This is a genomic window from Phaeobacter porticola (genome assembly GCF_001888185.1).
Classification (GTDB): Bacteria; Pseudomonadota; Alphaproteobacteria; order Rhodobacterales; family Rhodobacteraceae; genus Phaeobacter; species Phaeobacter porticola.
On record NZ_CP016364.1, the window covers coordinates 3,236,822 to 3,653,592 of the forward strand.

Annotated in this window: 397 protein-coding genes, 4 tRNA genes, 1 rRNA gene, 2 pseudogenes and 2 riboswitches (1 of these 406 cut by a window edge); of the genes and pseudogenes, 222 read left to right on the forward strand and 182 right to left on the reverse strand. The window is 57.3% G+C overall.

The genetic code is table 11. The annotated features are described in order from the left end of the window. From PhaeoP97_RS15500 to msrP, 3 genes are all read right to left on the reverse strand, one after another. Positions 1-1,066: ribosomal RNA gene (locus PhaeoP97_RS15500) — 16S ribosomal RNA — on the reverse strand (it extends 400 nt beyond the left edge of the window). Positions 1,067-1,920: 854 nt separating this feature from the next. Beyond that, complete coding sequence (gene msrQ / locus PhaeoP97_RS15505; protein ID WP_072505834.1) at positions 1,921-2,517, reverse strand: protein-methionine-sulfoxide reductase heme-binding subunit MsrQ; 597 nt, start codon at positions 2,515-2,517, stop codon at positions 1,921-1,923. Continuing rightward, the gene (msrP, locus tag PhaeoP97_RS15510) at positions 2,517-3,437 is read right to left on the reverse strand and encodes a protein-methionine-sulfoxide reductase catalytic subunit MsrP (protein ID WP_072505835.1); all 921 of its coding nucleotides are present in this window, start codon (positions 3,435-3,437) and stop codon (positions 2,517-2,519) included. Before msrP ends, msrQ begins: the two co-directional genes overlap by 1 nt. Before the next feature lie 367 nt (positions 3,438-3,804). Between msrP and PhaeoP97_RS15515 the strand changes: the two genes are divergently transcribed. Together PhaeoP97_RS15515 and PhaeoP97_RS15520 are read left to right on the forward strand one after the other, a co-directional pair. Next, the gene (locus tag PhaeoP97_RS15515; protein WP_072505836.1) at positions 3,805-4,299 is read left to right on the forward strand and encodes a DUF302 domain-containing protein; all 495 of its coding nucleotides are present in this window, start codon (positions 3,805-3,807) and stop codon (positions 4,297-4,299) included. Positions 4,300-4,385: 86 nt separating this feature from the next. Continuing rightward, the gene (locus tag PhaeoP97_RS15520) at positions 4,386-4,943 is read left to right on the forward strand and encodes a hypothetical protein (RefSeq protein WP_072505837.1); all 558 of its coding nucleotides are present in this window, start codon (positions 4,386-4,388) and stop codon (positions 4,941-4,943) included. Between the two features lie 170 nt (positions 4,944-5,113). Here PhaeoP97_RS15520 and clpB read toward each other — a convergent pair whose 3' ends face one another. Further along, positions 5,114-7,732, reverse strand: coding sequence for an ATP-dependent chaperone ClpB (gene clpB, locus PhaeoP97_RS15525; RefSeq protein WP_072505838.1), 2,619 nt, complete (start codon positions 7,730-7,732; stop codon positions 5,114-5,116). A 302-nt stretch (positions 7,733-8,034) separates the two neighbouring features. Between clpB and pyrF the strand changes: the two genes are divergently transcribed. Continuing rightward, positions 8,035-8,754: an orotidine-5'-phosphate decarboxylase gene (pyrF, locus tag PhaeoP97_RS15530; protein WP_072505839.1), complete on the forward strand. Its 720-nt coding sequence runs from the start codon at positions 8,035-8,037 to the stop codon at positions 8,752-8,754. Between the two features lie 500 nt (positions 8,755-9,254). Here the strand turns inward: pyrF and PhaeoP97_RS15535 are convergent, their stop codons facing one another. Continuing rightward, positions 9,255-9,677: an NUDIX hydrolase gene (locus tag PhaeoP97_RS15535; RefSeq protein ID WP_072505840.1), complete on the reverse strand. Its 423-nt coding sequence runs from the start codon at positions 9,675-9,677 to the stop codon at positions 9,255-9,257. 159 nt (positions 9,678-9,836) lie between these two features. Between PhaeoP97_RS15535 and PhaeoP97_RS15540 the strand changes: the two genes are divergently transcribed. Beyond that, positions 9,837-11,165 carry a DNA polymerase IV gene (locus tag PhaeoP97_RS15540; RefSeq protein WP_072506520.1) on the forward strand — a complete coding sequence of 443 codons (1,329 nt, stop codon included), beginning with the start codon at positions 9,837-9,839 and terminating at the stop codon, positions 11,163-11,165. A gap of 21 nt (positions 11,166-11,186) precedes the next feature. Here the strand turns inward: PhaeoP97_RS15540 and PhaeoP97_RS15545 are convergent, their stop codons facing one another. Further along, positions 11,187-12,047, reverse strand: coding sequence for an N-formylglutamate amidohydrolase (locus PhaeoP97_RS15545; protein ID WP_072505841.1), 861 nt, complete (start codon positions 12,045-12,047; stop codon positions 11,187-11,189). A gap of 161 nt (positions 12,048-12,208) precedes the next feature. On the opposite strand from PhaeoP97_RS15545, the gene PhaeoP97_RS15550 reads away from it, so the two are divergent. The 3 genes from PhaeoP97_RS15550 to PhaeoP97_RS15560 all read left to right on the forward strand — a co-directional run bounded on the left by PhaeoP97_RS15550 (position 12,209) and on the right by PhaeoP97_RS15560 (position 13,740). Continuing rightward, positions 12,209-12,283: transfer RNA gene (locus tag PhaeoP97_RS15550), tRNA-Val, on the forward strand. Positions 12,284-12,361: 78 nt separating this feature from the next. After that, positions 12,362-12,487 (forward strand): type B 50S ribosomal protein L36, encoded by a 126-nt coding sequence (ykgO, locus tag PhaeoP97_RS15555; protein WP_008205324.1) that lies wholly within the window; start codon positions 12,362-12,364, stop codon positions 12,485-12,487. Between the two features lie 236 nt (positions 12,488-12,723). Next, on the forward strand, positions 12,724-13,740 hold the full coding sequence (locus tag PhaeoP97_RS15560; RefSeq protein WP_072505842.1) for a Fe(3+) ABC transporter substrate-binding protein: 1,017 nt from the start codon (positions 12,724-12,726) through the stop codon (positions 13,738-13,740). Positions 13,741-13,864: 124 nt separating this feature from the next. Here PhaeoP97_RS15560 and PhaeoP97_RS15565 read toward each other — a convergent pair whose 3' ends face one another. Then, positions 13,865-14,407, reverse strand: coding sequence for a DUF2938 domain-containing protein (locus PhaeoP97_RS15565; protein WP_072506521.1), 543 nt, complete (start codon positions 14,405-14,407; stop codon positions 13,865-13,867). A 294-nt stretch (positions 14,408-14,701) separates the two neighbouring features. On the opposite strand from PhaeoP97_RS15565, the gene PhaeoP97_RS15570 reads away from it, so the two are divergent. Then, the gene (locus tag PhaeoP97_RS15570; protein ID WP_072505843.1) at positions 14,702-15,568 is read left to right on the forward strand and encodes a CobW family GTP-binding protein; all 867 of its coding nucleotides are present in this window, start codon (positions 14,702-14,704) and stop codon (positions 15,566-15,568) included. 22 nt (positions 15,569-15,590) lie between these two features. Here PhaeoP97_RS15570 and PhaeoP97_RS15575 read toward each other — a convergent pair whose 3' ends face one another. The 6 genes from PhaeoP97_RS15575 to PhaeoP97_RS15600 form a co-directional block, all read right to left on the reverse strand. Continuing rightward, positions 15,591-17,177 (reverse strand): ABC transporter permease, encoded by a 1,587-nt coding sequence (locus tag PhaeoP97_RS15575; RefSeq protein ID WP_237029028.1) that lies wholly within the window; start codon positions 17,175-17,177, stop codon positions 15,591-15,593. 327 nt (positions 17,178-17,504) lie between these two features. Beyond that, positions 17,505-18,722: a phenylacetate--CoA ligase family protein gene (locus PhaeoP97_RS15580; RefSeq protein WP_072505844.1), complete on the reverse strand. Its 1,218-nt coding sequence runs from the start codon at positions 18,720-18,722 to the stop codon at positions 17,505-17,507. Between the two features lie 14 nt (positions 18,723-18,736). Then, on the reverse strand, positions 18,737-19,573 hold the full coding sequence (locus PhaeoP97_RS15585) for an ABC transporter ATP-binding protein (RefSeq protein ID WP_072505845.1): 837 nt from the start codon (positions 19,571-19,573) through the stop codon (positions 18,737-18,739). 156 nt (positions 19,574-19,729) lie between these two features. Beyond that, positions 19,730-21,013, reverse strand: a complete 1,284-nt coding sequence (locus PhaeoP97_RS15590; RefSeq protein WP_072505846.1) for an ABC transporter substrate-binding protein — start codon at positions 21,011-21,013, stop codon at positions 19,730-19,732. 90 nt (positions 21,014-21,103) lie between these two features. Continuing rightward, positions 21,104-22,180: a branched-chain amino acid ABC transporter permease gene (locus tag PhaeoP97_RS15595; RefSeq protein WP_072505847.1), complete on the reverse strand. Its 1,077-nt coding sequence runs from the start codon at positions 22,178-22,180 to the stop codon at positions 21,104-21,106. A gap of 3 nt (positions 22,181-22,183) precedes the next feature. After that, positions 22,184-22,441: a hypothetical protein gene (locus PhaeoP97_RS15600; protein ID WP_072505848.1), complete on the reverse strand. Its 258-nt coding sequence runs from the start codon at positions 22,439-22,441 to the stop codon at positions 22,184-22,186. A 102-nt stretch (positions 22,442-22,543) separates the two neighbouring features. On the opposite strand from PhaeoP97_RS15600, the gene PhaeoP97_RS15605 reads away from it, so the two are divergent. Next, the gene (locus tag PhaeoP97_RS15605; RefSeq protein WP_072505849.1) at positions 22,544-22,882 is read left to right on the forward strand and encodes an SHOCT domain-containing protein; all 339 of its coding nucleotides are present in this window, start codon (positions 22,544-22,546) and stop codon (positions 22,880-22,882) included. Positions 22,883-22,939: 57 nt separating this feature from the next. Here the strand turns inward: PhaeoP97_RS15605 and PhaeoP97_RS15610 are convergent, their stop codons facing one another. The 3 genes from PhaeoP97_RS15610 to PhaeoP97_RS15620 all read right to left on the reverse strand — a co-directional run bounded on the left by PhaeoP97_RS15610 (position 22,940) and on the right by PhaeoP97_RS15620 (position 26,839). Then, complete coding sequence (locus tag PhaeoP97_RS15610) at positions 22,940-23,926, reverse strand: branched-chain amino acid ABC transporter permease (RefSeq protein ID WP_072505850.1); 987 nt, start codon at positions 23,924-23,926, stop codon at positions 22,940-22,942. Positions 23,927-24,000: 74 nt separating this feature from the next. Next, on the reverse strand, positions 24,001-24,810 hold the full coding sequence (locus PhaeoP97_RS15615) for an ABC transporter ATP-binding protein (protein ID WP_096740462.1): 810 nt from the start codon (positions 24,808-24,810) through the stop codon (positions 24,001-24,003). Between the two features lie 85 nt (positions 24,811-24,895). After that, positions 24,896-26,839, reverse strand: a complete 1,944-nt coding sequence (locus PhaeoP97_RS15620) for an AMP-binding protein (RefSeq protein WP_072506523.1) — start codon at positions 26,837-26,839, stop codon at positions 24,896-24,898. 260 nt (positions 26,840-27,099) lie between these two features. Between PhaeoP97_RS15620 and PhaeoP97_RS15625 the strand changes: the two genes are divergently transcribed. From PhaeoP97_RS15625 to PhaeoP97_RS15655, 7 genes are all read left to right on the forward strand, one after another. After that, on the forward strand, positions 27,100-29,001 hold the full coding sequence (locus PhaeoP97_RS15625; protein WP_072506524.1) for a hybrid sensor histidine kinase/response regulator: 1,902 nt from the start codon (positions 27,100-27,102) through the stop codon (positions 28,999-29,001). Beyond that, entirely contained in the window at positions 28,998-29,702 is a 705-nt protein-coding gene (locus tag PhaeoP97_RS15630; protein ID WP_072505852.1) for a response regulator transcription factor, read from the forward strand. Before PhaeoP97_RS15625 ends, PhaeoP97_RS15630 begins: the two co-directional genes overlap by 4 nt. Positions 29,703-29,783: 81 nt before the next feature. Continuing rightward, the gene (locus PhaeoP97_RS15635; protein ID WP_040170210.1) at positions 29,784-30,011 is read left to right on the forward strand and encodes a WGR domain-containing protein; all 228 of its coding nucleotides are present in this window, start codon (positions 29,784-29,786) and stop codon (positions 30,009-30,011) included. 309 nt (positions 30,012-30,320) lie between these two features. Further along, a complete protein-coding gene (locus tag PhaeoP97_RS15640) occupies positions 30,321-30,971 on the forward strand; it encodes a histidine phosphatase family protein (RefSeq protein WP_072505853.1) in 651 nt (216 codons plus the stop codon). 49 nt (positions 30,972-31,020) lie between these two features. Next, positions 31,021-31,635 carry a glutathione S-transferase family protein gene (locus tag PhaeoP97_RS15645; RefSeq protein ID WP_072505854.1) on the forward strand — a complete coding sequence of 205 codons (615 nt, stop codon included), beginning with the start codon at positions 31,021-31,023 and terminating at the stop codon, positions 31,633-31,635. Between the two features lie 10 nt (positions 31,636-31,645). Then, the gene (locus PhaeoP97_RS15650; protein ID WP_072505855.1) at positions 31,646-32,698 is read left to right on the forward strand and encodes a saccharopine dehydrogenase; all 1,053 of its coding nucleotides are present in this window, start codon (positions 31,646-31,648) and stop codon (positions 32,696-32,698) included. 148 nt (positions 32,699-32,846) lie between these two features. After that, the gene (locus PhaeoP97_RS15655; protein ID WP_072505856.1) at positions 32,847-33,989 is read left to right on the forward strand and encodes a saccharopine dehydrogenase family protein; all 1,143 of its coding nucleotides are present in this window, start codon (positions 32,847-32,849) and stop codon (positions 33,987-33,989) included. Positions 33,990-34,132: 143 nt separating this feature from the next. On the opposite strand, the gene PhaeoP97_RS15660 is transcribed toward PhaeoP97_RS15655, so the two are convergent. The 8 genes from PhaeoP97_RS15660 to PhaeoP97_RS15695 all read right to left on the reverse strand — a co-directional run bounded on the left by PhaeoP97_RS15660 (position 34,133) and on the right by PhaeoP97_RS15695 (position 43,162). Then, entirely contained in the window at positions 34,133-34,456 is a 324-nt protein-coding gene (locus PhaeoP97_RS15660; RefSeq protein WP_072505857.1) for a DUF3775 domain-containing protein, read from the reverse strand. 139 nt (positions 34,457-34,595) lie between these two features. After that, a complete protein-coding gene (locus tag PhaeoP97_RS15665; RefSeq protein ID WP_072505858.1) occupies positions 34,596-35,897 on the reverse strand; it encodes an adenylate/guanylate cyclase domain-containing protein in 1,302 nt (433 codons plus the stop codon). Further along, complete coding sequence (locus PhaeoP97_RS15670; protein WP_072505859.1) at positions 35,897-37,126, reverse strand: DNA recombination protein RmuC; 1,230 nt, start codon at positions 37,124-37,126, stop codon at positions 35,897-35,899. Before PhaeoP97_RS15670 ends, PhaeoP97_RS15665 begins: the two co-directional genes overlap by 1 nt. Beyond that, positions 37,126-39,075, reverse strand: a complete 1,950-nt coding sequence (gene mutL, locus PhaeoP97_RS15675) for a DNA mismatch repair endonuclease MutL (protein WP_072505860.1) — start codon at positions 39,073-39,075, stop codon at positions 37,126-37,128. Before mutL ends, PhaeoP97_RS15670 begins: the two co-directional genes overlap by 1 nt. 79 nt (positions 39,076-39,154) lie before the next feature. Next, a complete protein-coding gene (locus PhaeoP97_RS15680; protein WP_072505861.1) occupies positions 39,155-40,084 on the reverse strand; it encodes a metal ABC transporter permease in 930 nt (309 codons plus the stop codon). Next, the gene (locus PhaeoP97_RS15685) at positions 40,081-41,286 is read right to left on the reverse strand and encodes a metal ABC transporter permease (RefSeq protein ID WP_072505862.1); all 1,206 of its coding nucleotides are present in this window, start codon (positions 41,284-41,286) and stop codon (positions 40,081-40,083) included. Before PhaeoP97_RS15685 ends, PhaeoP97_RS15680 begins: the two co-directional genes overlap by 4 nt. Then, the gene (locus tag PhaeoP97_RS15690) at positions 41,286-42,119 is read right to left on the reverse strand and encodes a metal ABC transporter ATP-binding protein (protein ID WP_072506525.1); all 834 of its coding nucleotides are present in this window, start codon (positions 42,117-42,119) and stop codon (positions 41,286-41,288) included. The genes PhaeoP97_RS15685 and PhaeoP97_RS15690 overlap by 1 nt, the downstream gene beginning before the upstream one ends. Before the next feature lie 29 nt (positions 42,120-42,148). Next, positions 42,149-43,162: a metal ABC transporter solute-binding protein, Zn/Mn family gene (locus tag PhaeoP97_RS15695; protein ID WP_083570399.1), complete on the reverse strand. Its 1,014-nt coding sequence runs from the start codon at positions 43,160-43,162 to the stop codon at positions 42,149-42,151. A gap of 221 nt (positions 43,163-43,383) precedes the next feature. Here PhaeoP97_RS15695 and deoC point away from each other — a divergent pair, with 221 nt between their 5' ends. Beyond that, positions 43,384-44,373 (forward strand): deoxyribose-phosphate aldolase, encoded by a 990-nt coding sequence (gene deoC, locus PhaeoP97_RS15700; RefSeq protein WP_072505863.1) that lies wholly within the window; start codon positions 43,384-43,386, stop codon positions 44,371-44,373. A gap of 93 nt (positions 44,374-44,466) precedes the next feature. After that, complete coding sequence (locus PhaeoP97_RS15705) at positions 44,467-46,809, forward strand: aldehyde dehydrogenase family protein (RefSeq protein ID WP_072505864.1); 2,343 nt, start codon at positions 44,467-44,469, stop codon at positions 46,807-46,809. A 102-nt stretch (positions 46,810-46,911) separates the two neighbouring features. Here the strand turns inward: PhaeoP97_RS15705 and PhaeoP97_RS15710 are convergent, their stop codons facing one another. The 7 genes from PhaeoP97_RS15710 to PhaeoP97_RS15740 all read right to left on the reverse strand — a co-directional run bounded on the left by PhaeoP97_RS15710 (position 46,912) and on the right by PhaeoP97_RS15740 (position 55,827). Next, positions 46,912-48,231 (reverse strand): M16 family metallopeptidase, encoded by a 1,320-nt coding sequence (locus tag PhaeoP97_RS15710; protein WP_072505865.1) that lies wholly within the window; start codon positions 48,229-48,231, stop codon positions 46,912-46,914. Beyond that, a complete protein-coding gene (locus PhaeoP97_RS15715) occupies positions 48,228-49,658 on the reverse strand; it encodes a M16 family metallopeptidase (RefSeq protein ID WP_072505866.1) in 1,431 nt (476 codons plus the stop codon). Before PhaeoP97_RS15715 ends, PhaeoP97_RS15710 begins: the two co-directional genes overlap by 4 nt. A 292-nt stretch (positions 49,659-49,950) precedes the next feature. Further along, positions 49,951-50,466, reverse strand: a complete 516-nt coding sequence (locus tag PhaeoP97_RS15720; protein ID WP_072505867.1) for a DUF3035 domain-containing protein — start codon at positions 50,464-50,466, stop codon at positions 49,951-49,953. Between the two features lie 53 nt (positions 50,467-50,519). Further along, on the reverse strand, positions 50,520-51,002 hold the full coding sequence (gene lspA, locus PhaeoP97_RS15725) for a signal peptidase II (RefSeq protein ID WP_014881358.1): 483 nt from the start codon (positions 51,000-51,002) through the stop codon (positions 50,520-50,522). 71 nt (positions 51,003-51,073) lie between these two features. Continuing rightward, positions 51,074-52,663 carry a bifunctional phosphoribosylaminoimidazolecarboxamide formyltransferase/IMP cyclohydrolase gene (gene purH, locus PhaeoP97_RS15730; protein WP_072505868.1) on the reverse strand — a complete coding sequence of 530 codons (1,590 nt, stop codon included), beginning with the start codon at positions 52,661-52,663 and terminating at the stop codon, positions 51,074-51,076. A 22-nt stretch (positions 52,664-52,685) separates the two neighbouring features. Next, positions 52,686-54,428: a heparinase II/III family protein gene (locus PhaeoP97_RS15735; RefSeq protein ID WP_072505869.1), complete on the reverse strand. Its 1,743-nt coding sequence runs from the start codon at positions 54,426-54,428 to the stop codon at positions 52,686-52,688. 133 nt (positions 54,429-54,561) lie between these two features. Continuing rightward, positions 54,562-55,827, reverse strand: a complete 1,266-nt coding sequence (locus tag PhaeoP97_RS15740) for an RsmB/NOP family class I SAM-dependent RNA methyltransferase (RefSeq protein ID WP_072505870.1) — start codon at positions 55,825-55,827, stop codon at positions 54,562-54,564. 90 nt (positions 55,828-55,917) lie between these two features. Between PhaeoP97_RS15740 and PhaeoP97_RS15745 the strand changes: the two genes are divergently transcribed. Continuing rightward, a complete protein-coding gene (locus PhaeoP97_RS15745) occupies positions 55,918-56,112 on the forward strand; it encodes a DUF1674 domain-containing protein (protein WP_072505871.1) in 195 nt (64 codons plus the stop codon). A 118-nt stretch (positions 56,113-56,230) separates the two neighbouring features. Further along, a complete protein-coding gene (locus tag PhaeoP97_RS15750; protein ID WP_072505872.1) occupies positions 56,231-56,464 on the forward strand; it encodes a hypothetical protein in 234 nt (77 codons plus the stop codon). Between the two features lie 3 nt (positions 56,465-56,467). Here PhaeoP97_RS15750 and dapB read toward each other — a convergent pair whose 3' ends face one another. After that, positions 56,468-57,304, reverse strand: a complete 837-nt coding sequence (gene dapB, locus PhaeoP97_RS15755; RefSeq protein WP_237028952.1) for a 4-hydroxy-tetrahydrodipicolinate reductase — start codon at positions 57,302-57,304, stop codon at positions 56,468-56,470. 113 nt (positions 57,305-57,417) lie between these two features. Here dapB and rbfA point away from each other — a divergent pair, with 113 nt between their 5' ends. The 6 genes from rbfA to rpsO all read left to right on the forward strand — a co-directional run bounded on the left by rbfA (position 57,418) and on the right by rpsO (position 61,935). Continuing rightward, entirely contained in the window at positions 57,418-57,813 is a 396-nt protein-coding gene (gene rbfA, locus PhaeoP97_RS15760; protein ID WP_072505873.1) for a 30S ribosome-binding factor RbfA, read from the forward strand. Positions 57,814-57,824: 11 nt separating this feature from the next. Continuing rightward, a complete protein-coding gene (locus PhaeoP97_RS15765; protein WP_192849718.1) occupies positions 57,825-58,568 on the forward strand; it encodes a phosphodiester glycosidase family protein in 744 nt (247 codons plus the stop codon). A 141-nt stretch (positions 58,569-58,709) separates the two neighbouring features. Continuing rightward, the gene (gene truB, locus PhaeoP97_RS15770) at positions 58,710-59,615 is read left to right on the forward strand and encodes a tRNA pseudouridine(55) synthase TruB (protein ID WP_072505874.1); all 906 of its coding nucleotides are present in this window, start codon (positions 58,710-58,712) and stop codon (positions 59,613-59,615) included. Positions 59,616-59,658: 43 nt separating this feature from the next. Next, positions 59,659-60,177: a DUF1643 domain-containing protein gene (locus PhaeoP97_RS15775; protein ID WP_072505875.1), complete on the forward strand. Its 519-nt coding sequence runs from the start codon at positions 59,659-59,661 to the stop codon at positions 60,175-60,177. A gap of 102 nt (positions 60,178-60,279) precedes the next feature. Continuing rightward, positions 60,280-61,335 (forward strand): calcium-binding protein, encoded by a 1,056-nt coding sequence (locus PhaeoP97_RS15780; protein WP_072505876.1) that lies wholly within the window; start codon positions 60,280-60,282, stop codon positions 61,333-61,335. Between the two features lie 330 nt (positions 61,336-61,665). After that, the gene (rpsO, locus tag PhaeoP97_RS15785; RefSeq protein WP_072505877.1) at positions 61,666-61,935 is read left to right on the forward strand and encodes a 30S ribosomal protein S15; all 270 of its coding nucleotides are present in this window, start codon (positions 61,666-61,668) and stop codon (positions 61,933-61,935) included. 82 nt (positions 61,936-62,017) lie between these two features. Here rpsO and PhaeoP97_RS15790 read toward each other — a convergent pair whose 3' ends face one another. Beyond that, the gene (locus tag PhaeoP97_RS15790) at positions 62,018-63,613 is read right to left on the reverse strand and encodes a class I SAM-dependent methyltransferase (RefSeq protein ID WP_072505878.1); all 1,596 of its coding nucleotides are present in this window, start codon (positions 63,611-63,613) and stop codon (positions 62,018-62,020) included. A gap of 318 nt (positions 63,614-63,931) precedes the next feature. Between PhaeoP97_RS15790 and pnp the strand changes: the two genes are divergently transcribed. Further along, the gene (gene pnp / locus PhaeoP97_RS15795; RefSeq protein WP_072505879.1) at positions 63,932-66,070 is read left to right on the forward strand and encodes a polyribonucleotide nucleotidyltransferase; all 2,139 of its coding nucleotides are present in this window, start codon (positions 63,932-63,934) and stop codon (positions 66,068-66,070) included. Between the two features lie 121 nt (positions 66,071-66,191). Next, the gene (locus PhaeoP97_RS15800; RefSeq protein ID WP_072505880.1) at positions 66,192-66,905 is read left to right on the forward strand and encodes a glycosyltransferase family 25 protein; all 714 of its coding nucleotides are present in this window, start codon (positions 66,192-66,194) and stop codon (positions 66,903-66,905) included. A gap of 89 nt (positions 66,906-66,994) precedes the next feature. Here the strand turns inward: PhaeoP97_RS15800 and PhaeoP97_RS15805 are convergent, their stop codons facing one another. Continuing rightward, entirely contained in the window at positions 66,995-67,645 is a 651-nt protein-coding gene (locus PhaeoP97_RS15805; RefSeq protein WP_072505881.1) for a peroxiredoxin, read from the reverse strand. Between the two features lie 325 nt (positions 67,646-67,970). Here PhaeoP97_RS15805 and PhaeoP97_RS15810 point away from each other — a divergent pair, with 325 nt between their 5' ends. Continuing rightward, positions 67,971-69,410, forward strand: coding sequence for an aldehyde dehydrogenase family protein (locus tag PhaeoP97_RS15810; RefSeq protein ID WP_072505882.1), 1,440 nt, complete (start codon positions 67,971-67,973; stop codon positions 69,408-69,410). An 83-nt stretch (positions 69,411-69,493) separates the two neighbouring features. Here the strand turns inward: PhaeoP97_RS15810 and PhaeoP97_RS15815 are convergent. From PhaeoP97_RS15815 to PhaeoP97_RS15830, 5 genes and pseudogenes are all read right to left on the reverse strand, one after another. Continuing rightward, positions 69,494-69,703: pseudogene (locus PhaeoP97_RS15815) on the reverse strand (glyoxalase superfamily protein); the annotation flags it as partial. 128 nt (positions 69,704-69,831) lie between these two features. Further along, the gene (gene istB, locus PhaeoP97_RS15820; RefSeq protein ID WP_072503358.1) at positions 69,832-70,563 is read right to left on the reverse strand and encodes an IS21-like element helper ATPase IstB; all 732 of its coding nucleotides are present in this window, start codon (positions 70,561-70,563) and stop codon (positions 69,832-69,834) included. Beyond that, entirely contained in the window at positions 70,560-71,576 is a 1,017-nt protein-coding gene (locus PhaeoP97_RS15825; protein WP_237029020.1) for a Mu transposase domain-containing protein, read from the reverse strand. Before PhaeoP97_RS15825 ends, istB begins: the two co-directional genes overlap by 4 nt. A 39-nt stretch (positions 71,577-71,615) precedes the next feature. Beyond that, positions 71,616-72,059, reverse strand: coding sequence for a hypothetical protein (locus tag PhaeoP97_RS20550; RefSeq protein WP_217525901.1), 444 nt, complete (start codon positions 72,057-72,059; stop codon positions 71,616-71,618). Between the two features lie 72 nt (positions 72,060-72,131). Continuing rightward, positions 72,132-72,431 carry a glyoxalase superfamily protein gene (locus tag PhaeoP97_RS15830; RefSeq protein ID WP_237028954.1) on the reverse strand — a complete coding sequence of 100 codons (300 nt, stop codon included), beginning with the start codon at positions 72,429-72,431 and terminating at the stop codon, positions 72,132-72,134. 329 nt (positions 72,432-72,760) lie between these two features. Between PhaeoP97_RS15830 and PhaeoP97_RS15835 the strand changes: the two genes are divergently transcribed. Then, the gene (locus tag PhaeoP97_RS15835) at positions 72,761-73,264 is read left to right on the forward strand and encodes a VOC family protein (protein WP_072505883.1); all 504 of its coding nucleotides are present in this window, start codon (positions 72,761-72,763) and stop codon (positions 73,262-73,264) included. Positions 73,265-73,333: 69 nt separating this feature from the next. Next, a complete protein-coding gene (locus PhaeoP97_RS15840; RefSeq protein ID WP_072506529.1) occupies positions 73,334-74,191 on the forward strand; it encodes an alpha-1,2-fucosyltransferase in 858 nt (285 codons plus the stop codon). A gap of 12 nt (positions 74,192-74,203) precedes the next feature. Here the strand turns inward: PhaeoP97_RS15840 and PhaeoP97_RS15845 are convergent, their stop codons facing one another. Then, the gene (locus PhaeoP97_RS15845) at positions 74,204-74,857 is read right to left on the reverse strand and encodes an RluA family pseudouridine synthase (RefSeq protein ID WP_072505884.1); all 654 of its coding nucleotides are present in this window, start codon (positions 74,855-74,857) and stop codon (positions 74,204-74,206) included. A gap of 128 nt (positions 74,858-74,985) precedes the next feature. On the opposite strand from PhaeoP97_RS15845, the gene PhaeoP97_RS15850 reads away from it, so the two are divergent. Both PhaeoP97_RS15850 and PhaeoP97_RS15855 read left to right on the forward strand, forming a co-directional pair. After that, complete coding sequence (locus PhaeoP97_RS15850) at positions 74,986-75,399, forward strand: nuclear transport factor 2 family protein (RefSeq protein ID WP_072505885.1); 414 nt, start codon at positions 74,986-74,988, stop codon at positions 75,397-75,399. A 5-nt stretch (positions 75,400-75,404) separates the two neighbouring features. Beyond that, positions 75,405-76,136, forward strand: coding sequence for an SGNH/GDSL hydrolase family protein (locus PhaeoP97_RS15855; protein ID WP_072505886.1), 732 nt, complete (start codon positions 75,405-75,407; stop codon positions 76,134-76,136). Here PhaeoP97_RS15855 and rarD read toward each other — a convergent pair. The 9 genes from rarD to PhaeoP97_RS15905 all read right to left on the reverse strand — a co-directional run bounded on the left by rarD (position 76,107) and on the right by PhaeoP97_RS15905 (position 86,711). Beyond that, positions 76,107-77,003: an EamA family transporter RarD gene (gene rarD, locus PhaeoP97_RS15860; RefSeq protein WP_072505887.1), complete on the reverse strand. Its 897-nt coding sequence runs from the start codon at positions 77,001-77,003 to the stop codon at positions 76,107-76,109. The genes PhaeoP97_RS15855 and rarD overlap by 30 nt on opposite strands. A 156-nt stretch (positions 77,004-77,159) precedes the next feature. Further along, a complete protein-coding gene (locus PhaeoP97_RS15865) occupies positions 77,160-79,610 on the reverse strand; it encodes a GcvT family protein (protein WP_072505888.1) in 2,451 nt (816 codons plus the stop codon). Positions 79,611-79,705: 95 nt separating this feature from the next. Continuing rightward, the gene (locus tag PhaeoP97_RS15870; RefSeq protein WP_072505889.1) at positions 79,706-80,746 is read right to left on the reverse strand and encodes a GlxA family transcriptional regulator; all 1,041 of its coding nucleotides are present in this window, start codon (positions 80,744-80,746) and stop codon (positions 79,706-79,708) included. Beyond that, positions 80,727-83,174, reverse strand: coding sequence for a GcvT family protein (locus tag PhaeoP97_RS15875; protein ID WP_072505890.1), 2,448 nt, complete (start codon positions 83,172-83,174; stop codon positions 80,727-80,729). The genes PhaeoP97_RS15870 and PhaeoP97_RS15875 overlap by 20 nt, the downstream gene beginning before the upstream one ends. A 53-nt stretch (positions 83,175-83,227) precedes the next feature. Then, the gene (locus PhaeoP97_RS15880; protein WP_072505891.1) at positions 83,228-83,599 is read right to left on the reverse strand and encodes a GFA family protein; all 372 of its coding nucleotides are present in this window, start codon (positions 83,597-83,599) and stop codon (positions 83,228-83,230) included. Next, positions 83,596-84,225, reverse strand: coding sequence for a LysE family translocator (locus tag PhaeoP97_RS15885; RefSeq protein ID WP_072505892.1), 630 nt, complete (start codon positions 84,223-84,225; stop codon positions 83,596-83,598). The genes PhaeoP97_RS15880 and PhaeoP97_RS15885 overlap by 4 nt, the downstream gene beginning before the upstream one ends. After that, entirely contained in the window at positions 84,225-84,794 is a 570-nt protein-coding gene (locus PhaeoP97_RS15890) for a helix-turn-helix domain-containing protein (RefSeq protein ID WP_072505893.1), read from the reverse strand. The genes PhaeoP97_RS15885 and PhaeoP97_RS15890 overlap by 1 nt, the downstream gene beginning before the upstream one ends. A gap of 191 nt (positions 84,795-84,985) precedes the next feature. After that, positions 84,986-85,444, reverse strand: a complete 459-nt coding sequence (locus tag PhaeoP97_RS15900; RefSeq protein WP_072505895.1) for a GAF domain-containing protein — start codon at positions 85,442-85,444, stop codon at positions 84,986-84,988. Positions 85,445-85,538: 94 nt separating this feature from the next. Beyond that, a complete protein-coding gene (locus tag PhaeoP97_RS15905) occupies positions 85,539-86,711 on the reverse strand; it encodes an acetyl-CoA C-acyltransferase (RefSeq protein ID WP_072505896.1) in 1,173 nt (390 codons plus the stop codon). Positions 86,712-86,804: 93 nt separating this feature from the next. On the opposite strand from PhaeoP97_RS15905, the gene PhaeoP97_RS15910 reads away from it, so the two are divergent. From PhaeoP97_RS15910 to PhaeoP97_RS15920, 3 genes are all read left to right on the forward strand, one after another. Then, positions 86,805-87,149, forward strand: a complete 345-nt coding sequence (locus PhaeoP97_RS15910) for an STAS domain-containing protein (protein ID WP_072505897.1) — start codon at positions 86,805-86,807, stop codon at positions 87,147-87,149. 35 nt (positions 87,150-87,184) lie between these two features. After that, the gene (locus PhaeoP97_RS15915) at positions 87,185-87,631 is read left to right on the forward strand and encodes an ATP-binding protein (protein WP_072505898.1); all 447 of its coding nucleotides are present in this window, start codon (positions 87,185-87,187) and stop codon (positions 87,629-87,631) included. Between the two features lie 319 nt (positions 87,632-87,950). Then, positions 87,951-89,525: a gamma-glutamyltransferase family protein gene (locus PhaeoP97_RS15920; RefSeq protein ID WP_072505899.1), complete on the forward strand. Its 1,575-nt coding sequence runs from the start codon at positions 87,951-87,953 to the stop codon at positions 89,523-89,525. 90 nt (positions 89,526-89,615) lie between these two features. Here the strand turns inward: PhaeoP97_RS15920 and hspQ are convergent, their stop codons facing one another. After that, entirely contained in the window at positions 89,616-89,942 is a 327-nt protein-coding gene (hspQ, locus tag PhaeoP97_RS15925) for a heat shock protein HspQ (RefSeq protein WP_014876215.1), read from the reverse strand. A 244-nt stretch (positions 89,943-90,186) separates the two neighbouring features. Between hspQ and PhaeoP97_RS15930 the strand changes: the two genes are divergently transcribed. The 3 genes from PhaeoP97_RS15930 to PhaeoP97_RS15940 are packed head-to-tail and all read left to right on the forward strand — an operon-like array spanning position 90,187 to position 91,994. After that, complete coding sequence (locus PhaeoP97_RS15930) at positions 90,187-91,122, forward strand: tetratricopeptide repeat protein (protein ID WP_072505900.1); 936 nt, start codon at positions 90,187-90,189, stop codon at positions 91,120-91,122. A 27-nt stretch (positions 91,123-91,149) separates the two neighbouring features. Continuing rightward, the gene (locus tag PhaeoP97_RS15935; RefSeq protein ID WP_072505901.1) at positions 91,150-91,791 is read left to right on the forward strand and encodes an LON peptidase substrate-binding domain-containing protein; all 642 of its coding nucleotides are present in this window, start codon (positions 91,150-91,152) and stop codon (positions 91,789-91,791) included. A 17-nt stretch (positions 91,792-91,808) separates the two neighbouring features. After that, positions 91,809-91,994, forward strand: a complete 186-nt coding sequence (locus tag PhaeoP97_RS15940; RefSeq protein WP_083570436.1) for a Trm112 family protein — start codon at positions 91,809-91,811, stop codon at positions 91,992-91,994. Positions 91,995-92,067: 73 nt separating this feature from the next. On the opposite strand, the gene PhaeoP97_RS15945 is transcribed toward PhaeoP97_RS15940, so the two are convergent. Next, positions 92,068-93,294, reverse strand: a complete 1,227-nt coding sequence (locus PhaeoP97_RS15945; protein ID WP_072506530.1) for an FAD-dependent monooxygenase — start codon at positions 93,292-93,294, stop codon at positions 92,068-92,070. 98 nt (positions 93,295-93,392) lie between these two features. Here PhaeoP97_RS15945 and PhaeoP97_RS15950 point away from each other — a divergent pair, with 98 nt between their 5' ends. The 4 genes from PhaeoP97_RS15950 (at position 93,393) to PhaeoP97_RS15965 (ending at position 99,931) form a co-directional block, all read left to right on the forward strand. Next, complete coding sequence (locus PhaeoP97_RS15950) at positions 93,393-94,721, forward strand: amidase (protein WP_072505903.1); 1,329 nt, start codon at positions 93,393-93,395, stop codon at positions 94,719-94,721. A 108-nt stretch (positions 94,722-94,829) separates the two neighbouring features. Next, positions 94,830-96,008, forward strand: coding sequence for an aminotransferase class I/II-fold pyridoxal phosphate-dependent enzyme (locus PhaeoP97_RS15955; protein WP_072505904.1), 1,179 nt, complete (start codon positions 94,830-94,832; stop codon positions 96,006-96,008). A gap of 117 nt (positions 96,009-96,125) precedes the next feature. Further along, entirely contained in the window at positions 96,126-99,278 is a 3,153-nt protein-coding gene (locus tag PhaeoP97_RS15960) for a DNA translocase FtsK (RefSeq protein ID WP_072505905.1), read from the forward strand. 65 nt (positions 99,279-99,343) lie between these two features. After that, entirely contained in the window at positions 99,344-99,931 is a 588-nt protein-coding gene (locus PhaeoP97_RS15965) for a LolA family protein (protein ID WP_072505906.1), read from the forward strand. A 78-nt stretch (positions 99,932-100,009) separates the two neighbouring features. On the opposite strand, the gene PhaeoP97_RS15970 is transcribed toward PhaeoP97_RS15965, so the two are convergent. From PhaeoP97_RS15970 to PhaeoP97_RS15980, 3 genes are all read right to left on the reverse strand, one after another. Next, positions 100,010-100,597 carry a transglycosylase SLT domain-containing protein gene (locus PhaeoP97_RS15970; RefSeq protein ID WP_072505907.1) on the reverse strand — a complete coding sequence of 196 codons (588 nt, stop codon included), beginning with the start codon at positions 100,595-100,597 and terminating at the stop codon, positions 100,010-100,012. 123 nt (positions 100,598-100,720) lie between these two features. Then, a complete protein-coding gene (locus PhaeoP97_RS15975; protein ID WP_072505908.1) occupies positions 100,721-101,509 on the reverse strand; it encodes an exodeoxyribonuclease III in 789 nt (262 codons plus the stop codon). A 315-nt stretch (positions 101,510-101,824) separates the two neighbouring features. Then, a complete protein-coding gene (locus tag PhaeoP97_RS15980) occupies positions 101,825-102,511 on the reverse strand; it encodes a response regulator transcription factor (RefSeq protein WP_024098715.1) in 687 nt (228 codons plus the stop codon). A 194-nt stretch (positions 102,512-102,705) separates the two neighbouring features. Between PhaeoP97_RS15980 and ribA the strand changes: the two genes are divergently transcribed. Both ribA and PhaeoP97_RS15990 read left to right on the forward strand, forming a co-directional pair. After that, positions 102,706-103,794 (forward strand): GTP cyclohydrolase II, encoded by a 1,089-nt coding sequence (gene ribA, locus PhaeoP97_RS15985; RefSeq protein ID WP_072505909.1) that lies wholly within the window; start codon positions 102,706-102,708, stop codon positions 103,792-103,794. A 35-nt stretch (positions 103,795-103,829) separates the two neighbouring features. Then, entirely contained in the window at positions 103,830-104,321 is a 492-nt protein-coding gene (locus PhaeoP97_RS15990) for a L,D-transpeptidase family protein (protein ID WP_072506531.1), read from the forward strand. Between the two features lie 15 nt (positions 104,322-104,336). Here PhaeoP97_RS15990 and PhaeoP97_RS15995 read toward each other — a convergent pair whose 3' ends face one another. Then, positions 104,337-104,993 carry a YggS family pyridoxal phosphate-dependent enzyme gene (locus tag PhaeoP97_RS15995; RefSeq protein ID WP_072505910.1) on the reverse strand — a complete coding sequence of 219 codons (657 nt, stop codon included), beginning with the start codon at positions 104,991-104,993 and terminating at the stop codon, positions 104,337-104,339. A 110-nt stretch (positions 104,994-105,103) separates the two neighbouring features. After that, positions 105,104-106,066, reverse strand: coding sequence for a porin (locus tag PhaeoP97_RS16000; RefSeq protein WP_072505911.1), 963 nt, complete (start codon positions 106,064-106,066; stop codon positions 105,104-105,106). A gap of 280 nt (positions 106,067-106,346) precedes the next feature. On the opposite strand from PhaeoP97_RS16000, the gene PhaeoP97_RS16005 reads away from it, so the two are divergent. The 5 genes from PhaeoP97_RS16005 (at position 106,347) to PhaeoP97_RS16025 (ending at position 111,781) form a co-directional block, all read left to right on the forward strand. Beyond that, positions 106,347-106,835 carry a DUF3576 domain-containing protein gene (locus PhaeoP97_RS16005; protein ID WP_072505912.1) on the forward strand — a complete coding sequence of 163 codons (489 nt, stop codon included), beginning with the start codon at positions 106,347-106,349 and terminating at the stop codon, positions 106,833-106,835. Positions 106,836-106,940: 105 nt separating this feature from the next. Further along, entirely contained in the window at positions 106,941-109,514 is a 2,574-nt protein-coding gene (gene leuS / locus PhaeoP97_RS16010) for a leucine--tRNA ligase (protein WP_072505913.1), read from the forward strand. Next, entirely contained in the window at positions 109,501-110,049 is a 549-nt protein-coding gene (lptE, locus tag PhaeoP97_RS16015; RefSeq protein WP_072505914.1) for an LPS assembly lipoprotein LptE, read from the forward strand. The genes leuS and lptE overlap by 14 nt, the downstream gene beginning before the upstream one ends. Continuing rightward, positions 110,046-111,074, forward strand: coding sequence for a DNA polymerase III subunit delta (holA, locus tag PhaeoP97_RS16020; protein ID WP_072505915.1), 1,029 nt, complete (start codon positions 110,046-110,048; stop codon positions 111,072-111,074). Before lptE ends, holA begins: the two co-directional genes overlap by 4 nt. Before the next feature lie 116 nt (positions 111,075-111,190). Then, positions 111,191-111,781 (forward strand): glutathione S-transferase family protein, encoded by a 591-nt coding sequence (locus PhaeoP97_RS16025; protein WP_072505916.1) that lies wholly within the window; start codon positions 111,191-111,193, stop codon positions 111,779-111,781. On the opposite strand, the gene PhaeoP97_RS16030 is transcribed toward PhaeoP97_RS16025, so the two are convergent. Further along, positions 111,754-112,980, reverse strand: coding sequence for a TIGR03862 family flavoprotein (locus PhaeoP97_RS16030; RefSeq protein ID WP_072505917.1), 1,227 nt, complete (start codon positions 112,978-112,980; stop codon positions 111,754-111,756). The genes PhaeoP97_RS16025 and PhaeoP97_RS16030 overlap by 28 nt on opposite strands. A gap of 106 nt (positions 112,981-113,086) precedes the next feature. Here PhaeoP97_RS16030 and PhaeoP97_RS16035 point away from each other — a divergent pair, with 106 nt between their 5' ends. Further along, positions 113,087-113,395 (forward strand): HNH endonuclease family protein, encoded by a 309-nt coding sequence (locus tag PhaeoP97_RS16035; RefSeq protein WP_072506532.1) that lies wholly within the window; start codon positions 113,087-113,089, stop codon positions 113,393-113,395. Positions 113,396-113,408: 13 nt separating this feature from the next. Here the strand turns inward: PhaeoP97_RS16035 and PhaeoP97_RS16040 are convergent, their stop codons facing one another. Together PhaeoP97_RS16040 and PhaeoP97_RS16045 are read right to left on the reverse strand one after the other, a co-directional pair. Next, on the reverse strand, positions 113,409-114,026 hold the full coding sequence (locus PhaeoP97_RS16040) for an enoyl-CoA hydratase/isomerase family protein (RefSeq protein ID WP_072505918.1): 618 nt from the start codon (positions 114,024-114,026) through the stop codon (positions 113,409-113,411). Next, entirely contained in the window at positions 114,023-114,772 is a 750-nt protein-coding gene (locus PhaeoP97_RS16045; protein ID WP_072505919.1) for an SDR family oxidoreductase, read from the reverse strand. The genes PhaeoP97_RS16040 and PhaeoP97_RS16045 overlap by 4 nt, the downstream gene beginning before the upstream one ends. A 134-nt stretch (positions 114,773-114,906) precedes the next feature. Here PhaeoP97_RS16045 and PhaeoP97_RS16050 point away from each other — a divergent pair, with 134 nt between their 5' ends. From PhaeoP97_RS16050 to lpxK, 5 genes are all read left to right on the forward strand, one after another. Then, on the forward strand, positions 114,907-116,430 hold the full coding sequence (locus PhaeoP97_RS16050) for a DUF2125 domain-containing protein (RefSeq protein WP_072505920.1): 1,524 nt from the start codon (positions 114,907-114,909) through the stop codon (positions 116,428-116,430). A 123-nt stretch (positions 116,431-116,553) separates the two neighbouring features. Continuing rightward, positions 116,554-117,900: a TldD/PmbA family protein gene (locus PhaeoP97_RS16055; RefSeq protein ID WP_072505921.1), complete on the forward strand. Its 1,347-nt coding sequence runs from the start codon at positions 116,554-116,556 to the stop codon at positions 117,898-117,900. Beyond that, positions 117,887-118,690, forward strand: a complete 804-nt coding sequence (locus tag PhaeoP97_RS16060; protein WP_072505922.1) for an inositol monophosphatase family protein — start codon at positions 117,887-117,889, stop codon at positions 118,688-118,690. The genes PhaeoP97_RS16055 and PhaeoP97_RS16060 overlap by 14 nt, the downstream gene beginning before the upstream one ends. A 28-nt stretch (positions 118,691-118,718) precedes the next feature. Continuing rightward, positions 118,719-119,915 carry a 3-deoxy-D-manno-octulosonic acid transferase gene (locus PhaeoP97_RS16065; protein ID WP_072505923.1) on the forward strand — a complete coding sequence of 399 codons (1,197 nt, stop codon included), beginning with the start codon at positions 118,719-118,721 and terminating at the stop codon, positions 119,913-119,915. Next, positions 119,902-120,906: a tetraacyldisaccharide 4'-kinase gene (gene lpxK / locus PhaeoP97_RS16070; RefSeq protein ID WP_072505924.1), complete on the forward strand. Its 1,005-nt coding sequence runs from the start codon at positions 119,902-119,904 to the stop codon at positions 120,904-120,906. Before PhaeoP97_RS16065 ends, lpxK begins: the two co-directional genes overlap by 14 nt. Positions 120,907-121,001: 95 nt before the next feature. Here lpxK and PhaeoP97_RS16075 read toward each other — a convergent pair whose 3' ends face one another. Together PhaeoP97_RS16075 and PhaeoP97_RS16080 are read right to left on the reverse strand one after the other, a co-directional pair. Further along, the gene (locus tag PhaeoP97_RS16075) at positions 121,002-121,673 is read right to left on the reverse strand and encodes a DsbA family protein (protein ID WP_072505925.1); all 672 of its coding nucleotides are present in this window, start codon (positions 121,671-121,673) and stop codon (positions 121,002-121,004) included. Further along, positions 121,670-122,197, reverse strand: coding sequence for a DUF721 domain-containing protein (locus PhaeoP97_RS16080; protein WP_072506533.1), 528 nt, complete (start codon positions 122,195-122,197; stop codon positions 121,670-121,672). Before PhaeoP97_RS16080 ends, PhaeoP97_RS16075 begins: the two co-directional genes overlap by 4 nt. An 84-nt stretch (positions 122,198-122,281) precedes the next feature. Here PhaeoP97_RS16080 and mutY point away from each other — a divergent pair, with 84 nt between their 5' ends. Further along, positions 122,282-123,346, forward strand: a complete 1,065-nt coding sequence (mutY, locus tag PhaeoP97_RS16085; RefSeq protein ID WP_072505926.1) for an A/G-specific adenine glycosylase — start codon at positions 122,282-122,284, stop codon at positions 123,344-123,346. Between the two features lie 74 nt (positions 123,347-123,420). Further along, positions 123,421-124,572 (forward strand): alkane 1-monooxygenase, encoded by a 1,152-nt coding sequence (locus tag PhaeoP97_RS16090; protein WP_072505927.1) that lies wholly within the window; start codon positions 123,421-123,423, stop codon positions 124,570-124,572. Here the strand turns inward: PhaeoP97_RS16090 and PhaeoP97_RS16095 are convergent. The 4 genes from PhaeoP97_RS16095 to PhaeoP97_RS16110 form a co-directional block, all read right to left on the reverse strand. Beyond that, on the reverse strand, positions 124,569-125,951 hold the full coding sequence (locus PhaeoP97_RS16095) for an adenylate/guanylate cyclase domain-containing protein (RefSeq protein WP_072505928.1): 1,383 nt from the start codon (positions 125,949-125,951) through the stop codon (positions 124,569-124,571). The two genes, PhaeoP97_RS16090 and PhaeoP97_RS16095, sit on opposite strands and share 4 nt — an antisense overlap. A 176-nt stretch (positions 125,952-126,127) precedes the next feature. Then, the gene (locus PhaeoP97_RS16100) at positions 126,128-127,231 is read right to left on the reverse strand and encodes a site-specific DNA-methyltransferase (RefSeq protein WP_072505929.1); all 1,104 of its coding nucleotides are present in this window, start codon (positions 127,229-127,231) and stop codon (positions 126,128-126,130) included. A gap of 110 nt (positions 127,232-127,341) precedes the next feature. Continuing rightward, positions 127,342-127,959 (reverse strand): ribonuclease HII, encoded by a 618-nt coding sequence (locus tag PhaeoP97_RS16105; RefSeq protein WP_072505930.1) that lies wholly within the window; start codon positions 127,957-127,959, stop codon positions 127,342-127,344. A 107-nt stretch (positions 127,960-128,066) separates the two neighbouring features. Further along, positions 128,067-128,564 carry a hypothetical protein gene (locus PhaeoP97_RS16110; RefSeq protein WP_072505931.1) on the reverse strand — a complete coding sequence of 166 codons (498 nt, stop codon included), beginning with the start codon at positions 128,562-128,564 and terminating at the stop codon, positions 128,067-128,069. A 167-nt stretch (positions 128,565-128,731) separates the two neighbouring features. Between PhaeoP97_RS16110 and PhaeoP97_RS16115 the strand changes: the two genes are divergently transcribed. The 3 genes from PhaeoP97_RS16115 to PhaeoP97_RS16125 all read left to right on the forward strand — a co-directional run bounded on the left by PhaeoP97_RS16115 (position 128,732) and on the right by PhaeoP97_RS16125 (position 131,482). Continuing rightward, positions 128,732-129,037, forward strand: coding sequence for a hypothetical protein (locus PhaeoP97_RS16115; RefSeq protein WP_072505932.1), 306 nt, complete (start codon positions 128,732-128,734; stop codon positions 129,035-129,037). Next, positions 129,009-129,710 (forward strand): winged helix-turn-helix domain-containing protein, encoded by a 702-nt coding sequence (locus PhaeoP97_RS16120; RefSeq protein ID WP_072505933.1) that lies wholly within the window; start codon positions 129,009-129,011, stop codon positions 129,708-129,710. The genes PhaeoP97_RS16115 and PhaeoP97_RS16120 overlap by 29 nt, the downstream gene beginning before the upstream one ends. Before the next feature lie 173 nt (positions 129,711-129,883). Beyond that, positions 129,884-131,482: a DUF427 domain-containing protein gene (locus tag PhaeoP97_RS16125; protein ID WP_072505934.1), complete on the forward strand. Its 1,599-nt coding sequence runs from the start codon at positions 129,884-129,886 to the stop codon at positions 131,480-131,482. On the opposite strand, the gene PhaeoP97_RS16130 is transcribed toward PhaeoP97_RS16125, so the two are convergent. The 8 genes from PhaeoP97_RS16130 to urtA all read right to left on the reverse strand — a co-directional run bounded on the left by PhaeoP97_RS16130 (position 131,443) and on the right by urtA (position 143,011). After that, positions 131,443-132,492 carry an ACP S-malonyltransferase gene (locus PhaeoP97_RS16130; RefSeq protein WP_072505935.1) on the reverse strand — a complete coding sequence of 350 codons (1,050 nt, stop codon included), beginning with the start codon at positions 132,490-132,492 and terminating at the stop codon, positions 131,443-131,445. The genes PhaeoP97_RS16125 and PhaeoP97_RS16130 overlap by 40 nt on opposite strands. Then, positions 132,489-134,678: a dehydrogenase E1 component subunit alpha/beta gene (locus tag PhaeoP97_RS16135; RefSeq protein WP_072505936.1), complete on the reverse strand. Its 2,190-nt coding sequence runs from the start codon at positions 134,676-134,678 to the stop codon at positions 132,489-132,491. Before PhaeoP97_RS16135 ends, PhaeoP97_RS16130 begins: the two co-directional genes overlap by 4 nt. 177 nt (positions 134,679-134,855) lie before the next feature. After that, positions 134,856-136,670, reverse strand: a complete 1,815-nt coding sequence (locus tag PhaeoP97_RS16140; protein ID WP_072506534.1) for a BCCT family transporter — start codon at positions 136,668-136,670, stop codon at positions 134,856-134,858. A 392-nt stretch (positions 136,671-137,062) separates the two neighbouring features. Continuing rightward, the gene (urtE, locus tag PhaeoP97_RS16145; protein WP_072505937.1) at positions 137,063-137,758 is read right to left on the reverse strand and encodes an urea ABC transporter ATP-binding subunit UrtE; all 696 of its coding nucleotides are present in this window, start codon (positions 137,756-137,758) and stop codon (positions 137,063-137,065) included. A 3-nt stretch (positions 137,759-137,761) separates the two neighbouring features. Then, positions 137,762-138,502, reverse strand: coding sequence for an urea ABC transporter ATP-binding protein UrtD (urtD, locus tag PhaeoP97_RS16150; protein WP_072505938.1), 741 nt, complete (start codon positions 138,500-138,502; stop codon positions 137,762-137,764). Next, complete coding sequence (locus tag PhaeoP97_RS16155) at positions 138,499-139,701, reverse strand: ABC transporter permease subunit (protein WP_072505939.1); 1,203 nt, start codon at positions 139,699-139,701, stop codon at positions 138,499-138,501. Before PhaeoP97_RS16155 ends, urtD begins: the two co-directional genes overlap by 4 nt. 3 nt (positions 139,702-139,704) lie before the next feature. Further along, a complete protein-coding gene (gene urtB / locus PhaeoP97_RS16160) occupies positions 139,705-141,660 on the reverse strand; it encodes an urea ABC transporter permease subunit UrtB (protein ID WP_072505940.1) in 1,956 nt (651 codons plus the stop codon). A 70-nt stretch (positions 141,661-141,730) separates the two neighbouring features. Beyond that, positions 141,731-143,011 (reverse strand): urea ABC transporter substrate-binding protein, encoded by a 1,281-nt coding sequence (gene urtA, locus PhaeoP97_RS16165; RefSeq protein ID WP_072505941.1) that lies wholly within the window; start codon positions 143,009-143,011, stop codon positions 141,731-141,733. A 355-nt stretch (positions 143,012-143,366) separates the two neighbouring features. Between urtA and PhaeoP97_RS16170 the strand changes: the two genes are divergently transcribed. The 12 genes from PhaeoP97_RS16170 (at position 143,367) to PhaeoP97_RS20455 (ending at position 151,655) form a co-directional block, all read left to right on the forward strand. Continuing rightward, positions 143,367-144,215 carry an urease accessory protein UreD gene (locus PhaeoP97_RS16170; RefSeq protein WP_072505942.1) on the forward strand — a complete coding sequence of 283 codons (849 nt, stop codon included), beginning with the start codon at positions 143,367-143,369 and terminating at the stop codon, positions 144,213-144,215. 1 nt (position 144,216) lies between these two features. Next, entirely contained in the window at positions 144,217-144,519 is a 303-nt protein-coding gene (locus PhaeoP97_RS16175; RefSeq protein WP_072505943.1) for an urease subunit gamma, read from the forward strand. 23 nt (positions 144,520-144,542) lie between these two features. After that, entirely contained in the window at positions 144,543-144,710 is a 168-nt protein-coding gene (locus PhaeoP97_RS20450) for a hypothetical protein (protein ID WP_192849666.1), read from the forward strand. After that, a complete protein-coding gene (locus tag PhaeoP97_RS16180; RefSeq protein WP_072505944.1) occupies positions 144,707-145,012 on the forward strand; it encodes an urease subunit beta in 306 nt (101 codons plus the stop codon). The genes PhaeoP97_RS20450 and PhaeoP97_RS16180 overlap by 4 nt, the downstream gene beginning before the upstream one ends. After that, positions 145,012-146,751 (forward strand): urease subunit alpha, encoded by a 1,740-nt coding sequence (ureC, locus tag PhaeoP97_RS16185; protein WP_072505945.1) that lies wholly within the window; start codon positions 145,012-145,014, stop codon positions 146,749-146,751. The genes PhaeoP97_RS16180 and ureC overlap by 1 nt, the downstream gene beginning before the upstream one ends. Before the next feature lie 12 nt (positions 146,752-146,763). Then, positions 146,764-147,237: an urease accessory protein UreE gene (locus tag PhaeoP97_RS16190; RefSeq protein WP_072505946.1), complete on the forward strand. Its 474-nt coding sequence runs from the start codon at positions 146,764-146,766 to the stop codon at positions 147,235-147,237. Then, positions 147,227-147,877, forward strand: coding sequence for an urease accessory protein UreF (locus PhaeoP97_RS16195; protein WP_072505947.1), 651 nt, complete (start codon positions 147,227-147,229; stop codon positions 147,875-147,877). The genes PhaeoP97_RS16190 and PhaeoP97_RS16195 overlap by 11 nt, the downstream gene beginning before the upstream one ends. Next, on the forward strand, positions 147,874-148,488 hold the full coding sequence (gene ureG / locus PhaeoP97_RS16200) for an urease accessory protein UreG (RefSeq protein ID WP_072505948.1): 615 nt from the start codon (positions 147,874-147,876) through the stop codon (positions 148,486-148,488). The genes PhaeoP97_RS16195 and ureG overlap by 4 nt, the downstream gene beginning before the upstream one ends. 126 nt (positions 148,489-148,614) lie before the next feature. Then, positions 148,615-149,055 (forward strand): ATP-dependent zinc protease family protein, encoded by a 441-nt coding sequence (locus PhaeoP97_RS16205; RefSeq protein WP_072505949.1) that lies wholly within the window; start codon positions 148,615-148,617, stop codon positions 149,053-149,055. A 10-nt stretch (positions 149,056-149,065) separates the two neighbouring features. Beyond that, positions 149,066-149,971 (forward strand): 30S ribosomal protein S6--L-glutamate ligase, encoded by a 906-nt coding sequence (rimK, locus tag PhaeoP97_RS16210; protein WP_072505950.1) that lies wholly within the window; start codon positions 149,066-149,068, stop codon positions 149,969-149,971. Further along, the gene (locus tag PhaeoP97_RS16215; RefSeq protein ID WP_072505951.1) at positions 149,971-151,014 is read left to right on the forward strand and encodes a succinylglutamate desuccinylase/aspartoacylase family protein; all 1,044 of its coding nucleotides are present in this window, start codon (positions 149,971-149,973) and stop codon (positions 151,012-151,014) included. The genes rimK and PhaeoP97_RS16215 overlap by 1 nt, the downstream gene beginning before the upstream one ends. A 491-nt stretch (positions 151,015-151,505) precedes the next feature. Continuing rightward, a complete protein-coding gene (locus tag PhaeoP97_RS20455; RefSeq protein WP_192849667.1) occupies positions 151,506-151,655 on the forward strand; it encodes a hypothetical protein in 150 nt (49 codons plus the stop codon). A 370-nt stretch (positions 151,656-152,025) separates the two neighbouring features. Here the strand turns inward: PhaeoP97_RS20455 and PhaeoP97_RS16225 are convergent. Further along, positions 152,026-152,101: transfer RNA gene (locus PhaeoP97_RS16225), tRNA-Lys, on the reverse strand. A gap of 211 nt (positions 152,102-152,312) precedes the next feature. Between PhaeoP97_RS16225 and dapF the strand changes: the two genes are divergently transcribed. The 3 genes from dapF to PhaeoP97_RS16240 are packed head-to-tail and all read left to right on the forward strand — an operon-like array spanning position 152,313 to position 154,975. Continuing rightward, a complete protein-coding gene (gene dapF / locus PhaeoP97_RS16230; protein ID WP_072505953.1) occupies positions 152,313-153,152 on the forward strand; it encodes a diaminopimelate epimerase in 840 nt (279 codons plus the stop codon). Position 153,153: 1 nt separating this feature from the next. Continuing rightward, positions 153,154-154,416 carry a tRNA (N(6)-L-threonylcarbamoyladenosine(37)-C(2))-methylthiotransferase MtaB gene (mtaB, locus tag PhaeoP97_RS16235; protein WP_072505954.1) on the forward strand — a complete coding sequence of 421 codons (1,263 nt, stop codon included), beginning with the start codon at positions 153,154-153,156 and terminating at the stop codon, positions 154,414-154,416. 37 nt (positions 154,417-154,453) lie between these two features. Then, positions 154,454-154,975 (forward strand): chloramphenicol phosphotransferase CPT family protein, encoded by a 522-nt coding sequence (locus PhaeoP97_RS16240; RefSeq protein ID WP_072505955.1) that lies wholly within the window; start codon positions 154,454-154,456, stop codon positions 154,973-154,975. A 166-nt stretch (positions 154,976-155,141) separates the two neighbouring features. Here the strand turns inward: PhaeoP97_RS16240 and PhaeoP97_RS16245 are convergent, their stop codons facing one another. The 4 genes from PhaeoP97_RS16245 to PhaeoP97_RS16260 all read right to left on the reverse strand — a co-directional run bounded on the left by PhaeoP97_RS16245 (position 155,142) and on the right by PhaeoP97_RS16260 (position 158,675). Beyond that, a complete protein-coding gene (locus PhaeoP97_RS16245) occupies positions 155,142-155,933 on the reverse strand; it encodes a cytochrome c1 (RefSeq protein ID WP_072505956.1) in 792 nt (263 codons plus the stop codon). An 18-nt stretch (positions 155,934-155,951) separates the two neighbouring features. Then, on the reverse strand, positions 155,952-157,286 hold the full coding sequence (gene petB, locus PhaeoP97_RS16250; RefSeq protein WP_072505957.1) for a cytochrome b: 1,335 nt from the start codon (positions 157,284-157,286) through the stop codon (positions 155,952-155,954). A gap of 11 nt (positions 157,287-157,297) precedes the next feature. Continuing rightward, positions 157,298-157,858, reverse strand: a complete 561-nt coding sequence (gene petA, locus PhaeoP97_RS16255; RefSeq protein WP_072505958.1) for a ubiquinol-cytochrome c reductase iron-sulfur subunit — start codon at positions 157,856-157,858, stop codon at positions 157,298-157,300. 214 nt (positions 157,859-158,072) lie between these two features. Continuing rightward, the gene (locus PhaeoP97_RS16260) at positions 158,073-158,675 is read right to left on the reverse strand and encodes a glutathione S-transferase (RefSeq protein WP_072505959.1); all 603 of its coding nucleotides are present in this window, start codon (positions 158,673-158,675) and stop codon (positions 158,073-158,075) included. 134 nt (positions 158,676-158,809) lie between these two features. Continuing rightward, a riboswitch (FMN riboswitch) is annotated at positions 158,810-159,016 on the forward strand. Positions 159,017-159,095: 79 nt separating this feature from the next. Between PhaeoP97_RS16260 and PhaeoP97_RS16265 the strand changes: the two genes are divergently transcribed. Then, positions 159,096-159,533, forward strand: coding sequence for a 6,7-dimethyl-8-ribityllumazine synthase (locus tag PhaeoP97_RS16265; protein ID WP_072505960.1), 438 nt, complete (start codon positions 159,096-159,098; stop codon positions 159,531-159,533). A gap of 18 nt (positions 159,534-159,551) precedes the next feature. Here PhaeoP97_RS16265 and PhaeoP97_RS16270 read toward each other — a convergent pair whose 3' ends face one another. From PhaeoP97_RS16270 to thiB, 3 genes are read right to left on the reverse strand one after another with little or no spacing between them, the layout of a single operon-like run. Continuing rightward, positions 159,552-160,244: a thiamine ABC transporter ATP-binding protein gene (locus tag PhaeoP97_RS16270; protein ID WP_072505961.1), complete on the reverse strand. Its 693-nt coding sequence runs from the start codon at positions 160,242-160,244 to the stop codon at positions 159,552-159,554. Then, the gene (locus tag PhaeoP97_RS16275; protein ID WP_072505962.1) at positions 160,231-161,787 is read right to left on the reverse strand and encodes a thiamine/thiamine pyrophosphate ABC transporter permease ThiP; all 1,557 of its coding nucleotides are present in this window, start codon (positions 161,785-161,787) and stop codon (positions 160,231-160,233) included. Before PhaeoP97_RS16275 ends, PhaeoP97_RS16270 begins: the two co-directional genes overlap by 14 nt. Next, the gene (gene thiB, locus PhaeoP97_RS16280) at positions 161,763-162,740 is read right to left on the reverse strand and encodes a thiamine ABC transporter substrate binding subunit (RefSeq protein WP_072505963.1); all 978 of its coding nucleotides are present in this window, start codon (positions 162,738-162,740) and stop codon (positions 161,763-161,765) included. The genes PhaeoP97_RS16275 and thiB overlap by 25 nt, the downstream gene beginning before the upstream one ends. A 31-nt stretch (positions 162,741-162,771) precedes the next feature. Beyond that, a riboswitch (TPP riboswitch) is annotated at positions 162,772-162,864 on the reverse strand. Positions 162,865-163,143: 279 nt separating this feature from the next. Here thiB and aroC point away from each other — a divergent pair. Beyond that, a complete protein-coding gene (gene aroC / locus PhaeoP97_RS16285) occupies positions 163,144-164,250 on the forward strand; it encodes a chorismate synthase (RefSeq protein ID WP_072505964.1) in 1,107 nt (368 codons plus the stop codon). 54 nt (positions 164,251-164,304) lie between these two features. On the opposite strand, the gene PhaeoP97_RS16290 is transcribed toward aroC, so the two are convergent. After that, positions 164,305-165,807, reverse strand: a complete 1,503-nt coding sequence (locus PhaeoP97_RS16290; RefSeq protein WP_072505965.1) for a malonate--CoA ligase — start codon at positions 165,805-165,807, stop codon at positions 164,305-164,307. A 116-nt stretch (positions 165,808-165,923) separates the two neighbouring features. Here PhaeoP97_RS16290 and PhaeoP97_RS16295 point away from each other — a divergent pair, with 116 nt between their 5' ends. Next, positions 165,924-166,859 carry a DMT family transporter gene (locus tag PhaeoP97_RS16295; RefSeq protein WP_072506535.1) on the forward strand — a complete coding sequence of 312 codons (936 nt, stop codon included), beginning with the start codon at positions 165,924-165,926 and terminating at the stop codon, positions 166,857-166,859. A gap of 9 nt (positions 166,860-166,868) precedes the next feature. Here PhaeoP97_RS16295 and PhaeoP97_RS16300 read toward each other — a convergent pair whose 3' ends face one another. Further along, positions 166,869-167,315 carry a MarR family winged helix-turn-helix transcriptional regulator gene (locus PhaeoP97_RS16300; protein WP_072505966.1) on the reverse strand — a complete coding sequence of 149 codons (447 nt, stop codon included), beginning with the start codon at positions 167,313-167,315 and terminating at the stop codon, positions 166,869-166,871. Between the two features lie 119 nt (positions 167,316-167,434). Between PhaeoP97_RS16300 and PhaeoP97_RS16305 the strand changes: the two genes are divergently transcribed. Further along, positions 167,435-167,863 carry an organic hydroperoxide resistance protein gene (locus PhaeoP97_RS16305; RefSeq protein ID WP_072505967.1) on the forward strand — a complete coding sequence of 143 codons (429 nt, stop codon included), beginning with the start codon at positions 167,435-167,437 and terminating at the stop codon, positions 167,861-167,863. A gap of 119 nt (positions 167,864-167,982) precedes the next feature. Here PhaeoP97_RS16305 and PhaeoP97_RS16310 read toward each other — a convergent pair whose 3' ends face one another. Next, positions 167,983-168,849, reverse strand: a complete 867-nt coding sequence (locus tag PhaeoP97_RS16310) for a branched-chain amino acid aminotransferase (protein WP_072505968.1) — start codon at positions 168,847-168,849, stop codon at positions 167,983-167,985. 158 nt (positions 168,850-169,007) lie between these two features. On the opposite strand from PhaeoP97_RS16310, the gene PhaeoP97_RS16315 reads away from it, so the two are divergent. The 6 genes from PhaeoP97_RS16315 (at position 169,008) to dxs (ending at position 174,359) form a co-directional block, all read left to right on the forward strand. Further along, on the forward strand, positions 169,008-169,520 hold the full coding sequence (locus PhaeoP97_RS16315) for a MarR family winged helix-turn-helix transcriptional regulator (RefSeq protein WP_072505969.1): 513 nt from the start codon (positions 169,008-169,010) through the stop codon (positions 169,518-169,520). Further along, positions 169,517-170,218, forward strand: a complete 702-nt coding sequence (locus PhaeoP97_RS16320; protein ID WP_072505970.1) for a response regulator — start codon at positions 169,517-169,519, stop codon at positions 170,216-170,218. Before PhaeoP97_RS16315 ends, PhaeoP97_RS16320 begins: the two co-directional genes overlap by 4 nt. An 81-nt stretch (positions 170,219-170,299) precedes the next feature. Next, positions 170,300-171,226 (forward strand): histone deacetylase family protein, encoded by a 927-nt coding sequence (locus tag PhaeoP97_RS16325; protein ID WP_072505971.1) that lies wholly within the window; start codon positions 170,300-170,302, stop codon positions 171,224-171,226. Next, positions 171,223-171,480 carry an exodeoxyribonuclease VII small subunit gene (locus PhaeoP97_RS16330; protein WP_072505972.1) on the forward strand — a complete coding sequence of 86 codons (258 nt, stop codon included), beginning with the start codon at positions 171,223-171,225 and terminating at the stop codon, positions 171,478-171,480. The genes PhaeoP97_RS16325 and PhaeoP97_RS16330 overlap by 4 nt, the downstream gene beginning before the upstream one ends. Positions 171,481-171,483: 3 nt before the next feature. Further along, the gene (locus tag PhaeoP97_RS16335; RefSeq protein ID WP_072505973.1) at positions 171,484-172,383 is read left to right on the forward strand and encodes a polyprenyl synthetase family protein; all 900 of its coding nucleotides are present in this window, start codon (positions 171,484-171,486) and stop codon (positions 172,381-172,383) included. Positions 172,384-172,430: 47 nt separating this feature from the next. After that, positions 172,431-174,359, forward strand: a complete 1,929-nt coding sequence (gene dxs / locus PhaeoP97_RS16340; RefSeq protein WP_072505974.1) for a 1-deoxy-D-xylulose-5-phosphate synthase — start codon at positions 172,431-172,433, stop codon at positions 174,357-174,359. A 51-nt stretch (positions 174,360-174,410) separates the two neighbouring features. Here dxs and PhaeoP97_RS16345 read toward each other — a convergent pair whose 3' ends face one another. Next, the gene (locus PhaeoP97_RS16345) at positions 174,411-175,289 is read right to left on the reverse strand and encodes an SDR family oxidoreductase (protein ID WP_096740483.1); all 879 of its coding nucleotides are present in this window, start codon (positions 175,287-175,289) and stop codon (positions 174,411-174,413) included. Between the two features lie 73 nt (positions 175,290-175,362). Between PhaeoP97_RS16345 and PhaeoP97_RS16350 the strand changes: the two genes are divergently transcribed. Beyond that, the gene (locus PhaeoP97_RS16350) at positions 175,363-175,998 is read left to right on the forward strand and encodes a class I SAM-dependent DNA methyltransferase (RefSeq protein ID WP_072505975.1); all 636 of its coding nucleotides are present in this window, start codon (positions 175,363-175,365) and stop codon (positions 175,996-175,998) included. A gap of 77 nt (positions 175,999-176,075) precedes the next feature. On the opposite strand, the gene PhaeoP97_RS16355 is transcribed toward PhaeoP97_RS16350, so the two are convergent. The 3 genes from PhaeoP97_RS16355 to PhaeoP97_RS16365 all read right to left on the reverse strand — a co-directional run bounded on the left by PhaeoP97_RS16355 (position 176,076) and on the right by PhaeoP97_RS16365 (position 180,178). Next, positions 176,076-176,861: a carnitinyl-CoA dehydratase gene (locus tag PhaeoP97_RS16355; protein ID WP_072505976.1), complete on the reverse strand. Its 786-nt coding sequence runs from the start codon at positions 176,859-176,861 to the stop codon at positions 176,076-176,078. Then, a complete protein-coding gene (locus PhaeoP97_RS16360; RefSeq protein ID WP_072505977.1) occupies positions 176,854-178,911 on the reverse strand; it encodes an acetate--CoA ligase family protein in 2,058 nt (685 codons plus the stop codon). The genes PhaeoP97_RS16355 and PhaeoP97_RS16360 overlap by 8 nt, the downstream gene beginning before the upstream one ends. 103 nt (positions 178,912-179,014) lie before the next feature. Beyond that, positions 179,015-180,178 carry an acyl-CoA dehydrogenase family protein gene (locus tag PhaeoP97_RS16365; RefSeq protein ID WP_072505978.1) on the reverse strand — a complete coding sequence of 388 codons (1,164 nt, stop codon included), beginning with the start codon at positions 180,176-180,178 and terminating at the stop codon, positions 179,015-179,017. Between the two features lie 88 nt (positions 180,179-180,266). Here PhaeoP97_RS16365 and PhaeoP97_RS16370 point away from each other — a divergent pair, with 88 nt between their 5' ends. From PhaeoP97_RS16370 to msrA (PhaeoP97_RS16400), 7 genes are all read left to right on the forward strand, one after another. Next, positions 180,267-181,211, forward strand: a complete 945-nt coding sequence (locus tag PhaeoP97_RS16370) for a GlxA family transcriptional regulator (protein WP_072505979.1) — start codon at positions 180,267-180,269, stop codon at positions 181,209-181,211. A gap of 108 nt (positions 181,212-181,319) precedes the next feature. Further along, positions 181,320-183,134, forward strand: coding sequence for an adenine deaminase (gene ade / locus PhaeoP97_RS16375; protein WP_072505980.1), 1,815 nt, complete (start codon positions 181,320-181,322; stop codon positions 183,132-183,134). Then, complete coding sequence (locus PhaeoP97_RS16380) at positions 183,131-184,612, forward strand: AMP nucleosidase (protein ID WP_072505981.1); 1,482 nt, start codon at positions 183,131-183,133, stop codon at positions 184,610-184,612. The genes ade and PhaeoP97_RS16380 overlap by 4 nt, the downstream gene beginning before the upstream one ends. A 141-nt stretch (positions 184,613-184,753) precedes the next feature. Further along, positions 184,754-185,041: an HU family DNA-binding protein gene (locus tag PhaeoP97_RS16385; protein ID WP_008561673.1), complete on the forward strand. Its 288-nt coding sequence runs from the start codon at positions 184,754-184,756 to the stop codon at positions 185,039-185,041. Between the two features lie 206 nt (positions 185,042-185,247). After that, a complete protein-coding gene (locus PhaeoP97_RS16390) occupies positions 185,248-186,129 on the forward strand; it encodes a DMT family transporter (protein WP_072505982.1) in 882 nt (293 codons plus the stop codon). A gap of 125 nt (positions 186,130-186,254) precedes the next feature. Continuing rightward, positions 186,255-186,704: a peptide-methionine (R)-S-oxide reductase MsrB gene (msrB, locus tag PhaeoP97_RS16395; protein WP_072506537.1), complete on the forward strand. Its 450-nt coding sequence runs from the start codon at positions 186,255-186,257 to the stop codon at positions 186,702-186,704. Next, positions 186,701-187,222 (forward strand): peptide-methionine (S)-S-oxide reductase MsrA, encoded by a 522-nt coding sequence (msrA, locus tag PhaeoP97_RS16400; RefSeq protein ID WP_072505983.1) that lies wholly within the window; start codon positions 186,701-186,703, stop codon positions 187,220-187,222. Before msrB ends, msrA (PhaeoP97_RS16400) begins: the two co-directional genes overlap by 4 nt. Positions 187,223-187,310: 88 nt before the next feature. Here msrA (PhaeoP97_RS16400) and PhaeoP97_RS16405 read toward each other — a convergent pair whose 3' ends face one another. The 6 genes from PhaeoP97_RS16405 to PhaeoP97_RS16430 all read right to left on the reverse strand — a co-directional run bounded on the left by PhaeoP97_RS16405 (position 187,311) and on the right by PhaeoP97_RS16430 (position 198,213). Then, positions 187,311-189,317, reverse strand: a complete 2,007-nt coding sequence (locus tag PhaeoP97_RS16405) for a hydantoinase/oxoprolinase N-terminal domain-containing protein (RefSeq protein WP_072505984.1) — start codon at positions 189,315-189,317, stop codon at positions 187,311-187,313. A gap of 66 nt (positions 189,318-189,383) precedes the next feature. Next, the gene (queG, locus tag PhaeoP97_RS16410) at positions 189,384-190,436 is read right to left on the reverse strand and encodes a tRNA epoxyqueuosine(34) reductase QueG (protein ID WP_072505985.1); all 1,053 of its coding nucleotides are present in this window, start codon (positions 190,434-190,436) and stop codon (positions 189,384-189,386) included. Positions 190,437-190,514: 78 nt separating this feature from the next. Then, positions 190,515-191,180, reverse strand: a complete 666-nt coding sequence (fzlA, locus tag PhaeoP97_RS16415; protein ID WP_072505986.1) for an FtsZ-binding protein FzlA — start codon at positions 191,178-191,180, stop codon at positions 190,515-190,517. Between the two features lie 66 nt (positions 191,181-191,246). Beyond that, complete coding sequence (gene mtgA / locus PhaeoP97_RS16420) at positions 191,247-192,017, reverse strand: monofunctional biosynthetic peptidoglycan transglycosylase (RefSeq protein ID WP_072505987.1); 771 nt, start codon at positions 192,015-192,017, stop codon at positions 191,247-191,249. A gap of 154 nt (positions 192,018-192,171) precedes the next feature. Further along, entirely contained in the window at positions 192,172-196,704 is a 4,533-nt protein-coding gene (gene gltB / locus PhaeoP97_RS16425) for a glutamate synthase large subunit (protein ID WP_072505988.1), read from the reverse strand. 63 nt (positions 196,705-196,767) lie between these two features. After that, positions 196,768-198,213: an NAD(P)-dependent oxidoreductase gene (locus tag PhaeoP97_RS16430; protein ID WP_072505989.1), complete on the reverse strand. Its 1,446-nt coding sequence runs from the start codon at positions 198,211-198,213 to the stop codon at positions 196,768-196,770. Between the two features lie 239 nt (positions 198,214-198,452). Between PhaeoP97_RS16430 and PhaeoP97_RS16435 the strand changes: the two genes are divergently transcribed. Continuing rightward, positions 198,453-199,259: an undecaprenyl-diphosphate phosphatase gene (locus tag PhaeoP97_RS16435; RefSeq protein WP_072505990.1), complete on the forward strand. Its 807-nt coding sequence runs from the start codon at positions 198,453-198,455 to the stop codon at positions 199,257-199,259. Positions 199,260-199,331: 72 nt separating this feature from the next. Here PhaeoP97_RS16435 and PhaeoP97_RS16440 read toward each other — a convergent pair whose 3' ends face one another. After that, positions 199,332-200,321, reverse strand: coding sequence for a complex I NDUFA9 subunit family protein (locus PhaeoP97_RS16440; protein WP_072505991.1), 990 nt, complete (start codon positions 200,319-200,321; stop codon positions 199,332-199,334). A gap of 192 nt (positions 200,322-200,513) precedes the next feature. Between PhaeoP97_RS16440 and PhaeoP97_RS16445 the strand changes: the two genes are divergently transcribed. Both PhaeoP97_RS16445 and PhaeoP97_RS16450 read left to right on the forward strand, forming a co-directional pair. Next, the gene (locus tag PhaeoP97_RS16445) at positions 200,514-200,924 is read left to right on the forward strand and encodes a globin domain-containing protein (RefSeq protein WP_072505992.1); all 411 of its coding nucleotides are present in this window, start codon (positions 200,514-200,516) and stop codon (positions 200,922-200,924) included. A 106-nt stretch (positions 200,925-201,030) separates the two neighbouring features. After that, a tRNA-Leu gene (locus PhaeoP97_RS16450) sits at positions 201,031-201,117 on the forward strand. A 283-nt stretch (positions 201,118-201,400) separates the two neighbouring features. On the opposite strand, the gene PhaeoP97_RS16455 is transcribed toward PhaeoP97_RS16450, so the two are convergent. Beyond that, positions 201,401-201,841: a hypothetical protein gene (locus PhaeoP97_RS16455; RefSeq protein WP_157891266.1), complete on the reverse strand. Its 441-nt coding sequence runs from the start codon at positions 201,839-201,841 to the stop codon at positions 201,401-201,403. A gap of 330 nt (positions 201,842-202,171) precedes the next feature. Then, on the reverse strand, positions 202,172-202,771 hold the full coding sequence (locus tag PhaeoP97_RS16460; protein WP_157891267.1) for a DUF6538 domain-containing protein: 600 nt from the start codon (positions 202,769-202,771) through the stop codon (positions 202,172-202,174). Positions 202,772-203,113: 342 nt separating this feature from the next. Here PhaeoP97_RS16460 and PhaeoP97_RS16465 point away from each other — a divergent pair. From PhaeoP97_RS16465 to PhaeoP97_RS16500, 8 genes are all read left to right on the forward strand, one after another. Beyond that, positions 203,114-203,200: transfer RNA gene (locus tag PhaeoP97_RS16465), tRNA-Leu, on the forward strand. A gap of 199 nt (positions 203,201-203,399) precedes the next feature. Continuing rightward, entirely contained in the window at positions 203,400-204,014 is a 615-nt protein-coding gene (locus PhaeoP97_RS16470) for a ribonuclease D (RefSeq protein WP_072506538.1), read from the forward strand. Continuing rightward, on the forward strand, positions 204,011-204,982 hold the full coding sequence (locus PhaeoP97_RS16475) for a KpsF/GutQ family sugar-phosphate isomerase (protein WP_072505995.1): 972 nt from the start codon (positions 204,011-204,013) through the stop codon (positions 204,980-204,982). The genes PhaeoP97_RS16470 and PhaeoP97_RS16475 overlap by 4 nt, the downstream gene beginning before the upstream one ends. 16 nt (positions 204,983-204,998) lie before the next feature. After that, positions 204,999-205,598: an LPS export ABC transporter periplasmic protein LptC gene (gene lptC, locus PhaeoP97_RS16480; protein WP_072505996.1), complete on the forward strand. Its 600-nt coding sequence runs from the start codon at positions 204,999-205,001 to the stop codon at positions 205,596-205,598. Between the two features lie 24 nt (positions 205,599-205,622). Next, complete coding sequence (locus PhaeoP97_RS16485) at positions 205,623-206,102, forward strand: LptA/OstA family protein (protein ID WP_083570437.1); 480 nt, start codon at positions 205,623-205,625, stop codon at positions 206,100-206,102. Then, positions 206,102-206,860 carry an LPS export ABC transporter ATP-binding protein gene (gene lptB, locus PhaeoP97_RS16490; protein ID WP_072505998.1) on the forward strand — a complete coding sequence of 253 codons (759 nt, stop codon included), beginning with the start codon at positions 206,102-206,104 and terminating at the stop codon, positions 206,858-206,860. Before PhaeoP97_RS16485 ends, lptB begins: the two co-directional genes overlap by 1 nt. Positions 206,861-207,168: 308 nt before the next feature. Then, positions 207,169-207,732: a ribosome hibernation-promoting factor, HPF/YfiA family gene (hpf, locus tag PhaeoP97_RS16495; RefSeq protein WP_072505999.1), complete on the forward strand. Its 564-nt coding sequence runs from the start codon at positions 207,169-207,171 to the stop codon at positions 207,730-207,732. 43 nt (positions 207,733-207,775) lie between these two features. Continuing rightward, a complete protein-coding gene (locus PhaeoP97_RS16500) occupies positions 207,776-208,240 on the forward strand; it encodes a PTS sugar transporter subunit IIA (RefSeq protein WP_072506000.1) in 465 nt (154 codons plus the stop codon). Between the two features lie 13 nt (positions 208,241-208,253). Here the strand turns inward: PhaeoP97_RS16500 and PhaeoP97_RS16505 are convergent, their stop codons facing one another. From PhaeoP97_RS16505 to PhaeoP97_RS16530, 6 genes are all read right to left on the reverse strand, one after another. After that, complete coding sequence (locus tag PhaeoP97_RS16505) at positions 208,254-209,693, reverse strand: nodulation protein NodH (RefSeq protein WP_072506001.1); 1,440 nt, start codon at positions 209,691-209,693, stop codon at positions 208,254-208,256. A 5-nt stretch (positions 209,694-209,698) separates the two neighbouring features. Next, positions 209,699-211,399, reverse strand: a complete 1,701-nt coding sequence (locus tag PhaeoP97_RS16510) for a DUF5927 domain-containing protein (protein ID WP_072506002.1) — start codon at positions 211,397-211,399, stop codon at positions 209,699-209,701. Beyond that, on the reverse strand, positions 211,396-212,382 hold the full coding sequence (locus PhaeoP97_RS16515) for a glycosyltransferase family 2 protein (protein ID WP_072506003.1): 987 nt from the start codon (positions 212,380-212,382) through the stop codon (positions 211,396-211,398). The genes PhaeoP97_RS16510 and PhaeoP97_RS16515 overlap by 4 nt, the downstream gene beginning before the upstream one ends. A gap of 193 nt (positions 212,383-212,575) precedes the next feature. Then, the gene (locus PhaeoP97_RS16520) at positions 212,576-213,316 is read right to left on the reverse strand and encodes a phosphotransferase (protein WP_338048659.1); all 741 of its coding nucleotides are present in this window, start codon (positions 213,314-213,316) and stop codon (positions 212,576-212,578) included. Between the two features lie 171 nt (positions 213,317-213,487). After that, on the reverse strand, positions 213,488-214,171 hold the full coding sequence (locus tag PhaeoP97_RS16525; RefSeq protein WP_072506005.1) for a flagellar hook capping FlgD N-terminal domain-containing protein: 684 nt from the start codon (positions 214,169-214,171) through the stop codon (positions 213,488-213,490). Between the two features lie 4 nt (positions 214,172-214,175). After that, the gene (locus PhaeoP97_RS16530; RefSeq protein ID WP_237028956.1) at positions 214,176-215,735 is read right to left on the reverse strand and encodes a flagellar hook-length control protein FliK; all 1,560 of its coding nucleotides are present in this window, start codon (positions 215,733-215,735) and stop codon (positions 214,176-214,178) included. 282 nt (positions 215,736-216,017) lie between these two features. On the opposite strand from PhaeoP97_RS16530, the gene PhaeoP97_RS16535 reads away from it, so the two are divergent. From PhaeoP97_RS16535 to flbT, 5 genes are all read left to right on the forward strand, one after another. Then, on the forward strand, positions 216,018-216,308 hold the full coding sequence (locus tag PhaeoP97_RS16535; protein WP_072506007.1) for a rod-binding protein: 291 nt from the start codon (positions 216,018-216,020) through the stop codon (positions 216,306-216,308). Then, positions 216,301-216,660, forward strand: coding sequence for a flagellar export chaperone FlgN (gene flgN, locus PhaeoP97_RS16540; protein ID WP_072506008.1), 360 nt, complete (start codon positions 216,301-216,303; stop codon positions 216,658-216,660). Before PhaeoP97_RS16535 ends, flgN begins: the two co-directional genes overlap by 8 nt. Before the next feature lie 208 nt (positions 216,661-216,868). Beyond that, positions 216,869-217,681, forward strand: coding sequence for a flagellin N-terminal helical domain-containing protein (locus PhaeoP97_RS16545; protein WP_072506009.1), 813 nt, complete (start codon positions 216,869-216,871; stop codon positions 217,679-217,681). An 81-nt stretch (positions 217,682-217,762) separates the two neighbouring features. After that, positions 217,763-218,134, forward strand: a complete 372-nt coding sequence (gene flaF / locus PhaeoP97_RS16550) for a flagellar biosynthesis regulator FlaF (protein ID WP_072506010.1) — start codon at positions 217,763-217,765, stop codon at positions 218,132-218,134. Between the two features lie 2 nt (positions 218,135-218,136). After that, complete coding sequence (gene flbT, locus PhaeoP97_RS16555) at positions 218,137-218,541, forward strand: flagellar biosynthesis repressor FlbT (RefSeq protein ID WP_072506011.1); 405 nt, start codon at positions 218,137-218,139, stop codon at positions 218,539-218,541. Between the two features lie 703 nt (positions 218,542-219,244). Here flbT and PhaeoP97_RS16565 read toward each other — a convergent pair. Continuing rightward, positions 219,245-220,573 carry a FliI/YscN family ATPase gene (locus PhaeoP97_RS16565; RefSeq protein WP_072506013.1) on the reverse strand — a complete coding sequence of 443 codons (1,329 nt, stop codon included), beginning with the start codon at positions 220,571-220,573 and terminating at the stop codon, positions 219,245-219,247. 88 nt (positions 220,574-220,661) lie between these two features. Between PhaeoP97_RS16565 and PhaeoP97_RS16570 the strand changes: the two genes are divergently transcribed. The 9 genes from PhaeoP97_RS16570 to PhaeoP97_RS16610 are packed head-to-tail and all read left to right on the forward strand — an operon-like array spanning position 220,662 to position 225,240. Then, positions 220,662-221,051: a FlgB family protein gene (locus PhaeoP97_RS16570; RefSeq protein ID WP_072506539.1), complete on the forward strand. Its 390-nt coding sequence runs from the start codon at positions 220,662-220,664 to the stop codon at positions 221,049-221,051. Between the two features lie 12 nt (positions 221,052-221,063). Beyond that, positions 221,064-221,456, forward strand: coding sequence for a flagellar basal body rod protein FlgC (gene flgC / locus PhaeoP97_RS16575; RefSeq protein ID WP_072506014.1), 393 nt, complete (start codon positions 221,064-221,066; stop codon positions 221,454-221,456). Between the two features lie 44 nt (positions 221,457-221,500). Then, positions 221,501-221,797 carry a flagellar hook-basal body complex protein FliE gene (gene fliE / locus PhaeoP97_RS16580; protein ID WP_072506015.1) on the forward strand — a complete coding sequence of 99 codons (297 nt, stop codon included), beginning with the start codon at positions 221,501-221,503 and terminating at the stop codon, positions 221,795-221,797. 4 nt (positions 221,798-221,801) lie between these two features. Further along, complete coding sequence (locus tag PhaeoP97_RS16585; RefSeq protein WP_072506016.1) at positions 221,802-222,074, forward strand: flagellar biosynthetic protein FliQ; 273 nt, start codon at positions 221,802-221,804, stop codon at positions 222,072-222,074. Further along, a complete protein-coding gene (locus tag PhaeoP97_RS16590) occupies positions 222,074-222,790 on the forward strand; it encodes a flagellar hook-basal body complex protein (RefSeq protein WP_072506017.1) in 717 nt (238 codons plus the stop codon). Before PhaeoP97_RS16585 ends, PhaeoP97_RS16590 begins: the two co-directional genes overlap by 1 nt. 10 nt (positions 222,791-222,800) lie before the next feature. Next, positions 222,801-223,586 carry a flagellar basal-body rod protein FlgG gene (gene flgG / locus PhaeoP97_RS16595; RefSeq protein ID WP_072506018.1) on the forward strand — a complete coding sequence of 262 codons (786 nt, stop codon included), beginning with the start codon at positions 222,801-222,803 and terminating at the stop codon, positions 223,584-223,586. Next, positions 223,586-224,002, forward strand: coding sequence for a flagellar basal body P-ring formation chaperone FlgA (gene flgA / locus PhaeoP97_RS16600; protein WP_072506019.1), 417 nt, complete (start codon positions 223,586-223,588; stop codon positions 224,000-224,002). The genes flgG and flgA overlap by 1 nt, the downstream gene beginning before the upstream one ends. Next, the gene (gene flgH / locus PhaeoP97_RS16605; protein WP_072506020.1) at positions 224,002-224,742 is read left to right on the forward strand and encodes a flagellar basal body L-ring protein FlgH; all 741 of its coding nucleotides are present in this window, start codon (positions 224,002-224,004) and stop codon (positions 224,740-224,742) included. Before flgA ends, flgH begins: the two co-directional genes overlap by 1 nt. 9 nt (positions 224,743-224,751) lie before the next feature. After that, positions 224,752-225,240, forward strand: coding sequence for a flagellar basal body-associated FliL family protein (locus PhaeoP97_RS16610; protein ID WP_072506021.1), 489 nt, complete (start codon positions 224,752-224,754; stop codon positions 225,238-225,240). Positions 225,241-225,310: 70 nt separating this feature from the next. Here the strand turns inward: PhaeoP97_RS16610 and PhaeoP97_RS16615 are convergent, their stop codons facing one another. The 10 genes from PhaeoP97_RS16615 to PhaeoP97_RS16660 form a co-directional block, all read right to left on the reverse strand. Continuing rightward, entirely contained in the window at positions 225,311-225,712 is a 402-nt protein-coding gene (locus tag PhaeoP97_RS16615; RefSeq protein ID WP_072506022.1) for a hypothetical protein, read from the reverse strand. Next, positions 225,712-226,791, reverse strand: coding sequence for a flagellar type III secretion system protein FlhB (flhB, locus tag PhaeoP97_RS16620; RefSeq protein WP_072506023.1), 1,080 nt, complete (start codon positions 226,789-226,791; stop codon positions 225,712-225,714). Before flhB ends, PhaeoP97_RS16615 begins: the two co-directional genes overlap by 1 nt. Further along, a complete protein-coding gene (locus tag PhaeoP97_RS16625; RefSeq protein WP_072506024.1) occupies positions 226,788-227,567 on the reverse strand; it encodes a flagellar biosynthetic protein FliR in 780 nt (259 codons plus the stop codon). Before PhaeoP97_RS16625 ends, flhB begins: the two co-directional genes overlap by 4 nt. Beyond that, positions 227,564-229,642: a flagellar biosynthesis protein FlhA gene (gene flhA, locus PhaeoP97_RS16630; protein ID WP_420849012.1), complete on the reverse strand. Its 2,079-nt coding sequence runs from the start codon at positions 229,640-229,642 to the stop codon at positions 227,564-227,566. Before flhA ends, PhaeoP97_RS16625 begins: the two co-directional genes overlap by 4 nt. Positions 229,643-229,670: 28 nt before the next feature. Further along, complete coding sequence (locus PhaeoP97_RS16635; protein ID WP_072506026.1) at positions 229,671-230,396, reverse strand: transglycosylase SLT domain-containing protein; 726 nt, start codon at positions 230,394-230,396, stop codon at positions 229,671-229,673. Between the two features lie 222 nt (positions 230,397-230,618). Continuing rightward, positions 230,619-233,075: a hypothetical protein gene (locus PhaeoP97_RS16640; RefSeq protein WP_072506027.1), complete on the reverse strand. Its 2,457-nt coding sequence runs from the start codon at positions 233,073-233,075 to the stop codon at positions 230,619-230,621. Further along, positions 233,075-233,944 (reverse strand): flagellar motor stator protein MotA, encoded by an 870-nt coding sequence (motA, locus tag PhaeoP97_RS16645; RefSeq protein WP_072506028.1) that lies wholly within the window; start codon positions 233,942-233,944, stop codon positions 233,075-233,077. The genes PhaeoP97_RS16640 and motA overlap by 1 nt, the downstream gene beginning before the upstream one ends. A gap of 77 nt (positions 233,945-234,021) precedes the next feature. Continuing rightward, positions 234,022-234,669 (reverse strand): MotE family protein, encoded by a 648-nt coding sequence (locus PhaeoP97_RS16650; protein WP_083570404.1) that lies wholly within the window; start codon positions 234,667-234,669, stop codon positions 234,022-234,024. Then, positions 234,669-235,133 carry a hypothetical protein gene (locus PhaeoP97_RS16655; protein ID WP_072506029.1) on the reverse strand — a complete coding sequence of 155 codons (465 nt, stop codon included), beginning with the start codon at positions 235,131-235,133 and terminating at the stop codon, positions 234,669-234,671. The genes PhaeoP97_RS16650 and PhaeoP97_RS16655 overlap by 1 nt, the downstream gene beginning before the upstream one ends. A 9-nt stretch (positions 235,134-235,142) precedes the next feature. After that, positions 235,143-235,667, reverse strand: coding sequence for a flagellar basal body-associated FliL family protein (locus PhaeoP97_RS16660; protein ID WP_072506030.1), 525 nt, complete (start codon positions 235,665-235,667; stop codon positions 235,143-235,145). Positions 235,668-235,785: 118 nt separating this feature from the next. Between PhaeoP97_RS16660 and fliF the strand changes: the two genes are divergently transcribed. The 4 genes from fliF to fliP are packed head-to-tail and all read left to right on the forward strand — an operon-like array spanning position 235,786 to position 239,096. Continuing rightward, on the forward strand, positions 235,786-237,471 hold the full coding sequence (fliF, locus tag PhaeoP97_RS16665; RefSeq protein ID WP_072506541.1) for a flagellar basal-body MS-ring/collar protein FliF: 1,686 nt from the start codon (positions 235,786-235,788) through the stop codon (positions 237,469-237,471). Further along, entirely contained in the window at positions 237,471-238,067 is a 597-nt protein-coding gene (locus tag PhaeoP97_RS16670) for a FliH/SctL family protein (RefSeq protein ID WP_072506031.1), read from the forward strand. Before fliF ends, PhaeoP97_RS16670 begins: the two co-directional genes overlap by 1 nt. Continuing rightward, entirely contained in the window at positions 238,060-238,356 is a 297-nt protein-coding gene (locus PhaeoP97_RS16675) for a FliM/FliN family flagellar motor switch protein (protein WP_072506032.1), read from the forward strand. The genes PhaeoP97_RS16670 and PhaeoP97_RS16675 overlap by 8 nt, the downstream gene beginning before the upstream one ends. Continuing rightward, positions 238,353-239,096, forward strand: a complete 744-nt coding sequence (gene fliP, locus PhaeoP97_RS16680) for a flagellar type III secretion system pore protein FliP (protein ID WP_072506033.1) — start codon at positions 238,353-238,355, stop codon at positions 239,094-239,096. The genes PhaeoP97_RS16675 and fliP overlap by 4 nt, the downstream gene beginning before the upstream one ends. A gap of 444 nt (positions 239,097-239,540) precedes the next feature. Here the strand turns inward: fliP and PhaeoP97_RS16685 are convergent, their stop codons facing one another. The 10 genes from PhaeoP97_RS16685 to PhaeoP97_RS16735 all read right to left on the reverse strand — a co-directional run bounded on the left by PhaeoP97_RS16685 (position 239,541) and on the right by PhaeoP97_RS16735 (position 252,791). Further along, entirely contained in the window at positions 239,541-240,644 is a 1,104-nt protein-coding gene (locus PhaeoP97_RS16685) for a flagellar basal body P-ring protein FlgI (protein WP_072506034.1), read from the reverse strand. Beyond that, positions 240,641-241,648, reverse strand: a complete 1,008-nt coding sequence (locus PhaeoP97_RS16690) for a flagellin (RefSeq protein ID WP_072506035.1) — start codon at positions 241,646-241,648, stop codon at positions 240,641-240,643. Before PhaeoP97_RS16690 ends, PhaeoP97_RS16685 begins: the two co-directional genes overlap by 4 nt. Positions 241,649-241,651: 3 nt before the next feature. Continuing rightward, the gene (flgK, locus tag PhaeoP97_RS16695) at positions 241,652-243,100 is read right to left on the reverse strand and encodes a flagellar hook-associated protein FlgK (RefSeq protein ID WP_072506036.1); all 1,449 of its coding nucleotides are present in this window, start codon (positions 243,098-243,100) and stop codon (positions 241,652-241,654) included. 48 nt (positions 243,101-243,148) lie between these two features. Then, positions 243,149-244,471 carry a flagellar hook protein FlgE gene (locus tag PhaeoP97_RS16700; protein WP_083570406.1) on the reverse strand — a complete coding sequence of 441 codons (1,323 nt, stop codon included), beginning with the start codon at positions 244,469-244,471 and terminating at the stop codon, positions 243,149-243,151. A 102-nt stretch (positions 244,472-244,573) separates the two neighbouring features. Continuing rightward, positions 244,574-245,410, reverse strand: coding sequence for a flagellar motor protein MotB (locus tag PhaeoP97_RS16705; RefSeq protein WP_072506037.1), 837 nt, complete (start codon positions 245,408-245,410; stop codon positions 244,574-244,576). 188 nt (positions 245,411-245,598) lie between these two features. Next, positions 245,599-247,218 (reverse strand): long-chain-fatty-acid--CoA ligase, encoded by a 1,620-nt coding sequence (locus PhaeoP97_RS16710; protein WP_072506543.1) that lies wholly within the window; start codon positions 247,216-247,218, stop codon positions 245,599-245,601. Positions 247,219-247,243: 25 nt separating this feature from the next. After that, positions 247,244-248,860: a GMC family oxidoreductase gene (locus PhaeoP97_RS16715; protein ID WP_072506038.1), complete on the reverse strand. Its 1,617-nt coding sequence runs from the start codon at positions 248,858-248,860 to the stop codon at positions 247,244-247,246. Positions 248,861-249,140: 280 nt separating this feature from the next. Continuing rightward, entirely contained in the window at positions 249,141-250,667 is a 1,527-nt protein-coding gene (locus PhaeoP97_RS16725) for a heme biosynthesis protein HemY (protein ID WP_072506040.1), read from the reverse strand. A gap of 10 nt (positions 250,668-250,677) precedes the next feature. Further along, on the reverse strand, positions 250,678-252,015 hold the full coding sequence (locus PhaeoP97_RS16730) for a COG4223 family protein (RefSeq protein ID WP_237028957.1): 1,338 nt from the start codon (positions 252,013-252,015) through the stop codon (positions 250,678-250,680). 53 nt (positions 252,016-252,068) lie between these two features. Further along, positions 252,069-252,791 (reverse strand): uroporphyrinogen-III synthase, encoded by a 723-nt coding sequence (locus PhaeoP97_RS16735; RefSeq protein WP_072506042.1) that lies wholly within the window; start codon positions 252,789-252,791, stop codon positions 252,069-252,071. Between the two features lie 73 nt (positions 252,792-252,864). Here PhaeoP97_RS16735 and tsaD point away from each other — a divergent pair, with 73 nt between their 5' ends. From tsaD to PhaeoP97_RS16760, 5 genes are read left to right on the forward strand one after another with little or no spacing between them, the layout of a single operon-like run. Further along, complete coding sequence (gene tsaD / locus PhaeoP97_RS16740; RefSeq protein WP_072506043.1) at positions 252,865-253,962, forward strand: tRNA (adenosine(37)-N6)-threonylcarbamoyltransferase complex transferase subunit TsaD; 1,098 nt, start codon at positions 252,865-252,867, stop codon at positions 253,960-253,962. After that, the gene (locus PhaeoP97_RS16745; RefSeq protein ID WP_072506044.1) at positions 253,959-254,921 is read left to right on the forward strand and encodes an NAD(P)H-dependent glycerol-3-phosphate dehydrogenase; all 963 of its coding nucleotides are present in this window, start codon (positions 253,959-253,961) and stop codon (positions 254,919-254,921) included. Before tsaD ends, PhaeoP97_RS16745 begins: the two co-directional genes overlap by 4 nt. Position 254,922: 1 nt before the next feature. Further along, positions 254,923-255,195, forward strand: a complete 273-nt coding sequence (locus tag PhaeoP97_RS16750; RefSeq protein WP_072506045.1) for a YciI family protein — start codon at positions 254,923-254,925, stop codon at positions 255,193-255,195. Continuing rightward, positions 255,195-255,617, forward strand: coding sequence for an EVE domain-containing protein (locus tag PhaeoP97_RS16755; protein ID WP_072506046.1), 423 nt, complete (start codon positions 255,195-255,197; stop codon positions 255,615-255,617). The genes PhaeoP97_RS16750 and PhaeoP97_RS16755 overlap by 1 nt, the downstream gene beginning before the upstream one ends. 44 nt (positions 255,618-255,661) lie before the next feature. After that, entirely contained in the window at positions 255,662-256,057 is a 396-nt protein-coding gene (locus PhaeoP97_RS16760) for a DUF1761 domain-containing protein (RefSeq protein ID WP_072506047.1), read from the forward strand. A 344-nt stretch (positions 256,058-256,401) separates the two neighbouring features. Here the strand turns inward: PhaeoP97_RS16760 and PhaeoP97_RS16765 are convergent, their stop codons facing one another. The 4 genes from PhaeoP97_RS16765 to PhaeoP97_RS16780 form a co-directional block, all read right to left on the reverse strand. Continuing rightward, entirely contained in the window at positions 256,402-256,743 is a 342-nt protein-coding gene (locus tag PhaeoP97_RS16765) for a DUF2853 family protein (protein WP_072506048.1), read from the reverse strand. A 249-nt stretch (positions 256,744-256,992) separates the two neighbouring features. After that, positions 256,993-257,652, reverse strand: a complete 660-nt coding sequence (locus PhaeoP97_RS16770; protein WP_072506049.1) for a PRC-barrel domain-containing protein — start codon at positions 257,650-257,652, stop codon at positions 256,993-256,995. 253 nt (positions 257,653-257,905) lie between these two features. Continuing rightward, on the reverse strand, positions 257,906-259,297 hold the full coding sequence (gene ahcY / locus PhaeoP97_RS16775) for an adenosylhomocysteinase (RefSeq protein ID WP_072506050.1): 1,392 nt from the start codon (positions 259,295-259,297) through the stop codon (positions 257,906-257,908). Between the two features lie 143 nt (positions 259,298-259,440). After that, complete coding sequence (locus PhaeoP97_RS16780; protein WP_072506051.1) at positions 259,441-259,755, reverse strand: hypothetical protein; 315 nt, start codon at positions 259,753-259,755, stop codon at positions 259,441-259,443. A 249-nt stretch (positions 259,756-260,004) separates the two neighbouring features. On the opposite strand from PhaeoP97_RS16780, the gene PhaeoP97_RS16785 reads away from it, so the two are divergent. Further along, complete coding sequence (locus tag PhaeoP97_RS16785; protein WP_072506052.1) at positions 260,005-260,601, forward strand: HD domain-containing protein; 597 nt, start codon at positions 260,005-260,007, stop codon at positions 260,599-260,601. 63 nt (positions 260,602-260,664) lie between these two features. On the opposite strand, the gene PhaeoP97_RS16790 is transcribed toward PhaeoP97_RS16785, so the two are convergent. Together PhaeoP97_RS16790 and PhaeoP97_RS16795 are read right to left on the reverse strand one after the other, a co-directional pair. Further along, entirely contained in the window at positions 260,665-261,219 is a 555-nt protein-coding gene (locus tag PhaeoP97_RS16790) for an ActR/PrrA/RegA family redox response regulator transcription factor (protein WP_072506053.1), read from the reverse strand. Between the two features lie 82 nt (positions 261,220-261,301). Further along, positions 261,302-261,922 (reverse strand): SCO family protein, encoded by a 621-nt coding sequence (locus PhaeoP97_RS16795; RefSeq protein WP_072506054.1) that lies wholly within the window; start codon positions 261,920-261,922, stop codon positions 261,302-261,304. A 379-nt stretch (positions 261,923-262,301) separates the two neighbouring features. Between PhaeoP97_RS16795 and regB the strand changes: the two genes are divergently transcribed. The 10 genes from regB to PhaeoP97_RS16845 all read left to right on the forward strand — a co-directional run bounded on the left by regB (position 262,302) and on the right by PhaeoP97_RS16845 (position 275,105). After that, positions 262,302-263,699 carry a sensor histidine kinase RegB gene (gene regB / locus PhaeoP97_RS16800; RefSeq protein WP_072506055.1) on the forward strand — a complete coding sequence of 466 codons (1,398 nt, stop codon included), beginning with the start codon at positions 262,302-262,304 and terminating at the stop codon, positions 263,697-263,699. A 92-nt stretch (positions 263,700-263,791) separates the two neighbouring features. Then, a complete protein-coding gene (locus PhaeoP97_RS16805; RefSeq protein WP_072506544.1) occupies positions 263,792-265,342 on the forward strand; it encodes a PAS-domain containing protein in 1,551 nt (516 codons plus the stop codon). Between the two features lie 110 nt (positions 265,343-265,452). After that, the gene (gene tsaE / locus PhaeoP97_RS16810) at positions 265,453-265,929 is read left to right on the forward strand and encodes a tRNA (adenosine(37)-N6)-threonylcarbamoyltransferase complex ATPase subunit type 1 TsaE (protein WP_072506056.1); all 477 of its coding nucleotides are present in this window, start codon (positions 265,453-265,455) and stop codon (positions 265,927-265,929) included. Beyond that, positions 265,926-266,924 (forward strand): aminoglycoside phosphotransferase family protein, encoded by a 999-nt coding sequence (locus PhaeoP97_RS16815; protein ID WP_072506057.1) that lies wholly within the window; start codon positions 265,926-265,928, stop codon positions 266,922-266,924. Before tsaE ends, PhaeoP97_RS16815 begins: the two co-directional genes overlap by 4 nt. 23 nt (positions 266,925-266,947) lie before the next feature. Further along, a complete protein-coding gene (locus tag PhaeoP97_RS16820) occupies positions 266,948-267,622 on the forward strand; it encodes a nucleotidyltransferase family protein (RefSeq protein WP_072506545.1) in 675 nt (224 codons plus the stop codon). After that, complete coding sequence (gene addB / locus PhaeoP97_RS16825) at positions 267,612-270,545, forward strand: double-strand break repair protein AddB (RefSeq protein ID WP_072506058.1); 2,934 nt, start codon at positions 267,612-267,614, stop codon at positions 270,543-270,545. Before PhaeoP97_RS16820 ends, addB begins: the two co-directional genes overlap by 11 nt. After that, positions 270,542-273,916 carry a double-strand break repair helicase AddA gene (addA, locus tag PhaeoP97_RS16830; protein WP_072506059.1) on the forward strand — a complete coding sequence of 1,125 codons (3,375 nt, stop codon included), beginning with the start codon at positions 270,542-270,544 and terminating at the stop codon, positions 273,914-273,916. The genes addB and addA overlap by 4 nt, the downstream gene beginning before the upstream one ends. A 62-nt stretch (positions 273,917-273,978) precedes the next feature. Continuing rightward, positions 273,979-274,299, forward strand: a complete 321-nt coding sequence (trxA, locus tag PhaeoP97_RS16835) for a thioredoxin (protein ID WP_072506060.1) — start codon at positions 273,979-273,981, stop codon at positions 274,297-274,299. Between the two features lie 96 nt (positions 274,300-274,395). Further along, the gene (locus PhaeoP97_RS16840; RefSeq protein ID WP_072506061.1) at positions 274,396-274,743 is read left to right on the forward strand and encodes a Lin0512 family protein; all 348 of its coding nucleotides are present in this window, start codon (positions 274,396-274,398) and stop codon (positions 274,741-274,743) included. Next, positions 274,740-275,105, forward strand: a complete 366-nt coding sequence (locus PhaeoP97_RS16845; protein WP_072506062.1) for a Lin0512 family protein — start codon at positions 274,740-274,742, stop codon at positions 275,103-275,105. Before PhaeoP97_RS16840 ends, PhaeoP97_RS16845 begins: the two co-directional genes overlap by 4 nt. Before the next feature lie 79 nt (positions 275,106-275,184). Here the strand turns inward: PhaeoP97_RS16845 and PhaeoP97_RS16850 are convergent, their stop codons facing one another. Next, complete coding sequence (locus tag PhaeoP97_RS16850) at positions 275,185-275,379, reverse strand: DUF1127 domain-containing protein (protein ID WP_072506063.1); 195 nt, start codon at positions 275,377-275,379, stop codon at positions 275,185-275,187. 478 nt (positions 275,380-275,857) lie between these two features. On the opposite strand from PhaeoP97_RS16850, the gene hslV reads away from it, so the two are divergent. The 4 genes from hslV (at position 275,858) to PhaeoP97_RS16870 (ending at position 280,046) form a co-directional block, all read left to right on the forward strand. Next, the gene (hslV, locus tag PhaeoP97_RS16855; RefSeq protein WP_072506064.1) at positions 275,858-276,421 is read left to right on the forward strand and encodes an ATP-dependent protease subunit HslV; all 564 of its coding nucleotides are present in this window, start codon (positions 275,858-275,860) and stop codon (positions 276,419-276,421) included. A 2-nt stretch (positions 276,422-276,423) separates the two neighbouring features. Next, positions 276,424-277,494: a hypothetical protein gene (locus PhaeoP97_RS16860; RefSeq protein WP_072506065.1), complete on the forward strand. Its 1,071-nt coding sequence runs from the start codon at positions 276,424-276,426 to the stop codon at positions 277,492-277,494. A 13-nt stretch (positions 277,495-277,507) separates the two neighbouring features. Then, positions 277,508-278,818, forward strand: a complete 1,311-nt coding sequence (gene hslU, locus PhaeoP97_RS16865) for an ATP-dependent protease ATPase subunit HslU (protein ID WP_072506066.1) — start codon at positions 277,508-277,510, stop codon at positions 278,816-278,818. Positions 278,819-278,900: 82 nt separating this feature from the next. Beyond that, positions 278,901-280,046 (forward strand): alpha/beta hydrolase, encoded by a 1,146-nt coding sequence (locus PhaeoP97_RS16870; RefSeq protein ID WP_072506067.1) that lies wholly within the window; start codon positions 278,901-278,903, stop codon positions 280,044-280,046. 33 nt (positions 280,047-280,079) lie between these two features. Here PhaeoP97_RS16870 and PhaeoP97_RS16875 read toward each other — a convergent pair whose 3' ends face one another. The 3 genes from PhaeoP97_RS16875 to PhaeoP97_RS16885 are packed head-to-tail and all read right to left on the reverse strand — an operon-like array spanning position 280,080 to position 282,390. After that, on the reverse strand, positions 280,080-280,682 hold the full coding sequence (locus PhaeoP97_RS16875; protein ID WP_072506068.1) for a Smr/MutS family protein: 603 nt from the start codon (positions 280,680-280,682) through the stop codon (positions 280,080-280,082). Then, positions 280,682-281,737 (reverse strand): murein transglycosylase A, encoded by a 1,056-nt coding sequence (gene mltA / locus PhaeoP97_RS16880; RefSeq protein WP_072506069.1) that lies wholly within the window; start codon positions 281,735-281,737, stop codon positions 280,682-280,684. The genes PhaeoP97_RS16875 and mltA overlap by 1 nt, the downstream gene beginning before the upstream one ends. Further along, positions 281,734-282,390, reverse strand: a complete 657-nt coding sequence (locus tag PhaeoP97_RS16885; protein WP_072506070.1) for a Tim44/TimA family putative adaptor protein — start codon at positions 282,388-282,390, stop codon at positions 281,734-281,736. The genes mltA and PhaeoP97_RS16885 overlap by 4 nt, the downstream gene beginning before the upstream one ends. A gap of 115 nt (positions 282,391-282,505) precedes the next feature. Between PhaeoP97_RS16885 and PhaeoP97_RS16890 the strand changes: the two genes are divergently transcribed. Together PhaeoP97_RS16890 and secB are read left to right on the forward strand one after the other, a co-directional pair. Beyond that, on the forward strand, positions 282,506-283,012 hold the full coding sequence (locus PhaeoP97_RS16890) for an FxsA family protein (RefSeq protein ID WP_072506071.1): 507 nt from the start codon (positions 282,506-282,508) through the stop codon (positions 283,010-283,012). Positions 283,013-283,091: 79 nt separating this feature from the next. Further along, on the forward strand, positions 283,092-283,586 hold the full coding sequence (gene secB, locus PhaeoP97_RS16895) for a protein-export chaperone SecB (RefSeq protein ID WP_072506072.1): 495 nt from the start codon (positions 283,092-283,094) through the stop codon (positions 283,584-283,586). Positions 283,587-283,674: 88 nt separating this feature from the next. Here secB and dnaQ read toward each other — a convergent pair whose 3' ends face one another. From dnaQ to PhaeoP97_RS16915, 4 genes are read right to left on the reverse strand one after another with little or no spacing between them, the layout of a single operon-like run. Beyond that, positions 283,675-284,409, reverse strand: a complete 735-nt coding sequence (gene dnaQ / locus PhaeoP97_RS16900; RefSeq protein ID WP_072506073.1) for a DNA polymerase III subunit epsilon — start codon at positions 284,407-284,409, stop codon at positions 283,675-283,677. Beyond that, positions 284,402-284,995 carry a dephospho-CoA kinase gene (gene coaE, locus PhaeoP97_RS16905; RefSeq protein ID WP_072506074.1) on the reverse strand — a complete coding sequence of 198 codons (594 nt, stop codon included), beginning with the start codon at positions 284,993-284,995 and terminating at the stop codon, positions 284,402-284,404. Before coaE ends, dnaQ begins: the two co-directional genes overlap by 8 nt. After that, positions 284,992-285,825 carry a shikimate dehydrogenase gene (locus PhaeoP97_RS16910; RefSeq protein WP_072506075.1) on the reverse strand — a complete coding sequence of 278 codons (834 nt, stop codon included), beginning with the start codon at positions 285,823-285,825 and terminating at the stop codon, positions 284,992-284,994. Before PhaeoP97_RS16910 ends, coaE begins: the two co-directional genes overlap by 4 nt. Then, a complete protein-coding gene (locus tag PhaeoP97_RS16915; protein ID WP_072506076.1) occupies positions 285,822-286,421 on the reverse strand; it encodes a Maf family protein in 600 nt (199 codons plus the stop codon). Before PhaeoP97_RS16915 ends, PhaeoP97_RS16910 begins: the two co-directional genes overlap by 4 nt. Positions 286,422-286,826: 405 nt before the next feature. Between PhaeoP97_RS16915 and PhaeoP97_RS16920 the strand changes: the two genes are divergently transcribed. From PhaeoP97_RS16920 to PhaeoP97_RS16950, 7 genes are all read left to right on the forward strand, one after another. Then, positions 286,827-287,282: a CopD family protein gene (locus tag PhaeoP97_RS16920; protein WP_072506077.1), complete on the forward strand. Its 456-nt coding sequence runs from the start codon at positions 286,827-286,829 to the stop codon at positions 287,280-287,282. Positions 287,283-287,413: 131 nt separating this feature from the next. Continuing rightward, positions 287,414-288,685 (forward strand): transcription termination factor Rho, encoded by a 1,272-nt coding sequence (rho, locus tag PhaeoP97_RS16925; protein WP_072506078.1) that lies wholly within the window; start codon positions 287,414-287,416, stop codon positions 288,683-288,685. A gap of 30 nt (positions 288,686-288,715) precedes the next feature. After that, a complete protein-coding gene (gene mnmE, locus PhaeoP97_RS16930) occupies positions 288,716-290,008 on the forward strand; it encodes a tRNA uridine-5-carboxymethylaminomethyl(34) synthesis GTPase MnmE (RefSeq protein WP_072506079.1) in 1,293 nt (430 codons plus the stop codon). 12 nt (positions 290,009-290,020) lie between these two features. Continuing rightward, on the forward strand, positions 290,021-291,895 hold the full coding sequence (gene mnmG / locus PhaeoP97_RS16935) for a tRNA uridine-5-carboxymethylaminomethyl(34) synthesis enzyme MnmG (protein ID WP_072506546.1): 1,875 nt from the start codon (positions 290,021-290,023) through the stop codon (positions 291,893-291,895). Between the two features lies 1 nt (position 291,896). Beyond that, positions 291,897-292,511: a 16S rRNA (guanine(527)-N(7))-methyltransferase RsmG gene (gene rsmG / locus PhaeoP97_RS16940; protein ID WP_072506080.1), complete on the forward strand. Its 615-nt coding sequence runs from the start codon at positions 291,897-291,899 to the stop codon at positions 292,509-292,511. Then, positions 292,504-293,313, forward strand: coding sequence for a ParA family protein (locus PhaeoP97_RS16945; protein ID WP_072506081.1), 810 nt, complete (start codon positions 292,504-292,506; stop codon positions 293,311-293,313). The genes rsmG and PhaeoP97_RS16945 overlap by 8 nt, the downstream gene beginning before the upstream one ends. A gap of 20 nt (positions 293,314-293,333) precedes the next feature. After that, entirely contained in the window at positions 293,334-294,227 is an 894-nt protein-coding gene (locus tag PhaeoP97_RS16950; RefSeq protein WP_072506082.1) for a ParB/RepB/Spo0J family partition protein, read from the forward strand. Here PhaeoP97_RS16950 and PhaeoP97_RS16955 read toward each other — a convergent pair. From PhaeoP97_RS16955 to rph, 4 genes are read right to left on the reverse strand one after another with little or no spacing between them, the layout of a single operon-like run. Continuing rightward, entirely contained in the window at positions 294,217-294,570 is a 354-nt protein-coding gene (locus PhaeoP97_RS16955; protein ID WP_072506083.1) for a YbaN family protein, read from the reverse strand. The genes PhaeoP97_RS16950 and PhaeoP97_RS16955 overlap by 11 nt on opposite strands. A 4-nt stretch (positions 294,571-294,574) precedes the next feature. Then, complete coding sequence (gene hemW / locus PhaeoP97_RS16960; protein ID WP_072506084.1) at positions 294,575-295,729, reverse strand: radical SAM family heme chaperone HemW; 1,155 nt, start codon at positions 295,727-295,729, stop codon at positions 294,575-294,577. Next, positions 295,722-296,336 (reverse strand): RdgB/HAM1 family non-canonical purine NTP pyrophosphatase, encoded by a 615-nt coding sequence (gene rdgB / locus PhaeoP97_RS16965; protein ID WP_072506085.1) that lies wholly within the window; start codon positions 296,334-296,336, stop codon positions 295,722-295,724. Before rdgB ends, hemW begins: the two co-directional genes overlap by 8 nt. After that, positions 296,333-297,046, reverse strand: a complete 714-nt coding sequence (gene rph, locus PhaeoP97_RS16970; protein WP_072506086.1) for a ribonuclease PH — start codon at positions 297,044-297,046, stop codon at positions 296,333-296,335. Before rph ends, rdgB begins: the two co-directional genes overlap by 4 nt. Positions 297,047-297,200: 154 nt before the next feature. Here rph and hrcA point away from each other — a divergent pair, with 154 nt between their 5' ends. Beyond that, a complete protein-coding gene (gene hrcA, locus PhaeoP97_RS16975; protein ID WP_072506088.1) occupies positions 297,201-298,265 on the forward strand; it encodes a heat-inducible transcriptional repressor HrcA in 1,065 nt (354 codons plus the stop codon). 9 nt (positions 298,266-298,274) lie between these two features. Continuing rightward, a complete protein-coding gene (locus PhaeoP97_RS16980; protein WP_072506089.1) occupies positions 298,275-298,838 on the forward strand; it encodes a nucleotide exchange factor GrpE in 564 nt (187 codons plus the stop codon). A gap of 99 nt (positions 298,839-298,937) precedes the next feature. Here the strand turns inward: PhaeoP97_RS16980 and mutS are convergent, their stop codons facing one another. Then, on the reverse strand, positions 298,938-301,553 hold the full coding sequence (mutS, locus tag PhaeoP97_RS16985) for a DNA mismatch repair protein MutS (RefSeq protein ID WP_192849720.1): 2,616 nt from the start codon (positions 301,551-301,553) through the stop codon (positions 298,938-298,940). Positions 301,554-301,715: 162 nt separating this feature from the next. On the opposite strand from mutS, the gene PhaeoP97_RS16990 reads away from it, so the two are divergent. Both PhaeoP97_RS16990 and PhaeoP97_RS16995 read left to right on the forward strand, forming a co-directional pair. Beyond that, positions 301,716-303,971 carry an NADP-dependent malic enzyme gene (locus PhaeoP97_RS16990; RefSeq protein ID WP_072506092.1) on the forward strand — a complete coding sequence of 752 codons (2,256 nt, stop codon included), beginning with the start codon at positions 301,716-301,718 and terminating at the stop codon, positions 303,969-303,971. 4 nt (positions 303,972-303,975) lie between these two features. Next, positions 303,976-304,848 (forward strand): ribokinase, encoded by an 873-nt coding sequence (locus PhaeoP97_RS16995; RefSeq protein WP_072506093.1) that lies wholly within the window; start codon positions 303,976-303,978, stop codon positions 304,846-304,848. Positions 304,849-304,926: 78 nt separating this feature from the next. On the opposite strand, the gene msrA (PhaeoP97_RS17000) is transcribed toward PhaeoP97_RS16995, so the two are convergent. Continuing rightward, entirely contained in the window at positions 304,927-305,592 is a 666-nt protein-coding gene (gene msrA / locus PhaeoP97_RS17000; RefSeq protein ID WP_083570438.1) for a peptide-methionine (S)-S-oxide reductase MsrA, read from the reverse strand. Between the two features lie 144 nt (positions 305,593-305,736). Between msrA (PhaeoP97_RS17000) and PhaeoP97_RS17005 the strand changes: the two genes are divergently transcribed. Both PhaeoP97_RS17005 and PhaeoP97_RS17010 read left to right on the forward strand, forming a co-directional pair. Continuing rightward, a complete protein-coding gene (locus PhaeoP97_RS17005; RefSeq protein WP_072506094.1) occupies positions 305,737-306,645 on the forward strand; it encodes a D-amino acid aminotransferase in 909 nt (302 codons plus the stop codon). Continuing rightward, on the forward strand, positions 306,645-307,358 hold the full coding sequence (locus PhaeoP97_RS17010) for a sulfotransferase-like domain-containing protein (RefSeq protein WP_072506095.1): 714 nt from the start codon (positions 306,645-306,647) through the stop codon (positions 307,356-307,358). Before PhaeoP97_RS17005 ends, PhaeoP97_RS17010 begins: the two co-directional genes overlap by 1 nt. A gap of 88 nt (positions 307,359-307,446) precedes the next feature. Here PhaeoP97_RS17010 and PhaeoP97_RS17015 read toward each other — a convergent pair whose 3' ends face one another. From PhaeoP97_RS17015 to PhaeoP97_RS17025, 3 genes are all read right to left on the reverse strand, one after another. After that, positions 307,447-307,731: an SCP2 sterol-binding domain-containing protein gene (locus tag PhaeoP97_RS17015; RefSeq protein WP_072506096.1), complete on the reverse strand. Its 285-nt coding sequence runs from the start codon at positions 307,729-307,731 to the stop codon at positions 307,447-307,449. Between the two features lie 91 nt (positions 307,732-307,822). Continuing rightward, positions 307,823-308,281, reverse strand: coding sequence for a DUF1810 domain-containing protein (locus PhaeoP97_RS17020; RefSeq protein WP_072506097.1), 459 nt, complete (start codon positions 308,279-308,281; stop codon positions 307,823-307,825). Next, positions 308,278-309,504, reverse strand: coding sequence for an argininosuccinate synthase (locus PhaeoP97_RS17025; RefSeq protein WP_072506098.1), 1,227 nt, complete (start codon positions 309,502-309,504; stop codon positions 308,278-308,280). Before PhaeoP97_RS17025 ends, PhaeoP97_RS17020 begins: the two co-directional genes overlap by 4 nt. 134 nt (positions 309,505-309,638) lie before the next feature. Here PhaeoP97_RS17025 and PhaeoP97_RS17030 point away from each other — a divergent pair, with 134 nt between their 5' ends. Continuing rightward, the gene (locus PhaeoP97_RS17030) at positions 309,639-310,388 is read left to right on the forward strand and encodes a hypothetical protein (protein WP_072506100.1); all 750 of its coding nucleotides are present in this window, start codon (positions 309,639-309,641) and stop codon (positions 310,386-310,388) included. Positions 310,389-310,460: 72 nt separating this feature from the next. Continuing rightward, the gene (gene ilvA, locus PhaeoP97_RS17035) at positions 310,461-311,687 is read left to right on the forward strand and encodes a threonine ammonia-lyase IlvA (protein ID WP_072506102.1); all 1,227 of its coding nucleotides are present in this window, start codon (positions 310,461-310,463) and stop codon (positions 311,685-311,687) included. A gap of 12 nt (positions 311,688-311,699) precedes the next feature. Here ilvA and PhaeoP97_RS17040 read toward each other — a convergent pair whose 3' ends face one another. Further along, positions 311,700-312,023, reverse strand: a complete 324-nt coding sequence (locus PhaeoP97_RS17040) for an Hpt domain-containing protein (RefSeq protein ID WP_072506104.1) — start codon at positions 312,021-312,023, stop codon at positions 311,700-311,702. A gap of 177 nt (positions 312,024-312,200) precedes the next feature. Here PhaeoP97_RS17040 and PhaeoP97_RS17045 point away from each other — a divergent pair, with 177 nt between their 5' ends. Beyond that, positions 312,201-313,472, forward strand: a complete 1,272-nt coding sequence (locus PhaeoP97_RS17045; RefSeq protein WP_072506106.1) for a PP2C family protein-serine/threonine phosphatase — start codon at positions 312,201-312,203, stop codon at positions 313,470-313,472. 36 nt (positions 313,473-313,508) lie between these two features. Here the strand turns inward: PhaeoP97_RS17045 and PhaeoP97_RS17050 are convergent, their stop codons facing one another. Then, the gene (locus PhaeoP97_RS17050; protein ID WP_072506107.1) at positions 313,509-313,961 is read right to left on the reverse strand and encodes an NUDIX hydrolase; all 453 of its coding nucleotides are present in this window, start codon (positions 313,959-313,961) and stop codon (positions 313,509-313,511) included. Between the two features lie 78 nt (positions 313,962-314,039). On the opposite strand from PhaeoP97_RS17050, the gene hslO reads away from it, so the two are divergent. The 8 genes from hslO to PhaeoP97_RS17090 all read left to right on the forward strand — a co-directional run bounded on the left by hslO (position 314,040) and on the right by PhaeoP97_RS17090 (position 323,441). Further along, complete coding sequence (gene hslO, locus PhaeoP97_RS17055) at positions 314,040-315,041, forward strand: Hsp33 family molecular chaperone HslO (RefSeq protein ID WP_072506108.1); 1,002 nt, start codon at positions 314,040-314,042, stop codon at positions 315,039-315,041. Then, positions 315,034-315,630 carry a CoA pyrophosphatase gene (locus tag PhaeoP97_RS17060; RefSeq protein WP_072506109.1) on the forward strand — a complete coding sequence of 199 codons (597 nt, stop codon included), beginning with the start codon at positions 315,034-315,036 and terminating at the stop codon, positions 315,628-315,630. Before hslO ends, PhaeoP97_RS17060 begins: the two co-directional genes overlap by 8 nt. Next, positions 315,627-316,781 (forward strand): CCA tRNA nucleotidyltransferase, encoded by a 1,155-nt coding sequence (locus tag PhaeoP97_RS17065; protein ID WP_072506110.1) that lies wholly within the window; start codon positions 315,627-315,629, stop codon positions 316,779-316,781. Before PhaeoP97_RS17060 ends, PhaeoP97_RS17065 begins: the two co-directional genes overlap by 4 nt. A gap of 224 nt (positions 316,782-317,005) precedes the next feature. Further along, positions 317,006-318,844: an ABC transporter ATP-binding protein gene (locus PhaeoP97_RS17070; protein WP_072506112.1), complete on the forward strand. Its 1,839-nt coding sequence runs from the start codon at positions 317,006-317,008 to the stop codon at positions 318,842-318,844. After that, a complete protein-coding gene (locus PhaeoP97_RS17075; RefSeq protein WP_072506113.1) occupies positions 318,841-320,709 on the forward strand; it encodes an ABC transporter ATP-binding protein in 1,869 nt (622 codons plus the stop codon). The genes PhaeoP97_RS17070 and PhaeoP97_RS17075 overlap by 4 nt, the downstream gene beginning before the upstream one ends. An 87-nt stretch (positions 320,710-320,796) precedes the next feature. Then, positions 320,797-322,044 (forward strand): class I SAM-dependent RNA methyltransferase, encoded by a 1,248-nt coding sequence (locus PhaeoP97_RS17080; protein ID WP_072506115.1) that lies wholly within the window; start codon positions 320,797-320,799, stop codon positions 322,042-322,044. Then, on the forward strand, positions 322,034-322,858 hold the full coding sequence (locus PhaeoP97_RS17085; protein WP_192849669.1) for an ion transporter: 825 nt from the start codon (positions 322,034-322,036) through the stop codon (positions 322,856-322,858). Before PhaeoP97_RS17080 ends, PhaeoP97_RS17085 begins: the two co-directional genes overlap by 11 nt. A gap of 64 nt (positions 322,859-322,922) precedes the next feature. Then, positions 322,923-323,441 (forward strand): L,D-transpeptidase family protein, encoded by a 519-nt coding sequence (locus PhaeoP97_RS17090; protein WP_072506117.1) that lies wholly within the window; start codon positions 322,923-322,925, stop codon positions 323,439-323,441. 106 nt (positions 323,442-323,547) lie between these two features. Here the strand turns inward: PhaeoP97_RS17090 and dalA are convergent, their stop codons facing one another. Next, positions 323,548-324,042, reverse strand: a complete 495-nt coding sequence (gene dalA / locus PhaeoP97_RS17095; RefSeq protein ID WP_072506118.1) for a divisome-associated lipoprotein DalA — start codon at positions 324,040-324,042, stop codon at positions 323,548-323,550. Between the two features lie 167 nt (positions 324,043-324,209). Here dalA and PhaeoP97_RS17100 point away from each other — a divergent pair, with 167 nt between their 5' ends. Further along, positions 324,210-324,839 (forward strand): L,D-transpeptidase, encoded by a 630-nt coding sequence (locus tag PhaeoP97_RS17100; protein ID WP_072506119.1) that lies wholly within the window; start codon positions 324,210-324,212, stop codon positions 324,837-324,839. A gap of 141 nt (positions 324,840-324,980) precedes the next feature. Then, complete coding sequence (locus PhaeoP97_RS17105) at positions 324,981-325,163, forward strand: hypothetical protein (RefSeq protein WP_072506120.1); 183 nt, start codon at positions 324,981-324,983, stop codon at positions 325,161-325,163. 93 nt (positions 325,164-325,256) lie between these two features. Here PhaeoP97_RS17105 and PhaeoP97_RS17110 read toward each other — a convergent pair whose 3' ends face one another. The 3 genes from PhaeoP97_RS17110 to PhaeoP97_RS17120 form a co-directional block, all read right to left on the reverse strand. Next, entirely contained in the window at positions 325,257-328,271 is a 3,015-nt protein-coding gene (locus tag PhaeoP97_RS17110; RefSeq protein ID WP_072506549.1) for an aminotransferase class III-fold pyridoxal phosphate-dependent enzyme, read from the reverse strand. A 73-nt stretch (positions 328,272-328,344) separates the two neighbouring features. After that, positions 328,345-329,406 carry a ferrochelatase gene (gene hemH / locus PhaeoP97_RS17115; RefSeq protein WP_072506121.1) on the reverse strand — a complete coding sequence of 354 codons (1,062 nt, stop codon included), beginning with the start codon at positions 329,404-329,406 and terminating at the stop codon, positions 328,345-328,347. Between the two features lie 127 nt (positions 329,407-329,533). Further along, positions 329,534-330,364 (reverse strand): methyltransferase domain-containing protein, encoded by an 831-nt coding sequence (locus PhaeoP97_RS17120; protein WP_072506122.1) that lies wholly within the window; start codon positions 330,362-330,364, stop codon positions 329,534-329,536. Between the two features lie 14 nt (positions 330,365-330,378). Between PhaeoP97_RS17120 and PhaeoP97_RS17125 the strand changes: the two genes are divergently transcribed. From PhaeoP97_RS17125 to PhaeoP97_RS17140, 4 genes are all read left to right on the forward strand, one after another. Further along, positions 330,379-331,107 carry a ComF family protein gene (locus PhaeoP97_RS17125; protein ID WP_072506124.1) on the forward strand — a complete coding sequence of 243 codons (729 nt, stop codon included), beginning with the start codon at positions 330,379-330,381 and terminating at the stop codon, positions 331,105-331,107. An 84-nt stretch (positions 331,108-331,191) separates the two neighbouring features. Then, positions 331,192-331,449, forward strand: a complete 258-nt coding sequence (gene grxC / locus PhaeoP97_RS17130; RefSeq protein ID WP_072506125.1) for a glutaredoxin 3 — start codon at positions 331,192-331,194, stop codon at positions 331,447-331,449. Positions 331,450-331,506: 57 nt separating this feature from the next. Next, on the forward strand, positions 331,507-332,337 hold the full coding sequence (locus PhaeoP97_RS17135; RefSeq protein WP_072506126.1) for a carbon-nitrogen hydrolase family protein: 831 nt from the start codon (positions 331,507-331,509) through the stop codon (positions 332,335-332,337). Then, complete coding sequence (locus PhaeoP97_RS17140) at positions 332,337-332,777, forward strand: MarR family winged helix-turn-helix transcriptional regulator (RefSeq protein ID WP_072506128.1); 441 nt, start codon at positions 332,337-332,339, stop codon at positions 332,775-332,777. The genes PhaeoP97_RS17135 and PhaeoP97_RS17140 overlap by 1 nt, the downstream gene beginning before the upstream one ends. 272 nt (positions 332,778-333,049) lie before the next feature. Here the strand turns inward: PhaeoP97_RS17140 and ubiG are convergent, their stop codons facing one another. Beyond that, positions 333,050-333,796 (reverse strand): bifunctional 2-polyprenyl-6-hydroxyphenol methylase/3-demethylubiquinol 3-O-methyltransferase UbiG, encoded by a 747-nt coding sequence (gene ubiG, locus PhaeoP97_RS17145; protein ID WP_072506129.1) that lies wholly within the window; start codon positions 333,794-333,796, stop codon positions 333,050-333,052. 49 nt (positions 333,797-333,845) lie between these two features. On the opposite strand from ubiG, the gene pip reads away from it, so the two are divergent. From pip to infB, 6 genes are all read left to right on the forward strand, one after another. After that, positions 333,846-334,826: a prolyl aminopeptidase gene (pip, locus tag PhaeoP97_RS17150; protein ID WP_072506131.1), complete on the forward strand. Its 981-nt coding sequence runs from the start codon at positions 333,846-333,848 to the stop codon at positions 334,824-334,826. Continuing rightward, positions 334,823-335,668 carry an ABC transporter substrate-binding protein gene (locus PhaeoP97_RS17155; RefSeq protein ID WP_072506132.1) on the forward strand — a complete coding sequence of 282 codons (846 nt, stop codon included), beginning with the start codon at positions 334,823-334,825 and terminating at the stop codon, positions 335,666-335,668. The genes pip and PhaeoP97_RS17155 overlap by 4 nt, the downstream gene beginning before the upstream one ends. Before the next feature lie 161 nt (positions 335,669-335,829). Continuing rightward, on the forward strand, positions 335,830-336,420 hold the full coding sequence (gene rimP / locus PhaeoP97_RS17160) for a ribosome maturation factor RimP (protein ID WP_072506133.1): 591 nt from the start codon (positions 335,830-335,832) through the stop codon (positions 336,418-336,420). Then, positions 336,420-338,045 carry a transcription termination factor NusA gene (gene nusA, locus PhaeoP97_RS17165; protein ID WP_072506134.1) on the forward strand — a complete coding sequence of 542 codons (1,626 nt, stop codon included), beginning with the start codon at positions 336,420-336,422 and terminating at the stop codon, positions 338,043-338,045. The genes rimP and nusA overlap by 1 nt, the downstream gene beginning before the upstream one ends. A gap of 25 nt (positions 338,046-338,070) precedes the next feature. Then, positions 338,071-338,691, forward strand: coding sequence for an RNA-binding protein (locus PhaeoP97_RS17170; protein ID WP_072506135.1), 621 nt, complete (start codon positions 338,071-338,073; stop codon positions 338,689-338,691). A gap of 8 nt (positions 338,692-338,699) precedes the next feature. After that, complete coding sequence (infB, locus tag PhaeoP97_RS17175) at positions 338,700-341,186, forward strand: translation initiation factor IF-2 (protein WP_072506136.1); 2,487 nt, start codon at positions 338,700-338,702, stop codon at positions 341,184-341,186. Positions 341,187-341,602: 416 nt separating this feature from the next. On the opposite strand, the gene mutT is transcribed toward infB, so the two are convergent. The 3 genes from mutT to PhaeoP97_RS17195 are packed head-to-tail and all read right to left on the reverse strand — an operon-like array spanning position 341,603 to position 344,084. Then, a complete protein-coding gene (gene mutT, locus PhaeoP97_RS17185) occupies positions 341,603-342,001 on the reverse strand; it encodes an 8-oxo-dGTP diphosphatase MutT (RefSeq protein ID WP_072506138.1) in 399 nt (132 codons plus the stop codon). Beyond that, on the reverse strand, positions 341,998-343,230 hold the full coding sequence (gene argJ, locus PhaeoP97_RS17190; protein ID WP_072506140.1) for a bifunctional glutamate N-acetyltransferase/amino-acid acetyltransferase ArgJ: 1,233 nt from the start codon (positions 343,228-343,230) through the stop codon (positions 341,998-342,000). Before argJ ends, mutT begins: the two co-directional genes overlap by 4 nt. A gap of 2 nt (positions 343,231-343,232) precedes the next feature. Then, positions 343,233-344,084, reverse strand: coding sequence for a foldase protein PrsA (locus PhaeoP97_RS17195; RefSeq protein ID WP_072506142.1), 852 nt, complete (start codon positions 344,082-344,084; stop codon positions 343,233-343,235). A gap of 177 nt (positions 344,085-344,261) precedes the next feature. Between PhaeoP97_RS17195 and secA the strand changes: the two genes are divergently transcribed. The 3 genes from secA (at position 344,262) to PhaeoP97_RS17210 (ending at position 349,625) form a co-directional block, all read left to right on the forward strand. Beyond that, positions 344,262-346,955 (forward strand): preprotein translocase subunit SecA, encoded by a 2,694-nt coding sequence (gene secA / locus PhaeoP97_RS17200; protein WP_072506143.1) that lies wholly within the window; start codon positions 344,262-344,264, stop codon positions 346,953-346,955. 150 nt (positions 346,956-347,105) lie between these two features. Then, positions 347,106-348,044: a hypothetical protein gene (locus PhaeoP97_RS17205; protein WP_072506550.1), complete on the forward strand. Its 939-nt coding sequence runs from the start codon at positions 347,106-347,108 to the stop codon at positions 348,042-348,044. Positions 348,045-348,068: 24 nt separating this feature from the next. Next, positions 348,069-349,625: a substrate-binding domain-containing protein gene (locus tag PhaeoP97_RS17210; protein WP_072506144.1), complete on the forward strand. Its 1,557-nt coding sequence runs from the start codon at positions 348,069-348,071 to the stop codon at positions 349,623-349,625. Between the two features lie 4 nt (positions 349,626-349,629). Here the strand turns inward: PhaeoP97_RS17210 and radC are convergent, their stop codons facing one another. From radC to dnaK, 3 genes are all read right to left on the reverse strand, one after another. Then, entirely contained in the window at positions 349,630-350,394 is a 765-nt protein-coding gene (gene radC, locus PhaeoP97_RS17215; RefSeq protein WP_072506145.1) for a RadC family protein, read from the reverse strand. Between the two features lie 142 nt (positions 350,395-350,536). Further along, positions 350,537-351,700: a molecular chaperone DnaJ gene (gene dnaJ / locus PhaeoP97_RS17220; protein ID WP_072506146.1), complete on the reverse strand. Its 1,164-nt coding sequence runs from the start codon at positions 351,698-351,700 to the stop codon at positions 350,537-350,539. 76 nt (positions 351,701-351,776) lie between these two features. After that, positions 351,777-353,693 (reverse strand): molecular chaperone DnaK, encoded by a 1,917-nt coding sequence (gene dnaK / locus PhaeoP97_RS17225; protein ID WP_072506147.1) that lies wholly within the window; start codon positions 353,691-353,693, stop codon positions 351,777-351,779. A 212-nt stretch (positions 353,694-353,905) separates the two neighbouring features. On the opposite strand from dnaK, the gene PhaeoP97_RS17230 reads away from it, so the two are divergent. After that, positions 353,906-354,508 carry an alpha-ketoglutarate-dependent dioxygenase AlkB family protein gene (locus PhaeoP97_RS17230; protein WP_072506551.1) on the forward strand — a complete coding sequence of 201 codons (603 nt, stop codon included), beginning with the start codon at positions 353,906-353,908 and terminating at the stop codon, positions 354,506-354,508. A 20-nt stretch (positions 354,509-354,528) separates the two neighbouring features. Here PhaeoP97_RS17230 and PhaeoP97_RS17235 read toward each other — a convergent pair whose 3' ends face one another. Beyond that, complete coding sequence (locus PhaeoP97_RS17235) at positions 354,529-355,350, reverse strand: ABC transporter permease (protein ID WP_072506148.1); 822 nt, start codon at positions 355,348-355,350, stop codon at positions 354,529-354,531. A gap of 135 nt (positions 355,351-355,485) precedes the next feature. On the opposite strand from PhaeoP97_RS17235, the gene cysQ reads away from it, so the two are divergent. The 5 genes from cysQ (at position 355,486) to PhaeoP97_RS17260 (ending at position 360,284) form a co-directional block, all read left to right on the forward strand. Beyond that, the gene (gene cysQ, locus PhaeoP97_RS17240; protein WP_072506150.1) at positions 355,486-356,283 is read left to right on the forward strand and encodes a 3'(2'),5'-bisphosphate nucleotidase CysQ; all 798 of its coding nucleotides are present in this window, start codon (positions 355,486-355,488) and stop codon (positions 356,281-356,283) included. Then, complete coding sequence (locus tag PhaeoP97_RS17245; protein ID WP_072506151.1) at positions 356,283-357,083, forward strand: 3-deoxy-manno-octulosonate cytidylyltransferase; 801 nt, start codon at positions 356,283-356,285, stop codon at positions 357,081-357,083. The genes cysQ and PhaeoP97_RS17245 overlap by 1 nt, the downstream gene beginning before the upstream one ends. A 185-nt stretch (positions 357,084-357,268) precedes the next feature. Continuing rightward, a complete protein-coding gene (gene galU / locus PhaeoP97_RS17250; RefSeq protein WP_072506152.1) occupies positions 357,269-358,162 on the forward strand; it encodes a UTP--glucose-1-phosphate uridylyltransferase GalU in 894 nt (297 codons plus the stop codon). Between the two features lie 75 nt (positions 358,163-358,237). Further along, the gene (gene galE, locus PhaeoP97_RS17255; protein ID WP_072506552.1) at positions 358,238-359,221 is read left to right on the forward strand and encodes a UDP-glucose 4-epimerase GalE; all 984 of its coding nucleotides are present in this window, start codon (positions 358,238-358,240) and stop codon (positions 359,219-359,221) included. Position 359,222: 1 nt separating this feature from the next. Continuing rightward, positions 359,223-360,284, forward strand: coding sequence for a glycosyltransferase family 2 protein (locus PhaeoP97_RS17260; RefSeq protein ID WP_072506153.1), 1,062 nt, complete (start codon positions 359,223-359,225; stop codon positions 360,282-360,284). A gap of 3 nt (positions 360,285-360,287) precedes the next feature. On the opposite strand, the gene PhaeoP97_RS17265 is transcribed toward PhaeoP97_RS17260, so the two are convergent. The 4 genes from PhaeoP97_RS17265 to PhaeoP97_RS17280 form a co-directional block, all read right to left on the reverse strand. Next, the gene (locus PhaeoP97_RS17265; protein ID WP_072506155.1) at positions 360,288-361,103 is read right to left on the reverse strand and encodes an ABC transporter permease; all 816 of its coding nucleotides are present in this window, start codon (positions 361,101-361,103) and stop codon (positions 360,288-360,290) included. Further along, positions 361,100-361,981: an ABC transporter permease subunit gene (locus tag PhaeoP97_RS17270; protein ID WP_072506156.1), complete on the reverse strand. Its 882-nt coding sequence runs from the start codon at positions 361,979-361,981 to the stop codon at positions 361,100-361,102. The genes PhaeoP97_RS17265 and PhaeoP97_RS17270 overlap by 4 nt, the downstream gene beginning before the upstream one ends. After that, positions 361,981-363,108, reverse strand: a complete 1,128-nt coding sequence (locus tag PhaeoP97_RS17275; protein WP_072506553.1) for an ABC transporter ATP-binding protein — start codon at positions 363,106-363,108, stop codon at positions 361,981-361,983. Before PhaeoP97_RS17275 ends, PhaeoP97_RS17270 begins: the two co-directional genes overlap by 1 nt. A gap of 116 nt (positions 363,109-363,224) precedes the next feature. After that, positions 363,225-364,310 carry a polyamine ABC transporter substrate-binding protein gene (locus PhaeoP97_RS17280; protein ID WP_072506157.1) on the reverse strand — a complete coding sequence of 362 codons (1,086 nt, stop codon included), beginning with the start codon at positions 364,308-364,310 and terminating at the stop codon, positions 363,225-363,227. 141 nt (positions 364,311-364,451) lie between these two features. Here PhaeoP97_RS17280 and PhaeoP97_RS17285 point away from each other — a divergent pair, with 141 nt between their 5' ends. From PhaeoP97_RS17285 to PhaeoP97_RS17310, 6 genes are all read left to right on the forward strand, one after another. Next, on the forward strand, positions 364,452-365,138 hold the full coding sequence (locus PhaeoP97_RS17285) for a GntR family transcriptional regulator (RefSeq protein ID WP_237028959.1): 687 nt from the start codon (positions 364,452-364,454) through the stop codon (positions 365,136-365,138). A gap of 65 nt (positions 365,139-365,203) precedes the next feature. Further along, the gene (locus PhaeoP97_RS17290; RefSeq protein ID WP_072506159.1) at positions 365,204-366,598 is read left to right on the forward strand and encodes an aspartate aminotransferase family protein; all 1,395 of its coding nucleotides are present in this window, start codon (positions 365,204-365,206) and stop codon (positions 366,596-366,598) included. Positions 366,599-366,948: 350 nt separating this feature from the next. Beyond that, positions 366,949-368,049: an ABC transporter ATP-binding protein gene (locus PhaeoP97_RS17295; protein ID WP_072506160.1), complete on the forward strand. Its 1,101-nt coding sequence runs from the start codon at positions 366,949-366,951 to the stop codon at positions 368,047-368,049. An 87-nt stretch (positions 368,050-368,136) separates the two neighbouring features. After that, positions 368,137-369,243, forward strand: a complete 1,107-nt coding sequence (locus PhaeoP97_RS17300; RefSeq protein ID WP_072506161.1) for an extracellular solute-binding protein — start codon at positions 368,137-368,139, stop codon at positions 369,241-369,243. Positions 369,244-369,341: 98 nt separating this feature from the next. Continuing rightward, on the forward strand, positions 369,342-370,613 hold the full coding sequence (locus PhaeoP97_RS17305; protein ID WP_072506162.1) for an ABC transporter permease: 1,272 nt from the start codon (positions 369,342-369,344) through the stop codon (positions 370,611-370,613). A 5-nt stretch (positions 370,614-370,618) separates the two neighbouring features. Continuing rightward, positions 370,619-371,794: an ABC transporter permease gene (locus PhaeoP97_RS17310; protein WP_072506163.1), complete on the forward strand. Its 1,176-nt coding sequence runs from the start codon at positions 370,619-370,621 to the stop codon at positions 371,792-371,794. A gap of 77 nt (positions 371,795-371,871) precedes the next feature. Here PhaeoP97_RS17310 and PhaeoP97_RS17315 read toward each other — a convergent pair whose 3' ends face one another. Then, the gene (locus PhaeoP97_RS17315) at positions 371,872-373,047 is read right to left on the reverse strand and encodes an acetyl-CoA C-acyltransferase family protein (protein ID WP_072506165.1); all 1,176 of its coding nucleotides are present in this window, start codon (positions 373,045-373,047) and stop codon (positions 371,872-371,874) included. A 153-nt stretch (positions 373,048-373,200) separates the two neighbouring features. Between PhaeoP97_RS17315 and PhaeoP97_RS17320 the strand changes: the two genes are divergently transcribed. From PhaeoP97_RS17320 to tdh, 4 genes are all read left to right on the forward strand, one after another. Then, positions 373,201-373,767 (forward strand): helix-turn-helix domain-containing protein, encoded by a 567-nt coding sequence (locus PhaeoP97_RS17320; RefSeq protein WP_072506166.1) that lies wholly within the window; start codon positions 373,201-373,203, stop codon positions 373,765-373,767. A 134-nt stretch (positions 373,768-373,901) separates the two neighbouring features. Continuing rightward, positions 373,902-375,104: a glycine C-acetyltransferase gene (locus PhaeoP97_RS17325; RefSeq protein ID WP_072506167.1), complete on the forward strand. Its 1,203-nt coding sequence runs from the start codon at positions 373,902-373,904 to the stop codon at positions 375,102-375,104. Beyond that, positions 375,101-375,721, forward strand: a complete 621-nt coding sequence (locus PhaeoP97_RS17330; protein WP_072506168.1) for a class I SAM-dependent methyltransferase — start codon at positions 375,101-375,103, stop codon at positions 375,719-375,721. Before PhaeoP97_RS17325 ends, PhaeoP97_RS17330 begins: the two co-directional genes overlap by 4 nt. Before the next feature lie 8 nt (positions 375,722-375,729). Then, positions 375,730-376,758: an L-threonine 3-dehydrogenase gene (tdh, locus tag PhaeoP97_RS17335; protein WP_072506554.1), complete on the forward strand. Its 1,029-nt coding sequence runs from the start codon at positions 375,730-375,732 to the stop codon at positions 376,756-376,758. 86 nt (positions 376,759-376,844) lie between these two features. Here the strand turns inward: tdh and PhaeoP97_RS17340 are convergent, their stop codons facing one another. The 3 genes from PhaeoP97_RS17340 to PhaeoP97_RS17350 all read right to left on the reverse strand — a co-directional run bounded on the left by PhaeoP97_RS17340 (position 376,845) and on the right by PhaeoP97_RS17350 (position 380,537). After that, on the reverse strand, positions 376,845-377,573 hold the full coding sequence (locus PhaeoP97_RS17340) for a metallophosphoesterase family protein (protein WP_072506170.1): 729 nt from the start codon (positions 377,571-377,573) through the stop codon (positions 376,845-376,847). A gap of 97 nt (positions 377,574-377,670) precedes the next feature. Then, positions 377,671-379,266: a phosphoglycerate dehydrogenase gene (gene serA, locus PhaeoP97_RS17345; RefSeq protein ID WP_072506171.1), complete on the reverse strand. Its 1,596-nt coding sequence runs from the start codon at positions 379,264-379,266 to the stop codon at positions 377,671-377,673. A gap of 116 nt (positions 379,267-379,382) precedes the next feature. Next, entirely contained in the window at positions 379,383-380,537 is a 1,155-nt protein-coding gene (locus PhaeoP97_RS17350; protein WP_072506172.1) for a phosphoserine transaminase, read from the reverse strand. Positions 380,538-380,827: 290 nt separating this feature from the next. Between PhaeoP97_RS17350 and serB the strand changes: the two genes are divergently transcribed. From serB to PhaeoP97_RS17375, 5 genes are all read left to right on the forward strand, one after another. Continuing rightward, complete coding sequence (gene serB / locus PhaeoP97_RS17355; RefSeq protein WP_072506555.1) at positions 380,828-381,703, forward strand: phosphoserine phosphatase SerB; 876 nt, start codon at positions 380,828-380,830, stop codon at positions 381,701-381,703. Positions 381,704-381,707: 4 nt separating this feature from the next. Beyond that, complete coding sequence (locus PhaeoP97_RS17360) at positions 381,708-382,466, forward strand: TSUP family transporter (RefSeq protein WP_072506173.1); 759 nt, start codon at positions 381,708-381,710, stop codon at positions 382,464-382,466. Positions 382,467-382,572: 106 nt separating this feature from the next. Next, a complete protein-coding gene (locus PhaeoP97_RS17365) occupies positions 382,573-382,893 on the forward strand; it encodes an ArsR/SmtB family transcription factor (RefSeq protein WP_072506556.1) in 321 nt (106 codons plus the stop codon). Continuing rightward, positions 382,890-383,318 carry an SRPBCC family protein gene (locus tag PhaeoP97_RS17370; RefSeq protein ID WP_072506174.1) on the forward strand — a complete coding sequence of 143 codons (429 nt, stop codon included), beginning with the start codon at positions 382,890-382,892 and terminating at the stop codon, positions 383,316-383,318. Before PhaeoP97_RS17365 ends, PhaeoP97_RS17370 begins: the two co-directional genes overlap by 4 nt. A 42-nt stretch (positions 383,319-383,360) precedes the next feature. After that, positions 383,361-383,675: a YciI family protein gene (locus PhaeoP97_RS17375; protein WP_072506176.1), complete on the forward strand. Its 315-nt coding sequence runs from the start codon at positions 383,361-383,363 to the stop codon at positions 383,673-383,675. 75 nt (positions 383,676-383,750) lie between these two features. On the opposite strand, the gene PhaeoP97_RS17380 is transcribed toward PhaeoP97_RS17375, so the two are convergent. Beyond that, positions 383,751-384,749, reverse strand: a complete 999-nt coding sequence (locus PhaeoP97_RS17380; RefSeq protein WP_072506177.1) for an asparaginase — start codon at positions 384,747-384,749, stop codon at positions 383,751-383,753. A gap of 172 nt (positions 384,750-384,921) precedes the next feature. Here PhaeoP97_RS17380 and PhaeoP97_RS17385 point away from each other — a divergent pair, with 172 nt between their 5' ends. The 3 genes from PhaeoP97_RS17385 to rlmN all read left to right on the forward strand — a co-directional run bounded on the left by PhaeoP97_RS17385 (position 384,922) and on the right by rlmN (position 387,243). Next, on the forward strand, positions 384,922-385,452 hold the full coding sequence (locus PhaeoP97_RS17385) for an invasion associated locus B family protein (RefSeq protein ID WP_192849670.1): 531 nt from the start codon (positions 384,922-384,924) through the stop codon (positions 385,450-385,452). Positions 385,453-385,658: 206 nt separating this feature from the next. Beyond that, on the forward strand, positions 385,659-385,817 hold the full coding sequence (locus tag PhaeoP97_RS20670; protein WP_237028960.1) for a hypothetical protein: 159 nt from the start codon (positions 385,659-385,661) through the stop codon (positions 385,815-385,817). A gap of 241 nt (positions 385,818-386,058) precedes the next feature. Next, positions 386,059-387,243 (forward strand): dual-specificity RNA methyltransferase RlmN, encoded by a 1,185-nt coding sequence (gene rlmN, locus PhaeoP97_RS17395; RefSeq protein ID WP_072506180.1) that lies wholly within the window; start codon positions 386,059-386,061, stop codon positions 387,241-387,243. A gap of 30 nt (positions 387,244-387,273) precedes the next feature. On the opposite strand, the gene PhaeoP97_RS17400 is transcribed toward rlmN, so the two are convergent. Continuing rightward, on the reverse strand, positions 387,274-388,515 hold the full coding sequence (locus PhaeoP97_RS17400; RefSeq protein WP_072506181.1) for a M10 family metallopeptidase C-terminal domain-containing protein: 1,242 nt from the start codon (positions 388,513-388,515) through the stop codon (positions 387,274-387,276). A gap of 504 nt (positions 388,516-389,019) precedes the next feature. On the opposite strand from PhaeoP97_RS17400, the gene PhaeoP97_RS17405 reads away from it, so the two are divergent. Continuing rightward, positions 389,020-389,229: a hypothetical protein gene (locus tag PhaeoP97_RS17405; RefSeq protein ID WP_072506557.1), complete on the forward strand. Its 210-nt coding sequence runs from the start codon at positions 389,020-389,022 to the stop codon at positions 389,227-389,229. A 94-nt stretch (positions 389,230-389,323) separates the two neighbouring features. On the opposite strand, the gene PhaeoP97_RS17410 is transcribed toward PhaeoP97_RS17405, so the two are convergent. After that, complete coding sequence (locus PhaeoP97_RS17410; RefSeq protein ID WP_072506182.1) at positions 389,324-390,172, reverse strand: LOG family protein; 849 nt, start codon at positions 390,170-390,172, stop codon at positions 389,324-389,326. A 194-nt stretch (positions 390,173-390,366) separates the two neighbouring features. Here PhaeoP97_RS17410 and PhaeoP97_RS17415 point away from each other — a divergent pair, with 194 nt between their 5' ends. The 3 genes from PhaeoP97_RS17415 (at position 390,367) to dapD (ending at position 392,911) form a co-directional block, all read left to right on the forward strand. Then, positions 390,367-391,311, forward strand: a complete 945-nt coding sequence (locus tag PhaeoP97_RS17415) for a threonine/serine dehydratase (protein WP_072506183.1) — start codon at positions 390,367-390,369, stop codon at positions 391,309-391,311. 48 nt (positions 391,312-391,359) lie between these two features. Then, positions 391,360-391,959, forward strand: coding sequence for a GntR family transcriptional regulator (locus PhaeoP97_RS17420; RefSeq protein ID WP_072506185.1), 600 nt, complete (start codon positions 391,360-391,362; stop codon positions 391,957-391,959). A gap of 124 nt (positions 391,960-392,083) precedes the next feature. Further along, positions 392,084-392,911, forward strand: a complete 828-nt coding sequence (gene dapD / locus PhaeoP97_RS17425) for a 2,3,4,5-tetrahydropyridine-2,6-dicarboxylate N-succinyltransferase (protein WP_072506186.1) — start codon at positions 392,084-392,086, stop codon at positions 392,909-392,911. Positions 392,912-393,096: 185 nt separating this feature from the next. Here dapD and hutU read toward each other — a convergent pair whose 3' ends face one another. The 4 genes from hutU to hutI are packed head-to-tail and all read right to left on the reverse strand — an operon-like array spanning position 393,097 to position 398,298. After that, positions 393,097-394,776, reverse strand: coding sequence for a urocanate hydratase (hutU, locus tag PhaeoP97_RS17430; protein ID WP_072506188.1), 1,680 nt, complete (start codon positions 394,774-394,776; stop codon positions 393,097-393,099). Beyond that, on the reverse strand, positions 394,773-395,558 hold the full coding sequence (gene hutG, locus PhaeoP97_RS17435; RefSeq protein ID WP_072506189.1) for an N-formylglutamate deformylase: 786 nt from the start codon (positions 395,556-395,558) through the stop codon (positions 394,773-394,775). Before hutG ends, hutU begins: the two co-directional genes overlap by 4 nt. Then, complete coding sequence (gene hutH, locus PhaeoP97_RS17440; RefSeq protein WP_072506558.1) at positions 395,555-397,078, reverse strand: histidine ammonia-lyase; 1,524 nt, start codon at positions 397,076-397,078, stop codon at positions 395,555-395,557. Before hutH ends, hutG begins: the two co-directional genes overlap by 4 nt. 5 nt (positions 397,079-397,083) lie before the next feature. Next, positions 397,084-398,298, reverse strand: a complete 1,215-nt coding sequence (gene hutI / locus PhaeoP97_RS17445) for an imidazolonepropionase (protein ID WP_072506191.1) — start codon at positions 398,296-398,298, stop codon at positions 397,084-397,086. A gap of 76 nt (positions 398,299-398,374) precedes the next feature. Between hutI and PhaeoP97_RS17450 the strand changes: the two are divergent. The 3 genes and pseudogenes from PhaeoP97_RS17450 (at position 398,375) to PhaeoP97_RS17460 (ending at position 400,837) form a co-directional block, all read left to right on the forward strand. Then, a pseudogene (locus PhaeoP97_RS17450) lies at positions 398,375-399,356 on the forward strand (amidohydrolase family protein). A gap of 92 nt (positions 399,357-399,448) precedes the next feature. Next, positions 399,449-400,150, forward strand: coding sequence for a GntR family transcriptional regulator (locus tag PhaeoP97_RS17455; RefSeq protein WP_072506192.1), 702 nt, complete (start codon positions 399,449-399,451; stop codon positions 400,148-400,150). Positions 400,151-400,489: 339 nt separating this feature from the next. Further along, entirely contained in the window at positions 400,490-400,837 is a 348-nt protein-coding gene (locus PhaeoP97_RS17460) for a hypothetical protein (protein ID WP_072506559.1), read from the forward strand. A gap of 81 nt (positions 400,838-400,918) precedes the next feature. Here the strand turns inward: PhaeoP97_RS17460 and PhaeoP97_RS17465 are convergent, their stop codons facing one another. The 3 genes from PhaeoP97_RS17465 to PhaeoP97_RS17475 all read right to left on the reverse strand — a co-directional run bounded on the left by PhaeoP97_RS17465 (position 400,919) and on the right by PhaeoP97_RS17475 (position 404,762). Next, positions 400,919-401,974 (reverse strand): transporter substrate-binding domain-containing protein, encoded by a 1,056-nt coding sequence (locus PhaeoP97_RS17465; RefSeq protein WP_072506194.1) that lies wholly within the window; start codon positions 401,972-401,974, stop codon positions 400,919-400,921. 75 nt (positions 401,975-402,049) lie between these two features. Beyond that, the gene (locus PhaeoP97_RS17470) at positions 402,050-403,183 is read right to left on the reverse strand and encodes a Hint domain-containing protein (RefSeq protein ID WP_072506195.1); all 1,134 of its coding nucleotides are present in this window, start codon (positions 403,181-403,183) and stop codon (positions 402,050-402,052) included. A gap of 4 nt (positions 403,184-403,187) precedes the next feature. Next, positions 403,188-404,762 (reverse strand): Hint domain-containing protein, encoded by a 1,575-nt coding sequence (locus PhaeoP97_RS17475; RefSeq protein ID WP_072506197.1) that lies wholly within the window; start codon positions 404,760-404,762, stop codon positions 403,188-403,190. Positions 404,763-405,170: 408 nt separating this feature from the next. Between PhaeoP97_RS17475 and dapE the strand changes: the two genes are divergently transcribed. Next, positions 405,171-406,334, forward strand: coding sequence for a succinyl-diaminopimelate desuccinylase (dapE, locus tag PhaeoP97_RS17480; protein ID WP_072506198.1), 1,164 nt, complete (start codon positions 405,171-405,173; stop codon positions 406,332-406,334). Positions 406,335-406,443: 109 nt separating this feature from the next. Beyond that, on the forward strand, positions 406,444-408,714 hold the full coding sequence (gene rnr, locus PhaeoP97_RS17485) for a ribonuclease R (protein WP_072506200.1): 2,271 nt from the start codon (positions 406,444-406,446) through the stop codon (positions 408,712-408,714). 21 nt (positions 408,715-408,735) lie between these two features. Here the strand turns inward: rnr and PhaeoP97_RS17490 are convergent, their stop codons facing one another. Further along, complete coding sequence (locus tag PhaeoP97_RS17490; RefSeq protein ID WP_072506201.1) at positions 408,736-409,182, reverse strand: DUF1801 domain-containing protein; 447 nt, start codon at positions 409,180-409,182, stop codon at positions 408,736-408,738. Positions 409,183-409,264: 82 nt separating this feature from the next. Here PhaeoP97_RS17490 and PhaeoP97_RS17495 point away from each other — a divergent pair, with 82 nt between their 5' ends. Together PhaeoP97_RS17495 and PhaeoP97_RS17500 are read left to right on the forward strand one after the other, a co-directional pair. After that, positions 409,265-409,999 carry a helix-turn-helix transcriptional regulator gene (locus tag PhaeoP97_RS17495; RefSeq protein ID WP_072506202.1) on the forward strand — a complete coding sequence of 245 codons (735 nt, stop codon included), beginning with the start codon at positions 409,265-409,267 and terminating at the stop codon, positions 409,997-409,999. A gap of 108 nt (positions 410,000-410,107) precedes the next feature. Next, positions 410,108-411,529, forward strand: coding sequence for a lytic murein transglycosylase (locus PhaeoP97_RS17500; protein ID WP_072506203.1), 1,422 nt, complete (start codon positions 410,108-410,110; stop codon positions 411,527-411,529). Here PhaeoP97_RS17500 and ubiB read toward each other — a convergent pair. Both ubiB and ubiE read right to left on the reverse strand, forming a co-directional pair. After that, on the reverse strand, positions 411,522-413,057 hold the full coding sequence (gene ubiB / locus PhaeoP97_RS17505; RefSeq protein WP_072506204.1) for a 2-polyprenylphenol 6-hydroxylase: 1,536 nt from the start codon (positions 413,055-413,057) through the stop codon (positions 411,522-411,524). The genes PhaeoP97_RS17500 and ubiB overlap by 8 nt on opposite strands. Before the next feature lie 3 nt (positions 413,058-413,060). Then, a complete protein-coding gene (gene ubiE / locus PhaeoP97_RS17510; RefSeq protein WP_072506206.1) occupies positions 413,061-413,813 on the reverse strand; it encodes a bifunctional demethylmenaquinone methyltransferase/2-methoxy-6-polyprenyl-1,4-benzoquinol methylase UbiE in 753 nt (250 codons plus the stop codon). 105 nt (positions 413,814-413,918) lie between these two features. On the opposite strand from ubiE, the gene mutM reads away from it, so the two are divergent. The 3 genes from mutM (at position 413,919) to rpsT (ending at position 416,161) form a co-directional block, all read left to right on the forward strand. Continuing rightward, positions 413,919-414,770, forward strand: coding sequence for a bifunctional DNA-formamidopyrimidine glycosylase/DNA-(apurinic or apyrimidinic site) lyase (gene mutM, locus PhaeoP97_RS17515; RefSeq protein ID WP_072506208.1), 852 nt, complete (start codon positions 413,919-413,921; stop codon positions 414,768-414,770). 64 nt (positions 414,771-414,834) lie between these two features. After that, the gene (locus tag PhaeoP97_RS17520; protein WP_072506209.1) at positions 414,835-415,611 is read left to right on the forward strand and encodes an enoyl-CoA hydratase; all 777 of its coding nucleotides are present in this window, start codon (positions 414,835-414,837) and stop codon (positions 415,609-415,611) included. A gap of 286 nt (positions 415,612-415,897) precedes the next feature. Continuing rightward, positions 415,898-416,161: a 30S ribosomal protein S20 gene (rpsT, locus tag PhaeoP97_RS17525; protein ID WP_072506211.1), complete on the forward strand. Its 264-nt coding sequence runs from the start codon at positions 415,898-415,900 to the stop codon at positions 416,159-416,161. Positions 416,162-416,771 lie beyond the last annotated feature (610 nt).

Genomic DNA, 416,771 nt, shown 5'->3' on the forward strand with positions numbered 1-416,771 from the left:
CTAAGGATGTGGGTTGCGCTCGTTGCCGGACTTAACCGAACATCTCACGACACGAGCTGACGACAGCCATGCAGCACCTGTCACTAGGTCACCGAAGTGAAAGCCAAATCTCTCTGGCGGTCCTAGGATGTCAAGGGTTGGTAAGGTTCTGCGCGTTGCTTCGAATTAAACCACATGCTCCACCGCTTGTGCGGGCCCCCGTCAATTCCTTTGAGTTTTAATCTTGCGACCGTACTCCCCAGGCGGAATGCTTAATCCGTTAGGTGTGTCACCGACAAGCATGCTTGCCGACGACTGGCATTCATCGTTTACGGTGTGGACTACCAGGGTATCTAATCCTGTTTGCTCCCCACACTTTCGCACCTCAGCGTCAGTATCGAGCCAGTGAGCCGCCTTCGCCACTGGTGTTCCTCCGAATATCTACGAATTTCACCTCTACACTCGGAATTCCACTCACCTCTCTCGAACTCAAGACCAGGAGTTTACAAGGCAGTTCCAGGGTTGAGCCCTGGGATTTCACCCTATACTTTCTGATCCGCCTACGTGCGCTTTACGCCCAGTAATTCCGAACAACGCTAACCCCCTCCGTATTACCGCGGCTGCTGGCACGGAGTTAGCCGGGGTTTCTTTACCAGATACTGTCATTATCATCTCTGGCGAAAGAGCTTTACGACCCTAAGGCCTTCATCACTCACGCGGCATGGCTGGATCAGGCTTGCGCCCATTGTCCAAGATTCCCCACTGCTGCCTCCCGTAGGAGTCTGGGCCGTGTCTCAGTCCCAGTGTTGCTGATCATCCTCTAAAACCAGCTATAGATCGTAGACTTGGTAGGCCGTTACCCCACCAACTATCTAATCTAACGCGGGCCGATCCTTCTCCGATAAATCTTTCCCCCGAAGGGCGTATAAGGTATTACTCACCGTTTCCAGTGGCTATTCCTTAGAGAAGGGCACGTTCCCACGCGTTACTAACCCGTCCGCCGCTCACTCCGAAGAGTGCGCTCGACTTGCATGTGTTAGGCCTGCCGCCAGCGTTCGTTCTGAGCCAGGATCAAACTCTCAAGTTGAAACGCACTTACATGCGTATCCTTGACGTTCGAACCTCTGCACATCTTTGAATGTCCTACCGCTAACGCTACTTGAGGACGGGCCTCAAACAGCACGGCTTCGAACCCGGCTAGGAACTCGAAACGAACATCCAACATTCTCTGTTTCTCGTGCTTCAGTACCAAAGGTACAGAAAGCCGACAAACAGTGAAGCTGACACTTTATTATCGCGCAACCACATCGCTACTAGAGCGAAAGGCCTTGCTAAAAGCGTTGATATGAAGAGGTTGATCCATCGAATGAACCAAACCGCCCACATATCTCTTCAGATTTCATCAATGTCAAAGAGCATACACCAAGAGACAATAACCAACAGATGCGCCACTCTCATGACGCGCCCGCCAACCAAATCTCCAAAATGTCCACCGTCTCTCCGATGTGTCCGACCGTCTCTCCAGCCCGTCCCAGCGTCTCTCCGCCGCGTTTCCCGTCCAATCCAGCGTCGCCGCCGTCCCGTCCAGTGTGTCCCCGTAGCGCCTCAGCGCCGCCGGTGAAGGGGGTTCTAAGGCGAGTTACACAAAGCCGCAATACCAAAATGATGGAAAACTCATATTTTGCGATCCTTTTTTATAAATACAAGAAAAACAAAGGGTTACGAAATACTCACCCATTGATGCATCCTGTCGGCCTGCCTCAAACGCTGTAACCTCAGGGATAATCGACAGGTGCAACCGGTTTCACATGCGAGTCAGGGCTGTTTGCGGTCACTTTATGACGAGTCGATCTACGGTTTGTAGTGAGCCACCCGACTCGCAGGCCGGAAAATCCGCCCTTCAGCCCCAGATGTAGCAGACACTCTTCAGGCAAGCGCCCTTCAGGCCAGTTTCAACCGCTGTAGGGGTGCCAAGCGCAGCACCAGGAGCAGCGCGATCACTGCCAGGTAGATCAGCGGCTGCAACTGGAACCCTTTGACCAGCATGACATAGTGTAAGGCCCCCAGCAGGGCTGCTGGATAGGTCAGCTTATGGAGCTGGCGCCACTTAGGCCCCAGACGGCGTACCGACAGGTTGTTGGAAGTCACCGCCAATGGCAGCAGCAGGACAAACCCCGCCATACCGATGGTGATATAGGGTCGCTTGAGAATATCCGCCAAGATCTGCCCCAGAAGCTGCACGTCCAGAACCAGCCAAACAAGGAGATGGCAGCTTACGTAGAAGAAGCACAGCAGACCGGTGACACGTCGAAACCGCATCAGGTTCAGTCCAGTCAGACGCCGAAGAGGTGTCACCGCAAGGGTGAGCACCAACAGTTGCAAGGCCAGCTCGCCATATTCATGCTCCAGCGCCTTGATCGGTTCAGGACCAAGCGCGCCAGTAAGCCCCTGATAGAACAAAGCGCCCGCAGGCAGCACGCCAAGACCGTAGACCAGCCAGATCGGGATCCGGCGCAGCGCCTCATTGATCGGTCGCATCAAAAATTCTGTGCCAGGTCCATCCCCTCATAGAGAGAGGCGACCTCGTCCTTGTAGCCATTGAACATCAGTGTGGGTTCACGGCCTGCAAACAGCCCCCCACCGATGCGACGTTCCGTGGCCTGGCTCCATCGTGGATGATCCACTTTGGGGTTCACATTACTGTAGAAGCCGTATTCACGCCCATTGGCCATATTCCAGCTGGTTGGCGGTTCCTGATCAGTCAGGGTGATGCGCACAATCGACTTGATCGATTTGAAGCCATATTTCCACGGAACCACCAGTCGAAGCGGCGCCCCGTTTTGATTTGGCAACGGCTTACCAAAGATCCCTGTGGCCATGATCGCCAGCGGGTGCTGCGCTTCATCAAGGCGCAACCCTTCGCGGTACGGCCAATCCAGAACCTTATACGCAGTGCCAGGCATTTCCGACGGACGGTAGAGGGTTTCAAAAGCGACGTATTTCGCGCCTCCCTGCACCCCGGCGAGCGCCAGAAGATCTGCCAGCTCAAACCCCTGCCATGGCACCACCATCGACCAAGCCTCGACGCAGCGGAAACGATAGATCCGTTCCTCCAGCGTCATCGCCTCAAGGATCTGCGCCATCGAATAACTGCCAGGACGGTCTACCAACCCGTCAATCTCGACGCTCCAGGGTTTGGTGGTCATCTGGCCCGCATAGGCAGCAGGATCCCCCTTGCCCGTCCCGAACTCATAGAAATTGCAATAAGTGGTCACATCATCCCAGCTGTTCGGCTCCAGCGCCCTGGCGGTATCCGCCCACGCCGTCGTGCCACCGAGCGCCGCAAGACCCAGCCCCGCAGTGCCGCCCAGTCCTGCCATGATCTGACGACGGTTCAAAAAGGCAGCATAGGGCGTGACATCGCCGTCACTCAGGTTGTTCTTCCAGCGGTGGGCCATGCGGCGTCTCCTTTTTGTACGTTGCTAAGACCTAAGGCAGGTTGCGGCACAGTCCAAAACATATCCTCTCACGTCTCCGCGATGGCGCTGTAACCTGGGTTCCACTTCGTGGGTCGGGCCGCCGCACTCATCCCGTTTTAATGATCCGTATATGGCGTCCCGCTCGCCTCATAGCCTGGGCAATCATATCCAGCATCTCAGCGGCGATGACGGCACCGGCGAGGGTTTTTATGGCATTTGCCACAAAACCCATGCAGAAACTGCTATATGATAATGGAACGGCGCCCCAGTGGCCCGTCCGTTCTGACCCAACTTGGCACAGTCTACAGGGCGGGCAAGTCACCTATGATCACATCGGGAGAGGACCATGACCAACTTCATCGCACTCAAGACAGCAATCCGAGCCGTTGCTGCCCTATCGCTTGTCGCTGCCACCCTTCCGCTGGCCGCCCTGCCTGCCGCAGCGGAGCAGGCAGGGACACCCGATAGGGTCAGTTACGAAACAACCCTGGCCTTTGACGATGTGATCTTCGGACTGGAAAGTGCCATTACTGATCGCGGGCTTGTGGTCGATCACGTCAGCCATGTCGGCGAAATGCTGGAACGCACCCGCGAAGATGTTGGATCTGATGTGGTGTTGTTTCAGCAGGCCGAAGTGTATTCTTTTTGCTCGGCCAGCTTGTCGCGACAGGTGATGGAGGCAAGCCCGATGAACATCACCTTCTGCCCCTATGACATCTTTGTTGCCCAGCAACCGGACAGCGAGACAACAACCATTGGCTTTCGTGCCTTTCCCGAGGGGGAGATGCAGTTGATCCAAACTCTGCTGAACGACATCGTGCTGGAGGCGATTGAGGAATAGGACCGTTCGGCCGAATTCCGGGCTGCGTCTGGACCAGGCTTTTGGTATACTGGGCGTCGATGTAATCAACACCAGGCAGATCCTGCATGAAGTCCATTGTCGTTTCGTTGGTGTTGCTGATGGCCACTGTTGTTGGTGCCTGCGCGCCCAGTTTGGGTGACGGTGGGGAGGATGTTGCTCGGCTCAGCCACGCGATTGCCACCCTAGGCCCCGATATCGATCCCGCCGAAGCCCAACGGGCCGCGCAAATCGCCTATCGTCATGCTACGGCCTTGGCTACAGCATATGAGGTGACCACCTCCCCCATTCTACACAACACGCTGGTAAACAGTGGCGTCAAAGAGCGGGGCCTGTGCTTTCACTACGCCGAAGATATGCAGACGCGGCTGCAGAGCGAGAATTTCCAAAGCCTGTCTATCCTGCGCGCCATCGCCGAACCGCGAAACGGATTTCGCATCGAGCACAGCACCGCCGTGGTCGCGCCAGTTGGCACTGACATATATAATGGTATCGTGATTGACGCTTGGCGTCACGGCGGCAAGCTCTACTGGTCAGCCACATCTCAGGACCCCCGCTACGACTGGGAGCCGCGCATGACTGTGCTGCGCCGAAAGGACGCTCTGCGGACAGCAAACGGCAGCTAGCGGGCTTATACATAGGCAATGTTTCCCCGCTGGCACAGATGCACGCATCGCGGCCAAATCCCGCAATCATTCTTATGGCTGACCAAACAGCATTCCCCGTGACGACGAAAAGTGAAAAGGTCCACCGTTTCTGGTAGGCCTTTTCCTGGAAATTGTCTCGGCAGGATGTATCAGTGCACGACTGCGTCGTCTGGCACGGGCCGGTTGGTGGCGCCAATCCGATCTCCGATAATCAGCCCTTCAGCACCTGCACTGACCGGTACGGTATCGCCGTCCTTGATTTCGCCACCCAGCAACATCTCTGCCAGCGGGTTCTGCAGGGCGCGTTGGATAACACGCTTAAGCGGGCGCGCCCCGAACACCGGGTCATAGCCCTCGTCAGCCAGCCAGGTTTTAGCACCTTCATCCAGTTCAAGTCCGATCTTGCGCCCAATGAGGCGCTTTTCCAAACGCGCCAGCTGCAAGGTGACAATCCCGTCCATATCCTTGCGGCCCAGCCGGTCAAAGATGATCGTTTCATCAAGACGGTTCAGAAACTCGGGTCGGAAATGCGCGCGCACAGCCTCCATGACATCCCGCTTGGCGTCTGCCGCGTCAGCTCCGTCTGGCAGTTGGCTAAGGGCCTGCGCGCCAAGGTTGGACGTCAGGATGATCAGCGTCTGCTTAAAGCTCACGGTACGGCCTTGGCCATCCGTCAACATGCCATCATCAAGCACCTGCAACAGCACATTGAACACATCCGGATGCGCCTTTTCCACTTCGTCGAACAACACCACCTGATAGGGTTTGCGCCGCACCGCCTCAGTTAGGACGCCGCCCTCATCATAGCCGACATAACCCGGAGGGGCCCCGATCAGGCGTGCGACCGAATGTTTCTCCATGAACTCCGACATATCGACCCGCACCATGGCGCTGTCGTCGTCAAACAGGAAATCCGCAACCGCTTTCGTCAGTTCGGTCTTGCCGACGCCGGTTGGGCCCAGGAATAGGAATGATCCCAGCGGACGGTTTTCATCGTTCAACCCCGCGCGGGCGCGACGCACCGCATTGGCAACCGCCGTCACCGCGGTGTCCTGACCGATCACACGTCCGTGCAGGTCTGCTTCCATCCGCAGGAGTTTCTCGCGCTCTCCCTCCAGCATTTTGGAAGTCGGGATGCCAGTCCAGCGTTCGACTACCCCGGCGATCTGCTCGGGGCGCACGGCCTCTTCGACCATTGGCCCGTCCAGCTCACTGGCTTCTGCCTCGCTCAGCTGTTTTTCCAACCCCGGGATAACACCATAAGACAGCTCACCCGCGCGGGCAAGATTGCCGTCGCGCTTGGCCGCATCCAAATCAGCACGCGCCCGGTCCAGCTGTTCCTTCAGACCGCGAGCCGAGGCCAGTTTGTCGCGTTCTGCCTGCCATTGGGCCGTCATTTCGGCGGATTGCTCCTGAAGTTCGGCAAGCGACTTTTGCAGGCTGCCCAAGCGATCGCGAGAGGCCGCATCATCTTCCAGTTTCAGCGCCTCTTCCTCGATCTGCATTTGCAGGATCTGGCGATCCAGCGCATCCAGTTCTTCGGGCTTACTGTCCACCTGCATCCGCAGGCGCGCGGCGGCCTCATCCATCAAGTCGATTGCCTTATCTGGCAGAAAACGGTCGGTGATATAGCGATGTGACAGGGTGGCCGCCGCAACCAATGCCGCATCAGCGATCCGCACACCATGGTGCAGTTCGTATTTCTCCTTGATGCCGCGCAGGATGCTGATGGAGTCTTCGACAGTCGGCTCCTGCACAGTCACTGGCTGGAACCGCCGCGCCAGGGCTGCATCTTTTTCGACGTATTTGCGGTATTCATCCAAGGTGGTGGCCCCGATGCAGTGCAATTCACCCCGCGCCAAGGCTGGCTTGATCAGATTCGCCGCATCCATCGCACCATCGGATTTCCCGGCCCCGACCAGCGTATGCATCTCATCAATGAACAGGATGATCTCACCAGCGGCCTCGGTCACCTCGGTCAGGACCGCTTTCAGGCGCTCTTCAAACTCACCACGGTATTTGGCACCAGCAATCAATGCCCCCATGTCCAGGGACAGCAGCTGCTTGTCACGCAGGCTTTCGGGTACATCGCCATTCACGATGCGCAGCGCCATACCTTCGGCAATCGCAGTTTTACCTACGCCCGGCTCACCAATGAGGACCGGATTATTCTTGGTCCGGCGGCTGAGCACCTGCATGGCGCGGCGAATCTCTTCGTCACGGCCGATAATCGGGTCGATTTTACCATCGCGCACCGCTTGGGTCAGGTCACGAGCGTATTTTTTCAACGCCTCATAGCCATCTTCGGCACTGGCACTGTCGGCCTTGCGCCCCTTACGGATATCATTCACCGCCTCGTTCAGGCCCTGCGCCGTCACATGGCCAGCGGCCAGCGCCTCTTTTGCTTTGGATTTCACCATGCAAAGCGCCATCAGTACCCGCTCGACCGGCACAAAGCTATCCCCGGCTTTTTCGGCAATCTTTGCGGCCTCATCCAGAACCTTTGCGGTCTGACTGTCCAGATAGATGTCAGCGGAATTGCCCTGAACCTTGGGCAATTTCGAAACGGCCAGCTCTAGCGCCTGTACAACCTGTTCCGGGTTGCCGCCCGCACGGGTGATCAGATTGCTGGCCAGCCCTTGATCATCATCCATCAGCGCCTTCAGAACATGCTCTGGCATCAGCCGCTGATGATCCTCACGCCGTGCTATCGTCTGGGCTGCCTGCACAAAACCACGCGCCCGTTCTGTGAACTTATTCAAGTCCATCGTGCTCTCCTTATATAAGCGCCCCTTGGTGGCAACGCCCGCTTAGCGGCACGTCCCGGTCAGGGCCTCCTGTTCAATGTGGGAGATCTTCGCCTCGCTTCAAGATCACTATGCGGCAAATATGTCACCAAATCACTGACCCAGATCAAGTCCCTGCGCCGACCCAGGCTTTCGGTCGCACCACAGCGTGCCGGTTTCCCCCTTTCCCAAGGTCACCGTGCAGATTACAAGCAGGCGCAATCTCATGCCCGCCTGTATGCCTGATCCGCATACCATTGCGCCATCACACACGAGGAACCCACATGTCCGCAGCACATTCACCTCAGACACCCGCCGACGACCGCCTAATTGTGGCAATGGACGTGCCCAATGCCATTGCCGGGCTGAAACTGGCCGAAAGTTTGGGAGATGCCGTATCGTTTTACAAAATCGGGCTTGGCATGCTGACAGGCGGCGGGCTTGCTCTGGCGAATGAGCTGAAGCAGGAACAGGGCAAGCGCATCTTTTTGGACATGAAACTCTTCGACATCAGCGCCACAGTCGAGGCTGCGGTGCGTGGACTGGCGCAGTTCGACCTGGATTTCTTGACCGTGCATGGCGACCCGCATGTGGTACGCGCCGCCAAGGAAGGCGCCGCCGGCACCAACCTCAAGATCCTTGGTGTGACGATCCTCACGTCCCTGGACCGTACTGATCTGGACGAGGCGCTGATCAAATCCGGTGACATCCCCGATCTAGTGCAGGAACGCGCAGGGCTCGCCCTATCCGCAGGTGCCGATGGCGTGATTGCCAGCCCACAAGAGGCCGCACTGATCCGTGCGCTGCCCGAAGCCACAGGCAAGTTGATCGTTACCCCCGGCGTGCGTCCGGCTGGCGCAGCGTTGGGCGATCAGAAACGCGTCGCCACACCCGCCAGCGCGCTGGACGCCGGCGCCGATCATATTGTCGTGGGGCGCCCAATCTGGGCCGCCGATACTCCGCGTCGCGCAGCCGAGGACATACTCGCCAGCCTGCCGCGCTAGGCCTATCCTGAGCGTGCAGGCGAACCCGGCCTGACAGTTACACTTTTTCAACACGGACACCCCTCCAAGACGACGAGCCTTGGCGGGGTGTTCGTGTTTGATCAGCCATATTGGCCACACTTCCTGTGGCAATCGCCCAGATCGCCTAAACATTAGGCAGGAATAAAATATTTCATATGCCCTAGCCCACGTAGGGGGTTCAGGCGATTTTGACACAGATTACGCTGGGTCAAGCATTGGTTTTACAAGGTATTTTTGCATGGGATTGCTTCCAATTGCGCCATTTTGTCCTGTGCCCACAAAAGCACACATGTAAAGGTAGAATTACATAATCCTGTGCAAGCGGCTTTGCCCAGCGGACAAAATGACCGAGTCTGTAGAAGAGACACTCCCCTGACGACCTTGCTCTTCCTGAGGTTCGTCACCTCCCCCGCTACAGCAGCGGGGGTTCTTTCTTTTCAGCACCTGAAATTTGATCCAACCGAGACAGCCAGCATAGGCTATGCTGCGCCACCAGTTGTGAGAGGATGCAATAGGTAGCTTTGCAGATATTCGGCGAAATGGGGCACTGCCAGATCATGACCTATGTACCAGTCTGGCTGCACAAGCGCCCAACTCTGCCCTTCATCTCCTAATCGAATATCTCTCTCGCGTGTTGCGTGCAGATGCGTCACAAAGAACCAAACCACGCCATTGCATCGTTCATAGCTCCGGCGCCAGACCAAATCCGCCTCCGCCAGCACCAGCCCGACCTCTTCTTCGGTTTCGCGCAAAGCGCAGGCTTCCGGTGTCTCATCCCCCTCGCGCCCACCGCCAGGAAAATCCCAGTGGCCCGGATAGGGAATATGCGGATAGGCATCACGCTCAATCACCAACAGCCGGTCACCGATAAAAAGCGCCAGTTTGGCACCGTTAAATGTCATTACTGCTCTCACCATGTCAGATGGTCTAAAGACAATTGCTGCGCCAGAGGGTACTCTGAACGCCCTCGCAGCACCACGAGATTCCTTGCTTAACAGCGCCAAGTCATCCGATCCACGGTTCCCGTATCCATGCCAGACCGCCGCCGCCCACAATCCGAGATGGCAGATCATGGTGATCTGGATGCCAGCGCCGAAGCTGCTCAGCCTCTTCAGGTCCTGTGCCGGGAATGCCTGTCTTATGGCGTGCTAAAACCGAAAAATGATAAGACACCTATCGCGCGCCGCTGTCCACGCTGCCAAAGCCCAAGGATCAAGGCCCATCCAGAGCTATTTTCCCTCTCGATTGCCCATATGGATTGTGACGCCTTTTATGCCAGCGTGGAAAAACGCGACAATCCTGAGCTTGCTGACAGGCCCGTTGTGATCGGGGGGGGACGACGAGGCGTGGTATCGACAGCTTGCTACGTCGCCCGTATCCGCGGCGTGCGCTCGGCTATGCCGATGTTTCAGGCTCTAAAACTCTGTCCAGACGCCGTAGTGATCAAACCACGTATGAATGTCTATGTGGACGTCAGCCGCCAGATCCGCGCCTTGATGGATGAGCTGACCCCAGATGTTGAACCTCTGTCCCTGGACGAGGCGTTTATGGATCTATCCGGCACCCAACGCCTGCATGGCGCACCGCCGGCAGTTATGCTGGCGCGGCTGGTCAAACGAATGAAAGATGAACTGGGTGTCACCGGCTCTATCGGCCTGTCGCACAATAAATTCCTCGCTAAGGTTGCCTCAGATTTGGACAAACCGCGCGGGTTTTCGGTGATTGGCGCGGCCGAAACCGCCAGTTTTCTGCGTGATAAGCCGGTGCGCCTGATATGGGGTATTGGGCCCGCGGCGCAAGCCTCGCTGGAGAAGGCAGGCATTCGCAGTTTCTCTGACCTGCTGCGATGGGAGCGGGCGGATCTGAACGCCCGATTTGGATCGATGGGTGAGCGGCTCTGGCACCTGGCACGAGGCCAAGACCGGCGGCGGGTGTCCTCTAACGCCCCCATCAAATCAATTTCCAATGAGACGACCTTTTATGAGGACACCGCCAGTCTTGAGGTTCTGGACGGCCATCTGTGGCGCCTGGCGGAGAAAGTCTCAGATCGCGCCAAAGCCCGGCAGCTCGCAGGCCGTGTGGTGACGCTCAAGCTTAAGCGCGCCGATCACAGCAGCCTGACCCGCCGCCAATCACTGCGCGATGCTACCCAGATCGCCGATACCATCTATCGTACCGCCCGTGGCCTGCTGGATCAGGTTGGCGACGAAGGTCCCTATCGGCTGCTCGGCTGCGGCATTTCCGACCTGGTGCCCGAGATACAAGCCGATATTACCGGCGATCTTCTGGACCCGCAGGCTGGGCAGCGGGCCAAGGCCGAACGGGCCACCGATGCAATACGGCAAAGGTTCGGAAGCGACGCCATCCGTAAGGGGCGCGCGCTGCGCTGAGATAACGGATGCCTGTCGCGACTACTCGGCAGCAACCGGCAGCGGATCGCAGGTCAACCGAGACACATCTGCGACCACCTCGCTGAGAAGCGCCTGCAAGCCCGCAAAATTCGACGTCTTCTCAATGCGCGCTTCGTCCATGTAAAGACTACGATCAATTTCGACCTGAATCGCATGTTGACCGCGTGATGGCCGCCCGTAAGACTGTGTGATGTAAGCCCCGGCAAAGGGCGCGTTGCGCGCCACCCGCAAACCGGCCCCCACAAAAGCAGCCTCGACCTGATCCATAACATCTGCCGACGCAGCCGCGCCAAAGCGATCCCCCAAGACAACATCGGGCAATCCCACGCCGCGCCGCCCGGCAGCTGCAATCGCCTCATGTGGCATGGAATGACAATCAATCAACACGGCCTTGCCAAACCCCATGCGTGCCTGGTCCAGCAAGTGTTGCAGCGCCGCGTGATAGGGCCGCCAATACGTGGAGATCCGGTGGCGAGCCTCGGCACAGGTCAGTTTGCCGCGATAAATCGCCCGCCCGTGCGCCACCACTCGTGGCACCACACCCAGGCCCGAGGCCACCCGCGGATTTTGCCCCCGTTTGATCACCCCCTCAATCAGCGCAGGATCCAGTTCTTCGGTGGATCGGTTGAGGTCGACATAGGCCCGTGGCGCTTGCGCCATCAACAGCGGCATTCCGAATCGCGGTGCAGCGGCAAACAGTTCATCCACAAAAGCATCTTCTGAGCTGCGCAGCAGCAGCGGGTCGAGAATCGTCTGGGCCAAAAAGGCCGGACTATAGTTGGATCCACTGTGCGGTGAGGCAAAAACCACTCCAGACCGCAGTTCCGCCGGCCTTTCCACCAAATATACTGTGTTTGACATGCGGGCTCCGGCCAATCAGATACAAGAAACAGCATAGACCGGAAATTTCTGCGGTCAAAAGCTCTTGCACCCCTCTCCGACTCATTTTATAGACCCCTTCACCGGCGCGGTCATCCGCGCTCCATTTAGTTTTGGAGCCGGCCTAAAGCGTAGGTATTCATGGGCGATTAGCTCAGCGGTAGAGCACTTCGTTGACATCGAAGGGGTCACAAGTTCGAACCTTGTATCGCCCACCATGAATTCATTGTTCTGGTCTACGGATCGGAACCCCGCAACCCAGGCGCTGGTTCGCGCCGCAGAACAGGAGATAGGCCATGAAGGTCAAGAACTCACTCCGCTCGCTCAAGAACCGGCACCGGGATTGCCGCATTGTGCGTCGCAAGGGCCGTGTATATGTGATCAACAAAACCCAGCCGCGTTTCAAAGCGCGCCAAGGTTAATGATCTGACACAGCTCAGCTGATTTTAGAAAGCCGCATCTTCGGATGCGGTTTTTTTCGTTTTAAAATCTCGCACTGCCAGCACCTCTTAGCCTCAATAGCTGCGATCTCTTTTTCCGATTGTTTTTGTCGGTTTTAGTTTGCATCCGTTTCAAAATTCTTTATCTGAGAAAATCAGTCGGGTTCCTGGCCCTTATGGCCACGACCCCAGAGAATTCTGAATAGATGGGATGTACCATGCTGAAATCCACCACCATTCTAGCAGGCGCGCTGATCGCCGCCGTTGCAACCACTGCCGCAGCCGAGGGCGAGCTGAACCTCTACTCCTCGCGCCACTACGACACCGACGAACGGCTCTATTCCGATTTTGAAGAAGCCACTGGCATCACGATCAACCGCATCGAAGGCAAAGCCGACGAGCTGATCGCCCGAATGAGCGCAGAGGGCGCGAACTCGCCCGCTGACATCCTGCTGACCGTTGATACCTCGCGTCTGGCCCGTGCCAAGAACGAAGGCCTGCTGCAGGCTATCGACAGCGACACGCTGGAAGCCCGCGTTCCCGGCTACCTGCAAGACGCAGACAATCAGTGGTTCGGTTTCTCGCAGCGCGCGCGCATCATCTTCTTTGACAAGGCAGATGTCGCTACCCCGCCAAAGACATATCTGGACCTCGCGGATCCGGCCTACAAAGGGCAGGTCTGCATTCGCTCTTCGACCAACACCTACAACCAGACTTTGCTGGCCTCTATCGTCACGCACCACGGTGAAGAAGCTGCAACCGATTGGGCCAAAGGCGTTGTCGCCAACATGGCGCGCGCTCCGCAGGGTGGCGACACAGATCAGCTGCGCGGCATTGTCTCTGGCGAGTGCGAAATTGCGGTTGGCAACAGCTACTACTTTGCCCGCTCCATCCGTAAGGACGTGAAAGGCCTGTCGGCAGAGCGCGACATGATCGGTTGGGTCTTCCCTGCGCAGGACGCAGAAGGTGCCCACATGAACCTGTCTGGTGCTGGTGTGGCCGTGAATGCGCCGAACAAGGAAAACGCCGTTAAGTTCCTCGAATACCTCGCCTCTGATCAGGCGCAGCAGTATTTCTCGGCTGGTAATGATGAATATCCTGCGGTTCCCGGCGTTGCCCTGGCCCCCAGCATCGCAGCACTCGGTCACTTCAAACCGGATGATGTTCAGCTGTCCGATGTCGCCAAGAACATCCCCACCGCGCAAAAGATCTTTGATCAGGTGGGCTGGGAATAATCCCGATCTAACTATCGAACATTGCGGCCGTATACGTTGGCTGCAAACGGAAAAGGCGCAGAAATTCCTGCGCCTTTTTCGATATCACCGGGCCTGTAGAATCACCGGGTCTGTAGCTGTGCGGTCATTCCGCAGGCGAAACCTGGTCCGAAACACTACCCCGCCCCTTGGGCATCAGGCGCGACAGCGCATAGGCCGCAATATATAGGCCTAGCCCAAAGGAGAAATGTGACATCAGGCTTTTTAGCCGGGCTGCGTCCGGGTTGGGTTTATTAGCAGCCATAATCCCGAGCCCCAGCGCAGGCTGTAAGATAAAGAACGGCGCGACAACCGTTATCAACCCAAAGACAATTGGCGCGATGGGACCCGGCTGTAGTAGCTGACGTTCCCCTGCCAGCGCGACGAATACGGCGGCAAAGATCACGCCAACAATATAGTGCGCCGTCCAGCCGAGCGCTGCTTCGTTGGTGACCAGTGTGACCTTGCGGATGCTGTCATGCACAAACATGCCATCGGGCATATGACCCAACCAACGTCCCACAAGGGCAAAATTGCTTTGCGGTACGCCAAACAACGCATCAGCGGCAATTGCCCAGAGATCCATAAAAGCTGTCGCGCCCAGCCCAAGCAGGACAATGCGGAGAATCAGTTCATTGCGGTTTAACACGGTTTCCATCCCTCTTGTGACACCTATCCCCTCGGGCATAGTGCGCCTGGGGGTTGCAATGATTTTAGATCGTCATAACCACCTGCGGCCAATTGCATTGTTTGAGGGTCGACCCCAGCAATGCTGAGACACAACCGGGCCGAGGAATACTGCTATTCTGCTTGCGCTCCCCCAGCATCAGCGAGAGGCTGGACCTATCGCCCATGACCGCCTATAGATCCGAGCCGAGATCCGGGATGCTAAGCGAGGGGAATAGGCCATGCGTGACCAGACCAAAACAGTGGATCTTTGCCAATGAACCGTATTCCGGTCACCATCATCAGCGGCTATCTTGGGGCCGGGAAAACCACGCTGATCAACCGGCTGCTGAGCGAAGATCATGGATTGCGCCTCACCGTCTTGGTCAACGACTTTGGCCGCATCAATATCGACGAAGCTTTGCTACAAGACGGCAGCTCGGAAACCATTGCGCTCAGCAATGGATGCGTGTGTTGTACGCTTGGCGAAGATTTGACTGCTGCATTGCACCGCATCCTACAAGCCGACAACCACCCCGACCATATCGTGATTGAGGCCAGCGGTCTCTCCGATCCGGTCGCCATCGCCAATACCGTCGTGAACGAAGCCCAGCTTTCTTATGGTGGCATCATCACCGTTGCTGATGGTGAAAACCTGAATGACCTGCTGACCGATGACCTGCTGCGCGCGCAGGCTAGCCAGCAGATCCGCTCGGCGGATCTGGTCCTGATCAGCAAATGTGATGCACCCTCTGACAGGGTGATGGCACAGCTGGAAGAACTGGGCGCACGCAGTCCCACCGTGCTAGACGACGCCCCCATCGCGGATTTACTGTTTGATATTCTGCCTCTGCCCGTGGGCTCAGCTGCCGAAAAATCCGCCCACCGGGCCTATTCAACCTGGCATCATCGCAGCAGCAAGCCGATGGACCGCTGCAAGCTGGGCGACAAACTGGCCAGCCGTCCCGCCGGGCTCTACAGGATGAAGGGTTTCGTTCTCACAAACGGTGGCGGCTACGAATTGCATGTAGTTGGACGGCAAGTCTCTGCCAAACGCTGTGACGCCCAAGAAACCGTACTGGTTGCCCTCGGCCCTGCAAAGCGGATCTCCAGAGAAGACATCGAAGCCTGGTGGCAGGCCTGAACAGGTCCTGCCAGAGACCGAGTCAGCTGCGTCGCCCAACCTGTCGGCAAATCAAGATCACCGGCAACAACCCCACCAGCATGATAACCAGTGATGGGACCGCCGCGCCCTCTAACCGTTCGTCAGAGGCCAGTCGATAGGCCTGAACCGCCAGTGTGTCATAGTTAAAGGGTCGCATGATCAGCGTTGCTGGCAGCTCTTTCATGACATCCACAAACACGATCAGCATTGCTGTCATCAGGCTGGGTGTCAGAATCGGCAGGTGAACGCGCCGCAGCATGCCAAGCGGGCTTTGGCCAAGAGATCTCGCCGCCGCATCCATATTGGCATGAACCGTCGCCTGCCCTCCTTCATAGGCCCCAAGTGCTGCCGCCAGGAAACGCACCATATAGGCCGCGACCAATAGCCAAATTGATCCGGTGACCAACAGACCGGTGCGGATCTCAAAATTGGCCCGCATCCAAGCATCCAGAGTGTTGTCGAACGCCGCAAAAGGCACCATCAACCCCACCGCAATTACCCCGCCAGGCACCGCATACCCAAGTCGCGAGACATGCCCGGCCAATGCAGATGGCCGCCCCGGTCGCAGCCGCTGATAGAACCCCAGGCTAACCGCTGCTGCAACCGTCAGCGCGGCGGCGGTGATCGCAAGGGTGACAGAGTTCTGCAAGAATCCAAGATACCGCTTGCTGAACAGGTTTTGTTCGGACTCCATCCCCATCTGCGCAAGGATGATCACCGGCAGCGCGAACCCCAGCAACACCGGCAGCGCACAAAGCACAAAGGCCAGAGCCGCCCGCGCACCTCGCAGATCAACCGGCGGCATCTTTGCCTGATGTTTCCCTGCGTGGTGGTAGCGCGCCTTGCCGCGTGTTGCGCGCTCTGCCACCGCCAACGTCAGGGCAAAGCCCAGAAGACATAACGCCAGTTGCGCCGCCCCTGCCCGGTCCGCCAGTGAAAACCAGCTTGTATAAATACCGGTGGCAAAGGTCTGCACACCGAAATAACTTACTGTGCCGAAATCCGCGATTGTCTCCATCACCGCCAGCAACACCCCCGAGGCAAGCGCAGGCCGCGCCATCGGCAGGCTGACCCGCCAGAACGCCTGCAGTGAAGTGTTGCCAAGCGCCCGCGCCGCCAAAAATGCACCCGCGCTTTGCTGTAGAAAGGCCGCGCGGGCGAGCAAATAAACATACGGGTAAAGCACCAGCACAAGCATCAAGGCCGCGCCTCCGACCGAACGGATTTCCGGGAACCAATAATCGCGCGGACCCCAGCCGGTCATCTGACGCAAACTTGTCTGCACGATGCCGGGATGGTCCAGAACAAATGTATAGGCATAAGCCAGCACATAGGCCGGGAAGGCCAGCGGCAGGATCATTGCCACCTCCATCACTCGCACTCCAGGGAACCGCGTCATTGTCACCAGCCAAGCCGCGCCAACGCCAACCAGACCCGTGCCAAGCGCGACCAACAGGACCAGTATCAGGGTGGTACCCGCATAGCCGGGTAAGACGGTTTCGCCTAGATGTCGGATCGTCTCTGTTCCGCCGGTCAGAGCCGCAAGCGCGACTGCCAGCATCGGCAGCAGGCAGGTCAGCGCCACCATCCACCCAACAGCGGCAAACAGCACACCGCCTGGTTTATTGCGGCGGCCCGCAGGCCCATTTGCCTGTGCGTTGGGTTGCCCATTGGGAGTGCCAACCTTGGCAGTAGACGGGGAAATCGGAGTAGTCTTCGACATGAATACGGGCCTGCGTCAGTGCAGCCCTCTATTTCGATCATTTTCGTCGGAAATGCCAGTGCCAATGCCCTGACGCAACCATTCGCCGCGCCCTGCGTCGCGCCAGCGACAACGGCTGACCAGACAGAAAAATTGGTGCGACCGGTGGGAGGAACTCGGTCGCACCTGCATCACCCCGCCAATAGGAGAGGATCAATCGTAGCTGCGCTGATCTTCGATCACCAAGCCGTCCTTGGGCAAAGCACCGGGTGCAACAACTTCAATGCGCCCTTTCAGCTTCAACACTTCGACCACCGAGCGGCCAAATGCCACCTCATCGCCAGACTGCGCTTCGATCTGAACGGTCATCGCATCCATTTCGCCGTCGCGGCTGGCAATGACCCGCGCCTTGACGATCTCATCGTGCTTGTCGACCAGTGCCGCTACCTGTTCAGGGCGGACAAACATGCCCTTGATCTTGGTGGTCTGATCAGCGCGCCCCATCCAGCCTTTGATCCGCATATTGGTTCGCCCGCAGGGCGATGCCCCCGGCAAAACAGCGCTCAGATCGCCAGTGGCAAAACGGATCAACGGGTAATCGGGGTTCAGCGTGGTCACCACGACTTCGCCCACCTCACCGACAGCAACCGGGATGCCGGTGCCGGGGGTTACAATCTCGACGATGATCTGTTCATCAACGATCATCCCCTCCATCGCAGCGCTTTCATAGGCGATATTGCCCAGATCCGCCGTCGCATAGGATTGCAGACAGGTGATACCGCGATCTGCATATTCCTGACGCAGAGAGGGGAACAGCGCCCCGCCACCCACAGCGGCTTTGGTAAAGCCCAGCTTGACGCCCATGGCATCCGCCTTGTCGAGGATCACCTTCAGGTAGTCGGGGGTGCCAGCATAAGCGGTCGCGCCCACATCACGCGCAGCAGTGACCTGCAATTCGGTCTGACCGGTGCCCGCAGGCAATACAGCCGCACCAACCGCACGCGCGCCATTTTCAAAGATCATCCCGGCAGGTGTCAGGTGGTAGCCAAAGCAGTTCTGCACCACATCACCGGGCCCAATACCTGCCGCATGCAGGAAGCGGCCCATGCGCCACCAGTCGTGATCAACGCCACCCGGTTCATAAATCGGGCCCGGGGATTGGAACACATGCGCAAAGCCGTTGGCTGGCTTCACCGTAAAGCCGCCAAATGGTGGATGTGCGGCCTGCGCCTTGCTGAGATCGGATTTGCGCAGCACCGGCAGCGCGGCCAGATCAGCAACCGTGGTGATGGTTGCCGCGTCCACATCGCGCAGGCTATCACCATATCCCGGCGCAGTTTGTGCGCGGGCGATCTGTGCTGGCAACTGTCGTGACAAATCAGCAGCACGGGCATCGGCACTACGGGTCTCTAACGTGTCAAAATTGCTCATGTCGGTCCTCCGCCTCAGCTCAACCACCGCTTCCGGCGGCGATAGGATCGCACGTCCCGAAAGCTCTTGCGCCCGTCATCGGACATCCCGAGATAGAATTCTTTTACATCCGGGTTCTCACGCAGATCAGCGGCAGGACCATCCATCACCACCCGACCTGATTCCAATATGTAGCCATAGTGCGAATAACGCAGCGCAACATTGGTGTTCTGCTCAGCCAACAGGAACGTCACGCCTTCGTTTTCATTGATAGATTTCACGATCTCAAAAATCTGTTCCACCAGCTGCGGTGCCAGACCCATCGATGGCTCATCCAGTAGGATCGTCTCAGGACGGCTCATCAATGCGCGCCCCATGGCCACCATTTGCTGTTCGCCGCCAGAGGTATAGCCAGCCTGACTGCGGCGTCGTTCCTTCAGGCGTGGGAAATAGCTATAGACCATTTCCAGGTCGCGCTGGATGTTCGCATTGCCATCGCTGCGCGTATAGGCGCCGGTCAGCAGGTTTTCCTCAACGGTCAGATGTTCAAAACAGTGACGGCCTTCCATCACCTGAATAACACCTTTTTTGACCAGTTCGGCAGGGTCCCGGTCCTGAATGCGCTCACCGCGATAGCTGATCGACCCTTTCGTGACCTCGCCCCGCTCGGAGTGCAGCAGGTTTGAAACCGCCTTAAGTGTTGTCGTCTTGCCCGCGCCATTGCCGCCCAGCAATGCGGTGATCCCGCCCTTGGGCACCTTCAGGCTAACACCCTTCAAAACGAGGATAACGTGATTGTAGATCACTTCGATGTTGTTGACCTCAAGCAGGGTCTCTGCCTGAACATCGGTGGTTTTGGCTGCATCCAGCATCTGTTGTTGTCCTCACGCGGTCCCGACCCGGTCTGCCCTGTGCCGGGTCTGTCTGAGGTGCGGCCCTCGCGCGCCGCACCGGATGATTTACGCGCCATGGTTGGGCGCGGTTCAGGCTGGCCCGCCCCCGCAAACCGGGGCCGGGCCGCTACTGTGTTACTTGCAGCCTGTCTCGATGTTGTTTTCCTTGGCATAGGCCATGGAATCTTCCTCAATCAGCGGCTGGATCACATCACGATCGCTGGGTGCGAAATCACTGATCAGGTTCCAGGTTTTGGCCGAGGCATCCCACTGGGTCATACCAACCAGACCGGGGCCACCGTGGTTTTCACAGGACACGTTGAAAGAGGGGCCAAAATACGGCATCCCCAGCGCCGACATCCGCGCTTCGGGCATTTCAAGCGCTTCCATGCCATCGCGCATCATCGCCGGGGTGATGTCGTTGGTGCCATGGATTTCCTGAGCGGTCTTGGCTGCCTCAACCGCGAGCATCGCTGCGTACATGCCACGGTTATATAGCACATTGCCGACCTGATCGCCGGCACCAGCCGCAAGACCCTTATCAACGACATAGCTCTGCATATCATCGAACACCGGGAAATCGCGACCAACCCCGTGGAACGTCACAGCCTTGTAACCATTGGCCTTGTCGCCAGCAGACATCACGTCGTGCTCAGCACCGGACCACCACACACCAATGAAATTCTCCATTGGGTAACGGGTGTTGGCGGCTTCCTGAATGGCAACTTGGTTCATCACGCCCCAGCCCCACATGATCACGAAATCCGGGCGGTCGCGGCGGATCTGCAGCCACTGGGATTTCTGTTCCTGACCGGGGTGATCCACCGGCAAGGTCGACAGGGTAAACCCGTGTTTTTTGGACAGCTCTTCCAGCGTGCGGATCGGTTCCTTGCCGTAAGCAGAGTTGTGGAACAACAGCGAGATCTTCTTGCCGTTCAGATCACCACCATTTTCCTCAAGGAGGTAATTGATGATGCCGGAGGCGCCATCCCAGTAGTTGGCGGGATAGTTGAAGACGTTGCTGAACACTTCGCCGTTGGCAGCCGAGGTGCGGCCATAACCCATGGTGTGCAGCGGGATACCGTCAGCGGTCACTTTGGGAATCAGCTGATAGGTGATACCTGTGGACAGCGGTTGATAGACCAGCGCGCCTTCGCCCTTGGTCGCCTCATAGCATTCCACACCCTTCTCGGTGTTGTAGCCGGTCTCGCATTCGATGACCTTGGCCTTGACACCATTGATGCCGCCATCACGCTCATTCACCAGGGTGAAGTAATCCGCATAGCCATCCGCGAAGGGGATACCGCCAGCGGCATAGGGGCCGGTGCGATAGCTCAGCGACGGAAACACCAAGTCTGCCATGGCAGGGCCTGCGGCCATCACGGCGCCAAGCGCCAAAGTAGTCAGTTTCATTTTCATCGGGTCTCATCCTCCCTTGAATTGTCCGATGTGGATCACGACGGGGTTTGATCTTGTTGTTTCCCCGCAGTCTTGCTTGGCCTGCCCCGCCTAGTGCGGGAAGGGCCAGAGTCTCAATTTTTCTTTGGCGACGCGCCACAGCTGGGCGATGCCATGCGGTTCCGCGATCAGGAAAATCACGATCAACGCACCGACAATCACCAGCTGGATATGCGCGACGATATCGGTGGGCCAGCCCAGCACATCGACGCCGACCACCTTCAGCACCACTGGCAGCAGCACCAGGAAAGCCGCCCCAGCAAAGGAGCCAAAGATCGACCCCAAGCCACCAATGATCACCATGAACAGCACCAGGAACGATTTATTGATGCCAAAGGCCTCGCCCACTTCGACCGCGCCCAGATAGACCGAAAAGAACAGCGCGCCGGAGACACCGATAAAGAAACCCGACACCCCAAAGGCCGACAGCTTGGCCTTCAGCGGGTTCACCCCGATGATTTCGGCGGCGATATCCATATCGCGGATCGCCATCCAGCTGCGGCCCACGGTGCCACGGGTCAGATTACGTGCAATCAACGCACAAAAGGCGAGGAAGATCAGGCTGAACAAATATGTGGCCCAGGCCGGCGCGTTTGGACCGGTGATGATAATGCCAAACACATCCCGTTCGGGCGCGCTGATCTGGCCAGAGGCGGAATAGTTGTAGAACCATGGCACCCGGTTGAAGAGCCACACCAGAAAGAACTGGGCCGCAAGTGTCGCCACCGCAAGATAGAACCCTTTGATGCGCAGTGATGGCAGACCGAACGCGATGCAGACCAACGCCGTGATGCCGCCGGCCAGCAGCACGTGGATGAACATGCTCATTTCCGGGAATGAGGTCATCAGCTTGTAGCAGGCATAAGCCCCCACCGCCATGAACCCACCCGTCCCAAGCGAAACCTGACCGCAGTAACCCACCAGAATATTCAGGCCAATTGCGGCAATCGAGTAGATCAGAAACGGCAGTAGGATGGCGTTTGCCCAGTAGTCATTTACCACAAAAGGCACGACAAGGAACGCCAGCGCCAGCACCACGTAGTAGCGATACCGGTCAAACTTGATCGGGAAGGTCTGGCTGTCCTCTTGGTAGGAGGTTTTGAAATCTCCGGCTTCACGGTAGAACATGGCTCAAATGCTCCCTTCTTGCTGCGCGCGGTTTCTCTGACCCGCGTCAAGTTGATTTGTCTTGCTTGCATAGCCGCTCAGTTCGGCCGTGCGGGCGAGCCGCAGATAGGCAAGAACACCGGTGATCAGACCCGTCGACGCCAATAGGGATGCCGTAACCATCTGCGCTTCAGAGAACCCTTCGGCGGTCAGCGCAAGATAGCCAAATGCCCAAAAACCGGCCCAGGCGATGACATTTACGATGGCGATCAGCTTGGTCATCTGGCGCCTCCGCCGTTAACCATTCCTTCGTATTTCCGGGTTTTGCCACATTTCGCCCCAATATTTTTGCCAAACTTACTGTGGGAAAAGTGAGTGGGAACGATGAGTGCAATTTTGCAGGAAATCCGGCGGCTGGAAGCAGCGCGGGACAGGGGAGACATGTCTCCCGAAGAATTTTCGCGGACCAAGGACCAGCTGCTCAGCATGGTCGAAGAAGCGACGGTATTGCCGCGGGCCGACCGCCAGGCGCAGGCACGCGCACGACCGTCCGTCGATGCGACACCCGGTGCCTGGGGCATGTTGGTTTTGGCGCTTTGCGCGGCGGGCGGCATGACGCTTCTGGTCGGGCAGCTGATCGGCGACGTGACAATAGCCTTTACGCTGGTGGTCACTGTGTTTGCCGCCATTGTCATCGCCGCCTTCCGACGTCTGGAAGGCTGAACCGGGTGGCGCAGTGCGGCCCCGTACCGCTGGGGCCGTGCGCGGTTCTGGAATCTCTCAGACCCGTTCAATGATCTTCTCCCCGAACAGGCCTTGTGGGCGGAACACCAGGAACAACAGCGCCAACACATAGGCAAACCAGTTCTCGGTCGCGCCACCAACCAAGGGGCCGATCATGAATTCGAACAGTTTCTCGCCGACGCCGATAATCAGACCACCTACGATGGCACCAGGGATCGAGGTAAAGCCGCCCAGCATCAGCACTGGTAGGGCCTTTAGCGCGATCAGCGACAGTGAGAACTGCACGCCGGATTTGGTGCCCCACATAATGCCCGCGACCAGTGCGACAAAGCCCGCAACCGACCAGACCAGCACCCAGATAAAGTTCAGCGAGATACCAACCGACAGCGCTGCCTGATGGTCATCCGCCACAGCCCGCATCGCGCGACCCTGTTTGGTATATTGCGCAAAAGCAACCAGCCCCATCACCAGCAGCGCGGCGATAATCGTGGCCACAATGTCGAGGTTGTCGATGAAGAACCCGTAGTCAAAGATCTGATAGGTCGTCTCATCAATCCACAGGTTGATGCCCTGCGGCAATCCCACGTCCAGCGTCTTGATCTCAGACCCCCACATCAGGTCCGCCACACCTTCAAGGAAATAGGCCAGACCGATCGTGGCCATAAACAGAATGATCGGTTCTTGCCCTACCAGATGGCGCATAACGAAATGCTGTACCATCCAGGCCAGAATGATCATCACCCCTACTGTCAGCACGATCGCGACAAAGGACGGCACCGTCCAGCCAAAGTGAGTGATGTGACCGCCAAAGATCGCGTTGATCACATGGGAGAACGGCACCTGACCATTCATGATCCCGACCAGCGTCATCGCGGCAAACAGCGCCATAACACCCTGCGCGTAGTTGAAGATGCCCGAGGCCTTGTAGATCAGGACAAAGCCCAGCGCGACCAGCGCATAGAGCACCCCCGCCATCAGGCCATTCAGCGTGACTTCCATCGCAAAGACGAGTTGTTCAGGCATCTCGCTCTCCTCCTGCAAGTTTCGTCAAAGACGCTTGCCAAAAATTTCCGAAATTTATTCCACAGCCCAGATACTCAATCATGGGCAACCCCCAGATAGGCGTCGATCACGTCCTGATTGTTACGCACCTCGTCCGGCGTGCCGTCGCCAATCTTCTTGCCGTAGTCCATCACAACAACGCGGTCGGACAGATCCATCACCACGCCCATGTCATGTTCGATCAAAGCGATGGTGGTTCCAAATTCATCATTCACATCAAGGATAAAGCGGGACATGTCCTCTTTTTCCTCGACGTTCATGCCGGCCATAGGTTCATCAAGCAGCAACAGCTTTGGCTCGGCGGCCAGGGCACGGGCCAGCTCGACCCGTTTCTTCAAACCGTAAGGCAAGCGTGCAACCGGCGTCTTGCGGATTGCCTGGATCTCCAGAAAATCAATGATCCGCTCAACCGCTTCGCGGTTCTTCGTCTCTTCGGCCTCGGCCTTGCCGCTCCATATCGCCTGCTGAAAGATGTTGGTCTTCATGTAGTTGAGACGTCCGGTCATCACATTGTCCAGCACGCTCATGCCGTCGAACAGCGCGATATTCTGGAACGTCCGCGCGATACCTTGGCGGGCGATCTCATAGGGGCGCATCTGCGGGCGCGGCTTACCGCGAAACAGCACCTCGCCTTCTTGTGGGACATAAAAGCCCGAGATTACGTTCAGCATCGAGGATTTGCCTGCGCCGTTTGGGCCGATGATGGCCCGAATCTCGCCTTCGCGGATATCAAACGAAATATCCTTGATCGCCACCACGCCGCCAAAGCGCAGAGTGATGTTTTTCATCTCCATCACCACGCCGCCGATCTTGCGCCCGTCCTCGGTGATATAGCCGTCTTCCATATCCTTCACGACACCGCGCCTCTCGCCTTGTGGGTTTGTTTGCTATGGCTCTGCACCGCTGATGCAGCTCTTGTGATCACCTGTCTCATTCGGCGGCCACCGCTTGTGGTGTCACCGGCACGACTTTGGCATCAATGATATCCAGCGTCGCGCTGATCGCGCCTTTGCGGCCATCTTCATAGGTTACTTCAGTCTGGGTCGAGATTTGCGAAGACCCATCATAAAGTGCTGCGATGATGTCGGAATATTTATCCTCGACCACCACGCGGCGCACTTTTCGGGTCCGGGTCATCTCGCCATCGTCGGCGTCCAGCTCTTTATGCAGCACGACAAAGCGGTGCACCTGACACCCTGATAGCATGACATCCTGCGCCACCGACTCGTTGACAGTTTCGACATGCTCCCGAATGGATTGCAGCACCTTCGGATGACCCGCCAGTTCCTGATAGGATGCATAGGCGATATTGTTCCGCTCCGCCCAATTGCCCACCGCGGTCAGGTCGATATTGATAAAGGCAACACAGCGATCCCGGCCATTGCCGAATAGCACGACTTCCAGAATATCCGGATAGAATTTCAGCTTGTTCTCAACGTATTTGGGCGCAAACATCGCCCCGTCCGCCATTTTGCCGACATCCTTGGCACGGTCGATAATCCGCAGATGGCCACTGCCCTCCTCAAAGAAGCCTGCGTCACCGGTTGCAACCCAACCCTCTGCATCCTTGGTCGAGGCCGTGGATTCCGGGTTTTTGTAATACTCAACAAAGGTCCCCGGCGAGCGGTAGAAAATCTCACCATTGTCGGCGATCTTGATCTCCACATCGGGGGCCGGAACACCCACGGTATCGGCACGCACCTCACCATCGGGCTGCACGGTGATGAACACCGTCGCCTCGGTCTGACCATAGAGCTGTTTCAGATTGATTCCCAACGAGCGATAAAAATCGAAGATTTCCGGTCCGATTGCCTCACCTGCGGTATAGCCAACGCGAATGCGGCCATAGCCCAGCGTATCTTTCAGCGGGCCGTAGACCAGCAGATCACCCAGTTTGTACTTCAGCCGGTCTATCAAACCGACGGGGCGTCCATCCAGAATGTCGCCCCCCACCTTCTTGGCATGCGCCAGAAAGTGGTGGAACATCTTGCGCTTCAGCGTGCTCGCGTCTTCCATGCGGATCATGACGCTGGTCAGCTGACCTTCGAAAACACGCGGCGGCGCGAAGAAATAAGTTGGCCCGATTTCGCGCAAATCCGTCATCATGGTGTCGGCGCTTTCGGGACAGTTCACGCAGAATCCACACCAGTAGGCCTGCCCGACCGAGAAGATGAAATCACCAACCCAAGCCATCGGTAGATAAGAAAGAATATTCTCGCCCGCAGTCAGCTTGTCGAAATCAGCAGAATTCTTAGCACTTTCGATCACATTGCGATTGGAGAGCACCACGCCCTTGGGCTTACCCGTGGTACCAGACGTGTAAAGCATCACACAGGTGCTGTCGTAGGTCAGCTTGGCCTTGCGGGCCTCCAGATCAGGGGTCCATTCATCGCGCGCGGCGCGGCCTTGGTCCTGAACATGCGCATAGTCATGCAGCGCATGGTGGTCATATTTGCGAAGACCGCGTGGATCCAGATAGATGATCTGTTCCAGATTGGTCAGCTCGTCCTGAATCTCGATGACCTTATCAACCTGTTCCTGGTCACCCGCGATTACAAACCGTGCACCGCAGTGGCCCAGCACATAAGCCATCTCTTCCGCCACCGCGTCCTGATATAGGGGGACGGGCACCGCGCCTACGGATTGTGCCGCAACAATCGCCCAGTACAGATACGGGCGGTTGCGTCCGATGATGGCGATAAAATCTCCCTCGTTGACCCCAAGGTTGATCAACCCAAGCGCCAGCGCCTCGATTTCCTTCTGGGTCTCGGACCAGGTCCAGCATTGCCAAATGCCGAATTCCTTTTCCCGATAGGCTTGGCGGTCGCCAATCTGCGCCGCATTGCGTTCAAGCAGCGCCGGCAGGGACATCATCCCTGCGGCACCCGACTGCGTCTGAGCCACGTTCTTTCTCCTCCCCTTTCCGACCCATGCGGCCGGACTGATCGCTACCCGCGATTCTGATCCCGATTAGGGACGGCCTTATGCTAAGGCGTCAACTTTTTCCTGATGTTTTCCCAAATCTTACAAATTGTAACAGCAGTTCACCCAGCGCGCATCCCAGCGTCCTTCGTCGCAGGCACCCCCCTTTGCGTTGGCGCGTCGGGATGCTAGCCATGCGCCGGGGGGACAGCATGACCAGGTCAGAAAAACACCGCGCCACGATGACCACCGCCGGGCTCAATCTGATTGCCCAGGCCATGTCGATCTATGACAGCGACTTGCAACTGGTGGTCTGCAACCAGCGCTTTCAAGAGATGTTCGCCCTGCCCGGTCCGCTGATTACCCCGGGCGCGCGGTTTGACGAAACCATCCGCCATATCGCAACCAGCGGCGAATACGGACCTGTTGATGATATCGAGGGGTTCGTCAAACAACGCGTTGATCAGGCACTCGACTTTGTGCCCCATTATCTTGAGCGTGAACGCGCCAATGGGCAGGTGATTTCGATCGAAGGAGCGCCGCTGCCGCAGGGGGGCTGGGTCACCGTCTATACCGACATCACCCGCACCAAGCGAATCGAACAGCTGTTGCGCGCCCGCTCCGAGGAAATGTCAGATCAGTTGATCGTCCATACCGAAGAACTATCGGCCACCAACCGGAAACTGGCCGCCACGATCACCGCACTTGAAGAGGCCAAACGTCAGCTAACCGAGATGGAAGCCCGCACCCGCCTCACGACCGAGATGATGCCTGCCCATATCGCCCATGTGGATGCCGAAGGGTACTATACCTATACCAACCGGCGCCTTAGCTCTGTCTTTCCCAGCCGTCCTTCCGAAATTCTCGGCACACATATTGCAGAGGCGCTCGGCGCGGCGGCCTATGACAAGATCGCGCCGCATCTGCTTGCGGCCTATCAGGGCGAAAACCCGGTGTTTGAATTCACCGAAGACCACGACAGCCGTCGCATTCGGGTCGCTTTTACCCCCGACAACACCGGCGGCGTCTTTATCCTGTCGATGGATGTGACAGAAGAAACCCAGACCCGAGTCGCTCTGCAACAGGCCCGCCGCCGTGAGATGGCTGCACAGATGACCAGCGGGTTGGCGCATGATTTCTCAAATCTGTTGACCATCATTCTGGGTATGCAGGGCAAACTGGCCAAATCCGACTTGGCTCCCGAGGCCGCCGATCTGGTCCAGGCAACTCTGTCGGCGGCGCGTCGTGGCGGGCGCCTCCTGAACCGCATTGCCGAAATGACGGGTCACCGCAGCCTGCGCCCGCGCGCCACTGACCTGCACGCCCTGCTGCAGGAATTGAAGCTGCTGGCAACGCCGTCGCTGCCGCAGGGCATGGGCCTCAGCATTGTGGATCATACCCCGGATGTGCGGCTGCTGCTGGATCCCGGAAAACTACAGGATGCGCTGCTGAACCTCATCCTGAATGCGCGCGATGCCTGCGGCAGCCAGGGGCAGATCACCGTCAGCGCCCATGTGGTTGGCCAGACCTGGCTGGAAGTCAGCGTTACCGACAGCGGACCCGGCTTTTCAAAAACCGCCCTTGAAAAGGCCCTTAATCCGTTTTTCACCACCAAAGGTGGCGAAGGCTCCGGCCTTGGCTTGCCAATGGTCTATGATATGGCCAAATCCACCGGCGGCGACATGCGCATCGGCAATACCGTATCGGGTGCCAGCGTTACCCTGCGCATTCCATACCGCCTTGCCCCAGATGCTGCTGGCGGGCTGGCGCTGCTGGTTGAGGACAGCGAAGAGCTGCGCGCCACCTTCCGCGATATGCTTATTGATCTTGGTTACGCCGTGGTAGAGGCGACCAGCGTAGACGAAGCCTGCGCGCTCGCCGCTGATATTGATGGCATTTCGCTGGTATTGTCAGATATCAAGTTGCAAGGCAGCGCCACCGGTATTGATCTGGCGGACCGCTTGCAGGGATCTCGTCTGCCCTGCATTCTGATGACCTCTCTGCCAACCAGCAATCCCTTGTTTCGCACCGCCCTGAAACGCTGCCCGGTGCTGCAAAAACCCTTTACCACCCATCAGCTTTCAGCGCTGATCAAATCGGAACCCGCCGCATGAGCAGACCCCTGATCACCATTCTCGACGACGAGCCGGAGATCCGCAGGATCCTCACCGACACGCTGGAAGAGGCCGGGTTTCGCACCCAGAGCTTTGCCCGCGCGCGTGAATTTGAGGCCTCGCTGAATCGAGTAACCCCTGATGTCTGCCTTGTTGATCTGTCGCTGCCCGACACCGATGGTTTGGCACTGGTGCACCGGCTGGCCTTGGAACAGGGCGCGGCAGTGATCATCATTTCAGGTCGCGCGCAGGTTCAGGATCGCGTCACTGGGCTGGAACTTGGCGCCGATGATTATATCACCAAACCCTTTGATCCGGCTGAGGTCGTCGCCCGCATCCGCGCCCGTCTGCGTGGCGGTCCACGCACAGTCGCAACCACCGGAAACAGCGCGCGGTTTTCCGGCTGGACCGCACATTTTGATCGCTACATGCTTGAGGATGATACTGGCGTAGAAACACCGTTCTCTCACGCCGAGGGTGAGGTGCTGCGGCTGTTTCTGGAGAGCCCAAAGCGCCTGATTTCTCGTTCTCAGATGCAGGAAAATCTGGGCGGCGGCGCAGGCGAGAGTTTCGACCGCGCGATGGATGTGCGCATCTCACGGCTGCGCACCAAACTGCGCGAAGACCCCAAAAACCCCCGGCTGATCAAAACCATCTACGGTGCCGGCTATATCTTTCTCGGCGATGTGACCTGGCTCTGAGCCGGCAGACCAGCCCGCAGAATATCGTGACAGCTACAGCGCAGACTGGACGCAGCGAATCGGGGGCGATATGATTCGTATATGGCTACCTGTCTGCTCTATCGCCAAGCCCCCGCGCGGGTCCCGCGCTTCTATCGGATCGAACTTGCGATGAACCTGTTCGCCGAGGTCTCCGTTCTGCGGGAATGGGGGGTTGCTGGCGGCAGCGGGCAAAGCACGATCAACATTTACGGCAACCTGCGAGAGGCGTCGATCGCCGCGGACCACCATCGAAAACGGATGCTGAAACGCGGCTACGACCGCGCCTGACCTCTGCAACAGCCGACCCCGCCAGGGATTAGATCCGCTCTTGGCCCGTCCAACACAACACAAACCTCTGGTTCTTATTACCGAAACCTGCCGCGCGCCCACTGCGCAACATCTGCAAAACCAGTGCGTTTTCACGATCTGGCGTTAAGCCTTTGTTCGGTTGTTTCGCACGCGAAACATTTGGTCCGATGCGGACCTAAAATATATACCATGCACCTGCCCTGACCGATTGGATCCGAAATTGCCAACTGGCCCTTTCCACCGTTGCAAAGCTTGCATAAGACTTGCCCGGACGCAAAGGAACACGCCATGACCCACATCACGCTGATCCGCCACGGACAGGCCAACACCGGCGCCCGCGATGAGGCGAGCTATGACCGGTTGAGTGATCTGGGCCATCAGCAGGCGCGCTGGCTGGGCGCGCATCTGCGCGACACCAATGCCTATCATCCGCGCGTCTACTGTGGCACCTTGACCCGCCACATCGAAACCGCCGCCGGCATCGGGCTGTACGATATCGTACAGGACCCACGTCTGAACGAGATGGAGTATTTCAACCTTGCCGAGGCGATGCAGGACCAGCACGGTCTGGATATTCCCACCGAGCGTGAGGGGTTTGTCGATCACATGCCCAAGGTCTTTGCCGCCTGGGCCGCAGATGACATCGCAAACCCGCCCGAAAGCTGGCGCGACTTTGAAACTCGCACAAAATCTGCCCTGACGGAAATCGCTGCGGGCGACGGTCCGGCACTAGTGGTCACATCAGGCGGTTTGATTGCCATGGCGATGCGGCAGGCGATGGGGCTGGATACTGCCGGCACTGCACGTATGGCGCTTGCGATCATGAACAGTTCCCTGCACCGGCTGCACCCCATCGGCGGCCAGCTGAGCCCGGTTTTGTTCAACGCGGTGCCGCATCTTGAACATCCGGAACGCCACTACGCGCAAACGCATCTCTAGGCTCGGGCATGGAGCACAGCGGACGCATGACCTGAGGGAGGACAGAATGATGCAGCTATATTATGCACCCAAGACGATTTCGGTGGCCGTCGCGATTGCGCTGGAAGAGGCCGGACTGGACTATGAACCCATCCGCATCGACTTTGCTGCCAAGGAGCAACTTGGTGACGCCTATGCCCAGATCAACCCCAAGGGCCGCGTGCCCGCATTGGTCGTCGATGGCGGTATTCTGACCGAGACCGGCGCGCTGCTGGAATATGTGGCCGACGTGGCCCCGGAAGCTGGCCTGCGCCCCAAGGATTCCGTGCTGCTGGCGCGCATGCGTGAGGTGATGTTCTACCTTGCGTCAACCATGCATGTGAACCACGCCCACAAGCTGCGTGGCAGCCGCTGGGCCAATGAGCGCAGCAGCTGGAAAGACATGCAGAAGATGGTGCCCCAGACCATGGCGGCTTCCTGCAACTATATCTGCCAGTCCGGCCTGCGCGGCCCCTTGGTGTTGGGCGACGCGCTCAGCCTCGCCGATTGCTACCTCTATGTGGTGTGCAGCTGGCTGGAAGGCGACGGGGTCGATGTCGCGGACTACCCAAAAATTCAGAAATTCATGGCGACCATGGATCAGCGCGAGTCCATCCGCGCCGTGACCGCCCAGGGCATGCTGTAAAGGACAAGATATGACGCATCTATGGGTACGGGCCGAGCAGCGCCCCAATGAAGAACGGGTCGGTCTGACCCCTCAAGGCGCCAAGGCGCTCTTGGCCGCAGGTATCAAGGTCACGGTTGAGGAAAGCTCGGTCCGGGCCATCCCCTTACAGGGGTATGTCGATGCAGGCTGCGATATCGCAGCCGAGAACACTTGGCCGGACGCCCCAACGGATGCCATCATTTTCGGCCTGAAAGAACTGCCTGAGGACGGCAGCCCGCTGCCGCATCGCCACATCATGTTTGGCCATGCCTTCAAGGGCCAGCATTCCGGCAAGGCGCTGCTGGAGCGTTTCAAGGCCGGTGGCGGCACGCTCTACGATCTGGAGTATCTGGTGGATGAAACCGGTCGCCGGGTCGCAGCTTTTGGCTACTGGGCTGGCTACGCCGGTGCAGCGGTCACGCTGAAGACCTGGGCCGCGCAGCAGCGTAGCGAACTATGCGGGCCGGTCGGCGTCTACGAAAGCAAAGACGCCCTGCTGACAGATCTTGGTGCCGAACTGGATGCGCTAAACGTGGACCGTCCCACCGCTATGGTGATCGGGGCGCTTGGGCGCGTTGGCACCGGCGCTGCCGATCTCTGCGAGGCGATGGGCGTTAAGGTCACCAAATGGGATATGGCCGAAACCGCCAGCGGCGGCCCCTTCCCCCAGATCCTGGCCCATGATCTGTTTCTCAACTGCATCTTTGCCCGGCCCGGCACACCGGTGTTTGTACCGCGTGAGGCATTGGAGCAGGATCGCCAGCTGTCCGCCATCGGGGATGTCGCCTGCGACCCGGACAGCGACTATAATCCGGTGCCAGTCTATGATCGCGCGACAACCTGGGATGCGCCAGCACTGCGCGTCGCGGACAGTCCGCTATTGGATGTTATGGCCATCGACAATCTGCCATCCATGCTGCCAGTCGAAAGCTCGCAAGATTATGCCGAGCAATTGCTGGAATCCTTGATGACGCTGACCGATCTGACATCAGGTGTATGGGGGCGGGCTGAGGCCACATTCAACGAATATCGACCAGACTAAAGCATCATTCCACCTGCGGTGACGGCAGTGCCCATCCGCAGCCGGAAGCAAAGCGCCCGCCCATGATGGGGGCGGACGGGCGCGGCCCGACCAGCGGTCGGGCAACAGGTTCTTTCTGCCCCCGCCGAACAAGCAAGGGACTACTCTCATGACAATCCACTGGTGTGGCACCGGCCTTTCGGCCATCCCTGGTCTGCGTCGCCTTCTGGAGGCAGGACATGACGTCGCCGTTTGGAACCGCACGCCCGAAAAGGCGCGTGAGGCCATCGGCGATCTGACCAGCAATATTCATGCCTTTAGCATCGCCAACCTAGGCCAGATGCTAAGCTCCAAGGACGTGATCGTCTCTATGCTGCCCGGTGACTGGCATGTGGAGCTGGCGGAGCTGGCGATCGAACACGGCGCACATTTTGTCTCCTCGTCCTACATCGCACCAGAGATGCGCGCCTTGGATCAAAAGGCCAAAGACGCCGGTGTCTGCCTGATCAACGAAGTCGGCCTTGATCCGGGCATCGACCATCTGATGGCCCATGCGCTGGTCGCGGATTACAAAGCCTCTGATAAATTCGACGCCGGGAATGAGCTGAGCTTTATATCGTACTGCGGCGGCATCCCCAAGGCTCCGAACCCATTCCGCTACAAATTCAGCTGGTCGCCGCTGGGCGTCCTGAAAGCGCTACGTTCGCCCTCTAAGTCGATTCGCGATTTTCAGGAGCTGGACGTTGCGCGACCTTGGGATGCGATTTCTTCCTACACGGCACCGCTGCCCACGCCTGAGAGCTTTGAGGTCTATCCGAACCGAGATTCGCTGCCTTTTATCTCCCAGTATGAGTTCGGTGACGATTGGAAAGTGAAAGAGTTCGTCCGGGGCACGCTGCGCCTGAACGGCTGGGCAGATGCCTGGGCCGATGTGTTCAAAGAGGTTGAAACCCTGTCCGGCCCCGAGGGGGATTCACGGCTGAAAGAGATGTCTGATCAATTCTGGAGCGAAAATGCCTACGATGAGGGAGAACCAGATCGCGTTGTGCTCTGCGTGGCGCTGAAAGCCGAACAGGATGGCAAAGTGGTGTGGAACAAATCATATGTGATGGATGCCTGGGGCGACACGCGCGGCACCGCGATGGCCCGGCTGGTTTCCTATCCTGTCTCCTTTGCCATTGAAGCCGCAATGAACGATAAGATCGCCTCGGGCGTGCACGCAGCGCCCAGCAATCCAGGGTTGGTAGAGCAATGGATGGGCGAAATCGGCAAACTGGCCCAGCATCTCGCCATTGTTGACCACACGGCCTGAGCGTCCATGTCTAGAGGCTGACATAGATCAATAGGGCGCCACAGGTTGGCGCCCTTAGTGTCTGTGCAGCGGTGCGGTCCAAAGCAGTCTGTTGCGTCGAAACCATGTCAATCACGCCTATTAGAGCCTGATATCCGATCACATCAACGCCCGACGAGATCTTCCTCGACGCCCTGCACGTCGATGCCCAATGCGTCCAATCCTGCTTCCAGATTGTCAGCCAGATGCGGCGTGCCAATCAGGTAATCAGCGGTCGGGGTCGTCGCCTCTTGCCGGGCCGTGGCAATTGCCTCTGCCAGATCACCCGCCTCGAAACTGTCGCGACCGATCCACATGATTGCCACCAGCTCTGCCTGTTCGTCTTCCCCCATTCGGTCAATAAAGGCACGCAACTCCCCTTCGGCGCGCGTCAGTTCCCGCGCCATCAGCGCCACCTGCGCAACTTTTCTCGCACTGATCTCTAGCATCGCTGGTCTCCTGATTGTTCCAAACGCATTGTGCCGGATCAAAGCCCAGGCTTGCGACCCTGTCCTTGATCTGGGGCAATGCGCTGCGCGTGCGAATAGAGATGCTGATGCGGGCATGTGAGCCGGAAACGTCGGCGCCTCAACCGTCCTTAGCAAAGATCTCGATCACTGTGCTGCGCCCGCGGAGCGTAACCGGTGGCAGCGCGCTCCATCGTTGGCGCGCGGGCGTGATGCCGGCGATCTCCAGCGTCGTGGCCGAGGCAATGATGGTCTGTGGCACGGTCTTGCTATGGGCCTCCAGCCGTGAGGCGATGTTCACCGCATCTCCAAATACTGAATATTCTAGCCGATCGGCGTTCCCCACGACGCCCGCAAACACCTCACCGGCGTGGACGCCGATGCCGATTTCAACAACCGTGTCCTCAGCAGCAAGGCGGCGATCCGACCAGCGGTGGATCGCCTCGTTCATCGTATGGGCGCACGCAAGCGCGCGGGCCGCACCATTTGGCAGGCCAAACTGAACCGGCCCGTCGTCAAACAACAACATTGCCGCATCCCCCATGTATTTGTCGATCATCCCATCATGGTGGGCCGCGCTGGTTTCCACCTCATTGCGGAATGCTGTGATGAAATCACCCACCTCTTGCGGATCCCGAGACTCGGACCAGCGGGTGAAGCCACGGATATCGACAAACAGCACCGCCACTATCTGGCGCTGCCCCTGCTGCAAGGCAGCCAGTCCGCCATCGGCAAGCTGATCAGCCACCTGCGCGGGCAAGTAGCGCGTCAGGTTTGCACGTGCGTCTGCCGCCTCAAGTTCGCGGTAAAACAGGCGCCGCATCCGTGCGGCGGCCACCACCATGACCAACCCCGCAAGGAGAACCATCGTCAGCTTCATCACATTTGCAGGACCGTCCAATATGCTCTGCAACTGACCCAATTGCCCGACGTCAGAGTGCACATTTGGCCAGAAGATCAATGCCCCCAACCCGCCACTAAGCAGCAACGTTGTGTAGAGCTGCAACCGGGGGTCCATACGCATCACGCCATAGGCCAGCACCAAGGGAACCAGCCACGCCGGGGGCAATAACAGTGCAACCCCGCCGGGGTAGTTGCTGTTTTCCAGGCTGAACCACACATTGAATAGCAAGAATGCGCAATCCGCAGTGACGCTGACCCATGACATCCAAGGTTTGAACCAGCCCAATGTGGTCGCGACAAATGTCACCGCGCCCAGCATCAGATAAGCAAACATCGTCAAGACAGCAAACAGCAGCTGGCGATGTAAAAACGGCGCAAGCGAGCTGAAATCCACACCTGCCACGGTCACGACAAAGACCGTGAACAAACCCAGTGTCACCGCTATTCTAAGGACCGAAACCAAACGCTCTGCTGCGATAGAGGCTTCGTTCAGCAGCGGAGTGATCGCAGTATCCTGCATCAGTTTTCAGGTCGCCCCAACGGCACGACATTGGCCGGTTCAGCGCTTTGGCCAATGCCAGAAGATGGTGCCGCGATCTCTTCAAAGTCGAAATTATCCAGCCTTTGCGCACGCTTACCAGCCTTGTCCGCGCTGATCTTTATCTCGGCAATGTCCTTGGCAGCCATGCCAAAATGGCGGTCCAAATTACCAACCCGGTCACCAAGACGTTCGACATCCTTATGCAGATGCCCCAGTTCACTACGGATAGCCCCGGCCTGTTCACGCATACGGGCATCTTTCAAAATGGCGCGCATCGTGTTCAGCGTCGCCATGCAAGTGGTTGGCGAGACGATCCAGACCTTGGCCCCGAACCCCTCGCGGACCACATCCGAGAAATTGGCGTGCAGCTCTGCATAGACTGCTTCGGACGGCAGAAACATCAATGCGCCATCCGCAGTTTCACCGTCCAGAATGTACTTTTCGGAAATGGCGCGAATATGGCTGCGCAATGCGCCCTTTAGCTGACGTGCGGCACTGGCGCGCTGATCAGGCGTTTCCGCAGCCCGCAGCGCCTCATAGGGTTCAAGAGGAAACTTGCTGTCGATCACGATCGGCCCTGGCGGATTGGGCAAATGGATCAGGCAGTCCGCCCGTTTGCCATTGCTCAGCGTATGCTGGAACGCATAGCTGTCAGCCGGCAGCGCCTTGGACACGATATCATTCAACTGGATTTCACCGAAGGCACCGCGCGTCTGCTTGTTCGCAAGGATATCCTGAAGCCCAAGCACATCGCCCGACAGTTTGGTAATATTGTCCTGTGCCTTGTCGATCACCGCCAGGCGTTCCTGCAACTGCGTCAGCGAGGTGACTGTGCGTTTGGTAGAGCCGTGCAGGCTCTCCTGCATGCGTTCCTGCATTTCTGAGAGCGCACGAGCCTGCCGCAAAGCATTGTCAGACAGGCGGTCGTTCATTTGCTGCTGCACCGCGCCAAGCCGGGTCTCGACCGTCTGGATCATCTGCACCTGCGCATTGGCCTGCGCGTCCGAGACATGCTGTAGACCGCCACGCATTTGTTGCACGCTTTGACCCAGATGGGACATTTGCTGCGCCAGCGGCGCGATGCTGGCGGCTGCCCGCGCATTGGCCCGCAGCATCAGGACCAGCGCCAGCAGGACCAGCCCGCCCAGCAACAAAAGCAGTTGGACCTCAGGCTCGGCTGTGGTCACAAAGGTCAACACGCGCTCCATCAGGTGCGCCCAAATAGGCGTTCGATATCGGCCAGTTTGAGTTCTACATAAGTGGGGCGACCATGGTTGCACTGGCCTGAATGCGGGGTGGCCTCCATCTCTCGCAGAAGCGCATTCATCTCTTCTCCACGCATCCAGCGACCCGATCTAATGGACCCGTGACAGGCGACGCGGCTCAATATGGCTTCGATCTTGGCCTGAACCAGTTGGCTTTCGCCCTGATCGTCCAACTCATCCAGAATGTCACGCACCATCGCTTCGGCATTGACTGTGCCCAGGATCGCCGGCGTCTCGCGCACTGCAATGGCACCGCCTCCGAATGCCTCGATCCCCAACCCAAACCGGCCGAGTTCCTTGGCAACGGAGAGAATGCGGGCGCAGTCCCCCTCGCTCAGCTCAACAATATCAGGGATCAGCAAGGCCTGTGCTGCAACCCCGTTTTCCGCCATCTGGCGTTTCAGTTTTTCATAGACCAACCGTTCGTGGGCGGCATGTTGATCGACAATGACCATGCCGTCGCGGGTCTGGGCAATAATATAGTTTTCATGCACCTGTCCGCGCGCCGCACCAAGAGGCAGCTCTTCAGAGCTTTGTACACCTGCGGGTTCTGCTGTGATGTCGCCGCTGCTCTCAGTTGTTATCTGTGGATGGGGCGACGCGGGCGCATCGATGACGCGGCCACTGTAGGCCGTTGCGAATTCAGCAAAGCCTGTCGATGGCGGCGCGTCAACATTCGGCTGCTGGGTTTGATCGCGAGATTGCGCCGCATAGGACAGCGAGCGTGCACCCATTGAGGGGCGATCCATCTGATAGACGCGCGGCCCGCCCGTGGCTGTTGGTTGCTCCGGTCGCATGGCACCCAATGTAGCGCCCGCAACAGTGCTGGAGGCGCGATGACCGGCTTCAGCCAGCGCATGACGCAGCGACGAGACGATCAGCCCGCGCGCCACGCCCGGGTCGCGAAACCGAACCTCTGATTTTGCGGGGTGTACGTTGACGTCAACCAGAGTCGGGTCACAATCCAGAAACAACGCAGCCGCCGGATGGCGATCCCGACTCAGAAAATCAAAATAGGCCGCCCGCAACGCACCGGTGAGCATCTTGTCCTTAACCGGTCGTGTGTTTACGAACAGGAACTGGGCCACGGCAGCACCGCGCGAATAAGTGGGCAATGCGGCATATCCAAACAGCCGCACGCCATCGCGGTTGGCGTCGATCTTCAGCGCGTTTTCGGCGAACTCGCGCCCGAGGACAGTTGCCAGACGTCCGTGCAAGGCGTCAAAAAGATCACCATTCAAGGGGTCGGCCCGGAAGGTCACGCGCCCCTCACCCCCACCAGAAACATCACGCAAGGTAAACCCGATCGACGGTTCCGCCATCGCCAGCCGTTTGATCACATCACCAATTGCCTGACTTTCGGCGCGGTCACTGCGCATGAATTTCAGACGTGCAGGCGTGGCGTAGAACAGATCGCGCAGCTCAACCATGGTCCCGGCGCGCAGGGCTGCGGGTTTGACCGGCTCCATGCGCCCACCCGCCACGCGTATCTGTGCGGCCTCTTGTCCCCCTTTGGCCCGGCTGGTGATGGTCAGCCGTCCGACAGCGCCAAGCGACGGCAGCGCTTCGCCGCGAAACCCAAAGGTGTGGATGTTGAGAAGGTCAGAGCCGTCAATCTTGGAGGTGGCGTGGCGTGACAGGGCCAGCGGCAGATCCTCTGATGTCATGCCGCAACCGTCATCGCTGACCCGGATCAGCGTTTTGCCGCCATCCGCGATCTCAACAGTGATCCGCGTCGCACCCGCATCAATAGCATTCTCCACCAGTTCTTTTACAGCTGACGCGGGGCGCTCAACCACCTCGCCTGCGGCAATGCGATTGATCGCACTGTCATCAAGTTGCCGGATTACCGGTTGGGAACGGTCGCTGATTTGGGGGTCTGCATGTGCCATGCCGCTAGATTTAGCATGGCACATGACGATTCTTCCAGTCGCAATCCTAGCCGCCTGCCCCACACAACCGCCGTTTAGTTCAGACTCCGGCGGGGGCACCCGCACAATGACGGCAAGGGCCAAACAACGCCGCTATTGCCAATAGCAGACCCGAAACCGTCGCAATCATACCCGCTGCGCTAACCGCATCCGAGGCGCCCAACCAGAGCGGACCATAGCCTGCAAGTACATAGCCGAACACTGCTGAGGTGATGGCGAAAACCACGCTCCACCCGACTTGTCCTTCCAATCGGTTGGACATCATGCGGGCTGCCGCCGGCGGGCATATGAACATTGCGATCACGATGATGGACCCCACGGCATCAAAGGCCGCAACCGCTGCAATGGCCGCCGTGATCACCAGCGCCAGCCCGAGCAGATTGGTGGGGATACCCAAGGTGCGCGCAAACCCCTCGTCAAAAGTGGAGATCTTCAAGGCACGCCAAAACACCGCGATAAATAGCCCTACCCCCAACAATGTCAGCGCCATGCGCGGCAATTCAGCTGGCAGATAGCGTAGCGCAGCCGGATCCAGCAGCGAGCTCCAGCCGGTTGCGTCCAGCCAGATCAGGCTTTCAAGGTTGCCGTAAAGCGCGTGTTCCACATCCAGATGCACAGTCGAGGTATCAGTCTGCTCAAGCAGCAAGACACCGCCCGCAAACATAGTTGTGAACACAACCCCCATTGCCGCACCCGGTTCGATCCGGCCAAGGCGTCGGATCAGTTCGATGAGGACCACCGCGACGATCGCGGCGCCAGCAGCGCCCAGCATCATCGGCCCTGCCGAAATCGCGCCTGTGATCAAAAAGGCAACAACAATGCCCGGCAGCACCACATGGCTGATTGCATCTCCGATCAGGGCCTGACGGCGCAGCAGCAGAAAATTGCCCGGCAACGCACAGGCCACAGCAGCAAAGATCCCGATCAACAGTGGGGTCAACGACAGGGGAACAAATTCAGCGCCGTTCATGCCGGGACCTCGCGCGGGCCGCCAATGCGGCGGTCAATGTCTTTAATCTGATCAGGGGTCAGCACCGTCTCAATCTCGCGCAGCCCGTCATAGAGCGCGGCTGCGGCCTCATGGGTTTGATCACTGCGCACCAGCGCCCAGCGGTGTTCATCCCGCAGCGCCTTGGCGGCGCGGGCGCGACCAATCTCGGTTGCCACCCCATCGGCGCGGATAAGGCCGCTTCTGCGCAAGAGCCGCAGGGTCAGCGGTTCATAGATCACCTGATCCTGCGCCATAGCCAGCAACCCCTGTCGCAGATGCACCTGGCGCTGGAATCGCAGATGGCGCAGCACGGCGGCCAGCACCCCGCGATTTGGTGCCAAGAGCAGTGAGAGTGCGAACAGCGTAAAACTCATCAATACAATGATCGGACCGGTTGGCAGATTGGGGGCAGAGGCCGACATCGCAGCGCCCAGATAGGCGGACACCCCGCCCGCCAGCCCAGCAAGCAGGACCACCAGATCAGATCGTTCAGTCCAGAAACGTGCCGTGACCGCAGGGATGATCAGCAAGGCGACAATCAGGATCAGACCGACAATTTTCAGACCGACAACCGTCACTGCCATAACCAGACCCATCATCATCATGTCCACACGAGATACCCGGATACCACGCGCCGCTGCGTACTCGGGGTCGAATGCCACCAAAGTCATTGGGCGTCGTAACAGCAAGATCAGCAGCAGCGTGGCCATGCCACCACCGGCAATCACCAGAGCGTCACTCCAAAGCATGCCTGCGGTCGACCCGAGCAAGAAACCCTCAAGCCCCGCCTGTCGTCCGACGCCAAGAGTCTGAATGACCGTCAGGATAACAATACCAAAGCCAAAGAAAACCGACAGCACAGCGCCAATCGCCGCATCTTCAGCCAGTCTGGTGTTCCGTGTCAGCCAGTTGAGACACCAGAGGCCCGCCATCGCAGACAAAGCCGACCCCACCATCAACCCGGCGAGATTGCGCCCATCACCGCCGAAGGCCACCATGGCGAGGAACGCCAGCCCCACACCGGGCAGGGTTGCATGGCTGATCGCGTCGCTGACTAAGGCGCGTTTACGCAGGAACAGAAAGGTGCCGGTGATGCCCGCAGACACCCCCAGCAGCGTGGCACCAATCGCCACCAGCGTAGCGTTGTAGCCCAGTTGCAACAGCAGTGCATCCCAGATCATCAGAGCCCACCGACGCTCTGAGCTGCGGTGCCCAGCTGATCAACTTGCGCGGTTGCAAGACGACCACCATAGGCGGTCTGCAGGGTCTCGGCGGTGAATGCATCAGCGACCGGGCCTTCGGCGACCTTGCGGGTGTTGATCAGAAAGACATTATCAAAATATTCAGCCACTGTGGCCAGATCGTGATGAACCACCACCACAGTCTTACCCTCAGCACGCAGTTGCTTCAGCACGGCGATGATGGCTTTTTCAGTGGCGGCATCCACACCGGCAAAAGGTTCGTCCAACAGATACAGATCCGCACCCTGCGCCAAGGCCCGTGCCAGAAACACCCGCTGCTGCTGACCGCCGGACAATTGTCCAATCTGGCGGTTGGCGAAATCGCCCATGCCAACACGATTCAGACAATCCAACGCCGTAGCGCGGTGGCGACCTGTGATACGTCCCAGCAGGCCCAATTCGCGGTAGAGCCCCATCATCACCACGTCGATCACGCGGGTAGGAAAATCCCAGTCAACGCTGGCGCGCTGCGGCACATAGGCGATACGGGCGCGCTGACTGTCGAGAGGTTTTCCGAGCACCTGAACCCGGCCCGAAACTGGCGGCACCACCCCTAGCGCAGCCTTCAGCAGGGTCGATTTTCCGGCGCCATTTGGACCAATAATGGCAGTCATCTTGCCAGGATCAACGGTCATATCGACAGAGAACACGGCAGGTTTTTCGCCATAGGTTACCGTCAATCCGCGAATGGCCAGGGGCGATTGATCCATATCCCGGCGATTTTCAGCATCAGAAGCGGGTGCGCCGTTTTCGCGGGCAAGTTCCACAGCCATATCATCTGTTCCGTTCAATACCTGGCTCCTCAATACCCGGCTCCCGACAACCGACCGGACATCCCCTTGGCCGGGACCTCAGCTCCAAGCGCCGCTGCAATGGTGGTCATGTTGTGGTCCAGCATACCAACATAGGTTCCCTCATAGCTGCCATCCGCCCCCATCGCGTCGGAAAACAGCTCTCCGCCGATGCGAACCTCGTGACCCTGCGCGGCAGCACCTTCGATCAAGGCCCGCACCGAGCGGTCCGACACAGAGCTTTCGACAAAGACCGCAGAAATGCGGCGTTGCACCAGCATATCGACCAATGTGCCGATCCGATTCAGGCCGGCCTCGGACTGGGTGGAGATGCCCTGAATGCCCAGAACCTCAAACTCGAAGTCACGGCCGAAATAGCCAAAGGCATCATGTGCGGTGACCAATACACGGTTTTCCGTAGGCACATCGGCAAGAATATCACTGCCGTAGGCGATGAGTTGATCCAGTTCGGCAAGATGAGCGGCAGCGTTGATTGCAAAAAGGTTTGCCTGATCCGGGCGTGCCTCGGTCAGCGCTGCCTGCACTTCTGAAACCATATCTTTCCACAGAACCGGTGTCATCCAGACATGAGGGTCAAATTTGTCAGCGTATGTATCATGACCGCGTAGTTTGTCCCTGGCCAGCCCCTCGGCCACCGCAATCACAGGCCGCTTGCGGGCAAGATCATGAAAGAACTCCTCCATCTGCGCCTCAAGATACAGACCGTGCCACAGGACAAGATCCGCACGGGTCATCGCCACGATGTCGGATCGCGTTTGGCGGTAGGCATGGGGATCTACTCCCGGCCCCATCAACGCGCGAACCTCAACCGCATCTCCGCCAATCTGACGCGCCGCGTCGGCAATCATACCGGTGGTCGCCACCACTTTTAGCGGTGCCTCGGCGCGCGCCGAGATCGTACCGTTGCTGCCCATGGGCAGGCTTAGCATCACTACGGCGGCCATCAGCACCGCAAGTCCAATGCCACGGACCATCACTTCTATTGAGCGCAGTTTCGAGCGCATAGCCACATTCCCTTCGGGTTTCTCTACCTGACAATAAGGGAGCGTGCGGCCATCCTGTCAATGAAAATGCGAATTATTCGCAAAAAGAATTGAGAATCATTCTCAAATCATTTGATTTTTTGTCCAAGCAGTCAAAAATTTACCCCTCATTCCCCTCGCTCGCTTGCCAAGGCTGGGAGGGCGTGCGAATTTCGCACCGAACTCGAACGAGGATTCCCGGCATGGAAAGCCAAATTGCAGAGCACACCGCGCAGCTGCCGCAGGTGGGTGAACCGCGTAATCCCGGCATGGAGCTGGATCTGGACTGGGCGCTAGGGGTTGAGGCAAATACCTCGGCTATCGAACGTCGCTGTGCCACCCTGCCCGGTCGGCGCAGCGTCAAGAAGACCTATCAGGCAGCCTGGCTGCTGAAGGCGATCACGCTGATCGACCTGACTACATTGTCCGGTGATGACACTGTTGGCCGGGTGCAGCGTCTTTGCGCCAAGGCCCGTCAGCCGGTGCGCGCTGATCTGATGCAGGCGCTTGATATGGAACCGATCACCACCGGGGCGGTCTGCGTTTATCACGATATGATCGAGACAGCTGTAGCCGCGTTGGATGGCACCGGCATTCCGGTTGCCGCGGTATCCACCGGCTTTCCCGGCGGTCTGTCGCCCTTCCACCTGCGACTGGCAGAGATCGAAGAAAGCGTGAAAGCTGGTGCGAAGGAGATCGATATCGTGATCTCCCGTCGCCATGTGCTGTCGGGCAACTGGCAGGCTCTCTATGATGAGATGAAAGCCTTCCGCAAGGCCTGCGGCGACGCCCACGTCAAGGCGATCCTAGCCACCGGAGAGCTGGGCACATTGCGCAATGTCGCGCGTGCGTCGCTGATCTGCATGATGGCAGGGGCTGATTTCATCAAGACCTCGACCGGCAAGGAAAGCGTCAATGCCACGCTGCCAGTCAGCCTGGTAATGATCCGCACCATCCGCGATTATCACGAACGCACAGGGTACCGGGTTGGCTACAAACCTGCTGGCGGGATATCCAAGGCCAAAGATTCGTTGGTGTACCTATCGCTGATCAAGGAAGAGCTGGGGGATCGCTGGTTGCAGCCAGATCTGTTCCGCTTTGGTGCTTCGTCGCTGTTGGGCGATATTGAACGCCAGCTCGAACATCACGTGACTGGCGCCTATTCCGCCGGCTACCGCCACGCGCTGGCGTAAGACCCAGACGCCACCCTCGGGCGCCCTATGTGCGTCCGTCCGGGCCGTTTCCCAGATTCAGGGCAAACGGCGACAGACCACAAGGCTCGACACATGACCGTAACTGTAAAAGAGATCTTTGAAACGATGGACTATGGCCCCGCCCCCGAAAGTGCCGCTGACGCTCTGGCGTGGCTGGTGGATCAGGGCGCCCGGTTCGGCCATTTCATCAATGGTGAGTTCACGGCCCCCGGCGATGGATTTGACAGCAAGAACCCGGCCACCGGGGAGGTGCTGGCAACCCTAAGCCAGGCCACCCAATCCGACGTCGACAGCGCCGTGGATGCCGCACGCAAGGCGCAGGCCAAATGGTCAGCTGCTGGCGGCGCCGCACGGGCCCGGTATCTTTATGCCATAGCGCGCCTGATGCAGAAACACGCACGCCTGTTTGCGGTTCTCGAAACTCTCGACAATGGCAAACCAATCCGCGAAAGCCGCGATATTGATGTGCCACTGGCCCAGCGGCATTTCTACTATCACGCCGGCATGGCCCAGCTGATGGAAAGCGAATTGCCCGACCGTGAGGCATTGGGCGTTTGCGGTCAGATCATCCCATGGAATTTCCCGCTGCTGATGTTGGCGTGGAAGGTCGCGCCCGCCATTGCCATGGGCAATACCGTGGTGCTGAAGCCTGCGGAATATACCTCGCTCACCGCATTGCTGTTTGCTGATATCTGCCGCCAAGCGGGCCTGCCCAAAGGTGTTGTGAACATCGTCACTGGCGATGGTGCAGTGGGTGAAATGATCGTTGGCGCAGACGTCGATAAAATCGCCTTTACGGGCTCTACCGCTGTTGGTCGCCGCATCCGCGAGGCCACCGCAGGCAGCGGCAAGGCGCTGACGTTGGAACTGGGTGGCAAATCCCCCTACATCGTCTTTGACGACGCCGATATCGACAGCGCCATCGAAGGGCTGGTGGATGCCATCTGGTTCAACCAAGGCCAGGTCTGCTGCGCCGGCTCGCGTCTGTTGGTTCAGGAAGGCATTGCGGAACGTTTTCACACCAAGCTGCGCGCGCGGATGGACAAGCTGCGCATCGGCAATCCTTTGGACAAGAGCATTGATGTCGGGGCCATCGTGGATCCGGTTCAACTGACCACCATCAGCGAGATGGTCGCAGCCAACACTGCGGGCCGCATGCATCAGGCGCAGGTAGCTGTGCCAGAACGCGGCTGCTTCTACCCGCCCACGCTGATTGAAGGGCTGGCCCCCTCTGATGCCCTGATGCAGGAAGAGATTTTTGGACCGGTTCTGGTCTCCACCACTTTCCGTACGCCCTCTGAGGCGGTCGAGCTGGCGAACAACACCCGCTACGGACTGGCTGCGACCCTCTGGACCGAGAACGTCAATCTGGCGCTGGATATCGCCCCCAAGCTGGTGGCCGGGGTGGTTTGGGTCAATGCGACCAACCTCTTTGACGCAGCAGCCGGTTTTGGTGGCACCCGCGAGAGCGGCTTTGGCCGCGAAGGTGGTTGGGAAGGACTCAGCGCCTACACCAAGCCAAAGGGCAATACCAAAGCGCTGGAAAAAGTCACAGGCTTCAGCGGCGACGGTGCCCCCGTCGATGCCGTCGACCGCACCGCAAAATTCTATGTTGGCGGCAAGCAGACCCGCCCAGATGGCGGGTATTCCAAAGCGATCCACAGCAAGTCCGGCGCGCTTTTGGGCCACGTCGGGCTTGGCAACCGCAAGGATGTGCGCAACGCCGTGGAGGCCGCAGCGGGCGCAAAAGCGTGGTCCAAAACCACCGGCCACCTGCGGGCGCAGATCCTCTACTATATCGGCGAAAACCTGTCGGCTCGGGCCAGCGAATTTGCGGATCGTATCGACCGGATGACGGGAAAATCGCAGGGCGCGCAGGAGGTCGAGGCCTCGATCCAGCGCCTGTTCACCGCTGCTGCCTGGGCCGACAAATATGACGGTCAGGCGCATGGGGTGCCGATCCGCGGTGTCGCACTGGCGATGAAGGAGTCGGTCGGCGTGATCGGCGCGCTCTGCGCGGATGAGGCTCCCCTGCTGGGTCTGGTGTCGGTGATGGCACCAGCAATCGCGATGGGTAACCGGGTGGTTCTGGCCGCCTCCGAAGCCTACCCTCTGGCAGCGACAGATTTCTATCAGGTGCTTGAGACATCCGACCTGCCGGGTGGTGTTGTCAACATTCTGACCGGTCGTCACGCCGAGCTGGCCGAGCCACTGGCCTCACATCTGAATGTCGATGCGGTGTGGAGCTTCTCGTCATCAGACCTGTCTGCGATGATCGAAGAGGCCTCTGCCGGGAACCTCAAGCGCACTTGGGTGAACAACGGTTTGGCGATGAACTGGTCTGCCGATCACAGCCGTCGCTTCCTAGAAGCCGCAACGGAAGTGAAGAACATCTGGATTCCCTACGGCGAATAAACCGATTGGGGCAGCTATGGCTGCTCCGATCACATCCAGCAAAAAGGGCGCGACCAGAAATGGCCGCGCCCTTTTTTACGTTTGATCGGCTCTGCGCTGATCTCAATTGGTGGATTGCAAACCTTCCGGGCGACCGACCACGATAAAATGCAGCTGGTCCGGCAATAGGATTTCGCTGGCCACTTTGTTGATTTCTTCCAGCGTGACAGCGTTCACCTTGTCATTGCGGGTGGCCACGTAATCAATGGGCAGGTCATCCATCTGCATCCCCGCCAGGATCGAAGCGATGCGGCTGTTGCCATCAAAGCGTAGCGGATAGGCCCCAGTCAGATAGGTCTTGGCATCCTGCAACTCTTTTTCCGTCACGCCGTCAGCTGCCAGTTTTGCCCATTCCGCCTGAATGACCTCAACCGTTTCGGCAATCTTACCGTTGGCCGACGCGACCGACCCCATATAGACCGCCCCCAAATCACGCGGCACAAGGTAGCTGTAGACCCCGTAGGTCAAGCCACGTTTTTCACGGACTTCGGACATGAGACGGCTGTCAAAAGACCCACCACCAAGGATCTGATTAAGCAGATAGGCTGCGAAATAGCGCGGATCGTCACGTTCAATCCCAGCATGGCCAAACAACGCAACGGATTGAGGGGTGTCATAGTCCACCACCGTGACGCCACCCTCAATGGTGACATCAGCCGGTCCGGGTATGGCCGCGCCCTGTGCGGGCAAATCGCCCAGCAGGGTGTCGAGCAAGGCGCCAAGATCAGCTTCGGTGATGTCGCCAACCGCCCCGACATACAGCTGGTCACGTGCAAAGACCGCATCATGGGCATCGAAAATATCCTGACGGGTCAATGCGGTGACGCTGTCGATGGTGCCGTTGCCTTCTGTGCCATATGGGTGATCTCCAAATGCCATCTGCGAGAACACCCGCCCCGCAATATCATTGGGATCTTTGGCATCGGCACGCAGACCGGCAACCACCTGCGCCCGGACGCGGTCGAGCGCATCCTGATCAAAGCGTGGCTCATGAATGGTCTGGCGAAGCAGATCAATTGCCTGGTCACGGTTCTCGCTCAGGAACTGGGCTGAAATAGACACCGTGTCCTTGTCGGCATCATATGAGAACCCCGCCGCCAGGCTTTCCAATGCGCGGGCATAATCCTGCGCCGCCAGAGACCCTGCGCCTTCTTCCAGTAAGCCTGCCATCAGATAGGTGGCACCGCGCTTGCCGGGTTGATCCAGTGAGGTGCCGCCGCGAAACCGCAGTTCCAGCGCCGCAAAGGGAATGCTGTGATCCTCAACCAGCCAGGCCGTGATCCCGCCGGGTGAGGTGACTTCTTTGATCTTGATCTCCGCCCAAGCCGGCAGGGCGAGAAAACAGACGGTCAGAGCCGCCGCAATAGATTTCAGCGCCTTCATTGGCTTACCTCTTCGTCACGCATCATCCAACCAGTCACTGAAACCTCAGGTTGCAGCACCTCGCGGGCAACGGCAATGATCTCGTCTGCGGTGATGGACTGCAAAATGCGGGGCCAGGCCTGTACATCTTCAACTGTCAGTCCAGACGCCAGCGCCCGCCCATACCGATTGGCGATGCCATCGACATTGTCACGGGCGTAGATCTCGGAGGCACGCAGTTGCAGCTTGATCCGCTCCAGCTGATCCTCATCAACACCGTCCTCCAGGAAACGGGCAAAAGTTGCGTCCAGTGCGGCCTCAGCAGCCTCCAAAGTGACATCCGCACCAGGGACGACCAGAAAGTCAAATGTGGTGTCGTCCAAGGCGACGTCGGAATAGAACACACCGGTGTAGACCGCAACTTGCTGATCAAACTGAAGCGCATTCGACAGATATGAGGTGCTCCCACCACCCAAAAGTTCGGCCAACAGATACAGTGCAGCGGCTTGTTCCTGCGCACCGCTATCGCGTTCTGGCGCCAGATAAGAGCGCTGCACAAAGGGCTGGGCGACGCGTGGGTCCTTGTAGATGATGCGGCGCGCAGCCGTCTGCGGCGGCTCCTTGCTGCGCAAACGTTCCGGCAGATCGGGGTTGGCCGGTATCTTGCCATAGTGTTTTTCGGCCAGACCGCGCACCTCTTCTGGGTCCACATCACCAGAGACCACGAGAATCGCGTTGTTGGGCGCATAATAGGTGCCATAAAATGACAGCGCGTCCTGCATATCCAGCTCTTCCATCTCGTGACGCCAGCCAATGATGGGCTGACCGTAGCGATGATTCAGGTACTGCGCCGCGCTCAGCTGTTCCCGAAACAGCGCCCGAGGTTCGCTGTCTGTGCGCTGGTTACGCTCTTCGAGAATAACTTGGCGCTCAGTTTCAATATCGCGATCTGTGAGGCGAATATTGACCATACGGTCACTTTCCATCTGCATCATCAGGTCCAACCGGTCCGCCGCGACACGTTGGAAATAAGCGGTGTAATCATAGCTGGTAAACGCATTGTCCCGCCCGCCATTGGCCGCGACAGTCGCCGAAAGCTCGCCCGCCTCTAGCGTATCGGTGGCCTTGAAAAGTAGGTGTTCCAGAAAATGCGCGACACCCGACTGACCCACCGGTTCATCGGCAGAACCTGCACGGTACCAGACCATATGCTGCACGACAGGAGCGCGGTGATCTTCGATCACCACAACCTGCATTCCATTCTCCAGCGTAAAATTGGTCACCATGTTGGCGGCGCTGCTGTCCTGTGTGGAGGCGTCTTGGGCCTGCGCTGCACCAGCCGTCAGGCCAATCGCCAACCCGCTACCAAGCCCCGTTACGAGACCGGCTGTTTCCGTGGCCAAGAGCGCGGCAGCAACCGTGACGGCCCGCGTGATCGCTGGCATCATTTGGCGTTCTCCTTATATGAGATGCCCTAGGAGAGGAGTATCCGAGGCACCGGAATATTCAGTCGTCGGCAGATCAGCATCCAAGCTCTCCCATCAGGGAAAGGCGCGTACCCTCCTGTCCGCAGTCAGGCGCAGCGCATTGGGAGCAGATCCATCCGACAACATGTCATTGGCATCCGGCCCTGAAACAGAAACCAGAATAGCTGCTCTCAAATTACGCTCTGAGAGGCCATGTGCAAGGGAAATGGCATTATTGTGATCGCCCGGCACGGCGCGCGATATCGCCCTAGCGTTACTCAGCCGGTGGGGCAGAGGGGGTTTCGTAACCTGATCTGCGGAACAGCTCGCTGACCTGAGCGGGCGCGATAGCCTCGCGTTTGTAGGCCTCTTGGTAGCGATCGACCGGGAACAGTTTGAACCGTGCGGTGCGATTTTCACGCTTGCGCTTTTTCGCATCACGCGCGGCCAGATCAGCACGTACATTGGGGTCAACGCCATAGCGGCTCACCGCGGTCACCAATGCGCCATCGCTGGCCGGAATACTTTCTCCGGGGACCAGCGCCGCTGGGTTGCCGCCCAGAACAGCAACCGCTTCGCCCTTGGGATTGCGATCCGTCAGATTGGCCGCACCCGGTGTCGGGGTTGGCAAGGTCTGATAGCTGTTTGGTTCTGCCAGCGGCTTAGAAGGCAGTATCATAAATTCATCCGGCCCGGTTCCTGAGGGCCGCAGATCGCGCAACCCTTTTTGCCCGCAGGCAGAAACGGCCAGCACGCCCGTCAGAACAATCACACCAAAAGGGATCCGCATGATCCATTACTCCTGCCTGTTTCAGGCGCTTTTATCGCATTTACCCAGCAAGGTCACGCAGGGTTTTTCTGTCGACCATCGAATAGGATCAAACCAGCTGCGCCAACAAAGATGAAGACATCCGCAACATTGAAGACAAAGGGATTTTCGATGCCGCAGCAAGAGGTATTCAGAAAATCAAGCACATACCCGTAAAGCAGCCGATCCACAACATTGCCCAACGCCCCACCAATAACGAGACCAGCGGACAGCTGCATTGCGCGGGCATCGGCGGGCAAACGAGAGATCCAGATCACCAGCACCATACAGATCAGCATTGAGAGACTGATCAGGACCCATCGGGTCGTATCGGTGCCGTCACCAAACAAACCAAAGTTGATCCCGGTGTTCTCGCCATAGCGAAACCGCAGTAACGGCGGCAGCACATCAATGCCGCCGCGATTGGCCACATCCATGACCCGCACCACCAGATATTTGCTGATCTGATCGGCAAGCAGCGCCAGTATCGCAGCCCAGATCGTCACTTTGGCTCGCATCGTGCGGCCCCCTTTGCCCGAAATTTGAGGCGTGATCGGGCCAAAACAGGCCCGATCAGCCTCAACTGCATTTAGTGGCGGAAATGGCGCATGCCGGTGAAGACCATCGCCAGCCCGGCCTTGTTGGCGGCCTTGATCACCTCATCGTCGCGCATGGAGCCACCTGGCTGGATCACGCAGGTTGCGCCGTTTGCCGCAGCCTCCAGAAGACCGTCCGCGAAGGGGAAGAATGCGTCGGAAGCGACCGCAGAGCCTTTGGCCAGGCTCTCGGGCAATTCCAGCGCATCAGCCATCCGTTGCGCCTTGATGCCCGCGATGGTGGCACTGTCCAGACGGCTCATCTGACCTGCACCAACACCAACGGTCTGACCGGATTTGACATAGACGATAGCGTTGGATTTCACGTGTTTTGCAACCTTCCAGGCGAACAGCAAATCCTGCATCTGTTCTTCAGTCGGGGCCTTTTCAGTAACCACCTTCAGGTCATCCATGGCGCGGTGACCGACATCCTTGTCCTGCACCAGCATCCCGCCGGACACCTGACGGGTGGTCAGACCAGTGTCCTGCGGGTTGGGCAGACCATCGGTCAACAACAGTCGCAGGTTTTTCTTCGACGCGAAGATGGCTTTTGCCTCATCCGAGGCGCCCGGAGCAATGACCACTTCGGTGAAGATCTGCACGATTTCCGCAGCCGTCTCAGCGTCCAGCGGCTGGTTCAGGGCCACAATCCCGCCAAAGGCAGAGGTGCGGTCGCAGTCGAAGGCCTTTTGATAAGCATCCTTCAACGTCTCACCACGGGCCACACCACATGGGTTGGCGTGTTTGATGATCGCAACGGCGGGGCCATCTTCGGGTGCAAATTCACTGACCAGCTCAAATGCCGCATCAGTGTCATTGATATTGTTATACGAGAGTTCCTTACCCTGCACCTGCTGCGCGGTAGCGACCCCCGCACGTGCAGAACCATCCAGGTAAAACGCTGCCTGCTGATGCGGATTTTCGCCATAACGCAGTGTCTGGGCCAGCTGCCCTGCCACGGCGCGACGGCGCGGCGCCTCAAGGTTCAGCGCGCCCGCCATCCAGTTCGAAACCGCAGCGTCGTATGCGGCAGTGCGGGCGTAGGCGTTCTGCGACAGCCACTGACGGAAGCCATAAGAGGTTTGGCCATCGTTTTTGTCCAGCTCTGCCAGCAGCGGTTCGTAGTCCTCTACATCCACCACAACATTCACGAACAGGTGATTCTTGGAGGCCGCCCGGATCATCGCAGGGCCGCCAATATCAATGTTCTCGATGCAGGTGTCATAGTCGGCACCCTTGGCCACGGTTTCCTCAAACGGGTAGAGGTTCACTACCAACAGGTCGATGGCGCCGATGCCATGCTCATCCATCGCCGCGACATGGGTGTCGTTGTCGCGAAGTGCCAACAGACCGCCATGCACCATCGGGTGCAGCGTCTTGACCCGGCCATCCATCATTTCCGGAAACCCGGTAATCTCCGACACGTCCTTGACCGTCAGCCCTGCTTCGCGCAGCGCCTTGGCCGTCCCACCGGTGGAGAGCAGCTCAATACCGCGCGCGGCCAAGGCCTTGCCCAGGTCGATCAGCCCAGTCTTGTCGGATACGGAAAGCAGCGCACGGCGTACGGGGTGAAGGTCAGTCATGGCAGGGCGGTCCTTTTCAGGCTCAGTCAGTTAACTCGGGGTCGTCCCGGTTCAGGTCTCGCACGGCAACGGCAGTTTCCTGCGCCTTACTCAGCGTCCACCGGATGCGCGTGGCATAGTCCATTGCCCGCCCGGATAGAACGATCTGTTTTGCCGCACGCGGCTTCAAGCGGGTTTTTTCCAGGTACACGCTGGGTTCCAGCTTCAATTCGCAGGTTCCATCATGACGGAACACCCAGATCTCCCCGCTCTTGAGCGCCATGGATACTGCTGCGCCCCCCAAGTCAAGGGCCGCGTCCACATCCGGGTGCAGGTGAAGGCGGATATCAAAGCCGATACCACCCAGAGAATGTGCATCCATTGCCTTGTCAAAACGCCGTTTATTGCGGGTATCCAATGCCAGCAGCATATCCTCACCCGCCAGCCCACGGCCATCAACGGCCAATTCCAACGTCCTTGCATGGGTCAGGCCAAAGTTCTTCTCATAGCCGTTCTGGCCGCCCTGGAACCTATAGCCATCTTCCAGATCCGACAGGTCAAGCGGCACTGTGTCGGGAGCCTCTGTCATGATTTCATGACCGCTGCCGCGTTCCGGCGGTGCCAGTCGAGCACTGGAATGCCCTTCGATACATAGCGTGGAATGCGACGGTGTAGCCCGCCCAGCGCGGCGCCATTCCACGCCGAAGGTCTCGCCCGAGCCGCAGTTCACGATCAAGGGACGGCGGCCTGATGTCAGCTCAAACGCAAGGGTCGAGGCATGGCCGTTCCAAGAGGCGCGCCCTTTGGGCGGGACCGATGCGTCAATGATCACCGAGGTCCGACGCCCGGACAAACGCGCATAGCCCATCGCCAGCCCATCGGCGTGACGCGTCGTGACGTGGCTGGCCGCTAATGCGTGATCCAATCGCCCCTCCAGCCCGCGGCCACCGCCATGAAACCGTGCCAAACCACCATCACTATGCCGCAACGTGCGCAAGGTCGGCGCGATACGTTCAATGGCAGCTGTCTGTGCCGGGGGAACACCCCGACCAACATCCTGCAACGCCGCCGCAGCCCAGGTCAGCAGCGTGAAAACCTCCAACAACTCTTCCGGGTTGCGGGTTGGCAGGCCGCCCTGATCATCAATCTGGCGGGTGCATTCCTCCGCCAGCGCCTTGAGAGCCGCGTCAACCTGATCCTCATGCCCCTTGAGGGCGAGACCTGCGTAGATCAGCCCGGTCAGCGCCTCGAAACGTGGCAAACCCGGCGATGCTCCCTGCCAGCGCCGCGATAAGAACCAGGTCTGACGTGAGAGCGCCCCAAAGAAGGCTTCGGATTGTTCGGGTGTGCGCGCCGCCAGCAGGAACAGCGCGTGGTTGATCCAGCGGATCACGCGTCGCCCGGTCAGATCCGGCGACCAACCAGGGCCTGATCCTTTGCCATAGGCGGCGATCCACCCCCAAACCCAAAGCTGCGCCTTTTCGCGGGCACGAAAATCCCCGACAGCTGCCAGATCGTCCAGCCAGGCAAAGCCGTGGCGTTCAGCGTCAAAGGCAAGATCGGGCGCAACCACATCCCAGAGCGCAGTCGTAGGCGATTCGACCAGATACCCAGCAAACAGAAGATTACCAGCAACCAGCTGACGCCCTCGGGCAAAGCTGCCAATGGTGCGCGGCTCGGGTTGCGAGACAAAAGCGGTCGTGCCCGGCTGCCGCCGTGAGCGCCGCGCATAATATCGGTTCAACAGGCGGGTGCCGCGACGCGCCATTTTATCGTATCGGGACATGCTCTCTTGCCTCACGCCAGATAATTTTTCCGGGGCGTTTTCGGCTGAGCATAGCGACGCTTACGGGCCAAGTCACCGATAATGAGGCAGGCATCTGCGCGGCGGATCGGCAAAGGCTCGCCGAGACCTGAGGTCAGACCGTGGATTTGCGCAATTCCGCCATGTAGAAACCGTCCATACCGCCCAGATCAGCCCAGTAGTCAGGCCGCAGGCGCAACCCGCCTTCTTCGGTAATCCAGTTAGGGTCAATGCCCGCAATGTCGCGGATTCGATCGCCGACGGACATATCGGGAAACATCTCAAGCGCATCTTCAACCTGACACTCGCCCTCATCCGGCAACAGCGAACAGGTGCAATAGATCAACCGACCGCCGGGTTTCACCAAGCTCCAGGCGTGGGCGAGCATCTGTGCCTGCAATTCAATCAGCGCGCCGAAACCGCTGCCGTCTTTGGCATGGGGCAAATCAGGGTGACGACGGATTGTCCCCGTGGCAGAGCAAGGCGCGTCCAGCAGAACCGCGTCATATTGACCGGTTTGTTCTAACGCATCCCCTACAACAACGGTGGCCTCAAGGCCCGTACGCTCAAGATTCTCTGAAAGCCGCGCCATCCGCCCGACAGACTGATCCACCGCCGTCACATTGGCCCCGGCAGCAGCGATCTGCATCGTCTTACCCCCAGGAGCGGCGCAGAGATCCAGCACCGATTCGCCGGGCTTCGCCGCCAAAATTTGCGCAGGCAGCGCTGCTGCGGCGTCCTGAACCCACCAATCCCCTGTCGCAAATCCGGGCAGGCCCGAGACCTGAACGGAATTGTGGATACGATAAGATCCCGTTGGCAGCAAAACCGCCTCAAGCGCTGCAAGATCCGCGCCGGGCTTAGGGCTAAGATCCAGCGGCGCGCCTGCTAGATGGGCGGCCTCGATCTGCAACATGGCCGGTGCCCCCCAGGCCTGCGACAGCGGGCTGCGGAGCCATTTCGGGAGACGCGGCACCCGCAGTTTTGCCCATTCGGCAGGCCCGTGATCGGCCACCTTGCGCAATACCGCATTGACCAACCCCTTTAGCTTGCCGTGGCGACGGTGACGGGAAACGATATCGACCATCTCATTGACCACACCATGCGCAGCACCGCCCTGGCACAGCTCAACCGTACCAATCCGCAGGGCATTATGCACCGTCAGGGGTGTCGCTTTTTTCAGGTGCTTCTGCAGGATCCGGTCGGCACGTTCCAGATTGCGCAGTGTGTCTGTTGCCAGCCGCTGGGTGCGCGCGCGCTCCTCTGCGGGCAGTTTATCCAATGCGCCCGCTGCGTAACATTCGGACAGCAGCTTGCCTTCCCCCAGCACCTCATCAAGCAGATGAATGGCACGGCGGCGGGCTTGGGTTGCGTTGGACATACGAGGCTCCTGATGCACGGGCGGCAGCGGCATGGGTTGTCGCCGCCGGACGCGGGCGTATATCATAGAACGACAATAAGGAAACCCGGCATGAGTGACGCTGAAAAAACCGAAACCGAAAATCTGCCCCCAGCTGCACAGCGTGCGCTGGCAGAGGCTGCCGAACGGCGTAGGGCCGCCGAGGCCGAAGCTGCCAACCGCCCGGTTGAGCTGGGCGGTCGCGATGGTCCCGATCCTGCGCGCTATGGCGACTGGGAGAAAAAAGGAATCGCCATCGATTTCTGACGGTGTCGCCGCAGGAGGCCTGCATGATCATCGAGATCCGCCGCTACTGGCTGCACCCCGGCAAACGCGAAGCCTTTATTGACATCTTTGAACGGGTGAACAGACCAGCGATGCGGGCATGCTGGTTTTTGGCCCGATGTGCGATCTGGCAGATCCGGATGTCGTCCACTGGATGCGCGCCTTTGCAACGCTATCAGACCGCGAGCGCATCAGGGACGGATTTTATGATGGGCCCGTCTGGCTGAAGGACGTGGAACCGCGCGTGATGCCGCTGATCGCCCATTTCGAGGCCTCGGCGGTTGAGACCACCGAAGGGTTCGAGACGTTCAGTGGCTCTGCGTCCCTGCTCTGAGGATCAGAGACCCAGCACATCCAACATATCATACTGACCGGGTTCCTTGCCCTGCCCCCAAAGTGCAGCCTTAATCGCACCACGTGCAAAAATCGCCCGGTCGGTGGCCATATGGCGCAGCACGATACGCTCGCCCTGACCAGCGAACAGCACGTCATGCTCACCAACAATATCGCCGCCTCTAATCGCACTGAAGCCGATATCGCCGCGCTTGCGCGCGCCGGTAATGCCATCGCGGCCACTGTCCGAAACATCAGCCAGTGTGACGCCACGCCCCTCCGCAGCCGCTTCGCCCAGCATCAATGCGGTGCCTGAGGGTGCATCGACCTTGTGATGGTGATGGGCCTCAATCACTTCGATGTCGAAATCCTCATCAAGGGCGGCAGCAACCTTTTTGGTGAGCTGAACCAGAAGGTTTACACCTAGGCTCATGTTACCGGCCCGCATCTGCACCGAATGGCGTGAGGCTGGTTCCAACTGGGAAATTTGTGCGTCGTTCATGCCAGTGGTGCCAATCACATGCACTGCGCGTGCTTGTGCAGCCAGAGTCGCAAAGCCAAGTGTCGCCTCAGGGCTGGTAAAATCAATCACCGCCTGTGCAACTGAAAATGCCTCCACCGCATCGTCGGTCACGGTGACGCCGAGTTCGGGGCCGCCCATGGCAATGCCAACATCCTGCCCAACCCAAGCATGACCGCTACGCTCCACCGCACCCACAAGACGGGCGCGGGGATGGTCCACGATCGTTTTGATCAACATTTGCCCCATCCGACCAGAGGCACCGGTGATCACGATGCCTGGTGTGGCCGCGCTGGAAGCTGTCATGCTGGAAGCCGTCATGGGGTGGGTCCTCGCCTTTTGTGTCGTCCGTCCGGTGGGCTCTTTGTGCTGGATTTGTCCTAACCGCTTGCGCTGCGCTTGGCAAAGCCCTCCTTTCGGCATAAATCGGATATATGGCTAAGAACAAACTCCAAGAGGGCTCTGGTCCCTCACAACGACAGCTCCGCGTCGGCGAATTGATTCGCCGCGCCCTGTCCGAGATTTTTGCACGCGGCGACCTGCATGATCCCGACCTGAACCGGCTGTCGATCACCGTGGGTGAGGTGCGTACCTCGCCTGATCTTCGAATTGCCACTGCCTATGTGTTGCCGCTTGGCGGTAAAGGGCAAGAGGAAACGCTCAAGCTGATGGCCCGCAACAAGGGAGAGCTGCGTCGCATCATCGGCAAGAAATTGGCACTGAAGTTCACCCCCGAACTGAGGTTCCAGCTGGACGACACCTTTGACCGGATGGATGACACCCGTCGAATGCTGTCGCAGGACGCGGTGCGCCGCGACACGGGCGAGTGATCGTCCGGGCGATGGGTGTGGCGCTGGCCCTTTGGGCCACGCCCGCAGCCGCGGTGGAGTGCCGCGACATCGCCTATGACAGCAACCGCTATACGATCTGCGAGGTCGCTGTGGCCAAAGATGAGCTGCGCCTGTTTCTGAAGGATGACACCGGGCAGGTCTACGGTCATTTCTCTTCAATCGAAAATGCGCTGAAACCCAAAGGCCAAACACTGTCCTTTGCCACCAATGCTGGCATGTATCACCGCGACCGTTCGCCTGTTGGATTGTATGTCGATGGTGACACGGAAGAAATGCGTTTGGTCACCAATCCCGGCCCCGGCAACTTTGGCCTATTGCCAAACGGTGTCCTGTGCATTGGCAAGACGCGCACAGATGTCATCGAGACACTGACATTCGCCCAAACAACACCGCAATGCCGCTACGCCACACAATCCGGTCCGATGCTGGTGATCGACGGCGTCCTTCATCCACGGTTTTTACCGGACTCCAGCTCCTATTTCATCCGCAACGGAGTCGGGACCAGCGCCGACGGACAGCGGGTGGTCTTTGCCATTTCGCGCAACGCCGTCACCTTTCACCAGTTCGGAAGCCTCTTTCTCAACCACCTGAAGCTGCCGAATGCGCTGTATTTTGATGGCAATATTTCACGGCTGCACGCGCCGCAGATCAATCGCAGCGATGCCGGGTTCATGATGGGGCCAGTTGTGGGTGTGGTCACGGATAGGGCCACCGACGACGACGCGACCAACTAGGCCCTACGGGGCTAGCCACCGATATTTCGACCTGAATATCCAAGGACCAAGTTGTGTTTCACAGCGCCGTGCAATTGACAGCGCCGCAGGGCTGGGCTACCCCGCGCGCCTCTCTCACCGACGATGACATTGGGGTACGACATGGGACGCAAACGCAAGGGGCGCGATATATCCGGCTGGCTGGTGGTCGATAAACCCGCAGGCCTGACGTCCACCGCGGTTGTAAACAAGGTCCGCTGGGCCTTTGACGCCAAGAAGGCTGGCCATGCCGGCACCCTGGACCCCGAAGCAACCGGTGTATTGGCTGTGGCACTTGGCGAAGCGACCAAGACCGTGCCCTACATCACCGACGCGCTAAAGGCCTATACGTTTAACGTACGGTTGGGACAGGCCACCAACACCGATGATGCAGAGGGCGAAGTCATTGCCAGCAGCGATGCCCGCCCCAGCGACGCCGAGATCATTGCGGCCCTGCCGCAGTTTCTGGGCGACATCATGCAGGTGCCACCGAAGTTCTCCGCTGTGAAGATCGACGGCCAGCGCGCCTATAAGCTGGCACGCGCTGGCGAAGAGGTTGAGTTGGCGGCCCGCCCGCTTTGGGTAGAGGAGCTGACTTTGGTGGATCGCCCTGATGCGGATCACGTCATTCTGGAAATGACCTGCGGCAAAGGTGGCTATGTGAGATCCATTGCACGGGACCTGGGTGCCGCCCTTGGTTGCTATGGTCACGTAAAGTGCCTGCGCCGGATCTGGTCCGGCCCATTTGATGCAGAAGACGGCATCAGCCTGGAGACTCTGGACGAGATGGCAAAATCACCAGATCTTGATGGCTTCCTGCGCCCGCTAGAGGAAGGTCTTGCCGATTTGCCACAGCTGACCTGTACCCCTGAAGGGGCCGCAAAACTGCGCAATGGCAACCCTGGTATGGTCTTGGCTTCAGACGTGGAATACGGCGAGGAGGCTTGGGCATCCCTGGATGGCCAGGCTGTTGCCGTGGGCCATTACAAGGCAGGCGAATTACATCCAAGTCGCGTGTTTGTACGCTAACCTCAATTGACAGGACAGCGCCTCGCCGGGCGCCACAGGATCCATGATCAGCCGGACCCACACCAAGGGCGATGCGCCATCCACAGCAGTCTATTCAGATTGCGAACGATATCGCTACAGCCTCACTCGCGTTTGGGATCCGACGGCTGCACGGGTGATGTTTGTCATGCTTAACCCATCAACCGCAACCGAAGTGCAGAACGATCCGACAATCGAACGCTGTGAACGCCGGGCGCGGGCACTTGGGTTTGGAGGCTTTCGAGCCACCAATATTTTTGCGTATCGCGCCACCGATCCGCGTGACATGAAAAAAGCCGATGACCCCGAAGGTCCGGGTAACCAGGGTGCCATATTGGACGGCGCCGCCTGGGCTGATCAGATCATCTGTGCCTGGGGGACGCACGGTGCGTTCCGCCAGCAGGGAAACCAGGTCGCGGCGGCGCTGTTGCAAGCAGATACAACGCTGTTCCACCTTGGCCTTAGCAAGGCTGGGCACCCCAAGCATCCGCTCTATATCGGCTATTCTCAACAGCCAGAGATTTGGCATCCTGAGGCGCGATAAGATCTCGCTAACCAACGTATCTGATTTATTTGAGAAAACAACCTAAACGTGTCTATTGTGGATAGTGCGGACTTTCCGCGTGTAGTGTGAGGGGTTGCTGGAATGTTGATGCTGGCCGCGATGCTTGGGATTGCCGCCGTAGGGGGTATCCTAATGATTGACGAAGACGGCGATGATTCCACCACGTCCGATACCGGCTCTGGGGCAGACAACGATGCCGACGCCTCTGCGAATATAGCGAGCGAGACCGTCTCTCTTGACCAGTTCATCCTATTGGGGACCAACGGCAGTGATCAGCTTGGCGGAACTGAAGTCGATGAGGATATCCAAGGTCGCGACGGCAATGATCAGTTAAATGGACAGGGTGGCAAAGACTCCGTTCAAGCAGGTGCTGGTGATGATACGGCCCATGGTGGTGACGGTGATGACACCGTGCTTGGTGGTGACGGCCAAGATTTGCTACATGGCGAAGCGGGCGATGACCTGCTGGCCGGGCAAGACGGCGATGACACACTGTTTGGCCACTTTGGCGATGACACGCTTGATGGCAGCGCAGGTAATGACCTTGGGCACGGTGGCCAAGGCGATGATACCCTACAAGGCGGTAGTGGCCGCGACGCCCTGCATGGCAATGCCGACAATGATTATCTAAGCGGTGGACAGGATCAGGACACGCTGTTTGGCGGCACAGGCAATGACCGCCTGGTGGGCAACGACGATGGCACGACACGCGACTACCTCAATGGCGGAGATGGCGACGATACCATTTTTGCGGGAACAGGTGACGTGGTGACAGCGGGCGAAGGGGGTGATCGGATCCTCCTGGATAGCAGCCCTTTTCAGGCGACCTTCGACAGCGACGATGATGAAAATACGGATCCCAATGCGCCGATCGACTTGCTGGATTTTGACACGTCTGAAGATCAGCTGGTTGTGATATGGGATCAGTTTGGCCCTGATACGCCAGTGGTTGAGGTCAGCCTGGACCCCGACGCACCGGGTGAACACATAGTGAGCATCGATGGCAAGGAAGCAATGCGTGTGACCGGCCCCGAGGTCCTGACAGCCGCCGACATTCTGGTCGTTGACCACGAGGCCGCGATCCGGTTTGGTATGGTGGCAAACGCAAATGGTGGTGACGCTTTGACCCTAGGTTAAACCACCCGTGCGGAACCGGACTAAGCAAAGCGGGCGGTGTTCCGGGCAAGAATTGAATCGCCTACGGCGTTCTACGGATCCAGGACAACGGATCCCTCTGATAAAGACCGCGTGCACCGTGATGGTGGCGTGGCTCCATTTTTGCCACTATGTCGCTACCAAACATTCAAAAACCTTTGCCATTTGCATAGAACCTGCGTATACGCGCGATCTGTTCCAGAGATGCGCTGCTTTTCATTGGAAATCGCGCTTTGAGGAACGCCTCCATGGGCCTGTGCTGGACGACATCCCGGCCTGCGCCATTCACACAAACCTTCAAAGGAGACCCCGATGTCGATCACTGCTGAAGAAAAAACACGCCTGATGAAAGAATTCGCAACCAAAGACGGCGACACCGGTTCCCCGGAAGTACAGGTTGCAATCCTGACCTCGCGCATCAACACTCTGACCGAGCATTTCAAAACCCACAAGAAGGACAACCACGGTCGTCGTGGTCTTCTGAAGATGGTTGCTCTGCGTCGTAAGCTGCTGGACTACACCAAAGGCAAAGATGTGGCCCGTTACCAGGACCTGATCAAACGCCTGGGCATCCGCCGCTAATTGAGATTGCCGGATATTTAGAAGATTGCGCCCGCCTCCGTTGGAAGCGGGCGTTTTCTTTTGCCTGTTCTTGTATCCGGGCTTAGGCCGCAGCCCCGGCCTGTTGTGCGCCAGGTACGGAGGGAGCATCATCCAGTAAGCTGATCCCAAGACCATCAAGAATAGCAAGTCGGCGCGCAGCAAAGGCATGGGCGCGGGCTTTCAGTACCGCGAGATTTTCTTCGGGCAAGGTTAGAACCCGCCCATCCTGCTCAAGACGTTGTCCCTGTGGTTCAAGAATTTGCCATGCAAATTCTGCCCAGCCGTTGGGTCCGGCACGTCCTTCACTGCGGGCCAGCAGGAACAATTGCTCCATCCGATCAACGGCCACGCCGCCACCCGTGAGAGGAGACGCCAAGAAAGCTAGGCGTTCACATTCTTCGGAGGTTTTGCACACCGCAAGATTAAAAGCCCGACAGGTTGCAACCCGGTCAGCCAGCCCCTCCAGCGGCAAGCAGGGCGCGATATGACCCGCCCCCGTCAACAGCGTCAGGACACGGGTGATCTCCTGCCACTCCATAGCGCCAAACGCCCCTTGCTCCAGCATGCTGCGTACAGTTGCCGGCCCTGCCGCAAGCAGAGTCAGCACCGGTTCGTATTGGTGGGCCTCAAGCGGGATTTCACCCTGACGCCAGCTCAATTTTAGCGGACCCGTGCCGTAGTGACGTGCAAGGGCAAAGGGTGTCTCGAACCATGCCGCGACAGCGCCACGTTGGGTATAGGGCAGACGCCCACGAACAAACAAATCGGCACGGAACTGCTCATTCAGCAGGATATCACGTAGCCCTTCGCGGCGAACTGGATCGCTTTCAGCCTGAACCAAAGCGATCTGCGCCCCAGTCAGACAGACATCGTCCACATGATCCAGCGGGTTGGTCGCGCCAAGAAACGTCAGCTTTGCTTCTGAAAGATCAGCTGCCACATCTGCAAAATGAAATGGTGTCCAATCCTTGTTGAAGAACTCATGCGCCAGATAGTGACGCGACATGGATTTCATCTCGCTCAACCGGGTTAACTGGGCCGGATTGCTCGCGAAATATCCGGCACCAGCACGTTTCAGACTCTCGACGAACTCCAACGCGTCCTCAATACGCTGCTCCAAAGGCCCGGTTCCGAGTGCCGCCCGGTCGGTGAGGATTCTTCGCAGCGGCATAGATGCCGCCCACCCCGGCTGCGTGTTGTAGCTGATGTAAACAAGCCCACCCGGCTTGAGACGCCGACTTATGAAATCAGCGATCCGCTGCTGGTTTTCCCTAGACACCCAACTGTAGACCCCATGCAACGCAATAATATCAAAGCCCTGAGGTAGCCCCGGGGCCTGATCAAAATCCTCAAATGAGCGTTCATAAAAGGTCACGTTGTCCAGGTCCGCATCCCCGGCGAGACGATTGGCACCGGCGATATGGGCCGGGATAAAGTCCATCGCATGAAAATCGATATGCGGATTGGCCGCTGCAAGAAGATTGGCTGTGAACCCCTGACCACACCCAAGCTCGCAATAGGTCAGCCCCTTACCTGCCATCCCATGCCTGTGGCCGCGAGACAGCGCACTAAAGCCCATGCGCGCGGGGGTCATCTCTTGAAAGAAGTCATGGGTGTAGTCGAGTTCGGCAACATAGCCAGCGGTCCAATCGCTCATGCGGCACCTTTTCTGCGTGTTCGGTAACATTCGTAATCCCGCAAAGTTTTCATAAAAATGCTAAGGATCGCGTTAACAGCCCGACAATTCGACAGGATCAGTGCTACCACCGGCTGTACGGGCACCAAGCCCGGCCGCACAGCCGGGCTTCCCCTTTCAATCTGTTGAAAAATCCTGTAAGGGCGGCCTATCTGAGACGTGCTGCCAAGACCCCGGCAGTCGAAAGAAAGATAGAAAGGGGTCGGCGGCAATGGGGTCGCCACATCAAACGGGAGACCCGGGATACGCCTGGGAGTGCTCCCAGCTAGGATAAGCTGAATGTTCAACGTTACAAAGAAATCAATGCAGTGGGGCGAAGAAACGCTCACACTGGAGACCGGCAAGGTCGCCCGTCAGGCAGATGGCACTGTGATTGCCACCCTGGGCGAGACCTCGGTTATGGCAAACGTCACTTTTGCACGCCAGCAAAAACCGGGTCAGGACTTCTTCCCCCTGACCGTGCATTATCAGGAAAAATACTACGCTGCGGGCAAGGTCCCAGGTGGTTTTTTCAAGCGTGAAGCACGCCCCACCGAAAAAGAAACGCTGACAGCACGTCTGATCGACCGTCCGATCCGCCCGCTGTTCGTCCCTGGCTTTAAAAACGAAGTTCTGGTGATGTGCACCGTGCTGAGCCACGATCTGGTCAACGATCCCGACATGGTTGCCATGATTGCAGCCTCTGCGGCGCTGACCCTGTCCGGCGCGCCCTTCATGGGTCCGATCGCTGCTGCACGTGTGGGTTTCGAAGGCGGCGAGTACGTTCTGAACCCGACTGTCGACGACATGCAGGACCTGCGCCAGAATCCTGATCAGCGCCTGGACCTGGTTGTTGCCGGTACCAAAGACGCCGTGATGATGGTTGAGTCCGAAGCGTACGAGCTGACCGAAGCAGAGATGCTGGGTGCGGTGAAATTCGCCCACGAGCAGATCCAGCCGGTGATCGACTTGATCATCTCGCTTGCAGAAGATGCCGCGAAAGAGCCGTTCGACTTCCAGCCTGCTGACTATTCCGAACTGTTTGCCGCAGTAAAAGCCGCTGGCGAAGAGCAGATGCGTGCCGCATTCGCGATCACCGACAAGCAGGAGCGCACCGCCGCTGTTGCCGCCGCCCGTGACGCGATCAAAGCGTCGCTCAACGAAGAGCAGCTGGCTGATGCAAACCTAAGCTCTGCTCTGAAGAAGCTGGAAGCCGGCATTCTGCGTGGCGACGTTGTGAAAACTGGCAAGCGGATCGACGGTCGTTCGACCACCGATGTGCGCGGTATCGAATCGGAAACCGGCATGCTGCCGCGGACCCATGGTTCGGCGCTGTTTACCCGTGGCGAAACCCAGGCGCTGGCCGTGACCACGCTGGGCACCGGTGACGACGAGCAGTTCATCGACGCGCTGCACGGCAACTTCAAATCCAACTTCCTACTGCACTATAACTTCCCTCCCTATTCGGTTGGCGAAGTTGGTCGCGTGGGCTCGCCCGGCCGTCGTGAGATTGGCCACGGCAAGCTGGCATGGCGTGCGTTGCAGGCGGTTCTGCCTGCCGCCACCGATTTCCCCTATACCATTCGCGTGGTGTCTGAGATCACTGAATCCAACGGCTCATCGTCGATGGCATCGGTCTGTGGTGGTTCGCTGTCCATGATGGACGCCGGTGTGCCGTTGAAAGCACCGGTTGCCGGTGTTGCGATGGGTCTGATCCTCGAAGAAGACGGATCCTATGCGATCCTGTCGGACATCCTGGGCGACGAAGACCACCTTGGCGACATGGACTTCAAAGTGGCGGGTACTGCGAACGGCATCACCTCGCTGCAGATGGATATCAAGGTTGCAGGCATCACGCCTGAGATCATGGAAAAAGCGCTGGATCAGGCCCGGGACGGCCGTCTGCACATCTTGGGCGAAATGTCCAAGGCCCTGTCGGAAACCAACGCGTTCTCCGTCCATGCGCCGCGCATTGAAACCATGCAGATCCCAACCGACAAAATCCGTGAAGTGATCGGTTCCGGCGGCAAGGTCATCCGCGAGATCGTGGAAACCTCCGGCGCCAAAGTCGACATCAACGACGACGGCGTGATCAAGATCGCATCGGCCGATGGCACCGCCATTCAGAAGGCCTATGACATGATCCATTCGATCGTGGCAGAACCCGAAGAAGGCGCCGTTTACACTGGTAAAGTCGTGAAGATCGTCGATTTCGGCGCCTTCGTGAACTTCTTCGGCAAGCGTGACGGTCTGGTGCATGTGTCCCAGATCGAAAACCGCCGCCTGAACCACCCTTCGGACGTTCTGAAGGAAGGCCAGGAAGTGAAAGTGAAGCTGCTGGGCTTTGATGATCGCGGCAAGGTCCGCCTGTCCATGAAAATCGTGGATCAGGAAACCGGTGAAGAAATCACAGCCGAGAAGAAAGAAGACGCAGAATAATCTGTTCTTCTCTCTCTGAGCATAGAATCCCCGCCAGAAATGGTGGGGATTTTCTGTTTCATCGGTTGGAGATTACGCGCACCCCTTTTCACCCTCCGCCAAGATCGCTACCTCTGGGCGCATGCGATCCTATATCATTCATATGACAGGCGATCAGAAACGCGCCCCCAACGTGGCGCGTCTATTGGCGGATTTGCCCGATGCTCAGGTGGTTGAGGCGGTAGATGGCCGTGCCGTGATGTCCGCAGGCGATGTTTCCACACACTCTGGCGTTCTTCATGCGCCGCATTACCCATTCCCGCTGAGCGGCGGAGAGGTCGGCTGTTTTCTGTCACATCGCAAATGCTGGCAGCTGATCGCCGATGGCGTCGACGATTATGGCTTGATCGTTGAGGATGACATGGCAACGGATCCCGTGATCTGGCAGGATGTACTTGCCTTGATTGACAGCCATGCAGGCCCGGACAGCATGATCCGCCTGCCCGCCAAACAACGCGAAACGGCCAGCACGGTGATTGCCGCGCATGGGGCAGCACAGCTGTTCCTGCCTCGGTGTATAGGTCTGCAGACCGTCGCGCAGGTCGTTGGCAAGACCGCTGCTGCCCGGTTGCTAGCCGCAACTAAAGTTCTGGACAGGCCGGTTGATACCTTCCTGCAAATGCACTGGGTTCACGACCAAACAATCCACACGGTATTGCCAAACGGCGTGTCGGAGGAAACAGCCGCTTTGGGGGGATCAACCATCCAATCTCGCCCTGTCGGGGGCAAGCTTGCGCGTGAGCTGAAACGTATGCTTTATCGCGCCCAGGTCGCCCTGCGCCCACAACGCGGCTGAGCCATCAGGCCGCCCCACGAAAAAAGGGGCCGCCTGGCCCCTTCCTTCACCTTGATCCAATTCCCTTGGCAGCATGTGCCGCCGCAGATTTAGGTCGGCGCTTTGGTCTTACGCAGATAGGGGAAGATGGTTTCAAACTCACCAAATTTGGCCTTCGCATCCTCATTCGATACGCTCGGCGGAATGATGACATCCTCGCCCGGAACCCAGTTTGCTGGCGTCGCAACGCCTTTTCCAGACATCTGCAACCCATCAAGCGCACGCAGAATCTCGGCAAAATTGCGGCCCACGGTCATTGGGTAGGTCATCGACAGTTTCAGTTGCTTGTCCGGGCCGATGATAAAGACCGACCGCACAGTGGCGCTATCAGCAGGCGTCCGGCCATCGGGCAGATAGGCCTCGGCTGGCAACATGTCGAAAGCCTTGGATACCGCCAGACCTTCGTCGGCGATGATCGGGAAACCTGCCGCAGCCTTGCCGTAGCTTTCGATGTCTGTTTTCCACTTCTTGTGGTCTTCGACACCATCAACCGACACGCCGATTACTTTGGTGTTGCGGGTGGCCCATTCATCGGACAGCTGCGCCACGGCCGAAAATTCTGTGGTGCAGACCGGGGTAAAATCCTTGGGGTGGGAGAATAGAATCGCCCAGCTATCACCAATCCAATCGTGAAACGAAATGGTGCCCTGATCGGTTTCTGCGGTAAAATCCGGAACCACATCATTGATACGCAAACCCATGGGTCTCTCTCCTATAGTGTCAAATAAATGCACGGTGTGGGGTTAACCTAACCACTCGCAGCGCAGGTTAAACCCTTGGCGGCCCATGACCAGTCTAAAAGATCGCTGTGCGCGTCAATCAGTCGTGGATAATACGGACCGCGCAGAAAGTGACGATCGCTGTGCTGTCCATTCCACGCGAGAGGCCAAAGACGCAATACGCGCCACTCTTAAATTTGATCAAATTATGATTGCCGCCTCTTGCCCATCTGAAACACCGGTGACAGAGTGTCGCCCAATCGCGGGACATCTGACCGCCAACCCCAGACCTACGGGAGATCAAAACATGATCGAGAAACGTGATTTCTACATCAACGGCCAATGGGTCGCCCCAGCTTCCCCGAACGATTTTGAAGTGATCGACCCGTCGACCGAAGCGGCCTGCGCCGTGATTTCGTTGGGTGATGCCGCTGATACCGATGCAGCCGTTGCTGCGGCAAAAGCCGCACTGCCGGGCTGGATGGCCACGCCTGTGAACAAGCGGATCGCCTTGGTTGAAAAGCTGATCGCCATCTACGAAACCCGTACCGAAGATCTGGCGCAAGCGATGAGCGCCGAGATGGGCGCGCCCATCGACATGGCCCGTAGCCAGCAGGCAGGTGCCGGCAGCTATCACTTGCAGAACTTCATCCGTGCCGCCAAGAGTTTCGCGTTCGAAGCCCCGCTCGGTGACCACGCTCCCAATGACCGGATCATCCACGAGGCGGTTGGCGTCGCAGCGCTGATTACGCCGTGGAACTGGCCTATGAATCAAGTGACTCTGAAAGTTGGCGCAGCGGCCATTGCAGGCTGCACTATGGTCCTCAAGCCGTCCGAGCAAAGCCCGCTCAACGCCATGATCTTTGCCGAGATGATGGATGAGGCCGGTTTTCCTGCTGGTGTCTTCAATCTGGTGAACGGCGACGGTGTCGGTGTTGGGACACAGCTGTCCAGCCATCCGGATGTCGATATGGTCTCCTTTACCGGTTCGACCCGCGCCGGCACTGCAATCTCCAAAGCGGCCGCAGATACTCTTAAAAAGGTCCATCTGGAGCTGGGCGGCAAAGGTGCCAACGTGATTTTTGACGATGCCGACGACAAAGCGGTCAAGCGCGGCGTTCTGCATATGATGAACAACACCGGTCAAAGCTGTAACGCACCAAGCCGCATGTTGGTTCAGAAAGGCGTCTACGACAAAGCCGTCGAAGAAGCTGCCGCAGTTGCCAACAAGGTTGAGGTTGGCCCCGCGTCTAGCGAAGGTCGCCACATCGGTCCCGTGGTAAACGAACTGCAATGGGGCAAGATCCAGGACCTGATCCAGAAAGGCATCGACGAAGGCGCGCGCCTTGTTGCTGGCGGAACTGGGCGTCCGGATGGGCTGAACCAGGGTTTCTATGTCAAACCAACCGTTTTTGCCGATGTGAACAACCAGATGACCATCGCTCGCGAAGAAATCTTTGGCCCGGTTCTATCAATCATTCCCTTTGAGAGCGAAGAGGAAGCCATCGAGATCGCCAACGACACCCCCTACGGCCTGACGAACTACGTACAGACCCAAGACGCGAATCGTGCCAATCGCATGGCCCGCAAACTGCGGGCTGGCATGATCGAGATGAACGGGAAATCCCGCTCTGCCGGATCGCCATTTGGCGGAATGAAACAGTCCGGAAACGGCCGCGAAGGTGGCAGCTGGGGTATTGAGGATTTCCTAGAGGTCAAAGCTGTGGGTGGCTGGGCTACCGAATAAGCCAGCCCTCATCTGATACTATGAATGCAGAGAAAGAGCCGCCTATTGAGGCGGCTCTTTTTGTTTGCTTACAAAAATCTGCTCTAGTTGGGCAATTCCAGCACCAGCTGAGGCACCCCATCCGAAGTCCGCTCGACCGATCGGCCATCCCAACCGATTGTCCCGTTGATCCGTTGGCGCAGCGCCGAAAAACTGTCGAATTTCACCACGTCCACCGGCTCCTCCAGATGCAAGGTCACACGGCGACGGGCGCCATCCCCAAACACCTGCAACCCACGCAGCTCTGCCTTGAAGTGTCAATGAGCGTTCAAAGTTGACCCGGTTTCAGCATTTAAAATTGACCCACCCCATGTGGCGCAAAGCCCCCAGGCGGGCCGCCCTCATATAGCGAGTCCGTCTGGGGGCTTTGCTTTCGGGACGGTTACTTTTCTCTGCGGCTTTTGCTCTGAGCAAAGCGATAGGACGTGTTGCCGGTTTCGATGATTGCGCAATGGTGGGTGACGCGATCCAGCAGCGCGGTGGTCATCTTGGCATCGCCAAAGACCGAGACCCACTCTCCGAACTCCAGGTTGGTGGTGATGATGACGCTGGTTTTCTCGTAGAGCTTGCTGATCAGATGGAACAGCAATGCTCCGCCAGACTTGGGGAACGGGATGTAGCCCAGCTCGTCGATGATGACGCAATCCAGAGCCGAGAGTTGCCGGATGATCTTCCCGGCATTGCCCTCGGCCTGTTCCTTGATCAGGGCGTTGATCAGATCGACGGCGTTGAAGAAGCGTGCCTTCTTGCCGTTGGTGATCAGGGTGGTGCCCAAAGCGATGGCGATATGGGTTTTGCCGGTGCCGGTTCCGCCCACCAGGATGAGGTTGTGCGCCTCTTGGGTGAACTGCCCTGTGCAGAACGGTTCGATCTGGGTCTGGGTGATGGCGGCAGCACCATAATCGAAGGTGGCGAAGTCCTTATGATGGGGGAACTTCGCGATCCTCATTTGATACTGGATAGAGCGCGCCCGCCGCTCTACAGTCTCCGCGTCGATCAGTTGCTTTATCGCTGTGGTCAGACTTGGTGGCTTGCGCGCGGACAGCAAATCATGTGCGCAAGCTGCCATTCCGTGCAACCTCAGGGCGGTCAGTTGGTCGATCAGGGCGTTCATGCGGCAACCTCCTCAGTCGAGCACAGGATCTCATAGCGCTTGCAGTCGGCCTCGGGTCGCAGGGTCAGTTGCGGATAGGCATAGGCTTCGCTGAGCGGCGTGATGACCGGCTCCACCAACTGGTTAATCAGGTTGATGATGGCGGGCAGGCGGAGGGTGTTTTGTGCCACGGCCAGTTCACAAGCCATCTCGACAACCTCGATCCCGTGATCCTGGACGAGCAGAAGCAGATCAACGAACTCCCGATCCCCGCCCTTGTCTGCCATGTAATGTTCCCTGATCTGGTGCATGGCCTCAGGCAGTTGCCAGTCCACGAAGGGTGCGCCATTGCGTAGGGCGCCGGGCTTGCGATCCAGCAGAGGAACATAGTGCCAGGGTTCAAAGTAGCTGACGTTGCGGGTGAAGCGGCGCTTATGCTCGGCGATGATATCCTGGCCCGACACCAGCATAATCCGGCCCGCATAAGCGCGCAGCGACACATGTTGACCGGCAAAGTGGGACGGGACGCTGTAGCGGTTGCTGGCATATTGAACCAGGCAAGTGGATCGGACACGAACCGTCTTCTCAACATAGCCGTCAAAAGGCCGACCCAAGGGGCGCAGCTCGGCGCGTTCGTCTTCGAACACCTCGGCAATCGTGCGATCCTGCTGTTCGGGATGGGGACGATTGGCCAGTTCTTCACAGCGCAGGCGCAACCAGTTGTTCAGCGCATCAAGATCTTCAAAGGCAGGCTTGGGCACAAACAACCGGCCGCGCAAAAACTGGACCTGGTTCTCGACCTGCCCCTTCTCCCAACCCGCTGCGGGCGTGCAGGCAACAGGTTCCATCACATAGTGGTTCATCAGAGCCAGGAACCGGGGATGGAATATCCGGTCCTTCGAGCGGGACACATAGGTCACCATGGTCTTGGGGTTATCAATGATCACCCGTCGTGGAACCCCGCCATAGAAAGACAGTGCCTGCACAAAAGCATCCAGAACCATCTCCTGGGCTTCGCCGGGATAGGCGATCACCAAAGGCTTGCGGCTGTGGCACAGGCGGAAATGGGCAACCTAGATCTTTTGTTCAACGCCGCCCAGGACAACCCGTTCTTCGCTCCAGTCAAACTGAAGGGCGTCACCAGCAGCAAAATGCAGGGGGATAAAAGCATCGCCAGAACCGGCGCCAGCCCGCTTCAGATCGCGGACAAATCGCTGAACTGGAGAATAGGACCCGGTGTAGCCTTCCACCACGAGCTGCTCATAAAGCTTCTGGGCCGTTCGCCGCTCCCGACGTGGTCGCTTCTGGTCCTGATCGAACAGTTCCTGAAGCCGGAGATCAAACCCGTTGCACAGTTTGTGCCGAACCGGTGGAGCCTGGCGCTGGTAGCTCGGCGGGCTCTCATCCTTCAAATACTTCTTGATCGTGTTGCGCGATAATCCCGTCGCCCGCGCAACAGACCGGATACTGCGCCCTTCAACCAGCACCCACAGACGGATCTTCGATACACTTTCCATCAATAACACCTGCTCTTTCCTCCGCACTTGAAGCGCGGATGTTAACGAAACAGGTGGGTCAATTTTACTCGCTCATAACCCACCTAAGTGGGTCAATTTCGCATGCCGATTCACAGCCTTGAAGGGTTGGTCTAGGTAGCGCCCCTCTAGCGTCTGCCCGACGCGTAGTGTTTGTTGCGGGGTGTTCGGGCGCGGTCTGTCTGCCTTGGCGCTAAGGGTATTCCAATCGCCATAGCCGTATTGCCGCGCCACCATCTCAAGCGCTGTGCTATGGGACACCATCAGATTGCGGGCTTGCAACTGCTGGCGCAGACTGCGGGCCTGCTGTTTTAAGATCCCGACAGTCGGGAGTTCTCTCTGCTTGTTTGTCATTTTTGCCTCTTGTCCAATCAACAAGATGCGCCGGGTAAAATGGAGCTCGCATTGCCATTGGCGCATCAATCGGATGGGCGAAAGACAGGGTATTTGAAACGAGGTTTCACCATAGCCATTACGACCGCGAGCGGCAGGGCCCCGACCCTGATGTCAGCCTTAGGCTGTTCACCCCTTCAAGGTCAAGACCCGGGCAACAGACACCACACCTCTGACCGGCGTTTCATCCGCAGAAAACCATGGCTGGAAAATGCGGAAATAGGTCTCTTGATCTAAACCTAACCTGAGCTTGTAAAATACCGGAAAGTCATACCACACCAGAGGACCAGATGACCAAGCCAGAACCTACCCGTGCCCGCAAACCCAGCATCACCACAGAATTGACCGGCATCTACGAAACCCATCTTCCGGTCAGAGATCTTGCCGTAGCAATGGCGTTTTACGAGACTACGATTGGCCTCAAGCTGGCCCATTATCTGCCCGAGCGCGACGTTGCCTTCTACTGGGTTGGAGGCCACGAAAGCGGGATGCTGGGACTGTGGTCCGGTGGGTCCGCCCCGATGGGTATGCGATTGCATATGGCCTTTCGAAGCACCGTGACGGCGATGGACGGAGTTTGTGATCGCCTGTGTGACGCAGGTGTGGTGCCGCTTGATTTTCATGGTGCGCCAACAGACCAACCCGTGGTTCTGGGCTGGATGCCTGCGTTGTCGATCTATTTCAATGATCCAGACGGGCATTCCATTGAGATCCTCGCCCCACTGGCAGAGCAACCAGACCCCGGTTTCGGCGTCGACAGCTACAACGCCTGGCTGGCAAGAATCGACAGCTGATCTGAACGGGACTGGCCAGCGCTTGCCGGTCGGCCTATGAACCTCATGTAGCTGTCTGAGGACCAAATGATGATCATCACCCGACTGCATGGCCGACTTGGCAACCAGATGTTTCAATATGCAGCGGCGCGTGCGCTGGCAGAGCGCCTGGGCGTGGGTCTGGCATTGGACAGCCGCGAAGCCGAGGCCAGAGGCGAAGGCGTTCTGACGCGGGTCTTTGATCTTGATTTGGTGCGGCCAGCACCATTGCCGCCCCTGCGGCAAACCACACCGCTGCGCTATGCATTGTGGCGCGGGGTTGGACAGTCGCTAGGAATGAAGCCCAGGTTTCATCGTGAAACCGGCCTTGGCTACAATCCTACGTTCGAACAATGGGGCGATGGTAGCTATCTGCACGGGTATTGGCAGAGCGAGCGGTACTTCTGCGATATCGCTGCGCGTATTCGTACGGACTTCACCTTTCCGGTGTTTTCAAACCAGCAAAATACGGAGATGGCAGCGCAGATCAGAGAGACAAACGCGATCTCGCTGCATGTGCGCCGTGGGGATTATCTGACATTGGCGGCACATGTGCTGTGTGATCAGGCATACTATGATGCGGCACTGGCACAGGTATTGGAGGGGGTTAAAGGCAATCCGATCGTTTATGTCTTTTCAGATGATCCACAATGGGCCAAGGACAACTTACCCCTGCCCTGTGATAAGGTTGTGGTGGATTTCAATGGCGCGGACACGGACTATGAGGACATGCGCCTGATGAGTCTCTGCCAGCACAATATCATCGGCAACAGCTCGTTCTCCTGGTGGGCCGCCTGGCTGAACCAGACACCGGGACGGCGCGTTGCGGGGCCCGCAAAATGGTTCGGTGACCCCAAACTTCAAAACCCCGATATCCTGCCATCAGATTGGCTGCGTATCAGCGTCTAGGCTCGGATGCGCTCAGAACAGCGCCTTGGCGCGGAACTTCATCGACTCACCGCTGTCCGGGTGTTTTATCCTTAGTTCTTCAGCATGCAGCATCATGCGCGGATGTTCCAATGCGCTTCCCTCTGCATAGAGCGGATCGCCAAGGATGGCATGGCCCAGCGACAGCATATGCACCCGCAGCTGATGTGTTCGGCCCGTTTTGGGTGTCAGCCGCACACGGGTGGCCTCCTCTTCGTATTTCATCACGCGCCAATCCGTCGCCGCCGCTTTGCCGGTATCATGACACACCATCTGCCGAGGACGGTTGGGCCAGTCCACGATAAGGGGCAGCTCGACTGTTCCGCTACGTGGCTCCAGACGACCCGCAACACGGGCGATATAGGCTTTTTTGGCAGTCCGTTTTTCAAACTGCATCGACAGGTGCCGCTGCGCGTGCGGAGTGAGACCAAATACCATCACACCAGAGGTATCGCGGTCCAGACGGTGCACCAAAAGCGCCTCGGGAAAGACAGCCTGAATACGTGTCAGAAGACAATCCGCCAGATGCTCACCACGCCCTGGTACACTCAGCAAGCCATCGGGCTTGTTCGCCACCAAAATCTGGGCGTCATGGTGCAGAATCTCCAGTGGATCCTGCGGCGGAGTGTAGTCGCTTGAAACTGTCATGGCCGCGTGCCTAGCGGTCTCGCGCTGGCAGGGCAAGGTATCGCTACGTCGCGCTTGTTCGATATACCCGTGATCGACAAGGTATCGGCACAAGACACATTTATCAGCAGCAGCAAAAGAGGCAGATCATGGTCCATCCAACGATCAACAAACTACAGGACGTTGTCGCCAAGGGAGATGACAGCAAGATCGCCGATTTGCTGGCCGAAAATGTGCAATTCCTGCCTCCTACCTACTGGAAGACCTGGACCGGTCGCGCGCCGGTAGCGGCGATCCTGGGACATGTCGGCCAGGTGTTCAGCGACTTTCGATATCGCCGTATCATGGGTGACGGTGTCGATTGGGCGCTAGAGTTCGACTGCAAGATCGGAGACCTGGATGCTGTCGGGGTAGACCTAATCACCCTAAACGATTCCGGGCTTATCAACCGGTTTGAGGTGGTTATGCGCCCCTACAAAAGCGTTGGCGTGTTGCGCGATGCGATCATGGCGCGGGTAACCACTGATCCGCGTTTTCTGCAATATCAATCCGCGCTGAGCTGATCGGCGTGGATCGCCTACTGCGGATCATTCTGCTCCCGCTCCTGCTGGTGCAGGCGGTGAATGTACGGCGCAAAGCGCTGCGACTACCAGAACCTGCGGGGCCACGATTTGGTCAGCTGGGTCAGGGCGAGCCGTTGCGTCTCCTTATCGCCGGGGACAGTTCTGCTGCCGGAGTTGGCGTTTCCCGGCAAGAGGACGCGTTGTCTGGCCAGTTGGTCAACCTGCTTGCACCGGGGCGACATCTGACCTGGCGGCTGGAGGCGAGCAATGGCCACCGCACCGCTGACACACGCGCGCGTTTGCTGGCTCTGCCGCCGCAGCAATTCGATGTCGCCGTGCTGGCACTGGGCGTGAATGACGTCACTCGGCTATCGTCGGCACGACGGTTTCACATGGAACAGTCGGCGCTGATCGCGCTGCTACAGGATCGCTTTGGAGTGGAGCTGGTGGTGATGTCGGGGGTGCCACCGATGGCGCAGTTCCCTGCTCTGCCTAGCCCGCTCGCCTGGATTTTAGGACGCCATGCGGCGCGCCTTGATCGGGTTCTTGCACGCCTGGCGACACAGTCGGGCGTCGTGCATTTACCGTTCGAGATTCCCGCTGATCCGGATTTGGCGGCCCAGGACGGGTATCACCCTTCAGCACAGGCCTATGCCCTATGGGCAGCGGCACTGGCCAATAGCGTACGACAAGGGCATTTGCAGCATTCAAGCGCGACGCATCTGCCGCACCAGTGAGACCGAATAGATCACGAGCGCCATCCAGATCATCGGAAAGGCGATCATGCGCGCACGGCCGAATTCCTCACCGAATAGAAACACCGCCGCCAAGAAAATCATAGTCGGCGCGATGTATTGCAGGATGCCGATTGTCGACAGCCGCAACAGTTTGGCACCGTTCGCATAGGTAATAAGCGGCACTGCCGTCACCACACCACAGCCCAGCAAAAGCGCTGTATCTCCAAAGCTACCACCAAAATGTGCGGCCCCTGTTGTGCTGAGGTAGGCCAAATAGGCCAGCGCTGGGGGTGTCAGGATCAGCACTTCCAGCATAAAGCCCTGATTAGGGCCAATTGGCAGGGATTTCTTAAAAAAGGCATAAAACCCCCAGCTTAGGGTCAAGCCAATGGCCGCCCAAGGCAACCGCCCGGCGTCCACGGCAAGCACCACCACCGCCAGCGCCGCCAACGCAATAGCAACCAGTTGGGCTGGGGTCAGACGCTCGCGTAACACAACTGCACCAAGCGTGACGCTGAACAGCGGGTTGATGTAGTAGCCCAACGCGGCATCCAGTGCATGGCCAGTGGCAATGGACCAAACATAGATACCCCAGTTCACCGAGATCAACGCCGCAGTGACGCAGCCCATCATCAAAACCTTGGGGGATTTCAGGGCCGCGCGCAACTCGCGGGTACGGCGAAGCACAATCAACAAGATACCGGCCACCGGCACGGACCAGATCACGCGGTGCGCCACAACTTCAGCTGCGGGCATATGCGCAAGCGCCTTCATATAAAGCGGTAAGAACCCCCACATCAGATAGGCGGCAACCGCAAAAGCAAGGCCCTGCGGGGTATCTTTGTTTTCAAGCTGTGGCGCGGTCATAGGCGTCTCCCTGTCCCGCGTTTATGACAGGGCGCGCCCGAATTGACAGATGGCAAACCCGAATAATACAACATGGCTGGTCGCTGGCAGACTATTTTTTGCTGCCAACCCAAGGGTCGCGCGGATTGCGCACATACCCAGATGGTGAGACCCTGTTCAGACCTTCACCCGTTCTGACTTTGGATCGTACATCGACTTCAGCGAGGCCTCGGCCTTCACCTTTACGCCGCAGACGTCGATTTCATAGGTGGCCCCCAGAACATCTGCCGCGCTTTCGCCTTCGCAGGGCACGTAACCCATGCCGATGGCAGCACCCAGGGTATGCCCGTAGTTGCCAGAGCTAAGGTAGCCCACATACTCGCCGTCGCGAATGATCGGCTCGTTGTGGAACAATAGCGGTTCGGCATCGGTCAGTTTGAATTGCAGCATGCGGTTCTTGGGGCCGACCTCCTTGCGTTCCAGCACTGCTGTCCTGCCGATGAAATCCGCTTTATCGGTCTTCACCGCAAAGCCAAGGCCCGCGTCGATCACATTGTCCTCGCAGGTGATGTCGTGGCCAAAGTGGCGGAAGCCCTTCTCGATCCGGCAGCTGTCCATCATGTGCATACCGCAAAGCTTCAGTCCCATGTCCTGACCCGCCTCGTGCAGCGTCTCAAACGCGTGGCCTGCCATGTCGGCGCCGACATAGATTTCCCAGCCCAGTTCGCCCACATAGGTCACGCGGTGCACACGGGCGAGGCCCATGCCCAGCTCGATCTCTTGCGCAGTACCAAAGGGGTTCACCGCGTTGGAGAAGTCATTTGGCGACACCTTCTGCAGCAATTTGCGCGCGTTTGGACCCATCACCGCCAGCACCCCCTCGCCTGCGGTCACATCGGTGATCACCACTTGGTGGTCGCCCACATGGCGCATCATCCAGGTCTGATCCGCCAGGCGGGTCACTGCCGGGGTCACCACCAGATAGGCGGTCTCGGACAGGCGGGTGACGGTCACATCGGCCTCAATCCCGCCGCGGGTGTTCAGGAACTGGGTGTAAACGATCTTGCCCGCAGGGACGCTGAGGTTGGCACCACAGATGTAATTCAGAAAGATCTCTGCATCCGGGCCTTCGACGCGGATTTTGCCGAAGGAGGACATGTCGTACATGCCGACATTTTCGCGCACAGCACGGTGTTCAGCGGCGGAGTTTTCAAACCAGTTTTGGCGCTTCCAGCTGTATTGGTACTCGCGTTCCTGGCCTTCGTCGGCGAACCAGTTGGCGCGTTCCCAACCGCCAATTTCGCCCATTACGGCCCCCTGTTCCAACAGGTGGTGATGAAACGGTGTGCGGCGCACGCCGCGGGCGGTGGCCTTTTGACGGTAGGGGAAGTGGTCGGCGTACAAGAGGCCCAGCGTCTCCTTAGAGCGCTCGAACAGGTAGTGCTTATTACCCTGGAACGGCTGCATGCGGGAGATGTCTACGTCGCCCAGATCAAAGGGTTTCTGGCCGTCTTCCATCCACTGAGCCAGCGCCATTCCAGCGCCGCCTGCCGACTGGATACCGATCGAGTTGAAGCCTGCCGCAACCCAGACATTGTCCATCTCCGGCGCCAAGCCGAGGTGGTAGGCGTCATCCGGAGTGAAGCTTTCGGGACCATTGAAGAAGGTGTGGATGCCTGCCTCAGCCAGCATCGGCATCCGGTTGCAGGCGGCTTCCAAGATCGGCTCGAAATGATCGAAATCCTCAGGTAGCTGGTCGAATTCGAACGTATCGGGAATGCCGTTCATCGCCCAGGGTTTTGCGTTTGGCTCAAACGCGCCGATCAGGATTTTACCCGCGTCTTCCTTGTAGTAGGCGCATTCGTCCGGAACGCGCAGCACCGGCATCTGGGTCAGGCCGGTGATGCCTTCGGTCACGATGTAGAAATGCTCGCAGGCGTGCAGCGGCACGTTGACGCCCGCCATGCGGCCAACCTCATGGCCCCACATGCCGGCGCAGTTCACCACCATGTCGGCCTCAATGTGGCCCTGCGACTGGCCGTCATCGCTGACCCAATCGACACCGGTGACACGGCGGCCGTCCTTGGCGATGCCGGTAACCTTGATCCGTTCCTTGACCAGCGCACCGCGCTGGCGGGCGCCCTTGGCCAGGGCCAGCGCGATATTTGCCGGGTCGCCCTGCCCGTCTTTCGGCAGCCACACGCCGGCTGTCACGTCACCGACGTTCAGGTGCTCGTAGCGGGTTTTCACCTCTTCAGGGGAAATCTCCTCAACCTCGACACCAAAGGCCCGCGCCATGGCGGCCTGGCGAAAGATCTCTTCCTTGCGTTCTTCGGTCAGCGCAACAGTGATTGAGCCGCAGCGCTTGAAGCCGGTGGCGACGCCGGTTTCTTCTTCCAGCGCGCCATAAAGTTCCTGGCTGTATTTGGCCAGCTTGGTCATATTGGCGGTGGCGCGCAACTGCGCAATCAGGCCCGCAGCGTGCCAGGTGGTGCCCGAGGTCAGCTGCTTACGCTCCAGCAGCACCACATCTTTCCAACCCAGTTTGGTCAGGTGGTAGGCCACCGAGCAGCCGATCACGCCGCCGCCGATAATGACCACACGGGCCTTGTTGGGAAGATCGCTCATCGTGTTTCTCCTGAACTCGCTTGAACAGATCCTGACATGGATAGGCGACACAAAATGCACCAAAAACGCCAACTATCTTGCAGAATTCACCATCGTCAATCCGCCGGATTGCGCGGACCCCGATTGGATTGAGACTGGCGACTGGCTTTTCGCAGGCTAAAGGGGGTGACGCCGAAAAAGGCCTTATATAGGGTCGAAAACCCGTTGGAGAATCCACAGGCGAGGCCGATTTCACGCACACTCATCGTGGTATTGAGAAGAAGGTTATTGGCCTTGTTCAAACGCATTTCTCGATAGAACCCATTGGGTGTGGTGCCCAGAAATGTTTTGAACTTACGTTCTAACGAGCGCGTCGAAATACCCAAGTCCGCAACAATTTCATTGATTGGCAGCGGCTCTTCGATGTTGTCCTGCATCACCCGGATCGCCTGATCCAGATCAGCGTCTCCGGTGATGGTAGGTTTCACACCAGAAAACGGTTGCAGCGACGCATAGTCCCGTACCTTGTCATGCAGCAGAATATTCGCCACCGTCATCTGGGCGGCGGCGCTGGTCAACTGTCCGATCAAGGTCAAAACAATATCCACGGTGGCGCCCATGCCCGCGCATGTCACCACCTGCCCATGCTCACTGGCCAACGCATAGCTGGCGTCGAATAGCCCCATGCGCTCGCGCATCAGGGTGGCGTTTTCCCAATGAGTTGTGTGCTGCGCGCCGTCCCTACCGTGGTCACGGATATAGCGGCTGGCAGCCTCTGCCAGCAGATAAACCTTGGCACCACGGCTTCGATAGTTGGAGATAACCGGCCCCATCGACAGCGCCGGGCAATCCGGATCAGTATTCCCCAGTACAAACACGCAGGCTGCATCGGAACGCGCCACAAACGTCTCTGTCTCTACATAGGCACCGGCCCGACAACCAACCGGACCGCCTTTCGCCGAGCGCAGTGTCCAGGTAAATGGCGGTTGTGCCAACACGCGATTGGCCAATCGCAAGGGTTCAACAACCGCTGAGAACTCGGTTAGGACAAAGCCCTCAGCCAGCAGGATGTCCACCTGCCAAGGGCCTTTGTCCCTGCTCACGACCGTACCACCGGGAGCAGGGACAATCGAGCGATCAGGCGCGGAGCCGGTCATTGTTCGGATCCCACATCGGTGCATCTGGCTGAACCACCGCGCGACAACTTTCGCCGTAGATTTCGACCTCCAGCTCTGTGCCCGGTGTGGCAAGATCCGCCCGCACCATGCCCAGCGCGACGGAGGCGTTGACCCGGTAGCCCCAGTCACCCGAAGTTGTTTCGCCCACGATCTCGCCGTCTTTTTTGATACACGACATGTAGGGGGCATCCGCCTCCCCTGCGTCGACCTTCAGCGTTACAAAACGCTTCTTCAGCCCCTGCTGCTTTTCCACCAACAATGCTGCCTTACCTGGGAAGTCCTGTGGCTTGTCCAGTTTTACGAACCGCTCCAATCCACCTTCCAACAGCGAGTAATCGGTCGAAAGATCCCCCTTCCATGCCCGGTACCCTTTTTCGATCCGAAGCGAGTTCAGCGCGTACATGCCAAAGGGCTTTGCCCCAGCCTCAAGAATTGCGTTGTAGATCGCAGGTTGGTGTTCGTTTACGCAATGAACCTCCCAGCCCAGCTCCCCGGCAAAAGACACACGCGCCAAGAACGCAGGTTTGCCAGCCACCGTCGCCTCCTGATGGTTAAGCCAGCCAAGAGAGAGATCGGCGTCACTCAGGCCGGCCAGCAGATCGCGTGACTGCGGGCCCGTTACGATCATGGTTGCATATTCCGTTGTGTGGTCTGTCAGGCCGACATCCGCGGGCAGACCACGACGCAACACATCGAAATCATGCCACTGCGCTGCACCTGCGGTGATCATAGTGAAATGATTCTCGCCATGGCGGATGCAGGACATTTCTGTCAAAATGCGGCCCCGGTCATCGGCGAAGTAAACCAGGTTCATCCGCCCGATCTTGGGCAGACCGCCGGTGACGCGGCCCCGCAGGAACTCTGCCGCGCCTGCACCAGACAGGTTGAACCGCGAGAACCCCGGTAGATCCAGTACACCGACACCGTCCCGCACCGCTTCACATTCTTCCTGAATGCGTTGTTGCCACGGACCAGACCGCCCCCATGTGTGGGTCGCCGCCTCAGAGGTATCATCACCCGGCTTTGCGAACCAATTGGCGCGCTCCCAACCGTTGTAGGCCCCCATCTGGCCACCCATCTCTATAATCTTGGTGTGTACCTGACCAACTTTCTTATCGCGTGCGGCAGGCCATTCATGGTGAGGAAAATGCATGGCATATTCGTTGCCATAAACTTCCATCCCCTTTTTGTCGCAGTAATCCTGATCCGTGTAATCAGTGTATCGGCGCGGATCACAGGACCACATGTCCCACTCGGTCTGACCATCCACGATCCACTCGGCCAGCACTTTGCCAGCGCCGCCCCCCTGGGCGATGCCGAAGGTAAAGACACAAGCCTCAAACGCGTTATCAACACCCGGCATTGGCCCAATCAGCGGCAGGCCATCAGGCGCATAGGGGATTGGCCCGTTGATGACGCTGGACACGCCTGATGTTGCCATCAAAGGCACACGCTCCATCGCATCGGTCACGATATCCTCTATGCGGTCCAGATCGTCCGACCAAAGCTGGAATGAAAAATCGTCCGGCATCTTGTCGTCCTCGGTCATCCAGTGACCTTTGCAGTTTGGCTCATAGGGACCAAGATTGTAGCCGTTCTTCTCCTGGCGCAGGTAATATGAAACATCCACGTCGCGGATCAGGGGCAACTTTCTGCCAGTTTTCTTGGCATGCGCTTCAACCTCCGGGATCTGCTCGGTCAGCAGATACTGATGACTCATCACCATCATCGGCACCGTGCGCCCACCAAAAGGTTTGAACCACTCCCCAACCCTCTGGGCATAGTACCCCGCGGCATTAACCACGTAATCACATGCAATATCGCCTTTTTCGGTATGAACAATCCAAGTTTTGTCGTCCTGCTGCGTGACGCCGGTGGACGGGCAGAACCGGATAATCTTGGCCCCCATATCACGTGCCCCCTTAGCCAGGGCCTGGGTCAACTGTGCTGGATCAATATCACCATCGGTCGGATCATAGAGCACACCGGCCAAATCGTGAATCTCAAGAAACGGGTAGTTCTCTTTGGCTTGTTCCGGCGTCCACATCTCCATGTGGATGCCCTGATATAGGCCCATCGACATGGCGCGTTCAAATTCCTGCATCCGCTCTTTGGTATGCGCAAGACGTATTGACCCGGTCTGATGATAGTTCATCGGATAGTCGACCTCCTGCCCCAGGCGGGCATACAGTTCGGTCGAATAACGCTGCATGTTCATGACAGACCAGGATGTCGAAAACGTCGGAACATTGCCGGCAGCATGCCAGGTAGAACCCGCTGTCAGCTCGTTCTTTTCCAAAAGTACACAGTCAGTCCACCCCTTTTTGGCAAGATGATACAGGGATGAACAGCCGACGACACCGCCGCCGATAATGACCACACGGGCCTTGGTTGGAAAATCAGACATGGGTGCCTCCTTTTGTATCATTTCACGTGGTATTTTTGTCGCCGGCCTGGACCTCAGTCCTCTTGCGGTAAACCGTCGGCGATCTTGTAGTAGTCACCTTTATCCGCAACAAAGATGTGCTTTTCCAAGCTGAGCCCGGTGGGCGCTTCGACCGCACCAAGAGAAAAACTGATGTTGCTTTCGGTGCAGGCTTTCCAGAACAGAAACGATCCGCAACGCGCACAGAAACCACGTTGTGCCACCGAACTGGCCGCGTACCAGCTGACCTCGCCTGTTATGACCAGATCAGTGTCCGCCACATAGGCTGATGACCAGATACCTCCCGACTGGCGGCGGCATTGGCCACAATGACACATCGACACTCCATTGGGCCTGGCCGCCGTTTCAAACTGAATGTTGCCACAGAGACAGGATCCCTTGATCATGATGCAGACTCCAGCTGTGGTGTGCTGCTTGCCCCCAGCAGCACGCCGTAGATGATGAAACAGATTGCCAGGGCGCGACGGATCCAGACGTTGAACACTGTTGCCATAGCCGCCTTCCCCATCCCCACACCAAGCAGCGTGAACCCGGTATAGCTGAGCGTCGTCAGCAGCAGCGCTGTGGGCATGATCACCAGCATCTGCTCCTGCATTGGCACGCCAGGCTGCACAAACTGCGAAAATGCTGCGAGATAGCCTGCGACACTCTTGGGATTGATTGTGGCCACTGCCAAAGCATGCAAGTAGACATGCCGGGCCGGTCGCTTGATCACCGGAATAGGCCTGTTTGCCTGACGCCATCCTCGGATGCCTAGATACATCAGAAACCCAGCCCCGATAAGCTTCGCGACGAAAAATCCAGTGGGAAAGGCCGCAAGCAACGCCGTCACGCCCAGCGCTGAGAGCAGTAAAAACAGCGTCGCCTGCGTCAGTATTGCCAACACGCCAATCATCGCCCGCCCGAACCCAAGGCTCATGCCGTTGGATATGCAATTCACGGCGTTCGGTCCCGGTGTGGTGACGAAGACAAGCCAGAACAGCGCGAATATGGACCAGGCTTCAAAACTCATCAGTACACTGGCGGCGCGATAACCCAGACCGCCACGCAGGGCTCATCATAGGGGTTTGACCATTGGTAGCGTTCGTGGCGAATGCGAAAACTGTCGCCAGGACCGACATCAAATGCACGATCACCGATCAACAGATTGAGCCGCCCCGAGATAATATACCCCACCTCCTGCGTGGGTCGGTCTGCTGGCGTTTGCATCCGTGAATGTGGTTGAAAAGTGGAATGCACCATCTCGAAGTCATCTGTCAGATCCGGGGAGAGCAACTCTTCGATCAGCCCCTCTTCGCCGGACCCCATCGGTCGGCGCGCTCCAGCACGTACGACATACCCCTGCTCTGCGACGGGGGCCGCCGAATGGGAAAAGAGCATGGACATCGGCACATTAAGACATGTCGAAATCGCGCGAAGGTCCGAAATCGACGGCTCAGATTTGTCCCGCTCAACCTGACTTAGCCAGCCGACAGAACGCCCCAGCTGCGCGGCCAGATCCGCAAGCGTCGTCCCACGCGCCTTGCGCAATGCCCGAAGGTCAGCGCCCAGGGTCGCAGGTTGTGGTGATTGATCTGTCACATGACACCCGTGAAAATTTTCTGCCTTTTTTCACGATGTCGCGATTCCATGAAAATTCCAAGTGTTTTTTCATCCAGACCAGATCCACAAAAAAAGAACCCGGCGCCATCCGCACCGGGTGCTTTCTTCTTTTCAATGGTATCCTGAGGTGAGGCCAAGGGCCGAAGGGCAAAGACCAATCGCCCATCGGTTCAGATCGGGGCAAACACCGATTTCAAAATCGCTGACATTTGCTCCGCATCAACCCGGTCAAAAGCATCTGGCAGATCGCTGTCGATATCAAAGACCGCGATAATATCACCTGCCCCATTTCTGACCGGTAGCACCAATTCCGACCGGGTCGAGGTCGCACAAGCGATATGGCCGGGAAACGCATCGACATCTGCAACCAGCTGCACCTCGCCTGTTCGCGCCGCGGCACCGCAAACGCCCCGAGAAAACGGGATCTGCAAGCAGCCATGTCCGCCTTGGTAGGGGCCGATCTTCAACAACTCAGGCGCGACGACGCGATAAAACCCTGTCCAGTTAAATCGGTCATCACTGTGATGTACTTCGCAGGCCACTGTGGCCATTAGTGCTACTGTATCGGTTTCACCTTCGGTCAAAGCGACGATGGTCTGGGCCAGATAGGCGTAGTCTACTCGGGTCATGGCAATCTCTGAGGGGCAAAGAATAGGAGAGCAGGCTTTGTGCCCGCTCCCTGACAAATGGTCAATTTCTTATGTAATACCCGTGCGACCCGGATCAGGTCCGCTCGATTGCGATTGCTGTGCCTTCACCACCACCAATGCAAATCGCCGCGATGCCGCGCTTTAGCCCACGTTTTTCAAGGGCGTTGAGCAGCGTCACAATGATCCGCGCACCTGAGGCACCTATGGGATGGCCCAATGCGCATGCGCCACCATTCACATTTACCCTGTCACGTGGGAGTCCCATTTCATGCATGAAGGCCATCGGCACCACCGCGAACGCCTCATTTACCTCCCATAGATCGACATCATCCACGTTCCACCCGATCTGCTTCATCAGCTTTTTGGCAGCCGGAACCGGAGCGGTGGTAAAGAGCCCTGGCGCCTGAGCGTGGCTGGCATGGCCTATGACACGCGCCCGCACGGTCAAACCCTGCGCCTTGGCGGCATCCTCTGATGCCAGCACCAGCGCCGCAGCACCATCGGAGATCGAGGACGCATTCGCCGCGGTAACAGTCCCATCCTTGCGGAACGCGGGTTTAAGCGTCGGAATCTTGTCCGGGCGCGCAGATTTTGGCTGTTCATCCGTATCTGTTACCACCTCAGCACGACGGGTCTTGACTGTCACAGGAGCAATTTCACTGTCAAAGGCACCGTTTTCTTGTGCTGCCAGAGCGTTGGACAAAGAGGTCAGCGCATAGTCATCCTGCGCCTCGCGTGTGAACTGATAGCTCTCCGCGCAATCCTCGGCGAAACTGCCCATAAGACGGCCTTTATCGTAGGCGTCTTCCAGCCCATCGAGAAACATATGATCAATCACCTGACCGTGGCCGATACGCGCACCGTTGCGCATTTTTGGCAGCAAATACGGGGCGTTGGTCATACTCTCCATGCCACCTGCGACCATGGTATCAGTCTGGCCAAGCGCGATTTGATCGTAGGCAATCATTGCCGCCTTCATTCCTGATCCACACATCTTGTTCAACGTGGTCGCAGGCACCTCTTCGCCCAGCCCCGCCGCGAACCCTGCTTGTCTTGCCGGTGCCTGTCCCTGTCCGGCAGGCAGCACGCACCCCATCAGGATCTCATCAACCGTGGCGGCACCAGCGCCCTCAAGCGCTGCACGGATCGCAGCACCTCCGAGGTCAGCAGCTGCGACCCCGTCATACATGCCCTGAAATCCGCCCATGGGGGTGCGGGCCGCGCCTGCGATCACAACATTCTTCATCAAATATTCCTCCTATTGTCGAAATAGTGCATACAAAATCGTAAGGATTGACGTCTAGGCTGATCGTCAACACATATTGACGCGGGGACACTCATGAGCCTGACCAGCACAACAGCAGATGGTACGCAAATCGTGACCGTCAATGCCGAACGCATTGATGCAGCTATGGCCATCCAATTCAAAGAAGACATGCGCGCAACCACCGAAAATGGCCCTGATAGGGTCATTCTTGACCTATCCGAGGTGAGATTTATCGATTCCAGCGGACTTGGCGCTATTGTTGCAGCCATGAAGCAGTTAGGCCAAGGCCGTAAACTGGACCTCGCCGGGCTGACACCGATGGTCGACAAGGTATTCCGTCTGACTAGAATGGACACTGTTTTTGATTTGTACATCTCGCTAAGCGACGCGACAACTGCCACCCGCATCGACTCTTGAACCCACGCGTGCTGACAACGCGGAGTGAAAAGACAATGGTTGAGACATTTTCTTGCTCGTTTATCGCCACGGAACTGGAGGCCAGATCCGGGGTGCAGGACGTTATAGCGCAGCTGCGCACGATGGGAATCTCTGATTCCCGTGTCGACGAGGTGCAGATTGCGCTGACAGAGGCCGTGAACAATGTCGTTGAACACGCGTATGCAGGCATGGACATTGGGGATGTGCGCATTCGCTGCAACCTACACCCCGACCAACTGTGGATCTCTATCGGTGATGGCGGCGCTCCTTTCAAGGATGGTAAACTGCCAGTCGCAACGGCGCATGACCTGACAGTTGAAACCGACAAATTACCAGAAGGTGGCTTTGGCTGGTTGTTGATCAGAGAGCTGGCTTCTGACGTGCAGTACAAACGCGATGCAACTGGAAACAACCTTTCCCTTTGCTTTGAGATCAAGATGCGCAACGCAAAACCCGACTGAAGATCTCGCAGACTGATCCTTCGGATTCATTCTAGTCACCTGCATAATCGACCACGACCTTGCAGATCCGGGAACGAAATACATCGGCCCAGGACGACGTACTTTGCCTTGGATAAGGGAAGATCCCCACCGCCAGCGCAGACGGCAGTGCTTTCTACCGATCTCGCTCATGTCTCTGCTCAATCCGTGCCGCATGTAACTGTAATGGAAAAAGGGCTCCTTGCCCTGTTCTAATATGGTGCTCGCTACAAGTCGCGGCGCTTTCTCATTGCCTTTGCTCTGGCACGGCCTACTCTGCCTCCCGAACACAGGAGACAGCATGCGCGACTTTCATTCCCCAGGCCGATCAGCCGTTTTTGCAGAAAACGGCCTCTGCGCCACGTCTCATCCTCTGGCAGCCGGGGCCGCAATCGACATCCTGAAACGCGGTGGTAACGCGATGGATGCGGCCATCGCCGGCGCAGTTCTGCTTGGCATATGCGAACCGCAGATGACAGGAATTGGCGGTGATTGTTTCGTGCTTTACTCCCGTCCCGGCTCTCCCGTGCAGGCCATGAACGGATCAGGGCGCGCCGCAGCAGCAGCCGAAGCGGCCACGCTGCGAGGGGCTGGCCTAACGACAGTTCCGCTAAACAGCCCGGATGCGGTGACCGTGCCGGGCGCGATTGACGCCTTCTGCAAATTGTCACAGACCGAGGGGAGGCTAGGTCTTGATGCGCTATTGGCGCCCGCCATTCACTATGCAGAAACCGGTGTGCCGGTGGCGCCACGGGTGGCCTTTGACTGGCAAAATGATGCGGACACTTTGCAAGGCAGCGCGCGCGAACACTATCTGTTCGACGGTGCCGCCCCAAAAATCGGCCAGATATTCCGCGCGCCGGGCCAGGCCGAAGTGCTCCGGCGGATCGCCAAAGATGGGCGGGATGCCTTCTACTGCGGCGAGATCGCAGATGACATGATTGCCACGTTACAGGCGCGTGGCGGGGTGCATAGCCGCGAGGATTTCGCCAGCATAGCCGCCGATATGACCACACCGGTCTCTGGCGAATACAAGGGGCTGGACCTGGTAGAACATCCACCGAATGGTCAGGGTGCCACCGCGATCCTAATGCTGAACATTCTCAAGCATTTTGACATCGCCGCAATGAACCCGACAGGTGCAGAGCGGGTCCATATTGAGGCCGAGACCGCCAAACTGGCCTATGATGCACGCAATCGTTTCATTGCTGACCCAGATCATACAAGCCGACTGGACCATATGCTCGCCCCTGAAACCGCCGCGCGGCTGGCAGAGCGGATCAACCCAAAGCGGGCAATGGCTGCCGCCGCTCCGCTCAGCGAGGCCGTTCACAAGGACACGATCTATATCACCGTGGTTGACAAGGACCATATGGCGGTTTCGCTGATCTATTCGATCTTTCACGGCTTCGGATCCGGGATCGCCTCGGATAAATTCGGTATCCTGCTGCAAAACAGAGGTGCAGGCTTTACCCTCGAAGAAGGCCATCCAAACATGCTCGCGGGTGGCAAACGCCCTATGCACACCATCATCCCTGGCATGCTGCGCAAGAATGGCGACGTCACCATGCCCTTTGGTGTAATGGGCGGGGCCTACCAACCTAATGGTCATGCTCGTTTTGTCTCTAACCTGACAGATTTTCGGATGGATCCGCAGGCAGCCATTGACATGCCGCGTGCCTTTGCCGACGGCAGGGTGCTTAAGGTGGAACGCGGCTATAGCGACACCGTGCGGCAGGAACTGGCAGACCTCGGCCATGACGTCACCATTCCCGACACCGCAATAGGGGGGGCGCAGGCGATCCAAATTCATTCCTCTGGTGTTCTGGAGGGCGCCAGCGACCCGCGCAAGGATGGGTGCGCGCTGGGGTACTGACCAACAACAAGTACCACCGAAGATTTGGTCCCTCGCATATGGCGGTCTTGCCGGTGCGGGGGACTAAGATCAGCCATGCGCTGGTTGGTGTCAGTTCAGCTGGTAGTGCAACGCATAGCTGCCGTCGTCAAAACTGCCGAACATCTCAGGGATATCAGGGTGGCCTACCGGCTCGCCGGAATAGTCAGCAATCAGGTTTTGTTCTGACACATAAGCCACATAATAGGTCTGATCATTCTCGGCCAGCAGATGATAATAAGGCTGATCCTTGACCGGGCGGCTGTCCTCCGGAATGGCCTCGTACCATTCTTCAGTATTCGCAAACTCTGGATCTACATCGAACACGACACCGCGAAACGGGTGCTTGCGATGGCGGACGACCTGTCCAAGGTTATATTTGGCGCGCGTTCTAAGCATGAATGCTGTTCCTATCGCTTCATGATACTCTGCGACAAGGGAAAATGTCCAATTTGCAGCGGCGTTTCGGCAGAAACACTCTGTCACTCATGATTGGACAATGTTCCGACGTAGTGGTTCCTAAGGGTTACGCGTAAATCCAGCACCACCAGCGGCGACAAAGCCCGCTTTGCACAGATCTGCCCTTGGTTTCTGGTCGGTCAGCTTTCATATAGAGGGCAACAAAGAAATGGAGAGCAAACGCATGGTCGATATTCTTGGCGGCGCGGGAGATATGGCCCCCGCAGGTGATCTGATCAAAGATGTCACCGAAGCAACATTTATGCAGGACGTGGTCGATGCGTCGATGCAGGCGCCGGTGATTGTTGATTTCTGGGCGCCATGGTGCGGCCCCTGCAAAACACTCGGCCCGGCGTTGGAAACAGCCGTAACAAAGGCCAAGGGCGCTGTGACCATGGCCAAGATCGACGTGGATCAAAACCAACGTCTGGTACAGGCGCTGTCACAGCAGGGGCTGCCCTTGCAGTCCATTCCAACGGTCGTTGCCTTTGTACAGGGACGTCCGATTGACATGTTCCAGGGCAATGTTGCGCCAACCGAAATTGATGAGTTCATCAAGCGTGCCATCGAAGCCGCCGGCGGCAGCGCCGATGGCGGTCTGGGTGAGGCGGTTGAGCTGGCAGAACAAATGTTGGCGGATGGTGATATTGCGGATGCTGCGCAGACCTTTGCGGCCGTGATAGGTGAAGATGACAAGAATGCCGCAGCCTACGGTGGTCTGGCCCGCGCGCATATCGCCTTGGGCGAACTGGACCAAGCCGAGGCCGTGCTGAATGGCGCACCGGCCGAGATCTCAGATGCTGCCGAGATTGAAGCGGCCCATGCTCAGATCGCTTTGGCACGTCAGGCCGAAAACGCAGGCCCCGTGACTGAGCTGCGTGCCACGGTTGATGCCTACCCGGACGATCATCAGGCCCGCTTCGACCTGGCACAAGCGCTGCATGCCGCTGGTGACGCAGAAGCCGCAGTAGAGGAGCTGCTGGCACTGTTCCGCAAGGATCGGGAGTGGAACGACGGTGCAGCCAAGGCGCAGCTGTTCACGATCTTTGATGCGCTAAAAGCAAACGATCCCATCGTGCTGAACGGTCGGCGCAAACTCAGCTCGATGATATTTGCCTAAGACGCCCCCAGCGCTACAGTCCCCTACATGATACAACCCGCTGATCTGCCCGATAGTTTGCCGGTATTTCCGCTGCCCGGAGCATTGTTGCTGCCCCGGGCACGCCTGCCGTTGCATATATTTGAACCGCGCTACCTCCAGATGCTGGAGGACGCTTTCAAGACATCTCATCGGATGATTGGGATGGTACAGCCCTTCCCGTCCAGAACCACCGAGGACAAACTTCATAGTATCGGCTGTGCTGGGCGTATTACCCAGTTTTCCGAAACCGAGGACGGGCGGTATCTCATCACACTGTCAGGTGTGTCGCGCTTTCGCATCAAAGAAGAAATCAATGGGTTCACCCCCTATCGACGCTGCTCAGTCGATTGGGGTGGGTTCCACCGCGATCTGGGGCGGGTTGAGGCAGACAACAGTTTTGACCGACCAGTTTTTATGGATCTGTTGGAACGGTTTTTTGAATCCCGCAGTCTTGCCACAGATTGGGAGGTCCTCAAAGACGCAGAGGACGAACTGCTGATCAATTCTCTGTCGATGCTCTTGGACTTTGACCCCGAGGATAAACAGGCCTTGTTGGAAGCCCCCTGTCTTGCGACAAGACGTGAAACCCTGATCACATTGATCGAATTCGCCCTGCGCGGCGGATCACACGAGGAAACCCTGCAATGAGCATTGAGCAAACTGGCATGGACACTGCCGCACCAGCTTTTGACCGCCGTATGCTGGAGGCATTGGTCTGCCCACGTACTCAAGCCGTTCTGGAATATGATGCCGCGGCCCAAGAGCTGATCTCGCGCGCGGCCAATCTGGCCTTTCCAATCCGCAATGGCATCCCTGTGATGTTGGAAGACGAAGCCCGTATCCTGGAGTAGGCGCAGGGCATCAATCGTAGCACTGAAACACGATCAGAAAGCCGGGCATATTCACCCGGCTTTTGTCGCCTGATCAGATCGCCCGCCCCTGCAACAATCGCGGCAGATCCCCGGTCAGACCTGCTGCTTCGCGAATAAAGGTTTGGCGCATACCGGGGATGGCGCCAACAATTCCCATGCCGATGTCACGTCCCAAACGCAACAAGGGGTTGTCGTTTGAGAACAGACGGTTAAACGCATCCGTCGCTGCGGCAAGGCTTGCTGTGTCAAAGCGACGCCATTGCTGATAGCGCTCCAACACCAGTGGAGAGGAAACATCTTCGCCGCGCCGCTTGGCCTCGGTCAGTATCTCCGCCAGAGCACCGACATCACGCAAGCCTGCGTTCAGCCCCTGCCCGGCAATCGGGTGAATGCCATGCGCTGCGTCTCCGACCAACGCCAATCGGTCGGCGATCAGATCGTTGGCTAACGTCAGGTTCAGCGGGTAGGTAAAGCGGTCACCGGCCAGACTGATCTCTCCCAGAAAATCACCAAAGCGAGGACATAGAGCTGATAGATACTCTGCATCCCCAAGATTCTGGATCGCCTTTGCCCGCGCGCTCTGCTCACTCCACACGATTGAGGAGCGATTGCCCGACAGTGGCAATATCGCCAGAGGACCAGCAGGCATAAAGAACTGATGCGCCACGCCGTGATGCGGCAGCTGATGCTCGATCGCACAGACCAGGGCCGTCTGACCATAGTCCCACCCTGTACGTTTGATCCCCGCCCTCTCGGCGGTGCCGCTGCGCCGCCCGTCAGCGCCAACGACCATGCCACCGCGCAATGTTTCACCCGATGCCAGCGTCAAGGTAACACCGCTGTGATCAATCCGCTGTGCCACAACCGTTTGTGCATCAATCAGGGTGATCGCATCGGTCGCTTCCATTGCGTCACGCAAGGCCCGGCGCAGATAACGATCCTCTATCATATAGCCCATCGGGCCGTCCTCGATCTCGGCATGGTCAAAATGCATGAAGAACGGCGAAGGCCCCTGCCCGGAACGACCGTCCGTGACCTTGATGTCCAGCATCGGCTGCGCCTTATCTGCAACCTTTGACCAGACACCAATCTGGTCCACCAGACGCTGCGACGCCAACGCAAGCGCATAACTGCGCCCGTCAAAGGCATCGCTGCTGCGCAGATCGCGCGGCAGCGCGTCAATCAGGGTTACGGTATGGCCCGTCTGTGCCAGAGCAAGCGCCAGCGCGGGACCATTCAGGCCACCGCCCACAATCAGGATGTCAGATGTGTTTCTCATGCCCCGCAATATGCGCCCGCGTTTGGGATTGTCCATGGGGCGCGGTGCCGCTACCGTCGGTCCAATTCTCAGAATTTCGCACAAAGAGAGAGACTGACATGCAGGAGTGGCTGACGCAAACCGCTGCCGACCTAGGGAGAGGCATTGCCGCAGGCGAGATCTGCCCCATGGCGCTAACCCAGACTTATCTGGACGCCATCGACGCCCACCCGCATCGCGACCGGATCTACACAATCGTCACCCATGATCGCGCTTTGGCCGAGGCAAACGCGGCGAAAAGCCGTGCAGAACAAGGCCAGCGCCTGTCGCTTGTCGACGGCGTTCCTATTAGTTGGAAAGATCTGTTCGACAGCGCAGGCGCGGTGACTGAAGCCGGATCAAATCTCTTGGCCAATCGGGTGCCGGATCAGGACGCGCAGGTCTTGCAGGCTGCCACCGCCATGGGCGCCGTCTGCCTTGGTAAAACCCATATGAGCGAGCTGGCCTTTTCCGGTCTCGGGCTCAACCCGGTAAAGGCCACTCCCCCCTGTATTCATGACCCAGAGGCAGCCCCCGGCGGGTCATCCTCTGGCGCGGCAGCCTCGGTAGCCTTCGGGCTCGCGGCGTGTGCACTAGGCTCTGATACGGGTGGATCCGTGCGTATTCCGTCGGCCTGGAACGATCTGGTAGGATTAAAGACCACCTCAGGAAGGGTCAGCCTTGAGGGAGTGGTGCCTCTCTGTCTTAAGTTCGACACCATCGGCCCGCTCGCCCGCTCAGTTGAAGATGCCGCGATCTATCTGGGCCTGATCGAAGGCACCACCGGAGCAGACCTGCGCGGTGCAAAACTGGCCGGACGACGCTTTGCCGACTTGCGAACCGTCGCCCAGGAAGACATCGCCCCGGAAATCTCTGGCGCCCATGAGGATGCGTTGAACCGGTTAAGGGCTGCCGGAGCGGAAATTGTACCGCTGGAGGTCCCATCCCTAGCCGAGGCAATGGATCTGAGCGCGGTTCTTTTCACCTCCGAGGCTTATGGCCTGTGGAAAGACGTGATTGAGGCGGCGCCGCACCTGATGTTCCCCGAAATCCTTGATCGCTTCCGCTCCGGTGCGGGTTTCAGCGGCCCCGACTACGTTGCGGCCTGGGCCAAGCTGGAGCAGTTCAGAATGGAGTGGGATCTGGCGACCGCTGGCTTTGATGGTGTCCTTTGTCCAACCTCACCAATTCTGCCCCCCAACGTGGCACGCCTGAACAGCGATCATGATTATTACGTCCGCTCCAACCTGATGGCGCTGCGCAATACGCGCATTGGCAATCTAATGGGACTGTGCGGTCTATCGCTGCCAACGGGCACCCCATCCTGCGGTCTGCAGATTCTTGGGCAACCCGATTGCGAAGAGGCGCTGTTGCGTATTGGGGTCACGGTGGAACAAGCTCTGGCGTGAAAGCCACATTTTGCCCAACTGCAAATCGTGCCGCTGGACGGGGGCGGGTCGGCTCTGTAGTTTGGTTGCAAACGGGGCGCCAATGATCCCGGACCTGAGGCGATACACATGAATTTTCCGGAGCGGTTTTCGAACCTGCCGCCATACGCATTCCCGCGTCTGCGGGCCTTGTTGGACCATCACACGCCGGGCGGCGATGTGGTGCATATGACCATTGGCGAACCGAAACATGATTTTCCGTCCTGGGTGACCGATGTGATTGTTGAAAACGCATCAGGTTTCCAAAGCTATCCCCCGAATGAAGGCAGTGTTGAATTGCGCGGTGCCATCGCCAATTGGATCAAGCGCCGCTATGATGTCAGCGTTGATGCTCTGACCCAGGTCATGGCGCTGAACGGGACGCGCGAGGGGCTGTATAACGCTGCTATGGCCCTCTGTCCTGAGCAAAAGAATGGGCAAAGGCCGGTTGTTTTGATCCCGAACCCTTTTTATCAGGTCTATATGGTGGCCTCGATTTCTGTGGCGGCTGAACCGGTGTTCGTCCCGGCCACCGCCGAAACAGGGCACCTGCCAGACTATGCCAGCCTCTCTCCCGATGTGTTGAACCGCACTGCTGTGGCCTACATCTGCTCACCTGCCAATCCGCAAGGGGCTGTGGCAAGTCGGGACTATTGGACCAAATTGATCCAACTGGCAGAGCAATATGATTTCCGCATCTTTGCGGATGAGTGCTATTCTGAGATCTACCGTGACACCGCACCCGTCGGCGCACTGAGCGTTGCAAAAGACCTTGGCGCTGATCCTGAACGCGTCGTGTTGTTCAACTCGCTGTCCAAACGATCAAACCTGGCAGGGCTACGTTCTGGCCTGATTGCAGGCGGCCCTGAAACCATGAAGCGGGTGCATCAGTTGCGCGCCTACTCGGGCGCCCCGCTGCCTGCGCCTTTGCAGGCTGCCGCTGCGCGGGTTTGGGGGGATGAGACGCATGTTGTGCAAAACCGTGCGCTTTACCAAGAAAAGTACCGGATTGCCGATCACGTATTTACGGGACTAGACGGATACATGGCGCCGCAAGCGGGATTTTTCCTGTGGCTACCTGTGCAGGACGGCGAGGCCGCCGCGCTGAAGTTGTGGCAGGAAACTGGCGTCCGGGTGCTCCCCGGTGCCTATCTGGCGCAGGGCGCAGGTGGTGACAATCCCGGCGCAGGTTATATTCGCGTGGCACTGGTGGCCCCGGCAGACCAAACTGAAACAGCCCTGCGCAAACTGCGCAGCTGTCTGTATTAATAAACATATGTATGCGCGCAGCCCCTTCGGGCCATGCGCCAAGAGAAATAAGTCATGGGTATCAAACCTGAGCCAAAAAGCAGGGCACCCCAACGGACATGATGAAACGAGGTAGGCATGGCATTTCAGACGCGCAGCCGTGATCCATTGCTGGACAGCACGATGCAGGCGGCCATTGAAAAACGCGGTAAAGAGCTGATTGGCGCCCTGCTGATTGGCGTTGGCCTGTTGGTTGCCCTGATGATTGGCAGTTACTCGGCGGATGATCCCAATTGGATGGTCTCCACCGATGCACCCGTGCAGAATATGCTTGGACGCACCGGCGCTTCGGTTGCCTTTATTCTGATCACCCTGTTTGGCAAAGCCAGCTGGGCAATTGCATTGTTCCTGAGCGCCTGGGGCGCACGCTGTGTCCTGCACCGGGGCGAGGATCGATTCCTCTGGCCACTGCTTTTGTCACTGCCCTGGCTTTTGCTTGTCTCGCTGCATTTGGAAACGCTTGTGCCGTCAGAAGCCTGGAAATCCGCCCACACCTTTGGCCTTGGGGGAATGATTGGCTATACTTTCCTTGGTATGTTGCTAGCGCTTATGCCAGTTGGGCTGATCTTTCTGGTGAAGTTCCTCTCGTTGCTGACAGCCGTTGGAATGCTGAGCCTTGGTGCGACGGTGTTGGGCTTTACGCGTCCTGAAGTAACACGCGGGCTGCGTTTTGTTCTGGTTGGGTTGATTCTGATCTATGGCGCGATTGCCGGCCTCTTGGGCCGCGGCGCGGCCAGTGGTATGCAGGCTGCGCTCAGCTATCGTAGCCGCCGTGCTGAGCGCACTGCTGCCGCCGTTGCAATGGCTGATGTGGTCGACAGCGCAGAGACCGATCCGCAGATGTTTGAACCGATGGATTATGACGATGCCCCCTCTGCCGCGCCGCCGCTTGGCGCGCCGACCCTTGGGCCGACCGCCGCACCGCATGGCCGGATCGAGCCATCCTTCGATGCAGCAATTGATGCCACGCAAGAGCCTGTGAAAGGAAAGACGGGCTTGTTCTCGCGTGTGCCAAACCTGATCCGTCGCGCTGAACCCGCAATGCCGGAGCCTGAGCTGGTCGAACATGACCTTGGTGACGCAGCCTTGGCAGCTGATGTCAACGCCTTGCCAGGTGATGAACGGATCGCCTCAAAAATCGCCAGCGCCGTGCGGGTTCGCCGCGCTGCCGATGTAGCCCCCGAAACAAACTTCCCTTTGACCAAGGGCCGTGGCCGCCGACCTGAGCCTTTGATTTTCAACCCTGAACACATAGGCGACGGATTGCCGCCAGAGCCACCTCTGACAAACAGCTCGCCCGAGGCAATCGGAGCTGCATTGGGGGCGATGCCGTCGCTGCCGCCCGCCCCCGAAATGGCCTGTGACGCATATCACGACGCTGACTTGCAACAGGACATGTATCCTTGGCCAGAGAGCTCTGGAACCGACAGCGTTGCACCAGCAGCCTTTGTCGATCACGTTGCCTCCGAAGCCTTGCCAAGCGGACCGGTAGCGCCCTCCGCCGCGCATGTTCTGCGGCGCGGCGAAGCAGTTCAACCCACACCTACAGAGACCATAACCACGGCGCCGATCGCGCCAACGCGTACACCCATGGAGATCCCGGTCGCCGAACCGCGCAAAGCCGTGGTTGAACAGCCAGTGCGCAAACCTCAGCAGCCTTCGACCCGCGCCAAGGCCGAAGCAGAGCCCGCGCTTGCCTTTGAAGATACCAGCAGCGAATTTGAACTGCCCCCGCTTAGCCTGCTGACCAACCCAACAGGCATCGAACGTCATCATCTGAGTGATGAGGCGTTGGAAGAAAATGCGCGCATGCTTGAGACCGTGCTGGATGACTATGGTGTGAAAGGCGACATTGTGTCCGTCCGTCCCGGTCCCGTTGTCACAATGTATGAGCTGGAGCCAGCCCCCGGCCTTAAGGCGTCGCGCGTTATCGGTCTGGCCGACGATATTGCCCGCTCCATGTCCGCCCTGTCCGCACGTGTGTCGACCGTGCCGGGTCGCACTGTGATCGGTATCGAACTGCCGAACGAAAAACGCGAAAAAGTGGTTCTGCGCGAAATCCTGTCATCGCGCGATTTTGGGGATGGTAACCACGCCCTGCCCTTGGCGCTGGGTAAGGATATCGGCGGTGACAGTATGGTGGCGAACCTCGCCAAGATGCCCCATCTACTGATCGCCGGCACCACGGGTTCGGGTAAATCTGTGGCGATCAACACGATGATCTTGTCACTGCTTTACAAGCTGACCCCGGACGAATGCCGCCTGATCATGATCGACCCCAAGATGCTGGAGCTTTCGGTCTATGATGGCATCCCACATCTGCTCTCGCCTGTTGTGACGGACCCCAAAAAAGCCGTTGTCGCTCTGAAATGGGTGGTGGGCGAAATGGAAGACCGCTATCGCAAAATGTCCAAGATGGGCGTGCGAAATATTGCGGGCTTTAACGGGCGTGTGAAAGAAGCCCTCGCCAAGGGCGAGATGTTCAGCCGAACCGTACAGACCGGATTTGACGACGATACCGGCGAACCCGTTTTCGAGACCGAAGAATTCGCCCCCGAAGCGCTGCCCTATATTGTCGTCATCGTTGATGAGATGGCCGATTTGATGATGGTCGCAGGCAAAGAAATTGAAGCCTGCATCCAGCGCCTGGCGCAGATGGCGCGGGCATCTGGCATTCACCTGATCATGGCAACACAGCGCCCCTCGGTCGATGTTATCACCGGCACGATCAAGGCCAACTTCCCCACCCGGATTTCCTTCCAGGTCACGGGCAAGATCGACAGCCGGACAATCCTGGGAGAAATGGGCGCAGAACAGCTCTTGGGGATGGGTGACATGCTCTATATGGCCGGCGGCGCCAAAATTACGCGCTGCCATGGTCCGTTTGTGTCGGACGAAGAGGTCGAAGAGGTGGTGAACCATCTTAAGCAATTTGGCCCACCCGAATACATCGGCACGGTGCTGGACGGACCTGGTGATGACAAAGCCGAGAATATCGACGCTGTCCTGGGGCTGTCGACTGGTGGCAATACCGATACCGAAGATGCACTGTATGACACCGCAGTTCAGATCGTCATCAAGGATCGCAAGTGCTCGACCTCCTACATCCAGCGGAAACTCGCCATTGGCTACAACAAGGCCGCACGGCTTGTTGAACAGATGGAAGAAGAAGGACTGGTTTCTTCCGCAAACCATGTTGGTAAAAGGGAAATTCTGGTTCCAGAGCAATAGAATAGAGGTGGGGCAGTTATAATCCCGCCTCTTCACATTTGCCGCAACGCACCTATTTTAGTCATATGAAACAGATCGCTTATGCCTTCGCGCTGACGCTCTGCTCTTCTGCTGCATGGGCGGCCGAAAAGCTGAGCCTGAATGACGTCTCGCAATACCTGAACGGAATTTCCACCGCGACAGCTCCCTTCAGTCAGATAAACGATGATGGCAGTCTGTCCACTGGCAAGCTGTATATGCACCGACCGGGCCGGATGCGGTTTGAGTATGATCCCCCTACAAAGGGGGTTGTGATCGCGGGTGCGGGTGCGGTGCTCATTCAGGATCCTAAATCAAACCAGCCACCTGAAACTTACCCGCTGAAGCGCACTCCTCTTTCCCTTATTCTCGCACGCAACGTAAATTTGGCGCGCGCCAATATGGTGGTGGGTCATGGGTTTGACGGCACGTCGACCATCGTGCGGGCACAGGACCCCAAGAACCCAGAGTACGGTAGCATCGAGATGATGTTTACCGACAACCCGGTCGAACTGCGCAAATGGGTTATCCAAGACGGGTCTGGCGGTCAGACAACTGTGATCCTTGGCGGGCTGACGACGGGCGTGAAACTGCCGTCCAATCTGTTCAACACTAGCACGGCACCATCGCGCTGATAGCCGCATGTCTGTTGCAAAACAACGCCCCCGCTCTGATCTCAGAGCGGGGGCGTTGTTCTTAAATCATCAACTATGTCAGCGGGCCCGCCGGCAGGTGGCCAGCTGGGTCTGATACATTTCCGCGCGCGCCTGTACCCGTGCCGCCACCTTCAACAGCCAGGGCTTGGAGCGATAGGTGCCGCGGGCGTAACCGGTATGACCGTCATGATAGGCAAGATACTGATTCCGCGCATCATAAAGCGACACACCGTTCCGTTTGCGGGTCTGGCTCATGTACCAACCCATGAAATCGGTGGAATCTTTGATCCTGTTCCGCTTGGCTCCGCGACGGCCTGCGGATTTGCGATAGTCGTCCCAAGTGCCATCCAAGGCCTGACTATAGCCATAGGCGCTGGATTGCCGCCCCATAGGGATCACCCCAAGGGCAAAGCGGTGCGGGGTGCGCGCATCAGACCGAAATCGGCTCTCTTGGTGAATCACTGCCATCTGCACATGCATCGGTACACCCCAGCGTTTTTCCGTGGCGCGGAACGCCTTCAGATACTCGGGTCGCTGTTTGATAATACTACACGCATTATCGAGATTGCGCGGTGGCGATCCTCCGCCACCTCCGCAGGATGCCACGATCAGCAATAGGATCATGGCGCCTATGATTTTGCTCATTGCCTCTGCCTCTTGTAAATCACTGGGCGCATTTTGGCGGCAGTGTATCCAATCGCAGGCGGTGTGAAAATCACTATTCCGTGGCACCGCCTACGAAAGCTGAAAGCGCGTCCGAATAGCGCCTCAGAGGTCGAAGGTAGCAAACACCGGTGCGTGGTCACTGGGTTTTTCCCAGCCCCGCGCCGCACGCATTATCTGGCTGGAATGCGCCGCCTGTTTGATATCCTCAGTCGCCCAGACGTGGTCCAACCGTCTACCTTTGTCCGCCGCGTTCCAATCTTTGGCGCGATAACTCCACCAACTATAAAGCCGCCCGTCAGGGATGTCGTTTCGGGTGACATCTGACCAGCCCCCGGCATCCATCACATCGGCGAAATGCGCAACCTCGATCGGGGTGTGACTGACAACCTTCAACAGCTTTTTATGGTCCCAGACATCATCCTCGCGCGGGGCAATATTCAGATCCCCGACAAGGATCGCCTTCTCCGGCTTATCGCTGCGAAACCAGTCACGCATATCGGTGAGATAGTCGAGTTTCTGACCAAATTTTTCATTCACCTCGCGGTCAGGCACGTCACCGCCAGCCGGCACATAGAAATTATGGATGGTGACGCCATTTTCCAGTCGCCCAGCGACGTGGCGCGCGTGGCCCAGGTTCGCGAAATCCTTATCGCCGATGTCTTCGATTGGCAGGCGCGATAGGATAGCAACACCGTTGTAGCCCTTTTGTCCGCGGGCAATCATATGCGTGTAGCCAAGTTCGGCGAACTGCTCCATCGGGATCTTGTCCACCGGGCTTTTGCATTCCTGAAGACAGAGCACATCTGGCCCTTCTTCTGCCAACAACTTGCAGACTATCGGCTCGCGCAAGCGGACAGAATTGATATTCCAGGTGGCAAGGGTAAACGACATCGCGCGTCTCTTTCTGAGTTGTTGATTCAGATGATCCGATCCCGGAGCGGACCAAAGCATCGGGGAAAACCCCCAGTTGGTGCGATAGTGCCTCCTCTTCCAAGGTGATACCAGTGTTCAAATCACGATGAAATCAGACAGCATTTGGTGGTCGAGACCGACCAGGTAAAAAAAGGCCGGGCACATGGCCCGGCAGTCCAACAGGGAGGAGCATGTCGTAACCCGGACATGCACGGGAACTCTCATCGACGCCAGCGCACCTGTCTCAAAGATCATATTCGCTGGGAGACAGGGCGATTCTGTGGCGCAGGGATGTCAGATTGCCAGTTTGTAGCCACCCGATTCAGTGACCAAGATTCGCGCGTTCGAGGGATCTGGTTCAATTTTCTGGCGGAGGCGATAAATATGCGTCTCCAGCGTGTGTGTCGTGACCCCAGCATTGTACCCCCAGACCTCATGCAGCAGCACGTCGCGCTGTACCACGCCTTCGTTGGAGCGGTAGAGGAATTTCAGGATATTGGTTTCCTTTTCCGTCAGCCGGATCTTGCGCTCATCCTCAGTCAGCAACAGCTTCATTGCAGGCTTGAACGTGTAAGGGCCAAGGGCAAAAACCGCGTCTTCGGATTGTTCATGCTGGCGTAGCTGGGCACGAATCCGGGCCAGAAGTACGGGGAATTTGAATGGCTTGGTGACATAATCATTCGCACCTGCATCCAGCCCCAGAATGGTATCCGCATCGCTATCGTGGCCTGTCAGCATCAGGATCGGCGCCTTGACCCCCTGCTTGCGCATCAGTCGGCACAGCTCGCGCCCATCGGTGTCCGGCAGCCCTACATCCAGAATGACCAGATCATACAGCGCTTCTTTGGCACGCTCCATTGCGTTCTGGCCGTTTTCGGCTTCGAATACATCGAAGTCTTCTGTCATAACCAACTGTTCGCTCAGGGCTTCGCGCAGGTCTTCGTCGTCATCGACGAGCAGAATTTTTTTCAGTTGGGCCATTACCTTGTCCTCCTGTGTTGCTCCTAACAGATGCGCAGTCAGGAACCGGATCACAAGATTTGCTGCACTGCTTTCACGCCGACGTGTCCCTGGGGAGGGATTTGTTTCACTTTCCGCAGAATTATGACTACTTAGAAAACGGCGGGGCCGCATTGTGGCATCGCCTTCTCAAAATCACCCGACAGGATCCCCGCATGAGCCTGATGCCCACGATGATCGACCTACTGGCCCGCGCGCGCGTAGATTTGCGGATGGGCCTGCCTGTGGTGCTCACGGCACCGGATTCGGCAGTGTTGGCGTTGGCTGTAGAACCGCTCGACAGTGCCCGCCTCAACAGCGTTCGCGCGCTTGGCCCCGTCTCCCTGACAGTAACGGCACGGCGTGCGGAAACGCTCAAAGCACGGATCTATGACGATGATATTGCTCGGATTGAACTCCCCTCTGATGCTCAATTAGATTGGGTTCAGGCCATCGCGGACCCATCAGATGATCTAAAAACACCGATGAAAGGGCCATTGCGCAGCCATCGCGATGGCGACGTGGCACTGCACCGGCTGGCCATCGCATTGGTGAAATCCGCGAGATTACTACCGGCTGCCGTTATTTGCCCGGTCGCGCATCCGGCGCAGTTTGCCAAAAGCCATGGTCTGACGGTGCTGCCGCTGGCTGCGGCAAATCCGCTTTTGATGGAAAGTTCGCCCCTGCATCCTGTCGCAGCTGCACGTCTGCCGATGGACGCAGCAGAGGCCGGTCGACTACATATTTACCGCCCAGAGGATGGTGCAGAAGAACATTATGCAATTGAGATCGGCAAACCTGACCGTAACGCGCCAGTGCTCGCCCGCCTCCACTCTGCCTGCTTTACCGGCGACGTCCTTGGATCTCTGAAATGCGATTGCGGCCCTCAGTTGCGCGCGGCCTTAGCCCAGATGGGGACTGAGGGCAGCGGTGTACTGCTCTACCTGAACCAAGAAGGTCGTGGCATTGGCCTGGCCAATAAGATGCGCGCCTATTCGCTTCAGGATCAGGGCTTCGACACTGTTGAGGCCAATCACCGCTTGGGATTTGAGGATGATGAACGCGACTTTCGACTTGGCTCTGCTATTCTCAAACAGCTTGGGTTTTCCTCGGTTCGGCTGCTGACAAACAACCCGAACAAGATCTCAATGATGGAGAAAACGGGCATCTCAGTGGCGGAACGGGTCCCCCTGAGAGTTGGTGAAACCGACTTTAACCGTGGGTACCTCGCAACCAAGGCGGCCAAATCTGGTCATCTGTTTTGAGCCAGACGATTCTGCATGACCTAACACCGGCTGATCTGTTGCTGACACCACGGGGTTTGCGCTTTGCGGGTCGGATCCTGCCCTGCTCCATCGGTCGTGGCGGCCTGAGTGCGACCAAAACCGAAGGTGATGGTCGCACACCTATCGGTCTGCACCGTATTGTGGGAATGCTCTATCGCCCCGACCGGTTGCCGCGCCCCAGCTCCTGGGCAGAGGTTATCGGCCCTCGCGATCTGTGGTCCGACGACCAGAACGCGCCAGAGTATAATCATCATGTGCGCGCACCATATGCAGCAAGCCATGAAAAGCTGCACCGCGCAGATCCGCTCTATGATCTGATCTTGGTCACGGATTGGAACTGGCCGAACGCGCAATCCGGGCGAGGTTCTGCTATTTTCCTGCACCAATGGCGACGCCCCGGCTACCCGACCGAAGGCTGTATCGCCCTTTCCCGACAAGATCTGACTTGGCTGGCGCAGCGCATCTCTCCCGGCACTCGTCTCGTCGTGCCACCATTGTCGCGCTAACGCCGTCGTATATTGCTAGATTTCGTACGCGCGCGCGCCAAAAATCGCTGACCCAACACGAACATGAGTCGCGCCAAGCGCAACCGCCGTTTCAAAATCTCCGCTCATCCCCATGGAGAGGCCAGTCAAACCGTTGCGCGCAGCGATCTTGGCGAGCAAGGCAAAATGCAGGCTCGGCTCTTCCCCGGCGGGCGGAATACACATCAACCCTTCGATCACCAGATCCATGCTTTGACACTCGTGGATAAAGACATCCGCCTCACGCGGGGGAATACCCGCTTTTTGCGGCTCTTCTCCGGTGTTGACCTGAATGAACAGCTTGGGGCAATGCCCCAGCTCTTGCGCCAAACGCGCGATTGAATTGGCCAGCTTAGGCCGGTCCAGGGTGTGGATGCTCTGAAACAGTTCCATCGCTTGACGCGCTTTATTGGATTGCAACGGGCCGATCAGGTGCAGATCCAGATCAGAATAACGCATCGCGAAGTCCGGCCACTTTCCAGCGGCTTCCTGTACGCGATTCTCGCCAAAACAACGGTGACCCTCTTGAAGGACGGCCTCAACCCTTTCGTTGGGCTGAACTTTGGATACCGCGATCAACTTGGCTGATCCCTTGGGACGGCTGGCGTTTTCTTCAGCAGTATGGATGCGGGATTGAATGTCTTGAAGCGACATGAGGAGTCTCACTGTGGTCATCTGTTGCCGCAGACAAACACGGTTTCTGCCCAAAAGAAAAGGGCGAGCTCGTAAGAGCCCGCCCCAAGAACCGTAGTGGTCAGGTCAGCTTAGAAGCTGAACTGGGCACCGAAATCGGCACGCATAACGCCATCGTTATTGCCCACTTTGCTTTCGCCGATACCACCGCGCAGGGAGACACCGCCGCCCAGGTCGTGAATCACGCCCAGACCAATGTTGCGGGTGTCGCCGTCACCGGAACCGTCGCCGTAAGCGAAGTTGATGGTGGTTGCGGAGCTTACGTCGTAAGCAGCGGAGATACCGTAGAAGGTGTCGGACTGGCCAACGTTACCGGCGATGGATTCGTCACCAACGATCAGAGTACCGTTGAATGCACCCCAGGTGCCGCCCAGTGTCAGGACAGTGATGTCGCTATCGTCTGCTGCACCGTTGTCGGTCTCACCATATGCGAGAGCGGCAGTGATGTTGCCAAAGGTGTAAGCAGCGTGGATGTCGAAACGGTCGGAGTCAGTACCAGGTGCGCCTTGATCATAAGCCGCTGCAACAGCGAAGTCACCAACAGCGTAACGAGCGTATACGCCGTTTACGCCTGCGCCACCGGAGGAGTAACCGATGAAGTCATAGTTAGCACCGGAGTACTGGCCCATGAATGTTTCCAGGCCCGGCTCGTTGCCGTAGTAGTTGGGCAGGTTGTCGATTGCACCAGCAACGTTGCCTACGTCAACGCGCAGACCGCCGTACTCAACGGAGAAACGCGCGCCGTTCAGGCCAGCTGCGTTTGCTTCACCTGTATCAGCATTTTCATCAGCCTGCATACGAACGCGAGCGGAGAATTTCACGCCTGCGTCGGTTTCAGCGGATGCGTCGATGTTCAGACGGAAGCGGCTAACGATGATGGTGTCAGGTGCATCTACAGTCGGGTTGCTGGAGTTCAGCGCACGATCTTCCATGTAGCCGATACCAAAGCGGCCGTAGCCACCGAACGATACGTCTGCTGCTGCAACACCAGCGGTGGCGACCAGCGCAGTCGAAGCGAAGAGAATCTTTTTCATGTTTTTCCCTCGGGTTTAAATGTCCAAGCTCAAACAGGCGCTGAGTGGCACAAGTCTGAGTACGCCCTCCGTTTCGCTCTTTTTGGGGTGGTTGCGCAAGCGTGGGCACGGACCGCAAAACCTTTCGGCCTGAAGTTGATGCAACCATGTCACAGTATGTTAACCTGAGCGCCATCAACGGCTTCGCACAGAGAGAGTCTATTAAAGAATAGGCTTGTTGCCGCCCTATCGCTTGGCTAGGACTAGTCCGCAACCGGAATAGCAACGGATCTTGCCCATTATGCGCTGGCTCACGAATCTTGGACTTATCTCGCTTCTGGCGGTCACTGCCAGCTGTGGCGCATTTGGCGGTAAAAACCGCGGTGGCCCGTCGACCTATAACGAGAGCGTCATTGGCGGCAATCCGCGAGACCCAGAGAACTTTGAAGGCACGACAATCTGGGATGCCTTCAAACCGACGAAGGCGGAGCAGATCGTCCAGGTAAACCGTTACCTTTGGACGGCGACATTGGATGTGCTGGATTTCCTGCCTTTGCAGACCGTTGAACCCTACACAGGCGTCATCGTAACAGGGTATGGCACGCCGCCAGGCGGTGGTCGCGCATATCGCGCCACGGTTCATATCAAAGATCCTGCACTGGACGCCCGGTCGCTGAATATCTCGCTGCAGACAAACAGCGGCCCGGTCAGCGCCAGCACAGCCCGCGCGATTGAGGATGCGATTCTCTCACGGGCGCGGCAGCTTCGGATTGCTGATCGCAGGCTCTGACGCGACGCATCCCCTCATTCTGCCCTCTGGAACAGGCGGGCAAACATCACTATCACAAGCGCCAGGCCCCAAACCTGGCGTTTTTATCTACGAAGGACTGCTCTGATGCCCCGTTATGTTGCCCCGGAAATCGAAGCGCGTTGGCAGGACGCTTGGGAAAAGGCCGGGATCTTTCAGGCAAAGCGCACCGCCGACAAACCCAAGTACTATGTGCTGGAGATGTTCCCCTATCCATCGGGCAAGCTGCATATTGGCCATGTTCGCAACTACACGATGGGCGACGTAATCGCGCGCTACAAGCTGTCGACCGGCCATAACGTGCTGCACCCTATGGGGTTTGATGCCTTTGGTATGCCCGCTGAAAACGCCGCGATGGCGAGCGGCGGTCACCCCAAGGATTGGACCTACGCCAATATCGACACAATGGTTGAGCAGATGAAACCGCTGGGGCTGTCACTGGACTGGTCACGCATGTTCGCCACCTGTGACGAATCCTATTATGGTCAACAACAGGCGCTGTTCCTCGACTTCCTTGAAAAGGGCCTAGTCTACCGCAAGAACGCGGTGGTGAACTGGGACCCGGTTGATATGACCGTGCTTGCAAATGAGCAGGTCGAAGGTGGCCGTGGCTGGCGGTCCGGTGCGCTCGTTGAGCGCCGCGAGCTGACCCAGTGGTTTTTCAAGATCTCCGATTATTCGGATGAGTTGCTGACTGCGCTGGATGCATTGGAAAACTGGCCCACCAAGGTGCGCCTGATGCAGGAAAACTGGATCGGCAAATCCCGCGGCCTGCAGTTCGGCTTTGCCCGTACCGATGGTGGTGACCCGATTGAGGTCTACACGACCCGTCCCGACACGCTGAACGGTGCGTCCTTCGTCGGTATTTCCCCCGATCACCCGATTGCCAAGGCCTTGGAAGCCGAATCGGCAGAGGTTGCAGCGTTTGTTGCCGAGTGCCGCAAAGGCGGTACAACAGAAGAGGCCATCGAGACCGCCGAGAAGCTGGGCTATGACACAGGCCTGCGCGTCAAACATCCGCTGAACCCGGATTGGGAACTGCCCGTCTGGATCGCCAACTTCATTCTGATGGACTATGGCACCGGCGCGATCTTTGCCTGCCCGGCCCATGACCAGCGCGATTATGAGTTTGCCAGCAAGTACGACCTGCCGATCATCCCGGTGTTCGAGGATCCTGCAAGCAGTACACCACTGACCGAAGCCTACGTCCCGACCAAGGCGGAGAAAGTCCGCTATGTTAGAGGCTTTGCCGGCTCGGATGAGCAGACCGGCGAAGAGGCCGTCAACACGGCAGTAGACAAGGCCGAGGCCGAGGGCTGGGGCGAAGGTGTCACAAAATTCCGTCTGCGCGACTGGGGTCTGTCCCGACAGCGCTATTGGGGTTGCCCGATTCCGGTGGTGCATTGCCCGGACTGCGGCGTGGTGCCCGAGAAAAAAGAGAATCTGCCAATCGCGCTGCCCTACGACGAGGATGGCAAGGCGATCGACTTCTCCGTTCCCGGCAATCCACTGGACCGTCACCCCAGCTGGCGTAACTGCGCCTGCCCCGCCTGCGGCAAGCCTGCACAGCGCGAAACCGATACCATGGACACATTCGTCGATTCGTCGTGGTATTTCGCCCGTTTCACCGCGCCAGACGCCGATACACCGACCCGTATGGAAGACGCAGAATACTGGATGAACGTCGATCAGTATATCGGCGGCGTCGAGCATGCGATTCTGCACCTGCTCTATTCGCGCTTCTTTGCCCGCGCGATGCAGATCTGCGGCCACCTGCCGGAGAAGGCCATTGAGCCCTTTGATGCGCTGTTCACCCAGGGCATGGTGACTCATGCCATCTATGAGAACGCGGCGCGGCGCACCGAAAATGGCCGCCCGATCTATCACTACCCCAATGAGGTGGAAGAGCGTGACGGCGGCGTCTACGTCAAAGCGACTGGCGAAAGCGTAAAAGTCATCCCGTCAGCCAAGATGTCGAAGTCGAAAAACAACGTCGTCGATCCGCTGCATATCATCTCTTCCTATGGTGCCGACACCGCGCGCTGGTTTGTATTGTCTGATTCTCCGCCGGAACGGGATGTGGAATGGACCGCGTCAGGGGCAGAAGCCGCGCATAAGCACCTGAACCGTGTCTGGAATCTCTGCGATAAGATCGGCGAGATGGCACCGGATACGACCGGTCAGGGCGACGACGAGCTTTTGCGGGAAATGCACAAGGCCATTCGCGATGTCACGCTCAGCATCGAGACCTTTGGTTTCAATGCCGCGATTGCCAAGCTCTACGGCTTTACCAACACGCTGGCCAAATCGAAGGCGGGTAAGGCAGCCCAGAAACAGGCAATCAAAACACTGGCGCAGCTGATGTCGCCAATGACACCACACTTGGCCGAAGACATTTGGAACCATCAAGGCGGCGAAGGCCTCTGTGCGACAGCCCCCTGGCCGGTGGCGGACGACTCGATGCTGGTTGAAGACAGCGTCACCTTGCCGATCCAGATCAACGGCAAACGCCGGGGCGAAATCACTGTAGCCAAGGATCTCGACAAGGCAGAGGTTGAAAAAATTGCTCTCGCGCAGGAAGCTGTGCAAAAGGCGCTGGATGGCGCTGCCCCCAAAAAGGTGATCGTTGTGCCGGGTCGAATTGTGAATGTTGTGGCTTAATCGCGGATATATGGCTGCAACGGCCGCTGCCCTGTTGGTGGCGGCCTGCGGCTTTACTCCCGTCTATGCGCCGGGAGGCACGGGCTCTGCCCTATATGGTGCTGTGACCGTGCAGGCCCCAGAGACCTTAGGCGCCAATGAGGACAGCGACGCCTATTTTCTGGTCCAAAACCTGGAAACCCGTCTGGGGCGCAGTGCAGCAGGCGACTATGGGCTAGATCTAAAGCTGCGCACCCGTAGCGAAGGGCAGGCGATCACCGCCGACAATGAAATCACCCGCTATTCCATCGTAGGCGAAGCTGCCTATGTGCTGACTAGAAAATCAGATGGCGCTATTGTTGCCAGTGGCGACGTCGAGAATTTTACCGGCTACTCGGCCACTGGCACAACAGTTGAAACGCTTGCGGGGGAACGTGACGCACACCGGCGGTTAATGGTGATTCTTGCAGATCAGATCACCACTGAATTGTTGAGTACAGCCAATCTGACTGCAGGCCAGGCAACAGCTGTACAAACTGTGCCAGTCTCCGAATGAAACTGAGCCCACGCGAGGCTGACGGCTATTTCGCCAAACCGCAACCCGACAAAACCGGGCTGCTGATTTATGGCCCCGATGCCATGCGGGTTGCACTGAAACGCCAACAGATGTTGGCGGCCCTGCTTGGTCCTGCGGCCGAAGAAGAAATGCGTCTCACACGGATGCCGGCTGGCGATCTGCGCAAGGATCCCGCGCAGCTGATGGATGCGGTCAAAGCCGTGGGATTTTTCCCCGGGATTCGCGCCGTCTTTGTCGAAGATGCCAATGACACCGCCACGCCAGCTATCGTCGCAGCGCTGGAAGCCTGGCAGCCCGGCGATGCACAGATTGTGGTGACTGCCGGTCAGCTGAAGGCGACATCCAAACTGCGCAAGGCTTTTGAAGGCCATCGCAACGCCTTTGCCACCGGGATCTATGATGATCCCCCCTCCCGTGGCGAGATTGAGCGTATCCTTGGCGATGCACAGATTCGCGACGTCCCCGGTGACAGCATGTCAGCCCTGGTCGATATCGCTAATGACATCGGCCCCGGTGATTTCTCCCGCATGGTAGAGAAACTGGCGCTATACAAATACGGGGACAATGCGGCGCTGACGCTTGAGGATATTCAGGCCATCGCCCCGCAATCAACCGAGGCGGCGGTCGATGACATGCTCAATATCGTGGCCGAGGGGCGCGGCGCGGAAATCGGCCCGTTGATGGGGCGTTTGCAGGCGCAGGGTACCAATGCAGTGACACTCTGTATTGGGGCAACTCGCCATTTTAGAACGCTTTATACCATTGCTTCCGATCCCGGCGGTCCGGCGCAGGGTATTGGGCGGCTGCGACCGCCCGCCTATGGCAAGCGTCGCGACAAGCTGTTGCGTCAGGCCCAAAGCTGGGGCGCTTTCAAACTGGAAACCGCTCTGACATTGCTGACCGACACCGATCTGCAATTGCGCTCTGCCGGGCAGACGGCCCCTGCACTGGCATTGATGGAACGGGCATTGATCCAGCTGGCCCGCCTCAGCCGGGTCGGCTGAGGCAATCGCCCCCTGCCTATGAACGCCGCGTTCCTATCACGGCTGCTTGAGCATGGCTTGACCCCACGGCCTTAACCCGGTTCGGTTCCCGGCAGAAACAGCTGGGAGATTTTACAATGTACACTGTTATCGGCAAGCAACTGACCCGCAGCTTTCGCGTGCTCTGGGCGCTAGAAGAACTGGGCCAACCCTATGAGTTAAATCCCGCTTCTCCACAAAGCAAAGAGGTTCTCGCTCTCAATGCATCTGGCAAAGTTCCCGTTTTTAAGGACGATGACCATGTGATCACCGATTCAACCGCGATCATCACCTATCTCGCAGACAAGCACGGCAAGCTAACCGCGCCCGCTGGGACAATCGCACGGGCCAAGCAGGATGCAATGACCCACCTATTGCTGGATGAATTGGACGCATTGTTGTGGACCGGTGCCCGCCATAGCTTCATTCTGCCCGAAGAAAAACGTGTCCCAGATGTGAAAGACAGCCTGAAATGGGAGTTTTCCCGAAATCTCGCACGGCTTGACCAACTGATGGCTGGTCCGTTTCTGATGGGAGAGGAATTCACCATCTCCGATATCATCTGCACGCACTGTCTGAATTGGGCCTATAGCGCCAAGTTCCCGATCGAAAGCGAGACGATACTGGACTACGGAAAACGCATGCGTGCGCGCCCGGCATTTCAGGCTGTTGCCGCGTCGATAAAATAGTCGCCAGCAAGATAATCGACCGCTGATCGCCCCGCCCAGCGCCCCGTCGCAAGGCAGGCAGTCAGCAGATATCCCCCTGTCGGCGCTTCCCAATCCAGCATCTCCCCGGCACAAAAAACGCCGGGGAGGTTGCGAAGCATCAATCCCGCATCCAAAGCCGTGACGCAAACACCGCCGGCTGTCGATATGGCCTCATCCATGGGACGCAACCCATCGTGACGAATGGGTATCGATTTCAATCTCACAGCCAACGCGCCTGGGTCCGCAGGCAATGGCCGACAAAACTCCTGCAATATGCCAACATCTGCAGGGGTCAGTTTGAGCGTCTTGCGCAGATGGGTCGACAGACTCGCCTTGCCACGTGGGCGCTGTAGCCGTTTGCTCACCTGTTCGACGCTCAGGTCAGGTAGCAGGTCCAGGAACAGATCCGCCCCGTCGCGGACCGCCGCGCAGACCATATAGATGCCGCCGCCTTCCAGGCCATGGCCAGAGATCACCGCTTCACCGCGCGTCACAACATCGCCCGCCCTGAGCGCGATGCCCTTTAGAGGTGTGCCCAGATGTGTAGCCATATGATCAGACCAAGAGAGACTGATCCCCGCATTTGCGGGTTTGAACGGTGCTAGTTCTACCGCTTGACCCGATAGCGCCTCGGCCCAGGCCCCATCCGAACCCAGACGCGCCCAGCTCGCGCCACCCATCGCCAGAATTGTGACCTGGGCCTTGATCTGTTGCGGGCCGTTCGGTGTCTGAAACAACAGCGCGTCACCAGCCCAGCCCTGCCAGCGCCAACGCGTACGACGCTCCACGCCATAGCCATCCAAGCGCGCCAACCACGCCCGCAGCAAGGGGGATGCCTTCATCTCAACCGGGAAGATCCGCCCGGTTGAACCGATGAAAAGCGTCGTCCCAAGATCCTTGGCCCAATCCTGCACCGCAACCGCATCGCAATCCGCAAGCATTGGCGACAGCCAATCCGCCGTGCTGCCGTAGTGCCTGACTAGAGCCTCGAGCGATTCATCTTTTGTCAGGTTGAGACCGGATTTCCCTGCCATCAGAAATTTACGCGCGACAGAGGGTTTGGCATCGACGATCAAAACCTTGACCCCGGCAGCGCCCAACTCTTCTGCCGCACGCAGGCCAGCAGGTCCCGCTCCAACCACAACGGCATCCCAGGTTTCAACCGCTTGCTCTGCCAAACTACTGATCCTCTTGCTCGCTATGCTGGTGGTAGGCTCGCTTGCCCTACGCAAGTTCTGGTGCATCTATGAATTGTCAGACCAGCCATACCCAGAGACCGCGCCAATGTCACCGCCCACAACACACGATCCGATCTGCCCGCTTTGCACACGTCCGATTCCACCCAAGGTGCCGCAAAGCCTGCACCACCTGATTCCCAAACTGAAGGGAGGCAAGGGCGGACCGACGGTTTTGTTGCACCACATCTGTCACAAAGAAATCCATGCGACGCTGAGCGAGGCCGAGCTGGCGCGCATCTACAACACCGTCGATATGCTGCGCCAACACCCACGGCTTGCAAAGTTCACCACCTGGGTGCAAAAACGCCCGCCCGCCTTCCAGTCTCGTGTGTCGGGCGGGCGGCGCAAACGCTAGTGTATTGGCGTCCTCAGGTCCGGACGCAATCCGCCAGTATCGCCTGCGCCACCTCGCACTCCGCCGCCAATGCATCCGACATCAGATCACGGGCACTACGCATTAGATCCTCAGCTTGAACGATGCGGTCGATCAGCCCAAACATCAGGGCCTCATCAGCGGTGATCTTTTGTCCGGCTGCGAGGATCAATTTCGTGCGAGAGGGGCCGATCAGGGCTAGCATCCGTCGCGCATCTGAAGGCTGAGGGCGATAGCCCAGCTTCATCACCGGATAGAACACTTTTACGGTGGGCACCGCAATGCGCAGATCACAGGCCAGCGCCATACCATTTGCGCCTCCTGCCAATGTCCCATTCAGCGCTGCAACAGTCAGGCAAGGCAGCGCAGCGACTGCCGCTGATAGCTGCTCCCACAGGGGAGAGGTAGCAAGGCCCGCACGGGCGGCATTCAGATCGGCACCGGCACTAAAGACGCGGCCGACACCGGTGATGATCAGTCCCCGCGCCAATTGCGCACGGGTGGCAATATCAAGAAGCTGTTCCAGCATTTCAGAGGTCAGCGCATTGGCCTTATCCGGACGATTGAGCGTCACGGTCCACAGGCCATCATCACCGATATCAAGATCAATCATATCAAGCCAACCCGCTTGCGAATGCTCTCGTCCCGCAAGGAGATCTCGGAACCAAGGAATTCGTCAGCATCCGAGCTGCACATCCACATAAGCGCCCGCGCCGGCCATTCTGCCGGAATGTGATCGGACCATTCCAACTTACTGACCGGATTGATACCGCTTGCCTTGATCACCCGCTGCATTTCTGTGGCGACGGTGCCCGGCGACAACCCCATCACGCGGATGCCATATGCACCCTCTTCGTGGTGCAGGCTGCGGGTCAACATTGCCGCTGCAGCCTTGGAGGCGCAATAGGCGCTCCAGCCTTCAACCGGGCCATGCGCCGCACCGGAGCTGACAGTCAGCACCGTACCGCCGCCTGCGGACTTCAGGATCGGCAGTACCGCCCGCATCCCGTTGAACACGCCTTTCACGTTAATATCAATGAGCCGACCCCAGTCTGCGGGGTCAGCGACTTCCATCCGCGCAATTGGATCTACAACACCCGCGTTGTTGATCAGCACATCCACGCCACCATGCCTCTCGCTGGCTTTGGTGATTGCAGCTGCGACTGCAGCGTAGTCGGACACGTCGCATGCGCATGTAAGCACGTTTCCGCCGATCTCTTTCGCGAGGGCCTCGAGGCTGTCTCCACTCCTTGCCAGCAAGGCCAAATTAGCCCCAGCGGCTGCAAACACCCGCGCGGCATCCGCACCGATACCCCGGCTTGCACCGGTTATCACAACTGTCTTGCCCTTGATATCCATGGCTTAAATCTCCAAGTCCCTGTTTTGAAATGTGGTAGACTGGTTAGGGGGAACGGTCCAGAGCTATGCCCCCTTGACCACGACCCCACACCAGCCAACCATGGCGCAAAATATAGACCACGAAAGGTATACTTATGTCCGTTTTCCTCGCCCGCAGCAGCGGTGTTGCGATTGTCATGGCGTTTTCTGCCCAGGCTGCCCTGGCTGATGTAACGGCAAAAGATGTCTGGTCGGACTGGAAGTCCTACATGACGGCAACAGGTTACGCCGTGAGCGGGACCGAAACAATGTCAGGTGATACGCTGACCATTTCGGATATTTCGATGGCGATGCCCGAAATGGAAGAAGACACCAAAGGCACATTCACCCTGCCGGACATCAAATTTGTCGAAAACGGTGATGGCACGGTCAACATTATGCTGCCCGCTGAGATGCCAATGGTGTTCGAGATGGACGGACCTGACGGCGTGGTCAGTGGTACGATCCTCTACACCCACGACGGCAGCCCAATGCTGGTCTCCGGCGATGCGGATGAGATGACCTACGACTATGCCAGTAGTCTGATGAACATCTCGCTGACCAATCTGGACGTCCCCAAAGAGGACATCCCCGCCGATACGTTCGAACTGAGCATGGCGCTGACCAATGTGGTCACTAAAACCATCATGACCAAGACGGACGTTCGCACCTACAACCAGACCGTGACCAGCGAAACGCTGGGTTTTGATGCGACGTTCAAAGAACCCGAAGGGGACGGCAATGGCTCCTTCAAGGGAGCCATGCAGGGCGTGAGCTTTGCAGGTACTACGACTGTTCCTGATGGACTGGAGAGTCCGGATATGGCCGCATTGTTGCGGGGCGGCTTCACGGCAGAGGGGACCTTTGATTTTGCCAGCGGCAACAGTGCAATTGCAGGTCAGGACGGCGCCGACACATTCGCCTTGGACAGCAAGACCGAAGGCGGCACCATTGCCTTTGACATGGGTGTCGATGGTCTGACCTATGATGTCAAACAGAACCGGACCGAAACCAATATCACCAGCTCGGACCTCCCATTCCCGCTGGCGCTGTCGATGGCCGAGGCCGGATTCAAACTGACCATGCCAGTGTCGAAATCCGACGAAGAGCAGGACTTTGCCCTAGGCGTTCTGCTGCGTGACTTTGACGTGCCCGAGATGCTCTGGGGTATGGTGGATCCGGCTGGCACCCTGCCACATGATCCAGCCACCATCGCGGTCGATCTGGCAGGCAAGGCAAAACTGGCCTTTGACTTCTTCGATCCCAAAGCCATGGCCGAGGTCGAGGCTGGCGAGCAGGCACCGGGTGAGCTGAACGCGTTGACTGTCAAGGCACTGGAAGTTTCGGTAGCTGGCGCCGCGCTGACCGGAACCGGTGACTTCACTTTCAACAACAATGACTTGGAGAGCTTTGACGGGATGCCCGCCCCTGCGGGTGAAGCAAACCTGAAGCTGGTTGGTGCCAACAGCCTGTTGGACAAGCTGATCAGCATGGGTCTGGTCTCTGACAGCGATGCCATGGGCGCGCGAATGATGATGGGCATGTTGGCGGTTCCAGGCGACGGTGACGACACACTGACATCCAAGATCGAAGTGACTGAGGATGGTCAAATCAAGGCCAACGGTCAGCGCATCAAGTAAGAGCAACCTGTGCATAATCATATGATCGGGGCCGCAAATTGCGGCCCCTTTTTTCATCTGCGCCCTTGCAGCAGCAGGCTGCTCTGTCTAGCTCTAGATGCAGATCAACCCACGTAGGTGCACATGACACGAACCCCTGACGGCCTTTGCCACGCCCTGATTGATGCCGCCCGCAAAGCAGGCGCCGAAGCAGCTGATGCCATGGTGGCAGAAGGCAGCTCTCTCTCTATCGAGGTCCGGCAGGGCGCATTGGAACATGCAGAGCGATCTGAAGGTATCGATCTGGGCTTACGCGTGTTTGTAGGACAACGTCAGGCGTGTGTCTCGGCATCGGATTTACGGCCCGAAACGTTACAAGCAATGGCCGAACGCGCTGTGGCCATGGCGCGCGAAGCACCGGAAGACCCCTATGCCGGCCTTGCCGATCCATCGCAACTCGCATGTGACTGGAATCTCTCCGCGCTGGAGTTGTTTGATTCCAGTGATGAACCCGCGCCTGCCGTCCTACAGGCCGATGCGTTGGCGGCGGAGACTGCGGGCCTGGCCGTATCCGGTGTCAATCAAGTGCAATCAGCAGCGGCAGGCTACGGTAGTCACAAAGTGCATATGGCGGCTACCAACGGGTTCTCGGGCGGCTATCAGCGCAGCAGCAGATCCATTTCGTGCACCGCGATTGCCGGCAGTGGCACCGGAATGGAGCGCGACTACGACGGCGATTCCCGCACATTCCAATCTGACCTGCGCAGCGCCGACGAAATTGGCCAACAGGCTGGTATGCGTGCAATCGAACGGCTGGGAGCACGCAAACCCGAAACCGGCAGCTACCCTGTGCTGTTTGATGAACGGGTCTCCTCGTCGCTGATTGGCCATCTGCTGGCTGCGGTAAACGGCAGCAGCATCGCGCGCGGTTCATCCTGGTTGAAGGACGCTATGGGCGAACAAATCCTGCCTGATCATCTCAGCGTGGTCGAAGACCCCTTCCGCCCCCGCATTGCTGGATCACGCCCGTTTGACGGCGAAGGCCTGCCAACGCAACAACGCGCAATCATCAGCGAAGGCGTACTGACGGGTTGGACACTCGACCTGGCCTCAGCCCGAAAGCTAAACATGCAAAGCACCGGCAACGCCGCGCGCGGTGTCGGCTCGGTGCCATCGCCGTCACAGTGGAACATCGCCCTTACGCAGGGAACCGACAGCCGCGCAGATCTGATCTCAGGTATGGGGACTGGTCTCTTGGTGACGTCGATGATCGGCTCCACCATCAACCCGAATACCGGCGACTATTCGCGTGGTGCAGCTGGGTTCTGGGTGGAAAACGGCGAAATCGTTTACCCGGTCAACGAGTGCACCATTGCTGGTAACCTGCGCGACATGCTGCGCAGCATCATCCCCGCCAATGATGCCCGTACACATCTGTCCCGTGTGGTGCCCTCGCTGCTGGTCGAAGGGATGACTCTTGCCGGAAACTGACCTCTCCCTGCTGATCCGCGCGGCTGAGCAGGCAGGTGATATCGCCTGCCGCTATTCCGGCCCAACGGCGCAGAAGTGGGAGAAACCCGACGGTGCAGGCCCGGTGACAGAGGCTGATCTTGCCGTGAATGCGATGCTTGCCGACCTCCTGCCGCAGGCCCGGCCTGACTATGGCTGGCTGTCCGAGGAAAGCGAAGACAGTCAGACACGGCTGGAGCGGGACAAGGTCTTTATCATCGACCCGATTGATGGCACCCGCAGCTTTACTGAAGGATCACGCACATGGGCACATTCTCTGGCCGTTGCCGAGCAGGGCCGTGTCACCGCCGCGGTCATCTACCTTCCCCAGCGTGAGCTGATGTACTGCGCGACCGCTGGTCGAGGCGCGACCTGTAATGGCACCCCTGTCGCGATCTCCGGCCAGATAGATCTGGCACTGGCACAGGTTCTGGCAGCCAAACCGATGCTAGCCCCAAAGCACTGGCAAGGCGGCGTGGTACCCAAGTTTCAGTGCAGCCATCGCCCGTCTCTGGCCTATCGTATGGCACGGGTCGCAGACGCCAGCTTTGATGCGATGCTCACCCTGCGCCCCAGCTGGGAATGGGATATTGCGGCCGGCGATCTGATCATACGCGAGGCTGGCGGGCGATGCAGTGATCGTTTTGGCGCTGACTTGCTGTTCAACAATCCGCATCCTACCTTGAACGGTGTCGTGGCTGCACCGTCACTGCTGCACGATCAACTGATTGCCGCGCTCGACCCCAAGAGCCCAGGCCTCCGCCCGCTCTGACATCAGCGTCGCCGCAGGAAAACCAGTCATGTCCAAGCCCGTCGTTACATTCGAACGCAGCCTGCGCTGGCCCAAACGGCCAGAGGGCGAAGTTATATGGATGCACGCCTCCTCAACCGAGCGGTACATGGCGCTTTGTGATGTCGGGAACCGGTTAAAATCGCAACGGCCTGATCTGTCGGTGCTGGTGACCTGGGATCGCAGTATCATCAATCGCCCCTCGGTCGACGGCTGCGATCTGGGTGCAGGTCCTGCACCAGATGACACTTCTGCTGATGTGCGTATTTTCCTGGATCACTGGCAGCCGGATCTTTGTATTTGGTCAGGAGGCGATTTACGTCGGACGTTAATGCGCCAGTTGAGCGAGCGGCAGGTCGACACACTGCTGGTCGATATCGACGCCAGCGAACTGCCTGACCGCGCCAGCCGATGGTTGCCTGACCAGAGACGCCGCCTGCTCGACCGCTTTGCCGACATCATGACCCCCTCTGACGCGGCAAAATCACAACTGCTAAGGCTGGGTGTATCCCCGGAACGAATCCAACGGACGGACCCTTTGAGAGTGTCGAGTACGCCCCCAGGCTGTAACAACGATGAGCTGGCTCATATGCAAACAACGTTGGGCAGCCGCCCGATCTGGTTTGCCTCACAAACCGGTCTCAAGGATCTACCAACAATCCTGGCAGCTCATCGCAGCGTTCTGCCCCTCCTTCATCGACTGTTGCTGGTGATCGCGATCCACGATGAACAGGATCTTGGCGCCGCCCGTGACACCATCCTGGCAAGCGGGCTACAACTCGCGGATTGGGACAGTGGCGAAGAGCCGGATGAATACACGCAGGTATTGCTCAGCTCGGCGGAGGACAGCGGCTTGTGGTATCGTTTGTCGCCACTGTGTCTGCTCTCTGGTAGCCTCAATCCACGCTCACCCAGTCAGAACCCACTGGACGCAGCCGCACTTGGTTCAGCCATCCTGCATGGTCCGGGGCTTGGTCCCCATGCCGCACTTTTCCAGCGTCTGACCGAAGCAGGGGCCGCGCAACAGGTTGACGGGGCCGATGACCTGGCCCAAGGCGTTCTAAGCCTGTCTGCCCCAGACCGCGCTGCCGAAATGGCGCTGGCCGGATGGCAAATTGTAACCGAAGGGGCCGGCATGACCGACCACTTGCTGGAGCGCGTTCAGGATCTGCTGGACAAGCGAGAGGACAGATATGAAAGCCCCTGATTTCTGGCACAAACCTGCCAGAGACTTTGATCTTCGCAAAACCCTGCTTGCACCATTGGGCTGGATTTACGCGCGTGCCACCGCCAAACGGCTGGCCGACACGCACCCGCTGCGCATTGATGTACCCGTGATCTGCGTCGGCAACATTAACGCTGGCGGCACCGGAAAAACACCTACCGTCATCTGGTTTCTGGAACGCCTGCGCGACATGGGGCACGAGCCCCATGTGGTGACACGTGGCTATGGTGGATCCCTAAAAGGGCCGGTGCAAGTGAACCCTGGTCAGCATCGCGCCAGCCAGGTGGGCGACGAGCCCTTATTACTGGCGGCCTTTGGCGAAGTATGGAAGGCTGATGATCGCGCGGCGGGCGCAATGGCGGCTGCCGCAGCCGGGGCCACGGTGATTGTGCTGGACGACGGATTTCAAAACCCGGCAGTGCACAAGGATATGTCCGTCGTTGTGGTCGATGCCGCGCATGGATTTGGCAACGGCAGATGCCTCCCTGCTGGCCCTTTGCGTGAACCAGTGGCCGTGGGCCTTAGACGTGCGGATGTAGTCTTGTCACTGGGCCAGACAGATGCACAGATAGAATTTAACGCTCGTTGGTCAGGGGCCTTGACGACCCGACCTCATTTCACCGGTGCCTTAACGCCCTTACAAACAGGGATGCCTTGGGGCGGTACGCCAGTGCTGGCCTTTGCCGGTATTGGCCATCCGCAGAAATTCTTTGATACCTTGCGCAGCCTTGGGGCAGATCTGCGCCGCTGTGAGGCGCTGGATGATCACCAGCCGCTGTCAGCCGCGCTAATGACCAGGCTTGAGACCGAGGCCAAGTTGATCGGCGCACAGTTGGTAACCACGGAAAAGGACGCCGTCCGCCTGCCCGACAGTTTTCGCAGCAAGGTGATCACCCTTCCAGTCCGACTGCAAATCGACAGCGATGAAACGCTGCTGACAAAGCTATGCGAGATTGCACCCCCGCCACCGTGATACGACCAGCGTCCGGCCAGCATCAGACATAACAAAGAACCCGCCCAGATCCGGGCGGGTTCTTTCATCTCATAGTTCGAATGAACCCAGCGGGTTTACCCCTCCAGCTCCGCGTCAATCAACGTTTTGAACGCGTCATAAGACTGGTTTTCAACCTTCTGCCCATTCAAGATAAACGACGGCGTGGATTCGATACCGTGCTCTGTTGCATTTTCCTGGTACCAGCTGACCAAGGTCTGCGCCTTGGCACCATCTTGCAGGCAAGCCTCCAACTGCTCTTCTTCCAAACCCGCCAGGCGGCCAATCTTGCGCAGTGCATCAACAATCTCTGTCGCGCCACCGGCGCGGGCCCAGTCGGATTGTCCCTTGTAAATCAGGTCGCTGATGCCAAAGAATTTCTCAGGCCCACCGCAGCGTGCGATCATCGACGCCCATAGCCCATAGCGGTCAAAATAGACTTCGCGGTAAATGAATTTCACCTTACCGGTGTCGATGTAGTCCTTCTTTAGCTGCTTATAGGTGCCCGAATGGAAATTCGCGCAATGCGGGCAGGTAAAGGAGGCATATTCGATCATCGTAACCGGGGCATCCTCGGCACCCTGCACCATTTCAACGATGGTGGATGTGTCCACCTCAGTGTCTTGTGCATGGGCGGCGCTGATCAGCGGATTGCTGGGCATGGACGTGCCGCCCTGCAATGCGGCATAGCCATAGACACCCGCCGCAACAGCGACGCTGGCAAAGATACCGGACATAAAACGGGTCATTCGTACCCCTTTCTGAGAGTTTTCTGTTTTGTGAGAACATTGCGCCCAAGCCTCTCAAGGGCTGCGCGCAAGTCATCGCTTTCGACCCCGGTGGCAACCTTGGCTGCCGCCGCAACATCCTGAGGATCTGGCGCCTGCGGCACCGTCACCTTCGGGGCATATTTGAATGAGACCTGCCCCTCGGCAAAGCCGGTGGGGGCAGTCTGGGTAATGCGCACTTTGGAGATGGCATTATATCCGTAGACGGCATTTACCTTGGCACGCAGGGGTTCCTTTTGCATTTCCAGTATAGGCGCATTGGCCCCTGTGGTCAGCAGCGTCAGCGTGGCGCCAAATCCGCCGCGCCCGTAGTGAACATTGACGGGACGGGCAATAGCAGAGATATCGGGGCCGGCGATCTCTTCCCAATGGGTCAGCAGACGCGACACAGCAAATCCGCGGCTCTCACCGGCCTTGCGAATCTGATCGTTCAAGAGTTGCGATGTTCGTTTGAACCCGCGTGATTTCATCCGTTGCACTGCCATGTCCATGGTTTTGCTAGACTGCTCGCCCTATTGTAAAGGGCTGCTATGCAAGAACCAGCGAAACCCGGCCACAAGGGATAAAGAATGCGTGACCATGACAGTGATACCCAACCTCTGAGCCAGACTCTGCTGGAATGGTATGACCAACACGCCCGCAGCCTGCCGTGGCGGGTCAGCCCAGCAGACCGTGCTGCTGGCATCTGGCCCGATCCCTACCGCATTTGGTTAAGCGAGGTGATGTTACAGCAAACCACCGTCGCAGCGGTGAAGGATTACTTTCACCGCTTTACCACCCGTTGGCCAACCGTTGCGGATCTGGCAACAGCGCCCGATGCGGATGTGATGGGCGAATGGGCAGGTCTTGGCTATTATGCGCGGGCCCGCAACTTGTTGAAATGCGCCCGCGTTGTTGCATCGGATCATTGTGGTGTTTTTCCTGACACTTACGACGGGTTGATCGCGCTGCCCGGCATAGGCCCCTATACTGCCGCGGCTATCTCGGCCATTGCATTCGACCGGCAGGAAACGGTCCTGGACGGGAATGTTGAACGAGTCATGGCGCGCCTCTATGATATCCACACACCGCTGCCCGCCGCCAAATCAGAGTTGAAGACAAAGGCCGCAGCGCTAACGTCTGCGGCACGCCCTGGTGATCACGCACAGGCAGTGATGGATCTAGGCGCAACGATCTGTACACCGCGCAACCCTGCCTGCGGAATCTGCCCCTGGCGTAGCCCCTGCGCTGCGCGTCTTGCCGGAACGGCGGCGGAACTGCCCAAGAAAACGCCGAAGAAACCAAAACCAACACGGCTGGGTTATATCTATCTGGCCCGTAGTAAAGATGGGAACTGGTTACTGGAACAACGCCCCGACAAAGGGCTTCTGGGCGGCATGCTGGGCTGGCCCGGCAGCGACTGGAACGACGCGCCACAGCCCGCCCCCCCATTTGAGGCCGAGTGGCAAGACCTCGGCGCCGAGGTTCGACACACCTTTACGCATTTTCACCTGATCCTTCAGGTCATGCTGGCAGAACTGCCTGACGATTACATACCCAATGCTTCACAACTGGTTATGCCACGCCATGATTTCAAACCCAGTGATCTGCCGACGGTCATGCGCAAAGCGTTTGAGCTGTGGAAAGGGCGCTGATCCCTTCTCTTTTGCCGGGAGCACGGGCATAGTTCCAAGGAACCGCGCCTGCGATCATTGAGAGTGCTCCTGCGATGACATCCTCCGAAACCCTCCGTCGCTGGCAGACTGCCTTGCCATTCTGGTTGTCTTTTCTGCTGGTGCCTTTGGTTATTCTGGCAGCAGTCCATGGGGGCTGGGCAATTTTTCTGCCGCCCTTGGTGACCTGGTATCTCTTTGCAGCACTGGATGGGATCTTTGGGCTCAACCTAGAGAATGCGGATCCGCAGACACCGGATGACGATCTGCGCTGGTACACTGCGCTCACAATGGCATGGGTGCCAATTCAGTTCCTGTTGCTCATTGCTATGCTCGCATACGTACCAGGCGCAGATCATCTGTCAGGGCTAGAACAACTTGGCGTCTTTTTTGGTGTCGGCGTCGTCAGTGGCACGGTAGGCATCAACTACAGCCACGAGTTAATGCACCAGAAAAGCCGAATTGAGCGTTGGCTTGCCGATCTTCTGCTGGCGATGGTGCTATATTCGCATTTCCGGTCCGAGCATCTTCTGGTGCATCACCGCCATGTCGGCACCCCGCGCGATCCAGTAACTGCGCGCTACAACGAAGGGTTTCACCGCTTTTACCCACGTGTGCTGCGGCAATGCTGGCAATCCGCCTTTCACGCAGAACGCACGCAATTGGCACGTCGCAACCTGCCATGGACCAATCGTCGCAATCCGTTTTTCCGCTACTTGGCGCTACAAGCAACCATGCTGCTGCTGGCCATGCTGCTTGGTGGCATAACTGGCGTATTGCTTTTCCTTGTGCAGGCTGGTGTCGCGATTTGGCAGCTAGAGCTGGTGAACTATGTTGAACACTACGGGCTGACGCGCAAATACCTAGGACATGGAAAGTTCGAACATGTTATGCCCCGTCATTCGTGGAACGCCGCGCACAAGGCCTCGAACTGGCTGTTGATCAACCTTCAGCGTCACTCCGATCACCACTACAGACCCGACCGGCGTTTTCCATTGCTTCAGACCCATACGGAAACCGATGCACCACAGTTGCCTTATGGCTATCCGGTGATGACATTCGCGGCGATGTGTCCGCCGCTATGGCGCCGGATCATGAATCCCCGCGTGCGCCGGTGGCGGCAAATATATTATCCCGAAATCACCGATTGGAACGCCTATAACAAGGCGCTGAAACCAGAGCAGCGTCCGGATCCGACCCCAGCTTAGCGCGGCAGCGCCCATAACGTCATTGGCTGCACCAAACCGCGCAGCTCGCAGGCCTCGTGCTGAACAAACCCATCCTTCAGGTCGCTCCGGTCCCCCTCGTGGGTGATCCGCTGGCACAGCGCATCACTGATCACGATCTGCGCATCCAGCGCACGGGTGCGTTCCTCTAACCGGGCGGCGATGTTTACGGCAGTTCCGATCACCGCATATTCCAACCGGTTGGCCCCGATATCGCCAAGAACCGTCTCTCCATAGTGCACGCCGATACCGACCTTGACCTCCACCTCGCCTGCGTGGCGACGAATTTTGTTCCACTTCGCCAATGTCTCCAGCATTGCCCGTGCACAGGCCAAAGCGTTTGTGGCATCCCTTGGCCCAGCCAAGGGTGTGCCAAAGGTCGCCATCAACCCATCTCCAAGATATTTGTCCAGCGTGCCATTGTGGTGGAACACCTCCTGCTCCATTCTACCGTGAAAATCCCGCAACAGCTCAATCACCTGATAGGCATCTCGTTCAGAGGCTATTTTGGTGAATCCAATGATATCGATGAACAACACCGCCACGTCCTGACGGCGCACCTGTTTTAGTGGCTCATCATTCTGCGACAGCTGCTGCACCACATTCGGCGAGAAATACCGCGATAGGTTCGCCCGCTCCCGTTCTAACCCAGCGTTACTCTGAATCAACCGATAGAAGCGCCGTGACGAAATTCCCAAAGTCACGGAAACCAAGAAAAACACGATCCCTTCCTGCACGCGCTGATGCAAAAGGAAACTGTTGGGATCTAAAAATACGGCCAGGTCCGCATTATTGCTGGCAATTGCCAGCACCGCATCGCTTAAAGCCTGATCCGGTGTCGTGAACCACCAGGCCAGGACTGCCGCTGACACCCAGATCAGCACAGTCCAAGTTCCAATAGCAATCACAGTACGCCACGAGTACGCCAGTGTTCCGGCCGCAAGGATGATGAAGAAATAGATAAAGTTGCCGTAGCGGTACTGGATCGCCAGGGGCAGATCCTCGCTGCTGAGCGGGTTCGGCAAAACCATACCAATTGTCATGATCGCCAGGTCCGCAAAGATCAGCAGCATCTCCAACCGGGACTGGCCCACACGCCCGACCCTGCGGATCAGCCAACCGTTCAGGCACAGCAGCAAGAGGATGAAATGGTAGTACAGCACGTCCCACTTGGGATTGACGTAAACCAGAAACACAGCCGTGACCGCCATCGCGATCCAGCGCGCCCGCACCGCAAGTTCCAGGCCATTGCGCTTGTGTTCGGTCAGAGCATCCAGCGCATAGGGGCTTTGCTGGGTGAAAATAGCCGCGTCGCTATCCAAAGCGGGAGCGGGAGCGGGGGCCGAAGCGGTTATTGCCATTGCTAGGGATCCATCTGTGACACCTGTGCGCGCCAAAATAGCGGCAGCAACACCCGGATGCACCCCATGAAGCAAGCTGAATACAAAAAGGCCCCGCCATTAGGGCGGGGCAAGGTTGGCGCCGTCGTCAATGCGACAGCGCCTGCGGTTTCACACAGGTTGTGAAAAGGATGAGATCAGTTTTGCAGTTCTGCCCGGATCTGCTGGCGCAGCACGTCAATGGGGACTGTTTTTCCATCTCGCTTAAAGCACCAGTAGGTCCAGCCGTTGCAGGAGGGCGCGTTTTCCAGGTGTGCGCCGACCTGATGGATTGATCCCTTGATATTGTCGCCAATCAATGTGCCATCGGCACGGACCTTGGCCTTGTGACGCTGGTTCATCGAATAAAGCTCATCACCCGGACGCAGCATGCCACGCTCGACCAGCTGGCCAAACGGCACGCGTGGTTCAGCGCGTTTACTGGCTGAGACTTGTAATACTTCTCGGTCGAATTTACGCACGGATTTGATGCGCTTTTCGGCGACTTCACGGTAGGCGGCTTCGCGCTCGATCCCGATGAATTCACGGCCCAGCATCTTTGCAACCGCACCCGTCGTGCCGGTGCCGAAGAACGGATCCAGCACCACGTCACCGGGGTTGGTCGAACCGACCAGGATTCGGTGCAGCAGCGCCTCGGGTTTCTGCGTCGGGTGGGCCTTGTTGCCAGCCTCATCCTTCAGCCGCTCGTGGCCGGTACAGATTGGCATCACCCAATCCGAACGCATCTGCAAACCTTCGTTCAGCGCCTTCAGCGCCTCATAGTTGAAGGTATATTTGGCACCTTCTGATTTCGACGCCCAGATCATCGTCTCATGCGCGTTGGTGTAGCGTTTGCCACGGAAGTTTGGCATCGGGTTGGACTTGCGCCAGATGACATCGTTCAAGATCCAAAACCCTTCGTCCTGCACGGCCGTGCCGACCCGAAAGATGTTGTGATACGATCCGATAACCCAGATAGACCCGTTGGGTTTCAGGATACGGCGGGCCTGCTTTAGCCAGGCGCGGGTGAATTCGTCATAGACACCAAAGCTGGAAAACTGGTCCCAGTGGTCATCTACGGCGTCCACTTTAGTGTTATCAGGGCGATGTAATTGCCCCTTCAACTGAAGATTATAGGGTGGATCCGCAAAGATCAGATCAACCGAATTTGACGGCAGACCGGACATCGCTTCGATGCAGTCACCGTCAAGGATCGTGTTTAGAGGGAGCGCCGCAGCGCCCCGTGTCAGTGTTTTGTTCATTTGCTCTGCCTCGATAACCACGGCGCATTTTTGCACTCATTTTGGTTGTCCACAGGATGAGTCATCGTGGATTCGAGGTCAATTTGTTTTTTAGAACAACACCATGTGGTTCACTCTTGATACAATATCTTGTGTACCGGCTTGAATGAACGCCGATGATGTGGGGTTACCCCCAGGCTGCTAAGCGCCTCGCGGTGCTGTTTAGAGGGGTAACCGGCGTTTTTCTCCCAGCCATAGCCTGGGAACTGTTGCGCCAAATCCACCATAATCCGGTCACGCGCTAATTTTGCCACGATCGACGCCGCAGCAATGGAGACTGATTTGCCATCACCCTTGATCACAAATTCAGACGTCTGCAGCAGTCCCCTGGGGATCAGATTGCCATCTATCAGCAGATAGTCAGGGGCCGGATTCAAACCGGCAACAGCCCGTTCCATCGCCAGATGCGAAGCCCGTAAAATATTCAAAGAATCAATCTCTTCGACGCTGGCATGGGCGATGGAGACTTGCGCTTGCTCAAAGATGGCCACCTCGACCGCCTCGCGCCGCTTCGCGCTCAGTTTCTTGGAATCATTCAGCCCTTCTGGAATGGCGTCGGGGTTCAGGATCACCGCCGCCGCTGACACCGGTCCGGCCAGAGGGCCACGCCCCACCTCATCCACGCCTGCAATGCGTATATGGCCACGCGCATGGGCGGCCGCTTCAATACTGTAATCGGGATAGTCCATATCTAGCTCTGACCGGGTTTTGCGCCAGGTTTCAAGCCCGACGGCAGGCCGTTACGAAAAAGAGGGGGCCTTAGCCCCCTAAGTCTGCTCGAACCTGTGTCCCGGCCTTAGCGGCGGGTGATGCGGTAGCCACGGTTCTTGAGGCAATCGGGTCGGTAGCCGACACGATTGCGTTTGCCGTTCCAGAACGTCACCTGGCAGGCGCGGGGCAGCTTGTGTTCAAAGCCATATTGCTTGCGCAGGCAACCGCGCCCCATCAAGGTACGACTTTGGCTGTAGCGCGGGAAATACCGCACACATTGCGCCGGAAGGTCATAGCGCGCTACTCGCGGTGGCAGTGGTTTGGGGCGATGCGGACGGTTGGGTCGACCATGGTTCGGGCGATGCGGCCGGGTGACCTGCGGGTGATCATCATCCCTATTGTTTTTGACAATCGCACCAATGATGCCTAGCACCGCAAGCCCCGCCAGAACCTTGGCAACATCCTCGTCAGCGCGCGCAGGTGCGGCAGAGAACCCTGTGACGGCCATGGCGGCCCCAACAATCAACGCAATGAACTTGCGATGTGGTTTGGATTGAGCGGGCGTTTGGTTGGAGCGGGTCATGTCGTGTCCTTCCTGAGAGGTCATAGCTGATTGGCACTTGAGCCGATGCAATCAGCCTGACCCCGAGCCCCTCGGACAGGCAATAACGCCGCATTGTTATCGAATATCACTGCTCTCAATCACCTGTGGTTATTGAATATCCCGCAACAAATGAGCAGGGTAACGGTATGAAACAGCTCCTTATCTCCTGTGCCCTGATCACGGGCCTTTCCATTGGCATGGTCAGTTATGCCCCCCCTGTTGCGGCGGCTGAATGCTACGCAGACTACAAGGCCAAACAAGACGCACCTCTCCGGCTACATTACGGCGTAATCCAACTTGGCGGCGCCTGTCGCAAACCGGCAGCCAAGGCTGAAATCTCAGGTCGGCTTTCAGCAGCGGGCTGGACCTTGCTGAATGTTCTGTCCATTTTTGGCCCCGACGGGCTGGACCAAAGGAAAGCAGATGCCGGATCCTACTTTCTCCGTTTCTGAGGTGCGCGCGGCGGGCAGCCGGGTCATTGCACTTGGGATCGCGGCAATCGTCGCCTTGCTGGTGATCGCAGGCACCGTTTTGCTACTGACCTTGCCGGATGCCAACGCATTTAACGCGCGCGTCGAACGCCTGTTTGTGGAAAACGACCTCACCACTCAGGCCGAAATCAAGCTCTTAGAGATCTTGGCGCAATCAGGCACAGCCTTTGCCGACACTCTGACCAGCTACCGTATGGTGATCTTTGTCTTGCTGGTTTTCGCCACCATGATGATGGTGGCTGCACTGGTGGTGTTGGCAATGCTGGTAATGTTGAACCGACGCATGGTACAGATCGAACGGGCGGGCATTCAGGTGACGGAACTGCTGATCAGCCGCGAAGAAAACACAGTGTACCTCAATACCATGGGGTTCAAACTGACTGCGGCCGCAATGGAAACGCTGTCGGTCCTGGCCGAGGCCAGACTGGATGATGACGTCCTGTCAGGCGCCGAGATCGAAGCGGTGATTTCCGGCCGCCCCTCCATTGATTGCGAAGAGGCCGCCGGCGCCACGCGGATCAAGCGCCTGCGCGACACGCTTGGCAACCAGATGGTCAGTGAGCTACTGGTCAAAAACATCGCCAAGAGGGGTTATGTCCTGTCGATCAGCAAAGACGTAATCCGCATGGTGTGAAACCAAGCCTCCAGGCGCGTGCCACTGCCTCGCCTATGAGAGCGCCGCCCTGCGTGGCGGCACCCAACGATCAATTCATCGTGCAGCTCTGGAATTCTCGCCGAAACCCACCACATTATAGACCTAGGCAGTATGGCCCCTCCACGCTGTCGGATAAGCCGGGAGCCGCCCACATGAACATGCGCGCCAGCACTGCCAAACCTGCATATGGGATTCTTGTAGAAGCGTTGCGGGGCCCGGTCACCGCACGACTTGGCGGCAAGATCATCGCGCAGAGTACCAGCGCCAAGGTCATGTATGAAACGCGGCGGGCGGCCGCGATCTATTTCCCGCGAGAGGACATTCATGCCTGCCTCTCACCAGCGAATGGACATCAGACCTTCTGTCCCTTCAAAGGCACTGCTGGCTACCAAGACATTCAATTTGGGGGGCACAACGTCTGCAATGCCGCCTGGCACTATGATGACGCCCTACCCGAAGCCTCGGGTATCGCAGGCCATGTCAGCTTTATGCCAGATGCGAAAGTGGAGATTGATCTGGGTAACAATCAGCTTGAGGTGCCGGAATACGGCAATATCTCAGGCCCGCTCATTGACTGGCTGTTGCGCGAGGCCGCTTACCTGCCCACGCCAGAGGAGTTTACCCAGCACCTGGCCGAAAAGCTGGTCGAGCATGGCGTGCATCTCTCCCGCCTCTCGGTAATGGCCTGGTCGCTTCACCCTATGATTGCCGGTAAGAATTTCATCTGGAGCCGTGCCACAGGCGATGTCACAACCTACGCCCCCAGTTACGAAATCCATGATCACCCCGCGTTTCAAAACAGCCCGTTGCGGCATGTCTCCAACGGGCTGGGCGGCATTCGTCAGCGTCTGGATCTGGAACAGCCGAGCGACGCGTTTCCCATCCTGAACGATCTGCGCGAAGAAGGGGCAACGGACTACGTCGCCATGCCGCTGCCCTTCTCCGACGGGCGGATCAACGTGCTGACGGTCGCCAGCCACCACCCGCGGGGGTTCTCTACCGAAAATCTCGGGCTGATCTTTGAATGCTCAGCGGTGATCGCACGTTACTACGAGGTCTTTATGCAGCGCGAAAACGCGCAGTCCCTACTGGAAACCTATGTCGGAAAACGCACCGGTGCGCGGGTGCTGGGCGGGGAAATCCGGCGTGGCGACGGCGACGATATTGATGCCGCGATCATGTTCTGCGATCTGCGCGGATCGACGCGGCTAGAGGAAGAACTGGGCCGCACCGCCTATATTGAGCTGCTTAACAGTTTTTTTGAGACGGCCTCAACCATCGTGCATGAACACGGCGGTGAGGTGCTGAAATTCATCGGCGACGCGGTGCTTGCCGTGTTTCCTGCAGGTGACAATCCCGCAGAGGCCCGTGCGCAGGCCCTGCAATCTGCGCGTGCCATCGTCGCCGGTCTGGACGCCCTGGGCAACGATGAGGGCGGGCGTCGTTGCGAATGTGCCATTGGTCTCGCCTATGGGCGCGTCACCTATGGCAATGTTGGTTCCCGCGAAAGACTAGACTTTACGGTCATTGGGCAGGCCGCAAATATTGCAGCCCGTCTTGGCGACTATGGCAAATCCTGCGGTCAGACGATTGTGGTCAGTCGTGACCTTCTGGAGACGCCAGAACAGGCCACCCCGCTTGGCTCAGTATCACTTCACAACGTATCCCAACCGGTCGAGGCCTATGCCGTTTCTATTGCGATGGACACAGATCAGGATGCGACGCCCTGTTCAGCGACCAATGCGCGCTGAACAGGATCCGCCATCGAAATTACCAGCGGATCCTCTGCCTGCCGTGCTTTGAAATCCGCCTTGCCCCCCAGCCCCTGCCAGTTGATCTGTACCAGAGACTGCGCCACAGCACCGCCCAATGTGGTGCCCGGGCCAGTGACAATGAACAGGTCCGGAGCAAACTCCCGTGCTGCACTCTGTACCGAGCGGGTGAAATCATAGGTCTCGACCACCTGCGTGTTGAGTGTGTACGCCCAAAGGTCCTGCCCGGTGTTTGCATCGGGCCACCAGATATGGCCACGGCCATCCACCATCGGCCGCATAGGATTCTGAAACAAGTCCACAGGTAGTTTTGCACGTCCTGCGGCAGCAACCGGTGCCTGTAGCGCTGTATGGAAAGCCGCATGGTTGGCCAGCCGCATGGGAAAGCGATCCTGCATCACAGGAACAGCCTGTTCAAAGGCCACAAGCCCGTTGTCGTTGCCAGCCAGAACGATCATGCCCCCCAGATCAATTGACAACGACAGGTCATGATTGGGCAGCGCATTGATGTCACGTGCCATCCGCAGCAGCTCTGCCTTGCGCCGCAGATCCAGCTGCCAATCATCGCCCTGACAAGGGTAGACCAACTGCCCCCCGATCAACTGCTCTTGCATCAGCTGGCCCATGGTGTTGACCACCTCAAACCCTGCGTCAGGGCTTAGGGCACCCGCTGCGGCAAGCGCGATGTACCAGCCCATGGAATTGCCAGTCACGGCCACCACATCAATGTCCCCCGCCAAAGACTGCACATCCGCGATCGCACTGGCATAGATCAACGGTGACGCCACATCGCCACGCGAATACTTGGAAACTGAATACCGCCCAGCAGTATCTAGCTCTGTGACGCTTTCTTGTCCGGCGGCCATACGTTGCGCATCAAACCCGCCTATCAGAGCCTGTTTGTCACCATGATGCCGCGCCAGATATCCCAGTTCGGCCTTGTTGTAGGTGCCCCGGCCCGGGCAGATCAAAACAGCGGTACGGGTCATGTGTCAGCTCCTGTCAGGCGCAGCGCAGCCGCAATAATACTGTCTTTGGATGGCAAGGTCGCCGCATAGGCAGGGCCTGTGGGGATGAAACAATCCTCAGCCACCACACGCGCCATCGGCACCTCCGCCTCTTCGTAGAACAGCGCCATCAGCGCCTCAGACTGGCTGCCGGTGGTGCGGCATTCATCGACGATCAAGATGGTCTTACAATCCGCCGTAGCCGCAAACATCGCGTGTTTCGGCAGGGGCGCGAGCCAGCGCAGATCAACAATGCGGGCAGCAATGCCTTTGGCCTCCAATTCTTGCAACGCTTGGGTCGCAAGATAGCGACCATTGCCATAGGTCACGATTGCCAGATCGGTTCCTTCACCATGCACGCCCACCTCGCCCAGCGAAATCCGCTGATCCGGCGCAGGGTAGCGGCGCATCCAACCGCCGTCCTTGGCCACGTGCAGATCCCGCATCGGATAAAGCGCAATAGGTTCCACAAAAACCACCACCCGCTGCTCCTCCCGTGCCAGCCGCACTGACTCGCGCAGCATCATTGCCGCGTCAGCCCCATCAGAGGGGCAGGCGATCACGATGCCCGGAATATCGCGCAGCACAGCCAGCGAGTTGTCATTGTGGAAATGGCCGCCAAAACCTTTCTGATACCCAAGCCCTGCAATACGCAGCACCATCGGATTGCTGAACTGACCATTGGAGAAAAACGGCAAAGTTGCCGCCTCGCCGCGGATCTGATCCTCGGCGTTGTGCAAATAGGCGAGGAACTGGATCTCTGGGATCGGCACAAACCCGTTGTGCCCCATGCCAATAGCAAGACCCAGGATTGATTGCTCATCCAACAGCGTGTCGATCACCCGGTCGGGACCAAATCGCTGTTGCAGTTTCTGGGTGACGCCATAGACGCCACCCTTTCGGCCCACATCCTCACCCATGGTGACCAATTCGCCATGCTCCAGCATCAGATCTGTCAGCGCCCAATTGATAAGCCTGCTCATCGGTTGCGGGTCGGACTGCGCGCGCAGGTCACTACCCAGCACCTCCCCACGAACTTCGGCGCTTGGCCCATTGGAGGCGCGACATCCGCGTGGTGGTGGGATCAGGCTGGCACTGACATCTCCCGCAGTTTTGAGATGGGGGCGGGTGACAACCTCTGTGCGAATCCGTTCCACACGCGCGCAGGTCTGGGTGTAGATTTCCAAAGCCTTCTGTGATGATAGAGCGCCCGCCTCTGACAGCAGGCGCACAGAGTGCAGCAGCGGATCATTGGCCTCGTCCGCCTCGACCTCAGCCTTACTCATATAGGTTGTTGGTACGTCCGCACCTGCGTGGCCATATAGCCGAACTGTACGTAGGTGCAGAAACGCGGGCTTGCGCTGGTCACGGACATAGCGTGCCGCTTCCGATGCAACCGCATATGTCTCGTGGATATTCAAACCATCAGCCTGAAAATACCGCAGGCCCGGGCGGTGCGACATCGACGCCTCGATCCAGCCTTTTGGGGTCTTCACGGAAATGCCGATCCCGTTGTCCTCGCAGACAAACAGCAGCGGCAGCGGCGTGGATTGCACGGAGGTCCAGCATGCCGTGTTGATCGCGCCCTGAGCGGTGGAGTGATTGGCTGAGGCGTCACCAAAGGAGCACATAACCAGCCCATCGCGCGCCAATACGCGGTGTTCGGGATCATGGCGACGTGCGGCTCCGATGGCATAGGCGGCACCAACCGCCTTGGGCAAATGGCTGGCAATGGTCGAGGTCTGTGGCGGGATCATCAGAGCTTTGGAACCAAGTACCTTGTGCCGCCCACCGGATGTCGGATCCTCAGCAGAGCAGGCAAAGGACAGCAACATATCCCACGCGATGTTCTGCCCCGGCACCTGATCTGCGCGGGCGATCTGAAACGCTGCATCACGATAGTGCAGGAACGCCATATCATCAGGCCGCAACGCTCTCGCGATAGCCGCCATGCCCTCATGACCAGAGGACCCGATGGTGTAGAACCCCTGCCCAGCCTTCTGCATCGCCCGACTGGTGCGGTCCAGCGCACGGCTCAGCACCTGCGATCGATAGATTGAAACCGCTTCGGCTGCGGATAGAATGCCATTCGGCGAAGCCCCCGGCGGCAGCGAGCCTGCAACCACTCGGTCAAGAAAATTCTGATGCACGATCTCGGCGCGATCCATGGCCTTATCCCCTATGTGACAGGGCTTTATTGCTCAATTCATGTGATATTTCCAATGAGATTACGACGCCTAAGTATGCGCAAAACTCATGCTTTTCGCATACATGCGTTAGCTGTCACACAATAAAAAAGGCCGCGCCGGAGCGCGACCTTTGAAACGTGCAACCAATCGGCTCGCTCAATCCATCTTGGCCCGCAGGCTGTCACGGTAAAGCGCCTTGGCCAGCGAGATCATCATGAAGACCATGACGATGGTAAAGGGCAGCGCCCCGATGATCATGGCATTCTGCAAGGCACCAAACGGATTGGATGCCGTGCCGCTATTGCCAGCAATAATCAGCGCCCCGATGACAGAGGTCAGGATCAGGCCCCAGATGATGCGGTGTTTGATCCCGGTTTCCTGTTCGCCGCCGGACATGATGGTGTTCATTACCAGAATGCCCGAGTCTGCGGACGTCACAAGGAAGGTCATAATCAGCACCACACACATCACGGTGATTGCCGACAGAAAGCCGCCAGAAATCATCTGCTCTAGCGTTGCAAACAGTTTGGCTGTGTTGGTGGCCCCGATGATTGATCCTGCGGCGCTGCCATTCAGCTCCAGATCAATTGCGGTGCCGCCCAGAATGGTCATCCACAAAAAGCAAACAATTGCCGGCGCGATGACGCAACCCAAGATGAACTCACGCACGGTGCGGCCTTTGGAAATACGCGCCAGAAACAGGCCAACAAAGGGCGAGAAGGCAATCCACCAGGCCCAGTAGAACGTGGTCCACCCAGCCTGCCAACCAAACTGACGACCCTGCTCACCTGCTGCATAGATGGCATCTGCCTCAAGCGCGGCAGCAGAGGCGGGCAGACCCTCGGTAAAGCCACCAAGTGACCCCCAGGGCGATGTTGCCGACCCGTAGATGGCGCTTACGTCCTCAGCAGGCAGCGCTTTGGCCGCCTCGGGCAGAGCGGTGGCAAAAGCATCTGCCGATTGCGGGCCATATGCGCCAAACGACAGCTGGGTGAAATGCAGGATGTAGTCCACCAAACCACTGCCAAATTTGGTCATCGCAAAGAAGAACGATCCAAAGAAGACAAAGGTCAGCAGCAGAATAACCGACAGAACAAGGTTCAGGTTCGAGAGGTATTTGATCCCGCGACCAACACCGGACACCGCCGATAGAATCGACAGCCCCATGATCACAATCAAAGCGGACAGCAGACCTACGGTGCTTGGCTTAGGGGCTTCGGCATCGCCGTTCATCAGCCATTCCATGCCGGATACTGCATAAACACCGTCAACAAACTGGCTTACGCCGAAACCGATGGTCACAGACACACCAAGAATGGTGGCCACAACACCCAGAACATCAACCAGATGCCCAATAAAGCCGTTGGCGGCCTTGCCCAGTAGCGGTGTCAGTGCGGAACGGATCGTGAGCGGCATGTCACGGGTATAGGCGTAGTAGGCCAGCGACAGGCCGGTCAAAACATAGATCGCCCAGGCATGGAACCCATAATGCAGGAAAGTGTAGCGATAGGCTGATTTCACGGCTTCTTCTGAATTCGCAGCCACTTCACCGGACAGAACCAGCGGGTTGGATCCCCAAAGACCAAGCGGTTCGGCGGTGGCAAACACCATCAAGCCAACCCCAAGACCTGCGCCAAACATCATCGAGAACCAAGAGAAATTTGAGAACTCTGGAACCGCGTTGGCTGGACCGAGTTTCTTACTGCCGGTCGCGGGCAGAATGGCCAGCACAAACAGGAAAAACGCAAAGACGCCAACAGAGATAATGTAAAATGCGTTGAACCCGTTCAGCAATTCACTGTTTACCCACGATAGCATGCCGCTGGCCTTGCTGGGCCAGACCAGTGCCCAAAGGACAAGTGCTGTCATAATGATCTTACTGATCAACGCGATAGGAAGGCTGTGACCTTCGTAAAATCCGGATGGAGCCGTCTCGATCTCCAACTCGGTAAATGGTGGCTTGATTGACATATTCGTTCCCTGATGGCTGTGACGCGTCATTGTTGTCATGCCCCGTTTCACCCTGACGCTTGGGTGACGGGTTTGTTCTACGTGGCAAGTGTTGTTATTCGTATCCGGTTTCGATCGCCCCCCAATCGCATGCCGCAGACGCGCATTTGGCCAAGGTTACTCAAATATCAGGGCGCAAGCACTTCGAATAATATGTAGCGAATTTCAGAAAAATTAAAACACGTGAATCAAGTGCGATTTAGCTTTAATTTCCAGATCCTTACGAAAAACCCTACACCAGAGGTGTGCGGTTACTGGCACGGGAAGGGCCAACAAGATACACATATCAGGACGAAAGCCCCCTCCCGAAGATAGATCGAGGCTAACCTAAAACAGGTAAGCGCGGAGACAGATCAGACCGATACGCCCGCCAGCAGATCCCCGCGACTTACCTCATCGCGATCGCCTCTGAGCGCGACACTCCCGCGCCGTAGTACCAGAAATTGATCGGCGAGATCATAGGCAAAATCAAAATACTGCTCGACCAAGACAATTGCCATGTCACCCTCATCACGCAGCTGGCGGATCACTGCGCCAATCTGCTGAATGATATTGGGCTGAATGCCCTCGGTCGGTTCGTCCAATAACAACAACTTAGGCCGGGTGATCAATGCCCGCGCGATTGCAAGCTGCTGTTGCTGACCGCCGGACAGATCGCCGCCACGCCTATAACGCATATCGTGAAGCACCGGGAACAGGCTGTAGATCCGGTCAGGCACCCCATGCTCTGTCATAGGCAGGCAGGCAAAACCGGTTTCAAGGTTTTCATGAACCGTCAACAGTGGAAAGATCTCGCGCCCTTGGGGGACATAGGCAACCCCTTTGCGGGCCAGCTGATGCGGCAGTGAAACCACCAATGGTTCGCCATCCAGTGACACAGCCCCCCCTGATCGAGGGTGGCGGCCCGAAATCGCCCGCATCAGGCTGGTCTTACCAACACCGTTGGTGCCCATGACACAGGTTACCTCCCCTTTGGCGGCCTCCATCGTGATCCCGTTCAGGATTTGGGAATGCCCATAGTGCAGGGTCAGATCATTGATACTCAGCATGGTTCAGCGTCCCAGATAGACATCGATAACAGTTTGGTCGGCGGTCACATGATCCAGCGAGCCTTCGGCGAGAACCGAGCCTTCGTGCAGGACAGTGACCTTGCAGTTCAGCCGACGAACGAATTCCATGTCGTGCTCCACCACCACCACCGCGCGCGTCTGGGCGGCGGCGACCAGAATGGCAGTGGTCTGCTCCCGTTCTTCGGGGGTCATTCCCGCTGCGGGCTCATCCACCAGCAACAGCCGGGGTTCCTGCGCAAGCAACATACCGATCTCGAGCCACTGCTTTTGTCCGTGGCTTAACTCTCCTGCCATTCGATGCAGCGCATCGGTAAGGCCAATCTCATCCGCCAGTTGCGCGACACGCGCCATATGTTCAGGCGTCGGCCGGTATAGCAGCACAGCAAGGGGACGATGATCCGCTTTTACTGCCATGATCAGATTGTCTTGAACGCTTTGCTCTTCGAATACGGTTGGCTTCTGGAATTTCCGACCGATCCCCTCTCGTGCAATGCGCGCCTCTGAGCGGGCAAAAATCGACCGCCGCTTACCATCCCAGGTAATGCGGCCCGTGTCCGGTGTTGTCTTGCCTGTGACCACGTCCATGAATGTTGTCTTGCCGGCACCATTCGGGCCGATGATGGCGCGCAGCTCTGTCCGACCGATCCGAAACGACAGATTGTTGATCGCCTTAAATCCGTCGAAACTGACGGAAACACCTGACACTTCCAGCAAGGGATTCATGGCCGCTTCTCCCCGGAGTTCTGCTTCGCGCGGGCAACACGCCGCCTGGTGATCAGATCAAATAGCCCGCCAGCGCCGTTGGGCGCGAACAAGGTGACGAGAACAAAACCCAGCCCCAGCACCACCTGCCACCAATCCACCCACTGGATCGTAAACAAACCAAGATCTATGTCAGGCGCCTGCCCGCCGGTGAACCAACTCGACAAGATCGACACCAGCGCCGCGCCGATAACCGCGCCATACAGTCTGCCGCGGCCGCCTATGGCAACCCAGACCGCCAGATAAATCGAAGCAATTGGCGCCATCTCTGCTGGATTGATAATTCCAGCCTGAGGGTAGTACAGCGCTCCGGCGATCCCTGCGACGCAGGCGGTCCCGGTAAAAACCACCAGTTTGTAGCCTTCGACGGAATAGCCCAGAAACCGCACCCGTGCCTCATTGTCACGGATCCCGCGCAAAACCGAGCCGAACTTACCCCCAACCACCCAGGCTGCAACCATATACCCCAGCCCCAATGCCAGTGCAGATCCCCAGAGGAACCAGATTGACACCAGCGACTGCGGAACGCCGGTCATGCCCGGCAGGTTCTGAAGTCCGCTCAGTCCGTTGTTGCCGCGCAGGCCGCTGTCGTTCTGAAACAGGTATAGCGCCAGCGCCAGTGTCATCGCCTGGGTCAAGATCGACAGATACACACCAGTCACCCGGCTGCGAAACGCAAGCCAACCAAAGACCAGCGCCAATAGGCCAGGCACTGCCACCACCAGAAACAGCTGAAGCGTCAGACTGTCTGCAAAGGCCCAGATCAACGGGAAACTATCGCCCCCCACCACACCAAAGATCTGATGAGCAATGGCATTCTGTACCTCTGTCGGGGTCGGTGGCAGTGTCGCTTGGGACAGCGAGGCCAGAACCGCATCACGGGTTCGCTCGTACATCAGCCACATGCCGATCATGTACCCGCCAAGCCCGAAGAACGCGAAATGTCCAAGACTGAGAATGCCGGTGTACCCCCAGACCAAATCCATCGCGATGGCCACCAGACACAAGCAAAGCGTCTTACCCAATGTCTTGATCATAGATGTGGAAATCACATCTGCTCCCATCCCTTCAGACAGCAAAGTCACACCTAGGGTGAACAGCGCCAGCAGCGAAACAAACACCAGAACAGAGGGGTTACGGGCAAAAAATGAATGCTGCATGGGTCAGTCTCCCGCCGCCCGGCCACGCAGGGCGACAATGCCGCGCGGCCTGAATTGAATGAAGATAATGATCAGCACAATCATATAGGTCTGCGCCGCCAGGGTGTTGGAGGGGGTCAACCACTCGATCCCCTTCTGGGAAAAGCCGATCAACACAGCACCAGCGAGCGTGCCCCAGATGCTGCCAACCCCGCCAACAACTACGGTCATAAAGCTTTGCACGATGTAGTCATTGCCCAGTTCAGAGGTGACTTTTGCAAACAGCCCGATGGCAACGCCAGCAATTCCCGCGATCCCAGAGCCAAGACCAAAGGTCAGCATGTTCACCCGGTCCGGGTTGATCCCCATTGAGGCCGCCATGCCGCGGTTCTGCGTCACCGCGCGGGTTTCCAGCCCCAGCCGGGTGCGTCGCATGATGAACAACAATAACGCCAGGAAAGCCAGCGCCATGCCAAAGATCGCGATGCGGATATAGCTGATCGACACCACGTCGTTAACAATCCATGCGCCATCCAGCCATCCAGGTGCGGTCAGCGGACGTGCCTGGGTGCCGAAGATATTTTTTGCCAGCTGCTGCAATGCGATAGAAATACCAAAGGTGGCCAACAGCGTCTCCAGAGGCCGATTGTAAAGCCATCGGATCACCAGCCGTTCCATTGCAACGCCGACGCCAAAGGTCACCGCAAAGGCCATTGGGATTGCCACCAAGATCGACAGCGTGTGGTTGGGGATCACCAGCTGAACCACATAGCCGGTATAGGCGCCCATCATGATGAACTCCCCATGCGCCATATTGATCACCCCCATGACTCCGAATGTGATGGCCAGACCAATCGCCGCGAGGAAATAGATCGACGCCAGCGAGATTGCATCCAGCGTCAGATCTGCGGTCTGATTGAACGCAACATACGTATCGGTCTCTGCCAGCGCCTGCATCGCAGCAGTGGTCACCGGCTCTGATGGAGTCAGATAAATATCGAAATACCGATATCGGGCGGTCGCGGCCGCCCTTTCATCATCCGTCAGAAACGGCCGGGCGAGGTTGCTTCTTACCAGTGCATCATAGGCGTTCAGTCGTTCCTGTGGGTCTGACAGACGTGCCAGCGGCACACCTCCGACGCGACCCGCTACTATATTTGCCTCCAGTGCCGATTTCACTTCTCTCGGCAAAACCTGTGCAGGTGCCAGATCACGTGCAACAAGGGCCGCATAGGCAGCTTCAAGTGTGATATCTCGACCTAAGCGGCGCTCGCCCGCGACATTGACGTTGTCGGGTGGTCCATTGTCATAAACACGCAATTCGCTCTTCACCAACGGGTTCAGCGTTGCGCGCAGATCAACCCCAAGATCGCCAGACATCTCTCGAATGGCTGCAACCCGCGCATCAGTGTCGTCATCATGTAGCATCGTCAGCAGACGTTCCTGCCGTTGCTTCAACGCGCGCAGCTCCAGATCTGTCTCTGTCGCAATGGACGAACGCAACGGTGCAAGAGCCGCCGAAGACGGATCGCGCAGGATCGACGTCACCGCAGCCTGGCGTGTCAGAAGGTCAGGGTCGTTCAACTGGAATTTCACCAGCGCAGTTCCAATCAGCGCCCGCACACCGGAATTTGGCTTCAGCTGCATCAGCTCTATCTTTTCTGCCTGACCACGCGCAGCTCCACTGTCCAGATCAAACAGATCATACCGACCCGCCCCGGCCTTTTCGGCACGAAAGAATACACCGTCTGCGGTGCGCCGGAACAGGGATTTCGCCTGCCAGACCTGCAACACCTCTTGGGCCTGCGCCAAACCACTGTCGGCAAGTGCGGTGATCGCAGGTTGGATGGTCCGACGTGAACTTTCTTCAATGAGAGCCGCCTGCGTTTGTAACAGATGCTGCATGGGGCGGTTTGTCTCAGCCATTGCCGCCAGGCATCCCCAGAGCAGCAGCAAGCCAGCGGCTAGAAACCGTGTCATGATGGTTTTCAATTCCGTTCAGATAAAAGGATCAGGAGGGGCACAGGACCCCTCCCACGGAGCATGGCTGTCAGTAGTTAGACAGCGTCTGAACGCAGCTTTTGGTGGCGGTGTTGTACATTCCGCAACCGAGATCTTTCCAATCCGACATCAGCACAGCGGATTCTGGAAGGAAGTCGGTCCAAGCATCACCAGGGACCTCTTTGGTCTGGCTGATGATATCGAATTGGCCAGTGTCCAAAATCTCACCAATCAGAACCGGCTTGGCGAGATGATGGTTCGGCAACATCACCGCAGTGCCCCCCGTAAGGTTCGGAACCTCCTGCCCGTACATGGCCGCCCGTACTGCATCGACAGCGGTGCTGCCCGCCTCGGTCGCAGCATTTACCCACATGTTGAACCCAATATAGTGAGCCTCCATCGGGTCGTTGGTCACCCGTTCTTCACCCATGCGATCTTTCCATTTGGCAACAAAAGCACTGTTGGCCTCATCCTCGGCAGATTGGAAATAGTTCCAGGCCGCCAAATGCCCCACCAGGTTGGACGTGTCTAAACCCGACAACTCTTCCTCACCGACCGAAAAGGCCACAACTGGGATATCGTCAGCGCTGATGCCCGCCGCCGCCAGCTCTTTGTAAAAGCCAATGTTGGCATCGCCATTGATGGTCGAGATAACGCCAACCTTTTTTCCGTCCGCGCCCAACGCGACGACATCCGCAACGATCTTGGACCAATCAGAATGGCCAAAGGGCGTGTAGTTCACAAATATATCGCTCTCAGAAATGCCTTTCTGTCCGAGATAGCTGGCCAGGATATTGTTGGTTGTGCGCGGATAGACATAATCTGTGCCCAGCAGCGCGAATTTCTCAACCCCCAACTCTTCCAGAAAGTAGTCAGTGGCCGGGATCGCCTGCTGATTGGGCGCAGCGCCGGTGTAGAACACATTACGCGAACTTTCTTCCCCCTCATATTGCACCGGGTAGAACAGCAGACCGTTCAACTCTTCGACCACCGGCAGCACCGACTTGCGGCTGACAGAGGTCCAGTTGCCAAACATCACATCGACCTCATGCACGCTCAGCAATTCGCGTGCCTTTTCCGCGAACAGCGGCCAGTTAGAGGCCGGGTCAACAACAACCGCTTCCAACTCGCAGCCTAAGACACCGCCTTGGCTATTCTGATCCTCGATCAGCATCAGCATAGTGTCTTTGAGTGTGGTTTCAGAAATTGCCATCGTGCCGGACAGTGAATGCAGCACACCCACTTTTATTGGGCAATCAGCAGCCATCGCCGCGGATCCAAAGGTCGCAAGAGCAGCGGTGGTAGCCAGGACGGATTTACAGGTGGTCATCTAGTCTCTCCTCGCCGGAACGTGGTGGATCCCTTGCGCCAGAGCGCCGGATTTCCTACCTGTACCGGGCAGCTTAGTGTTGCATCCGTGTGGCGGCTGGCGAGATCGCAAATTCCTCCGGTCGTCACACACCCACGATGTCTGAGCATAAGCTCTCGTGGATGGGCCGAGCATTCTGCATCGCAGCAAACTTCGCAAACATCCGGCCAGCCCCCCCTCTAAAGATGTGCGCGACAGCCTGTTTTTTAGTCAGCACTGACCGGATCAGCCTGTATTTTGCACAGACCCTGCGGCGCAGTGGCGGTTTTACCGCTTTGCACTGGCGACGGATCGGCCCTGTGATGAAATCGCGGGCATGACGCATGTTTATTCACACATCCTGCCCTGCACTGCCCTTGCAAACCGCGCCCCACCTCGGGCACGGGGCAAAGCATCAATCGCCGCAAAGCTTCGCAACAAACGCTCTGTGATCGGTGACCTGCGTCAGGCGGGATCACTAAAGCTGCTGTTTCCACGCAGCACCGATCTGGGTCTGCAGACTGTGTTGGTGAATACCGCCGGGGGCATCACCGGAGGAGACCGCTTCGAACTGGAGGCCAAGGCTGCAGCGGGAACAGAGCTGACAGTCACCACCCAGGCCGCAGAACGCGCCTATCGCAGCCAACCCGGTGAGACAGGCCTGATCCGCACACGTCTTGCGGCAGACAAAAACGCCAGCCTGAACTGGCTGCCTCAGGAGACCATCCTGTTTCAGGGCTGCAACCTAGATCGCAGCCTGCAAGTCGATGTGCACAACAGTGCCAGGCTTCTGCTGTGCGAGACAGTGATCTTTGGCCGCGCCGCGATGGGAGAGCGCCTGACACAAGCCCAGCTCCGTGATTGCATTGAGATCCGCCGCGCTGGCGTGCCGCTGTTTCACGATGCAATGGAACTCAAGGGGGATATCGCCGCCCATCTGGCACTGTCGACCACCGCAAACGGCGCAGGCGCTCTTGCAACGGTTGTCTATATGTCCCCAGACGCAGCAGGCCGTCTTGCGCCGGTGCGCCGCCAGTTGGGTCCTACCGCAGGTGCCAGCCTGATTGGCAACGACCTTCTGATCCTGCGCGCCCTCGCCCCCGACAGCTACCTCTTACGTCGATTGTTGATGCCCATTCTTGCGCTTTTGCACCAACGCCCGCTTCCCAGAACATGGATGATCTGACATGAACCTGACCCCTCGCGAAAAAGACAAACTGCTGATCGCCATGGCCGCTGAGGTCGCGCGGAAACGCCTGTCCCGTGGTGTGAAGCTCAACCACCCGGAAGCCATAGCCCTGATCACCGACTCCGTTGTCGAAGGGGCCCGTGACGGTCGCTCGGTGGCGGATATGATGCAGGCAGGCGCCCAAGTAATCACCCGTGAGGACTGTATGAAGGGCGTGCCCGAGATGATCCACGACATCCAGGTCGAAGCGACCTTTCGCGATGGCACCAAGCTCGTCACCGTCCACAACCCTATTCGCTGATCGTTCAATCGGAGATCCAAGACATGAAACACCTAACCGCTCTCGCATCCGCCTTCATCCTCACCGCTGGTCCGGCATTGGCCCATGGTGGGGCCCATGTACATCCGCATAGCGCAGAGGCTTGGATGGCCATCACGGTTGTGGCGGTCGTGGCCGTCGGATGCTTCAGCCTGATGCGGGGGCGCAAATGATCCCCGGCGAACTGCTGCCCGCGACAGGAACGCTGGAACTGAACCCAGGCCGACCTGTCACCACATTGATAGTGGCCAACACTGGCGATCGCCCTGTGCAGATCGGGTCACACTACCATTTTGCCGAGGCAAACCCCGCGCTGGCCTTTGACAGGGATGCCGCGCGCGGACAGCGGCTTGATATCGCGGCAGGTACGGCTGTGCGGTTTGAACCCGGCCAGCGTCGCGATGTGCAGCTGATCCCGATATCCGGCGCACGGCGGATATTTGGCTTTAACGCCGCAGTCATGGGGGACCTGTGATGCCAGCGCAAATCACGCGCACCGACTACGCGGCAATGTTCGGCCCCACGGTCGGGGATCGGGTCCGGCTGGCAGACACCGACCTGATCATCGAGGTTGAGCGCGACCTGATTGCCGAGGCGGGCCGCGACGACACCGCGATGGCCTATGGCGAAGAGGTGAAATTCGGCGGCGGCAAGGTGATCCGCGACGGTATGGGACAATCCCAGGCCAGTCGCGCAGAGGGCGCAGTAGATACTGTGATCACCAACGCACTGGTCGTGGATCACAGCGGCATCTACAAGGCCGACATCGGCCTGCGGGATGGGCGTATCACAGCCACCGGCAAGGCCGGTAATCCAGATACACAACCCGGCGTCTCGATCATTGTCGGGCCGGGAACCGAGGTCATCGCGGGTGAGGGCCGCATCCTGACCGCTGGCGGTTTTGACAGCCACATTCATTTTATCTGCCCCCAACAGATTGATGAGGCGCTGCATGCCGGCCTGACCACTATGCTGGGCGGTGGCACCGGCCCGGCCCATGGCACGCTGGCAACCACCTGCACCCCCGGCCCCTGGCATATTGGGCGGATGCTTCAGGCAGCCGATGCCTTCCCGATGAACCTCGCCTTCGCGGGAAAGGGCAACGCTTCTCAACCCCGTGCGCTGGAAGAACAGGTAAACGCCGGGGCCTGCGCCATGAAACTACACGAGGATTGGGGCACCACCCCCGCGGCCATTGATTGCTGCCTGACTGTCGCCGACGCCATGGACGTGCAGGTGATGATCCACACCGACACGCTGAACGAATCCGGTTTTGTTGAACATACTCTGGCCGCCATGAGAGGCCGCACCATTCACGCCTTTCACACCGAAGGGGCCGGTGGTGGCCACGCGCCGGATATTATCAAGATCTGCGGCGAGGAACATGTCCTGCCGTCCTCAACCAATCCAACGCGCCCCTTTACCGTCAACACGATCGAAGAACATCTCGACATGCTGATGGTCTGTCATCACCTCGACAAATCCATCCCCGAAGACGTCGCCTTTGCCGAAAGCCGGATCCGGCGCGAAACCATCGCAGCCGAGGATATCCTGCACGACATGGGCGCCTTTTCGATCATTGCCTCAGACAGCCAAGCCATGGGCCGCGTCGGCGAGGTGTTGATCCGCACTTGGCAGACCGCTGACAAGATGAAGAAACAGCGTGGGCGGCTGGCAGAGGAAACCGGGGAAAACGACAATCACCGGGTCCGTCGCTATATTGCGAAATACACGATCAATCCCGCTATCGCCCATGGGATCGCCCATGAAATCGGCAGTATCGAAGTGGGCAAGCGGGCTGATCTGGTTCTTTGGAACCCTGCATTTTTTGGCATAAAACCCGAAATGGTCCTGCTTGGCGGGTCGATCGCGATGGCACAGATGGGCGATCCCAATGCGTCGATCCCGACGCCGCAGCCAGTCTATTCGCGTCCGATGTTCGCAGCTTTTGGCCGGTCAGTCGAAAACTCCTCTGTCAGTTTTGTGTCCGAGGCGGCGCAGGCCGCAAGCATTGGCAGCGATCTGGGTCTTGCAAAACAGACCTGCGCGGTTCGAAACACCCGCGAGATCGGCAAGACCGACCTGAAACTCAACACCTCTCTGCCACGGATTGAAGTGCACCCAGAAACCTACGAGGTGCGCGCCGATGGCGAATTGCTGACCTGTGCCCCGGCAGACGAGCTGCCGATGGCCCAACGCTACTTTCTCTTCTGACGGAGCCAGCTGATGCCCCTCCCCCTTAGCCAAACCAAAATCCACGCCCATGAGGTCGATGACCAGATCACCCTTAGCTACGAGGATCGTTTCCTGCGCCGTAAAGTGCTCACCAGCGATTGCGGAGCACGCTTTCTGGCGGATTTCCCTTCGACTATGTCTCTCGAAGATGGTGACGCCTTTGTCCTAGAGGATGGGCGCAAAATCGGCGTACGCCCGGCTGACGAAGCGCTTCTGGAAGTGACCGGTGATCACCTCTTGCGCCTGGCCTGGCATATCGGCAACCGTCACATGCCCTGCCAGATCGAAACGGGCCGCCTGTTGATCCAGCGCGACCATGTGATCCGCGAGATGCTGCACCAATTGCGGGCCACGCTGCGCGATGTTGTCGAACCTTTCACGCCCGAGGGTGGTGCCTACGGCCATGGCCGTACCCACAGTCATTCTCATGGCGATGCCGACCCTGCCGCCCCCCATGCCCACTGACGCGCAGCTACTCACACTCGCACAGTGGTTCTCTCCCGCCTATCCGGTGGGGGCCTTCAGCTACTCCCACGGATTGGAGTGGGCAGTGACTTCAGGTGGTGTCAACACTGCGGCAGAGCTGCGGAACTGGGTCGCCACGGTGCTGGACCACGGGGGAGGTCGATCAGATGCGCTGTTTCTGGCAGCCGCCTATCACTCCATAGATGCAGATGCGGCCAAACAAATTGATGCCGAATGCCGTGCCTTCGCCCCAGCGCAGGAGCGCCTGCAAGAAACCGATCTTCAGGGCGCGGCTTTTTGCCAGATCACCAACGCCGTCTGGCCACAAACAGACATTGACGCTCTTACCCTGCCGGTGGCCGCCGGGCGCGCAGCCCGGATTTGCGACATGCCAGTTGGGACAACCTCAGCATTCTATCTGCATAGCTTTGCATCCAATCTGGTGGCCGCGGGACAGCGGCTTGCCCCAATCGGCCAAAGTGCGGCGCAGGTTATCGTCAATGAACTCGCCCCCCTCTGCCACGACATCGCTGCGCAAACGGCTGATGGCGACCTAAGCCGCCTCTCCTCCACCAGTTTTCTTGCCGATATCGCCGCCATGAAACACGAAACCCAACACTCGAGGATATTTCGAACATGACCCAACTAAATGGCCCGTTGCGCATTGGAATCGGTGGTCCTGTCGGCGCGGGCAAAACCACCCTGACCGCCGCGCTGAGCGAAGTCTTTCGCGACAGCCACTCCATCGCGGTGATCACCAATGATATCTACACACAGGAAGACGCCGAGGCGCTCGTGCGGATGCAGGTCCTGCCGCAGGACCGCATTCTGGGTGTCGAGACCGGCGGCTGCCCCCACACAGCCATCCGCGAAGATGCCTCAATCAACCTTGGGGCCGTGTCCGAGATGATCAAACGTCACCCTGATCTGGAGATTGTGCTGATCGAAAGCGGTGGCGACAACCTCTCTGCCACTTTCAGCCCGGAACTGGCTGATCTGACGCTTTATGTGATTGATGTTGCTGCCGGCGAAGAGATCCCGCGCAAAGGCGGTCCTGCCATCACCCGTTCGGACCTGTTGATCATCAACAAGACCGATCTCGCACCGCATGTTGGCGCCGATCTTTCTGTGATGGAGCGTGATGCCAGCCGTATGCGCGGCCCCCGTCCCTTTGTGTTTGCCAACCTCAAATCCCGTGAGGGTATCGACAAGATCTGCACGCTGGTCCACGCGCTTGGCGGCCTAGCGTAGCCCCTGCCCCAGGGGCAAAGACGACCGTGGCACGGTCTGGAACCACAACACATTCGGCAACAGCGCTAGAAATCTCTCAGGAACATGCCATAAGTGGTGCTACACTGAAAATGGGAGACGTTTCATATGCTTATTGTCGGCTGGCAGGAGCGAGTTGACTTGCCGCTTCTCGGGCTTTCGAATCTCAAGGCAAAGATTGATACCGGCGCGCGCACCTCTGCACTGCATGCAACTGATATTGCTACCTTTGACCGCGACGGGCTCCCCTGGGTGCGGTTTCACACGCGGTTCGATGATGATGCGCATGACACGGATGTGGAATGCCCAGTTCATGATAGACGGGATGTTAAGAATACCAGCGGCATTCCTGAGACACGTATTATTATCCAGACCAAATTCCGCATTGCGACCCGCCTGTGGAAAATCGACCTGTCCCTGACTGAGCGCACCGAAATGAAATTTCGTATGATCGTCGGACGGACAGCACTGCGCGGGCATTCCATTCTCGTCAATCCAGGCAAGCGCAACCTGACAACAATGCCACCGGCCAAACGCCGAAAACACTGAGGATTTACTCATGAAAATTGCTATGCTTGCCCGAAATCCGAACCTCTACTCGCATAAGCGTCTGGTTGAGGCCGCAGAGGCGCGGGGTCATGAGATCAACATTATTGACACCCTGAGATGTTACATGAACATCGCGTCGCGTCGCCCTGAGATCTATTACAATGGCGAAAAGCTGAAAGGGTATAATGCCGTCATTCCGCGCATCGGTGCGTCTGTCACCTTTTACGGCACCGCCGTTCTGCGCCAGTTTGAAATGATGGGTGTTTACCCGCTGAACGAAAGCGTGGCGATCGGGCGATCACGGGACAAACTGCGCTCAATGCAGCTATTGGCACGAGACGGCATTGGCCTGCCGGTGACGACCTTTGCACATGATCCGAAACAAACCGAAGAAGTGCTGAAAGTCGCCGGTAGCGCGCCGCTGGTGATCAAACTGCTGGAAGGCACCCAGGGTATGGGCGTTGTTCTGGCCGACTCCGACCGCTCCGCCAAATCAGTAATCGAAGCGTTCCGCGCGACCAAAACCAATATTCTGGTTCAGGAATTCATCAAGGAGGCCGGTGGGACCGACATTCGCGCCATCGTGATCGGTGGTCGGGTTGTTGCTGCAATGAAGCGGACTGGTGCCGAAGGCGAATTCCGGTCCAACCTACATCGCGGCGGCTCTGCCCAGATCATCAAGCTGTCCCCAGAAGAACGTTCAACCGCTGTGCGGGCAGCCAAATCCATGGGGCTGAACGCCTGCGGCGTCGACATGCTGCGCGCCAATCACGGCCCCGTCGTTATGGAGGTGAACTCCTCCCCCGGACTTGAAGGCGTGGAAAAGGCAACCGGCCTAGACATCGCCGGGATGATGATCGAGTTCCTGGAAAAGAACGCAGAAAAAGGCTCCACCAAGACCAAGGGCAAAGGCTGATGGCAAAACGCGCCGTTTTTGAGATCGGCGGCGAGGTGATCCTGCCCGGAAGCCGTCGCACCGTCGATCTGCCCGTCAGCGCCTTGTCAGATCACACGCCGGTGACGATGTCGGCCCATGTGATCCACGGCAAGGCCGACGGTCCGACCATGTTTGTCAGTGCTGGCGTTCATGGCGACGAAGTCATCGGGATAGAGATCGTTCGTCGCCTGCTCAAATCCTCTGCGCTGCGCGGACTGCGGGGGACGTTGATCGTGGTGCCAATCGTGAATTCCTTTGGATTCATCAATCGGTCGCGTTACCTTCCTGATCGACGTGACCTCAACCGTTCCTTTCCGGGGAGCGAGGGCGGATCGCTTGCCGCGCGTCTGGCAAATCTGTTTCTCACAGAAATCGTATCGCGCGCCGATGTGGGCATCGACCTGCATTCTGCAGCGATCCATCGCACCAATTATCCGCAGGTCCGAATCTCCCCTGATGATATGGGTATGCGGGAGTTGGCCGATGCCTTCGGCGCACCGATCATCATGCAATCGACCATTCGCGAAGGCTCGCTTCGGCAGGCGGCCCAAGACATGGATACTCGCGTTCTTCTCTACGAGGCCGGCGAGGGGCTGCGTTTTGATGAACTGTCAGTCCGGGCAGGTCATGCGGGTATTTTGCGCGTTCTAAAATCTCTTAACATGATTTCCGGTCGCGGCGTCGCCGCCGCCAAAGCCACCCCGCAATTTTGCCCCTCCAGCAAGTGGTTGCGCGCCCCGATGGGCGGCCTCTTTCGCAGCCTGAGGTCTGATGGCGAGCTGGTGCGCGAGACTGACATTCTGGGCATTGTTTCAGACCCCTTCGGTGAGAACGAGCAGGATATCGCAGCCCCCTTTGACGGCATCATTGTCGGCCGCGCCGTACTTCCGGTCGTCAATGAGGGTGATGCGGTGTTCCATCTTGCACGTGTCCACTCCGCTCAGAAAGCCGAGGATGCGATGGATAATCACTCCTCCCAGCTAGCGGATGATCCGATGTTTGACGAAGACGAGATCATCTAGCGCGCGATGACCCGTGCCCCTGCCTTATTCGCCCGATCCTCGCCGCCGCATGTGTTTCCCGGTGGACCTTCAATGGCACCAACTGTTTGGGTTTCAAATATTTTCGCCCGAAATGCATATTAAAAATTTGCTCCAATTAATATTGCGCAACTTGAGATTGCACCTCGAATCCCTGCGCAACACAAGGACGCAAGCAGTTCTGCGCAGCTACAGCGCATATTAGGTGAATTGGGCTTAGGACTCTGGCTATCTTGTGCGCGACGGCGCGACGTAAGCATCAGCCATCAACAAAAAGCGATGAACGGCCTTAAGTCGGTTATCCCCATTGGGAGGGTTGGATGACCGGTCGATTTCTCTCGCAACGCCTTCCCATGCGTGTTCAGCAGCTGCTGAATGGCGTGATCTTTCCGCAGCTGTATGGTCCGCGGCTCCCCCCTCGTCCAATTTTGGCCTGGTGGCGATTCCCCTGTTCATTTTCATGGGGGCGATCCGTGAAGGGTCGGGGCATTGCCAAGCGGCTGTTTCATGTGTTGCCGCTTTGGTTGGTGGACTATGTCTTGATCGTGCAGCTGTCGATTGGCAAGCTGATCGCCGCATCTATCCTGGCTGGCCTGTTGATGGTCGCCTTCTTTGTCGGCTAAATTCTGTTCCCCACTGGCGCAACCTAGTTACCCGATATCATGGTGGGCATCTGAACCTTCGTTCCGCGCGACTGGCAACTGGGGCGGGGAAACGACACCCAATCGCCCAAGGTCAGAGCAGATTGACATCGCGTTCCCTTAAGCAGCCGTTCGGCATCAAATTTGACCACTGTCGGTGCTGTTACGGGCCACAAAACACAGGCGCTGGCGCAGCGTTACACCAAAGCTACAGGACGCAAAGGCGTGGCTGATTCTGCGATTGAGAAACTCGTCGCGCGGACCAAGGGCAAGTGCACAATAACGACCCCTTTAAGGGGGATCGTCAAACTCGGCACCAAACCCTAATAGGGAAAGTGAATTTTATGAAAAGTGGTGAGCCGTGCAGGATTCGAACCTGCGACCCACTGATTAAAAGTCAGTTGCTCTACCAACTGAGCTAACGGCCCACTTTTTCATCGGAACATTGTGTCGTTCCATGGTCGCTCTTTAAGGACATAATCCAGAAGGATCAAGCACTTAATTTGCTTCGAGGCGGCGCGACCGTGTCAGTCTTGCTGTCCCGATAGGCGGCGTATCTAGGCCCAAGGAAGAAGACGGTCAACCCCTTTTTTCAACTTTATCGCCACAAGGGTGGATTCATCTTTGGCAGAGGTCTATATGCCCAAAATGACCATAAGATCAGACACCCGCTTGCCATTTATGAAGATGCATGGCCTTGGCAATGACTTTGTCGTTGTCGACGCGCGCCATCACTCTTGGCAGATCACGCCAGCCATGGCGACCGGAATTGCCCATCGCAATATGGGGGTGGGGTTCGATCAACTCACGGTTATCACATCGGGGGCCGAGGATGCCCATCTCACCTTTTATAATGCCGATGGATCGACCTCAGCAGCCTGTGGCAATGCCACCCGCTGCGTTGCACGCTATCTGATGCAGCAGACTGGCCGCGATACCCTGCGTCTGACCACCGATCGTGGCCAGCTGCTGGCCAAGGATGCAGGCGATGGGCTGACGGCCGTCAATATGGGGCCCCCTCAGCTCGATTGGCAGGACATCCCCCTAGCCGAAGAAATGGATACGTTGCAGTTGCCTATTGAAGGCACCCCAACCGCCACCGGTATGGGCAACCCGCATTGCACCTTCTTTGTTGAGGATGCCGAGCTGATTCCCCTCAGTGAATTTGGCGCCCGTTACGAACACCATCCCCTGTATCCCGAACGTACCAACGTGCAGGTTGCCCATATCGTGGGCACCGATCATCTTCGGATGCGGGTCTGGGAGCGTGGTGTCGGCATCACCCTCGCCTCTGGCTCCTCCTCCTGTGCCACCGCTGTTGCAGCGGCTCGTCTTGGCCTCACTGGACGCCATGTGCAGGTTGATCTGGATGGTGGCACTCTGTGGATTGACTGGCGCGACGATGGCGTCTGGATGACCGGACCCACTTGTCACGTATTCGACGGGACCTTTACCCGTGATTTTCTGGAGAGCCTCTGACATGAGCGCACCCAAATTCACCACCCTCGGCTGTCGCCTGAACGCCTATGAAACAGAAGCGATGAAAGAGTTAAGCCAGCAGGCGGGACTAGAGAACGCTGTTGTGGTGAATACCTGCGCCGTGACCGCCGAGGCGGTGCGCAAGGCACGCCAGGAAATCCGTCGCCTGCGCCGCGAAAACCCAAAGGCGCATATCATCGTCACCGGCTGCGCCGCGCAGACGGAACCGGCAACCTTTTCTGCCATGGCAGAGGTCGACAAGGTCATCGGCAATACCGAGAAAATGCAGGCTGGCACCTGGCAAGCAATGGCCAAGGGGCCGAATTTCATTGGCGAGACGGAAAAGGTCCAGGTCGATGATATTATGTCGGTGACCGAGACCGCCGGCCACCTTATTGATGGTTTTGGCACCCGCAGTCGCGCCTATGTTCAGGTCCAGAACGGGTGCGATCACCGCTGCACCTTCTGTATCATCCCCTACGGCCGCGGCAACTCGCGCTCGGTGCCTGCAGGAGTCGTCGTGGACCAGATCAAACGGCTGGTCGACACGGGCTATAATGAGGTGGTGCTGACCGGCGTCGATCTCACCAGCTGGGGCGCTGATCTGCCCGCCACACCGAAGCTGGGCGATCTGGTGATGCGGATCCTGAAACTGGTGCCTGACCTGCGTCGCCTGCGGATTTCGTCCATTGATTCCATAGAGGTGGATGACAATCTGATGCAGGCCATCGCGACCGAACCGCGTCTGATGCCGCATCTGCATCTCTCGCTGCAACATGGTGACGACCTGATCCTCAAGCGGATGGCACGGCGCCATCTGCGTGACGATGCCATCGCCTTTTGCGAAGAGGCCCGGCGCCTGCGCCCGGACATGACCTTTGGTGCCGACATCATCGCAGGCTTTCCGACGGAAACCGATGCCCAATTTGAGAACTCTCTGCAACTGGTCACAGACTGCAATCTCACTTGGCTGCACGTCTTTCCCTACTCCAAGCGCGAGGGCACCCCGGCGGCCAAGATCCCGAAGCAAGTAAACGGCACAGTGATCAAGAACCGTGCTGCGCGTCTGCGGGCCGCAGGCGCAGCGCAGGTTTCCCGCCATCTGTCAGATCAGATCGGCAAGACTCACAGCATCCTGATGGAAAACCCCCATATGGGCCGGACAGAGCAGTTTACCGAAGTCAGCTTCGCCGCTGCCCAGATCGAAGGACAGATCGTCACCGCGACCCCCACCGGCTTTGAGGGCACCCAACTCACCGTCTGAAGTATCTCCGGTCTATCAAGAAAAAATCTGCCCTATCATGGCCCTCATTCTTTTCCTCCATGGCCCCTCCAGCAGTGGCAAATCCACTTTGGCGTCAGAACTCCGTCGCCAGTCTGAACGCCCATTCCTGCACCTATCCATTGACCACCTGCGCGATAGCGGCGCCTGGGATCCCGCGCGCTACCCTGATTGGCCAACCGCACGACCTGCCTTTTTTGATGGGTTCCACCGCGCCATCGCTGGTTTTGCTGCGGCAGGCAATGACCTGATTATCGAACATATCCTCGACACCCCCGGCTGGCATCGGGATCTGCAGGACCTGCTCAACAGTCATAACCTGCTCTTTATCGGCTTCGACATCGCACTAGAGACGCTCAACGCCCGCGAACAGCAGCGTGGCGACCGCCCCATTGGTAGCGCGGCTGCAGATACCAGACACATTCACGACCGCTTGCACTACGATCTGCACCTGGATGGCAGTCGCCCAGTCACCGAAACCGCAGCAGAAATCCTGCAAACGCTCTGCAATCCCTTGCCCCGCTCACGTTTCTTCGCCTGACGCAGCAGCGATCCACCCGTCATCTTTCCCCAAATACTCCGGGGTGAATGCGCCGTAGGCGCAGAGGGGCAGCGCCCTTCAGGCCAAGTGCAGACGGCTTCGCCAAAAAGAAAAACCCCCGCAGGGCTGACCTGCGAGGGTTTTAGATGTCTTCGAAGTCCAGCGCTTAACTGGATTTCTTGCCTTTGTGCGGTGCCCAAAGACGCTTGTTGGTCAGATACAGCAGCACCGACAGCAGTGTCAGGAACAACACGCCGACAAAACCGGCCTGCTTACGGGCCATCATCTTCGGTTCTGCCGACCACATCAGAAAGGCCGCAACGTCCTGAGACATGGCTTCCACATCATTGGCGTGACCGTCGACGAACTCAACCTGCTCATCCGACAGCGGCGGCGCCATCGAAATCCAGCCGCCAGGGAAGGCGGTGTTCTCGTAGAACGTGGTGCCCGCTTCGTCCTTGGTTTCACCGGTATAGCCCGCCAGCAGCGAGGCGATGTATTCCGCACCACCAATGCCCTTGAACAGCTGGTTCATTCCGGACCCATAAGGACCGTGGAAACCAGCACGCGCCTTGGCCATCAGGCTCAGGTCAGGCGCACCAGCGTTGGTGTTTGCCGGAAAGTGATCGGTCGGTTTTGCCGGGCGATCTTCGTCTTCCACAGGATCGTAGACCGAGAAGTTCTCGGCCGCATAGGCGCGCACCTGATCCGCAGGCAGGTTCGGGCCGCCTGCATCTGCCAGTGTGCGCAGTGGCACCTGTTTCAGACCGTGGCAAGCCGCACAGACCTCGGTGTAGATCTGCAAGCCGCGCTGCAGCTGGTTGGTGTCGTAGGTGCCGAACGGGCCTTCAAACGAAAAGTCGTAGTCTTCAACATGGCCCGAGCCTCCTGCCGCAAAGGATGCGGCAGGTGCCAGAGACAGTGCGAAGGCGGCACCAATGGCTAGTTTTTTCAACATGGTTGCTGTCCTTCTCATTTACTCGGCGGGAGTGGCGTCAGCGCCAGACTTTTTGCCGTAGTGGGCGTCAAAGTCTTCCTCGATGGTGTCAGGGATGGCCTGCGGTTTCTCAATCACGCCCAACAGGGGCAGAATGACCAGGAAGTAGCCAAACCAATAAGCCGAAGCGATCAGCGAGAAGGAGGCATAAGGCTCTTCCGCAGGCATCGCACCCAACCACATCAGGGCAAAGAAGTCGATCACCAGCAGCAGGAACCACCACTTGAACTGCGGGCGATAGCGACCCGAACGCACACGGCTGGTATCCAGCCAAGGCGCCAGCGCCATCACAGCAATCGCACCAAACATCGCCAGCACACCAAAGAACTTGGCGTCAACAATGCCACCGGTCACAAAGGAGGCAATCTGCACCACCCACACTTCCGAGGTGAAGGCCCGCAGGATCGCGTAGAACGGCAGGAAGTACCATTCAGGAACGATATGCGCAGGTGTCACCAGCGGATTGGCTTCGATGTAGTTGTCCGGGTGGCCCAGGTAGTTCGGCATAAAGCCGACGATCGCCCAGAACACCAGCAGCACGACGGCCAGACCAAGGAAGTCCTTGATCACAAAATAGGGCCAGAACGGCAGCGTGTCTTTCTTGGCTTCGTCCTTGGAACCACGGCGCACTTCAACACCGGTCGGGTTGTTGTTGCCAGTGGTATGGAACGCCCAGATATGAACAATCACCAGGGCTGCGATCACGAAAGGCAGCAGGTAATGCAGTGAGAAGAAGCGGTTCAGGGTGGCGTTGTCCACAGCAGGCCCGCCCAGCAGCCAGGTTTGCAACGCTTCGCCCACAAACGGAATCGCGCCAAACAGGCCGGTGATCACGGTCGCACCCCAGAAGGACATCTGACCCCAGGGCAGAACATAGCCCATAAACGCGGTGCCCATCATCATCAGATAGATTAGCATACCGATGATCCAGGTGATCTCGCGCGGCGCTTTGTAGGAGCCATAGTAGAGACCACGGAAGATGTGGATATAGACCGCCACAAAGAACAGCGACGCGCCATTGGCGTGCAGGTAGCGGATCATATAACCGCCGTTCACGTTGCGCATGATATGCTCAACGCTGGAAAATGCCAGATCGACGTGCGGTGTGTAGTGCATCACCAGAACGATGCCGGTGGCAATTTGTAGGGCCAAACAAAAGGCCAGGACGATGCCCCAGATCCACAACCAGTTCAGGTTTTTGGGCGTGGGGATCATGATGGTGTCATAGATCAGGCCGACGATGGGCAGACGGCTGTGCAGCCACTTTTCGCCACCGGTTTTCGGCTCATAATGATCGTGCGGAATGCCGGACATGAATGCCTCCCTTATCCCAGTTGGATCGTAGTTTCGTCAAGGAACACAGCGGTCGGAACCGGCAGGTTCTCAGGCGCAGGACCTTTGCGGATACGGCCAGCGGTATCGTAGTGCGAGCCGTGGCAAGGGCAGAACCAGCCATTGAAATCGCCAGAACCGTCACCCAATGGCACACAACCGAGGTGGGTACACACCCCCATCATGACAAGCCATTCACCGGCGTCATCCAGTGTGCGGTTTTCATCGGACGCGTCCAGACCGGGTTTGTTTGCGTTGCGGTCCTGTTGGTCGGGCAATTCCGACAGCTCGACCGCACGTGCCTCGTCGATTTCTTCTTGGGTGCGGCGGCGAATGAACACCGGCTTGCCAAGGAACATGACAGAGAGCTGAGTTCCCACTTCAACGCCGCTCACATCCACGATAATCGAGGACAGAGCCTGAACGTCAGCCGAGGGGTTCATCTGGTTGACCAGGGGCCAAATTACGGCGCCCGCAGTCACTGCCCCGGCGCCGGCAGTGGCGTAATAGAGGAAATCTCTCCGGGTTCCTTCGTTGTCTTCTGCGTGGGACACGAGGTTTTCTCCAATTCCAGCGCCCGTTTAGGGCAAACATGCGCATACACTGCGCAAAGAACGCAGTGACTCATCGCGGGTATCTAGCGGGGAGAAGGGCTTTCGTCCAGCGGTCATAGGCGCGCAGATGGACGCAGTCGCAAGTAATTATGCTCAACTGTTGCAAACAGACTCGTATATTTGCATCCCCACCCGGTATTACAAGGGCAATGGCTCAGCTTTCGGGGGGCCGAGTCGCCTGCATGGACGCCCGCGAATCGAATGTGGCAAACCAGTCTGCGAGGGCCTCATTTCCCTTGCGCCAGCCCATGTCCGGGTGACGGAAATCCACATAAGCCAGCGCACAGGCCACCGCGATCTGGCCCATCCGCAACGGGCCTTGCAGATGGGCCATCCAGCGTGCGTTCAACGCAGTGCAGCCACCCAGTACCTTGCCGTTCTGCCCTTCGATCCACTCTGGCCACTGCTTGTCCGCCGGACGCAGGCGTTTTTCATAGGACAGCAATACAGCCGCCTCCATAATGCCATCAGCTGTAGCCTCCAGCACCTTGGTCTCCCAGCCGCCACCATACATCGCGCCGCCGGCCCGTTCTGCGAGATAGGCGCAGATCACACGGCTATCATAAAGCGTGGTCCCCTCGGCCCGTTCCAGTGCGGGGATTTTGGCCAGCGGATTCGCCGCTTTCAGATCGCTGCTGGGATCAATTGGCGTGGTCGCCACCGGACACAGCTCGACATCCTGCAATTGCTGCGTTTCATGCAACAGCACCATGACTTTGCGCACATAGGGCGATGTGGGCGCGTGATAGAGTTTCATGTCGAATGTCCTTTTGAGTGATAATCTGGCCAGTTGCGTTTCACTCTAACTGCGCAGGCCCGTAGGAAAACCCCCATAAGCAGCGATACCGCGCGCTCATGTCTTGCCTTTGGCACATCTTGCCGCCATGGTCGCGCTGTTCTCAGGGCGGGGTGAAATTCCCCACCGGCGGTAAGCGGGCCAGTCCCGCAAGCCCGCGAGCGGTCATTTTGAGAGGCTTCACAGCTTGAACCGAAAACCGGTTCCCACTTTTTGGGCTGTGAACGCGCTGGGAATGATGTCCAGCAGATCTGGTGCAATTCCAGAGCCGACGGTCATAGTCCGGATGGAAGAGAACGTGTGACAGGGCCACGGGGGACGTGTGCCCTCATCACTCGTGATCGCCTTGGGTGACGTGTCAAACCTATAGGAGATACCACAATGACACACACCCGATTTGCCTTCATCAAGGCGCACTGGCATTCTGATATCGTTGATCGCGCGCTGGAGGGCTTTCAGGAGCTGATCCCCGCAGAGCAGATCGACGTGTTTGATGTCCCCGGCGCCTTTGAGATGCCGCTTCTGGCCAAAGAACTGGCCAAGACCGGCAAATACGACGCCATCGCCTGTGCGGCCTTTGTCGTGGACGGCGGCATCTATCGCCATGATTTTGTGGCCCAGGCTGTGGTGGACGGTCTGATGCAGGCCGGTATGGAGACCAACGTACCGGTCCTGTCCGTCTCCCTGACGCCGCACCATTATCAGGAAACCGATCATCACAACGCAATCTACCGCGCCCATTTCGTCGACAAGGGGCGCGAGGCGGCCAATGCCGCGCTGATGATCACCAAGACCCGCAAAGAGGCCTTGAGCGAGTAACCTGCAATAGGCGAGGGCCTATCCCAGATAGGCCTTCAGCGCAGGCGGCGGATTGTCCAGCAATTCCGCCGTCGCCATTGGCGGGTGGGCCACGCCATCCGCCACCAACACCACCTGATCGGCAATCCGGCGCGCATCGGCAGGGTCATGGCTGACCATCAGCACAGTGGCCCCGGTCTCCGCCGCCAGTTCCGCCACCAGATCCAGCATTTCCGCCTTCAGCGCTGGCCCCAGCGCCGCAAATGGCTCATCCAGCAGCAGAAGATCGCGCCCCTGCACCAATACGCGGCCCAGCGCCACGCGGCTTTGCTGGCCACCGGACAGGGCGGCGGGTTTGCGATCTTCCATGCCTGCCAATCCCACCCGCGCAATCGCGGCCTGCACCCGTGCCTGCTCTTCTGACGTCAATCGCAGATTCGGGCGGACCCCAAGGCCCACGTTTTGCGCCACACTCAGATGCGGAAACAGATTGCCGTCCTGAAACAGCATCGCGATGGGCCGCTGCCCCGGCAAAACATCGGTCAGCGCGCGCCCCTGCCAGGACAGCGTTCCGACCGTGATGGGAACGAACCCTGCAATTGCCTCGATCAGCGTGGTCTTGCCCGCACCAGAGGGGCCAATCACCGCCACCCGATGACCCGCCTCAATCGCAAGATCCGCGCGCACGATAAAGCCACCGTTATCCAACCGGCAGTTCTCAAGTCTCAGCATGGCGACGACCTCCCCGGTCGAGAATGTAAAACGCTCCCATGGACAGGCACAAAAGCAAGAGCGCCCCACCCGAGGCTGCCTCCATCCGGTAGGCCCCCATCAGGCGATAGATCTGCAAGGGCAAGGTTGCTGTTTCAGAATCGGCAAACAGCGCAATGACACCGAGATCCCCCATCGACAGCGCTGCCGCCAACCCGGCGGCAAAGCCGATCTGCGGGCGCAGACGGGGCAACAGCACCCGGCGCAGAAACACCCCGCCGCGCATATCAAGCGAGAGCGACAGACGGCCATAGCGCGCCAGCACCTCCCGCACCCGCGGGATCAGAATGCGCAGCGCAAAGGGCAGCGACATCAGCGCATTCACCACCGCTGTGACCGGCAGCGCCAGTGCAAAGGGATCCGCCACAGGATAGATCAGAATAAACAGGCCAGTGCCGATCACCAGTGGCGATACCGCCAGCCCCAACAGGCCCGACAGCTCCACCAACCCGCCCCGGCCCAGCGCCACCGCAACCGCCATCGGCAAAGCCACCGCCAGCAACACCAGCGTGCTGACCCCGGCAATCAGCGTCGAATACACCGCCGCCCACCAGACCGACGCCCCCATCGACACCAGTCCCGGCAGGCCAGCGATCACAATCGCGCTCAGCGGAAGCAACAAAAACACCGCAGCACCAATGATGCATATGGCGTCCGCGACGAGGGCGAAACTCCCCCGCCCGTCCCAGCGCCGTACCGGGCGGTCCAGTCCGGCGCCAAAGCCTTCCCCCGTGGCCACCCGCAAGGCCACCAGCGCCGCGCCACCGGTCAACAACAGTTGAACACCCGACAACATCGCCGCGCGGCCCAGATCAAAATCAAATCGAAATGCCTGATAGATCGCCAGTTCAATGGTGGTGGCGCGCGGCCCGCCGCCCAGCGTCAGCGCCACCGCAAAGCTCGACAGGCAGATCGCAAACACCACCGCCAGCGCGCCGGGCACCACCTGTCGCAGCATTGGCGCCTCCAGCAGCTGCCACATCGCGCGGCTGTCTGCATTGATCTGCGCCGCCAAGCGAAACCGTTCTGCCGGGATCTCTTGCCAGCCCTGCAGGATCAGCCGCGTCGCCAGTGGCAGATTGAAAAACACATGCGCCAGAACGACCCCATGCAACCCATAGATCTGCACCGGCTCAAATCCGAACAGGCCCAGCAAATCGCTCAACCAGCCAGAGCGGCCAAACACCGCAAGAATGCCGAGGATTGCCACGATCACCGGCAGGATGAAGGGCGCGCCCATGAGGGCGATCAGGAAGCGCCGTCCCGGAAACCGCCGCCGCGCCAGCGCCCGGGCAACCGGCACCGCCAGCACCACGCTGACAACAGCCGAGAGCACCGCCTGCATTACAGTGAACCGAATAGCGGCCCAATCAGCAAACCCAAGCCCGCGCCCAACCTCGGCGCGCCAGACCACTGCCGCCAGCGCCCCAAGGATCAGCGCCGCCACCACAGCAGCGACGCCCAGACCCCAGCGGGATCTTAGCGGCTGAGCGCAGTCAGCCATTCATCCAGCGCCACATCGCGCAGCGCCGCCGCCTCATCTTCGCTCAGCAGCAGCGATTTTTCCGGTGCCACCAGGGTCTCAAACCCTTTGGGCAACCCATCAGCCGGCGTCACTGCCGGATACATCCAGTTGGTGGTCGGAATGATCGACTGGAATGCGTCCGACACCATAAAGGCCAGGAATTGTTCCGCCAGTTCCGGCTGGTCACTGGTCGCCAACTTACCGGCAACTTCGACGTGCATGTAGTGACCTTCGTCAAACACCGCTGCCGCCTTGCTGTCATCTTCCTCAGCAATCAGATGATAAGCGGGCGAGGTGGTATAGGACAGCACCATATCGGCCTCCCCCTCCAGGAACAGACCATAGGCTTCGGACCAGCCCTTGGTCACGGTCAGCACATTGTCCGCCAGCCCGTCCCAGATCTCAGGCGCCTTATCGCCATAAGCAGTCTTCACCCACATCAACAACCCCAGACCCGGCGTCGACGAACGCGGATCCTGAATGACGATCTTCAGATCACTTTCGGCCAGCTCGGCAAAATTCGCAGGCGCGTCCATTCCCGCCTTGTGAACGAAGGCAAAATAGCCCCAGTCATAAGGGGCGAAAGTGGCGTCCTCCCAGGCGAAGGGCAGCGCATAGTCGGCACTGACCGAATGATCCGCAAACAGACCTGTCGCCTTGGCCGCTGCGGTCAGATTGGTATCAAGCCCCAGCACCACATCAGCGTCAGAGCGCGCGCCTTCCAGCTTCACCCGCGCCAGCAGCCCCGCGCCGTCGCCTGCGCCGACCAGCTTCAGATCACAGCCACAGGTCGCCTCAAAGGCTTTCTCGACGGCCGGACCAGGCCCCCAGTCAGAGACAAAGCTGTCGTAGGTGTAGACAATCAATTCAGGCGTATCGGCATAGGCGGCCGTAGCGCCCAGCAGTCCCGCTGCAAGTACAAGATGTTTCATGGCATCCTCCTTCGCGACGAGGGGCAAGGGAGGAGCCAGTCCATACCTTCCCTCCGCCGGTTCTAGCCGGTTCAGGTTCTACGGGTGTGATCTCAGCGCCGAAGGCGCACCCCGAGGTGGCGCGGACCCTAAGCGGCAGACCCGCGAAAGACAAGCGATAGCCGCCTTGCATATGCTCAAAGAACGACAGTAGGGCTGACTAATTGTTTCGCACGCGAAACATTGGGGGAGTCTGCCTGTCCTTTCTGCCAGGTTAACACCTCCTATCTTCTGACCGGGAATATCCCGGGGAATCGACCGCAGGGTGGCGGGGGCAGCGCCCCCAACACGCTGCGCAACACAGGAAACCCCTTGAGAGAGCCGCCCTCCCCCGCTAAGCAATCCCGCAAAGGAGACCGCGCCCATGTCGATCAACAGCTTTGGCCATTTGTTCCGCGTCACCACCTGGGGCGAAAGCCACGGACCCGCCTTGGGTGCGACGGTTGACGGCTGCCCCCCCAATGTCCCGGTCGATGCCGAGATGTTGCAGCAGTGGCTGGACAAACGTCGCCCCGGTCAGAACAAGAACATGACCCAGCGCAACGAACCTGACGCGGTCAAAATCCTGTCAGGTGTGTTCGAGGGCAAATCAACCGGCACGCCGATTCAGCTGATGATCGAAAACACCGATCAGCGCTCCAAGGATTACGGCGATATCGCCCAGACTTTCCGCCCCGGCCATGCCGACATCACCTATTTCCAGAAATACGGCAATCGCGATTATCGTGGCGGTGGGCGTTCTTCGGCTCGCGAAACCGCAGCCCGTGTTGCGGCTGGCGGTGTGGCACGGGAGGCGATCAAGGCGCTGGTGCCCGACCTGGAAATCAAAGGCTACATGACCCGCATGGGAGAGATGGAAATCGACCGCAGCCGCTTTGATTGGGACGCCATTGACCGGAATGATTTCTGGATCCCCGATGCAGACGCCGTTCAGGACTGGGAAGGTTACCTACAGGGACTGCGCAAGGATCACGAGTCCGTTGGTGCTGTGATTGAGGTTGTCGCCCGAGGCGTGCCCGCAGGCATCGGCGCGCCGATCTATGGCAAACTGGACACCGATCTGGCCGCAGCGATGATGTCGATCAACGCAGTGAAAGCCGTCGAGATCGGCGAAGGCATGAATGCAGCGGTCCTCAAAGGCTCCGAAAACGCTGATGAGATCTTCCTCGGCGAGGATGGCCAGCCGGTCTATTCCTCCAATCATGCGGGCGGCATTCTGGGTGGCATTTCCACCGGGCAGGATGTCGTGGTGCGCTTTGCGGTCAAACCCACGTCATCAATCCTGACGCCGCGCCAGTCGATCCGAAAGGATGGCAGCGCCGCCGAAGTCATCACCAAAGGCCGCCATGACCCCTGTGTTGGAATCCGTGCGGTGCCGGTGGCAGAGGCGATGATGGCCTGCGTGATCCTGGATCACCTGTTGCTGCATCGCGGTCAGGTGGGCGAGAACCAGGGCCATATCGGCGGTTGATCCGATCACCGTCTCGCCCTGATGTCAGACGCGAGACGGCGGCGGCCTCTCTAATCAGGTAAACAGCTGGGCGAATGTCTCGCGCAGCGCTTTTTTCTGCACTTTGCCCATGGTGTTGCGCGGCAGTTCCTTCATCAGCGCGATATACTTGGGCTGTTTGAACTTCGCCAGCTGCCCTGACAAAGCCGCTTGAATGGCCGCAGCATCGGTGCCCTCCCCAGTCGGGACTACCACGGCCACAACCGCCTCGCCGAAATCGGGATGTGGTACGCCGATCACCGCACTTTCGAGCACCCCGGGAAGATCGTCGATCAGCGTCTCGACCTCCTTCGGATAGACATTGAACCCCCCGGAGATCACCAGATCCTTTTCCCGGCCCACGATGGTGACATAACCCCTGTCGTCAATCTTCGCGAGATCACCGGTGATGAACCAGCCATCCGGGCGCAGCTCCTCGGCGGTTTTCTCCGGCATCTGCCAGTAGCCCTGAAACACATTCGGCCCGCGCACTTCCAGCACGCCAATTTCGCCCAGCGGGATTTCCGCATTGTCCAGCGTCACCCGCGCCCCGACCCCCGGCAATGGGGGGCCAACGGTGCCAGCGATCCGTTCGCCCTCATAAGGGTTGGAGGTGCTCATATTGGTTTCCGTCATCCCGTAGCGTTCCAGAATACGGTGACCAGTGCGGGTCTGCCATTGCTCGTGGGTCTCCACCAGCAGCGGCGCCGACCCGGAGATGAACAGCCGCATATTGGCCGCCAGATCCGGGGTCAGCCGTGCGTCCGACAAAAGCCGTGTGTAGAAGGTCGGCACCCCCATCAGCGCCGTGGCATTTGGCATCTCTGTCAGTATCGCCTCCGCATCAAAACCGGGCAGCAGCACCACCTGCGCGCCTGCCAGAAGGGCCACGTTGGTCGCCACAAACAGCCCATGCGTGTGAAAGATCGGCAGGGCATGGATCAGCACATCCTCAGCTGTGAACTGCCAATAATCGCGCAAGGCCAGTGAGTTGGAATAGAGGTTTTCATGGCTGAGCATCGCCCCCTTGGAGCGCCCGGTGGTACCAGAGGTATAGAGGATCGCCGCCAGATCGGAGGGCTTCCGTTCAATCGGTTCGAACCCCGCTTGCCCAGCCGCCAAATCCGCAAGGCTGCCCTGCCCCGCCCCATCCAGCGTCAGAAGATGCGCCCTACCTGCCACCCCCTGCACCCCGTCCAGCCGCGCAGGATCACAGACAAACACAAATGGCGTGGCATCCCCGATGAAATAAGCAACCTCGGCATCGGTATAGGCGGGGTTGAGTGGCAGAAAGATTGCCCCGGCCATCACCGTTCCCAGATAGAGCTGGAGTGCCGCAAGGGATTTATTCACCTGAGCAGCCACACGATCGCCCGGCGCGACTCCACGTGAAACAAGTGCGGCTGCCATACGCTCCGCCCCCGCAAACAGATCGCCATAGCTGACCGGATCCGCGCCGGGACGGGTGGCAAACAGGGCGCCCTCGCGCCCCAGGGACGCAGCACGCAGGTGGAACATCAGAGGATTGGCGTCATACATCGGAGGACTCCTTGCAGCGGGGCGACGGGTGGGTGCAGCGTTGCGTGACCTTGGACAAAGCCGGGTGGGAAAATCAACCCGTTGCACTTTCTGACGCTTGGGCGCAGGGTCTGCGCATGGTGAAATCCTTAACATCGCATCAACCGGGCCGTGCCATCGCGCTGAAACTGGCGGCGATTGCCCTGTTCACCGGGCTGGCGGCGATCATCAAAGCGACCTCGGACGTGGTGCCCGCCGGTGAGGCGGTGTTCTTCCGATCGTTTTTTGCCATTCCGGTGATCCTGATCTGGCTGACCCTGCGCGGGGAGCTGCTGCACGGGCTAAAGACAAACCGCCCCGGTGGCCATTTCCTGCGTGGAATACTCGGGACAACAGCGATGGGCATGACCTTCATGGGGCTGGGAATGTTGCCCCTTCCCGAGGTCACGGCGATTGGCTACGCCACGCCGATTTTTACACTGATTCTTGCGGCGGTTTTGCTGGGTGAGCGGATCAGGCTGATCCGCATCAGCGCTGTCACCATCGGGCTGGTCGGGGTTCTGGTGATGCTCTGGCCCCGATTGGGCAGCGGCAACCTTGGCGATACAGCCACACTGGGGGCGATCCTGATTCTGATCGCAACCGTGGCGCGGGGGCTGGTGCAGATCCACATTCGACGCATGGTTATGACAGAGCATACCGCAGCCATCGTGTTCTATTTCTCGCTCACCGCATCGCTCCTGTCGCTGTGCACGCTGCCCTTTGGCTGGGTCTGGCCGGATCCAACAACGCTGGTACTGTTGATCAGCGCGGGTCTGGTCGGCGGCGTAGCGCAGATCCTAGTCACATCGTCCTACCGCTTCGCCCCTGCCTCCATGCTGGCACCTTACGATTATTCCTCAATGCTGTTTGCAATCCTGCTGGGCTACATATGGTTCAATGAGCTGCCAACGCTGGTGATGCTGATCGGGTCGGGGCTGGTGATCGCGGGCAATGTGCTGGTGATCTGGCGCGAGAGCCGTCTGGGTCTGGAACGCGGCATGGCGCGGTCTGTCACCGATCCCAAGGCCTGACAGAGCCGCCTACCCAGCCCCAAGCCGCGCGCGCAACGCGTTGATACGGTCGCGTAGATCGAACAATTCCTCCAAGTCACCTCCCATCGTCGCGGCAGCACAGGCTGAAATCTCACCCGCCTTTCCGACCAATTCGCGCCCCTGATCGCTGAGTTGCAGGATGCGGCTACGGTCGTCTTCGGGGTTGGCAACACGCGACAAAAGCCCCGCTGCCTCCATCCGTTTGAGCAGCGGGGTTAGTGTATTGGTTTCCAGATCCAAGCGGTCGCCCAGCGCCGAAATGGTCTGCCTGTCATGATGGTTCAGTGAAATCAGCACCAGATACTGAGGGTAGGTTAGCCCGAGAGGCGCTAATAACGGACGGTACAGCCGCGTAAGCGCGTGATTTGCGGAATATATCGCAAAGCACAAAAGGTCGGAGGTGTCCGGCATACTGGGATCGGGGGAGCTGGTCATGCGGTCAATTTAAATCGCGTACGATGTATTCGCAAGCCCTTGACCTTTGCTCAGATAACCCCACTTATATCGCACGCGATGTAAATTCGTACCAGACCACAGTAAGAAAGGATCCAAACATGAGCGTTTCTCCCGTCTACACCGCAGGGGCCACAGCAACCGGTGGCCGCGATGGCAAAGCCACGATCCACGACAGCGAGGTCAGCTTTGATCTGGATCCGCCCAAGGAAATGGGCGGCGGCGGCAACGGCAGCAACCCAGAGCAACTGTTCGCGGCCGGCTATGCCGCCTGCTATATCGGTGCGATGAAATTCGCGACCACGCAGGACGACAGCCTGGCCAAAGTGCCAAATGACGTTACTGTCCATTCTGAGGTGGGCATCGGCCCACGCGACGAAGGCGGTTTTGGCCTGACCGTGGCGCTGAAAGTCAGTCTGCCGGGCCTGTCCACAGAAGAGGCGCAGGCGGTGGCGGATGCCGGCCACAACATCTGCCCCTATTCAAACGCTGTACGCGGCAATGTGACCGTAACAACTGAATTGGTCTAATCAGATCGCATCACTGGACAGCCGCCCCTGCCAAAGGGGCTGATACGGAAAAAGCGCGGGGCATCTGCTCCGCGCTTTTGCAATTTAACAGCGATGTTGCCATCATTTTGGTCGAATGATCAGCTGCGCACCAATGCCTCGTAGGCCTTGGCAATATCCCTTGTCAGCTCACCCACCTCAAAGCTATGCGGCCCGATCTGGCCAACAGGCGTCACCTCGGCAGCGGTACCGGTCAGCCAGCACTGTTCGAAACCATCCAGCTCTTCCGGCATGATGTGGCGTTCATGCACGGTGATCCCGCGATCCTTCAGCATGCCGATCACGGTCTGACGGGTGATCCCGTTCAGGAAGCAATCCGGCGTAGGCGTATGCACCTCGCCATCTTTGACGAAGAAGATATTGGCGCCGGTCGCCTCGGCCACGTAGCCGCGATAGTCCATGAACAGCGCATCCGAGCAGCCCTTGGCCTCGGCTTTGTGCTTCGAGATGGTGCAGATCATATAGAGACCCGCGGCCTTGGCGTGCACCGGGATGGTTTCCGGACTTGGCCGTTTCCACTCTGCGATGTCGAGCTTGGCGCCCTGCATCTTGGCATCGCCGTAATAGGCACCCCAGCCCCAAACCGCGATGGCCATGCGCACCGGGTTCTTGGCAGAGGCGACACCCATGTCGTCGCCCGAGCCGCGCCAGACCAGGGCACGCACATAGGCGTCCTGCAATCCGCTGGCCTTCAGCGTTTCTTCCTTCGCCGCTTCGATCTGGTCGACGGTGTAGGGCATTGGCATATCCAGCGCCTCGGCGCTGGCAACCAAGCGTTCAGAATGCGCACGGCTTTTGAAGATTTTGCCCTTATATGCGCGCTCGCCCTCAAATACGGAGGAAGCATAATGCATCGCATGGCTGAGGATATGGACCTTGGCATCGCGCCAGTTGACCATCTCACCGTCCATCCAGATCAAACCGTCCCGATCATCATAACCCGCCATGGCGCACCTCCTATTGCATCGCCGTTTTCCAAAAGTTGCGCCAAATATGACCGGTTCGGACATAATATTGCGCTAAACCTTCGATTCGATACATCTTCAGACTTGGAATGTCAACAACGCTGACTTAAAATGACCCAAGCACAATAGGGGAGAGACCCATGGCAGAAGGGCGACCGGGGCAGGGATTTGGCGGCGAAAGCCTGCTGTTCCTGACGGATGAGCAGCTACGGCAAGGCATCGAGGCGATGTTCTTTGCCTATCGCGGATTTACCGCAGACCCGGACCGGATTTTGGCAGAATTGGCCTATGGTCGGGCACACCACCGGGCGATCCATTTTATCAATCGGGCACCAGGCACCACGGTGAACAATCTCTTGTCCATCCTCGGCGTCACCAAGCAATCGCTGAACAGGGTGTTGCGCGCATTGATCGGCGATGGTCTGGTCGAAAGCCGTGTCGGCGTCACTGACAAGCGTGAACGACATCTGTTTCTGACCGACAAAGGGCGTGCGCTGGAAACCAGCCTATCAGATGCCCAGCGCGCCCGAATGCGTGCCGCCTATAAGGATGCAGGGCCAGAGGCCGTACAGGGCTTTAAACGTGTGCTAGAGTCGATGATGGATTCCGATATGCGCCGCGCTTACGCCAAGTTGCGGGAGACCGGCGCATGACGAGTTTTGATTCCCACCTGCTGATCGTCGATGATGATGAACGCATCCGGGGCCTGTTGAAAAAATTCCTGATGCGCGCCGGGTTCCTGGTCACGGCGGCGCGTGATGCCGCCCATGCGCGGCGAGTGTTGTCGGGGTTGGATTTTGATCTGATCGTAATGGACGTGATGATGCCGGGAGAAGATGGCATCACCCTGACACGCGCCTTGCGCGAAACCCTCAGCACGCCGATCCTGTTGCTGACCGCCAAGGGCGAAACCGACGACCGGATCGAAGGGCTGGAGGCCGGGGCTGATGATTACCTCTCCAAACCGTTTGAACCAAAAGAATTATTGTTGCGGATCAATGCGATCCTGCGGCGGATGCCAGAACCCACGGCAAAAGACACGGCTCCGAAAGTGCTGCATCTGGGTCCAATCCGCTATGATATCGAACGTGGCGAGATGTGGCAGGGAGAGGAGCTGATCCGCCTGACTGGCACCGAGAGCCAGCTGATGAAGATCTTTTCCACCTGCCCGGGTGAACCGGTATCGCGCACCAAGCTGGTGGAGGATCTTGGCCGCGATCGGGGGCAGGCGCAGGAACGCGCTGTGGATGTGCAGATCACCCGATTGCGGCGCAAGATCGAGCCCAATCCGAAACAGCCACAATATCTACAGACGGTGCGTGGCGCTGGCTATATGCTGGCCCCCGACTAAGTCGAGAGGATAGGCGCTGCTGCGCGGCTATTCCGTGCCTCCGGCGAGGATATTTCTGGCCAGAAGAATGAAGGGAACGCTATGGCAACCGCTTTGATCACCCATGCAGATTGCCTGTCGCACGTGACACCCGATGGCCACCCTGAACGGGTGGCCCGGCTGGAACATGTGCTGCACGCGCTGGAGCCTCTGAACCTGCACCGGGTGACCGCACCGATGGCCGCCGAGGATGATATCCTGCGCCTCCATCCCGCCAGTTATCTGACGGACCTGCGCCGGACCTTGCCACAGGAGGGGTTCGGCCGGGTTGATGGCGACACCTTTTTGTCGCCGGGATCGTTGGATGCGGCGTTTCGCGCGGCAGGGGCAGCGGTGCGCGCGGTAGATCTGGTGCTGAGCGGCGAGGTACAGAACGCCTTTGCTGCGGTACGCCCGCCCGGCCATCACGCGGAAACGGACACCGCCATGGGGTTTTGCTTTTTCGGCAATGCCGCGCTGGCAGCAAAACATGCGCTGGATCACCATGGGCTGGCCCGTGTGGCGGTGGTGGATTTCGACGTACACCACGGCAATGGCACACAGGATTTGTTGTGGGATGAGCCGCGCGCGCTGTTCATTTCCAGCCAGCAGATGCCGCTTTGGCCCGGATCCGGTCGCCCGGAGGAAGATGGGGCGCATGGCCAGATCCTAAACCTACCCTTGCCGCCCGGATCAGGTGGGACACAGATGAAGGCGGCTTACTTTGACGAAGCCTTTCCACGGCTGCGTGCCTTTCAGCCGGACCTGATCATTATTTCGGCTGGATTTGATGCCCATCAGGACGATCCGCTGGCCGAGCTCAATTGGAGCACCGAGGATTTTCGCTGGCTCAGCCGCGAACTCTGCACATTGGCGGCGGAGCTTTGCGGTGGTCGTATCGTCTCGACTTTGGAAGGTGGATATGATCTGAACGCGCTGGCCGCAGCGGCCAAAGCCCATGTGGAAGAATTGATAGAGGCAGGCACATGACTGACACATCCACCCCTGAAACTCCCGTTGAAGAGCTGAGCTTTGAGCAGGCCATGCGCGCGCTTGAAACCGTGGTGGACCAGCTGGAACGTGGCGATGTGGCGCTGGATGCCTCCATCGCGCTATATGACCGCGGCGCCAAGCTGAAGAAACGCTGCGAGGATGAGCTGAAGCGGGCCGAGGAAAAAGTGGCGGCGATCACGCTGGATGCCAAGGGCACGCCGACCGGCACCGCACCGCTGGATGCTGGCTGACCCATGGCTGCCGCTGCAGATGCCGCCGTACAATCTGCTCCTGCGCGCCCCTTTGCGCAGGCGCTGAAGGACGCCCAGACCCGTATCGCGGCGCATATGGATGCGCGGCTTGGCGGGGATGACCCGCTGCATGCCGCGATGCGCTATGCCGTCAGCGGCGGCAAGATGCTGCGCGGGTTTCTGGTTCTGGAGAGCGCCCGCCTGCATGGCGTTGCCGAGACGGCGGCACTCGAGGCGGCACTGGCGATCGAATGTATTCACGCCTACTCGCTGGTACATGATGATCTGCCCTGCATGGATGATGACAACCTGCGGCGGGGCCAGCCCACGGTTCACAAGAAATGGGATGAGGCAATGGCCGTGTTGGCAGGCGACAGCCTGCAGACCTTTGCGTTTGAACTGCTCGCTGACCCCAAAATCGGCCCCAATGCGCTGGCGCTGATCCGTGGTCTGGCGCAGGCTTCTGGCAAGGATGGCATGGTCTCCGGGCAGATGCTGGATATCGCCGCTGAGACCGCGACCTCCCCGCTGGATCTGGAACAGATCACCCGCCTACAGAACCGCAAGACCGGCTGTCTTATTTCCTGGTCCGCCACCGCAGGCGCGGTCATGGCTGGCGCGGATGAGACGCCGCTGCGACGCTATGCCGATGCGCTTGGTCTTGCTTTTCAGATCACAGATGACATTTTGGATGTAGAGGGCGACGCGGCCAAGGTTGGCAAAGCCGTGCGCAAGGACGCCGACGCCGGCAAGGCCACCTTTGTATCGCTATTGGGACTGGACGCCGCGAAATCCCGCGCCAAAACCCTGATGCAACAGGCTTGTGATGCGCTTGCGCCCTATGGCAATGCCGCCGAAACCTTGAAGGACACCGCGCGCTTCGTTATTGCCCGCGAGAGCTGAGCCGCACAATGCGTGCACCGCCAAAGCAACACGCCCAAGGAGCTGCCATGTCAGACCGGCCCCAGACCCCCCTTCTGGATCAGATCACCCGCCCGGCAGATCTGAAATCCTTGAGTGATGCGCAGCTGGCGCAGGTGGCGCAAGAGCTGCGGCAGGAAACGATTTCTGCGGTCTCCGTGACAGGCGGGCATTTGGGCGCAGGTTTGGGAGTTGTCGAGCTGACCACGGCACTGCATGCAGTGTTCGACACCCCACGTGACAAGATCATCTGGGATGTCTCGCACCAGTGCTACCCACATAAGATCCTGACCGGACGACGCGATCGCATCCGCACCCTGCGAATGAAAGACGGGCTGAGCGGGTTCACCAAACGCTCGGAATCGCCCTTTGACCCGTTTGGCGCGGCGCATAGTTCCACGTCAATCAGCGCGGCCCTTGGCTTTGCCGTGGCGCGGGATCTTGGCGGTGTGGTGCCCGAGGGGCTGGGCGATGCCATTGCGGTGATCGGCGATGGGTCAATGTCGGCCGGCATGGCGTTTGAGGCGATGAACAACGCAGGCCATCTGGGCAAGCGGCTGATTGTCATTCTGAACGATAATGAGATGTCGATTGCCCCGCCGGTTGGGGCGCTGTCGTCCTACCTATCGCGCCTATATGCCGAAGAACCCTTTCAGGAACTGAAAGCTGTCGCCAAGGGCGCCGCATCCCTGCTGCCTGAACCCTTCCGCGAGGGCGCCAAGCGCGCCAAGGATATGCTGAAGGGCATGGCGGTAGGTGGCACCTTGTTTGAAAGCTTGGGCTTTTCTTACCTTGGGCCGATTGATGGCCACGATATGGACCAGCTGTTGCCGGTTCTGCGCACCGTGAAGGCCCGCGCCAGCGGTCCGATCCTGATCCATGTGCTAACTAAGAAGGGCAAAGGCTACGCCCCCGCCGAGGCCGCCCGAGACAAGGGTCATGCCACCGCCAAATTCGACATGGTGACTGGCGAGCAAAAGAAAGCCCCCTCTAACGCGCCCTCCTATACCTCTGTCTTTGGTAAGGAGTTGGTGCGGCTGGCGGCTGAGGACGACAAGATCTGCGCCGTTACGGCTGCGATGCCCGATGGCACCGGATTGAGCCTGATGGCTGAGCGCTACCCTTCGCGCTGCTTTGACGTGGGCATTGCCGAGCAGCATGGCGTGACCTTTGCCGCCGCGCTGGCCGCTGGCGGGATGAAACCATTCTGTGCAATGTATTCGACCTTCCTGCAGCGTGGCTATGATCAGGTGGTGCATGATGTGGCGATCCAGCGCCTGCCTGTGCGCTTTGCCATCGACCGGGCTGGTCTGGTCGGCGCGGATGGGGCAACGCACGCGGGCAGCTTTGACATTGCTTATATGGCCAACCTGCCTGGCATGGTGGTGATGGCCGCCGCAGATGAGGCTGAACTGGCGCATATGGTGGCCACTGCGGCAGCCCATGATGACGGTCCCATCGCATTTCGCTATCCGCGCGGTGAGGGCGAAGGCCTCGATATGCCAGAAACGCCTGAGGTGCTGAAAATCGGCAAGGGCCGGATGATCCAAGAGGGCAAGCGCGTTGCGATCCTGTCCTTTGGCACCCGCCTGGGTGAGGTGCGTAAGGCGGCTGAGGCGCTGGCGGCGAAGGGCATCACACCCACGATCGCAGATGCCCGCTTTGCCAAACCTCTGGACCGCGACATGATCCTGAAGCTTGCCGCAGACCATGAGGCGCTGATCACGATTGAGGAAGGCGCGGTGGGGGGCTTTGGCTCGCACGTGGCGCAAATGTTGGCCGAGGAAGGCGTTTTTGACAGCGGCCTCAAGTACCGTTCGATGGTGCTGCCCGACACCTTCATTGATCAGGCCAGCCCGGCGGATATGTACAATGTCGCCGCCATGAATGCCCCCCAGATCGAAGCCAAAGTTCTTGAGGTTCTGGGTGTTGCGTCAATTGGGGAAAAGCGGGCGTAAACCCTTATCCTGGCAGGAAATTTATACGAATCTCTTCGGACTTCAAAAGCTCTAGACCCCTGTCGTTTCCTGTGGCGGGGTAAAGGCTTCTAAATTTTCAGCGGCGCGGACCGCACGCAGACCTTCGCGGTAGGTAGGGTATTGCAGTTCCACCCCCAACTCATCCTTGATGCGCTGGTTCTGCACGCGTTTGTTTTCGCCGTAGAAACTGCGCGCCATGGGGGTCATGCCGGCCTCGTCGAAAGGGACTTCGGCAGGAACTGGCAGGCCCAACAATTCAGCGGCGAAACCCAGAACATCCTGTGGCGGCGCGGGGTCATCATCACAAAGGTTATAGATTGCGCCGGGGCTAGGTCGTGCTATCGACGCAGCAAGGACCTGCGCGATGTCTTCGACATGGATACGCGAAAACACCTGACCGGGTTTCACGATACGGCGGGCCTTGCCAGCCATCAGTTTCGCAAAGGGGCCGCGACCGGGACCATATATGCCCGCAAGCCGAAAGATATGCAGCGGTAGATCTGGGATCGTCTGCCATGCATGTTCGGCCCCTGCCCGCCAGCGTCCGCGCTGGCTGGACGGGGTGACAGGCGTTGTCTCATCTACCCAAGCACCATCATGATCGCCGTAGACCGCAGTTGTGGACAGGTAGCCGACCCATTGCAAGTGCTTGGCCTGTGCCAGATCCTCGGCCAATTCAGCCAGCACCGGATCCCCCTGCTCTGTCGGACCAACCGAGGACAGAATATGGCTGACCTCTTCTAGTGAAATCTGGGCGCCGGGCCAATTTATCAGTTCGACCCCGTCAAGCGGCGTGGCTTCACCCAGATTGCGCGTGGTCCCGATCACCCGCCAGCCATCGCGAGACAGGTGACGCGCCAGCGCGCGGGCGGAATAGCCGAAGCCAAGACAGAGAAGCGTTTTCGTCATGCGCCATAGATGCGCGCGCCATTCCGACGGTGCAAGGGTTGATTCAAACACAAAAACCGCATTTGCTAGGGGCATGGCTCAAAAACCGATCAATCTGACGGCTGCCTATGGGCTGGAATCGCCGGAACAATCCCGTCAGCTTTATGCAGACTGGGCTGACAGCTATGACCGCAGCTTTGCTGAGGAGGCAAATTACATCCTGCCAGAACAGGTGGCACGCATGTTTGCTGCGGCCGATGGGCAGGGTCCGGTGCTGGATATCGGCGCCGGAACCGGACTTTGTGGCGTTGCGTTGGATAGATTGGGGATCTCGCCAATTGATGCCACTGACATCAGCCCCGAAATGCTGGCCCAGGCCCTGCGCAAGGATGTCTATCGCGATGTGATTGAGGCAGATCTGTCGGTGGGCGTGCCAGTGCCCCGCGCGACCTATGATGGTTTGGTATCCTCTGGCACCTTCACTCATGGTCATGTGGGACCAGAGGTTCTGCCCGGCCTGCTGCGTATCGCCAAACCCGCAGCGGTGTTTGCATTGGCGGTGAACGCACGGTTCTCGGTTACATCAGGATTCACGGCCGCGTTAAACCGCTTGCAGGACGGCAACTGGATCCGTGGTTTGACACTGCCCGAAGTCGCCATCTATGGCCCCAAGGCCACCGGCCCCCATCAGGCTGACAAAGCATTGATTGCGGTGTTTTCCAAAGTGTAGGCAAGCGGAATCGTCAGATCACGCGCAGTCGGCGAGAGCGCGTGGACGCGCTCAAAACCGGTGCCACCTCCGCGCGCTCAGCGCCCTTTCCATACCGGATCACGTTTTTCCGCAAAGGCCCGCGCGCCCTCCATCTGATCTTCGCTGGCATAAAGCACATCAACACTGGCAAGTTGGCGTTTGGTGATGCGGTTCATTGCATCCTGAAACTTGGCATCCTCGGCATCGCGCACAATTTCCTTGATCGCGGCGTAGACCAGCGGTGGGCCAGAAGCGAGCAGCCGGGCCAATTCCCAGGCACGGTCCATCAGTTGACTTGCGGCAACGATCTCATTCACCAATCCCCAACGGTGGGCCTCATCTGCATCAAACCAACGTCCGGTCAGCAATAGCTCCATCGCGATATGATATGGGATACGCTTGGGCAGTTTGATCGATGCGGCGTCCGCCACCGTGCCAGAGCGGATTTCCGGCAGAGCAAAGCTGGCATGATCTGCAGCCAAAATCATGTCTGCCGACAGCGCCAGCTCCAACCCGCCACCGCAGGCGATGCCATTTACAGCGGCAATCACCGGCTTGTTCATGTCGCGCAATTCCTGCAACCCACCAAAGCCACCGACGCCATAATCGCCGTCGACCGCATCACCATCGGCAGCGGCTTTCAGATCCCAGCCGGGGCAAAAGAACTTCTCGCCGCCACCAGTCAAGATCGCCACCCGCAACGCTGGATCATCACGAAAATCGCGAAAGATGTCCCCCATGATCATACTTGTTTTCAGATCAATTGCGTTGGCCTTTGGTCGATCTAGCGTGATCTCAAGAATGGCGCCTTCACGGCGGGTCCGGGCGGGACAGTCAGTCATCGTTGATTTCCTTTTCTCGCAGCAGCACATCGACAGCAATGGCGTCGGTTGCAGTACAGATAAGCGGGTTGATTTCAATTTCTTCGACCCTGTCGGCATGAGCAAGCACATAACGTTCCACCGCACGAATCGCACGCAGGATGGCAGGCCGATCAGCCGCTGCGGCACCGCGATACCCAGAAAGCAACCGGTTGAGGCGCAAAGTATTCAGCGTCTCTTCCAACATGATATCTGTCACCGGTAACAGCAGCGACACACTGTCCTGCAACAATTCGGTCAGCACCCCGCCAGCTCCAAGTGTCAGCACAAAACCATGGGCCGGATCACGGGTAACACCAACCAACAGCTCAGCCACAGAACCGGTGATCATCTCCTCCAGCAGCAACTGGTCCGTTGGCATCTCTTCAGCTGCGCAGCTGACCTCCTCCATTGACATCAGCCCCAGACGCAGAGCTCCGGCCTCACTCTTATGGGCCAGCCCCTCAGCCTTGAGCACAAGCGGGAACCCAATGTCCGCTGTCACCTCGCCCCCCAGAGCAGACACCTGTGCGCGCGCAAGACGGCGGTTGCGCGGAACCCTGAGGCCAGACACGGAAAGCCGTTGTTTGGCCTCCCCCTCAGGCACAAGTACCGGCGCAGGTTCCGCGTCAACAGGTGGCAGAGCCAGGCGTAGGTCGCACGGAGGGCCGATGCGACTGGCGGCGGCAGCTGCGGTCAGCGCCTCCTGTAAACCGGCAAGCGGCACGACCCCGGCGTGAAGCAGGCGCATGGCCACATCTTCTGGCATCAGCTCTGGCAGGGTCGCCACCATCGCCAGCGGTGCACCCGTCTGCTCTCGCGTGGCAATGGCTGCCTCTACTGTGCAATCCCAATCATCAGCAGAACACCTGTCAGTCCGCGGAAAATCAACGATCAGCATTAGCAAGTCCAGATCGGGATCCACCATCGCACTGAACGCCCGTGTCATTGCGGGAACGTCACGCCAAATATAGGTATGATAGTCCAACGGATTGGCCAAAGCGACCATCGGCCCAAGCGCCTCGCGCAGCGCCTGTCGCTGACCATTGGAAAGCGGCGGGAATTCCACCCCTTGCGTCTGCCCAAGATCGGCGGCGAGACTGGCCTCTCCTCCCGAGCAGCTGATCGTGGCCAGCTTCCGCCCGGCGGGTGGTCCCAAAACATGCAGAAGCTTGAGCGTTTCAAGGAACACCGGCAGATCGTAAACACGCACAATTCCGCAGCGCCGCAAAAGCGCATCAGCCCCGGCATCCTGCCCCGCAAGCGATGCTGTATGTGACAAGGTTGCCGCCTGCGCCTGACCAGATCGTCCGACTTTTAACGCCACAACGGGTTTACCCAACGCCGCCGCGCGTTGTGCCAAATCCTCAAACGCGCGCAAATCGCGAATGCCTTCGATGTGCAGACCAAGCGCGGTTACCCGCGGATCCTCCAACAGACTTTGGGCGATTTGCGCAATGTCGCTTTGCGCTTGGTTACCGACTGTTACCATATAGGCAATCGGCAAAGCTCGCCGCTGCATAGTCATATTGATCGCGATATTGGAACTCTGGGTCAAAATAGCGACGCCGCGTTTTACACATTCGCCACCATGTTGGTCAGGCCACAAAAGAGCACCATCCAGGTAGTTGATGAAGCCGTAGCAATTGGGCCCCAGGATGGGCATTTCTCCAGCTGCGGCAAGCAAAGCTTTTTGAAGCCCTGCCGCACCCCCGTCTTCCTGCTGCGCCTCTAGAAAACCAGACGCGAAACAGACCGCGCCCCCCGCACCGCGGCGGGATAACTCTGCCACGACCTCAACAGTAGTGTGCCTGTTGACGCCGACAAAGCTGGCATCTGGTGCCCCCGGTAACGCGTTTATATCTCTGTAAGCCGGAAGGCCGCCAATCTCAGCCATTCTTGGGTGGACGGGCCATATCTCTCCAGAAAAACCTATATTCTGAAGCTGTTCGATCACTTGGGAACACCAGGCTCCCCCGCCAATGACAGCGATACTGGTGGGACGAAACAATCTGGCAAAATCACGCGTCATCGTAAACGCTCCGCTTAATCAACATCAGGGTGCTTTCGGCGAAATCTGCTCAGCTCGGTTCCAGTGAGCCGTACAGGATTAGGCACGTCCATCGCAGCCCCGCTTAACCGCCATGGGCACGCAGCAACTCGCGGCTGATGATATGGCGCTGGATTTCACTGGTGCCTTCCCAGATCCGCTCCACCCGCGCGTCGCGCCAGATGCGTTCCAGTGGCAACTCATCCATCAGCCCCATACCGCCGTGGATCTGGATCGCCTCATCCGCCACCATGGCCAGCATCTCTGTCGCTTTCAGCTTGGCCATGGACATATCGGCCTCTGTCACGCTGCCCTGATCGAGTTTCCAGGCGGCTTCCCAGGTCAGCAAGTTTGCCGCCTTCAGCTCGGTGGCCATATCTGCCAGCTTGAAGGAAACCCCCTGAAATTTCCCAATCTGCTGACCGAATTGGCGTCGTTCAGCCGCGTAGGAGATGGCGTGATCCAGCGCACGCTCTGCCCGACCTAAGCAGGTTGCAGCGACTTGCAGACGGGTGGCACCGAGCCATGTGTTGGCAACGTCAAAGCCTTTGTCGATCTCACCCAGAACCGCAGATTTGGGCAGGCGGCAATCATCGAATTCCAGCACCGCATTGGTGTACCCCCGGTGACTTACATTTCGATAGCCGTCGCGGATGGTGAAACCTGGCGTGCCTTTATCGACAAAAAACGCCGTGATCTTCTTTTTGGGGCCACGCGGCGTGTCTTCCTCACCCGTTGCCATGAATACAATGGCAAAATCGGCGATATCTGCATGACTGATGAAATGTTTGGTACCATTCAGAATGAAGTCACCGCCGTCCTGACGCGCAGTTGCTGTCATGCCGCGCAGATCGGACCCAGCGCCCGGTTCGGTCATGGCGAGGCAATCCCATTTCTCGCCCCGGATACAGGGGTAGAGATATTCCTCTTTCTGCTCCTCGGTGCCCGCCAGAAGGATGTTCGACGGGCGCGCGACGCAGGTCCAGTGCAGGGCGTAATTGGCGCGGCCCAGCTCTTTTTCATAGAGCAGCCACGTTAGCGTATCGAGCCCGGCACCGCCGACTTCCTCTGGCATATTGGCGGCGTATAATCCGGCCTCGATCGCCTTGGCCTGAATTTCGCGCACCAACTCCATCGGCAAGTGACCGTTGCGCTCCACCTCCAGTTCGTGCGGATAGAGCTCCTTGGTGACAAAGGCGCGCGTGGTGTCCACGATCATCGACTGTTCTTCGGACAGGCCAAACTGCATTTCCGCTCCTCCTTGGTGGTTCCTGCATTGATCTTGACCTGAGCCTAGGGCTGGGAGAGGCTACCATCGTGCAGAAACGGACCTTTTCATGCCAAGTTGGAAGAAACCTCACGCCGCGCCGCAGCAGATCGACCTGCTGCTGTTTGATCAGTTCTCCGGTCACTGCCTCGCCAATACGGTCGAGCCGCTGCGCGCGGCGAATACCTTTGCCGGGAGACAGGTCTACTCATGGCGGTTTGTTACGGTAGACGGCGGCACCGCGATGTCTTCAGCCAGCATGGAGGTCACCGCGCAGATGCCGCTGCGCAAGGCAGAGGGCGATATGCTGATTGCAATGCCCAGCTATGGCTATCTGCGCCACGCAACTGAGACCACCGCGCGGGGATTGCGGGCGGCAGAGCAACGCTATGACGTTCTGGCAGGGTTTGATACAGGCGCCTGGCTGCTGGCGGCGGCCGGGCTGCTGAATGGCTATCGGGCCACGATTCACAGCTCGGAACTGGAGGCATTTACCGACATGTTCCCAGCGGTTCAGGCGGAGACACATCGGTTTCTCTGGGATCGTGACCGGCTGACGTGCTCCGGCGCCATGGCGGCCTTTGACGGGGTCCTCGACATGATTGCACAGCAGCACGGGCAAGCGTTGCGGCTGGATGTTGCAGCCCTGTTTCTGAGCGAAAGTCAGTCCGGGAGCGGCCGATCATCCCCTGTGCGCAGCGCCTCTGTGGCCCGGGCCATCCGGGCGATGGAGGCCAATCTGGAAACGCCACTGTCGCTGGAGGAGGTGGCAAGACATGCAGGACGCAGCCTACGGGATCTGGCGCGCCGCACGCGGGGCGAGTTGGGCGCCACGCCGCAGGCGCTCTACCGGCATTTGCGACTAAAGCAGGCAAAATGCCTTGTCTTAGAGACTGATTTTAGTGTCGCCGAGATTGCGTTGCGCTGCGGATATGAGGACCCCAGCGCCCTGACTCGTGCCTTTCGCAGCGCCTTTGCGACAACGCCGCGCGCGCTGCGCGCCACCCGACGATAGCATTCGCGGATCCCTACAGCGGTCTTCTTGTATTGCAAAAAGCAGCTATTGTTTGCGCTAGCGCTCAAGGGGCCTTGCGCTTGCCCGGGTTATCGGAACAATTGGGCCATGACAGATATCGCATTCCCAAGCTGGCCCGACGTTGCCCCTCAATTGATCGAAGTTGCGGCAGGCCGCCGCCCTGCGGATACGGTGATCCGCAAAGGGATCTGGGTCAATGTTCACACCCGCGAACAACTGCCCGATCATGACATTGCCATCGTCGCCGGGCGCATCGCTTATGTCGGCCCCGATGCCAGCTATTGCACCGGTCCCGATACCGAAGTGATTGAGGCCAATGGCCGCTATATGATCCCTGGTCTCTGTGATGCGCATATGCATATTGAGTCCGGGATGCTGACCCCCGCAGAATTCGCCCGTGCGGTGATCCCACATGGTACCACCTCAATGTTCACCGACCCGCATGAGATCGCCAACGTGCTGGGGCTGGAGGGCGTGAGGTTGATGCATGACGAGGCGCTGTTGCAGCCGGTCAATATCTTTACCCAGATGCCATCCTGCGCGCCCTCCGCGCCGGGGCTGGAAACCACCGGGTATGAGATTACCGCCGAGGATGTTGCGGAGGCCATGAGCTGGCCGGGGATTATTGGTCTGGGTGAGATGATGAATTTCCCCGGTGTGGCTGCCGGTGATCCCAAGATGCTGGCCGAGATCGCGGCGACACAGCGCGCGGGAAAAACCGTGGGTGGGCATTACGCCTCACCGGATTTAGGGCCGAGTTTCGCGGCCTATGTTGCGGGCGGTCCGGCAGATGACCACGAGGGCACCTGCGAGGCGGATGCCATCGCCCGCATGCGGCAGGGGATGCGCGCGATGGTGCGGCTGGGATCGGCCTGGTACGACGTTGAGGCGCAGATCACGGCAATCACCGAAAAGGGGCTGGATCCGCGCAATTTCATCCTTTGTACAGACGACTGCCACTCAGGTACACTGGTCAATGATGGTCATATGAACCGGGTGGTGCGCCACGCCATCGACTGTGGTTGTGATCCGGTCATCGCCTTGCAGATGGCGACGATCAACACCGCGACACATTTCGGGCTGGAGCGGGATATCGGCTCCCTCACACCGGGGCGCCGCGCCGATGTGATCCTGACATCCGACCTCAGGACGCTGCCGATCGAACTGGTGATGGCCCGCGGCAAGATCGTTGCCAAGGACGGTGAGATCACGGTGGACTGCCCGCATCTGGCTTGGCCCGAAACCGCGCGTGGCACCGTGCATCTGGGGCATCAGTTGAGCGCTGCGGATTTTGAAATCAGCGCACCAGACGGGGCCAATGCCGTCACCGCCAATGTGATTGGTGTGGTGGAAAACCAGGCCCCGACCAAAGCGCTACAGGCGAAGCTGCCCGTTCAGGACGGGCTGGTCGAGGCCACCATGGCGGAGACGGGTGATGTCTGCCAGATCGCGCTGGTGGAACGCCACCAGGCAACAGGCGGTGTGACCAACGCCTTTGTTTCTGGCTTTGGATATGATGGCCGGATGGCGATGGCCTCCACCGTGGCGCATGACAGCCACCATATGATCGTGGTTGGCACAGATCGTGCGCAGATGGCGCTGGCAGCCAATCGTCTGGCAGAGGTCGGTGGCGGTATCACCATCTACCGCGATGGCACCGAGCTGGCACTGATCGAACTGCCCATTGCCGGGTTGATGTCTGACAGCCCGGCCACCGAAGTCGCCGCCAAGGCACAGAAGATGGTCGACGCAATGCAAGCCTGCGGCTGCAATCTCAACAATGCTTATATGCAACACTCGCTGCTGGCGCTGGTCGTGATCCCCGAACTGCGGATTTCCGATCTAGGGCTGGTTGATGTGCGTAGTTTCAAAAAAATTCCAGTGATCGAGCCCCATTCATGACAACAGTTAAGACCCCACAACTCCCCGCTGCCGAGGATTTCACCGATGCAGCCGCCGCTGTTGAGCGGCTGGAGCTTCTCTACAAAAAGGCGACCCAGTTTCTCTGCGCAGAATTCGCCCGGATCATTGCAGAACCACCTGCGGATGATGACCTTGCACGCGCGCATCGTCTCCGGGCCTTTTACCCGGAGATCCGCTTTACCACATCATCCTTTGCTCAGGTCGACAGTCGACTGAGCTATGGCCATGTTTCGGCTCCGGGCACATATGCCACCACGGTGACGCGTCCCGATCTGTTTCGCCACTACCTGACCCAGCAGATCGGCCTGTTGATCCGCAATCACGGCCAGCCAGTGACCATCACAGTGTCTGAAACACCAATTCCGGTGCATTTCGCAGTGGCTGCCGACCCCACACTGAGCGTGCCACAAGAAGGCGCCGCGGGCTTTACCCTGCGCGATGTCTTTGATGTGCCGGATCTGGCGACCACCAATGATGACATTGTGAACGGCACCTATCAGGCAATCGACAACACCGGGCCACTGGCCTTGTTCACGGCGCAGCGTGTCGACTACTCGCTGGCCCGGCTGGCGCATTATACCGCGACTGATCCCAGTCATTTTCAGAACCACGTGCTGTTTACCAACTACCAGTTCTATGTGGCCGAATTCGAGGCCTATGCGCGCGCGCAGCTGGCGGATCCGGCATCTGGCTACTGCAGCTTTGTCAGCACCGGCGACCACGAGATCACCACGGCCGAGACCGACATCCCACCAACCACCAAAATGCCGCAGATGCCAACCTATCATCTGAAACGTGAAGACGGCAGCGGGATCACGCTGGTCAACATTGGCGTCGGCCCGTCCAATGCCAAGACCGCGACAGATCATATCGCGGTGCTGCGCCCCCACGCATGGTTGATGGTTGGCCATTGTGCCGGGCTGCGCAACACCCAGACGCTGGGCGATTTCGTGCTGGGGCACGGCTATCTGCGCGAGGATCACGTGTTGGATGACGACCTTCCGATCTGGACACCCATTCCGGCACTTGCCGAAATTCAGGTGGCGCTGGAGGAGGCCGTCGCTGAGGTCACCGAGCTGGAAGGTTACGATCTGAAGCGGATCATGCGGACCGGCACTGTCGCCACCATCGACAACCGCAACTGGGAGCTGCGTGACCAATCCGGCCCGGTTCAACGACTGTCTCAGTCGCGTGCCATTGCGCTGGATATGGAGAGTGCAACCATCGCAGCCAATGGATATCGCTTCCGGGTGCCCTATGGCACGTTGCTCTGCGTGTCGGATAAACCCCTGCACGGAGAGCTGAAATTGCCGGGCATGGCCTCTGATTTCTATCGCACCCAGGTTGCGCGACATTTGCATATCGGGATAAAGGCGATGGAGCAGTTGCGTGACATGCCGTTGGAACGTTTGCACAGCCGTAAACTGCGTTCCTTTGACGAAACAGCGTTTCTCTGAGGGTGATTTTCCCCAATTTTTGCCAAAAACCCCTATTTTATTGAGGGAATGCGAACACTATGCGTTGTGTTCGCACACTACATAACGCTAAAGTTACGCGATGAGGCCCCATAAATCGGGCAGTGACAAGGAGACCAAAGAATGTCCAAACCAATGACCAAGACCCAGCTTGTTGCCGCTCTGGCTGAAGAAATGGGCAGCGATAAGAAGGCCGCGGGCGCAGCTCTTGACGCTGTTTGCGCACTGATCACCCGCGAAGTATCCGGCGGTGGCGCCGTGACTCTGCCGGGTGTTGGCAAAATCTATTGCCGCGAGCGTCCCGAGCGCGAAGTGCGCAACCCGGCGACCGGTGAAAAGTTCACCAAAGAAGCCGACAAAGTGGTCAAAATGACCATTGCCAAAGCGCTGAAAGACAGCGTGAACGGCTAAGGAATACAACGCGGGTCATACTGTGATGTGTCGCGTTTCGGGCCGCCTTCTGGGCGGCCCTTTTCTTTTGCATCCCTGCCTTGCCGATGAAAGGCCGCGGTTGCGCTGAGGTTCTGAAAAATCAGGTTCCCAGCGAATGCTTGCCTTGCTAAACATATCGCGACCGCCCCAGATGGCGCGGCATCTGACCGTCAGGGGGGCACACCATGGATTTGCGCGCATTGGCCATGGGCCTTGCCTTTGCTCTCATGTGGTCCTCGGCCTTTACCTCGGCGCGGATTATCGTACAGGACGCCTCGCCGCTGTATTCTTTGGCCTTTCGGTTTTTGATTTCGGGACTGATCGGCGTCGCCGTCGCACGGTACCTGGGTCAGAGCTGGCGGCTAACACGCGGACAGTTGCGCGCCACAGTGGTGTTCGGGATCTGTCAGAACGCGCTCTATCTTGGCCTGAATTTCGTCGCAATGGAGAGCATCGAAGCCTCGCTGGCGGCGATCATCGCCTCGACCATGCCGATGCTTGTCGCCGTCGCGCTATGGATGTTTTACGGCGAAAAACTGCCCCCCCTTGGTATCGCCGGACTGTTGGCAGGCGTCGTCGGCGTCGCCCTGATCATGGGCACCCGCATCAGTGCCGGTGTGGATCTCTTCGGTGTAATGCTCTGCGGAATTGCGGTGGTCGCCCTGACACTGGCAACCTTGGCCCTGCGCGGCGCAACCTCTGGCGGCAATTATATGATGGTGGTTGGCCTGCAAATGCTGGTCGGCTCCGCCGTACTGTTTGTCGTCGCGCCAATGGTCGAAACCTTTCGGCTGACCCCAAGCTGGCCGCTGGGGTTGGCGTTTGTCTACACCACCGTGGTACCCGGGCTGACCGCGACGTTTATCTGGGTGCTGCTGCTAAACCGGATCGGCGCCGTGCGGGCTGCAACCTTCCATTTTCTCAACCCCGTTTTTGGGGTCGCGGTCGCCAGCCTGCTTCTGAGCGAGCAGTTGGGGCTTTTGGACGTTGTCGGCGTCGCCATTGTCACCATCGGTATTCTGGCGGTTCAACTTGCGCGCCAATCGGCGCAAAGCAACGCCTCTTGATACCAATGGTTTTCCGCCGCCTGTACCGTTCCCGCACACACGCAATTGCGAGCCGTTGAAATACAGCTTTGCTTTTGCGCCCTGCGGCCCCATTTACAGCAGAATACAAAAGATCGGAGGACATGATGCGCAGCTATTCCAAAGACCCCGACGCCATTTCGGCCCTCTCGGAAGAAGAATACTACGTCACCCAGAAATCGGGCACCGAACGCCCCGGAACCGGCAAGCTGCTAGGCAATAAAGAGCCCGGCATCTACGTCGATATCGTATCGGGAGAACCTCTATTTGCGTCTTCAGACAAATACGAATCCGGCTGCGGGTGGCCCAGCTTTACCAAACCGATTGAAACCACCTATGTGCAAGAGCTAGAGGACCGTACCCTGGGTATGATCCGCACCGAGGTCCGCTCGACCCATGGTGACAGTCATCTGGGCCATGTGTTCCCTGACGGGCCAGCGGATCGTGGCGGGCTGCGCTATTGCATCAATTCCGCCTCTCTGCGTTTCGTGCATCTGGACGATATGCGGGCCGAGGGATACGGCAACTATATAGACCAAGTGGAGGATATACGATGAGCAGCACGACAGAACGTGCCGTCCTGGCCGGTGGGTGTTTCTGGGGCATGCAAGACCTGATCCGCAAACGTCCCGGTATCATCAGCACCCGAGTCGGATATTCCGGCGGCGACGTGCCCAACGCAACCTACCAGAACCATGGCACCCACGCCGAGGCGATCGAGATCATTTTTGACCAAAGTCAGACCAGCTATCGTGCGTTGCTGGAGTTTTTCTTTCAGATCCATGATCCGACCACCGTGAACCAGCAGGGCAACGATCTGGGAATGAGCTATCGCTCTGCTATTTACTACGTGGACGAGCCCCAGAAACAGATCGCTGAAGACACTATTGCAGATGTCGATGCCTCAGGCCTGTGGCCCGGCAAAGTGATGACAGAAGTCGAACCAGTGGGTGATTTCTGGGAAGCCGAGCCGGAGCATCAGGATTACCTGGAGCGGCAGCCTGGTGGCTATACCTGCCATTTTGCCCGCCCCGACTGGGTTCTGCCCCGCCGAAATGAAACCGCAGCCGAGTAAGCAGGCCCGGCCGAACAAATATGACCTCAAACTGCCCCCGCCAACGCAGGGGCAGTTTCAGACATGCAGAGCCATTTGCACTGTTAAGTCATGTCGTGGCGATACGCGGGCGACCGCTTGCCTCCACCGTCAGGAACGCCTCCACAAAGACCTCCCTTGCCTCGACCTGTGCGGTCCGGATATTTCGCTCCACCTGGATAGAGATATCCTGCGCCCCGGCGGCCTCGGCGGCGGAACGGGCTTCACCGCGCAGCTGGGTTTCGAGCAAAGACAACGCCTCTTCTGAGGCCGCAAAATCCTGCGGACCGGCTTGCAGGTGGACACGGAACTTGCCCTCCTCAGGTGCGGTCACAGTGCCGCTGCGACGCATGATGATCCGTCCGACCACGGCACCGATAGCATTGGCCACGCCTGCATGTTCAGGCAGGATCATTCGGCAATTCAGCCGCTCGCCGACGGCGGGATAGTAGCTGGGCGCCGAGGCCCCAAGACCGACAACATCAATGTTCAACCCCGACTGAAGGGCCACCAGACCCCGATGCCGGGACAGACCACGTTGCATCAGGACATGCCGCGCAAGCTGATCGGGCGGCAGGCCAAAGGGATTGGTCTCTTCGGCAAAAGCGGTCTCTAACAAGGTCAAAGCAGTCTGTTCTGTCAACTGATCAATGATCATTTGCGCCAGGCTGGCAGCATCAGCGGTCAGGCGATCACCTGACCCGACCCGACGTCGCGCAAAGAGGGTCAGAGCCTTGTCCGCCGCCTCGCGATCCCAAGCAGACAATCGCCCCAGGACATGACTTGCATCAGACGGCGTAACCCCGCAGATCTGCACCAGCCCCCGGTCCACCAGCCGCATTAGGGCCCCCTGTTCAATACGTGTCCGCAGCACCGCGCCGACGGGATGCGTGGCCTCGCCAATACGCGCCAGCACCCGTGCCTCGCGATCCCCAAGGCCAACGGCAGACTGCCCGGCAACCGCACGCACAAATTGTCCATCATACTCGCCCACTGTCTGTGCGCGCAGCTGAGCATCCAAAGCTGCGTGCACCACGTCTGGTGCGGTCAGCGCCAGCAATGAAATCGGCAGCACACGACGCGGACCCAAACTGATGCCGCCAGCCATGCCGCTGGCGACCAAATGCACCTGACTATCGCCCCCCAGACCACTGGTACGCATGGCGACAGCCTCCACCATAGTGCGAAAGCCGCCAACCTCTGCCCCAGCAGGGTCGATCTTGGGCTTGCCGTTTTCGATCAAGGCAACGTCAGTGGTGGTGCCGCCAATATCGCTGACCAGCGCCCGGTCGACGCCGGTCAGCCAACGCGCCCCGACGAGAGAAGCCGCCGGCCCGCTGAGAATGGTTTCAATTGGTCGTGCCCGCGCCTGGGTCGCCGACATCAGCGCCCCATCCCCGCGTACGACCATCATCTGTGCCGTTACGCCAAGCTCAACCAGGCAGGCCTCGGCTCGGCCAATCAACCGGTCAATCATGCCGATCAATCGCGCGTTCAGCACGGCGGTCAACGCCCGCTTCGGCCCATTGAGCCGCGCCGACAATTGATGCGAACACGTGACAGGAACGCTGGTTTCACCGGCGATGATACGCGCAACCTCCAGCTCGTGAGCGGGATTTCGGGTGGCGAATTGCCCCGCAACAGCAAAGCCGCTGACATGCGCCCCCTGCTGTTTCAGAAAGGCGCGCAAGGCAGCGACATCCAGTGGCGCCGCCTCGCCTCCGGCATGGTTGTGACCACCAGCAACAATCAGCGCAGGATCGCCCTTCAGCGCATCACGCAATCCATGGCGATCAACATCCGTCTGCGCAAAACCGATGTACACCAGGGCCACACGCCCACCCTGCCCCTCCACCAAAGCGTTGGTGGCAAGCGTGGTCGACAGTGCCGCCAGCGCAACATCACCGGGGGCAACATCGGCCTCTTTGAGTACGGCCGCAACGGCCTCAGCGACGCCAATGGCAAGATCCTGACGCGTGGTCAGTGCCTTGGCAGTTGCCAGCACCTCCTGTTCGTCACGGATCAACACCGCATCTGTATAGGTTCCGCCCGTATCCACCCCCAGCAAAAGCGCCATCCGCTACCCTCCATTCGCATAGCCACCGGTTTAGCGTATGGAGGCGACCGGTCCATCCTGTTTGCGTCATATCAGGCGCTGTACAGCCCAGCGCGCGGCATCCGCCACAGTCGGGTCAGGATCCTCGATTAGGTTGCGGGCCGCAGGCAATAGATGTGGCAGGCCCGAATTGCCGATCGCATAGAGCACATTGCGTACAAACCGGTCCCGTCCAATCCGCTTGATCGGTGAGCCGGAGAACAATGCGCGAAACCCCGGATCGTCGAGGGCCGCCAGCTCAGAAAGCCGTGGCGCGTTGAATTCTGGCCGTGCCTCATAGCGGATATCGCTGGCAGCAACCGCAAATTTGTTCCAGGGACAGGCCGCCAGACAATCGTCGCATCCATAGATCCGATTCCCCAGCTTGGCGCGCAGTGCCTCGTCGATCGGGCCCCGATGTTCAATCGTAAGATATGAAATACAGCGTCGCGCATCCAGCTGATAGGGCGCAGGAAATGCATCTGTCGGACAGGCTGCCACACAAGATCTGCACGACCCGCAATGGTCCCGCTCGGCCTCATCAACAGGCAGATCAAGTGTGGTGAAGACAGACCCGATAAAGGCCCAGTTGCCCCAATCCCGACTGACTAGATTTGTGTGTTTCCCCTGCCAGCCAAGTCCCGCGGCCTGCCCCAAAGGTTTCTCCGGCACCGGCGCTGTGTCCACAAACACCTTCACACCGGCAGTTTCACCGTCGCCCGCAGCCTCGGCAATCAGCCAGCGCGCCAACCGCTTCAAGCGCTTTTTGACGAGGTCATGGTAATCCTTGTTGCGCGCATAGACAGAAATCGCCGCACGATCTGCCTGTCCGATCACCTCCATCGGATCAACATCAGGTGTGTAGCTTTCGGCCAGCATGATCACGGATTTCGCCTCTGGCCACAGCTGGGCCGGGTCACCACGCCAATGAGAGCGTTCCTCCATCCAGCCCATCTGCCCATGATACCCGGCCTCCAGAAACGCCTTCAGGCGGCCTGGCACCTCCGGCACGTCCCATGGGCGGCAGATCCGGCACGCCACAAAGCCTTCAGCGAGGGCCTGCGCAACCAACCTGTCCTTGATGCTGGAAATCTCGGTCATCTGGCTAGAAATATCCTCGGGGGTGCATTGCGCCCCAAGGGCGCAAGAGGGGGCAGACAGCCCCCTTACCCACGCCTATCAGAAATCCAGGTCGGCGTAATGGGCCGGCGGGCTGAAACCGGGGATCTGATCGGCAAGGATCGAGCGAAAGGCCGGGCGCGATTTGATCTTGGCGTACCAATCCTTAACCACCGCCGAACGGTTCCAATCCACGTCCGAAATATAGTCCAGCGACGACAGATGAGCCGCGGCTGCGAAATCCGCCAATGTCATTTGATCGCCCGCCAACCAACGGCGGTGATCCAGCAGCCAGGCCAGATAGTCGAGGTGGTATTTGATTGCACGGGCGCCCGCTTTGACGTTGCCGCTGTCAGGATAGCCCTGCCCTGTCACCTTTTTGTTCACCCGCTCATAGAGCAGTTTGGAGGTGACCTCATGGTGGAATTTGTCGTCGAACCAACTGACCAGACGACGCACCTCATAACGGCCTTCGGGGTCGCTCGGGATCAGCGACGGGTCCGGGCGGGTTTCTTCCAGATATTCGCAGATCGCCGCGCTTTCGGCCATCAGCTTACCATCGAGACGGATTACCGGAACTTTAGCAGCAGGGTTGCGGCGCAGGAAATCCGCCTCTTGTTCCCAGTAACGCTCCTCAACCAGCTCAACCTCGATCCGCTTTTCGGCCAGAGACAGGCGCACTTTGCGACAAAAGGGGGAAAGGGGCACATGATAGAGGCGGGCCATGGAACTGCGGGTCTCCTGTAGCAGATGGCTGGGGTCAGACAGCAATGCCCCGAAGCGACAGAAGTTTCAATCCTCGAAACAGGCCGCACGGCCATCTGCGCGAATGGTGGCCGCACCATCCATGATCTGGGCTGCCCGTTTGCGCATAAATGCGCTGGGTTTCGCAGCGGATCGCTCCTTGGGGTTGGGCAATACGGCCGCCAATAACGCTGATTGTCTGCGACTAAGCTCATCCGGGCCGATACCGAAATAATGTCGTGCGGCAGCTTCGGCGCCAAAAACACCTTCGCCCATTTCGGCAACATTCAGATAAACCTCAAGAATCCGTTTCTTCGTCCAGACAGCCTCAACCATCGGGGTCATCAGCGTTTCCAGTGCCTTGCGAAACCAACTGCGGCCCTGCCAGAGAAAGACATTCTTCACCACCTGCTGCGAAATAGTCGAGCCGCCGCGTTGACCACCGTCAGCGATTGCAGCGCGAATGGCCTGTGCATCCAGCCCCCAATGCTGGCAGAACCGGGCATCCTCTGCCGCGACAACCGACCGCCCCAGCGCCGGTGCGATATGTTCGATCGGCACCCACTCACGATCAACATCCCCAAGGCGGCGATATTCGGACCAGATCGTATGGGTGGTTGGCGGGTTGATCACCGAAAACAGAAGGATCGGCAGTAGGGTCACAACGAGAAAACCCAAAGCAGCCCGTCCCAACCAGCGCCGCAACAGGCGACGGGGCGAGAGCTTTGCGCGGACCTTGCCTTTCGCAGTTGCCTTGCTGCGGAGTTTGCCCTTGGTCGAGGATTTGCTTGCCCCGGATGATTTTTCTGCCTTCGCCATAAGGTCTCTATACGGCAGAGATCAGGCTTGCTCCAACCGGGAAATCCCTTCGCCCGCAAGAGATTGCCCAGCCGCGGTGTCCAGATGTGAAAAGGCCCCGACCACAGCAGCGGTCGGAGCCCATCCAAGGCACATGCAGAGGAGGTGGCGGGGCCTATTCCGCCGGAACGGCTGTAGCCTCAAGCGTCAGAGGCTGCGGCAGCTTGTTCAACATCTCTGTCGGACAGATTTGCAGGAAGTTGCCTTTTTCATTGTCCCAATGTTGCAGGATTTCAGCGGCTTTGCGGCTGCCGGTTTCTTCCAGATGGCGTTCGATCAGACCTTTCAGCTGATCTTCCCAATGGGCGACGGTCACCGCACAGGTCACCAAAGACTCCATGTTCATCATGGTTTCGGCCTTGCACTCGGGATCGTAGATATAGGCCATGCCGCCGGTCATGCCTGCACCGAAGTTGGCACCAATGGAGCCGAGGATTACCGCGATACCACCGGTCATATATTCACAGCCACAGGCGCCACAGCCCTCGACCACCACGCTCGCGCCGGAGTTACGGACGGCAAAGCGTTCACCGGCACGACCCGCTGCAAACAGGTAGCCATCGGTCGCACCATAGAGAACAGTGTTCCCGACGATGGTGTTTTCGCTCGCATTCAGCGGCGACGCCATCGGCGGGCGCACGACGATGGTACCGCCGGACAGACCCTTACCGACATAGTCATTGGCATCACCGGATACTTCCAGCTTCAAACCCGGTGCGGCAAAGGCACCCAGCGACTGTCCCGCAGAGCCTTGCAGCTTCACCGTCAGGTGATCGGATTGCAGCGTGTTGCGCATACCAAAGTTGCGGACAATGTGGCTGGAGGTACGGGTGCCGACGGTCCGATGTGTGTTCTGTACCGCATAGGACAGCTGCATCTTCTCGCCGTCCTGCAGGAAGCGGGCGGCGTCACGCACAATTTCCTTGTCCAACGTATCAGACACTGCGTTGCGGTCCTTATCGCGGTTGTAGACGATATTGGCAGAGCCATCGACGGTGATCAGCAGCGGATTCAGGTCCAGATCATCCAGATGCGCAGAGCCACGGGATACCTGTGCCAGAAGGTCTGCCCGACCGATCACCTCATCCAGCGACCGCGCGCCGATGGAGGCGAGGATTTCCCGCACCTCCTGCGCATAGAAAGTGATCAGGTTCACGACCTTATCTGCATTACCGGTGAACTTGTCGCGCAGGGCCTCATCCTGGGTACAGACCCCCACAGGGCAGGTGTTGGACTGGCACTGGCGCACCATGATGCAGCCCATGGCAATCAACGCCGCGGTCCCGATGCCGTATTCCTCGGCCCCCAGCATTGCGGCCATCACAATATCGCGCCCGGTGCGCAATCCGCCGTCGGTGCGCAGTGTCACCCGCTCGCGCAGGTTGTTCATCGCCAGCACCTGATGCGCCTCGGTCAGGCCCATCTCCCACGGCAGGCCCGCATATTTGATCGAGGTCGCAGGCGACGCCCCGGTGCCGCCGTTGTGGCCCGAGATCAGGATGACATCCGCCTTTGCCTTGGCAACGCCGGCGGCAATGGTGCCAACACCGGAGGAGGCCACCAGTTTCACCGTCACCTTGCAGCGCGGGTTGATCTGCTTCAGGTCGTAGATCAGCTGCGCGAGATCCTCGATCGAATAGATATCGTGGTGCGGCGGCGGCGAAATCAGGGTCACGCCTTTGGTGGAGTGGCGCAGGCGGGCAATGAGGTCGGTAACCTTCATCCCCGGCAACTGACCGCCCTCGCCGGGCTTGGCGCCTTGAGCCACCTTGATCTCCAGCTCTTCACACTGGTTCAGATATTCCGCAGTCACGCCAAACCGACCCGACGCCACCTGCTTGATCTTGGCAGACGGGTTGTCGCCGTTCGGCTCCGGCACGAAATGCGCCGGATCTTCGCCCCCCTCGCCACTGTCGGACTTGGCACCGATTCGATTCATGGCCACGTTCAGGGTCTTGTGCGCTTCGGGGCTCAGCGCGCCCAAACTCATACCCGGCGTCACAAACCGCTTACGGATCGAAGTGATCGATTCAACTTCCTCGATCGGCACCGGCTTACCCAGCGGCTTCACCTGCAGCAGATCGCGCAGATGGATCGGCGGGTTCGACTGCATCTTCGCCGAATACTGCTTCCACAGCTCAAACGAGGCACGGTTGCAGGCCATCTGCATCATATGCATGGAGGTCGCTTCCCACGCATGGGTCTCACCGGATTTGCGGGCTTTGTAGAACCCTCCAATGGGCAGAACGTCCTGACCGTTATCCCATGCCTTGGCGTGGATCTCTTCCAGTTTGCTCTGGATGCCGGTCACACCGATGCCCGAAATTCGGCTGGTCATGCCAGGGAAGAACTCGGCGCACATGGCACGGGAGAGACCCACCGCCTCAAAGTTGAGACCGCCGCGATAGGAGGAAATCACCGAGATACCCATCTTCGCCATGATCTTCAGCAGACCTTGGTCGATGGCCTCGCGGTAGCGGGCGACATTCTCGGTCAGGCTACCATCCAGCAAGCCGCGATCAATCCGGTCGGCCAGCGAATCCTCCGCCAGATAGGCGTTCACCACAGTGGCACCACAGCCGATCAGAACCGCAAAATAATGCGGGTCAATACACTCGGCGGAGCGCACATTGAGAGAGCAGAAGGTCCGCAGCCCCTTGCGGGTCAGATGCGAATGCACGGCAGACGTCGCCAGAATCATCGGCATCGCCACCCGGCCCTCACCCGAATGCTGATCGGTCAGAACAATATGGCCGGCACCGGAGCTGACAGCCTCTTCCGCCTCGGCACGGATCCGAGCAAGGGCTGCGTTGAGCGATCCCTGACCAGGGGCAAAGCTACAGTCGATTTCTGCCAGCGGCGCGTTCAGGTTCTGAACCAGTTCGTCCCACTGGGAATTGCCGACAAAGGGGCTTTCCAGCACGATGATTTCGGTTTGAGAGCTGTCTTCATCCAGCACATTCTTGAGGTTACCAAAGCGGGTTTTCAGCGACATCACGCGAAATTCGCGCAAGGAGTCGATGGGCGGGTTGGTCACCTGAGAGAAATTCTGACGGAAGAAATGGCTCAACGGGCGGTACATTTTCGACAAGACGGCAGAAGGCGTGTCATCGCCCATGGAGGCAAGGGTTTCCTTGCCATCCTCAGCCATCGGCGCAAGGATCTGCTCCAGCTCTTCGATGGTATAGCCGGCAGCAATCTGACGACGGCGCAGCTCATCTCCGCTGAACAGCGGCTTTTCGGTGGCTGTGGCAAGCGTACTGTCCAGATCGTTGATCTTCTTCACCCAATCACCAAACGGCAAGGCCGAGGCCAGTTTGTTCTTGATCGCGGTGTCGTGGAACAGCTTGCCCTTTTTCATGTCGACAGCCAGCATCTGACCCGGACCAAGCGCGCCCTTTTCGACGACAGTGGCCTCGTCAATCGGCACCATGCCAGCCTCGGAACCGGCAATCACCAACCCATCCCCGGTCACGACATAGCGCATCGGGCGCAGGCCGTTACGGTCGAGACCAGCACAGACCCAGCGACCATCGGTCATTGCCAGTGCGGCGGGGCCATCCCAGGGCTCCATCACGGAGTTGCAGTAGGAATACATGTCACGCCAGGCCTGCGGCAGTTCCACCGCCTGTTTGGACCAGCTTTCGGGCACCATCATGGTCTTGGCCATCGGTGCCGAACGGCCCGCCCGCACCAGAACCTCAAACACCGAATCCAGTGCCGCAGAGTCAGATGACCCGCTTGCAACGATCGGTTTGATGTCCTCGGCGTAGTCCCCAAAGGTCGAAGAGGCCATGCGGATCTCATGGCTCTTCATCCAATTCATATTGCCCTTCAGCGTGTTGATCTCGCCGTTGTGGGCCAACATGCGGAACGGCTGGGCCAGCCACCACTGCGGAAACGTATTGGTAGAGTAACGCTGGTGATAGATCGCAAAGGCGCTCTCAAACCGTTCATCCATCAGATCGGGGTAGAACACGGCGACCTGCTCGGCCAGCATCATGCCCTTGTAGATGATTGAGCGGCAGGACAGCGACGCGATATAAAGTTGTCCAACCTGCGCGGCAGCGGCGGCTTTCTCGATCCGGCGACGAATCACATAAAGCTCGCGCTCAAAGGTTTCCTCATCCACGCCTTTGGAATTGGAGATCAGGATCTGCTCAATCTCGGGGCGGGTCGCGTTTGCCTTTTCCCCCAGACAGGTGACATCCACCGGCACATGGCGCCAGCCATAGATGTAATAGCCCATCCGCAGAACTTCGCTTTCCACGATGGTCCGGCAGCGTTCCTGTGCTCCAAAATCAGTACGCGGCAAGAAGACCTGACCAACCGCCATCAGCTGATCTTCACGCGGCTCGTGGCCGGTGCGGCGAACCTGATCATAGAAGAACGGTGCCGGAATCTGCACGTGAATGCCGGCGCCATCGCCGGTCATGCCGTCGGCATCAACCGCCCCCCGGTGCCAGATCGCTTTCAGCGCGTCGATGCCAGCCTCAACCACCTTGCGGCTGCGTTTGCCGTTGACCGAAACAACAAGGCCAACACCGCAGGAAGAATGCTCTTCTTCTTCCGCATAGAGACCGTTTTCAGCCATCCACTGACGCTTTGCCTCTTCGGCGCGTACCCATTCTGCATCATATTTTGTCATGTCTTACTCCCGTTCCGGTGGGCGGCCCCTTGGGGGCGGCACCTGCCCGGTAGAATATCTGTCTTACTCGGCGGCCATGCTGCTGGCGGCGGTGTTGAAACGGCTCAGGATTGCCTCGGCACAGTCGCGCCCATCCTTGATGGCCCAGACGACCAGCGAGGCACCGCGCACGATGTCACCTACTGCGTAGACGCCATCCAGCTCGGTCGCGCCGGTCTGGAACGTCGCCTTGACGGTGCCCCAGCGGGTCACTGGCAGTTCCGGCTGATCCCACAGTGTCGGCAGATTCTCGGGCTCGAACCCAAGCGCCTTGATCACCAGATCAGCGGGCTCAATATAATCGGCACCTTCGATCACTTCCGGGGCTTGACGGCCAGAGGCATCAGGCTGACCCAGGCGCATTTTCTGCACCATCACACCTGCAACCTTGCCGCCGTCATCGGTGAAACCTTTGGGCGCCGACAGCCATTCAAACACCACGCCTTCTTCCTCGGCGTTCTGGGTTTCGCGCTGCGAGCCCGGCATATTGGCGCGGTCACGGCGATAGAGACATTTCACCGAGGTTGCGCCTTGACGAATAGACGTCCGTACGCAGTCCATCGCAGTGTCACCACCTCCGATCACCACAACACGCTTGCCATCAGCGTTGAGGGTGCCGTTGTCGAACTCTTCGATGCTGTCGCCGAAGTTCGACGCCTTGTTGGACACAGTCAGGAAATCAATCGCCTTTACGATCCCGGTGGCACCGGAACCCGGCATTTCCAGATCGCGGGACTTGTAGACACCTGTAGCGATGATCACCGCATCATGTTTGGCGCGGATGTCATCAAAGGAAATATCCTGACCCACGTTGCAGTTCATCACGAACTCAACACCGCCATCCGCCAGCAGCTGATTGCGGCGCATCACGACGTCTTTTTCCAACTTGAAGCCAGGAATGCCGTAAGTCAGCAGACCACCGGCGCGATCGTAGCGATCATAGATGGTGACCTTCACACCAGCGCGACGCAGCATGTCCGCCGCGGCCAGCCCCCCCGGGCCTGCGCCAATGATACCAACAGATTCGCCACGCTCATGCGCCGGTTTGATTGGCTGCACCCAACCTTTGTCCCAGGCCGTGTCGGTGATGTATTTTTCAACCGCGCCGATGGTGACCGTACCATGACCCGATTGTTCGATCACACAATTGCCTTCGCATAGACGGTCCTGCGGACAAATCCGACCGCAGATTTCCGGGAACGTATTGGTAGCCTGGCTGGTCTCATACGCCTCTTGCAGGCGACCCGTGGCGGTCAGGTGCAGCCAGTCGGGGATATTGTTATGTAAAGGGCAATGCGACTGGCAGTAGGGCACACCACATTGGCTGCAGCGGCTGGCCTGTTCTTCAGCCTTGGCGGCCGCGAATTCGGCATAGATTTCGTCGAAATCTTCCCTGCGGTCTTCTGCGGCCCGTTTGCTGGGCATGTCGCGGTCGATCTGCACGAATTTGAGCATCGGTTGCTTGGCCACGGGGCGGACTCCATGTTGGGCTGGCTGCGATAAATGAGTGATCGGAGCGGAGCGAATTAAAAGTCAACTATACTGACCTAATATGGCAGCAGTTATGTTCTGATACCGTCCTGAGCGAAAATGTACAGTAATTTTAGGTCCACTTCGGACCAATTTGTTGCGATGGCCAATGAAATCAACGGATTTACACGCCCGCCGTTCTTTGCCATCCCTGCGGGATCCCTAATCGGACCAACATAATGCCCCTCTTTCAGCTGATCCTTATCGCCCTGATTCAGGGCATCACCGAATTTCTGCCGGTGTCTTCGTCCGGCCATCTGATTCTGCTGCCAGGGCTTACAGGGTTGGAAGATCAGGGGCAGGTGATCGACGTCGCCGTCCATGTGGGCACGCTGGCGGCGGTGGTGCTGTTTTTTTGGCAGGACGTGCGCACAGGGCTGATCGGCCTGCCACGCGCCCTGGCCGGACGGCTGGACACACCTGGCGCCCAGCTGGCCATGGGGTTAATCGTTGCGACTATTCCAACCGTTTTGTTCGGGGCATTTCTGCATTTCAGCGGGTTGAGCGATGCCCTGCGATCCATGAAAGTGATTGGCTGGACGATGCTGGGTTTTGGCATCGTACTTTATATGGCGGATCGCTATGGGCGAATACATAAGCAAAGCAGCGACTGGCACCTGCGTGATGCGCTGATCATGGGGCTATGGCAGATGCTGGCGCTAATCCCTGGCACATCCCGGTCTGGCATCACCATCACTGGCGCGCGCCAGCTGGGCTATACCCGGATGGATGCAGCGCGGATTTCGATGCTTATGTCGATCCCGACCATCGTCGCATCAGCCGTACTATTGGGGACAGAAGTCGCGATAGAGGCCAAACCAGCAGTGATTCGCGATGCTGTGATTGCCGCAGCGCTGGCCATGATAGCAGCCCTTGGGGCGTTGACACTAATGATGCGACTGCTGCGAACGGTCAGTTTTACACCCTATGTCATCTACCGGGTGATCCTGGGCACGATCCTCCTGATGATCGCCTACCAAACCTGATACCGCCGCCCCTCAGTCAAACATAAAAAGCGCAGGACACGCCTGCGCTTTCCACTCAGAATGTGAGACAGATCAGAGGTCGTTACGCAGATTGCGCGCGGAATCCATGATGTCATCATACTGGCCGGATGGGCGGAATTTCCACAAGTAGTCGGGCAAAACCGACGCCAGCGAAACCGGACGAATCCCAAGCGCATCAAACCCCTTGGCGCTACCGCCAACCACATTGTCGGTAGCGAGGTTCTTAAGCTGATCGCGGGTCAGCATCTTGTTCTCAATCAGCTGGAAGCTAACGTATTGCAGTACATCAAAACCCAGCGCGACCAGCTTGGCAATCGGGCCCGGCAGCGACAGCACCAGCCGGCGACGGTTGATCACCTCCAGCATCTGCTGCATCAGCGCCCCAAAGCTTTTCACCTCCGGGCCGCCCAGCTCATAGATACCCGGCTTTGCCCGCCCCAAGACACCAGCAACCGCCGCCTTGGCGACATCATCAACGTAAACCGGCTGGAATTTGGTATCAGCGTGGGCAATAGGCAGGGTCGGCGACAGGCGCGTCATCGCCGCAAATCGGTTGAAGAACTGGTCCTCGACACCAAAGATGATCGATGGACGCAAGATAACCGCATCGGGCATATACTTCAGAACAGCTGCCTCGCCGGCCGCTTTGGTCTGGGCGTAGTCGCTATCGCCCTCCTTGCTGGCGCCAATCGCCGACATGTGGACCAATGTGGAAATGCCTTGGCTTGCAGCAAGTCGCGCCACCCGCTCCGGCCCTTCGGCCTGAATTGCATCAAAGGTGTTTTTTCCCGTCTCATTCAGGATGCCAACGCAGTTCACCACGGCGTCTGCGCCCTGCATCACCGCTGCGACAGAGGCGTCATCGCGAATGTTGCACAGCACTGGCTCCACCTGTCCCGGTGTGCCGTAGGGCTTCACATACATCGCTTCATTCGGGCGACGCACGGCGACCCGCACCCGCCAGCCTTCTTTGGCCATGCGACGTGCGATGTAACGACCGACGAAACCGGATCCACCATAGATCGTGACCAGTTTGGACATCTTTTGGCTCCTACATTAGCTGTTGATCCGATTTACCGCCCCCAGCCCCTTGGAACAAGGCGCAAATCGACCCAAGTTGCCGCAATGTCCCACAGGTTGATTAACCTGCGATTTAGTTGCCCGCGATAAGCTGCCCAGACAAGGACAGGGTATGAACCCGGACAACATCAGGCAGATCGGAGCACGTGCGAAATGATCACCGAACACGACAAAGGGTTGATACGCAGTAGTGTTGAAAGCGAACGTATGGATCTCAGCCTGTTCGTATCACGCTTCTATAAAAGGTTTTTTGAAAGCTGCCCGGACACCCGTAAACTCTTTCCAGACGACATCGCCCTTCAAGAAGACAAGCTGCTGACATCGCTGATGCATATCATCGAGGCGCTTGATCATCCTGAAAAACTGAGCGCCATCCTGAAACAGCAAGGAGAGAGACATCGTGCGATCCAGATCTCAGACCAACACTTCAACAGCTTCATCCAAAGCTTCACAGGAGCGTTAGCAGAAACGCTTGGCCCCGACTGGACCGCAGAAGTGCGCGACGTCTGGATAGTTTTTCTGACAGATGTTGTGCAGACAATGAATTTTTTGAAACCAAACTAGAGCAGTTCGAACGCTTGGCGATCTATCCCTGCGCACCGCGTTCCCAGCCGTAAATTTTTCGTTTGACGCCCCCGATACTTCTGATTATACGCCCCACACGACACCTGCCCAGGTGGCGGAATTGGTAGACGCGCTAGCTTCAGGTGCTAGTGTCTGTATGGACGTGGAGGTTCGAGTCCTCTCCTGGGCACCAAAATCAACCCCCAAAAATCAATATTATAAGATTTTAAGGGGATTTTGTCGTTTTGATCTCTCAAACTGCCCCACACTATAGTTTCGCATCCCGATCAGAATATACTCGCTAAAGCTGTGAGAATGGAGATCAAAGCGACAGGCGAAACCTCCGCACACACTGGCTGCGAAATGCTCCTCTCGACGAGAGCCTGACAATTCCAAACCATCCTCGACGCCAGCACCACCCAATAAACAAGGCACGCCCCAGAACCGCTTTCTCTGCGGTATCACCGCCGATTCTGTCAAAACCCGCGCCAACGCTTGAGCAGCAGAAGGAATGGGTGTTGGCACGTTTCGGCAAAGTCGATGACTTCGGTAGCGGCTTCGTACATGCCGATCAGATGCCCTACAGCGACCGCCAGAAAGTGACTCCGCGTATCGAAATGGCGCTCATGATGACCGCCATGCACATTGTGCTCATCCGCGATCCACGTTGTCTGGATACCTTTTTCGATTTCCACCCGCATGAAATCGATCAGGATCTCCATGTCACGCAAAAATAGCTCAGTGAGCAAAGCATCCGCATGCAGTTGGCGCTTCGGGCCGAGATGCTTCTGAGGTATCAGCCCGTTCGGCGCATCGCCGGTTGAGGCCATTTCTCCAAAATATCTGAGGTCGCCCCTGGCTTCAGAGCCGATACGGCGAAGAGCAGCATTTGTCCGAGTTTCCCATTCAGCCCGCATTCTCTGAATTTCCTCAGGTCCAGTCTTGATGTTGTCCAGACATCTGACTTTTGCGCCAAACCCGCCGTTCACATCATCCTATTCACGGGTCGAGACCAGGATGTGTGCATGAAAGTTGAGGTTGGTACGTATTGGAACGGACATGATGTGCAGGTATCCACAGCCGGCATGTCGTATATTTCCAAAACAACGCGGCAGCCTCCAATGGCGGCGATGATGGCGATGTCTGACGCTTCCTGTTCTACACCTTCAAGAACACGATCTTTGACCAAGCGATTACGGATCCAAGTCTCTCGCAGTGGCAGCTTCTTGCGGGTCTGATCTGCAGGGTCATATATTTGTTTTTTGACCTTCATCCCTACCAAGACGTTGTTTCGCTTGCTCCACGGCAACCGAATGTCCTTGAAGTGCGTGTCGATCATTTGGCGAACATAGCGGATTTGCTTGTTGGCATAATTCGCGGCGCTGCCGGGCGCTCTTGTCCCGAATCTCCGCCTCCTTCAGGATCGGCATGCGCAGCGCCGTCTCATGAATCAAGACATCAGGTAGATAGATTGTCCCGAGTCCCGCAGACGAAGACGGATCCACATCAGTCAAGGCTTCGATCCGGCTCAACAACTGTTCGACGGGACCGGAGATCAAATCCTCCATCGAACAGAACCTCATACCCCAATCTTTCAAGATATCCATCGAGGCATCAAAGATCACTCGAGTATCCGCGACTAAGCCGGCACGTTTTGCTTGCCACTCTGCAAAAAGAGCCATCCGGACGGTCGCCGCGCGCGCAGCCGCTTCGGTGGGGTCCCGCGTCTTCAAAGACCGATTGATTTCGGCAAGTGGCTCGACATCAGCGAACTCTTTCGGAACCCGCACCCGAAAGTAGTATGTCCTGCCCCGCAGTTCGACATGGTTTGCAGTTTTGGTCGGCAAAAAGGTTGCCCCACATTCTGCCCCACTCGGAAGCTCCATCCGTGGCCGAGCGGAGTAAATTGTTCCGAGAAATTAGGAGCTTCCGTTGGCCGAGGGAAAAATTACTTTTTCCTTCAGGTCTGCATCTCCTGGGCACCAAAATTGTCGGCACCTTTTCCGAAAAAAACTCAAATCAAACATACGTGCAATAAGCGCCTGCTAGTGGATCTTCCTGTCGCGCGGCATGCCGCTTTGCGCGCTCTTCGGTCACCCGTAAGAGCGTGGACATACGGCAATCTGGTGATGCGCATTTTCCGTTTGACGCCCCCGATTCTTGTGCTTATACGCCCCACCACGACACCTGCCCAGGTGGCGGAATTGGTAGACGCGCTAGCTTCAGGTGCTAGTGTCCGTATGGACGTGGAGGTTCGAGTCCTCTCCTGGGCACCAAAATCCCGATAAATATGTAACTTGTGATCACCCGGCCTGAAAAGGCTGGTTGGCGATGTTTCGCCCCCAAAACCCTCTCTTATGCCCGACCATTGTGCCGCACGGCACCAATCAAACTGCGGTGAGAGTTGAGTTTGCCCCTCGGAAGTCCTATCTCGGTGCCAAACCCGCTGCATCGCAAGACAAAGGATCCTGTCTCTTGGCCAATCACCTCTATCAAAACGACTTGCCCGACGGGCTCGATCTGGGGCCGGTGGTCGCGATCGACTGCGAGACAATGGGGCTCAACCCGCATCGGGATAGGCTCTGTGTCGTCCAGCTGTCGGGCGGTGACGGCAATGCCCACATGGTGCAGATCGCCAAAGGGCAGACCGGAGCGCCCAATCTTTGCGCGATGCTGGAGGACTCCAAGGTTCTGAAATTGTTTCATTTTGGCCGGTTCGATATTGCCGCGATGTATCATGCCTTTGGCGCATTGGCTGCCCCGGTGTATTGTACCAAGATCGCCAGCCGTCTGGTGCGGACCTATACGGATCGCCATGGGCTGAGAAACCTGACGCAGGAGCTGATCGGCGTGGATATTTCCAAACAACAGCAGATGAGCGACTGGGGCGCAGCCCAGCTGAGCGACGCACAGCTTGATTATGCCGCCTCCGACGTGCTGCACCTACACCGTTTGCGTGCCGCTCTGGACAAACGCCTGGATCGCGAAGGCCGCAGTGGAATGGCCCAAGCTTGCTTCGATTTCCTGCCAATGCGGGCCAAGTTGGACCTCGCGGGTTGGTCTGACACCGACATTTTTGCGCACTCATGAGCAGCGCAGAGATATTCCTCGACACCGCGCGGCAGGTGATCACCGATGAGGCCCGCGCCCTGGATGCATTGGCTGAGGGGCTGGACGCACGGTTTGCAGATGCTGTGGATCTGGTTCTAAAAGCCGAAGGGCGCATCATCGTAAGCGGGATCGGGAAATCCGGCCATATCGGGCACAAGATCGCCGCGACTCTGGCCTCAACCGGGACACCTGCATATTTTGTACACCCCGCCGAGGCAAGCCACGGCGATCTTGGCATGCTTTCCAAGGGCGATGTGGTGCTGGCAATTTCCAACTCTGGCGAGGCGCCAGAGCTGGCCAATCTTTTGTCTTTCACCCGCCGTTTTGGCATTCCGCTCATTGGTCTCTCCAGCCGAATGGACAGTACCTTGATGAAAGAGGCAGACGTTCATCTGGAAATCCCCGCCCTGGGCGAGGCCTGCGGGTTTGGTATGGTGCCATCAATTTCAACCACTCTGACGTTGGCGATGGGCGATGCACTGGCCATTGCACTGATGAAGCATCGCGATTTCCGACCGGAAAATTTCCGCGCCTTCCATCCAGGTGGCAAACTCGGCGCACGGCTGTCCAGGGTTGATGATCTGATGCACCACGGTAAGGCCCTTCCGCTTGTCACGGCAAGCACGCCGATGTCCGAAGCGCTGATTGAGATAAGCCAAAAAGGCTTTGGCGTTGCCGGGGTAACAGGCGATGATGATGCCCTGTTGGGTATTATCACCGACGGCGACCTGCGGCGCCATATGGATGGCCTGCTGGACAAAACCGCCGCCGAGGTGATGACGCACACCCCGACCACAATTGCCCCCGGCTCTCTGGCTGAAGAAGCCGTGGCAATCATGAATAATCGCAAAATCACCTGTCTCTTTGTCGTTGCTCCAGATGAGGGCGCGCAGGGGCCCGCCGGTTTGCTGCATATTCACGACTGCCTACGCGTCGGTCTGGGATAAGGGGGTCGTGCGGACCATGGACGGCTATTCACGCCTTGTGGCCTATTTAAAGGTCCTCTTGCCGCTGACGGCGCTGGCGCTGATGTCGACCATGTTCCTGATTTCGCGCGGAGTGGACACCGAAGCGGTTGTTCCTTTTGCCCAGCAAGACCTGCAGGATCGCACCCGCGGTCAGCAGATCACCGCGCCGTTTTATTCTGGCACCACGGCCAAGGGTGACGAAATCATGGTAACCGCAAAATCGGCACGACCTGGCAGCGCGAGCTCCCCCGCAACGGCTCTCAATCTGGAGGCTGAAATCCGCATGGTCGAAGGCGGAAGCTTTTTCATGAGCTCGGATACTGGCGCCCTACGTCCTGACAAGGATATCGCAAACTTTCGCGGTGATGTTGAAATCCTGACAAGCGATGGGCTGAAAGTCACCACAGATGCGCTGAATGCGGCCCTGAACGGTGTACGCGCGGACAGTCCAGGGCCGGTTCAGGCCAGCGGTGCGTTTGGCGCGCTGACGGCTGGTGCCATGCAGATCGACACAAAAACCGAGGACGGGCCGGTACATATGGTTTTCAACAAAGGGGTCAAGCTGCTATACGACCCGCAACAATCGGAAAGATAACCTGTGTTGTATCTGCGTGTTTTGATGTTCTGCCTGCCAATGGCCCTGTTTTCGACCGGGCTATCCGCACAAGTTGCCTCGATTGCATTTGGCGCGGTTAAGGCCGATCCATCGCAACCGGTCGAGGTCACGGCCGATACACTGGATGTGAACCAAGCAGATGGATCAGCGCGCTTCGTCGGTAATGTTGTTATCATTCAGGGCGTTATGCGCCTGTCGGCAAATAACGTACTGGTGATCTATAAACAGGATGAGAGCGGCAAAACCGGCGTTGAGCGACTGGAAGCCACAGGCAGTGTGATCCTCGTGAATGGACCCGATGCAGCGGAGGCTGAAAAGGCGGAATATACAATTGATTCCGGCACGATTGTGATGACCGGCAACGTTTTGCTCAGTCAGGCAACAGGCACGCTAACCTCGAACCGCTTGGTGGTAGACCTCACCTCTGGCACGGCTAGCCTGTCTGGTCGTGTCAAAACCATCCTTAACGGTGGTGAGAATTGATGACAGCGCCAGATCTAACCGTGACCGTGGGGTCTTCTGGGCTGCGCATCGAAAAGCTGCGCAAATCCTATAGTAAGAAAGTTGTAATCCGTGACGTCTCCATGTCGCTGGACCGGGGCGAGGTTGTGGCGTTGCTTGGCCCCAATGGGTCAGGCAAGACGACCAGCTTTTATGCAATTGCTGGTCTGGTTTTTCCTGAGGCGGGCACCGTCACGATAGACGGGCAAAATGCGACCACGCTACCAATGTATCGTCGGGCCCGCATGGGCATCGGATACCTGCCGCAAGAAATGTCTATTTTTCGAGGTCTGTCGGTCGAAGACAACATCTCCTCAGTATTAGATATCGCGGTAAAACATGCACATAAGCGGCGCGAACGGCTTGAGGAATTGCTGTCAGATTTTTCCATCGAGCATCTGCGACGAGCGCCCGCTCTTGCCCTTTCGGGAGGTGAGCGTAGGCGGGTAGAAATTGCGCGCTGCCTTGCCGCTGACCCCAAATATTTGCTGCTCGATGAACCTTTTGCCGGTGTCGATCCCATTTCGGTTGGCGACATTCGCCATCTGGTCGGCGATCTGAAGAAACGCGGCATAGGCGTTCTGATCACCGACCACAATGTGCGCGAAACCCTCGAAATCGTCGACCGCGCCTATATTCTTCATGACGGCAAAGTGCTGATGTCTGGCACCCCCTCCGAAGTGGTCGAGAACGAAAACGTCCGACGTGTCTATCTTGGCGACAATTTTCGCATCTCCTGACTGCAGCAGTCAGCCTAGGCGCTTGTCCTACGCTAACATTTTGCGACCTTCCCACCACGCGAACTGCGCAGCCTCCTCATATTTGGGTAACCGATTGACGCGGATTTGCATTGACTCTCCCGCCCGGTTGGCATCGAATTGACCCATGGCAAACCCGCAGTCCGATGCTGTCCTCGCTCCAGCCTTGTTACCAAGGCCCAGACGAATGCAATCGACTGTCTTGCCTAAATCCCACTTTCAAAACTGAACGATAGCAGCCGGGCTTGGCCCGAACTGGGTTTTGAAGGTCTATTTGTGAAGGAGATCACATGCGTTACCAAATCAGCGGAAAACAGATCGACATTGGCGAAGCGTTGCAATCCCACGTGCAATCGGAGCTTGGAGCGGCGGTCGCGAAATATGCTGAACGTCCCACTGACGCTAATGTTGTCTTTTCGCGGTCTGCGCATGAATATGTTTGTGAAACGACCGTCCATCTATCGACCGGTCTGACAGCGCAAGCAAAAGCGCATGCCACTGAAATATATGCAGCCTTTGAGAGTTGTACCGAGAAAATGGAAAAACAGCTGCGTCGTTACAAACGTCGCCTGAAAGACCATCACCGCGACCGGAGCGAGCCGGTTGAACTCTCCGGCGCAAACTCTTATATCCTCGCCTCTGAAGACGCCGGAACCGAGTCTGAACCAGAATCTTTGCAACCAATCATCGTCGCCGAGATGGAAACGCAAATTCCATCCCTGTCGGTTGGTGAAGCCGTGATGCAAATGGAACTGGCTGGAGCCCCTGTTCTGGTGTTTCGCAAAGAAGGTAAAGACGGTTTGAATGTCGTCTATCGCCGTGAGGACGGAAACATCGGGTGGATCGACCCGTAAACTGTCACGGCGCAAAACGTGAGCTGAGCGGAGCAATTGTAGTATGCAGATTTCTAACATTCTGAAGCCAGAGGCCGTGCGTGTCTTTGGTGCTGCATCCAGCAAAAAGCGCCTGTTTCAGGAGATAGCAGACGTTGCTCAGCTCGCCTATGGGCTGCCCGCGCAACCAACAGTCGAGGCTTTGCTTGATCGCGAAAGCCTTGGCCCCACGGGTGTGGGGCATGGTGTTGCCCTGCCCCATGCGCGGCTTGATGGTTTGGACAAAGTGGTTGGCGTGTTTCTGAAGCTGGATACCCCATTGGAATTTGGTGCGGTGGATCGCCAGCCTATCGACGTTGCATTTGCCCTGTTTGCACCTGAGGATGCCGGTGTTGAGCATCTGAAAGCGCTAGCACTGGTCTCACGGACCCTGCGCGAGCAGAGCTTTTGCACCAAGCTGCGGGCGAACCCGGATCCAGCTACGCTCTATACCATTTTGACCGAGGATCAATCGGTTCAGGCCGCCTGAGGCAGGTTACACCTCAGCTGGTTTCATCTGACCAATCGCCAAATCCGAACAGCAGATAATCGCGCTGATACACAGATGCGATTTGCGCCTCCAGCTCTGTGTCATAGATGTCGCATAAGCTGTATGGCTGATCCGGCGAGGCCGGCGCAATATCAGCCCCCTCTGCACGACCCAGCCATCGCGCAAGATCCGGTAAGGTCGTTGCCAGATCATCCTCGCGCAAGATCAGATCGGGTGATTGTACCGCAGCAAAACCCGCGACGATTTGCGCCTGCGTGGCCCAACCGGCATCGGTGCGAAAGCCTGTCTGTCCGGATAGATTGGCCCCAATCACCTCAATAAAGCGTGCGAAAGCTGCACGGTGCTGATCCCGTGAATATTTCGCATCTGGTTGGTGATTGGGGAGTGGAACCTTGAACTGCCCGCGCAGCAGGTTGCGGATCTGGCGCAAACAGCCCGGCCCCGTCAACAGGATTCGGGTGCAGAAAAAATGATGCAACCGGGCTGCCGGATGTCGCAATACTGTCAGGCTTCGAAATCCGGGGTGGCCCCGTTTCCATTGTCTCAGCTGTTTCTGGTTCATCCTCGTCATTAACGCACCAGCCCCATCTGGCTCTTGCTGTGCCATCCAGTTCAGCACGCTGTCCGTCGGCCCGCCAGTTATCGGAAGATACAGCAAGGGCAGCTGTTGCCCGGCAATATAATCCGGTACTGCAGGCCCGCGCCGCGGTTCAAAATTCGGCGTGCGGGACAGATTGAACCAATCCAACTGCGCCATTGCCTTATCCAGCTCAACCGGGTTTGACACCTTCGCCTCTAGCGATGATGGGTTCTGCGGCTTGAGACTGTCGTCCAGATGCTCCAAGCGCGCCGCAACATTGAGCCATTTAGCCAACCCATTGATAACGTCCAGATCCTGTAGATCCTCGTAGCCCACATAGAACGCCGTCTGGCCTGATTTCTGCAGTCGGTTCAGCAACGTGACCTGGAACTCCTGAAGCGCCGTAACATGCTGTGCAAACTCCTCTGCGTCGACGGTTGCCAGCCCGTCCTTGCGACGTTTCACGTTTGTCAACTTCCACTGACCTGTCGCGCGGGCAATCTTATGCGAGACATAGCTGTCTGCGGGATTGCGTGTCAGGATGATCTTGGCGCACCGCGGATCGTCCAGCATCGCATCCAGCACACGTGGATCATGGTCGTGAAAATACCGAAACCCATTCAAGCCACCCGTTTGGGCCGGAAACTGGGCCAGAAACCCTAAGGCGTCTTTGTCACGCTGATCCTGTGTCCAGCCCAGTGTCGCCTCGCGATTTGGGTAGCTGATGAAATGCGGATTGAAAGCTTCACCATGGCAGGTGACGCCGTCCAGAGCATTCAGGTTGGCCTCCAGAAAATTGGACCCCGTCCGCATCTCGGCAAACACAACAAAATAGTCAAAAGAATGAGGCATGGCTCTTAACGTACCAAATAGGGTTTGCGCGGGGTTTTAGGCATGTTCAGCGGGCCCTGCTCTGCTGGGAAATCTCCCATCAGATAGGGATGCATTCCCTGGTTCTTGAGGTTTTGCAGAAACTGACCAAACCCAGCCAGATCGACCAACGTCGGGGCCGTGTTCAGATGCCGCTGTGCTTGTGAGCCGAATTCATCAAGAATGGTTTGGATCGGCTCCATTGGTGCCTCCACAAACTCTGCCATCGACCAGATCCGCACCCGTGCCTTGACGTATTGGGAACGCAGGATCTCTATATGCTTGGCCTCGATTTGTTGCAGGCGCGCGGCCTCGCGCCGCAATTCTGAAAAGTTCTTGTTGGAACGAAACAACGGCACCGCCCACGCGCCAGAGATCAGCGACACCTGCGCATTCGGATCACGCGCGACCAACCAATTGATCGCCTGATTGTCCCGAGGCCCGAACTGGAAACACTGACGTTCGCCGCGGGTGTTCCAGATCAGGTTGGTTAGAAACCCCTTGGGGTGATAGTCCCGCAGCTTGGCACTGTTGCTAAGGCCACCATTGATCAACGTTTGGCAGTCTGCAAATTGAACACTTTCAGGCGCAAACAGGTGGCCGTGCACCTTGGCACCAGTTACCTGTGTCAGCCAATCTTCGAAATTCTCGAACAGCTCAGCAAACCCCTGAAACATCGAATATGGATTGCAGGTGATACCGTTTTCCAAACCGTTAGCGGGCAGACGGCTTTGCATATATAGTCCGGGCCGCCCCCGTGTGCGCCGCTCGACCGCCTTGGCGAAAATACGGTCGATCTTGCCCGGATTGGGTTCGGTGGATTTCACCATATCCGGGCTATCCATCAGAAAGGCCGAATAGAGCCGATTTGCATGCGGCCAGATCTTGCGGGCAACAAAACAATCCGACCGGCGCAAAAGCTGGAGGTGATCATCATAGAAATTATGCGGCTTGCCTTGAAAATCAAACTTAGACAGCGTCAGGGACCGGCTTTCGATGTTGCTGGAATACAGTCGAACCAAGGTCTGATAATAACTCTCGTCCGGGATCCAGACCTTTTGGAAATAGCGGTCATAGCGCGGCCGCTCAGGGTCTTCCAATATGGCGGACAGGGTCTGTCGTGTCAGGCACCACCATTGGCTGCCCATGTGTGGCACCAACCCCTCTGGGATCTTGCGCCGAATGCCCAGCTTACGCTGCAAGGCGACGTAGCGATCAAAGAGATGTCGCTGTTTCTTCCACGAAAAGGGAAACCGCAGTGTGAACCGTTCTATATCGAGGCCACCGACGGTCCAAGGCACGTCCGCAGTTGTGGCGCTTTCGATGAAATCTGTACGAGGCCTTGCTGCCAAGTAGTCAACCAGATCTGACACCGGACGCAGCGGCAGACACGAACCGGACGCCAGGAACACATGCCGTACCGACGGGTATCTTGCCAACAGCGCATCCGACGCCGACTGTGAGGCAGCGACGATGCCCCAGGTCCCCCACTCACAGCGGTGTCGGCGGGAAAACCGAACCATCGGCTCGTCAGAGAATGCGGCTTTGAACGCAGTGTAGGCCGTTAGCGGCACCTTCTTGTCGACATGCAGAACCACCGGGCAACCACCTGCCACCCAATGGCGCACCACCTGTTCGGCGCGGTCCAGCGCCGTGTGCACCAGCATGACGATGCCAACCGAATTCATGCCCAATTGCCCTTGGACATAAGGCCCAGGATCTCTAGCTGACGCCAGTTGATGTATCTCTCGCTCCACTTGCACCATAGCTCAGGTTGCTTGTTGGGCACCTTGGCGTAGGCCTTGTATTCAGCCGATCCTGCGTAATGCTGGCCACGCAACATCTCCTCCTCTGCCTTGGTAACAAAGGTGTGCAGGAATTTGGTGTGCAGCAAGGCGCCGCTTGCCTTTTCGCCGCCGTCGGTTTCGTAGACATGGTTCAATCCACGCGGTAGCAAGACGTGAGTCGAGCTGACATAGGCGTAACGCCGGTCCCATTTCACCAGCGGAATTTTGTTCAATGCCGGCGCTTTCTTAGGTTGGTCTGCGAAAAAAACCCGCGCCCGAGGTCCACCCTGAATCCAGAGATTGCCATAAATCGGATTGCGTTTGATCGAATAGTTCCCGCTGTCGAACCAATTGGTGATCTCCAGCGGATCCTGCCCAGCGCGATATGGTTCAGCATCAAGCGCACCCTTGGGGTAGACATCGACCAACATCGCAGAAAAGCTCCGGATCGCAGAATTGTCGAGCCAATCCGTCAAGGCACGCAGGGGCCGACTGTCACAAAACGGATAGACAAACAGCTCGTCCGGGTCGACCACCAGCACCCAATGGCCGTGGGCGTAGCGGCGTTTAAGGTGGTTCATCCAGTCGATACCAAACCCGGAATTTTTATAGCTCGCCATTGTGTGCCAGACGGACACGTCCGGCATCCCTCGCAGATAGTCCCTAGTGCCATCAACGGATCCGTTGTCCACAATCAGGAAATGATTGACGCCCAGCTTGCGATAGTACTCGAGGAAGTAAGGCAAGCGGATCTGTTCGTTGCGCACGGTTGCAACCAGCAAGATATCGCCGGGGCGAATGCAATCCGTCTGGTCCTGAACCGCAGACAGCTCGCGGGATTTGCGCATGGCACGCAAAAGGCGACGTTTCCGTCGCAAGCGCATGCGATAAGACTCCCAAAGGCTCAAAACTGCTTCCATCCCCGGCTGCAAGGGTGCCACATCGACCTGTCGTCAAACCGATCTAATACGGCCAGCGACATTCCGCACAATATGCCATGTAACCTATTTGGAAACAATGAATTTGGGATTGACGGCGTTGTTGACAAACCGGTGCGGAAATGGGCGTTCAGCCCCTCTATCGGCATTGATCCAATGCGGTCCGTTCCAGCAGATAGGCGTGGCTTTCGCCCGCCCCATCACGTTCATCTCGCCAGCGACAGTAGGCTGCCATACGCCAGTGATACCACGGCCTCAGCTGGTGATAGCGTTTCACCAGCCGCGGATCTGGATAGCCCGCCAAAAAGGCTACCTCTTCCTCCGCAGATAGCGGCGCACCGCGATAGACTTGCTGCATCGCTGGCGACAGAAACAAAGCTAGATCCTCGACCGGATCACCGATCTGGGGGCATTGCCAATCGATCAGCGTCAAAGTCCCATCATGCGCCAGGATATTTCCGGGCACCGGATCCCCGTGGATCAAGGTCGCCTGATCATGCGGCCGCACATGCCCTGGTGGTTCTGAATGTTGTAAGTCTTGGGGATCTCGGCACCGATCCAAGATAGCCCGAGTCTGAATTTCCAAGGCGTGACTGCCCGATGCCCCTGATGGCAGATCTTCAATGACCGGCTGGTCATGCAATCGGCCGAGCAGCTGCGCCACATGCCCTGCCCCCGATGTCCAGGTGATACCTGGGATATGCCGATAGGCCAGCCAATCGCATCCGTCAAAGGCTCCAAAGGTCAAGGGATGCGGCACCATACCTGTTCCTGCCAGCGCCGTCAGCGCTGCACGTTCACGTCCCGGGTCATTCGCAAACAGAGGATTATCATGCGATTTAGCATAGAGTTTGACTACTACATCATCCAATCGCCACACCCTGTTTGAGCGCCCACCAATAAGTGGGCGCAGCGTTGTTGCATGCAGACCAACACCATCCAAATGCGCCAGAAAGCGTGCGTCAAATGTCGACTTTTGCTGTCGCAGAACAGGCTCCGTAGCTGTGGTGCGCCTTGTCGAATGCGCCCCAGATCCTCGGTGCCCCGCGCGTTACGAGGTGGCTGCGGTGGGTTCACGCAGCGCTGTCACCGATGACGCCAAGATCGCCGAGCCGCCTTCTAGGATCAAGGCCACTTCGTTGCCTCGCATCTGTGTTTCTTTCACGCGGGTATATGTCTCAGCTGTATCCGACAAGACGATCTCTCCGTTTTTCTGGCTTTCCAGCACAAAGCTGTAGCTGCCCGGGTTGAACGCAAAACCATCGTCATCAATGCCCTGCCATTGGTAAGGCTCGGCTGAGACCGGCAGGCTGATACGCTGCACCTCTTTACCAGTGTCATCCTTGACCACCAGATGCACCGTATCAGCGATTGTGGCCGGGTTGGGCGATACCGTGACAGGGCTGGAGCCATCGAAGTATGCAGGTGCAGCAGACCGTGTTTCCATTCCAACCCAACCGGACATGGCTGCCATATTCGCGAGCCCCAATTGCGCTTGAATTCCCTCCAGAACCTCGTTGCCCTGAACTTGCTGCTCAACCATGGAAAACTGCGCAAGCTGTGCAGAATACTCAGTCGAATCAATTGGTTCCAAAGGATCCTGATAGCGCGCCTGCGCTGTCAGCATTTTCAGAAAAGTCTCGAAATCAGAGGCGATTCCGGTCGTTTTCCTGGGTGCCGCCGCCGCCGTTGCTGCCGTTTGTTGCGATGCCGCAGCACCAGATACCGTCGTCATGTGATCAAACCCTTATATCGAGACCAACCTCACCGAGGTTGAGTGATTGTGCTATTGGTTCTGCGGCTGTCTCGGCCAATTCGTCGCTGCTGCCTGAGCCTGCGCTACGTCCAGGATTGCCTTGTGATGCATCGTTCCCGCCACCGCGATTAGAGGCCTCGTCTCCAGAAAACTGGAACGAAATATCATCAAATCCCATACGGCGGAATTCATCAGCAAGCTCATTGATATGGCGCCGCATCAGATCACCCGTTTCGGCGCGCTCTGTCTGAATCATGACACTCACGCCGACATCCGTCACCGATACGCGCATGTTCACGTGGCCCAATTCCTTTGGGTTAAGAGCGACATCGACATTCCGCTCTCCCTTGGTTGCCAGTGCTTCCGCCATCTGATTCGCAATAAGACGGGGCGTTTCAGGCTTGTGAACGGTTCCTGGGCTTACTGTTGCCTCTGTCAGCAGCTGCGACAGCCCCGGAAGCTCTGCGCCTATCATCCCACCTGATTGCGAAGCGCCGCCAGCCCCAACCGAAGTCAATGAATCAATGGCGATTGATGACGTCGTATTAGGCGTTGCTGCCGTCAACGCACCGGCGCCAAGGCCAAAGCTGGCCGCCGAATAGGCACCTTGCGGCAGCACCGGAACAGTTGGCGATGACGTGGCCGACGTTATCTGCTCCGCAGCCGCTCGACGAGCCGCAAATTTTTCCCGAATGGGAGAGTGGGAGATTTCCAGAGGAACCGGATTCACGGGGCGATTCGCCTGATCTGCCGACATCGGCGGTACCGATGTTATCGTTTTGGCCACCTCGGACGGCGATCCACCGGGCGCAGGTTTAGCAGTCTCTGGTTTTGCGGCCGCTTGTTCGGCCAGAGCAGAGCTAGCGGATACGGCGCTGGTCTGCACGATTCGGCGCTTTTGCGTGCCGGCCTCACCGCTCGTTTGGGATTTAGTCGCCTCTTTGCTTTCGACCTTTGATGCACTCTCATGATTTAGAGCTGCTGCCGAAGTATTACCGCGCGTTTCAGACTTTGCGGTCGCGCTATCAATAGGCTGTCTTTGCGATGCGGCCTGTAACGCCGCTATTGCATCTTTGGATTCAGCTTTTCCAACCGGAATTACATCACCCCCGGCGGAATCTGCGGCTGTGCGCAGTTGCGTGGCATCAGGCACCTTGGCGTTGCCACCCCGCTCGCCTGACTTCGCCAGTTGGCTGGCTTGCGTCGTTTCACCGCTTACGGACGAATCAGCATTGACCTTGGTCGTTTCAACCTGTGTCACGACTTTATCCGATGCGGCACCACCAACCGCAATTGGGGCCGGTGACCCTGCAACTACAGCTCCTTTGGTGGCGACGTCTGCTGCGATCTCACTCGAAATTTCAGCTGTAGACGCCGGCACGGCTGTTGGCTGCGGATCATTGGGGTAGACTGTACTGCCCTCAGCAGCGGCTCCCTCAATATCTGAGGACACCTCTGCATCACCGTCTTTTTCTGTCTCATTGCTGCTGCCCGACGTCGTATTGCTCGCGGCCTGCTCTTCAGCAACCTCGTCAACCCGCATCGCGTCGGTCTCTGCGCCATCGTGCGATTTTGCAGTCTCTGCCATAACCGCGTCAAAGCTAGATCCTTTGCGCGATTTTGCCGATTCGCCTTGCTGGATCTTGTCCGATCCCTGCGCGCCACCAGAAGTGGGGCTAGTAAGTGCGTTGATAAACATTGGCTTCCAGACATTCTATCTCGATGTCGTCACCTTAACGCCAACCGGTTACGGCAATTTTAACCGATCTTGGGTCAAAATAGAAAAAATCGAAGCAATTTCGACGTCTCAAGAATGAGGTATACAATGGAACAGATTGCTCACTTTCCGGCTATGCAGCGCCCTGCTGCGATCAAGCCGCCGCCCCAGGATCCATTGCGCAAGGCTGCGCAGGAGCTTGAGGCAACCTTCCTTACAGAAATGTTGAAATCCGCAGGACTAGGCGAAAGCCGCGAAACCATGGGTGGTGGCGCGGGCGAAGACCAGTTTGCCAGTTTCCTCGTGCGCGCGCAGGCAGAACAAATTGCGAAGGCGGGCGGCGTCGGGTTGGCCGAATCACTCTACCACGCACTGAAAGAGGCAGAAAAAAATGACTGATCAAACTCCGCAACAGCTCATCGAAGAACTGGACACGCTCCTTGATGCAGAGCGCGCCGCATTGGTTAAGGGCAACCTGCAAGAACTGGAGCCGCTGCTTGCCAAGAAAGAAGAGATTATCACCACGCTAAATATGACATCCGATCTGGAGCGTGAGGCGCTGGAACATGTGCAAGGTAAGGTGTCGCGCAACCAAGTCCTACTGGACAGTGCAATGGAGGGTATCCGTGCGGTGGCAGCACGGATGGCTGAACTGCGCCAGGTTCGCAAGGGGTTGGACGTCTACGATCAATCCGGTCGCAAGACACGTTTCACCACGCGCAACACGCCCAGCCTAGAGAAACGCGCCTGACCGCCCCAATTTAGGAAAAATTCTAGCAATGGAAATTTCGGCATTAGCAATCCCTTAGCACATAATAGGCCAATGTCACCTTGCACCTTCAAACGAGGGTGGCGCGAAAGCCGGACGGCGGAACGCATAGTCAGAAAGACGTCAGAGAGCGCCCTTCGGGGCAGGGAAACCAGAGGTCAAAACGCCTCTAATCAAAGGAATACATGCTATGTCCAGCATTCTGACTAACAACGGCGCAATGGTTGCACTGCAGACTCTGCAGTCCGTGAACAACAGCCTGAACGACACCCAGAGCCAGATTTCGACCGGTAAACGGATCGGTTCGGCCAAGGACAACGCCGCCGTCTGGGCGATTTCCAAAACCATGGATTCGGATATCGCGGGTTATGCCTCGGTTCAGGATTCTCTGGGTGTTGGTGAGGCAACTGTTGCTGTGGCTCTGTCTGGTGCAGAACAGATCGTTGAAACGCTGACCGAGATGAAGCAGCTGGCGATTTCCGCAAACTCGGAAAACGTTGATCACGCAAAGATCCAGGACAGCATTGCCAAGAAAGCAGCACAGATCGAATCCATCATCGATTCTGCTGAATTCAACGGCGCGAACCTGCTTGACGCTGCTGTAACGACTGAGCTGACTGTCTTGGGCGGATTGGATCCATCTGCGGATACCATCACGGTGACGGCGATTGATTCTGCATCAGACATCAGTACTGCCGGTATCACCGACATTACTAGCGTTGCGACCGCCTCTACTGCTCTGACTGAAATCGAAACCATGCTTGGCAATGCGATTGATGCCGCTGCGCAGCTTGGTGCGGATTCCAGCCGCCTGTCTGACCAGGGCATGTTTGTGTCGAAACTGTCCGATTCCCTGAAAATGGGCGTCAGCACCATGACCGATACCAATATGGAAGAATCGTCTGCAAGGCTGAAGGCGCTTCAAACTCAGCAGCAGTTGGCGGTGCAATCACTGTCGATTGCAAACCAGGCTCCACAGACCCTGATGCAGCTGTTCCGTTAACAACAGCTTGATCTGGGGCGCCACGGTGCGCCCCAGATTCCCTATCGCAGAGAATCTGTAGATTACATGTTAGGATAACACGTGAATGCCCTTCTAAAGGCGAAGAGCGCCTATTCGGCGGCAAAGGCCCCGACTCGAACTGCAAAGAACCTTGAATACGAAGTCATCGCCAGGGTCACACGGCGCATCGTTGCCGCAGCGCAAAAAGGCAAGCCAGGTTTCACTGAACTTGCCGCCGCGCTGACCGACAATCGCAAACTCTGGTCGATCTTTACAGTCGAAGTTGCAAGTCCAGGAAACCCCCTGCCGGAAGAACTAAAAGCTCAGCTGCTCTCGCTTGGGGAATTCACCCATCAACATACCAGCAAGGTTCTGGCCCGCAAAGCGGACGTCCGACTGCTGGTGGAAATCAACACGGCCATCATGCGTGGCCTTCGCAGCGGAGCGTCCTGAATATGAGCGGATTGGTCCTGAAACTTGCCCCGAAAGAGCGGGTATTGGTGAACGGTGCAGTAATTGAAAATGGCGATCGGCGCAGTCGATTGTCGATCGTAACCCCGGATGCAAACATCCTACGCTTGCGTGATGCTATCCACCCGGAAGACGCCAACACACCCGTACGCCGTGTCTGTTATGCGGCCCAGCTGGTCTTGTCCGGTGATGTCGATGGTGAAGACGATCGGTTAAAAATGCTACGCCGCATCGAAGAGCTTAGCCAAGTATTTACGGATCCCGATAGCCGGGCATCCTTGGCAGAAGCTACAGATGCTGTGCTCTCTGACAATCACTATCGGTGCCTGAAAGCCCTGCGCACCCTTCTGCCCCGTGAAGATCGGCTTATGGCTGTACGTCCTTCTTAAGTTCTCAGCCGATCATTCCGTCAAACGGTATCTTCGGCTGAGATTTCTTAAACAGGATGTCTGGTAAGCGATTATAGACTTCTTTATGCACGCCGCGCTCATGCGCGGGTGCGACAGTCTTGCAGAGGATATCGGCGCGGTAATTTCCCACGGAGAGCTCATCGATTGATAACTGCTGCAGCCAGTGAGACCGGAAGCTGAACATCAGGATGCCGCGCGCTTACAAAGATTTCCACCGAAGCCCTATAAACCGACAAGCCTCAACCGATTATGACGCGAACAGGCCCGCCACGATACTCCGTCTGGTGCTTACCAAAAATTGACGCCGTCGCTGTGATCCACTGTCGAGCTATGTCATCATTAAGTGGTGACCCGGAACACCACCACATCTAATGAGAAGGGGACCACGGGGGATTTCATCCGCTTGGTGCCACTCACGGTTCTACCGTTGCAGTGCTTGTGTCCTCTTTCTCAATCCGGTCGGAGTACCCGTCTTTTTCCATAGCTGACATTGCCTTTTATCCCATTGGTCAGGGCGTTTCGACGCGCTAACGCTTTTTTCTGCCCAAACTCAATCGGATCTCGGGTCACATGCTTTCGGGGGTACCTTCTATGTAGCCTTGTTCATCATGCTTCGCGCTACTCACACCTTGGAGCTTTCGAGAAGGCTGTACCGCCCAGTGAGCGATTTCAGGGGTTTCATCTAGCGAAGCGCAACAGCGCGGCGCACCATGAGCATAAGACGGTTGAAACTGCTCTTAATCCCGTCAGGGTCTGCCTTGCCAAAGAATGAATCCAATTCCGGCCACAGTTTTACAGCTTGGTCGAGAGTTAAATCATTACCCTCAGAATAAAGACCTGCACGGATCATAACCTCTGACTGCTCATACGCTCCCAAGTACTTTCGCACATCCAAAATAGCCGCGTTTTCGTCGTCTGACGCTGCGGCCGGCAGGCTTCGTGAGACAGAGCGAGAGACATCCACGGCCGGGAAACGGCCTCTTTCCGCGATCTCTCTGTTCAGCACGATGTGGCCATCCAGAACACCGCGCAGAATATCGGCAATGGGTTCATCCATATCCGAACCCGCAACCAGGACGCTGAAAATAGCCGTAATATCCCCCTGGCCTGCATTTCCGGGCCCTGCTCGTTCACATAGACCCGTGATCAGAGGCGTGACCGACGGTGGGTAACCGCGCAGGGCCGGTGCCTCACCAGACGCCACAGCAATCTCACGGTGGGCCTCGGCGAACCGGGTAACGGAGTCTGCCAAAAACAGAACATTCTTACCCTGATCGCGAAAATGCTCTGCCACAGCCATCGCAGACCAGGCACAGCGACGGCGGACCAGCGCAGATTGATCCGAAGTAGCGGCAATCACCACGGCCCGTTTCATGCCCTCGACGCCAAGAACATCTTTCACAAAGTGATTGACCTCCCGGCCCCGCTCACCGATCAACGCGATAACCACTACGTCGGCTTCCATATTTTGGGCCAAAGTCGCCAAAAGTGTGGATTTCCCCACACCCGATCCAGCAAAAAGGCCAACGCGCTGCCCTTTTACAATGGGGAGAATCGTATTGAACACCGCAAGGCCGGTCGCGAGTCGATCGCCCATTGATCGGCGCGAGGCCGCTTTGGGCGGGGCCGACATCAAATCGCGTGCGATTTCTCCACGCATCATTGGGCGCCCGTCCAGCGCGGCGCCAAAGGGATCGATCACCCGACCGATCCAACAGTCAGAGGGTGCAAAATCTGGTGTCGGATGCAGAAGTACCGCATCTCCGATTGCAACGCGGTCAGGCGTCGTGTCAGGTAACATACTGACTTCGCTTCCAGATATTCTCATCACTTCGCCTTCGAGTGGATCACTACCGGTCCTGCGCAAAATCAACCGATCACCAATACGTGCCTGACCATTCAATCCTGATACGGTAATTGCACCACCCGATATTTCGGACACGCGCCCCACGGCAGATGACAAGCGTTTTTTTGTCAGATCCTGGGTCAATGCGTTGATGGCTGAGATCATGTTCTGGTGTCTCCAACTGTTCCTGAAAACAATTTCTAAAGGAATCAGGGTTAAGCCTTGATTGAAATTGATCGAGGGAGAAGCCCCGGTGTTTAAAGAACTGAACGTCTTTAAAATTGCCTACTCAATGGCGACCCATGCTGGGAAGCGCCAAGCATTGGTGTCGCAGAATATCGCCAATGCAGATACCCCTGGCTACCATGCCAAGGACATCAAACCGTTCAAGGAAGTCTACGCCCAAGGTGCGCGCCCTGGTGATATGATCGCAAGCCGGTCCAATCATCTGAACGGTGCGTCCGGGAATGGCATGGACTGGGCGGTGACCCAGACTCGCGGTGGCGGCGACCCCAATGACAACTCTGTCTCGATCGAAACCGAAATCCTGAAAGGGGTCGAGGTGAAGCGGCAGCATGACCGTGCATTGGCGATTTACAAATCGTCGATGAACGTGCTGCGCAGCAGCCTAGGCCGACGTTGAAGAGGTTAGATCATGAGTGAATTTGCAAAATCCCTTTCCGTTTCAGCTAGCGCGCTGAAAGCACAAGCCAGCCGCCTGCGTCACGTGTCTGAAAACATCTCGAACGCGGACACCCCTGGCTATCGCCGAAAGACCGTTCCATTTGAAGCGGTGCGGGATCTCAGAACCGATGTTGAAAAAGTCGAAGTCGGTCCCGTCCGTCTTGATCGCTCCGATCTTGAACAGATCTTTGACCCGTCTCACCCTCTGGCAGACGACAGCGGTCACTACGACGGCTCCAACGTCAATCTGATGATCGAGATCGCCGATGCTCGCGAAGCGCAACGCAGTTACGAGGCCAACCTCAAGATGTTCGAACAGGGGCGGCAAATGTCGTCATCACTGATGGATCTATTGCGCAAGTAACACCGAAGTTTTCTGAAACACCCTGACATACCTGGAGATCCAGAATGGATATTCGCAGTCTTTCCGCCACAACTGGCTACGCCGCAGCACGGCCTGCAACCAAGATTGATCCGGAGCACACGCCGACGAGCGCCGAAGCCCGGATCAAAGCTAGCTTTGAAGATTTCACCAACACACTGCAGCAAAGCGAGCAGGTGTCGGTGACCGCAATGACCGGCAACGGCGACCCCCACGCGCTGGTACAGGCCCTTGCACAGACCGAACTGGCGGTGGAAACCGCAGTGACCGTCCGCAACAAGGTGGTCGAGGCCTATCAAGAAATCCTGCGGATGCCGGTGTAAGCCCATGATGAGCGAAGGGCTTTTCTACGACACACTCCGCCAGGCTGTCTGGGCCGCGGTGATGATGTCGACACCGATTCTCTTGGTGGCGCTGGTTCTGGGGCTGGCAATCGGCCTGTTTCAAGCCCTGACCTCGGTGCAGGAGATGACACTGACCTTTGTGCCTAAGCTCAGCGCGATCCTTATCGTTTTTTGGATGACCATGGGCTTTATGACACAAACCCTGGTCGCCTTTTTTGACGGGCACGTTGTGCCACTGATTTCAGGAGGTCTGTGATGGGAAACACCGGTTACACCACCTTGTCCCGCCAGTCGGGTCTGATGCGCGAGATGCGTGTCGTTGCAAACAATATCGCCAACTCAGCGACCACCGGCTACCGCTCCGAGGGGCTGATCTTTTCTGAGTTCATTCAGTCTGCGCCAGGCCAGGAATCACTATCGATGGGGCGGGCAAACATCCGCAACACCTCAATGGCGCAAGGCGCGCTAACCCAATCTGGCGGGGATCTGGACCTCGCCATTGAGGGCGACGGCTATTTCATGGTCGAAACCCCAATGGGCGAACGTCTGACCCGGTCAGGCGCGTTTTCGACCAATGCCGAAGGCGACCTAGTCACAATGGATGGCTATCGTGTTCTGGACGCAGGGCGCGCCCCGGTTTTCATCCCGAGTGACGCCGCATCGGTCAAGTTCGGCGCTGATGGCACCCTAAGCGCAGATGGCCGTGCCCTAGGGCAAATTGGCATTTTCAAGCCAGAAGAGAATTACCAGATGGTGCGCGAAGACGGGGTGATGTTCCGCGTTGACGGCGAAATTGAGGACGCTGGCGAGGCTCGCGTGCTTCAGGGCTTTCTCGAGGGATCCAACGTCAACGCCGTTTCGCAGCTTGCGCGTATGGTCGAGATTCAGCGGGCCTATGAAATGGGTCAGAGCTTTTTAGAGACCGAAGACAAACGCATACGCGACGCAATCAAAAATCTGATCAAGTCATAGGAGTAAGCCCATGCGTGCCCTAAAGATCGCCGCAACCGGAATGACTGCGCAACAGTTGCGTGTTGAAACCATTTCGAACAACCTCGCCAACATGAACACCACCGGCTACAATGCCCGCCGCGCTGAGTTCGCAGACCTGCATTATCAGCAGGTTACCCGAGCTGGCACCGTGAATGCCTCTGATGGGACCGTGCTGCCAACGGGTGTTCAGGTCGGCCTGGGTGTTCGTGCCTCGGCAATATCCATTCACTTGGCACAGGGCGCACTTTCTCAGACCGGTAACGATCTGGACGTCGCGATTGATGGCAAAGGCTTTCTAGAGGTGTCTCTGCCATCAGGGCAAGCCGCCTATACGCGTGACGGTGCACTGAAACGGTCAGCAGAAGGCCTGATCGTGACCTCCGACGGATTTACCGTGTCGCCTGATATCACGATCCCCAGCGATGCCCGTAATGTGTCAATCAATGCTGATGGTGAAGTCTACGCTTACTTTGACGAAACCGCCGAAGGCCAATTGATGGGTCAGTTGACGTTGGCAGGGTTCTCTAATCCCAAAGGCCTGGAAGCGCTTGGCAGCAACCTTTTTGTCGAGACCGAAGCCTCAGGATCCGCCACCGTGGCCTCACCCGGTGAAAACGGTCTAGGCACATTGCGCCAAGGCTATCTGGAAGCCAGCTCCGTCGACGCAGTGCGTGAGGTGACCGAACTGATCGAAGCCCAACGCGGCTACGAAATGAATGCCAAAGTCATCTCTGCCGTCGACCAGATGATGGGCGCAACCACGCAGGTACGCTGATGAAACGGATCCTCGCCATTGTGATGTTGTTCTGCGCCCAATCCGCTTGGGCGGATATTCTCGTCCCCGTGCGGACAATCCGCGCCAAGGAAATCGTCACCGCCGAGGATCTGGTTTTGAAACAGGTAGAGGTTCTTGGCGCGATATCGGATCCGACCCTGGTCATCGGCAAAGAAGCCCGTGTGGCACTTTATGCCGGACGTCCGATGCGCACGGGCGATGTTGGTCCACCAGCGATTGTTGAACGCAACGACCTCGTCACCATTCGTTTTAAACGCGGTGGTCTCACCATTTTGGCGGAGGGCCGCTCTCTTGGCCGTGGGGCTGATGGTGAAGCAATCCGCGTCATGAACCTATCGTCACGCACAACCGTCAGCGGGCGCATCGCAGCAGACGGAACAGTTGAGGTAAACTGATGAAAAATCGAATTCTTTCGGCTAAAACAGCCCTTGTGGGTGTGGTCATGCTCAGCGCTTGCGGGCGTCTGGATCACGTTGGAAAACCGCCCACCTTCAGCCCTGCAAATGACTCCCCCGAACATGTGGCGATGCTCTTTCAAGGTCTGCCCGTTGATACCCAGACACAGCGCCCTGTTGATCAGGCTTCACTCTGGAGTGGGTCGCGTCGGTCTTTGCTGGGCGATCGTCGAGCCACCAAACAGGGCGATATCCTGACCGTCGTGATTGAAATCGACGAGCAGGCTGAGATTTCTAACGATAGCAAGCGTTCGCGTTCCGGTTCCGAAAGCCTGGCGCTGCCGCAGTTGCTCGGTCTGCCACAGCGGCTGGATCGCAAATTGCCAGAAGGTGCCAGCATGGCTGATGCCGTCGATATCGGCAGCAGCAGCAGCTCTGGCGGCAAAGGGTCTGTTAAGCGCAGTGAGAAGCTGGAATTGCGCGTTGCTGCAACCGTAGTTGATGTGCTGCCAAACGGCGTTCTGGCAATCAGCGGCACTCAGGAACTCCGGGTCAATTTCGAAATGCGTGAACTGCTGGTCACCGGTTATGTTCGTCCAGACGACATTAGCCGCCAGAACGAAATCACCTATGACAAGATCGCCTCGGCACGCGTGTCTTATGGTGGACGTGGCCAGATCACCGATGTCCAACAACCGCGTTACGGCCAGCAAGTGCTGGACGTAATCCTGCCATTCTGAGGCCTGCCAATGTTATCAAAACTACTGCCTGTCATTCTGCTTCTGATTGGAACCGCTGGAGGCATCGGCGCGGGAATAATGATGGCTCCGGAACCGGCCCCTGAAGAGCACGCCGAAGAGAGCGGGGACCATGCCGAAGAGATCACCCCAGAGCTCCCCGGTGCGGAAGAGGAACAGCGCGAGTATATCAAGATGGCGAACCAGTTCGTGGTACCCGTCGTCGAGCGCGATCAGCTGTCGTCCCTAGTGGTTATCTCTCTCAGTCTGGAAACCAAGGCCGGAATGAACGAGAAAATTCATGCCTATGAACCCAAGCTGCGGGATGTCTTCCTGCAAGTGCTGTTTGATCACGCCAATATGGGCGGTTTCCGAGGCGCCTTCACCCGTTCAGACATGATGACGCCGCTACGTACAGCGTTGCGGGAGGCCGCTCAGAAGCAACTGGGTAAAGATATCCATGACGTACTGATCGTCGAAATGTCGCGACAAGACGTCTAACGACGAGGCCCTGGCGTAGAAAAGGCCGGTTCTTATGAACCGGCCTTTTTCGTCGTGATAGAAAAAATCATTATTCCATATTCATCAAACGATTATGCTGTTTCTGTGCTAGGTCTTTCTTATGTCGTTGGCGTTCCTGAGTTGCCATGGTTTCCACTGCATGTTTCCGGCCAAAGGCCTTGCGCAGTTTGTCCATCGCGCGCAGTTTTTGGGCCGTAATCTGGGCCAGCTCCATATTCAGTTGTCTGCGAGTACGACCGTGCCAGCTTTGCCACAAAAGATCAGCGCCAAGCGCCTTCATCGCATGGTCTGAATTGGCAATTTCACGGGTCTCGTTCACTTGGCGATCTAGTTTCGCCAATTGGCTGCGCACCCGTGCTTCTGCATCTAGCACAGGCTTCACCTTGGCATGTTCCTGCAGATACATCGCCTCGGTCACATCGGCCATCTGATCCAGCATCTTTTGTTTCATCACACCATACCCTTGGCTCGTTTACGCATGTCTTCCGCAAACCGAATTGCCGCAGCAACTGGTGCGAAATGTTCTTCGTGAATTTCTTCACCGATCTCAACTGATGCATGTAGTGCCCGCGCAGTTGGCGGATCACTATGGATCGGAATACCGTTTTCATTGGCAACTTCGCGAATGATCGCAGCCACCTCGTCCACCCCTTTAGAAACACAGATCGGGGCCTGTCCCGGCTCTCTGTCCCACTTTAGGGCAACTGCGTAATGCGTCGGGTTGACGATCACCACATCTGCCCCGGCCACATCAGTAACGCCCTGACTCATGGCGATTTCGTGAGCCTTTTGCCGACGCGCCCCCTTCATATGAGGGTCACCTTCTGAATCCTTGTTTTCATCCAGGATTTCCTGACGGGACATCATGTTCTTGCGATTGTGTTCTGCTTGCTGAAACGCCGCATCGATCACACCAACGCTAAGCGCGATGAGAAGCGCGAGGATCAGAAACTCCAGCGACAACTGAGCCATCATCATGACCACTACAAACGCCCCGGTCGCCGAAGAGGCGATCATCTCGGGGAGCCGATAGTTCAGGTAGACCCCCATGCACGTAGAATAGAGCACCAGCTTGACCGTACTCTTAAAAAATTCAAACAAACCGGACCGACCGAACTTGTTCTTTGCATTAGAGATGATTGAAATCCGCGACAGCTTTGGTTCCAGTTTGCTGGGAGCAAAGACCAATGCCCGCTGCGCAATGATCGACAGCAGAACAGCCGCCATCGGAATGAGAAAAATCGGCAGGCTGGAGGTCCCGATGGACAGCAAGACGCCACCAACCGGAGTGGTGCCGCCACCGCCAAAAAACAAATCAGCATGTCGATCCGGTTGATCCAGGAAAGACATCAATACGGTGCCGATTTCCTTAACCACATCCTCGCCCGACACATAAATCGCGACAATCAATCCTAGATAGGCCGCCGCAACTGATAGGTCTGTAGATTTGGGAACTTCGCCTTTTTTTCGAGCTTTCTCAAGCTTTTGCGGCGTTGGTTCATATGACTTGTCTGAGTCGTCGTCGCTCATCGCATGCCCTCACCGGGATTGGCAAAGAATGCCATAAGCGCCGTGCTCCAGATATCCAAAATCATCGGACTGGCGACCATCAAGATAGCGAGCCCACCAAAGGTAACAAACGGTGCACCAATAAATGCCACCATGAGGGCCGGCATGGCGCGATTGATGACACCCAATGTCAGGTTGTAAATCAGCGATCCGATCAGAAATGGGGCCGCCAGTGAAAACCCCAGCGCAAAAACCCGCGATACGCGGTGCACTCCCCAGTCCGACAGGCCGGATGCAGCCGGTAGTTCGCCAACCGGAAACATCATGTAACTGTAGATCATAAACTCCGCCACGCGGATATGGAGACCCAGCATCACCGCCAGAGCAAGCCCTGAAATCAGCAATACAGCGCCAATTGCAGGCATTGGTTCGGCCCCGATCCCGCCCAGGACCTGCGCGAGAGAGGTCGATTGTGCGGCAATCGTTCCTGCAATTTGGATTGCATGCACAAACATGCGAATACCCACGCCCAGCGCCAACCCGACAACAGCCTCGCTCATGGCAAGGCTGGCATAGTGCAGCGGGCTAGCCGGTTCAGGTAGCAACGGTATCGTTGGCGCCACGATAAACGTGAACGCCAGCGAAATCGCTAGTTTAACACGCATCGGTACATATCGTTCGCCAAACGCAGGCAACATCGAAACCATTGCCGCCACGCGCAGGAAAACGATGGCTCCATGCCAGAAACCAGCCCCCAATAGGGCGATCAGCTCCGGTGGCAGGAAGTCCAGATTCATGCCGGAACCATTCCGACCAACGCCGGGCGCGCCTCCAATCCGATTTCCTCAAATGACAAAACGGGATTGAGAATGCCACGCGATTTAAGAATGGTGCGCAAGTAACGCCGACGACGGGTGGAGGTCACAACGGCAGCAAAAATACCTTGCTCTGTTGTTGTATTCAAACGATCACTCAACCCTTCGGCCAGACGATTGAACTGATCGGGTGGCAGAGCGATGTCTACTGCTCCACCCTGCGCATCGATCTGATAGGTCGAGAACGTCTCTTCCCACTCTGGCGCCAGCTGGATGAGCGGAATGGTTCCATCCTCGCGCTTCATCTCACCCACCAGCTGGAAGCCCAGTCGCTGACGAACATATTCACAGATGGCTTCCGGCTGGGTGGTATGCAGGCGCGCTTCACCGATCGTTTCCAAAATCAGCGGCATGTTGCGGATGGAAACACGCTCTTCGAGCAGCAGGCGTAGGACCGTGTGCAGCGTATCGATCGGTACCTTGTCAGGGATAAGTTCGTCGAGCAACTTGCGATTGGCCTCGGCGCGGAAATCATCCGTCAACTCGGTCATTTCATTTAACAGCCGACGCAGTGATTTGAGCGTCAGGAGGCGCGGGAAATTCTGCTTAATGACTTCAAGCAGATGAGTTGCCAAAATTTCAGGCGCGGTGACAATCGTAGCACCGGACAAGGCGGCATCCTCTTGATTTCGTGACGAAATCCAACGAGCTGGAGCCCCATAAACTGGCTCCGTCACATCCGTTCCAGGAGGCAGAGCATCGTGGTTATCCGGCATCAATGCCAGCACCATTTCTGGATGCAAGATACCGCGGACCTGTTCGACACCCTGCACCTTGATCAGATAGGTGCCGGTCATCAATTCAGGCTCGTCCGTCAATCGGATCTCGGGCAAAATCAAGCCAAATGTGGTGGCGACATGTGTCCGCATATTTGCAATACGGGCGTCCAGCCCGGTACCTGCGTCCAGCACCATGCTCACCAGATCTGGAGCAAACTCAAGATGCAGATCGTCCAGATCAAGAATATCACCCAGCGCCCGGTTTTCCTTGGGTTCCATAACCTCTTCAATCTGGCTGTCCATCTCCGCTTCTTCACGGTCTTTGGCGTTTTTACTCAGCCGATACGCAGCGTAACCCAGCACACCACCCCCCACCATGAAAGGAAGGAACGGCAAGCCCGGCACCAGAGCAAACAGCACCATGAGCACAGAAACGGTCGCCAGAGCTGCTGGATGCTTACCCAACTGATCCGACAGCGCGATATCTGTCGAGCCAGTGGCACCACCTCGTGCCAATAGCAACGCCGCAGCGATGGAGATAATAACCGACGGAATTTGTGACACCAGACCATCGCCAACCGTCAGAATTGCATAGGTTTCAAAGGCCGACGCAACGGGCATACCATGGACCAAAACGCCCATGATCAACCCCATGATCAGATTGAGAAGCGTGATCAACAGGCCAGCAATCGCATCGCCTTTCACGAATTTCGAGGCCCCATCCAACGAACCAAAGAAGGTCGTCTCACGCTGTTCCGCCTCGCGCCTTTGACGCGCTGTGGCATGGTCAATCGCACCTGCGGACATATCGCTGTCGATGGCCAGCTGCTTGCCCGGCATCGCGTCAAGGGCGAAACGGGCCCCAACTTCGGCCATACGAGCAGCGCCTTTGTTGATGACCATGAAATTCACAATCAGCAGGACGCCAAAAACCACGAGGCCAAGGAACACACTGCCACCCATGACGAACTGAGCGAACCCCTCGATCACCCCGCCAGCGGCATCTGTTCCAGTATGACCCTGGCCAATGATCAACTTCGTCGACGACACGTTCAGCGACAGCCGCAGCATTAGTGACGCCAACAGAATTGTCGGGAATGACGAGAAATCTAGCGGGCGTTCAATGAACAATGTCACGGTAAAGATCAGGATCGCGAGACCGAAGGACGCCGCAAGCCCGACATCCAGCACCCATGCCGGCATTGGCAGGATCATCATGACAATGATCGCCATCAGGGCGAGCGCCAGCAACACGGTTGGGCTGAACAGTTTTTGCATATCAATGTTTGGCACGGAAATTCAGCCTTTATTTCAGTATGATGATCGCTTGCGCCGAAGTGCCTCCGTCGGTCGACGGGAACAGTGAACCCAACCGGGCTGTCCCGGTTGGTGCGGTACCCTTAGCGATCAGGGGAGACGGTTTATGAAGCATTGCCAGTGGTTGAGGAGCAGAAAATGTGGTCCGCTTACGTTCAACAGGAAGCGCAGCAACGGTTTCCACCGGTTTCAGGTCAGCGCGAACCCTGTCAAAACGTGCGGTGTATCGGTTTGCGTAGGTTGGCGTGCGCGAATGATAGGCACCGGCAGCCTGTGACCAGTCGCCGAATTCGGTATGCAGATCCCGCAAGAAGCGCGCCGCGTATTGGGCGTTCGCAAGCGGATCGAACATTTGATCAATCGAATCAAATGCCTGACCGTGCCATTTGAAATTTATCTGAAAACAACCAACATCAAAACTGCGCGCGCCACGCTTGAAGTGGGAAAAGACATACGCTCTGGCCTCATCCTCGGTCTGGAACCACTTGCCGGCCCCTTCCATATTGACCGTCCACGGCCAGGGCTGAAGACCCTGCTTACCACCGCGCCCGGTTTCGGTCCTGGTAATGGCTCGCAGAACGTCCAGCGGGACACCCTGATCCCTGGCAGCGCGCCGCGCCGCCAGATCACATAAGGCTGACACCTGCGGCGAAGCCGCGCGCGCGTGGTCCGGAGAAAGCAGCGACAAAATACCGATCACGGTAAAAAAAAGCATACTCAATGCGGGCAATCTGCCCGCACAGTCGGCGCACTGCCGCTGTTGTCTGAAGTATCGGTTCGATTTCGGCATTCTGCCTGTCCAAATTAGGATTCACCCTAGGCCCGAGCCTAAGCTCAGAGCGTTGACAAACAGTTATCGCCAGATGCACCAAGACCGCCGATCATCGGCGGTCTTGGTTGGGCAAACTATACAGGAACCGACGTCAGGACATCGCAATCATGATCCGTCTTCACCCAACTGGGGTTGGCGTGTCACCTTCTGCAATAGATCTGCAATCCCACCTCGCGTCCCTTGGCTGCTCTCAACCAGCGCCCTTGCATGCGCCAACGGCGTCAATCCAGTGGGCTCTTTTGCAGTTTCTTCAATCTGCGTTGTTACCTCGGCCACGCCACCGAATTGCTCGGCAGCGGCTGCATCTATGGCTGCCAAATTTTTGCGATCTTCCGAATGCCAGAATCCACGCGCGGCGGCATCACTCTCATCTTCTTCAAGAAGGTATTCCCCAGCGCGTGCATATTCGCCGTTCTTCCATAACGCTTCGGCGCGCAGCTTATTCGCATCAGAGCCAGAAAGGCCCATCAGCTCGACCAAGGCAGAATGTGGCTTGTCCATCGCCAGCGCGGCTTTGGCCAAGATCAACCGGCGTTTTGTATTGCCGGGTTCCATCGCGAGCTTCTTGAGAACGGATTGGGCTTGCTGCGCAAAGCCCAAATCAAGCAACCGCTGGGCAACAATATCCGCAACTGGCGCCACCTCATCTGTGGTCCCATTGGCGGCGATGACCAACGCATATTGTAGGAAGGTCACATCATCAGCGCGTTCAGCCAGAAGTGTCAGCAACGGTTCCAACGCTCTAGGGCGCGCACCGGGGCCATCACGGCGACTCAGCTGATCCAATTCAGTAAAGCTGTCATGGAACTGCCCGGTCAAAGCCAAGGCCGAGACCACAGCCCGCCGCAGTTCCGCCCCGAGATCGCTGTCGCGGTTCTCGACCTCATAAGAAGCCGCGAGATCGGGTACATCGGGCGATAGCGCAGCGCGTTCAACAAAGCTAAGGTCGATCAGCTCAATCAGTGCACGGGGGGCGTTTTCGCTGCGCTCGGCGACTTCATCCGTTAGTTCCTGCGCGACAGTTTCGACATCGCCTTCGAGTTTTGCGATCTCAGCCTCTGCCAGGTTGATTTCCGGAACATGCTCCACCCCTGTACGGTCGACCGAACGCAGGGTCGCCCCGGCCAGATGCGGATCACCAGCTTTCGCGAATAATGTACTGATGCGAGGCCCCACTTGTACACGAAGATGCGGCGGCAGCTTGGCAAAGGCCTGTTGGATCGCGTCCGTCTTAGCGTTTTTCTTGATCGTACCATCCGCGAGTGCAGCCCAAAGCGCGACCTCACTATCGCAGACCTGTTGACCCGAAAACGCGTGATTAACGTTCAGGTCCTGACCATCCAGCACCGCACCCATCGCTGTCAACGCGATCGCATCATCGTGCTCTGACGCGCCGGACGGCATCATTTTCAGAATGGCCTGTGCTTCGGCACCAAATCCAAAAAACAGATACGCGCGGGCAAGCGTCAACACCGCGGCGGGGTCAACGTCATCGAATTCGCGCACCAAGTTCGCCCGCAACGGTGAGATTTGGTCGCCAAAAGGTTCATCAGTGCCCCAATTATGAACCGCAAGCTGTGAGCCAGGAAGGCAATGGGTAGGTTGACCATAGGTGTCAGGACGACGCGCAATCAGGCCGCTTTCGCGGTCCACTGAGGAGGTAACCGACACCTGATCCAAGGGGTTGAGTGGGCGATCACGAGCGCTCAGCGGATCCAAAATATGTCCGCCTGCACCGTCATGAACTTCTATACCCGCCAGATCGAGCAGGCCTTGATTCGTGGCACGACTGATTTGCTGCAAAAGTCGTTGCTCCGATGCGCTCACCGTTGCCGCCCGTTCGGATTCGGCCAGATTCAATAGCATATCAGTACCGACTTGGACGGATACCGGTGTCGATTTTTTCTCAGACGTAGTTTCTGAAGGCGACTGAACTTTTTGGGTGGCTTCAGCTGTTTCTCGGGTGTTTTGCTTCAGGTCCAGCGGCAGTTTTATCGCCGAGCGAACACCTCCCTCAGATACCGGGATACGCGACGCCCAATCTTGCGTGCTTGCCCGATCTGCGATGACACCACCAAGATTGAGGGCCGCGCGGGCATCAGCTACAGCTCGAGCTGAAAGGTTGAAGCGATATCCAGCGCTATTCGTGTTACCAGAAAACAGCGGTAGTGGCGACGCAACGGTCAATTGTTGGCGCGGGACCGGAGGTCCGTCCGCAATATCGACAACAAGATAGCCGTCTTCTTGAACATAAGAGGTCACTTCGCAGACGCACCCCAACTGCAGTTGCAGCGGCTGCCCCGGCCCAGTTTGCGAAAGGGACTGCAGGCGTGTGCGCGGAATAAGATCAAATACCCGCGATGTATCAAAAACCACCGTTGGCGTGTCAACGGTCAGCTCTGCCAATTCGCCGGATTGGCGTATAGACCATGGTGCGCCACTGGGTAAGCGCATGACCAGCCTGGAAAAACTGTCGTGTTCTCCTGATTGGGCGACCACGGTCTGGGCTTCGGCAGATGCCGTTGCCACTGCGAGCATTGCAAAGACCAGTGCGCGCCACATCATGCTGCGTCCTGTTTCACCGACTTCAGCGCTTCTTCAAGCTCGGAAAATCCGGGACGAATATGCGATGGCGTATTCTGGCGCCCCACTTCGATGCAGATAGCAGCAGCGTGATTGTGCAGATTGGCCACAAGCACCTCTCTGATGAGAGAGTAGAAATGCCCATCCTCTTCGACCACTGACTTGACCTTACCCGCAAAAGGACCGACCAGACCGTAAGCCAAGAACACCCCAAGGAACGTCCCCACAAGCGCGCCGCCGATCAGCTTACCCAGAACTTCTGGCGGCTGGTCAATTGATCCCATTGTCTTGATGATACCCAAAACCGCCGCAACAATACCGAGCGCAGGAAGACCGTCGGCAAGTGTCTGCAGGGCGTGACTAGAATGCAGCGCATGATGCAGATTCGCTTCGATCCGCTTCTCCAGAACCTCTTCGACCTGATGCGGATCGTCATAGTTCATGGATGCCGATCTCATGGTATCGCTGATCAGATTCACCGCCTCTTTATCCGCGAGGATTTTGGGGTAGCGGTTGAATACGGATGAATTTTCAGGATCCTCGATGTGCTGTTCGACCTCAACCGGGTTCGCACGTGCAATCCGGATCAACGTAAACAGCAGGCACAGCAGGTCCCGGTAGTCATCAGCCTTCCATTTAGGGCCTTTGAACACCTTACCGAGATCCTTCAGCGTATGTTTGACACCGCCCATATCATTGCTGATCAAGAAGGCGCCAACACCGGCGCCGCCGATCATCATCAATTCGAACGGCATGGCCTTGATGATGATTGCCATCTTGCCACCCGCCAGGAGATATCCCCCGAACACCATGACAAAGATAACCACGATGCCTACAATACCGAGCATTAGGTCCACTCCGAATTTTGTTTGTTTCTACAAGTTTAGGCGATTCACGTTAAGAAAGCCTGAGGAGCAGCACCTGCTTACTCCTTCGGAACAGAGCCATTGCGCCCCGCCAGGACCACGCTAATGGTATAGGCTGCCTGTGGGCTTAGACCTGCCATAATGCCTGCCGCCGCCTCGGGGCGCATCCGCGCAAGAAAACCAGCTGCAAACGCTGGATCCATTTCTTCGAACAGCGCCGAAGATTCCTTTGGCTTCATCTGCTCGTAGACCGATGTCAGCCGTGTCAAATCCGTCTCGGTTGCGCCATCTGCAAGAGCCAGCGTTGATTTCAGCTCTTCCTCTGCCTGCTCAAGCGCCACGAGCTTTTGCTCAATCGCATCATCGGCGATCTCAAGCGCCTTCATGCGATCCTGGATTTCCGCTTCGCGTGCTGACAGCGCCGCTTCGCGCTCCTGAAAGGCAGCCAACATATTCTGCAATTCGGCAGAAGATGGCATTGACCGGCCAGTTAGCGTGCCTTTTGCTTCCTCGTGCTCGGCCGACCCATCTTGCAGGTTGGCAACTTCTCGGGCGATGGCCGGGCCGGCCTCCAGACCCAAGCGCACAGCAGCTGACCCGATCAGTAAAAGGGCAAGCATCATCAGTGCGCTGCCCCGTGTCCGGCGGCTACGCTTTGCTTTTTTTGATTTCGCAGGTGCGGTTGTCATCTTCGCTGTCTTGGCCATTATGCAACCCGACCCTGCGCTCGGTTGTGACGGACAAACATCAGACCTGCGGGTTTCGCAGGCTCCGGTTCTGCCGCTACTTCGGGTTCCGCATCAGCCTCATATGCCGCTGCCAATGCGTCACTCTCTTCGGCGACAGAAGATGCGGCCACCTCAGCCTTCGGCTCAGCTGTCGGCACGTCAGGCATATCATGCATAGACGCCATCATCAGTTCGAGCCGCTGCGCCACCGATTCGGCACGGCCGGTAAGCTGGTCCAGCGCCTTGCTGGACCCATCAGAGACATGCCGGGCCGCCAGCAGTGATTTGTTCAGATCGTCAACCTGCGCGGACAGCACTGCAACAGCGCCGCCGACACCTTTTTCCAAATCATTAAAGCGCTTCAGCCGACGTGAGAGCACCAGACAATAAAAGCCTGCCCCCATGGCCCCGGCCGCAAGCAGGATATCTGCAATCAGTTCCATCCCGTTCTCCTAGTTCAATACGAAGTCCATAATCAGCAGATCACGCACCCGGCCCTGGCCGGCTGCAATATTGATCCGCCGCAGCATCTGTGCGCGCAGTTTTGGCAGTGCCATTGGATCTGTCAGATCCTCCAGCTCCAGTGCCCTGAGATAACTGTTGAGAACATCGACAACCCGCGGGAGGATTTTTTCGACCTCGGCCCGATGGGCAAGATCAACCTCCAGCTGAGATCGGAAACGAAGGTGCTTCAATCCACTTGCTTTGCGCAAAGTGATTACAATCGGTTCCATTTCGATAAAGGCAAGATTGGCGATATCTTCCGCCGTCTCACCACTGTCCACGCCTTCTGGCGCCACTTCGGTCGCATCCACCCCTTCTGGGGCTGCGCTCTGACCAAAGGGAAGAAGGCCTGACTGGACAGCGAAGAATCCTCCACCGGCACCAACAAGTGCAAGGACAACCCCAATGATAAGGGGCAGCTTGCTCTTTTTGGTCGGGGCGTCTTGTTCTGTGTCTACTACAGCGTCTGTCATGACTATCCCTAATACGTCGTGCCTCATCTTATTAGCCTGCGGACACTAACCGAATGTTAAGGGCAATCCGGCAAAAGGGTTGCACATCGGACAGAACGCCGGTGCTACGGAGGTTAATGTGCAGCAGATCAAGAATGTCTGGGCAGGTTTGGACACGCGAAAACGCCTGATTGCCGTGGGGGCCACGGTAATTGTGATTCTCAGCGTCCTGGCGATGTCCCGTGTGGCGAATACGCCCACGATGCAACTATTGTATGCCGGGCTGGAAAGCGGCTCGGCTGGAGATGTGGTGCGTGCGCTCGAACAGCGCGGTACCGAATATGAAGTGCGCGGCGGATCAATTTATGTTCCTGCCACTGCACGAGATGAACTTCGCATGACATTGGCAAGCGAAGGTCTGCCAGCCAATGGCGGACGTGGCTATGAACTGCTAGATTCTCTCAGCGGGTTTGGTACGACGTCGCAGATGTTTGACGCTGCTTATTGGCGCGCAAAAGAAGGGGAGCTGGCAAGAACCATTGTTGCCAGCCCTCATGTCACCCAAGCGCGGGTACATATCGCAAATACGGGATCGAACCCCTTCCAACGTACGGCAGAACCGACTGCCTCTGTGTCGGTTGTCCCAATGGGTTCCCCCATCACTCCCGCCCAAGCCAATGCGATTCGCTTCCTGATTTCTTCGGCAGTAACAGGGCTGGCTGTGGAAAACGTGGCTGTCATTGACGCCAATGGTGCCTTGATCGGATCGCCCGAAGCAGCCGCTGCTGTTGGTGCGGGTTCAGATGATCGTTCGCAGTCGATTCGCGAACGGGTCATGCGCCTGGTAGAGGCGCGTGTGGGTCACGGGAATGCAGTGGTCGAGGTCAGCGTCGAAACTGTAACGGATACCGAATCCATTCGTGAAAAACGCATCGATCCCGAAAGTCGCGTCGCCATCAGTACCGATGTCGAAGAACGCGCTGATTCCTCACAAAATCAATCCGGGGAGGTAACCGTTGCATCCAATATCCCAGATGGAGATGCAGCGTCCGGCGATGGATCAAAGGCCAGCACCAGCGCAACGCGAGAGCGGGTGAACTACGAAATCTCCGAAACTCAAAAAGAGATCCTGCGCGGTCCGGGCGCCATCAAACGCCTGACAGTTGCGGTTCTTCTCAATGGTGTTTCAACAACAACCGCGACTGGCGAAACCACTATGGAACCGCGCTCCGAAGAGGAGCTGGGGGCGCTACGCGAGCTGATCTCCGCAGCAGTCGGATTTAGCGAGGACCGCGGCGATGTCATCACCCTCAAGTCCATGGAAATGCCCATGATAGAGCCACAGGGAACCGTTGTCAGCGCATCGATTTTTGACAACATTTATCTGGATGCAATGTCGCTGATCCAAATGGCGGCCCTGGCAATCGTCACGCTGATTCTTGGTCTTTTTGTTATCCGCCCGATTTTGTCAAATCAGGCCAGCGTGCCTGCGCTCGGCGCCCCTCAGGGCGACGCTATGGATGAATTGCCAGCCCTCGGCGGCGGTGGGTTCATGGCTAACCCCGATCTCGGCGCCAATCTTGCACTAGATGGCGAGATTGAGAACAACGACACCGGTCAGTTTGAACCCATGGGTGGCATGGGCATGGGCACCGGAATGGGCATGGGCGACATGGGTGGAATGGGCGACATGGGCGGCTTGCCTGCCCTTGATGGCGGCGGAGATAACCCGGTTGATCGCCTGCGCTCAATGATTGGTGAACGCCAAGAGGAAACAGTCCAGATCCTGCGTGGCTGGCTGGAAGAAAACGAGGAGAGAGCCTGATGACCATTGCCCATCTTCTAGAAGATTTTGCTATGGACACGCCGGCCGTGCCGATTGCCGAGGTGAATGAAACGGTCCTGGAAGAGCAGCGCCTGGAATCCTATGAAAAAGGATACAGCGAGGGCTGGGATGATGCTGTAACAGCCAAGGACAAGGAGAGCGCACATGTGTCTTCCGAATTGGCCAGCTCGCTCGAAGACCTCAGTTTTACCTTCCACGAAGCCCAGACCCAGCTGCTCGAATCGCTAGACCCTATGTTCAAGGTTCTCACCAGCGCAGTACTGCCCGACGTGATGGCCGCGAGCTTTGGCCATCACATTGTCGATCAGCTGACAGATATGGCCAAAAGCCATGCCGATCAGGCCATCAATATCGTCGTCTCTCCAGGGGAAGGCGCAACAGTGCGCGCTCTTCTGACCAAGAACTTTGCTGTGCCGGTACAAGTGCGCGAAGACGCTGTTTTATCCGAAGGTCAAGCCTATCTGAAAATCGGCGGTGTCGAACGTGAAATCAACAGTGGGGCGCTAATCGAGTCGATCCAAGATTCAATCGAAGCCTTCTCCTTCTACATCACAGAGGACAGCAAATATGGATAAGTCTGCAGAAATGAACAAGAAGTCAGGCGACGCAGGTAATCCGTTTACGTCAGTACCGGTCGAGGTAGTGGTGTCTGTGGGCAAGGCAAGACCGCTCATTCGCGATCTGGTGAATCTCGGAGAGAATGCAATTCTGACTCTTGATAAACGGGTGGAAGATCCGGTGGATCTCTATGTCGGCGATCGTCTTGTCGCACGAGGCCAGTTGGAAGAAATGGAAGGCGAGCAAGCCGGTCAGCTGGCCGTGCGACTGACTGAAATCGCGGATCTGCAAAGCGGTCTGGGATGACACGCGCTGCCCTTTTTGCCATAGCGTTGATCGCCGCGCTGGTCTTTGGCCTGCCTGACGCAGCAACGGCACAAGATCTCAGCCTTTCACTGGGTGAAGGCCAATCTATTTCGGCGCGATCCATTCAGTTGATCATGCTGATAACCGTGCTCAGCCTCGCGCCAGGGCTGTTGATCATGGTGACCTGTTTTCCCTTCCTCGTAACTGTGCTGTCCATCCTCCGACAGGCCATGGGGTTGCAACAAGCGCCGCCAAACATGTTGATGATCAGCCTTGCGTTGTTTCTCACCTATTTTGTAATGGAGCCTGTCTTTACCGAAGCCTGGGCACAAGGAATAAGCCCGTTGATAGAAGAACAGCTGGATGTGGAAACCGCAATAGAGCGTGCCTTGCAACCCTTTCGTGTCTTCATGGCAAACCGCCTTGATCCGGATACGTTCTACGCGATTGCAGATCTTCGTCCCGCAACTGCAGGCATTGATCCTACTGCGGATGCGCCGCTATCGACCTTGGTCTCAAGCTTCATGCTGTCAGAAATCGCACGCGCGTTTCAGGTCGGTTTTTTGGTATTCCTACCTTTCCTTGTCATTGACCTGGTTGTGGCCGCGGTATTGATGTCGATGGGCATGATGATGGTCCCACCGGCAGTGGTATCTATGCCGTTCAAATTGGCCTTCTTTGTCGTGGCAGACGGCTGGAGCCTGATCGCCAGTGCATTGGTGCGCAGCTACTTCCCCTAGATCGACATTCAGTGCAGAAGCCATAAAGCCCCCGATCGCACAAGCGTCCGGGGGCTTTTGAATTGGGAAATCGGGTATACCCTCAGGCGCCCGGACAGCTTGATCTGCGGCAGGCGGGCTCCTGCCAATGTCCAAACCGAAAGACATGTAGATTGTCATAGGTCGTTACTGAAGTCTGCCTCCCACAGGCAGGCCTGACGATCAGGAAGCAGCCCCGTGTTTGTCTAGTCCATCAAACCGCGGCTTCCCGGAGGCGACTAGGCACAAGAGCGTCCAGAAACAAAGGCCAATGCAATAGCCAAAGCACGTCAGAAGCTGTAAATCGGAGGCGATGTTAGCTGTTCAATCAGTTGTTCTCTGGCGGCTGATAACGTTCACAGAAAGCCCCCAGGATCAAGTGATCCCAAGGGCTACGATAGTTTATTTAGCTCGTCTACCTACCTGTTATCGAACCACAAATTCGGCATGTAGTGCGCCCGCCGCCTTCAGGCTTTTCAGGATATCGATCATATCACGGGGCGACACGCCCAGCGCATTGAGCCCTGCAACCACTTCGGACAGAGAGGTCGTTTCCGGGACTTCTGCCAGTTGGATACCCTCTTCCTCTTCAATTGCGGCTCCGGTCCTCGGAACAACCACTGTTTCGCCATCGGCAAATGGATTTGGCTGCACAACAAGGGGCGTTTCTTCAATCCGTAGGGTGAGATTACCCTGCGCCACCGCAACACGTGAAATGCGAACATCGCTGCCCATTACAATGGTACCGGATCGCTGATCCACTACCACGCGTGCCTTACGCTGTGGTTCAACGAGAATATTCTCGATCCGGCCAACAGCATGGGCAGTTGAACGCGTATTGGTACGCTGAACGTCGATCTCGACCGTGCCGGAATCACGCATCAGCGCAACATTGCGCCCGAATTCAGCATTGATGGCGCGTTCAATACGTCCGGCAGTCGTAAAATCAGGCTCCCGCAGGGCAAGACGCATCGACGATAGCGAGGACAGATCAAAGTCAATCTCCCGCTCAACCCTTGCGCCCGAAGGGATGACCCCAGCCGTGGGCACGCCTTGGGTAACCGAGGCGCCTTCGCCCTCTGCCACCGCACCACCAGCCAGTATAGTGCCCTGAGCCACAGCATAAATCTGACCATCTGCCGCATTCAGAGGAGTCATGACCAGCGTTCCGCCAAGCAGGCTCTTAGAATCGCCAATTGCCGAAACCGTCACATCAACCGTTCCGCCAACGCGCGCAAATGGCGGTAAGGTCGCGGTGACAAAAACAGCCGCGACATTCTTAGGTCGAAACTGTTCTCCCGTTACGTTGACGCCCAAACGTTCCAGAATATTCGTCATGATTTCTTCGGTGAACGGTGAATTTCGCAAACCATCTCCGGTGCCGTTCAATCCAACCACCAGGCCGTAGCCGACCAGATCATTGCCACGCACACCATCGAATTCTACCAGATCTTTCAACCTGATAGCGCTGGCTTGCGCGATCGCTGGCAGCAACAAAACTGTCAGAAAGATCCGAATGAATTTCATCATGACAGGAACCTCATCAGTGACAGCTGTGACGTGCGGGCCGTGACAGTGAACAGGCTTTCCAGCTGGAACTGCGCCTCTTCAAGACGTGTGGCGGTCTCATAAGGGTCTGCCTGCACCAGTTCATTGAATACAATGCTCAGGCTGGTCTGAGCTGCCGCGTTGCGTGTAGCCGTCTGTTCGATCCGACCTTCAACAAACCCGAGGTCTGATTGCATCTGGGTCAACTGCACCTGGCTCTCACGCAGTTCAACACCGGTGCTGCGTAGCATCTCAAACTTCACACCGGAGCTAAGGGTCAGAGTGGGTTCATTGACCAATGCTGCAATCGCAAGACTCTGCAGGGTCTGTTTGAACACATCATCATTGGCTTTGAGGGAAACCGTCACTTCCTCGGTCGGGCCGATTTTGACAGGGTCCATCAAATCGGCTGACCCTTGGTACATAACCGCATCAAACCCGAGCGGATCTGCAAACCAGTCTTTTACTGCCTGAACGATATCAGGAGCCGTGGTTAATCCTGCGGCCTCAGTTGCCAGCGAGGACATCAAAGTCGTCAAGTCAGCCAAAGGCTGGGCTTCTGTATCATTGCCCGAAAACAGACTCCGCCCGGCGGCTTCACCATTCAGCGAACGAATGGCCTCTGTCAGGTACATTTCAGCCTGATTGGAGATTTGTTGCGATGTGTCATCATTCGGCGAGGTGGTTACTGCAAAGATATCACTGGTCAACTCCAGGACATTATCAGCAATCAACGCAATGTTGTTCTGTGCCGAAGACGCAAACAAGGCCGCCTCGGTATTGGCAACCTTATAGGATTTAAGCCGGTCAAGGCTACGCTCGACGTCAGACAAATAGGTGAGATCCCCCCCTAACTTCTGCGTCAGCTGAGAGGTTTTCCCACTGCTCAGCTCCTGCGTCAGGGTCGAGATGTCGTTCTTCAGACCGACCGACCGATTACGCAGAAAAAGGTGCTGAGCCATGTCGCCATATGAATTCATAATCATTCGTCAAATCCTCAGAAGCGTTTCCATCAGCCCATCAACGACAGAGATCATCCTGGCATTGGCTGCATAGACTTTTTCAATCACGATAAGGTTTTGCAGTTCTGCATCGCTATCGACGCCCTGCGCCAGCTCGCGCTGATACATTTCGGTGTAGGTTGCTGCGGCAAAGGCGACGTCCTGCTCTGCGGCATTGTCGCTCTGTGCGAAACGCGACAGGAGGTTCGCACTGAGTGTGCTGGCATCCAAATTGGCAGTTCCAAGGCCGACCGAAGAAACCGTGCGTTTGGTATCCAACGCATCTGCGTAGCCGCGCAACAAAGTCGCATCACCGGCATTGCCGGGAGAGGCGGCATTTAAGCCATCTCGCAATCGCCAAGTTTCAGCCTGGCCCTGCATCGCAATCTTGTCATTCAATTCAATACGATTGGCTATACCAACGGTGTTTACAGGATCAAAAAATGCACCCTGATCGGTAAAAATGCCAGCGTCAGTTGCACCCAGCGTGGTATCAAGCGACGGGTCCTGAAAACGCTCAATAAGATCCTTGGCCATTGCGTCCAGGTCTTCTTGCACCTCAACCGTCAGCACGTCGCGCACCTCGAATTGCGCTGCAAGAGTACCGCCGCGAATGGGACCGCCCGATCCGGTGGCCACATCAATACCATTTATCTTCAGGCCCGAAAGTAACCCGTTGCCGAGTGTCATATACGGGAGCGTATCCGCCTTACCGTCAAAGGTTAGCTCTGCCGGTTGACCATCCAGCAGCACAGCCCCGCCTTCAGAAAAAAGAGCAACCTGCCCGCGATCCCGGTTCACCACCTTAACCGGAATGATCTGATTGACTTCATCAATCAGAAGATCCCGCTGGTCCAGCAGGGACGCTGAATCATTGCCGGTCGCCTGACTGATAGCGATTTTGGCATTCAGTTTCTGGATTTTTTCCAGTGACTGATTGACGGTATCAACCTGAACGTCAATGGCGCGATCCGCCGCTGTACGTTGATTGCGCAACCCTTCCGCAGCGTCAGAGATGGAGCTAACCAGTTCTTCGGCCTGGATAGCCAGATCGTTCAGGCGCGGGCCAGAGTCCGGTCGCGAGATCACTTCGATCAGGCCAGAGTCGAAATCAGTCAGTCGCTGCGTGATCGAATATGGATCATCGCCGCTGCCGACGAGTTCGGTCATACGATTGTAAAACGTAGACTTTACTTCCGCGACACCGACCTCAGAGTTGGCCGACCGCACGCTGGATCGCAGGGCCGGGTCGTTGAAGCGCTGGACCCCACCGACCTTCACCCCGCTAAAGCCATCCCCGGCGCTGGTTAGCGCCAGGGTTCTGCGTGAATATCCTGGTGTCAGGACATTCGACAGGTTTTCGGAAACAACCGACGTCGAGCGGCCAGCCGCCGTCAGTCCGGTCATTGCGGAATTGAGTGCACTTGAAATGGACATAGGTCAGCCAGCCTTTGCGAAGGTAAATGTCAAAGGAAAGAGCGCTTATCAGCGCTTGATGTTGGTGGTTTCCTGCAACATCTCATCCACAGTCTGGATGACTTTCGCATTTGACGAATAGGCACGCTGGGTCTGAATCATATTTGTCAGCTCACCCGCCACATCGGTTGCGGATTCCTCACGAGCGTACCCCAAGATGTCCCCGGTCGGTCCTTCACCCGCATTCCATAGGAAATATGAACCGCTTTCGCTTGATGGCATATAGGTCTGACGATCCATGGCAATCATGCCGTTTGGATTGGGAAGATCAACCAGCGGCACCTGATAGACGACGCGGCTGACGCCCGTGTCGTAGTTAGCATGGACAAAGCCAGCCTCATCAATTTCCACACCGGTAAAGTTGCCAACCGGCGCGCCGTCTTTGGAGATGGACGCAGGCGCAAAAGTGTCGGAGAGCTGGGTCAAACCATTGTCATCACCCAGCGTACCGATATTAATCTCCATCGGGCCACCTGCGACAGATACAATGATCGAACCGGTTGCCGCGTCATAGGCACCACCGGTGGTCGCCGTTACCGCATTCAGCGCACCGCCAGAGGTTCGATTGTCATCAAAGGTCAGCGTGTATTCCCCAATCGGTGTCCCGCCGGTTGCTGTATCCGTGATAATCATGGTCCATTCATTCGACTCGCCGGTCCCAGGAACAGTTGGTACGAATTCAATCTGCAGGCTCTCGGATTTCCCAAGGTTGTCATAGTATTCGATCGACAGGTTCTCACTGGTGCCAGCCGATGTTGATTCGGTGGCGGTCGCCGGCAGGTTCACACCCAGCGACATCTCAGTTGTCGGCTCACCGGATAGTTTGTTCACATTGAAACGCACCGGCTCCAACGCGTCAGATGTATCACGCGCATAGGGTGGAATGGTTCCATCGGATTGGGCTGGCCAACCCATTAGGACCAGGCCGGATTCGGTTGCCAACAGACCATCCGCATTGGTTCGGAAAGACGCGGTCGTCGTCAGCATCATCTGAGGGTTGGTCGCACCCGTTTCAACCTCATTTATAGACGCAACCGGCAGCATACCACGGCCGCGGACGGCCAGATCAGTAGCATTGCTTGTTGTTACCAGCGGGCCACGCTCATCAATCAAGCGCACATTCGTGGTACGCACACCACCTGCTGAGTAGGCTCCACCAGAGGAGCTCATCACCATCGAATGGAAATCCGTCTGAACCCGCTTATAGCCGGGCGTCGAGGCATTTGCGATATTGTCGGATATGGAGGCCAGTCGACTGGCATTCGCGCTAAGGCCGGCAACGCCAGCATTAAGTGAGGAAGAAATCGTCATGGATACGCCTTTCTGCTGCATCGAATCTTTCTTGATGCAACAGCTAGCCGATTGCCCATTAACGGGCGGCTAACAGATAAAATTGTCTGATCTGTTGGCCGCCCATTGCTGACGATTCATCGCTTATTTCCGCAAAAGAATGATCTCTATCCGGTTGTTTCGCGCTGACATGGGATTGGTATCAGTCAGTTTTCGATCTGCATGCCCCGTCACCCGGTGCATGCGTTTCGAGACTGTCCCACCTGTTTCCAGCATGATCCGTGTCGCATTGGCACGCGAATGAGACAGTTCCCAAACCGGATTATTGGCAACAACAACCGCGTTGGACCGCGTATGACCGCCAATCGCGATATTGTTTTCAACAACGCCAGTAACGCGTGACACCATCTGTACGATATCCCGAAACAACAAGGTTGGCTCAGCCGTGCCTTCCTTGAACAAGGGCGAGTCTTCGGTGTCGAAAAGTTCGACCACTAACCCTTCGTCGGTGACGCGGGTAATGATGTGCTGTGCCATCTCGATCGAGACCATGCTTTCGCCGCCTCGGCCCTTTAGCTGCTCTTCCAACGCGCGGAACTGTTCATCCGCCGCTTCTCGATCCTTGTCTTGTTCGACACCAGAATCGCCCTTTGCCTGCTGCGCATCCGCAGGATTGACATCAGACGCACCGGTACCGTTCTGAGGCTTGATCTCCTCAGTGAACATACTGTCACCGCTGAAAGCCCCATTACCACCGCCAGAAACCCGGCTCAGCGGAATGGTCGGCGAGAAGTAATCCGCCAGCCCTTTTCGTTGTTTCTCAGTCGTTGCATTGAGCAGCCACATCAACATGAAGAACGCCATCATAGCCGTAACGAAGTCCGCATATGCGACCTTCCAGGCACCACCGTGATGACCATCGCCACCACCTGACTTTTTCTTCTTGATGATAATGGGCGCCACATTTCCTTGTGCGCTCATATCCACCACCTTTTATTCACCCAATACCGGGATATCAGGCGGTCTCTTAAGTGGGCCTTAACAGATAAATTTGCCGGCAGTTATGTCGCCATTCCGGGCGGTTCAGGGTCACGAACAGGGGTTTTCGGCTACAATTCAAGGTGTTTGGCGACGTCGCTTGCCACGTATATCAGCGACATCGCCTGATTTCAGTCCTCTAGCAGAACCTCGTCATATGATTCTCGCAGCTTGTTCTTTAGCACCTTGCCAGTACCACCCAACGGCAGCGTATCGACAAAAACCACCCGATCCGGGATCTGCCAGCTGGCCACTTTACCCTTGTAATGAGCCAGCAACGCTGCCTCTGTCACGCTTGGGTTGCGTTTGACGGCGATCACGACGGGGCGCTCATCCCATTTTGGATGCTTAGCCGCAATCGCGGCAGCCTGCGCAATATCCGAGTGAGACATGGCGATATCCTCCAGCTCGACGGTCGAAATCCACTCGCCCCCTGACTTGATGATGTCTTTGGACCGATCGCGGATGATCATATAGCCATCGGCATCAATCGTAGCGACGTCGCCAGTGTTGAACCAGCCATCTGCGGTCAGCGCGGAATCATCCGCGCGGAAATAGCTGTCGATGACCCAATGACCACAAATCTGTAGATTGCCCTCGGTCTTGCCGTCATTGGGCAATATCGTGCCTGCATCATCAACAAGGCGTAGATTGATGCCATAAGGAGCACGTCCCTGTCCCTCCCGCAGTTTTTCTTGGGCATCCGAATCTAATGTACTGTGTTTCTGCAACAGCTGGTTCAACGTCCCAATCGGGCTGGTTTCGGTCATGCCCCAGGCATGCACCAGTTCGACACCATATTTATCACGGAAGGTTGGAATCATCACAGTTGGCAACGCTGAGCCGCCAACGATGGTCCGCTCAAGACTTGCGGCAGTACAACCGGTTTCCTCCAACCCTTGCAGAAGCCCCATCCAGATCGTAGGCACACCCAGTGCCACAGTGATCTTCTCTGCATCAATTAGCTTCGCCAGACTGACACCATCCAGATTCGGACCTGGCAGAACCAGCTTGGCTCCCACTGCAGCAGCGATATAGGGCGTACCCCAGGCGTTCACGTGGAACATCGGCACCACCGCCAGAACCGTGTCGCGCGCGCGCAGGCCAATACCGTCAGGCTGGTTCCCCCCCAGCGTATGCAGCACGCTGGTGCGATGCGTGTACTCTACGCCTTTTGGGTTGCCGGTGGTGCCCGAAGTGTAACACAGGCTTGATGGCAGATTTTCATCTAGATCTGGCCAGTCGAAATCACCGGTCTCTGCCGCCAGCAATTCATCATAGAACAGAACTCCATCTATCTGCGCCGCGATATCTGCATCACGCGGCCCCATCACGACAATATGCTTTACCTCTGTAAACTGGGCGCGCAGCTGCGCCACTGCGGGTACAAACGTGGTATCGATGAACAACACCTGATCTTCGGCATGGTTTATTATATAGATCAGTTGTTCGGCCTTTAGGCGCGGATTGATCGTGTGACATACAAAGCCCCCGCCAGAGACGCCGAAATAAATTTCCAAATGCCTGCGGTTGTTCCATGCGATAGTGCCGCAACGGGCCCCTTGCTCCAACCCCAAACGGTTCAATGCAGCGGCCAGCCGTCGAGCGTTGGTATCTATGTCCCCCCAGGTCATGTGCACCGTCTCGCCCGAAGTCTCGACAGATGTGACTGTGGTTCCGGCGTGAAAACGACCCGCATGTTCGATCAGCGAGCCAATTGTCAACTGTTTGTGCATCATCTTGCCAAGCATCTTGTCTTTCTCCGAATAAAATAAGTCAGGCGTGGGCCGTGGCGCCACGAATAATATCTGCGGCTTTTTCAGCGATCATGATTGTCGGCGCATTGGTATTGCCACCAATCAGACGCGGCATGACCGAAGCATCGACCACCCGCAGACCGTCCAAGCCATGAACACGCAGCGACGGGTCAACCACCGCAAGCGGATCAGTCCCCATTTTGCAGGTGCCAACCGGGTGATAGATCGTATCAGCCCGCGCGCGGATATGTTGTTCCAATGCGACGTCGTCGACATCGCCCTGCATGAACAGTTCTTTGTGGATATAGCCTGCCAAGGGCTCCGCGGTCATGATCTGTTGTGCCTTACGCACCCCCTTGATCAGAATGTCCAGATCACGTGAATCCGCCAAAAATTGCGGGTCTATAAGAGGTGCCGCCATAGCGTCAGCGCTGGTCAATCCAACCGAGCCGCGTGAGTTCGGTCGCAGAACGCAGATATGGCAGCTGAATCCGTGTCCCATGTGCAACTTGCGTGCATGATCATCAACGATAGAGATCACAAAATGCAGCTGCACGTCGGCGCGGTCTTCGGTTGGGTCAGTTTTCAAGAATGCGGCGCCCTCGGCGAAGGGAGTGGCAATCATACCTTCGCCAGATTTGCGCCAATTCAGTACATGGCGCAGCAACGAAACACCGCCTGGCACGGAAATGCCAAAGTTATCACGGTCCTTCGACTTGTAGGCCAGCGTGAAATCAAGGTGGTCCTGCAGGTTCTGACCCACGCCGGGCAGCTCATGCACCATATCAATCCCGTGCGGATTAATGTCCTCGCGGCGCCCCACGCCCGACAGTTGCAACAGCTGTGGCGAATTGAACGCTCCGCCGCATAGGATCACTTCTTGCCTCGCCCGAACTTCGTGATCGGAGCGGCGCCGACGATAGCACACTCCAATGGCCCGCTTGCCATCAAACAGAATACGGCTGGCATGAGCGCGAGTGATCACCGTCAGGTTCGGTCGATCCATCACCGGATGTAGGTAGGCCGCAGCCGCCGAGCATCGCTCACCATTGCGCGCCTCACCGTGGAATTGCGTCACCTGATAGAGGCCGATCCCTTCGTTGTCGCCAGTGTTGAAATCTTCGCGATGTCGTATCTGGAGGGATCGTCCAGCCCTGATAAAGGCCTCTGTGATAGGACGCGGTGATTTCTGGTCGCTTACTTGCAGCGGTCCGCTACCTCCATGGAGGTCATCCCCACCGCGTTCGTTATTCTCTGATTTCTGGAAATAGGGCAGCACCGATTGCCAGTCCCAGCCATCACAGCCAAGTTCCGCCCATTCATCGTAGTCTTTCGCGTGGCCACGCACGTAAAGCATGGCGTTGATTGCACTGGATCCGCCGAGTGCTTTGCCTCGGGGCTGATATCCACGGCGCCCATTCAGGCCAGGTTGGGGCGCTGTTTCATAGGCCCAATTGTTGATCTTTGGCCGCCCCGGCAGCATAGCGACAACGGCGGCTGGGGTTCGGACCAACAGCCCGTCACCGCGTCCACCGGCCTCCAGCAAGCAAACCGTGACATTCGGATCCTCGCTCAATCGCGCGGCCAATGTAGACCCCGCCGATCCGCCACCGACGATCACATAATCCGCTTCCATCGTAGCCTCCCTCGTCCGCAACTCTCCCACGTCGCTGGCAGATGAGCGCCGCTTTTGAATAGCCTGTCCATACTGACGGAACGTCATTCCATCGCAAGACGGACCATACGAAGGTCGGGCTTGAAAGAGGATATCGGTACCGCAGATGGCGCGCGATGCCCGGCCACATCATCACAAATGACGTTCTCAACCAGCTGAGCAACGGCGGCATCCCGTGCGAGCGATGGTTCGCCGGTGTCTGTGCGGCGTGCATCCGCATCGGCACGCCGCACAAAACGGTCTATTTTGTGTCTTTGATATCCGGTGTCTCCACGCCGGAAACCGCCTCGTCAGCGGTGTGTATTTCAGTCGCCACGACCCCTGTTTCTGCCTCGCTTTCCAGCAGTTCAGTCTCTGGAATATCAGACGCATCCGGCCCGGCAGCACCCACTGGCGCGCCTGTGATAAGCGGCAGCACCTGGGCACCCGTCACCCCCGACACCTCAGGGGTCTCAGGGCGTCGCCAGCTAAGCGTGTCAAAACTGGCGCAATTTTCGCAGACCGGTGCCCACTCGGCGTGGATGTGATTGCAGTTTTCACAAACCCACAGCGGTCCGCGCGGCGCGTTCAATGCTCGCGCCAACCAGCCCTGGATGATCGCGTCAGAGGCGCCTTCGCCCTTTTCAATAGCGGCCATCAAAGTCAACGCCCGTGCATCTGGTGCACGTTCAACAAGATCGCCCAGCGCCCGGCGCGCTTCAGGAAAATCTTCGGCAACAATGTGCAGCTCAGCCATCACCAGACGGGTTTCATCATGCTGCGGAGCCAAGCGAGATAATTGAGCAAAGCGCTTAACCCGTTCAGCCGCGCTCTCATGCGGCTCTACCTCGGCAAACGCATGCGCAAGATCAGGGTGCGGCTGTGCCTCCCAAGCCTTTTTCAAGACGCGGATCGCATTTCGTTTCTTGTCACGCGCCAGATAGGCACGTGCCGCCATCGCGGCAGCCGGCACCAAATCGGGCGAAAGCCGGTTTGCCTCAATCGCCTGTTCCTGCTGCTCCACGGTTGCCCCGTCTTCGACAATCGCCTTAGAGGCCGACAACGCCAACACGGCATCGCGACGTTTGTAGACGTCACGTGGCAGGGTACCCGTCTTCAACTTGGTGGTCAGCGTCTTGCGCGCCCCCCCCCAATCCTGCGCACGTGCCTGTAATGTCAGCAACGTATCCTGCACCTCTTCGTGTTTGGGACGCAGCGCCAGTGCCTTTTCTGCCAGTTGCCGCGCGGTGTCGGTATCCCCTTCAGACAGCTTTTGCTTCATGATCCCACGCACCCCAACAAAACGGGTGGAGTGATTGCTGACCAACCGTTTGTAGGCCTCGGCCGCCTTCTTGGTGTCGCCTGCCAGCTCTGCCGCTTGCGCGGTCAAAAGGTCGGTAAGCTCAGGCCTAGCAAGGTATTTTTCCGCCCGCGCGGCCTTGGCCATAGCCAGACGCCCCTCTCCCGAGGCCAGCGCCATCAACCCGTCTGACAGGGCCTGATATCCTTTACGCTCACGTCCCTTGTCAAAATAGCGCGAGATGGCGGTTTCATCTCCGTTCAGAAATCGCAACGTCGCCAACAAAAATGACAGCACTTTGAACATCAGCCAAACCGCAAACACCAGCACTGACAATGCAATCACCGACTGTAACGCGCTCAGGGTATACTCTGTCCCTGCTACAGTAATCTGAATGCCGCCCGCAGTTTCAGTCAGCAGCGCAGCGCCAAAGGCCAGCACCGCAACAATTGCGACGAATACGAGGATCTTCAACAACGACCAGAGCATGGCAGCTTCCTTATTTGGCGTTCAGGCTTTGGGCCAGTTCATTCACGGCAGAGACCGCAGCAAGACGGGCGCGGGCAGCCGCTTCCCAATCGGACAGCGGCATACGTGCTGTTTTGGGCAGGGCATCCAGTTCCGCCATTGCGGCCTGCAAGTCGCCACTATCAACCGCTGCTTCGGCGCGTGACAGCACCGCATCCGGATCGTCTCCGTCACGGATTTCAACTGACCGCGCGCCAAGCTGACGTTGGATATAGGCCGCAATACCTCCGCTCCCCTTGGTCTCCTGCCGTGCAGCAGCAAGTGCCTCTCGCGCCGCCGGGGCGAACCCATCGCGCAGGCTGGACAGAGTTCGGACACCTGCCTCAGCTGAGCCGGTAAGCGCACTAGGAGCAGCGACTTCCATCGCCGCCAATTCCTCAATCATGCCGCCAAAGCTGCTGCCTGCATCAATCGCTGAGCGCATCCGTGCAACAATGCTCTGAGCCCCGGCGATCCGCGCGGCTTCGGCACTTGCAGCTTCCATATCACGAGCTTCGGCGACCATCTTTTCAACTTCGACCCGTTGCGCCGCGAGGCTATCCTGCAACTTGGTCAACTCCGCTTCAAACGCGGCAGTAGCGGCAGGGCTTGCGCCATCGGTGATCGGGCGGTTTTCCAGCGCCTCCATACGGGCCGTCAGCCCATCAAGCATATCTACCAGTCCGGCATCCGCAGTGCTGGGTTCTGCAGATTGCAGGTCAACGATGTCCTGTGCCAGCGTTTCCATACGCGTCTCAACCGTCTCAAGCGAAGTTGCTCTAGCTTCTGTAGTACGGCTTTCCAGCTCGGTAATGCGCCCATATAACCTCTGCTGCACCGCCTCCAACGCTGCGCTATCAACGGCTGGGGCCGCGCGCCACGACGGCGGCAAAACATCATCTAGCAGGTTTGACTGACCAGCCACAAAACCAAGACCAGCCGCTACAAAACCGCCCAAGAGCGCAGCCCCAAAGCCACCGCGTTTTTCAATGACGCGCTCAACCTCAGGCGTCGGCGCCAGCACAGGGCCGTCCGGTGTTTGTACCGTATCTTGCAAATGACTGCTGTGAGTATCTGAGAGATCATCCATTACGTCATCTGACGCATTCAGCTCTGTACCGACAGGTTCTGCGGACGGCGCTGCGTTCAGGTCCGCACCTTCGATGTTACCTGCATCGACTACATTGGCATCAGGTATCTGGTTATCTTCGGTCCCCTCGGGTGCAGAATGTCCTTCCTCAAGGATGGCATCCGCGTCAATGTCCTGATCGGAGACAGACATCTGGTTATTATCCGCCAGTATTTCATCGGATTTTTTCTTGTCAGCCACGCCGACGTCCCCCTCGATTCTCAAAATCTCATAACATCAACTCAGCAATAAACTTACTGTGCCGATGATCCGCCCTCAACCCGCGCCAGCGCAACTGCGGCATCACGGACAAGGTCCTGCATATTGTCGCCGGTTGGAGCCTTACATATCCGCAAGTCTTTGCAATTCAAGCCTTTCAGCGGGCCAGCCACAGCAGAACTCAAGGCGATCAAGTAAAGATCCGCCAGATATGGCGCCAATTTGACAAATTGCGCAGCCGTACGCGGTGAAAAAAGCGGCACGATCAGCGACACTTGCGCATCAATCAATAGACGCGCGTCTTTATTATAGGATAGTGTCGGCTGGTCATAAATCACCTGTTCGTCGCAATCCATGCCAGCGGCACGTAGCCGTGCAGCGATGTTCCCACGTGTATGCGTGCCATGCATATGAACCAAAGGCCGCATCGGCGGCGCGTCAGTCAGCGTCGCAATCAGGCCATCTGCGTCCTGACCACAGTAGTCGGCCTGCCACCCAAAAGCACGCGCCGCCTCTACGGTCCGCTGACCCACGCAATATGCCTGCTGATCCGACAACGGTGCCGCCGCATATCTCACGGCATTGGCAGAAGAAAAAATCACATCCCGACCGCACGAACCAGTCCCAACCGGCCCAGTCCGACAGGTTTCAATGAGTGGCGCGACGATAACAATCAGCCCTGCACGCGTCTGCGCATCCAGATCAGCGGCAAATTGCTCTGCCGCTGCGCGGGGTCGTGTCAACAACAGGCCAGCCATCGCCCCCCCTCGGGATTGTTCGCCAATGCCATAGGTGGTAGCCCCGACAGGGATATGATGCAACGGTAACGCTATGACACAGAGCCTCACCCTATTAGGATTAGAAAGCAGCTGCGATGATACCGCCGCGGCCGTTGTGCGCCACTGCGGCGATGGTCCGGCAGAGGTGCTGTCCTCTGTTATCTTTGGTCAAGCAGAGTTGCACAGCGCCTACGGTGGCGTTGTGCCCGAGATTGCGGCAAGGGCCCATGCCGAGAAACTGGATCACTGTGTACGAGATGCACTGACTGCTGCCGGTCTACACCTGCGGGACATGGATGCGATCGCGGTCACCGCTGGGCCGGGGCTGATCGGCGGCGTGATTTCAGGTGTCATGTGCGCCAAGGGGCTGGCGGCTGCAACCGGGTTGCCCTTAATCGGCGTGAACCATCTGGCCGGTCATGCCTTGACCCCTAGGCTGACGGATGCGGTTCCCTATCCTTATTTGATGCTGTTGGTGTCTGGCGGACATTGTCAGTATCTCATTGTGCGCGGCCCAGAGGATTTCACCCGGCTTGGCGGTACTATTGATGACGCCCCCGGCGAAGCCTTCGACAAAACTGCGCGCCTGCTGGGACTACCACAACCCGGTGGACCATCCGTTCAGGATGATGCTGAAAACGGCGACCCCCAACGCTTCCGCTTTCCTCGCCCGCTGCTGGACAGACCTGATTGCAATCTATCGTTTTCCGGTTTGAAAACCGCATTGATGCGGATGCGCGATCAGGTAATGGCAGAAAAAGGCGGCCTTACAAGACAGGACCGAGCTGACCTTTGCGCCGGATTTCAAGCCGCAATTGCGGATGTATTGGCAGAAAAAACCCGCCGTGCCATTCGGATCTATCTTGAGGAAAACCCCGGAACACCGACGGTTGCCGTTGCCGGCGGAGTGGCCGCAAACACCGCTATTCGCGCCGCGTTAGAGACTGTTTGTTCCGAGACTGGCACCGCATTCACCGCGCCGCCATTGGCGCTTTGCACAGATAACGCCGCCATGATCGCCTATGCCGGGCTGGAACGCTTCCGCATCGGTGGTCGTGATGATATGACCCTATCTGCACGCCCCCGCTGGCCACTGGACCAAAGCAGCCCCGCAATGCTGGGCAGCGGCAAGAAAGGTGCAAAAGCATGACGATCGCAGTCCTTGGATCCGGCGCCTTCGGCACTGCGCTTGCGATCTCATTGGCTGATCAGGGGCCGGTCACACTCTGGGCGCGAGACACAGATCAAGCTCAGCACATGCAGGGCACGCGTAAAAACAGCCGTCGGTTACCCGATGCAACTTTTCCGGATGGTTTGCGCGTAACCGCTGATCTTGCGGACGCGTCACAGGCGGACACCATCTTACTCGCTGTGCCGATGCAAACCCTCCGTCAGGTGGTGTCGGTCAACGCCGATCTGCTGCGCAACCGCAGCTTGGTGGCCTGCTGTAAAGGGATCGAACTAAAGACCGGGCTTGGGCCGATCACAGTGATCAACGAATGTTTGCCAGGCACCACCCCTGCACTGCTGACTGGACCTAGTTTTGCCGCCGATATCGCGCGCGGTCTGCCAACCGCTCTGACCCTCGCCTGCGCTGACCCTGCTATGGGCAAGACCCTGCAACAACAGCTGACCACTGCCAATTTACGTCTTTACCGTACAACAGATACCACCGGTGCCGAACTAGGGGGCGCTTTAAAAAATGTTATGGCGATTGCCTGCGGTGCTGTGATCGGCGCCGGTCTCGGCGACAGTGCCCGCGCGGCGCTTATGACCCGTGGCTATGCTGAAATACAGCGGATGGCGCTGGCATCAGGTGCACGAGCTGAGACGCTGGCCGGTCTCTCTTGCTTTGGTGACCTGACGCTAACCTGTAGCTCGGACCTATCACGCAACTATCGCCTGGGGCTGTCTATCGGACGGGGCGATGCATTCGACCCCAGTATCACGGTTGAGGGTGCCGCCACCGCCCGCGCTGTTCATGTCGAAGCCGCGGCTCGCAATCTGGATATGCCGATCACCGCAATTGTGGTCGCCCTGCTCGATCAACGCTTGACCATCGCAGAGGCCACGGCTCAACTGCTTGCAAGACCATTGAAAGAGGAATGACATGCTGATTGCCCTGATCGCGCGGGATAAACCCGACCACCTTGAAACCCGAATGGCCAACCGCACAGCACATCTGGCCTATATCGAATCGACTGGGGTTGTTGCACAGGCTGGACCTCTTCTGGACCAAGAGGGCAGCATGGTCGGCTCCCTTATTGTCCTAGATGTCGAAGACATGGCGGCCGGGCAGGCATGGGCAGACAATGACCCCTATGCCAAAGCGGGCCTCTTCGAAGCGGTAGAACTGATCACGTGGAAGAAGGTCATCGGCTGATGGCATATTGGCTGTTCAAGTCCGAACCTACCACCTGGGGCTGGGAGAACCAGCAAGCCAAAGGCAATACAGGTGAGGAATGGGACGGCGTCCGCAACTATCAGGCCCGCAATTTCATGCGGGAAATGAAATTGGGTGATCGTGGGTTTTTCTATCACTCGATGAAAGAGAAATCCGTTGTCGGCATCGTGGAAGTCTGTGCTGAGGTGCACCCAGACAGCACCACTGATGACCCCCGCTGGGAATGCGTCGATATCAAAGCCGTGCGCAGCTTCACAACACCTGTAAGCCTTGATCAGATAAAGTCGGATCCCCGTCTTGAGCATATGATATTGGTCAAAAATTCACGCCTGTCCGTGCAACCTGTCACGGCCGAGGAATGGGCTATTGTCTGCGGGATGGGGAAGACAGACCCCGATTAATCTGACAAGATTTCCGTATTGATGCTGGACCTTGGGAGAGATCGATGGAAATTCTGAATGTTCTTGTCGCCGCCGCTGTCGGCTTTGCCCTTGGGGCGGTGTGGTACGGGGTTCTGGCGGGACCCTGGATGCAGGCCGCCAAGATTCCCCGCGACGAAAACGGCAAACCAGCAGGGGGGCAAACACCCGCAGTGTTTGCGGCGACATTTGCACTGCAACTGGTTGTGGCGGGGATGATGCGGCACGTGTTTGCCCTGTCGGGAATTGATACCATCACAGGTGGGTTGGTTGGCGGGCTGGGCGTTGGTCTGTTTTTCATCACGCCCTGGATCATGATCAACAACCTCTATGGCGTTCGACCACTAAGGCTTTCGATGATTGACGGCGGCTATGCAACACTCGCTTGCGGCGCTATCGGCGTTGTCCTGACGCTGTTCTAAGGCAGCCCTCGGGACAAAAACAGATAAAACCCGCGGCAAACAAAAAAGGGAAGATCCAACCATATGGCAGGATCTTCCCTTTCACCCCACGTGCTCCAATTCCACCACACGTGTTCGTAAATCTTTGACCCTGGCCATCCTGACCGTTGTCTTAACACTAGGCTTTTGCTGGTGATTCCGCAAAGGCAATACAGGTAAAATGAGACACAAATACAACCTGGGGCCGTTTCACGAACCCTGAGACCGACTTGCACCAGCCGCTGATGCGCACAGTCGTTGAAATCTCAAACGCCCGACAGGGTGATCCTGACGGGCGTTTTCTAGTCTGATAAATCCAGAGTCTATCAGCTATAGACGGATTCTTTGCCAAAATGCTTGGTCAGCATGTAGTAGACTACTGCGCGGTACTTGTTGCGCTCGGATTTGCCGTAGGTCTCAATCACGCTGTCGATTGCGGACGACAACTCGGGCCCGTCAGGGAGGCCCAGCTTTTTAACTAGGAAGTTGTTTTTGACGGTCTCCAGCTCCGCCGGCTGGCTTGACGCCACAGTTGAAGCATCCGCATCGTAAATCGCAGGACCACACCCAATGGTGACCTTGGTCAGAAGAGCCATGTCAGGCTCCATGCCACATTTTGTTTTCAGATCATTTGCATATTGCTCAATCAGATCGTCGCGTTTTCCCAAAACTCTCTCTCCCATGTTGCCAAGCGGAACTCTTATTTTTGTAAGGCCTTACGCCTAATGAGCCCTTATAAGGTCAGCTTAGCCGTAGAACGGTGCAGGGCAACTGGGAATTTCTGTGAAATACGCTCATTTCCGCAAGCTTACAGCGCACAGACCGCCCCCTGGTCACCAAGATGGCGCCCCCTTAAGGGAGCGCCGAAACCTATGGGCAACACCTCGGTGTAACTCCCGAAGTGAGATAAGGCCCCTTTATACGCGACCGCCGATCAGACGGTCATCTTGCAGCGGCTTAATCATGTCTTCGTTGATCTCAGGCATGGACCGCAGGCTGGCTTCGGTTTCGGAGTTCAGTTTCAGTTGCCCATTGCGGGTGAAGTCCATGTCGGAAAATGGCACCGCCACCGTGTATTCATTCAGCCCGAGAAAACCACCAACACCGATCACGCCCGCGACTTTACCGTCCTGTTCGATCACATAGTCGATTTCGCCAACGTCTTTGCCGGTCACGCTGAACACATTTTTGCCAATCAGGTCAGCTACAGTCATTTCATCCAATGGCGGCAAAGGCTCGCCGGCAGCATCAGAGGCATCATACTCACCGCGAGGGATGGTGGTGGAAGCGTCAGAGCTTACATTGACGGTTTCATTACCATCCGCAGGGGTTTCGTCGCCTACGGTTTCAACAGTACCATCGACCTTGTACTCACCACGTGGGATGGTGGTGCCCTCGGTGGAATTGATAGACGCGCTGCCGGTGACGTCTTGAGCACCGACCGTTTCGATCGCTGCGTCAGTCTTGGATTCGCCGCGCGGTACGGAGGTGCCCGCCTGTGCAATACCGGCACCAGTCATCAGCGCTGCAGCAGTTACACCAGCAAGAATACGGGTCTTGGTTTTCTGTTCGGTCATGTTGTTCTCTCCGTCAGTTGAAGTACGGAAATCAAACGCTGCCACGGTCGCAAACGTTCCGACAAATATCCTGGATATTGACGTCAAATTCTTGGAACCTTTCGACACGATATTGCGTTTGTGCGCATGTCTCGCGCCGAGGTATTTCGTTCAGATGGTAACGTGAAAACAAGTGTTTGAACGAAAACACCCCGCCAATGGCGGGGTGCAGTGCATGATGATTACAGCCCAGCAGGCGCAGGCAAGAAACCTATCAGTAGCGGTAGTGTTCCGGCTTGAACGGACCCTCGGGCGTGACGCCGATATAGGCGGCCTGCTCTGGCGCCAGTTTCGACAGTTTCACGCCAATCCGGTCAAGATGCAGGCGGGCGACTTTCTCGTCCAGATGCTTGGGCAGGATGTAGACATCGTTCTTGTAGTTTTCACCACGCGTCCACAGCTCAATCTGAGCCAGAACCTGGTTGGTGAAGGAGGCCGACATCACAAAAGACGGGTGCCCGGTTGCGTTGCCAAGGTTCAACAGGCGACCTTCGGAGAGCAGGATGAGACGATTGCCCGAAGGCATTTCGATCATGTCGACCTGCTCCTTGATGTTGGTCCACTTGTGGTTTTTGAGATTGGCCACCTGGATTTCGTTGTCGAAGTGGCCAATGTTGCCAACAATCGCCATGTCCTTCATCTCACGCATATGCTCGATACGGATCACGTCTTTGTTGCCGGTGGTAGTGATGAAGATATCGGCGCTATCAACGACGTCCTCCAGCACAACAACCTCAAAACCATCCATAGCTGCCTGCAAGGCGCAAATCGGATCTACTTCAGTCACCTTAACGCGCGCGCCAGCGCCGCGCAGCGAGGCGGCAGACCCCTTGCCAACGTCACCATAACCGCAAACCACTGCGACCTTGCCGGCCATCATGGTGTCGGTCGCGCGGCGGATACCGTCTACCAGCGATTCCTTACAGCCGTATTTGTTGTCGAACTTCGACTTGGTCACCGAATCGTTCACATTAATCGCTGGGAAGGGCAGCTGACCCTCTTTCACCAACTCATACAGACGGTGGACACCGGTGGTGGTTTCTTCGGAGACACCTTTGATGGCCTCGCGGGTTTTGGTGAACCAGCCCGGGCTTTCCGCCATACGCTTCTTGATCTGGCTAAAGATCGCCTCTTCCTCTTCCGAGGTGGGGATTTCGATCAGATCTGTCTCGCCCGCCTCTACGCGCGCGCCCAGCAGCACGTAAAGTGTCGCGTCACCTCCATCGTCCAAGATCAGGTTTGCACCTTCGGGGAACTGGAAAGAACGATCCAGATAATCCCAATGCTCTACAAGGGTCTGGCCCTTGATTGCAAAGACCGGCGTGCCACCAGCAGCAATTGCGGCCGCTGCGTGATCCTGTGTCGAGAAGATGTTGCAGGATGCCCAGCGCACATCAGCGCCCAGTGCCACCAGCGTTTCGATCAGCACCGCAGTTTGGATGGTCATGTGCAGCGAGCCGACGATCCGTGACCCTTTCAGTGGCTTACTGTCACCGTATTCGTCGCGCAAGGCCATCAGCCCCGGCATTTCGGTCTCAGCGATGTCCAGTTCCTTGCGGCCAAACTCGGCCAGCGCGATGTCCTTGACGATATAATCCACGGGCATTGCGTGCTCCATTCCGGTTACGTTTTTCTATCGCAGCAGGTAACACCGCAATAGTTTATAAGCAACGAAGATGCCCAAAGGCGCCGGGGCGCGACAGTCAGCGGCTGCGCGCCCCGGCCCTCCCAACGGTCCGGGGGGACAGGTCAGCTTGGGCTTTCAGTCACCCTTGGCTGTTCCATTAATTGGAAAAACCCGGTGCCTGACGCAACCACACAGCTGAGCCCGTTGGGATGGGAAACCAGCACTGTAAAGGTGCCGGTTGTCTCTGAGGCCCAGAATTCAATCAAAGTGGACGTCGGTTGACTGGTCTGTAAGCCACCCGCCCTCAAATGCTCCGCGTACGAGGATTGCAGGCGGTCCACCAGATGATCACGAGGGCTACAACCTGCGGCCAGCACAGGCGGTGCGGTCGCAAGCATTCCAAAGATGAGCGATGTGCAGACAAGACGTTTAAACATAGCGATCTCCTTCCGTTTACGCAGGGTGTCACGAAAGAGGCTCGCCAAAGGGGGCAAGAGCCCCAGTCGTCTCTATTAATATTGGGGCCGACTGGGGCTTATTCAAATGCCAGTTGGTCAACTGTTTGTGGTAATGCCGTGTGAATGGCTGGCCGACAGCCCGGTTCATCGCCGTCATTTCCAACAGAGAATTGCGCCGAGGCAAACCGCCGGCTAGTCAGGGCATACTGTCAATAGAAGGGACAGATCATGCCCCCAAAGCCCCCTCGCGCCTGGCAACGGATGCTGTCTGGCCGCCGGTTGGATTTACTGGATCCCACACCGGTGGATGTCGAGATCGAAGACATTGCCCACGGTCTGGCCTTTGTGGCACGCTGGAATGGGCAGACTATTGGGGACTTTGCCTATTCAGTGGCTGAACATTCACTGTTGGTGGAAAGGATTTATTGCCGTCTCAACCCGAAAACCCCGGTACGCTGGCAGTTGGCAGCTCTCCTGCATGATGCACCGGAATATGTAATTGGGGATATGATTTCGCCGGTGAAAAACGCCGTTGGCCCTAGCTACGGCGAATTGGATCAGCGTTTGACCGCAGCGATCCATATCCGTTTTGGCCTACCCGCCACGTTGCCCAAGACAGAAAAAGCCCAAATCAAGAAAGCGGATCGGATCAGCGCCTGGATGGAGGCAATAGAGATCGCTGGATTTTCGCGCAGCGAGGCAGACCGCCTGTTTGGCAAACCGGATCAGACAATATTAACCGGGCTATCGATCCGTCTGCGCCCCCCGGTAGAGGTACGTAAGGATTATGTCGCTCGCCATGCTCATCTCTTAGCGCAGCTGTAGGGGCCAACCGAAATCACCGACAGCCGCATCCACCCCCTTTCGGGTAGAGAGGCTGTCTGTAGATTACTTAGGACTGCGTTTGGCGAGAATGCGTTGCAAGGTGCGACGGTGCATATTGAGACGCCGCGCTGTCTCCGACACATTGCGATCACATAGTTCGTAGACCCGCTGAATATGCTCCCAGCGCACACGGTCGGCGCTCATCGGGTTTTCTGGAGGCGGCGGCAGCTCTTCCTCGTTGGCGATCAGCGCGTTCATGATATCCGTGGCATCTGCGGGCTTAGATAGATAGTCTGTCGCACCAATTTTCACTGCTGCTACGGCAGTCGCGATGGCGCCATAGCCTGTCAGAACAACGACCCGGCTGTCAGGCCGACGTTCACGCAAAATCTCCACCACATCTAGCCCGTTGCCGTCCTCAAGCCGCAGATCCACAACCGCAAAAGCAGGTGGGCGGGCGGTCACAATGGCACTACCAGCAGCCACTGAGCCGGCAGTTTCAACCTCAAAGCCGCGTTTTTCCATGGCTTTTGCCAAGCGTCGCAGAAAGGGTTCATCGTCATCAACCAGCAAGAGTGTCTTGTCCGGTCCTATCTCCTGCATAGCAGCTTCGCCCATACTGTCGGTCTCCCCGAATTGTCGTCAGGTCGTGAAGATTGATATTACGTCGTGCCCCGGAAACGTCAAATCCTCATCCAGTTTACAGGTTTTCCACGAAACAGCCGACCTTGTCTGCGATTTGCTCCGGAGTTTCATCTCTGCGGAAGAATTCAACGAATCCCACGTCTGGCAGCACCAGATAGGAAAAGGTCGAGTGATCAACAAGATAATAGTCTTCGTCACCGTCTTGCTTCTTGTAATAGGTCTTGTAAGCACGGCTGGCGGCCTTGACCTGCTCTAGCGACCCGGTCAGCCCGATCATACGTTCATGCAGATTTGCAGCAAAATCGCCCACCACCTCGGGTGTATCGCGTTCCGGATCGACGGAGATGAACACCGGTGTCACGTCCAGGCCCCGGTCGTCCAGCAGGTCGATTGTCTCAGCATTGCGCGCCACATCAAGGGGGCAGACATCCGGGCAGAACGTGTAGCCAAAATACACCAGCGACGGTTTGGTAATTACATCCTTGTCGGTGACCGTTTCGCCGTTGGCATTCAGTAATTCAAACGGGCCCCCAATGGTGTCAGAACCACCCGCGATCTTGCTACTGCGGCACTGCGAGAACTGATCGTCTCGATCACCGCCGCGCGATGCAAACCAGGCGCCACCCACGAGGGCAGCAACAAAAACGGCAGCGAGAATGGCATAGAGACGGGTCATGAGATCACACTTTGCGCTAGAAAGGGTTGGTCAGCAGTTTGCGCCAGACCTACCAAGAATTTCAGCTGATGCAACGGGCGGCACGGGCTGCCTGCCACACGTCATCCCGGAATAATCCTAGTGATCCTGCGCGGTGTTTGACCTATCCCAGCACATAGCCCAATGACCAGACGGACAAATCAGCGCAGCAGCAGTTGATACAATGACGCCATGACGCAACCCTACGCGGGGCCTTCGGCGCTGATCAATTGTCTGTGTTCGCCATCAGTGCAAGGATAGCGCACCCTTTGGGTTTTGGCTTGTTTGGGACCTGGCCCTGTGTCAGCCATCCTGCAATCGGCCCAACGGCGGCCCCAGCCCCTTCGCTACGGAGAGCGATATGAGCGCAACAAACATAGATCTGCTCAGCGGTCAGGAGCGCAGCCACTGGATCCGGCTGCGCACGCTGATCCTTCTGCGTTGGGTTGCTATTGTCGGCCAGATTTCGGCCATCACCGTGGCGCAGCAGCTCTATAACCTGCAGCTAGAACTGGTACTGTGCTATATTGCGATTGGCGTTTCGGTGCTGGGTAACCTGATTGCCATTATCCTGTTTCCCCAGAATAAGCGTCTGTCAGAATTCGAGAATTTTTTGATGGTTCTCTTCGATCTCTTGCAGCTGAACTTTCTGCTCTACCTGACTGGCGGATTGAACAACCCCTTTGCATTGCTGGTGCTAGGGCCGGTGACCATCTCCGCCTCAATGATGCGACTGCGATCCACGCTGATCATTGGCGCAACGGCGATTATCCTTGTGACATTGCTTGCCGAGTTTCACCTACCCCTGCGCACACCGCAAGGTTTTGTGCTGCGGGTGCCGGACATCTTTGTGTTCGGCAATTGGACCGCTATCGTGATTGCGGTGTTGTTCATCGGCGCCTACTCCTATCGCATCAGCGCCGAGATCCGGTCGATGTCTGATGCGCTGGCCGCAACCCAGATGGCCCTGTCGCGCGAACAAAAGTTGACCGATCTTGGCGGTGTGGTGGCTGCCGCGGCGCATGAGCTGGGCACACCATTGGCCACAATCAAACTGGCCAGTGCAGAGCTGATAGATGAACTGGATGACAGAGCCGATCTGCGAGAAGACGCCGTTCTGATCCGTGAACAGGCCGACCGATGCCGTGATATCCTGCGCAGCATGGGGCGCGCCGGAAAGGACGATCTACATCTGCGGCAAGCCCCTCTATCCACCGTGATAAACGAAGCAGCCGAGCCGCATATGTACCGCGGCAAGACCGTCATCTTTGAAGAAGCCCCGGAAAGCGATGGCAACCCGCAGCACCCCACCATCCTGCGTCAGCCAGAAATCATCCACGGTCTGCGCAACTTGGTCCAGAATGCGGTGGACTTTGCCCGTACAACCGTCTGGATCGACGCCAGTTGGAGTGACGAAACCATCACCTTACGCATCAGTGACAATGGGCGGGGTTATCCCTCACATTTGCTCGGCCGGATCGGAGACCCCTTTATGCGTCGTCGGCGCAGCGACAGCGATCGGCGTCAGCGGCCCGAATACGAAGGCATGGGGCTAGGCCTATTCATAGCAAAGACATTGCTGGAACGCAGCGGTGCACAGCTGACATTCGCCAATGGCTCCGATCCCAACCAAACGCTGTCTCGTGATCCTGCGCGTCGAGGTGCCTTGGTGCAAGTCACCTGGCCGCGTAGCAAGATTGACGCTCTTACGGGGGAAAATGCCGTTCCAATCGGAGAAAATAAACGTATAGAAATTTAACTATTCACTTTTAGGCAACCAATTAAACTTCATTTAACCATTATCGGGAAACATCAGTCGGGAGAGTGAAACACTTGTGGGTAATGAACATCATGCAGCAGATCCTATCTACTGATTGGCTTGTATTGGCGACGCTTTGTGTGGCGACAGCAGCGGCCGCTGTTTGGTGGCTTTCTCCCAACCCCAAACCCAAAGGGTTCGAGCAGGACCTACTTCAAGGCGACGGGCGCTCGGACGCGGTGTTTCTGTTTGACGACACCACACTGATCGGCTGGTCGTCAGGCGCGCGTCGCTTCATTGGTGAACAGGCTGAGAATTTCAGCTGGGCGAACCTACGTGAACAATTGGCCCGCAGCTATCCGGGTCTGCCACAATCCCCAGGCTTCCTGAAAGACGTGGGTCCACTGGTCCTGTCCGGCACCGCAAATGCCGAAAGCCGCGAGGCGCTTTGCGAGTGGATCGACGGTGTGACCCGCGTGCAGTTGCGCAGCACCACATCCGAGGAACAGAACCACAGCATCGATCAGGAGCTGACCACATTGCGTTCCGCCGTGCATCAGGCGCCATACCCGGTCTGGCTGCAGTCGGATGGTGGTGCCGTGACATGGTCCAATCTGGCCTATGATGACCTTAGCCAGAAGATCCGCGGTCGAAATGTGGATTTTGCCGAACCTCTGTTCACTGATCTGGACGACCCAATGGCCAGCGGCAAGCCGGAGCGAATTGCGATTCCTCTACCCGAGAGCAAAAAGAAGCTGTGGTACAATATCTCCACCACCGAGACTGAGGCCGGATGGCTGTGTCACGCCGTGGATGTAAATGCGGTCGTTGACGCCGAAATCGCCCAGCGCAATTTCGTACAGACCCTGGCCAAAACCTTTGCTCAGCTATCCATTGGGCTGGCCATTTTCGATCGCAACCGTCAGCTGGTGCTGTTTAACCCAGTGCTCATCGACCTAACTGCCCTGCCCGCGAATTTTCTTAGTTCGCGCCCCAATCTCCTTACGTTTTTTGACCGGCTGCGTGACCAACGGATGATGCCGGAACCCAAGAATTATTCAAGCTGGCGCCACCAGATGGCCGATCTGCTAGAGGCGGCTGCCGAAGGCCGCTATCAGGAAACATGGTCGCTGCCGTCGGGTTCAGTCTACTCGGTGTCTGGCCGACCGCACCCAGATGGCGCAATTGCCTTCTTATTCGAGGACATCACCGCCGAAATCACGCTGACCCGCCAATTCCGCTCTGAACTGGAAATGGGCCAGTCGATCATGGACCAAATGGACGAGGCAATTGCGGTCTTTGCCAATGATGGCACGATGACATTTTCCAACGCGGCCTATCACGATCTCTGGCAGATGGATCCCGACGGCAGCTTTGCCAAAATCACCATCATGGACTCCAGCCGTATCTGGCAAGACCTGTGCGCTGCGACCCCTGCCTGGGGCGAGATCCGCGATTTTGTGGCAGGCAGCGACAGCCGAGCCCCCTGGTGGGCCAATGTTCAGCTGCGCAACGGCACGCCATTGGTCTGCAAGGTCAGCGCCATCCAGAACGGAGCCACCATGGTGAGCTTCCGGGCGCCGGATCCTGATCCTGCGCCCGTCGAACAGCAGCGCTTTGCCATCAAAAATCAGGAAAAATAACCTCACCCAAACCTCCCCAAGCAGTTTGGTTTCGCAGAGAAAGCCCGGTTAACAGCCGGGCTTTCTCGATCCGACTTGCAGCGCCGCGCACAGGGCGGCATTGTCGCCACATGACAGCCCAGACGATCCAAATCGACCTCCCCTCGCCCGACGCCACCGCAAAGCTGGCAAACCGAATTGGCATGTTCCTCACGCCCGGTGACTGTCTACTGCTCGACGGTATCATCGGCGCAGGTAAAACCCATTTTGCCCGCAGCCTGATACAATCGCAGATGGCCATCCACGAAGATGTCCCCTCCCCCACGTTCACGCTTGTCCAGACCTATGATCTACCCAGGTCCGAGCTTTGGCACGCCGATCTTTATCGCCTGTCCTCGCTAGACGAGATCGAGGAGCTGGGACTGGTTTCTGCCTTTGAGACGGCCGTTTGCCTGATCGAATGGCCCGACAGGCTGGCCGAACTGACACCCGCGTCAGCGCTGCGCATCTCGCTTGCACTGGATCACGTGAACCACGATGGGCGTATTGCAACACTGCGCTGGACCGATCCGCGCTGGGACCCTCTGATGAAGCAGATTTTAACATGACCGACCGAGAACAGCTGATCACTTCTTTTCTGACCAATACGCCATGGCGTGACTGGTCGCGAACACCGCTTGCTGGCGATGCCTCGAACCGCCGGTATGAAAGGTTACACAGCGACGACGGTAGGGCGGTGGTCTTGATGGACGCCCCACCAGACCAGGGTGAAGATGTCGCGCCATTTGTACAGATCGCCGCCTACCTGCGGAAACAAGGCTTGAGCGCCCCTGAAGTCCTGGCCGAGGACCACGACCATGGGTTCCTGATGATCGAAGATCTTGGAGATGCACTTTTTACACGTGTTATGGCCAAAAACCCAAAGCAGGAGCAGTCGCTATATGAGGCGGCAACCGATGTACTGATCACCTTGCACAATGCGCCGATGCCTGAGCTTGAACCCCTTGGCCCACGCCTGATGGCCGAACTGTCTGGGTTGGTGTTTGAAAAATACCGGGATGTCATCCAAAATGACCAATCACCAGACCATTTAGCCCGCTTTACCGACCAGTTTGAGGACATCCTGCGGGGCACAACCAAGGGCGATGTCGTACTGGTGCAGCGAGATTATCACGCTGAAAACCTGATATGGTTGCCAGAACGTGAAGGCATTGCGCGCGTTGGCCTACTGGACTTTCAGGCGGCCCGCGCCGGTCACCGCGCCTATGATCTGGTTTCAATGCTACAAGATGCCCGCCGCGATGTGCCCGCGGCCATCGAAATGCAGATGATCGACCGCTATATCGCGGCGACCGGTGTGAATGACAGCAGTTTCCGCGCTGCCTATGCCGTGCTGGGGGTACAACGAAACCTCCGTATATTGGGCGTATTTGCCCGGCTTAGTTGTGACTATGGCAAGCCACAGTACGTCGATTTGATTCCCCGTGTCTGGGATCACTTCCGGCGCGGGTTGGATCATCCTGCGATGGCACCACTGGCCGAATTCCTGCATCAGGAAATCCAAGCACCAACACCCGATGTTCTGGACAGGTTGCGCGGCTAATGGCGAGTGATGGCTTTCCCGTCATGATCTTTGCTGCCGGGTTCGGCACCAGGATGCGGCATCTAACCCAGACACAGCCCAAGCCAATGATCCCGGTATCTGGCCGCCCCTTGATCGACCGCGCGCTAGATATGGCACGTGCGGTCGATCCAAGCCGCATTGTGATCAACACCCACTACAAGGCGGAGGTTTTGGCGCAATACCTTGCAGATACCAATGTTCAACTCAGTCATGAGGCGCCCGACATCCTCGACACCGGTGGTGGTTTGCGACAAGCACTGCCGTTGCTTGGCACTGATGCAGGCCCGGTGTTTACCATGAATCCCGATGTCGTCTGGGCCGGGCCCAATCCGCTGTCGCTGCTGATGCGCGCGTGGGATCCGGACCGCATGGATGCGCTCTTGGCTTGCATACCGATAGGACGCACCATCGGGCGTAGCGGTGGCGGTGATTTTCATACCGATGCCTTTGGGCGAATTGGGCGCGGTGGGGATCTGGTCTATGGCGGTGTGCAGCTCTTGCGTACCGATAGGCTTGCCACCGTTGCCGAGCCGGTGTTCTCTCTCAATCTGCTTTGGGATCAAATGGCACAGAACCAACGCCTCTTTGCACTGGAGTATCACGGCCATTGGTGCGATGTCGGCACCCCCGAAGGGATCCCCCTAGCCGAGGAACTGATAGCACGACATGAGATTTGAGCCCCAAGACATCCCGCGCCTGTTTGCCGTCCCCTGCGGCGTCGATTTTCCGCGCGCGCTGGTGGACGGGCTGGTCGCGCGCAGTGATGGCACCGCACCCGAGGCACTGGCGCGAGTGGAATTGATCATCAATACAGCACGAATGGCTCGGAGGGTCAGGAAACTTTTTGACCACGGTCCAGCATTGCTGCTGCCTCGCATTTCGCTGCTGACCGATCTGGACCGCCGTGCCACGTTGCGGGGTTTGCCACCCTCGCTGCCGCCTTTGCGACGCCGGCTGGAACTGTCACAGCTGATCGCCAAACTATTGGATGCACAACCTGATCTGGCTGCGCGCTCCTCGCTCTATGACCTGTCCGATAGCCTTGCAGCACTATTTGACGAAATGCAGGGGGAAGGGGTCACTCCCGAGACGATCAGATCACTGGATGTCTCGGATATGTCTGGCCATTGGGCGCGGGCGCAGGCCTTTATTGGGATCGCCGATGAATTTGCCGAAACCCATGGTGGCGCGATGGACCCACAAGCCCGACAGCGGCAGGTGGTGCTGGATTTGATTGAAGATTGGCAGGACAACCCTCCTCAACACCCAGTTATACTTGCAGGGTCGACCGGATCGCGGGGTACCACACTAATGCTGATGGAGGCGATCGCCAAGCTGCCGCAGGGTGCCGTGATCCTGCCCGGCTACGACGGTGAGCAACCGGATCATGCCTGGGAAACGCTCGCTGACGCGCTCAGTTCTGAGGACCATCCTCAATATCGTTTCTTTAAGCTGATGCACGACCTGAGTATGAGGCCGCAGGATATCCAACCGTGGATCGACACTGCACCTGCTTCGCGTCCGCGCAATCGGCTCATGTCTTTGGCCCTGCGCCCAGCGCCTGTAACCGATGCCTGGATGCGCGAAGGCCCTGATTTGTGCGACATTGATCAAGCGACGGCCAATGTCACACTGGTCGAGGCCCCGAGCCCTCGCTCCGAAGCGCTGGCCATCGCGTTACGGCTGCGGCAAGCGGCAGAGGACGGGCAGACCGCCGCGTTGATCACACCCGATCGCATGTTGACACGACAAGTTGCCTCGGCATTGGACCGTTGGGATATCCTGCCCGATGACTCTGCCGGACAACCGCTCCAACTATCGCCGCCCGGTCGCTTTCTGCGCCATATCGCAGAACTGTTTTGCAAACCGCTGCAGTGCGACAGCCTGCTGACACTGTTGAAACATCCGCTGTGTCATGATGGTGCAGGGCGCGGTGATCACCTGCGCCATACCCGCGAATTGGAGCTGCGCCTGCGCCGATACGGTCCGCCATTTCCCGACGCCGACAGTTTCGCCGCGTTTGAGATCGGGCGAGAGTTGATGCCTGGCTGGACCCATTGGCTGGCCCGGTGCTTTGCCGACCAGCCCGTGACCGGCACCCGCCCGCTTTGCCAATGGGTCCACGACCTGCGTCAACAGGCTGAAGAAATCAGCCGTGGCAGTCAGAATCCAAAAAATGGCGGCGTCTGGGATAAAAAGGCGGGGCAGGCGGCGCTGAAAATCATCGCCAATCTAGAGGCCGAAGCCCCCTATGGCGGTGACATGACCGCCCGTGACTTTGCCGATCTGCTGCACGCACTGTTGTCCCAAGGCGAGGTTCGTGACCGAGATGCGCCCTATGGGTCGATCCTGATATGGGGCACGCTGGAGGCGCGTGTTCATGGCGCAGATCTGGTCATTCTTGGCGCGCTGAATGAAGGCAGCTGGCCCGAGGCTGCGGCTCCTGATCCGTGGCTCAATCGCCAACTGCGCCATCAGGCAGGGCTTTTACTGCCGGAGCGGCGCATTGGCCTATCCGCGCATGATTTCCAGCAGGCTGTCGCCGCACCCGAGGTCTGGCTAACCCGTTCCAAACGCTCGGATGAAGCCGACACCGTGCCATCACGCTGGCTGAACCGTATGACCAATCTCTTGTCCGGCTTGCCAGAACAAGGTGGGCCTGAGGCATTATCCGATATGCAGCTACGTGGCCGCAAATGGCTTGATTGGGCCGAAGCGCTGGAAGTACCTACACCCGCTGCGGCCGCCAAACGCCCAGCGCCACGCCCCCCCGTAACGGCGCGGCCCCGCAGACTGACCATCACTGAAATTCCGCGACTGATCCGTGATCCTTATGCGATCTACGCAAAACATGTTTTGAAACTGCGCCCGCTTGACCCGCTAGTGCAGGAACCCGACGCACTGCTGCGTGGGATTGTGCTGCATAAAATCCTTGAGGATTTCATCAAATCCACCGTTGCCGATCCAAGCAGGCTAACGGAACATTGTTTTTTGGAAACTGCGGCGGCGCATCTAGAGGCGAAAGTTCCATGGCCCGTAGCGCGTAGTTTGTGGTTCGCACGACTGGAACGCATTGCAGAAGATTTCATTGTCGGCGAGCATGTGCGACGGGCCAATGCCCACCCCTCTGGGTTTGAGGTATCAGGCGCTGTACGCGTAACCCCACATGATTTTGAAATCGCAGGCACCGCTGACCGGATTGACGTAGATGACCGCGGCGGACTGCATCTCTTTGATTATAAAACCGGCGATCCACCGTCCGAAAACCAACAGAAGGCGTTCGAAAAACAGCTACTGATTGAGGCCGCGATGGCTGAACGTGGCGCCTTTGAACGCTATGGAACCGGTCGGGTTGAGCGGGCGCTGTTCCTTGGTCTCAAAAGCCCATTGAAAGAGGTCCAAGCCCCGCTTTTGGATGAACCGCCAGCTAAGGTCTGGGAGGAGCTGACCAAATTGATCGGCGCCTATTTTGAGCCGGACTTGGGGTATAGCAGCCGCCGTATGGTGTTTCAGGACACCCAGACCGGTGACTATGACCATCTGGCACGCTATGGCGAATGGGATCGAAGCGATATCCCGGAACCGGAGACTCTGACATGACTGCCCGCGACGCTGCCTCAGAAGCACAGTTTCGCGCTGCGCGCCCCGATGCCTCCACCTGGCTTGCGGCCAATGCGGGATCTGGCAAGACCAAGGTGCTGACCGATCGCGTGGCCCGCCTGCTGCTACGAGGCGTGCAGCCGCAGCACATCCTTTGTCTGACCTATACAAAAGCTGCTGCCAGTGAGATGCAGAACCGCCTGTTCAAACGGTTGGGTGAATGGGCAATGCTGGCGGATGCGGATTTGACCAAAGCGCTGACTGATCTGGGCGCGACAGATGCGATTTCCCATGACGGGATGGCGCAGGCCCGCACACTCTTTGCCCGAGCAATTGAAACCCCCGGCGGGCTGAAAATCCAGACGATCCACTCTTTCTGTGCATCATTGTTGCGACGTTTCCCGCTAGAGGCTGGAGTGAGCCCGCAATTCTCAGAAATGGAAGATCGCGCCGCGATCCTTTTGCGCGCCGAAATCGTCGAGGATTTTGCACGGGGACAAGGCGATTTTGCCACTCATGTCAAATTGATCCAGCGACTGGCCCATCTGGTGACGGACAGTGATTTTGATACGTTGACGGCTGCTATTTGCCAAAGACGCGCGGATTTCGACACGCCACTGGATCGCGAGGGCCTGCTGACCCTGTTTGGTCTACCACTTGGTTTCAACGCGACTGCGTTAGAAAGCTGCGTCTTTCTGGGAGGCGAGCAGGATCTACTGGCGCGAACCTGCGCCATGCTGGAACAAGGCGGCGCAAATGATGCCAAAGCGGCTGCTAAGCTGCGCTCAATCAGCACCCTTTCTCTGGCTGACCTTCCAATATTAGAGTCTGTTTTTCTGACCGGAGCTGCCGCCAAAGCTCCCTTTAGTGCCAAGATCAACAGTTTCCCTACAAAGAAACTGCGCGAAGAAAACATTTCGCTGATGGACCAACTGGAACCACTGATGCGACGGGTGGAGGATGCCCGCGCCCAGCGCCTCGCCCTTGCTGCAGTTGATAAATCCGAGGTCTTGCACCATTTCGCAGCCGCATTTCTGCCGGAATATGAACGACGCAAACAGCTGCGTGGTTGGCTTGATTTCGACGATTTGATCCTGAAAGCCCGGCAATTGCTAAATGATCCGACCGTGGCGGCTTGGGTACTGTACCGGCTGGATGGCGGGATCGATCATATCCTTGTGGATGAAGCACAGGACACAAGCCCCGTTCAGTGGGACGTCGTGGAAAAACTGGCACAGGAATTCACGTCAGGTGAGGGCGCGCGATCAGATGTTGAGCGCACAATTTTTGTGGTCGGCGACAAGAAGCAGTCGATATATTCCTTTCAGGGCGCTGATCCGGATGCCTTTGACAGGATGCAAGCCGAATTTGCCGACAGATTGGCCGAAACCGGCAGCGCACTGCAAAATGCTGCACTGGAGTTTTCCTTTCGCTCCTCTGCTGCAATTCTGGGCTTGGTCGACCTGGTATTCAAGGATCGCCCCAGCGCCGGGTTTCACAAGGATGTGCTGCATCGGGCGTTCAAATCTGAATTGCCAGGACGTGTCGACTTATGGCCAGTCGTGGACAAGATAGATGCCGAAGAAGACAGGGACTGGACAGATCCCGTGGATCGGCCCGGTGCGCGACATCACACAGTTATTCTGGCAGAACGCATCGCCACCTCGATCAAGGAGATGATCGACAGTGGCATCACGCTGCCAGAAGATGGTGACACACCTGGCAGCTTTCGTCGCCGCCCCGTTCAGCCCGGCGATTTCCTGATCCTGGTGCAACGCCGCTCAGAACTGTTTTCCGAAATCATTCGCGCCTGTAAATCTGCTCGCCTGCCCATCGCCGGCGCCGACAGACTTAAGGTGGGGGCAGAACTTGCGGTAAAGGATCTTGCAGCACTTTTGTCCTTCCTCGCCACGCCAGAGGATTCCCTGTCACTGGCGTCTGCGTTGAAATCCCCCTTGTTCGGCTGGGGCGAGCAAGACCTGTTCAACCTTGCGCATAGGCGGGACGGCGGCAGCTATCTGTGGACCGCGTTGCGGGGCCGGGCGGAAGAATTCCCAGAAACAATGGCCATTCTGGATGATCTGCGTGGGCAAACCGATTTTGTGCGGCCGTACGACCTGATCGAACGTGTTCTGACGCGCCACAACGGTCGCCAGAGGCTGCTGGGTCGGCTTGGCCCAGAGGCCGAAGACGGTATTAACGCCCTGCTCAGTCAGGCACTCGCCTATGAGCGCACGGATATTCCTAGCCTGACCGGATTTTTGGTCTGGATGCAAACAGACGATCTGGAAATCAAACGCCAGATGGGTGCGGCAGGAAACATGATCCGAGTGATGTCGGTGCATGGCTCCAAAGGGCTGGAGGCACCAATTGTCATTCTACCAGACACCGCCAAACGCACCCCCCCACGCGATGATGAGATCATGCGGGCCGAAGGCGGACCCATGTGGAAATTACCTAGCGCCCACATGCCAACGGTTATGCAATCTGCCCGCGAACTGGCACAGGAAAAGCAGAAAAATGAACGGTTACGACTGCTCTATGTGGCTCTAACACGTGCAGAGAAATGGCTGATCGTCGCTGCTGCCGGGGAACTATCGAAAGACGGGGATAGCTGGTATCAGATGGTGGAACATGCCCTGCAATCAGCCGGCGCGGTCGAATACGACACTGGAAACGGCCCTGGCTTGCGGCTTGAACATGGCGATTGGGATGGGTTGCCCTATCATACGGTCCCTCCAACCATGATCACCCCGCGACAATTGCCAGAGGTCTTTTTGACCCCACCACCGGCCTACATGGCGCCCCCCGCCACGCTCAGCCCATCGGATCTAGGCGGGGCCAAAGCTTTAGCTGGTGAGATGGGGAAAGACGAAGACGCCGCAAAGGCGCGGGGCAGTCGGCTCCACCTGTTGCTGGAGCACCTCCCCAATGCACCTGCCGAGGACTGGATCCGTATTGCGAATGCCTTGCTAGCCGATCACAAAGAAACAAACGAGCTGCTGGCGGAAGCCACGGCAGTGCTAACTGCACCGGATTTACAGCAGATCTTTGCCCTCGAAACATTAGCCGAAACTGCGATTTCCGCCGATCTGGATGGCGTGCGGTTGCATGGCGTTATTGACCGACTGATCGTTACGCCCAACGAGGTGATTGCGGTTGATTTCAAATCCAATGCAAGCATTCCCGCAAGCCCAGAGACATGTCCTGAAGGCTTGCTGCGCCAGATGGGGGCCTATGCCCACGCGCTGGCCAAGCTGTACCCGGACCGAAAAATCAACACCGCTCTCTTGTGGACACGTACGGCGTCCTTGATGTGGCTTCCACACGATCTTGTGTCATCGGCCCTTCAACGCCGCCAGATACCTTGACGATCAGTTAAGGCATTCATAGGTTCACAACCGAACTGCCACACTCTTAGGGAGACATTCCAATGTCCACCGTCGCCGTAACCGATGCCACCTTTGATGCCGAAGTAAAGAACTCCGAAGTCCCCGTTGTCGTGGATTTCTGGGCCGAATGGTGCGGTCCCTGCAAACAGATTGGCCCCGCTCTGGAAGAGCTGGCCGCTGAATACGGCGATAAGGTCAAAATCGCCAAAGTCGATGTCGACAACAACCCAAATGCCGCTGCGGCCATGGGTGTGCGCGGCATTCCAGCGCTGTTCATCTTCAAAGATGGCCAGGTTGTCTCAAATCGTTCTGGTGCCGCACCCAAAGCTGCGCTGCAAAGCTGGATTGACGATTCAATCTGATCCGCATGGAGCAGGTACTAGACATTACAGGCGTCCCAATGGGGCGCCTTTTTCATGGCGAGTCATCATAGACAACGCGATATCAAAGGAGCAGACATGGCAGAGACACGGGTACTGGTCGAATTCGGTATGGGGACGTCGCTGCGGCGGCAGGACTACACCGAAGCCGCAAAGCGTGCGATCAGGGACGCGCTTTGGCATAACTCTGTGAACGTGGCAGAACTGTTTGATTTCCCAAAATCCGCCATGCGCATCCGTGCTGAAATCGGCGTGCAAAACCCTGACGCCATCGACTGCGACGCGCTCAGCGCAGTCTTTCCCTATGGAACAGCGGAGATTCATGTGACCAAGGGCGGCCTCGATATCGACAAACCCGGCAGTGGCCACACTGTGATCGCCAATGCAGCCATCACCGTCTCATTTGATATGGAGCCGGCAGAATGACCGAAAAACGCATTATTCTGGAAACGGGCTCCGGCAATGATCTCTACGGGCAGGACTACACCAAGGCGGCCCGTCGCGCCGTGCAGGACGCGCTGCACCACTCGTCGATCACGCTCTTTGCCAAACTGGGTATTGATCATACAGAAATGCGGGTGGAGGTCACAATCGGCGTTCAGGAACCTGACAGGGTAGATTGCGATCTGGTGGCCGCCGATCTGCCGCGTGGCCGCGCCACTGTGCGGGCGGTTTTCGGCGGGTTGGATGTAGACGACCATGCGGATGGCAGCAAACACATAGTTGCCACTGCTGCAGTTGAGGCCTGGTTGCCGGATCAGGCAGGACGTTACCGGTTGCGATCCTGATCACAAAACCGGCTCTAACAAAAGAAAAAGCCGCTCTGAAAGGAGCGGCCAAATCATCTCTGGTGCTGAGGATCCGTCCTCAAATCTTTGCGATATCCGCGCGTGTCAGACCGATGTCATCCAATTGCGTGTCGGACAGCAGCGACAGAGCTTTGCGGGTATCGCGGGCTTCTTTCCAGCTCAGGATCGAAGATTTGGCGTTGTAGACTGCGTCCACCAGGCGGAGTACGGTAACTGCTCCGAGCGGCGCATGGATGTTTGCTGTGGTTGCCATTTGCGCATTCCTTATGAGAACCAGCCGACCCCGTGTCGGTTGTAAGCCTCATGTAGGATGGTCGGCTGAGTCTCACAATTGCCGGTTCGACAGTCCCGGATTGCAGTTTCTGCATAGCACATTATTTCAGCTATCCGCCCGTTGCGGTGCAGTTCTCCATAAACGTAACACACATACAGACGTCTCTCATTTGGCACAGCCTATGACCCGATGGATAGCCAATCGAAGCGTTTCACACGCCCCATGCACTGCAAGAACGTGTGAGCAAGGAGCGAGTTGTTCGGCACGGGACCTGTCCATGCCAACATGGTGCATCGCCAACATAACCAAGTTTTTCATCAAAATCGGACAAACATCGCAGACCATGGCGGTCACCCTTGACGCCTATTCCCTTGATCCCCGACACCTGCACCGGATAGCAGCCGGTTGAGGTATAATGGTCCAGTGCCCATATTGGCCTGGAAACGAGGAGAATACGATGGCAGACGATCAATTCCCAGGCTGGCATGGCACCACCATCATCGGCGTGAAAAAGAACGACGAAGTCGTCATTGCCGGTGATGGGCAGGTTTCACTGGGTCAAACCGTGATCAAGGGCAGTGCCCGCAAGGTGAGACGCCTGTCACCCGGTGGGTTTGATGTGGTGGCTGGTTTTGCTGGCTCGACCGCAGACGCCTTTACTCTGTTGGAGCGACTGGAAACCAAGCTGGAGGCGACACCAGGCCAACTTGCCCGCGCCAGCGTGGAGCTGGCCAAGGACTGGCGTACCGACAAATACCTGCAAAAACTGGAAGCTATGTTGATCGTGACGGATGGCACCGACATGTTCGTCATCACAGGTGCAGGGGACGTTCTAGAACCGGAACATGATGTTGCCGCCATCGGATCTGGCGGCAACTTCGCCCTCGCCGCAGCTCGCGGGATGATGGACAGTGATCGTTCAGCAGAAACCGTCGCCCGTGACGCAATGGCGATTGCTGCTGATATCTGCGTCTATACCAATGGCCGACTAACCGTAGAAAGCATCAGCCAGAAAGCGTGATCATGAGCCATATCGACCAGAATGACATTCGCGCTGCTGTTGGCTCCGGATTGCTAAGCGAAGCACAGGCCGCGTCTCTTATGGCGCTGGCGCATAGCCGTCGAGGTGCACGTGAAAACCTTGCGCCCGGTGACGAACCTTTTGAGCTGTTCAAGGGATTCAACGAGATTTTTATTGTCATTGGGCTGGTTATTCTGGCGACAGGCTGGGCGGCTGTGACGGGTTTATCAATGGCGAATGGGCTGGGTGGTCTGATGGAAAAAACCACCATGTGGTCCGTCATCGGCGCCTTTCTTCTATGGGGGCTGGCCGAATACTTTATCCGCCGTCGCCGCATGGTGGCGCCGGCCATTGCGCTGTCCATTTTATGGGGAATGAACGCAAGTGTTGGCTTCACGGCAGAGTTTTCGCAAGTCTTCATGCTAATGCAGAATGATTACTCCAGCCTACCACTGCCGCTGGCGCTGACTACGCTGGCAATTGCTGTATTCTGGTTACGCTTTCGCGTCCCATTCGCCATGGCTTTGATTGCCCTGGGTGTCTTTGCCGTGGTCTTGATGGTGGCAGCACAGAATGCCGGCAGTCCCTCAGGCATCGCCGATTTGTTTCTTCTCTCGGCCTCCGGTCCCTTTGCGTGGGTCACCTTGCTGGTGGGAGTCGGGGTTTTTACAGTGGCCATGATATTTGACCTAAGCGATCCTCATCGTGTCACACGCCGGTCGGCACAGGGGTTTTGGCTGCATGTTGTCGCCGCACCAGCGCTGGTGAATACCATTGCTCTTAGCCTGCTCGACAGTGGCACGCAGCAGGCCAATATGGTGCTGATGGCCGTACTGCTTAGCTTTGCGCTGGTTGCCATCATCATCGACCGTCGGTCGTTCCTGATTGCCGCAATCGGCTATAGCGTCACTCTGGCCGCAACTGTTTTCGATGGCGAAGGCGCTGCAATGACCATTCTGATCCTGGGCCTGTTCCTTGTGATCCTCGGCGCCTTCTGGGCACGTATCCGTGCCGCTCTTATCTCTCCCCTTTCCCGGGTGTTGCCGCTTGATCGGTTGCCCCCTGCACATTGAAACGGAAACTCCTATGACTGACTTGACCCCCCGTGAAATTGTCTCGGAATTAGACCGATTCATCATCGGCCAAAAGGACGCAAAACGTGCGGTTGCGGTAGCCTTGCGCAACCGCTGGCGACGCAAACAGCTGGGCGATGATCTGCGCGACGAGGTCTATCCCAAGAACATCCTGATGATCGGCCCCACCGGCGTCGGCAAGACTGAGATCTCTCGCCGGCTCGCAAAACTGGCACGTGCCCCATTTATCAAGGTTGAGGCCACCAAATTCACAGAGGTTGGCTATGTCGGCCGCGATGTGGAACAAATCATTCGCGATCTGGTGGATGTGGCCATTGTTCAAACCCGCGAACACATGCGTGACGACGTGAAGGCCAAGGCCCGTGCGGCGGCAGAAGATCGCGTTCTGGCCACCATCGCCGGCGAGGATGCCCGCGAGGCCACGCGCGAAATGTTCCGCAAAAAACTGAAATCCGGCGAACTGGACGACACCGTGATCGAATTGGATATCGCCGATACCTCCAACCCAATGGGCGGCATGTTTGAGATTCCTGGTCAGCCTGGCGGCAATATGGGTGCCTTCAATCTTGGTGATATCTTTGGCAAGGCCATGGGTGGACGGACAGTAAAGAAAAAGCTGACGGTTGCCGATAGCTACGATGTGCTGATCAGTGACGAGGCAGACAAGCTGCTGGACGATGAAACCGTAACAAAAGCAGCATTGGAATCAGTGGAACAGAACGGAATTGTATTCCTCGATGAAATCGACAAGGTCTGTGCCCGACAGGATGCGCGCGGTGGTGACGTCAGTCGCGAAGGCGTGCAACGCGACCTGCTGCCGTTGATCGAAGGCACCACAGTATCGACAAAGCATGGACCGATTAAAACCGACCACATCCTGTTCATCGCCTCCGGTGCCTTCCATATTGCCAAGCCATCGGACCTGTTGCCTGAACTACAGGGCCGCCTGCCAATTCGTGTAAACCTGCGTGCGCTCAGCGAGGAAGATTTTGTCCGGATCCTGACCGAAACCGACAATGCGCTGACCCTGCAGTACACCGCCCTTTTGGGGACGGAGAGCGTCAAGGTTACCTTTAGTGAGGACGGTATTGCGTCATTGGCAAAGATCGCGGCCGAGGTGAATCAGACTGTTGAAAACATCGGGGCAAGGCGGCTTTATACCGTGATCGAACGGGTGTTTGAGGAACTGTCCTTCACCGCACCTGACCGCGCCGGTGACGAGGTGATAGTGAACGCCGAGTTTGTGCGCAAAAACCTTGGCGAATTGACAAAATCCGCAGACGTCAGCCGCTACGTGCTCTGACACATAACAGATTAACTGACGATCAGTAGACATGGCGGTGGGCGCCGAGTAGCCTGCCGCCATATTCATATGGTGGTGTTCCATGCAACGATCCCGTCTTCTTTGCAGCCTTATCTTTGTCCTTACAGTAGCCGTCAGCTGCACCGACCGGTCGTTCACCCCAACCCTGCCAAAGGCGTTGGAAGTTGGAACTGCAAAGACAATCTTTGGCGCAACCACCCGCGAACCGCTGCCCAATGGCACATTTGGACCTGGCCGTTCAGCAACGCTAAGTTTGTTGGAATTGACTGTATCAATCCCACCCAACCACAAGCCTGGGCAGTTGGATTTCGGCTATTCAGAGCCTGATCCGACGACACAATTCACCATGGCGGGCCGACGACAGCTTGATGACATGGCCGAGCTAAACCAGCGCGTCGGGAATGAACTACAGAAATTTCCGGCAGGTCAGCGCGATATCACAGTGTTCGTCCATGGTTTTAACTCAACCCAAGCTGAGACTGCCTTCCGTGCCGCTCAACTGAGCAATGATATCAACATCCCCGGCGCCACCATTATTTACTCGTGGCCTAGTCAGGGTAAACCGCTTGGATATGCCTATGATGGCGATAGCGTTCTTTTTGCCCGGGATGGGTTGGAACAGCTGCTGCGCAATCTCAAGCCGGGAGACTCCAACCGCGTGGTTCTGGTCGCCCATTCAATGGGATCGCAACTTGTGATGGAAACAATGCGCCAAATCGAAATCAAAAACCCTGGCTGGAGCAATGACAATCTTGGCGCTGTGATCCTGATGTCCCCGGATCTGGATGTTGAGGTTTTTCGCAGTCAAATGCGCCGAATTGACCCCGTGCCACAGCCGTTTGTAGTGATGGTGTCGCGTAAGGACAACGTCTTGAACCTGTCGCAACGACTGCGCGGCACGCACAACCGGGGCCGGCTTGGCAACCTGAAATCCTTAGATGATGTCGCCGAATTGCCAATCGAAGTGGTTGATACAACCGCCTATGCAGATACGGCCGAGTCCGGGCATTTTGTGGCCGCGACATCCCCCGCCGTGCTGTCCATCCTGAATGCAGCCCGGCAGACGGCACAGACCTTTGATCGCGACGCACTGTCAATACAGCGCCTGTTTCCGGGGCGTATCGTGGTAGATCAGGACGACAAAGCCGTCGAAATATCGCTAAGCGAAAACTATCAGGCAAATATCTACCGCGGTGAGGATCGTTGATCGTCGACGACAGAAAGCAGGCTGTGCCGTAACCTATCGATGACGGCGCAGGTACACGTAATATGCGCCACCACCACCATGGCTAACATGGGCAGGGGTCACCTGAAGAACCGCCTGCGATAGCGGTGGCAGTGACAGCCATTGTGGCACTTGATGCCGCAGAACTCCACGTGGCACAGGCATTGGTCCCGGTTCATCACGGTCCTTACCCTTTCCAGTGATCACCAGCACCAGCCGCTTACCCGAACCATGCGCCGACAGAATAAACCGCACCAAGGCTGGGTGAGCCGCATCGACGCGCATCCCGTGCAGATCCAGCTTGCCCTCTGGTTTTAGCTTTCCACGTGTCATCTTGCGATACGCTTTGCCATCCATCTGTAACGGTGCCGACCGCAAGCTGCCGGCGACGCTGGGCTTTAAGTCATGACGAGCGGGCTTCGAGCCGGCCTTTGCGCCCAATTCAAATATCTCTGGCGAGAATCGTTCCTGTGGTGGCAATGCGGATTTCGTCGGCTTTGGTTTTGGCAACGGCAGCGTAGCTGGTGCCATAGCGGTTTTTGGATGCAACCGCTCTGCCTGTCTGGCGACACGGTGCCACAGGTCAATTTCCTCAGATGTCAGCTTGCGCCGGGTCATCAGTAATCCCCCGGCAACAGCGCATAGGCACGCTGGATGGGCAATAGCACAACCATACGTCCAGGATCCCGCAGCTTACCCGCCTCGATCCCGGCCTCATCGCCGCTGCCAAAGAACACATCAGCGCGTTGTGCACCCTTGATTGCAGAGCCAGTGTCCTGAGCGATCATCAGTCGGCGCATTGGATTATGTCCATCTTTTTCCAACCAGACCGGCGCGCCCAGCGGTGTATAACGCGGATCTACTGCCAGACTACGCAACATCGTGACCGAGCGGTTCATCGCCCCCAGTGGTCCGGCAGAGGCTGGCACGCGGCTCACCTCGCGAAAAAATACGTAGGATGGATTGTGCATCAATAATTCCTCGCCGGCGAGAGGGTTGCGCCGCACCCAACGCTTGATCACCGCTGCGCTGACCTGGTGAATATTAAAGACGCCACGACGCACCAGTTCCTTGCCAACAGAGCGATACGTATGTCCGTTGGCACCGCCATATCCAACGCGGATCGAGGATCCATCAGGCAGCTTGATGCGACCAGATCCTTGAATTTGCAAAAAGAACAGTTCTACTGGATCGTCAACCCAGGCAATTTCCAGACCTCTGCGTTCCATGACGCCACTGGTCAGTAGATCGCGGCGGGTCAGCCATTGGCCTGCGGCACGTGCTTCGGGTGGCTGACGATAGACAGGATATCGATAACGCGAAGACGGACGGCGCGCGCCAGATAGCTCCGGCTCGAAGTAACCCGTGAACAGAGCCGGGGCACCATCCTCGACAAGGATCGGACGAAAAAATAGTTGGAAAAAACCGCGCGCGGCCTTTGGATCCTGCGCGCTGGCAAGCCCACATAAGGCACGCCAATCAGGATCATCAAGATCACGGCAGGTTTGCAGAAAAGCCGTGAGCGCGGCCTCGTGATTGTCTTCCTCCCAGCCCTCCAGCTGCGAAAAAGATAACATTGTATAGCTGGTTTCGGCGGCCCCGCCTTGTGGAAACAAATATGCGCCAGCCCCAAGGGCCAGCGCACAAAGTGCCCGCCGGAGCCACTGCATCATGCGTCCGTAGCGACCAGGTGCCAGTTCGGATCGGTGCTTCCCATGATCCGACCAAAGACCCAAGTGTCCTTTTGTCGCTTGACCGCATTGGGGTCGCCTTCAACAACATCACCACCACGATCGCGCACCACAGAGGTCAATTCGGCGACAAATCGCATGGTGATCTGGGCCTCACGCGTGGTTGGATCAAAGCTGGTGTCCGCAAGGGTCGTCTCACGCACGCCGATAAACTCAGCCTCAATGGTCAGGCCCTGATCTTCGCGATGGGAAACCGCGGTTACAAAGCTCTCGAAAACATCGGGCGCGAGAAATGGCTCAATCTCATCAAGATCTCCCTTTTCAAACGCCATCAGGATCATCTCATAGGCACCACGGGCACCTTGGACAAATTCACGAACCTCAAAGGAGGGTTCGGCCTTTTTCATCGCGGCCAGATCGTTGGCCTGAGGACTACCCTCCGGCACATAGTCGATGATGTCGTGGTCTGGGCCACCTTCGATAACCTCAAGCTCGGGACGTTTGACTGGTCTCTCTGACTGGGGCAGCGTCGGTTTTTCAAATCCTTCACGCGTACCCAATACGCTTTTCAGGCGCAGGATCAAAAACACGGCAATACCGGCCAAAACCAACAGCTGAATCACGGGCGACTCCATAAAGACCTCTACGGTAGATGTTCATGCTTCGTTTGAAACTAAAGCGTTCCAACCTTATGTAGGTGACGTGCAGGGGCAAGTCCACCGTCCCGCGTAAGTTCTGAGGAAACCTCTTATGTATCTCTTTCTGGCCTTTCTGATGGTCCCGATCATCGAAATCGCACTTTTTATTCAGGTCGGTGGCGCAATCGGCCTTTGGCTTACGCTTGCTATAGTGGTGCTAACCGCTGTGCTGGGCACTTGGCTGGTGCGAACACAGGGACGATTGGCGCTGGGGCAGCTTCGCTCATCCTTTGAACAGTTGAATGACCCTACGGAGCCGTTAGCGCATGGGGCAATGATACTGGTCTCAGGCGCATTGTTGCTGACGCCAGGTTTTTTCACGGATGCTGTCGGCTTCGCGCTGCTTGTCCCACAGGTACGTATGGCCGTCTATCGCTACCTGCGTTCCAAGATGACCATCGCGAGGTTCCAGATGGGTCCGGGCAGCATGCATACACGTAGTTATCCTGGCGACAACTCTTCAAAAGGGCAGGGCGATGTCATTGACGGTGAATACCAAGACGTCAGTCAGGAGCGTTCTCGCAAAGGTCCCTCCGGTTGGGTCGATGGACCACAGTAATCGGTAAGGATGACACCCCGTTGAGATACCCTCGCCAAGCTGCTAAGCACGGGCGAAACACAGCATTAGGAGTAGCTTCATGGCCGAAAACGGCGCAACAGAAGGCGTGCAGCAGCCGCAAGTCCAGATGAATATCCTGGGTCAGTTCATCCGCGATATGTCGTTTGAGAATGTTATGGCACAAAAGGGCGTCGGCGCCGACGTTCAGCCCGATGTCAGTGTGCAGGTTGCCCTGGATGCAAAAAAACGCTCGGTCGAAAACCAGTATGAGGTGATGACGAAGCTGAACATCGAATCCAAGGACAAAGAGGGCAAAACCGTCCTGTTCGTTCTGGAGCTGGAATATGTAGGTATCTTCAATATCGCCGGCGTGCCCGAAGATCAGCTGCATCCGTTCCTGTTGATCGAATGCCCCCGTATGTTGTTCCCGTTCTTGCGTCGTATCGTTTCCGATGTGACCCGTGATGGTGGCTTCCCACCGCTGAATCTGGACAATATCGATTTTGTCGCCATCTACCGCAACGAACTGGCCCGCCGCCAGTCCGACGCAACTGGCACCGACCTGCCGCAGTAACAAACTCATTTTGGCGGACAAGCCGTGAGAACAAAAAGACGCCGCTGATGATCAGTGGCGTCTTTCTTTTCGCTAGCGCCGACAACTGTCAGGTCTTGCTACTGTTCCACAAAGCTCCGTCACCCATTTTGGCGACAAAGCCCGCATGTGCCTCTTGCTCCTGAGGAGTAAGACGCGTGGGCAATGGGGTAGGGCGTGTGCTGGGACGCCAATCATCTTCAACCACGTTGCCACGGCTAGCTGTATTGGCGGTTGACAGGCCAAAGTCCGGCTGCCGCCCACCAATCAGCTCCAGATAGACGTCGGCCAGAATTTCGGAATCGAGCAACGCGCCGTGCAATGTTCGGTTGCTGTTGTCGATATTGAAGCGGCGACAGAGCGCATCCAGCGTCGCCGGCGAGCCAGGAAAGCGTTTGCGGGCAATCGCCAGCGTATCAACCGCCTGATCCATCGGTAGTTTCGGCAACCCCATCCAGTCCAGCTCGGCGTTCAGGAACTTCATATCAAAGGCGGCGTTATGGATGACCATTTTGGAATCCCGGACGAAATCCAGAAATTGTTGCCCAACATTAGCGAATAGCGGCTTGTCGCGCAGGGTTACTGCGCCGGGGCCTGGCTGCTGTGGCGGTTCCAGCAGGTCCGGTCCGATACCATGCACCTTAAACGCGTCCTGTGGCATGGAACGTTGCGGATTGATGTAGACATGAAATGTCTCTCCTGTCGGCATGTGGTTGAGCAGTTCCACCGCACCAATTTCCACAATGCGATCACCAGAAAATGGATCAAATCCGGTAGTCTCAGTATCAAGAACGATTTCACGCATTTTGAATCTGCTTTCTGATTTGGTCGAGGATGGCACGCACCTGCACCGCTGCGTGCTGACGGGTATCGGTTTGGATCAGATAGTCTGCCCGTGCCATTTTTTCCTCTATCGGCATCTGTTTTTGCAAGATCTGGGTGAATTGCTCAACCGTCATTGTGCCCCGCTCCAAGACCCGACGATGCTGTGTTTCTGCGTCAATCCAAACACAGGCAACCGCATCCATCCCGGTGTCGCCACCGGTTTCAAACAACAGCGGAATGTCAAAGACCACTATGTCGCTTTGCGCGGCGGCCCTAAAGATCTCTCTATCAGCTGTAACAAGCGGATGAACGATAGCCTCTATGCGCGGCAGTGCACGTTCATCGCCGGCGATGATGTCACGCAACTGTCCCCGATCAACGCGACCATTGACCACCGCTTGCGGAAACATGGACGCCACCAGATCCACCGCCGCACCGTTTTTCTCATATAGACGATGGACTGCTGCATCAGCGTCCCAAATTGCACAGCCCTCCTCGGCAAAGATCAGCGCGGTCGTGCTCTTTCCCATGCCGATGGATCCGGTCAGCCCCAGCGCAAAGCTCATGCCAATGCAGCCTCCCGCGTGGCGGCATCAACTTCAGGTCGGGTTCCAAACCAACGCTCAAATCCCGGTACCGCCTGATGCAACAGCATCCCCAAACCATCAACGGTGGTGCAACCAATATCCCCCGCCCATTGCAGCATTTCTGTTTTTAATGGTGTGTAGACAAGATCAGTCACAACTGTATCTGAACGCAGGCCATCCAGCGGCACCCGCAAACGAGGTTTTCCAACCATCCCCAGAGAGGTCGTGTTGATCAACAGCGCCGCCTGTTCGATAAAATTGCCAACCTGTACCCAGTCCACCACCTGAATACGGGAGCCAAACTCACTGCGGAACTGGTCCGCCCGCTCTCGTGTCCGGTTGCTCAGAAAAATCTCAGGTACGCCTGCCTCAAGCAGTGAGGCGATCACCGCGCGACTGGCACCGCCAGCACCAAATACAACAGCCGGACCTGTCGCAGGATCCCAGTCCGGCGCGGATTGGTGCAAGTTGGTGATAAAACCGTAGCCGTCTGTGTTATCAGCAAGAATCGAGCCGTCAGGTCGGAAGATCAGCGTGTTGGCAGCGCCAATCAATGTCGCGCGATCCGTCACCTGATCGGCGATCTCCATGATCTGTTCCTTGTGCGGAATGGTGATGTTGGCACCGACAAACCCCAACTTCGGTAGGCTACGTACCACTGTTTCCAAGTGCGATGGCTCCACGTGCAGCGGCACATAATGGCCACTTATGCCATAGGTCTTAAGCCAGTGCCCATGCACCAAAGGTGACCGGGAATGGGCCACCGGGCTGCCGATCACGCCAGCCAGCGGAATTCGTGCCTCGCTCATTGTTCAATCACTCCCTGCAGCGCCAAATAGTTGATCAGCTCCAACAAAGGTAATCCAAGCACATTGAAGTAGTCTCCCTCGATGGTGCTGAACAAACGAACCCCTTCTTCTTCCAACTTATATCCGCCAACGGCATGCTGAATGCTGTCCCAGTTTCGCGTCACGTAACCGCGTAGATAAGCCTCAGAACTAGACCGCATCCGAAGGCGGACCTGTCCTATATGCCGCCATAGCGGTTTGTTATCGCGATAGATCACCGCTGCGGACAGTAACATGTGCCGTTTGCCTCGCATCGCGATGAGCTGAGCCAGCGCTTCATCCGAATCTTTTGCTTTTGATAACAATTGTCCCTCAAACTCGAGCACCTGATCACATCCTAACACGAGCGCGCCGGGATGTTTGGCACTGACCTTCCGCGCCTTCGCCTCGGCTAGAGTATCAGCAATATCACGCGGGCTTGCGGCCTCTGCCAGGAGAGCCGCCTTGATAGCCTCCTCGTCGATGCGAGCTGGCGAAATCTCGAAGGGGACCTGAGCCTGCTGCAACAGCGCGGCCCGGATCTGCGAGCCGGACGCCAAAAGGATGTGGGTAGACATGTGGAAAACCCCGTGGGCAAGAGTGTGATGAACTTTGGATGGTTTGTATGAAATTTCGACCATTTCGCAAGCCGTGGAGGACTCAAAACTCCCCGTTTTCTTGCCGGCAGATTCGCCCTGAGAGGATAGGGATAACTTTGCAATCGTGGATATCCGAGTTACCCTGACTTTGCCCCAGGATTATCCCCATAGCCGTATTCATGAATTATTCCTTAAAATCTCTTATTTTTATAGCCCCTCGACAAGAGACATCATGCCGCTGTGGGTAATACTGGTAAGTTATCCTAGGTCGGGATAAGTCAGGGGATGAGTCACTTATCCACCAAAAACCGGGTACACTACTAAAACATCATCCTTATAAAATACTTATATTTTAAGGGGAGAGAGGGAACCGAAAGGCTGACCATGGATCTAAGCGATCTGCTCTTTGCGATTTACCCTTACGCCAAATCTCTGCACATCATGGCAGTGATCAGCTGGATGGCAGGTCTCTTCTATTTACCACGTCTGTTTGTTTATCACGTTGAACAGGCTGAGAACGTACCTGAGAGCCTTCCGATCTTTGTCATGATGGAGGACAAGTTGCTTCGGATCATCATGCGCCCCGCAATGTACGTCAGCTGGGCTGCAGGAGGACTAATGGTCCTGACACCGGGGTTGGTCGATTGGAGCAGCCTTTGGCCGTGGAGCAAGGGCCTGAGCGTTCTGGCAATGACTTGGTTCCATCACTGGCTGTTGATCCGGCATCGTGAGTTCGCAAGCGGCGTGAATAGCCGAACTGGCCGCAGCTATAGAATGATGAACGAAGTTCCGACATTGCTGATGGTGATCATAGTGGTATCGGTCATTTTTAAGTTTTGAACCGGGATTTGACTCGGGCAGAGTCACACCTTATGTATGCGGCCTAACGAGCCCGTCCGGGCATTCGTGTCTTCCTCATACCTGTGACAGCGCTCCCCAACCAATCGGGTGAGAATAAAGGCCGTATATATATGACCGTTCAATCCCTGAACCTTTCCGATCTTAAGGCAAACAGCCCCAAGGACCTGTTGTCCATGGCTGAGGAACTGGAAATCGAAAACGCCTCTACCATGCGAAAAGGGGAGATGATGTTCCAGATTCTCCGCGAGCGCGCGGATGAAGGCTGGGAGATTGCCGGCGATGGTGTGCTAGAGGTGCTTCAAGACGGATTCGGTTTTCTGCGCTCACCCGAGGCTAACTATCTGCCGGGTCCTGACGATATCTACGTGTCCCCGGACATGATCCGACAGTATTCGTTGCGTACCGGGGATACTGTTGAAGGGCAGATTAAATCTCCGCTGGAGAATGAACGCTACTTCGCTCTGACAAGTGTCACCAAGATCAACTTTGAAGAGCCAGAAAAAGCACGCCACAAGATTGCCTTTGACAACCTGACGCCGCTCTACCCTGATGAACGGCTGAAGATGGAGATCGAAGATCCCACTATCAAGGATCGCTCGGCACGGGTGATTGATCTGGTATCGCCAATTGGTAAGGGACAACGTTCTTTGATCGTGGCGCCGCCACGGACTGGTAAAACCGTTATCCTGCAAAACATCGCTCACTCGATCGCGAAAAATCACCCTGAATGCTATCTGATTGTTCTGCTGATCGACGAACGCCCTGAAGAGGTCACCGACATGCAGCGCTCAGTCAAGGGTGAGGTTGTATCTTCTACCTTTGATGAGCCGGCGACACGTCACGTTGCTGTATCCGAAATGGTTATCGAAAAAGCCAAACGTCTGGTCGAACATAAACGAGATGTTGTTATTCTTCTGGATTCCATCACAAGACTTGGTAGGGCCTTCAACACTGTCGTGCCTTCGTCTGGTAAGGTTCTGACCGGTGGTGTGGACGCAAATGCTTTGCAACGCCCTAAGCGTTTCTTTGGTGCTGCCCGGAACATCGAAGAAGGTGGTTCATTGACGATCATCGCGACGGCCCTGATCGACACCGGCAGCCGTATGGACGAAGTGATTTTTGAGGAATTCAAGGGCACTGGTAACTCCGAAATTGTTTTGGATCGGAAAATTGCAGACAAACGGGTCTTCCCAGCCATCGACATTCTCAAATCAGGTACGCGAAAAGAGGATCTTTTGGTCGACAAAGGTGATCTGGCGAAAACCTTTGTCCTGCGTCGGATCCTAAATCCAATGGGAACCACTGACGCGATTGAGTTTTTGTTGTCTAAGTTGAAGCAAACAAAGACAAATTCAGAGTTCTTCGACTCTATGAATACCTAAAAACGGGCCGGCTCAGAGGGAAGGTCATCTATGGACACGATTTTTGCGCTGGCCTCCGCTCAGGGGAAGGCCGGCGTTTCGGTTATTCGCTTGTCAGGCCCGCTGGCCATGGACACCGCTTCTGTTATCAGTGGCGGTGCTTTGCCGTGCCCTGGTAGAGCATTGCGTATTCTAAAAAATAAATGTGGCACACCTATTGATGAGGCGTTAGTTCTCACCTTCGTCGGCCCCAATAGTTTCACTGGCGAGGACACGGTCGAATTCCAAGTTCATGGCAGCACATCGGTTGTCAGTGCAATGCTGGATCTTCTAGGCAACTTTTCGGATGTCCGTCTCGCAGAGCCGGGAGAATTTACACGTCGGGCGTTAGAAAACGGAAAACTTGATCTTTCGCAGGTCGAGGCACTTGCTGACCTAATTGACGCTGAAACCGAAGCGCAGCGCATCCAGGCCCAAACTGTTCTGGCCGGCGGTCTGTCTGTTCTGGCAGAAAGATGGCGAAAAGACTTGATCCGAGCGGCATCCCTTATTGAGGTGACTATCGATTTTGCTGACGAAGATGTACCCGTGGATGTCACACCTGAGGTAACTGAACTATTGGCGGGTGTAGCCGCAGATTTGGAACCGCAGATTAAAGGCGTGCAAATTGCCGAACGCATCAGACATGGCTTTGAGGTGGCAATTGTCGGGGCCCCTAATGTGGGGAAATCTACCTTGCTTAACTCCCTGGCTGGTCGTGAGGCTGCAATCACGTCCGAATTTGCGGGTACCACGCGGGATGTAATTGAGGTTCGAATGGATCTTGCTGGTATACCTGTTACACTACTTGATACAGCCGGCTTGCGCGACACAGACGATCATGTTGAGGAAATCGGTATCCAGCTTGCAAAGAAACGTGCGCAGCAAGCAGATATTCGCGTTTTTTTGGTTGAGGACCAGGATGTCATAGATATTCCAGTCATGGCAGAGGATATAGTTCTCAAACCGAAGTCTGACCTGAATACTGAAATTATTGATAAACATTCAATTTCAGGAAAAACAGGGGAGGGTGTAGACCTCCTTATTGAAAATATTGCCTCGGTCTTGCAAAAAAGAGCAAGCAAAACAGGTATAGCGACGCGCGTACGACATCGAGATGCAATGTATACAGCAACTGATAGATTAAGATCCTCTCTGGAAACTTTAAGTCGTGGACCTGAGTATTATGATATCGCTGCAGAAGACATACGGTCTGCTATACGATCTCTGGAAATGCTTGTTGGTCGTGTTGGAGTTGAAAATCTTTTGGATGAGATCTTTTCTAGCTTCTGCTTGGGGAAATAAGGAGTGTTTCACGTGAAACATCCGCACTACGAAGTCATAGTTGTTGGTGGCGGCCATGCCGGTACGGAAGCGGCGCATGTTGCCGCACGTATGGGTGTGAAAACTGCGCTCATAACGCTCAGTAAAAGCGGTATAGGTGTGATGTCCTGTAACCCAGCAATCGGCGGCTTGGGGAAAGGGCATCTTGTGCGCGAAATTGACGCGTTAGATGGTGTGATGGGCCGTGTTGCCGACAAAGCAGGCATTCAGTTTCGACTGCTAAATCGCCGGAAAGGCCCTGCGGTTCAGGGGCCACGCGCGCAATCTGATCGGAAAATTTACCAACGTGAGATGCTAAGAGAGATAGAAAATCAGGAAAATCTCGATATAATCTCCGGTGAAGTGGTTGATTTTATACTTGATGGAACTTGTATTCGAGGCGTCCGACTTGCAGACGACAGTGAAATCTCCAGTAAGGCTGTCATTCTTACATCTGGTACATTTTTGCGTGGTGTTATCCATATAGGAGATGTTTCTAAGCCTGGTGGTCGTATGGGGGATAAACCATCAATCCGACTTGCTGAAAGGTTGGATAGCTTTGAGCTTCCGCTAGGCAGGCTTAAGACTGGAACGCCGCCGCGACTGGACGGTCGGACAATTGATTGGCAACAGCTCGATTCGCAGCCTGGAGATGAAGACCCAACTCTCTTTAGCTTTATGAGTACAGCTGTATCTGCGCCACAAGTAAGCTGTGGTATCACTCACACAAATGAACGCACGCATGATATTATCCGCGATAACCTTGAACGGTCGGCAATGTATGGCGGTCATATTGAAGGCGTCGGGCCGCGTTACTGCCCATCAATCGAAGACAAAGTCGTACGTTTCTCAGATAAGAGCAGTCATCAGGTCTTTTTAGAACCTGAAGGCGCTGATGATTATACGGTGTACCCTAATGGTATATCGACGAGCTTGCCTATCAACATTCAAGAATCCTATGTTCGATCCATCGTTGGGCTGAAGGATGCCGTAATACTGCAACCTGGATACGCCATCGAATATGACTATGTTGATCCTCGGGCTCTCGGATTGGATCTATCGCTGAAAAGCCACAGTGGTCTATATCTCGCGGGACAAATTAATGGCACAACAGGCTATGAAGAGGCAGCTGCCCAAGGGTTGGTTGCAGGGCTTAATGCCGCGCGATACGCGACAGATCAAGATATAGTGACGTTTAGCCGATCGAACAGCTACATCGGAGTGATGATTGATGACCTTACTACCAATGGGGTATCTGAGCCGTACCGAATGTTTACATCTAGGGCAGAGTTCCGCCTTTCTCTCCGCGCTGATAATGCTGATCAGAGATTGACCCCCCTTGGCGCTGAGCTTGGGTGTGTTGGCGCTAGACGACTTATTGTCTTTGATAAGAAAATGAATAGGTTAAACGACGCTCGCACAACTATGAATAGACGGAGGTTTACGCCCAAAGAGATAAATGAGGCAGGAATTTCTGTGAACCAAGATGGTAATAGGCGTACGGCAATTGATGTGTTGGCTTTTCCTGATGTCGGATTTGAAGACATATTACCTTTGATCCCGGAGCTAGAGGGTTACGAGGAACCAATCCGTCGTCAAATCGAACGTGACGCTCTTTATGCGAATTATATCCTCCGCCAGAAGCGAGAGATTGAGGCGATGAAGCGTGACGAAGGTTATCGTATACCAAGTGATTTTTCTTATTCGTTTGAAGGGTTGTCTAATGAACTTCGCGGGAAACTTGAGTTGGCGCGACCTGAAACTCTGGCTCAAGCGGGTAGAGTTGATAGTATGACTCCCGCTGCTCTCGCCCTGATACTGGCAAGGGTGAAGAAGTTGGGATTAAGAGCAAATGAAGAATCTGCCTAATATGACTGACGTGGAAATTGGGAACACGGTTGTTTCACGTGAAACATATGATCGGTTAAAGCACTATGAAAGCCTAGTCCAAAAATGGTCACCTAAGATCAATTTAGTATCCAAAAATACGTTAGGTGACGTTTGGGAACGACATATCATTGACTCAGTACAGGTGTGCCAATTTATCGAGCACCCTGATATCTGGCTGGATATCGGTAGTGGTGGCGGATTTCCAGGCGTGGTTGCAGCAATCGTTGCAGCTGAGTGTTCGCCAGATTGCAGGGTTACTCTTGTTGAAAGTGATAAGAGAAAGTGTGCCTTTCTTCGAAACGCGATTCGTGAATGCTCCATCACAGCAGAGGTCATTTCGGAGCGTATAGAAACAGTCAAACCTATGAACGCCAGTGTACTTTCCGCGCGTGCCTTGGCCGACCTAAATGGCTTGCTTGAATATGCCGAAAGACATCTCGCAATAGACGGAGTTGCATTGTTCCCAAAGGGGATTCAGTGGAAAAAAGAAGTGGATAACGCTAGGAGCCAATGGCGTTTCGATCTGGAATCCACTAAGAGTTGGACTGAACCCGAAGCTGTTATTCTAAAGATCAAGGGAGTGGCGCGTGTCTGATTTGTCTCGGCCTGCTGGGCCTCGTATCATGGCAGTAGCGAACCAAAAGGGCGGAGTAGGTAAAACCACAACCGCAATCAACTTAGCAGCGGCTTTGGTCGAAATTGGTTACCGAGTCTTGGTTGTAGACCTTGACCCTCAAGGTAACGCGTCGACTGGCCTGGGCATCGAGGCGACAGATCGAAATTTGACGACCTACGATCTTCTTGTTGATGATACACCTTTGAAAGAGGTTATTCGAGAAACCGATATCGATGATCTTTGCATTATCCCCGCAACTGTAGACTTAAGTTCAGCGGATATTGAATTGTTTGCGAATGAGAAGCGCAGCTTTTTGTTGCATGATGCTCTTCGACAGCCCGCAATGGATGAATATGACTGGGACTATATCTTGATCGACTGCCCGCCATCACTGAATCTTTTGACGGTAAATGCGATGGTTGCGGCCCATTCGGTACTAGTTCCACTTCAAAGTGAGTTTTTTGCACTTGAGGGGGTGTCCCAGTTGATGTTGAGCATCCGTGAGGTCCGACAAACAGCGAATGCTGAATTGAGGATCGAGGGGATTGTTTTGACGATGTTCGACCGCCGGAATAATCTTTCGCAGCAAGTGGAACAGGATGCGCGGACTCACTTGGGGGAGCTGGTGTTTGAAACTAAGATACCTCGAAATGTGCGAGTCAGCGAAGCACCGTCTTTTGCACTGCCGGTGTTGAATTATGACACGAACTCGCTCGGGGCAAACGCATATCGTGCCCTTGCGAAAGAACTGATTGCGAGACACCAGAAACTCGCAGCCTAACATCATCTGGAGGCGCAGTAATGTCAGAAAAAAGAAACAAACCCAGAGGATTGGGGAGAGGCTTGTCAGCTCTAATGGCCGATGTGAACCCGGAACCTGTTAGTACAGAAAAGCAGGCCGTCAGAAGCACCGAAGTGATGGTGCCAATCGAAATGGTAATCGCGAACCCGGATCAGCCGCGTCGTCAGTTCTTACAGGAAGATCTGGATGACCTGACGGCGTCGATTCGCGAGAAGGGGGTTCTGCAACCCTTGATCGTGCGGCCCCGGGATAGTGGTCAGTATGAGATTGTTGCGGGGGAACGTCGCTGGCGTGCAGCCCAGGCTGCACAGCTCCACGAAGTTCCGGTACTAATCCGTAACTATTCAGATGTAGAGATGATGGAAGTTGCTATCATCGAAAACATCCAGCGTTCTGATCTGAACGCGATGGAAGAGGCGCAGAGCTACAAACAGTTGATGGATAAGTTCGGCCATACTCAAGAAAGAATGGCAGAGGCGCTTGGAAAAAGCCGTAGTCATATTGCGAACTTGGTGCGCCTACTACATCTTCCAGAAGATGTACAATCTCTGGTACATGAGAGAAGGCTCTCGGCAGGTCATGCAAGGGCGCTGATCACTTCTGACAACGCGTCTGATTTGGCAAAAAAGATTGTCAAAGGTGGTCTATCAGTTCGCGCGACTGAGGCTCTGGTCAAGAAAGATGCCGCTGGTTTGCAGATTGCAACCGCTCGGTCGGCGAAGAAGGCCGGGGAAAAGGATGCAGATACTCGTGCTCTGGAAGCGGATCTGTCAGCAGCGCTGCGTATGAAGGTGTCTATTGATCATAAGGCGGGCGGTGAAGCCGGGGTTGTAACCATTGGCTATGGTTCGCTGGATGAGTTGGATGACCTATGCGGGCGACTTAGCCGTTAGGTCGGGTCCAGATAAAGATCATAACCCCACTCAGAACAATAGCCTGAATAATCAGGACATGTGAGGGTGCAGAGAATGTGACCGACAATAAAAAAACGGCGGCAACGGACCCAGTTGCCGCCGTTTTTGCGGCTGGACGAATAGCACCGTGTTCATGCCAATCGTTGATCATTGGGCCGAAGACTCTGTGGCGTGTGATCCAGTCATGAAGGCGCTCTGAAGAGTTGGCGAAAAAGAAGCTGGCGAGTAGCAAAAAAGGAACTGTGGGGAGTAGGGGCAGCACTACGCCGAACAGTGCCAGCCCAACACAAAGTAGTCCTAGGCTAGCGTATAGGATACGCATTCCGTCATGCCACCAATAGTTCACGGAGCACTGCATTGAGTACTGCTCGACCTGCGTCAGTCGCCCGAATTCGGTTCTTTGATACGGTAATCATACCCATCTCACTTAGGTTATTAATCCTATCCGGTGAGAGATTGTGGCCGGATATCTCACGGTATCGGTCCATATTCAGACCCTCAGTTAGACGCATACCCATCATCAGGTGTTCAGCACTAGCCTCATCTTGTGTTAATGGGTTCCTTTGACGTTCTCCCGATGAGCTTTCTGCGGCCGCCAACCAGGCGCCTGGTTGCAGATAAGTCTCGGTTGCAAACCGCATACCATTGATCGTTAGCCGCCCGTGCGCACCGGGGCCGATACCCAGGTAGTCACCATAGCGCCAGTAGATTTGATTATGCCGGGATTCGGCTCCTGGGCGGGCATGATTCGACACCTCATACGCGGGAAATCCATATTTCTCGCAGATTTCTTGCGTGGCCAGATACATATCTGCGGCGTTATCATCACTGGGAAGATCCCGCAGCTTGCCACGAGCATAGCGATCGCCAAATGCGGTGCCTTCTTCAATTGTCAGCTGATAGAGCGAGAGGTGATCAATTGCCATTGATAGGGCATCGTTTAGCTCTGTTTGCCAGTCAGTGAGGGTTTGGCCCTGTCGCGCATAGATCAGATCAAAACTGACTCTGTCAAAGCAGTTTCGAGCCACATCGAAGGCAGCTCGGGCTTCTGATACGCTGTGCATCCGGCCAAGCCTCCGTAGATCTTCGTCATTCAGAGCCTGTACACCCATAGAGATGCGATTGACACCTGCATCCCGGTAGCCGGCAAACCGTCCAGCCTCCACCGAGGTTGGATTTGCTTCAAGAGATATTTCGATGTCATTGGAAAATGGCCATATTTCCCGTGCGGTTTCAATGACTGAGGCGACGGTATCGGGGTGCATGAGCGAAGGCGTGCCACCACCGAAAAATATTGTATTCAAGACGCGACCACTAAGCTCCGGGGCGGCACGTATCATCTCAGCACGATAGGCGGCGGCCCACCTAGCCTGATCAACCTGCGCCGTCACATGGCTGTTGAAGTCACAGTAGGGGCATTTGGCTTGGCAGAATGGCCAATGCACGTAGAGCCCAAATCCCCCATTGCGCCAATCATCCACCGAAACAAACCTCGACAAATTTCGCGACAGCCTGGCCCCGGTGGCTGATCTTGTTTTTTGCCCAACGATCCATTTCGCCGCAGGTTTGATCATGTCCGGCTGGCTGGAACATGGGATCATAGCCAAAGCCGTCTTTCCCACGAATAGGCCAGACCAACTGGCCGGGCATCACGCCTTCAAATACCTCGTCATGACCATCGGGCCACGCCAGAACTAAGGTGCAGCGAAATTGGGCCAGACGCGGGTGCGCCGCATTCATTGCCTCCAGTTCGTCATGGGCGCGAGTCATTGCCATCATGAAGTCACGCCCGTTGCCGGTTTCGGCCCAATCGGCGGTATAAACTCCGGGCGCGCCGTCGAGGGCGTCAATGGTAATGCCGGAATCATCTGATAACGCGGGTAGGCCGGTTGCTTTTGCGGCAGCATGTGCCTTGATCCGGGCGTTGCCAACAAAGGTGTCTTCAGTTTCGGCTGGTTCCGGTAGGTCCATCTCGTCGGCGCTGACGACAGTCACACCAAAGGGCTGGAGAAGATGTTTCATCTCCTCCAGCTTGCCTTTGTTGTGGGTTGCGACCAGCAACCGATTTCCATCAAACTTGCGGGTCATACGCAGGCGGCCTTTTGGATTTCCACCAGTTCAGCAGTCCCCTCGGTGGCCAGATCCATCAGGGTGTTCATCTGATCACGGCTGAACATTGATCCTTCGGCGGACATCTGGACTTCGATCAGTTGACCCGAACCGGTCATGATAAAATTCCCGTCCACGCCGGCTTCGGAGTCTTCGGGATAGTCCAGGTCAAGAACAGGCTGACCTGCATAGATACCACAAGAAACGGCGGCGACCGGATCAACCAAAGGGTCAATTTTGACCTCACCGGTTTTCATCAGCTTGTTCACTGCCAGGCGCAACGCAACCCAGCCCCCGGTGATGGATGCGCAGCGCGTTCCGCCATCGGCCTGCAACACATCACAATCGATACTGATCTGACGCTCACCCAGGGCGACGCGGTCCACGCCAGCGCGAAGAGCGCGACCGATCAGGCGTTGGATTTCCACGGTGCGGCCACCCTGTTTACCCATCGCGGCTTCGCGGCGCATCCGGGTGTTGGTGGCGCGGGGCAACATGCCGTATTCCGCTGTGACCCATCCAAGTCCCGAACCTTTGATAAACGGTGGTACGCGTTCCTCAATGGTGGCGGTACACAGGACATGGGTGTCACCCATCTTGATCAGGCAGGATCCCTCGGCATGTTTGGTAAAGCCCGTTTCGATCGAAACGGCGCGCATTTGGTTCAGTTCTCGTCCAGAGGGTCGCATTGGTCATCCTTTGTTTGCTTACCAATCGGGATAGCGTCCGCAGGGTTGGCGATGCAAGCATGATTGACCTTTTGTCGCTGAGCTCTTTAATGACAAACGCGGGAATATGGCCCAAGCCTTGCGGAACCGGATTTGTGACCACAGATATAGCACGATGAACAGCAGCACTGACATTTTGAAGGATATGAACGAACGGTCGCGGGATGTGTTCCGTGCCGTGGTTGAATCATATCTGGAAAACGGCGATCCAGTGGGCAGCCGTACTCTGACGCGTACGCTGAATGAGAAAGTCAGTGCCGCCACAGTGCGGAACGTGATGCAGGATTTGGAGCATCTGGGATTGCTGAACAGCCCTCATACTAGCGCCGGACGTGTACCAACCCAGGTTGGCTTGCGGATGTTTGTCGATGGTTTGCTGGAAGTTGGCGATCTGAGCAATCAGGACCGTCAGAAGATTGATGAGACCATGGGCGGAAACTCCTCGGGTATGGCGGGTATGCTGGATCGGGTTGGATCGGCGCTATCGGGGGTAACCCAGGGCGCCTCTCTTGTTTTGACGCCGAAACATGAGGCTGAGATCCGTCATATCGAATTTGTGACCCTTGGCCATGATCGGGCTTTGGTCGTCTTGGTGTTTTCTGATGGTCACGTCGAAAACCGCCTGTTCACACCGCCACCCGGACAAACACCCAGTTCCATGCGAGAGGCGGCGAATTTTCTGAATGCGCTGATCGAGGGTCGGACACTGGGCGATATGCGCGGTGCCATTCAGGACGAGATCGAGGCACGGCAGCAGCAGATTGATGTGTTGGCGCGTGAAATGATTGAAAGCGGGCTTGCCGCTTGGGAGAATGATGACAGCGATTCGGCGCGTCTGATTGTCCGCGGTCGTGCGAATCTTTTGTCTGAATCTGGTCCTGCCGAAGAGCTGGACCTGATAAAAAACCTGTTTGATGACCTGGAACGTAAGCGGGATATCGAAGAGTTTCTTCAGCTGACCGAAGATGGCGAAGGTGTGCGCATTTTTATTGGTTCGGAGAACAAACTTTTTTCACTTTCGGGTTCCTCTTTGGTGGTGTCTCCCTATATGAACGCGGATCGAAAGATCATAGGCGCGGTGGGTGTGATTGGCCCGACGCGCCTGAATTACGGCCGGATCGTGCCTATTGTGGACTATACGGCGCAACTGGTTGGAAAGCTGCTTTCCGACCGGAGTTAGAGGTGAAACATGGCAGAGCCCAAGAACGACGATTTTTTGGACGACATCACAGAAGCCGAGGCGGAAGAGCTGTCCACTCAGACCGAAGAATATGATGACGCGGCGCTAGAGCTGGATAGCCTGCGGGCCGAGCGTGACGAGCTGAAGGACCGCTTTATGCGTGCCTTGGCTGACGCAGAGAATTCGCGCAAACGTGGCGACAAGGCGCGCCGCGAAGCAGAGCAATACGGCGGGTCCAAACTGGCGCGGGATATGTTGCCTGTTTACGACAACATGAAACGGGCCATTGAGGCGGCGTCTGAGGAGCAGCGCGAAGTTTCAGCAGCTCTTATCGAGGGGGTGGAACTGACCATGCGGGCTCTACGCGGCGTATTTGAAAAACACGGAATGAAGGTGATCACCCCCGAGGTTGGCGACCGCTTTGACCCTCAGGTACATGAGGCGATGTTTGAAGCGCCCGTACCGGGCACCAAAGCAGGCGATATTATTCAGGTCTCGGCAGAAGGTTTCATGCTGCACGACCGTCTGCTGCGCCCGGCGCAGGTTGGGGTGTCTTCGACGCCGGCAAGCTGATCCGCTGCATTTGAAACGGTCCCGTTGGGACCGTGCCTGCGGTGCAAGTGTTTGTGGAAAGATGACAAGGCGGCCCCGCTGAGGGCCGCTTTTCTTTTGTCAGCCGACCGCGCCTTTTAGGCGATAAAGCGCATCCAGCGCTTCACGTGGCGAAAGGTCATCTGGGTGGATGCTATTCAATAACTCTTCGACCGGAGATGGACCTGACGCTGGTTTGGGCTGTACGGGCGGTGCGGCCGCAAAAAGAGGTAGATCGTCGATCTGGATCTTATTGCCGCCGCTGCGACTGCTTTCCTCCAGCATATCAAGAACATCGCGCGCGCGCGCAACAACTGATCCGGGCAGACCAGCCAGCTGTGCCACCTGTACGCCGTAAGAGCGATCTGCCGCACCTTTCTTTACCTCGTGTAGGAATATAACGTCACCTTCCCACTCCTTGACTGAGACCGTGGCGTTGTCGACGCCGGTCAGCTTGCCGGCGAGCTGAGTTAATTCATGGTAGTGCGTCGCAAATAGAGCGCGGGATTGGTTGACCTCATGCAAGTGTTCAAGTGTTGCCCACGCGATGGACAGGCCATCATAGGTGGCAGTGCCACGGCCAATTTCATCCAAGATCACCAACGCCCGGTCATCGGCTTGATTCAGGATCGCGGCGGTTTCGACCATTTCCACCATAAATGTGGAGCGTCCGCGGGCAAGATCATCCGAGGCCCCCACGCGGCTGAACAATTGACTGATAAGACCGATATGAGCCCGATCTGCGGGCACGTAGCTACCCATTTGCGCCAATAGGGCGATCAAAGCATTCTGGCGTAGGAATGTTGATTTACCGGCCATGTTGGGACCTGTCAAAAGCCAGATCGCAGCGCCTCTGTCGGCGCTTAACGAACAGTCATTGGCCACAAAACTGCTGCCTCCCTGTTGACGCAGAGCCTGTTCTACAACTGGGTGACGCCCACCAGAAATGTCGAATGCACGGGTGTTGTCAATGGTTGGGCGTGTCCAGTTCTCACCCAGTGCCAAATCGGCCAGAGCCGTGATAAGATCCAGCTCTGCCAGGCCGCGCGCAGCTGCGCTTAACTCTGCTGCATCTGCCAGAATAGCGTCTGAAAGTCTTGTATAGAGCCGTTTTTCGATCTCCATAGCGAGATTACCCGCATTCAGGATGCGGGTTTCGATCTCGCCGAGCTCCACCGTGGTAAAGCGCACCTGATTTGCGGTCGTCTGGCGATGAATATAGCTCTCTGACAGCGGTGAGGAGAGCATTTTTTCGGCATGGGTTGCTGTGGTTTCGATAAAGTAACCCAAAACATTATTGTGCTTGATCTTCAGTGAGGTGATGCCGGTGTGATCTGCATATTTCTTTTGCAGTGTGGCAATCACTGAACGGCCTTCATCGCGCAGGGTACGTGCCTCGTCCAGCTCGCCGTCGTATCTTTCGGCGATAAAGCCGCCGTCGCGCGCAAGTAGCGGTGGTTCTGCAATCAAAGCGGCGTCCAGCAGGGGCAACAACTCGCCAAAGCCTGTCAGTGACGAGAGCGCCGTCTTGAGGTGGTCGGGAAGGTTATTCCCCGCACAGAGATCGAAGATCGCCTCTGCCTGGATAAGCGTGTTGCGCACTGCGGCCAGATCTCGTGGGCCACCGCGTTCCAGCGCCAGTCGTGACAGCGCACGATCCAGATCAGGCGTTTTACGAAGAGCCGCGCGAAGGGCTTCGGCCAGTTGGGTGTGTTCAACTGCGAATTCCAGTGCAGCGAGGCGCGCCTGGATAACGTCAAGATTGCGCGAGGGACTGGAGAGGCGTTGCTCCAACAGCCGCCCGCCGGCCGGCGTGACAGTGCGGTCAACCACGGCGAGCAGCGATCCTGTGCGCGCTCCGGTCAGTGATCTGGTGAGTTCGAGATTTCGGCGAGTGGCGGCATCGATCTGCACCACGCGGTCTTCGGATTCCTGAACTGGTGACTGCAGCAGCGGCAGCTTGCCCTTTTGTGTGATTTCCAGATAGTCGATCACCGCGCCCATCGCTGAGGTTTCAGCCCGGCTAAAGGTGCCGTAGGCTTCCAATGTGGAAACCTTGAACAGATCGCAGATGCGTTTTTCCGCCGCGGTGCTGTCAAAACTGGATTTCGCCAAGGGTGTCAGCGGGATTTGGTGATCATCGGCGACCGGTCGCAGACGTTCCAGGGACGGGCCTTCTGGAACGATCAGTTCGGAAGGGGCTAATCGTGCAAGTTCCGGCGATAGGCGTACCTGCGCCACAGGCATCACATGGAATGCCCCGGTCGAGATATCGGCCCATGCCAGCGCCGCCTGATCACGCAGCTCGCAATAGGCGGTGAGAAAATTGTGACGACGCGCCTCTAGTAGGGAATCCTCGGTTATGGTGCCGGGGGTTACCAGCCGCACCACATCGCGTTTTACAACGGATTTCGAGCCACGTTTCTTGGCCTCTGCCGGGCTTTCAAGTTGCTCGCCGACCGCGACACGAAACCCTTTGCGGATCAGTGTCAGCAAATACCCCTCGGCGGCATGTACTGGCACACCGCACATGGGGATGTCGGCGTCATTATGTTTGCCGCGTTTGGTGAGCGCAATGTCCAGCGCCTCGGCTGCATTCACAGCATCATCAAAGAACATTTCGTAGAAATCGCCCATACGATAAAACAAGAGAGCATCCGGGTACTGTGCCTTGATGTCGAGGTATTGAGCCATCATTGGCGTAACTGTGGACAAAGTTCGGCTCCATAAAATGGGGGATTTCATTGGCGCGACCTTACAAATCAGGCGACTGCGACGAAAGGTGAAAACGCAACTTCGTTGAGTAGAAGCGCGTGCTGGGCTATGACGCTTGGGACAGTGAGAGGACACCCAAAGCCAATGCCCAAAGCGAAGATTACCAACGAAGAGGCGCTTGCCTTTCATCTGGAACCAACTCCCGGCAAGTGGGAGATCAACGCAACGGTTCCGATGACCACGCAGCGAGATCTGTCGCTGGCCTATTCTCCGGGTGTTGCGGTGCCCTGCGAGGCGATCGCGGCGAACCCGGAAACGGCCTATGATTATACCAACAAGGGCAACCTGGTCGCGGTAATTTCCAACGGCACAGCCGTGCTGGGGCTTGGTAACCTTGGGGCACTGGGATCTAAACCGGTGATGGAGGGCAAATCCGTTCTGTTCAAACGGTTCGCCGATGTGAATTCGATCGATATCGAGCTGGATACCGAGGATCCGGACAAGTTCATTGAAGCTGTGCGGCTGATGGGTCCGACTTTTGGCGGTATCAACCTAGAAGATATCAAGGCGCCTGAGTGTTTCATTATTGAGCAACGTCTCAAGGAGGAGATGGACATTCCGGTGTTCCATGACGATCAGCACGGCACCGCAGTGATCTGCGCGGCCGGCCTGATCAACGCACTGCATATCTCCGGCAAAAAGATCGAGGATGTGAAGATTGTCCTCAACGGTGCCGGTGCTGCGGGTATTGCCTGTATCGAATTGCTCAAGGCGATGGGTGCACGTCACGAAAACTGCATCGTCTGTGATACCAAAGGTGTGATTTACCAAGGCCGCACCGAAGGCATGAACCAGTGGAAATCGGCCCATGCTATCAAGACTGAACTGCGGACTCTGGAAGAGGCAATGCAGGACGCAGATGTGTTCCTTGGCGTATCGGTCAAGGGAGCCGTGACCCAGCAGATGGTCGCTTCGATGGCGGACAATCCGGTGATCTTTGCCATGGCAAACCCGGATCCGGAGATCACCCCGGAAGAGGCGCATGAGGTGCGCGTGGATGCAATTGTGGCCACTGGTCGGTCCGACTACCCGAACCAGGTCAACAACGTTCTAGGCTTCCCCTATCTGTTCCGCGGGGCGCTCGACATCCATGCACGTGCGATCAATGATGAGATGAAGATCGCCTGTGCCCACGCGCTGGCCGCATTGGCGCGCGAGGATGTGCCGGATGAGGTGGCGCTGGCCTATGGGAAATCGCTGTCTTTTGGTCGCGATTACATTATTCCAACCCCATTTGACCCGCGCCTGATCCACCGTATCCCGCCAGCGGTTGCCAAGGTGGGGATGGACACTGGTGTTGCACGTCGCCCTATCATCGACATGGATGCCTATGAACTTGGGCTGCGCGGTCGTATGGACCCGACGCAGTCGATTCTGCGAGGGTTGAACGCCCGTGCCCGCGCAGCGCAGTCACGCATGATCTTTGCCGAAGGAGATGATCCTCGGGTGTTGCGTGCCGCAGTGATGTATCAGCGATCCGGCTTTGGTAAGGCGCTGGTCGTCGGTCGCCCCGAAGACGTCCGCAGCAAGCTGGAAACAGCTGGTTTGGGGGATGCTGTGCGTGAGCTGGAGATTATCAACGCGGCCAATACCCAGCATTTTGAGACCTATAAGGACTTCCTTTACGAGCGGCTGAACCGCAAGGGCTTTGACCGCAAGGATGTCCACCGTCTGGTCGGCCGCGACCGGCATGTGTTTTCGGCCCTGATGCTGGCCCATGGGCATGGCGACGGGTTGGTCACCGGAGCCACCCGGAAGTCTGCGCATGTTCTTGATCAGATCAACCACGTGTTTGATGCAGACACCACCAATGGATCTGCGGGCGTCACGGCGCTTCTGCACAAGGGGCGCATTGTGCTGATAGGCGATACGCTGGTGCATGAGTGGCCCGATGAGAATGACCTCGCTAATATCGCCGAACATGCCGCAGGCGTGGCCCGTCATATGGGGCTGGAGCCTCGGGTTGCTTTTGTCAGCTTTTCGACCTTTGGGTATCCAGTATCTGAGCGCGCAGAAAAGATGCATCTAGCACCTGCAGTGCTGGATCAGCGTGGTGTCGACTTCGAATACGAAGGCGAAATGACCGTCGATGTGGCGCTGAACGCCAAGGCGCAGGAGGCCTATCCCTTTCAGCGCCTGACCGGTCCGGCCAATATCCTGATCGTACCCGCGCGCCACTCTGCGTCGATTTCGGTCAAGCTGATGCAGGAAATGGGTGGGGCAACTGTTGTTGGTCCGATCCTGTCAGGTGTCGATAAGCCGATCCAGATCTGCTCGACCACCTCGACGGCAAATGACGTTCTGAACATGGCGGTTCTGGCTGCCTGCAATATCGGGTGATTTCATGGCGATCTGGAACCTAGGCTCAATCAATGCCGACATGATTTACGCACTGCCCCATATGCCGACTGCGGGGGAAACCCTCGCGGCGACGGGGCTGGAGCAGTATCTGGGCGGCAAAGGCGCCAATATGTCGGTCGCGGCTGCGCGTGCTGGCAGCCATGTTTGTCATCTGGGTGCCGTCGGGCCAGAGGGGGCATGGGCCGTTACGCGTCTGTTGGAATACGGTGTCGATACGCGTCACATCGCCCAGTTGGACGTGCCGACCGGCCACGCCATCATCGCCGTGGATCCAACTGGCGAGAACCAGATTATCTTGTTCCCCGGAGCAAATCGGGAGATCAGTGCGGATCAGGTTGGCGCCGCGCTGTCTGCCGCCAGTGCTGGCGATATTCTGGTGATGCAGAATGAGACCAACATGCAGGCAGAAGCAGCCCGAGTGGGACGTGACCTGGGATTGAAGGTTGCCTATGTCGCGGCGCCGTTTGATGCTGCGGCGGTTCAGGCGGTCCTGCCCTACCTCGACTATCTGTTCCTGAATGAGGTTGAGGCCGAACAGTTGCGCGATGCGACAGGCAAAACGCCTGAGGCGCTGGGCGTTGCGGATGTGATTGTGACGCTGGGCGCCAAGGGCGCGCGCCACTACGACACGACGGCGGGAACCACTCATGACGTTGCGGCGCATTCCGTTGTCCCGGTTGATACCACAGGGGCTGGTGATACGTTTACCGGTTATGTGCTGTCAGGTCTGGATCGCGGGCTGCCAATGGCACAGGCGCTGGCGCAAGCCAATCGCGCTGCGGCGTTGATGGTTACGCGGAAGGGCACCGCCGATGTGATCCCTGACCTGAAGGAGGTTCAGGACGCAAGTTTTTGATCCTGCCAACAGGGCCTGCATAGGAAAAGGCGCGGTATCATCCGCGCCTTCTTCATTTCAATCGCCTCTGGTCCGTTGTTAATGCCCTTTCGCAAAAGGCGCTGCATCCCCCCAAAGCTGCAACACGCGGGCGTCACGCCCACAGGCTTTTCGATAGCGCTTATAGGCTTCCGACTGACGTTTGGGGCCAAAACGCGTGAGAACCAGTTTGCGACCCTTATAGTAGTCCTGATGGTAGGCTTCGGCAGGGTGGAAGGCTGTCGTTGGTAGAATTGGCGTGACAATAGTCTGACCGAGTGCGGACTGCGCCTCGGCCTTGGCAGTCTGGGCGGTGGATGTCTGATCTGCGCCGGACACGAAGATTGCTGTCCTGTAGCTGTCGCCGCGATCACAGAACTGGCCACCTGCATCGGTAGGGTCGACCGAGCGCAGGAACATCGACAACAGCTGCCTGCGTGTGACCTTGGTAGGGTCAAATCGGATCTGGACCGCCTCATAGTGACCGGTGCCACCGGCGGTGACCTGTTTGTAGGTAGGCGATTTGGTGCTGCCGCCGGTATAGCCGGATACTGCCGAGAGCACGCCAGGGACGCTTTCGAAATCACTCTCAACACACCAGAAACAGCCGCCGGCGACGGTCAGAGTTTCAACACTCTGGGCATGGGCCTGATGTCCTTTCAGCGCCACGGCCAGCAGCATGAACAGGATCAGGACAATTGGTCTTGCTGTGTTTGTCGAACGCATCATCGCCTCCATCGTTGCGCTACATTGGCCCGTGGGTTGTTCAGGCTCAATCACATGACATGGTTTGTCACGGCTTGGTGACGGGAAGTTACCGCTTGGAAATAGGATCCAATCCTTCTAGCGTGCGCCTCGCAGGAGGAGCAGATGACCGAAAAAATGAGCACGCATCAAGCGCAGGAAGATCAACGTAACGAAGAGATCCTGATCTATCTGAATGGTGAGATTGTTCCCAAAGCCGAGGCCAAGGTCAGCGTCTATGACAGTGGTTTCATGCTGGGGGACGGTGTCTGGGAGGGGCTGCGGCTGTACAACGGGACCTGGGCGTTTATTGATGAACATCTCGACCGCCTGTTTGGGGCTGCGAAGACTATCGATCTGGACATCGGGATGGACCGGAATCAGGTCAAACAAGCTGTTTTAGACACACAAAACGCCAATGACATGACCAGCGATGCCCATGCGCGCCTGATGGTAACACGGGGGGTGAAGTCCCGCCCGTTCCAGCATCCAGCGCTGTCGCAGCAGGGACCAACTTTCACCATTATCATGGAGCATTCGCGCCCGAACCTGCCACGCCCGATCCGGCTGGCGACAGTGCCACATCTGCGCGGGCTGCCGATGACACAGGATCCGAAGCTGAATTCGCATTCCAAGCTGAACTGCATTCTGGCCTGTATCGCGGCAGAGAAAGCGGGCGCTGATGAGGGGCTGATGCTCGACGTGAATGGGTTCGTGAATACGACCAATGCCTGCAATTTTTTCATCGTGCGCAAGGGGGCGGTTTGGACCTCGACCGGCGACTATTGTATGAACGGGATCACCCGGCAGAAGGTCATCGACCTATGCCGTGCCAATGACATTCCGGTGTTTGAGCGCAACTACTCCCTGGTGGATACCTACGGCGCTGATGAGGCGTTTCTGACCGGCACCTTTGGGGCACAGACACCGGTGGGTGACATTGACGGACGGCAGATTGGCGACGGCGAGATGGGGCCGGTGACCAAGCGTCTGCGCGCGCTGTACAAGGATCTGATCGCGCAGGAGTGTGCCTGATGCGGATTGCCATGTGGTCAGGGCCACGCAACCTGTCGACTGCAATGATGTATGCCTTTGGCAACCGCGGCGATTGTGCTGTGGTGGATGAGCCGTTCTATGCCGCCTATTTGGCAAAGACCGGGCTGGAACATCCCATGCGGGCTGAAATCCTGGACAGCCAGTCAAGGGATGCTGAAGTTGTTGCCGCATCTCTGCTGGGGCCAGTGCCCGCTGCAAAACCGTTTTTCTATCAAAAACACATGACCCAGCATATGATAGACGGGGTGCCGCGCGCCTGGATGCGGGAGGTCACAAATGTGTTTCTGATCCGCCATCCGGCACGGGTCATCGCCTCATACGCCGAGAAACGCGAAAATCCGACGCTGGATGATATCGGGTTTCGCCAGCAGGCGGAGCTGTTTGATCTGGTGACACGCTGGGGTCAGTCGCCCGTGGTGGTGGAGAGCGATGATATCCGCAGCGATCCCGCAGCGGTATTGGAGCGGCTCTGCGAGAGCCTGTGTGTCCCGTTTTCCCCTAAGATGCTGTCATGGCCAATGGGAGGACATAAGGATGATGGAGTCTGGGCCGCGCATTGGTACGGGTCTGTCTGGCAGTCGACCAAATTTGCAGGACCCGAGGGGTCGTTGCCTGAAGTTCCTGCAACGTTGCAGCCGGTTTCGGACGCCGCTATGCCCTATTATGACCGGTTGAAAGCGCAGAAAATCTGATCGCGTAGGGGGCGCTGCCCCCTCGCGCCTCTGGCGCTTCACCCCCGGAGTATTTTCGGAAAGGTGACACCTATCGAGTACGTTTCGCTTAGCTGATCAGTTTGCCCAGCTTCATCGCCACGCCCATATCACCTGATATTTTCAGCTTACCCATCATCACGCCGGTCATCGGGTTCAATTTCCCGGTCAGAAGCTTTTTCAGATTTTCAGTGCTGATGCGGATGGTGCAGTCAGTATCGCAATTTTCCATTGAAGCATCGCCATCCGCAAGGACGATCACACCATCATCACCGCAGTCGAATTTCAGTGATCCGTCAAAGGTTTTCCCGGTCAGACCAGCGCGGATGCCTTCTGCCAGCGGTTGTAGTGCCATAATGTCCCCCTCGGTGTCTCTCGTTGTGCCAAGGGTTAGGCATCGGGGTGCCAGCGGGCAAGGGTGACCAAGGGGGAGGTCGCGTCAACTGTCAGCCAAGAGCATCACGGGTGACAGGGCAGGGGATGCCGTCGAAAAACGTCTCCAACACTGCGTTGAATGCCTGCGGGGCGTCGGGCACAGCGGTGAAAAGCGTCATGGAGGAGCGCAGTTTCTTGGCATCGGTTTCGCCCAAAATGTCCTGCGCGCTGCGGTCGTTGTGGCTCAGCAGCAATTCGCTGGCTTCGGTCAATCGTGTGCGCAGAACGGGATGGGCAAGGTAGGCTGTCGCCTCCGTCAGGTCCTCGATACCGTAAAGCTGGGCCATATGGGACTGACCAAGATCGGCCAGTTGCGGAAAGACGAACCACATCCAGTGGCTCGCCTTTTTTCCCGCAGAGAGTTCGGTGCGGACATCGTTCCAGACGGTGTCCTGCGCTTCGACGAACATCTCCATCTCTTCGGTCAGATCGTCGTCTATATCCTCTGTGATATCGACGCGGTCGCTCATTTTTTCAACCGGCGCTCGCGGGCGGCGAGCAGCTTCAGTCGTAGCGCGTTCAGCTGGATAAAGCCGGCAGCGTCTTTCTGATCGTAGGCACCGGCGTCATCCTCAAAGGTTACATGTGCTTCGGAGTAGAGCGAGTGATCAGACCAGCGGCCGACCGTGGTTGCGGAGCCTTTGTAGAGTTTCACGCGGACCGTGCCGGTCACATGCTCCTGACTGCGATCGATGGCGGCCTGCAGCATTTCACGCTCTGGCGAGTACCAGAAACCGTTGTAGATCAGTTCAGCATATTGCGGCATCAGCTGGTCTTTGAGGTGCATCGCGCCGCGGTCCATGGTGATGGATTCAATGCCGCGATGGGCCTCAAGCAGGATGGTGCCGCCGGGCGTTTCGTAGATGCCGCGGGATTTCATGCCGACAAAACGCCCCTCGACAAGGTCGAGACGACCGATGCCATGTTTGCCACCGTATTCATTGAGCTTGGTCAGGATGGTTGCGGGCGACATTGCTTCGCCGTTGATGCTGATCGCGTCGCCTTTTTCAAAACCGATCTCGATGAATTCGGCCTCGTTCGGGGCGTCCTCCGGATGGACGGTGCGCTGGTAGACGTAGTCGGGCGCGGCCACGGCGGGATCTTCCAGTACCTTGCCCTCAGAAGAGGTGTGCAGAAGATTGGCATCGACAGAGAAGGGCGCCTCGCCACGCTTGTCCTTGGCCACCGGGATCTGGTGCGCTTCTGCGAATTCCAGCAACCGGGTCCGCGACGTCAGATCCCACTCACGCCAAGGGGCGATCACCTTGATGTCGGGGTTCAGCGCATAGGCCGCCAGTTCAAACCGGACCTGATCGTTGCCCTTACCGGTGGCGCCATGGGCGACCGCATCAGCACCGGTGGCTTCGGCGATCTCAACAAGGCGTTTAGAGATCAGCGGGCGGGCGATGGAGGTGCCCAGCAGGTAGAGACCTTCGTAGACCGCATTTGCTCGGAACATCGGGAAGACGAAATCCCGCACGAATTCCTCGCGTACGTCTTCGATGAAGATGTTTTCCGGCTTGATACCCAAAAGCTCGGCTTTCTGGCGTGCGGGATCCAGTTCCTCACCCTGGCCGAGATCGGCGGTGAAAGTCACAACTTCGCAACCGTATTCGGTCTGCAGCCATTTCAGTATGATTGACGTATCAAGACCGCCGGAGTAGGCGAGGACAACTTTCTTGGGCGCGGACATTGGATTTCCTCTTGATCAGAACGCCTGCGGCCTACCCGGTTTTTGTCAGAAGGGCAAGGTTTTCCCCGGATCGGAACCTGAGCGTGCGCATTATGGTCACGCGCGACGATTGAGCAGTATTGGAGCACGAATAAATGATTGGCTGGAAGCTATTTCTACACTCGGTAAGAATGGTGCAGCGGAACGTTCCGCAACTGATGCGGATCTTTCTTGTGCCCACACTGATAGCGTTGGCGATCGCCTATTTGGCCATTGGTGGCCTGCTTGGCGACGTTGGACTTCAGGCGCGAGGGTTTGACAGCGACATGTTCTTTTCAGTTCTCTGGCGCATCGTTGGACTATGGCTGGTGATTGGACTAATTGGCGCGTGGACCGTCGTGGTCTGGCATCGCTACATTCTGCTGGAAGAGCATCCTCGCGGCTGGCTTCCAGTTTTGCATAAGGGGGAGGTTGGCAACTATATCTTGGGTCTGATCAAGCTGTTTTTCATCGGAATGCTGTTCTTCTCTGTCCTGGCATTTATTGGGCCGGCCTTGATCCTGAGTCTCGGAATGGTTGGCCTATACCTGTTATTGGCCGCTGGCGCGCTGATTGCGATATTCATGTTCAGGTTTGCATTGGTCCTGCCGGCGGCGGCGCTTGGTAAGCCTATTGGTGTGAGCGAGTCATTGGCACTGACGACCGGCGCATTTGGTACATTGTTCGTCCTCGGTGTTTGTCTTTTTGGTCTGCAGCTCGTGGCCGAACTGATCCTGTTCCTTGTGGCTGATGCTGCGCTTATCGCGATGGTTCTTGAGATAGCTTTCTCTGTTGTGCTTGCGATCTTGAATATCAGCGCTCTCACCACCCTTTACGGCTACTACGTCGAGAAACGACCGATCTGATCGGCGGTATTCTTCAGTATGCTTTGACCTTGCCCCCTTGCCTTGCCGGCGGGGTTGGGCCACTCAAGTGCTATGAGTGATTTCCAGACCAAGGCCCGGGCCGCCGAACAGGCCATGCGTGCGATTTTTCCTGCCACACCGTTGCAACGCAGCGCGCTGCTGTCTGACCGGTTTGGCGCCGATATCTATCTGAAACGTGAAGACCTGAGCCCGGTACGATCTTACAAGATTCGTGGCGCCTTCAATGCGATGCGCAAGCAGCTGGAGCAATCGCTGTTTGTCTGCGCGTCAGCAGGCAATCACGCGCAGGGCGTCGCCTATATGTGCCGCGAGTTGGGCAAGCGGGGCGTGATCTTCATGCCGGTGACCACACCGCAGCAGAAGATCCAGAAAACCCGGATGTTTGGTGGCGACAGTGTCGAGATCCATCTGATTGGCGATTATTTCGATGACACTTTGGCTGCGGCGCAGAAGTGGTGCGCGGATGAAGGTGGCCATTTCCTCTCGCCGTTTGACGATGACGATGTGATCGAGGGGCAAAGCTCTATCGCGGTCGAGATTGAGGCCCAGCTGGGTGCGACCCCGGACCATGTGATCCTGCCAGTTGGTGGCGGGGGTATGTCGTCAGGTGTGGCCCGTTGGTTCGGGGATCAAGTGCATTGCCTGTTTGCGGAACCTGCTGGCGGGGCATGTCTGCGGGCGGCGCTGGCTGCAGGGCATCCCGTTGCATTGGATCATGTCGATACATTTGTTGACGGCGCGGCCGTTGGTCGTGTTGGCGCACGGCCGTTTGAGGTCCTGAAACAGGTCCCCTTGCCCGATGTGCTGTCGATTGCCGAAGATCGCATCTGCACAACAATACTTGAGATGCTGAACGTCGAAGGTGTGGTGTTGGAACCCGCCGGGGCGCTGGCGATTGAGGCTCTGCGCGATGTGCGCTCCTGGATTCGCGGCAAAACCGTGGTCTGCCTGACGTCTGGCGGCAATTTTGATTTTGAACGCCTGCCGGAAGTGAAGGAGCGCGCGCAGCGCTATATGGGGTTGAAGAAGTATTTTCTACTACGCCTGCCGCAGCGGCCCGGCGCGCTGAAGGAGTTTCTGGGTATTCTAGGACCTGAGGATGATATCGCCCGGTTCGAATATATGAAGAAATCAGCGCGCAACTTTGGCTCGGTGCTGATTGGTATTGAAACCAAGCAGCCTGAGAACTTTGCCGATCTCTACGCCCGTCTGGATGCTGCTGGATTTGCCTATACCGATATCACCAGCGACGAAACCCTGGCACAGTTTGTGATCTGAGGCGGTGTCGGCTCAGAGTTGGCTGCTCATATCGCGCAGAAACTCTTCCTTGGAATTTTCATAGCTGGCAATGATGGCAACGGTGTCGACGTCTTTGGCTTCGCCTTGGGCGGAGCGGCGCTCGCCCTCTTGGCAGAGGCGGGAAAACTGGCGAAACCCCAGATTTAGTGCGCTGCCCTTCAGGAAGTGGAGGTCCTGTTCCAAAGTTGCCAGATCGGGGAATCGCAGCTTTTCGATGACGCCTTCGACCTCCTCCAGGAAAATTTCAACAACTTCAGAGAAGTCCTCAGCGCCGACTTCCTCGTGCAACTCTTTCGCGCGTGACCAATCAATCATCTTTGCAAACCTTGTTTTGATATCGCATTTTACGATTGCTTTACTTATAAACTCGTAAATCACCGATTAACGCGAGGCTAGGCTGATAATTCGCAAACTTCACCTCCTGTTAAGCGAAGGGCGCGATAGTGACTTGCGTTTAAGGTATCTTGCGCCGTTTTTTGTGGGGTTCACTCGGTGTTGCCAGACAGTTCGATCGAAATAAACCAAGAGGTTGCGACCAATTCGATCCGCCGTGTTCTGGTGGTCGATGACAGCCGTCTGCAACGGCGAATCTTGGTCGCATCGCTGAAAAAATGGGGATTCGAGGTTGTCGAAGCCGAGAGCGGCGAGGCAGCGATGGAGATTTGCGAAACTGATCCGCCAGATCTCATCCTAAGCGATTGGATGATGCCGGGGATGAATGGTCTGGAATTTTGTCGGGCGTTTCGGCAAAAATCACAGGACAATTATAGCTATTTTATCCTGCTAACGTCCAAGAGCGAAAAGAACGAGGTGGCGCAGGGTCTTGATGCTGGCGCCGATGACTTTCTGACCAAACCTGTCAGCTCGGACGAGCTGCGCGCCCGAATCTCTGCAGGTGAACGTATTTTGCGGATGCAGCGGGAACTCTCTGAGAAAAATCGTATCGTATCTGACACGCTGGATGAGCTTCAGCGGGTTTATGATGCGATCGATAAGGATCTGATACAGGCGCGAAAAATTCAGGAATCGCTTGTACCCGAGCTGTCTCGAGATTTCGGATCATCAACCGTCAGCCTGCTGCTAAAGCCCTGCGGTCATATTGGCGGTGATCTCGTCGGCATGTTCTCACCGGGAGTAAATCGGGTGGGATTTTACTCCGTCGATGTTTCCGGGCATGGCATCACCTCGGCGATGATGACGGCGCGGCTGGGTGGGTACCTGTCCTCGACATACTTCGATCAGAACGTTGGCATGGAAAAGCGGTTCAACCGCTTTTATGCGCTGCGCCAGCCTGAGGAAGTGGCAAGTCTGCTCAATGCACGGCTCATCGCGGATACCGGTATCGAAGAGTATTTCACGATGGCCTATTGTATTGTCGATCTGCGTAGTGGTGTGCTTAAGATGGTTCAGGCCGGTCACCCGCATCCATTGCTTATCCGCAAGGATGGCAGTACCGAATTCATCGGCAAGGGCGGAGTCCCTGTTGGTTTGGTGCCTGACATTACCTATTCGCAGGAAGAGCTGGTGATGGAAAAAGGCGATCGGCTACTGCTTTATTCCGACGGATTTACCGAGGCGCGCTTGGAAAGTGGCGAGATGCTGGAGGCAGAAGGTCTGGTCGATCTGATAGCCAAATGTAACTCTGACCAGACAGGCCAGGAGTTTCTAGACGATCTCTACTGGAACCTGACGCAGACAATGTCATCGCAATACGGATTAGAGGACGATGTGTCCGCCACATTGTTCGAATACGAAGGCCCTTGAGCGCAACTATGGTAGTTGCGCCTATGTGGTTGATTGCTACAGAAGTCTCATCCATCGCGTGATGTATCCAGCGAAATGACGGTCCCCGGCATTCCCCAGAACCTCTGTCGCAACGTCTGGGCGTATCCATAACGCATTGTGTAACGGTTCGGTCGGCGCGCAGATCTGGCGAGCGGGGCGAGCGATATAGATATGGCACAGCTTCTCTGCCCAAAGATCATACTCTGGCATGTAGGCAAATCGGCGAAATGCGCCCAGCTTGCGTGGCTGCGAAATGGTCCAGCCGGTTTCTTCCATCACCTCGCGGTGCAGGGCAGGCAACGGGGATTCGCCTGGATCAATACCTCCGCCTGGTAGTTGAATATCGGGATCTGGATCGTGTTGACAGGTAACAAGCAGCTTGCCGTCGCGTGGCAAGACAGCGTAGACACCGGGCCGCCGTCGGTAGCTCTGCGATTTTTCCGGCGTATCGCCAAAACGTCTGATCATGGCGCTGACCTCTTCACTCTGATGATGTAAACCCTATATAGGCCCGATATGCCAATCCACGGCGCGTAAGGAAACCCCATGACACTTGTATCCAAAATCGCGTGGGACGATACAGTCCTGCCCTTCCAGCTTGATGTTTCGGACATGCGCGGCCGCGTTGCACGGCTGGACGGCGTATTGGACGGTATCCTGAAACAACACAACTACCCCCATGTGGTCGAAGCATTGGTCGCAGAAATGGCCCTTTTGACAGCGCTGATTGGTCAGACCATGAAGCTGCGGTGGAAGCTGTCTTTGCAGGTGCAATCCAAAGGGGCAGTGCGCATGATTGCCACTGATTACTATGCTCCAACGGAAGAAGGCGCCCCGGCTCGTATCCGTGCCTATGCCAGTTATGATGAAGCGCGGCTGACCGACGGCGCCCCATTTGACCAGGTGGGTGAGGGGTATTTTGCAATCCTCATCGACCAAGGGCAGGGGATGAAGCCCTATCAGGGAATCACGTCGCTTGCAGGCGGATCTTTGGCGGCTTGTGCTGAAGCGTATTTCGCACAATCTGAACAGCTGCCAACACGGTTCTCGCTCAGCTTTGGCCGCTCATCTGAGCCAGGTACACCGGAACATTGGCGTGCTGGCGGTATCATGTTGCAGCAAATGCCCAAGGCTTCGCCGTTTGTGGCGGAGGGGCCTGGTGTCGGAGAGGCGCTGACGCCTGAGGATCTTGTGAGCGGAGAAGAGGGCGAAAACTGGAACCGCGTGATGCACTTGCTTGCAACGGTTGAGGATATGGAGCTGATTGGACCCTCAGTGACGCCAACCGACCTGCTCTTGCGATTGTTTCACGAGGAACAACCACGGGTTTTTGAGGCTCAGCCGGTAAAATTTGGGTGCACCTGCTCGGCCGAGCGTGTGCGTCAAAGCCTGTCGATTTATTCTGCGAAAGATATCGCCACGATGACGACTGACGATGGTCGGGTGACCGCAGATTGTCAGTTTTGTAGCGCGCACTACGACTTAGATCCGGCCACGGTGGGGTTTGAGGCCGAAACGCCCGATGTGGAAAAGGGTAATAGTGCCTGACCTTCTAACACGTTTGACCGGCGCGCTGGGCGTAGACGGACCGGGATCAACTGATTTCGACCTAAACCCTGATGTTGCCCTGCCCGCCGATCGCAAATTGCGCCCGGCGGGCGTCCTCGTGGCGATCAGCACTGTCGATGGTGACCCACGTGTTATCCTGACAAAACGTTCCTCTGCGCTGAAACATCACCCCGGCCAGATCGCGTTTGCTGGCGGAAAACAAGATGAGGGTGACGCCAGCGTTGCCGATGCTGCCCTGCGAGAGGCATGGGAGGAGATAGGACTACCACGCCATTTTCCGCGGATCCTTGGGCATCTGCCGCAGCATGAGACGGTCACAGGTTTCGTTGTGACACCGGTGGTTGGGCTGATTGATCAGAAGTTTGACATCAAAGCCGAGGCTGGCGAGGTGGCAGAAGTCTTTAGCGTTCCATTGGCGTATTTGTGTGATCCTACGAACTATCAGATTCAATCGCGACGCTGGCGCGGTGTGAGACGCCATTATTTTGCGGTTCCCTACGGTCCGTACTACATCTGGGGGGCAACGGCGCGGATGTTGCGCGGTCTTGCCGAACGGATGCAACCATGACCCGGATCGTTGCACCTTGGCTGGATGACCCCGCTACTCAGTTCGTCTGTGAGACCCTGACCAATGGTGGGGCAGACCTATATTTTGTTGGCGGCTGTGTGCGCAACGCTTTGCTGACTGCACCAGTGTCTGATCTTGATCTGTCGACCAATGTACCGCCTCAGCGTATCATTGAGCTGGCAGAGGCTGCCGGAATCAAAGCCATCCCAACTGGTGTTGATCATGGCACCGTGACGCTGGTGCATCACAGCATCCCCTATGAGATCACGACGTTCCGCCGGGATGTGGCCACTGATGGTCGGCGCGCCGTTGTTGCCTTTGCCGAGACGATCACGGAAGACGCCGCGCGGCGAGATTTCACAATGAATGCGTTATATGCCCGTCCGGATGGCTTGCTGGTCGATCCGCTAAATGGATTGCCAGATTTGCGGGCGGGAGTGGTGCGTTTTATTGGAACCGCCGCAAACCGTATCTGCGAGGATTACCTGCGCTCCCTGCGCTATTTTCGGTTTCATGCCTGGTATGGCAATCCAGCTGCGGGGTTCGATCCGGACGCATTGTCTGCCATCGCCGAGAATCTGGATGGGATAGACACGTTGTCGCGTGAACGGGTCGGGGCTGAGTTGCTCAAGCTGCTCGCGGCGCCAGACCCGGCACCCTCAATCGCGGTAATGCGGCAGATAGGGTTACTACAACTGATTCTGCCTGGAAGCGATGATCGGGCTCTCGCGCCATTGACCCATCTTGAGAATGATACAGCTATTGACCCTCTTCGACGCCTCGCAGCGCTGGGTGGTGAGACACCGAGACAGGCTTTGCGGTTGAGTAAGGCCCAGGCCGCAGAGGTGCAGTTGCTCCGTGGTGCGGCTAGCGGAACAGACGGATCTGCGGCACTGGCCTATCATCATGGTGACACGACAGCGCGCAGCGTCGCGCTGCTGCGCGCTGCACTGTTGGAGATGCCAGTTTCATCTAAGTTAGAGGCTGAAATCAGCCTGGGGGCAGCGGCCGTATTCCCGATTTCGGCTAAGGATTTGATGCCGGAATTGCAAGGCCCAGCCCTGGGGGCAGCGCTCAAATCACTGCAGCAGGAATGGATCGCTTCGGGCTTTTCGCTGGACCGTGACGCTTTGCTGCGGCGTTTACAGTGATCAGCCGTCTCTAACCTTTTGCTGTAAAAAGGGGTGACAGAGTAGATTTTTTTTCCTACCCATAAGAGGCAAATTCGGAACCACCTCAGGACGGGAGGAATACGCATGTACTACGGGATCTGGCACGACTGACGCCTGACCTGTCCGACAACTGAGTCGGGAGGCCACGGCATTGGCCTCTATTCGCATGACTATTCCTAATGCTCATATTCTGGAGCACCCGCATGTTTCGTTTTTTCGAGAACCTTATCGACCCCTATTGTGACTACCCAGAGACCAACACGCCGCCACAGCGGTTGTGGCCGTTTCTGAAAGACTATTCGCAGCCTTTCAAAAAGGTGTTTGCCGTAACGGCGTTGATGTCTGTGATCGTTGCGGCCGTTGAGATTGGTCTTATCCATTATATGGGGCGTGTTGTTGACCTGCTCTCGGGGGAGCCCGCAGAGGTTTGGCAGACCTACGGTACCGAATTGATCTTTCTGGCGGTGTTTATCCTGACGGTCCGCCCGATATTGCAACTGTTTGATGTGCTGTTGTTGAACAACGCTATCCTTCCGAATTTTGGCACGCTGATCCGTTGGCGGTCACACAAACATGTCCTGCGGCAGTCAGTGGGCTGGTTCGAGAATGATTTTGCAGGGCGTATCGCAAACCGCATCATGCAGACGCCTCCGGCGGCTGGAGAGGTGGTGTTTCAGGTTTTTGACGCGATCACTTTCGCCCTTGCCTATCTGGTTGGTGCAGCCTTGTTGCTGTGGCTTGCCGATGTACGTCTGATGGTGCCGCTGTTACTCTGGTTCGCATTGTACGGGGTGTTGATCCGTTGGACGGTGCGCCGTGTTGGGCCTGCCAGTCAGGCGGCATCAGATGCGCGGTCAACCGTGACGGGCCGTGTGGTGGACAGTTATTCCAACATTCATTCGGTCAAGATGTTTGCGCATCACGATACCGAACTTAGCTACGCAAAGGAGGCGATCGAAGGAACGCGCAAGACATTTCAGGCGGAAATGCGGCTCTATACTATTATGGACGCGGCATTGGTGACGCTGAACGGACTGTTGATCGTGGGTGTTGTTGGTTGGGCCATCCTTTTGTGGATGCAAGGGCTGGCCTCGGTTGGGGCGGTTGCCGCTGCGACTGCGCTAACGCTGCGATTAAATGCAATGACCGGTTGGATCATGTGGGCATTGACCACGTTTTTCCGCCAGCTTGGTGTTGTCGCCGAAGGGATGGAGACCATCGCACAGCCGATCGATCTGGTCGATGTCGCTAATGCCAAACCGCTTGATCTGCGCAAGGGGCAGCTGGAACTGCGGGATCTATCCCACCATTATGGGCGTGGTTCCGGTGGTCTGGACAAGATCAATCTGATGATTCGATCGGGTGAAAAGATTGGGCTGATCGGGCGATCCGGTGCCGGGAAATCGACGCTGGTGAAGCTGCTGCTGCGATTTTATGATCCAGAGGGTGGTCAGATCCTGATCGATGGTCAGGATATCAGGGCGGTCACGCAGGACAGTTTGCGCAGCCAGATTGGAATGGTGCAGCAGGATAGTGCGCTGTTGCACCGCTCGGTGCGCGAGAACCTGCTCTATGGTCGCCCTAACGCAAGTGAGTCTGCAATGATTGAGGCAGCCTCGCAGGCGCGGGCCCATGATTTCATCCTTGATCTGGAGGATCCACAGGGACGGACGGGTTATGATGCCCATGTCGGCGAACGCGGAGTGAAATTGTCAGGTGGGCAACGCCAACGGGTAACCCTAGCGCGGGTGATCCTGAAGGATGCGCCAATCCTAGTGTTGGACGAGGCGACCTCGGCGCTGGATTCAGAGGTGGAGGCAGAGATCCAGCAGACGCTTTATGGCATGATGCAAGGCAAGACTGTGATCGCTATCGCGCACCGCTTGTCCACTATCGCACAGATGGATCGCATCCTGGTTCTGGACGATGGTCGGATTGTCGAAGAAGGTACCCATGACGTGCTTTTGCGTTCAGAAGGCCTATATGCCCAGTTCTGGGCGCGGCAATCCGGTGGCTTCCTGAACACTGAGGCAGCAGAATGAGACTTGGAAATCTGATCGACGCATTCCAACCGGCCAAAGGCCCCCCACCAGATCGGCTGGGGGCCTTTTTACGATGGTGTCTGTCGGGGGCCTGGCCAATGCTTGTGCTTGCGGCGTTGTGCTCGGCACTGGCCGGTGGGATGGAAGCGGGGACCGCCTACATTTTGGGTCTTGTGATTGATACTGCAATCTCCAGTGGACCAGAGCAGTTCTTTTCCGCCGGGAATATAGTGATCATCGTCGGGGGGCTTGGGTTTTTCATATTCCTGCGTCCAGTTCTCTTTGGCCTGTCTGCAGCCTCAAACGCCATCATCGTTCAGCCCAATGTCAATCCACTGGTGCTGTCGCGGCTCAATCGCTGGACAATGGGGCAGTCGGTGCGCTTCTTTGATGATGATTTTGCGGGGCGTATCGCACAGAAACAAATGCAGACAGCGAATGCTGTCACGTCAGTCGCGGTTGAAGTTATCAATGTCGTAGCTTTTGCGCTGGCCTCGCTCTTGGGGGCTTTGGCATTGTTGGGGGCAATTGACTGGCGCATCACTGGATTGTTCATGGTGTGGCTTGTTGGCTACTTTGCGACAATCCGCTGGTTTTTACCACGAGTCCGACAACGCTCCGCCGCGCGAGCTGGCGCACGGGCGATGGTATCGGGGCAGGTGGTTGATACGATCACTAACATCAAGACCGTCAAACTGTTTGCACATGCCGATCATGAGGAAAGCACCGCACAGAACGCGATGGCTGATTTTCGCAGTAAGGCACTTCATTTTGGCTATCTCTCGGCAACGTTTCGCTTTTGCCTGATGACATTGGCTGGTTTTCTGCCGGTACTGCTGATCGGGGCGACACTGATGTTGTGGCAGGACGGTCTGGCAAGTGAGGGAGATATTGTTGCGGCAGGGGCCGTGTCAGTCCGTATCGCACAAATGACGGGTTGGGTCAGTTTTACTCTGATGGCCATCTATGCCAACATCGGTGAAATCGAAAACGGTATGAAGACCCTAACGCGCCCTGACCGCGTTGAGGATCAGGGCGCAGCAAAGGTGTTAGATGTTTCCGATGGTCAGATAGAATTCCAAAACACCGGCTTTGCCTACGGACGTGATGTAGGCGGTATTCAGGATATCTCACTCACTATTCAGCCGGGTGAAAAGCTGGGCATTGTCGGGGCGTCTGGTGCTGGAAAATCCACGCTGGTTTCTCTGCTGCTGCGGCTCTACGACGGGGAGAATGGCCGTATCCTGATCGATAGGCAGGATATCTCTGGGGTCACTCAAGACTCTTTGCGCCGCAAAATCGGTATGGTCACGCAAGAAACCGCAATGTTCAATCGCTCGGCCCGTGAGAACATTCTTTACGGTCGCCCCGACGCCAGTGAGCTGGAGTTGATCGCTGCGGCTCGCAAGGCAGAGGCGCATGAATTCATTGAGCAGCTGGCGGATGGGCAAGGCCGTACTGGGTATGATGCCTATCTGGGTGAGCGTGGTGTGAAACTATCAGGTGGGCAGCGTCAGCGCATTGCTCTGGCCCGCGCCATTCTGAAGGATGCACCGATCCTGGTACTGGATGAGGCCACGTCGGCACTTGATTCCGAAGTTGAAGCAGCCATTCAGGCGGCGCTAGAGCGGGTAATGGAAGGGAAGACCGTGCTGGCAATTGCCCACCGATTGTCAACGCTGAGCGAGATGGACCGTATTGTTGTAATGGAACAGGGCCGTATCGCGGAGGTGGGCACACATGACGCGCTGCTTGCGCAGAACGGGCTATACGCAAAATTCTGGTCGCGCCAGTCCGGTGGGTTCATTCGCACTGAAGAGAATGATGATATGCGCAGTTTGACCCCGCAGGATGCGGCAGAATAGGCGCGGGCCGCAGTTGAAGTCGCAATAGCGGTACTGGGACTGCGCATTTCCCTTTTGCCTGTCATGGTCGCAGGGTATTCAGCGACCATGACACATGCAGCCAGAACCACAGCTACAATCACACGTCTTGGCCATCAGGGCGATGGCGTTGCCGAAGGCCCGCTTTTTGCGCCACGCACCCTTCCAGGGGAAGTGGTGACCGGAATTCGCGACGGCCATCAGTTAACAGATATTCGCGTCGAAACCCCATCAGAGATGCGGGTTCAAGCGCCTTGTCGGCATTATAAATCCTGCGGGGGTTGCCAGTTGCAGCATGCCGAAGACGGGTTTGTCGCTGCTTGGAAGGTCGAGATTGTACGCAATGCGTTGGCGGCACAGGGGCTAGAGACAGAGTTTCGCCCGATCGTCACTTCGGCGCCGCGAACACGCCGCCGTGCCGCCCTGTCGGTGCGCCGCACAAAAAAAGGGGCGATGGCAGGATTTCACGGCCGTGCCTCTGATGTGATCACCGAAATTCCCGATTGCCAGCTGCTGGTTCCTGAGTTGATCGACGCCATTCCCATGGCCGAGGCGCTGGCAATGGCCGGGGCAAGCCGCAAGGCGCCACTCTCTGTGACCGTGACGCTCTCTGAAGCTGGGCTGGACGTTCTGGCAACCAACGGCAAACCGCTGGACGGCCCGCTGCGGATTGCGCTGGCGCAGGTTGTTGAGGGGCATCACATCGCCCGCCTTACTTGGGAAGATGAGTTGATTGGAATGGAGCAGCCGCCGACGCAGCCCTTTGGCCCTGCCCACGTCTGCCCGCCACCGGGTGCCTTCTTGCAGGCCACGCGTGATGGTGAAGCTGCGCTACTGGCGGCAGTCGAGGACTGTGTGAAAGGGGCGAAGCGGATCGTCGATCTGTTTGCGGGCTGCGGTACCTTCAGCTTGCCACTGGCCTGTAACGCCGAAATTCACGCCGTCGAAGGAGAGGGTGTGATGCTGCAGGCTCTTGATGCTGGGTGGCGGCAGGCGAGGGGGTTGAAGAAAGTTACAACCGAAACCCGCGATCTGTTTCGGAATCCCCTTTTGCCTGAGGATCTCAATCCTTTTGGTACAGAATTTGCCGCAGCGGTGATTGATCCGCCTCGCGCCGGAGCAGAGGCACAGGCCGTGCAGTTGGCTGCGGCCAAAACCAAACGGGTAGCATATGTATCCTGTAATCCTGTGACCTTTGCGCGCGATGCAAAGATCCTGACCGATGGTGGGTATCGATTGGATTGGGTGCAGGTTGTAGATCAATTCCGCTGGTCCTCGCACACGGAGCTTGCGGCCAGCTTTTCCTATGTGGGGTGAACCAGTGACCATCAGCGCAGAACAGACACTACTCCAGCGGCTTGGTTCGATATTGGCGAGTGACCGCTTTGGCAATTTTATTACGGCTGTGATTCTGATTAATGCCGTCACGCTGGGAATGGAGACATCTGAAACGGTCATGTCCCGCGTTGGGCCTGTTGTCCTATTTGTTGATCAGCTCTGCCTGGCGATTTTCGTGGTCGAGCTGCTGGCCAAACTTCTGGTCCAGAGACATCGCTTTTTCCTGCGCGGATGGAATCTCTTTGATTTTGTTATTGTCAGCATCGCCTTTGTGCCGGGGGCACAGGGCATGTCAGTGCTGCGGGCGTTGCGGATTTTGCGTGTGCTGCGGGTGATTTCTGTCGCGCCGCGTCTGCGCCGTGTTGTCGAGGGGTTCATTACCGCGCTGCCGGGCATGGGGTCGGTATTCCTGCTAATGGCAATCATCTTTTATATCGGCTCTGTTATCGCGACCAAGCTCTTCGCTGACAGCTTTCCTGAATGGTTTGGCAGTCTCGCGCTCAGTGCGTATTCGCTGTTTCAAATAATGACGCTGGAAAGCTGGTCGATGGGGATCGTGCGCCCTGTGATGGAGATCTATCCCTATGCTTGGGCCTTCTTTGTGCCATTTATTATGGTCACGACTTTTGCGGTGGTGAACCTGCTGGTCGGCCTGATTGTGAACTCAATGCAGGATGCACACAGCGAGGAAGAGGGCGAGCGGACCGATGCCTATCGCGATCTGGTTCTGGCCAGATTAGAGGCAATTGAGCAGCAGGTTACCGCGCTTAGCCCGCCGAACGAGAAGAAGTGATTATGAAATCTCCGACCACCATAGTAGTTGGAAATTGAGGCAAATCAGGCAGAGACCTATAATAATGGACAGACGCACATTTGGATTGGGCGCGGCGGCGACCCTTGGTTTGGCGGGGTGTAGCTCCGGGCCGAGCAAATTTCGCAGCTATAACGGGCCCGAGGTGACATCGGTTGTGGTCAACAAAGGCGCACGCAAGGTCTATCTACTTCACAATGCAGAAGTCCTTCGTGAATATGAGATGGAGCTTGGCTTTGCACCGCTTGGCCATAAGGCGATCGAGGGAGATGGCAAGACGCCCGAAGGCACCTACTTGATCGACCGCCGAAACCCCAACAGCCGCTATCATCTATCAATTGGGATTTCGTATCCCAATGCCCAAGACCGGGCCAAGGCCGCTGCGGCGGGTAAAAAGCCGGGTGGAGAGATCTTTATTCACGGGGAACCGAACGATGCTCGCCAACGCAAGCGCGCGTCGCGGGTGGATGATTGGACCGCTGGTTGCATCGCGGTGACCAATGACGAGATCGAGGAAATTTACGCCATGGTTCGGGATGGCACGCCCATCACGTTGCGCCCCTGATACATCGCTCAGCTGCAACTGGTGTGGCAGTCGAGACTGGCGAATGAAAGAGGCCCGATCAGCCAAATGGTGATCGGGCCTCTTTCATGCTGCGTTATGGCAGGGCTTAGCTGCCCATAACCAAGGTCCACCAGATTTTACCGTTGGACTCTTGGAACCAGGAAAACCCCATATTGGCAGCCTTTGGATCCATAATCACAGAACGCGTTGCCTGGTTTTCCATCCATGCAGTCAGCGTTTGCAGCTCGCTTTCGTAGGTTTCCGAAATAGTCTCGCCGATCATGGCACCAGTGAAGCCTGCACGAGAAACGCGGTCCAGGGGAGAGGAGCCATCAGAGCCGAAGTGCCATGGCCGATTCTGTACCGACATGTCCCGCGAGTGTGTTGCGGCGGCGGCGGTCAGCTGTGGGTTCAATGATACTGCGGGTTTGCCAGCGGCCTGTCGCAGAGCGTTAACCGAATCGAGCATCCGCAGCTGAACTTTGTCGGCATTGCGGACCCGATACACCTTGCCACCGTTCGTGGTGCCGTCTGGGGCTGGCGCGCAGGCCGCAACGAGGGTCATCAACCCGGCGATGAGGATCAGAAATACACGTGTCATACTACACCTTGCTTCATTGACTGGCTGATCCAATACCCCGGCTGTGACATAGGCGCAAACCTGTCAGCGGTGAATTGATCATTGATGGCGGGTTTGATTTGCGACTGCGGCTTTCGCGCCATAAGATATGGTGTAACGAATGCATATCTCCGCAGTTTGGAAAAGTCATGACTCGCAGTCCCTTCAGCTCCTTATCACGACGGCAGTTTCTTGCCGGTTCGGCATCCATTGCCGCCACCAGTCTCAGCACGACAGCCTGGGCCCAAAATGCTTCTGAGGTTCCTGAAGAAGGGTTTGATCCGCTGCGTCCGCCGCCTGAGCCGGAAGCCCCTGTTCAACGCAATATCTCAGCTTTCCGTGCCAAGGACTGGCGTCCCTATTTCGATAACCTACGCAACGGGGCCGTTCTGGTGGATATCAACAGCCGGGCCCTACATTTCTGGTCTGCGGACGAAAGCATCTATCGGCTATTCCCGTCTTCCGTACCGCTTTCGGATGATCTGACACGTCGTGGTCGTACCAAAATAATTCGTAAGGTTGATGGCCCAGGCTGGGCACCAACCCCGAATATGCGCAAGCGTAATCCGGAGTGGCCCGCCTATATCCCGCCGGGCCCGGACAATCCGCTTGGAACACACGCTTTGTATCTGAGCTGGAAGTATTACCGTATCCACGGCACACACGACACGCGCAAGATCGGTCGCAAGTCTTCGAATGGCTGCATCGGCCTATATAATGAGCATATTTCACAGCTATTTGGGCTGACAAAAGTAGGCACACAAGTGTTGCTAATTTGACGACATCGGTGTGTTCCAAAGGCTGAATCATACAACAAGCAATTGCAATCCCGTGATTTTGCTGGTTAGAAAAATATTACGAGGTAAGTCTTGGGCGCGTGGTTCAGGTGGACTGAACTGCGCATATTTTTGGAGGTTAACATGAAAAAACTCGTTATCGCTGCTGCTCTGACTGCTGCTGCTTCGACCGCATCCGCGGGCAACCTGGCTGAGCCGATCGTTGAGCCGCCGGTTATCGTTGAGCAGGCAGAAAGCTCCTCCAGCGGCATCCTTCTGCCGCTGCTGCTGCTGGTTCTGGTTGGCGCAGCTGTCGCAAGCAACTAATTGCTTGTTTCAGAACGTTAAGAAAGGCGGTGGTTTTCCACCGCCTTTTTTCATGGCTGGACATATTTGAAAGCCGTTGTGACTGGCACGGCGTTAAGCCGCGTCTAGTTCTGTCAGAATGTGATCCAAACTCTCGATGATCATGGCGACGCCTTCTGCATCAATTGTAAGGGGTGGGCGGATTTTCAGAATGTTGTCTTTCGGTCCTTCGCTGCCAATCAGAATGCGATGATCGCGCATCCTGTTCTTTACGTAGGCACAAATGTCTGTTGCTTCTGTGCCGTCTGCGTTAATCAGCTCCACCCCCAAGAACAGCCCCATACCACGGACATCGCCGATGGCGGAATGTCGGGTCTTTAGGTCCTTCAATCCGGTGATCAGATCGGTGCCACGTAGGCGGGCATTCTCTTGAAGCCCTTCATCTTCAACGATTTTCAAAACTTCGGTTCCAACCCGGCATGACAAGGTCGATCCGCCAAAGGTTGAGAAGAATTCCGGCCCTTGCGCAAAACTCTCAGCGATGGCACGGGTCGTGACCAACACACCCAGTGGATGCCCGTTGCCTATCGGTTTGCCGAGAACCACGATATCGGGGGATGCGCCCTGATGTTCAAAGCCAAAGTAATATTCCCCCAAACGTCCCAGCCCGGTTTGCACCTCGTCAGCAATGCAAATGCCACCTGCGGCGCGAATCTTGTCATAGACTGCAGGCAGATAACCCTTGGGTGGGATGATTTGACCGCCAACAGATGGGAAAGTTTCAGCGATAAAACCGGCGAGGCCATGACCGCTTGCCTGCAACCTCTCGATCGCAGGATCCACAAGATCGGCGAACTTCTGTGCTCGATTCGGGTCGTCACGGCGGTAGCTGCCGCGATAATCATCGGCGACCTCAACCAGTTCCACCCAATCGGATGGACCAACGCCACCATTTGCGTTGAATTTATAGGCTGATACGTCGATGACACCTGTCGTGTTGCCGTGATAGCCGTGATCGGGCGTCACCATGCCCTTTGCTCCGGTATGAGCGCGGGCCAGCCGGAGTGCCAATTCGTTGGCCTCGGTGCCCGAATTGACAAAAAAACAGACCTCCAGGTGGTCTGGCATTTTCGACAGTACCTTGTCGGCAAAGGAAGTCTGAGCGGGATGTAAATACCGAGTATTGGAATTCATACGCCTTAGCTGATCGGCCGCGACTGCTTGAATACGCGGGTGGGCGTGTCCGACGTGGGGGACGTTGTTGTAAGCATCCAGATAGGGGCGGCCCCATTCGTCGAACAAATGGTGTTTCCAGCCCCGCACCAGCATTACCGGATCGCTGTAAGTCAGGCTGAGATTGCCGCCGAAATGTGCGCGCCGTCCTGCAAGTATGGTGGATTTGTCTGTTGGCTGATAGCTCACTTTGTCGGCGGTCAGGTTCAGAAGTGCAGCTGGATTGGGGCAAAGTGCATTCCAAAGCGCCAGATCATCGGGGTCTGCAACGCCGGGCCAGTCTGCCTCAATCCCATTGGTAGAGAGCGCCAGCTGAAAGTGAACATGCGGTGACCAACCGCCATTTTGATCGGGGGTACCAAGCTGACAAAAGGCCTGACCCTTCGCAATCTTGTCACCAACCGATAGCCGTTCGCAGCACTCTGGATCCAGATGGCCGTAGAGCGTGTAGAACGGCAAACCGGTATCCGTGTGGTGTTTCAGGATAATAACGCCGCCATAGTCCAAATGGTCGTCTCTATTCTCAACCGCCGCCACTTGGCCGTCCATGGGGGCAAAGAGCGGTTGCTTAGCCGGGGCAAAGACGTCGACCGCCAGATGGACAGTTCGGCGATCGCTAGCTTTATAGGGGCCCTTGCGGAAAGCAGGTGCGGCATAGATCAGACGGGGTTCGTTGTAATAGCCGAGCCACCAGCCTTGGCCATGCTCGCCAGCGAATTCGGATCCGACCAATGCCGCTTCTGCAAGTGGCATGTCGAAAGGGTTTTGTGGCCATGTGGAGTTTTCAACGGAGAGAGACCCCATTGGTACATCCGTCAGGTCACAACCCATGAGCGGGGCGAATTCACCTGAATGTGTCTCTAAATAGGTTAATACGTGGTCTGCGCCGTCGACCACGGGCATCGCGCATACGGCCCGAAGACGTGCTGCTATTAGGGAGGCATGTTCTGCAGGCTGGTCTAGGAAACGCCAAGCCGGCGCCTGAGAAATGGTCACATAGGGGTCATCAGGGTTATCTGCGGCCATCAGGGTCGAGTTGACTATGCTAACTGCGAGACGCATTCGTAGGAGAGGCCACAGCAGGTCCAGTTCGGCTGGTGTCAACGGGGAGACCGCATGGTAACCGCTAACAAGGGCGGCCAGGGCAGCCTGCGGGCGGTCATGGTCGAGAACCACGTAAGCAGCGGCAATCGCAAGATCGCAGATTCTGGGTGCCGCGCACATGTCACCAAGGTCGATCAGCCCGGAAATCATGCGTGGTTGTGTCAGGTTTCCGGTGACCAGAATATTGTAATCATTCGCGTCATTGTGAATCGCTTGTTTGGGTAGCGCCCTCAGCTGCGGCATGATTTCGGCAAAATCGGCACAGATCTGCTCAATCACCGCGCGCCGCTCAGTTACCGTGATGCAACTGGTCTCCTTTGCAACCCAGGATGCTGCCATAAGGTCCCATTTGAAGTCGCGCTCCAAGGCTGGGTGCGCAAAACCGTCCAGCGCTTGCGTGGTACCCGCCAGTGTCGATCCGACCTGTGCAATCAGGTCAGCTGTTTTCGGGGCACTATTGGCATAACAGCGCCCTGGTAGCTGGGTCTGAACCCAGACAAGCCGTTCGGCACCTGTGTCATCGGGGATCGTCAGGCAAGTGCTGCCATCAGACGTTGATATGACACGGGGAAGCGGTAAGTGTGCGGCAGTATTGGCGATGTGTTTTAGCGCGGCAATCTGCATGTCCACCAGGTCAGGCGCGCAACCAGGCCGCATGGCTTTCAGAACATAGCCCTGCCCACCGCCATCAACTGCGCGGAAATTGAGGTCATATTCCCCGTCCAGCCGCGTCAATTCAGCGGTGATGCCCCAATGGTCTTGCAGGGCGCCAGCCCAGTGAAGTGCAGTCATGAAATGCCCCTGTACAAACATACGCAGCCCCGTTGGCCGGGGCGTTTGGGCTATTTGGACCGGGGCGTGGCGATTAGTCCAGCCACCCTTTCAAATTGCGTTCGATCACGCCGGAGAGTGCGTCAATATGCTCTGCATCATCGTTGAGGCAGGGGATATAGGTGAACTCCTCGCCGCCAGCATGTTCAAAGCTCTCTCGGATCTCTTCATTGATTTCCTCAAGCGTCTCTATGCAATCGGCAGAAAAGGCCGGCGCAATCACCGCGATGTTTTTCTTGCCCTCTTTGGCAAGGGTCGCGACATGATCCACAGTATAGGGTTTCAGCCATTCTTCGGGACCAAAGACCGACTGAAATGTTGTGGTGATCTCCGTGTCAGTCCAGCCAAGCCGTTCCTTCAGCAAGCGCGTCGTTTTCTGGCACTGGCAATGATAAGGGTCACCCTGCATCAGATAGCGCTTGGGCATTCCGTGATAAGACACGACGAGAATTTCCGGCTTGTTTTCGGCTGCGCTGTAGGCTTTTTCGACGGAACGGGCCAACGCATCAATATAGGCGGGATCATCGAAATACGGGGCCACGGTGCGCGCGGCTGGTTGCCAGGTTTCATCCATCAATGCACGAAAGAACTGGTCATTGGCGGTGGCAGAGGTTGCTCCAGCATATTGCGGATAGAGCGGGACAAACAGGATTTTCTGGCACCCCGCTTCAACCATTTCACGCACCTTGGATTTGGTCGATGGGTTGCCATAGCGCATGCAGAAATCGACCATAACCTCGCTGCCATACCGGGCCTGCAGGGCCTCGGACATCGCGGCGGTTTGTTCTTTGGTTATGGTCATCAGGGGGCTTTCGCCCTTGTCATGATTCCAGATGGATTTATAGGCCGCACCCGATGTGAAGGGCCGTTTGGCTAGGATAATCAGTTGCAGCAGCGGCTGCCATTTCCAGGCTGGATAGTCGATCACGCGCTTGTCAGACAAAAACTCGCTCAGGTAGCGGCGCATTGGCCAGTAGCTGTAATCATCCGGGGTGCCGAGGTTGGCCAGCAGCACGCCGACCTTGGCCGGAGCGATCTTGGGGTGATCAGCCGGGGCGTGGGCAGGGCAGGTGGCGGGGGCAGTGGCGTCCAGCATCTATCAGGGTCCTGTTCGTAATCGATCAGCGGTTCATTGGTCCGCCCTATCAATATGAAGATACGGTGGAAATGACCAATTGGATCATTCCACCAGAGCCATAGGAAACCCCTATGACCAAAGGCGTCTACTTTGGTAGCGGGGTTTCCGGCACCTTCAGCGCATCGGCCAACCGTGCCTTGGCAGATCCGGGGCGCAGCGGCTTCTGCTGGTTCTCGGACGGTGACCAGCCTGTGAGGCATATCAATTCAAACGTTGCAGGCAATAGGCTGTCGTCGGTCGCGTAGGTCTCTCGGTAGATCTCTTCTGCCTTGTTAAACAGGCGGCGCGGTGTCGCGCCCTTTTGGCGCTGGGCCAAGGCATTCGTTTCCCCCATGCCGCGCAGTTCCTGCATCAGATGCAGGAGGTCCCGGTACTTCGCCGTTAGCGGCACGACATCGGCCACCGGCAGCGCAAATCCTGCTCGTTGCAGTAGCGCGCCAAGATCGCGGACTTCTCCCATTGGGGCGACGCGCGGTGACAAGCCACCGGACAGTTGCGTTTCGGCGGTTGCAAGTGCGCTGCGCAGTTCATTCAGGGTCTGGCCTCCCAGCATGAGAACAAGCAACAATCCGTCTTCGGTCAGGGCGCGGTGACACTGGATCAGTTGCCCAACCGGATCATTGGCCCAATGGAGCGACATCGCATGGACCACCAGATCATGTGAGCCGACCTCCAGATCCAAGGTATCGTCATCGGCGACATGTTTGGCATGTGGCAGACAGCTCTCCCAGCCTTCCGCAAAAGGCGCAACAAGCGCTGGACGATTAAAGGTCTTATTAACCATTGACAGCCGATCCTCAATTTCGTCGCGAGCGATATCATGCAGGAACAGCGCCTCGGGTGTCAGGCGGTTACGATGGGCAGCAATGGCGCTGCGATCAAAAAGCTGCGGGCGGGGCGTCGTGGCTTGGGTCATGAGGGTTACTTAGGATGTTGAAGGCGCGGATACAAACGGCTGTTTCTCTTATCTATCCGCCACGTTGCCTTGCGTGTGGTGATTGGGTCGACAGTGATTTCGGCCTGTGTGGCGCATGCTGGCGCGAAACATCGTTTGTCAGCGGAACATGTTGCGATGGCTGCGGTGTGCCGCTGATGGGTGAAGATGATGGGTTTCGTCTGGAATGTGATGACTGCATTGATCATCCACGGCCTTGGCAGCAAGGTCGGGCCGCATTGATCTACGAAGGCACCGCTCGCCGTTTGATCCTTGCGCTGAAACACGGAGACCGCACTGAAATTGCCGGACCTGCTGCAGGTTGGCTGGAGCGTGCCGCAGCGGAACTGCTGGAAGACGACCCGCTGGTCGCCCCTGTGCCTCTGCATTGGTCGCGGTTTCTGCGGCGTCGCTTTAATCAATCTGATTTGCTGGCACGGGTTGTGGCTCGTAACAGCGGGCTGGCCTATTGTCCGGATTTACTGCGGCGCACCGAACGTACACCATCGTTAGAAGGCCAGAGCCGCAGTCAGCGGTATGCAACATTGGCGCGCTCAATCATGGCCCATCCGAAGCGTGCCAAGCAGATCCGCGGGCGTACCGTCTTATTGATAGATGACGTTATGACCAGCGGAGCAACCCTTACGGCATGTAGCGAGGCTTGCCTGGGTGCAGGTGCCAGGGCCGTTCGTGTCGCTGTCCTTGCAAGGGTCACTCACACGTGATCTGAACGCGACGGGGCTGGAAATTTATGGATGGACTGCCCAAGTTCAGGGCCAGACCAAATGTCACGTTTAATGGAGACCCGAATGAAACCGGTCGAAATCTACACATCTCCGCTCTGCGGCTTTTGTCATGCCGCTAAGCGCTTGCTAACGCAAAAGGGGGTGACTTTTGATGAAATCGACGTCTTGGCGGACCCTGATCGCAAGGCCGAGATGATTCAACGCGCCAATGGTGGCCGGACCGTTCCGCAGATCTTTGTGGGCGAGACTCATGTTGGCGGTTGTGATGATCTTTATGCGTTGGATCGGTCTGGTAAGCTGGATCCACTGTTGGCCGTCTGAACGCCTTGGGGTGCAAGTCCGGTGGCCAAAAAGAGTGAACATTAGAGGATAGCATCCATGCGCGCAGCATTGCTTCAATTGACCTCAAGCGACCAGCCTGCGGAGAATCTGTTGATCGTTCAGAAGATGATCGCAGAGGCGGTCGTTGGCGGCGCTGGATTTATCCTCACACCGGAGGTGACAAACTGCCTGTCGAGCAGCCGCAGCCACCAGCGTTCGGTCCTGCGTCACGAAGCGGACGACCCGACGCTCGCGGCACTGCGCAAGACGGCAGCGGCCCACCGCATCTGGCTGTCGCTTGGATCGCTTGCATTGAAAACGAGGGATGCCGATGGGCGCTTTGCCAATCGTCAATTCCTGATCGGTCCAGAAGGTGACATCGTGGCGCGCTATGACAAGATCCACATGTTTGATGTGGATGTCACGGCCGAGGAAACCTATCGCGAATCGGATGGGTATCGGCCCGGTACGCGCGCGGTGGTGGCGCAGACATCTTTTGCCGCGCTCGGCATGACCATCTGCTATGATCTGAGGTTTCCCTATCTGCATCGCAGTTTGGCTCAGGCAGGCGCGGATGTCTTGCTGGCGCCGGCCGCCTTTTCGCATGTGACGGGTGCTGCGCATTGGCACGCGTTGCTTCAGGCTCGCGCGATTGAGACGGGCTGTTACGTGCTGGCACCAGCGCAGACGGGTACCCACCCGGCGACCAAGGGCAAATCGCGCCGCACATATGGGCATTCGCTTGTTGTATCGCCTTGGGGTGAAGTTCTGACCGATGCTGGGACAGATGTTGGTATCGCCTACGTTGATCTTGACCTTGAAAAAGTGTCACAAGCGCGCAGACAGGTTCCTGCGCTGTCCCATGATCGAGAGTTTGACGGCCCCTGATGGATGACAATAATTCCCTTGCGGTTTCGCTGTTCAGCGAGATTTTAATGGCAGATCAGCTGGCGCGGACCCGGCTGGGACAAGTTCTGCCTAAGGGGATGGAGCTGTCGCATTTTTCAGTGTTGAACCATCTCGCACGCACAGGTGTCGAGCGGTCGCCGGCGCAATTGGCCAAGGCGTTTCACGTGACACGTGGTGCGATGACCAATACGCTGAGCAAGCTGGAGGCGGCAGGATACGTTCATATTCGTCCCGATTGGGATGATGCCCGGCGCAAGATGGTCGCGATCAGCCCGGCTGGGCGTCAGGCGCGGGATGCAGCACTGGCCAGCATTGTTCCGATGATTTCTGAGGTCGTGGATGAATTGGGTGGCGATCGTGTGAAGTCCGCCTTACCGATCCTGCGAGAGTTCCGCATCAAACTGGGTAGTCGGGACTGACGTCTGCTCGACTGCTTGATGAAGAGGTCATCCAACAACGAAAAAAGGACGTCTGCGAACAGACGTCCTTGGTGCCCCCCCGTCAGGCTGGTCCGTGAGTGGTACGCTTAACGACAGGGCGACCCGGAACAAGGGTCTCTGTGCATTCACTCGGTGACAGGTCAAACAGTTTGACCCTTAGCTCGTTTTATCACGGAGCCAGAGCCACCCCAACGACGCAGAAGGATGATCATCTATCCTAAAGTATAGGGTTGGGGTGACTTTATCGGCATTTATCTGGGTTTTGTGCTGGCGGTGACATAATTTACGCTAAGATCACGGTCGGAAAGCGACCAGCTCCAGAGGATCGGGTTGAATACGAAACCCTTTCGATCTACCGGAGTCAGACCAGCCTCTGAGAGCAAGTCGAACAATTCATCTGGAGTGATGAATTTGGCCCACTCATGGGTTCCGCGTGGCAACCAGCGCATCACAACCTCAGCACCAAATATCGCCATCGCGTAGCTTTTAGGGTTCCGGTTGATGGTCGAGCAGATCTGCAATCCGCCGGGTTTCAACAATTGTCGCGTCGCCGTAAGATAACTGAGCGGATCTGCCACATGTTCCACCACTTCCATGTTCAGCACGATATCGAATTGCTCGCCTGCGTCTGCCAGTGCTTCGGCAGTTGTATGACGATAGTCGATGTTCAGGTCGGATTGTTCTGCGTGGATCTGCGCCACCGGGATATTTCCTGCCGCAGCATCTGCACCGACCACCGTTGCCCCCAGCCGTGCCATCGGTTCGCTGAGCAACCCGCCGCCGCAACCGATATCGAGGATGCGCAGACCATCAAAAGGCGCGTCCACCGACAGATTTCGCCCGAATTCGCCTGCGATCTGTCGGGTAATGTAGTCAAGACGGCAGGGGTTTAGCATATGCAACGGCTTGAATTTGCCGGCCGGATCCCACCATTCTGCGGCCATAGCCTCAAATTTTGCGATCTCGGACGGGTCTACCGTCGATTGAGGCGCTTGCATTCCTGTCTCCGTATGTTCTTTTGTCATTCAGGACTAAGTTAGGTCAGTAATGGACAAATACCCGTATCAAAAGCGCGCAGTGCAGTATTTGTATCCGCCTCTTGAACCCTTTGATCAGCGTATGGTCGAAGTCGGTCAGGGGCACCATATCTATATGGAGCAGAGCGGCAATCCAGACGGCATACCTGTGGTAGTCTGTCACGGGGGGCCTGGCGGTGGCAGCAGCCCGGCGATGCGGCGATATTTCGATCCGGAGCACTATCGGATTGTTCTGTTCGATCAGCGGGGCTGCGGACGGTCGCGGCCACATGCCTCATGCGAGGATAACACCACCTGGCACCTAGTCGCGGATATGGAAATTATCCGGCGTTTGATAGGCGTTTCACAGTGGATGGTGTTTGGGGGCAGCTGGGGCGCAACCCTGTCGTTGGTTTATGCGCAAACCCATCCTGAACGTGTGCGTCAGTTGATCCTTCGCGGGGTTTTTCTGATGACCAAATCTGAACTGGATTGGTTTTATGGCGGTGGCGCTGGGCGGTTCTGGCCCGAAACCTGGTGCCGGTTTGTCTCCCTGGTCCCGGATTGCGAGCGGGGCGATCTGATTGCTGCCTACAACAAGCGGCTGTTTTCCGGCGATATGGCGGAGGAAATCCGATTTGGCCGCGCCTGGTCCGCCTGGGAGAATGCGTTGGCGTCCATTCATTCCAATGGAATGTCTGGGGACAGCCCCGGCGACTACGCACGTGCCTTTGCGCGGCTTGAGAATCACTACTTTATCAACGGTGGTTTTCTGGACTATGACGGTCAGATCTTTGCCAATATGGGGCGGATCTCGCATATCCCCGGCATCATCGTACAGGGACGCTATGATATGATATGCCCGCCAACCTCTGCCTGGCGGCTAAAAGAGCTCTGGCCAAATGCAGAGTTGAAGATGGTGCGCAATGCCGGCCATGCTTTGTCGGAACCGGGAATCAGCGCTGAATTGGTGCGCGCTATGGACCGGATTGCGGAGGAGCAGGAGCCATGACCCGGATTGACAGACGTGCGCTATTTACGTCCGGCGCTGCCGCTGCCCTGCTTGCCGCGACCGGAACGGCGCAGGCACAGACCCCGCGTACTGGTGGGGTGCTGCGCTTGGCACTGCCCCGCGATGGCGGGTCGATGGATCTAGTGGCGCGCGGGGCCGTATTCGACACGTTGACAGAAATTGGTCCCGAGGGGTTGTTACGGGCTGAGCTGGCAACACAATGGAGCAGCAGCCATGATGCGCGGGTCTGGAGGTTTGATCTGCGGTCTGATGTGACTTTCCATAAGGGTCAGGTTTTTGGTGCGCAGGATGTTGTCGCGTCCCTGCAAGAGAGCGAGATTGCGCAGTTAGGTGCTGCGCGGATCGACGCGTTGTCTCCTTATAGCGTGCAGGTGTCGCTTGCCGCTGCAAACCCACATCTACCCTATCTCTTGGCTGATCACCGTTTCGCCATCACAGCCGATGGGGATTTGTCCGGTGATTTGACCGCCGCCAATGGCACCGGATGCTACCGCGTCGAGCGGGCGCGCAATGGGCGCGATTTCCGAGCGACTCGCATGCGAGATCATTATAAGTCTGGCCACGCCGGTTGGGTTGATACGGTCGAACTGGTTGTGATCCCCGATGCAGCGGTTCGGGCAGAGGCACTGCGGGATGGATATGTCGATGTTGCTGCGCTACCCGCACCGGCAGGGCTCCTTTCACGCGGTAGCTATCAATATCACCCCTCTGCCAATGACATGGCTTTGGCTGCCTCTCATGACGTCGGAATTCCACGGGCCATTGGTAATCGGTCCGTGCTGGACGATGGGCGGATTGCAGAGCGCTGGTGGTGTATATAAACCGGACTGGGTCAGGGGAACTGCCCCTTGCAGTTTCACCTGATCCGGCGTATATGCATTTTCTAACAGCGGCGCGTCGGGCTTGGCCCTCAGCTCCACCGGAAAGTTCAACGGGCCGCGCGCCCGTTTTTTTGTGCCCGAATCACAGATCTGGAATCCGTATGACCAATGACCTGATAGCCAAGGCAGCCATCGACCGTCGGCTTGCCGAGATCATCACCCCGGTGATCGAAGATCTCGGTTTCGAGCTTGTACGTATTCGGCTGATGTCTGGCAAAACCACCACGCTGCAAATCATGGCGGACAAGCCAGAAGGTGGTATCGAGGTGGACGGCTGTGCCGAAATCTCCAATGCCGTCAGCGCGACGCTGGACGTCGAGGATCCGATTCTTGATAGCTATGCGCTGGAAGTGTCCAGCCCTGGTATTGATCGACCGCTGACTCGGCTGAAGGATTTTGCGATGTTCGAGGGCTATGAGGCCAAGATCGAAACCTCTGAGCTAATTGACGGCCGTCGCCGTTTTAAAGGCGAGCTTGCCGGCGTTGAGGATGACGAGGTTCTGATCAATATCGAAGAACATGGCGAGATCATCACCATCGGGCTGAAATTCGATTGGCTGAGCGATGCCAAACTGGTTCTGACCGATGATCTGATCAAAGAAATGCTGCGCCAGCGCAAGGCTGCAGGCACCCTAAACGAAGACGAATTCGACGAAATCGAGGCCGATGGGTCCGAAGAGGAGAAAAAGTAATGGCTATCACCTCAGCAAACCAGTTGGAGCTTTTGCAAACCGCAGAAGCCGTGGCGCGTGAAAAGATGATCGACCCCGCGCTGGTCGTCGATGCGATGGAAGAGAGCCTCGCCCGGGCCGCCAAGAGCCGCTACGGCAGCGAAATGGATATCCGCGTAACCATTGATCGCAAGACCGGTCGCGCCACATTCACCCGTGTACGCACTGTGGTCGAAGATGATGCATTGGAAAACTATCAGGCCGAACTGACCGTGGAGCAGGCGCGTCAATATATGGCCGAGCCCACAGTCGGTGACGTTTACGTCGAAGAAGTCCCTCCGGTCGAAATGGGTCGGATTGCCGCCCAGTCGGCCAAGCAGGTGATCCTGCAAAAAGTTCGCGAAGCCGAGCGTGATCGCCAATACGAAGAATTCAAGGACCGTGCTGGCACCATCATCAATGGTCTGGTCAAGCGCGAAGAATATGGCAACGTCATTGTTGACGTGGGTGCTGGCGAGGCAATCCTGCGTCGCAACGAGAAAATCGGCCGCGAGAGCTATCGCCCCAATGACCGTATCCGTTGCTTTATCAAAGATGTGCGCCGCGAAGCCCGTGGTCCCCAGATTTTCCTGTCGCGTACCGCGCCGGAGTTCATGGCCGAGCTGTTTAAGATGGAAGTGCCTGAAATCTATGATGGCGTCATCGAGATCAAGGCTGTGGCCCGTGATCCCGGCTCGCGCGCCAAGATTGCTGTGATCAGCTATGACGGCTCAATTGACCCGGTCGGTGCCTGCGTCGGTATGCGCGGCAGCCGTGTGCAGGCCGTTGTGAATGAACTCCAGGGTGAAAAGATCGACATCATCCCGTGGAATGAAGATCAGCCGACCTTCCTCGTGAATGCGCTTCAGCCTGCGGAAGTCTCCAAAGTGGTTCTGGACGAAGAAGCTGGCAAGATCGAAGTGGTGGTGCCAGAAGAGCAATTGTCTCTGGCCATCGGCCGCCGCGGTCAGAACGTGCGCTTGGCCTCGCAGCTGACACACCTTGATATCGACATTATGACCGAGGAAGAAGAATCGGCCCGTCGCCAGAAGGAATTCGAGGCGCGCACCAAACTGTTCATGGAAACCTTGGATCTGGACGAGTTCTTTGCCCAGCTTCTGGTTTCCGAAGGTTTCACCAATCTCGAAGAGGTTGCTTACGTGGAACTGGATGAGCTTCTGGTTATTGATGGCGTTGACGATGGCACGGCACAGGAATTGCAAGCGCGTGCCGCTGACTACCTGGAGGCCCAGGCCAAGGCGGCGCTGGACGCAGCGCGTGAGCTGGGTGCTGAGGACAGCTTGATTGACTTTGATGGCCTGACGCCGCAAATGGTTGAAGCATTGGCCAAGGATGGCATCAAGACGCTGGAAGATTTTGCCACGTGCGCCGACTGGGAGCTGGCTGGTGGTTGGACCACCAACAAGGGTGAGCGGGTCAAGGACGATGGGATCCTCGAGCCCTTTGAGATGACGCTGGAAGATGCGCAGACTCTCGTGATGACTGCACGTGTTCTGCTGGGCTGGGTGGATCCCACCGAGCTGGAAGCAGATGCTGAAGACGATGCCGATATCGACGTCGGCGAAGCAGAAGAGGGCGAGGCCTGATTCAGGCCTCGCAGCGAGGGTAACAATGGCACGCGGTGGCAATGACGAAGACCGGTCTGACGGACCGGAGCGGAAGTGTCTGGCAACAGGCGAGATCCAGCCCAAAGAAGGGCTGATACGATTTGTTGTTGGCCCGGATGGTCAGGTTGTACCTGATGTACGGGGAAAATTGCCTGGTCGCGGGGTTTACGTGACCTCGACCGAGGCGGCCCTCCGCACGGCGGTAAAGAAGAAACTCTTTGCACGCGGCTTTAAGGCACCCGTCACGGTGCCCGAAGGTCTGGAAGATGAAATCAAGAATCAGGTGCTTCGGCGCCTGATCGAATTGATCAGCTTGGCACGCAAGTCGGGTCATGCGGTATCTGGCTATGAAAAGGTCAAGGATTGGCTGGCCAAGGAACACGCCCGCGTGTTGATCCAAGCTTCGGATGGATCGGGGCGCGGGAAATCAAAACTGAGCACGCCGCACCGTGGGAAATTCATCGGATGCCTCACTGCGGATGAGCTGGGCATGGCATTTGGGCGCCAAACTGTGATACATGCAGCGCTGGCCTCTGGTGGACTCGGCAAACGTGTTGTAGAGGAAGCGCAACGACTACAGGGTTTGCGCGAAACGGTGGGCGGCAAGGGCCGCACGGAAGGATAAAGAGCTTTATGAGCGATAGTGACGGCAAAAAGACGTTGGGTCTTCGTGGTGGGTCTCGGCCCGGGAATGTGAAACAGAGCTTCAGCCACGGTCGGACCAAGAATGTCGTGGTGGAAACCAAGCGCAAACGCGTTGTGGTCCCCAAGCCGACTGCGGCCAAAGGAGGCTCCGGTGCGACGCCTTCTGGTGACGCATCGCGGCGGCCGGCTGGTATCAGCGACGCAGAGATGGCACGCCGCCTGAAGGCGTTGCAGGCCGCCAAGGCCCGCGAAGTCGAGGAAACAGCACAGCGTGAAGCTGAGGAAAAGGCGCGCGCTGAAGAGCGTGAGCGCCGCCGCGCTGAACAAGAGGCGAAGGAACGTGAACAGCGTGAAGCTGAAGAGCGTGCCCGCCAGAAGGCCCAAGACGAAGAGCGTAAGCGCGTCGACGCCGAAGCGGCCGCAAAACGTGCAGCCTCTGACGCTGAAAAGAAAAAATCGGAACCTGCAGCGGCACGTCCGGCTCCTGGACCGTCGTCGCAACCCCGCAAGGGTGACCGCGATCGTGACGACCGTCAGAACCGGAATAACGCTAACAAAGGTCGTAACGAAGGTGGTGGCCGCCGCTCTGGAAAGCTGACACTTGGCCAGGCGACTGGTGGCGAAGGTGGCCGTCAGCGTTCGATGGCATCCATGAAGCGTAAGCAAGAGCGCGCGCGTCAAAAAGCCATGGGCTCGGTTGAGCGTGAAAAGGTAATCCGCGACGTTCAGCTGCCCGAGGCAATTGTTGTCTCTGAGCTGGCCAACCGGATGGCAGAGCGGGTTGGTGAAGTTGTCAAATCGCTGATGAACATGGGCATGATGGTTACTCAGAATCAGACCATTGATGCCGACACAGCCGAACTGATCATCGAAGAATTTGGTCACAAGGTCGTGCGCGTTTCCGATTCGGACGTCGAAGATGTCATCAAAGAGATCAACGATAAGGACGAAGATCTAAAATCGCGTCCGCCTGTGATCACCATCATGGGACACGTTGACCACGGTAAAACCTCGCTGCTTGATGCGATCCGTGACGCGCGAGTTGTGGCTGGCGAAGCGGGCGGCATCACCCAGCATATCGGCGCCTATCAGGTGACTACCGATAGTGGTTCGGTGTTGAGCTTCCTTGATACACCGGGTCACGCGGCGTTTACGTCGATGCGCTCCCGTGGTGCTCAGGTGACAGATATCGTAGTTCTGGTTGTTGCGGCGGACGACGCCGTGATGCCGCAGACCATCGAGGCGATCAATCACGCCAAGGCAGCGCAAGTGCCGATGATCGTAGCGATCAACAAGATCGACAAACCTGCCGCTGACCCGATGAAGGTTCGCACAGATTTGTTGCAGCACGAAGTCGTGGTGGAAGCCATGTCTGGTGAAGTACAGGACGTCGAAGTCTCTGCTGTAACCGGTCAAGGCCTTGACCAACTGCTCGAAGCAATCGCGCTTCAGGCAGAAATCCTTGAGCTGAAAGCCAACCCCGACCGCGCCGCCCAAGGTGCCGTGATCGAGGCGCAGCTGGATGTGGGCCGTGGCCCCGTTGCCACCGTTCTGGTTCAGACCGGGACGCTACGTCAGGGCGATATCTTTGTTGTGGGTGAGCAATACGGTAAGGTCCGTGCGCTGATCAACGACAAGGGCGAGCGCGTTCAGGAAGCCGGGCCCTCGGTTCCAGTCGAGGTTCTTGGCCTCAACGGGACACCCGAAGCGGGCGATGTTCTGAACGTGACCGACACCGAGGCGCAGGCCCGTGAGATCGCTGAGTATCGTGAGCAGGCCGCGAAGGATAAGCGCGCTGCTGCGGGTGCCGCGACCACGCTGGAACAGCTGATGCAGAAGGCCAAAGAAGACGAGAACGTCTCCGAGCTGCCCATTCTGGTCAAAGCTGATGTGCAGGGTTCTGCCGAAGCTATCGTTCAGGCGATGGAAAAGATCGGCAATGATGAGGTGCGTGTCCGCGTGCTGCATTCGGGTGTTGGTGCCATTACCGAATCCGATATCGGCCTGGCCGAAGCCTCCGGCGCGCCGGTCATGGGCTTTAACGTCCGTGCCAATACATCGGCGCGAAACACTGCCAACCAAAAGGGTGTGGAGATCCGCTATTATTCGGTGATCTACGATCTGGTGGACGATGTGAAAGCAGCCGCATCCGGCCTGCTGAGTGCCGAAATCCGCGAGAACTTCATTGGCTACGCCGAGATCAAAGACGTCTTCAAAGTGTCCAACATCGGCAAAGTCGCTGGTTGTCTGGTGACCGAAGGTGTGGCACGTCGTTCGGCTGGTGTTCGCCTGCTGCGTGACAATGTGGTCATCCATGAAGGCACACTAAAGACACTGAAGCGCTTTAAGGACGAAGTGGCAGAGGTCCAGTCTGGTCAGGAATGCGGTATGGCGTTCGAAAGCTATGACGATGTTCGCAAGGGCGATGTGATCGAGATCTTCGAGCGTGAGGAAGTAACCCGCACCTTGGCATGATCTGTTTCATGTGTTTGAGATGATAAAAAACCCCGGCCTAATCGGTCGGGGTTTTTATGTTGACAGCTTGGGGGAGTACAAGCTGGCCAATTCTGCACGAAAGCGTTGTGTGCGCCTGAGATTTTAGGCCGCGTGCCCGACTGGCTTACCTTCATAGGTTTTAGAGCCGACACGTACCGAAATTCTGCCGTTTGGCAGTGAGCGCACAAACGTGCCTTGGACAAAGATAAAAGCGCCCTGCTTAATTGTTCTAATCATGATCGCCTCATACTTGCGCACAATCGTGCTTGTTAGCTCTGAGAGTTCACGAAAAAGATTAACGAACTGTGATGGCCCGCATGATTGATCGGTGGCAGTGATATGGGCGCAGCGGATCCAATTGTATGGCGTCATCATGCTACGATCAAAATAACCTGCTAGAGCCAGTCGCGCAGAATCGGGATTAGCGGAACATCCGCTGCGGGCATCGGATAGTCCCGCAGATTTTGTGCTCGGACCCACTTCAATGTTTGTCCTTCCCGCGCCTGTGGAATTCCGTCCCATTTTCGACAGGCAAACAACGGCATGAGCAAGTGGAAATCATCGTAGCTGTGGCTGGCAAAGGTCAGAGGAGCAAGGCAGGATTGCCAAGTGTTGATGCCCAGCTCTTCTTCCAGCTCCCGGATCAAAGCCGCCTCTGGGGTTTCGCCTTGCTCGACTTTACCGCCGGGAAACTCCCACAAGCCGGCCATAGGCTTCCCTTCAGGACGCTGGGCAAGCAGCACACGTCCCTCGCTATCAATCAGGGCAACGGCAGATACAAGGACCATCTTCATGACCTGTAGTCCGCGTTGATGGAAATATATTGATGGGTCAGATCGCAGGTCCAGACTGTTGCGCTTCCGTCTGCCAGACCCATATCAATTTTGATCGTTATGTTGGATTTCTTCATTTCCGCAGCGCCATCAGCCTCTTTGTAGGTTGGTGATACCCAGCCTTTTTCGGCGACCAGTACATCACCAAAAGAGATCGACAGCCGGTCACGGTCAGCAGCGGCGCCGGATTTCCCGATCGCCATGACAATCCGGCCCCAGTTTGGATCCTCGCCAGCGACGGCGGTTTTGACCAGCGGCGAGTTTGCAATGGATAGGCCGTGAACCTTGGCGTCGTGGTCATTCATCGCCCCACTCACCTGGATCTCCACAAATTTGGTGGCACCTTCGCCGTCGCGCACAACCTGATGCGACAGGTCCAGCATCACGGTTTCCAACGCCATTGCAAAGTCAGAATTCCCCGCGACATCAACATCCGACGCCCCTGTTGCGCAGAGCATCAGACTGTCAGAGGTCGAGGTGTCGCTATCAACGGTGATACAGTTGAAGGTACGATCGCAGATAGATGAGAGCAGTTGCTGGAGATCGTTTTGAGCCAGCGTGGCATCGGTAAAGATGTAGACAAGCATGGTCGCCATATCTGGGGCGATCATGCCAGATCCTTTGGCAATCCCGGAAATAGAGACTGTTTTACCGCCAATATCGACAGTTGCCATCGCCCCTTTTGCAAAGGTGTCGGTGGTCATGATCGCGTGCGCAGCGCTGTCAATCGCAGAGGTGTCCAGAGCATTATTTAATGCGCTGATCTTTGCCACAATCCTATCATGTGGCAAAGGCTCACCGATCACACCAGTTGATGCCGTGAAAACACGCGCCTCCGGGATATTGGTGATATCGGCTACAGAGCGGGTGATCTCGGCAACCGACGTCTGGCCATGATGGCCGGTAAAGGCATTGGAGTTGCCGGAGTTCACCAGAATTGCAGCGCCACTTGCGCTGGCGGTATCAGCAGCTGCGGCCAGCTTGGCTTGACAGTCCAGTACCGGGGCTGATCGGGTGGCTGATTTGGTGAATACCCCGGCGATTGTCGTGCCGGGGTCCATCACCGCCAGCATCACGTCTGTGCGATCTTGGTATTTTACACCAGCGGCTGCCGCCGCAAAGCGGACGCCCGCAATATCAGGCAGGTCCGGGAAATGATCCGGGGCTAGTGGGGACCGAAGCATAGCCATTTTCAGTTCCTCACCAAATCCAGGTTTTTCAGAATTGCAGGGTCCAGATCTTCGATCTCTGGCCGTTCGATTTTGGCTTCGGTGGTCAAACTGCGCACGCGTTCCTCGACGGCATCTTGGCGCATCTGGGTCGCCAGTTCCTCACGGACCTCGTCAAATGTTGGTGCAGCAGAGGTGCGACGTTCGTTCAGTTTGATTACATGCCAGCCAAATTGAGTCTGAACGGGATCAGAGACTTCGCCTGTACGCATTGCCAGCACGGCCTCTTCGAATTCAGGGACCATGCGACCCTTGGTAAACCAGCCCAGTTCACCGCCGTTGGGCCCGGAGGGGCCGGTGGATCGTTCTTGCGCCAATGTCGCGAAATCAGCGCCTTCGTCCAGTTGCGCACGCACAGAAGTAGCGTCGTCTTCGGTTTCGACCAGAATATGCGAGGCGTTAAATTCATCGCCACCAGTTCCATCGGTGTATTTATCGTCATAAGCGGTGCGCAGATCTTCTTCAGATGCAGCGCTTTCCATAACTTTTTCAATGACATCCGCCGCCAACAATGAGCGGGCTTCATTCTCCAGTGAAAGGGCAACGTATTTCGGAACTTCACCATGCAGCTCTTGTTTCAGGCTGGTCTGTTGGATCAGCTGGTCAAGGATCGCGTCGTATAGGACATCATCCGGCAGTTCCTGATATTGCTGCGGTAGCGTTGCGCGGGCAATGATCATGTGACCGATGGTGATCTCTTCGCCATTCACAGTCGCAACCACAGTATTTGCATGGGGTGTTGCCGCTGCAGGCAGGGGGAGTGTCAAAGCCACAGCCAAGGCCAGGCCCGGCAAAAAAGTGAGACCTTTGCGCATTGAATTCTTCCTATTCTCTGGCCACGACAGGGCGTAGCGTTGACACTGTATTTGCGGGACCTTACATCGCCATGAGGCCTTTGGAAGGACCGCTGTTCCATCATTGTTTATGGGTTGCGAGCGGGGCGGGCAAGCCTGCCAACGCCAAGGGCCAATGACAGGACGGTTGGAGAAGACATGCTGGGTATCGGAACACTCGCCAAAAAGGTTTTCGGCACGCCGAATGACCGTAAAATCAAGGCGACACGGCCGCTGATTGCCAAGATCAACGCGCTGGAGCCCGAGTTCGAAAAGCTTAGCGATCAGGCGTTGCAGGGCAAGACTGAAGATTTGCGCCAGCGCGCGCTCGACGGCACCAGTCTGGATGACCTACTGCCCGAAGCTTTTGCCAATGTGCGCGAAGCGGCTCGCCGGGCCTTGGGTCTGCGTGCCTTTGACACCCAGTTGATAGGCGGCATTTTTCTACATCAGGGTAACATTTCCGAGATGAAGACCGGCGAGGGCAAAACCCTTGTCGCGACGTTCCCGGCCTATCTCAATGCGCTGACCGGCAAGGGTGTGCATGTGGTCACGGTGAATGAATATCTCGCCAAGCGTGACAGCGAATGGATGAGCAAGGTGTTTTCCCACCTGGGCATGACCACCGGTGTGATCTGGTCGGGTCAGCCCGATACGGAAAAGATGGCGGCCTACCAAAGCGATGTCACCTATGCCACCAACAACGAGCTGGGCTTTGACTATCTGCGCGACAATATGAAGCCGAGCCTTGATCAGGTTTTCCAAAAACACCACAATTTTGCCATCGTGGATGAGGTCGACTCGATCCTGATTGATGAAGCCCGCACGCCGCTGATCATCTCTGGTCCCGCCGAAGATCGCTCAGAGATGTATTCCACAATCGATAAGTTGATCCCGCTTCTGAGCGATGATCACTACGAACTGGACGAGAAAACCCGTGGTGTGACCTTCACCGAGGATGGCAACGAGTATCTGGAGCAGCAACTGGTTGCGCATGGTCTGCTGGACGAAGGCGCGTCTCTCTATGACCCTGAGAGCACGACGGTTGTTCATCACGTCAACCAAGCTCTGCGCGCGCATAAGCTGTTTCAGCGCGACAAAGATTACATCGTACGCGATGGTGACGTGGTTCTGATTGATGAATTCACCGGCCGTATGATGGCAGGTCGTCGCCTGTCCGAAGGCTTGCATCAGGCTATTGAGGCTAAGGAAGAGGTGAAGATCCAGCCAGAGAATACTACGCTGGCCTCAGTTACCTTCCAGAACTATTTCCGTCTCTACGGTAAACTGTCGGGTATGACAGGTACCGCAATGACCGAGGCCGAAGAATTCGCCGAGATCTATGGTCTGGGAGTGGTCGAAGTGCCGACCAACCGTCCTATTGCCCGTAAAGATGAGGATGACCAAGTTTATCGCACAGCGGTCGAGAAATACCGCGCGATGATCGAAGAGACGAACAAGGCACATGAGAAGGGCCAGCCGGTTCTTCTGGGCACGACCTCTATCGAGAAATCTGAACTGCTGAGCCATATGCTTGAGCAGGAAGGCATCAAGCATAACGTGCTGAATGCCCGCCATCACGAGCAGGAAGCACAGATCGTGGCAGATGCCGGCCGGTATGGCGCCGTGACTATCGCTACCAACATGGCGGGCCGCGGAACAGATATTCAGCTGGGCGGTAACGTCGAGCTGAAGGTGCTAGAGGTCCTTGCGGAAAATCCCGATGCAGATCCGGCTGAGCTTCGCACGGCAGAAGAGGCCAAGCACGCTGAAGAAAAGCAGAAGGTTCTTGATGCCGGCGGTCTGTTTGTCATGGCATCCGAACGTCACGAGAGCCGCCGCATCGACAACCAGCTGCGTGGTCGTTCCGGCCGTCAGGGTGATCCGGGCCGGACTGTGTTCTATCTCAGCCTCGAAGATGACTTGATGCGTATTTTCGGATCTGAGCGATTGGATAAACTGCTATCGACCCTTGGCATGAAGGAAGGCGAGGCGATTATTCACCCTTGGGTGAACAAATCGCTGGAGCGCGCGCAAGCGAAGGTTGAAGGCCGCAACTTTGATATGCGCAAGAACGTGTTGAAGTTTGACGATGTGATGAATGATCAGCGCAAGGTGATCTTTAACCAGCGTCGCGAAATCATGGCAGCCGAGGATTTGTCGGAAATCGTGGCTGACATGCGCCACGAGGTGATCGACGATCTATTGGACGTGCATATGCCCGCCAAAACCTATGCCGACCAATGGGATAGCGAGGGTTTGCAAGAACAGGTCCGCGAAAAGCTGGGGCTGGAGCTGCCAGTTGTGGATTGGGCTGCCGAGGAAGGCGTCGATGACGAACAAATCCGCGAACGCCTGGTCGAAGCTAGCGATGCAAAAACTCTGGAAAAGACCGAGGGTTTTGGTGCAGAAACTATGCGCAATATCGAAAAACAGGTGTTGCTGCAGACCATCGATGCGAAGTGGCGGGAACATCTGCTGACGCTGGAACATCTGCGTTCGGTGGTGGGTTTCCGAGGGTACGCGCAGCGCGATCCGCTTAATGAATACAAAAACGAGAGCTTCCAGCTGTTTGAGAACATGTTGGACACGCTGCGCGAAACCGTATCACAGCAACTCGCTCATGTGCGCCCCATCAGCGAAGATGAGCAGCGCCAGATGATGATGCAGATGGTTGCCCAGCAGGCCGAGATGAAAAACGCTGCGGCGGGGGACGTCGACGCCCAACCAGAGGCCGCCGCCGATGGATTTTCTGAAGACGACCCATCCACCTGGGGCAACCCCTCGCGCAACGATAAATGCCCCTGTGGATCAGGTAAAAAGTTCAAACATTGCCATGGAAGCCTCAGCTAAGGCGCAGATATGCGATCCGACGTCGGCGACGTACTCCAGTTAAATCGGTGAAAATTACACTGTTTCGCCAGATTCTCAGCAAGAGGCGGCCATCAATTGGTCGCCTTTTCGCGTCAAGGTTCCTTAACCTTTTTGGGTAAGGAGTCGGTGATGATCAGTAAACGTACAGCCTTGATGAGCGCGGCAACCTTGTGCGGCGCTTTGGCGATTGGTCTTGTCATGCAGACAACGGCTGGCAAACCGCAGGTATCAAAGAGTGCAGAGGTTGCCGTTGCCGAAGCATCCATGGTCGAGGTGTCAGTTTCTCCAGAAACGTCCGAACTTCAATCGGACGCTCTGTTGGAAATTGAATCCATCAGCCTGACAGCTGCCACGCCATCGTCTAGCGAGAACAACGACCCGCAGACCATACGTCAAACCCCAGAAACAAGCTGCGCTCTGACCGCAGAGGCCGTCGCCAGCCCGATGGCTGAGGTGCGTCTGACGGTACTTTCCTTGTGTCGGCCCAGCGAACGAGTGACGATCCACCACAATGGTATGATGTTCTCTAGCCGGTTGGATACGACTGGTGCGCTGACAATCCAAGTGCCCGCCTTGTCCTCAACCGCGGTGTTCATCGTCGAACCCCAGACTGGACGCGGCACAGTTGCCACCGCCATGGTGCCAGATCTTGATCTGGTAAATCGTGTGGTTTTGCAATGGGGCGGCAATAGCGGGTTTGAACTTCATGCTCGTGAATTCGGTGCCGGTTACGGTAGTATGGGCCACGTCTGGCGTGGCGCTGAATTGGCAGCGGGTCGTGGCTCTGTTGTGCAGCTGGGTGACGCGAGCCAACTAGCGCCTCGTCTGGCAGAGATTTACAGCGTCCCACGCCTTGGTGGCAACAAAAGTGGCGCGATTGATCTGACGGTTGAGGCTGAGGTCACAGCCATCAACTGTGGTCGTGACGTTTCTGCCCAAACGTTGGAATTACGTGACGGGGCGTTGCGCACCCGGGATCTGACCCTTGCGATGCCCGATTGTGCAGCAACCGGTGACTTTCTTGTGTTGAATAATCTGCTAGAAACCATGAAAATCGCCGCTAATTAATCAACGGCTTATTCAGGATTTCTCATGGCTTTGTTTCGTGCGGCGGTTTGTGCCGCACTCTTTCTTGTCACCGAAATCCTGCCGCTGCATGCGCAGGATGTGACACTTTCGTCGCCTGATGGAGCCGTTGAAATCACTGGGAACATCCTTGGTTTTGACGGAGAGTTCTATCGGGTCGAGACGAAATTTGGTGAGCTGACAGTTGATGGATCGGGTGTCAGCTGCGAGGGCCCTGGCTGCCCCAGCCTGTCTGATTTTGTTGCAGAAGTTGCTCTTTCTGGGTCGTCGACGATGGCCGAAGTTCTGTTGCCTGCGCTGATTGAAGGTTTTGCGCTGCGCAATGGGTTCCAGACCCGGCGCGATTCTATGCCCGACAACAACTTTGACTACGTCCTGCTAAGAGACACTGGTCGTGTGGCCGCGCGGTTCAGCTTCTTTGTGAGCAATACCGACGAAGGTTTTGCCGATCTTCTGGCCAACGAGGCTGATATTGTGATGGCCCTGCGCGAGATTCGTAGCGCTGAACGCGCTCGTGCCCGTGAGGCCGGTATGGGAGATATGACCGGTCCACAGCGCAGTCGTGTGCTGGCGCTTGACGCCATGGTCCCGGTTGTCGCGCCGAGCAACCCCGTGCGATCGATTTCCGTATCGAACTTGGCGCGTGTTCTTTCAGGTGACATCAACAACTGGTCGGAATTGGGCGGCGCCGATGCGCCGATTTCCTTGCATTTACCGGTGGCGGGGTCAGGGCTTGCGCAGGCTATTGATGATCGCCTCGCCAGTCCGGCGGTCGCCAAACTAGGCAATCGGCTGCGCCGCCATGATCGTGGCAGCACCTTAGCGCGCGTGGTTGCGACCGACCCCTTTGCTCTGGGATTAGCGAGTTTCGCGGAAACCTCAACCGCGAGAGTTTTGACATTGAGAGGGACGTGCGGGTTTTCACTGCGGGCAAATCGTCGGTCGATCAAGACTGAGGACTACCCGCTGACGGCTCCGATGTTTCTCTACCTTCCATCGCGCCGTTTGCCAAAGCTGGCACGTGATTTTCTTAGCTATGTGCGGGGGCCAGGGGCGCAGATTGTGATCCGTCGCGCCGGATTTGTTGATCAGGCACCTGAGCGCATCTCAATGAATGCCCAAGGCAACCGGCTGGCAAATGCTATAGCGGCAGCGGGGCCTGAGGTGTCTTTGGAAGAGCTGCAGCGGCTTGTTCAGCGGCTGACAGGCCTGCAACGGCTGACCACATCGTTTCGCTTTGAACCGGGGTCAACTCGTCCGGACGCACAATCACGTAGCAATATCATTCAGCTGGCCAGATCGCTTGAAGCTGGGGCTTATGATGCACGTGAATTGGTCTTTGTTGGGTTTTCGGATGGGGATGGCCCCGCCAACGGCAATAAATCCATCGCGATGAAACGGGCAGAGGCTGTTCGGGATGCGGTGATTTTGGCAGCAGAGACTGCCAATCTTGAGCGTACTGAGATAGGCTTGGCGGCCTTTGGAGAGGCCTTGCCAATGGCCTGCGAAGATCAAAGATGGGGGCGTCAGGTCAATCGCCGGGTCGAAGTTTGGGTGCGCTGACGACCTAAAGATAGCCAGCAGAGCGAAAGCTAAGCTCGCTGGATTTTCCGATGATCAGATGGTCATGCAGCACAATGTCCAATGCTGCTAATGCGCCGGCGACACGATCTGTCATTTGGATATCACTGTTGGACGGCGCTGGATCACCGGACGGGTGATTGTGCACAAGTATCAATGCGCTAGCGCTGATTTCCAAGGCGCGCTTGGCGATTTCACGTGGATAGACTGGGACGTGATCAACAGTGCCTTTGGCCTGTTCCTCGTCGGCAATTAGGATATTTTTTCTATCCAGATACAGCACGCGAAACTGTTCGGTTTCCCGGTGGGCCATCACCGTATGGCAATAATCTAGCAGCGCATCCCAAGAAGATAGCACAGGCCGCAACATGATTCTTGCACGCGCCATTCGATGCGCCGTGGCTTCGATAATCTTGAGATCTGTAATGACTGAGGAGCCGATGCCCTCCACCTCGGCCAGTCGGTCAGAGGGGGCAGTGATTACACGATTGAAATCTCCAAACGTATCGAGCAGTCGCCGCGCGAGGGGTTTAACGTCGCGACGGGGGATCGAACGAAAGAGAAGCAATTCTAGAAGTTCGTAGTCGGGCATGGCAGCGGCCCCCCCGTCCATAAACCGAGTGCGCAACCTTATACGGTGATCCTTGATATACGAGGGGAGGCGTCTGCTGGGGGCGGACACGGGTTCGGTTTCGTCACCGGGTGGGAACAGCGGCAGAGAAACGTCCTCGAATGCGGGATCCTTTGGCATGCGCCATGATGCTGACATCATGGTTGAAGAATCGTTAACGTGGAGCTGCCCGACATGTTGATGGGAAGATGTTAGTCCCAATGATAAAAGCGCCCCGAATGGAGCGCTTTCATTGCATTACAACACAAGTCGGGTTAGGTTCTTACCCCTTCATCCCGTCCCAGAAGCTTTTTACCGAAGAGAAAAAGCTACGAGATTCGGGATTCGTGTTGTCCTCCGAAAGATCCTCGAATTCACGGAGAAGCTCTTTCTGCCGGGAGGTGAGGTTCATCGGGGTTTCCACTGCCAATTCAATGAACATATCGCCGGTTGGGCCACCGCGCAGGGCTGGCATACCCTTGCCACGCAGGCGCATCTGGCGGCCTGATTGGCTGCCTTCCGGGATTTGTACACGCCCACGGCCTCCGTCTATGGTCGGAACTTCGATGGCACCGCCAAGAGCAGCTTTGGCCATTGAAACCGGAACACGGCAATATAGATTGTTTCCATCGCGTTCAAACAGATCGTGGGCAGACACCTCGACAAAGATATAGAGATCGCCAGGAGGACCGCCACGCATCCCTGCCTCGCCTTCGCCCGCAAGACGAATGCGTGTGCCGGTTTCAACGCCGGCCGGAATGTTCACAGACAGTGAGCGGTCTTTTTCGACACGGCCATGTCCTTGGCAGGATTTACAAGGGTTCTTTATGATCTGGCCGAGGCCTGAACATGTGGGGCAGGTGCGCTCGACTGTAAAGAAGCCCTGTTGAGCGCGTACCTTGCCCATGCCTGAACATGTGGGGCAGGTGGTTGGCTCAACTCCGCCTTCGGCGCCGGTTCCCTCACAAGAGCCGCAGGCCACCGCTGTGGGGACGTTGATCGTTTTATGCATGCCAGCAAAGGCATCTTCGAGCGAGATGCGAAGATTGTAACGCAAATCGGACCCGCGCGCCGCACGTTGCCGCCCGCCGCCCTGGCCGCCACGACCACCCATGAAGTCGCCGAACAGATCGTCGAATACATCAGAAAATGCCGACGAAAAGTCGCCGCCGCCAAAGCCTTGACCACCCTGAGCACCACGTTGGCCACCGCCCATGCCGTTTTCAAAGGCAGCGTGACCATAGCGGTCGTAAGCCGCCTTTTTTTCCGGATCTTTTAATACATCGTAGGCCTCGTTGGCCTCTTTGAACTGTCCTTCGGATTCAGGATTGTCCTTGTTCCGATCAGGGTGCAGCTCTTTGGCCTTCGTGCGAAAGCCCTTCTTGATTTCATCGGCGGTGGCCCCTTTGGACACCCCGAGAACGTCATAGTAATCTCGTTTGGACATCGGAATACCCCTCTTGCCGCAACGAAAGCGGGCCGGCCCGGAATTCGGACCGGCCCGCTTCGGCCAAAATCAGACCTTAGCGCTTGTTGTCGTCCAGATCTTCGAATTCGGCATCGACAATATCGTCATCCCCAGGGCCGCTTTCGTCTGCGGCGGTGGGTTCTTGTTCTACATCGTCCTGTGCCGATTTGTAGATCGCCTCGCCAAGCTTCATCGCGGCTTCTGTAACGTTCTGAACGCCCGATTTGATTTTATCGGCAGTTGACTTCTCGTTCTCGAGATCGTCCTTCAGTGCAGCAATGGCCAGCTCGATTGCTTCGATGGTGGTCGGATCCACCTTGTCTGCATGCTCTTCCATCGATTTTTCGGTCGAATGGATAAGGCTCTCGGCCTGGTTTTTTGCTTCGATCAATTCGCGGCGCTCTTTGTCCGACTCAGCGTTCTCTTCGGCGTCCTTGACCATTTTCTCGATATCGGCGTCGGACAGGCCGCCAGACGCCTGGATCGTGATGTTCTGTTCTTTGCCTGTTGCCTTGTCTTTAGCACCGACCGACACGATGCCGTTGGCGTCGATGTCAAAAGTGACTTCGATTTGCGGCATGCCGCGCGGAGAGGGTGGGATATCTTCAAGATTGAACTGGCCAAGCATCTTGTTGTCGGCAGCCATTTCCCGCTCACCCTGGAACACGCGAATGGTCACGGCGTTCTGGTTGTCTTCTGCGGTTGAAAATACCTGGCTCTTCTTGGTCGGGATGGTGGTGTTACGGTCGATCAGGCGTGTGAACACGCCACCGAGGGTTTCGATACCCAACGACAACGGCGTCACATCGAGCAGAACAACGTCTTTCACATCACCTTGCAGAACGCCGGCCTGAATGGCCGCGCCCATTGCGACAACCTCATCCGGGTTCACACCCTTATGGGGTTCCTTACCGAAAAATTTGCTGACCTCTTCGATTACTTTGGGCATGCGGGTCATACCGCCGACCAGAACCACCTCGTCGATGTCGGATGCCGAGAGACCGGCATCTTTCAAAGCGGCGGCACAAGGCTTCATTGAGGCCTTGATCAGGTCGCCAACCAGGCTCTCGAGCTTAGCGCGGGTCAATTTCATAACCATGTGCAGCGGCTGGCCCGAGGACGGATCCATCGAGATGAACGGCTGGTTGATTTCGGTCTGGCTGGAGGAGGACAGTTCGATCTTGGCTTTTTCAGCAGCTTCTTTCAGACGTTGCAGAGCCATCTTGTCCTTGGTCAGGTCAACGCCGTGCTCTTTCTTGAACTGGTCTGCCAAGTAGTTGACGATACGCATGTCAAAGTCTTCACCACCAAGGAACGTGTCACCGTTGGTGGATTTAACTTCAAACAGGCCATCGTCGATTTCCAGAATGGTTACGTCGAATGTACCGCCACCAAGGTCATAGACCGCGATGGTTTGGGTTTCTTCCTTGTCCAGACCATAGGCCAGGGCCGCAGCTGTCGGTTCGTTGATGATGCGCAGGACTTCAAGACCGGCGATCTTGCCGGCGTCTTTGGTCGCCTGACGCTGGGCATCGTTGAAGTAGGCAGGCACAGTGATGACGGCCTGGGTTACTTCTTCGCCGAGATAGGATTCGGCGGTTTCTTTCATCTTGCCCAGGATGAAGGCAGAGATCTGCGAGGGGGAGTATTTCTCGCTCTTGGCTTCGACCCATGCATCGCCGTTGCCGCCGTTGATCACGGCGAAAGGTAGGTTTTTCTTGTCTTTGGCCAGGTCCGCATCGTCGAACCGGCGACCGATCAGGCGCTTAACGCCAAAAACGGTGTTGTCCGGGTTCGTGACGGCCTGACGCTTGGCCGGCTGGCCCACCAGACGTTCATCGTCGGTGAAGGCAACAATCGACGGGGTGGTGCGCGCGCCCTCAGCGTTTTCGATAACGCGAGGCTGCGAGCCGTCCATGATGGCCACACAGGAGTTTGTGGTCCCGAGGTCGATTCCGATAACTTTGCTCATATTCGATCCCTTTTTACTTTCTAAGGCGATTACCCGAGGTCTGAACCCATTTTGGCATTCCGGCCCCGATTCACTTGCGGTTTGGTCTGCACCTCACCGCTTCTCGGCGTATATAGGGAGCGTAAATGCCCCCTGCAACCGCCAGAACGCGTCCTGTTTCGCGAATTACTGCGGTTTTTGACAGGGGAATGGTTAAGAACGGGCTAACAGCGATGACCAAGTTGCGGTTGCGGGGGTTTGAATTGACAAAACCCCTATTGAATATGGCGGAGCAGCAAGAGCTGATCGAGTGCTTGCGCCCAGTTTTGCGTGCCGCGCCGCTGTTTTCACCAGAGGTTCCGGGTGGTGGGCAGATGTCTGTGCGCATGACGTCAGCGGGGGCTTTAGGCTGGATCAGTGACCGTAACGGTTATCGCTACGAAGCGCGGCATCCAAGCGGACGGCGTTGGCCGGATATCCCAGAGGAGATTCTGGAGCTCTGGCGTGTCACCACTGGGCTAGAGCGGCAACCAGATTGTTGCCTGATCAATTACTATGGTGAAGGCGCCCGGATGGGGCTGCATCAGGACAAGGACGAGGCCGATTTTTCCTACCCGGTGGTCTCTATTTCCTTGGGCGATGACGGTTTGCTACGTATCGGTAACCAGACGCGCGGCGGCAGGACGGATACCATCTGGCTTAACTCTGGCGATGTGGTGGTGATGGGCGGCGAGGCGCGTTTGATGTACCATGGCGTGGACCGGATCCGCTTCAGATCTTCACGGCTGCTGCCGAAGGGGGGTCGGATCAATCTGACACTACGGGTGGCGACTTGAACTGCAAATGATCAAGGGGGTCAGCGCTTTGCTCCCCAGCTGATAGAGGCGCGGCGCCGTGTGTAGAATTCTCCCATGAGGCCGATCATAATTAGAACCAATGCAACCCAGCAGGCATATTGCCAATTGCTGAAATGGGGATTGTAGTTGATGAACACAAAGCCGCGTGATTGATCAATGCAGTGAAACAGCGGATTCCAGTCAAACATCGCCAGCATAAAACTGGGCAGTGTATTGGCGAGGAACATCTTACCGGACGCGATCATATTGGCGCGTTGGTAGATAAGGGAGACAATCCCCACTGTCCCAGGTGACCAGGGTTTCAGGACCAACAATATCAATCCAACGGCAGCACCCGTGAGCCACGACAGCAGCACCATCCCAAATGCAGCAATCGGCTGGTCGATCTCAATCGGCGTGAAGGCCACGTGATAGACAAACAGGATGATGAACATCGACAGTACTTGAATGTATAGTGATCCAATGGCGGCAGACAGGATCGCAACGATGGTGTTCATCGGGGCGTGTTGCATCATCGGGCTGCTCGGCCCCTCTGCGCCAGATACTGCTGCAACCGCTTTAGTGTGTGTCAGGAACAGGAAGATGCCTGACATCATATAGAGCAGGAAATCACCCCGTATCGCAGCGGCACGCATTCCCAGCAGCGAAAACATTGCATAGAAGGCGAGAACGAACAGCACCGATTGCAGTAGATTGGTCGCAAGGGCGAGAAACGCATTATTGTGTTTCGACCGAACACTGCGCACCACGGAATGAAAGACGACTTCGTTCATCGCGATGAAGCTGCTCAATGAGGACCGTTGATGTCGCTGCTGGAACATAGGGTTCTGGTGCCTGACCTGTTGTAGGTGAAACTCTGCTCATCGTTACCACGGAAATCTTGCTGTTCCGTTTCACCACGATCATAAGGGGGGCAACTGCCGTAATCAATAAAACCCGGCCATGGGAGTGCTTGCGTGACATATGATGACCTTATTCCGGTAATCCGCCGTTTGGCGATCGAAGCCGGAGAGAAGATCATGGAGATCTACGACTCGGAAGAATTCGAGGTGAAAGTGAAATCGGACGAAAGCCCGGTTACCGCAGCGGACGAAGCCGCTGATGCGTTGATCTCAGCCGGATTGCGGGCCGCCTTTCCAAACGTCATGCTGGTGACCGAAGAACAGGCGGAATCCCACAGCAAAACTGGCGACACCTTCCTGATCGTTGATCCGTTGGATGGCACCAAGGAGTTCATTCACCGTCGTGGCGATTTCACCGTGAATATTGCGCTGGTTGAAAAAGGCGTGCCGACACGCGGCGTGGTTTATGCCCCGGCACGATCGCGGATGTTCTTTACCCTGGCAGATGGCTCATCGGTCGAAGAGACAGGGGCGTTTGACCCAGCCATCATGGGTGAGATCAAGCAAATCCGCGTAGCCGAGAGCAACAATGATGCACTGATGGTTGTTGCTTCGAAATCGCACCGTGACCAAGCGACGGATGATTACATTGGCAAATATGCTGTGAAGGACAGCAAAAGCGCCGGCTCATCGCTCAAGTTTTGTCTCGTGGCAACCGGGGAAGCCGATCTTTACCCGAGGGTCGGGCGCACAATGGAATGGGATACTGCCGCAGGCCATGCGGTGCTTGGCGGCGCTGGTGGTGCTGTGGTGCGCTTCGACGATCATTCCCCGCTTACCTACGGCAAGGAAGGCTATGCCAACCCCTTCTTTATTGCCTACGCGCCTGGTGTGGAGCTGAAGAAAGCCTGATGTCCGTTCTTATCGTCATCCCCGCCCGCTATGCATCAACCCGCTATCCTGGCAAACCACTTGTATCGCTGACTGGTGCCAGCGGTGAAAGTCAGACCCTGATAGAGCGGTCTTGGCGTGCTGCAATGGCCGTGACCGGTGTAGACCGGGTGGTCGTCGCCACCGATGATGACCGTATTCGCGACGCGGCCCAAGGGTTCGGCGCAGAGGTGGTTATGACCTCTGAAAGCTGCGGTAACGGGACCGAACGCTGTGCCGAGGCGTTGAAGAACCTGGGTGGCGATTATGACATCGTGGTGAACCTGCAAGGGGATGCTCCACTGACGCCGCATTGGTTCGTGGAGGATCTGATTACCGGGTTGCGCGCAGCCCCTGACAAGGGGCTGGCGACACCGGTGCTGCGCTGCGATGGCGCGACATTGAACAGCTTGCTGGCTGATCGCAAGGCGGGGCGCGTTGGAGGCACAACATCGGTATTCGGCAGTGATCACAACGCGCTCTACTTCTCAAAAGAAGTCGTGCCTTTCACCTCCAAGACCTACGAGACAGCTGATGCCACCCCGGTGTTTCATCATGTTGGTGTCTATGCCTATCGACCGGATGCGCTGACGGCCTACCCCGACTGGCCCATCGGGCCGCTGGAAACTCTCGAGGGATTGGAGCAGCTGCGGTTCCTGGAAAACGGACGCAAGATCCTCTGTGTGGAGGTTGAGTCGCGTGGGCGTGAGTTCTGGGAGTTGAACAATCCAGAGGACGTGCCGCTGATCGAGGCGATGATGCAGAAAATGGGTCACAAATAGGCCCGAATTGTCGATAAAATGAAACATCTTAAGGGTTGGCGTGAACGTGACGTGACTAAGGGTATATTTTCTGCATTGCCTGCGGAATACTCAAGTCGGCCTTTCTAGGCAGGTTTCGTCGCTGTAACGGCCACCACGGATGAACCGCATTAGAACGGTTCGGAAATAGATAATGAGAGTGCAAGATGCGTAGAAAAGTAACGAAGGCAATTTTTCCAGTGGCAGGGCTCGGGACGCGTTTTCTGCCGGCTACCAAATCCGTCCCCAAAGAAATCATGACGCTGGTTGATCGCCCACTAGTACAATACGCGATCGACGAGGCCCGAGAGGCCGGTATCAAAGAGTTCATCTTCGTCACGTCGCGCGGAAAAGGCGCTTTGGAAGATTATTTTGACCATTCTCCGATGCTGGAGCAGGAGCTGCGTAAGAAGGGCAAAGATGATCTTCTGGAGATCCTGAAGGCGACCAATATGGATTCTGGCGCGATTGCCTATATCCGCCAGCATCAGGCACTTGGTCTGGGCCACGCGGTCTGGTGCGCGCGGCGTTTGATTGCCAACGAACCCTTTGCTGTGATCCTGCCCGATGATGTGATCGCTGCTGAGACACCCTGTCTGAAGCAGATGGTTGAGGCTTATGAGGAAACCGGCGGCAATATGGTTGCAGCGATGGAAGTACCGCCAGAGCAGGCCTCGTCTTACGGTGTTCTTGACGTCAAAGAAGACATGGGGTCAGTTGTGTCGGTGAACGGCATGGTTGAAAAGCCCAAGGCAGAAGATGCCCCGTCTAACCTTGCTGTAATCGGTCGCTATATTCTGGCGCCTTCTGTCCTTCGCAACCTCAACAAAAAGAAACAAGGCGCGGGTGGAGAGATCCAGCTGACTGACGCAATTGCTGAAGATATCGCCAATGAAGTCCCGGTGTATGGCTATCGGTTCCGTGGGCAACGCTTTGACTGTGGCTCTAAGGCTGGGTTTTTGCAGGCGACGGTTGCCTTTGCATTGGCTCGCGAAGAGCTGCGTGATGATCTGATGTGCTACATCAACGAGGTCGCGCAGATCAGCAAAGCGGCGCAGTAGCCAGCATTCCGTGCGACGAATAGTATGACACGGCCGGGCAAGTATGTCCGGCCTTTTGAGCAAGATGAGGCAGCTTTGAAAAATATTCTGGTGACCGGCGGAGCAGGCTATATCGGCTCTCACGCTTGTAAAGCGTTGCGTGCGGCAGGCTATACGCCCGTGACCTATGACAATCTCGTGACCGGTTGGCGAGACGCAGTAAAGTTTGGTCCGTTTGAGCAGGGCGATCTGACTGACCGGGCGCGACTGGACGAGGTGTTCACCAGATATCAGCCTGCTGCTGTGATGCATTTTGCAGCGCTTAGTCAGGTTGGCGAAGCCATGAGCGAGCCGGGGCGCTACTGGGCCAACAACGTCGGTGGCTCGCTGACGTTGATAGAAGCGGCCGTTGCTGCGGGATGTCTGGATTTTGTATTCTCCTCGACCTGCGCTACCTATGGTGAGCATGACAATGTTGTGCTGGACGAGAGCACACCTCAGCTGCCTTTGAACGCCTATGGCGCCTCCAAACGTGCGGTTGAGGATATTCTGCGCGACTTTGGGGCCTCGCATGGGCTGCGGTCGGTGATTTTCCGCTATTTCAATGTGGCTGGTGCCGATCCCGAGGCAGAGGTTGGTGAGTTTCACCGCCCCGAAACCCATCTCGTGCCGTTGGTTCTGGATGCCATTGAGGGCAAGCGGGATGCGCTCACTATCTTCGGCACCGACTATGATACACCCGATGGCACGTGTGTGCGCGATTATGTGCATGTTTGCGATTTGGTTGACGCCCATGTCCTTGGGCTTGAGTGGCTGCACGATGGCAAGGGCAGCCAAGTCTTCAATCTCGGCACCGGCACCGGTTTTTCGGTGCGCGAAGTGATGGATAAAGCTGAGGCCACAACTGGCAAAACAGTACCCCATTCCATTGGCCCGCGTCGGGCTGGGGACTGCACGAAACTGGTGTCTGGATCGGTGCGGGCTGCGACCATATTGGCATGGCAGCCAAAACGCTCTGATCTTGAAACAATGATAGCGGACGCTTGGGGCTGGCATAAAACAAGCGGCTACGAGCGTTAGGGTGCAGGGGCCGTCATCGGCTTTGTCTTCTTTGCCGCTGCCGGAGATCAGCCGGGCTGCGGCTTACCGGCTCCGTTGGCAGCGGCGTGCATTGTTATGGCGATCCTTTCGCGCACGTCACCAGCTGACGCAGGTAGTAGCTCGCACAGAGAATCTGCGACCTGACGCGATTCTGGCAGTTACGGTGCTGCGAAACGAGGCTACTCGCCTGCCCTATTTTTTGTCGTTTTATCGGGCTCTTGGCGTGGATCATTTTCTAATGGTCGACAATGGCAGCGACGACGAGAGTGGAACCTTTCTTGCCGCGCAGCGAGATGTATCGCTCTGGCGGACCTCAGCGCACTACCGAGATGCGCGGTTTGGCTTGGACTGGGCCACGTGGCTTCAGATCTGCCATAGCCACGGGCGTTGGTGCCTAAGTGTTGATACAGACGAATTGCTTGTTTTTGGAGGGGATGCGATCCACGGGCTGCGGGGGCTCACAAAGCTGCTGGAGCAGCAGCGGCAACCGGGTTTCGGCGCAGTGATGTTGGATCTCTTTCCCCAAGGCCGCTTGAATTCTACAGGCTACACGGCTGGTGAGGATCCTCGCATTGCGTTGCCCTGGTTCGATCCCGGTCCATATCGCGCGACTCGGCAGCTGCCACGTGGAAACCTGTGGGTACAGGGCGGGTTGCGAGAGCGGGTATTCTTTTGTGATGATCCTCAGCGTTCGCCGACGTTGAATAAGTTGCCGTTGATAAAATGGAACCGCCGGTTTGCCTATACGAATTCGACCCATGCGATCCTTCCACGGCGGTTGAACGGGCTGTATGATGGACCGGGTGGAAACGCGCCATCAGGCGTGCTGTTGCACACAAAATTTCTGCCGGAAGTGGTCGAAAAATCTTCTATTGAAAAGCAGCGCCAGCAACATTTTGGCGATCCTGCAGCCTTTGCGGGCTATTATGATGAGCTGGCAGAAGCACCTGATCTCTGGCACTCGGGTGCGTTGCGGTATGAGGGGCCAGAACAATTGGAGGCCTTGGGTCTCGCACGTGCCCCGAACTGGAGCACGCGCTAAGCCTTAGGTGCGCACCGCATTCTGTTCGTCCCGGCGCTGGCGGACCAATTGATGTTTGGTCACCAGCGAAGCGGTTAGAACTCCAACTGTCACGATTGCGATCATGATGGTCGACAGCGCATTGATTTCCGGACTGACACCCAGGCGTACCGCCGAGAAGATTTTGATTGGCAAAGTGGTTGCCGCAGGCCCCGAGGTAAAAGACGCAATCACCAGATCGTCCAGCGAAAGGGTAAACGCCAGGAGCCAGCCCGATATGACCGCAGGGGCAATGATCGGCAGGGTGACAAGGCGGAATGCCTCAGCCGCGGAGCAGCCAAGATCAAGCGCCGCCTCTTCCAGAGAGCGATCAAACGTTACCAGGCGCGAGGATACAACAACCGACACGTAGCACATGGAAAAAGTTGTATGCGCCAGTACGATGGTCATAACGCCGCGATCCATTCCGATGCCGATGAACAAGAGCAAGAGCGAGAGGCCAGTGATCACCTCTGGCATGACAAGAGGTGCATAAATCATACCGGAAAACAGCGTGCGGCCAAGGAACCGGCCGCCGCGCACAAGAACATAGGCGGCCATGGTCCCAAGCACAGTTGCAATGGTGGAGGAGAGCACGGCCACCTTTAGCGTGACCCAGGCGGCATTCAGAAATGCCTCGTTCTGTAACAGTTCACCATACCATTTAACTGAGAAACCTGCCCAGACCGTTACCAGCTTGCTTTCGTTGAAGCTGAATATAATCAGGATCACCATCGGAATGTAGAGAAACGCAAACCCCAGCGTCAGGGAGACGGTGTTGAACCAGCTCAAACGATTCATTGTTCAGCCTCCTGCTGTTTCTGCTGATTGCGTTGGAACAGCACGATGGGCACCACGAGGATCAGCAGGAGGACAACCGCCACCGCCGAGGCTACCGGCCAATCGCGGTTGGAGAAGAACTCTTCCCACAAGACCTTGCCGATCATCAGCGTGTCGGATCCACCTAGCAAGGACGGGATCACAAACTCACCTAACGTCGGAATAAAGACGAGAAAGCAGCCCGCTATGATACCGGCACGGGACAGTGGGATTGTGACCAGCCAGAAGGCCTGCATCCGCGAACAGCCCAAATCCTCTGCGGCCTCGATCAGGGATCCATCGAGCCGTTCCAGCGCTGAATAGATGGGTAGGATCATGAAGGGCAGATAGGTGTAGACGATGCCAATATAGACGGCAGTATTGGTGTTCAGGATGACAAGGGGCGTGTCGATCAATCCCAACCAGATCAGGAACTGATTCAGCAGGCCCTCGTTCGACAGAATACCCATCCACGCGTAGACACGGATCAGAAAGCTGGTCCAAAATGGCAGAATCACCAGCATCATCAAAGTTGGGCGCCATTCTTCTGGCGCGCGCGCCATAGCATAGGCCATCGGATAGCCTACCAGCAGGGTGAAGAACGTCGAGATGACGGCAATCTTGAGCGAACTCAGATAAGCCTTCCAATAAAGATCATCTTCGGTCAGCCAGGTGAAATTCTCAAAATCCAGTTTGGACAAGAATGCCCAGACCCCGGTGATCCAATCGAATTGCGGCATATAGGGGGGGCGTGCCACTGCCGCGTCCGACAAGGCGATTTTGAAGACGATAGCAAAGGGCACCAAAAACAGCGCTAGGAGCCAAGCATAAGGGATTGCGATCAGGAGAAAACGGCGCATCAGTCAGCCAAGAGAACACCGGCGGTGGCTGTCCAAGACAGCCAGACCGGGTCTTCCCAAGTAAAGGCACGACGGGAGATGCGGCGGGTGTTGGCAGCCTGCGCCTTGATCACCGCGCCGGAGGGCAGCTCTACGTGATAAGTTGAGATGTTGCCGAGATACGCGATATCAAGGATGCGTCCCTGAACCGTATTGTCTGCGTCTGTCGGACGATCCGCGCTGATGGTGACTTTCTCTGGCCGGATTGCCAGATGACAGCGCTGTCCTTCAGAAAACGCCGCTTGGCTTTTAATCGTTAGTGGCGCTGCGCCATCTTTCCAATTTACGGCGTATTGTTCTGGCCCACTGGGGGTGGCTGTACCGTCAATGATATTCACGTCACCAATGAAATCCGCAACATAGAGCGAATTTGGCGTTTCGTAGATGCGATCAGGTGTGGCGACTTGTACGATCTTGCCATTGTCCATTACCGCAACGCGGGACGCGACAGTCATCGCCTCTTCCTGATCATGGGTGACAATCACAAAGGTGGTGCCGGTTTTCTCCTGGATATCCATCAGTTCAAACTGGGTATCCTGGCGCAGCTTTTTGTCGAGCGCGCCCAAAGGTTCGTCCAGCAACAAGAGTTTGGGCGCCTTGGCCAGAGATCGGGCCAGTGCCACGCGTTGGCGTTGCCCGCCTGAGATCTGATGCGGTTTGCGGCTTGCGAATTTTTCCAACCGGGTCAGGCGTAGCATTTCCTGCACACGTTCTGCGATGTCGTGCTTGGGTCGGTTTTCGCGTTTCAAACCAAAGGCGATATTGTCCCAGACGCTGAGATGCGGAAACAGCGCATAGGATTGGAACATCATGTTGACCAGACGCTTGTTCGGCGGCACCGGGGCAATATCTTGACCTGAAAGGTAAATTTTTCCCTCTGTTGGGGTCTCAAACCCGGCCAGCATACGCATCATGGTGGTTTTGCCGCAGCCTGAAGGACCAAGAAGCGCAAAGAATTCCTTCTCGTAGATACCGAGAGTGAGATCGTCGATGGCGGTAAACTCACCAAAGCGTTTGGTCACGTTCTGGAATTGGATCAGGGGCTTGGCCTCTGGATCGTTCCAGGGTTCAAAAACAGGAATGGTCAAAAGGGCCCCCAAGGTTTCGCGCAAGTGGTCGGAACAGGCGCATGGAACAGGCGCCGGTGCTCCTCAATGGTGAAACGCGGGGCACGTGTCATGCCCGCGCGCTCATTGCTGTCGGATCAGGTGCCGGACTTGATCTTTGTCCACATCCGGGTGGCTTTACGTTGCACCTTTGGCGGGTAGGATTCTTTGATGTAGAGGTTTCTCAGCGTTTCCTCGCTGGGATAGATCGCCGGATCACCGATTACGTCCTCTTCGAGATGCTCCTGGCTCGCCTTGTTGCCATTAGCGTAATAAACATAATTGGAAGCTGCGGCCATATTCTCGGCTTCCATAATGAAATTCAGGAACTTATGCGCGCCTTCCGGGTTTGGAGCGTCGACGGGAATCGCCATCTGGTCAAACCACATCAGGGCACCTTCCTTGGGCGCATTGAAGACGATTTCGACGCCGTTCTCGGCTTCGGCGGCGCGGTCACGCGCTTGCAAGATATCCCCGGACCACCCAAAGGCGACGCAGATATCACCGTTTGCCAGTGCGTTGATGTATTCCGAACTGTGGAATTTTTTTACGTAGGGGCGGATTGCCAACAATACAGGTTCCGCCTTGGCAACTACATCGGGATCCATGCTGTTGGGGTCTTCGCCGATGTACTTCAGCGCTGCGGGTATCATTTCATCTGGTGCATCTAGGAAGTAGACGCCGCATTCAGCCAGTTTTTCCATATTTGCGGGGTTAAACACCAGTTCGAGCGAGTCGATCGGAGCATCTGCGCCGAGAGCCTCTTCGATTTTGGCGGTGTTTGCACCAATCCCGGTGGTGCCCCACATATAATTAACCGAATAGAGGTTGTCCGGGTCGTAGCGTTCGGTGCGATCCTTGATCACATCCCACATATTTCCCGCGTTCGACAGCTGGGCGGTATCGAGCTTCTGGAACGCTCCCGCCTGTATCTGACGCGCCAAGAACGACCCGGTCGGAACAACCACGTCATAGCCCGACCCACCGGCCAGCATCTTGGTTTCCAGCAACTCGTTGCTGTCGAACACGTCATAAATCAGATCAATACCAGTCTCTGCTTCGAATTTGGTCAGTAGCTCTTCGTCGATATAGTCGGACCAGTTGTAAACGCGAACCTCTTCAGCGACGGCGGCCGCACTGCTGAGCGCCACGATGGCGGTCAATGTCATCGTCTTAAGTGTCATTTTTGTCTCCCTGTGCGTGCCGGTTTCCGTGCCCGGCTGATGTGGATTTGATCAAGTTTTACCTCATTCGGCAATACTGTTTATGTTTTCACTTGGGAAAACTTGGTGCAAGCTGCCCAAAATTCAGGAGGAACTCCGAAGGTGAATCTAAGCCCATCCGACCCACCCGTTGCCGGTCAGGCGTCATCAAAACTGCCTGCGCACGAAACCGTCTACCAGACCCTGCGCGGACAGATTCTGTTCGGCGAATTGGCGCCGGGACAGCCGGTCACTATCCAAGGTTTGGTGGAAGCGTTGGGGGCCGGTATGACACCGGTCCGCGAGGCGATACGTCGACTCATCTCGGATGGGGCGTTGGTGTTTCAAGGTAACCGGCGCGTGTCGGTACCAATGTTGCGCAGAAGCGATTTGAAAGAGCTTATTTATGCAAGAAAAACAATAGAATGCCAACTTGCTAGATTGGCGACAGAACGCGTGACCTTGCCCGATATCAAAGCTCTGGAGCAAATTGATACGGCATTGGATCAGGCGATTTCAACCGGGGATGTGGCCGGCTATCTGGTTCAGAACTATCAATTTCATACGCGGCTTTATTCACATGCGAATGCGCCGATCCTGACAGATCTAGCCGACCGGCTCTGGTTACGGTTCGGCCCGTCGTTGCGGGTGGTCTGTGGTCGGTTGGGCACCCAGAGCTTTCCAGACCGTCACAAAGATATCCTTGAGGCACTACATCGTCGTGATGCAGATTTGGCGGCTCTGGCCATGGAGCGGGATGTTGCGCAGGGTATGGAGCAGGTCAGTCAGGGGTTGGAGCGAGCAAGCTGATTCGATTGACACGATGAAATTTGATCATATTCTGGAGCTAATCTGTTTTCTCTGGAGTCTGACCCATGACTGCGATCACGAATCATCTTCCCACGGCCGAGCTTCAGGCACTGGACGCCGCCCATCACATGCACCCGTTCACTGCCAACGGTGAACTGGCCGAGAAAGGCGTGCGTGTCATTACGCGTGCCAGCGGTGTTACGCTGACTGACAGTGAAGGGCATGAAATTCTGGATGCTATGGCTGGCCTTTGGTGCGTTAACATTGGCTATGGCCGTGACGAGCTTGCGGATGTGGCTGCGCGTCAGATGCGCGAATTGCCGTATTACAACACCTTTTTTCAGACCACGCACGCTCCTGCGATTGCACTGGCGGCAAAGATTGCAGAGCTGGCGCCGGAGGGATTGAACCATGTATTCTTTGCCGGGTCTGGATCTGAGGCAAATGACACCAATATTCGGATGGTGCGCCACTATTGGGCGATGAAAGGCAAGCCGACGAAATCGGTGATTATCAGTCGCAAGAATGGCTATCATGGCTCGTCCGTTGGTAGTGGCAGCTTGGGTGGCATGACAGCCATGCACGAGCAGGGCGGCCTGCCAATCCCGGATATTCATCATATCAATCAGCCCAACTGGTGGGCCGAAGGTGGCGACACAAACCCTGAGGATTTCGGCCTGGCACGCGCGCAAGAGCTTGAGAAAGCCATTCTGGAGCTGGGCGAAGATCGGGTTGCGGCCTTCATCGCGGAACCGGTGCAGGGTGCTGGCGGCGTTATCGTCCCGCCCGCAACCTATTGGCCCGAAATTCAGCGGATATGCGATAAATACGAGATCCTGCTGATCGCAGACGAGGTGATTTGTGGCTTTGGGCGTACCGGTAACTGGTTTGGCAGTCAGACCATGGGCATTCGCCCCGACATCATGACCATCGCCAAGGGACTGAGCTCTGGCTATGCGCCAATTGGTGGCTCGATTGTCAGCGATGAGATTGCTTCGGTGATTGGGTCTGGTGAGTTTAATCACGGCTATACCTACTCGGGTCATCCGGTTGCATCTGCTGTTGCGTTGGAAAACCTGCGCATCCTGGAGGAAGAAAACATCATAGGGCATGTGCAGGATGTGGCTGCGCCTTACCTCAAGGAACAATGGGAGGCCCTGGCGGATCATCCACTGGTTGGTGAGGCCAAGATTGTCGGCATGATGGGGTCTATCGCACTGACGCCAAACAAGGAGACACGTGCGACCTTTGCCGCTGCGGGCGGTACCGTGGGATACATTTGTCGCGAACGCTGTTTTGCCAATAATCTGGTGATGCGTCATGTTGGTGATCGGATGATCATTTCGCCGCCATTGGTCATCACGACCGATGAGATTGACATGCTGATCTCCCGCGCGCGCCGTTCTCTGGATGAGTGCTATGCGGCGCTTAAGGAGCAAGACCTGCTCCACAGCGCCTGATCTCTGAACGGACTAACATTCATTGGCGCTAGCTCCTATTCGGGCTAGCGCCATTTTTGCGTCGGAAAATCTGATTTCATGCGACGAATTCAGATTTCAAAGTGTTTCCGATAACGGATTTAGCACTCAATCACAGCGAGTATAGATAGAGTTTCTATCTGATTTGCAATTCCAATCATGTCGCTTTTTCATGTTCAGTGGTCGCAAAAAGTGCCGTTAACCCAGCCGTCGGCCCTAAGGTAAACCGAAGAGATGATCCGGACGATCCGGTTGCACACCACTACTCGGGTGTGCTTACATCAAAGCAGAAGTGCAGAGCCAATCTGCCGAACCAAACCAGGGAGCCTCACTTGGCTGATGCGTCAAACACGAGCGCGTTCGTTGAATTCGAACGCGTACAAAAGAGTTATGACGGCGAGAACCTCGTTGTCAAAGATCTGAACCTCACGATGCCGAAAGGCGAATTTTTGACAATGTTGGGCCCATCAGGTTCAGGTAAGACGACATGCCTGATGATGCTGGCAGGATTTGAGACAGCGACGCACGGTGATATTCGCCTTGGTGGTGTTTCGATCAACAATATCCCTCCACACAAGCGCGGCATCGGGATGGTATTTCAGAATTACGCGCTGTTCCCCCACATGACCATTTCCGAAAACCTCAGCTTTCCGCTGGAGGTTCGCAATATGGGCAAGTCCGAGCGCGAGCAAAAGGTAAAGCGTGCGCTGGATATGGTGGAAATGGGGGCCTTTGGTGGCCGTCGTCCGGCCCAATTGTCTGGTGGTCAGCAGCAGCGGGTCGCCTTGGCGCGGGCGCTGGTGTTTGAACCGGAACTGGTTCTGATGGACGAACCTCTTGGCGCGCTTGATAAGCAGCTGCGCGAAAAGATGCAGTTCGAGATCACCCATTTGGCACATCAACTTGGTATCACCACCGTTTACGTGACCCACGACCAGACCGAAGCGCTGACCATGTCGGATCGCGTCGCTGTGTTCAACGATGGCCGTATTCAGCAGCTGGCACCACCAGACCAGCTGTACGAAGAGCCCGCCAACAGTTTCGTTGCCCAGTTCATTGGCGAGAACAATACGCTCGAGGGCACGGTCAAAGAGGTTAACAACGGTATTGCGCTGGTGCAACTTGATGATGGCGAACTGATCGATTGCAAGCCGATTAACGTCTCCAAGCCCGGCGAGCGCACCCGTGTTTCAATCCGCCCTGAACGCGTTGAATACAACAAGGAGCGGATGCAAGAAGGTGCCCACACACTCAAGGCTGAGGTACTAGAATTCATCTATATGGGCGATATCTTCCGTACCCGTCTGCGGGTTGCCGGAAATGATGAGTTTATCATCAAGACCCGGAACGCGCCGGATCAGGTGCGGTTAAAGCCCGGCCAGCAGATCGAAATCGGCTGGCTTCCAGAAGATTGCCGCGCGCTGGACGCCTGACGTTCGCGCACGTCTGAACCCCTGGCACGGAACGACCGGGGGACAATGATCTAGATAAATAAAATTTCAACAAGGAGTAGAGTGTCTATGAAACTCACTAAAATGACTGCCTTGGCAGCCACAACTGCGCTATGTGCGCCGATGGCGATGGCAGCTGATATGGCAAACGAAATGACCATCGTGTCTTGGGGTGGTGCCTATCAAGAAAGCCAGCTGAAGGCCTATGTCGAGCCCTATCAGGAAATGCACCCTGATCTGAAAGTGATCTGGGACGAGAGCTCTGCCGAGGCGACTGCAAAGATGCGTGCCATGACCGAAGCGGGCAATGTGACCTGGGATCTGGTTGACGTTGTTGCGTCCGACGCCATGCGCATGTGCGACGAAGGTCTGGCAGCTGAGCTGGATCACGACGCTGTGCTGGCCGCTGCCCCCGACGGCACACCTGCAAGCGAAGACTTTGGCGATCTGATCGTCAGCGACTGCTTTGTACCGCAGATCGTTTATTCGACCACCTTTGGTTACCGCATGGACAAAGTTGGCGACACGCCGCCAAGCTCCATCTGCGATATCTTTGATACCGCCAAATATCCGGGTAAGCGCTCGTTGCAAAAGCGTCCGATCGACAATGTTGAATGGGCTCTGTATTGCGATGGCGTCGCCAAGGAAGACATCTATGATGTTCTGGGCACCGACGAAGGCGTGACACGCGCCCTTGCAAAGCTGGACTCGATCAAAGATCAGGTTGTCTGGTGGACTGCTGGTGCAGAAACTCCGCAGTTGCTGGCCGATGGCGAAGTTGTTATGGGGTCGACGTTTAACGGCCGTCTGTTCTCAGCAATTGCCGAACAGAACCAGCCCATCGATATGCTGTGGGATATGCAGTCCTTTGACCTTGATGGTTGGATCGTTCCTGCTGCCCTGCCCGAAGATCGTAAAGCACGTGTGATGGATTTCCTTAAGTTCGCCACCGACACTCAGCGTCTGGCAGATCAAGCAGCATTCATCTCCTATGGTCCTGCTCGTGCCTCCTCGGCACCGCTGGTTGGCAAGCACGCTATCTTGGGTATCAACATGGCGCCGCATATGCCGACAGACCCGGCCAATGCTGGCAATGTGCACGTCTATGACTACGAATGGTGGGCAGACAACCGCGATGATCTGGATGCAAAATTCCAGGCATGGTTGGCCAAGTAATCTGTTTCTGAACAGATCCTGACACATAGGGAGGGGGCTGCGGGTTAGGCCACGGTCCCTTCTCCACCAACAAAAAATTCCGACGGGGGCTCCTACCCATGAGCGATACCACCCACACCGGACCGGTTTTGGCCGCCGACGGCACGCCGCTCAAGCGTAGCCTGGCCCGAGCTCTCCGGATGCAGAAGATCCGCGCCCTGATGCTGATCGCGCCACTTCTGCTCTTTGTCCTTCTGACCTTCATTCTCCCGATTGCTGACATGCTGTTCCGATCGGTTGAGAATAAGATCGTCTCTGATACCCTTCCCAAGACCGTTGTTGCATTGAACGACTGGGACGCCAATTCGGGTCAGACCCCGGATGAGGCCATCTTTGCCGCTCTTGCTGCTGATCTTCAGGTCGCTGCTGCGGAAAAGACACACACCCGTGTTGGGTCACGTTTAAACTATGAGAACCCAGGCATTTCGTCGCTGTTCCGTAAGGCTGGCCGCAAGGTCAAGCGCTGGAACCTGGAAACTGATGGTCCGTTCAAGGAGCAGTTCGTCCAGATTGATGAAGACTGGGCTGATCCTGAGGTTTGGCGGACGATCCAGACCTACTCGGGAGCCTACACAAACGGTTACTTCCTCAACGCTGCCGATTTCCAGAAAGGTGCAGATGGAGCAGAAATGCGTCCGGAGACCGAGCGGATCTACGGTACACTATTCCTGCGCACGCTGATTATGTCGCTTGCTATTACCGTAAGCTGTATCGTTTTGGGCTACCCGGTCGCCTGGATCCTTGCAAACCTGCCGTCACGATCCGCGAATCTTCTGATGATCCTGGTATTGCTGCCATTCTGGACCTCACTGTTGGTGCGGACATCGGCATGGAAGGTCATGCTGCAACAGCAAGGTGTCATCAACGATACGCTGGTCTGGTTGGGTCTGGTCGCGGATGATGCGCGATTGGTTATGATCAACAACCAGTTCGGCACAATCGTGGCGATGACCCATATCCTGCTGCCGTTCATGATCCTGCCGATGTATTCTGTGATGCAGACGATTAATCCGACATATCTACGCGCGGCCAAATCGCTGGGCGCGACCAACTGGACAGCGTTTTGGCGGGTCTACTTCCCGCAGTCTGTACCGGGTATCGGTGCTGGTTCGATCCTCGTGTTCATCCTGTCGATTGGCTACTATATCACACCGGAACTGGTGGGTGGTACCAAGGGTGTATTCATCTCCAACCGGATCGCCTTCCACATCTCGCAATCTCTGAACTGGGGTCTTGCTGCTGCACTTGGCACCATCCTTCTGGTGGTCGTGCTCGCGCTCTACTGGGCCTATGACAAGATTGTCGGCATCGACAACGTGAAACTGGGATAAGACACATGGCTTTGACACCTGTTGAAAACCAAACTCCCGGTTTCGTGGCGCTTGTCGCTGCTGCTGCTGGGGCTTTCTTTGGACTGTTTGTTGGCACCGCACAGGGTTCTGGCCTGCTTGGCGTGCTGATTGGTGCCGTACTCATTGGCGGTCTTGGCTTTGTCTTGGCTGGCATGCGCGATCAGGAGCGGCTGATCCGCTGGATCCTGGCTGCGGCCTTCGCCGCGGCGGGTTATGTAATGGCTGGACTTCCGTCCGCCGTCATGGGGCTGCTGTTTGGCGCGTTTGTTGGCTGGTTCATTTTCTGGCTCTCGACCTCGCGTTATCGCGTGCATTTGGCGCCGTACCTCACGCCTGGTCAGGTGTTGTGGCACTATACGTTTCGGGTGATCTGTGGTGTTATCTTCATCTTTCTGATCACACCGATCCTGGTGGTGATGCCGCTGTCCTTCAATGCGCAGGACTTCTTCACCTTCACGCCCAAGATGCTGCAGTTTGATCCTGATGGCTATTCGCTGAAGCACTATCGTGACTTCTTCACGAATGCGGATTGGCAGCAGGCAATGTGGAACTCCATTAAGATTGCGCCGATGGCAACGATCTTGTCAGTGGGCTTTGGAACCTTGGCGGCCATCGGGCTCAGCCAGCCTCATGTGCCCTTTCGTCGTGCGATCATGGCGATCCTGATCTCGCCCATGATCGTGCCGCTGATCATCTCCGCAGCGGGCATGTATTTCTTCTACAGCCGTATCGGCCTTCAGGGGACATACTTTGGTGTGGTTCTGGCGCACGCAGCGCTGGGGATTCCGTTTGTGATCATCACGGTGACTGCAACGCTGGTGGGTTTTGACCGTTCACTGACGCGCGCTGCGGCGAATATGGGCGCTGGTCCTGTCACCACCTTCTTTCGGGTGCAGATGCCGCTGATCCTGCCCGGTGTTATCTCTGGTGGCCTCTTCGCCTTTATCACGTCTTTCGACGAGGTGGTTGTGGTGCTGTTTGTCGGCTCGGCCGGTCAGAAGACACTCCCTTGGCAGATGTTTATTGGCCTGCGTGAGCAGATTTCACCGACGATCCTGGCGGTTGCGACAATCCTTGTTGTCGTCTCGATCTGCCTGCTGACCGTGGTTGAAATGCTGCGCCGCCGATCAGAACGTTTGCGGGGCATGTCGCCAACTTAAGGGCACGAGATCCAACACGAGAATACAAAAAGGCCCCGGTGTGGAACCGGGGCCTTTTTCGTTTTCCTGAGCTGTGATCAGAGCAGTTCTATCGCCAGTGCGATGCCCTGACCGCCGCCGATGCACATAGTGATGAGGCCTTTGGAGCCGCCGGTGCGCTCCAATTCATAAAGTGTTTTCAGTGTGATAATCGCACCAGTCGCGCCTACGGGATGGCCCAATGCGATTGCGCCGCCATTCGGGTTCACCTTCGCAGGGTCGAGCCCCAGTTCCTTGTTCACGGCCAGTGCTTGCGCGGCAAACGCCTCGTTGGATTCGATGACGTCAAAATCGGAGGCAGACAGTCCGGTTTTCTTCAGAAGGTTCTGCACTGCGGGAACCGGGCCAATGCCCATGACTTCGGGGCGGACACCGGCATGCGCGTAGCCCAAAATGCGCGCTTTGGGTTTTAGTCCAGCCTTCTGCGCGGCATCGGCGGTGGCCATGACGATAGCGGCGGCGCCATCATTGATACCGCTGGCATTGCCGGCAGTGACGCGGCCATCTTTTTTGAACACGGGTTTCAGCCCGCTGAGGGTGTCAAGCGTGCTGGCCTTGGGGTGTTCATCGACGTCAAACGGAACCATGTCCCGCTTTACCTTCACCTCAATCGGGATGATCTGGCTCGCGAAGTATCCGGCCTCGATCGCCGCAGCAGCGCGGGTCTGGCTGGCGAGGGCAAATTCATCCATCTGTGCACGGGTGATATCATGTTCATCCGCGACATTCTCTGCGGTGACTCCCATATGGCCGGTGCCAAAGGGACAATTCAGCGCCCCCAGCATCATGTCCAATGCGCGGGCGTCACCCATTTTTTGACCCCAGCGGGCGCTTGGCACGATAAAGGGGCTGCGCGACATGTTTTCGGCACCACCGGTAAGGGCAAATTCCGCATCGCCCAGCATGAGGGACTGGATGCCGGAGACAATCGCCTGCGCGCCAGATCCACAAAGCCGGTTGACGTTCATCGCTGGCGTGCCGTTGGGGACGCCAGCCTGCATCGCCGCCACGCGGCTCAGGTACATGTCGCGGGGCTCGGTGTTGATCACATGGCCAAAGACCACATTGCCGATTTGTTCGGGGTCGATACCGGAACGTTCCATCGCGGCCTTGGACACAGTTGTCGCAAGGTCGATTGGGGGGGTGCCAGCCAGCGCACCGCCAAAAGTACCAATGGCGGTACGAGCGCCATCCAGGATCACGATATCAGTCATTGTCTCTCTCCTTCATAAGGTTGGCGGAAGTATGCACTTGCAGTATCAGCCTGTCTGCCGGGACGTGCCGTCACGGTATGGTGCAGGGAATGTGCCATGGTCCAGTGGTCGGACCGTTTGACAATTGCAATGTGAAAGCGCAGAAAATCCACCATGACGGAAAATGTAGACGATATCCTGACGCTTCTGCCTGCTCGGCTGAAAGCCGCGCGACGCGCCCAAGGGTTGAGCCTGGAAGCTGTGGCCAATCTGTCGGGTGTATCCCGTTCAATGGTCAGCCAGATTGAACGGGGTGAGAGCAGTCCCACCATTGCTACACTGTGGAATTTGACCCGCGCGTTGCAGGTCGATTTTGCGGGGTTGTTGGACAACAGCGAAAGCCGCGACCGAATCGAAGTGCTGCGCGATGATGATGTGCCGTCGATTGAGAATATGGGCGAGGGGTGTCTGATCCGAATTCTTTCTCCGCCCGAGGACGCCGGCGGACATGAGGTCTATGACATTCGGCTGAATTCTGGTGGTGCGCTGAACAGTCAACCGCACGGACGAGGCACGGTGGAACATTTGACCGTGCTTGAGGGGCAGGTGCTGCTGTCATCCGGCGATGCACGCGACAGTCTGATTGCAGGGGACACCGCCCGCTACGCCGCTGATGTGCCTCATGCGATCACTGCGAACGCTGGCGCGGCGCGGGTGTTTCTGATCGTAAAGAATGCGTGAGGGAGTGCAGGGGGGGTCCGTACCGCCTCGGTAAATCCATCTTTACGGATATTTTTCCGTTATTACGAAATCCCCTATTTCGGAAATTATTCCGCTATGGTAGATGATGACTTGTGCATACGAGGAGCCCTGCCATGACCACTGCCTTTTTGACCGATATCAGCAAGACACTGGCACAGATCGAAGCGGACGGTCTGTACAAGCGGGAGCGAATGATTACCTCCCCTCAGGGGGGCGAAATCACTGTTAACGACGGATCCGAAACCGGACGTGAGGTGATCAACCTCTGTGCCAACAACTATCTGGGATTGGCAGACCATCCCGATCTGATCGCTGCGGCCCGCAGCGTGATGGATGACAAGGGATTCGGTATGGCGTCTGTCCGCTTCATTTGTGGCACGCAGGACATCCACCGTGAGCTGGAAAGCCGTCTGGCAAAGTTCTTGGGTAAGGACGATGCGATCTTGTTTGCTGCCTGTTTTGACGCCAACGGCGGCTTGTTCGAACCACTTCTGGGACCCGAGGATGCGATTATTTCCGACAGTCTCAATCACGCGTCGATCATCGATGGCATTCGCCTGTGCAAAGCCAAGCGGTATCGGTACCTCAACAGTGACATGAGAGATCTGGAGGCCTGGTTGAAACAGGCCCGTGAGGATGGTGCGCGTCATATCATGATTGCGACGGATGGTGTGTTCTCCATGGATGGCTATCTGGCCAAACTGGATGAGATCCGTGCGTTGGCGGACAAATACGATGCCCTCGTTATGGTCGATGACTGTCATGCCACTGGTTTTATGGGGGCGACAGGCGCAGGCACGCCAGAACATTTTGGCGTCGATGTTGACATCGTTACAGGGACGTTGGGCAAAGCACTTGGGGGGGCTATCGGCGGTTATATTGCTGGGCCGCAGCCAGTGATTGACCTGCTGCGGCAGCGGGCGCGGCCCTATTTGTTCTCCAATTCGCTGCCGCCATCGATTGTTGCTGCGGGACTGGAGGCTATCCGTCTTGTTGAAGAGGGCAACGCCCTGCGTATGCAGCTGTTTGAAAATACGCGTTTCTGGCGTAACGGCTTGGAAAATATGGGCTTTGACCTGCTGCCAGGAGAGCATCCGATCGTGCCCGTCATGTTAGGTGAGGCGCAGTTAGCCCAAGATATGGCCGCGCGACTGTTTGACGAAGGCGTCTATGTTTCAGGTTTCTTCTTCCCGGTGGTGCCGCGCGGACAGGCGCGTATTCGTACGCAGATGAACGCCGCTCTGACAAAGAGCGATCTTGAACGCGCTCTGCAGGCCTTTGGCAAGGTGGGCAAAGAGCTGGGTGTGATTTCATGAGCGATCAGGACGCTCTTCTGGCAGGCTACGCGGCAGAGGCATTAGACCTTGCCCCACGGTTCGAGGCATTGTCCTCCAAGACTGTACTGGAACCTGTTCTCGATCACCTGCCAGCTGCCCCGGCTCGGATTGCGGACATCGGTGCCGGCAGTGGTCGTGATGCAGCTTGGTTCGCAAAGGCGGGCTATGATGTCACCGCAGTCGAGCCTGTGGATGAGTTTATCCAATACGGCCAGGCGCATCACCCAGCGACAATTACATGGGTGCAGGACCAACTGCCGTATCTGAGCAGGCTGACGACGACCAGAGAGCAATTCGATGTGGTTTTGGTCGGGTCAGTTTGGCATCATTTAGATGCTGAAATCAGCTCTGCTGCGCTGAGGGTCCTTGCGGGTCTGTTGCACCCGACCGGGATATTGGTGATCTCGCTCAAGGTGTTTTCGGAACATAATAGCAATGTTCTTGATCATCTGACTGTCCGCGGGCAGGCAGAGCAGGCTGGGCTGCATTTGCGCCGATTTTCCCGGCACACTTCGCATCAAGACCACAACAGGCTTGCCGGCAATATGTGGGACTGGATGGTGTTTGAGCGTATGGCACCGGAGGATGCAGGATGACCAAGATGATGAAGGCGCTGGAGAAAAGCCATCCGAAAGAAGGTCTGTGGATGGTTCAGGCGCCGGTTCCTGAGATCGGGCCGGATGAGGTGCTGATTAAGATCAACACCACAGGCATCTGTGGCACTGACATCCATATCTGGAACTGGGATGACTGGGCTGCGCATACGGTGCCCGTTCCGATGATCACAGGGCATGAGTTTGCAGGCGAGATTGTCGAAATCGGTCGCAATGTGAGCGAGTTGAATATTGGTCAGCGCTGTTCGGGTGAGGGTCATTTGATCAAGACGGATTCACGCCAGTCGCGCGCGGGTAAATTCCACCTTGATCCGGGCACGCGGGGGATCGGTGTCAATGAGCAGGGAGCTTTTGCCCAGTACCTGAAGCTGCCTGCTTTTAATGTCGTGCCCTTGCCGGATGATATCCCGGACGAAATCGGCGCTATTCTGGATCCTCTGGGCAACGCCGTGCATACCGCGCTTAGTTTTGATCTGTTGGGTGAGGACGTTTTGATCACTGGCGCGGGGCCGATTGGCATTATGGCCGCCGCCGTGGCGCGACATGCTGGCGCGCGTCATGTCGTGATCACCGACATCAACCCGGATCGGTTGGCACTGGCGAGCCATGTGGTGCCGACGCTGCGCACAGTGGATGTGACCCAAGAGGAGCTTCAGGGCGTTGTCCATGAGCTGGGCATGAAGCAGGGCTTTGATGTCGGATTGGAAATGTCCGGCAATCAGGCGGCATTGGACCAGATGGTCGAGGCATTGGTGATGGGCGGTAAGATTGCCTTGCTGGGCATACCGCCTGGAAAATCACCAGTAGACTGGAGCCGGATTGTGTTTAAGGCCATCACTCTTAAGGGGGTCTATGGTCGCGAGATGTTCGAGACCTGGTACAAGATGATCGCCATGCTGCAGAATGGGTTGGATGTCAGCCGGGTGATTACCCATCGGTTTGGCATTGACCAGTTTGCCGAAGGCTTTGCAGCGATGAAATCAGGGCGCAGTGGAAAGGTTGTTCTGGATTGGCGCTGACCTGCGCCGTTCAGAACAGAAGGGGGCGTTGCCCCCTCGCGCCAAGGGGTGCTTACCCCCAGGATATTTACCGTCAGAAGAAAACTTTAGGGCGCAAGGGTCTGTCGTCCGTCTGGTTCCAATACCCAGACAGAGGTGCCTTCAAATACAGCTGTGGTGAGCGGCTTGCCGTAGCCAGCGCCTGTATCAAGGTTTACGCGGTTGCCGTAGTGCTGTGCTCGATCCACTGGTGTGTGTCCATGTACGATGAGCTTGGGATGCGCTTTGGCATGTTGGTGGAAAGGTTGGCGGATCCAGACAAGATCGTTTTCGGTCTGTTGCGCCAGTGGGATACCGGGGCGAATGCCAGCGTGCACAAAGGCGTGATCATCTGTTTGGTGCATCGTTGCCAAGGACAGTAGAAAATTGACATGTTCCTCTGGTATCGCAGCTTTGGCTGCGGTGTGGACATCTTCCAGACGGGTGCGTTCAGGAAAGGTCACGCCATAGCTCTCCAGCGTTTCGATCCCACCGACCCGGTCGTGTAGCCAGTGGTATCCGACAAGCATATGCGGGTCGTGACGGGGCATGTCCTCTAGGAACCAGGCAAACATCCGGTCGTGATTGCCCATAAGCGTGATCCAGTTGCGGCCCTCAGCTTGCCCGGTGACGAGCAGGTCGATTACGCCACGGCTGTCTGGGCCGCGATCAACGAAGTCGCCTAAAAACACCACCTGCGCATCCGGGCCACCGTCCGATTCGATCTGAGTGAGCGCTAGCTCCAGTTTGTCGAGCTGGCCGTGAATGTCGCCGATGGCATAGATGGGTGCGGTCACGAGTGGGCTCCTGCTGTATTATTCAAAAGGATGAAACACGAAATGCGCCGCCCTTATGACGGGCGGCGCATCTGTTGACATTTCTGAGGGTTCAGGATCAGGCGACATCAAATTGCAGCGGCTTGATCTGGTTGAAGAATTCGGTTTCTGCCAGAGCTGCGCGCGCCGCCGCAGGAACCGGTTCATCAACGTAGAGAAGGGCAATCGCCTCGCCCCCGGCCGCTGACCGGCCCAGCGTGAAGTTGGCGATGTTGACGCCCATGTCGCCCAGTATGTGCCCCAGTGTACCGATGATGCCGGGGACATCTTCGTTGGTGGTGTAGAGCATATGCGCGCCAACCTCGGCGTCGATATTGATGCCCTTGATCTGGATGAAGCGTGGTTTGCCGTCGGAGAACACGGTTCCGGCCACCGAACGCTCGCGCTTGCTGGTGACCACCGTGACCTTGATATAACCGTCAAAGGTGCCGGACTTATCCTGATTGGTGGTGGAGATCTGAATGCCGCGTTCGCGGGCCACCACTGGTGCGGACACCATGTTCACGTCCGGGTTCAGCTTCTTCATGATGCCGGCCACAACAGAGCAGTTCAGCGCGGCGAGGTTCATCTCAGACGCGACCCCATCATAGAGAATATTGATTGCCTGAATGGGCTCATCCGTCATCTGCCCGATGAAGCCGCCGAGATGACCGGAGAGGGCAACCCATGGGCCCATGACGCGGGCTTCCTCAGCGGTCATAGAGGGCATGTTCAGCGCGTTCTCAACAGCGCCGTCCAGCAGATAGTTGGACATCTGTTCCGCGACCTGCAGGGCAACATTTTCCTGCGCCTCGCTGGTGGCGGCGCCCAGATGCGGGGTGCAGACCACGTTCGGCAGGCCAAACAATGGGTTGGTTTTGGCTGGTTCTTCGGAGAAGACATCAAAGGCCGCACCGGCGACATGGCCAGAGGTCAGCAACTCTGCCAGGGCGGCTTCATCTACCAGCCCGCCACGCGCACAGTTAATGATCCGCACGCCTTTCTTGGTCTTCTCCAGGTTTTCCTTGGACAGGATGTTCCGGGTCTGATCGGTCAGCGGTACATGCAAGGTGATGAAATCGGCCCGCGCGAGCAGCTCATCCAACTCTACCTTCTCCACGCCAATCTTGTCAGCCTTCTCTTGGCTGAGGAAGGGATCATAGGCGACGACTTTCATCTTCAGCCCACGCGCGCGATCACAGACGATGCCGCCAATATTGCCAGCCCCAATTACGCCAAGGGTTTTGTTGGTCAGCTCAACCCCCATGAATTTGGACTTCTCCCATTTCCCGGCATGGGTCGAGGCGGAGGCCTCAGGTATCTGTCGCGCGACAGCAAACATCATGGCGATGGCATGCTCGGCGGTGGTGATCATATTGCCAAAAGGCGTGTTCATCACGATCACGCCCTTCTGCGACGCGGCATCTTTGTCGATATTGTCCGTGCCGATACCGGCGCGGGCGATCACCTTGAGGTTGGTGGCGTTGTCGAGGATTTTCTGCGTGACTTTCGTCGCCGAGCGGATCGCAAGCCCGTCGTAGTCGCCGATGATTGCGGCCAGCTTGTCCTTGTCTTTGCCAAGGTCGGGCTGGAAATCAACGTCGATACCGCGGTCACGGAAAATCTGAACAGCGGCTTCGGACAGCTTGTCGGAAATGAGAACTTTGGGAGCCATGGGTTAGGTCCTTCATGCGGGGGCCGGTTGGGCCGAATGTCTGGAATAACGCCGCGCTAGGCGTCTGGGTATTTGGTGCCTGCCCGATGTGTTTTGTCGGGCAGGCGGCGTCTTGATCAGGCAGAGACCGACTGGGCTGCGATTTCGACCTCAAAGGTCCATTCGAGCCAGGGCAGCATTGCCTCAATATCCGAGGTCTCAACGGTGCCGCCGCACCAGATGCGCAAACCAGCCGGGGCGTCGCGATAGGCGCCGATGTCCAGAGCGATGTTCTCCGCTTCCAGCCGCTTGGCGATTGCCTTGGCAAAGGTAGCGCCATCCTGAATGCGCGGATCGGTAAACTTCAGGCAGACTGAGGTGTTTGACCGTGTCGCGGGATCTGTTGCCAGATTGGCAATCCAGGGGCGGTTGGCACAGAAGTTGAAGATCGCCTGAGCATTTGCGTTTGCGCGTCCCTTCAACCCATCCAGACCGCCAACAGACCGCGCCCAGTCCAGCGCCAGCAGGTAATCCTCAACCGCCAGCATGGAGGGGGTGTTGATCGTCGCCCCCTTGAAGATACCGTCGATCAGTTTGCCGCCTTTGGTCAGGCGGAAGATCTTCGGCAGGGGCCAGGCTGGGGTATAGCTCTCCAGCCGTTCGACCGCGCGCGGGGATAGGATAATCATGCCATGTGCGGCCTCACCACCCAGAACTTTCTGCCAGGAGAAGGTGGTCACATCCAGTTTGTCCCACGGCAGATCCTGCGCAAAGGCGGCAGAGGTCGCATCGCAGATGGTCAGCCCTGCACGATCTGCCGGGATCCAGTCGCCATTGGGAACCCGTACGCCGGAGGTGGTGCCGTTCCAGGTGAAGACCACATCATTGTTGAAATCGACAGAGGCCAGATCGACCAGCTCACCGTAATCGGCGGTCTTCACAACCGCGTCCAGTTTCAGCTGTTTGACAACATCTGTGATCCAGCCCGCGCCAAAGCTCTCCCAGGCCAGCATCTCCGCGCCGCGTGCGCCCAGCAGGTTCCACATCGCCATCTCAACGGCGCCGGTGTCCGAGGCAGGCACGATGCCAATGCGGTAATCCGCCGGTACGCCGAGGATCTCGCGCGTGCCTTCAATTGCGGCGAGCAGCTTGTCCTTGCCGATGGCAGCACGGTGACTGCGGCCCAAGGGCGCGCCTGCAAGTTTGGTCAGATCAAATGCGGGGGGTTTGGCACAGGGGCCAGAAGAAAAACGCGGATTACCCGGCCGCGTTGCCGGTTGTTCAATAGCCATTACTGCTATCCTTCCAGATAAGCGCCTCTCGTTGGGGAGAGGTGTCCCACAAACAGGGCTAGAGGCTGAATTCCCGCGCGGCAAGCTAAAAAACGACTGATACCGGCTATATCGGGATCAATCACGACCTATTCTGACGCCTTTCGGAAACAGATGACACTTGCGGCCGCAGACACGTCGCAGATGGGACGCACGCAGTGTAGTTTTGATGCCCGGATGGAATCGAGGGCTTGGCGATGGCGGGCGTGCGGGCGTATGACGGGCGCAACCCTGCCGAACGGAGCCTGCCGATGTTTGTTGCCACCCTGCTTTGCAATCCGGAAAACCCTTGCCTTGCGCCTGCGCTTGTCGACTCTCTGCGCAATGCCTGGGGTGGCGGGGACGCACAGTGGCTGGCACCCGATATTGCTGCAGAGTTCTCGTTGGAGCGGTTGCCGGACAACCAATGGGAGGTCTGGGCCGATCTGCAGGATCTTGGCGTTGATCTGGTGGTTCAGCCAGGGGAGGGGCGTCGCAAGAAGATGCTGCTGGCCGATATGGACAGCACCATGATCCAGCAGGAATGTATTGATGAGCTGGCCGAGGAGGCGGGTGTTGGCACGCGTGTGAAGGAGATCACCGCCCGTGCGATGAATGGTGAATTGGATTTCGACGGTGCCCTGCGGGAGCGCGTGGCGCTGCTGAAAGGGTTGCCTGTCGAAGTGATTGCTCAGGTTCTGGATCGTCGCATCACCTTGATGCCTGGTGGGTCCGCGCTGCTGGCTACGATGAAGGCTGACGGGGCCTATGCGGCGCTGGTGTCCGGTGGGTTCACCACCTTCACCTCACGGGTGGCAGAGCAGCTGGGATTCGATGAGAACCGTGCCAATACGTTGCTGGTCGCCGATGGTTTGCTCACTGGCGAGGTCGGTATGCCGATTCTGGGGCGCGCCGCCAAGGTTGAGGCGCTGGAACAGATCACCGCCCGTCTCGGGTTGAGCGAGGCGGATGTCATGGCGGTTGGTGACGGGGCCAATGATCTAGGCATGTTGGGCCGGGCAGGTGCAGGGGTTGCCTTGCACGCCAAACCATCCGTGGCCGCAGAATGTGATATCCGTATCAACCACGGCGACCTGACGGCACTGCTGTATATCCAAGGCTACGCCAAAACAGATTTCAAAGGCTGATTCTATGTTCGAAGTGGGATTTGATGTCCTGCTGCTTTTGATGGCAGCAGGGTTCGCGGCTGGGTTCATCGATGCGGTTGCGGGAGGCGGAGGATTGATCACAGTGCCCGTATTGTTGCTGGCGGGTGCCAATCCCATCACCGCTTTGGCGACCAACAAGATTCAAGGGTTGTTCGGAGCGGCCACCGCGGCGATCAGCTATTCCCGCGGCGGTCATGTCGACTTGCGGGCGCAGGCCGGATCAGCGTTGATCGCCGGCCTTGCCTCGATCTGCGGAGCGCTGCTGATATCTGTTTTGCCGACAACGTGGATCCGATGGATACTGCCGTTGCTGCTAATTGGGATTGCGGTATTCTTTGCCACCAAAAAGGGGTTGGATGACAGCGACCGGGCACGGCGTCTTTCGCCGACGCTGTTTGCAGTCACAATTGTGCCGCTCTGCGGGCTCTATGATGGCCTTCTGGGACCTGGGGCCGGTAGTTTCTACATGCTTGGTTTCGTGTCGTTGGCCGGTTTCGGCATTTTGCGGGCAACCGCACATACAAAGCTGCTGAACTTTGCATCTAACGCGGGGGCGCTGCTGGCCTTTGCTTTTGTCGCGACACCCTGGTGGGGCGTTGGATTGGCCATGGGCGCTGCGCAGATTGTTGGCGCAAGGGTCGGTGCCGGGTTGGCACAGAAACAGGGCGCACGGGTGATCAAACCGCTTCTGGTGCTGACCTCTGTCATTCTTGCCCTGCGTTTGCTGTGGGATATGGTCTAAGTTAGCTGAATTTATTTTATCATTTCACGATCTGTTGGGCAGATCTAAGGCTACATGGTAAAATTTAACCTATCCATTAATTAACCGATGTGTTATGTATGGGCATATGACACCCCTGCTGAAATCATTCTCCGCGCTGTCCGATGAAACCCGTATGGCCATTGTTGAGCAGTTGATGGAACATGGTGAATTGCCGGCGGGCGATCTGGTCCGTGGATCCGGGATTACTGCACCGGCTGTTTCGCGCCATCTGAAAGTTCTGCGAGAAGCCGGGCTGGTTGCGCAACGTGCGGATGGGACGCGGCGGCTATATTCGGCCCGTCCGCAAGGACTGCAACTGATTGCCGATTGGACTCTGTCGCGCCAGTCATTTTGGCAAAGCAGCCTGGACCGGTTGGAGGCCGCCCTGACGGAGGAATTGGAATGACCAATTTACGACTGGAACGCGACCTGCCGGTGACCCCGGAACGACTGTTTGAGTGGATCAGTCAGACCGACAAATTATTGCAATGGTGGGGCCCGGAAGGGATAACCGTTCCAGAATACACTCTTGATCTGCGCAAAGAAGGGCCTTGGTCCACGGTAATGATCAACGCCGATGGCGACAGGTATCATGTCTCGGGTGTGGTGACCCACGTGCGCCCGCCGCATTCCATTGGATTCACGTGGGGCTGGCATGACGACACGGGCGCGCGCGGTCACGAAAGCCATGTGACCTTTACCGTAGAGCCGCATGAGATCGGCGCGCGATTGGTGATTGATCACCGCGATCTGGACGGTGCCGATCAGGCGGCAAGGCATCAGAAAGGCTGGGAGTCCACCCTGCGCAAACTGACGTCCACCATTCACTGAATTTGTTGTTAACGAAGGCCCAAACGGGAGAGGAGTACCCCAATGCCACAGTTTATTTTTGCATATCACGGCGGCAAGACACCGGAGACACCGGAAGAGGGGGCTAAGGTCATGGATGCCTGGAAAACCTGGATGGGTGGCATGGGCGACGCGCTTGTCGTGCCAGGCAATCCGGTGGGAATGTCAAAGACAGTTCAGCATTCCGGCGTCGAAGATAATGGCGGTGCTAATCCGCTCTCCGGGTATTCCGTGGTTGAAGCGCTAGACATTGATGCAGCCTGTAAAATGGCAAATGGCTGCCCGATGGTGGCCAATGGTGATGGTTCGGTTGAAGTGGCCGAGATCATCGAAATGTAGGCAGCCCGCGGTACGAGCGCCAGATTTAACACCCCGGATACCGTAATAGCGCTGTCCGGGGTGTTTTACTTTTTATCAGAAAATCATTTCAGCGGAGGGCTGGATTGAACCACAGTCGATGCCACGACGATTGATCAGTGGTGCGTTGCGGTACTTCAATGTGGCAGGATGATCGGCATCCAGAACACCCAGCCCCACCAGGATGCTGGCGATGGCGCATTCGCTGGCGCGGGTGGCCCCATCCGTGATCTTGAGCGCGACGCCCAGTTTCTGCTCCGGCAGGATGGCGATGAAGACCGCTTCGGCCCCTGTTTTGATAGCAACCTTGCCACCCATAGCACGCATCAGATTGGTGCAGGCACGGGTTTCACCCGCAACCAGCTCGGGATGGGCCATCATCGCGCTTACCAACTGCTGTGCTGCATCCGCATCACGATCCGAGCGATCCACGGCTGAGGCAAACCATGCCATCGCGCGGGCCAAACCCATTACAGTGGTTGCAAAGTTCGGAGCAGAGCAACCGTCAATACCATATGCAGGGCTGGTTTCACCGGTCACTTGTTCAAATGCGCTGCGGCAGGCTTGCTGGACTGGGTGATCAATCTCGACATACTCAGGACCGGCGCCTAGGTGCTGGGACAATGTCAGAAAACCGGCGTGTTTGCCGGAGCAGTTGTTGTGCACCTGACAGGGGCTGGTGTCCGTTTTGATTAGCGCATTGCGAGCCGGAATATCATCCGGCAACTGCGGTCCGCAGCGAAAATCCTGATCGGACATCGACAGCTGATCAAGCCAGGCATTTACTCGGCTGGTATGAATTTCGGCGCCATTGTGAGAGGCGCAGGACAGCGCCAGCTGCTCGGAGGTCAGCCCATATTTTGCAGCAGCGCCGGAGGTGATCAGCGGTAGCGCCTGGATCATCTTGGCCGAACTACGCGGGTAGATCACAGCCGCTGGATCACCCCAGCTGCGTATGATTTCGCCCTTGGCGTTGCAAACAACAGCATGACCGTGGTGCAGGCTTTCCAGAAGCGGGCCACGCCAAACTTCGGTCATGGGTACGGGGTTGGTCATCACAAACGCCTTTCTTGTTGGCAATTTCCCGCCAAAACGGGCTTTCACCCGTGGCGATAGTTACGATAGTGTGTATGAGTACACAAGCGAGGGGATTGGGACCAGATGGCGAAGGCAACGCCGCATGTACCCTGGCTTATTTGAGGTAAAGACAGTCTTGGAGTTGGGACAAATGGCATCAAAACTCGTCCGCTGCATCGCGGGCCTGTGTCTGGCCGCAATGGCCACCAGCGCATCCGCACAGCAGGCGGAATCCGACAACCGTGTTGCGAGCAAAGTCGACTGGAGCGTCTTTCAAGGTGAAAGCCCTAAGGAATGCTGGGGTGTTTCAGCCCCCAAGGAGACCGTGAATACCCGCGATGGTCGGGTAAAGGCCGTGCGCCGTGGAAAAATTCAACTGTTTGTTTTTTATCGGCCAGAAACTGGTGACAAGGGCCAAGTGACCTTTACCGGCGGTTATCCGTTTGCACCTGGGTCCACCGTGAATCTGTCTGTTGGCGATAGCGAATTCGAACTTTTTACCGAGGGTGAATGGGCTTGGCCTGCGACCGCTGCCGATGACGCCAAGATTATCACCGCGATGAAGCGTGGCGCCAGTGCCGTTCTTACGGCCCGCTCAGCACGTGGCACGCAGACCAAAGATACGTTCTCGCTATTGGGCTTCACCGCTGCGGTTGAAGACGCGGAAAAACGCTGCAACTGAGGTCGTTCGGAAATCACTTCGCCAGCTCAATAAAAACGCTAACAGACCCCGGCTCGTGTCCGGGGTTTTTGTTTTTTGAACGGATCACGCAAAGCTCTGTTGAAGCGAGACTTAAGGACATACAAACCATGCGAACTTGTATGTTTTTAGCTCTTCTTGCCCTGCCGTCGCCAGCCCTCGCAGATCCGGCGATGGAGTGCAGTGAGATGGCCACTCAGGTAAAGGTGCGCACCTGTCTCGAAACGGATAAAACCCGTACTAACATGGCGCTGTCACGGGCGTTTGAATATGCGCGTGAATCCGCCGCTGATCTGGATGTATCGACTGGCCGATACAGCGCGGTGCCCGCTCTTGAGGTAGGGTAAGAATCCTGGGAGAGGTTTCGCAGTGATCACGCGATTTTGTCGGGGCGACCTTTGGTGGTGGTTCCGGGACCGGAATCGCAGTTCTGTCCTGTCGCATTAGCTTGATGCGGGATCGGGTCAACGCGCTGATGAAATACGCGCCAAAAGCGATTCGAAAGCTGAATCTACAGGATTCCTTTTGATCTTTGGCAAGAATCCTATATAGAGCTGCATCCACTCAAACAGACTGAGTCTTTTTGCCATGACCGCCAATGCGCCGATCACCCAAGACGTCCTGACCCTGCCCCGGAAGATGCCAGAGGGCGGCAAGATCAATCTTGTGGGACTGACCCGCGACCAGTTGCGCGAAGCATTGATTGCGCATGGTACGCCGGAAAAACAAGCCAAAATGCGGGTTGGACAAATCTGGCAGTGGATCTACCAATGGGGCAAGCGCGATTTTGCAGAGATGACTAATCTGGCAAAGCCGTATCGTGCCCAACTGGAAGAGCATTTTGACATTGCGATCCCGGAAGTCGTGAGCAAACAGGTTTCCACCGATGGCACACGTAAATACCTGGTGCGGATCGCCGGTGGGCATGAGGTCGAGGTGGTTTATATCCCCGAAGATGGGCGCGGCACGCTGTGTATCTCTTCTCAAGTGGGCTGTACACTGACCTGTTCCTTCTGTCACACGGGAACTCAAAAGCTGGTGCGCAATCTGACGGCTGCCGAAGTGGTCGGTCAGATTATGATGGCGCGTGATGATCTGAACGAATGGCCCGTGCCTGGTGCGCGCACGGATGAGACGCGCCTATTGTCGAACATCGTGCTGATGGGGATGGGGGAGCCGCTCTATAATTTTGAGAACGTGCGCGATGCGATGAAAATCGCGATGGACCCAGAGGGTATCAGCCTGTCCCGGCGTCGTATTACGTTGTCGACCTCGGGTGTGGTGCCGGAAATCGCCCGCACTGCCGAGGAAATCGGCTGCCTTCTGGCGGTGTCATTCCATGCCACCACCGACGAGGTGCGCGACAAATTGGTACCGATCAACAAGCGGTGGAATATCGAGGCACTTCTGGAATCGTTGCGTGCCTATCCGCGTTTGACCAACTCTGAGCGGATCACGTTTGAATATGTAATGCTGAACGGCGTCAATGACAGCGATGAGGACGCGCATCGTCTGGTCAAGCTGATCGACGGCATCCCTGCTAAAGTGAACCTCATCCCGTTCAACGAATGGCCAGGCTCACCCTACACACGGTCGTCGAACAATCGGATCCACGCTTTTGCCAATATCATCTACCGGGCGGGCTACGCATCGCCGATTCGCACGCCGCGTGGTGAAGATATTCTGGCGGCCTGTGGCCAGTTGAAATCGGCCACCGAGCGGGCGCGCAAGAGCCGTAAACAGATTGAGGCCGAGGCGGGGCTAAACCCCTGACCTCGACCTCTGGGCAGGTCCCCGGCTGCCTCAACTGAATATGAAATCCGATTCCGTCAGGGAGTCGGTGTACTTGGTCAGCTCCACCTCAAACCAAGTTGAATAAGTGATGGTGGTGGTGCCGTTTTCTTTGGTGATGTCCAGCTGGTTGATGTTGTCCAGCCACAGGGCGGACAAGTCGATCACATCAGCGCCACGGCCAAAGTCAGTGATTTTGTCGGTTTCATAAGCGTCCGCTTGGTCAAAAACGAAGCTGTCTGCGCCGGTGCCGCCTGTGAGCGTGTCGCTGCCATCACCGCCGACCAACGTATCGCGACCAATCCCGCCTATCAGGCGATCATTGCCGGATCCCCCGTGCAGAACATCGTGGCCACGGTTGCCATATAGAACATCGTTGTCGCTTCCACCGGAATAGGCATCTGTAGTGGTCCCACCACTTAGAACGTCGGCGCCATTGCCACCAAATAAGCGATCCTCTCCCAGCCCACCGATAATTGTGTCGCGACCGTCTGCTCCTCGCAGCGTATCATCGGCCTCGCGTCCCTGGACATGGTCATGGCCACCCTTGGCGTTGATCGTGGTGTTCTGATCTGTCCCTATCACTGTCTCAGAGGCGCCAGTGCTGCGGATGATGATCGGATCGCTGCCACCGCCGATGATCTCCCAGCCGTCAAAACTGTCACTGGTGCCGTACAGGTGCTGCATGGCTTGCACATCAAACGTCCCCAGTTCAGTCACGTAGGAAGGGTAGTGATTGTACGACATAACCGTGTTTTCGGCTGTGTCCGCGTGCGCTTCCAATGTGAGACCGCCATCGTGTGAGTGCTGGAGGCCGAGCGTGTGACCCAGTTCGTGCAAGATGGTGACATATCCATATGTCCCCTTGGTCATGATACCGGTGTCGACAGTCAGATCACTGCTGCCGGTGAACCCGTCCCCGGACATTGCGATATTGGCCCAACCACCCGCAGAGCTACCGGTGGAGCCAAAGGCGTTGATCATCGACCGACCTTCAATCTCGATAAAGCGGACGCCTGAAACTTGTTCGTATAGGGCGAGGCCTTCTCGAAACAGATCGCGCTGATCTGCGTCAAAAGACCAATACTCGGTCGCGCCAAATGGGTCGCTGATTGTCGGGTCAGCAAGGTTTCCTGTTTCGGTGAAGCTGTAGGTGATAACCGCTTGCGTACCCAATTCGGCCGGGGCGTTCCACCGAAAGTGGTCACCATCAAGATAGTACAACAGCGCTGAATAATCACTGACTCGAGGCATGCAACAACTCCACGTTGGGTTGTCGTCACTCTCGTCAACGAATGTGGCGTAGATTCGCCGAATTTGGGGATTTTTTTGATCTTCGTGCGCTGCCCCGTTGCGCTGCCAAGGCGGTTTCTATGGCTATTAGGGTGATACTGGACTTGCTGATACTCTCTGAAAGTTTATTTTTTTCAGCACCTTGACTGACGTTCGAGATGAATCATTTCTCGAATGAAAGTCATCCAACAGATAATGTCATTATTGCGAACAGATTTCACATTTGAAACAATTACCTGAAATTGAGAATGAGTTGAGGCATGTAAATTCTCCTCTCGGAGATCACAGCCACACCGGGGGCGCGGCAACTCTAGCGGTGTATGGGGAATTTGTCCGAGTTTGCCGTACCCTGATGGGAAAGAGCCTCGATAGCTTGCCCTGAAATTTCCTCAATCACGGTACATTTCTGCCATTTCAGCACAACAGTTTCCAAACTGTAGACAGTAAATGGAAGGGAAAGCGATCATGGCACGTCACACACCGGCCGCTGCGCCGATTGAAACCACCGTTCTGGATCTGGTGCGAGAAGAGCGCGGCAAGGCGTTAAGCCCGAGAGAATGGAAGTTTCGGCTGCGCGGCTACGGCTATGGGATTAAGGATATCGATGGCGCTCAGATCCTGACACGTCTGCCGCATGGCAATCCGCTGGGCGTTTTACCTCAGGAATTTGCCTGATCGTCTTTTGCGTTAGGCAACTTTGTAATTCGACGCGCTTCGGCCAAGTCCCCGCCACGCCCGAATGGGGTACGTGCCGGAGACAGTTGTGCGATCAGCCGTCGCGACCGGGCAGGCTATCGCGCGGCGGTGCAGGCTCCCAGTTGTCGATGATGTGGATCGCCTCCTCGGCGGTTTCAACGAAACGGAATAGATCAAGATCCTCTTCGGAAATTGTGCCTGCATCCGCAAGCGCATCCCAATTGATGATCTTCTCCCAGAAGTCCTGGCCAAACAGCAAGAACGGCACCCGTTCCATCCGGCCAGTCTGGATCAATGTCAGTGTCTCGAACATCTCATCCAAGGTGCCAAAGCCGCCAGGGAAAACGGTAATGGCACGGGCCCGCATTAGGAAATGCATTTTGCGGATCGCAAAGTAGTGAAAGTTGAAGCATAGCTCAGGCGTGACATATTCATTTGGTGCCTGTTCGTGTGGCAACACAATATTCAGTCCGACCGATGCGCCGCCCGCATCCACCGCACCGCGATTACCGGCTTCCATCACACCGGGACCGCCGCCGGTCACGATGACGTCTTTCTTGCCACCGGATTCCGTTGATTTCACGGTCATCAGCTTCGCAAATTTGCGCGCTTCATCGTAGAAATGCGACAGATCCCGCAACGTTTGCGTGCGGGCTTGGTCCTTGTTTGACGGAGCAGGAATACGCGCGCCGCCAAACATGACGATGGTGCTTTCGATACCATGTTCATCCAACATCAACTGCGGTTTAAGCAGCTCCAGCTGTAAACGCACGGGCCGCAGCTCCTCGCGGCAGAGAAAATCTTCATCCGCAAAGGCCAGTCGATATGCCGGAGATTCGGTCTGCGGTGTCGATGGCATGTGTTCTGCGCGATCCCTGTCAGAATGTGCATCACGGAATCGGCTGTGGCGATCATCATTCATTGCAAACCTGCTGTGCTATTGCTGAAAAAATACGGACTTTCAGTTCTATCGCTTTGCCAGTCTGGGCACCAGCCCGGATGAGGAACGACGACGCGAAGGTGATTGAGTTTGAACCCGGATTCGGAAACACGAGGGCTTGCGCCCGTCAGAGCAGGGCTTACGGTCAGCATGCCGACGGCACGAAGGGACTGTACATGCATTGGACACAAGACATTAGCACCGCTGAAACGCGGATCCGACCGTATATTCAACGGACACCTGTGATTGAGACCACCAGCTTTGGTTTTGAGCATCCAATCACATTGAAGCTAGAGCATATGCAACACACGGGCAGCTTCAAGGCGCGCGGCGCGTTCAATACATTGCTTGGCGGATCGGTGCCTGACGCCGGGCTTGTTGCGGCCTCTGGCGGGAACCACGGCGCGGCGGTCGCCTATGCCGCACAACGTCTCGGGTTCCGCGCCCGCGTATACGTTCCGGAAATAGCGGGTCCTGCCAAGATCGCGCTGATCCGCGCCTGCGGAGCTGACTTGGAGGTGGTGTCAGGTGCCTACGCCAACGCCTTGGAAAAGGCGCGGGCATACGAAAACGAAACAGGAGCTATGCAAGTGCATGCCTATGATGCGCCGGCGACAATCATTGGGCAGGGAACCTGTTTTGCCGAATGGGATGCGCAGGGGCTGGAGGCTGACACTGTTTTAATTGCTGTCGGTGGCGGTGGTCTGATTGCTGGTGCGATGGCCTGGTACGGCGGATCCAAAAAGATTGTCGCAATCGAGCCCGAGACCAGTTCGGCTTTGCATGCCGCACTGAATGCAGGCGCGCCGGTGGATGTTGAAGTGTCGGGCGTTGCAGCCAATGCACTGGGCGCGCGCCGGATTGGTGCGATCTGCTATCAGTTGGCGCAAGCGCAGTCGGATATGGTGATGTCTTTGACTGTGCCAGATGATGCCATCACCCATGCGCAACAGCGACTGTGGCAAGAGCGCCGATTGCTGGTCGAACCGGCGGGAGCAACGGCGCTGGCGGCGCTGACAAGCGGAGCCTATCAGCCCGCTGTTGGCGAACGCGTTGCTGTGCTGCTCTGTGGTGGCAATATCGCCCCGGATCCGTTGGAGGTGCCACATGCGGTTGTATAACCATCAGTCGCCCTTGTGTGCTGAACATCGATGTCGGGGAGGTAAGTTATGAACGCCACAATCTCGGACCGTATCTATCATGCGCTAAGCGAACGGATTGTCATAGGTGCTTTAGCCGCGGGTGAAAAACTGCGTCAAGATCACATTGCGCGTGAGTTCAAGGCCAGCCACGTGCCTGTACGCGAAGCTCTGTTGCGATTGGAGGCCCATGGTCTGGCGCAATCGATTCCGCGGCGCGGCATGCGCGTCACCGCGCTTGATCCATCAGAAATTCGCGAAGTCATCGAAATGCGTGTTTCACTAGAGCTATTGGCGTTGCAGAATGCTTTTGTGCATCTTGGCCCCGACGAATTGGCTGCGGCCGATGCAGCACGGTTGGCCTGCGATGCTGCGACGGATATGGCGGATTGGGAGCAGAAGAACCGCGCCTTTCATAGGGTGATCCTGTCACCCTGTGGAATGCCACGGCTGCTAGCGACGATTGATGATCTGCATATTGCGTCGGCGCGACATCTTTTTGCCAATTGGCAACACCGCTGGAATCAACGGATTGATACCGACCATGCATTGATTGTGCAGGCGATGCGCCGACGTGACGTGACCACTGCCTGCGATATTCTGCGCCGTCATTTGCGCCGGGTTCGCTAAAGCCAGTTTCGGAGCGTATCAATTGGCCGCTGTGAGTGGGAATATTGACGCAATCTGCACATGACCCCGGTGTGAAATGCGGTTATGTATCGGCCAAACCAACATCACGCCGGAGAGACCGCTCATGTCCAACGCCCAGCTGGAAACCGCAATCGAAGCCGCCTGGGAGGCCCGTGAGACTATCACACCTACCACAAAAGGAGAAACCCGCGAGGCTATCGAGGCCACACTAAACGCATTGGACAGCGGGTCGCTGCGCGTTGCGGAAAAAATGAACAACGGTGATTGGCACGTAAACCAATGGGCCAAAAAAGCTGTATTATTAGGCTTTCGTATCAAGGACATGGAAATGCAATCCGGCGGCCCGCAGGGCAGCAGTTGGTGGGACAAGGTAGACAGCAAGTTCACCGGTTGGACGGATACGAACTGGAAACAGGCAGGATTTCGTGCGGTGCCGAACTGTGTCGTCCGCAAATCGGCCTATATTGCACCGGGAGTGGTTTTGATGCCGTCGTTCGTGAACCTGGGCGCTTTTGTCGACGAGGGCACTATGGTTGATACATGGGCCACAGTTGGCTCCTGCGCCCAGATTGGTAAAAACGTGCATCTGTCGGGTGGCGTCGGTATTGGCGGTGTTCTGGAACCGATGCAGGCAGGCCCAACGATCATCGAAGACAATTGCTTTATCGGGGCCCGCTCCGAAGTTGTTGAAGGCTGCATCGTCCGTGAAGGCGCCGTCCTTGGTATGGGGGTCTATATCGGTCAGTCCACCAAGATCGTCGATCGCGAAACCGGTGAAGTGATGTACGGTGAAGTTCCGCCGTATTCGGTGGTGGTTTCGGGTTCGATGCCGTCGAAGAACGGTATCAACCTTTATTGCGCTGTGATCGTGAAGCGCGTCGATGAAAAAACCCGTTCAAAGACAGGCATTAACGAGCTGCTGCGCGACTGATTTCTCAGGAAAAATCCAATATTGGAACGCGCCCTTCTCAAAATGGGGCGCGTTTTTTCTTTCGACTGGGGCTTTACCCCAGACCCCAGAGTATTTTCTGGAAAGATGACAGGGGTCTACATGTCACCTTTCTCCAAGTACTCCGGGGTGAGGCCCTATGGCCGAGGGGCAGAGCCCCTTTGACCTCAGAGGATGCCGGGCAGGTTCAGCCCATGCTCGCGCGCGCAATCCTTGGCGATATCGTATCCTGCATCCGCGTGGCGCATCACACCCGTCGCTGGATCGTTCCATAATACGCGACCAATGCGGCGGTCTGCGTCTTCGCTGCCGTCGCAGCAGATCACCACGCCGGAATGCTGCGAAAAGCCCATGCCGACACCGCCGCCATGGTGCAGCGACACCCAGGTGGCACCCGATGCGGTATTCAGAAGCGCATTCAGCAGTGGCCAGTCGGAAACCGCATCGGAACCGTCCATCATCGCCTCAGTCTCGCGGTTGGGCGACGCCACCGAGCCGCTATCCAGATGGTCACGCCCAATCACCACCGGTGCCGACAGCTCACCCGTGCGGACCATTTCGTTGAACGCCAGCCCCGCCTTGTGGCGGTCGCCCAGACCAATCCAGCAGATCCGCGCTGGCAGGCCCTGGAAGGCAATGCGTTCCTGCGCCATGTCCAGCCAGCGGTGCAGGCCTTCGTTTTCAGGGAACAGCTCTTTCATCTTGGCGTCGGTCTTGCGGATATCCTCAGGGTCACCCGAAAGTGCTGCCCAGCGGAACGGGCCGATGCCGCGGCAGAACAGCGGGCGGATATAGGCGGGCACAAATCCGGGGAAGTCAAAGGCGTTCTCCAGCCCCTCCTCCAGCGCCATCTGGCGGATGTTGTTGCCGTAATCCACCGTGGGCACACCCATCGCGTGGAAATCGCACATCGCCTTCACTTGCACCTTCATCGAGGCGCGGGCGGCTTTCTCAACCGCTTTCTTGTCGCTCTCGCGGCGTTCCTTCCACTCACCCATGGTCCAGCCCAGCGGCAGGTAGCCGTTGACCGGATCATGCGCCGAGGTCTGGTCGGTCACGATATCGGGGCGGATGCCGCCTGCTTCCGCACGCTTCACCAGCTCCGGGAAAATCTCAGCCGCATTGCCCAGAAGGCCCACGGATTTCGCCTCGCCCGCGGCGGTCCAGCGCGCGATCATCTCCAGCGCTTCGTCCAGGGTTTCGGCCTTTTCATCCAGGTATTTGGTGCGCAGGCGGAAGTCGATGCTGTCGGGGTTGCACTCCACCGCCAGGCAGGATGCCCCGGCAAAGACAGCCGCCAAAGGCTGCGCGCCGCCCATGCCGCCCAAGCCACCGGTCAGGATCCACTTGCCCTTAAGGCTGCCGCCAAAATGCTGGCGGCCGGCTTCGGCAAAGGTCTCATAGGTGCCCTGCACGATGCCCTGCGTGCCGATGTAGATCCAGGACCCTGCGGTCATCTGGCCGTACATCATCAGGCCCTTCTTATCGAGCTCGTTGAAATGATCCCAATTGGCCCAATGCGGCACCAGATTGGAGTTGGCGATCAGCACCCGCGGCGCGTCCTTGTGGGTCTGGAACACGCCGACCGGCTTGCCCGACTGCACCATCAAGGTCTGGTCTTCCTCCAGGTTTTTCAGGGTCTCGACGATCAGGTCGAAATCCTGCCAGGTGCGCGCGGCGCGACCGATGCCGCCATAAACCACCAGCTCATGCGGGTTTTCGGCCACATCGGGATGCAGGTTGTTCATCATCATCCGCATCGGCGCCTCGGTCATCCAGGATTTGGCGGTGATTTCCGGGCCCGTGGGCGGGAAGATGTCGCGGGTGTTCTTGCGGGGATCGCTCATGCCGAGGGCCTCCAGTTTTTGAGATCTGTCAGAATTTTGGCGAGATGGGCGCGCAAAACGTCCGCGCGTTCGGGCAGATAGGTCCAGGGCGGGCTTTCCTGGCAGTAGGTGGCCTGCGCCAGCTCCATCTGGATGGCGTGCAGACCATCTGCGGGCCACCCGTAATGGCGGGTGCTCCAGCCGCCCTTGAAACGCCCGTTGAGAGTGGAGGTGTAGCCCTCCGCCGCTTCGCAATGGGCCACGGTCAGCGCCTCGATTTCGGGGTCGCAAGTCGTGCCCATGTTGGTGCCGGTGTTGAAATCCGGCAATCGGCCCTCGAACAGAAAAGGAATATCGCCGCGGATCGAGTGGCAATCATAGAGAATCGCAAAGCCGTGGACCGCCTTCACCCGCTCCAGCTCTGCCGCCAGTGCCGCGTGATAGGGCGCATGATAAGCATCGCGGCGGCGGGCGGTTTCCGCCTCGTCCGGTTCTTGCCCCTCGCGCCAGATCGGCAACCCGTCAAAATCCGTGAGCGGTACCAAAGTGGTGGTGTTTTGCCCGGGATAGAGACTGATACCACCCGGATCGCGGTTCACGTCGATCACATAGCGGTGGATGGGGGTGCGAACGGTTGTCACCTCCTCCACCAGCCCGGCATAGAGGTCGTGGATATGCCAGTCGGTGTCGGCCAGCGCCCTGCCCGTCTCGTTCAGGCAGTCCCAGACCTCCGGCGGCACATCGGTGCCGGTGTGGGGCAAGCCCAGCACCAGCGGCGAGGCGCCTTGGGTCACCTCGATCATGCCGTCACCTTCACGCCTGCGGCATCCGCCACGCGGCCCGCGCGCACCATCGCGCTTGCTTCTTCGATGTCCGGTGCCAGATAGCGGTCCTCGGCCAGCGCCGGGATGTCTTTGCGCAGCATCGCCAGAACGTCCTGCAGGCGCGCTGAGGTCTTGAGCGGTGCCCGCGCCTCCACCCCTTGCGCGGCGCAGAGCATTTCGACGCCCAGGATCACCGACAGGTTGGCGTTCATCCGTCCCAGCCGCAGCGCGCCGTGGGCAGCCATCGACACGTGGTCCTCCTGGTTGGCGGAGGTCGGCGTCGAGTCGGTCACGCAGGGGTTGGCCAGATGCTTGTTTTCACTCATCAATGCCGCTGTGGTCACCTCGGCAATCATGAAGCCCGAGTTCAGCCCCGGATCCGGTGTCAGGAAGGGCGGCAGGTCGTGGCTGAGGGTCGGATCCACCATCAAGGCCACCCGGCGCTGCGCGATTGCACCGATCTCGGCCACGGCCAGCGCGATCTGATCGGCGGCAAAGCCGACGTATTCCGCATGGAAGTTGCCGCCCGAGACGATGCGCCCCTCATTCACCAGCACCAAGGGGTTGTCGGTGACGGCGTTGGCCTCGATCTCCAGCGTTTTCGCAGCCATCCGCAGCACGTCCAATGCCGCACCGACCACCTGCGGCTGGCAGCGGATGCAATAGGGATCCTGCACCCGCGTATCGTCCTCGCGGTGGCTTTCGCGGATTTCAGACCCGTCCATGATGCCGCGCATCTCGCGCGCCACGTCGATCTGGCCGGCATGACCGCGCAAGGCATGGATATCGGCAATCAACGGCGCGGTGGAGCCCATGATGGCATCCGTGGAAAGCGAAGCAATGGTCATCGAGGCCTCGGCCATGCGCCAAGCATCAAACAGTCCGGCCAATGCGCAGGCGGTCGAGAATTGCGTGCCGTTGATCAGCCCCAGACCTTCCTTGGGTCCCAGAACAATAGGCGCTAATCCAGCCCTTTTCAGGGCTTCTGCGCTGGGCATGCGGGCGCCGTCAAACATGGCCTCTCCTGCCCCGATCATCGCCGCCGCCATGTGCGCCAGCGGCGCCAGATCGCCCGATGCGCCCACGGATCCCTGCGAGGGGATCACCGGCACCACGCCGCGCTCCAACATCTGCTCGATCTGCTCAATCACCAGCCAGCGCACGCCCGACGCACCCCGGCCCATCGACAGCAGTTTCAGCGTCATCATCAGCCGTGTCTTGTCTTCTGGCAGGGGCTCGCCCACGCCGCAGCAATGGCTGAGGATCAGGTTACGTTGCAGGGTGGCGGTGTCCTTTGGCGCAATCTTGGTCGAGGCCAGTTTGCCGAACCCGGTGTTGATGCCATAGACAGCGTCCTCGCCTGCGGCGGCATCCGCCACCAACTGTGCGGCGGCCTCCACCGGTTCGCGGGCCGAGGCGTCCAGCTTGGCCGGGGTCAGGTTGCGGTAGATATCTTCCAGCGTGGACAGAGTCACCGTGCCCGGAACCATCTGAATCATCTCGGTCATTGTTTGCCCTCGTAGATATGGGTGTAAAGCGGGTTGAAGCCGATGCGGTAGGCAAGCTCGGCAGGGGTTTCCACGTCCCAGACCGCCAGATCGGCGCGCATACCCGCAGCGATTTTGCCGCGATCCGTCAGCCCCAACGCGCGGGCCGCGTTGCAAGTGACGCCTGCCAGTGCCTCCTCCGGCGTCATCCGGAACAGGGTGCAACCCATGTTCATGGCCAGCAGCAGGGAGGTCAGCGGCGAGGAACCGGGGTTGCAATCGGTCGCCAGCGCCATCGGCACGCCATGGCGGCGGAAATGCTCAATCGGGGGCGCTTGGGTTTCGCGAATGGTATAGAAGGCACCGGGCAGGATCACCGCGACAGAACCAGATGCAGCCATCGCTTTGGCGTCGTCCTCGGTGGCGTATTCCACATGATCGACCGACAACGCACCGTAGTGCGCCGCCAGCGCGGTGCCGCCCTGATGGCTCAGCTGTTCGGCGTGCAGTTTCACCGGCAAGCCCAGCTCCCGCGCGACCTTGAACACCCGTTCGATCTGGGCAGGCGCAAAGGCGATATTCTCGCAGAAACCGTCGACCGCATCCACCAGGCCCTCCGCATGGGCGGCGCGCAGGGTGGGAATGCAGACTGTGTCGATATAGGCATCGTCCCGGGTCTTGTACTCGGCAGGTGTGGCATGGGCGCCAAGGAAAGTGGTTTTCACCGTGATCGGGCGCAACTCGCCCAGCCGACGGGCGGCGCGCAGCATGTTGAGTTCAGTCTCGCGGTCCAACCCGTAGCCGGATTTTATCTCTACGGTGCTTATTCCTTCGGCCAACAGAGCATCGAGCCGGGGCAGGGCGCTTTGGACCAGGTCCTCTGGCGTAGCAGCGCGCGTGGCTTTGACTGTGGACACAATCCCGCCGCCTGCGCGCGCAACGTCTTCGTAGCTGGCTCCATTAAGGCGCATTTCAAATTCTAGCGCTCGATCCCCACCGTGGACAATATGAGTGTGACAATCGATCAGCGCGGGCGTGATCAGGCGACCATTCAACGATTTGCGCGCGCAGTTCGTATAGCGGGTGGGCAAGTCGGACATTGGACCAACCCAGTCTACCAACCCGTTGCAGATGGCAACCGCACCCTCATTGATCTGCCCATATGGAGTGTCGTTGCCGTTCATTGTGGCCAGCTTTGCATTGCAGATCAGATACGGATCAGTATCGCCCATGATGTCCTCACATAAAGAGCTTGATGGTAATAATGTATGCATCTAATATTTTTATGTCTATACATAATAAGGCCAGGTGCAGACAATTTTTGCACGTCATGCGCACATGCCGCAGGGTTGGGTTGCGGATCTCCGCCTGACGGTTGAAGAGGGGCAGATTACCGACATGCGGCCTGACGCTGTCACCCAACCGAAAGATCATCATGTCGATGTGCTGGTGCCGGCGTTGGCCAATCTGCATTCGCACAGTTTCCAGCGCGCTATGGCAGGGATGACCGAAACCCGTGTGTCTGGGCGCGACAGTTTCTGGTCCTGGCGCAAGCTGATGTATCAATTTGTCGATCATCTGACGCCAGAACAATACGAGGCGATTACCGCACTGGTCTTCATGGAGATGCTGGAGGCTGGATACGCCTCTGTTAGGGAATTCCACTATGTGCATCACCAGCCTGGTGGGCAGCCCTATGAGGTGCTGGGCGAACTGAGCCACCGGGTGTTCGCAGCCGCAGCGGAAACCGGCATCGGTCTGACGTATCTGCCGTTGCTCTATAGCTATGGCGGGGCTGGTCAGGTGACGCTGATTGGTGTCTGATCCACGCCACCCATATGACGGAACGTGAACCCCGTGATCTGGTGGAGAGCGGAGCCATCGCAGGTCTTTGCCCGATCACCGAATCCAATCTTGGTGGTGGTCCTTTCAACGGGGCATCATATCTGGGTCACGGAGGCCGCTTTGGCGTTGGGTCCGATTCGAATGTTCGAGTCTCTCTGCGGAGAGCTGCGTACGCTGGAATACTCCCAGCGGCTCCGTGATCTGGCGCGCAATGTGATGGTGCCGGGCGAGGGGTCTGTTGGCGTTTAACAGCGATACACCCAGCCTCTGCGCATTGCGGCCAGACCAGCTATTGGACGGTTTGTGTTTTGCAGCTAATGGTTCTGCAGTCAGTGATGTCTGGTCGGCAGGCCGCCATGTTGTCACTGCAGGACGTCATCTACAACGCAATCAGATCATTTCGCGCTACAAGTCCGCGGTTGCCGCCCTGTTGAGTGCGCTTTAACAAGATCATCATCATCATCATCATCATCATCACCGGCGGTGAGAATTTGTCCTCTGCCGCTGCGTGCTTGTCTCTAAGGGCGGACGACTAACGTGACAGATCGGCAAAAAATCAGCTTTCAAGATGTGCGTGACGAGGTTCTTGAACGTATCCACAACCGTGTCTGGGGCCAGGGCGATCTGTTGCCGACAGAGCAAGATCTGTCTGAGGAATTCGGGTGTGCCCGTGCCACTGTGAACCGCGCCCTGCGTGAATTGGCAGAGCGTGGCATCATCGACCGTAAACGCAAGAGTGGCACGCGAGTGGCATTGTCACCCGTGAAACAAGCCAAGCTTGAGATCACGTTAACCCGTCAGTTGATCGAGGATCGAAACGCCACATATCGCTATGCTTTGGTGCGCTGCCATCAGGTATCAGCGCCGGGTTGGTTGGCCTCGCAGGTGGGGCTGACACCGTGCGCGCCGGTTCTACATGTGCAGGCCATGCACTATGGCAACAACCAGCCGTTTCAGTTCGAGGATCGCTGGATCAATATCTCTGCCGTTCCCAAGGTGACAGACGCCGACTTCAGCGCCGTTGGGCCCAATGAATGGCTTCTGGCCGAAGTGCCGTTTTCTACCGCGGAGCTTAGCTTTGGCGCTATTTCTGCGGATGAAGATCTGGCCGAGTATCTAAGCTGTGCGGTTGGTGCGCCCCTGTTTCAGATGGAGCGCACGACCTGGTTTCAGGCTCAACCAGTTACATTTGTACGGATGAGCTTTCATCCCGGTTATCAGATGCGCAGCCGTTACTGAAACAGCGGGCCGAGCAGCTTTTGTACGTGACCAGAGCTCTCTAGCGTCTGTTCGCCAGGATGATAGATCTTACTTTCGAGGCCGTCACGGCAGATGAGTTGGTGCTGATCAAACAGAAAATGCACATCGGGCCCAGTGGCCATAAGGGAAACAAATAAATAAGCTGGGGATGATAAGCGTTGATCAGCCTGAATGGTATTCAGACGCTTGAAATCTTATCGGCGTAAATGATTCGCAGAGTTATGTCTGCCATTTCAGTGTGACATGCGGACGCTTCACAGAGCTGGGAATTGGCCTCTCGTATTGACCAGACCCATGCGGCAGAGATATGGCGGCGCCATGGAAAAAAAGAAAATCTCCCGTCAGCAGGTTTACACGCTTGTGGTTCAGATCGGTCGCAAGGATGGCGATGGCTTGCCAGTGGGTGCAACCGGAGCAGCATTGATGATCTATGCCTCCGGTGTGGACGAGGCCGAGGCTGTGCGCGAAACCGTTGCGATTCTGAAGCAGGCAGACACCGCGCCGTTGGATGTGACCGGATATGGAACATTGGCTGACCGCGAAGCTGAAGATCATGATATTTCAGAGGAGGAGCGTGCATTGATGCAACGCGCCTTGGATGAAAACTCGGTGATCGTTGCGCAAATGACCCCGTTTTTTGAAGACGGTCCGCCAACACTACACTAGTCAGAACGGGTCTTTGGCAAGGGCACCTGCGAGACCGCTTTGGTAGTGTCAGTGGCCGTGGTGACCGTACAGTGGGTCGGATCAGGGGGCTTTGCCGAACCATTTGCGATAGATGTCGTCGTATTCACCGTTTTCACGCATAGCAAGCAGGGCGCGATTTATCTCTTCCAGATGCGGCGACCTATCGGGCAGCAACAACCCATAGTCCTCGCGCAGGAATACCTGACCGACCGCGCGGCCGTACACGCGCCCCTCGTCCTCCATATAGTGATCAAGGACTGGCGCATCAAAAACCACGACGCGGCTTTTGCCGTCTTCGAAATCGGCGAGCAGATCCGCCAGATCCGAATAGCCACTATAGCCTATGTCACGTCGGTCAAGGAAACGCGCAGCGGTCGAATCCGCCAGCGTCCCGACGTCTTTGTCATAGAGATCGTTGACAGAATTGATCGACCCGCTGATCGCTTCCACGGTCATTACGGCGGTGATCTTGGCCACGAAAAGCGACACAACGAACAGTGAGGACACCACCAGAACCACGCCAAAGATCCTACCGATCGGCGTGCGAGGTACCCGCTCCTCAAATCCGCCATTGACCACGAGGTTCAGCGCCCACCAGAAGGATGGGAACCAGGCCTCCTTGAGCGGGCGATCAAAATAGGGCTGCGCGCGGCGTTCCAGCCCCCACATCATCATCCCACCCCCCATAAGCAGTACGACCGCGATGGCGATGGCGATCATTAGATCAGCAGAGAACAGCACCCGGAACAGCGAGGGCGTGCGGACGTCAGCCGCGGCCACCATAATGCGCAGGCCGCTTTCGAATATGGGATGGCTGAAATCCATATCCGTTTCGCGCGCTGCAGTTATGGAAATATTGGCGGCCGCCATGTCAACACGGCCGTCTTTCACCATATCCAGCATTTCGCCAAAGGTCTCAGCGCGCACCAGCTGATAGGTCCAGCCTAGCCGATCCGTCAGGCTGCGCACCAAATCAATGGAAAACCCTGTATCCCGATCCCCTTCCATCATCGAAAATGGCGGGCGGGTGACAGTGCTGACAGTCAGGGTTTCAGCCGTCGCGGCGAGGCCCCACAGCAGGTAGATCAAGGCAAGAGGGGCAATAAGACGGCGCAAGTGAACGATAAGACCCTAAGAGACATCACTCGTTTGGTCCTTAGAATGTCCTAAAGATTCAGGCAAGTGTCGCGGTCAGGCGATCCGTCGTTCTGCCAGTACTGCGACATCAAAGCTGCGCAGCAGCGGAGCTGAATCGGGCACATGTTCAGGCAGGCAGCTGCGATCCAGATATGCAAAAGCACTGGCAGCCAAACCGTCGCGATCCCGGCGCAACCGGCCCAGATTCAAGCTTTCAACTGCGGTACCTTCGGCCAGAAAGCGTTGATGGCGTGGTAGAATAAGCTGCGCAAGACTGGTTAGCGGGGTTGCTTCACCAGAGGTGGTGTTGCGTCTTTCGAGCGTATGGTCTGTGACCATGGCCGTGCCCTGTAGGGCAGCGGCCGTCAGCCGTACGTCAGGGCGGCCAAAAAGATACTCAACATCTGCTCCCGAAACCACCAGCCGCTGATGTGGCGCGACCACCAGGTCCCCTGTCAGGCCGAAGTAAGGCGCGCGCAGGCGCAGCAGTTTATCGTGTCCGAGTGGGGGAACCCGTCGGCTTATGCAGTGCAGAATAGGAACCGAGTCGCCTTCGGGCGTCAGAACAAGATCGCCGCGCTTCAGAGCACTCAGCGGTCGTGTGCCTTCGGGTGTGGCGATGCGGGCCTCTGGTGCAAGACCGCATAGCGGCGCGAGCGGCTCGATCTGGGTGCTGAAGCTGGCTGAAAGCAGCCCGCTTGCCCTGCCAGCAGCGGGCAGATTCGCCAACAGTGCAACAGCGTCTTCGAACTGCAACGGGGGCGGTGATGATATATCTGCGGTCGTGATTGCCGCACCAGCAGAGGAGATCATCGCAAGGCGCCCCCAGCGCGCGGGACTATCCCAGGCGTAAACCAGCCGCGCGGCACCGCCGCTGATCGGGACTGGGTGGGGGGCTGTTATGGATTGGTGGATGTGACACCCAGGTTGGCAAAGCGTCAGGGTAACTGTTCGGTCCGCACTGCGATCCAGTCTTAGGGTCAGGGGCCAATTGCAGCGGTTATCACGGCCTCGCGTCAATTCCAGCAAAGGGCCGCCGCCAGTCTTTGCTTCGTCTAGCAGAAGATCCACGCACAGGCTGCCCTGCGTAAGCAGCATCCCGGCGGAATAGCCGTCAGGATGGTCGCCCACAGGCATTGCCATAGCAATACCATTCTGTTCCGGACTGCGGGTGGCCAGCCATGTCATTGGATCAACGATTCCCGAGGGCAGAGCATAGCAGCTGTGCCTCATAGCTGCGCAGACTGAGCCGCGCTGCAGGCCCATATCCGATGCCGGTCATCGGGTCCAGTTCAGGAAACAACATTCGCAGCTCATCCTGCACACCAGCGTCAAAAAGCCGACTGGTCTGCGGGCCGGGGAGAAAGCTCTCGGTGGGCAGACCCTCACTGATCACCAACTGATGATCATCGAACATCACATGGACATAGGTGACCATGCCGCCGGGTTGCCGTCTGATCGAATGATCGTTGATCAGATCCTTGGCCGCAACGAGAACCTCATGCGTGCCAAACATCATTTCGGCCACCCCATCGCGTAGCAAAACCCGGTGCTGCGGCGAAATCCACAGCTCGTCGTGGGTCCCCAGAGCGTTGGCCTTTATCCGGATAGGGGCAAAGCTTCCTGTGGCCGCGACACGCTTGGAGCCGATCCAGCGCACGGGCTGCAACCCGTTGTCGCGGGTCATCACCAGGTCGCCGGGGCGCAGTTCTTCTACCGGCACCAGCCCTTGCGCCGTTAACAGGCGGCTGCTTTCGACAAAACAGGGAATGCTTGTCGCCTCGACGTATCCGACATCGCTGTTGGTGCCGTTGCTGGCCGTGTAGGTGAATGCAAAATCCTCAACATCGCCATCGCCGATGAGGGTCAGGGTGCCATTGGCATTCAGCTGTACCTGTTGGCCTGTGCCCAGAGTGATGACGTCACCCGCTACCACGGCCACGCCATTGACATGCGTGATGGTCAACGCACTTGCCGAGCCGTTGGTGTCATTCGACAAGACATCAATCGTCCTGGTGCCGTTTGGATCAACAAGCGCAAAGTCGCGCTCGGCGATGACATCAGTTTGTACCGAACCAGCAGCGATAAGCAGGTTGCTGTCATAGCTGCCGTCGGACACATCGGCGATGCCAATACGGATCGAATTCTCTTCCCCTGGGTCCACTTGCATGGTCAGGGTCATGGTTACGGTCAGCCCGTCCATTTCGGTGTTGTAGTCACTATCAGCGTTGTCGAGGTAGATATTGGCATTGGTGCCAGAGTTCACATTGCCCGGATCCGCGTCTCCATTGCCGATTTCCAGATTGACCATTTCGCCATTGACCCAGACGCCGACGAAATCCTGATACACGGAATTCTGAAATTCGGGATATTCTTCCGAGGCAAAGACGAATTGCAGCGTCATGACCGACCCGTCAGGCACAAAGGTCACGTCCAGATAAGACGCATCAAAGGTCTGCACGCCCGCGGCCGCGTTGAACGCGGGATCCCCGTTAGGTCCGCCGTTCGCCGTAGTTTGGTTACTGGACTGGTTGGCCTCTCCGTTGGAGTTTGTATAGGCGCTAGCCTGACCAGTGGAAAGAATAATGCCGGTGTCCGATGGTGTTGCGCCAGGGGCCACCGTATCGCCGTTGGAATAGACCGCTGAAGCGCGGGTATCGCCAGTGTAACTGGCATTCACAACCTGAACACCATCACCAAAGATGGTTTCCGCCATCTGTGTTGCGTTGGCGTTGATGTTATATGTCAGCTCGGACGCTGCAACCATTGCCGTTCCCACCTTTGTACGATGAGACAACGCATTCAGATACTGAACGGAGACGCCAAGGCACCCGTCGGTTGCATAGCGCAGACAGCTATGCGGTAAATTGTCTGTTCTGTGGTCCCGCTATTACGGTGTTTCCACAGCATCTGATGCTCTGCCTCGAGTCGTTTTGTTAATCTTTGGTTAACATTTTCCCGCACTTTTTGTCCGTTATTGGCAGAGGTTAGGGTGGATTAAGGCCTTTGTGCGCGACTTTTGCGCCACAAAATTGAACGCCAAGACCGATATTGGGGACAAGATCGGGCACCTTTTGGTCATTTGAGCCCACTTGGACATCACGGCGCTGCACCCACGGGTTTGCACCATGGATCAAACCGCGCTAGCCAAGGGCCGGACAAACGGAGAACCGCAATGACCCATGCTTCTGAGATCCAGCCGCTGAACCCGCAGCAGCTGACAGCGAACCTGATCCGCTGCGATTCTGTCACGCCAGTGGAGGGCGGTGCGCTGGTACTGCTAGAGAAGGTTCTGACGACGGCGGGCTTTGTCTGCACGCGCGCGGATCGGGGGCAGGTCAGCAATTTATTTGCCCGTTGGGGGGACAAGGGGCATCCACGCACCATGGGCTTTAACGGCCATACCGATGTGGTGCCGGTTGGAGATGCGGCAGCCTGGACCGTCGATCCCTTCGGCGCGGAGGAGAGAGACGGCTTCATGTATGGGCGTGGGGCCACGGATATGAAATCAGGTGTCGCGGCGTTTGTTGCGGCGGCAGTGGATCTAGTGCACGCCACACCGCCTGACGGGGCGCTGATCCTAACCATTACCGGGGATGAGGAAGGCGACGCTATTGATGGCACAACAGCGCTGCTTGACTACATGGAGCGCGAAGGTGAACAAATGTCGGTTTGTCTGGTCGGTGAACCAACCTGTCCGAATGAGATGGGCGAGATGATCAAAATCGGTCGTCGCGGATCGCTCTCAGCGTGGTTCACGGTGACCGGCGTTCAGGGGCATTCGGCCTATCCGCACCGCGCCAACAATCCGCTGAATGCGATGGTGCGCCTTATGGACCAGCTAGCCAGCCACGAACTGGATCAGGGAACCCAGCATTTCGATGCCTCAACACTTGCTGTGGTCACAATTGATACGGGCAATCCAGCAACCAATGTTATTCCGGCACAGACGCGTTCCACCGTCAACATTCGCTTTAATGACTCTCATACCGGCTCTGGGCTGCGCAATTGGCTGCGGGCTGAGGCCGACAAGGTTGCGACGGAATTCGGCGTAGAAATCACCATGGACGTAAAGATTTCGGGCGAAAGCTTCATCACCCCGCCGGGGCCGCTGTCAGATCTGGTCAGCGCAGCGGTTGAGGCCGAGACCGGGCGTCGCCCCGAGCTTTCGACCACCGGTGGGACATCGGATGCTCGGTTTGTGAAAAATCATTGCCCAGTTGTTGAAATCGGCCTTGTGGGCAAAACTATGCATCAGGTGGACGAACGGGTCGAGATCGCACAGGTTCACCAGTTAAAGTCAATTTATAGCCGGATCCTCAGGGAATATTTCGCCTAAGGCTGACCTTGCCACAGCTGTGATAGATCAGCGGCGCGCGCCCGGGCAATGATGCCTGCGGCGCGCTTTTCACGATGACCTCGGGGGCTGGGCGTGCTAGCTCAGGATTATGACCCGTATTCCTTCCAAGGCCGAAATCCTCGAGTGGATCGCAGCCCATCCGACCCACAACTCCAAACGTGACATCGCCAAGGCCTTCGGCATCAAGGGATCTGACAGGATTGACCTGAAACGGATTCTGAAAGAGCTGGAAGCCGAGGGGCACCTGGAAAAACGCAAGAAGACCTATCGCGATCCTGATCGCCTGCCGCCTGTTTCGGTCTTGCAGATCAAGGCCCCGGATGGCGACGGTGATCTTTTTGCGCGGCCACTTGAATGGCATGGCGAAGGCGTGGAACCGGTGGTTTTGGTGATGCCGCGCGCCTCTGACCCTGCGCTGGGCGAAGGCGACCGAATTCTGGCACGGCTGACGGTAGTGCAGGATGCAGATTATCATTACGAAGCACGGCTGATCCGTCGGGTTGGAACCAACCCACGCCGAGTGATTGGTATCTTCCGTAAGGGTGACGAGGGCGGGCGTATTGTTCCGATAGAAAAGTCGGCCTCAACCGAATGGAGTGTCGCGGACAATGCCACCCATGGTGCGCGTGACGGCGAGCTGGTCGAGGCCGAACAAGCGGGACCGAAATCCCGCCTTGGCCTGCCGCGCGCCCGTGTCGTTGAGCGTCTGGGTGACCCGTCGGCCCCCAAGGCGGTGTCGCTGATTGCGATTCATCAGCATGGTATTCCTGACCATTTCCCCGATGATGTTATCGCAGAGGCTGACGCGGCCAAACCTATGGGCCTGAAGGGGCGCGAAGATCTGCGGGATATGCCGCTGATCACCATCGACCCGGCAGATGCGCGTGACCATGATGACGCCTGTTATGCCCATGCCGATGATGATCCGGCGAACCCCGGTGGTCATGTCATCTGGGTCGCGATTGCCGATGTCGCCGCCTATGTGCGCTCTGGCACGGCACTGGACCGCGAGGCGCGTAAGCGTGGCAACTCCAGCTATTTCCCCGACCGTGTGGTCCCGATGCTGCCGGACCGCCTGTCAGGTGATCTCTGTTCGCTGCATGAAGGTGTGCCACGGCCCTGTATCGCTGTGCGAATGCAGATTGACCCCGAGGGCAATAAAATTGGCCACCGTTTTGTGCGCGCGCTGATGCGCTCTGCCGCTTCGTTGCACTACGCCGAGGTGCAAGAGGCGATGGATGGTGCCCCCAATGATCGGACTGGCCCGTTTCTGGAGCCAGTGATCAAGCCGCTGTACGCGGCCTATGCGGCGCTGGTCAAAGCCCGCGCCGAGCGTCAACCACTGGACCTGGATCTGCCCGAACGCAAAATCGTGTTAGATGACAGCGGTCGGGTGGCCTCGGTGAATTTCCGCGACCGTCTGGACGCTCATAAGTTGATCGAGGAATTTATGATCCTCGCCAATGTTGCGGCGGCAGAGGTACTGGTGAAAAAACGGACGCCGCTGTTGTTTCGCGTCCACGAAGAACCTGCGCCGGAAAAACTGGAAGCTCTGCGAGAGACGGCCCGTGCAGCGGGTCTGGCGCTGGCCAAGGGGCAGGTGTTGCAGACACGACATCTGAATGCGCTCTTGAACGGCGCAGCTGGTACAGATGATGCCGAGCTGATCAATATCTCGACTCTGCGGTCGATGCAGCAGGCCTATTACAACGTCGAGAACTTTGGTCACTTTGGTTTGGCGTTGCGCAACTATGCGCATTTCACATCCCCCATCCGACGCTACGCTGACCTGATCGTACATCGCGCGCTGGTCTCGGCCCACGGCTGGGGGGACGACGGACTGGATGCGGTTGAGATTGAGCGGTTAGAGCAGACGGCCACCCATATCTCGGAAACCGAACGACGGTCGATGATGGCTGAGCGGGACACCACAGATCGGTATCTTGCTGCCTATCTATCAGAGCGTGTAGGGAGTGAATTCGCAGGCCGCATCAGCGGGGTCGCGCGGTTTGGTGCCTTTGTGAAGCTGGACGAAACTGGCGCTGACGGTTTGGTGCCTGTGCGTTCCATCGGGCGCGAGTTCTTTCACTTCGATGCCGAGGCCGGTACGCTGATGGGATCCGACACCGGATTGATCATTGCCGTCGGTCAGCGCGTCAACGTGCGCTTGGCCCAGGCCACACCTGTTACCGGGGGGCTTGAACTGGAGTTGCTGTCGATTGAGGACAAGCCGATGCCTGCGGGTGGCGGTGGAGGGCGGCGCAGCCCCGCGGGCCGATCAGTGAGCCGAAAATCGGCCAAGGCCAAGGCAAAACGCAGCAAAATCAAACGCAAGGTTGAGCGTAAGCGTCGCAGTTGACGTTCGCGCCCAACCCATTGTTCAGTTGAAACGGCCGGGCTCTACGCGGTTGGGTTTTAAGTTGGTTTTGTCACGATGATACGTCAATGCGTGCCGGATCAGCCATCCATGGCGCAAGGGTTCCACCTCTTCGGGAGTGTCAAACAGCACCGCCCGGGTTCCATCGAATTTATCCCAGGCTGGATAGCGGTTGGCGAAGTTGTCGATCACCCGGCTTTGGCAATGGACCAACAGGGCAAAACGGGCTCGTTTTGAACAGCCTAACCGCAACGGCGTACCTAGTCCTGCTTTTGCGGCGGTATAGGATGGCTGGCCCCATTTCAGGGTTTCGGTCACCTCGCCAACCTCAGGATCCTGTGCGGCAACCTCAAAGATCAGCCGACGCAACCGCAGCAGCCCTTCACGAGCATCGGGTGGTACGCGATCAAAAACGGTGGCGATCTCGGCGCTTGCAAACGGCGGTGTCATGGCTTGGGTTCCTCTTTTTCTCTGATCCTTTTTATCGCGCACTAATGACAAAAACTGTCATTAGAATTAGAGAGTATGAGATATGTCTCGTTCACATCGTCTGTTTCAATTGATGCAATTGCTGCGCCAAGGTGCCGGTCCCCATACCGCCGCCGAACTGGCACAGGATCTGGATATTTCGGCTCGCAGTGTGCACCGGGATATTGCCACTCTGCGCGAGATGGGTGCGATTATCGACGGAGAGGCCGGCTATGGTTTCACCCTGATCGAAGACAACGCACTGCCACCCATGGGGTTTCGTGATACTGAGCTGGAAGCGCTGGTTCTAGGCTTGCGAGAAGTGCAGCAGATCGGGGATCCTGAATTGGCGGAGGCCGCTGCCGAAGCATTGAGGAAGTTGCAGGCCAGACTGCCGGATCGGCAGGCCCATAGGCTACGTCATGCTGTTCTGTCAGCTTATCGGTTCCAACGACCGCAGCCACCGGGTATCGCGTTGGCCGATTTGCGCCGCGCCACCTGGGACGAGGTCGAGGTGCGATTTGATTACTGCGACGCAAAAGGGGCGGTAACAAAGCGGCAGGTCAAGCCGCTTGGCTTGGTCTACTTTGACCGCTCCACCGTGCTGATTGCCTGGTGTGGTTTGCGCAATGATGTGCGGGTATTTCGGGTGGATCGCATTTCGGACTTCGAGGCCACAACGGTTAGTTTTCGCCCGCAACGTGTGCCTATGTTGCGTGATGCGCTGACACAAATGCGGGCGGACCGTGTGGCCTGTGCGCCAGACCCTTATACAAGTTCCTATAAACCTGAGACTTAGGTGGGCGTTGGGTATGTCGGCAAGCCTCCGCACATCCACGCTGGTTTGCTTTGTGCACTGCGTTGTTGCAGGTAAACTGTAGGCGAGCAGTCAAAAATGAGGTGTGAGATGCGAAATGATCGTAGCGCCCAGAGACAAATGATCCTGCAGGCAGCAACTATTGTGGTGTTGATGATCTCTGGTGGCCACGCGGGGGCAAGTCCGCTGCCTGCTGCTGGTTTACAGGCGTCATTGCGCCCCTTGGCCCGTCCAGAGGTTGCGCATACTGTCGCGACGACCCAATTGCGGCCGCGGGTGCGCCCCGCAAACCGACATAGAGTCGCCTCAGCCGGACCGGTCCCCCCTAAGATCTCGCCTGCGGAACAGCGTGGCTTTCACGCCTGGATCGCAGCATTTCGCTTGCGCGCTCAGGCAGAAGGCCTATCTCGGGCCACTTTGGATCAGGCTCTTGCCGACCTGGAGTTTGATCCAGACATCGTGCAGCGCGACGGCAATCAGTCGGAATTCGTGACACCGATCTGGACCTACCTGGAGCGCGCTGTATCAGACACCCGGATCGAAAACGGTCAGGCTGCGCTACGTGACCACGAGGATGTGCTCAACAGGGTCGAGGCCAGATACGGTGTAGACAAAGAGGTCGTCGCCGCGGTCTGGGGGATGGAGAGTAACTATGGCCGGTTTCGCGGCGAACGCGATATTGTCCGGTCCTTGGCGACACTGGCCTTTGACGGACGCCGTGGCGTGTTTTTTGAGAGCCAGTTGATTGCCGCATTGCAGATTATTCAGGCCGGGGATGTCGATCCGCGCGCCATGACCGGCAGCTGGGCAGGAGCAATGGGGCATACCCAGTTTATGCCGACCTCCTACCTCGCATATGCAGTGGATTTCACCGGCGATGGTAAGCGCGATATCTGGTCGGATGACCCAACCGATGCGCTTGCGTCAACCGCTGCCTACCTTAAGCGGTATGGCTGGGTGAAAGGGCAGCCCTGGGGGATAGAGGTGAAGCTGCCCCCAGAATTTGACTATGCGCAGGCGGATCGCAAGATCACTAAATCAGCTCAGGCCTGGCGACAGATTGGTATTACGCGCGTTGACGGTGGCAGTTTGCCTGACCATGGAAAGGCTGCAGTGCTGTTGCCTGCTGGTGCAGGTGGCGCGGCCTTCATGGTTTACCGCAACTTTGCGGTGATTGAGCGCTACAATGCGGCGGATGCCTATGTGATTGGTGTCGGCCATCTGAGCGACCGCTTGAAAGGAGCAGGTCCGTTTCGTACGGATTGGCCACGTGACACACGCCCGCTGACGTACAAGGAACGACGTGAGTTGCAGGAACGGCTATCAGGTGCAGGTCATGAAACCGGCGTAGCCGATGGTCGGATCGGACCCAGGACACGTGCCGCGTTGCGTGCCTATCAGATTGCAGCGGGATTAACGCCCGATGGCTATGCCTCGCTGTCTGTCCTTAAACGGCTAAGGTCATCGCCAGGAGAGACGCCCGAACTGGGCGCCCCTCAGAGATTTAACTAAAAGCCGCCGCTGCAAAAGCAATCACCATACCAAGCCCCAGACCGCAGAGACCGGGCACTACCCATGCTGAACGGGTGGGGCGGCGGCCACGCTCATCATTTTGATGGGTCTGGGCAATTAAAGCCTGCTCGACCAGCGCGGGCAAGCGCGGCCCAAAACGAGCCATCACCTTGGCCGTGCTCATCAAATCGCTGACCACCGCACGAGGTCCGATGGACTTTTTGATGTAATCTTCCACCACGGGATGAGCCGAGTTCCAGATGTTGATATGCGGATCCAGCGACCGGGCCACGCCTTCGACAACGACCATGGTGCGCTGTAGCAGAATTAGTTCGGTCCGGGTTTCCATGCCAAAACGTTCGGTCACCTCAAACAGGTAGTTGAGCAGCCGCCCCATAGAGATATGGGTGGCGTCCATGCCAAATATCGGCTCCCCCACAGCGCGTAGCGCACGGGCAAACTCATCCACATCGCGGTCGGCTGGCACATAGCCTGCCTCAAAATGAACCTCGGCGACCCGCTTGTAGTCTCGTTTGATGAAGCCAAACAGAATCTCGGCGTAGACCCGGCGGGTGTATTCGTCGATATGCCCCATGATGCCGAAATCGTAGGCGATGATATCACCATTGGCCGCGACCTTCAGGTTGCCCTGATGCATATCGGCATGAAAATAGCCATCACGCAGGGCATGGCGCAAGAACAGCGACAGTACCCGTTCAGCCAACGCGGTGCGGTCATGGCCGGCTGCATCCAGTGCAGCATTGTCGCCGAGTGGTAGCCCGTCGGCCCATCCCAGTGTCATCACGCGGCGGGCAGAGTGGTTCCACAGGATTTGGGGCAGCTGAAAACCCTCGTCATCCTTGGTATTGGCTGCAAATTCAGAAGCAGCGGCGCTTTCCAATCGCAAGTCCAGTTCGCCCTGCACAACGCCGTCGAAATGCTTGATCACATCCATTGGCTTCAGACGCCGCGCGCCAGGGGCAAAGAGATCGGCAATCCGCGCTGCGAAATAGAAGGCATCCACATCCTTGCGGAAGGCGCGTTCAATGCCGGGGCGCAGCACTTTTACGGCAACCTCTTGGTCGCTTTCCCTCAGCCGTGCGCGATGCACCTGCGCAATAGACGCGGCGGCAATGGGTTCGCTGAACTCAGAATAGATTTGATCAACCGACTGTCCGAGTTCCTGTTCGACCTGTGTCATCGCCTCGGCGCGGGAAAATGGGGGCAGCTTGTCCTGTAGCACCCGCAACTGTACCGCCAGATCATCGCCAACCACATCGGGCCGGGTGGACAGAACCTGCCCGAATTTGATGTAGGCAGGCCCCAGCGCGGTCAGCGCACGGGTGGCAGGCGGCATAGTTGGATCGCCCTTGTATCCCAGCCATTTGAATGGCCAGCCAAGAGTACGGGCCAGAATGCGCAGGGGTTTGGGGGCTTCAAAAGCATCCAGCACCACGTTCATGGCGCCCGTGCGCTCGAATGTGGCGCCTGTGCGGATCAGGCGGATAATATTGTGGGGGCCACGCATGGTTCAGATCTTCCAGCCAGAGTGCAGCGCGGCAATGCCCAGCGATAGGTTGCGATATTTTGCGTTGGCAAACCCGGCTTCGCGCAGCATTGACAGGAATGTGTCTTGATCCGGAAAATTACGGATCGATTCGACCAGATATTGATAGCTGTCATAATCGTTCGCGATCATCTGACCCATGCGGGGAATCACGTTGAAGGAATAGAGATCATATGCTTTCTGCATGGCCGCGTTAGGCAGCTGGCTGAATTCCAAAACCATCAGGCGCCCTCCAGGTTTCAGAACACGGTAAGCCTCGTTCAGGGCTTCCTGAGGGCGGGTAACATTCCGAATGCCAAAGGAGATGGTGTAGACATCAAAGGTATTGTCCTTGAACGGCAGCGCCATTGCATCACCGGTAACCCAGTCCAGACTGTCGGCCATCTGTGCGGCCTCAGCCCGCTTGCGGCCCTCTTCCAGCATTGGCGCGGTCAGATCCAGTACGGTGGAATGGCCATAGCCAGCCCGCTTCAGGAATCGGAACGAGATATCGCCGGTACCACCGGCGACATCCAGAAGGCGCTGACCGGGCCGTGGCGACAGCCAGTCCATCATCGCGTCTTTCCAGATCCTGTGGATGCCCATGCTCATGACGTCATTCATCACGTCGTATTTTGACGCGACTGAGTTGAATACGCCCTGCACGCGCCCCGCCTTTTCCGACTCGGGCACGGTTTCAAACCCGAAATGGGTGGTATCTTCAGATCTCTGGGTCATGCGGCTTGCCGTTTGTTGTGTGTCGCCCCAGTTATAGGGCGCTGGGAGGGCGGTACAATGCGGCCCTTCGGCCCCATATAGATGTAACGTGTCAGGAGGGATGTAATGCCAGAATTGCCCGAGGTCGAGACGGTGCGCCGCGGATTATCCCCCGCGATGGAGGGAGCGGTGATCGAAAAGGCTGCCGTCAATCGGCCAAATCTGCGCTGGCCCTTTCCCGAACGTATGGCCGAACGGCTGGTCGGGCGCCGTGTCACGGCGCTGCGACGGCGCTCCAAGTACATCTTGGCCGATCTGGACAACGGCGAAACGCTGTTGGTGCATCTTGGCATGTCGGGGCGTATGACCGTCTCTGGTGATCCTCTGGGCCAGTTCGTTCATGATCACCCGCAGGCACAGAAACACGATCATGTGGTGTTCGATATGGACAATGGTGCGCGCATCACCTTCAACGATCCGCGCCGATTTGGCGCTATGGACCTGCTGGAGACGGCCACTGCGGATCAGCACAAGCTTCTGGCGGTTCTGGGGCCGGAACCGCTTGGCAATAGCTTTCACGAAGAACACCTGATCGCGGCCTTCAAGGGGCGCAATACGCCGGTGAAATCGGCGCTTCTGGATCAGGGAATCATCGCGGGTCTTGGCAATATCTATGTCTGCGAGGCGCTCTTCCGTGCGGGAATATCGCCCAAACGCAAGGCCGGGCAGATCGCCGCGCAGCGGGTGGGCGCCTTGGTTCCGATCATCAAGGACGTGCTGACGGATGCCATTAAGGCGGGCGGCTCATCGCTTAAGGATTTCCGCCAAGCCGATGGAGAACTTGGATATTTCCAGCACAGCTTTGATGTTTATGGCCGCGAGGGGGAGCCCTGTCGACGCGCGAAATGTGATGGTACCGTAGGTCGGATCACCCAGTCAGGGCGCTCCTCCTTCTACTGTGGCAAATGCCAAAGATAGCTTGAATGCGATGTGTCGCGTGATAATGACTCTTCCCTGAACGGAACAACCGAAAGCGACTATCATGGCCTATGAGACGATCAACGTCGAAGTGCAGGACCACGTTTGCCAAATTAAACTGAACCGGCCCGAAGCGTTGAACGCGCTCAATTCCGAGCTTTTGAGTGAGCTTTGCACTGCCCTGGAAGAGGCGGATGCCAGCGACAAGGTGCGCTGCATCATCCTGACCGGGTCGGAGAAGGCCTTTGCCGCAGGCGCCGATATCAAGGAGATGTCGGAAAAGAGCTTTACCGAAGTGTTCTCAACCAATCTGTTTGCAGGCGTCAACGACCGCATCAGCGCGATTCGCAAACCAATCATCGCAGCCGTTGCGGGCTACGCGCTGGGCGGCGGATGTGAATTGGCCATGCTTTGCGATTTCATCATCGCGGCGGATACTGCCAAATTCGGCCAGCCCGAGATCAATCTTGGCGTGATTGCCGGTATCGGCGGTACCCAGCGTCTGACCCGCTTTGTCGGAAAGTCCAAATCCATGGATATGAACCTGACCGGTCGCTTCATGAATGCCGAAGAGGCAGAGCGCGCCGGTTTGGTGTCTCGTGTGGTGCCTGCCAAGAAGCTGTTGGATGAAGCCACCGCAGCGGCGCATAAAATTGCCGAGAAATCCTTGCTGACGGCGATGGCGGTGAAGGAAACCGTGAATCGCAGCTATGAGCTGCCGCTGAGCGAAGGGCTGCTGTTTGAACGCCGCGTTTTCCACTCAATGTTCGCTACCGAGGATCAGAAAGAAGGCATGGCCGCTTTCCTGGAAAAGCGCGAAGCTCAATTCCGCGACAAGTAAGCCTGTTCACAGGCTTTGGCGACGCAATCTGCGGCGTCTCTTTTCGAGATATGAAACGGGCAGGCGCTGGCGTCTGCCCGTTTCCCGTTGGGGCTGTGGTAGTGCGCTAGGACTGGGAAGGGCGAGCAACTCCGACATGGCTTGCATTCCTCGGGGTTTGACGTTACTACCCGCCGCCATACATGCGCGTGCAGCCCGCTTGGCTAGAATCACACCGGTGGATCGGATCCGGGTTCGGCTGGCATTGCGCCTATTAAAACACGAAACCAAAGTTAGGTCCTACACCATGGCAAATTCGCCTCAGGCAAAAAAGCGCGCCCGTCAGAACGAGAAACGCTTTGCTGTCAACAAAGCCCGTCGTTCGCGCATCCGCACCTTCCTGCGTAAAGCTGAAGAAGCTATCGCTTCTGGCGACAAAGACGCAGCAGCAGAAGCTGTGCGCGCTGCTCAGCCTGAACTGATGCGTGGCGTGACTAAAGGTGTCTACCACAAGAACACTGCATCGCGGAAAATCTCGCGCCTGACCGCACGGGTCAAAGCACTGGGCTGATGCCTTTTGGCCGTATTGGGCCGTTTGCTTGGATGCCACTGATTCCGTCTCATCCGAGGCTGTCAGGGGCCATCAAGTTCGAAAATGAACAAAGGCGTCGCGATGAGCGGCGCCTTTTGCATTTTGGCCACAGGCTGTGCGGGCACAGCAGGTCAGGGAGATTCTTTGCGGCCAATCGCTGAGTCAACATCATAGTTTCGTTGATGCGCCCCCCCCCGAATTGCTACCACTGTTACAGCGATTCACTCGCTGGGGGGACAGGCTGCTCGCGGTATCCTTGATGGGACTCAAGGACACTGATTGCTCTGGTGACAGAGGCATCTCATGATGCTGAATGACACCAGGTTCCTGCTGTTTTCTGGATCTATCCAGACAGGCGGGCCTGTTCCAATTGTGTATGTATATGGTTCGTCGTCGCGACCGCCGCAAATAACTTGCCGGTTGGCGTGTGCCTGACCCTGAACTTTGCCTTTGCAAGGCAGTGCTGATCTATCTGCGGGCAGTACACACATCCGCTGTGCGTGAACGCCACTCGGGCCTGGGACCGGGTGGGGGATGAAACAAGAGGCCAAATAAGGGCCGATACTATTTGGGATGCGTGAGGCGCAGC

Bases quoted from the DNA above. Each gene is read 5' to 3' on its own strand.
- PhaeoP97_RS16795 (WP_072506054.1), bottom strand. From the start codon at position 261,922: ATGACCCGTCTCTATGCCATTCTCGCTGCCGTTTTTGTTGCTGCCCTC.
- PhaeoP97_RS17280 (WP_072506157.1), bottom strand. From the start codon at position 364,310: ATGACACTTAAGACGATGACATTGACCGCCATCGTGGCGCTCAGCAGT.
- rimK (WP_072505950.1), top strand. From the start codon at position 149,066: ATGAAAATTGCTATGCTTGCCCGAAATCCGAACCTCTACTCGCATAAG.
- PhaeoP97_RS16155 (WP_072505939.1), bottom strand. From the start codon at position 139,701: ATGCAGCATTCATTTTTTGCCCGTAACCCCTCTGTTCTGGTGTTTGTT.
- queG (WP_072505985.1), bottom strand. From the start codon at position 190,436: ATGACCGAGATTTCCAGCATCAAGGACAGGTTGGTTGCGCAGGCCCTC.
- PhaeoP97_RS16275 (WP_072505962.1), bottom strand. From the start codon at position 161,787: ATGGCTGACTGCGCTCAGCCGCTAAGATCCCGCTGGGGTCTGGGCGTC.
- PhaeoP97_RS16860 (WP_072506065.1), top strand. From the start codon at position 276,424: ATGAGCCATATCGACCAGAATGACATTCGCGCTGCTGTTGGCTCCGGA.
- pip (WP_072506131.1), top strand. From the start codon at position 333,846: ATGGACAAATACCCGTATCAAAAGCGCGCAGTGCAGTATTTGTATCCG.
- pyrF (WP_072505839.1), top strand. From the start codon at position 8,035: ATGTCCGCAGCACATTCACCTCAGACACCCGCCGACGACCGCCTAATT.
- PhaeoP97_RS16025 (WP_072505916.1), top strand. From the start codon at position 111,191: ATGTACACTGTTATCGGCAAGCAACTGACCCGCAGCTTTCGCGTGCTC.
- flgC (WP_072506014.1), top strand. From the start codon at position 221,064: ATGAGTGAATTTGCAAAATCCCTTTCCGTTTCAGCTAGCGCGCTGAAA.
- PhaeoP97_RS16650 (WP_083570404.1), bottom strand. From the start codon at position 234,669: ATGGCCAAGACAGCGAAGATGACAACCGCACCTGCGAAATCAAAAAAA.
- PhaeoP97_RS20550 (WP_217525901.1), bottom strand. From the start codon at position 72,059: ATGGAAAGTGTATCGAAGATCCGTCTGTGGGTGCTGGTTGAAGGGCGC.
- PhaeoP97_RS16610 (WP_072506021.1), top strand. From the start codon at position 224,752: ATGTTATCAAAACTACTGCCTGTCATTCTGCTTCTGATTGGAACCGCT.
- PhaeoP97_RS16715 (WP_072506038.1), bottom strand. From the start codon at position 248,860: ATGGAAGCGGATTATGTGATCGTCGGTGGCGGATCGGCGGGGTCTACA.
- PhaeoP97_RS17075 (WP_072506113.1), top strand. From the start codon at position 318,841: ATGAGACTTGGAAATCTGATCGACGCATTCCAACCGGCCAAAGGCCCC.
- PhaeoP97_RS16685 (WP_072506034.1), bottom strand. From the start codon at position 240,644: ATGATGAAATTCATTCGGATCTTTCTGACAGTTTTGTTGCTGCCAGCG.
- rimP (WP_072506133.1), top strand. From the start codon at position 335,830: ATGACCAATGACCTGATAGCCAAGGCAGCCATCGACCGTCGGCTTGCC.
- PhaeoP97_RS16535 (WP_072506007.1), top strand. From the start codon at position 216,018: ATGGAACAGATTGCTCACTTTCCGGCTATGCAGCGCCCTGCTGCGATC.
- grxC (WP_072506125.1), top strand. From the start codon at position 331,192: ATGAAACCGGTCGAAATCTACACATCTCCGCTCTGCGGCTTTTGTCAT.
- dapB (WP_237028952.1), bottom strand. From the start codon at position 57,304: ATGACGGCTTCCAGCATGACAGCTTCCAGCGCGGCCACACCAGGCATC.
- urtE (WP_072505937.1), bottom strand. From the start codon at position 137,758: ATGCTGAGTATCAATGATCTGACCCTGCACTATGGGCATTCCCAAATC.
- PhaeoP97_RS16170 (WP_072505942.1), top strand. From the start codon at position 143,367: ATGACGCATGTTTATTCACACATCCTGCCCTGCACTGCCCTTGCAAAC.
- PhaeoP97_RS17235 (WP_072506148.1), bottom strand. From the start codon at position 355,350: ATGTTCCAGCAGCGACATCAACGGTCCTCATTGAGCAGCTTCATCGCG.
- galU (WP_072506152.1), top strand. From the start codon at position 357,269: ATGCGTAGAAAAGTAACGAAGGCAATTTTTCCAGTGGCAGGGCTCGGG.
- PhaeoP97_RS16320 (WP_072505970.1), top strand. From the start codon at position 169,517: ATGACGAGTTTTGATTCCCACCTGCTGATCGTCGATGATGATGAACGC.
- PhaeoP97_RS16445 (WP_072505992.1), top strand. From the start codon at position 200,514: ATGATCACCGAACACGACAAAGGGTTGATACGCAGTAGTGTTGAAAGC.
- dxs (WP_072505974.1), top strand. From the start codon at position 172,431: ATGTCAGACCGGCCCCAGACCCCCCTTCTGGATCAGATCACCCGCCCG.
- PhaeoP97_RS15655 (WP_072505856.1), top strand. From the start codon at position 32,847: ATGACAATCCACTGGTGTGGCACCGGCCTTTCGGCCATCCCTGGTCTG.
- PhaeoP97_RS16335 (WP_072505973.1), top strand. From the start codon at position 171,484: ATGGCTGCCGCTGCAGATGCCGCCGTACAATCTGCTCCTGCGCGCCCC.
- PhaeoP97_RS16360 (WP_072505977.1), bottom strand. From the start codon at position 178,911: ATGACGCGTGATTTTGCCAGATTGTTTCGTCCCACCAGTATCGCTGTC.
- dapE (WP_072506198.1), top strand. From the start codon at position 405,171: ATGACCCATGCTTCTGAGATCCAGCCGCTGAACCCGCAGCAGCTGACA.
- PhaeoP97_RS16120 (WP_072505933.1), top strand. From the start codon at position 129,009: ATGCCGGATCCTACTTTCTCCGTTTCTGAGGTGCGCGCGGCGGGCAGC.
- PhaeoP97_RS16115 (WP_072505932.1), top strand. From the start codon at position 128,732: ATGAAACAGCTCCTTATCTCCTGTGCCCTGATCACGGGCCTTTCCATT.
- ubiB (WP_072506204.1), bottom strand. From the start codon at position 413,057: ATGCGTGGCCCCCACAATATTATCCGCCTGATCCGCACAGGCGCCACA.
- PhaeoP97_RS17460 (WP_072506559.1), top strand. From the start codon at position 400,490: ATGGAAAAAAAGAAAATCTCCCGTCAGCAGGTTTACACGCTTGTGGTT.
- PhaeoP97_RS16090 (WP_072505927.1), top strand. From the start codon at position 123,421: ATGACATCCTCCGAAACCCTCCGTCGCTGGCAGACTGCCTTGCCATTC.
- PhaeoP97_RS15780 (WP_072505876.1), top strand. From the start codon at position 60,280: ATGTTGATGCTGGCCGCGATGCTTGGGATTGCCGCCGTAGGGGGTATC.
- PhaeoP97_RS17065 (WP_072506110.1), top strand. From the start codon at position 315,627: ATGACCCGGATCGTTGCACCTTGGCTGGATGACCCCGCTACTCAGTTC.
- PhaeoP97_RS15865 (WP_072505888.1), bottom strand. From the start codon at position 79,610: ATGAGCGATCTTCCCAACAAGGCCCGTGTGGTCATTATCGGCGGCGGC.
- PhaeoP97_RS16125 (WP_072505934.1), top strand. From the start codon at position 129,884: ATGAACATGCGCGCCAGCACTGCCAAACCTGCATATGGGATTCTTGTA.
- flgA (WP_072506019.1), top strand. From the start codon at position 223,586: ATGAAACGGATCCTCGCCATTGTGATGTTGTTCTGCGCCCAATCCGCT.
- PhaeoP97_RS16725 (WP_072506040.1), bottom strand. From the start codon at position 250,667: ATGCTCTGGTCGTTGTTGAAGATCCTCGTATTCGTCGCAATTGTTGCG.
- PhaeoP97_RS16110 (WP_072505931.1), bottom strand. From the start codon at position 128,564: ATGACCCGCTCCAACCAAACGCCCGCTCAATCCAAACCACATCGCAAG.
- PhaeoP97_RS15520 (WP_072505837.1), top strand. From the start codon at position 4,386: ATGAAGTCCATTGTCGTTTCGTTGGTGTTGCTGATGGCCACTGTTGTT.
- dnaK (WP_072506147.1), bottom strand. From the start codon at position 353,693: ATGAGCAAAGTTATCGGAATCGACCTCGGGACCACAAACTCCTGTGTG.
- PhaeoP97_RS17470 (WP_072506195.1), bottom strand. From the start codon at position 403,183: ATGACATGGCTGGCCACCCGCAGTCCGGAACAGAATGGTATTGCTATG.
- PhaeoP97_RS15800 (WP_072505880.1), top strand. From the start codon at position 66,192: ATGCGATCCTATATCATTCATATGACAGGCGATCAGAAACGCGCCCCC.
- pnp (WP_072505879.1), top strand. From the start codon at position 63,932: ATGTTCAACGTTACAAAGAAATCAATGCAGTGGGGCGAAGAAACGCTC.
- rho (WP_072506078.1), top strand. From the start codon at position 287,414: ATGACCGTTCAATCCCTGAACCTTTCCGATCTTAAGGCAAACAGCCCC.
- PhaeoP97_RS16075 (WP_072505925.1), bottom strand. From the start codon at position 121,673: ATGACCCGTTTTATGTCCGGTATCTTTGCCAGCGTCGCTGTTGCGGCG.
- PhaeoP97_RS16295 (WP_072506535.1), top strand. From the start codon at position 165,924: ATGGTGAAATCCTTAACATCGCATCAACCGGGCCGTGCCATCGCGCTG.
- flhA (WP_420849012.1), bottom strand. From the start codon at position 229,642: ATGCAAAAACTGTTCAGCCCAACCGTGTTGCTGGCGCTCGCCCTGATG.
- PhaeoP97_RS15640 (WP_072505853.1), top strand. From the start codon at position 30,321: ATGACCCACATCACGCTGATCCGCCACGGACAGGCCAACACCGGCGCC.
- thiB (WP_072505963.1), bottom strand. From the start codon at position 162,740: ATGAAACATCTTGTACTTGCAGCGGGACTGCTGGGCGCTACGGCCGCC.
- PhaeoP97_RS17310 (WP_072506163.1), top strand. From the start codon at position 370,619: ATGGCTTTGACACCTGTTGAAAACCAAACTCCCGGTTTCGTGGCGCTT.
- PhaeoP97_RS17135 (WP_072506126.1), top strand. From the start codon at position 331,507: ATGCGCGCAGCATTGCTTCAATTGACCTCAAGCGACCAGCCTGCGGAG.
- PhaeoP97_RS17415 (WP_072506183.1), top strand. From the start codon at position 390,367: ATGCATTGGACACAAGACATTAGCACCGCTGAAACGCGGATCCGACCG.
- dnaQ (WP_072506073.1), bottom strand. From the start codon at position 284,409: ATGCGTGAAATCGTTCTTGATACTGAGACTACCGGATTTGATCCATTT.
- PhaeoP97_RS16105 (WP_072505930.1), bottom strand. From the start codon at position 127,959: ATGGACTATCCCGATTACAGTATTGAAGCGGCCGCCCATGCGCGTGGC.
- PhaeoP97_RS17050 (WP_072506107.1), bottom strand. From the start codon at position 313,961: ATGATCAGACGTTTTGGCGATACGCCGGAAAAATCGCAGAGCTACCGA.
- PhaeoP97_RS15585 (WP_072505845.1), bottom strand. From the start codon at position 19,573: ATGCTGGATGCAGCCAAAACCACCGATGTTCAGGCAGAGACCCTGCTT.
- PhaeoP97_RS16100 (WP_072505929.1), bottom strand. From the start codon at position 127,231: ATGAACAAAACACTGACACGGGGCGCTGCGGCGCTCCCTCTAAACACG.
- PhaeoP97_RS15910 (WP_072505897.1), top strand. From the start codon at position 86,805: ATGAGCCTGACCAGCACAACAGCAGATGGTACGCAAATCGTGACCGTC.
- PhaeoP97_RS16405 (WP_072505984.1), bottom strand. From the start codon at position 189,317: ATGGCGCTTTTGCTGGGGGTGGATACGGGCGGAACCTATACAGATGCG.
- PhaeoP97_RS17195 (WP_072506142.1), bottom strand. From the start codon at position 344,084: ATGCGCAAAGGTCTCACTTTTTTGCCGGGCCTGGCCTTGGCTGTGGCT.
- mutY (WP_072505926.1), top strand. From the start codon at position 122,282: ATGCGTGACCATGACAGTGATACCCAACCTCTGAGCCAGACTCTGCTG.
- PhaeoP97_RS17490 (WP_072506201.1), bottom strand. From the start codon at position 409,182: ATGACACCGCCGTTTGCAAGCGCCGAGATCGCCACCGTTTTTGATCGC.
- ahcY (WP_072506050.1), bottom strand. From the start codon at position 259,297: ATGCCCGTGGATTATATCGTCAAGGACATCGCGCTGGCCGAGTTTGGC.
- dnaJ (WP_072506146.1), bottom strand. From the start codon at position 351,700: ATGTCCAAACGAGATTACTATGACGTTCTCGGGGTGTCCAAAGGGGCC.
- PhaeoP97_RS17070 (WP_072506112.1), top strand. From the start codon at position 317,006: ATGTTTCGTTTTTTCGAGAACCTTATCGACCCCTATTGTGACTACCCA.
- PhaeoP97_RS15590 (WP_072505846.1), bottom strand. From the start codon at position 21,013: ATGAAAATGAAACTGACTACTTTGGCGCTTGGCGCCGTGATGGCCGCA.
- serA (WP_072506171.1), bottom strand. From the start codon at position 379,266: ATGGCTCCCAAAGTTCTCATTTCCGACAAGCTGTCCGAAGCCGCTGTT.
- PhaeoP97_RS15690 (WP_072506525.1), bottom strand. From the start codon at position 42,119: ATGGCTGTGGAACTTGCCCGCGAAAACGGCGCACCCGCTTCTGATGCT.
- PhaeoP97_RS15605 (WP_072505849.1), top strand. From the start codon at position 22,544: ATGAGTGCAATTTTGCAGGAAATCCGGCGGCTGGAAGCAGCGCGGGAC.
- PhaeoP97_RS16690 (WP_072506035.1), bottom strand. From the start codon at position 241,648: ATGATTATGAATTCATATGGCGACATGGCTCAGCACCTTTTTCTGCGT.
- urtD (WP_072505938.1), bottom strand. From the start codon at position 138,502: ATGAATCCCTTGCTGGAAGTGTCAGGTGTTTCCGTCAGTTTCGACGGA.
- PhaeoP97_RS17110 (WP_072506549.1), bottom strand. From the start codon at position 328,271: ATGACTGCACTTCACTGGGCTGGCGCCCTGCAAGACCATTGGGGCATC.
- PhaeoP97_RS16735 (WP_072506042.1), bottom strand. From the start codon at position 252,791: ATGGCTGGCCTGTTGTTGACACGACCCCGCGCAGCGGCAGAGCAATTT.
- PhaeoP97_RS15965 (WP_072505906.1), top strand. From the start codon at position 99,344: ATGAAACAGATCGCTTATGCCTTCGCGCTGACGCTCTGCTCTTCTGCT.
- dalA (WP_072506118.1), bottom strand. From the start codon at position 324,042: ATGACACGTGTATTTCTGATCCTCATCGCCGGGTTGATGACCCTCGTT.
- PhaeoP97_RS16370 (WP_072505979.1), top strand. From the start codon at position 180,267: ATGCCAAGTTGGAAGAAACCTCACGCCGCGCCGCAGCAGATCGACCTG.
- PhaeoP97_RS17015 (WP_072506096.1), bottom strand. From the start codon at position 307,731: ATGGCACTACAACCGCTGGCAGAAGGCATCCGCGCTGGTCTGACCGGG.
- PhaeoP97_RS17090 (WP_072506117.1), top strand. From the start codon at position 322,923: ATGGACAGACGCACATTTGGATTGGGCGCGGCGGCGACCCTTGGTTTG.
- PhaeoP97_RS15915 (WP_072505898.1), top strand. From the start codon at position 87,185: ATGGTTGAGACATTTTCTTGCTCGTTTATCGCCACGGAACTGGAGGCC.
- PhaeoP97_RS16585 (WP_072506016.1), top strand. From the start codon at position 221,802: ATGATGAGCGAAGGGCTTTTCTACGACACACTCCGCCAGGCTGTCTGG.
- gltB (WP_072505988.1), bottom strand. From the start codon at position 196,704: ATGACAAAATATGATGCAGAATGGGTACGCGCCGAAGAGGCAAAGCGT.
- msrB (WP_072506537.1), top strand. From the start codon at position 186,255: ATGCGCAGCTATTCCAAAGACCCCGACGCCATTTCGGCCCTCTCGGAA.
- PhaeoP97_RS15570 (WP_072505843.1), top strand. From the start codon at position 14,702: ATGAACCGTATTCCGGTCACCATCATCAGCGGCTATCTTGGGGCCGGG.
- ubiE (WP_072506206.1), bottom strand. From the start codon at position 413,813: ATGACCCAGAGATCTGAAGATACCACCCATTTCGGGTTTGAAACCGTG.
- PhaeoP97_RS15710 (WP_072505865.1), bottom strand. From the start codon at position 48,231: ATGAAGGCGCTGAAATCTATTGCGGCGGCTCTGACCGTCTGTTTTCTC.
- PhaeoP97_RS16980 (WP_072506089.1), top strand. From the start codon at position 298,275: ATGGCAGAGCCCAAGAACGACGATTTTTTGGACGACATCACAGAAGCC.
- PhaeoP97_RS16240 (WP_072505955.1), top strand. From the start codon at position 154,454: ATGGCCCTCATTCTTTTCCTCCATGGCCCCTCCAGCAGTGGCAAATCC.
- lspA (WP_014881358.1), bottom strand. From the start codon at position 51,002: ATGCGAGCCAAAGTGACGATCTGGGCTGCGATACTGGCGCTGCTTGCC.
- istB (WP_072503358.1), bottom strand. From the start codon at position 70,563: ATGAACGCCCTGATCGACCAACTGACCGCCCTGAGGTTGCACGGAATG.
- lpxK (WP_072505924.1), top strand. From the start codon at position 119,902: ATGAAAGCCCCTGATTTCTGGCACAAACCTGCCAGAGACTTTGATCTT.
- PhaeoP97_RS17140 (WP_072506128.1), top strand. From the start codon at position 332,337: ATGGATGACAATAATTCCCTTGCGGTTTCGCTGTTCAGCGAGATTTTA.
- clpB (WP_072505838.1), bottom strand. From the start codon at position 7,732: ATGGACTTGAATAAGTTCACAGAACGGGCGCGTGGTTTTGTGCAGGCA.
- PhaeoP97_RS17080 (WP_072506115.1), top strand. From the start codon at position 320,797: ATGACACATGCAGCCAGAACCACAGCTACAATCACACGTCTTGGCCAT.
- PhaeoP97_RS15805 (WP_072505881.1), bottom strand. From the start codon at position 67,645: ATGGGTTTGCGTATCAATGATGTGGTTCCGGATTTTACCGCAGAAACC.
- PhaeoP97_RS16050 (WP_072505920.1), top strand. From the start codon at position 114,907: ATGTCCGTTTTCCTCGCCCGCAGCAGCGGTGTTGCGATTGTCATGGCG.
- PhaeoP97_RS17170 (WP_072506135.1), top strand. From the start codon at position 338,071: ATGGCACGCGGTGGCAATGACGAAGACCGGTCTGACGGACCGGAGCGG.
- tdh (WP_072506554.1), top strand. From the start codon at position 375,730: ATGAAGGCGCTGGAGAAAAGCCATCCGAAAGAAGGTCTGTGGATGGTT.
- PhaeoP97_RS15595 (WP_072505847.1), bottom strand. From the start codon at position 22,180: ATGTTCTACCGTGAAGCCGGAGATTTCAAAACCTCCTACCAAGAGGAC.
- PhaeoP97_RS16700 (WP_083570406.1), bottom strand. From the start codon at position 244,471: ATGCAGCAGAAAGGCGTATCCATGACGATTTCTTCCTCACTTAATGCT.
- PhaeoP97_RS16515 (WP_072506003.1), bottom strand. From the start codon at position 212,382: ATGCGCTTGCGACGGAAACGTCGCCTTTTGCGTGCCATGCGCAAATCC.
- hutH (WP_072506558.1), bottom strand. From the start codon at position 397,078: ATGATTCAGATGGTTCCGGGCACGGTGACTCTGTCCACGCTGGAAGAT.
- PhaeoP97_RS16260 (WP_072505959.1), bottom strand. From the start codon at position 158,675: ATGAAACTCTATCACGCGCCCACATCGCCCTATGTGCGCAAAGTCATG.
- PhaeoP97_RS16790 (WP_072506053.1), bottom strand. From the start codon at position 261,219: ATGGGCGAAGCTGCTATGCAGGAGATAGGACCGGACAAGACACTCTTG.
- PhaeoP97_RS16365 (WP_072505978.1), bottom strand. From the start codon at position 180,178: ATGCAGTTTGGCCTGTCCGAAGAACAGTCGATGATCGTGGACACCACG.
- PhaeoP97_RS17380 (WP_072506177.1), bottom strand. From the start codon at position 384,749: ATGACCAACCCCGTACCCATGACCGAAGTTTGGCGTGGCCCGCTTCTG.
- holA (WP_072505915.1), top strand. From the start codon at position 110,046: ATGAAACTGAGCCCACGCGAGGCTGACGGCTATTTCGCCAAACCGCAA.
- hspQ (WP_014876215.1), bottom strand. From the start codon at position 89,942: ATGCTTAGAACGCGCGCCAAATATAACCTTGGACAGGTCGTCCGCCAT.
- PhaeoP97_RS16705 (WP_072506037.1), bottom strand. From the start codon at position 245,410: ATGAGCGCACAAGGAAATGTGGCGCCCATTATCATCAAGAAGAAAAAG.
- PhaeoP97_RS16380 (WP_072505981.1), top strand. From the start codon at position 183,131: ATGACAACAGTTAAGACCCCACAACTCCCCGCTGCCGAGGATTTCACC.
- PhaeoP97_RS16265 (WP_072505960.1), top strand. From the start codon at position 159,096: ATGACACACACCCGATTTGCCTTCATCAAGGCGCACTGGCATTCTGAT.
- PhaeoP97_RS16055 (WP_072505921.1), top strand. From the start codon at position 116,554: ATGACACGAACCCCTGACGGCCTTTGCCACGCCCTGATTGATGCCGCC.
- PhaeoP97_RS17370 (WP_072506174.1), top strand. From the start codon at position 382,890: ATGACCAATTTACGACTGGAACGCGACCTGCCGGTGACCCCGGAACGA.
- PhaeoP97_RS15750 (WP_072505872.1), top strand. From the start codon at position 56,231: ATGCTGGTTTTTGGCCCGATGTGCGATCTGGCAGATCCGGATGTCGTC.
- ubiG (WP_072506129.1), bottom strand. From the start codon at position 333,796: ATGCAAGCGCCTCAATCGACGGTAGACCCGTCCGAGATCGCAAAATTT.
- nusA (WP_072506134.1), top strand. From the start codon at position 336,420: ATGGCTATCACCTCAGCAAACCAGTTGGAGCTTTTGCAAACCGCAGAA.
- addA (WP_072506059.1), top strand. From the start codon at position 270,542: ATGACTGCCCGCGACGCTGCCTCAGAAGCACAGTTTCGCGCTGCGCGC.
- PhaeoP97_RS16350 (WP_072505975.1), top strand. From the start codon at position 175,363: ATGGCTCAAAAACCGATCAATCTGACGGCTGCCTATGGGCTGGAATCG.
- PhaeoP97_RS20670 (WP_237028960.1), top strand. From the start codon at position 385,659: ATGGCCACTCAGGTAAAGGTGCGCACCTGTCTCGAAACGGATAAAACC.
- PhaeoP97_RS15980 (WP_024098715.1), bottom strand. From the start codon at position 102,511: ATGGCCCAACTGAAAAAAATTCTGCTCGTCGATGACGACGAAGACCTG.
- PhaeoP97_RS16910 (WP_072506075.1), bottom strand. From the start codon at position 285,825: ATGAGCGAGGCACGAATTCCGCTGGCTGGCGTGATCGGCAGCCCGGTG.
- PhaeoP97_RS16175 (WP_072505943.1), top strand. From the start codon at position 144,217: ATGAACCTGACCCCTCGCGAAAAAGACAAACTGCTGATCGCCATGGCC.
- hslU (WP_072506066.1), top strand. From the start codon at position 277,508: ATGACTGACTTGACCCCCCGTGAAATTGTCTCGGAATTAGACCGATTC.
- PhaeoP97_RS16995 (WP_072506093.1), top strand. From the start codon at position 303,976: ATGGCGATCTGGAACCTAGGCTCAATCAATGCCGACATGATTTACGCA.
- PhaeoP97_RS17420 (WP_072506185.1), top strand. From the start codon at position 391,360: ATGAACGCCACAATCTCGGACCGTATCTATCATGCGCTAAGCGAACGG.
- radC (WP_072506145.1), bottom strand. From the start codon at position 350,394: ATGCCAAAGGATCCCGCATTCGAGGACGTTTCTCTGCCGCTGTTCCCA.
- PhaeoP97_RS16435 (WP_072505990.1), top strand. From the start codon at position 198,453: ATGCCCCTCTTTCAGCTGATCCTTATCGCCCTGATTCAGGGCATCACC.
- PhaeoP97_RS17005 (WP_072506094.1), top strand. From the start codon at position 305,737: ATGACCGAAAAAATGAGCACGCATCAAGCGCAGGAAGATCAACGTAAC.
- regB (WP_072506055.1), top strand. From the start codon at position 262,302: ATGAGCGCAACAAACATAGATCTGCTCAGCGGTCAGGAGCGCAGCCAC.
- PhaeoP97_RS17300 (WP_072506161.1), top strand. From the start codon at position 368,137: ATGAAACTCACTAAAATGACTGCCTTGGCAGCCACAACTGCGCTATGT.
- PhaeoP97_RS15835 (WP_072505883.1), top strand. From the start codon at position 72,761: ATGACCAAGCCAGAACCTACCCGTGCCCGCAAACCCAGCATCACCACA.
- PhaeoP97_RS16245 (WP_072505956.1), bottom strand. From the start codon at position 155,933: ATGTTGAAAAAACTAGCCATTGGTGCCGCCTTCGCACTGTCTCTGGCA.
- PhaeoP97_RS16840 (WP_072506061.1), top strand. From the start codon at position 274,396: ATGGCAGAGACACGGGTACTGGTCGAATTCGGTATGGGGACGTCGCTG.
- flhB (WP_072506023.1), bottom strand. From the start codon at position 226,791: ATGAGCGACGACGACTCAGACAAGTCATATGAACCAACGCCGCAAAAG.
- PhaeoP97_RS17405 (WP_072506557.1), top strand. From the start codon at position 389,020: ATGGCACGTCACACACCGGCCGCTGCGCCGATTGAAACCACCGTTCTG.
- PhaeoP97_RS15930 (WP_072505900.1), top strand. From the start codon at position 90,187: ATGGTCGATATTCTTGGCGGCGCGGGAGATATGGCCCCCGCAGGTGAT.
- PhaeoP97_RS17030 (WP_072506100.1), top strand. From the start codon at position 309,639: ATGATTGGCTGGAAGCTATTTCTACACTCGGTAAGAATGGTGCAGCGG.
- urtB (WP_072505940.1), bottom strand. From the start codon at position 141,660: ATGACACGGTTTCTAGCCGCTGGCTTGCTGCTGCTCTGGGGATGCCTG.
- PhaeoP97_RS15885 (WP_072505892.1), bottom strand. From the start codon at position 84,225: ATGAGTTTTGAAGCCTGGTCCATATTCGCGCTGTTCTGGCTTGTCTTC.
- PhaeoP97_RS15870 (WP_072505889.1), bottom strand. From the start codon at position 80,746: ATGACCGGCTCCGCGCCTGATCGCTCGATTGTCCCTGCTCCCGGTGGT.
- dapF (WP_072505953.1), top strand. From the start codon at position 152,313: ATGCCCAAAATGACCATAAGATCAGACACCCGCTTGCCATTTATGAAG.
- PhaeoP97_RS16080 (WP_072506533.1), bottom strand. From the start codon at position 122,197: ATGGCAGTGCAACGGATGAAATCACGCGGGTTCAAACGAACATCGCAA.
- PhaeoP97_RS15560 (WP_072505842.1), top strand. From the start codon at position 12,724: ATGCTGAAATCCACCACCATTCTAGCAGGCGCGCTGATCGCCGCCGTT.
- PhaeoP97_RS16750 (WP_072506045.1), top strand. From the start codon at position 254,923: ATGCTGATTGCCCTGATCGCGCGGGATAAACCCGACCACCTTGAAACC.
- PhaeoP97_RS16660 (WP_072506030.1), bottom strand. From the start codon at position 235,667: ATGACAGACGCTGTAGTAGACACAGAACAAGACGCCCCGACCAAAAAG.
- PhaeoP97_RS16805 (WP_072506544.1), top strand. From the start codon at position 263,792: ATGCAGCAGATCCTATCTACTGATTGGCTTGTATTGGCGACGCTTTGT.
- PhaeoP97_RS16000 (WP_072505911.1), bottom strand. From the start codon at position 106,066: ATGAAAAAGATTCTCTTCGCTTCGACTGCGCTGGTCGCCACCGCTGGT.
- PhaeoP97_RS17230 (WP_072506551.1), top strand. From the start codon at position 353,906: ATGACCAAGTTGCGGTTGCGGGGGTTTGAATTGACAAAACCCCTATTG.
- PhaeoP97_RS16385 (WP_008561673.1), top strand. From the start codon at position 184,754: ATGTCCAAACCAATGACCAAGACCCAGCTTGTTGCCGCTCTGGCTGAA.
- PhaeoP97_RS15960 (WP_072505905.1), top strand. From the start codon at position 96,126: ATGGCATTTCAGACGCGCAGCCGTGATCCATTGCTGGACAGCACGATG.
- PhaeoP97_RS16475 (WP_072505995.1), top strand. From the start codon at position 204,011: ATGAGCAGCGCAGAGATATTCCTCGACACCGCGCGGCAGGTGATCACC.
- PhaeoP97_RS16180 (WP_072505944.1), top strand. From the start codon at position 144,707: ATGATCCCCGGCGAACTGCTGCCCGCGACAGGAACGCTGGAACTGAAC.
- hemH (WP_072506121.1), bottom strand. From the start codon at position 329,406: ATGCTGGACGCCACTGCCCCCGCCACCTGCCCTGCCCACGCCCCGGCT.
- PhaeoP97_RS16065 (WP_072505923.1), top strand. From the start codon at position 118,719: ATGTCCAAGCCCGTCGTTACATTCGAACGCAGCCTGCGCTGGCCCAAA.
- deoC (WP_072505863.1), top strand. From the start codon at position 43,384: ATGGAAAGCCAAATTGCAGAGCACACCGCGCAGCTGCCGCAGGTGGGT.
- mnmE (WP_072506079.1), top strand. From the start codon at position 288,716: ATGGACACGATTTTTGCGCTGGCCTCCGCTCAGGGGAAGGCCGGCGTT.
- hutG (WP_072506189.1), bottom strand. From the start codon at position 395,558: ATGATCGAGGTGACCCAAGGCGCCTCGCCGCTGGTGCTGGGCTTGCCC.
- PhaeoP97_RS16625 (WP_072506024.1), bottom strand. From the start codon at position 227,567: ATGAATCTGGACTTCCTGCCACCGGAGCTGATCGCCCTATTGGGGGCT.
- PhaeoP97_RS16290 (WP_072505965.1), bottom strand. From the start codon at position 165,807: ATGTATGACGCCAATCCTCTGATGTTCCACCTGCGTGCTGCGTCCCTG.
- PhaeoP97_RS15625 (WP_072506524.1), top strand. From the start codon at position 27,100: ATGACCAGGTCAGAAAAACACCGCGCCACGATGACCACCGCCGGGCTC.
- PhaeoP97_RS16590 (WP_072506017.1), top strand. From the start codon at position 222,074: ATGGGAAACACCGGTTACACCACCTTGTCCCGCCAGTCGGGTCTGATG.
- argJ (WP_072506140.1), bottom strand. From the start codon at position 343,230: ATGGCTATGCTTCGGTCCCCACTAGCCCCGGATCATTTCCCGGACCTG.
- PhaeoP97_RS17205 (WP_072506550.1), top strand. From the start codon at position 347,106: ATGATCAGTAAACGTACAGCCTTGATGAGCGCGGCAACCTTGTGCGGC.
- PhaeoP97_RS15630 (WP_072505852.1), top strand. From the start codon at position 28,998: ATGAGCAGACCCCTGATCACCATTCTCGACGACGAGCCGGAGATCCGC.
- PhaeoP97_RS16890 (WP_072506071.1), top strand. From the start codon at position 282,506: ATGTATCTCTTTCTGGCCTTTCTGATGGTCCCGATCATCGAAATCGCA.
- PhaeoP97_RS15665 (WP_072505858.1), bottom strand. From the start codon at position 35,897: ATGCAGGATACTGCGATCACTCCGCTGCTGAACGAAGCCTCTATCGCA.
- PhaeoP97_RS15810 (WP_072505882.1), top strand. From the start codon at position 67,971: ATGATCGAGAAACGTGATTTCTACATCAACGGCCAATGGGTCGCCCCA.
- PhaeoP97_RS16955 (WP_072506083.1), bottom strand. From the start codon at position 294,570: ATGCGTATCCTATACGCTAGCCTAGGACTACTTTGTGTTGGGCTGGCA.
- PhaeoP97_RS16870 (WP_072506067.1), top strand. From the start codon at position 278,901: ATGCAACGATCCCGTCTTCTTTGCAGCCTTATCTTTGTCCTTACAGTA.
- PhaeoP97_RS16135 (WP_072505936.1), bottom strand. From the start codon at position 134,678: ATGGATCGCGCCGAGATCGTGCATCAGAATTTTCTTGACCGAGTGGTT.
- hutU (WP_072506188.1), bottom strand. From the start codon at position 394,776: ATGAGCGATCCCCGCAAGAACACCCGCGACATCTTCCCGCCCACGGGC.
- PhaeoP97_RS15615 (WP_096740462.1), bottom strand. From the start codon at position 24,810: ATGGAAGACGGCTATATCACCGAGGACGGGCGCAAGATCGGCGGCGTG.
- PhaeoP97_RS15775 (WP_072505875.1), top strand. From the start codon at position 59,659: ATGATCAGCCGGACCCACACCAAGGGCGATGCGCCATCCACAGCAGTC.
- ribA (WP_072505909.1), top strand. From the start codon at position 102,706: ATGAGCCTGATGCCCACGATGATCGACCTACTGGCCCGCGCGCGCGTA.
- petB (WP_072505957.1), bottom strand. From the start codon at position 157,286: ATGTCCGGCATTCCGCACGATCATTATGAGCCGAAAACCGGTGGCGAA.
- PhaeoP97_RS15660 (WP_072505857.1), bottom strand. From the start codon at position 34,456: ATGCTAGAGATCAGTGCGAGAAAAGTTGCGCAGGTGGCGCTGATGGCG.
- msrP (WP_072505835.1), bottom strand. From the start codon at position 3,437: ATGGCCCACCGCTGGAAGAACAACCTGAGTGACGGCGATGTCACGCCC.
- rnr (WP_072506200.1), top strand. From the start codon at position 406,444: ATGACCCGTATTCCTTCCAAGGCCGAAATCCTCGAGTGGATCGCAGCC.
- infB (WP_072506136.1), top strand. From the start codon at position 338,700: ATGAGCGATAGTGACGGCAAAAAGACGTTGGGTCTTCGTGGTGGGTCT.
- mltA (WP_072506069.1), bottom strand. From the start codon at position 281,737: ATGATGCAGTGGCTCCGGCGGGCACTTTGTGCGCTGGCCCTTGGGGCT.
- fzlA (WP_072505986.1), bottom strand. From the start codon at position 191,180: ATGGCCCGCCTCTATCATGTGCCCCTTTCCCCCTTTTGTCGCAAAGTG.
- PhaeoP97_RS17270 (WP_072506156.1), bottom strand. From the start codon at position 361,981: ATGCGCCGTTTTCTCCTGATCGCAATCCCTTATGCTTGGCTCCTAGCG.
- PhaeoP97_RS15950 (WP_072505903.1), top strand. From the start codon at position 93,393: ATGCAGGAGTGGCTGACGCAAACCGCTGCCGACCTAGGGAGAGGCATT.
- PhaeoP97_RS15995 (WP_072505910.1), bottom strand. From the start codon at position 104,993: ATGTCGCTTCAAGACATTCAATCCCGCATCCATACTGCTGAAGAAAAC.
- lptC (WP_072505996.1), top strand. From the start codon at position 204,999: ATGGACGGCTATTCACGCCTTGTGGCCTATTTAAAGGTCCTCTTGCCG.
- PhaeoP97_RS17210 (WP_072506144.1), top strand. From the start codon at position 348,069: ATGGCTTTGTTTCGTGCGGCGGTTTGTGCCGCACTCTTTCTTGTCACC.
- flbT (WP_072506011.1), top strand. From the start codon at position 218,137: ATGAGCGGATTGGTCCTGAAACTTGCCCCGAAAGAGCGGGTATTGGTG.
- PhaeoP97_RS15620 (WP_072506523.1), bottom strand. From the start codon at position 26,839: ATGATGTCCCTGCCGGCGCTGCTTGAACGCAATGCGGCGCAGATTGGC.
- msrA (WP_072505983.1), top strand. From the start codon at position 186,701: ATGAGCAGCACGACAGAACGTGCCGTCCTGGCCGGTGGGTGTTTCTGG.
- PhaeoP97_RS15875 (WP_072505890.1), bottom strand. From the start codon at position 83,174: ATGTCTGATTTTCCAACCAAGGCCCGTGTGGTCATTATCGGCGGCGGT.
- rlmN (WP_072506180.1), top strand. From the start codon at position 386,059: ATGACCGCCAATGCGCCGATCACCCAAGACGTCCTGACCCTGCCCCGG.
- PhaeoP97_RS15545 (WP_072505841.1), bottom strand. From the start codon at position 12,047: ATGTCAAACACAGTATATTTGGTGGAAAGGCCGGCGGAACTGCGGTCT.
- PhaeoP97_RS15735 (WP_072505869.1), bottom strand. From the start codon at position 54,428: ATGTCCCGATACGATAAAATGGCGCGTCGCGGCACCCGCCTGTTGAAC.
- PhaeoP97_RS17305 (WP_072506162.1), top strand. From the start codon at position 369,342: ATGAGCGATACCACCCACACCGGACCGGTTTTGGCCGCCGACGGCACG.
- fliP (WP_072506033.1), top strand. From the start codon at position 238,353: ATGACACGCGCTGCCCTTTTTGCCATAGCGTTGATCGCCGCGCTGGTC.
- ureC (WP_072505945.1), top strand. From the start codon at position 145,012: ATGCCAGCGCAAATCACGCGCACCGACTACGCGGCAATGTTCGGCCCC.
- PhaeoP97_RS16670 (WP_072506031.1), top strand. From the start codon at position 237,471: ATGACCATTGCCCATCTTCTAGAAGATTTTGCTATGGACACGCCGGCC.
- ykgO (WP_008205324.1), top strand. From the start codon at position 12,362: ATGAAGGTCAAGAACTCACTCCGCTCGCTCAAGAACCGGCACCGGGAT.
- PhaeoP97_RS16675 (WP_072506032.1), top strand. From the start codon at position 238,060: ATGGATAAGTCTGCAGAAATGAACAAGAAGTCAGGCGACGCAGGTAAT.
- lptE (WP_072505914.1), top strand. From the start codon at position 109,501: ATGTTGTGGCTTAATCGCGGATATATGGCTGCAACGGCCGCTGCCCTG.
- PhaeoP97_RS16310 (WP_072505968.1), bottom strand. From the start codon at position 168,849: ATGGCGGGTTATGATGATCGGGACGGTTTGATCTGGATGGACGGTGAG.
- PhaeoP97_RS15685 (WP_072505862.1), bottom strand. From the start codon at position 41,286: ATGATCTGGGATGCACTGCTGTTGCAACTGGGCTACAACGCTACGCTG.
- fliE (WP_072506015.1), top strand. From the start codon at position 221,501: ATGGATATTCGCAGTCTTTCCGCCACAACTGGCTACGCCGCAGCACGG.
- secB (WP_072506072.1), top strand. From the start codon at position 283,092: ATGGCCGAAAACGGCGCAACAGAAGGCGTGCAGCAGCCGCAAGTCCAG.
- PhaeoP97_RS15790 (WP_072505878.1), bottom strand. From the start codon at position 63,613: ATGAGCGATTGGACCGCTGGCTATGTTGCCGAACTCGACTACACCCAT.
- PhaeoP97_RS16530 (WP_237028956.1), bottom strand. From the start codon at position 215,735: ATGCGGGTTGACGAGGTTGCTGAAGAGCAGGCCGCGAGCAATACGACG.
- purH (WP_072505868.1), bottom strand. From the start codon at position 52,663: ATGACTGACCTTCACCCCGTACGCCGTGCGCTGCTTTCCGTATCCGAC.
- PhaeoP97_RS15600 (WP_072505848.1), bottom strand. From the start codon at position 22,441: ATGACCAAGCTGATCGCCATCGTAAATGTCATCGCCTGGGCCGGTTTT.
- PhaeoP97_RS15955 (WP_072505904.1), top strand. From the start codon at position 94,830: ATGAATTTTCCGGAGCGGTTTTCGAACCTGCCGCCATACGCATTCCCG.
- rpsT (WP_072506211.1), top strand. From the start codon at position 415,898: ATGGCAAATTCGCCTCAGGCAAAAAAGCGCGCCCGTCAGAACGAGAAA.
- rbfA (WP_072505873.1), top strand. From the start codon at position 57,418: ATGGCTAAGAACAAACTCCAAGAGGGCTCTGGTCCCTCACAACGACAG.
- PhaeoP97_RS17025 (WP_072506098.1), bottom strand. From the start codon at position 309,504: ATGTCCGCGCCCAAGAAAGTTGTCCTCGCCTACTCCGGCGGTCTTGAT.
- urtA (WP_072505941.1), bottom strand. From the start codon at position 143,011: ATGACCACCTGTAAATCCGTCCTGGCTACCACCGCTGCTCTTGCGACC.
- serB (WP_072506555.1), top strand. From the start codon at position 380,828: ATGTTTGTTGCCACCCTGCTTTGCAATCCGGAAAACCCTTGCCTTGCG.
- PhaeoP97_RS16315 (WP_072505969.1), top strand. From the start codon at position 169,008: ATGGCAGAAGGGCGACCGGGGCAGGGATTTGGCGGCGAAAGCCTGCTG.
- PhaeoP97_RS17010 (WP_072506095.1), top strand. From the start codon at position 306,645: ATGCGGATTGCCATGTGGTCAGGGCCACGCAACCTGTCGACTGCAATG.
- PhaeoP97_RS16755 (WP_072506046.1), top strand. From the start codon at position 255,195: ATGGCATATTGGCTGTTCAAGTCCGAACCTACCACCTGGGGCTGGGAG.
- PhaeoP97_RS17120 (WP_072506122.1), bottom strand. From the start codon at position 330,364: ATGACCCAAGCCACGACGCCCCGCCCGCAGCTTTTTGATCGCAGCGCC.
- PhaeoP97_RS15575 (WP_237029028.1), bottom strand. From the start codon at position 17,177: ATGGTGGCGCTGACCTGCCTGCTGCCGATGCTGGCAGTCGCGCTTGCG.
- tsaD (WP_072506043.1), top strand. From the start codon at position 252,865: ATGACACAGAGCCTCACCCTATTAGGATTAGAAAGCAGCTGCGATGAT.
- mtgA (WP_072505987.1), bottom strand. From the start codon at position 192,017: ATGGCGAAGGCAGAAAAATCATCCGGGGCAAGCAAATCCTCGACCAAG.
- PhaeoP97_RS16745 (WP_072506044.1), top strand. From the start codon at position 253,959: ATGACGATCGCAGTCCTTGGATCCGGCGCCTTCGGCACTGCGCTTGCG.
- PhaeoP97_RS16345 (WP_096740483.1), bottom strand. From the start codon at position 175,289: ATGACGAAAACGCTTCTCTGTCTTGGCTTCGGCTATTCCGCCCGCGCG.
- PhaeoP97_RS15845 (WP_072505884.1), bottom strand. From the start codon at position 74,857: ATGACAGTTTCAAGCGACTACACTCCGCCGCAGGATCCACTGGAGATT.
- PhaeoP97_RS15975 (WP_072505908.1), bottom strand. From the start codon at position 101,509: ATGTCGTTTACCCTTGCCACCTGGAATATCAATTCTGTCCGCTTGCGC.
- rdgB (WP_072506085.1), bottom strand. From the start codon at position 296,336: ATGACCCGCAAGTTTGATGGAAATCGGTTGCTGGTCGCAACCCACAAC.
- mutL (WP_072505860.1), bottom strand. From the start codon at position 39,075: ATGGCACATGCAGACCCCCAAATCAGCGACCGTTCCCAACCGGTAATC.
- trxA (WP_072506060.1), top strand. From the start codon at position 273,979: ATGTCCACCGTCGCCGTAACCGATGCCACCTTTGATGCCGAAGTAAAG.
- hslV (WP_072506064.1), top strand. From the start codon at position 275,858: ATGGCAGACGATCAATTCCCAGGCTGGCATGGCACCACCATCATCGGC.
- PhaeoP97_RS15535 (WP_072505840.1), bottom strand. From the start codon at position 9,677: ATGACATTTAACGGTGCCAAACTGGCGCTTTTTATCGGTGACCGGCTG.
- PhaeoP97_RS15970 (WP_072505907.1), bottom strand. From the start codon at position 100,597: ATGAGCAAAATCATAGGCGCCATGATCCTATTGCTGATCGTGGCATCC.
- PhaeoP97_RS16875 (WP_072506068.1), bottom strand. From the start codon at position 280,682: ATGACCCGGCGCAAGCTGACATCTGAGGAAATTGACCTGTGGCACCGT.
- PhaeoP97_RS16545 (WP_072506009.1), top strand. From the start codon at position 216,869: ATGTCCAGCATTCTGACTAACAACGGCGCAATGGTTGCACTGCAGACT.
- PhaeoP97_RS15940 (WP_083570436.1), top strand. From the start codon at position 91,809: ATGGACACTGCCGCACCAGCTTTTGACCGCCGTATGCTGGAGGCATTG.
- PhaeoP97_RS15740 (WP_072505870.1), bottom strand. From the start codon at position 55,827: ATGTCCAACGCAACCCAAGCCCGCCGCCGTGCCATTCATCTGCTTGAT.
- PhaeoP97_RS16815 (WP_072506057.1), top strand. From the start codon at position 265,926: ATGACCGACCGAGAACAGCTGATCACTTCTTTTCTGACCAATACGCCA.
- PhaeoP97_RS17245 (WP_072506151.1), top strand. From the start codon at position 356,283: ATGTCCGTTCTTATCGTCATCCCCGCCCGCTATGCATCAACCCGCTAT.
- ade (WP_072505980.1), top strand. From the start codon at position 181,320: ATGACAGATATCGCATTCCCAAGCTGGCCCGACGTTGCCCCTCAATTG.
- PhaeoP97_RS17125 (WP_072506124.1), top strand. From the start codon at position 330,379: ATGTTGAAGGCGCGGATACAAACGGCTGTTTCTCTTATCTATCCGCCA.
- PhaeoP97_RS15680 (WP_072505861.1), bottom strand. From the start codon at position 40,084: ATGAACGGCGCTGAATTTGTTCCCCTGTCGTTGACCCCACTGTTGATC.
- PhaeoP97_RS16355 (WP_072505976.1), bottom strand. From the start codon at position 176,861: ATGACTGACTGTCCCGCCCGGACCCGCCGTGAAGGCGCCATTCTTGAG.
- coaE (WP_072506074.1), bottom strand. From the start codon at position 284,995: ATGAGCTTTGCGCTGGGGCTGACCGGATCCATCGGCATGGGAAAGAGC.
- PhaeoP97_RS15920 (WP_072505899.1), top strand. From the start codon at position 87,951: ATGCGCGACTTTCATTCCCCAGGCCGATCAGCCGTTTTTGCAGAAAAC.
- mtaB (WP_072505954.1), top strand. From the start codon at position 153,154: ATGAGCGCACCCAAATTCACCACCCTCGGCTGTCGCCTGAACGCCTAT.
- PhaeoP97_RS17320 (WP_072506166.1), top strand. From the start codon at position 373,201: ATGACGGAAAATGTAGACGATATCCTGACGCTTCTGCCTGCTCGGCTG.
- secA (WP_072506143.1), top strand. From the start codon at position 344,262: ATGCTGGGTATCGGAACACTCGCCAAAAAGGTTTTCGGCACGCCGAAT.
- PhaeoP97_RS17265 (WP_072506155.1), bottom strand. From the start codon at position 361,103: ATGAATCGTTTGAGCTGGTTCAACACCGTCTCCCTGACGCTGGGGTTT.
- PhaeoP97_RS17315 (WP_072506165.1), bottom strand. From the start codon at position 373,047: ATGACTGATATCGTGATCCTGGATGGCGCTCGTACCGCCATTGGTACT.
- PhaeoP97_RS15515 (WP_072505836.1), top strand. From the start codon at position 3,805: ATGACCAACTTCATCGCACTCAAGACAGCAATCCGAGCCGTTGCTGCC.
- PhaeoP97_RS16040 (WP_072505918.1), bottom strand. From the start codon at position 114,026: ATGATTGATCTTGATATCGGTGATGATGGCCTGTGGACCGTGACGCTC.
- PhaeoP97_RS16510 (WP_072506002.1), bottom strand. From the start codon at position 211,399: ATGAATTCGGTTGGCATCGTCATGCTGGTGCACACGGCGCTGGACCGC.
- PhaeoP97_RS15705 (WP_072505864.1), top strand. From the start codon at position 44,467: ATGACCGTAACTGTAAAAGAGATCTTTGAAACGATGGACTATGGCCCC.
- PhaeoP97_RS15945 (WP_072506530.1), bottom strand. From the start codon at position 93,294: ATGAGAAACACATCTGACATCCTGATTGTGGGCGGTGGCCTGAATGGT.
- PhaeoP97_RS17100 (WP_072506119.1), top strand. From the start codon at position 324,210: ATGACTCGCAGTCCCTTCAGCTCCTTATCACGACGGCAGTTTCTTGCC.
- PhaeoP97_RS15830 (WP_237028954.1), bottom strand. From the start codon at position 72,431: ATGACAAACAAGCAGAGAGAACTCCCGACTGTCGGGATCTTAAAACAG.
- PhaeoP97_RS16390 (WP_072505982.1), top strand. From the start codon at position 185,248: ATGGATTTGCGCGCATTGGCCATGGGCCTTGCCTTTGCTCTCATGTGG.
- PhaeoP97_RS16140 (WP_072506534.1), bottom strand. From the start codon at position 136,670: ATGTCAATCAAGCCACCATTTACCGAGTTGGAGATCGAGACGGCTCCA.
- PhaeoP97_RS17385 (WP_192849670.1), top strand. From the start codon at position 384,922: ATGGCATCAAAACTCGTCCGCTGCATCGCGGGCCTGTGTCTGGCCGCA.
- aroC (WP_072505964.1), top strand. From the start codon at position 163,144: ATGTCGATCAACAGCTTTGGCCATTTGTTCCGCGTCACCACCTGGGGC.
- PhaeoP97_RS16305 (WP_072505967.1), top strand. From the start codon at position 167,435: ATGAGCGTTTCTCCCGTCTACACCGCAGGGGCCACAGCAACCGGTGGC.
- PhaeoP97_RS17325 (WP_072506167.1), top strand. From the start codon at position 373,902: ATGACCACTGCCTTTTTGACCGATATCAGCAAGACACTGGCACAGATC.
- PhaeoP97_RS17365 (WP_072506556.1), top strand. From the start codon at position 382,573: ATGACACCCCTGCTGAAATCATTCTCCGCGCTGTCCGATGAAACCCGT.
- hpf (WP_072505999.1), top strand. From the start codon at position 207,169: ATGCGTTACCAAATCAGCGGAAAACAGATCGACATTGGCGAAGCGTTG.
- PhaeoP97_RS16505 (WP_072506001.1), bottom strand. From the start codon at position 209,693: ATGCCTCATTCTTTTGACTATTTTGTTGTGTTTGCCGAGATGCGGACG.
- PhaeoP97_RS15610 (WP_072505850.1), bottom strand. From the start codon at position 23,926: ATGCCTGAACAACTCGTCTTTGCGATGGAAGTCACGCTGAATGGCCTG.
- PhaeoP97_RS17400 (WP_072506181.1), bottom strand. From the start codon at position 388,515: ATGCCTCGAGTCAGTGATTATTCAGCGCTGTTGTACTATCTTGATGGT.
- PhaeoP97_RS16565 (WP_072506013.1), bottom strand. From the start codon at position 220,573: ATGATCTCAGCCATCAACGCATTGACCCAGGATCTGACAAAAAAACGC.
- PhaeoP97_RS16635 (WP_072506026.1), bottom strand. From the start codon at position 230,396: ATGCTTTTTTTTACCGTGATCGGTATTTTGTCGCTGCTTTCTCCGGAC.
- PhaeoP97_RS15720 (WP_072505867.1), bottom strand. From the start codon at position 50,466: ATGCGGATCCCTTTTGGTGTGATTGTTCTGACGGGCGTGCTGGCCGTT.
- PhaeoP97_RS15670 (WP_072505859.1), bottom strand. From the start codon at position 37,126: ATGGAGCGCGTGTTGACCTTTGTGACCACAGCCGAGCCTGAGGTCCAA.
- PhaeoP97_RS16780 (WP_072506051.1), bottom strand. From the start codon at position 259,755: ATGTTTAAACGTCTTGTCTGCACATCGCTCATCTTTGGAATGCTTGCG.
- flgK (WP_072506036.1), bottom strand. From the start codon at position 243,100: ATGTCCATTTCAAGTGCACTCAATTCCGCAATGACCGGACTGACGGCG.
- PhaeoP97_RS16710 (WP_072506543.1), bottom strand. From the start codon at position 247,218: ATGCTTGGCAAGATGATGCACAAACAGTTGACAATTGGCTCGCTGATC.
- PhaeoP97_RS17495 (WP_072506202.1), top strand. From the start codon at position 409,265: ATGTCTCGTTCACATCGTCTGTTTCAATTGATGCAATTGCTGCGCCAA.
- ureG (WP_072505948.1), top strand. From the start codon at position 147,874: ATGACCCAACTAAATGGCCCGTTGCGCATTGGAATCGGTGGTCCTGTC.
- PhaeoP97_RS16130 (WP_072505935.1), bottom strand. From the start codon at position 132,492: ATGACCCGTACCGCTGTTTTGATCTGCCCGGGCCGGGGCACCTACAAC.
- PhaeoP97_RS16950 (WP_072506082.1), top strand. From the start codon at position 293,334: ATGTCAGAAAAAAGAAACAAACCCAGAGGATTGGGGAGAGGCTTGTCA.
- PhaeoP97_RS15745 (WP_072505871.1), top strand. From the start codon at position 55,918: ATGAGTGACGCTGAAAAAACCGAAACCGAAAATCTGCCCCCAGCTGCA.
- flgN (WP_072506008.1), top strand. From the start codon at position 216,301: ATGACTGATCAAACTCCGCAACAGCTCATCGAAGAACTGGACACGCTC.
- PhaeoP97_RS15645 (WP_072505854.1), top strand. From the start codon at position 31,021: ATGCAGCTATATTATGCACCCAAGACGATTTCGGTGGCCGTCGCGATT.
- PhaeoP97_RS17475 (WP_072506197.1), bottom strand. From the start codon at position 404,762: ATGGTTGCAGCGTCCGAGCTGACATATAACATCAACGCCAACGCAACA.
- PhaeoP97_RS17290 (WP_072506159.1), top strand. From the start codon at position 365,204: ATGACTGCGATCACGAATCATCTTCCCACGGCCGAGCTTCAGGCACTG.
- PhaeoP97_RS17375 (WP_072506176.1), top strand. From the start codon at position 383,361: ATGCCACAGTTTATTTTTGCATATCACGGCGGCAAGACACCGGAGACA.
- PhaeoP97_RS16500 (WP_072506000.1), top strand. From the start codon at position 207,776: ATGCAGATTTCTAACATTCTGAAGCCAGAGGCCGTGCGTGTCTTTGGT.
- flgH (WP_072506020.1), top strand. From the start codon at position 224,002: ATGAAAAATCGAATTCTTTCGGCTAAAACAGCCCTTGTGGGTGTGGTC.
- PhaeoP97_RS16885 (WP_072506070.1), bottom strand. From the start codon at position 282,390: ATGGAGTCGCCCGTGATTCAGCTGTTGGTTTTGGCCGGTATTGCCGTG.
- PhaeoP97_RS17330 (WP_072506168.1), top strand. From the start codon at position 375,101: ATGAGCGATCAGGACGCTCTTCTGGCAGGCTACGCGGCAGAGGCATTA.
- PhaeoP97_RS17105 (WP_072506120.1), top strand. From the start codon at position 324,981: ATGAAAAAACTCGTTATCGCTGCTGCTCTGACTGCTGCTGCTTCGACC.
- dapD (WP_072506186.1), top strand. From the start codon at position 392,084: ATGTCCAACGCCCAGCTGGAAACCGCAATCGAAGCCGCCTGGGAGGCC.
- PhaeoP97_RS16005 (WP_072505912.1), top strand. From the start codon at position 106,347: ATGCGCTGGCTCACGAATCTTGGACTTATCTCGCTTCTGGCGGTCACT.
- PhaeoP97_RS15850 (WP_072505885.1), top strand. From the start codon at position 74,986: ATGGTCCATCCAACGATCAACAAACTACAGGACGTTGTCGCCAAGGGA.
- PhaeoP97_RS16820 (WP_072506545.1), top strand. From the start codon at position 266,948: ATGATCTTTGCTGCCGGGTTCGGCACCAGGATGCGGCATCTAACCCAG.
- addB (WP_072506058.1), top strand. From the start codon at position 267,612: ATGAGATTTGAGCCCCAAGACATCCCGCGCCTGTTTGCCGTCCCCTGC.
- PhaeoP97_RS16655 (WP_072506029.1), bottom strand. From the start codon at position 235,133: ATGGAACTGATTGCAGATATCCTGCTTGCGGCCGGGGCCATGGGGGCA.
- ilvA (WP_072506102.1), top strand. From the start codon at position 310,461: ATGAGTGATTTCCAGACCAAGGCCCGGGCCGCCGAACAGGCCATGCGT.
- PhaeoP97_RS16330 (WP_072505972.1), top strand. From the start codon at position 171,223: ATGACTGACACATCCACCCCTGAAACTCCCGTTGAAGAGCTGAGCTTT.
- PhaeoP97_RS16485 (WP_083570437.1), top strand. From the start codon at position 205,623: ATGTTCTGCCTGCCAATGGCCCTGTTTTCGACCGGGCTATCCGCACAA.
- msrA (WP_083570438.1), bottom strand. From the start codon at position 305,592: ATGCGTTCGACAAACACAGCAAGACCAATTGTCCTGATCCTGTTCATG.
- PhaeoP97_RS16300 (WP_072505966.1), bottom strand. From the start codon at position 167,315: ATGACCAGCTCCCCCGATCCCAGTATGCCGGACACCTCCGACCTTTTG.
- tsaE (WP_072506056.1), top strand. From the start codon at position 265,453: ATGACAGCCCAGACGATCCAAATCGACCTCCCCTCGCCCGACGCCACC.
- PhaeoP97_RS16215 (WP_072505951.1), top strand. From the start codon at position 149,971: ATGGCAAAACGCGCCGTTTTTGAGATCGGCGGCGAGGTGATCCTGCCC.
- PhaeoP97_RS16035 (WP_072506532.1), top strand. From the start codon at position 113,087: ATGTCACCGCCCACAACACACGATCCGATCTGCCCGCTTTGCACACGT.
- PhaeoP97_RS16915 (WP_072506076.1), bottom strand. From the start codon at position 286,421: ATGTCTACCCACATCCTTTTGGCGTCCGGCTCGCAGATCCGGGCCGCG.
- PhaeoP97_RS16770 (WP_072506049.1), bottom strand. From the start codon at position 257,652: ATGACCGAACAGAAAACCAAGACCCGTATTCTTGCTGGTGTAACTGCT.
- rpsO (WP_072505877.1), top strand. From the start codon at position 61,666: ATGTCGATCACTGCTGAAGAAAAAACACGCCTGATGAAAGAATTCGCA.
- PhaeoP97_RS16920 (WP_072506077.1), top strand. From the start codon at position 286,827: ATGGATCTAAGCGATCTGCTCTTTGCGATTTACCCTTACGCCAAATCT.
- hslO (WP_072506108.1), top strand. From the start codon at position 314,040: ATGACACTTGTATCCAAAATCGCGTGGGACGATACAGTCCTGCCCTTC.
- PhaeoP97_RS17410 (WP_072506182.1), bottom strand. From the start codon at position 390,172: ATGAATGATGATCGCCACAGCCGATTCCGTGATGCACATTCTGACAGG.
- flgG (WP_072506018.1), top strand. From the start codon at position 222,801: ATGCGTGCCCTAAAGATCGCCGCAACCGGAATGACTGCGCAACAGTTG.
- PhaeoP97_RS17350 (WP_072506172.1), bottom strand. From the start codon at position 380,537: ATGGCTATTGAACAACCGGCAACGCGGCCGGGTAATCCGCGTTTTTCT.
- PhaeoP97_RS16190 (WP_072505946.1), top strand. From the start codon at position 146,764: ATGCCCCTCCCCCTTAGCCAAACCAAAATCCACGCCCATGAGGTCGAT.
- PhaeoP97_RS17500 (WP_072506203.1), top strand. From the start codon at position 410,108: ATGCGAAATGATCGTAGCGCCCAGAGACAAATGATCCTGCAGGCAGCA.
- motA (WP_072506028.1), bottom strand. From the start codon at position 233,944: ATGCTCGGTATTGTAGGCATCGTGGTTATCTTTGTCATGGTGTTCGGG.
- PhaeoP97_RS16440 (WP_072505991.1), bottom strand. From the start codon at position 200,321: ATGTCCAAACTGGTCACGATCTATGGTGGATCCGGTTTCGTCGGTCGT.
- PhaeoP97_RS16785 (WP_072506052.1), top strand. From the start codon at position 260,005: ATGCCCCCAAAGCCCCCTCGCGCCTGGCAACGGATGCTGTCTGGCCGC.
- PhaeoP97_RS16205 (WP_072505949.1), top strand. From the start codon at position 148,615: ATGCTTATTGTCGGCTGGCAGGAGCGAGTTGACTTGCCGCTTCTCGGG.
- PhaeoP97_RS16270 (WP_072505961.1), bottom strand. From the start codon at position 160,244: ATGCTGAGACTTGAGAACTGCCGGTTGGATAACGGTGGCTTTATCGTG.
- PhaeoP97_RS16850 (WP_072506063.1), bottom strand. From the start codon at position 275,379: ATGGCAACCACAGCAAACATCCATGCGCCGCTCGGAGCAGTTACCGTA.
- PhaeoP97_RS15765 (WP_192849718.1), top strand. From the start codon at position 57,825: ATGGGTGTGGCGCTGGCCCTTTGGGCCACGCCCGCAGCCGCGGTGGAG.
- PhaeoP97_RS17040 (WP_072506104.1), bottom strand. From the start codon at position 312,023: ATGATTGATTGGTCACGCGCGAAAGAGTTGCACGAGGAAGTCGGCGCT.
- PhaeoP97_RS16640 (WP_072506027.1), bottom strand. From the start codon at position 233,075: ATGTGGCGCGCACTGGTCTTTGCAATGCTCGCAGTGGCAACGGCATCT.
- PhaeoP97_RS16045 (WP_072505919.1), bottom strand. From the start codon at position 114,772: ATGGATATCAAGGGCAAGACAGTTGTGATAACCGGTGCAAGCCGGGGT.
- PhaeoP97_RS15900 (WP_072505895.1), bottom strand. From the start codon at position 85,444: ATGACCCGAGTAGACTACGCCTATCTGGCCCAGACCATCGTCGCTTTG.
- PhaeoP97_RS16990 (WP_072506092.1), top strand. From the start codon at position 301,716: ATGCCCAAAGCGAAGATTACCAACGAAGAGGCGCTTGCCTTTCATCTG.
- PhaeoP97_RS17085 (WP_192849669.1), top strand. From the start codon at position 322,034: ATGTGGGGTGAACCAGTGACCATCAGCGCAGAACAGACACTACTCCAG.
- PhaeoP97_RS16845 (WP_072506062.1), top strand. From the start codon at position 274,740: ATGACCGAAAAACGCATTATTCTGGAAACGGGCTCCGGCAATGATCTC.
- PhaeoP97_RS17020 (WP_072506097.1), bottom strand. From the start codon at position 308,281: ATGAGCGACCGCGTCGATATCACAGAGGATATAGACGACGATCTGACC.
- mutT (WP_072506138.1), bottom strand. From the start codon at position 342,001: ATGAAGATGGTCCTTGTATCTGCCGTTGCCCTGATTGATAGCGAGGGA.
- PhaeoP97_RS16615 (WP_072506022.1), bottom strand. From the start codon at position 225,712: ATGAAACAAAAGATGCTGGATCAGATGGCCGATGTGACCGAGGCGATG.
- PhaeoP97_RS16195 (WP_072505947.1), top strand. From the start codon at position 147,227: ATGCCCACTGACGCGCAGCTACTCACACTCGCACAGTGGTTCTCTCCC.
- PhaeoP97_RS15650 (WP_072505855.1), top strand. From the start codon at position 31,646: ATGACGCATCTATGGGTACGGGCCGAGCAGCGCCCCAATGAAGAACGG.
- PhaeoP97_RS15540 (WP_072506520.1), top strand. From the start codon at position 9,837: ATGGCAGATCATGGTGATCTGGATGCCAGCGCCGAAGCTGCTCAGCCT.
- hutI (WP_072506191.1), bottom strand. From the start codon at position 398,298: ATGGGCGATACTGATCCGTATCTGATCTGCAATGCAAAGCTGGCCACA.
- rsmG (WP_072506080.1), top strand. From the start codon at position 291,897: ATGACTGACGTGGAAATTGGGAACACGGTTGTTTCACGTGAAACATAT.
- rarD (WP_072505887.1), bottom strand. From the start codon at position 77,003: ATGACCGCGCCACAGCTTGAAAACAAAGATACCCCGCAGGGCCTTGCT.
- PhaeoP97_RS16760 (WP_072506047.1), top strand. From the start codon at position 255,662: ATGGAAATTCTGAATGTTCTTGTCGCCGCCGCTGTCGGCTTTGCCCTT.
- lptB (WP_072505998.1), top strand. From the start codon at position 206,102: ATGACAGCGCCAGATCTAACCGTGACCGTGGGGTCTTCTGGGCTGCGC.
- PhaeoP97_RS15905 (WP_072505896.1), bottom strand. From the start codon at position 86,711: ATGAAGAATGTTGTGATCGCAGGCGCGGCCCGCACCCCCATGGGCGGA.
- PhaeoP97_RS16325 (WP_072505971.1), top strand. From the start codon at position 170,300: ATGGCAACCGCTTTGATCACCCATGCAGATTGCCTGTCGCACGTGACA.
- PhaeoP97_RS17155 (WP_072506132.1), top strand. From the start codon at position 334,823: ATGACCCGGATTGACAGACGTGCGCTATTTACGTCCGGCGCTGCCGCT.
- PhaeoP97_RS16455 (WP_157891266.1), bottom strand. From the start codon at position 201,841: ATGCGGGCTGAATGGGAAACTCGGACAAATGCTGCTCTTCGCCGTATC.
- mutM (WP_072506208.1), top strand. From the start codon at position 413,919: ATGCCAGAATTGCCCGAGGTCGAGACGGTGCGCCGCGGATTATCCCCC.
- PhaeoP97_RS16525 (WP_072506005.1), bottom strand. From the start codon at position 214,171: ATGACGACGGTATCTGGTGCTGCGGCATCGCAACAAACGGCAGCAACG.
- PhaeoP97_RS15580 (WP_072505844.1), bottom strand. From the start codon at position 18,722: ATGAGCAATTTTGACACGTTAGAGACCCGTAGTGCCGATGCCCGTGCT.
- PhaeoP97_RS16095 (WP_072505928.1), bottom strand. From the start codon at position 125,951: ATGGCAATAACCGCTTCGGCCCCCGCTCCCGCTCCCGCTTTGGATAGC.
- mutS (WP_192849720.1), bottom strand. From the start codon at position 301,553: ATGATGGCTCAATACCTCGACATCAAGGCACAGTACCCGGATGCTCTC.
- PhaeoP97_RS15695 (WP_083570399.1), bottom strand. From the start codon at position 43,162: ATGCGCTCGAAACTGCGCTCAATAGAAGTGATGGTCCGTGGCATTGGA.
- rph (WP_072506086.1), bottom strand. From the start codon at position 297,046: ATGCGACCCTCTGGACGAGAACTGAACCAAATGCGCGCCGTTTCGATC.
- PhaeoP97_RS15935 (WP_072505901.1), top strand. From the start codon at position 91,150: ATGATACAACCCGCTGATCTGCCCGATAGTTTGCCGGTATTTCCGCTG.
- PhaeoP97_RS15635 (WP_040170210.1), top strand. From the start codon at position 29,784: ATGGCTACCTGTCTGCTCTATCGCCAAGCCCCCGCGCGGGTCCCGCGC.
- hrcA (WP_072506088.1), top strand. From the start codon at position 297,201: ATGAACAGCAGCACTGACATTTTGAAGGATATGAACGAACGGTCGCGG.
- truB (WP_072505874.1), top strand. From the start codon at position 58,710: ATGGGACGCAAACGCAAGGGGCGCGATATATCCGGCTGGCTGGTGGTC.
- msrQ (WP_072505834.1), bottom strand. From the start codon at position 2,517: ATGCGACCGATCAATGAGGCGCTGCGCCGGATCCCGATCTGGCTGGTC.
- PhaeoP97_RS17360 (WP_072506173.1), top strand. From the start codon at position 381,708: ATGTTCGAAGTGGGATTTGATGTCCTGCTGCTTTTGATGGCAGCAGGG.
- PhaeoP97_RS15880 (WP_072505891.1), bottom strand. From the start codon at position 83,599: ATGATCAAGGGATCCTGTCTCTGTGGCAACATTCAGTTTGAAACGGCG.
- PhaeoP97_RS17520 (WP_072506209.1), top strand. From the start codon at position 414,835: ATGGCCTATGAGACGATCAACGTCGAAGTGCAGGACCACGTTTGCCAA.
- leuS (WP_072505913.1), top strand. From the start codon at position 106,941: ATGCCCCGTTATGTTGCCCCGGAAATCGAAGCGCGTTGGCAGGACGCT.
- PhaeoP97_RS20450 (WP_192849666.1), top strand. From the start codon at position 144,543: ATGAAACACCTAACCGCTCTCGCATCCGCCTTCATCCTCACCGCTGGT.
- PhaeoP97_RS15715 (WP_072505866.1), bottom strand. From the start codon at position 49,658: ATGATGCCAGCGATCACGCGGGCCGTCACGGTTGCTGCCGCGCTCTTG.
- PhaeoP97_RS15840 (WP_072506529.1), top strand. From the start codon at position 73,334: ATGATCATCACCCGACTGCATGGCCGACTTGGCAACCAGATGTTTCAA.